This is a genomic window from Mycobacterium toneyamaense (genome assembly GCF_055384815.1).
On sequence record NZ_AP040333.1, the window covers coordinates 735493 to 1185623 of the forward strand.

Here is a 450131-nt window from a genome sequence, read left to right on the forward strand (position 1 = left end):
ACGACGCTGAAGAAGGAGAGCCTGGTCACCGGGGCCGGGGCGATGATCGCGTCGATTCCCTTCTGAGCCGCATCACGCCAGCAGCGGCGCCAACTGGGTCGCGCAGTCCTGCAACGCCGGAACCTGCTTCCGCAGCAGCTGTTCCTGTTCGGCCGGCCCGGACATCGCCACCGCGGCCACCAGGGTCGCGGCGGCGGACCGGACCGGCACCGCGACACACGCCGAATCGGCCCGCAGTTCCCCGGTCTGCGCGGCGTATCCACACTCCCGGATCTCGGCGAGCTGTTCGGCCAGAGCGGATTTCGAGGTGACGGTGCGGTCGGTGAGCGTGGCCGGGGTCAGGGCCAGCAGCGTGTCGGCATCACGCTTCTCGGCGAGGAGCAGCTTGCCGACGGCACTGGCATGCAGGTGGCGGTTGAGCACCGATTCATCGGCGGGCGGCGGGTATTCGCCGTCGGCGTCGGCAAGGCGCACCGAGGTGTTGGTGAAGTAGAACAGGTGCACCCCGAAGCGCACCGACAGCCTCAGTTCGGCCAGTGTCTCGCGAGCCTTGGTGCAGACGGTGGGGGAGACCGCGGCGTCGATCAGCAGGCCCATCCGCGGGCCCAGCGCGAACCCCGACAGGTCCGGCAGTCGCACGATGTAGCCGTCGGCGACAAGGAGATTGAGCAGCCGGTAGGGGGTGGCCGACGGCATGGACAGGTGCTCGGCGATGTCTTTGGCGGTGACGCCCGTGCCGGCCAGCGCCACGGCCTCGAGCACCTGGAGGGCGCTCTGGACGGCTTTGGGCTGGCGGCCGGACAGCGCGCCGTCGGCGGGGCTCACCGGCGCACCTCCCACGGGTTGTAGTCGGCGAAAACGTCACCGGCGACGGTCTCGTCGAACACCCCGACCCGCTCGGCGAGGTCGGGCACCCGGCGGCGGCGCACCAGGAATGCCGTCAACCCCAGTGCCAGCAGCGCGGAGTAGACCGCGGTGGCGATCCATACCGGCGACGCCACCGACAGTGCAGCCCAGATGATGATGGCGATCATGGTGACGGCGGTGGCCAGCCCGACGATCAGCGGCACCGTGGTGAGCTCGCCGATGCGGCGCAGAAATGCCGGAGTGGCCAGGCACACCAGCAGATACGCCACGATGTAGCCGTGGGCCGACACCGCCAGCAGCCCGATGAGGACGTCGCGGCTGGACTCCGCGGCGAACAGGTAGGCGACCGGCACCGCGACGATCACCGGCATCGCGACGCTGAGTGCGACGTGCGGCGTGCGATAGCGGGGGTGGGCGTGACCGAGGGCGTCCGGCAGCAGGCCCTCGCGTCCCATCGCGAACAGCGTCCGGGACAGCGCGGTGGTGGAGCCGATCACGCATGCGATCCACGACGCGGTGATGCCGACTTCCATCGCGACGGACAGCGCGCCGGCCAAGGTGTCGGCCGAGTCGGGGAGGGAGAGCACGATGGGCGTCGACCCGGTGCGGGTCTGGATCGTGCCGGTGGTCTGCAGGACGGCGGCGAACGTGTACAGCGCCCCCAGCGCCAGCGGCGTCCAGCGGATGGCCCGGCTGACGGTGACGAACGGGCGCTGCGCCTCGCGGGCCACTGTGCTGGCGCTCTCGAAGCCCACGTACGAGGTGATCGCGAGCAGCAGCGCGAACCCCAGCGCGGAATGTGGCGCATCCGCAACGGCTTTCGGTGATGCGGCGCTGCCGGTCACGGCCCCGCCGAAGGCGATCATCAACACCACCCCGGCGACCACGATCGCGAACAGCTCGACCGCGAGCGAGATGCGCGCCGACAGCCTGATGCCCCGCACCATGAGGATCAGTGCCGCGGCGCCGACCAGTACGGTCAGGCCGGCGATGACGGGTTTGCCTGCCGGCACCCCGACGCGGCCCAAGAGCGTCGCCAGGTAGCCGGCCGCGCCGAGCGCGCTCGCCATCGCGGCCGCGGCGTAGCCGACGACCAGCGACCAGCCCGCCGCGACACCGGGAACCGGGCCGAGGCCCTTGACGGTGTAGCTGTACAGCCCGCTCACCGCGACCATGCGGGTGGAGAACTGCGTGATGCAGTACCCGACCGCGGTCATCATGAGCGCGGTCAGGATGAACACCGCGATCGTGGTGTGGCCGGCCGCCGGCAGGACCAGCGCGGGCAGCGTGACCATCACGGCCGACGGCGCCACCGCCGACACCGACTGCCCGAGAACCTGGGTGAACGTCAGCTGCGCGCGCTGAAGCCCGGCGACCGGCGAGCGGCTCCGGATGGTTCGGGTGGGGCCCATTTGTCGGAAGGTAGCCGATGGCCGCCGGCCTCGGCAGCGTTGTCGGGTAAACATCGAAAATCTTCAAATGAGAATCGGAGACCCGGCCGGCCTCGGTGCGGCCGACGGCGGGTCCGGAAATCGGGCTCTTCACAGATGAGGGTGTAGAGGTGGTTGGCGCGTCGTTGCCGGGATAGAGGTCGAGGTCTCTCGAAAATGAGGGTTCCTACACTCCTCATCCGAAAGACCTCGACGTGCCTGACGCTACCGGTCGGGCGGGCTTCGCCTGCGCTGACCTGACGACTTTCTGCCGCCTCGACGAACTTGGGCTGCAGGTGACCGGACAACGCCTTGAGCCCGGCCGTGCTGTGCTGGCGTGCCGGGTGACCGACGAGGACCGGTGGTGTCGTCGCTGCGGCGAAGAAGGCATCCCACGCGACAGCCTCACCCGTACTCTGGCCCATGAGCCGTTCGGGTGGCGCCCCACCACACTGCTGGTGACCATCCGTCGCTACCGGTGCGCCGGCTGCGCCCACGTGTGGCGACAAGACACCACCAGGATGGCCGAACCACGTGCCAAGCTGTCGCGGCGTGCTCTGCGGTGGGCGCTGGAAGCCATTGTCTGCCAGCATCTATCCGTGGCTCGCATCGCCGAAGCGCTCGCGGTGTCGTGGAACACCGCCAACAACGCGGTGCTGGCAGAAGGCCGACGGGTGCTGATCGCCGATCCGGCCCGTTTCGACGGCGTGGCGGTGATCGGCGTCGATGAGCACGTCTGGCGGCACACCCGTCGCGGTGACAGGTACGTCACCGTCATCATCGATCTCACCCCTGTGCGTGACGGGACCGGTCCGGCTCGGCTGCTCGACATGGTCGAGGGTCGCTCAAAAAAGGCGTTTCAGGACTGGTTGGCCGAGCGGCCGCAGGACTGGCGTGACGGCGTGGACGTTGTTGCTATGGATGGCTTCTCCGGGTTCAAGACCGCTACCGCCGAGGAACTGCCCGAGGCGGCGACGGTGATGGACCCTTTCCACGTGGTGCGCCTGGCTGGCAACGCCCTCGATGAGTGCCGCCGCCGGGTGCAGCTGGCGACATGTGGGCACCGCGGCCGCAAGTCCGACCCGCTCTACACCTGCCGACGCACCCTGCACACCGGTGCCGATCTGCTCACCGACCGCCAGCGCACCCGGCTGGCCGCCTTGTTCGCCGCCGACGCCCACGCAGAAGTCGAGGCCACCTGGCAGATGTATCAGCGCACCGTGGCCGCGTATCGTGAACCCGACCGCACGAAAGGCCGCACGATGATGGCGGCGCTGATCACCACGCTGAGCACCGGCGTTCCCAAGCCGCTGACCGAACTGATCACCCTGGGACGGACCCTGAAGAAGCGTGCCGCCGACGTGCTGGCCTACTTCGACCGCCCCGGCACCTCCAACGGGCCCACCGAAGCGATCAACGGCCGCCTCGAACACCTGCGCGGATCCGCGCTGGGCTTCCGCAACCTCACCAACTACATCGCCCGGTCACTGCTCGAGACCGGAGGCTTCCGAACTCAGCTCCTTGCACCTCGGCAGTGAAGAGTCCTCAACGCATATTCGACGCGGCCAGAGCGTCATTGGTCTCGGTCACCGAGAAACGATCGGGGTGCCAGCCTCGGGGCAGCCAGTCGCGCATCTCCTGCGCACCCAGCCCCATCGGTGTTGCCCGCGGGTCGTACCCGCCACGAACCCACGCAGCCAATTCCTCATAGCCGCCCAAGCCACCACAATCCTCCGGCGGGCAGGCCATCTTGCCCGCCAGGCACACCGGAGCCGAAGGTGGATCATCGAGAACGTCTTCGACCACCAGCACGTGCTCCCATCCGTCGCCGAAGTCGTAGTCATAGAACAACCGGTCGCCCTTACCGGAGACCACCTGATCCAGGCGCACACCGTCCTCGACGAGACCGTCGTCGCCTTCGCTGAGATCAAATCTGGTGACGAAGTAGACACGGGTACGCCGGTCCGCCCCGACACCGAACTTATGCAGATGACCGTCCTGCCAGCCCATCGCAACCTGCAGCACGTCATGCAGCTCATCGAGCACGAGGTCACCCGGCAGGACCAGACGACGCCAGATCGGCGGCTTGGCGTACATCAGGTCGACCCGCACCCGGAAACCCCGCACACGCTCCGGCACAGCTCCCACCTCGGGTGTCGGTTCATCGAACACTCCCGCGAACAAATCCCGGCCAGCATCGGCCATCAGCTGTTGCAGCATCGACAGGTCCACACCACCCCCGGACACCGCGCTCTTCCTCTTACTCTTCCGCTTCTCCTCCGGCACACACCCAGCCAACCAGACACCCCAATCACAGGCCGACAGCAGCTGACCGTTCTACACCCTCAATCATGAAGAGCCGGAAATCGACACGAACTGCGATTATCGACCGGCCCGAATGAGAATGCCGAAGCCATTTCAAATGAGAATCCGAATTCGTGAAATACCCATTCGGAATTAGTGGTGACGCGCACCACATCGGCGCGTAAACATGATTTCCATGACAGCCACGCTCAGTACCGATCTGGACCCGCGGACCGCCGATTTCATTTCCCGTCCGCAGCAGATGTACGTCGACGGACAGTGGGTCGAATCGGCGTCCGGCCGGCGGTTCGACACCGTCGACCCCGCCACCGAGCAGGTCATCACGACGGTCCCGCACAGCGACGCCGAAGACGTCGAGCGGGCAGTGCGGGCGGCACGCCGGGCTTTCGAGGACGGCCCATGGCCGACCATGACGCCCGCCGAGCGGCAGCGCATGATCTGGCGCATCGCCGAGGGCATCACGGCCCGGGCCGATCAGTTCGCCGAACTCGAGAGCATCGACAACGGCAAGTCCGTCGCCGTCGCCAAGGCCGTCGATGTCACCTGGGCCGCGGAAATCTTCTACTACTACGCCGGCTGGGCCACCAAGATCGAGGGCCGCACCGTCCCGGTGTCGGTGCCGTGGGCGCCGGGCGCCAAGTTCCACGCCTTCACGCTGCGTGAGCCCGTCGGCGTCTGCGCCCAGATCACCCCATGGAACTTCCCGCTGGTCATGGCCGCGTTCAAAGTCGCACCGGCCCTGGCCTGCGGGAACACCGTAATCCTCAAGCCCGCTGAGCAGACGCCGCTGACCGCGGTGCTGCTCGCCGAGGTCATCGCCGAGGCCGGCGTCCCGGCCGGGGTGTTCAACCTGCTGACCGGCTTCGGTGACGTCGGCGCGGCACTCTCGGCACACGACGGCGTCGACAAGGTGGCCTTCACCGGCTCCACCGAGGTGGGCAAGAAGATCGTCAACGCCGCCTCGGGCAACCTCAAGAAGGTCTCGCTGGAACTGGGCGGCAAGAGCCCGCAGGTGGTGTTCGCCGACGCCGATCTCGAGGCCGCGATTCCCGGCGTGGCCGGCGGCTTCCTGTTCAACCACGGCCAGACCTGCACGGCCGGCACCCGGCTGCTGGTCGAGGACGCCATCTTCGACGAGTTCACCCAGGGCGTCGCCGAGCACGCGGCCGGCCTGCGGATCGGGCCCGGGCTGGACCCCACCAACGACATCGGCCCGCTGGTCTCGCGCGAGCAGCTCACCAAGGTCACCGGCTACCTCGACGACGGCATCTCGCAGGGCGCACGGGCCCTGGCCGGCGGCGGCCGGCACGGCGAGAGCGGCTTCTACGTGCAGCCCACGCTGCTGGTCGACGTGCTCCGCGACTTCAACGTCTACCAGGAGGAGATCTTCGGGCCGGTCGCCGTGGCCGTGCCCTTCAACCGCGACCGCGGCGTGCGCGAAGCCGCCAACGACACCCCCTACGGGCTGGCCGCCAGCGTGTGGACGCGCGACGTCTCGACCGCGCACCGGGTGGCGCAGCAGATCAAGGCCGGCACGGTGTGGGTCAACTGCCACAACGCGTTCGATACCGCGCTGCCGTTCGGCGGCTACAAACAATCGGGCTGGGGCCGTGAACTCGGCGAGGGCGCCATTGCCGAATACACCCAGACGAAGGCCATCAACATCGCGCTGTGAATTCGGGCGTCAAATGAGAATTCACCCATTCGGCAATTCTCATTTGAACTCACTCAAGCCTTACCGCACCGCAACCAATTTACATTCAATTCCAGCGAAGGTGCTGTCATGACAACTGACGCAGTTCTCGATGCCGGTCGAAGCACCGGTGCTCAGCCCAATCGATTGACGGGCCGGCTCGGCCCGGTGGCGATCGTGTTCATGGTCGTCGCCGCCGCCGCTCCGCTGACCGTCGTCGCCGGCACCTTCCCGATCGGCATCGCCGCCGGCAACGGGGCGGCCTACCCGGGTTCGTACGTCGTCTGCACCGCGGTGCTGCTGCTGTTCGCGGTCGGTTTCACCGCCATGGCCCGCCACATCACGGGTGCCGGCGCGTTCTACACCTACATCGCGCACGGCTTCGGCCGGCATGCCGGGCTCGGTGCCGCGTTCCTGGCGCTGCTGTCCTACACCGCGGTCCAGGTCGGGGTGTACGGCTACATCGGTGCGTCCATCAACGAGCTCGTCACCGGCCACGGCGGACCCGCCGTGCCGTGGTATCTCTACGCGCTGCTGATGATGGCGGTCACCGGATTCCTGGGCTACCGGCACATCGAGCTGTCGGGCAAGGTGCTCGGTGTCCTGCTGGTCTGCGAGGTCGGCATCGTGCTGGTGATCAACGCTGCGGTCATCGGACATGTTGGCGCGCAAGGGCTTTCGACGGCCGTGCTGCACTCGGGGAACTTCTTCTCCGGGGCGCCGGGCATCGCCCTGATCTTCGCGCTGGCCGGCTACATCGGTTTCGAGGCGACGGCGGTGTTCCGCGACGAGGCCCGTGACCCGGTGCGGACCATCCCGCGGGCGACGTACGGCGCGCTGCTGCTGATCGGTGGCTTCTACGCGCTCAGCAGCTGGGCGCTGGTCAGCGCGTGGGGTGACGCCGGCGCGGTCGACGAGGCGACGAAGAACCCCGCGACCATGCTCACCGAGACCGCGACCCACTACGTCGGTGGGGTGGCCGGCGACCTGGTCCAGATCTTCTTGATCACAAGCCTTTTTGCGGCGCTGCTGTCCTTCCACAACGTGCTGGCCCGCTACATCTTCTCGCTCGGCAACAGTCGGGCACTGCCCGGGCGCTGCGGCCGCTCCCACCCGCGGCACGACTCCCCGCACGTCGCCTCGTTCGCCCAGACCCTCTCGGCGCTGGTGCTGGTCGCGGCCTCGGTCCTGGCCGGCCTGGACCCGGTGACCCAGGTGTTCACGTGGTTCGTCGGCGCCGCGTCGGTGGGGATCGTGGTGCTGATGACGCTGACATCCGCGGCCGTCGTCGTCTACTTCCGCCGCACCCGACTCGATACCCGGCCGTGGCACACCGTGATCGCGCCGAGCCTCGGCTTCGCCGGTCTGGCAGTGCTGTCGGTGATGACCGCCGTCAACCTGCCGCTGCTGGTCGGTGGTTCCGGAACCTTGGCCGCGATCATCGGCGTCCTGCTGGTCGGTGCCTTCGCCGGCGGCATCGCGGTCGCGGTGATGCGACCGCACGCCGGAACTCAACAGAACGAAAACCCTGATATCGCAAAGGAGATCGCACGATGACTGCCACTATTGAACCTCAGGTGACCACAGTTCCCGACCACCCGCTCACCCCGCTGAGCGCCGACGAGATCCGCGCCGCACGCCGCATCGTCGACGCCCACGGCCTGCTCGGCGACAGCGTCCGCTTCGTGTTCGTCGCACTGGAGGAGCCGCACAAGAGCGAGGTGCTGGCCTTCCGCCCCGGTGCCGCCATGGACCGTCGGGCCCGGGTGCTGCTGCTGGACCGCGCCACCGGCCAGGGCTCCGACCTGGTGGTGTCGGTGACCGAGGGCCGCGTCGTCAGCGAGGTGGCGATCGACAGCACCTGCGACGGCCACGTGCCGATCCTGGACCAGGAGTTCGAGGACATCGAGGCGTTCCTGCTCGACTGTCCCGAATGGATCGAGGCCATGACCAAGCGCGAGCTGAATCCGACTGACGTGCGGGCGGTTCCGCTGTCGGCCGGCGTCTTCGGTCACGAGGACGAGGTCGGCCGGCGCATCGTCCGGGTGCTGGCGTTCTACCAGTACGACGCCGCCGACCTGCCGTGGGCGCACCCGATCGACGGCGTCGTCGCCTACGTGGACCTCACGGGCCGCAAGGTCGTCAAGGTGATCGACGAGATCGAGCTGCCGCTGCCCAGCGAACGCGGCGAGTGGGATGCCGCGCCCCATGCCGTCCCGGCCCGCACCGACCTCAAGCCCATCGAGATCACCCAGCCCGAGGGTGCGAGCTTCACCGTCGACGGCAACCAGATCACTTGGGCCGATTGGTCTTTCCGCTTCGGCTTCGACGTCCGTGAGGGCCTGACGCTGCACCAGCTGTCGATCGACGGGCGGCCGGTGGTGTACCGCGCGTCCATCGCGGAGATGGTGGTGCCGTATGCCGACCCGTCACCGGTCCGCTACTGGCAGAACTACTTCGACCAGGGGGAGTACCTGTTCGGCCGCTACACCAATGCCCTCGAACTGGGCTGCGACTGCCTCGGCGAGATCAAGTACTTCGACGTCACCATCGCCGACGAGAACGGCGAGCCCAAGCTGATGAAGAACGCGATCTGCCTGCACGAGGAGGACTACGGCGTGCTGTGGAAGCACACCGACATGTTCAACGGCATGGCCGAGGTCCGGCGGTCGCGGCGTCTGGTGATCTCGTTCTTTCTGACCATCGGCAACTACGACTACGGCTTCTACTGGTACCTCTACCTCGACGGCACCATCGAGCTGGAGGCCAAGGCCACCGGCATCGTGTTCGCATCGGCTTACCGTGGACCGGAGGGCTTTTCCACCGAGATGGCGCCGGGCCTGGGCGCGCCGTTCCACCAGCACATGTTCTCGGCACGGTTGGACATGGCGGTCGACGGACTGACCAACACTGTCGAGGAAGTCGACGCCGTCGGTGTCCCGATGGGACCGGAGAACCCGTGGGGCAACGCCTTCCGCCCGCAGAAGACCAAGCTGACGCACGAGCTCGAAGCCATGCGTACCGCCGACAACCTCAAGGCCCGGGTCTGGCACATCACGAACCCGACCAAGCAGAACCGATTGGGCCAGAACGTCGGCTACGCGCTGCATCCCGAGGGGCAGCCCACCTTGCTGGCCGGTCCATCGAGCTCCATCGCCAAGCGCGCGGCCTTCGCGACCAAGCACCTGTGGGTGACGAAATACGATCCGGCCGAACGGTATCCGGCCGGGCAGTTCGTCAACCAGCACCCGGGTGACGCCGGACTGCCGTCGTACGTCGCGCAGGACCGCAACATCGAGGGCGAGGACATCGTGGTGTGGCACACCTTCGGGCTGACGCACTTCCCGCGGCCCGAGGACTGGCCCGTGATGCCGGTGGACTACGCCGGATTCAAGCTCAAGCCCGTGAGCTTCTTCGATCGCAACCCGGCGCTGAATGTGCCACCGTCGCCGAAGAAGTCGCACTGCTGCAACGGCTGAGCGGAAATTGAGCTGCCGGGCCTGGTCACCCCCGAAGACCGGGCTCGGCTTTTCCGTTGTCCGGACCGCTCAGCGGTTGGACAGCCCGGACAACCGCCACGCGAGCTGGTGCTGCACGGCAGGGAGTCGGCCGGCCAGGCCGATCAACAGGTTCCGGAGCGGGCGGACCGGCGCGGGCAAGGTGGCCAGCCGGGTCAGCCGGTCGGTGAGGGTCACCACCTGCTGGGCCAGCGGACGCCGGGTCGCGCTGTATTCGTCGAGTACCCCGTCGCGCTCCGTCGCCAAAGCGGTTGCGAGAGCAGCACTCAACGCGAGCGCGTCCTGGATCCCCAGGTTCATGCCCTGGCCGCCGGCGGGGCTGTGGACGTGGGCGGCGTCGCCGGCGAGCAGTACCCGGCCGGCGCGGTAACTCTCGGCGACCCGGTGGTGCACCCGGAACCGGGATCCCCACTCGACGCCGGTCACCGTCACCCGGCCCGGCCCGAACGCGCGGGTGTCGAGTAGGTGCTGCACGAAGGCGACGGACGGCTCCTCGGGTGCTTCGTCGACGGGCGCCACGATCCGGTAGGTGCCGCCGGGCAGGGGAGCGACGACCGTCAGCCCGGTGGCCGCCCAGAACAGGATCACCTCGTCGTCGGTGACGTCGCCGGTGAGACGCACATCGGCGAGGGCGAACGACTGCCCGTACTGCCCGCCGCTGAAGCCGATTCCCGCCTGCTCCCGCACGACGCTGTGCATGCCGTCAGCGCCGACGACGTACCGTGCGCGGATCACCTCACCGTCATCGAACCGGGCCGTGACACCGTCGGCATCCTGCGTGACGCCGGTCAGGGTCTTCGGCCGGATGACCTTGCCGCCGAGTTCGCCGAGGCGGTCCAGCAGCACCTGCTCGGTGATGCACTGCGGCACCATCAGGCTGTAGGGGTAGCGGGTCGGCAGCGCGCTGAAGTCGACCGGGATCAGCGTCTTGTGGCCATCGCGGATGGTGAAGCGCGGAGCTGGAATGCCCTGCTCAACAAGGCGTTCGGACACGCCGAGCGCTTCGAGGACCTCCAGCGTGCGGGCATTCACCACCGCAGCGCGTGAGGTGTTGGCGCCGGCGGCCAGGCGGTCGACCACGAGGGCGTCGACACCTCGGGCCTGCAGCGCGGCGGCGAGGGCGAGTCCGGTGGGGCCCGCTCCGACGATCAGCACATCGGTGTCAGTCATCTGCGTCTCCTTCCGCGTATGCCAACAGTTGTTGGCATAACTATGGTTGCGCCTTTCGGCCTCGAAGTCAACAACTGTTGGCATACAATTGTTGGCATGCGCAGATCGTCAGAAGAGACCAAGGCGGTTATCCTCGCCGCCGCCCGGGAACGGTTCGCGACGAGCGGTTACCAGGCCGCGACCATCAGAGCCATCGCCGCCGACGCGCACATCGACCCGTCCATGGTGATGCGCTACTTCGGCAACAAGGACCAATTGTTCGCCGCCGCAGCCGAATTTGACCTGCGCTTCCCTGATCTGTCCGGCGTCCCGAAGGCAGAGGTCGGTGCCACACTGGTCGCACATTTCCTCGACCGCTGGACGCAGGACGACGGACTGATCGTGCTGCTGCGCTCGTCGACCACGAATGCCGACGCCGCGGGGCGTATGCAGAGCATCTTCGCCGAGCAGCTGGGGCCCGCCATCGCCCGGCTCGAGCCCGCCGACCCCGCGCGGTGCGCAGGGCTGATCGCCACGCAGGTGCTCGGCATGGCGATGTGCCGGTTCGTGCTCAAGCTGCCGCCCATCGTCGCGATGAGCGACGACGACCTCGTCCACTGGCTCGCGCCGACGCTGCAGCGCTATCTCGACGAGGCCTGATCAGCTGTCGGGGACGCCGATCCGCCGGTACCGCTGCAGCCGCACCCCGAGCCGCTGTGCCGCGGGCACGGTGTGCAGCGTGTGCAGTTCGGCGGCGATGGCGGCAGACAGCCGCTCGGTGAACCCGGCCGGGTCGTCGGCGGCGTCGACTTCCTCGGGCACGATCACGTCGACGATGCCGGCCTTCAACAAATCCGCGGACCGAACACCTTGGGCGGCAGCAAGTTCCGGGGCATGGTCGACGTCGCGGTAGACGATGGCGCTGGCGCCTTCCGGGGGCAGCGGAGCCAGCCAGCCGTTCTGGGCGGCGAGCACCCGGTCGGCCGGGACCATCGCCAGCGCCGGGCCGCCGCTGCCCTGGCCCAGCAGCACCGACACCGTCGGCGTATCGAGCGTGACGAGTTCGGCGAGGCACAGCGCGATCTCGCCGGCGAGCCCGTCCTCCTCGGCCTGCTGCGACAGCGCGGGCCCGGCGGTGTCGATCACCAGCACCAGCGGCAGCTGCAGACCGGCCGCCAGCGCCATGCCGCGGCGAGCCTCCCGCAGCGCGCGCGGCCCGACCAGGCCGCCGATCACCCGGCGCTGGCCGACCACCACCGCCGGCTGCCCGCCGAACCGGGCCAGCGCCAGCAGCGTCGTCCCCGATTCGCCGCGGCCGGTCCCGGACAGCAACACGCGGTCCGTCGCCCCGTGCGCCAGCAGGTAATCCACGCCCGGCCGATCTGCCCGCCGCGACGCCTCCACCGACTCCCACGCCGGCACCTCAGGGATTTGTGCACGATTTTCCGCGCCCACCGCGGAAAATCGTGCACAAATCCCTGGGGCGGGCGGGTCCGCGACCACCGTCAGCACCCGATCGATGACGCCGCGCAGTTTGTCCAGCGGCACCACGCTGTCGATCACGCCATGGGCGAACAGGTGCTCGGCGGTCTGCACGCCGTCGGGGAACGGCTCGCCGTACAGCTGCTCGTAGACCCGCGGCCCGAGGAACCCGATCAGCGCGCCCGGTTCGGCCGCGGTGAGGTGCCCGAGCGATCCCCAGGAGGCGAACACTCCGCCGGTGGTCGGATGCCGCAGGTACACCAGATACGGCAGGTGCGCCTTTTTGTGCAGCTCGACGGCCGCGGCGATCTTCACCATCTGCAGGAACGCGACGGTGCCCTCTTGCATGCGCGTCCCGCCCGAGGACGGCGAAGCGATCAGCGGCAAGCCGAGCGCCGTCGCGCGCTGCACGGAAGCGGTGATCCGCTCGGCCGCGGCCACCCCGATCGAGCCGGCCAGGAAGTCGAACTCGCAGGCCAACACGGCCACCCGCCGACCGGAGACGGTGCCCTCACCGGTCAGGACGGACTCGTCCAGCCCGGTGCGCAGCGTCGCGTCGGCCAGCTCGGCGCGGTAATCGTCGGTGACGGCCACTTCCAGCGGCGGTCCGTCCCAGCTGCGGAACGATCCGTCGTCGAGGATGGCGTCGAAGAACTGACGGGCTCCGGTCCGACTCACCCGGTCAGGCTAATCGGCTACCGCCCGGCCCCGGTCCACACTTCGTCGTTTCGCGTCCGGCGTCTGACCTCGGCGGCCTGATCCTTCACCCACATGTCTTCGAACCGCTGCCCCTCCGGCTCGCGGCGAATGCGGTTCATCGCCCGGCTCAGCCACTTCGGCGGGGTGGCCGGCTCGTACATCGGCAGCGCCGAGGCGAGGGAGTACAGCGTCTTGAGCACGACGAACACTCCGAACATCCGGGCGGGTGAGTTGGTCACCGCGGCGGCGAAGATGCCGAAGATCAGCGCGAGATGCACCACCCCGACCCGCCCGAAGCTGCGGTTGGCGGTCTGCTCGAGCACGCCGAATGACCAGCGGCGCAGGTACGGCACGTCGACGAGGAAGTCGACGGCGACGATGACGAGCATCTGGAGGCAGCCGATGCCCGCACTGCGCCAGTTGAGACCGACGAGCTCGGCGTTGCCATTGTGCGTCAGGATCAGCAGGATCACCGCGATGAAGACGCCGTGCGCCGCGCAGAACACCGCGTTGATGAAGAAGAACCCTTTGATGAAGGAACCGGGCTTGGCTCGTGACTCGATTGCTCCTCGCGTCCGCACGGGCCCCTTCGACTGCGGCGCTTCGTACCGGAAATGGCCGCGACGCGGGTTCCACCGCTGCTGCAGGACGCCGCGGGCGTAGATGAACAGCAACCCGGCGACGGTCTCGAACCAGTAGACGATCAACGTCGTCGCCGCGGACCACTCCTGCGTGAACCAGCCGACCGCGGGAATCGCGTTGGCCGCGACCAGCGTCAACAGATGGGCGAACTGATTCGCCCGGGGTTGCTCGGGTGGAGTGGGCGGCACGCGCCAATCGTCGCACCTGAACACCGGCGCTACTCCGCAACGCGGCTCGGCGCTCGATCGGCGCACCGCCTAGGCTGGCCCAATGATCGGAGTGACCCGGGACGGCAATGTCCTGACCCTGGAAATGCAGCGCCCCGAGCGGCGCAACGCGCTCAACGCCGCGCTCGTCGACGGCGTACGTGAAGAAATCGAGAAGGCCTCGCCGGCGGACACCCGCGCCATCGTCCTGACCGGGCAGGGCACCGTGTTCAGCGCGGGCGCCGACCTGTCCGACGCCGAGGGGGTGGCCAGGGAACTGCCGGACAAGGCGCTGGCCCTGAACCTGGCCATCGACGCCAGCCCGATCCCGATCATCGCGGCGCTCAACGGTCCCGCGATCGGCGCGGGCGTCATCCTGGCCATGATCTGCGACCTTCGGGTCGCCGCACCGGGCGTGTTCTTCCAGTTCCCCATCGCCAAATACGGTCTGGCGCTGGACAACTGGAGCATCCGCCGGCTGACGTCCCTGGTCGGCCACGGCCGGGCCCGCGCCATGCTGCTCGCCGCCGAGCGTCTCGAATTCGACACCGCTCTGCAGACCGGGATGATCAACCGCACCGGCACGCTGGCCGACGCGCAGGCCTGGGCCGCCGAGATCGCGGGCTACGCGCCGCTGTCGCTGGCGCACTCGAAGCGCGTCCTCAACGACGACGGTGCCTACGACACCGTCCGCGGCGAACACACCCGCATGTTCAACAAGGCCTGGGCCAGCCCCGACGTGATCGAGGCGCAGGTGGCCCGATTCGAGAAGCGGGCGCCGAGGTTCCAGGGCGCCTGATGCTGCGACGGGCACTGCGGCTGATGTGGGGAACGGCGGCGCTGGCAGCCGGCGGCTGGGTGTTGCGGGCGCTCAATGGCGCGCCCGCCGCACTCGGCGCCGGCCCCGTGGACATCAACGCGGTGGCGGCGAACTCGCCCAACTATCACGACGGGGTGTTCGTCAACCTCGAGCCGCCGTCGGGCACCGAGCTGACTCGGGAGCAGCAGGCCGGGCTGGTGCGCGAACTGTTGACCAGCAGCGCGGTACAGCGTCCGCCCATGCCCATCCCGCTGGTGGTACCCGATCCCGGTCTTCCGGCCGGGGATCTCGCGGTCACGTGGTACGGGCATTCCTCGGCGCTGATCGAGATCGACGGCTACCGCGTGCTGGCCGATCCGGTGTGGAGCCGGCGGTGTTCGCCGTCGCGCCGGGTGGGTCCGCAGCGGCTTCATGAGGTGCCCGCGCCGCTTGAGGCGCTGCCGGCCGTCGACGCGGTGATCATCAGCCACGACCACTACGACCACCTCGACATCGACACCGTCACGCAGCTGGCCAGCATGCAGCGGGCCAAGTTCTTCGTCCCGCTCGGCATCGGCGCGCACCTGCGGTGGTGGGGCATCCCGGCCGAGCGCGTCGTCGAACTCGACTGGAACCAGAGCGCCAAGCTCGGCGAGCTGACCCTCGTCTGCACCCCGGCCCGTCACTTCTCGGGACGCTTCCTGACCCGCAACACCACGCTGTGGGCGTCGTGGGCGTTGATCGGCCCGCAGCACCGGGCGTTCTTCGGCGGCGACACCGGCTACACCAAGAGCTTCGGAGACATCGGCGCCGATTACGGGCCGTTCGACCTGACCCTCATGCCCATCGGTGCGTACCACCCGGGCTGGCCGGACATCCACATGAATCCCGAGTTCGCGGTACGGGCGCATCGCGACGTGACCGACAGCGGCCTGCTGGTGCCGATCCACTGGGCGACGTTCCGGCTGGCGCCGCACCCGTGGTCCGAGCCGGTCGAGCGCATGATCATCGCCGCGCGCGACGAATCGGTGGACGTGGCCGTGCCGATGCCGGGCCAACGGGTGGAGCCGGCCCGGCTACCGGGCCTCGATGAGTGGTGGCGGCCGTCTCGATAGCGATTTGTGCACGATTTTCCGCGCCTGCCGCGGATTTTCGTGCACAAATCCCGACTTCGTGGGGGAATGAAGCGTGACTGTCGACGATCCGGAACGCAGCGTGACGACGGATCTCAGCGGTCTGTCGGATGCCGACGTCGCCCAGCGCGTCGCCGCCGGCCAGACCAACGACGTCCCGACGCGGGCGGCCCGCAGCGTCTCGGAGATCATCCGCGCCAACGTCTTCACCCGGATCAACGCGATCCTCGGGACGCTGTTCCTGATCGTGCTGGCGACGGGCTCGGTGATCAACGGGCTGTTCGGGCTGCTGATCGTCGCGAACAGTGCCATCGGCATCATCCAGGAGCTGCGGGCCAAACAGACGCTCGACCGGTTGGCGATCGTCGGGCAGGCAAAACCGTTGGTGCGCAGGCAGTCCGGCACAGCGGAGCGCCCGGCCGGCGAGGTGGTGCTCGACGACGTCATCGAACTCGGTCCCGGTGATCAGATCGTGGTCGACGGAATCGTGCTGGAAGCGGCCAACCTCGAGGTCGACGAGTCGCTGCTCACCGGTGAGGCCGACCCCATCGACAAGGGCACCGGTGACGCCGTCATGTCGGGCAGCTTCGTCGTCGCCGGGAGTGGTTCCTACCGTGCGACCAAAGTCGGCCGCGCGGCATACGCCGCCCAATTGGCCGCCGAGGCAAGCAAATTCACCCTGGTGAAGTCTGAGCTGCGCAGCGGCATCAACACCATCCTGCGGTTCATCACCTACCTGCTGTGGCCGGCCGGTGCGCTGATCATCTACACCCAGCTGTTCACCGTCACGGGCGTGGGCTGGAAGGAGTCGGTACTGCGGACGGTCGGCGCCCTGGTGCCGATGGTGCCCGAAGGCCTGGTGCTGATGACGTCGCTGGCGTTCGCCGTCGGCGTGGTGCGGCTGGGCCGGCGGCAGTGCCTGGTGCAGGAGTTGCCGGCCATCGAAGGCCTGGCCCGTGTCGACGTGGTGTGCGCCGACAAGACCGGAACGCTGACCGAAAACGGTATGCGGGTAAGCGATCTGAGCACCTTCACGGCCGACGACGCGGCGTCGGTGCTGGCGCAGATGGCGGCCGACGACGTCCGGCCCAACGCCAGCATGGCCGCCATCGCCGAGGCGTACAAACTGCCGCCGGGCTGGACCCAGACCGCGAACGCGCCGTTCAAATCGGCGACGAAGTGGAGCGGGGTGTCCTACGGCGAGCACGGCAACTGGGTGCTCGGCGCGCCCGACGTCCTGCTCGCGGCCGGTTCACCCGAAGCCGAGCAGGCCGAACAGATCGGCGCCCAGGGCCTGCGGGTGCTGCTGCTCGGCTCGTCGGACCGCCCCGTCGACGCACCCGACGCGCCCGGTGAGGTGACCCCCGCGGCGCTGGTGACGCTGGAGCAGCGCGTCCGACCCGACGCCGGGGAGACGCTGGAGTACTTTGCGCAGCAACATGTCTCGGTGAAGGTGATCTCCGGTGACAACGCGGTGTCGGTGGGTGCGGTGGCCGGATCACTCGGCCTGCACGGCGAGACGCTGGACGCCCGCCGGCTCCCGGACGATCCCGAGCAGCTGGCCGAAACCGTCAGCGAATACACCACGTTCGGCCGCGTCCGCCCGGACCAGAAGCGCGCCATGGTGCATGCCCTGCAATCCCGCGGCCACACCGTCGCGATGACCGGCGACGGCGTCAACGACGTCCTGGCGCTCAAGGACGCCGACATCGGCGTCGCGATGGGATCGGGCAGCTCGGCGACGCGCGCCGTCGCGCAGATCGTCCTGCTGGACAACAAGTTCGCCACCCTGCCGTACGTGGTGGGGGAGGGCCGCCGGGTCATCGGCAACATCGAGCGCGTCTCGAACCTGTTCCTCACCAAGACGGTCTACTCGGTGCTGTTGGCGGTTCTGGTGGGCCTGGCGGGTCTGTCCGCCAGGTTCTTCGGCACCGAGCCGGTGCTGTATCCGTTCCAGCCCATTCACGTCACCATCGCGGCGTGGTTCACCATCGGCATTCCGGCGTTCATCCTGTCGTTGGCGCCGAACAATGAACGCGCACACCACGGTTTCGTGCGCCGGGTGATGACGGCCGCGCTGCCGTCGGGCCTGGTGGTGGGCGCCGCGACGTTCGCCTCCTACCTGCTGGCGTATCACGGGAAGTACGCGGACGCGGTCGAGCAGAACCAGGCGTCCACCGCGGCGCTGATCACGCTGCTGGTGTCGGCGGTGTGGGTGCTGGCTGTGGTGGCACGGCCGTACCAGTGGTGGCGCGTCGCGCTGGTCGCCGCGTCGGCGTTGGCATATGTGGTGATTTTTTCGATTCCTTGGGCGCAGCAACAGTTCATGCTCGATCCGTCGAACCTGGCGCTGACCTCGGCGGCCGTCGGAATCGGGCTGGTGGGCGCCGGTGTGATCGAGGTGTTGTGGTGGCTGCAGGGCCGCTGGCTGGGCGAGCCGCGACGGTTGTGGCGAACCGAAGAGCAATGAAGAATGAGGACGTTCACCGGACAATCCGGCAATAGATAGGGTGGGAATCATGGGATTTCTGGACAAGGTGAAGGACTTGGCGGCGCAGAACGCCGACAAGGTCGAAGCCGCTATCGAGAAGGTCGGCGACATCGTCGACGAGAAGACCGAAGGCAAGTTCAAGGGCGCTGTCGACAGCGCACAGGAAGCGGCGAAGAAGGCCGTCGCAGGAGACCAGCCTGCTGCTGAGGCTCCTGCCGAGGGGACGCAAGAACAGCAGTAGTCATGGCAAAACTCGCAAGTTCCATCGAAGTACCGCTGTCGCCCGAAAAGGCCTGGGAGGCAGCGTCGGACCTCTCCCGGTATGACGACTGGCTGTCCATCCACCGGATGTGGCGCAGCCCGTTGCCCGAGACCCTGGGGAAGGGCACGCAGATCTCGTCCGTCGTCGAGGTCAAGGGCATGCTGAACCGGGTCGACTGGACCATCGTGCACTACAACCCGCCGGGATCGTTGACCCTCAACGGCGTCGGCAAGGGTGGGGTCCGGGTCAAGTTGATGGCCAAGATCACGCCGGCCGGCGACGGTTCGAACGTGGCGTTCGACATCCACCTCGGTGGCCCGGCCCTGTTCGGCCCCATCGGCATGGTGGTGGCGGCTGCACTGCGGTCCGACATCCACCAGTCACTGGAGAAGTTCAAGGCGCTGTTCGCGTCGGTGTAGGCCCGTCAGAAAAGGTGGCGAGAATTCTCGAATTCTCGCCACCTTTTTCATGTCGGCTTTCTTGTCGACGCCGCCGCGATGAGTTTTCGGCGGGGTGCTTGTCTGTATCGGTGACCACCCAGTCACTCGTCTAGGGAGAACACCATGGCCACTCGTACCGCAACCCCACTGGGCGCGCCCATCTGGATCGACCTCGCCACCTCGGATGTGGCCGGCGCCCAGGGGTTTTACCGCACCGTGCTGGGCTGGGACTACGAAAACCCGGGACCCGACTACGGGGGCTACATCAACGCCCGGCGCGACGGCCGCTACGTCGGCGGCATGATGGCGAGCGACCCCGCGTGGAACGCCCCCGACGCGTGGACCGTGTACCTGCACACCGCTGACATCCAGGCCACCATCGACGCTGCCGTCGCCGCCGGCGCCACCAACTGCATCCCCGCCATGGAGGTGCCCGAGAAGGGCTGGATGGCCATGCTGACCGACCCGACGGGCGCCTTCTTCGGCCTGTGGCAGCCGACCGGGCACCAGGGCTTCGAGGCGTACGAGGAGGCCGGCGCCCCGGTGTGGTTCCAGCTGACCACGACCGACTTCGCCAAGGCCACCGAGTTCTACACGACGGTGTTCGGCTGGGAGCTGCAGGTCGAGGCCGACAGCCCCGAGTTCCGATACAGCAACGCCATCTTCGACGGCGAGCCGCTGATCGGCGTCATGGACGGCTCCGTCATTCCCGGCCTGGACCGTTCCACGTGGAACGTCTTCCTCGGCAGCGACGACGTCGACAAGACCATCGAACTGATCACCGCCAACGGCGGCTCCGTGGTGCGCGCCGCCGAGGACACCCCGTACGGCCGGCTGGCGGCCGTCACCGACCCGACGGGCGCGGCGTTCAACCTGTCGTCGCTGAAGGACTGAGCGGCGAGCCTGAGCTTGTGTCCGAAGATCCCGCGGATTCTCGGACACAAGCTCATTTTCGGCGCAAAAAACTGTCCCGATCCGGCCCGCTCGGTGCTCCTACCGATATGAACATCCACTGGCGGCACCAGCACCCCGCGACTATCACCGATGGGCCGACCTACGAGATCGTCGACCAGCTCCACGATCGTCACGCCGTAGGCGTCACGGCGGACCGCTTGGCGGCGACGGTCGCGGGCTGGCTCGCCGAACTGGATGTGCAGAGCCCATTGACCGAGGAACTGGCCCGCGCGACGCAGCGCGGTGACTGGCCCACCACCCACGCCATCTGCGACCAGCTGTCCATCGACCTGATGATCGCGGCCTGACGTGGCGCTACGGCGTCCGCTGACCGGTCAGCAGCGTCTCGATCAGTTCGCGGTACGGACCGACCAGATACGCGGTGTCGCCGGCGCACAGTTGGGCGTCGCGCCGCGGTCGCGGCAGCGTGGTGCCCGCCCGCGCGATGGCGATGACCCGAATCTGCGTCGGCACCTCCGCCATCCGCATCCCGTCGAGCGCGCTGCCCGCGTCGATGTGGACACCGCCCACCAAGAACGACTGCTGGCCCATCGAGAAGGTGCCCAACACCTGTAGCCCCATCGCCGCGCCGACGAACCACGGGGCCGCCAGCTCGACGGTCGACCGGACGTGCGCGAAGCCGAAGCGCCCCGCCACCGCCGCTCCGAGGGTGCGGTCGTAGATCCGCAGCACCAGTGGGACGTCGGGCCGGTCGATCTCCGGCAGCACCCGGGGACTGAGCATCTCGCGCAGCACGATGCCGGTCTCGATGTTGACCATGTCGTCCTGCGTCAGCACCGCGATGGCGCGCGCCCGGTCCAGGCGGGCGAGCTCGAGGGTCTGGCGCAGGGTCGCGTCGCCGAAGATCACCGGGACATCCAGCTGGGCGGCCTGGGCCAGGAACCGGTTGGTCTCGTCCCGTTCGATGACGGCGACGTCGTAGCCGGCCGCAACCAGGTCGCTGACCACCCGGATACCGAACGAGCCGAGGCCCACCACGACGATGTGGTTGCGCAGGTGCTGCACCCGCCGGCGCCCCGACGAGTTGCCGAGCCGACGGGACAGCAGCGCGTCGGCGACGAACGCGACCAGGATCGCGGTGGTGGTGACGCCGGCGAACATGAGCCCAATGCCCCACAGCCGCAACCAGGTTGGTTGATGCATGAAGCTGAAATCGCCGTAGCCGACCGTCGCGATGGTCTCGGTCGAGAAGTACAGCGCATCGATCCAGCTCATGCCGGCCGGGTTGTGATACGCGAAGCGCAGCAGCACCGTCGACCCGAGCAGCAGCGACATCGACGTGCCCAGGGCCCACCAGAAGATGGGGTTGATGTCGTCGCGCAGGACGCGCAGCGTGTCGATCACGCGCCGCGGCCATGGGCGGTGGGTTCGGTTGCTCAGCGGACGCGGCACCGTGATGCCGGCGTCCGCGAGTTCGTCGGCGGTGCCGATCACGGCGGTCCAGTCGCCGGCGCGCACCTCGAAATCCCTACCGGGGCAAGGCGTCACCTCGCCAGGCGCGTCCGAGTTCTCCCCGCGGACGACGGCGACGGGCGCCAGGTCACCGAACATCTCCCGCAGTGTGGCGTCGCGCGGGGCGTCGGTGCCGGAGATGACGTAGTCCACGCCGGCCACCGAGATGGTGTGGGTGGTGCGGGCCAGGCAGGCCTCGACGACCGACGGCGCGGCCAGGTCGGCGACGTCGAGAACTGCGCCCGGTCCGTTGTCCTGCGCCACCGCGGCGCGCAGCACGCTGTTGGCCAGCCGGGTCACCACCCGGACTGTGGGGTTGAGTTCCCTTGCCAGCAGCGCGATTTCGAGGTTGACGGCGTCGTCGTCGCCGGCGCACACGATGGCGGCGGCGCTGGTGACGATGGCCGCCTTGAGGCCGGCGGGTTCGTGGATCGTCACGACGGTGGCACCCGCCGCCTGCAGACCCTCGGCGATCCGGTTGGCCAGCGCGTCGGTGCCGCAGACGATGACGTGCCCCTGCATGTGCCCTACTGACCAACCAGCGCGAAGTCGGCGAAGTCGAAGCCGGGCACCACGACACAGCTCACCAGGGTGGGCTCGTCGTCACGGGGGCGCGCCCGCTGCCAGTGCCCCGGCGGGACCAGCGCCTGTGGCCGTTCGCCCGCCGCGACGTCCGCCCCGAGCAGCACGGTGTCCGCGGTCGCCTGCTCCGGCCCGACCTCCAGCACCAGCGGACTGCCGCGGTGGAACAGCCACAGCTCGGCGCTGTGCACGGTGTGCCAGGCGGACTGCTGCCCGGGCATCAGCAGGAACAGGATCGCGGTCCCGGCGCTGCGCGGGCCGGAATACTGCGCGGGCAGCGCGGATTGGGGGACGGTCAGGTCGCTGCGCCAGGTCTCGCGGTACCAGCCGCCTTCCGGATGCGGCGACAGGTCGAGCTGCCGCGCCCAATCGGGGAGATCGGTCATGGCACTTGAGGCTACGGCTGATCAGCTGCGTCGGCCTGCCGGACGGTCTATACGCTCTTGTCATGGAACGGTTGCGGCCCGCCTGGATCGTCGCGCTGTGCGCGTTGGTGCTGTTGGTCAGTGCCTGGTTGCCGTGGCTGTCGAGCCCGGCGGGGCACGCGAACGCCATCGGCGGGAAGGTCGGGCACATCACTGTTCCGCCACCGGGTTTCGGTGTCGGGCAGCTGATGGTCCTGTTGTCCTCATGCCTGCTCGTGGCGGCCACGATGGCCGCGCGCCGGCTCTCGTCGCGCGCGGCTTCCGTTGTGGCCCTGGTGCTTTCGGCCGGGCTGGCGGCGCTCGGGGTCTGGTATCACGTGCTGTACGTGCACAGCCCGGTGGTCGCGTCGTACGGGCTGTACATCGGTCTGGTGTCGGCGGTGCTGGCGATCGTGCTGTCGGTGCTGGCCTCCGTCGTCGCCTGGCGGTCGTGATGGGATTCGTCGAGCCCGTCGTGCTGACGGGGCAGCGGTGGGTGACGCTGGAGCCGCTCACCACCGATCACATCCCCGAGATCGCCGCGGCCGCCGCCGATGAAGACCTGGGCCGGTTGTGGTTCACGTCCGCGCCCTCGCCGGCGACGGCAGCGGAATGGGTGCAGGCCCGGTTGGCGGTGCAGCATCCAGATACCGGGCTGACGTTCGTCGTGCGCGCGCTCGACGGCCGGCTCATCGGGTCGTCCAGCTATCTCAATGTGGACGGTCCCAACCGGCGCCTGGAGATCGGCGCCACCTGGTACGTGGAGTCGGTTCGGCGGACCGGCGTGAATACCGAAGCCAAGCTGCTGCTGCTCTGGCACGCTTTTGAAGCGCTCGACTGTATAGCAGTGGAGCTGCGAACCCACTTCTTCAACTCGGCGAGTCGCGCGGCAATTGAGCGGCTCGGAGCCAAGCTCGACGGGGTACTGCGCTCACATCAGTTGCTCAGTGACGGCTCCCGCCGGGACACCGTGGTGTATTCGATCCTCGATGTCGAATGGCCCGCGGTGCGCAACAACCTGCAATTCCGCCTGAACCGGTAACTGACCGCGGCCCTGTGATCAGCATGTCTTGAGCAAAACTTGACAGTTTGCCAAGCTATGTTTTTGAATTCGTGTCTAATCGTGACCGAATTGTGATTTGATCCAAGCATCGGTTCGTTCGCTTGATCGGGGGGACGGATGTACGCAATGAGCTTCAAGTCGTATGCGGGTGTCATGCTCGCGGCCGCTCTGATCGCGGGCGCGGGGGTGGCGGCGGCGCCCCCGAGCAACGCCGACTCGGCGTCGTACGTCGACCCCATGTCCTACGGTCAGCAGACCGGTCAGCCCGCCGGCCAGCAGTACGCCGGCCCCGCCCGGACCATGGGCGCGGTACAGGCCTCGAACTCCGGCTGGCCGGGCCAGTGCACGTGGGGTGCGCTGCAGATGGCCTTCCAGAACGTGGGCTACTACCCGGACATCCACGGCAACGCCAAGGTCTGGGCGGACGCGGCACGGTCCCGCGGCTGGACGGTCGTGGACGAACCGCAGGCCCGGTCCATCGCGGTGTACCCCGCCGAACTGCCCGGGGTGAGCCAGTACGGCCACGTGGCCTGGGTGAATTCGGTGTCCGGCCGCTGGATCAACATCACCGAGATGAACAACGAGTCCCACGGCGGGCCGTTCGCCTGGTGGACCCGCGACACCCAGCACATCCCCGGGATGAGCTACATCCTGATTCCCTGACGCCGTTACGGCCGCGCTTCGAAGACGAGGTTGAACGGCGTCTCGGTGGCACGCCGGAACCGCGTGAAGCCGCTCTTGTCGACGACGACGTCGCGCAGCCTGGCCTCGCCGGCCTGCGCGCCGAGCGCCGGCCCGTTGCGGGCGAGTGACACCGGGACACAGATTTGCGATGACGCGCCGTACATCATGCGGCCGATCGGATTCATGTTGTCCTGCACGTGATCCCCGGCGAACGGCTCGACGATCATCGCGATGCCGTCGTCGTTGAGCGCGGCCCGGGTGTGCCGCATGGCGCCGACCGGATCGCCCATGTCGTGCAGGCAGTCGAAGAACGCGATCAGGTCAAAACCGTTGTCCGCGTAGCTTGTTGCATCGGCGACCTCGAAGCGCGCGTTCGTCACCCCGGCTTCCGCCGCGCGTTCGGTCGCGACGTGTATCGACTCGGGGTGGTAGTCATAACCGATGAACGTCGAGTTCGGATAGGTCTTCGCCATCAGGATCGTGCTGACGCCGTGGCCGCAGCCGACGTCGGCCGCCTTGGCACCGGACTCGAGGCGTTCGATCGCGCCGTCCAGTGCCGGCAGCCAGGAGCCGACGAGTTCGGCGTTGTAGCCGGCGCGGAAGAATCGCTCCGTGCCGGCGAACAGGCACGGATGGTGCTCGCCCCATTCCAGGCCGGCGCCGGTTTTGAAGTTCTCGGTCGTGCGGTCGAGGACGTGGAACACCGCTTCGACGATGTTGTAGGCGCCGGGGATGTCGACGGGACCGTTCGGATCAGCGAGGCAGGCGGCCTGCTCCGGGCTCATCGACCACATGCCGCTGTCCGGATCGAACTGGACGTAGCCGCCGGCGGCCTGGTTGGCCAGCCACTCGCGCACGTACCGCTCCACGGTGCCGGTCTTCTCGGCCAGCTGCGTGGCCGTGAGCGGCCCAGCCGCCAGGGCCTTGTACAGCCCGAGCCGGTCCCCGATCAGGACCAGGCCGGCACTGATCGCGGCACCCATGTCGCCGATCGCCATGCCGAGAAATTGGTTCAGCTTGTCTTCGTCCACAGGCATGTCTGGACCTCCAGAAATGTGGTTGCCAGATTGACTGTACGACTGCGGAAATTCCTGAACAATGCGTAGTTTTTCGACGGTCGAATGCGTGCTGGGGCAATAGCGTGGCGGCGACGTGCGCTCCGGATTCGGGGCATCTCCGACCGATCCGTGGCGGCGAATGTTATTGATCAAGGGTGTTCGTATCGGTCGGCGTCGTTCAGGTTCGCCAGTGACTCATCAGATGTGGATCGTCGTCGGCATCCTGGCCGGCGCCATCGGCCTGTTCGTGTGGGGCCGTCCGCGCGCCGACATCGTCGGGGTACTGGTCGTCGTCGCCTTGATGAGCACCGGCGTGCTGACGCCGACCGAGGCGCTGGCCGGCTTCGGTTCGCCCGTGGTGATTCTATTGGCCGGCATATTCATCGTCAGCGCGGGCTTGGTCAACACCGGGATCACGCAGCGGCTCGGTGAGTTCGTCGTCAAGGTCGGCGGCCGCAGCGAGTCGCGGCTGGTCGCGCTGATCATGGTCCTGTCGGCCGGTATCGGGTCGGTCATGAACTCGTCGGCGATCGTCTCGATGCTGATCCCCGTGGTGCTGACGGTCACGGCCGCAACGGGTTTGAACCGCAAACGCATGCTCATGCCCTTGTGCGTCGCCGTCATGATCAGCGGCATGATGACGTCGATCGCGTCGTCGCCGAACATCATCATCGAGGGCATCCTCAGCCAGCGCGGCATCACGCCGACGCTCGGCTTCTTCGGCTTCACGCCGTTCGGTGTCGTCACGCTCGCGGTCAGTCTTGTTTTCATGCTCCTGGTCGGGCGTAACCTCTTGAGCCGCAACCGGACCGGAGTGGCCGACGCACAGCAACCCTCCACCTTCGACGTCATCGCGTCCTACGGGCTGCGGCCCCGCTGGCACCTGCTGCACGTATCCGCTGACTCACCACTGGTGGGGCAATCGGTTGCGGCGCAACGCCAACCGCTGCGCGAGCGTTACGGCCTCGATCTTCTCGGCTTCGAGAAGCACACCCGCGGCCCGGCGCAATACCTGTCGGCGCGGCCGGAAACCGTCTTCGAGGCAGGCGATCTGGTCTTCACGCTCGTCGATGAACAGCAGACCGCCGCGGTGGCGGCCGACCTGCGCTGTCAGGTCACCGGCCCGCGCGCCGACGACGAGCGCCGCGAAGTGCTGCAGAACGTCGGGGTGGCCGAGGTGATGCTCGCGCCCGAGTCGAAGTCGATCGGTATGACGCTCGGTGACCTCGATCTGGCCGCCGCTCACAACGTGACCGTCCTGGCGGTCCGGCACCGCGGTCAGAACATCACCGAGAACCTTGCGAGCCGCACGCTCGACTTCGGCGACGCGATGCTGGTGGGTGGCAACTGGGACGACATCGAGCGGCTCAGCGATTCGCGCCGGAACTTCATCCTGCTGAACCTGCCCGCCGAATACGAACAGCGGCTGGTGGCGCCGGGCCGGGGCCGTGCCGCGGTGCTCATCCTCATCGCCATGGTCACGTGCATGGCGTTCGGCTGGCTGCCCAGCGCCGACGCGGCGCTGCTCGGTGCGCTCGCCATGGTCGGAGCGGGGTGCGTCCGCGTCGACAGCATCTACCGGCTGATCAGCTGGAGCACCCTGGTCCTGATCGCGGGGATGCTGCCGTTGGCCACGGCGCTGGCCAAGACCGGCACGACGACGCTGATCGCTCATCACCTGGTCGACACTCTGGGCGATCTCGGGCCGACCGGCATGCTCGCGGTGGTGTTCCTGGTGACCGCGGTGGTTGCCCTGTTCATCTCGAACTCGGCGACCGCCGTGCTCATCGCGCCGGTGGCCATCGAAGCGGCCCAGGCATTGCACGTCTCGCCGCAGGGGTTCGCGATGACGGTCGCGATCGCCTGCTCCGCCGCGTTCGTGACGCCCGTGTCGTCGCCGACCAACATGCTCGTGATGGAACCCGGCGGCTACCGGTTCTCGGACTACGCGAAAGTCGGTGTGCCGCTGCTGGCGCTGACCATGGTGATCACGGTGGTCATGGCTCGGCTGATCTACCTGCCGGGCTAGCGTCCTACGCCGAGCGTGGCGGCTGGCGAGGCGACACGCGACGTGGAATCTCGGCAAGCGACACGCTCGACGGGCGAAGAGCGCCTCCTGCAGGACGTGGTTGACAGACCTACTTGGTCTGGCTGAACGAAGCGTCGTGGCCGTTCCAGCGTGGCTACGTGCGTGTGGAATCCGAGTAGCGGACAGCCATTGCTACCCGACTGTGTTCCGGGAGCTTCCTGACGAACTCGGCGATCTGAGGTGCGCTCTGAGATGCGACGGCTCAACGGTGACGACGGTGCGCCGTCAGCGGCAATACGCGCTCCGAAATGGCGCAGCCCTGCGCGGTACATTTGGGCGAAAGCTACAGCTGATCACGTGATATCGATAGAGGTATGTTCACCGCCGCGTTGTTCGACCCCCCCGACGCGTCCAGTCCAATTCGAGAACGCCGGGCGGGAGTGGGGGCCTTCGTATGACAAGCCGTGTCCCTGTGGGTCTGGCGTTCCTGCCGCAGGTTGCCACGCAGCGAGGGCAACTGGACGCTGGTTTCTTCCTCCGTATACGCCGCTGTTAACGGATGCTCCAACTTGCTACAGGCACGACCGTTGCTATGCCGGTTTCACAAGTGATTGCTCCACCCGGATATCCAAAGAACACTGGCTGAGCGCCGGCATCCTGAGACTGTTCGGTGAAGGCAAGACAGTTCGGGTCGGCGGACTTCCGTGGCTGAAAGGGCCGGCACAAGACGTTTCAATCAAAAATCTGTCGTCCAACATCTTGTGCGAACGCCACAACTCGGCATTGGCAAGACTCGATAGAACCGCCACACAGGTTTCGGCCGTGCTGGATCGTTATCGACTGGACCATATGCGGCGCCCTGACATGCGAGAGAGCGAGTTCGACCTCCACAGCGGGGAAGAGCTCGAACGCTGGCTCCTCAAGCTAATCTGGGGTGCCGGTGCAGCCAACTGTCGTCGGTCACGTAATTCCCCAGGGGTTGCTGTCACGTAATTCCCCAGGTGTGGGCCTCGTGTTGGTCTTACCGGTCGGGGCGGGCGTTGTCTAGGTGGTGGTGCGGCCGGGTCGTTTCCGGGGTCGGTAGCTGGGTCCGTCCATGAGGACTTGGTGGCTGGTGTTGATCAGTCGGTCGAGTAGGGATTCGGCCACGACGGGGTTGGGGAACAGCGGGTACCAGTCTTTGGGGGCGCGGTTGCTGGTCAGGATGAGGGGTTTGCCAGCGATGGCCCGGTCGGAGACCAGATCGTAGAGATCGTCGGATTGGGTGGTGGTGTGCTCACGCATCGCGAAGTCATCGACGATCAGTACCAGGGGCCGGGTGTACTCGCGCATGCGCTGGCCGATGGTGCGGTCGGCGTGTCCGCCGGCAAGGTCGGCGAGCATGCGGGCGCATTTGACGAAGCGGATGTCCCCGCCGCGGCGGGCTACGTGATGTCCGAGTGCTTGTGCCACATGGGTTTTGCCGACGCCGACGGGGCCGTAGAGGATGACTGATTCGCCGGCGTCGAGCCAGCGCAGGGCGGCCAGGTCGCGCAGCATCGCGGCGGGCAGTTTCGGGTTGGCGGTGAAGTCGAAGTCTTCGAAGGTGGCCTGTTCTTCGAACTTGGCGCGGCGCAATCGCCGTGTGAGAGCGGCGGATTCGCGGCGGGCGATCTCGTCTTGACAGAGGGCTTGCAGGAATTCGAGGTGGCCGAGGCCGCCGTCGCGGGTTTGGGCGAGCCGGGCATCGAGGGTGTCGAGCATGCCGGACAGTTTCAGGGTGCGCAGCGCGGTGCGTAGCGCCGGATCACAGATAGACATGGTGGGCTTCCTTTGAAGGTTGATTATGTTGCAGCAGTGTGGAATTGGTGACGATCAGGCGATGATGCCGGTATCGGTGCCGAACTGGTCGGGGCCACGCAGAAACGCCCCCGCCGCGCCGGTGCTGGCGGGCGGTTCGTCGCCGGCGTGTTCGGTGCCGGCGGCCAGGATGCCTTTGATGGTGCGGTAGGACGGGTCACCGACGGCGATGGCGCGGGCGCACGCGGCCTCCAACCGGTCGCAGCCGTGTTTGTCGCGCAGCCCGAGCACTCCTTGCGCGGCGCGCAGATGGTGGATGGCGTTGTCGGCCATGAACGCGGCGATCACCGCGACGCAGGCCGGGCCGACCAGTTCGGCGGTGCGCCGGCACCAGGTCGGGGTTTTCATCGCGAACGCGACCTTCTCCGGCGGGTAATGGGCGAAGTCGGTCGAGCGCCCCGATGGGCGGCGCACGTGGATGGCCACCACCGCATCGGCGTGAAAGACCTGTACCACGTCGCCGGCGGTGCGGGCATGCAGGCGTTGCCCGATCAGCCGCCACGGCACCGAGTACAACGCCTTGCCGACCTTGAGGTGCGCGTCGGTGCCGACGGTGCCGATCGACCAGGTGGACAGTTCAAATACTCTGGGCGGCAACCCGATCAACGCGCTGGCTTCGATCGCTTCAAACACCCGCAACGGCGGCGCGCCCTCCAGTGCCCGACACGACCTCGCCCCGGCCACCTCGATGCTCCAGCGCTGGGCGTCGGTTTGCATCGCGGGCAGCCCGTCGAACTGGCGGCCGCGCCAGAACGAATCCCGGATGTATTGCATGGGCCGTTCGACGCGGGGTTTGTCTTTGGGTTTGAACGCCCGCGCCGGGTCGATCAGGGTGCCGTAGTGGGTGGCCAGCTCGGCATAGGCGCGGTTGATCTTCGGGTCATACAGGTCGGGTTTGTCCACCCCGGTCTTGAGGTTGTCACACACCAACCGGGCCGGGACCCCGCCGAAGAACTCGAACGCCGCGACATGGCAAGCGCACCAGGTGGTTTGGTCCATCCGGATCACCGGGCGCACGAACAGGTGCCGCGAACACGCCAACACCATCACGAACGCCCACACCGCCACCCGGCGGCCCACCGCGGGATCGAACCACATGCCCAGGCGACCGTAGTCGATCTGCGCTTCACTGCCCGGCTCGACCGGCCCGCGCGGCACGGTCACCTTCGCTCGTGCCACCTCTTCCGCGAAATGTGTTGCGATCCAACGCCGAACCGAGGACTCCGACACCGCTACCGCATGCTCGTCCCGCAACCGCTGAGCGATCGTGGCGATCGTGACATCGGCATCGAGCCAGGTCTTGATCTGGTCCCGGTGCGGTTCGATCAGCGGCCAGGTCAGCGCCCGCGCCGCAGGATCGGACAGTTCCGGGAACCACCCGCCGATCAGCTCCGACCACTGTGGCGCGGTCAGCGGCTCCGTACCCGGGCCGATACCCGCCGCGACCGCCGGAGCCAAATATTTGCGGACGGTCTTGCGGTCAATGCCCAGCGACTCCGATAACTGGACCTGCGAACGGCCCGCGTGCCAGTGGGTGAACAACTCGACCAAATCGAGCATCACGATACTTCTCCTCGCCATCAGCGCCCTTCCATCCACCATCAGATGGATGCAGAGCGAACCGGTAAACGAGGCCCACACCAGGCAGACACACCGCCCAGGGTGGGGAATTACGTGACAGCCAGGGTGGGGAATTACGTGACGGACAACCCCTCAAACCTGGGGAAATACGTGACCGCTGACAGCCAACAGTCAACTTGCAGGAAATGTTCAGGAGCGTGAACCGCCCCGGGTTTGATGCACACCTTCTTTCGAGGGAAGGTAATTCGCATCATGCCGAAGAAGTACGACGAGGAGTTCAAGGCCCGGGCGGTGCGGTTGGTCGCTGACCATGCCGACGAATACGACACCCGCACGGCCTGCATCACTGCGGTCGCCAAGCGGTTGGGAGTTTCGTACGAATCGCTGCGACGATGGGTCGCCCAGGGCGAGGTCGATGCCGGGGATCGTGCCGGGGTGCCCAGCGATACCGCACGGGAGTTGCGCGAGCTCAAACGCAAGAACAAGGAGCTTGAGGAAACGATCGAAATCCTCAAGGCGGCAACAAGTTTCTTCGCGCGGGAGAGCGACCCGCGACGCCGCTGATCTGTGCGTTCATCGCCGAGCATCGTGCTCGGTTCGGGGTCGCTTCGATCTGCCGCGTGCTGTCCGAGCATGGCTGCCAGATCGCCCCGAGAACCTTCTACGCCTGGCTCACCAGGCCCCCGTCCGCGCGGGCCTTGTGGGACACCGTGATCACGCAGGTGCTGGCCGGCTACTACGAACCTGACCGGGCGGGCCGGCGTAAACCGGAGTCGTTGTACGGCGCGGTCAAGATGTGGGCTCACCTGCAGCGCCAGGGCATCGAAGTGGCCCGTTGCACCGTCGAACGGTTGATGCGGGCCAACGGGTGGCGTGGGGTCACCCGGCGCAAGAGGGTCCGCACCACCATCGCTGACCCGGCGGCCGGGCGGGCACCGGACTTGGTGGACCGCCAGTTCCGCGTACCGGCACCCAACAAACTGCTGGTGGCCGATTTCACCTACGTCCGATTGTCGTCAGGAGTGTTCGTTTACACCGCGTTCGCCATCGACGCGTACGCCGGGCGGATCGTGGGCTGGACCTGCTCGGCCGGCAAGAGCGATGCATTCGTTCGGCGGGCGATCCGCCACGCCGCCGAACTCCGGCGTCGTGAAGGTAATCCGTTGTCCGGCAGAACTATTCACCACTCCGATGCGGGGTCTCAATACACGTCGGTGAAGTTCGGGGAAACCCTCGCACTATCGGGGTTGGTGGCATCGATCGGATCGGTCGGCGACGCCTACGATAACGCTCTGGCCGAAACCACGATCGGGCTCTACAAGCACGAAGCCATCCGCGATGACTCCCCGTTCCGGCATGGCCCGCTGCACCGGCTGACCGACGTGGAACTGCTCACCGCCGACTGGGTGAACTGGTACAACACCGACCGGCTCATGCATCGCCTGGGCCGCATCCCACCCGTCGAGTACGAGGCCGTCTACTACGCTACGAACACAGCCCAATCCGCGGCTGCACACCCATAAACCGGTGTGCATCAAACTCGGGGCGGTTCAGCGCAGACTGCAAAAAATACTGGCCGATTACCTATTTCGGGGCGGGTTGCTTCCTAGTCGCTGGGGTCTTTATATCACGGGGATTCCCGAAGGAATTGCGGTCAATCCTGAGGTCGCTGTGGAAATACGCTCAGATAGGGCTTCGAACGGTGATTTGCTCGCTGTAACAGCAGTTATAGGCGCCGTTGCATTTACGTTCGCCTTTGGCAGGCTGACTACCGACCTTCGGAGCGGCGCTTTTGCGATACATCGCCCGTCTGCAGTTTGTCTTTACTCCACGCTGTCTCCGGCGGTTAAAGTGCTCGCTCTAAGTTGGGATTACGCAAGACTTAAACGAGCTGAAGCTGCAAAATTGAGATTAAAAGGCGCTAGGTACGTGCCGTGAGACCAGCTGCGGACTCGCGCCAGTGAACGCTGGTTGAAACTACGGACCGCGATCACCAAATATAGCTAGAGGCAATGGGATTAAGTCTTCGGTCGGGTTTCGCCAGTGTTGAAGATTCGCTTTCTTGGGCATCGTAAATTCAAGCAGCAATCCAGCTTCGTCGCCGGCCGTCGCACGTGGGACCGATTCGTTATCGAGTTGAATCTCGATAACCCTGCCCCATCGCGCTTTGTTGGAGTATGAGGCCCAAACGATGTCGCCAACCGCGATGTCTTCGCGAAGTTCTAATATTGCAACACGACCACCTTTGTAAAGGTTCGACGGTATGCCCAGTGTGACGCTTTCGCCAGTCTTCATCGTAGTCGAAAGGATACGCGTCGCGAGGCTAGCGACTAATGCCAGGCATATAACGTCGATATAGGCGACCTTCTCCAGCATGCGTTCGGGCGAGAGAATGTCATCGGGAATTCCACGGTGCGCTACTTCATTTCGCCTCTCGACTAATTCTTTGAGTTCTAAGTCGATTATCTCGGCGATTGCTTTCCCGGAGGCACCTGGTGCCGCGAACCATTTTTCGACGGCATCTGAAGCAGCGATACCTCGGAGCAAATCACCGGCAGCCCAATTAAACATCCCGTTCAATGTGTCCCAGCGCAGATTCGAGTTGTGGAGCGATAGCACCTCTAGCCGGAGGTCGTACGCCATTGAATCATCGAGGCAAGACGCTAGACTTTTGGCCACGTCCAATTCGGTGACGTCCTGATACCTGCCGGTTCCTAGGCTTTGGGTTAGCAAGGACGAAGCATTCGATACGTACCGCTTCCGGAGCTTCTCGACTTCGGTCGCGGCTAAGTGAGTCGGGTGGCTCAGAAGAATCTGAGTAAAGCGGAATGCGATACGTTCTGCGAAATGCTCAAATGAGGCGTAAAGGGTTGAGACGCATGCGACATACGCAAACCTACGCTGATCAAGTGTAGGTGTGTCCCCGGCTAGAGCAGTGAGGTAGCGCCTTATGCGCTCAAGATCGGCGGACAGTTCTCGGTAATGCAGCAACATCGATAGCGGGCTTAAATCCGCTTCAGCGCAGTACTCAATGCTGCGAGGGCGTACTCGTTTCGATGGTTCGCGTCGGCTGCGTTTGTCTTCCGTCCGCCGAAAGCGTCTGCGTGTGCAACGTACATCTCCGCAACGGCGGAGTTTACGACATCCGGCGCGGCCAGTAATGCGGCACGCTGCTCATCGCTGAGCGCAGAACTCGCGTACATGAGCGCGTCGAACGATATCTTACTAAAGTGTCGAGTGCTTCCACTTGCCTGAAACGCCTTAGCTCCCGCCATTGTATACCAAAACTTTATGTTGTCTGTGAATAGGCGCTTGTATTTGGCCAAGGTCTCGGCATCGAAATGGTTGCCCTTCATCAGGAAGTCGTCGAGAAACTCGCGAAGCTTGTTGAGTCCTTGAGAGAAGTTCTTAAAATGACGGTAGGCGAAGAAACGTAAGACAATTTCTACATCTTCCATTTCTTTGTACATCTTCTTGCCGAGGTTGGTGACTGTCTTAGAGTCGCTATTCTCGGCTGCGCCTACTGTCGACGGGATGCCGTCATCCTCCGCGCCGTCATCAATGGAGTCGTCACCTTCGCTGAACTCGGGCGGAGTCTCAGCGTCTCCGTCGGGAGTGCCCAGCATCTCCTTAAACTCAGGAATTTGGGATAGCTCCAAGCAAAGAGCGTTGAGCGGACCATTGAGTATAGCGTTGCGAGTTTCCTGTCCGCTGAGTCGTACGCCACCCGAATTTAGGCGCTCGAAAACCAGCTTCTTTAGGAATGCCGCTTGTTCCCCAGATGCGCCCGTCTCATTGAGCAGGATTATCGATGACAGGTATCGCCTGTCGATGCCGTTCCTGATTGACGTCGGCAATCTTTCATAGGTGCGTCCGTTTAGTTCCGGCCAGTATTGAAGGCCGGATAGTTCGAGCGAGTTTGCATAGAACTCAATCAGGGCGCTAAGGCGTTGCCGCCCATCCATAACTTCGTACCGGGCAAGCTCGTTCTCGTAAAGAAAAATCGGAGGTACCGGAACATTCATTAGGAATGACTCGATCAACCGTGACTTCCGTGTGTTGTCCCAACGGTGCCGGCGTTGATATTCCGGGTCGCGGTTGTAGGTGTACTCAGTTGCACCCGACTCTGTTTGAGAGGTGCCCGTGAACATCGAGTAGATCTGGTTAAGCGGATACCTTGCCTGCTCGGTCACGATCCGGACGCCCTCAGTGACATACCTTGCGTTCAGTTCGGCGTCGCTAGGCTCCTTCGCCGGTTTAGGTTCGGGCTGCTCGATTACCTCGCCTGGTAGCAGCTCGACCACCAAGGTCGGCCCACGGTCCTCAGGTTCCACTACGCGTGTCGGCCTCTCTATGCCTTTGCACATTCTGTGGGACGGAGCCTACCTGCGGAGTGGCTCCAGGGGACGACGTCTGGGCGTCTGTGTGCCAATTCCGTCTGGGGCCATCCCGTACAAGGAGTGCCGCGTGCGGCTGTGTCAGTAGGGGGCTTGTCCCCTGGCCCGTATATGCTCCCGACGTGGTACAGAAGGGCTCTCCGTCAGCGTCTGCTTCGACCACGACGGTCCAACAACGACTGAACACGGCGTGCCCGTACTTCACAATGTTCCCTCTGGAGTTCCCTCTCGCGAGGCTGGCGCGCGCGCGGCCGGGAGATTGGGTCTTGGATCCGTTCTGCGGCCGAGGAACCACAATGTTCGCGGCGCGTCTGAAAGGACTCGGCGCCGTGGGGATCGACGCGAGTCCTGTCGCGGCGGCGATCGCATCTGCGAAGGTGGCGCGAGCAGATCCGCGCGCAGTCGACGCCCTTGCCGTCGAGCTGCTGTCTTCGAGCTACGATCCGGTCGACGTACCGCAAGGAGAGTTCTGGGGATGGGCGTTCCACCCAGCGACGTTGGTCGCACTGTGCTCATTGCGTGAACAACTGGCGCACATTGGTCCTGACGATGAACCTGCAATCGTCCTTCGGGCAATTGTGCTGGGTATTCTCCACGGCCCGTTGCGCAAAGGTGTTCCCACGTATCTTTCAAATCAGATGCCACGAACGTATGCCACGAAACCTGATGCGGCCGTGAAGTTTTGGGCCGCACGCAATATGCGCCCGCCCCTTGTCGACGTTAGGGATGCGATATCGCGCAGAGTTGCGTACACGTTGGCTGATGTTCCGCAGGAACGCGGTGGCAAGGTCTACTGCGGTGACTCAACGCAGGTTCTGCCACGCCTTCGGCGACGCTTCGATTGGGTGGTGACTAGCCCCCCCTACTACCGCATGTACACCTACCTTCCTGATCAATGGTTGCGGGCGTGGTTCCTCGGCGGCCTCCCTCATGTCGATTATTCGACGGACGATCAGCTGCGTCATACGAGCGTTGAAGTATTTGTGGACGGCTTGTCTGCGGTCTGGTGTCGTGCGGCTGAGCGATGCAATCCGGGCGCGCACATGGCTGTACGCTTCGGCGCGCTGCCAAGTGCGGAGACCGCCGCTTCGCCAGAGACTCTATTGCGAAGGTCGCTTGAGCGTTCAGGCAGGTGGAAAGTCACCCGTGTCCGTGACTCGGGTGAGCCGCACGCGCAAGCTCGGCAGGCCTCGCAAATGGGCAAGGCTGGCGTTTACGCGAACGAAGTCGACGTGCTAGCTGTTCTTCAGTAGTCGTTCTCGAGATCGCTAAGTCTTCAAGTCGCCTGGCTGGTGGACCGGACACGCGGCGCAGGGGCGTTATCCAGCGAACTTGGTAGTTGGGGTAATCGACGTTGGTCAACCCGGCGATATTTGCAAGGCGGTACCGATTGAGCTATTGGGTAAATATTTCGCGCATCGCAAGCACCTTTGCGTGCCAAGCCGCGCTGCATACTTCGGCTTGCGGTTACCGGAAACCCCAGAACTCGCCAAGGCCGTAGCGCAAAGTTGGGTCTGCTGCACGAATAGGTGACATCTGAGTTGGCTTGCCCAGCATGGGCGGGCTGGAAGGATGTCCCCATGGCAAGGCCCTACCCCCGCGAGTTCCGCGACGACGTCGTCCGGGTCGCTCGCAACCGCGATGACGGTGTAACGATCGAGCAGATCGCCACCGATTTCGGAGTGCACCCGATGACGCTGCAGAAATGGCTCCGTCAGGCCGACATCGACGAAGGCACCAAGCCCGGCAAGAGCGCCAGCGAGTCCGGTGAGCTGCGCGAAGCCCGACGGCGGATCAAACTGCTAGAGCAAGAGAACGAGGTGCTGCGTCGGGCCGCAGCGTATTTATCGCAGGCCAATCTGCCGGGAAAAGGGTCTACCCGCTCGTGAAAGAGCTCGCCGCCGACGGGATCCCCGTCGCGGTGACGTGCCGGGTACTCAAGCTCTCCCGCCAACCGTATTACCGCTGGCTGGCCGACCCCATCACCGAGGCCGAACTCATCGAGGCCTACCGCGCCAATGCGCTGTTCGACGCGCACGCAGACGATCCGGAGTTCGGCTACCGCTACCTCGTGGAGGAGGCGCGCGATGCCGGCGAGCCGATGGCCGAGCGCACCGCATGGCGGATCTGCTCGCAGAATCGACTGTGGAGCGTGTTTGGTAAGAAACGCGGCAAGAACGGCAAAGTCGGGCCGCCGGTGCACGACGATCTTGTCGAGCGTGACTTCACCGCTGAAGGGCCAAATCAGTTGTGGCTCAGTGACATCACTGAGCACCGCACCGGTGAGGGCAAGCTCTACCTCTGTGCGATTAAGGACGTGTTCTCCAACCGGATCGTCGGCTACAGCATCGACTCCCGAATGAAGTCACAACTGGCCATCCGGGCACTACACAGCGCGGTAGCCCGACGCGGAGATGTCGCGGGGTGCATTCTGCACTCGGATCGCGGATCTCAGTTCCGGTCAAGGAAATTCGTACACGCCTTGAATCAACACGAGATGGTCGGCTCTATGGGCCGTGTCGGAGCCGCCGGCGACAACGCCGCCATGGAGAGCTTCTTTAGCCTGCTGCAGAAGAACGTGCTCGACCGCCGCCGCTGGGACACCCGAGAACAACTCCGCATCGCGATCGTCACCTGGATCGAGCGCACCTACCACCGGCGCCGCCGCCAGTCCGGCCTCGGGCGGTTGACCCCGATCGAATTCGAAGCAATCATGACCACACCGGCCAGTCAGGCCGCGTGACCGAAACTGTCACCTGATCGTGCAGCAGACCCCCTCACGCACCCGATACCCGGTGTCTATGCGCTTGACCGAGAACTGTTTCTGTACTTACGGATTCACGCCGGTCATACCGAAACGCAGAAAGCATTCGAAGAGGCCGAGCGCCGCCGTGCGGCTGGACAGCCCTACACGAAAGTCGAATACCTCGCAGAAAACCGACCTCACGACGCGATCTGACATCTGTATGAGGCCCTTTCGCTGGCGGCGTAGGGGTGTCCACGCACTGGGTCCTGGCCGCGGTAGCCCGCGCCGCAGGGATACCTATTCGGTGGCGCCGCTGCGCAGGTCGATGTTGTGCCCGTCAGCGGTGTAGCCCTCCACGGGGCGCAAGACGTAGCTGGGCGGGATGTTGCCGGTGCGGTAGTAGCCGAAGAACACGTCGGCAGCTTCTTCCGCGCCGAACACCTCAGAGCTGCTGACCGTCGCCACACTGCGCGGGAGTGTGATGGGCACCTCGAGCGCTTCCGGCGCGTTGTGCGGGCGGCCGACGACGTACCGAACCGATTCGACGCCCCACTGCTGACCGCCCGGCTGGCGAATCTGCAAGGTCATGGCCTTGGCCGAACCGCCTGCCTGCAAGTAGTTGTCGGCCTCCCGGCCTGCGGCAATCATGGCTCCGTGGTCGAGTCCGTCTGGCAGTGCGAACAAGGTCAGCGCCCATGGCTTGGTTCCATTGAGACGGTTGAGCGGGTCGGCGAACTCGCTGCGGTCAGCGTTGCTGCCAATGGAGATCGCGAACACGCCGCCGTCGTACTTGACGACGTGGGTGTAAGCCGGCGTTCCCATGTTTCTGAGCCTATCTATGAGGAATGACAGCACCGGGGTGGCGCCTCATGCGTGGTTATCTGGATCGTTGGGGTCCCGGCCGAACATGCCCTGATAGAACTTGCCGAGGTTACTCAGCTCCGGATCGCCCGACTTGGCCAGTTCGTCGGGAGAGATGTGCGTGCCCCAGGTTGGGAACGGGTCGTCTCCCGCACGGGGGATCAGCGGCTGGCCGTCGTCTTTCCACATCTTCGGCGGCTCCGGCATTCGCGGATACCCGCGGCTTGCTCCCGGTGCGGGCGCCGGGGCAGGGACATTCGCTTCAGGCGGTGGCCACGGCACACGGACCTCCTGTGCCTGCACCACCTCGATTGGCTGACCGTTGAGCGTGCCGCGAGCCGGGGTGCCCGCATTGACCAGAGCATCGACGGCAGTCTGGTTCTCTGTAAATGGCGAATCGTTGGTCTTGTGCTCGATCCCGATGTACTGGCCGGGCACGCCGGTCGGTCGGAGTGCGTCGTACTTGCGGGTGCGCATTTTGCCGGTCGCTGGATCGAAGACCCGGATCTGCACCTCCTGACGGATCAGCGGAATGCCGAGGGATTCCATCTCGTCGAAGGTGTTTTGTGCCGCGGCATGGCCGTCGACGCCGCTGTTTCCCGGTGCCCACTCGCCATTCGGCTTGTGGTCTGGGAATTTCGGATTGCGTCCATCACCGTTCGGATTGGGTTTCGGTTCATCCTGCTTGAACTGGTAGTCGACGGCCTGCACCGCTGGGCTGGGTTCCTTCGGCGCCGGGGCTTCCTCGAACCGCAGCGCCCGCACGTGGGCCAGCGCTGCGGTGATCTTCCCAGCCACCGCCTTGTCCATGGTCACGAGAGTTTTTGCCCGCGAACCGATTTCGACGGCGAATGCCTGTGCCTGCTGTTGCCGGCCCGCCGGGACCCGCATCAGCGGACTGGTGTTCTTGTCCGTCACCGACAGGTTCTGCTCGACAGTGAAACCGGCCTGCTCCGCCTCCTCGATCGCGGTGAGCACCTGTCTCTTGGCCCAAGCGATGTCCTCCGCACCGTTGCGGGCGAAGCCGCTGGCGCTGTGCAGGCCGTCGGCGGCGCCGCGCACCTTCACCAGGTCGCCCCAGCTGCGTTCGGCTGCCGTGTCTGCGGCGTCGCCTTCCCACACAGTGCCGCCCGGCCGGAGGGTTCCCTGGTGGATCGTGTCGAAGTGGCCTTCCCAGGCCTGCGCGGTTGTGGACCAGTGGACCGCGGCGGTCTCCAGGTGCGTGATGTCCCACGCCTCGATCTGGGCACGGGTCAGCGTGGCGCCCGCAGTTGCGGTTGGAACACCGCCCGCAGCGGAAGTGCCGGCGGCGGGCATCAGACCTGCACGGTTGTGGTGATCGACTGCGCCGAATCGTTGTCGGTCGTGCGGTAGACGCCGTCGGCGGTGCGCAACTTGAACCCAGTCGATGTGGCCCGGGCTGACAACGTCACCGCGGCCTGCTCTACCGCGCTGTGGCCCTCCGCTACTGCCGCGGTTGTGGCCTGGTGGGCCGCACCCCCGCAGGCTGGGGTTTCTGCGGCGGCGATCGAGGCAGACACGAAGTCGCACAGCGCGGCGTGAGCGTGCAGGCCATCGCTGTCGACACGGATGGCGTCAGCCATGCACACCCCACCCCCTCGGGCCAGTCTTCTGTATCCCAGACTAAGGGCACACGGTGGGTGGTTCCGACGCTAGTTTCCTGTGGAATCGTTCGGCCTGGGCGTGCGCCCAGTTCGTGATATCGGAAGTGTCGGTCGTCCTAACCCGCGGTCGAAACTTCCCACCATGTCTCGCAGTGCCTTAGCAACCAGCGACTTGATGCCGTCCAGCTCCAAATGGGTGGGCACCGGGAACGACGGTGATGGGAATGCGGTTGTGACACTGAGGAACTCGCCGTCTGCGTCTGAATATTCGGCCTAGCCATTGCCCCCGCCGGCTGCCACCTAACGGCTCTGCGCGCGGGCAGGCAGTGGGCCATGCACCGGTCGCATCGGCTATATCTGGGTTGATAATTGGGATCCTCGCTGCGTAGGTCGGCTCGATGCACCGGTCGGCAGCGGGGGGACGCTGTTCGGGTCCGGCGCACCGCTCGCGGGCACTGACCTTGGCCATGAATGGGGGATGGCACTGGGCAGCGAACATGTGGCGACTGAGCTTCGTTGCACAATGCGGCACATTATGAGAGGAGCAATGCAAACTTGTCGATGTGGCATGACCACGGTCCACTGCTTGGAGGTTGATAGTGCCGGCTAGCACGATTCGGAGACAACCGACGCCACGGCAATGGCAGTCCGATGCTCTCGAACGCTGGTCGAACGCTGGTCGGCGAGGAATCGCTGAGGTGGTGACGGGCGGTGGCAAGACTACTTTCGCGGGCCTTTGTGCGCGTCGGTTCCTTGACACCTTTCCTGATGGCCGAGTGGTCGTCGTGGTGCCGACGGTCGCCCTGCTCGATCAATGGTTCGTTGCCCTACAAGACGATTTCGGCGTGGTGTCGACGGATATTGCAACGTACTCAGGCGAGGGCAGGCCACTGCGGCCTGCTCGGTTCAACCTAATGGTTCTAAACACAGCCAGAACCGAAGCGCCGGCGCTTGCGGCACTCGGAACGAACTTCCTCGTCGTTGACGAGTGTCACCGCGTGGGTAGTCCGGAGAACTCACGATGCCTCGGTGGGGATCACACAGCAACCCTCGGCCTGTCGGCGACTCCTCGTCGAGAGTACGACGACGCGTTCGAGACCATCGTTGAGCCTGCACTTGGCCCCGTCATCTATCAATACGGTTACGACGAGGCCCGCCAAGACGACGTAATCACGAGCTTTGAACTAGTGAACGTGAAGGTCGATATGTCTTCGGAGGAGCAGGCGCGCTACGAACGGTTCTCACGACAGCTCGCGATTCTTGTTCGTCGCTTCCACAACGGCGAGGACGTCGAGGAGCGAATTAAGAAGGTGCTTCGTGACCGCGCTTCAGTATCGGCGAATGCTGCAGCGCGAATCCCGGTGGCGGTGCGCCTCGCGACGAGGGCTTCGAAGGAGCGAGTGCTTATCTTCCACGAGTCGATCGCTCCGGCGAACCAGATCGTCCGGCTCCTGGGAGAGAAGGGGTTGCGCGCGGCGGCCTATCACAGCAACATTGGCCCTGACGTCCGGCGTGATAATTTGCGGATGTTCCGCCGTGGTCAACTCGACGCGCTGGTCAGCTGCCGGGCGCTCGATGAGGGCGTAAATGTGCCCGAGGCATCCGTCGCCGTCGTTGCGAGCTCAACGACGAGCGGGCGGCAGCGAATTCAAAGACTTGGCCGCGTACTGCGGCCTGCCGTCGGCAAATCGAAGGCGACTATCTATACGCTCTACGCGACCAAGATTGAGGAGGATCGTCTCCTTCGCGAGAGCGAGCGTCTTAACAGCGTGGATCGGGTGACATGGCTGACAGTGCAAGGGGGAAGTGTTGGCACGTTTGCTCCTCCGTGACGAATGGTTTGAGCCCTTATCACTGCACGCGCAGTATGAAACAGAGTTCGAGCGAATCTTGCTTGCGTACGCCGACACCCTGTTCCCCACGTGGTACCTGGTGCCGTTCAAGGTCGATGTTCGCTCCGACGAGGGCGTGAAGCGCCCTGATTTGGCACTCATCGACCGTGACTACCGACGCTGGTGGGTAGTGGAAGCGGAAATGGCACGGCACGACTTCAATAGCCACGTCCTTCCTCAAGCCCGCGTCCTCGCGTATGGGAGGTACAACGAAGTACACGTGTCTGCCCTACTGCGATCTGCAGCGATGCTTGACTCCGAGCGAGTCGCTGCAATGGTTCGTGGAGAACCGCCGCGTGTCTGGGTCATCGTCGACCGGCCCCAACCCGATTGGGAGCGCCCACTCGAAGCTATTGGAGCGGCGCTTGGCGTCGTCGAAATTTTTAGGTCCACCACAAATCAGCACGTTTTTCGTCTGAACGGCCATCAGCCAGAGCCACCAACTACTGACAAGATCGAATGTCGGAGAGACCCGAGCGTATTGCGTCTGTGGGCTGTCGACACGCCGGCGCTCCTCCCAATCGCGAATGGCGAGACGATGGATATCTTCGTTCAGGGGACTGGCCGGTGCTTTTCTTGGATGCGGCGGGATACGGCCGATACGGTGTACCTGAGTTGCACACGGGGGAATCCACTTCAAGCATACAAACGCGCAAGTTTGGCAAAACTTGAAGATGGACGATGGGTTTTTACGGATGGCCGATGAGCTACGGAGGGAATGTCGAGCATGGTGAACCTTGAGCTGGGGTACGAAGCTATACGGTCGTACAAGCGCCTGCCGTATACGCCCTGGCACGCTTTGGCTGAATTCGTGGACAACTCAACCCAGTCGTACTTCAGCAACAGGAAAACGTTGGACGCCGCCTTAGCGGAGGAGGGGCGCCCCTTCGAAGTCTCGATCGCGTACGACCGAGAGAATGACTTGCTGCGGATCACTGACAACGCTATGGGGATGTCACTTGCGGAGATCGAGTATGCCCTCCGCATCGGTCAACCTCCGACTGACACATCCGGCCGGTCAAAGTACGGCCTAGGCATGAAGATGGCCGGCTGCTGGTTCGGCGAACAGTGGACCATCCGCACGAAGCGGCTTGGCGAGACAGTCGAACACGAAGTCGCCGTGAACGTCGAGGCGGTGGCAGATGGCAATAACGAGCTTCCGTACGTCGCCCGCGACGGGCTGCCGAAGTCAGATCACTACACAATCCTGGAGATTCGTCAACTGAATCGGGAGATGAGGGGCAGGACGCTGGGCAAGATCCGGGATTTCCTGTCATCCATGTACCGCGTTGATCTCCGAAACGGCGACTTGCGTCTCGAGTGGAGAGGCGAACCCCTCAAATGGGAGATGGACCAGGAATTCGCTAAAGCTCGAGACGGCACAGTTTTTCGGCGCGACTTTGTTCTCGACGTGGGAGGAAAGTCTGTGACGGGTTGGGTCGGGGTCCTTGAAAGGGGGAGTCGGGCCAAGGCTGGCTTCTCGATTCTCGTCGCGAAGCGAGTGATCAAGGGATGGCCGGAATCGTGGCGGCCGCAAGAGATTTTCGGCCAGGTCGAGGGTTCTAATGACCTAGTAAACCAGCGGCTGACCGGTGAGGTACACCTCGACGCGTTCATCGTGTCCCACACGAAGGACAACATCCAGTGGATGGGCGACGAGGAAGATGTTCTTGAAAGAGCACTTCGTGATGAATGCGCGGAATACCGTGATTTCGCCCGCAATCGGCGAAGGGATCCGCGGCCGATAACCGATATCGAGGTGCAAACGGCGATAGAGGAATTGCAGGCGGAGATCGAATCGGCTGAGCTCATCGACACGATCGAATTTACCGAGGTTCCTTCGCCCGAAGCGTTGGCGGCCGACAACGAAGCGTATGTCGCGACAGTCGACCCGACGCAGCCAACGTTCAGCGCGAAGGTCTCGCTTTCGAACGCCGAGGTGGAGATCCTCGGCTTTCTAGATCATGACAAGTCGCCGAATGACCCTTACGTTGTTAGCGAGTCTACAGATCCCGGCCGGATTTTGATTATTATCAACTTTCAGCACCCGCACCTCGCGCAGATTCACGGTAGTGACAACTTGCTAAATTATTTCCGACACTGCACCTATGATGCAATCGCGGAGTGGCAGGCTAACAGACTGCGATCGTCGCCTGACCCAGCGACTATTCGGGTAATGAAGGACCGCCTACTGCGAGTTCCGTTTGAGATACAGATGCACAATCAGTAAAGCCCGAAGAATATGCGATAGAAGTGTTGCTCGGCGGTACGCCCATTTTTGCGTAGGCGGAGCCGAGTGAAACTGGCGCTAATGATGCTCACCTGAGATCTAGGGTGCGTGCGAGTTATTACGCCGCATTGCTCTCTACGGTTACCACGATCGTGGATTTACGTGCGGAATCTTGCGAAGTCGGTTTGGACGCGGTTGCGCACCCGCTGCTGCTTGTCGGCACCGTGGCGTACGGTGCACCCCATAGATCTCGGGTCAGACAAGCGAGTGGGGGTGTTTGGCACGAAACGCCGGATCTGTAGCACACGTGCTGACAGAATCACAACGATGTAAGTTAACGAGCGGCTTCTGCCGCTGGATGGACCCGGACGAAAGGTACGCTAGTGACTGTCAAAGGGCCGCCTACCGTCGAGATGGTCCCGGTTGAACGCATTCGGCCGGAGGTGGGCCTCGATCGTAAACGCGACCGCGAAACACACCGTGACCTGCAGCGATCTATTCAGCAGTTTGGCGTACTCACGCCGATCACAGTTCGGCCGGCCCCGGACGTCCCTGGCGACTTTCTGCTAATCAAGGGCCAAGGGCGAACACTTGCCTGCCGGTTGCTCGGGTTGTCGCTCATCCCAGCGATCGTCGTAGACGACAGCTACGCGGACAACGAGAAAGTTCAACAGTTCCTGGTCGAGAACGCAGCAAGACTCCGGATGAGAGGCATCGACCGTGCATTGCTCATTGCGCGGGCTAGAGAATCGGGCGAGGAAACGTCGGCGGTTGCGAAGCGGTTCGGTGTGTCTGCAACAACTGTACGTCGGCTTGAGGCGCAATTGGATGGCGCCACGAACAGCGAAGTTGCGGCGCTGCGATCCGGCAAAGTGAACCTAGCTCTCCACGCAGTTATTGCCCGTCACGTCGCTGCTGAAGAACGGTCAGACGTCGTTGCGGCTGTCGCTGACTATAAAGTGGCCACAAAAGAGTTGGAAGGACTGTTTGTAGCGCTCGGCTGGAGGAAATTGACCGACTTGGGCTCAGAACATCGACAACAACGTCTGCTGTTGCTTGCGTGGGCATGCAGCGTTTTAAACGATTTACCGCAGAGTTCCGCGAAGAATCGATTGCGTCAACTAGCGCTTGCACTGCCGGTAAAGTTCGTGGCTGACGGCCAGTCAAGTCTCTCGATGGCGGCTCAATGAAGATCATCGAGCTATCGCCGGCGGATATCGAACTAAGTCCCGATTTAGTGCGTTCGGGAAGCGCTAAGCAGTTTGAAGAGCGATTGAAATCGTCAATTGAAGCCATGGGGCTGGCAGAACCAATTAAGGTTGCTCCTTTGCCGTCTGGTCGCTATTTGGTTATTGATGGCGCTTTGCGACTTAAGGCAATTCGCAGCATTCGCGAAAGCGATCCGAACTTGTTCGAGACGGTGCCTGCGTACGTTTTTGATTACGAGCGGCGCTATGAACTTCGATACCAATCAGATATCTATCAAGATCTACTTCCGAGCCAGCTCGCGGGTCTAGTTGAGCACCTGCATCACACAGAGCATGTACGGAAGATCGATATCGCACGTTTTATCGGCGTGTCGCCAGCGACTCTGCGAAATTACACTGGCCTGTGGCGCCTTATTCAACGTGGTGGACTTTTCGCCCAGATTGTGCATTTGATGGATGTGGAAGTGATTCCGTCTTCAAATCCGTACGCTTGGCTGCGCCTAACTGCGGCCGGGCTGCGAAAAGTACTTGAAGACAACTTTACGGACGGCGAAGCGGCTGAGGCTTGGATAGATCGCGTAATTGCAGCAGTCCGGCAGGGTGAGTATCTCCGATTCCCCATCAAGTTTGTGGAAGCTACTACCGACGCGCTTCCTCCAGAGTTCTACCGCGAAGGGGAGGACGTTCGACTCGCGAAGCGCGACCTCGGGCAGCGGCGTGGAACAAGCACGAAGCCGAAACCAAGCATCGATTACACCGATGCATTCCGCAATCTGACACGCGTTTCGAAACGGTCCCGCGATCCGGTATTGAGGTCGGCGGCCCGTTCACTTCAGGAGTATCTGCAATGACTGAGCCAGATGACTGGTCGAAAGACGCGTTCTTCGAAGTGCCAGCCCGTGATTCGCTCGATGGTGGTACTACTTCGTCGGGTGCACTCTGGCATGCAATAAGTCCGCGCTGGGGTCACTCGATGCATACGATGTGCTCCTATCACGGGATGTTTCCGGCCAAGGTGGCCCACTACTTCATTCAGCGGTTCTCAGACCCTGGAGACCTCGTACTCGACCCCTTTAGCGGCCGCGGGACGGTGCCGCTCCAGGCACGTATGGAAGGCCGTCGCGTAATATCGAACGACTTGAGTCCCCTCGCTGACGTTTTGTCGCGCGCGAAAACGAATCCGCCACAGTGGGATTCGGTGATGTCGTTTGTCGACAAGCTTGAGGTCGACTACCGGCAACATGCAAAAGACGAACCGGATGTGCCATCGGACATCCGAATGCTTTACAGCACAGGTACTTTGCGGCAGATCTGCTCTGTTCGAGGCTATCTCCTTCGGCAGCCGTTCGACAAATGGTCACCCGACGAGCTGATGGTAGCTGGCGCACTTGCTGGGATCATGCACGGTTCATTCCGCCGTGATGGGACTTCCCAGTATCTGAGCATCAGCATGCCGAACACGTTCAGCATGTCGCCTGGTTATGTCGAGAAGTACATCCGTGAGAAGGGATTGGTTGCGCCGGAGCAAGACGTCTTCGAATGTCTTCGCGACAAGATCGCGCGACTCTACTTGGACGACACAACCGGCCCGGCCGGCCGGTCGTATTCAATTGATGCGCCTGCGCTCTTGACGGGACGACACGTTAGACAGAACTCCGTTGACTTGATTGTCACCTCACCGCCTTACCTGAAAGTCGTCAACTACGGCACCTCGAACTGGATTCGGCTCTGGCTTCTCGGGCTCGATGAGGTGGGTCGCGAGAGAGGGGCGGGCCGGCAGTCGCTGAATGCGGCACTAGACCATCGCCACACGTATGATTCGTATCAGTATTTCCTGCAAAGGACTTTGCTAGGCGTCGAGAGGGCGCTTCGCCCAGACGGCGTTGCAGTCTTAGTGATCGGCGATGTCGCAGACCCTGGTAAGGACCCGCTGCCACTAGCAGCGCGAATCTGGGAGGACCTGCGTCAGCAGACCAATCTCCAGCTGCTCGAACTGATTGAAGACGACCTGCCTGCGCAGTCCAAAGTCAGTCGCATCTGGGGCGAAACCAAAGGGCAGGCTACTGACCGTGATTGTGCTCTCGTGCTAGCCCGCGCTGATGGGAGTCCGACGGACAGGGGGCATGCCATTAGTTGGGAAGAGCCGTACAAAGATGGTGGACCCGATGCGGCCCATGCGCGGCTGACAGAAATGCGCTACGCGTCATAGCCGTCCGCGTGCAACATGAATGCGGCGCTGGCGGTGCTCGGCAAGCGCCTGGAGCGACGCGGCAGATGTTGGCTTTGATTGCCGGCAGTTCGAGCGGGGTTTCGATTAGTTCAGCAGCATGTCCCCTCGCAGTAGCACTCCGCAGGTGCCCGACTAGGGCTCGACGAATGGTGATCTAGCTTGGTGCCGTGAGTGCGGGACCGGAGGCGACTCCTACGGCTGAAGTCACGAGGGTCTGCGGCTGGGTTCCCCCGGGAGCACTTAAGCACGTTTGCAGTCGGCCGACCTGATGGCAATCCGCAAATAATGGTCTGATTGCTCATCCAATTCGTGCGATTTGAGCATCGCTCGCCTGTCAACGGCAAATTGTTCACAGAAGTCGTTCCATTCACGCATCAGTCGGAGAGCGGTATCGCGAAAGGTTGCTCCGGCCCCCATTTCATCAAATGGGCACACGTTCATCCTTCGAAGTGTGGACGGGGGGATAAAAACGGCTCTTCGCAGTTGAGGGTGTAGAGGTCATCGGCGCGTCGTTGCCGGGATAGGGGTCGAGGTCTCTCGAAGATGAAGGTTCCTACACTCCTCATCCGAAAGACCTCGACGTGCCTGACGCTACCGGTCGGGCGGGCTTCGCCTGCGCTGACCTGACGACTTTCTGCCGCCTCGACGAACTTGGGCTGCAGGTGACCGGACAACGCCTTGAGCCCGGCCGTGCTGTGCTGGCGTGCCGGGTGACCGACGAGGACCGGTGGTGTCGTCGCTGCGGCGAAGAAGGCATCCCACGCGACAGCCTCACCCGTACTCTGGCCCATGAGCCGTTCGGGTGGCGCCCCACCACACTGCTGGTGACCATCCGTCGCTACCGGTGCGCCGGCTGCGCCCACGTGTGGCGACAAGACACCACCAGGATGGCCGAACCACGTGCCAAGCTGTCGCGGCGTGCTCTGCGGTGGGCGCTGGAAGCCATTGTCTGCCAGCATCTATCCGTGGCTCGCATCGCCGAAGCGCTCGCGGTGTCGTGGAACACCGCCAACAACGCGGTGCTGGCAGAAGGCCGACGGGTGCTGATCGCCGATCCGGCCCGTTTCGACGGCGTGGCGGTGATCGGCGTCGATGAGCACGTCTGGCGGCACACCCGTCGCGGTGACAGGTACGTCACCGTCATCATCGATCTCACCCCTGTGCGTGACGGGACCGGTCCGGCTCGGCTGCTCGACATGGTCGAGGGTCGCTCAAAAAAGGCGTTTCAGGACTGGTTGGCCGAGCGGCCGCAGGACTGGCGTGACGGCGTGGACGTTGTTGCTATGGATGGCTTCTCCGGGTTCAAGACCGCTACCGCCGAGGAACTGCCCGAGGCGGCGACGGTGATGGACCCTTTCCACGTGGTGCGCCTGGCTGGCAACGCCCTCGATGAGTGCCGCCGCCGGGTGCAGCTGGCGACATGTGGGCACCGCGGCCGCAAGTCCGACCCGCTCTACACCTGCCGACGCACCCTGCACACCGGTGCCGATCTGCTCACCGACCGCCAGCGCACCCGGCTGGCCGCCTTGTTCGCCGCCGACGCCCACGCAGAAGTCGAGGCCACCTGGCAGATGTATCAGCGCACCGTGGCCGCGTATCGTGAACCCGACCGCACGAAAGGCCGCACGATGATGGCGGCGCTGATCACCACGCTGAGCACCGGCGTTCCCAAGCCGCTGACCGAACTGATCACCCTGGGACGGACCCTGAAGAAGCGTGCCGCCGACGTGCTGGCCTACTTCGACCGCCCCGGCACCTCCAACGGGCCCACCGAAGCGATCAACGGCCGCCTCGAACACCTGCGCGGATCCGCGCTGGGCTTCCGCAACCTCACCAACTACATCGCCCGGTCACTGCTCGAGACCGGAGGCTTCCGAACTCAGCTCCTTGCACCTCGGCAGTGAAGAGTCCTCAACGCATATTCGACGCGGCCAGAGCGTCATTGGTCTCGGTCACCGAGAAACGATCGGGGTGCCAGCCTCGGGGCAGCCAGTCGCGCATCTCCTGCGCACCCAGCCCCATCGGTGTTGCCCGCGGGTCGTACCCGCCACGAACCCACGCAGCCAATTCCTCATAGCCGCCCAAGCCACCACAATCCTCCGGCGGGCAGGCCATCTTGCCCGCCAGGCACGCCGGAGCCGAAGGTGGATCATCGAGAACGTCTTCGACCACCAGCACGTGCTCCCATCCGTCGCCGAAGTCGTAGTCATAGAACAACCGGTCGCCCTTACCGGAGACCACCTGATCCAGGCGCACACCGTCCTCGACGAGACCGTCGTCGCCTTCGCTGAGATCAAATCTGGTGACGAAGTAGGCACGGGTACGCCGGTCCGCCCCGACACCGAACTTATGCAGATGGCCGTCCTGCCAGCCCATCGCAACCTGCAGCACGTCATGCAGCTCATCGAGCACGAGGTCACCCGGCAGGACCAGACGACGCCAGATCGGCGGCTTGGCGTACATCAGGTCGACCCGCACCCGGAAACCCCGCACACGCTCCGGCACAGCTCCCACCTCGGGTGTCGGTTCATCGAACACTCCCGCGAACAAATCCCGGCCAGCATCGGCCATCAGCTGTTGCAGCATCGACAGGTCCACACCACCCCCGGACACCGCGCTCTTCCTCTTACTCTTCCGCTTCTCCTCCGGCACACACCCAGCCAACCAGACACCCCAATCACAGGCCGACAGCAGCTGACCGTTCTACACCCTCAATCATGAAGAGCCATAAAAACTAACGATGCATCTCGGTATTCGGGCACTCTGTGTGAGTGGTAGTAGACACGTCTCGCTTGATGTCTTCTATATTTATCACTTATGGCGACGATTTGTCTGTAGGTGTTTGATAACAGGGCCCGTAGCTTGTCTCGGCGCCGTACGAGATTATCGAGTTCATCTGCCAACGCTCGCCGAGCTGGCCATGACAGCACGGGCAACTTGTCGGCGATCGCATCAAGGCGATTGCCGACAAGCTCATAATCATTCTCATATTGTTTAAACTTCGCGGTGCATCGAAAGTATTCGTCAGAAATGGTATTGTGCTCGTTCTGGAATTCGGTCGTGTGGTGGTAGTAAATATGTAGACGTTCGTTGCGTACTGCCTGCGCGCAGATTTCAAGGTACCCACGACCCAGATCGTGTTCATCTGCGTGGGATAGAATCCGTGCTGTTGTCGCAGACTGATCGGTCAGTTCGTGAGGGACGTGCTCGCCGGTGAGAACTGCCATTTTTGTTAGCTCGACGACTTGGTGGCGGACTGAGTTGGCGGATCGCTTGATTGTTATTCGCTTGAGACGGCTGATTCGGCGGACCTCGGCCGGCTTAACGCCGGCCGCCAGTGCAAGCTTGGCAGCCGCAATGTTCATGGTGTGGTAGCGCTCGGCGGCGAGGGCGTGATCCGGTAGTTCGGCAATCATGTACTGAGGGTAGTGGTGACTGCCGACAACTAATGTTGATCTCAATTAGCGATCGGTTCTTGCTGCTGTAGTGGCGTGGTGGTAAATGGACGCAGATCTACGCGATTGCCTCCCACTGATGTCGGGCCTGACCTGCGGCTTCTCCGTTTCGGTTACGTGAAGTGCGTAGAGAATCCGCTGTCGGTCAAACTCGGCTTAGTGGACGCGCTAGACGTCTTGAAACCGAAAGGTGTTGGCTCATGGCTGATCTCACTCGATTGGACGATGTTGTCCTCGACCCGACGCAGATTTTGGCATTTGGAACGGGGGGCGCGGGCCGCGCGAGGCGTGTGTACCGTGATGGAGCTGCGACCGATGAGCCGGTGCTCATTGACGGCGCACAACTCCACAGGCTTACAGGCTTGGCGGTGAGCGTTGCAGGCATCGGCCTGGATGGTGCGGAAGTCCAAACGACGACACCGTTGGACACGGTGCCGGCCGGCACATTGTTTCGGGCCGAAGGCCGATGCACGTTGTCGGTCCGTGCAGAGGGCAAGTCTGGCTGGAACGGCGGTGCGCCCAGGGGTGTGCTCGTGGTGACGGTCTATATCCAGACTCTGATAGCTGTTGGTTCCGTCACCGAGCTTGCCAAGGTCGGTAGCTGCGGGCGGCGCGGAGCGAGCGAATGATGTTCAAGAGAAACATGATTCGAGGAAGTGACCCATTCCGGTTGTCCCTAACAGGCCGGTGTTATGCGGTGATTGCGTGGCTTCGAGGACCAGCACTGATGCGTCGATGGTTGTTGCTCGTCCTTGGCGCGGCTTGCGCAGTATCAGTCGGGGGCGTTGTGGCGCTCGCTGCAGTGATGCACGCTGCATCACCGTTGGGCACAACGGCCGCGGTGGGCGGTTCTGAACTGAACAGGGCCAGCCTTCTCAGGGCTGGGCCAGCATCATCGGAGGTCACTGCCCTCCCCGGGTATGACTGCCATCCAATGCCCCCACAGGCGTTCAGATATCTCAACCCCATGAGCACGGGTCCCTCGGTGGTTGCTGTGGGTAAAGACGGAACCGTGTGGGGCCCGTCGTGTGTTGTCACCTATGGGATCGCTGGTTCATGACATGAGCGATGTGCTGGCGGCGTTCCCGCCAAACCGACAGGCGGCCATCATTCGCAAGTTTCTTTGCCGTCAGGGGCCGGTTAACGTCGAGCTCGCTGAACTCGGTCGGTACAGATCCGCGGAGGCCATAAGGGTGATCATCGCGGCCGAGAGTTCGGTGCCGTGCGGTCCCCGCTTCCCATACGACACACGGATACCGCCCGCCCCATTCAAAAACGCTTCCAGACAACGTCTTTATGAGGTCCTCTCCGCGAAGTTCGGCCCTATGTGCATGGCTTGCGGCGAGATATATGGCCGCGTGATCGACCATGACCATATGTCGGGTATGGTGCGCGGCTTGGTATGTCGGGACTGTAACCATGTGCTCGAACACTGCCTGCACGCGAACTCTGCCGCGTGCCGTAGAGCGCGGTACTTGAACGAACCGCCCGCCGGAGAACTTCAATTGCGCTACCCGGCAAGGCATCGCGAGCGAGCGCTGGACGTTGTGCGGGAGGCGATTCTGGGCTTCGACATCTTTAACCGCGACCAATGGCCGTCGCCGATTCCAGCCGATTGGCGGTGGACGATTCCCGACGAGGCGACGCTTCACGCGGTCGAGATCGAATGGTGGAAGCGTCATCCGACTGCGGAGGGATGCCCGCGCGATCTGATTGGAGCCGAACCGTGGTGAGCGCTCGACGGATCATGTTGCTTTGCGGTGCAGCATTTTTCGGATTGTGGTTGGCCGCGCTGAATGGGGTCGGCGACGTCGTGTTGTGGTCTGCGTGCGCTGCGGTTGTGTTGGCAGCGGGAATCTGGATGGTCGTACGTGTGCGGGCTCGTCGACGCTGCTCTGCGTTCGGTCCGGAATTGCGCTACGCATCTTCGATTCTGCTGAGTCGTGACAAGTGGGCGAATCTTGTTGAGATACTTGACCTGTCCGTAGACGCGGACCTACGCCGTTCGCGTGCTGCGCGCGCAAGGGGTGTTGTCGCCGGCATCGCGTGGGATGACCGACGTGCTGTTAGGTATATACCGCCGGTGGTTGGGACAAGTGCAACGCCGTACGGCATGGCAGTGATGGTTGCCGGTGTACCTGGACAGAGTCGGGATAGCTGGGACCGGCATTGCGGACATCTGAGTTCTGCTCTGCGGGTGCGTGAAGTCACCGTGACAGAGCCGCGGCCGGGCACCTTCGAGCTGCAGCTGCGCGTCCGGGACCCCCTTGGCACGCCTACAGTTCTTTCTGTTGTGCCGCCTAGTCGAGGTTGGGAATTGCCGTTAGGCGTCGATGAGCGAGGTGCCTTGATCGGGGCACCTTGCAGTAATCTAAGTGGCGTCGTCCTCGGTGGCGTGCCTGGCAGCGGCAAGACCAGTTGGTTGACATTGATGTTGGCCTCGCTGGCATCGCGAAATGACGTCCAATGGCTCCTGATTGACGGTAAGCAGGGCTACGACTTGGAACCGCTGGCACGTCGTGCGTATCGCTACATCAGCGGTGAGGCAGCAGGGGACCTCGAAATCGTCCGTGCTGCTTTGCAAGACGTGCAGGCGCTGATGCGGGAGCGGCTGAGCATCTCGCGCGACCTCTACAAGCACGCAAACCTGTGGTCTGTCGGCCCCAGTCGACTGCACCCAGCTGTCATTGTTGTAGTCGACGAGTGCCAAGCATATTTGGATGCAAAGTCTTTCACCTCTAAAGAGCTGAAAGCGACTGCTGCGGAGATCGATGCAATCATTCGGGACTTGGTTAAGCGCGGCCGGTCCGCCGGAATCATGGTTATTCTCAGCACACAGCGGCCCACTGCTGACAGCATTCCGACCAGCACGCGTGATAACTGCGCTCTACGCGTGTGCTTCTCCGTTCGCACCCGTGAATCGGCGACGGCGGTTTTGGGGGAGTTCTCGGCGGATTCGACACTGAGCCCGATCGGCGCTCCAACCGGCGTCGGTATAAGTTCTGTGAACGGTCTCGATGTTCGTTTCAGAAGTCCACTTGTTTCGGAAGACGCAGTGCGCGAGCATATTTGTGCCTCATCCCATCTCGTCGCGAATCCGATCGACCTGTTCTGCGATGCGATCAAGCAGCTCATTGACCGAGTCGAGATTGATTTGACGAGTCGTCAAAGAGACCCGGAGAGTTTAGACACAAGCCGGCCGCGGCCGGTGCGTGAGCCATCGGAACGTGAGGAGTAGCGATGGCGAGGACCGGCAACACGAGGGTGCGGGGCGGCGCTCCCAGCGGTGGCGAACTTCTCAAGATTGACCAGGTTGCTAACCGCTTGAGGGTGTCCGTCGGCTGCATTAGGGCCTGGCGCATCAAAGGTGAGGGGCCGCCGGCGATCCGCATCGGAACTGCGCTGCGTTGGGACTCAGCGGAAGTCGACGAGTGGCTGGATTCTCGGCGCGAGTCGCGGATGGAGCTGTAGCGCAGAATGATTGAGCCGAGAACCGGCCCGAATGGAGCAATGATCAGAACCTGTGGATGAGCCTCGGTGTGGGGGCGTGAAAGTGGGCGCACCTTCCCGAGGATGATCTGAATATCCGAAGGTCCGATCATGAGCCGGCGTTGGCGCGCTGGTTCGGGAAGGTACGCCCATGCTCACCGTAGTTCACGATGCCGCCGAGGCCAACGAAAGTGCCGGCGGTGCTGGTCGGTCGTTGTTGGACGAGATCGTTCGTGACGGCGCCCGGCAGATGCTGGCCGCGGCGCTGCAGGCCGAGGTTGCGGCCTACGTAGCGCAGTTCGCCGACCAGCTCGATGAGGACGGCCATCGGTTGGTGGTCCGCAACGGCTACCACCAACCGCGTGAGGTGCTGACCGCAGCCGGCGCGGTCGAGGTGAAGGCACCGCGGGTCAACGACCGCCGGGTTGACCCCGATACCGGTGTCCGGCAGCGGTTCTCCTCGGCGATCCTGCCCGCCTGGGCACGCAAGTCCCCGCAGATCAGCGAGGTGCTGCCGCTGCTGTACCTGCATGGGCTGTCCAGCGGCGACTTCGGGCCGGCACTCGAGCAGTTCCTCGGCTCGGGTGCGGGGTTGTCGGCGTCGACGATCACCCGGCTGACCGCGCAGTGGCAGGACGAAGCCGCCACGTTCGGGCGCCGGGATTCTGTCCGGCACCGACTACGTCTACCTGTGGGTCGACGGCATCCACCTCAAGGTCCGCCTGGAGCAGACCAAGCTGTGCCTGCTGGTGATGATCGGCGTGCGTGCTGATGGTCGCAAGGAGCTGGTCGCGATCACCGATGGGTATCGGGAGTCCACCGAGTCGTGGGCCGACCTGCTGCGTGACTGCAAACGCCGCGGGATGACCGCGCCGGTGCTGGCCGTCGGCGATGGTGCCCTTGGGTTCTGGAGGGCGGTCCGCGAAGTCTTCCCGGCCACCCGTGAGCAGCGCTGCTGGTTCCACAAGCAGGCCAATGTGCTTGCCGCACTGCCGAAGTCGGCACACCCGTCGGCGTTGGCGGCGCTCAAAGACATCTACAACGCCGAGGATATCGACAAGGCTCAGCTGGCGGTCAAGGCCTTCGAGGTCGACTTCGGTGCCAAGTATCCCAAGGCGGTCGCCAAGATCGTCGACGATCTCGATGTCCTGCTGGAGTTCTACAAGTACCCGGCCGAGCATTGGATCCATTTGAGGACGACAAATCCGATCGAAAGCACTTTCGCCACGGTGCGACTTCGAACCAAGGTCACCAAGGGGCCGGGATCACGCACGGCCGGGATTGCCATGGCCTACAAGCTGATCGACGCCGCACAGGCCCGCTGGCGGGCCGTCAACGCCCCGCACCTGGTCGCCCTGGTCCGCGCCGGCGCGGTCTTCCACAAAGGCAAGCTACTCGAACGACCCACCGACATCACCCCACCAACACCGCCTTCAAACGGTGACGAGAGCACCGGAACGGAGGTCGCCTGAAACACCCCGATCCACAGGTATTGACAATTTCTCGCCCGAATGGCACCCGCGTTTACCGGGCTCGTGTCTACTACCGCGGAAGATACGTCGCGTCGCGAACGTTTCCCCGCAAGCGCGACGCCCAAGAATGGGAACGCAAACAGGTCGAGACTCTGAAGACCGGCGCATGGGCCGACCCTAAAGCGGGAGAGCGACCGGTGCGAGAGTGGTGCGAGATTTGGTTGTCGGCTCAACCCGCCAAGGCGCCGGCGACCGAACGGAAGATCCGCGGAACGATCACAAAGCAGATTGCTGGCACGTTCGGCCGTCGGCCGCTGGTATCTGTACGACCTTCTGAGGTCCAATCCTGGGCGGCTGAGCTGTCTCGCAAACAGTCCGCGGCTACGGCACGTCACTCGCTGGGCGTACTGCGCCGAGTCTTCGATCACGCGGTCCGGGACGGTGCGATCCACCGGAACCCAGCGGCTGGCATCCGGTTGCCGAAAGTGCAGGGCAACGATCCGCTACCGCTCACGCACGACCAACTGTGGCGTCTGGCTGACCACATGAGCCAATCGCGCGACCGTCTGCTTGTCCTGGTCGCGGGTTACTGCGGTTTGCGTTGGGGCGAGCTGGCCGCGCTCCGGTGGGCCGATGTCGACATCGAGAGGAAGAGTCTGCGCGTCGCTCGTGCCTACTCCGAGGAAGCCCCACGGGGCGAGATGTCACCGGTGAAAGACCATCAAGCGCGCACGGTGCCAGTTCCGACGATCGTGTCGGACGAACTCGCTACATTCAAAGGCGATCAGAAACCAAATGACCTCGTTTTCCCATCGGCGAACCGTACCGCCCTCCGCAATCGCAACTTCCGCCGTGACGTTTTTGACGACGCTGTCGAAGAACTCGGGCTAGGCATCACGCCACACAATCTTCGGGATACCGCGGCATCTCTGGCCATCCAGGCAGGTGCGTCTGTCGTTGCGGTCGCCCGTCTCCTTGGCCACGAGTCAGCCGCCACCACGTTGAACCACTACGCTGCGTTCTTCCCGACAGACTTAGAAGATGTGGCTGTGCGGCTCGACCTGGCCGCGCGTCAGGCTCTCATAGTGGCAGCCGAAGCGGGCGGAGACGTCGATGGACTTGCGCGATAGAGGCCGCGAGCGGCTCAAGCACGTACTGGCAGACCCGCGCCGGGCTACTGCGGTGGCCGAAATTCGGCGCAAAATGGCGGCGATGGACGCGGAGGCTGACCATCCTGCACCACTCGATACCAACGAAGCACCGACCAAGCACCGACCAGAGAGGAGCGAAGGGGAGTAGGGCAATCGCCCGGAAAGCCTCGCTGACCTGCAAAAACACTGAGTGCCCCCGGCAGGATTCGAACCTGCGACACCGGCTTTAGGAGAGCCGTGCTCTATCCCCTGAGCTACGGGGGCGGCACCTATCGAGATAGGGACCCATAGGGACGACTCATGCTAAACGCCGGGCGCCGCATCGGTGGCATCGGGATTCTGATGTCGCTCACGGTGTCGCGTGGGCTGACGGTGCTGTTTGGCTGTGCGGCGCGGTGTCGGGAGCGCCGAGCCGGTCTGCGACGGCGACCACCAAGCCGCCGAGCATGAAGGCAGTGATCGCTGCGGTCAGCGTCGGAGTGCTCAGCGACGGGATGAATCGTCGAACTCCGGCGACGTCGGGGCTGCCGCCCCCGTGGTACTTGTGCGTCAGTGCGTGGCCTTTGCCTTTTTGCAGCAGGTACCGGTTTACCGGGTAGGCGGCGAAGAAGGCGACAGTCAGCGCGATCATCATCCCGATCCAGAAGATCGGATTGACCAGGCCGGCGTTCATCGCACCCGGGATCACAGCCATGACCAGGTTGTCGACGATCTCCATGGTCGCGATCGAGAGCGTGTCGGCGGCCAGGACCACGCTGAGCGCCGTGCCGATCGCCAGACCGGCTCTCAGCAGCGGCAGCGTCGACAGCGTGTAGCCGAAGACGAATGCCAGCGTGATGGCCAGTCCGATGGTCGCCAGGTTGGTCAGGCCGAGGGCCGTGCCGATGACGAGGCCGACGATCTCGCCGATCGCGCAGCCGGTGAGGCAGTGCAGCGTCGCGCTGACTGCCATCGCGTTGATGTCGCCGCCGTGGTGCGCATGATCCATGTGGGAGGCGTGGTCGTGTCCGCCCTGGTGGTCGCCGTGGTGGTCGTGGGACTCGCTGGCCATGGTGTCGTTCCTCGTCGTCCAAATCGATCGCGTATCGGAGTCGACATCAAACATACCCCCTGGGGGTATCGATGCCAAGGCGTTGGGAACTGACGGCATCACGCCGCATGAGGCGGCACACATATCAACCTAGTTGACATTGGATGGCGTTGCCAGAACGATGAAGGCATGAGCACTTCTGGGGATGAGACGGATTTCCACAACGACGTGATCAGGCAGATTCGCGAAACCGGTGCGGTCGGGGGCTGGTTCGCGCAATTCGACATGCTGATCCTGCACACCGTCGGAGCCAAGTCGGGCCAGCCGAGGCAGAACCCCATGGCCTACCAGAAATCTGACGGCGACGAGATCTACGTGTTCGCGTCCAACAACGGCAACGACACGAGCTCCGCCTGGTACCACAACGCGATGGCCCACCCTGAGCGGGTGGCGGTCGAGATCGGGCGCGACAAGTACCCGGTACGAGTACGTGAGCTTCAGGGCGCCGAACGGGACCGCATCTACGAGACGCAGGCCGGCCGCTTCGAGAACTTCGCCGAGTACCAGAGGAAGACTTACCCGCACCGAGGGATAGCGACTCGGTCGGAATGTCGCGACCGTAATACGCGAAGGGGGTCGATCACTGTGCGTGAAGTGCGGAAATTCCGCCATATTTACGCAATTGCAGAATCATCCCCGCGACCGGCGAATTGCAAGGTCATCACCGGGCAAATGTCAAATCGCAGCAATGCTGGTAACGACGTTCTCTGGTTGTTTACACTGCCGTTCAAATGTGTGAATTTGACATGAACGCGTGCGATCCCGTCGATGTGGCGCACCAGTTGGACGCTGCCGGCGTCGCACGGGTAGCAAACGCCGTGCAATGGGATTGGGTGATTGATTCCCGGGCGGAAATCGATCGCTGGTTGGCCGCGCACGGGGAGAAAGACCATTTCGTCCTGTCTCCGCAGGACGGCCACCTGGAATCGATTCACGCGTTCATGGCCAGTGATTCGGTCCGCACATTTCTCGACAGTGTCGTCCGCCAGCGGTTCCCGGACCGCGCGCATGACATGGCGGGCACGGCGGTGCGCATTGTCGCGGGCCCACACGCCGACGGCGATGCCTGGTGGTTCCACTACGACGCCAGTGTCGTGACGATGGTGGTCCCGCTGTTCATCCCTGATGCGGAACCGGGCCGGTCGGGAGAGTTGGTGGGGTACTTCAACAAGCGGCCGTTCCGCCGCTCGGTGCTGGTCAACATCTTCGACAAGATCGTCCATCAGAGCGCGAGGTTCCGGCAGCGGATCCTGGAGAGCCTGGGCCGCAGCCACGGACCGACCGTCGTCGATATGAATGTCGGTGACGTGTACCTGTTTTGGGGCTATCGGAGCCTGCACGCCAACATGCCGATCGCTTCGGGGCAGCGGCGCGTCACGTTGCTCATCCACTATGGCCAGCCGCACGCGCCCAGCGGTGCGCTGGCTGCGGCCAAACGGCTGCACTGGGCGCTGCGTGGCCGCACCGACGCCACGGACCAGCCGGCTGCCGCTGGGGCGTACTGACCGGCGCGGTCCGGGGCGGGTGCGGGCTCAGCGGCAGGTGTTGGCGCTGACCCAGCGACCGTTCCAGCCGACGCAGCCCTGAACCGGTGGCGGCGGTGGTGGCGGCGGCATGTCCTCGGGCAGCGGTGCGTAGTAGGCCGGCGGCGGCGCGTACGGCGCGACGGCGCCGAAGTCGGTGCACCCACTGACGGTGATGCGTCGCCCGGCACCGAAGCAGACATCGGCGGCGGCGGTGCCCGCGGGGACGACCGCGATCAAACCGGGTACGGCGGCTGCGGCCAGTGCGGCGGCGATCAGCCGGGGGCGTAGCGAGGCGGTACGCATCAGTCGCCCAACAGCGGACGGTCGGGCTGCTCGAGGCCGCAGCGGTCACGGAAATCCGTCATGGGCTGACGGATCGCCTGAAGTTCACTGTGCGCCTGCGGGTTTGCGTTGAAGAACGTGCGGACTTCGTTAGCGACCTCATCGCGCGGCTTGCCCTGCAGGCTGCCGTAGAAATCGTTGACGTCCGGGTGCGTGAACAGGTAGGCGGAGGCGGCAGCGGCGACACCCGAAGCCACCCCGGCCAGATCCGCGGGAGTGCAGTTGGGGGCTGTCGGAGCGGCCAGCGCCTGACCCGACGTCGGCAGGGCGACGGCCATGACGGCCATGGCGGCTCCTGCGGCAGCCACGACCGCCCGCTGGGCGACCGATTTGGTGAAGACCATTGCCGTATTCCTTTCCACAGTGCCAGCTCCGGGTCGATCGACCACCGGACACAGCCGGACTGTAGCAGGCGGATTGACCCCGCCGACATTTTCTGCGCCAGTGCGGTCCAGGGCTTTGCCTGGGGTCGGTCACCGTCGTCGTCGCTGTCTTCTCGAGGTTGCCGGTCGGTGGCGTACTGGGCGGCTCCGACTTCATTCTGGCTAATCAGCCCCTGTGGTGTTTTTCACTATGGGAAACAAGATTCGCCGTGAAATCGATGTACAGGCAAACCGGACGCACGTCCGGTGCCGATACGTCCTGTGGTGCAGCGGGCGTGACGCGCTGGCCGTTTGCCGAAGCATTCGCCAAACGCGGTGAGTTTCGAGGAGTGGCCCATGGACGCTGTGATCGGTATTGCGCTCACCGCAACCACGGCGGGCGTCACGCTCGCTTCCGGCGATGTGGCGCCCCACCTTGCGGTCGACGGCGTGACCGTCTCTCTCGACGAGGGGCGATCGTCCCGTGCCCAACTGGCCGCGGCGGTGCGCCGCATCTACGCACAGGGCGCCAAACGTGGCTGCCGTGCCCGCACGGTCGCCGTCACCTGGACCGCCGACGCCGATGATCACGCCGTCGGATTCAGTGGGCTGCCCGCAGAGTTGGATGTTGATCTGCTGCCGGTTCCGCTGGCGTCGGCCGGCTCGGCGCTGGTGTCCGACACCGGAAGTACCGACACCGTCGTCTGCGTATTGGAGCCCGATGTGGAGCGCGGGCTACGGGGGTGCGCCGTTGTCGCGGGTACCGACGAGCCGCGGGCCGTCGTCGCGTCGGGACTCTATGACGACGACGCGGCCGGCTGGCTGGCCGGCATCCTCGGTGGGCTCGATCGCCAACCTCAACGGCTCGTCCTCGTCGGCGCCGACGAGCACGCGCATCCCATTGCCGCGGAACTGCCGGACCACATTCGAGTGGACTCGGAGGCCGAATCGATCCTGGCACTCGCGCATGGTGCCGCGTTGGCCTCGCCTCGCGACGGCGCTCACGGAACTGCCGACGGGACCGGCCCCAAACGCCTTGCCAGGAAGCCGGCATGGCTGACGCCGGTGGTACTCGCAGTGATGGTGCTGGTTTCGGCTCTGGTTGCGACGATGCCTCTGGGCTCCGCCGGCCCGTCGCCGGCGCCCGCGCCGCCACCGGCTCACGTACCCGCGTCCCCTGTCGTGCAAGCTCCGCCGAGTTCGAGTCCGATTCCGACGCCCCCGGCACCCGTGGTTGTGCCGGCGCCGGCATCGGATGCGCCTCCGGTCAACCAGAAGCAGAACCAGAGCGAGACGTCCGCCGGGTTGCCCGACGTCCGAGCGACGCACGTGCCGCCGATGGGCGTCGAGCCCGCAGATCCGGCACCGCCGCACATTGCCGAGGTGCCGGACAACTGCGTCGTATTGTGCGGTTTCGTGCTCTAGGCGGTTTTGCCGGATTGGCTGACGCCGCCTCGGGGCGATTGGCATGCTTGTTCCACTATGGGTGACCTCGGAGTGTTCGGCGCCTGGCTCCTGCTGGCCATGGTTGTCGGCGGGGCGGTCTGCGTGGCGGTCGGCTGCGTGTTCGTGACGCGACGCATGATCGCCCGCGATGCGCGCCCCGAACAGAACTCGTTCCTGTCGCCGTTCCTGACTGTTGTCGGTCTGGTCTACGGCGCGCTCCTGGGATTCACGGTCGTCGTCGGCTGGCAGCAGTTCCTCAGTGCCGAGACGAACGTCGCCAACGAAGCGTCGACGTTGACGACGCTGTACCGCCAGACCGTCGCGATGCCGCAACCTGAGCAGGCGCAGGTTCGCGAGCAACTGCGTAAGTACGCCGCCGCGGTGCAGGGGCCCGCCTGGGGCATGGACGAGTTCGCCGACATCGGCAACAACGGCCGCGCCGCGCTCAGCGAGATGTATCGCATTGTGGGAACGCATAGTTCGGGACCGACGGCGAGCCCGATCGATTCGCAGTTCCTCAGTGAGCTGACGGTGTTGGCCTCGGACCGCAGCGAGCGCATCCTCAATTCCCATCAGCGCATCCCGGCGCTCCTGTGGAGTGCCCTGATCTTCGGTGGGACGGTTCTGATCCTGTTGACCTGCTTCATGCGGCTGGAGAACGCCCGCGCGCACGCGGTCCTGGTCGGAGCGGTCGCCGTCCTGTTGTCGCTGCTGCTGTACGTCATCTACACCCTCGACCATCCCTTCGGTCCGATAGGTGTTACGCCGCAGCCGTTTTCGCATGCGGTCAAGGTGTTCGACATGGTGGACCGCGGCAGCTGATCGCCGCTCCCGGAATCGATCGGCGGTCGACGGTCTATTATCTGCGTATGAATGCAGATAACCAGGTGCCGGCGCCGCTCGCCGACGACCAGGTGCGTCTGGTGGTGGAAGTGTTCCGGATGCTCGCCGACCCGACGCGGGTCCAGCTGCTGTGGGCGTTGAGTGCGTGCGAGCTGTCGGTCAACGAACTGGCCGAGCGCGTCGGCAAGCCCGCGCCGTCGGTGTCACAGCATCTGGCGAAGTTACGCATGGCGCGGTTGGTCCAGACCCGCCGTGCCGGTACGACGATCTTCTACAGCCTTGAGAACGAGCACGTGCGTCAGCTTGTCGTCGACGCCGTGCACAACGCCGAACACGCGGGTCCCGGGGTGCCGGCCCACCATCGGCAGGACCCGGGCGTGCGGAGTCTCGATGCCGACACCGCCGTGCGCAGGGGCGGCCGGCGATGAGCGGGCACCACCCTCACGGCGACCACGATCATGTGCACGAGCACGGCCACCAGCACGATCACAGCCACTCCCACGGCGGCTGGGGCGCGGTCAGAGGGCTGTTCGCTCCCCATTCCCATGACGCGGCGGACAGCCTGGACAGCGCGCTCGAATCGAGCGCCGCCGGTATCCGGGCAGTGAAGATCAGCCTGCTGGTGCTGGGTCTCACCACGGTGGTGCAGATCGCCATCGTGGTGGTGTCCGGGTCGGTGGCCCTGGCGGCCGACACGATCCACAACTTCTCCGATGCCCTGACCGCGGTGCCACTGTGGATCGCATTTGCGTTGGGCGCCAAGGCCGCAACGCGCCGCTATACGTACGGCTTCGGCCGGGTGGAAGACCTGGCTGGGTTGTTCGTGGTCGGCATGATCACGCTGTCGGCGATCGTCGCCGGCTATGAGGCGGTACAGCGGTTGATCCACCCGCAGATGATCGATCACGTGGGATGGGTGGCGCTGGCCGGACTGGTCGGATTTCTCGGCAACGAAACGGTGGCGGTCTACCGCATCCGGGTGGGGCGGCAGATCGGGTCGGCAGCGCTGGTCGCGGACGGCATTCACGCGCGCACCGACGGGTTCACGTCCCTGGCGGTGTTGCTCGGCGCCGGCGGTGTGGCCCTTGGATACCCGCTCGCCGATCCGATCGTCGGGTTGATCATCACGGTGGCGATCCTGGCGGTGCTGCGCACCGCGGTGCGAGATGTGTTCCGTCGCTTGCTCGATGGCGTCGACCCCGCACTCGTCGACACTGCCGAGCAGTCGCTGGCAGCCGAACCGGGGGTGCGGTCGGTGCACAGCGTGCGCATGCGCTGGATGGGGCACCGCCTGCATGCCGACGTCGAACTCGACCTCGATCCCGAGCTGAGCCTGGCGCAGGCCCATCGGATCGCCCACGACGCCGAGCATCATCTGGTGCACGCGGTGCCCAAGCTCACGACCGCGTTGATCCACGCATATCCCGCGCGCTAGACCCTGCCCACTGCGCCGAGTTGCTGCAGCTGCGACAAGGTGTCGACCACGCCCCAGACTTCGGCGATCAACCCGTCGGAGAATCGGATGATGAACATCTCTTCGTACACAACGGTTTTGCCGGTCGGCGCCAGTCCGCGGTACTCGCCGAGATGTGTCCCGGTCACCGTCTGGCGGGAGGCCAGCTTGTCATGGTCGACGACCATGTCGTCGACCATGACGTGAATGTCGGGGAAGGCACGCAGGAGCAGCGTCCAGATGAGCTTCATGGTGTCCGGCCCGGAACCCGCCGCGAGCGGTGAGTGGACCACGGCGTCGGGGAGGAAGACGTCGTCGATCGTGCTCACGATGTCGTCGATGTCGCCGCTGTTGCAACTGCAGTGGAATCGTTCGAAGGTCGCGACATTGGTGCTTGTGGGTGTGGTGGACATGGACCCTCCTTGCGATGTGGCGCAACGGTTCACGAGACCACCCGGCGCTCAGCTCGCGTCGCCCGTGCGGTCCGCCAGCCCCAGTCTCAGGTGCTCGCTGTGATAGACGGCTTCGTCGAGCAGTTGCGCGACGTGGTTGTCGTACAGGCTGTAGACGATGCTGCGGCCGCTCCGGGTGCCGGTCACCAGCCCGAGATTGCGCAGTAGGCGGAGCTGGTGTGAGACGAGCGACTGCTCGAGTCCGATCGCGTCGGCGAGGTCGGTGACGGAGCGAGCGCCCTGGCGCAGTTCGGTGAGGATCATCAACCGGCTCGGAGTGGCGAGTGCCTGCAGAGTCGTGGCGACCTGAGCCGCGGCGTCAGCGTCGAGCCGCCCGGTGGGGCGGTCACGCCCCTCGACACCATGTCCCACGTTTGTAGTGTACTAGGGCACACACATGAAGACGTATTCATTTGTTCTGATAACGTTGACTGCATGTGTTTGCGAGGTGCGTCATGGCGACGGTGACCCAGACCGCCCGGCCGGCGCTGTCCGGCGCGGCGGTGGCTCCGTCACGCCGCGGGTGGTTCGACCTGTCCGAAATGCGCTGGGCTGCACTGGCTTTGGCATTGTTCCTGGCGGGGTTGGTGCTGCAGCTGGCCGGTGGGCCGACCTGGTCGTGGTGGGCGCTGTACCTGGCCTGCTACGTCACCGGCGGCTGGGAGCCGGCGCTGGCGGGACTGCAGGCGCTGCGCGAGAAGACCCTCGACGTGGACCTGCTGATGGTCGTCGCGGCGATCGGCGCCGCCTCGATCGGCCAGGTCACCGACGGTGCCCTGTTGATCGTCATCTTCGCGACGTCGGGCGCGCTGGAAGCCCTGGCCACGGCGCGGACCGAGGACTCGGTGCGCGGCCTCCTGGACCTGGCGCCCGACACCGCGACCCGGTTGTCCCACGACGGCGAGCACGTCGTGCCGGCCACCGAGCTGGCGGTCGGTGACGTGGTGCTCGTACGGCCGGGGGAGCGCATCTCCGCGGACGCCACGGTGATCGACGGCGCCAGTGAGGTCGATCAGGCGACCATCACCGGCGAACCGCTGCCGGTCGACAAGGCCGTCGGCGACGAGGTCTTCGCGGGCACGCTGAACGGCACCGGGGCACTGCGGATCCGGGTCGACCGGCGGGCCGCCGACTCGGTCGTGGCGCGCATCGCGGCGCTGGTGGAAGAAGCGTCGCAGACCAAGGCCCGCACCCAGCTGTTCATCGAGAAGGTCGAGCAGCGCTACTCGATCGGCATGGTCGCCGTCACCCTCGCGGTGTTCGTGATCCCGCTGCTCGCGGGCGACTCCGTGCGGGAGGCGCTGCTGCGGGCCATGACCTTCATGATCGTCGCATCCCCGTGCGCGGTCGTGCTGGCCACGATGCCGCCGCTGTTGGCGGCGATCGCGAATGCCGGGCGTCACGGCGTGCTCGTCAAGTCTGCGGTGGTCATGGAACAGCTCGGCGCCGCCACCCGCGTGGCGTTCGACAAGACCGGGACGTTGACCCGCGGGACTCCAGAACTTGCGGAGATTCGGCTGCTGACAGGTGATTTCACGCAAGATCAGGTGCTGACACTGGCCGCGGCCGCCGAGCATTCCAGCGAGCACCCGCTGGGTGCGGCCATCGTCCGTGCGGCCAAGGTGCGTCGACTCGTCCTGCCGCGAGCCGCCGATTTCGCCGCCGAACCGGGCCGCGGCGTACGGGCCGTCATCGACGGACACACCATCACCGTGTCCTCGCCGTCGGCGGACAGCGCCGACGCGGCAGCCCAGATGGAGCAGCGGGGTGGTACGGCGGTCGTCGTGGCGGTCGACGGTCGCGCGGTCGCGGTGTTGGGCCTGACCGACGAACTCCGTCCCGATGCCCAGGGTGCCGTCGCCGCCGTCACCGCGTTGACAGGGCTGGCCCCGGTCCTGCTCACCGGTGACAATGCCACGGCGGCAGGACAATTGGCCGACCGGGTGGGTATCGCCGAGGTGCGTGCCGGCCTGCTGCCGCACGACAAGGTGGCTGCCGTCCGGGACTTGCAGGCCGACGGTGGGCGGCTGGTCATGGTCGGTGACGGCATCAACGACGCGCCCGCGCTGGCAGCCGCGCACCTGGGCATCGCGATGGGCGGCGCTGGTTCGGATCTCACCTTGCAGACCGCGGATGCCGTCATCATCGGTGATGACCTGCGCACCGTCCCCGCGGTGATCGCGCTGTCGCGGCGCGCCCGCCGCGTGGTGATGGCCAACCTGGCGATTGCCGCGACTTTCATTGCCGTGCTGGTGGTCTGGGATCTCGTCGGCACTCTGCCCCTGCCGCTGGGCGTGGCCGGCCATGAAGGCTCGACGATCATCGTCGGGCTCAACGGGCTGCGGCTGCTCCGGCGGGGTGCCTGGCGCGCGGCTCAGTCCTCGTAGGGGACGAACTCGTCCTTGCTGACGCCGCAGACGGGGCAGACCCAGTTGTCGGGGAAGTCTTCGAATGCGGTGCCGGGCGCGATCCCGCTGTCGGGGTCGCCGTCGGCGGGGTCGTAGATTATGCCGCAGCGCACGCAGATCCACAGCTGGGCGGTTTGGGTCTCGGTCATGGTGTGTCCGTTCGGAGAAGTGGTGTGGTCAGGGCTCGACGTGCGCCGGGGCGAGGCTGAAGCGGTTGGCCCGCCCGAAGGTGCCGAAGTCGTTGAAGCGGACACCGTTGGCGCGCAGTACTTTCTGGCAATCGTGCTTGATCGCCTCGCGGAGGTAGAACGGGTCGCGCACCAGGAAGTGGTGGATGGCGTGGGTCTCGCCGAAGTTGAAGCACAGGGCGTGGAAGGGCTTGAGCCACTTGGCCGTCCACACCTGGGTCTGCTGCATCACGTTGTGCTTCTCGACGTCGCCGTAGTAGTGCATGTTGGAGCTGACGAAGTGCAGGCAGAACGTGCGCACCGCGTTCGGCGCCAGCAGCGTGACGGCCACGAAGTCAAGCGCCGTCACCCAGCTGCCGGAAATGCTGCTGCCGGTGACGAATTCGTAGACGTGCACGCCGATGAACAGGTGCCACAGCGTGTAGTGGATGGTGCCGAGCGGGAAGTACAGTGCGAGCGTCTTGGCGGCGAGCTGACGCGCTTCTTCGGGGGAGCGGGCCTCGTGCTTGATGTAGGCGGTGACGATGGCGCGCTGTCGGAGTGGCTTGGTGTAGATGCCGAGCATCGAGTCGAGCAGGCTGAGCAGCCGGTGGCTGCCCCAGCGTTCGCCGTTGGTGATGCCGCGCTCCTCGAGGTCGGAATCGGTGCCCGAGACCTCGTGGTGGTGCAGGTGCAGCGTCCGCCGGAGCCAGGGGTTGATGGTGCTGGGCCGGAAGAACCAGACCCCGAACATCATCGCGTTGTGCACCGGGCGGTTCTGCCGGAAGTACATGGAGTGGATGAGGTCGTGTTCCAGTTCGTGCAGCAATGACAGCCAGAACGCGGTGATCAGGATGGTTGCGTACCAGGGCAGGATGCCGGCCGCGTAGAGCGCGGCGTCGACGAGTACGCCGGCGATGGACGCCAGGAAGATCGCCATCCCGACGCCGTCCTGGTGTGCGGCGAGGAACGGATGGCGTTCGCGCCAGCCGTTGCCGATGCGGATGAGCTCGCCCCGGATCGCGGCGATCCGGTCGCGGTCCTCCTCGGCCAGGTTGCGCTCGCCGGGTAGGCGGGTTGCGATACGTGCCATGATTTCTCCATTCAAGTTAGAGAACGAATGTTCCGTAAGGTATGTTTGCCGATATGGCGAGGTCAATAGCTATAGTTGGTTTCGTGACAGGCAACACAGAGAACAAACGCTCTCTATCTGTCGAGGCGGACTCCGGCAACGGGCGGGATCGGCATGGGCGCCGGACGCAGCAGGAGCGCCGCGAGCACACCCGCCGCGCGTTGATGACGGCGGCGCTGGAACTGACCGGCAGCGGATCGAGCTTCGACGCGCTGAGCCTGCGGCAGCTCGCCAGTAAGGCGGGTGTCGCGCCGTCGGCCTTCTACCGCTACTTCCAGTCGCTCGACGACCTCGGTCTCGCCGTGATTCACGAGACCTTTCGCACGCTGCGCGAGATCATGGGCGAGATGGCCACTCTCGACATCGATTCGTCCGGCGGCGCCATCCACGTCGGGGTGCAGGCGCTTCGTGGCGTGGTCTCGCGCGACCATGCACACCTGGCGTTCCTGGCGCGCCAACGTGCGGCCGGTCATTCGGTGCTCCGGCGCGAGATTCGGTCGGAAATCCGTTTGTACGCCAGCCAATTGGCTACCTACATGGCCCGGTTCGAACCCATCCGGTCGTGGAGCGTCGGGGATGTCGAGATGCTGTCGAGCATGTTGATGGCCACCATCCTCGCCGGCATCGATTCGATGCTCGAGGTCATTGCGCGCGGGCTCGACGAAGAGACGACGGCGCGTGATCTGGATGCGGCGGCCACCATGCTCGAGCGCCAGATCCGGTATCTGAACGTCGGTGCCTCCGCGTGGCGGAGCGACTGATCACCCGCGGCCCCGAAACACTTTGACCACCAACAGGAGTGACATGACATTCTCACTACAACTCAGCGATGACGTCATCGAGGTGCGCGACTGGGTGCACCAGTTCGCCGCCGAAGTCGTCCGCCCTGCCGCCGCGGAATGGGATGAGCGGGAGCAGACGCCATGGCCGATCATCCAGGAAGCGGCGAAGATCGGGCTGTACTCGCCCGAACTGTTCGGCACGCAGGCCGCCGAACCGAGCGGGCTCGGCATGCTCACCGTGTTCGAGGAGCTGTTCTGGGGTGACGCCGGCATCGCGCTGTCCATCATGGGTACCGGTCTGGCCGCGGCGGCCTTGGCGGGCAACGGAACTCCCGAACAGATCGGGCAGTGGCTGCCGCAGATGTTCGGCTCGGCCGCGGACCCGAAGGTCGCGGCGTTCTGCTCATCCGAGCCCGACGCGGGCTCCGACGTCGGGTCCATCCGGGCCCGGGCCCGCTACGACGAGGCCACCCGGGAATGGGTGCTCAATGGCACCAAGACGTGGGCCACCAACGGCGGCATCGCCAACGTGCACGTCGTGGTCGCGTCCGTCTACCCGGAACTCGGGTCGCGCGGCCAGGCCAGCTTCGTGATCGGGCCGGACACCAAGGGGCTGTCCCAGGGGCAGAAGTTCAAGAAGCACGGCATCCGGGCGTCGCACACCGCCGAGGTGGTGCTCGACAACGTGCGGCTGCCGGAGGACGCGATCCTCGGCGGCCGGGAGAAGTTCGAGGCCCGGGTGGCGCGGGTGAAGTCGGGTGCGTCCGCGGGTGGCCAGGCCGCGATGAAGACGTTCGAGCGGACCCGCCCGACGGTCGGGGCGATGGCGGTCGGGGTGGCCCGGGCGGCGTACGAGTACGCCCTCGAATATGCCTGCCAGCGTGAGCAATTCGGTAAGAAGATCGGCGAATTCCAGGCCATTGCCTTCAAACTGGCGGACATGAAGGCCCGCATCGACGCCGCCCGGCTGCTGGTGTGGCGGGCCGGCTGGATGGCGCGCAACAATGTGCCGTTCGAGAACGCCGAGGGTTCGATGGCCAAGCTGGTGGCCAGCGAGACCGCCGTGTACGTGACCGACGAGGCGATTCAGATTCTCGGCGGCAACGGGTACACCCGCGACTACCCGGTCGAGCGGATGCACCGAGATGCCAAGATTTTCACCATCTTCGAGGGCACCAGCGAGATTCAGCGGTTGGTGATCTCGCGCGCGGTGACGGGTCTGACGATCCGCTGAGTCACGACTCGTCGACCGGCGACCGGGCGCACGCGAATCCGCAAGTCGCCGCGCTCTGAGCCTGCCGTCAGACGAGTTCCGGCACCCTCAGGTGAGCGATCGCCAGCTCGAACTCGCAGATGTCGACCAGGCTGCCACCCAGCTGAGCGAGCTTCTCGGTGCGCAGCGCACTGGCCTGTTCACGGTTGTTGTCCAGCGCGGCGGCGTTGTCGAACGTCACCGACGACACAGCGCGTCCGGAGGGCTTGTCGAGCAGGAGGCTGGCGCTGCAGAACCCCTCGAGTTTCTCCAACGACGGCAACACCAACGTCCGGTAGAAGTCGGTGAGCAGGTCCGCCTGATGGGGTTCGACCGAGAACCACGCAACCCGAAGGCAGGCGCCCTCCGGCGAACGGTGGTCGCGGTGCAGTGCGGTGACCTCCCACTCGTTGATCTCCTTGCGGGTGCCGTTCAGCAGCTCCGCGGCGCGTGCCCCGAGTGGCCGTGCGGCGTGCGCCGTCAGGTGCATCACCGCTTCGGATTCCCACGCGCTGGTGGCGATGCAGCGTCCCAATCGCCGGTCCACCATCAGCGACATACCGGCGGCGCCCAGCTCTTCGAGAGCGGGCAGCACGGTGTCGCGCATGTACGCAACGCCCGCGTCGATGGACGCCGGCTCGGCCTGAAACGTGGTTGAGCGTGCGTACACCAGGCGCTCCTCAGTTACGGCAGCGCCTGGTGGCGCTGCTGGTTCTTCCAACAGCGTCCCTTGTCGCCCCCGATGGTGCACGGGCTTTGCCGGAATCCACAGACTGCGTTAAGGAGCGAGCACGGCGGCGCGAAACCACTGGCAGAGCCGCAGCGGAACTCAGCAAACGTTTCTACGACAGCGTCCGCAACTCGCCCTCACCGATCCGCGACTGGCTCAGGCGTCAATTGGCTACTGGCCGGTGGCGTAGGCCAGGGTGCGCGCGCGTGCCGGCGCGGCGACGTGCGGCAGCGCGACCGAGTGGACGGCGGCAGCCGCTGCGCTGCGGCGAGCGTTGAACCTGCGGACGCCCGCGGCCGCGACCACCAGCAGCAGCGGCCACAGGCCGATGGCGAAGAGAACGACGGCGTCGATGATGAAGGTGGGTTCGAGCATGGCAGTACTCCCGAGGTTGGTGAAATGTATTTGATCCGTTGGTATTTGGCGGTTCCCAACGGGGAAGCTGATACAAGAACGGTACGGCGCGGGCGCACGGCGACCCAGGTACCGCCGAGACAATCTTTTGGCGATCTCGCCCGAATCGTTGTCCGGAAGGAACAAAGGGACAGCAATTTCCGCGGGTGGCCCCCATTCCGGCCTGCCGCGCCGACAATTGATGGTGACGACAGCAACCGAACCGAAGGCCTCCGACGTGTCAGAACCCGACGAAACGCAACGTGGCGTCGCGACCGGCATCGTCGCGGAGCTCGAAGCCGAGGGCTTCTACGGCGCCGAGCCCGTCGGGCGCGGTGGGTTCGGCGTCGTCTACCGGTGCCGCCAGCCGGCGCTGGACCGGGTCGTCGCGATCAAGGTCCTGGGCGCCGACTCGGACGACGTCGACCTCGAGAATTTCGAACGTGAGCAGCGGGCCATGGGCCGGGTGTCAGGTCACCCGAACATCGTGCCGGTGCTGCACAGCGGGCTGACGTTCACGGGGCGCCCGTTCATCGTCATGCCGTACCTGGGCCGGAACACGCTGTCGGCCTGGATCCGGCGGCACGGCCCGCTGGCCGTCGGGGAGGCGCTGACGGTCGGGGTCCGGCTGGCCGGGGCGCTGGAAACCGCGCATCGCGCCGGCGTGCTGCACCGAGATGTCAAGCCGCCCAACGTACTTCTCTCGGCGTACGGGGAGCCGCAGCTGTGCGACTTCGGCATCGCCCGCATCGCGGGCGGCCGTGAAGCGACCATGAACGTGTTCGTCGGATCGCCGTCGTACACCGCGCCGGAGCTGTTCGAGGGTGCGACGCCGACGGCCGCCGTCGACATCTACGGGCTCGCCGCCACCGTCTTCACCTTGATCAAGGGGGAGCCGCCGTTCCAGTTCCAGAAGGGGGAGAATCCCATCGCGTTCGCCCGGCGCGTTCTCGCCGGGCCGGTGCCCGACCTGCGCGGGAGCGGCGTCGCCGATCCCGTCTGCGCTGCGCTCGAGCAGGGACTGAATGTCGATCCCGCACAGCGCCCCGCAACGGTCGCGGAGTTCGGCGAGTTGTTGCGGGCCGCGGGTGCGCGCGTCGGACTGAGCATCGCTGACGTCCCGCTGGAGCTGCCGGAAGTCGCGTACGACGCGGTGGAATCGTCGCCGGACACCGGCGGGCGCTCCACCGGAGGGATCGGACTACGGACCGACGGTTCCGGCCGGTCGACCTATCCGCCCAGTTCACCGGCCAGGTTCCGGCCGCCGACGTTCAGCCGCCCGCCGGTGCCGCGCCGAAACATCCTGGACCGGCTGGGTGCCGGGCGCAGGCCGAAGCTGGTGCTCATCCACGGACCGGCCGGCTACGGCAAGACCGTGCTGGCGACGCAGTGGGGCGAGGCGCTGGTCCGCGCGGGCCTGCCGACGGCCTGGCTGACGGTCGATGCCGACGACAACAACGCCTTCTGGTTCGTGGCGCACCTGATCGAGGCGGTGCGTGTCGCGCTGCCCGAGCTCGCGGACGCGTTGCAACAGGAATTCGATGAACGGCCGGACTCCGCGCTGCGGCAGGTGCCCAACCTGTTGATCGACTGGCTGCACTCCCGCAAGCAGACGCTGGCTCTGCTGATCGACGAGTGGCATCGCGTCACCAGCGCCGACAGTCTGGACACACTGGCTTACCTGCTCGAGAAGGGCTGCCACCACCTGCACCTGGTCGTGGCCGGCCGAAGCGGCACCGGACTGCCGTTGGGCACCCTGGGTGTGCAGGGTGAACTGGCCGAGATCGACGCGTCGCTGCTCCGGTTCGATGTCGAAGAGGCCCGGGCCCTCCTGGTCGACCGGTGCGGCCTGGATTTGTCGGGGGCCATCGTGGCCGACCTCGAAGAGTCGACCGACGGCTGGCCGGCCGCCCTGCAACTGGCGTCGCTGAGCCTGCGTGACGGCGGTGATGCCGCCGCGCTCGTCGGTCGGCTCTCCGGCTCGGACAAGGTCATCGGCGATTACCTGACGTCCAATGTGCTGGACAGCCTGGAGCCCGAGCTCGTCGAGTTCCTGTCGGCGACGTGCATCACGAAACAGATCTGCAGCGGTTTGGCGACCGCGCTCACGGGCCGTCCACACAGCCGGGAAATACTCGAGGACATCGAGCGGCGGGACCTGTTCCTGCGGCGGACCGACGCGGACGGGACCTGGTTCCGTTACTCCAATCTGTTCGCCGACCACCTCCGGCACCGGTTGAAGCGTGCGGACGAAGACCGCGTCGTGGCGTTGAACCGAACGGCCGCACAGTGGTTCATGAAGCACCGGATGTACAACGACGCCGTCGATCACTGGATGGCGGCGGGCGACGACGACAAGGCGGTCGACGCCGTCGAGCAGGTGTCGCCGGATCTCCTCGAACAATGCGAACTCATGGCACTCATCGGTCTGGCAGCCAAGTTGCCGCCGCACCTGGCCGAGGAGCGGCCAAGGCTGCAGACCAACCTGGCATGGGCCAACGTCATTCTCCGCCGGCCTGCGGCCGTGGCCGACGCGCTGCAATTGGCCGAGGACAACATCGACCTGCTCAGCGACGACGAAAGCGACGACGTCCGTTGCGAATTGGACCTGCTGCGCGTGGTGATGGCCGGCCACGCCGACCACATCGATGCGTTCACCGAAACGGCGGCGCAGGCATGTGTGGCCCGGGCCGACACCCTGGCCCCGTTCGTGCTGTGCCGCGCGGCGTACACCCTCTCCTACGTCGCGCTGCGCAAGTTCGACTTCGACGGGGCGCTGCGCTGGCACCGGTGGGGACACAAATATCGCCGATCCATCGCGGGGCCGATGACCGTCGGCTACGGGTATCTCATCGCCGCCCTGGCCGCGAACGAGCAACTCGATGTCGCCGGTGCCGAGGCACATCTGCGGCATGCGATCAGGATCGCCCTGTCGCCGTCGGGGCGGCCGACCTACATCGCCAAACTCGCCGGGGCGCTGCTGGGTGAATTGCTCTACGAGCGTGGGCAACTCGACGAGGCAGAGGTCCTGCTCGACGAGGCGTACGCCCTCGGGGCGGAGGGCGGCATCGTGGACGTGATGCTCGCCACCTACCGCGCGGGCGCCCACGTGAAGAGTGCCCGCGGTGACACGTCCGGTGCCGAGCGCAGACTGTCGGAAGGGATGGGGCAGGCCCGGGCGCTGGGATTGCCCCGGCTGGAGGCGGGACTGAAGCTGGCCCTGATTCGCGTCGCGACCTTGTCCGGGAACGAGATCGACAAGACGCTGGCGCGGCGCGTCATGGCGCACGGCGTGCAGGACTTCGGTGAAAGCGGCGATCTGACAGCAGAATTCAGAGAGGACGCACAGATCAGACTGCTACTGCTCGACGGGCAGCCGGCGGCATCAACCTCGGCGTGCGAACGGGCTCGGGTCCGGCTCGACCACACCGACAGGCTGCGGCGGCCACGAGCGCATCTGCAGGCCAGGATTCAGTATGCCCGGTGCCTCGCGGTGGCCGGGCTGGACGAAAAAGCTCGATGGGTGCTGGCCCCGGCGCTGAAAACCTGTGCTGCGCTTGGCTTGAGCCGGCTCCTCCTCGACGAGGGCCCGCAGTGCTGCGCGTCGCACACGACGTCGCGGTCGGCTGGGAAACCGTCGACGTCGCCACGGCGGCGGACATCAGCGACTTCGTCCACAAGCTCGAGGAAGCATCGTTGCACCACACGGGTTGATCGACCAGTAGGCCGCCGTCACTGCACACCGGCCGCCGACGTCTGTGCGCCACCTGGTGGGCCGGTGTCGCCGTCGATCCCGAGAACTGTCTGGACGACGGCATCGATGCTGGGGATGTCATCGAACGTGTCAGTCGCGGGAGACGCGTTGTCGCTCAGCGCTGTTGCGATGACGTCCCAGGTATGGCCGGCGGCATGTGCCGCCGCGACAGCCTCACGCAGTTCGGTCTGCGCGGCGCGCAACGCCTGATGCGCAGCGCTGATGCGCTCGATGTACGCGAGGTGCAATTCCTGCTGCTCTGCTGACATCTCCTGTGCTCCAAGCGTTCCCGACGCTGGTGATTGCTCCGGGCCGACTGTGGGCTTGCGTGTCAGATCCGGGCCGGATTTGGTTGGTTCATGTTGGTCAGCTCACCGGGGATGCCTGGCCCCGTGGCGGTCCTCACCACCTTCCGCTACTACCTATACGAATCAGGGCAGTTAATCTATGTTGATTAACATAGATTTCTATATAGCACCGTGCCATGATTCAATGCAAGTAGTGGAACAGGAAATCTCATGAACGATGCAGATCGCCGGCTGATGCCGCCGAACGCAGGACCCGCCGCGGGTCCGGCATCTGATCATGCGGTCTACGGGATCACGGTCGCTGCCGAACTTTCCGGCGCGCCAACACAATCACTGCGGCTGTGGGAACGTCACGGGCTTCTCACGCCGGCGCGCACCGATGGCGGTACCCGCCGCTACAGCGCAGACGACGTGGCCCGGATCGGGCGCATCGTCGCCCTGGTCGCCTCCGGCGTCAACATCGCGGGAATCGGCAGGATCCTCGAATTGGAGGATGACAACAGCGCGCTGCGCAGCGCTGCCGACCGGCGCAACCGGTCGAAGTGACGGCCGGCTGACCAGTTCGCGCGGTTGATGAGGTCAGGTTTTCTCCGCGAGGCCGCGGGTGGCAGGACCCTCCAGGAGTCGCCCGTCAGGCGCGAACCGCGAGCCGTGTAGCGGGCACTCCCAGGCCCGGTCCGCATCGTTCCACCGCACCACGCCGCCCAGGTGCGGGCAGATCGCCGACACGGAGCGTTGTTGTCCGTCGACCAGGCTGTTGGCGCGCAACTGCCACGGGGGACCGCTGACCACTCCGGCACCTTCACCGAGGCCATCCGGCGAGGTGGCGATCGGGGCGATCCAGCCTTTGGCCAGGTTCAGTCCGACCTCGAGATTCGCGCGCAGCGCGGCAGTCACACCGCGCAGTTCGTGCGGACTCCAACTGGCGAACGCGCGCGCCCACTCGATGTGGCCGCCGAGCAGCTGCGCCGACAGGGCCAGCGCCGCCGCAACGCCGTTGGTCAGGCCCCACTTGTCGAAACCTGTTGCCACCCGGATTTTTTCGTAACCCGGAAGCAGTGGACCGACGTACGGCAACTCATCGATGGGCGAATAGTCCTGCGCCGACCAGAAGTGTGTCGGATGGGCGCCCGGATAGTGCAGCTCCGCCCACTTGGCGAGTTCGGCGACGTCATGTGCGGGCGCGTGCCCACGGCCCACGGGATGGCCGGCACCGCCGACGATGAGCTTCTCGCCGCTCGCGGATGGTGCGTAACGCACCGACCGGGTCGGTGAATCGACCGAGATGAACATGCCGCCCGTCGCCTCGCGAGCGACGTCAAATGCCATGCAGTAGGAGCGTTTTGCCGTCAGCCGGGCGAAGAATCCGCCGCGATCCAGGATCGGCGTCCCGGTTGCCAGGATGCACCGGTGCGCGGAGACCGACATCTCGGATCCGGCGGTATCGACCGTGGGGTGTGTCGCCTGCAATGCCACGCGCAACAGTCCGTCGTCGGCCACCGACACTGCGCGCACGCCCTGCAACAGCGTGCCGCCATGGGTTTCGAGTTCGACCGCCAGACTGTTCAGCAGGGGCATCGGATCGAGCTGCGCTTGATCACGCAGCCGTACGCCGCCGTGGAAGGGAAACGGGACATCGGCGGTGTCGATCCACTCGGCTTGCGTCAATCCCGCTTCCTGGCAGGCGCTGAACGTGTCACGCGCGGTCGCGACGCCCGACAACGTCTGGGCGTAGGCGTGATCGGGTTCGGACTGCCATGGGATCGCATGGTTCTCGCAATGCCGGACCAGCCAGTCACGGCCCTCGGCATTGCCACGGACGTAGTCGCGCAAGACATCCGCGTTGTGCTTGGCGGCGATGCGTGCCAGCTTGCTGCCCTGCAAGACGCTCAGTTTGCCGGTGGTGTTGCCGGTCGTGCCCGCACCCACATGCCGCGCTTCGACAACCGTCACGTTCTTCCCCGCCCGGGCCAGGAGCACGGCGGTGGTCAGCCCGGTGATGCCGGCGCCGATCACGACCACGTCGGCCGGCGACGCCCGGTCGGTCGACTCCGGCGCCGGCGGCGATGACGGCGACATCACGCGGTCGGCCAACCACAGCGACGTCAGATGGCAGCTTGCCGGAGGGCCGGTCATCGCCATGCCTAGCCGGCCATGAATTCTGCGTAGGCGCTGGCCATTTCGGGTGACAGCACCGTCACATTGCACCGCTGCTGAGCGTCACCGATCGGCGCCAGAATGCCGCGCAGGTCCTGATACTGCTGGGGGTGTGCGGTGAAGTACGCCCGGAGATTGGCCGATGCGACCGGCCTCGGCTGCGAATAGGACGCCACCACAACCTGATTGGCGTCGGGATGCGCCGTCAGGTAATTGCTGGCCGCACCGGTGGCCGAACTGACGGTATTCGCAACCGAATCCGGGCTGCAGTCGGTTTCTGCGGCGGCGGTTGCGGGCGTGACCAGGCTCAGGCACACCGGTACGGCGGCCAGTGCCGGGATCAGGCCCGTGAGTCGAGTCGAGAGCTTCATTGCATGTCCTCCTCTGTGTTTCGCTGCCGACTGGATGCAGATCAGCCGAGATGGCCGCGCGGCATCCGTCGGGCACCGGTGGTCATATACCCGCGGTCGTGAATCTCAATCCCCGCCTTTGCTGCCTCTTCGTCACAACGCATGTTTGAAAACCGTGGAGCGGGTATTCAGCCACCGTCAGTTGGATCCCGTACTCGACGTCCGCTGGAGTGGCTCCGACATCGCCGTCGCTTCTCTCCGGTTCCACAGATCCGGGCGTCCGGTCGGTCCGCACTGGCACCGCCGGGACGGTCCAGCCGCAAACAGGACCGTCCCGGCCACCATGTCAGCCGCGCGGGAGCGTGGCGTGCGGGCGGAACGGTCGGGTCGGGGGCTCTTCGTGCCGCACCGCGCGCATCCGGGTGGTGGGTTGCTCGGCGACAAACTGATGCGGGGGGCCGAGTTTGGTGGTGCGACTCTCGCGCCGGGCGGACTCCCGCTCGATCAGCAGACCGCTGGCGATGCGGTCGAACGCGCTCTGGACATGAATGCGCTCGGGCGCGCCCTGGAATTCGTCTGACTGTGTGAGGGTTTCGGTGATCCAGCTGGAGATCACATTGCGTGCCCTGCCGACCTCGGCGGAGCCCGCGGCCGTCAGTGCGTATTCGCTTCCGGAGCGCGTCGCGAATCCGGTGGCCACCAAACGATCGAAGGTCGGTTCGAGCACCTGATGTGGCACCCGTCGATCATCCGCAATGTCGAGCAGGTCGGCTGCCCCTGTCACCGCGGCGTACCGGTAGATCAGCATCAGCGCCCACAGTTGCGCGGTCCCCAGGCGGCTGTTCGAGGTGCGCGCCACCGCTTCGAGGTCAATGCCGTTGCTGCGCTGCAACAACCGGCCGACGGCGACTTCGATGAGTTTCTCCGGCGACTCGGTGGTCGGCATGCCGAAGCCCTCGCCCATGTCGGTGCTGCCACTGGCAGCAGCATCACGCAGCGGCACCTGTTTGAGGAACAGGGCCAGCACGAAGCCGACGACCGCGACAGGCGCCGCCAACAGGAACACCTGGCTCAAGGAGTCGGCGTAGGCGTTGATGATCGGGGCGGCGGTGTCGTGCGGAAGGCTGTGCAGCACTTTCGGAGACGTTGCCGCCTCGGGTGGTGCGCCGCCCGACCTCATGGCCGACGGGATGCGGTCGCCCAGGAAGTTCGCGAACATCGAGCCGAAAATCGCGGCACCGAAAGAACTTCCGATGGTGCGGAGGAACGTCACGCCAGACGTGGCGACGCCGAGATCGGCGAAGTCGACGGTGTTCTGCACCACCAGAATCAGCACCTGCATGCTGAGCCCGATCCCGGTACCGAGGATCAGCAGGAACAACGATTGGGTCAGCGTCGAGGTGTCGGCGTCCATCCGGGACAGCAGCACGAACCCCAGCGCCATGATGGCCGTGCCGGCGATCGGGAAAATCCGGTATTTCCCTGTGCGGCCGACGATCGCGCCGCTGCCCAGTGAGGTGACGAGCAGACCGGCGACCATCGGCAAGGTGCGCAGCCCGGACGCGGTTGCCGAGACGCCGTCGACGAACTGCATGTAGGTCGGTAAGAACGTCAGCGCACCCAGCATCGCGAAACCGACGACGAACGACAGCACACAGCACACCGTGAAGACCGGGTTCGCGAACAGGCGGATCGGCAGAATCGGTTCAGGCGCACGACGTTCCACCACGACGAAGCCGACGAGTGCCAGCGCCGACGCGACGAACAACCCGATGATCGTCGCCGAACCCCAGGCATAGGTGGTGCCGCCCCAGCTGGTCGCCAGCGTCAGGCCGGCGGCCCCGAGCCCGACCAGGACGATGCCCGCATAGTCGACGACGGGTCGTCCGGCGCGCGTCAGCTCCGGAATGGCCACTGCCGCGATCCCGATGACCACCACCGCCACCGGCACGTTGACCCAGAACGCCCACCGCCACCCGAGGTGGTCGGTGAACAGCCCGCCGAGCAGCGGCCCGACGACGGTCGTGACGCCGAACACGGCGCCCAAAGCGCCTTGGTACTTGCCTCTTTCGCGCAACGGGATGACCTCGCCGATCACCGCGACGGCCGTCACGGTGATCGCGCCACCACCCAGGCCCTGCAGCGCCCGCGATGCGACGAGCATCCCCATCGATTCCGAGAGTCCACACAGGACCGAGCCGGCCAGGAACAGCAGGATCGCGACCTGAAAGACCTTCTTGCGGCCGAAGATGTCACCGAGCTTGCCGACCACCGCGGTCACGATCGTCGAGGCGAGCAGGTAACTGGTGACGACCCAGGACTGATGGCCGGCGCCACCGAGGTCGGCGACGACGGTCGGCAGGGCCGTCGCCACGATGGTCTGGTCGAGTGCCGCCAGCAGCATCCCGAGGACGACGGCCAGGAAGACGAAGTTGCGCTGCCGGATGCTGGGGGCCGCGTCCGCGACATCAGCAGGCGGATGAGTGGTCATGGTTGCCACGGTCCGGCCGATGTCAGGTCTGGGCCGGACTGCTCGCCAATGCCTCGGTGATGGCCTCGCAGAACGCCGGTAGATCGGAGGGCGAACGGCTGGTGATGAGATTGCCGTCGATACACACTGCTTCATCGACGACGGTCGCCCCGGCGTTACGCAGATCGGTGCGAACACTCGGATAGCTCGTCACCTTGCGGTCGCGCACGACGTCCGCCTCGACGAGGGTCCACGGGCCGTGACAGATGGCGGCGACGGGCTTGCCGGAGCGCACGAAGTCGCCGACGAACGCCACCGCGGTGTCGTCGACCCGCAACTTGTCGGGGTTCACCGTACCGCCCGGCAGGATCAGCGCGTCGAACGCGTCGACGCGCACCTCACCGACGGTGCGGTCCACCGCAATGCTGCCCGCTGGTTCGAGGTCGTGATTGCGGGCCTGGATTTCACCGGCCTTGATCGACAACACCTCGACGGCGCCGCCGGCCTTCTCGACCGCGGCGCGCGGTTCCTCGAGCTCGACTCTCTCGACCCCGTCGGCGGCGAGGATGGCGATCCGGCGGCCTTGCAGTTCCTTGAGCACGTGGGTGGGCTACCCGTGTCCGCTACTCCGGAAACACGCGCGTCGCCGGTGGAGGACTGTCGACAATTGCCGGCAACACGAAGGTCCGGAGGTAGTTCCGCGCCACCGTCGGATCGCTACTGCCGGGCACCACGTCCAGCAGCAGGCTCAGTGCCGTCGAGATGAGGAACTGTGCAAGGTCATGCGGATGCAGGCCGGGCCGGAACTGGCCTGTCGTGCTGTTGGCGAGCATGCCTTCGACCATCGACTGGACCGTCCTGGTCAGCGAGCCGTCGTTGGCGATGAGGGTGGCGACGGCACCGTCGGGCGTCTGGTCGGCGATGGTTTGCAGCAGTGGATCGTGCACCAGCTGCGTCGCGACGATGACGAGGCTGTCGATCAGCAGATCGACCGGGGTGGCGTCGGCGGCCACCTGCTGCAGCATCGTCAGCATGTGCCGTTGGGTGGTGCGTTGCACCAACGCCGCGATCAGCTCTTTCCGGGTGGCGAACTGCCGGTAGATCGCGCTGCGCGAGTAGCCGGCCTCGGCCGCGATGACCTCCATGGTGAAGGTCCCGCTGCCACCGTCGATGAAGAACTGCTCCGCGGCGTCGAGCAGTACCTGCCGGGCCTGCTCGGTGTTGTTGCCGCCACCGACCGGACGCCCGCGGGGCCTGCGCTGCGGTGCTGACACTCGACTGTCCTGTCGGGGATTGAGAGCGATGGGGTCACCAGTATGCCGCAGGCAAGTGGGGCGCCCCGAGCACTAATGGAACATATGAACCAATTTGTTCATTTTCCTCCCGCGCGGTGCGCTGCGGGCTAGCGTGCGGTTGATGGCGGGGTGGTCGAGAGCGGTTTGGGTGATGCTGGCTGCGGGGTGTCTTGCGCTGTGGCTGCCGATGGCGCCGGTGTGGGCCGACGATGCGTCCGGTGCCGCGCACAGTGTGGGGGACGCGTCGCACCCCACCGCTTCGCAGCCGACGACGTCACCGGCAGGGGTGGCGTCACAGGCTGGGGCGGCGCCGGCCGGGAAGTCCAAGCCCGCGGCCGATTCGCATGCGCGCAAGTCCGCCGACCATTCGCCGCGCACCAAGAAGACCAGAGACGCCACCAAGCCCGACAAGGGCGCGCCCGACAAGACCTCGGTGTCGCGATCCACCACGCCGGACAATGCGGTCCGGGCGCAGGCGGCTCGACCCAAGCCGACACTGCCGGCGGTGAAGCTTCCGAACGCGTTGCCGGCCAAGCGGTCTCAGGTTCCGGATACCGCCGTTGCACCACCGGTTTCAGCGACGGCGTCGCAGCCGAGTGCCGTGGTCAAGACGGCAGCCGTCGCGGCCACGACCGCCGGCGCCACGACCACGAGCGCCACGACCACCAGCGCCGTGACCACCGGTGCCACGACCACCGGCACCCCGACCACGGCGGTGAAAACCGCACGGCCCAGCCTGATCAACGTCATCGGGTCGTTCGTGTTCAACGTGATCGGCAGCGCCATGCTCGCGTTCGCCGGCCCGCCGGTGCTGCCGCGGGGCAGCACGGTCACGGTCAAGGTGTCCAGCCTGACCATGCCGGGCACCGGGCAGAAGGTCCAGGCGAACTGGTATTTCCCGGAGCACGCGGATTCGGCGACCCGGGTGATCTATTTCCAGCACGGCTTCATGGCCGTCGCCCCCATGTACAGCTACACGCTGGCCGCGCTGGCGCAGGGCACCAACAGCATCGTGGTGGCTCCGACGTTGTCCTCCAACGCGTTTGATTCCGAGGCGCGGTGGATCGGCGGTTCGGCAGACCAGCAGGCGGTGGCCGACCTGTTCGCCGGTGATCGCGCGGCACTGACCGAAAGTGCCGGCGCCGCAGCCGGACACCAGGTGACGCTGCCCACGAAGTTCGTGCTGGTCGGCCATTCGCTCGGCGGCGCGCTGGTGAGTTCGGCCGCCGGTCGCATGGTGGACAACGGCGCGGTCGCGAATCTGCAGGGCGTGGTGTTGATGGACTCGGTCGACCTGAACAACGTGGTGCCCACCGCGCTGCAGAAGTTGACCGGCGCCGATTACCGCCCGGTCTACGACATTTCATCCGAGCCGTACGTATGGAACCGGGACGGTCTGGTCGGGCGGGAGCTCGAAGCGGCTCGGCCCGGGCAGTTCAACGGGGTCATGCTGGTCGGGGGCCGGCACATCGATGCGCTGCAGGGCGCGAACCCCGTGCTGCAATTCGCCGAGTACGTCGTGGCCGGCTTCTCGCGGTCACCGAACATCGAGGCGGAGAAGACGCTCGCCATCGGCTGGATCAACGACATGTTCGCCGGTACCCAGACCGGAATCTATGGCGCGCCAGGGCAGACCATCACGATCGACACCAAAGCCGGTCCGGCCACCGCGGTGGCGTTGCCGTTCGCGTCCGCTCGGCCCGTGCAGGCCACGCCGTGGGACGGCCTCGCGCAGCTGATCCTGAACACCGTGCTGCAGTTCGCCGTCTACGAGCCCATGGCACAGCCGAGTCCTGCGCGCGCCGTCAGCGCAGTTCTGCGATGACCTTCGCGAAGGCTTCCGAATGCTGTTGCTGGACAATGAAGTAACTCACCCCGTAGCGATCCCGTAGGTCGCGAATCCGGTCGGCCATGTCGGTGGTGCTGCCGCTGAGCACACCAGGGGTCGTCATCAGTTCGGCGTCGCTGAGTTCCGGCTGGAAGTGCCGGGTGATCGACAGGTTCGGAATGCCGGATTCATCGGTCGGCACCGCGGTGATGGCCAGGTTCAGCTCCAGCTCAGCGAAACGGTCGCCAGCGGCGTTGCGCACGAAAGAAATACGCTCGGCGAGGGGATCGTGCGCTTCGGTGCGCGGCCCGCCACCGGTCAGTCCGATGATCTGGGCCTGCTGGGCGGCGACCGTCAGCAGCTTGTCGCCGGCACCGGCGATCATCACCGGCACATCGGGCAGGTGGGTGCGCAGATACGAGGTGACGTGCGCGGTGTACTCGACCCGTTTCCCGGCGCTGGGGAACGGCAGCTCGGCGGCATCGAATTCTTCCTTGACGTACCCGGCGCCGAGGCCCGTCTCGAAGCGTCCCTCGGTCAGGTCGCGCATGGCCGCGATATCGCGGGCCAGCAGCGCGGGCTTGTAGAAGCACGCGTTGAACACGAAGGTGCCCAGGTGCAGCGTGCTGGTCGCGGTCGCGGCCGTCGCCAGCACCGGAAACGGGGCCGGAGCGCCCAGATGGTCGGGCACCAGCAGGACGTCGTAGCCGAGGTCCTCAGCGCGGCGCGCCGCGTCCTGGACCGCTGACCCACTGTCGGTGTGCCGCAGGCCCACGCCGAACCGGAAATCTCTCGTCATGTGTTCGACCTTACGGACGCGCGGGCCGCGCCCGCCGGTGCAAACTTCAGGTGTGAGCGCCAGACTGACCCTGACCGCGGTCTGCGTCGTGGTGTTCATGCTGCTGCTCGACATGACGATCGTCGCCGCGGCACTGGCCGACATCCAGGCGTCATTGCACGCGCCGCTGTCCGGTTTGCAGTGGGTGGTGGACGCCTACGCCCTGCCGATGGCCGGATTGCTACTGACCGCGGCGACGGTGGGGGACCGGTTGGGCCGGCGGCGGTTGTACCTCGGTGGCCTGGTGGTGTTCATGTTCGCGTCGGCCGGGTGCGCGCTGGCTCGCAACATCGATGCGCTCAACGGGCTGCGGGCCGTGCAGGGCTCGGCCGGGGCGGTGCTGCTCGGGGCGTCGCTGCCGATGCTTGCGGCCGCGTTCCCCGATGTGCGGCAGCGGGCGGGCGCCATCGCGGCCTACGGCGCGGCGATGGGCGCGGGCGGTGCCGTCGGGCCGCTGCTGGGCGGTGCGCTGGTCACTGCGTACGGGTGGCCGTCGATCTTTCTGATCAACCTGCCGGTCGGGGTGCTCGCGCTGTACATCGTCATCTTCGCCGTCCCCGAGAGCGTCGTCCCGAGGTCCCGGCCGGTCGACATCTGGGGCACGGTGGTGTTGACGGCGGCGCTGTTCGCGGGCGTGTACGTGCTCATCGAAGGTAACCACTTGGGCTGGGGTAGTCCGATCACGTTGGGGCTGAGCGCTTTCTGTGTGGTTGCTCTGAGCGCCTTCGGGCTCCGCGAGTCCCGGCTGTCCGAGCCCATGCTGGATGTGCGGCTGCTCGCCGGCCCCGGCTTCGCGGGTGTCTCCCTGGCCGCGTTCGCCGCAACCGGGACGTTGATCGCGTCGACGAACTACCTCGCGTTGTATTTCATGAACACGTTGGGATTCAGCCCCTTCGGTGCCGGGCTGCGGTCACTGCCGCTCACGCTGGCGATCGTGCTGGGTGCCCCGGTGGCGATGGTCGCGGCGCGGCGGATACCCGTGGTCGCGACCGTCCCGGCCGGCGTCGCGTTGATTGCCGTGGGGATGTGGATGATGACCGCAGTAAACGCGAACACGACATGGACGCACTTCATCTCGGGCTCGGTCGTCGCCGGACTGGGGCTCGGCGGGCTGTCCGCGCTGACCTCTGACGCGGCGTTGCGCTTCGTGCCTGTCGCCGACGCCGGGATGGCGACGGGAACGGTCAGCACGGCGCGCCAGATCGGCATCCTGGCCGGTGTCGCCGGGCTCGGTGCGTTGTTCAGCCGGCACGCGGGCGACGTTGCCACGTCGCGGCTTTCCGCAGTGCCGGGCCTGGGCGCCGAAGCGGGCTGGCAGCTCAGTGACGGGCTGGCCGCCGGCGCCGGGTTGCGGGCGCTCGAGGTCGTGCCCGAGCGGCTGCGTCCCGCGCTTGCGACGGTCGCGCGGGAAGCGAGTGCGGCCGGCATGCACTCCGCGTTGACCGCGGCCGCGCTCGCGGCCACCACGGCCACGTTGCTCGTGGCGCTGCTCATCCGGACAGGTTCCCGGCAAACAAATCGCACAGAGCCTGTGGATTAGCCGAAGTTGCTACGGCGGCGCCGCGATGCGGATATTTTCAGACCTTATGGTCGGCGCTGCTGTTCTCATCCCAGCGACCGATTCCGGCCGCTACAGCATCCTCATCTCCGACGACCCCGATGAGATCGAAGCAGCGCAGCGCCTGCGGTATCAGACGTTCGCCGAAGAGCTGGGTGCCGCACTCCCACAAGCGATTCGCGGACCACGCACCGGCGAGATGATCGACGTCGACCGCTTCGACGCATTCAGCGATCACCTGTTGGCCCGAGACGAACAGACCGGGGCGATCGTCGGGTGCTACCGGCTGCTGCCGCCGGACGGCGCCCGGGCGGCCGGCGGCATCTTCACCGACACCAACTTCGAGATGAGTGCCGGCATCGATGCGCTGCGGCCGTCGCTGGTCGAATTGGGCCGTGCCAGCGTGCATCCCGACCATCGCAGCGGCGCCGTCATGGCGATGCTGTGGGCCGGCATCCTGCGCTATCAGGAACTGACCGGTTACCGGTGGGCGATCGGCAGTCTCTCGGTGCGCATGGCGGACGGCGGCTCGCGCGGGGCGTTGGTGCGCGGCGTTCTCGACCGGGCCTACCGGCAGCATCCGGCGCCGCCGGAGTTCCGGGTGACACCACGAAACCCGGTGCAGGTCAACGGCATACCGCTCGCTGAGCTGCCCGATCCCGGACGCGTGCGAATACCGCCGATGGTGGCGGGCAGCCTGCGGATCGGCGGCGTCATCTGTGGGGAACCGTCGTACGACCCGGAATTCGACATGGCTGATTTCGTGGTGCTGATCAATCGGGACATGGTGCATCAGCTCTACCTTGCTCGGCTCACCCGCAACCATGTCCAGACCTGAGCCCGCCGACATGCTGGGGGTCGGGTTCGGGCCGTCGAATCTGGCACTGGCGGTGGCCCTGGCCGAGCGCGGCGTGCGCGGCCGCTTCGTCGACGCCCAACCGCGGTTCGGCTGGCACCGCGACATGTTGTTACCCGGCACCCGGATGCAGATCCCCTTTCTCAAAGACCTGGCGACGCTGCGCAATCCGCAGAGCGCGTTCACGTTCGTGAACTACCTGAGTGCGCGGGGCAGGCTCGTCGACTTCATCGGCCGCCATGACGTGTTTCCCAGCCGGCACGAGTTCCATGACTACCTGCAGTGGGCCGCGGACCAGTTCGCCGCCGACGTGCGCTACGGCCACCGCGTGGTCGGGGTGACGGGAAACGAGGACGGTTTCGGGGTGCGGCTGGAACCCGGCGAGACCATCTCGACGCGCGTCCTGGTGCTGGGTACGGGCCTGCATCCGGTGTTGCCGCCGGGCACGCACCCGAGTCTGCGGCAATGGCACAGCCACCAGTTGCTCAGTGCCGTGGCTGCCCTCGGTCCGGTGGAACGCGGCCGGTTCGCCGTGGTGGGCGCGGGGCAGAGTGCAGCCGAGGTGGTTTCCTACCTCCATCGCACCTACCCGCGCGCCGAGGTGCACGCGGTGTTCGGCCGGTACGGGTACAGCCTCGCCGACGACAGCGCCTTCGTGAACCGCATCTTCGATCCCGCCGCGGTCGACGAGTTCTACGGCGCGGACAGCGCGGAGCGTCAGCGGCTGCTCGACTACCACCGGTCGGCCAACTACTCCGCGGTCGACGTCGACCTCATTGCCGACCTGTACGAGCGCGAGTACGACGAACGCGTGAGCGGGGCCCGCCGGCTGTTCCTGCACCGCGCCTGCCGCGTCACCGGTGCCGACGAAGACGACGCGGAGGTCCGGCTCGCCGTGCGCAACCTCATCGACAACACGACCGAGACCGTGCGCTGCGATGCCGTGGTGTACGCGACCGGTTATGCGCCGATGAATGTGCCGGCGTTCCTGGGCGAGCTGGCGTCCTGCTACGAGTTCGATGAGCAGGGCCGCCCACTGGCCACCCGTGACTACAAGTTGGTGGCCCGGCCGGGCGCGCCCGGTGACATCTACCTCAACGGCGCGACCGTCGAACACAGCCACGGGCTCGGTGCGACGCTGCTGTCGAACGTCGCCGTCCGCAGCGGCGAGATCGCGGCGGCGATCAGCCCCTGACGGTCAGGTAGATCAGCACCACGTTCAGCACCGAAATCAGCACGGCCACAGCACATCCCAGTGTCGTGACAATGCGGTGGTTGATGTTCTCGCCCATCACGGCACGGTTGCTGGTGAGGCGGACCAACGGGATGAGCGCGAACGGGATGCCGAACGACAGCACCACCTGGGAGATGACCAGCGCGCGTGTCGGATCGAATCCGATGGCCAACACCACCAACGCCGGAATGACCGTGACGGCGCGCCGCAGCAACAGCGGGTACGACCGGTTCAGCAGGCCCTGCATGATCATCGCGCCGGCGTACGCGCCGACCGACGACGACGCCAGGCCCGAAGCCAGCAGGCCGACCGCGAAGCACAGCGCGACCGCCGGGCCCAGGGCATGGCCGACGGCGGCGTGCGCGCCGGCGATGGTGTCGGTGCCTTCGACGCCTTGCAGGTGCGTTGCCGCGACCAGCAACATCGACAGGTTCACCGCGCCCGCGACCACCATCGCCAGGCCGACGTCGAAGCGCGTGACGCGCAGCATGCGGCGCAGCGGGGCGCCGGACTCGGGCTTCCCGTGCCGGTCACGGGCCAGGCCGGAGTGCAGGTAGACGACGTGCGGCATGACCGTCGCACCCAGGATCGCGGTGGCCAGCAGGAGGCTCTCGGGTCCGGCGAAGTGCGGCACCACGCCGCCGAGCACGGCGCCGGGTGCGGGCGGGTCGACGATCAGGCTGGTGAGGAAGCCGATGGTGATGATCATCAGCAGTCCCGCGATGATGCGTTCGAACGCCCGCTGGCTGCCCCGGTTCTGTACAGACAGCAGGCACATGGAGACCACGCCGGTGATTACGCCGCCCACTAGCATGGGCAGCCCGAACAACAGCTGCAGCGCGATGGCGCCGCCCACCACTTCGGCGAGATCGGTTGCCACGGCCACCATTTCGGCCTGCATCCAGAACGCCAGCCGGGTTGGGGTGCGGCAGTTCTCGGCGACCAGCTCCGGCAGGGAACGGCCGGTCGTCAAGCCGAGCTTGGCCGACAGGTACTGCACCAGGCCGGCCATGACGTTGGCCAGCAGGATCACCCACACCAGCAGGAAGCCGAACTTCGCGCCGGCGCTGATGTTGGCCGCGACGTTGCCCGGATCCACATAGGCGATGGCAGCGACGAACGCCGGGCCCAGCAGGGACCAGGTCGGGCGCGACGAGCGCGACGGTGCGCGGGTGTCGGTCAGCATGCACTCACTCTCTATCCGGGTTTGCGAATAGAAAAGTTAGGTTAGCCGAAATCTGGTGATTGTGGAAACCTGGTCAGCCCGCGCTCGAGTGCCCGTCAGGCGGCGGCGGGATGTCGCGGATCTGATGCCGGCTGGTGACGCCCAGCTTCGGAAATGACCGGTAGAGGTATCCGGAAACCGTGCGCGTCGAGAGTTGGAGTCGCGCCGCGATCTGCGGGTTGGTCAAACCGCGGCCGGCCAGATAGACGACCTGATGCTCCTGGGGACTCAACCGCCCGGTGGCCGGCAGCGCCGGTGTTGTCGTCGGGACGCCGGACGCCCGCAGCTCCCGGGCGCAGATGTCCAGCCACGGTCTGGCACCGAGCGTTTCGAAGGTCGCCAGTGCGGCGGAGATGTGCCGGCGCGCTTCCTTGCGTCGTCGGCTGCGCCGAAGCCACCCCGAGTAGCTGAGCTGCACCCGCGCGCGTTCGAACGGCCACCGTTCACCCGCGGTGTCGGCCAGGGTCCGGGCCAGGATGTCGCCGGGGTTCCCGATGCCGAGCAGGGCCGAGGCATGGTTCACCACCTGGTCGACGCGCGTGGAGTGCGGCTGTGGGAGGTGGTCCAGTGCTGCGGTGAATCGGCGTCGCGCGTCCTCGGCCATGCCCGTCCGCACGGCCGCCTCGGCGTAGTCGACGAGGGCGGGGAAGGAGACGTGCGGGTGCAGCGGTGCACCGGAGTCGGTGAACAGCTCGGCCAGATGGCCGTAGGCCCCGAGATCGTTGCCGTCGACGAGATTGATCAACCCGAGGACGTGGTGTGCCCGCGCCGAGTGCAAGCGGTTGTCGTGGAAATCCAGCACATCGAGCGCCGCGGTCAGGTGTCCACGCGCCGATGTCGTGTCGCCGCGCCGCGCTGCCACCACCGCTCTGATCAGGTCCCCGGTGGCGCCGACCAACGGCTGATCGCTGACGGCCCCGAGTGTGTGCAGCCGGCCGGTGATGCGCAGCGCCTCATCCCAGCGCCCGGTGTCGACGCATGACCACGCCAGCATCGCGGCCGTGAGCGCGTGCCCGTCCGTCGAATCATGTTGCGTCATCAGGGATTGGGCGGCGCGCAGGGTCCGGATGCCGAGTTCTGATTCGTCCGTGACCCCGGCGGCGAGCCCGATCAGGCTCAGGTCCAGCACTCCCAGGCCGCCGATCGGCCGGGTACTGAGTGACGTCAACTCGGCGCGCGCACGCGGGGCGTCGGCCACCGCGCGCACCCACAGCCGCGATGTCGACGCGCTGTCCTGGACTGCCGGCATCGAGTCATCAAGTCGCTGAAGCATTTTCGCCGTGTCCTGATACACGGCCGGATCACCGGACAGGAAGGCCGCGGCGGCCGCCACACGCAGCGGCTCCCAGGTCAGTGCGGGTTCCAGCTGGAGCGCGTCGTCCGCCGCGGCCAGCAGCGACGCGGCCGCGGCCCGCCCGTCGTTCCACATCATCGCCATCCCGTGGGCGGTCAGTGCGCGAATCCGGTCATGCGGACTGCGCGAGGTGGCGGACGCGGCATGGGCCTGGTGCCAAGTCTTGCGCTGCGGCAACGCATTCAGCGCATCGGCCAGGAGTTGGTGTGCGTCCTGCCGGGCGGTCAGCGGCGCGCCGTAGTACGCCGCAGAGCGGATGAGCGGATTGACTGGGTCGATCCGCGCTGACGCGATCCGCACGATGCCCGCGGTTTCCGCCGGTGCCAGGACCGCCGGATCGGTCAGTGCGCCAGGGGGCAGCACGCGCAGATCCGTGGCGGACGCCGCGGCGACGACGACGAGCGCGGCGCGCGTGGCCGCGGGCAGGTGTGCCAGATGCTGCGCGTAGATCGCGTGGACGCTGATCGGCAGGGGCAGCGGGTCCGGCGCGTAGCCCGCCATGGCCGCCGGGCCGGCGGTCGCGCTGGAAAAGTGGATCATCGCCGCGGCGTTACCCGCGGATTGCTTCACGATCTGCTCGCGCAGGACTCCGCTCGGCGGTGTGGGTTGCGCCTCCAGCAGCTCGAGCGATTGATCGATGGTCATTGGCCGGAGCGGGATCTCGACGGCAGACCGGCCCGCCAAACCCGTTGCCGCCACGGTGTCGGGCAGCGTCAGCACCACGGTTATCGGGCGGCCGGCGCTGCGTCGGGCGGCGAACAACAGGACGCTGCGGGATTGGTCATCGAGCCAGTGGGCGTCGTCGACGGTGACCAGGACCGGCTGTCGCCGCGGCACCGCGTCGAGGAGTTCGAGCAGTGCCGTGGCCAGTCGGGCGGTGTGGATCTGGTCGCCGAACAGCGGTGTGCTGAAAAGGGTCTCGATGATGTCGGCGCGGCCGTACGGGTTGGCCTCGGCATCGTTCAGCGCCCGCAGCAGCCGGTGCAGGCCGCCCAGCGGAGTGCCGGTCTCCCCGGGCAGTCCGGCGATCCCGAGGACGCGCTGGCCCAACGCTTCTGCTTGCTGCTGGGCGGTGGTGAGCAGGGACGTCTTTCCCGAGCCCAGGGCGCCGGCGATGACGATCACCTGCCCGTGCGGTGGTGACGCGATGGCGTCTCGTAGGACCGCCAGTTCCGCGTCGCGCCCGATGAGCTGCGTCGACGCGGTGTTCACACGATCCATGAGACATCCGATCGGTCAGCACGTCTAATGACAGATATTGATATGTCCCATCTATGACGTAGATAATCTCGGGCGTGGAGCTACGGCAGGTCGAACACTTCGTGGCGGTCGCCATCGAGCGGAGCTTCACCCGCGCGGCACGCCGCGTCCACGTCGTGCAGTCCGCGGTCTCGACATCGGTCGCGAAGCTGGAGCGTGAGCTCGGTGTGCAGTTGTTCGATCGTTCCCGTCAGCAGATCGAGCTCACCGTCGCCGGCGAACGCTTTCTCGCCCAGGCGCACGAACTGTTGCGCGTCGCGGGTTCGGCCGCGGAATCGGTGGCGTCCAGTCGCGGCCGGCTGATGGGTAGCGTCGAGTTCGGGTCATTGATCTCCTACGGGCCGATGAACGTCGCCCAGGTACTCGGCGAGTTCCACCGCGCGCACCCGCTCGTTCGACTTCGGTTGCAACTCAACCAATCTGGCGCCTCGGCGTACCTTTCGGCGCTCGTCGACGGCGCATTGGATCTGGCGCTCGTCTCGGTACCCAACCGATTGCCGCCGCAGCTCGAGATGCGGCTGATGTTCGAGGAGCCGATGTTGTTCGTGTGCCGCGACGATCACCCCATGGCTGCGGAGAAGGTTGTCGGCCTGCTCGATCTGGCAGCGGAGGACCTGATCGGTTTCCCGCCCGATTGGGGTTTTCGGTCCTTGCTGGACAACGCCTTTCTGTCCGCGGGCGTCCAGTCGCGGCCCGTCCATGTGATCCCTGCCGGCTTCTCGGTTATCGGTGAACTGGTTCGCCAAGGCCTCGGGACCACTTTCATGCCGGCGTCGGAGTGCGCCGAATTCGAGGACCTGCGCGCCATCGAATTGCGGCAGACCGTCACATGGCAGGTCTATCTGGCATCGCAGCCCCGGGATCGCCTGACACCGGCCACGGCGGCCCTGGCGGACATGTTGATCCAGGCGGCGCCGAGCTAGCTCACGATGAGTGTCGGCCTGTGGTCGAGAATCATCGAGATCCTCGACCACAAGCCGACATTCGACTGCTACTTGGCGTGGCTGCTCTTGCCTTCCTTGGTCTGCCCGGCGCCGTGGAGAGCCTTGGCGGGCTTGGTGCCGGTCTTGGCCGGTTTGGTTTCGGTCTTGGTGCCGCCCTTGGTTTCACCGCTGTCGCCGGACTTCGAGTCGCCGCCCGTGGCGTGGTCAGCGCCCTTGCCCTGCCCCTTGGTGGGCGTCTTCCCGGTGCCGGTGGTGCCGGTGTCGGTGCCGGCGGTGTCGGTGCCGGTGCCGGTGCTGCCCGACGTGCTGCCGGTGCTGCCCGACGTGCTGCCGGTGCTGCCCGACGTGCTGCCGGTGTCCGCGGGCTTGGTCGCGCCGCTTGTGTCTGTCGCGGTGTCCGTGCCGGTGCCCGTCGACGAATCCGGTTTGGTCACTGGAGTTTTCGTGGGAGCGTCCGTCGGGCTCGTCGGGTCCGTCTTTGTGGTGTCCGTCTTCGTCGTGGTCTGGTCGACCGGCTTTGTGGTGTCCGTTGCCGTCTTGGCAGGCAGGGCTTTGACGACGGTCGCAGCCGGCAGCGCGACGGTCGTCGCATCGGTGGCGGGCACCGCGTTGGCCGCGACGGGCGCGTTGGTGGCGGCAGCCGCCGTCTTGGCGGTCGTGATCGGCGGCGGCTTGAGCGCGTCGGCGACGAGCTTCTGCAGCAACTGCAGCGCGGCCACCGGACCCGGCAGGTTGACAGTGAAGCCGAGCGGCCCGCCGCCGATGTTGATGCCGAACGAGGTCAGCAGCCCGCCGGCATACAGCGGCACGCCGGGGAGCCCGGTGTCGATCACGGTCGACAGGTCGGGACCGTAGCCACCGTTGAGGACGCCGCCCAGAACCGTCGCCGGAATGGAGACGAGTGCGGTGGCCACCTTGCCGAGATCGCCGGTGCGCGTGGCATCGATGACATCCTGCACAGAGGCGGCGAGCGCCGCGGGTGCCTGGATCAGCGGGCCGAGCAGACCTCCGACGATGACGAGGGCGTTCGACGGTTGCAGCCCACCGAAGCCCTGGTTGAGTGTGTTGAGCACGTTGACGGCGTTCTGCAGCGGGTTGGCTGCGATCACGCCGAGCGGGCCGAGCCTGTCGATCGCGCTGACAAGGCCTTGCAGCGGATAGGCGATGGAGTTGATACCGGGGCCGAGCAGATTGGTCAGCGGGATCAGCGCGTTCAATCCGACCAGCAGCAGCTGGTTGGTCGCGTCTTCGACGTTGCCCTTCGCCAGATCATTGACGGCGGCGGCCAGCAGCGGCGGCACCGCGGTGGTGAGGTTGGTCCCGATCTGGCCGAGCGTGCTGCCCAGCGCGTTCAGCAGCGGCGGGGCGGACGCGAACGGAACAGCGGGTTGCGGGCTGGGATCGACTTTCACCGAACCAGGGGACGTCACCAGCTTCAGCAGGTCCTGCAGCGCGGCGAGTTGATTGTTGAGCGCCGCCGTGAGAATCGGCGTCGGCCCGTTGGTTTGCGCCGTGCTCACGATGGTCTGCAGGCTGGCGACGGTGTTGTTGAACGCCTGGGCGTATGCCTCGAACGGATTGACGGCGGCGGTCAGGTGTACGGCGGCGCGCTCGATCTGCGCTTCCATGTGGTGGATCTGGGTACTGACGGTCGGCGCCATGACCGGGGCGACGGCGATAGCCGCGGCCCCGGCCAGGGACACGCCGACGGAAGCGAACGGTCGAGCGGCGGTGTGCATAGCGGGCCCTTTCAAAAGGCTCAGAATCGGACAATCGGCGAACTGACTTCGGCGTAAGTTCGCCCTGATTCTGGCTTTGACAGGTGGGTCGCCCGCTAGCGACGAATGACTCTATTTTCGACGGCGTCAGACGCCGCGGTACAGGCCTTTCCCGGTGATGAGCGGCAGATCCAGCGTGGTACGGATGCCGGGCTCGGCGGCAACGACCGCCGGGATCGCGTTCACGACACGTGCCGCGGTGGCAACGAGTCCGGCGTGGTTGTGGTCGCCCTTGCGGCTGCTCAGGCACAGGTCCAGGGCGTACGACGGCTCGCCGGTCACCTCGACGCGGTACGAGCCGCCCTCCTGTGCGGGCTGCGGCCAGTCGGGGCACAGATCGTCGCGCAGGCGGGTGATGTGCTCGAGCACGACGGCCGGGTGGCCGTCCTTCATGCCGCGCACCTCGAACCGCATGGCTGCCGTCGTGCCCGCCGGGATGTGGCCCGATGCGATGTCGAAGTCCTCGGGCGCCGGCACCCGGGTGTGCGTCTCGGTCACCTCGTCGAGTTCTATGCCCAGGCCCGCGGCCAGCTGCCGCACGACCGAACCCCAGGCCAGGCTCAGCACACCGGGCTGCAGCAGCATCGGCAACTCGTCGATGGGCTTGCCGAAGCCCATCACATCGAACATCACCGTCGCGCTGTCGTAGGTGGCGTAGTCGACGATCTCCATGCACCGGACCTGCTCGACGCTCTGACAGGTGCCCATGAGGGCAAGGGGCAGAAGGTCATTGGCGAAGCCGGGGTCGATGCCGTTGACGAACAGCGACGAATTGCCCTCTTTGGCGGCATCTTCGAGCGGCGCGATCAGTTCGGCGGGCAGCACCTGCCACGGATACTGCAGGAACACCGCCGCGCTGGCGACCACGTTGACGCCGGCGGCGAGTATCCGCCGGTAGTCCTCCAGCGCCTCGGGCAGCCGGTTGTCGGCCATGGCGGTGTAGACGACACAGTCGGGCTTGGCGGCCAAGATGGTGTCGAGGTCGTCGGTCGCCGTGACGCCCGTCGAAACATCAAGGCCGGCAAGCTCGCCGGCGTCCTTGCCGGCCTTGGCGGCCGAGGAGACCCAGACGCCGGTCAGTTCATAGGCGGGGTCATCGATGAGCTGAGTCAGGGCATGGCGGCCGACGTTTCCGGTGCCTACTGCGGCGACTTTGATGGGCATGTACGCGTTCCTCACAGGTCCGGGATGGGGAGATCGAGATTGGGAAACGTGAGGCCGCCGTCGACCTCCAGCACCTTGCCGGTGACGTAGGCGCCGGCCGGTGAGGCCAGGTACAGCGCGGCGGCGGCGATGTCCTCCGGGTCGCCGAGGCGGCGCATCGGGGTGGCCTTTTCCATGGGGTCGCGCAACGCCTCGTTGGAGGCGACGATGTCCAGGGCCGAGGTCAGGATGGAACCCGGCGCGATGCCGTTGACCCGGATCTTCGGGCACAGGTCCATGGCCGCGAGCTTCGTGTAGTGCGCCAGTGCCGCCTTGGCGGTGCCGTACGCGGCGAAGCCGCGGCCCGCGAGCCGGCCGACGGCCGAGGTGATGTTGATGACGCTGCCGCCGCCGGCGTGCTCGAGCATCAGGGGGACCGCCGCCTGGGTCAGCGCGTGCGCGGTGGCGACGTTGAACGTGAAGGCGTCCTTGAGGTCCTGCGGCGAGGTGTACATCAGCGGGCCGGGCATGGTGCCGCCGACGTTGTTGACGACGACATCTAGTCGGCCGAACGCCTCCACTGCCGCGGCGGCGAGCTTGGCGGTCTCGTCCGGATGCGCGAGGTCGGCGGCGATGACATGAGCCTTGCGGCCGGCGGCCTCGACCTGCGCGGCGACCTCGTGCAGTTGGGACTCGGTGCGCGAGGCAATCACCACGTCAGCACCGGCTTCGGCGAATGCGACGGCGATGGCCGCGCCGAGACCGCGCCCCGCGCCGGTCACCACCGCTACCTGGTCGTCGAGCCGGAATCTGTCCAGAATCACGTGTGCCTCACTCGCGTCGTCGTGGTCGTTGTTAGGCACGCTAGCAAGTTAGAGGCGCTGCGGGAACGAATTTCTAGAACACGTTTCAATCGGCTGCCGACGCGATGGCCGCACCAGCCATCGGGTGCCGCCCACGGTGCTACGGCGAGCGTGCAGGTTTCGGGCGCGGATCCGCCGAGGAGTGCACCAAAGCGACACACTCGTCGCAGGACGCGCGGGCGACTGAGGCGAGAGACCGCCGCCCCTCGGGGCTACCGGGACTTCGCGCTGGACTTCGCACCGGACTTGGCGCTGGACTTCCGCGACTTCACGCTGGCTTCCAGCTTGGCCAGCAGATCGGAGACGTCCTCGGTCGCGTCCAGTTCGGTCGCCGCTTCCTCGGTGGTGAATGCCTCGCCGCCCGCGATCTTGGCTTCGATGAGCTCTTCCATCTGCTCGCGGTAGGTGTCGTGGAACTGTTCGGGCTGGAAGTCCTCGGTCATGGAGTCCACCACCTGGCCGGCCATCGTCAGCTCGGCCTTCTTGATCTCGACTTCCTTGTCCAGCACCGGGAAATCGGGGTCGCGGATTTCGTCGGGCCACAGCAGCGTGTGCACGACCATCACGTTGCGCTTACCGAAATCCTTGACCCGCAACGCCGCAAGCCGCGTCTTGTTGCGCAGCGAGAAGTGCACGATCGCCACGCGGTCGGTCTGCGCCAGCGTCTGGGCCAACAGCACGTACGACTTCGACGACTTCGAGTCGGGCTCCAGGAAATAACTTCGGTCGTACATGAGCGGATCGATCTGCTCGGCCGGGACGAACTCGACGACCTCGATCTCGCGGCTGCGTTCTTCCGGCAGCGTGGCGATGTCCTCGTCGGTGATGATGACGGTCTGGCCGTCCTCCGATTCGAAAGACTTGGCGATATCCCGAAACTCGACGACCTCGCCGCAGACCTCGCACACCCGCTTGTATCGGATGCGGCCATTGTCCTTGGCGTGCACCTGATGAAACTTGATGTCGTGATCCTCAGTGGCGCTGTACACCTTCACTGGCACATTGACCAGTCCGAAGGCGACTGACCCCTTCCAGATGGACCGCATAAATCCAGTATGGCCCATGATCGCGCTGCGGCTTGGATACTTGAGGTGTGGAGCAATTCGGGCGGGTGCGGCTGACCAATCCCGACAAGGTGCTCTATCCGGCGACCGGCACGACCAAGGCCGACGTTTTCGACTATTACCTCGCCGTCGCCGACGCCATGTTGCCGCACATCGCGGGCCGTCCCGTGACCCGCAAACGCTGGCCCAATGGTGTTGCGCAGCAGCCGTTCTTCGAGAAGCAGCTGGCGTCGTCGGCGCCGGAGTGGCTGGCACGCGGCGCCATCACACATCGCAGCGGGACCACCGTCTACCCGATCATCGACACCCCCGAGGGGCTCGCCTGGATCGCCCAGCAGGCGTCGTTGGAAGTGCATGTGCCGCAATGGCGCTTCGTCGGTGCGGGCGGCGGGCCGCGCGATGTCCCCGCTCCGGGACCCGCGACACGCATCGTGTTCGACCTGGATCCCGGTGAGGGCGTCACCATGGCGCAGCTGTGCGAGGTGGCGCGTGCCGTCCGCGAACTCGTCGCCGGCATGGACCTGGAGGCCCATCCGGTGACCAGCGGCAGCAAGGGTTTGCACCTCTATGTGCCGCTGGCCTCGCCCGTCAGCTCCCGGGGCGCGTCGGCCGTCGCCAAACGTGTTGCCCAGCAACTCGAATCATCGATGGGTGGGCTGGTCACCGCGGCCATGACCCGCAGTCTGCGGGCCGGCAAGGTGTTCCTGGACTGGAGCCAGAACTCCGCGGCCAAGACGACCGTGGCGCCGTACTCGTTGCGCGGCCGCGACGAGCCGACCGTCGCCGCACCGCGCACCTGGGAGGAACTCGACGACCCGGAGTTGCACCAGCTGCGGTTCGACGAGGTGCTGGCCCGCCTGGCTCGCGACGGCGATCTGCTCGCGGGAATGGATGGCGACGCGCCGGTGCCCGACCGGCTCACCACCTACCGCAGCATGCGAGACCCGGGCCGGACGCCGGAGCCGGTGCCGGCGGCCCAGCCGACGTCGGGGCAGAACAACCGCTTCGTCATCCAGGAGCATCACGCCCGCCGGCTGCACTACGACTTCCGGCTGGAACGCGACGGTGTGCTGGTCAGTTGGGCTGTGCCGAAAAACCTTCCGGACACCTCGACCGTCAACCACCTGGCGGTGCACACCGAAGACCACCCGCTGGAATACGCCACCTTCGAAGGTGACATCCCGAAGGGGGAATACGGCGGCGGCCACGTCACGATCTGGGACTCGGGCACCTACGACACCGAAAAGTTCCGGGACCCAGGCGAAAACGGCGAGGTGATCGTCAACCTCCACGGCAACCGGGTGTCCGGGCGGTACGTGCTGATCCAGACCGACGGCAAGAACTGGCTGGTGCGCCGGATGAAAGAGCAACGGCTGCAACCCATGCTGGCCACCCACGGATCGGTCGACCGACTCTCTCCGGACCACTGGGCGTTCGAGGGAAAGTGGGACGGCTACCGGCTCCTGGTCGATGCCGACCACGGCCGAATCCGGCTCACCGCACGCAGCGGCCGGGACGTCACGGGCGAGTATCCGCAATTGCAGTCGCTGGCAGCCGATCTCGCCGATCACCACGTGATCCTGGACGGTGAAGTGGTGGCCCTGCAGGACGGCGTGCCGAGTTTTCAGGCCATGCAGAACCGCGGCTCCGGCAGTCACATCGAGTTCTGGTGTTTCGACATCCTGGCCCTCGACGGGCGCGACCTGACACGCGCGAAGTACCGGGATCGGCGAAAACTGTTGGAAACCCTGGCGTCTGACGGTGCGTTGACGGTGCCGCCGCTGTTGCCCGCGGACGACCCGCTGAACTTCGCGGATGAGCGCGGCTTCGAAGGTGTGGTCGCGAAGAAGTGGGACTCCGGATACCGGCCCGGGCGGTCGGAGGCCTGGGTGAAGGACAAGTTCTGGCGCACACAGGAAGTGGTGATCGGCGGCTGGCGTGCCGGGGAGGGCGGCCGCACCAGCGGCATCGGGGCGCTGCTGGTCGGGGTTCCCGAGGGCGACGGCCTACAGTTCGTCGGCCGCGTGGGTACCGGGTTCACCGACAAGATGCTGGCTGATCTGAAGGCGATGCTCAAGCCGCTCGAGACCCGCGAATCGCCTTTTACCGCACCGCTTTCCACGCTCGATGCCAAAGGCGTGACGTACGTGCGGCCCGAGCTCGTGGGTGAGGTGCGCTACAGCGAGCGCACGTCCGACAACCGCCTGCGCCAGCCCAGTTGGCGTGGCCTCCGCCCGGACAAGACGCCGGGGGAGGTCACCTGGGAGTGATTTGTGCACGATTTTCCGCGCCCACCGCGGATTTTCGTGCACAAATCACGGTCGGCAGAGTGCGCCGGCGACAGCCTCTTCGAGGCCGCGCGTCGCCAGCTGGTCGGCCAACTCGTTGTCGGCGACGCCGGCATGCCCCTTCACCCAGAACCACTCGACCTCATGCCGTGCGCAGGCGGCCTGCAGCCGCTTCCACAGATCCACGTTCTTCACCGGCTGCTTCGCCGCCGTCATCCACCCGTTGCGTTCCCAGCCGTGGACCCATTTGGTGATGCCGTTGCGGACGTAGGTGCTGTCGGTGTGCAGGTGCACGACGACGGGCCGCGTCAGTGCTTCGAGCGCCATGATGGGTGCCGTCAGCTCCATGCGATTGTTGCTGGTTTCACCGGCCTCGCCACCGAACATTTCGCGCACGTGATGGCGCATGCGCAGCACGGCGCCCCAGCCGCCGGGGCCGGGGTTGGGACGGCAGCCGCCGTCGGTGTGGATGACCACGACGTCGTCGCTCATGACTGGCGTGCCTCCTGGAGCAGTCGTACAGCCTTCGGTCCGACACCATGCAGGGCGAGAAGCTCGTTGAGATCAGCCGGCAGGTCCGCGACAGAGTGGTAACCGGCGTCGATGAGTGCGCCGGTAGCGGGTCGGCCGATCGAGATGCCGTCGAAGACGGGGCCGCGGTCGGTCATGGAGTGAGGTTAGCGTCCCGGGCCGGCTCGATCACAACGTCAGGCTGAGCGCGTCGCTAACCGCATATACGTTTATCGGCGCGCTCAGAAGGACATTGCGTCGGCGCTCAGTGCCCGGAGATCATCGCCGTGCGGACCGACATCCCGAATTCCTGATGTCGCAGCGTGGTGATCCGGCGTCCGGGTTGCACCGCCGGTTTGACCGGCGCGGTGCGCTCGCCGAAGAACGCGGCGGTCGCGTCGATGTCCTGCACGACGTACGTCAGCCCCCACAACGCGGACGGGCCGTCTCCCGTGGCGTCGGGTGAGCCGACGACTTCGAGGATCACCTCACCTAGCCGGAAGAAGATCTGCCGCATCGGCCGGCCGCCGAGCTGGCCGTCCCGTTCCCGGCGCGGGTGGACGTCGACGGCCGCCAGCGCGGCGACCGTCCTGTTCAGGTCGGGTGACAACAGCACGACGTGGTCCACCGCCACGGCGCCGTTCTTGTGCTCGGCCGGGATCGGGGCCGGCGACTCCGACCGCTTGGTGGGGATGCCGTCGAGCGGCTGATCGGACGGCACGCCGCGCAAGGACCATCCGACGATGCCGGTGCCGCGCTCGTGTCCGGCCAGCCGGATGCGGACGCCGCCGATCCGGCACACGCCATCGGGGTCGACGGTGAAACCGGCGGCGGTCCACGAATCGGCGGTGTCCGCGACCTCGAACTCGTCGACCGTGACCGTCATCGGCCGGCCTCGTCGACTGTCACCCGAAGCCGTGGCGGCTTCGTATCCGGCGCCACCCGTGCCCACACCGCATCGACCATGGGTGCCAACAATAGTTCGCCCATCTGCCGGGCCAGCACCGCGACGACCTGTGTGTTCTCCCGGCGGGTGGTCGAGGCGCGACCGGTCTTGCGGGCCGCACTGACCTCGCGCTGGGTCAGGTCGACGAGCACGTCGACCAGGTGGCTGTCGGCGGCGTTGGGTTGCAACAGGGCCCGCCGCACATAGTCGACGACCGCTGGATTGGCCTGCAGCATGTCGCGGACGGCGTCGTCGCGTACCGCAGTGGAGGCGTCCTCGGGCACCTCGGCCAGGGCGCCCGCGAAGTAGTCGACCACCAGCTGGTCCACCGCGTTCCGCAGGCCGGCCTTGGTCTTGAAGTGGTGCTGCACCAGGCCGACCGCGACGCCGGCTTCGGCGGCAATGGCGCGCAACGAGATTCGGTCTTCGCCGTGTTTGGCGTACAGGTCCAGCGCGGTGTTTCGGATGCGCGCTTTGGCTGTCAGGTCGTCGACAGTTGCCCTCGGATCAACCATCAGACCTCCCATCGGCAACCGGATCAATGTACTGTACACATGAACAGGGGCCTATACAGTTGTATAGCGCGCAGAATTTAGCGAGGTGGACCAATGTCAGAGCTCTTCCCGAAGTACCGGGCCAGCTGGGAGACCGACCAGCACCGCGAGCTGCGTCAGCACGCGGCGGCGTTCCTGGCCAAGGAGGCCACGCCCAACCAGGAGCGGTGGGCCAAGAACCGCCAGGTCGACCGCGAGTTCTGGAACAAGCTCGGCGACGCCGGCCTGCTCGGCCTGGACCTGCCAGAGGAGTACGGCGGCGCGGGCGGTGACTTCGGGTTCTCGGCCGTGGTGGCCGAAGAGTTTGCGCTGGCCCATGATTCGGCCTCCGGCTGGTCGGTGCACTCGCCGATCGTGGCGCACTACATCGACACCTACGGCAACGCGGAGCAGAAGGCCCGCTGGATGCCGAAGATCATCAGTGGCGAGACGGTGCTGGCCATCGCGATGACCGAGCCGGGCACCGGTTCGGACCTGCAGGCCGTCCGCACCACCGCCATCCGCGATGGCGACCACTACGTCATCAACGGCTCAAAGACCTTCATCTCCAACGGATCTCTGTGTGACATGGTGGTGATCGTCGCCAAGACCGATCCCACGCAGGGTGCGGCCGGGGTGTCGCTGATCGTCGCCGAGGTCAACGACCTGCCGGGCTTCGAGCGCGGCCGGGTGCTGGAGAAGGTCGGTCAGCACGGCCAGGACACCCGCGAGCTGTTCTTCACCGACATGCGCGTGCCGGTCACCAACCTGCTCGGTGAGCAGGAAGGCCTGGGCTTCTACCAGCTGATGTCGCAGCTGGCCCGCGAGCGGCTCGTCATCGGATCGATCTGCGCCGGCATGGCCGAGGCCGCGGTGCTGGAGGCCATCAAGTACACCAAGCAGCGCGAGGCCTTCGGCAAACCGCTGATCAACTTCCAGCACAACCGATTCCAGCTCGCCGAGCTCAAGGCCGAGGTGCTGTCGATCAAGACCACGGTGGACTACTGCGTGCAGTCGCTGATCGACGGCGACAACGATCCGGCGATCGCGTCCATGGGCAAGCTGATCGCCGCCGACCGGGCCGTGGCCGTCGTCGACCGCTGTGTGCAGTTCTTCGGCGGGTACGGCTACATGATGGAGTATCCGATCGGCCGGGCGTATGCCGCGGCACGCGTCAACAAGATCTACGGCGGCACAAGCGAAATCATGAAGGAGATCATCAGCCGCACGCTCTAGCGGTTGCGGTGACCGTGTCGAAAACCCCCAGAACCGTCAGGTTTTGGGGGTTTTCAGGCGTACTCGCCAGACTCGGCGATCCGTGGCAAGGTGATTACATGAGTGCCTCGGATGAGTACAGCGTCGACGATGAGGATCAGCTGACCCAGGAGGACATGCTGATCGACCGCGGTGTCGATGACCTGCTGGACGAGGGCTACTCGCCGCCGGACAAGTGGCGCGAGCCCCGGGATGACGAGACCCTCGACGAACTGCTCGCCGAGGAAGAGCCGGACCCGGCGCTGCAACTTGACGAGGGTGACGATCCCGACGAGCAGTGGGGCGAAGACGAGGTCGGTGACCAGCGGTCCGGCCGGCTCGTGGCCGGCGAGCAGGACGGCGAGCTGCTCGCGGGGGACGTCGGCATCGACGGGAGCGCGGCCTCCGCCGAGGAGGCCGCGGTCCACGTCATCGACGAGTAGTCGCGCTCAGACCTTGGCGATGACGTTCTCGGCGAACATCTCCAGGTGCTTGATCTTCTCGTCGAGCGGCTGGGTGTCCTCGCCCATGATGTAGGGCACGCGGAAGCCGACGATGACGTCGGTGACGCCCTTGTCCTCGAGGCGCTTCACGCCGTCGACGGTGAAGCCGTCGATCGAGATGACGTGGATCTGGAACTCGTCGCACAGCCCGATGCGCTCTTCGGATTCGCGGTACTGCGCGAGCTTCTTGAGCAGCGGGTCGAGCTCGGCGGGATCGCCGCCGCCGTGCATCCAGCCGTCGTTGCGGGCGGCGCGCTTGAGTGCGGCGTCGGCGTGGCCACCGACCAGGATCGGCACCGGCTTGGTCGGCGCCGGCGTCATCTTGGTCTTGGGGATGTCGTAGAACTCGCCGTGGTACTCGAAGTAGTCGCCCTGCGTCAGGCCGCGGATGACGTCGATGCACTCGTCCATGCGCTTGCCGCGGCGGGCGAACGGCACACCCATGACCTCGTAGTCCTCCGGCCACGGGCTGGTGCCCACGCCCAGGCCCAGGCGGTTGTCGAACATCGCGGCCAGCGAGCCGGCCTGCTTGGCCACCAGCGCCGGCGGCCGGATGGGCAGCTTCAGCACGAAGATGTTGAAGTGCAGCTTGGTCGTGACCGCGGAGAGGGCGCCGATCAGGGCGAACGACTCGATGAACGACTTGCCGTCGAGGAACTCGCGGCTGCCGTCGGCGGTGTACGGGTAGGTCGAGTCGGACTCGAAGGGGTACGCGATGCTGTCCGGGATGGTCATCGCGTGGTAGCCGGCCTCGTCCGCCGCCTTGGCCAGCGGGATGTAGTAGGACGGGTCGGTCATCGCTTCGGCGTAGGTGAACCTCATGAAGCGATACTAGAACGTGTTCTAGTTTCATGGGCCGGGTACGGCCCATTCAGTGGTCGTCAGTTCAGCGGGAAGGGCGGCAACCCCGTGCCGCTGATGGCGTAGCCGCCCTGCTGGCTGCGCTCGGTGACGCGCGCCGTCGCGGTACGTTCACCCACGGTCACGGTGACGGCAGTGCGCGGCAGCTCGTCGAGCGTCTCGAAAACCGTTCCCCGCCAGTGGTACTGGCCGTCGATCGGATCGAGGTGCCCGGCCAGCCGGACCCGGACGTCGCGGCCGTCGATCGTGGCGGGTCCGTCGTACAGGTCTTCGGCCTCCGCAATTTCCGCCCGCGCGGCAGGCGCCACGGGACCGCCCGGCAGGAATCCGCTCCGCCGCCACAACCGCCGCGCGATGGGGCCGAGGAGTCCAACTTCCTCCAGGAATGACGCGAGCGGCGCGAAGCCGGCGATCTGCGTCTCGATCCGGTGCGGAGAGGTCCGCGCCATGTGGCGAGCGGCCCGCGCGTCCAGTCCCACGCGGCGGTACTGCACCTTGTTGGTGAACAGGAACCGGAAGAACAGGCCGCCCACGCCGTTGAGGTTGCCGATCCAGAAGCGCTTGGCCCACGACATCTCCGGCGCCCGCTTGCGCAGGCCGTCGCGGGCGAACTGGATGTGCCGGGCCTCCTCGGTGACGTGAATTCGCATGAGTCGCTGCACCATCGGCTGCAGCTCGGGGTCGTCCATCATCTGCCGCTGCAGCGAATCGAAAATCTCCTCGCCGATCAGCGCCGCCACCCAGAGCACCGAGCCCTGGAACGCGAAGGGCAGCATGTTGATGATGGTGCGCTGGTACCACTTGGGACGCACCGGGTCGGCGCCCACCTTCTCGATGGCCTTGCCGAACATCACCATGTGGCGGGTCTCGTCGCCGAGTTCGGTCAGCTCGTAGTGGGTGGCACTCGCCGTCGGGTCCTGATGCATCGCCTTGCGCAGCAGGGCCTGGTTGAGGATGTTCTCGAACCAGATGCCCGCCGACAGGGTGTTCACCAGCTCCTGGCGGGACAGCTCGATCTGCTCGGCCCGGCTCATCGACTCCCAGAGCGGGGTGCCGTACAGCGACACCACTTTCGGCGGCAGGAAGTACTTGTCCGGGTCGATCGGCGCGTCCCAGTCGATGTCGACGATCGGCGCGTAAGACTTGCGTACCGAGCCTTTGAGCAGGCGTTCGGCGAATTCCGCGCGCGTCGTCTGGCCTTTGACCGAAGCTGTCATCGTTGACATCCCTTCGAAAGTGTCCGTAATCCGAAGCTACGTCCGATACCAGAGGTAGTCAATACCTGCGGTACTGGATAAAACTGCGGCCGCCGCAGGCCGCTAGCCTTCGCGGATGCGCACAATCCACGTCATCGGTATCGGCGCCGGCGACCCGGACTACGTCACCGCCCAAGCCGTCGCGGCACTCAATGACACGCAGGTGTTCTTCGCGATGGACAAAGGCGACACCAAGGACGATCTCGTCGCGCTGCGCCGGCTGATCTGCGAGCGCTTCATCGAAGACCCCGGCTACCGGTTCGTGGCACTGCCGGATCCCAAGCGAGCCAAAGATCGCGATTACCACGAGGCCGTCGCCGAATGGCACGCCGCACGAGCGCGGCTGTGGGCGGAAGCCATCGAGACCGAACTGGGGCCCGACGGCGTGGGCGCCTTTCTGGCGTGGGGCGACCCGTCGCTCTACGACAGCACGCTGCGCATCCTGGACCGCGTCGCCGAACACGTCGAGTTCGAGTTCGACGTCATCCCCGGCATCACCGCCATCCAGGCGCTCACGGCCCGACATCGCATCCCGCTCAACGACATTGGCGAGCCGGTGCTCATCACGACGGGTCGTCAGCTGCGTGAGCACGGCCTGGCCGGCGCCGCGGTCGTGATGCTCGACGGCGAGTGCTCGTTCCTGGAATGCCCACCGCAGACGCGGATTTGGTGGGGTGCCTACCTCGGGACCCCGGACGAGATGCTGATCGCCGGGACCGTCGGCGAGGTCGGGGAACGTATCGCGCGGGAGCGGGCCGACGCTCGGGCGCGGCACGGCTGGATCATGGACACCTACCTGCTGCGGGCAGAATCGACAGCATGAAATCGCTGCTGGTTCGTGCTGGGTTGACCGGCCTGGCGTTGTGGTTGGTCACGCGCATGGTGTCGGGGATCTACTTCGTCTTCCCCGTGGGCGCCGGCCAACTCGAGCGGGTCGGCATCATCCTGGTGGTGGCGTTCGTGTTCGGGTTGGTCAACGCCATCATCAAGCCGATCGTGCAGCTGTTCGCGATCCCGCTGTACATCCTCACGCTCGGCCTCATCCACATCGTCATCAACGCCTGGATGCTGTGGATCACCTCGTGGATCACCGAGAACACCACCCACTGGGGCTTGGGGATCGACCAGTTCTGGTTCACGGCGATCTGGGCGGCGATCCTGCTGTCGATCGTCGGCTGGGCGCTGGGTCTGGTGCAGCGCGCCATCGAAAAGTAGGGATTTGTGCACGTTTTTCCGCGGTCGGCGCGGAAAAACGTGCACAAATCCCTACGCCAGCGACGCCCGGATCGCGCGTAATTCGTTGGCGCCGAGGGCCGGTGGCTCGGTGATGTCGGCCGCCGGGCGTCCGGTGCGGACGGCGTCGGCCAGGTCGGCGAGCGTCGCGGTCAGCTGTGCGGCGTCGTCAGGGGTGATCGGCGTCTCGGATCGCTCGGTGGCCCAGCCCGCGGCGAGCGTCCGATACGTGAGTTGCTCGGTCGCGACGATGGCAGGCCAAAGCCGTTCTGCCGCAACCCGGCTCCGGGTCGACCCGCCGATGGCGGTGTCGTACACCGGAAGCATGGCCATCGCGCGCAGCTGCAGATCACGACGGTCGCTGCGGGCCTGATCGGTGGTGACCGCGCCGGCGGCAAGATGGCCGACCACGACGGCGACGGCGTCGAGCGTCGCCGCGATCGACTCGGCGGGACGCGCCGCGGGGTGGCCGCGCCGCATCAGCCACAGCACGAGAAGTGCCACCGCACAACCGATCACGGTATCGACGCCCCGGGCGAGCAGCATGGCGGGCACGTCGGCGATGTGGTGTCCGCCCGACGCGATGGTCAATGCCGCAGGCGTGATGAAGATGACCGCGACGGTGTAGTTGCGCACCACGAACATCTCGATGAGGAACTGCAGCGTGCCGACGATGACGGCGAGCCACGGTCCACCCGGTGCGGCGAGCAGGACGCCGCCCGCCAGCAGCAGGCCGAGCCACGTGCCCAAGGTGCGTTCGATGCCGCGTTGTACGGTGCGTCGCCAATCGAAACCCTGATGCAGCATCAGCACCGCCGCCGCCATGGCCCAGTACGCGTGGTCCATGTTCAGGCCGACGGTGACGGTGCCGGCGATCGCGACGGCGACCGCGGTGCGCAGTGCCGCCGTCAGTGGGGGAGACCCCGGCGTCACCGCGCGGCGCAGCAGCGTCCCGACCGAGGGGCGTCCCAGTGGGATCAGGCCCTCGAAACTGCCGCCGATGTCGTCGGGCACCGTACCCAGGTGCCGGGCCAGCGCGGCGCCGTCGACGGACATCGGTTGGCCGCGGTCGGCGGCGGCCATGGCTTCGGCGAAGCAACACGTGCAGCCGGCGGTTCGTCATCCTCAGCCGGTAGAGGGTGTCGTCGGGCTTGGGCCGTACGGGCTGGAACGTGACCAGCGTGATCCAGGCTTCGTGCAGAAGCTGCGCGGCGCGGTGCCGGGCATCGGGTGACGAGGTTTCGATGTAGGTGGCCACCGCTTCGGCGGCGCCGGCGACCGCGGCACGTTCCGGCGCGCGCGGGCGGACCAGTACTCCGGCCATGTGCACCATCCAGGCGAACGCGCCGCCGGCCAGTACGAGCGCACCCAGCCGCCACGGACTCAAGTGCTGGGTGGCAATCCCGACTGCCGCCGCGCACGCCAGCACGGGCATGTAGGCGCCGGGCGGACCGACGGACAGGGCCTGGCAGATCAGGACGGCGACCATCGCGATCACGGTCACCACCAGCACGGCCGACCACGGGGTTGCGGCCGCCCAATCGCCGAGTGCCACGACCACCGCGAACGAGATGGCGATGGCGCCGAGATACATCGCCCGGTTGAGATACGGCCGCCCGCTGCCGTACAGCGAGGTGAAGCCACCGATGGTGGCGACGAGCCCGGCCGATACGTCACCGGCCGCCCACCCCACGAGAATCGGCACCATCATGCAGAACGAGGCCCGTAGCGCGAACGGCCAGCGGCGCGGTACGGCATTCATGACCAGCATGCGTCGCAGCGGATTGGTGGCCGGGGCGGGTGCCGAGCGGTCTGCCATGTGTACAGCATGCGGTACATCCAGTCGCTAGCCTGAACCCATGCCGGAACTTCCCGAGGTCGAGGCGCTCGCCGATCACCTGCGTCGTCATGCGGTCGGACTGCCGGTGGGCCGTGTCGACGTCTCCGCTCTGTCCGTGCTCAAGACCTTCGACCCGCCGCCGACGGCGCTGTACGGCAAGGAAGTGACGGGCGCCAACCGCTGGGGCAAGTACCTCGGGCTGCAGGTCGGCGATCTGCACCTGATCACCCACCTGTCACGCGCCGGTTGGCTGCGCTGGTCGGAGAAGCTGGCGGCCGCACCGCTGAAGCCGGGCAAGGGGCCGATCGCGCTGCGGGTGCACCTCGGAAAGCCCGGTGAGGCACCGGGTTTCGACCTGACCGAGGCGGGAACGCAGAAGCGGCTGGCGGTCTGGCTGGTGAACGATCCGCTGGCCGTGCCGCAGATCGCCACGTTGGGACCGGACGCGTTATCGCTCGGCCCGGCCGAACTGGGCGCGGTGCTGGCCGGGAACACCGGCCGGATCAAGAACGTCATCACCGATCAACGGACCATCGCCGGGATCGGCAACGCCTACAGCGACGAAATCCTGCATGTGGCCAAGCTTTCGCCGTTCGCGACCGCGGGCAAGCTGACCGCGGAGCAGTTGGCGACTCTGCATGACGCGATGATCTCGGTGCTCACCGATGCCGTGACCCGTTCGGTCGGACAAGGAGCGGCAGCCCTCAAGGGGGAGAAGCGCTCCGGGCTTCGGGTCCATGCCCGCACCGGATTGCCGTGCCCGGTCTGCGGCGACACGGTCCGTGAGGTGTCCTTCGCGGACAAGTCTTTTCAGTACTGTGCGACGTGTCAGACCGGTGGCAAGGTGCTGGCCGACCGGCGCATGTCGAAGCTACTCAAGTGATTCAGTTGCAGTAGTTCCTGGTCGCTGCTGTGAGCGCCTGCTGGTAGAGCGGGTCGAGGTGCTGGTTCGTCACCACCTGTGCTCGGGCGGCGTCGAGTGCGGCGGCGCAGCCCGGGCCGTGCAGGACTCCTCGTTGTGCCGCCAGCTCCGCGACCATGGTGCGATTGAAACCGTCTATCGCAGTGCGTGATTCGGACAGATCAGGTGCCGTCGTGGGAGCCGTCGCCGGATCGAACTTCCATTGGCTGAACCGCAGATACTCGATGCCCTCGGTGGCGTGAATCTGGTCGGTGAACACCTGCTGCACGAACACCGGGTCGGCGCCTGACGCGGTGGCCTGCGCGGCGACCGCTTTCAGCACCTGATCGACCCGCGCGGGATCCTCGATCGAGCCGCCCTTGAGCCACTTGACCGCGGCCACCGCGTCGGCGGTCTGCAGCCGCTGGGCGGCGGCGTCGACCAACCGAAACAGCGGATCGTCGTCGGCGTAGGCGAGGGGCGCCGACGTCATGCCCACGACGGCGACCAACAGGGCGGCGAGCTTCATACCTCGATCTTGCACCCGCGGCCTTTCTTGACACGTGTCGAGTTGGTTACGCTGCAGGGCATGACTCGGCAGAAGATTCTCATCACCGGAGCGAGCTCGGGCCTGGGCGCCGGTATGGCCCGGCAGTTCGCCGCCAAGGGCCGCGACCTGGCACTGTGTGCCCGCCGGCTGGACAACCTCGAAGAACTCAAGGCCGAACTGACGGCGCAGTATCCCGGCGTGACCGTCGCCATCGCGGCGCTGGACGTCAACGACCACGATCAGGTGCCCAAGGTTTTCGAGGACCTGTCCGACCAACTCGGCGGCATCGACTGCGTCATCGTCAACGCCGGAATCGGCAAGGGCTACCCGCTCGGTGGCGGCAAGTTGTGGGCCAACAAGGCGACCATCGAGACGAATCTCGTTGCGGCGCTGGTGCAGATCGAGACGGCGCTCGAGATGTTCAAGGCCGCGGGGCGGGGCCACCTGGTGCTGGTGTCGTCGGTGCTCGGCAACGTCGGCGTGCCCGGGCACAAGGCGGCCTACGCCGCGAGCAAGGCCGGCGTCACGTCGCTCGGTGAGTCGCTGCGCGCCGAGTATCCGTCCGGTCCGATCAAGGTCACCGTTCTGGAGCCCGGCTACATCGAGTCCGAGATGACCGCCAAATCCAACTCCACCATGCTCATGGTCGACAACGAGACCGGCGTGAAGGCCATGGTCGAAGCCATCGAGAACGAGAAGGGCCGCGCCGTCGTCCCCGGCTGGCCGTGGTGGCCGCTGGTCGAGGTGATGAAGCTGATGCCGCCGCGCTTCACCAAGTACTTCGCCTGAGCGATTTGTGCACGATTTTCCGCGCCGGCCGCGGAAAATCGTGCACAAATCCCTAGGAAACGCGGCCGCGTTCGGCGCGGTAGCGACGCACCAGGGCATCGGTCGAGCTGTCGGACTGTGGGGCCGGCGCGGCCTCGGACGTGATGACCGGCAGCAGGGCCTTGGCCTGGGTCTTGCCGAGTTCGACGCCCCACTGATCGAACGAGTCGATGCCCCAGATGACGCCTTCGGTGAAGACCTGGTGCTCGTACAGCGCGATCAGCTGACCGACCACCGACGGCGTCAGCTTGGTCGCCAAAATCGAAGTGGTGGGCCGGTTTCCGGGCATCACCTTGTGGGGGACGACGTCGGCCGGCGTACCTTCGGCGGCGATCTCTTCGGCGGTCTTGCCGAAGGCGAGCACCTGAGTCTGGGCGAAGAAGTTGCTCATCAGCAGGTCGTGCATGCTGCCGGTGCCGTCGGCGGTGGGCAGATCGTCGGTCGGCTCGCTGAAGCCGATGAAGTCCGCCGGCACGAGCCGGGTGCCCTGGTGCAGTAGTTGGTAGAAGGCGTGCTGGCCGTTGGTTCCCGGCTCGCCCCAGAAGATTTCGCCGGTGTCGGTGCTCACCGGCGTGCCATCGGCACGGACCGACTTGCCATTGGACTCCATGGTCAGCTGCTGCAGGTAGGCGGCGAACCGGGCCATGTCATTGGAGTAGGGGAGCACCGCACGCGCTTGTGCGCCAAAGAAATCCGAGTACCACAGGCCGATGAGCCCGAGCAGCGCCGGCGCGTTCGCCTCCAGCGGCGCGGTGCGGAAGTGCTCGTCGACCAGATGGAAGCCGGCCAGGAATTCGCCGAACCGTTCCTTCCCGATGACGGCCATCACCGAGAGCCCGATGGCGCTGTCCACCGAGTAGCGGCCGCCGACCCAGTCCCAGAAACCGAACATGTTCGCGGTGTCGATGCCGAACTCGGACACCAGTTTTGCGTTGGTCGACACCGCGACGAAGTGCTTGGCGACAGCGTCATCACCGAGCGCGGCGACGAGCCAGCGCCGGGCGGCAGTGGCGTTCGTCAGCGTCTCCAACGTCGAGAACGTCTTGGAGGCGACGATGAAAAGCGTTGTGGCAGGGTCGAGTCCGTCGAGCTTGGCCACCAGGTCGGCCGGGTCGACGTTCGACACGAACCGCGCCGTGATGCCCGCATCGGCGTAGTGGCGCAGGGCCTGGTCCACCATGACCGGGCCCAGATCGGAGCCACCGATACCGATGTTGACGACGGTCGTGATGCGCTGACCGGTGGCTCCGGTCCACTCACCACTGCGCAGCCGGTCGGTGAAGGTGCCCATCTCATCGAGCACGGAGTGCACGTCGGCGACGACGTCCTGGCCGTCGACCACCAGCGAGGCGCCGCGCGGCAGCCGCAGCGCGGTGTGCAGCACGGCGCGGTCCTCGGAGGTGTTGATGTGCTCACCGGCGAACATGGCGTCGCGCCGCTCCTCCAGGCCGGCCGCGCGGGCCAGATCGAGCAGCAGCGCACGGGTTTCCCTGGTCACGCGGTGCTTACTGTAGTCGATGTACAGGTCGCCGACGGTCAGCGTCAGCTCGCGGCCGCGGTCCGGATCGTCGGCGAACAGCTCGCGCAGCGTGGTCGCCTCGACCGCGGCATGGTGCGCGGTGAGCGCCTCCCAGGCTGAGGTGGTCGTGATGTCGGCAGCGGGAGTCTGATCAGCCATGCCTCAAACCCTAGTGTGACGTAGGAAACGCCGCCGTACATGATGGGTGTATGGACATCGCCGCGCTGTTGTCGTCTGTCCCAACTGGCCTCTGGATCGGCGGTGAGGAGCGCGCCGGTCAATCCACGTTCGAAGTGCTCAACCCCGCTACCGAGGATGTCATCGCCCGCGTCGCCGACGCCGCGCAGCAGGACGGCATCGCCGCACTCGACGCCGCGGCGGCCGTCGAAAAGGAGTGGGCGGCAACCCCGCCCCGTGAGCGCGGCGAAATCCTGCGGTCGGTGTTCGAGACCATCACCGCCCGCGCCGAGGATCTCGCCACGCTGATGACGCTCGAGATGGGCAAGGTGCTCGCCGAGAGCCGCGGCGAGGTCAAGTACGGCGCCGAGTTCTTCCGCTGGTTCGCCGAAGAGGCCGTCCGCATCGGCGGCCGCTACACCCCCAGCCCGGCAGGTACCGGGCGCATCGTCGTCACCAAGTCGCCCGTCGGCCCGTGCTACGCGGTGACACCGTGGAACTTCCCGCTGGCCATGGGCACCCGCAAGATCGGCCCGGCCCTGGCGGCCGGCTGCACCATGGTGGTCAAGCCCGCCGCCGAAACCCCGCTGACCATGTTGCTGATGGCCGACGCCGGGCTGCCCAAGGGCGTGCTGTCCGTGCTGCCGACCACCAGTCCGGGTGAACTGACCGCCGCGCTGATCAACGACGGCCGGCTGCGCAAGCTGACCTTCACCGGGTCGACGGGCGTCGGCCGGGCGCTGGTGCAGCAGGGCGGCGAGAAGCTGCTGCGCATGTCGATGGAACTCGGCGGCAACGCGCCGTTCGTGGTGTTCGACGACGCCGACGTCGATGCCGCCGTCGACGGCGCGATCCTCGCCAAGATGCGCAACGGCGGCGAGGCCTGTACGGCGGCCAACCGCTTCCACGTCGCCAACGCGGTGCGGCAGGAGTTCACCACGAAGCTGGTGCAGCGGATGAGCGAGTTCACGCTCGGCAACGGTCTGGACGAGAACGCGACGCTCGGCCCGCTGATCAACGCCAAGCAGCTCGGCACCGTCACCGACCTGGTGTCCGACGCGGTGTCGCGCGGCGCGACCGTCGCCGTCGGCGGCACGGCCCCGGGCGGTCCGGGCTACTTCTATCCCGCGACGGTCCTGGCGGACGTCCCTGCCGATGCCCGCATCCTGCGGGAGGAGGTGTTCGGGCCCGTCGCTCCCGTGACGGGATTCGACACCGAGGACGAGGCGATCGCCGCGGCCAACGACACCGAGTACGGTCTGGCGGCCTACATCTACACGCAATCGCTCGACCGGGCGCTGCGGGTGTCCGAGGCGCTGGAGTCCGGCATGGTCGGCGTCAACCGGGGTGTCATCTCGGACCCGGCGGCGCCGTTCGGCGGGGTGAAGTCGTCAGGCTTCGGCCGCGAAGGCGGCACCGAAGGTATCGAGGAATACCTCGACACCAAGTACATCGCCCTGACTCCCTGACGCCCCTCACCCTTGGCGCGAGCGGCCGTGTCTGTACGCAACACGCCGTGGTTGCTTGTACAAATGGGGCCGCTCACCGGCCGCGAGGGTGCGCAAAGCACACACCGAAGTCGGTGTGTCGCCGTACAGACACGGCCGCTCACCAGGCGCCAACGTGCGCAAAGCACACACCGAAGTCGGTGTGTCGCCGTACAGACACGGCCGCTCGCGGGAAGTTTGGTGCGGGAAGTTTGGTCAGTGAGCGGAGGTCAGTGGCCGAGGCGGCCGCGGCCGAGACGCAGCAGCAGCATGGCGAGGTCTTTGCCCTCGGGGCCCAGCTCGCTGTAGCGCTCGATGACCTTCATCTCGCGGCTGTGCACCAGCCGGGTGCCGCCGGAGGCCATGCGGGCCTTGCCGATCATCTTGGAGACCTCGGTGCGACGGGCGACGGCCGCCAGGATGGTGGCGTCCAGCTCGTCGATCTCCAGGCGGAGCTCGTCGATGTTGGGGAGTTCAGTTTCGGTCGACATGGTGTCCTCGCTGTTGGTGGATTCTGGTGTCATCCGAATTCAGGCCTCACACAACAAACGAGCCCCGGATCCGGATGCGGACCACGGGGCTGAAGGGAAGCAGCTAAACCCCGGGTACCGGCGTCCGGTACCCGTAGAAAAATCGCTGCTGCGCATTGAGCACGTTCCGAGTGTGCCATCCCGGCCGGTGCCAGCGCAAAGAGGCGACCGAAGCGACCGGGGAAATGCGTGGCTTGTCGCACCCCGGCGGTAAGTTTGAGCTGATATGACGAGCACAGCCCCCGACATCGATCAGCTTCTGGACGGCCTCAACCCGCAGCAGCGTGCAGCGGTTCTGCACGAGGGTTCGCCGCTGCTGATCGTGGCCGGCGCCGGCTCGGGCAAAACCGCGGTGCTGACCCGGCGCATCGCCTACCTGCTGGCCAACCGCGACGTCGGCGTCGGCCAGATCCTGGCCATCACGTTCACCAACAAGGCCGCCGCCGAGATGCGTGAGCGCGTCGTCCAGTTGATCGGCCCCCGCGCCAAGTCCATGTGGGTGTCGACGTTCCACTCCACCTGCGTCCGCATCCTCCGGAACCAGGCCTCGCTGCTCCCGGGGCTCAACTCCAACTTCTCCATCTACGACGCCGACGACTCGCGCCGGTTGTTGATGATGGTGGGCAAGGACCTGGGCCTCGACGTCAAGCGGTACTCGCCGCGCATGCTCGCGACCGCGATCTCGAACCTGAAGAACGAACTGATCGACCCGCTGCAGGCGGCGTCGGAGGCGTCGGAGGCCGACGAGGACCTGCCGAAGATCGTCGCCGAGGTCTACGGCGAATACCAGCGCCGGCTGCGGGCCGCGAACGCCATGGACTTCGACGACCTGATCGGCGAGACGGTCGCTGTGCTGCAGAGCTTTCCGCAGATCGCGCAGTACTACCGGCGGCGCTTCCGGCACATCCTGGTCGACGAGTACCAGGACACCAACCACGCCCAGTACGTGCTGGTGCGCGAGCTCGTCGGGCACCACGCGCCCGAAGGCGCCGATGACGTCCCGCCCGCCGAACTGTGCGTCGTGGGTGACGCCGACCAGTCCATCTACGCGTTCCGCGGCGCGACGATCCGCAACATCGAGGATTTCGAGCGCGACTTCCCGAATGCGAAAACCATTCTGCTGGAACAGAATTACCGTTCCACGCAGAACATCCTGTCGGCCGCCAACGGGGTCATCAGCCGCAACGCCGGACGCCGCGACAAGAAGCTGTGGACCGACGCCGGCGAGGGCGAGCTGATCGTCGGCTACGTTGCCGACAACGAACACGACGAGGCCCGGTTCATCGCCGAGGAGATCGACACGCTGACCACCAAGGGCAGCGGTATCGACACCAAGTACAGCTATGGCGACATCGCGGTGTTCTACCGCACCAACAACTCGTCGCGGTCCGTGGAGGACATCTTCATCCGGGCCGGCATCCCGTACAAAGTCGTCGGGGGCATGCGCTTCTACGAGCGCAAGGAGATTCGCGACATCGTCGCGTACCTGCGGGTGCTGGACAACCCGGGCGACGCGGTGAGCCTGCGGCGCATCCTCAACACCCCCCGCCGCGGCATCGGTGACCGCGCCGAAGCCTGCGTGGCGGTGTACGCGGAGAACACCGGCGCCAGCTTCAGTGACGCGCTGCAGGCAGCCGCCGAGGGCCGGGTGCCGATGCTGAACTCCCGCTCGGAGAAGGCGATCGCCAGTTTCGTCGAGCTCATGGACAGCCTGCGCGGCGGGCTCGACGGCGAGCTGGGTGACCTGGTCGAGACGGTGCTGGACCGCACGGGCTACCGCCGCGAGCTGGAAGCGTCCAGCGACCCGCAGGACCAGGCGCGGCTCGACAACCTGAACGAATTGGTCAGCGTCGCACACGAATTCAGCACCGACCTGGCCAACGCGCAGGCTTTGCAGGAAGAGGAACTGGACGAGGACGTCCCCGACACCGGAGCGCTGGCCGCGTTCCTGGAACGGGTCTCGCTGGTGGCGGACGCCGACGAAATCCCCGAGGACGGCGACGGCGTCGTCACGATGATGACGCTGCACACCGCCAAAGGCCTCGAATTCCCCGTGGTTTTCGTGACCGGCTGGGAAGACGGCATGTTCCCGCACATGCGCGCCCTCGGCGACCCGACCGAACTGTCCGAGGAACGCCGGCTGGCGTACGTCGGCATCACCCGGGCCCGCCAGCGGCTGTACCTCAGCCGCGCCAAGGTGCGCTCGTCGTGGGGGCAGCCCATGCTCAACCCGGAATCGCGCTTTCTGCAGGAGATTCCGCAGGAGCTGATCGACTGGCGTCGCGTCGAGCCGCCACCATCGCTGTCGGCGCCGCGGGGTTACGGGTCCGGGGGATCGGGTGGTGGTCTCGGTGGTGGACGGCCGTCGCCCATGCGGCCGGCGCCGAACCGCAACAAGCCGCTGGTGGTGCTCTCACCGGGTGACCGTGTCACGCACGACAAGTACGGCCTGGGCCGCGTCGAAGAGGTCAGTGGTGTCGGCGAATCGGCCATGTCGCTCATCGACTTCGGCAGCTCCGGCCGGGTCAAACTGATGCACAACCACGCTCCGGTACAGAAGCTTTAGCGTCGGCGCGCGCGAAACTCGGACGGTGCGATCTCGCTGATTTTTAGCCGGATTCGCTTCGGCGCGTCAGGTTTTGGTGCACCAGCGGCCGGTAACGGGCAGCATCGCGAGCACCATGCTGGCGACCGGCAGCACCGGGATGCCGTAGACGATCGGCGGCAGTTTGGCCCCGGCGACGAACAAACTGGCGAAGATCACCAGCGTCACCAAGGCGCCGACCACCACCACGACCCGGCCCGTGCGGCGCCGCAGCAGGACGGCGATCTGCCCGCCGATGGTGGCGCCGCAGCCGACGGCGGCGAGGAAGCCGATGGCGACGCAGAACAGCGGATCGGTGCGCCACCACCCGGCGATCAGTGAAGTGGCGATGACGGCCGTCGCCCAGCCACTCAAGATGCACGCCGTGGCAGTGGCGCAGGCGGCGAACGGCCCGGGCGGCGGCTTCGGTGTCGGCGTCGGAGCCGACTCGGGAGCCGCTGCCGGAGCGGGGCCCGAGGCCGGGATGAACGTGGTCGCGGGGGCATCCTCGGCCCGGATCAGGCCGGTCGCGGGCTCGGCGGAAATGAGACCGGTCGCGGGCTCGATGACACTCGTTTGAGGAGCGTCGACGACGGGTATCGAACCAGTGGGTGTGCGGCGGATGATGCTGGTGGGCGGTGCGTCGGTGACGGGAAAGGCTCCCGTCGGCGCGCGCCGGATCAACCCCGTTCTGGGTTCGTCGTCAGAGTGACGTCCGAAAGATTGGGTGGGGTCGGACGAATGCGTCTGGGCTGGCCCGTCGGCGTTGTTGTCCGTCACGGATCAGCCGACGTAGTTACCCGGGCTCAGGCCACGCTGTGCCAGCCACGGCACGGGGTCGATGCGCTGGCTGCCGCCCATGAGCACCTCGAAGTGGCAGTGCGGGCCGGTCGAGTTGCCGCGGTTGCCGATGGTGGCGATCTGGTCGCCGGCGAAAACCCGCTGGCCGACCGAGACGACCCAGGTGTTGACGTGGCCGTACAGCGTGACGGTCCCGTCCGAGTGACGGACCTTGACCCACGCGCCGTAACCAGCGGTCGGGCCTGCGGCCACGACGACGCCGTCGGAGACGGCGACGATCGGCGTACCGATCGGGCCGGCGATGTCGATACCGCCGTGCAACGCGCCCCAGCGGTAACCGAAGCCGGAGGTGAACACGCCCTTGGTCGGCATCACGAACAGCGGGCGGGCCAGCCGGGCTTCGCGCTCGGCGCGTTCCTGCGCGAACGCCGCGCCGTTGGCGAGTTCCTGGGCGTGCACCGCGCCGGACGCGGCGGCGGGTTCGACGTTGACGATCTGGATGCCGTCCGAGGATCCGGTCGACCCGTCCGCGCGGACGACCTGGTCGGCGGCCAGCTTCGTGCTGGTCGGCTGGTCGGCGCTGGTCATCATCGAGTACCCGGCGGCGGCGGTGGCGCCGACGGCCATGGCGGCGGCGACCAGGCGGCCCTTCACGCCGTTGACGGGCTCAGGCTTGCGGTGGGTGCCACGGCTCGCGCGCAGATCGATGACGTCCGTGTCGTCGAGACCGTTGCTGGTATCGGTGTGGCTGTCGCGGTAGGCGCTCGCGGAGAGGCGCTGCGCGCCCTCGGGCTGCCGGAATTCGGCCGGAACAGTCAGCGTCAGGGGAGTCTCGTCGTCGGTGTCGTTCAGATCGTCGAGCTCGGGGGCGGCGTTGACGCGGGAATCGCGGTCGAACGCGCTCTCGGAGAGGTCCAGATCGTGCAGGTCACCGAACTCGTTGAACGGGATGATGTCGGTCACTTCAGCAGGGCTCACAGCGCGGGATAGCTTGATGGTGGTGCGGGCAGCGTTCTCGGTGTTGCCGGCGTTCGTCGCCTCTCCGAGGGGAGTTACCGACGAATCGTGCTCAGCCAACCGAAAATTCCTTTGCTCCGTGACCGTACCGTTACCGAGACCGCCCATGACGGTACTGAAAATCAGAACCGATTGGCAACCTATAGATGTCATTGGCCGGGAACTGTGATTTGCCTCACTGGTTGCTCTCAGGTGAGATGTACCACATGGGTAGTAGGCGGTGCTGGCTACTCATTAGTACGTGGCTAAAGTGCCGAGCGAGCCAGTGCGGCCCAATGCTGAAGTGAATTCAACCGTCAACGCAGACAGAACGGGATTTCTCAGAGCTCATGGATCTCTTCGAGTACCAGGCGAAAGAGCTGTTCGCCAAGCACAACGTCCCTACTACACCGGGCCGGGTCACCGAGTCCGCCGATGACGCCAAGGCGATCGCCGAAGAGATCGGCAAGCCCGTCATGATCAAGGCGCAGGTCAAGGTCGGTGGCCGTGGCAAGGCCGGTGGCGTGAAGTACGCCGCCACCCCGGAGGACGCCCTCACGCACGCGCAGAACATCCTCGGTCTGGACATCAAGGGCCACATCGTCAAGAAGTTGCTCGTCGCAGAGGCCAGCGACATCGCGGAGGAGTACTACATCTCCTTCCTGCTCGATCGCGCCAACCGCACCTACCTGGCCATGTGCTCTGTCGAGGGCGGCATGGAGATCGAAGAGGTCGCCGCCACCAAGCCGGAGCGTCTCGCCAAGGTTCCCGTCGACGCCGTCAAGGGTGTTGACCTGGCCTTCGCCCGCGAGATCGCCGAGAAGGGCCACCTGCCCGCCGAGGTGCTCGACGCCGCGGCCGTGACCATCCAGAAGCTGTGGGAGGTCTTCGTCGCCGAGGACGCCACCCTGGTCGAGGTCAACCCGCTGGTTCGCACCCCCGACGACCAGATCCTCGCCCTCGACGGCAAGGTCACCCTGGACGCCAACGCCGACTTCCGTCAGCCCGGCCACGCCGAGTTCGAGGACAAGGAAGCCACCGACCCGCTCGAGCTCAAGGCCAAGGAGCACGACCTCAACTACGTCAAGCTCGACGGCGCCGTCGGCATCATCGGTAACGGTGCCGGCCTGGTCATGTCGACTCTGGACGTCGTCGCGTACGCCGGCGAGAACCACGGCGGCGTGAAGCCCGCCAACTTCCTGGACATCGGTGGTGGCGCCTCGGCCGAGGTGATGGCCGCCGGTCTGGACGTCATCCTGGGCGACAGCCAGGTCAAGAGCGTCTTCGTCAACGTCTTCGGTGGCATCACCGCGTGTGACGCCGTCGCCAACGGCATCGTCAAGGCCCTGGAAATGCTGGGCGACGAGGCCAACAAGCCGCTGGTCGTCCGTCTCGACGGCAACAACGTCGAAGAGGGCCGCCGCATCCTGGCCGAGGCCAACCACCCGCTGGTGATCCAGGCCGAGACCATGGACTCCGGTGCCGACAAAGCCGCCGAGCTGGCGAACAAGTAAGGGAGCCAACAACTTATGTCTATCTTCCTGAACAAGGATTCCAAGGTCATCGTCCAGGGCATCACCGGCGGTGAGGGCACCAAGCACACCAAGCTGATGCTGAAGGCCGGCACCCAGGTCGTCGGTGGCGTCAACGCCCGCAAGGCCGGCACCAAGGTCTCGCACGTCGACAAGGACGGCAACGACATCGAGCTGCCCGTGTTCGCCACGGTGGCCGAGGCCATGAAGGAGACCGGCGCCGACGTGTCGATCGCCTTCGTGCCGCCGGCCTTCTCGAAGGACGCCATCATCGAGGCCATCGACGCCGAGATCCCGCTGCTGGTTGTCATCACCGAGGGCATCCCGGTGCAGGACAGCGCCTACGCGTGGGCCTACAACGTCGAGAAGGGTCAGAAGACCCGCATCATCGGCCCCAACTGCCCGGGCATCATCACCCCCGGTGAGGCGCTGGTCGGCATCACGCCGAACAACATCACCGGCAAGGGCCCGATCGGTCTGGTCTCCAAGTCCGGCACCCTGACCTACCAGATGATGTACGAGCTGCGTGACTTCGGCTTCTCGACCGCCATCGGCATCGGCGGCGACCCGGTCATCGGCACCACCCACATCGACGCCATCGAGGCGTTCGAGAAGGACCCCGAGACCAAGGTCATCGTGATGATCGGCGAGATCGGTGGCGACGCCGAAGAGCGTGCCGCCGACTACATCAAGGCCAACGTCACCAAGCCGGTCGTCGGCTACGTCGCGGGCTTCACCGCTCCGGAGGGCAAGACCATGGGCCACGCCGGCGCCATCGTCTCGGGCTCGTCGGGCACCGCCGCCGCCAAGCAGGAAGCCCTCGAGGCTGCCGGCGTGAAGGTCGGCAAGACCCCGTCGGCCACCGCTGCACTGGCTCGCGAGATCCTGCAGTCGCTGTAATTTCTTTCTGCGCAACAGGCCCCCACCTTCTGGTGGGGGCCTGTTGTGTTTCGCGCGAATGCGGCTGACGATGCGAGTGTGCAAACAGATCGCAGATCCCGGCAGTGGGGCGCTCTGGCTGCACATTGGCCGCGTCAGCGCTGGCGGCGCTCGCGGTAGTGCACGTAGTGCCGGAGCAGTGGATCGCAGAGGTCGTACCAGGTGGCGCGACGGTCGCCGGAGTCCGCTTTGGCGGCGCGGACCCAGCCGCCGGCCGTGAGGCGGCCCAGCGCCGCTGACGCCGACTGGTTCGAAATGCCCACGGCGGCAGAGAGATCGGTGACAGTGCGGGCGCCGTCGGCGCGGGCCAGTTCGACGATCAGGCGTTGTTCGCCGGCCGGAAGCTGCCACAGCAACTGCTGATAATGCGGCGTCAGCTGTTCCAATACCGCGTCGGCAGCGGGAGTGACGCTTTCCAGTGCGGCGCGGTCGACGGTCTCGGCGATGATCTGCCAGTTACGCGGTGACCAGCCGATGATCTGGGCGGTCGCGCCGACCTTGGTCCGCCCCTCGGAAGTCTCGACGTACGCGGCCAATCCGCGATCGCGGGCGTGCTGCGTGAGGAACTCGGCGACGTCAGTGTCCGCGAGGTCGGGTAGTTCCTCGATGATGAACGAGCCGTACCACGGGTGGGTGCGGGACGAGACTGCCGGGAACAGCGCCGGAGACGTCGCGAAAACCAAGACGGCGGTGGATGTTTCGACCCAGGCGCGAAAACTGCCCTGGCCCGCCTCGCCGATGGCGTCGAAGATGCGGTCGGCGTTTTCGATCGCGACCAACACCATACGGCCGGCGGCCAGGTCGAGGATTTCCCGTTCCAGCTCCAGTGCGTCGCCGCGAAGCTCCTGGGCTCGTCCGAGTATTTCCGAGCCCTGCGTGCGCAGCAGTTCGACGAGCAGGTCCGGATAGCTGCCGATGGCCAGGGCGTCCTCGGGAAGTGTCAGCAGCAGTGTGGCTTTGGCGGCCTTGCGGTGTTTCAGCGCGCGATGGATCGCGACCCGAAGCGTGTGGGTCTTACCAGCGCCGCGAGGTGCGATGAGCAAGGTGTGCGGCCGGGAGCCGTCCTGCGCGGAGCTGACGATGCGATCCGTCAACCGCTTCAGCAGGGGCCCGCGGCCGACGGTGCGGGCGTCGAGTTCGTCGGGGTCGACGGTGCCAGGTGAGAACGCAGGGTGGGTCATGGCCTACCGCCTCATGGCTCGCCAAGCCGACTGCACCAGGCCGGAGGCGAAGCAGTCGTCGTCGCCGACGCGACGCAGATAGTGGTCCTGCTCGAGGCGCTCGATGAACGAAACCAACTGGTCGCGATCGGTGATGGGTGAGCCCTCGGTCTTCAGGAACTGCAGTGTTGCGTTGACACTCAACGGGGTTGGGGCATGGGCGTAGATGTCGAGCAGTCCGGCGATGGCAGGGGCGTCGTCGCCGTAGTAGTTGCGCAGCCGGTCGCGGTAGTGCCGCAGGTCCCAGGGATCGTGCGGATCGGTGATGGCGGCGGACAGTAGCTCCGCGATGCGGTCCGGTTTGACGGACCCTTCTCGTGCCGCGCCCGCGACCAGGTGCTGGATGTAATACGGCACGTTCTCTGCCGCCGCCGCAATGGATTCCGCGACCAGATGTCGGTCGGTGGTCCGGACGTTCACGCCGAGCAGCAGGCACTCGGCGAGGTAAGTGGCATGGTCGTGGCGGATCGGGCCGACCGTGACCTTGCGGATGTCGTTGACCGAACTGAGCGCGTCTTCCGAGACATGGTGGAAGCCAATGGAACCGGACAGGACGGTGGCCAGGCGGCCGGAGTGTTCCTGGCGGAACCGGCGCAGCAGGTGCAGGAACGCGTCTCCGCCGCCCGGCTTTTCGCGTTCGAGGTTCCGGGCCAGCACGGTGACCTCGTCGATGAACAGCACCAACGGGCCGTCCTTGGTGCGGGCGACGGCGCGCTGCAACAGATCGTCGAGAGCGGCGTCGGCGCGAACCCGCTCGAACTTGAACGGCCCGGTGCCAACCGCGACCTTCCAACGGTCGACCTCCTGGCGCAGGGCGTTGTCGACGCGGCCGAGCTCGGCGGCGAGAGCCGTGACGAACTCGGCATAGGTCTGCCGCTCGGCGCTGACCGAGACGACCGTCAGGCCCTGCAGCCGCGCGGTGTGCGCGACGAGTCGGGCCAGGGACGTCTTGCCGTGCCGACGGTCGCCGACGAGAGCAGCGCCACCGTCGGGCAGGCTGGCCAGGATTTCCTGCTGCTCGCGCACGCGGCCCACCACGTTCTCGGGCGGGACGACGCCGCCGACCACGAGGGACATGGGTCTGATGGGCCAATTCATCTGGCAATTGTACGTCGAATTAGCTGTACGTCTAGATAGTTGTACGTTTGAATTGTTGTACGTGTGCTCTGGCGTAAATGCCCAGCTACCCGTCATGCGCGGTCGCCTCCCAATCGGTTAGCCTGTCGAATTAACAGTTGTCTGGAGGTTTGTAATGGGTGTCGATCCGCGTACGCCGGTGATCGTGGGCGTCGGTCAGTTCACCGAGCGCCTTGAGGACCCCGACTACCGCGGCATGTCCTCGGTCGACCTCGCGGCGGCAGCCGCGCAGGCGGCACTGCAGGACACCGGAGCCGACGTCACCGCAGTTGCCGCGGCTATCGACACAGTCGCGGGCACCCGGCAGTTCGAGATCTCCGGCCACGTTCCGGCGCCGCTCGGCAAATCGAACAACTACCCGCGCTCCGTGGCGCAGCGCATCGGCGCTGATCCCGCCCGCGCCGTGCTCGAAGTCATCGGCGGGCAGAGCCCGCAACACCTGATCACCGAATTCGCCGGCGAGATCGTGGCCGGCCGCGCCGACGTCGTGATGATCATGGGGTCGGAAAACACGTCCAGCATCCGCTACTTCAAGGGTCGGGATGACAAGCCCGATCACTCGGAGACCATCGACGGCCAGCTCGAGGACCGCGGCTACGGGTACGACGGCATCTTCGACGAGTACACCGTCCGGCACGGGCTGATCGGTGCGCCGGTGCAGTATGGCCTCTTGGAGAACGCCCGGCGGGCACGGCTTGGCCTGTCCGTGCAGGACTACCGACAGGCGATGGGGGAGCTGTTCGCCCCGATGTCGAAAGTCGCGGCCAAGAATCCGTATTCGTCGGCGCCGGTGGAGCGCACCGTCGACGAGCTGGTGACCGTCACCGACAAGAACCGGATGATCTGCGACCCCTACCCGCGGCTGATGGTGGCCCGCGACCAAGTGAACATGGGTGCGGCCGCATTGCTGATGTCCGTGGAGTCGGCGCGCAAACTCGGTGTGCCGGAATCCAAGTGGGTTTACTTGCGTGGTCATGCGGACATGAAGGAGCAGAAGCTGCTCGACCGTACCGATGTCGGTGCCAGCCCGGCATCAGTGCTGGCCGTGCAGGAAGCGTTGCGGGTGGCCGGAATTGGAATCGACGACGTCTCGGCATTCGACCTGTACAGCTGCTTCCCGTTCCCGGTGTTCAACATCTGTGACGGCGTCGGCCTGGCGACCGACGATCCGCGGGGTCTGACATTGACCGGCGGCCTGCCGTACTTCGGCGGCCCGGGAAACAACTACTCGCTGCATGGCATCGCTGAAGCGGTCACCCGAATGCGGGAAGCCCCAGGCGAATTCGCATTGGTGGGCGCGAACGGCGGCATCGCCAGCAAGTTCTCGGTCGGCATCTATTCGACCGAACCTGCCGATTGGGTCGCCGACAACAGCGCCGAATTGTGCGCAGAGGTCGCGTCGTGGCCGACGATCGCCGTCACCGAGCATGCGAACGGCCCCGCGACCATCGAGACCTACACCGTCCGATACGACTGGACTCCCAACACGGGCATCATCATCGGGCGCCTTGACGCCGACGGGAGCCGGTTCCTGGCTACCACGACCGATGCCGAACTGATGGCCTTGCTGTGCGACGGCGAGCCGCTGGGCGCAAAGATCGTCGTCACCTCGACCGACGAGGGTAATCGGGCTGTGATGGCCTGATCTTGGTTGCCGAGATCGACGAAATGGTCGTTCTTGCAAGAGATTAGCGACCAATTCGTCAATCTCGGCGCGGCAGAACCTCAGATCCCGAAGTCGCTCAACTTCTTCGCCAGCTTCTCGACGTACGCCGACACGGTGGCCTCGTCACTGTCCGGCAACCCGAACAGCACCTCGGTCACACCGAGCTTCTTCCAGTGCGCCAACTTGTCGGCGTCCGGCTTGAAGTCCAGCGCGACGATGGTCGGCGCACCCGAGCGTCCGGCCGCGGCCCAGGTGTCCTGCAGCAGCTTGACCGGCTCGTCGATGTCGAAGTCGCGCGGTGTCGTGATCCAGCCGTCGGCCGACTTGGCGATCCACTTGAAATTCTTCTCGGTGCCGGCCGCCCCGACCAGGATCGGCACATGCGACTGGACCGGCTTCGGCCAGGCCCACGACGGACCGAACTTCACGAATTCGCCGTCGTACTCGGCTTCTTCCTGGGTCCACAGCGCGCGCATGGCCTCCAGGTACTCGCGCAGCATGGTGCGGCGGCGGGCCGGCGGGACGTTGTGGTCCTGGAGTTCGTCTGTGTTCCAACCGAATCCGACGCCGACCGAGACGCGGCCGCCGGACAGATGATCCAGTGTCGCAATCGATTTCGCGAGAGTGATCGGGTCGTGCTCGACAGGCAGCGCCACCGCGGTCGACAGCCGCACCCGCGACGTCACCGATGCGGCGGAGCCGAGCGCGACCCACGGATCCAGCGTCCGCATGTAGCGGTCGTCTGGCAGCGTCTCGTCACCGGTGGTGGGGTGGGCCGCCTGGCGCTTGATCGGGATGTGCGTGTGTTCGGGCACATAGAAGGTGGTGAAGCCGTGGTCGTCGGCCAGTTTGGCGGCGGCGGCGGGCTTGATGCCGCGGTCGCTGGTGAAAAGTACGAGCCCGTAGTCCATACGGTGAATTAGAACGTGTTTCAGTATGGGGCGCAAGAGTGGGTGCCAAGAATGCCGAAGTGGGCCCATTACCTGGGAATTTCCGACACGGTGCAGCCGCTGGGCGCCGGTGAACCGATCCGGAGATAACTTCATCGCGAACGTTACCCACGACGGTGGCTGGGCTTGCTTGTTCACATGGGCCCATGACGACCGAACGCATCGCCGACCACGTCAAGTTCGCCTACTGGGTGCCCAACGTCAGCGGCGGCCTGGTGACCAGTGACATCGAGCAGCGGACCGACTGGAACTACGAGTACAACAAGAAGCTCGCGCAGACCGCAGAGAACAACGGCTTCGAGTACGCCCTCAGCCAGGTGCGGTACGAGGCCAGCTACGGCGCCGAATATCAGCACGAGTCGACGAGCTTCAGCCTCGCGCTGCTCCTGGCAACGGAACGGCTGAAAGTCATTGCGGCCGTTCACCCCGGCCTCTGGCAGCCGGCGGTGCTCGCGAAACTGGGAGCGACGGCCGACCACCTCTCCAACGGTCGTTTCGCCGTCAACGTCGTCTCCGGTTGGTTCAAGGACGAATTCACGCACCTGGGCGAGCCCTGGCTGGAACACGACGAGCGCTACCGCCGCAGCGCCGAATTCCTCCAGGTGCTGCGCAAGATCTGGACCGAGGACGACGTCGACTTCCGCGGCGACTTCTACCGGATCCACGACTTCACGCTGAAGCCCAAGCCGCTCAACACGGCGGAGCGCCCCAACCCGGAACTGTTCCAGGGCGGCAACTCGAGTGCGGCGCGCCGCAACGGCGGCTACTACGCCGACTGGTACTTCTCCAACGGCAAGGACTTCGACGGCGTGACCGAGCAAGTCGTCGACGTCCGCGACCACGCCCGTCAGGTTGCCCGGGAGGTCCGCTTCGGGCTGAACGGATTCATCATCGCGCGCGACACCGAGAAAGAGGCGAAAGAGGTCCTCAAGGAGATCGTCGCGAAGGCCAACCGGCCCGCCGTCGAGGGATTCCGCCAGGCCGTGCAGCAGGCCGGCAACTCCACCGGTGACAAGAAGGGCATGTGGGCGGATTCGAGCTTCGACGACCTCGTGCAGTACAACGACGGTTTTCGTACCAAGTTGATCGGAACTCCGGAACAGATCGCCGAACGGATTGCTGCCTACCGCAAACGGGGCGTGGACCTGATCCTCGGCGGCTTCCTGCATTTCCAGGAGGAGATCGAGTACTTCGGAGCCAAGGTGCTGCCGTTGGTGCGGGAAATCGAGGAGGCGGAACAGGACGCCGCGGAGGCGCCGATCCGCGTCCCGGCGTGACGGCTCGGCGAGTTTGCTCAGGACCGTCGCGGCCGGTCAGGGCGGTGCACTGCGGGTCGAACTGATGCGGGGCGACCTCAGTGAAGTGCGCTAGCGTGGTTGGTCGAGTCGACAGGTACAGGAGAGGTCATGACGTACCAGCCCGGTAACCCCGGCTACCCGCCCGCCCAGCAGCCCGGCCAGTACGGCAACCAGTACGGCGGGCCGACCCAGCAGTTCAACCGTCTGCCCGAGCAGATCCCGGCTGCGCCTGCGGCGCCGGCCGGCCCGAGCAAACTGCCGGAGTACCTGACCATCGCGGTCGCGGCGCTCGGCCTGCTCATCTTCGGCTTCAACTTCGCGCCCCAGTTGGGTGCGGGAGGCCTGGATGCTGGCACCGGCAGCATCCTGACCCAGGCGCCGATCGTCGTCGCCGTGCTGGCTGCGCTGCTCGCCGGCGTCAGCCTCCTGCCCAAGCAGAAGAGCTTCAAGTCGTGGGTCGCCATCCTCGCGGTGCTGGCCCTGCTGCTGGTGATCAACGAGATCGTGCAGGCGCCCAAGGGCATCGAGGTCGAGTGGGGCCTCTATGTCGTGCTCGCGCTGTCGGTGCTGCAGGCCGGTAGCGCTGTCGGGGCGCTGCTGCTGGACGCCGGCGTCATCCAGCCGCCCGCACCGCGTCCGCAGGCCGATCCGTACAACTACGGCGGACCGGCGCAGGGCTACAACCCGCAGGCTCAGTACTACGGCCAGCAGCCTCAGCAGCAGTACGGCCAGCAGACCGGCCAGCACTTCGGCCAGCAGGGTGGCTACCAGCCGCAGTCCCAGAACGGTCCCATCGGCGGCTACACCGGCGCACAGAGCGCGTCGCAGCACGGCGCCGACTCGGGTCCGCCGACCCCGCCGACCGGGTTCCCGGCCTTCGGTCAGCCGCAGCAGTCGGCCGGCCAGTCGTCGTCCCCGCAGCAGTCGTCGGGCCAGGGTCCGTCGGCGTCCGAGGCCTCGGCCGGATCGTCGTCGTTCACCTCGTCGCCCAGCGTTCCGGGCTCGACGGGATCCGGCTCGGAGCCGACGACGACCTTCCAGCAACCCCCGGCTCCGCAGTAATCGGGTCCGGCTTCGTCATAATCGCTAGGGCGCTCGCGGCACGCGAGTGACGACCTCGCGAGGAGTGACCCAGCTAGTGGATAACCGACCAGTCGGTACGCGTCAGGCGCGTGACCTGCTTCGGGTTGCGTTCGGCCCGTCGGGCATCGCCCTGGCGATCATCGCCGCGCTGGTGCTGATCCAGCTGGTCATCGCCAACAGCGACCTGACCGGCGCGTTCGGCGCGATGGCCAGCATGTGGCTGGGCGTGCACGGCGTCCCGGTGTCGATCGGCGGCGCCGAGCTCGGCGTGATGCCCCTGGCCCCGCTGCTGGCGATGGTCTGGGGCACGGCCCGCACCACGGCCGCGGCGACGCGGCCGGGTGCGTCCTGGTTCGTGGTCCGGTGGATCGTCGCGTCGGCGCTCGGTGGACCACTGCTGATCGCGGCGATCGCGATCGCGGTGATCCACGATGCGTCGTCGGTGCTCACCGAGCTGCAAACCCCGAGTGCCCTCCAGGCATTCGGCTGCGTCCTGGCGGTGCACGCGGTCGGCGCGGCCATCGGTGTCGGCTCGCGCCTGCAGGGACGGCTGCTGACCGATGCGCACCTGCCGGACTGGCTCCCGGAGGCGTTGCGCGGGGCCGTCGCCGGCGTGTTGGCGCTGCTCGGTCTGTCGGGATTGGTCGCGGTCGGCTCGATGGTCGTGCACTGGTCGACCATGCACGACCTCTTCGGCATCACCGATTCGGTGTTCGGCCAGCTCAGCCTGACCGTGCTGTCTGCGCTGTACATCCCGAACGTGATGGTCGGCGCCGCCGCGGTGGCCGTCGGTTCGAGCGTGCACGTGGGGTTGGCCACGTTCAGTTCTTTCACGGTGCTCGGCGGTGATGTGCCCGCCGTGCCGGTACTCGCCGCCGTGCCGTCGCCTCCGCTGGGCCCGGTATGGGTGGCGCTGCTGATCATCGCGGCGGCCTCGGCCGTGGCGGTGGGCCAGCAGTGTTCGCGGCGCCCGGCCCCGTGGCCGATTGCATTCGCCAAGTTGGCGGTGGCGTCGCTCCTGGCTGCGGTGATGATGGTCCTGCTTGCGGTCGCAGGCAGTGGTCGCCTGGGCAACTTCGGTGAGCTCGGCGTCGATCAGACGACGTTCGGGCCTGCGGTTTTCCTGTGGTTCATCTCCATCGGCGGTCTCACGGTGGCCATGGCGGGCGGCCTGACCCGCCGTCCGGCCCGGCCGGCACCCGTCGCGCCGGCCCCGCCGGTTGACGAGGAACCGTACGAAGATGAGGCGGCAGACGTCGTCGACGATGACGAGCCCGTGACCGAGAAGCTGATCGGTGACGTGTCGGCCGCCCCGGCGGACGGGGACGACGACTCGCACTTCGCCGGTGGCCCGGCATTCGAGCCGGCCGCCGAGACTGCGCCGGAGCCGGATGCTGAACCCGCGCCCAAACCCGCCGAACCACGCCGGCCGGCACGTCCGGAACCGGACATGACCCCGGCACCGGCGGAGGCCTATCAATCCGGCACCACCGATCGCATCGGTGAGCACGTCACCTTCGACCCGGACGAGGACCCTGAGGCGCATTTCGTGGTCGACGACGACGGCCACTAGGCTGCTCCCGTGCAGCTACCGGTCCATGTGCCCCCGACTGCGCCGGCGCGGCTCGTCGTCCTGGCGTCCGGGACCGGTTCGCTGCTCGAGTCTGTGCTTGCCGCGGCGGTCGGCGACTACCCGGCGCGCGTCGTGGCCGTCGGCGCGGACCGTGACTGCCCGGCACTGCAGATCGGGGCGGCCGCCGGGGCGGCGACGTTCACCACGCGGCTGCGTGACCACGCTGACCGGGCCGCCTGGGACGCGGCGTTGACTGCCGCCGTCGCGGCCCACGAGCCGGATCTGGTGGTGTCGGCCGGGTTCATGAAGATCCTCGGACCTGCATTTCTTGCGCGCTTCCAGGGACGGGTGCTCAACACCCACCCGGCGCTGCTGCCGTCGTTTCCGGGCGCACACGCGGTGTCCGAGGCCCTCGCCTACGGGGTTCGGGTCACCGGCAGCACGGTGCACCTGGTCGACGACGGCACCGATACCGGCCCGATCCTGGCACAGGAGCCGGTGGCGGTACGCGACGACGATGACGAATCGTCGCTGCATGAGCGGATCAAAGTCGTCGAACGACGACTGTTGGTAGATGTGATCGCCGCGGTGGCCCTCCGCGGTGTGACGTGGAGTGGGCGAAAGGCGGCCATCGGGTGCCGCGGTGAGGAGCAATAGGATGACGCGACGACCGATTCGGCGCGCGCTGATCAGCGTGTACGACAAGACCGGCCTGGCCGAGCTGGCCCGCGGGCTGCACGAGGCCGGGGTGACCCTGGTGTCGACCGGTTCGACAGCGAAAACCATTGCTGCCGAGGGTATCCCGGTGACTCCCGTCGAAGAGGTCACCGGTTTCCCGGAGGTGCTGGACGGCCGGGTCAAGACGCTGCACCCGCGCGTGCACGCCGGCCTGCTGGCCGACACCCGCAAGGCCGAGCACCTCGCCGCGCTCGATGAGCTCGGGGTCGAGGCGTTCGAACTCGTTGTGGTGAACCTGTATCCGTTCACGCAGACCGTGGCGTCGGGCGCCTCCGAGGACGAGTGCGTCGAGCAGATCGACATCGGCGGCCCGTCGATGGTCCGCGCTGCGGCCAAGAACCACCCCAGCGTCGCCGTCGTCGTCGACCCGCTTGGGTACGACGGTGTGCTGGCCGCCGTCCGGGATGGCGGTTTCACGCTCGAAGAGCGGAAGAAGTTGGCGTCGTTGGCTTTCCGTCACACCGCCGAGTACGACGTGGCCGTCGCATCCTGGATGGGGTCGGTGCTGGTGCCCGGCGACGACGAGGCGTCCGCCGCCGGTATGCCCGCGTGGCTCGGTTCGACATGGCGTCGCACTGACGTGCTGCGCTACGGCGAGAACCCGCACCAGAAGGCGGCGCTCTACAGCGACGACGCCGGCTGGCCGGGGCTGGCCCAGGCCGAGCAGCTGCACGGAAAAGAGATGTCCTACAACAACTACACCGACGCCGACGCGGCGTGGCGGGCGGCGTTCGACCACGAGGACATCTGCGTGGCGATCATCAAGCACGCCAACCCGTGTGGCATTGCGGTGTCGTCGATCTCGGTTGCCGATGCGCACCGCAAGGCCCACGAGTGCGACCCGCTGAGCGCGTTCGGTGGTGTCATCGCGGCCAACACGGCCGTGACCGAGGAGATGGCCGAGACCGTCGCGGACATCTTCACCGAGGTGATCGTCGCTCCCGCCTTCGAGCCGGGCGCCGTCGAAATCCTCAGCCGCAAGAAGAACATTCGCATCCTGGTGGCGAGCGAACCGCAGCCCGGCGGCACCGAGTTCCGTCAGGTCAGCGGTGGCCTGCTGGTGCAGCAGCGTGACGCGCTCGATGCCACGGGCGACGACCCGCTGAACTGGACCCTGGCGACCGGCAGCCCGGCGGACCCGGAGACGTTGGCCGACTTGGTGTTTGCCTGGCGCGCGTGCCGCGCGGTGAAGTCGAACGCCATCGTGGTCGCTGCCAACGGGGCCACCGTCGGCGTCGGCATGGGCCAGGTGAACCGCGTCGACGCGGCGCGGCTGGCGGTCGAGCGGGGCGGTGACCGCGTCAAGGGCGCCGTCGCTGCCTCCGACGCGTTCTTCCCGTTCCCGGACGGTCTGCAGACCCTGACCAACGCCGGCGTGAAAGCCATTGTGCACCCGGGTGGTTCGGTCCGTGACGACGAAGTGACCGCGGCCGCCGCGGCTGCGGGCATCACGCTGTACCTGACCGGGGCGCGGCACTTCGCCCACTAGATTCACAGGCTGAATGGCCAGGTTCGCACGGAGATGATCCGGGCAAACCTGGCCATTCGCCGTTCAGAGGCTGAGCAGCGCTGCAGTGTCCCGAGGGGCCACGGCATCGTTCATGCGGGACTGCCAGGAGGCGGCCCAGCGCTCGGGGAAGCACCGCTGCAGGAGGCCGAGCATGATCGGCACGGCGGTCGAGGCTCCCGGAGAGGCGCCCAGCAGTCCTGCGATGGTGCCGTCGGCCGACGTGACGAGCTCGGTTCCCGATTGCAACACGCCGACGCGCTTCGGGTCCGGTGTGACGAGCTGGGCCCGCTGTCCGGCCGGTATCAGCTCCCAGTCGCCGGGGTCGGCCTCCGGGTAGAACCGTTGCAGCTGTTTGATCTTGCCGCCGAGCGGGGTGAGCAGCTCACCGATCAGATAGCGCACCAGGGTCAGGCTCTGCAGGGCCGCGGCGGCCAGCACATGCAGGTTGTGCCACCGCAGTGTGGTGAAGAAGTCGGTGAGCCTGCCGCCTTTGAGTAGCTTGGTGCTGAACGTCGCATACGGGCCGAACATGAGGTAGCCCTTGCCGTCGACGACGCGTTTGTCCAAGTGCGGCACCGACATCGGCGGGGCTCCTATCGCTGCCTGGCCGTACACCTTGGCATCGTGCTGTGCGACGACGTCGGGTTGCGCGCACCGCAGGAACGCTGCGCCGACGGGCAGCACACCGTAGCCGCGGACCTCGGGAACGTGCGCGCGCTGCAGCAGCCGCAGGGCGAACCCACCGGCTCCGACGAACACGTGGCGCGCCCTCAGCTGAAACCTGTTGTGCGACTCCGTACGTCGGCCGCCGACCAACCAGGTGCCGTCCGGGTCCTGGCGTAGCCGGCGCACCTCATGGCCGAGCCGGACCTCACCGCCGTTCGAGGTGATGATGCGGGTCAGTCCGCGGGTGAGCGCTCCGAAGTCGACATCGGTGCCGCCGGGGTGGCGGGTCGCCGCAATCGGTTGCGCCGGATCGCGGCCCGCCATCACCAGCGGGGCCCATTCGGCGATGATCGCGGGGTCGTCGCTGAATTCCAGATCGGCGAAAAGCGGATCGGAGCTGAGGGTTTCGAATCGGCGCCGGAGGTAGGCCACATCGTGGTCGCCGAACACCACGTCCATGTGCGGCGTGCCGTGGACGAAAGTCGCCGGGGCCAGCAGGCCCTGCTCGACCAGATGTGCCCACCAGCGGCGGGACAACTGGAACTGTGCGGCGATCTGCGCGGGCGCGCTGCCGTCTTCGGGATCGGGCATGTAGTTGAGTTCGCAGTAGCCGGAGTGGCCGGTGCCGGCGTTGTTCCACGGCCCGCTGCTCTCCGTGGCGATGTCGGATGCCCGCTCCACCAACACAATGCGCCACTGTGGTTCCAATGTGCTGATCATGGCGCCCAGGGTGGCAGACATGATGCCGCCACCGATGAGGACGACGTCGGCGACTTCCGGTTCAACGGTGTTCATGGTTGCTCCTTGTCTCGTTACTCCAGCATCACCCCCGAGAATTCGATCCGTCCAATGAATGTTCAGGCGATTATCATCCGAATATGGATCAATGGATGAGCCTGCTCGCGCCGCAGCTTCGGGCGCTCGAAGAGCTCGACTCCCAGGGCGGGCACATGACCCGTGCCGCCGACAGCCTGGGTATTCCGCAGTCATCGATGAGTCGGCGCATCCACGCCTTGGAGAAGATGCTCGGTGTCCGGCTGCTCACCCAGGAGGGGCGGACGGTGCGCCTGACACCGGTCGCGGTGCAGCTTGCCGAACAGTCACGGCGCCCATTGCGCGAGCTCGAAGCGACGGTCGAGACGATCGCCGGCGAAGCCGACCCCGAACACGGGACCATCCGGTTCGGCTTCCCCCTGACGATGGGGGCCGGCGTGGTGCCGAACCTGGTCACCGAATTCCACCGGCGCGCACCGGGAATCCGGCTGCAGATGAAGCAGGCGCACGGCAGTGAACTCGCCGCGGATCTGAAGGCCGGAACACTCGACGTCGCCGTGGTGATCCCGCCGCCCGACGGCGTCGAACATGTGGTGATCGGCGGACAACACATCCGGGCCGTGTTACCGGCGGCCCATCCGCTCGCGGCCCGTCGTCGTCTTCGGCTGGACGAACTGCGCGACGAGACCTTCATCGCCAACCAGGCCAGCTATCACCTGCGTCAGGCGACGGAAAGCTGGTGCCGTGACGCGGGTTTCGTTCCGCACGTGCCCGTGGAGATCACCGAATTCTCGACCATCCGCGAGCTGGTCGGCCGGGGGATGGGCATCGCGCTGCTGCCGCACGACGAGCACACCTCACGCAAGGTCCGGGAAATCCCGTTGACGCCCAACAACTATCAGCGACAGATCGCGCTGGCGTGGGCGCCGACCGCCGGCACTCCCGCAGCGCGCAGGCTGCTGGCCTTCCTGCGTACGGAGTGGGCGGCCAAGGCCGCCCACAACCGCTGACGCCGCGTGAATCAGGACGCGACCTCGCCGGACTGCTGCGTGGTCGTGGCGTATTCGAAGAAGTCGACGATCTCGTCGACGGCCTTGCGGGCGTCCGGGTTGACGTCGAAGCTCAGCTGGAACATGTGCATCGCCTTGTCCCACACCTGAACCCACGCCTGCGCTCCTGCCGCCCGCAACGCGTCGGCGAGCGCGAACGAGTCGTTGCGCAGCATCTCGTTGTTGCCGACCTGCAGGAGCGTCGGTCCCAGGCCGTGCAGGTCGGCCTCGGTCGGCATCTCGGGCACCGGGTGCGTGCCGTTCTTGGTCGCGAAGACGTCGTAGAGGTACTTCACCGCCATGAACGGGAACAGCACGTCGCGGTGTTCGAGCATCGCGTTGTACTTCAAGTTCATGTCGGACGACGTCAGCGGCGACAGCAGAATCTGGCCGGCGGGTACCTGCAGGCCCGCGTCCCGCGCCGCGAGCGCCGTGCCGGTCGCGATCAGGCCGCCGGCGGAGTCGCCCGCGAAGACGATCTTCTTCGCGTCGACGCCCGCGCCCAGCACCATGCGGTAGGCGCACACGCCGTCGGCGATGGCGTCCTCGATCAGCGCCTGCGGCGCCAGTCGATAGCCGACGTTCAGGACCCGCGCGCCGGTCGCGGCCGAGAGCTTGCTGGCCCACCGCCGGTGCGAGTTCAGCCCGAGGGTGATCAGCGCCGAACCGTGGAAATAGATGATCACGCGATCGGAACCCTGGGCGCGCGGCGCGACGATCCATTCGGCGTCGCAGTCGTCGAGCTTGATCGGGGTCACCGTGGTGCCGGGCAGGGCGCGGAACGCGCGGAAGGGCCCGTCGATGATGTCGTAGCGGCCGCGCTGGACCAGTTCCGGATGGAACCGGTTGACGACCAGGCCGATGAGCGTGAGCAGGGCGATTACCGGTCGGACGAACACCGCGGTGAGCCCGCCGAGCAGTCGGCTCTGCCACGCGGCGGGGCCGAACTCGAGGTCGGTGGGGCGGTGAGTCCAGTCGAGCGAGTTCACGATACCGAGGGTACTGGGTAAAGCTCCGGAGCCCAAGGGGCTGCCGCTCACCGTGCACCGTCGTAGCGTGGAGGTCGTGACATCACCTAACGACCTTCCAGCCGACCTGCCGCGGACCGTCGGCGAGCTCAAGGCTTCAGGCCACCGTGAGCGGGGCATCAAGACCGAGATTCGCGAGAACCTGCTGGCAGCGCTGGCTGACGGCAAGGACGTCTGGCCCGGCATCTTCGGCTTCGAGGACACCGTCCTGCCGCAACTGGAGCGCGCGCTGATCGCCGGACACGACGTCGTGCTGCTCGGCGAACGCGGCCAGGGCAAGACCCGTCTGCTGCGCGGTCTGGTCGGTCTGCTGGACGAGTGGACGCCCGTCATCGCGGGCTCGGAACTGGGTGAGCACCCGTACTCGCCGATCACGCCCGAGTCGATCCGCCGGGCCGCGGATTCCGGCGACGACCTGCCGGTCACCTGGCAACACCGCAGCGAGCGCTACTTCGAGAAGCTGGCGACGCCCGACACCAGCGTCGCCGACCTCGTGGGCGACATCGACCCCATCAAGGTGGCCGAGGGGCGGAGTCTGGGTGACCCGGAAACCATCGCCTACGGCCTCATCCCGCGGGCGCACCGCGGCATCGTCGCGATCAACGAGCTGCCCGACCTCGCCGAGCGCATCCAGGTCGCCATGCTCAACGTGATGGAGGAGCGCGACATCCAGGTGCGCGGCTACACGCTGCGCCTGCCGCTGGACGTGCTCGTGGTGGCCAGCGCCAACCCCGAGGACTACACCAACCGTGGCCGCATCATCACGCCGCTGAAAGACCGCTTCGGCGCCGAGATCCGCACCCACTACCCGCTCGAGCTCGACGCGGAGGTCGGCGTCATCAGGCAGGAAGCGCACCTGGCTGCCGAGGTCCCGGAGTACCTGCTGCAGATCCTGGCCCGGTTCGCCCGGTACCTGCGCGAGTCGCAGTCGATCGATCAGCGGTCGGGCGTCTCGGCCCGCTTCGCCATCGCGGCGGCCGAGACCGTCGGCGCCGCGGCCCAACACCGCTCCGCGATTCTGGGTGAACAGGATCCGGTCGCTCGCGTGGTCGATCTGCAGACCATCATCGGCGTCCTACGCGGCAAGCTGGAATTCGAATCCGGTGAGGAAGGCCGCGAACAGGCCGTCCTGGAGCACCTGCTGCGGCGCGCGACGGCGGACACCGCGCAGCGGCTGCTCGGCGGCATCGACGTCGGTTCGTTGGTCGCCGCGGTGGAAGGCGATTCACCGGTCACGACGGGCGAGCGGGTGTCGGCCAAGGACGTGTTGGCCGCGCTGCCGGACCTGCCGGTGATCGATGCCATCGCCGACCGGCTGGGCGCGCAGTCCGACGGCGAGCGGGCGGCGGCCGTCGAACTGGCGCTGGAAGCGCTGTATCTGGCCAAGCGCATCGACAAGACCTCCGACGACGGCGAAACGGTATATGGCTAACCACCTCTCGCGGTACTCGCGCTACACCGGCGGGCCCGACCCGCTGGCGCCGCCCGTCGACCTGCGGGAGGCGCTGGAGCAGATCGGGCAGGACGTCATGGAGGGCGCGTCGCCCCGGCGCGCCCTGTCCGAGCTGCTGCGCCGTGGCACCCAGAACATGCGCGGCGCCGACCGACTGGCCGCCGAGGCCAACCGGCGTCGTCGGGAGTTGCTGTCGCGCAACAACCTTGACGGCACCCTGCAGGAGATCAAGAAGCTGCTCGACGAAGCGGTGCTCGCCGAGCGCAAGGAACTGGCCCGCGCGCTCGATGACGACGCACGGTTCGGCGAACTGCAGTTGGAGTCGTTGTCGCCGTCACCGGCCAAAGCAGTGCAGGAGCTGTCCGAATACGACTGGCGATCGGCCGAAGCCCGGCAGAAGTACGAGCAGATCAAGGATCTGCTGGGCCGGGAGATGCTGGACCAGCGATTCGCCGGCATGAAAGATGCGCTGCAGAACGCCACCGATGAGGACCGTCAAGCCGTCAATGACATGCTCGACGACCTGAACAACCTGCTGGAGAAGCACGCCAACGGCGAAGACACCCAACAGGATTTTCAGGATTTCATGGCCAAGCACGGCCAGTTCTTTCCCGAGAATCCACAGAACGTCGACGACCTGCTGGACTCCCTGGCCAAGCGGGCCGCCGCCGCGCAGCGGTTCCGCAACAGCCTCTCACCCGATCAACGCGCCGAGTTGGATGCGTTGGCGCAGCAGGCATTCGGGTCACCGTCGTTGATGAACGCGCTCGACCGGCTCGATGCCAATCTGCAGGCCGCGCGCCCGGGTGAGGACTGGACCGGCGAGCGGAATTTCACCGGAAACAACCCGCTGGGCATGGGGGAGGCCGCACAGGCGATGGAGGACATCGCCGAGCTGGAGCAACTGGCGGAACAACTTTCGCAGAGCTACGCCGGTGCACAGATGGACGATGTCGATCTGGACATGCTCGCCCGGCAATTGGGAGACGAGGCCGCCGTCGACGCCCGCGCCCTCGCGGAACTGGAACGCACCCTGATGAACCAGGGCTTCCTGGACCGTGGTTCCGATGGGCAGTGGCGGTTGTCGCCCAAGGCGATGCGACAGTTGGGTCAGGCAGCGCTCCGCGATGTGGCGCAACAGCTTTCCGGCCGTCACGGCGAGCGGGACACCCGTCGCGCCGGTGCCGCAGGCGAACTGACCGGGGCCACCCGGCCGTGGCAGTTCGGCGATACGGAGCCGTGGAACGTCACCCGCACCTTGACCAATGCGGTACTGCGACAAGCGGGTACGGGTCAGGACGGGCCGTTGCGCATCACCGTCGACGATGTGGAGATCTCGGAGACCGAGACCCGCACCCAGGCTGTGGTGGCGCTGTTGGTGGACACCTCGTTCTCGATGGTCATGGAGAACCGGTGGCTCCCGATGAAGCGCACCGCCCTGGCGCTCAACCACCTGGTCAGCACCCGGTTCCGGTCGGATGCGTTGCAGATCATTGCTTTTGGTCGCCATGCCCGCACTGTCTCGGCGGCCGAACTGACGGGGCTGGAAGGCGTCTACGAACAGGGCACCAACCTGCACCACGCGCTGTTGCTCGCCGGCCGGCATCTGCGGCGTCATCCCAACGCCCAGCCGGTCGTCCTCGTCGTCACCGACGGTGAGCCCACGGCCCACCTCGAGCAGTACCGCAACGGCACCGAGACGTTCTTCGACTACCCGCCGCACCCGCGCACCATCGCCTTCACGGTGCGCAGCTTCGACGAGGTGGCCCGGCTGGGTGCGCAGATCACCATCTTCCGGTTGGGCAGCGATCCCGGCTTGGCGCGGTTCATCGATCAGGTGGCCCGGCGCGTCGAAGGCCGCGTCGTCGTGCCCGAGCTCGACGGGCTTGGGGCTGCGGTGGTCGGCGACTACCTCCGCTCGCGGCGTCGGCGTCGGTAACCACTCCACGGCGAGGGCAACCACTTCACGGCGAGGGTAACCACTTCGCGGCGGGTCAACCACCTCACGCGAGGGTAACCACTTCATCGCGAGCGGCCGTGTTTGTACCGCGACACGCCACCGCACCTGTACCTGAGCGCACGCTCGTCGCCTCCGAGCGGCCCCAAAGTACACGCCAATCGCGGCGTGTTGCGTACAAACACGGCCGCTCGCGGGAATGAGAGCTCGCGGGAATGAGAGCTCGCGGGAATGAGAGCTCGCGGGAAGTGAGCTAAGTGGTCGGCGGCTTGCGCTTCTTGCACTTGATGCCGACGCGGCCCCACAGCGAGAAGCCGCGGATGGTGACGCGCGGGGCGCCGGGGGTGCCCTGCTGACCGAGGTGGTCGAACGCGCCCATGACGCCGACGCCGTGCACGTCGACGTTGACCTCGGGCGGCAGCAGGATGGTCTGCCCGCCGAAGATCGAGTAGGAGTGGATCTCGACGTCCGGCGAGGTGAAATCGGCGTAGCGCAGATCGATGACACCGCCACCGAACAACGAGAACGACGTCAGCCGCTGCGGCACATTCCAGCGGCCCCGGCGCTCGAATCCGCTCATGATCGCCAGCAGCAGCGTCGACGGCGCGGGGTGGCATTCGCCGCCCGCTTCCCACGGTGCAGTGGTGATGTATGGCAGATCGTCGCTCAATTTCGACAGCTCGGCGTACGTCTGCGCCGAGTAGGCGCGGTTGAGCCGGTCCTCGTATTCGGACATGGGCAGGCGTCCCTGCGCGGCCGCGTCGCTGAGGAGGTGAGCGACCTGTATCCGGTCGGTATCGACGACGCGCATCTGTGCGCGCGAACCTGGGGTGCTCATCAACTCGAGCCTACGACGATCACAGCCACTTGCAAGGCTGTTGAGGCAAACTGTGGCCGCATCGATGTCCCATCCGTTACGGGATATGGATCACTTATTCCAGTTCGGCTGCCGCTTCTGGAGGAAGGCCATCATGCCTTCCCGGGCCTCGTCGGAGACGAACAGCTGCGCCGACTGCTTGGCCAGCTTCTCGGCGTCGCGGTCGAAATCGGCCAGGATCGACGCCGTGGTCAGCGCCTTGGATGCGGCCAGACCCTGCGGTGAACCCTTGGTGATCTCGTCCGTCAGCTTTGCCACGGTTGCCGGCACGTCATCGGTCGCGACGGTCACCAGGCCGATGCGCTCGGCTTCCTCGGCGCCGAACTTCTCGCCTGTCACGAAGTAGCGACCGGCCGCGCGGGCCGTCATTTTCGGCAGCAGTGTCAGCGAGATGATCGAGGGCGCCACGCCGATCCTGGCCTCGGTGAGGGCGAAAGTGCTGGCGGTACCCGCGACCACGAGGTCGCAGGCACCGATCAACCCCATGCCGCCGGCGCGGACGTGACCATCGATCGCGGCGATCACGGGAACGGGTAGCTCCAGAATCGACCGCAGCAGCCCGGCCGCCTCCAGCGCACGTGCGGTGGCCAGGTCGCCGGGGTCGCGCCCCGCGGCTTCACTCAGATCGGCCCCGGCGCAGAACGTGCCGCCGGTGTGGCCGAGCACCACGACCCGCACACCCGGATCGTCCGCGGCATCGGTGAGGCCCTGCCGCAACTGGTCCACCAGCGCGGTCGACATCGCATTGCGGTTGTGCGGTGAGTCCAGCGTCAGCCGGGCGACACCGTTTTCGACGGAGTAGTGGACCAGTGCGGTCATGAGACTTTCCTGTCAGTACGAGCGCGGCAGACCCAGCGAGGTCTGCGCCACGAAGTTAAGCACCATCTCACGGCTGACCGGAGCGATGCGCGCCAGCCGCGAGGCCGTGACCGCGGCGGCGATGCCGTACTCCTTCGTCAGGCCGTTGCCGCCGAGCGACTGCACGGCCTGGTCGACCGCGCGGACCGAGGCCTCGCCTGCGGCGTACTTGGCCATGTTGGCGGCTTCGGCGGCACCGAAGTCGTCACCGGCGTCGTACAGCGTGGCGGCCTTCTGCATCATCAGCTTGGCCAGCTCGAGCTCGATGTGGATCTGAGCCAGCGGGTGCGAGATGCCCTGGTGCGAACCGATCGGCACCTTCCAGACCTGACGGGTCTTGACGTACTCGGTCGCGGTGCGGATCGCGAGTCGACCGGTGCCGACGGCCATGGCCGCACCGATGATCCGCTCCGGGTTCAGGCCCGCGAACAGCTGCGCGATCGCGGCGTCCTCGGAGCCGACGAGCGCGTCGGCGGGCAGCCGCACCTCGTCCAGGAACACCTGGAACTGGCTCTCGGGGCTGATGATCTCCATCTCGATCTTGGTCCAGCTCAGGCCCGGTGCATCGGTCGGGACCACGAACAGTGCCGGCTTGAGGTTGCCGGTCTTGTGGTCCTCGGTGCGCCCGACGACCAGCACGGCGTCGGCCTGGTCGATGCCCGAGATGAAGACCTTCTGGCCGGACAGGATCCAGTCGCCGCCGTCGCGGCGCGCCGTCGTGGTGATGCGGTGGCTGTTGGAGCCGGCGTCGGGTTCGGTGATCGCGAAGGCCATGGTGAGCGAGCCGTCCGCGAGACCCGGCACCCAGCGCTTCTTCTGATCTTCGGTGCCGTACTTGGAGATGATGGTGCCGTTGATGGCCGACGAGACCACCATCATCAGCAGCGGACAGCCGTTGGCGGCCATCTCTTCCATGACCAGGCTCAGCTCGTACATGCCGGCACCGCCACCGCCATACTCCTCGGGCATGTTGACGCCCAGGAAGCCGTGTTTGCCTGCCTCGGCCCACAATTCGTCGGTGTGCTGGCCGGCGCGGGCCTTCTCCAGGAAGTAGTCCTGGCCGAACTTCGAGGCCATCGCGACGACGGCCTCGCGGAGCGCCTTGCGCTCGTCGGATTCGATGAAAGACATGGTCATTCTCCTTCTGGGGTTTCGACCCGGGCCAGCACAGCGCCGACATCGACCTGTTGGCCGGGTTGCACGTTGAGTTCGGTGAGCACACCGGAATCCGGTGCGGCGATGGTGTGTTCCATCTTCATGGCTTCCAGCCAGATCAGGGGCTGGCCGGCGGTGACCGAGTCACCGATGGCCGCACCGACCCGGACCACGAGTCCGGGCATCGGCGCCAGCAGCGAGCCCTGCGCGACCGCCGCGTCCGGGTCCGGGAATCGCGGCTGGGCCACGAGGTGGACGGCACCGGCGGGGGAGTCGACGAAAACGTCGGCACCGTATCGGGCGACGTCGAACGAACGTTCAACTCCGTTGACCGACAACACCACTCGAGTGGGATCGGCGGTCACGACGGTGACGTCGTCGCGGTCGGGCAGCTCGACGCCGGCGCGCGCGTATCGGTACCGCACCTGGTGTTCGGCGCCGGCCGCGTCACTGTACGAACGGCTCTGGTAGCCCGACGCGAGGTTCCGCCAGCCACTCGGTGCGGCGGCGAAAACCGTTGCCGTGGCACGGTTGTGCGCGGCGTCGGCCAGGGCCGCGGCGACGGCGGACAGCGTGACGTCGGTGTCCGCCGGTGCCGCCAGGTCGGCCAGACCGTGCGTGTCGAAGAACGCGGTGTCGGTGTCACCGGCCTGGAACGCGGGGTGCCGCAGCACGTTCACCAACAGATCGCGGTTGGTGCGCAGGCCGTGGATGCGCGCGCGGGACAGTGCATCGGCGAGGATCGCCGCGGCGCGGTCGCGGGTCGGCCCGAACGAGATGACCTTGGCCAGCATCGGGTCGTAGAACACCGACACCACCGAGCCGTCGACGATGCCGGAGTCGACGCGCGTTCCGGCCCGACCTAAAAGGCTGAATTCGGTCCGGACACCCGGTACGTCGAATCGGTGCACCGTGCCCGCCTGCGGCTGCCAGTCCTTGGCCGGGTCCTCGGCGTAGAGCCGCGCCTCGATCGAATGTCCGTGCGTCGCGGGCGGTTCCGCCGCGAGCACACCGCCGTCGGCCACATCCAATTGCAGCTCGACCAGGTCCAGCCCGGTGGTCTCCTCGGTGACCGGGTGCTCGACCTGCAGGCGGGTGTTCATCTCCAGGAAGAAGAAGTCGCCACCTCCGTCGGACATGAACTCGACGGTGCCGGCACCGGTGTACCCGATCGCGGTGGCCGCCAGCCGGGCCGCCTCGAACAGCTTGGCGCGCATGCCCGGCGTCCGCTCCACGAGCGGGGACGGCGCTTCCTCGATGACCTTCTGGTGGCGGCGCTGGATGGAACATTCGCGTTCGCCGACGGCCCACACCGTGCCGTGCGCATCGGCCATCACCTGGACCTCGATGTGGTGACCGCTGGCGAGATAGCGCTCGCAGAACACCGTCGGATCACCAAACGCGGACTGGGCCTCGCGCTGCGCCGCCGCGACTTCGGCCGGTAGCGCGGACAATTCGCGCACCACCCGCATGCCGCGACCACCGCCGCCGGCGGACGCCTTGATCAGTACCGGCAGTTGGTCTGCGGTGACGGTGCCGGGGTCCAGCTCGGTCAGCACCGGAACGCCGGCCGCCGACATCAGCTTCTTGGCCTCGATCTTGGAGCCCATGGCCTGCACGGCGGCCACCGGCGGGCCGATCCACGTCAGCCCGGCGTCCTGCACCGCCGCCGCGAAATCCGGGTTCTCCGAGAGGAATCCGTAGCCGGGGTGAATGGCGTCGGCGCCGGACGCCTTGGCCGCGGCGATCAGCTGGGTGGCGTCGAGATAACCGGTGCGACCCTCGAGCCGCACCCGGTCGTCGGCCTCGGCGACGTGCGGGGCGGCGGCGTCGGGGTCGGTGTACACCGCGACGGTGCCGATGCCGAGCCGGCGGCAGGTGGCGAACACCCGGCGGGCGATCTCGCCGCGGTTGGCGACAAGGACTTTTGTGATCATGGAGCTACTCACATCCGGAAGACGCCGAAGTTCGACGTCCCCTCGATCGGCGCATTGGCAATGGCGGACAAGCACATTCCCAGCACGGTGCGGGTGTCGCGGGGGTCGATTATGCCGTCGTCGTAGAGCCGTCCGGACAGGAACGCCGGCAGCGACTCGGCGTCGATCTGCGCTTCGACGGCGGCACGCAGTGCCGCGTCGGCGGCTTCGTCGACCTGGCCGCCGCGGGCTTCGGTGGCCGCGCGGCTGACGATGGAAAGCACGCCGGCCAGCTGCGCGCCGCCCATCACCGCGGATTTCGCGCTGGGCCAGGCGAACAGGAACCGTGGGTCGTAGGCCCGGCCGCACATGCCGTAGTGGCCGGCGCCGTAGGAGGCGCCGATGAGCAGCGAGATGTGTGGCACCTTCGAATTGGAGACGGCGTTGATCATCATCGAGCCGTGCTTGATCATCCCGCCTTCCTCGTACGCCTTGCCGACCATGTAGCCGGTCGTGTTGTGCAGGAACAGCAATGGCGTGTCGGACCGGTTGGCCAGCTGGATGAACTGGGTCGCCTTCTGTGATTCCTCGCTGAACAACACGCCGCGCGCGTTGGCCAGGATGCCGACCGGGTAGCCCCACAGGTTGGCCCAGCCGGTCACCAGCGACGAGCCGTACAGCGGCTTGAACTCGTCGAAGTCCGAGCCGTCGACGATGCGGGCGATGACGTCGCGCGGATCGAACGGGATGCGCAGATCGGCGCCGACGATGCCCAGCAGTTCGTCTTCGGGATACAGCGGCGGCACCACCGGCGCCGGCGTCGGGCCCTGCTTGCGCCAGTTCAGCCGGGCCACGATGCGCCGGCCGATGCGGATGGCGTCGAGCTCGTCCTGCGCGAAGTAGTCGCCGAGACCCGAGGTGCGGGAGTGCATTTCGGCGCCACCGAGGGATTCGTCGTCGGATTCCTCGCCGGTGGCCATCTTGACCAGCGGCGGGCCGGCCAGGAACACCTTGGAGCGTTCCTTGATCATCACCACGTGGTCGGACATGCCGGGGATGTAGGCGCCGCCGGCGGTCGAGTTGCCGAACACCAACGCGATGGTCGGGATGCCCTCCGCCGACAGCCGGGTGAGGTCGCGGAACATCGCGCCGCCGGGAATGAAGATTTCCTTCTGCGTGGGCAGATCCGCGCCGCCCGACTCGACCATCGAGATCACCGGCAGCCGGTTCTCGCGGGCAATCTGGTTGGCGCGCAGGATCTTCTTGAGCGTCCACGGATTGCTCGTGCCGCCCTTGACGGTCGGATCGTTGGCAACGATCAGGCACTCGACGCCCTCGACGACACCGATACCGGTGACGAGGCTGGCACCGACGACGAAGTCGCTGCCCCACGCAGCCAGCGGACTGAGCTCCAGGAACGGCGAGTCCGGATCCACGAGCTGCTCGATGCGCTCGCGCGCGGTCAGCTTGCCGCGGGCATGATGGCGGTCAACGTATTTCGCGCCGCCTCCGGCCAGCGCCTTGGCGTGTTCGGCATCCAGCTCGGTGAGCTTGGCCGTCATCGCCGCGGCTGCTTCGGTGTAGCCCGCCGCCGCGGTGTCGAGCCGAGATTTGAGGGCGGTCATGACTGGAATCCCAACGTCTTGGCAGCCAGCGAGGTGAGAATCTCGGTGGTGCCGCCGCCGATGCCGATGATGCGCATGTCGCGGTACTGCCGTTCGATTTCCGACTCGGCCATGTAGCCCATGCCGCCGAACAACTGGACGCCCGCATTGGCCACCCACTCACCGGCCTCGACGGCCGTGTTCTTCGCGAAACAGACCTCGGCGATCAGGTTCGTCTCACCGGCGAGCTCCCGCTCCACCAGGTGATGCGTGTACACCCGGGCGACGTCGATGCGCCGGGCCATCTCGGCGAGGGTGTTCTGCACCGACTGCCGCGTGATCAGCGGCCGGCCGAACGTCTCCCGGTCCCGGCACCACTGCACGGTCAGGTCCAGGCAGCGCTGCGCGCTCGCATACGCCTGCGCGGCAAGGCCGACCCGCTCGGAGACGAAAGCGCCGGCGATCTGCAGGAAGCCGGATTTCTCGGGCCCCACCAGGTTGGCGGCCGGGACACGGACGTCGACGTAGGACAGCTCGGCGGTGTCCGACGAGCGCCAGCCCATCTTCTCCAGCTTGCGGCTGACGGTGAAGCCCGGCGTGTCCTTGTCCACCACGATCAGCGAAACACCCGCTGCGCCAGGGCCTCCGGTGCGCACCGCTGTCACCACATAGTCGGCACGCACACCCGAGGTGATGTAGGTCTTGGCGCCGTTGATGATGAAGTCGTCACCGTCGCGGTCGGCGCGGGTGGTCAGGTGCCCGACGTCCGAGCCGCCGCCGGGTTCGGTGATGGCCAGGGAGCCGATCATCTCGCCCTGCAACGTCGGTCGCACGTAGGTGTCGATCAGTCGCTGGTCGCCGGAGGCGATCATGTGCGGCGTGGAGATGCCGCACGTGAACAGCGACGCGAAGACGCCGCCGGGCACGCCGGCGTAATGCAGCTCCTCGCAGACGATCACGGCGTCGGCGCCGTCGCCGCCCCCACCGCCAACGGACTCGGGCGCCTGGGCGCCCAACAGGCCGGCGGCACCGGCTGCCTCGTGCAGCGAACGGGGCAGCTCGCCGCTGCGCTCCCATTCGTCGACGTGGGGGAGGATCTCGCGTTCGGCGAACGCGCGCACAGTCTTTCGCAGTGCGTCACGTTCGGGCGTGGTCCAGATGCTCACGAAAACAGTTCCTCCGGGATGTCGAGATGACGGGTTCGTAGCCATTCCCCGAGGCCCTTGGCCTGGGGATCGAATCGGGCCTGGTACGCGACGCCTTCGCCGAGGATGCCCTCGATGACGAAGTTGATGGCGCGCAGGTTGGGCAGCAGGTGTCGGGTCACGGGCAGCTCGGCTGCCTCGGGCAGGAGCTCGCGCAGCTTCTCGACCGTCAATGCGTTTGCCAGCCAACGCCATTGGTCGTCCGCGCGGACCCAGACCCCGACATTGGCAGAGCCACCCTTGTCGCCGCTGCGGGCCCCGGCGATGGTGCCCAGCGGCGCGCGACGGACCGGTCCGGCGGGCAGCGGTTCCGGCAAGGCCGGATCGTCGACCGGTCCCAGCGCCGCCGTCTCGGCCGACGGCGCGATGTCGGTGCGGGTGCCATCGGCCAGTACTGCCACGTGCGGCACCAGGGCCGCGTCGACGTAGCCGGGCTTGAACAGGCCGTACACCTGGCCGTCGCCCGGGGGCGCGGTGGTGGTGAAGCCCGGGTAGCTGGCCAGCGCGAGTTCGACTGCCGCTGCGGAGAATTGGCGGCCGACCTTGGCCGGATCGGGGTCGCGCACCACGCAGTGCAGCAGCGCGCTGGCGCGCTCCTCGGTGTCGGCGTCGGGATGATCGGTCCGCGCCAGCGTCCACTGCAACTCGGCCGGGCGCTGCGTGATGCCGGCCTCCAGCTGGCGCTGCAGCAGATCGGCCTTCGCCTCGATGTCGAGGCCGGTGAGGATGAACGACGCCGCATTGCGGAAGCCGCCGATGCTGTTGAGGGACACCTTCAACGTGGGCGGCGGCGCCTCGCCGCGGACGCCGGAGATGCGGACCCGGTCCGCGCCGTCGGACGTCAGCTCCAGCGAGTCGACCCGCAGGGTCGCGTCGGGGTTGGCGTAACGCGCGCCGGTGATCTCGTACAGCAGCTGCGCGGTGACGGTGTCGACGCTGACGCGTCCGCCGGTGCCGGGGTGCTTGGTGATCACCGACGACCCGTCGGCGGAGATCTCCGCCAGCGGGAAACCGGGGCGGATGAGGTCGGGAATCTCGGTGAAGAAGCTGAAGTTGCCACCGGTGGCCTGCATGCCGCATTCGATGACGTGGCCGGCGGCGATGGCGCCGGCGAGTGCGTCGTAGTCGGTTCGGGCCCAGCCGAAGTGGGCGGCGGCCGGTCCGACGATCACCGAGGCGTCGGTGACCCGGCCGGTGACGACGACGTCGGCGCCGGACTTCAGACAGTCCACGATGCCCCAGGCGCCGAGGTAGGCGTTGGCCGACAGCGGGGTGCCGAAGCCGAGCTCGTCAGCGCGCGCCACGAGATCGTCGCCCTCGACGTGTGCCACGTTGACCGACAGCCCGAGCTTGTCGGCCAGGGCGCGTACCGCCGCTGCCAGGCCCGCCGGATTGAGGCCGCCGGCGTTGGCCACGATCTTCACGCCCTTGTCCAGGGCCAGGCCGAGGGACTGCTCCAGTTGGCGCAGGAAGGTCTTGGCGTACCCGAGGTCGGGGTTCTTGGCCCGGTCCCGCGCGAGGATCAGCATGGTCAGCTCGGCGAGGTAGTCGCCGGTCAGGTAGTCCAGCTCACCCCCGGCGAGCATCTCGTGCATCGCCGCCAGCCGGTCGCCATAGAACCCTGAGCAGTTACCGATCCGGACTGCTGGTGATGTCACACACACTCCCGTCGTTCAACCAACCGGTAGGGAGGTTAGTCGGTACTAGCGGTACCGAGTCAAGGGGGCTGGGGGTTGCGTGTTGCCCGGTTGGGGCGACGTTTTGGAGCCTACGCAGGTCGACGGCTATCCTGAGGTGCAATCGCTGCGCACGCGAGAAGCAATAGAGCGCCCCCAGGCCCTATTTGTTCGCGACGCGGCCGACCGCAAGCAATTCCGTTTAGTCAGAGAGGTGCACATCATGGCTGTGCCCAAGCGCAGGATGTCGCGCTCGAACACCCGTAGCCGTCGCGCGCAGTGGAAGGCCGAGGCCACCGGCCTGGTCAACGTGAACGTCGCAGGTCAGGCACACAAGGTGCCGCGTCGCCTGCTCAAGGCCGCGCGTCTGGGTCTGATCGACCTCGACCGCCGCGCCTGAACCGACTGACGGTTTTTCTCGCGCCCGCGTGGCGCGTCTTCTCAGTCCGCTCTCAGATGGTGGGGTGAGACTGTGCCTGTGCGAATCCTTGTAGTCGACGATGACCGCGCTGTACGCGAATCACTGCGTCGGTCACTGACTTTCAACGGGTACTCGGTCGAACTGGCTCAAGACGGTGTCGAGGCGCTGGAGCGCATCTCCAGCGACCGGCCCGACGCTGTCGTGCTCGACGACATGATGCCCCGGCTGGATGGGCGCGGTGTCTGCCGTCAGCTGCGCAGCAGCGGTGACGACCTTCCGGTGCTGATGCTGACCGCCCGTGACTCGATCGATGAGCGGGTGGCCGGCCTCGACGCCGGTGCCGACGATTACCTGCCGAAGCCTTTCGCGCTCGAGGAGCTCCTGGCCCGGATGCGGGCCCTGCTCCGCCGTACCGGCCCCGCCGACGGCGCCGAGTCGGCGGCGTTGACGTTCTCCGACCTCAGCCTCGATCCGGTGACCCGCGAGGTCACCCGGGGGTCCCGGTCGATCAGCCTGACCCGCACCGAGTTTTCGCTGCTCGAGATGCTCATCCACAACCCGCGCCGGGTACTCAGCCGCAGCCGGATCCTCGAAGAGGTGTGGGGCTTCGATTTTCCGACGTCGGGCAATGCCCTCGAGGTCTACGTCGGGTACCTGCGCCGCAAGACCGAGGCCGAGGGAGAACCACGCCTGATCCATACCGTGCGCGGCGTGGGTTACGTGCTGCGTGAGACGCCGCCCTGATGCTCGACAAGCTTCGCGCAACCGTGGATCGGAAGATGCGGGAAGTGCCGCAGATGCCGGCGACGACGCCGGACGGCACGGTGCAACACGACGCCAGCTCGGTGTCGCTGAAATGGCGCGTCATGCTGCTCGCGATGTCGATGGTGGCGATGGTCGTCGTCCTCATGTCGGTCGCGGTGTACGTGGTGGTGTCCAAGGCGCTGTACGGCGACATCGACAACCAGTTGCACAGCCGCGCGCAACTGCTCATCGAGAGCGGTTCCCTGGCCGTCGACCCCGGCAAGGCCATCGAGGGCACCGCCTACTCGGACGTCAACGCGATGTACGTCATCCCGGGCCAGTCGATCTACACCGCGAATCAGCAGGGGCAGACATTGCCGCTCGGGACGCCGGAGAAGGACGTCATCGCCGGCAAGCTGCTGATGTCGTTGCGCACCACCAACTATCAGCGCGTGCTGGCGGTGCATCTGCAGTCGGGTAACTCGCTGCTGATCTCGAAGAATCTCTGGCCCACCAGCCAGGTGCTCAAACGGCTGGGCACCATTTTGCTCATCGTGGGTGGAATCGGCATGGCCGTCGCCGCGATCGCCGGTGGCACGGTCGCGCGGACCGGGCTGAGACCCGTGGCCCGGTTGACCGAGGCCACCGAACGCGTGGCCCGCACCGATGATCTGCGCCCCATCCCGGTGTACGGCAATGACGAATTGGCCAGGCTGACAGAGGCTTTCAACATGATGTTGCGGGCGCTCGCCGAGTCGAGAGACCGGCAGGCCCGGTTGGTGTCCGACGCCGGTCACGAATTGCGCACACCGCTGACGTCACTGCGGACCAATGTCGAACTGCTGATGGCGGCCATGGCACCCGGTGCGCCGCTGTTCCCCGAGGAGGAGATGGCGGGTCTGCAGTCCGACGTCATCGCCCAGATCGAGGAGCTGTCCACCCTAGTCGGCGACCTGGTCGACCTGACCCGCGACGACGCCGCGGTGACGGTCCACGAGCCCGTCGAGATGGCCGAGGTCGTCGAGCGCAGTCTGGAACGAGTTCGCCGCCGCCGCAATGACATTGACTTCGACGTCGAGATCGCCGGATGGCAGGTGTATGGCGACGGGGCCGGGTTGTCCCGGGCGGTGCTGAACCTGCTCGACAACGCCGCCAAGTGGAGTCCGGCGGGCTCGGTGGTGGTGGTCCGGCTCGGGCGCATCAACCCGACGCACGCCGAGCTGGTGGTGTCCGACTGGGGGCCGGGTATCCCGCCGCAGGAGCGGGCGCTGGTGTTCGAGCGCTTCTACCGGTCGACGACGGCGCGGGCGATGCCGGGTTCGGGTCTGGGACTGGCGATCGTCAAGCAGGTTGTGCTCAAACATGGTGGCGCACTGCGGATTGAGGACACCGTGCCGGGCGGGTCGCCGCCGGGCACGTCGATCCATCTCGTGTTGCCGGGGCGACCCTCCGGCGTGACCGCAACACACCGACCCTCTGGGCTGGACGTAACGGGCGTGACCACGGAAAATGAACCTGCCCGGACGGGGGAGGAAGTCTAGGGTGCGGCCTGTGGTGTCTCAGTGGATTCTCAGCCCGAAAGGGCACCGTCAGGTCATGTCGTTCGTTGTCCCGGCAACGGATCGGAAATACAGGAAGAGTGTCGACCAGTAATGACGAATCACCCGAGGTACTCGCAGCAGCCCGAGTCCGGTCGGCGTCCTGATTCCTATCAGTCCGCGCCCGGCTACGGCGCGTCGCCGCAGCAGGGGTCGTCATACGACTGGCGCTATGCCGGCCAGCAGCAGCACACCGGGCAGTACCCCACGGGCAGTTACTCGACCGGTCAGTACCAGACGGGGCCGCAGCAGACCGGTTCGTACACCACCGGCCAGTACTCGACGGGCCAGTACGGCTCGCAGCCGTACGACCCGTACCGCAACGGGTCGCCGAACGGTCGGCCTTCGATCGCGCCACGGCCGCAAAACCGTTCCCGCACAGGGCCTCTGATCGCCGGAATGGCAGCGGTGGCACTCGTGTCTGCGGGCATCGGCGGCGGCATCGTGATGCTGGCCCAGCCCGACTACTCGAACAGCTCGACCTCCTTGGGCGGTTCGGCGCGCGGCCAGCACGCCGGGAACGCACCGATCGGTTCGGTGGAGCAGGTCGCCGCCAAGGTGGTGCCCAGCGTCGTGAAGCTCGAGACCGACATGGGCCGGGCCTCCGAAGAAGGCTCGGGCATCATCCTGTCCGCGGACGGGCTCATCCTCACCAACAACCACGTGGTGGCCGGCGCCAAAGACGCCCCGCCGCCCGGTGCTCCGCCGGTGCAGACCAAGGTCACCTTCAACACCGGCAGCACCGCGACGTTCCAGATCGTCGGGACGGATCCGAGCAGTGACATCGCGGTCGTGCGAGCCAAGGGCGTCTCTGGCCTGACGCCCATCGCCCTGGGATCGTCGTCCAACCTGGTGGTGGGCCAGCAGGTGGTCGCCGTCGGTTCGCCGCTGGGTCTGCAGGGCACGGTGACCGAGGGCATCATCAGCTCCCTGAATCGCCCCGTCGCCGCCGGCGGCGACGCCAAGAACCAGAACACCGTGCTGGACGCCATCCAGACCGACGCCGCGATCAACCCCGGCAACTCCGGTGGCGCGCTGGTGAACATGAGCGGTGAGCTGGTCGGCATCAACTCGGCGATCGCGACGCTCGGCGGGGATTCCGGCCAGTCGCAGAGCGGCTCGATCGGCCTGGGCTTCGCCATTCCGGTGGACCAGGCCAAGCGCATCGCCGACGAGCTGATCAAGAACGGCATCGCGAGCCATGCGTCGCTCGGCGTGCAGGTTGGCAACGACAAGACCATCGACGGCGCTAAGATCGTCGACGTCACCAACGGCGGCGCGGCCCAGTCGGCCGGCCTGCCCAGCGGTGTGGTGGTGACCAAGGTGGACGACCGGGTGATCAGCAGCGCCGATGCGCTGGTGGCGGCGGTGCGCTCGAAGGCGCCCGGAGACAAGGTCACGTTGACCTACCTGGACACCGCGGGCAAACCGCAGACCGTTCAGGTGACCCTGGGTAAGGCGCAGCAGTGATGGGAACGGGGCGGAGTTCGATGTCAGAGGCGGGATATACGGTGACAGGCATGGAACAGGCAGGGGAATTGGCCGGGCGCGCACTCGTCGTGGTCGTGGATGACCGGACCGCGCACGGCGAAGAGGATCACAGCGGCCCGTTGGTCACCGAACTGCTCGGTGAGGCCGGCTTCCTCGTCGACGGCGTCGTCGTGGTCCCGGCCGATGAGATCGAGATTCGCAATGCCCTGAACACCGCGGTGATCGGTGGTGTCGACCTGGTCATCTCGGTTGGTGGCACCGGCGTCAGCCCGCGCGATGTCACGCCGGAAGCCACCCGCACCATGCTCGATCGGGAGTTGCTGGGTATCGCCGAGGCGCTGCGTTCCTCGGGCCTCGCCGCGGGCATTTCGGACGCTGGGCTCTCACGTGGCCTGGCCGGGGTCTCGGGAAGCACGCTGGTGGTCAACATCGCCGGCTCGCGTGCGTCGGTGCGCGACGGTATGGCGACGCTGGGGCCGTTGGCGGCGTACATCATCGCGCAGCTGTCCAGCCTGGACATCTGATAGCTGAGCTCCCATGGGGCTCGATGGTCGAACGGAGTGGTCATGGGCTCGTCCCACCTGAACCCTTCAATTTGGCAAAGGTGTGATCTTGATCACACTCGTGGTGGCTTGTGATGAGCGATACACAGCCCTCGCGCGACCTAGTTAACAAGGTGTTCGGCGACGTTTTGCCGGACGTTACCCGGGACGAATGTAACGATCAGCCAGATTCGGGGGATGGTGACCGGGATCGCTGGCTACGGGAAAACGTCCCGCCGCACCACAGCTGAACAACATTTCACCTCGCGTCGACGATCGGGACCGAGGTGTCGCATGAGACGATCTCCAAGATCGTCGACGAGAAGATCTCCGATGAGGTGCTGGCCTGGCAGCGCCGGCCGTTGGAGCCGCTGTATCCGGTGATCTACCTCGACGCGATGATCGTGAAGGTCAAAGACGGTGGCCACACCCGCAACAAGGCCGCGCACATCGCGGTGGGCGTGGATATGGCCGGGGTCAAGCACGTTCTGGGGATCTGGGTCCAGCCCAATGAAGGTGCCTCGTTCTGGGCGTCGGTGTGCGCGGACCTGGCCAATCGGGGTGTCAAGGACGTGCTGATCGTGTGCTGCGACGGGCTCACGGGCTTTCCGGAGGCGATCGCCGCGACCTGGTCGCAGGCCGCGGTGCAGACCTGCGTGGTGCACCTGACTCCGCAACGCGCTGCGGTTCGTGTCCTACGGCGACCGCAAGGCCGTGGCCGCGGCGCTCAAGCCGATCTACACCGCAGCCGATGCCGACGCTGCCCGCGTCGAGTTGGACGCGTTCGCCGCCTCGGAGCTGGGGAAGAAGAACCCAACGGTGACAATGGTTTTCGAACGGGCATGGGAGCAGTTCATCCCGTTTTTGGCGTTCCCGCCCGAGCTGCGCCGGGTGATCTACACGACCAACTCAATCGAGTCGTTGAATATCAGTTGCGCAAGATCATCAAGCACCGCGGCCAGTTCCCCAACGACGCCGCAGTGGTCAAATTGCTGTGGCTGGCGATCTGCAACATCGAAGACAAACGCGCCGCCGAGCGGGCCAAGGAACGCGGCCAGAAACAGGGCCGCACAGCCCCTGGACGCCTCGTGGAAGGGCAGGTGGTCACCAACTGGAAGGAAGCACTCGAACAACCCGCAGTGCTGCGGCCTGGGTGATGGTGGTCCGCACCAATATGTCGGTGTTGCCGGTGGCGCATTCTCAGCCCACGATCCGCCCGGCGTAGGCGTCGATGGCGAACGCGGTGTCCACGAACGCCCCGCCGGCCAATCGGACGTAGACATCCCACGCGAGTGAGTTGTCAAGCAGCGGCCGGATTTTCCTGCTCTCGGTGTGGCCAGGCAGCGATGTCGTCCCACATCTGGCCGTTGGCCAAGCACCACCTCGGCCCAGTCGACCCCGCAGGTCAGCGTCATGTAGTTGTCTCCGTTCCAGTTGCCGCGTGTTCTCCTTCGTTGAGCTCGAGGCTGGTGCGGCGACCTAATGGACAGCGCTCGATGGCGCGGCATCTCACTAGCCGATCACGTACCTCGTGGCGGACCGGCAGGGTCACCGTCTACATAAGAGATCTCTGACGCGTCCGTGTCATCACATGCAGTGATCACCTGCCGGCAGCTCACCGGCCAGACTGCGCCCGGATCGGTGAAATCTCAGTGACCCCTGCCGGTTCGCCTCCTGCGTGTCGGAACGAAATCCGACTCTCCCATTAGGTGATGTCGACCACCCGCAGAGCAATTGTCAATACCTGTGGATCGGGGTGTTTCAGGCGACCTCCGTTTCGGTGTGCTGATCGCCGTCTGACGGTGGTGTCGGTGGGGTGATGTCGGTGGGTCGTTCGAGCAGTTTGCCTTTGTGGAAGACCGCTCCGGCGCGGACGAGGGCGACCAGATGTGGGGCGTTGACGGCCCGCCAGCGGGCCTGCGCGGCGTCGATCAGCTTGTAGGCCATGGCCAATCCAGCGGCCCGCGATCCCGGACCCTTGGTGACCTTCGTTCTCAAACGCACTGTGGCGAAGGTACTTTCGATCGGATTCGTGGTACGCAGATGGATCCAGTGCTCGGCGGGGTAGTGGTAGAACTCCAGCAGGACATCGAGGTCGTCGACGATCTTGGCGACCACTTTCGGGTACTTCGCGCCGAAGGCAACCGCGAAGGCCTTGACCGCGACCTGAGCTTTGTCGATGTCTTCGGCGTTGTAGATGTCCTTGATGGCCGCCAGCGCGGCCGGATGCGCTGACTTCGGCAGCCCGGCCAGGACGTTGGCCTGCTTGTGGAACCAGCAGCGCTGCTCCTTGGTCGACGGGAATACCTCCCGCACCGCCTTCCAGAACCCGAGCGCGCCATCGCCGACGGCCAGCACTGGGGCGGTCATGCCGCGGCGTTTGCAGTCGCGCAGCAGATCCGCCCACGACTCGCATGACTCCCGATAGCCGTCGGTGATCGCCACGAGCTCTTTGCGGCCGTCAGCGCGCACGCCGAGCATCACCAGCAGGCACAGCTTCTCCTGGTCCAGGCGGACCTTGAGGTGAATGCCGTCGACCCACAGGTAGACGTAGTCGCTGCCGGACAGGTCCCGGGCAGCGAACGTACGGGCTTCGTCTTGCCACTGCGCGGTCAGACGGGTGATCGTGGTGGCCGACAACCCGGCACCCGAGCCGAGGAACTGCTCGAGTGCGGGCCCGAAGTCGCTGGTCGATAGGCCGTGCAGATACAGCAGCGGCAGCACCTCACTCATCTGCGGAGACTTGCGTGCCCAGGCCGGCAGGATCGCCGAGGAAAACCGCTGCCGCTCACCAGAATCGGGGTCGACACGGCGATCGTTGACCCGCGGCGCCTTCACCTGCACGGCACCGGCCGCGGTCAACACCTCACGCGGCTGGTGATAGCCGTTGCGGACCACCAGTCGGTGACCGTTCTCGTCGAGCTGATCAGCGAATGCGGCGACGTACGCGGCGACCTCGGCCTGCAGTGCAGCGGCCAACATCTGCCGGGCTCCGTCGCGGACGATCTCGTCCAACAACGACCGGCCGGCCTCGCCGCCGTTGGCCTCCTCGGCATCGTGAACTACGGTGAGCATGGGCGTACCTTCCCAACCAGCGCGCCAACGCCGGTCTTGATCGAATACCTGATTCCGTGATGATCATCCTCGGGAAGGTGCGCCCACTTTCAGGCCGCCTCCCCGGGCCTCATCCACAGGTATTGATCATTGCTCACGGCGGTATCCGGAGGAGTTGAAGGCGCGGGCGGTGCAGATGGTGGCCGATCTGCGCAGTGAACCGCCCCGACTTTGTGCGCGCCTTCTTTTGAGGGAAGGTTGTTCGCATTATGGCGAAGAGGTACGACGAGAAGTTCAAGGCCAAGGTGAATCGCCCCGACTTCACCAGGTCGTCGCGGGTGAGCTCGCCGGCGGGCGTGTCAAATGGTCTGTGTAAGTCCTGTTAACGGAAGGATCGCAGGACGTGACAACAGGCAAGAACATGGATGCATCCCTGGTTGAGGCGGCTTCCACGGTGGAGATGGCCGAGGCGCTTCGGGCGTCGGGCGCGGTCGATGATCTGCTGGCGCAGATCGATACCGGCGAGGTCGCGCTGACCGGTGAAGGCGGGCTGCTGCCCGGGCTGATCAAGCTCGCTCTCGAACGCGGGCTGGCCGCCGAGCTGACCGATCATCTGGGATACGACAAAGGTGACCCGGCCGGTCGGGTGCTTCCCAATGCTCGCAACGGCACCTCACCCAAGACCGTGCTCACCGAAGCCGGCCCGGTGCCCCTGGATGTGCCGCGGGATCGCGATGGCTCGTTCACCCCCACACTGGTACCTAAAGGCACCCGTCGTATCGGCGAGCTCGACGACATGATCATTTCGCTATATGCAGGCGGAATGACGTTGCGGGACATCCAATTTCATCTTCAATCGACGATCGGGACCGAGGTGTCGCATGAGACGATCTCCAAGATCGTCGACGAGAAGATCTCCGATGAGGTGCTGGCCTGGCAGCGCCGGCCGTTGGAGCCGCTGTATCCGGTGATCTACCTCGACGCGATGATCGTGAAGGTCAAAGACGGTGGCCACACCCGCAACAAGGCCGCGCACATCGCGGTGGGCGTGGATATGGCCGGGGTCAAGCACGTTCTGGGGATCTGGGTCCAGCCCAATGAAGGTGCCTCGTTCTGGGCGTCGGTGTGCGCGGACCTGGCCAATCGGGGTGTCAAGGACGTGCTGATCGTGTGCTGCGACGGGCTCACGGGCTTTCCGGAGGCGATCGCCGCGACCTGGTCGCAGGCCGCGGTGCAGACCTGCGTGGTGCACCTGACTCCGCAACGCGCTGCGGTTCGTGTCCTACGGCGACCGCAAGGCCGTGGCCGCGGCGCTCAAGCCGATCTACACCGCAGCCGATGCCGACGCTGCCCGCGTCGAGTTGGACGCGTTCGCCGCCTCGGAGCTGGGGAAGAAGAACCCAACGGTGACAATGGTTTTCGAACGGGCATGGGAGCAGTTCATCCCGTTTTTGGCGTTCCCGCCCGAGCTGCGCCGGGTGATCTACACGACCAACTCAATCGAGTCGTTGAATATCAGTTGCGCAAGATCATCAAGCACCGCGGCCAGTTCCCCAACGACGCCGCAGTGGTCAAATTGCTGTGGCTGGCGATCTGCAACATCGAAGACAAACGCGCCGCCGAGCGGGCCAAGGAACGCGGCCAGAAACAGGGCCGCACAGCCCCCGGACGCCTCGTGGAAGGACAGGTGGTCACCAACTGGAAGAAGGCACTCGAGCAACTCGCGCTGGTCTACCCAGTGAACCGCCCCAGGTTTTCCGCCGCTGCTATACGGGTTGACGCTCTCGGTCGAGGGCGCTGTAGTGGGCGTGCTCGTACTCGGTTGGGCTGACCATGCCGAGACTGGAGTGCAGCCTTCGGTTGTTGTACCACTCGACCCAGGCTGCTGTCGCGTACTCGACGTCGGCGATGGTCCTAAACGGCCCCGGGTGGAACACTGTGGTTCGGATGCATTCGGTCTTGTACAAGCCGTTGATCGTTTCCATCAGAGCGTTGTCGTAGGCATCCCCGACGCTGCCAATGGAAGGTGAAATCCCTTCCAGTTCAAGGTGTTCGGTGAAACGGACCGACGTGTATTGGCTTCCGGCGTCGCTGTGGTGGATGAGCTCGCCGGCTGCGGTGGGATGACCTTCGTGACGGCGCTGCCACACGGCCATCCGCAACGGGACCATCACCAGATCGGTGGTCTTGGTGGTGGCCGCGTGCCAGGCCACGATCCGCTGAGCGAACACGTCGACGATGAAGGCCACGTAGACAAAGCCCGCCCAGGACCGCACGTAAGTGAAGTCGGTGACCCATACCCGGTTCGGGACGCTCGCATGGAAGTTGCGGTTGAGCAGATCCGGGGCGCGGCGCCCGTCGGTGTCCGGGATCGTGGTGCGCACCTTCTTTGACCGCCGTATGCCCTGCAGACCCAACGTGCACATCGCCCGGTGCACCGAGCCCGCCGAGGCCTCTGGCAGCGCGGCACGGCGGATCAGGGCCGTCATCTTGCGCCGCCCGTAGAGCCCCTCGGGGGCCAGAACGCGCTTGCCGGCGGCGTTGGTGGTCCACGCCAGGCCACGCACAGCGTCGATGACCTGGGCGTCGGTGATGGTGCGGGCCGCTACCGTCCGGCCTGGTTGTTTCCAGGACCGGTAGGTGCGCGCGGCGATCTGACAGCCCTGCTCACACAAGACTCGGCAGATCGACTCGACCGCGTGCCCAGCGGCGCGTTGATCGTCGATGAACGCGAAGATCACCGGTTGCGGGGGTCGGTGAAAGTCGGCCCGGGACGCGGTGACAACCGTTGGGGCTGTTCCGTTTTCCCGGGCCGCTTCCCGAACCCGGCGTGCACCTTTCAATGCACCGGGCTCTCCACAAGACCCGGTCAGGCTGCTGTGGTGTCCTCCTCGGGGGTCGGCCAGGGCGAGGGGATGACCGCGCCGCGGTAGCGGTAGCGGGTGGTGCCGATCTTCTCCAGATCGATCAGCATCCGGTCCTCGGTGGTTGGCCACCAGCCGCCGCCGCAGTAGCGGCGGCGCAACTGTTTCCAGGTCGATTTGCGGTGTTTTCGGCGCAGCCAACGCCACACCGTCTGCCACGTGTAGTGGCTCAGGTAGGAGAAGGTCGCCGAGGACACCCCGGCCCGGAAATATCCCGCCCAGCCCTGCAGCGTCGAGTTGATCCGGCGCAGCAGGTCATCGAGCGGCTGGCTGGGTTCGACTGTTCGGCGCAGCGTCTTGATCTTCCGTTTGACCGCCAACACGGACTTCGTGGACGGATGAACGTAGACGTAGCTGCAGCTGGTGCCTCGTTTGCGGCGACGCTGGATGTGCCACCCGAGAAAGTCCAGCCCCTCGTCGATGTGGGTGATCAGGGTCTTATCCGGCGACAGACGCAACCCCTGTTGACGACGCCTGAAAACTGACCCCCTGTCGACGGGTGAATTTTGACCCCCGTCATTGATAGGAGGGTGATTTCAGTGGAGCAGTGGGCGGAGATCCGCCGTTTGCATCGCACGGAGCAGGTGCCGATTAAGGAGATCGCGCGTCAGCTCGGTGTGGCCCGTAATACGGTGCGGTCGGCGTTGGCGGCCGATGCGCCGCCGCAGTACTCGCGGGCACCGCGGGGTTCGGCAGTGGATGCGTTCGAACCGCAGATCCGGGCGTTGCTCAAGGACCATCCGCGGATGCCAGCGACGGTGATCGCACAGCGGATCGGGTGGACCAGGTCGATCACGGTGCTCAAAGACCGGGTGCGGGTGATCCGCCCGGAGTACCGCGGCCTCGATCCGGCTGATCGAGTGATCTACGAGCCGGGGGCCTGTTCGCAGTGGGACCTGTGGTTCCCCGACTACCGTATCCCGTTGGGCCACAACCAGTTAGCGATCTTGCCGGTGTTGGTGATGACGTTGGCGTATTCGAGGTTCCGGGCCGGGTTGATGATCCCCTCGCGCCAGGGCGGCGACATTCTGGCCGGGATGTGGCAGCTGCTGAGCCGGATCGGCGCGGTGACCGCCAAACTGGTGTGGGACCGCGAGTCTGCGATCGGCGGCACGGGCCGGCCCACGGTGGTGGCCACGTCGTTTGTTGGGACGTTGGGCACCCGCCTGGAGCTGGCTCCACCGGCGGACCCTGAGTACAAGGGCATGGTTGAACGCAACAACAGGTTCTTTGAGACCTCGTTCCTGCCAGGCAGGGTGTTCGGTTCGCCGGCCGATTTCAACACCCAGTTCGAGGCGTGGCTGACCGAGCACGCCAACACCACTCGGGTGCGTTCGATCCGGGCCCGTCCGATCGATCTGCTGGCCGAGGACCTGGCCGGGATGACACTGCTGCCGCCGGTACCCCCGGCGACCGGCATCTGCCATCGGGTGCGCCTGGCGCGGGACTACTACGTGCGGGTCGCCGGTAACGACTACTCGGTGCATCCGGCGGTCATCGGTCGGCTTGTTGATATCACCGCCACCCTCGATCGCGTGATCGTCACCTGCGAAGGGCAGGTAGTCGCCACCCATCAGCGGTGCTGGGCCCGGCACATGACGCTCACCGACCCGCAGCACGTGGCCGCCGCCGCGCTGCTGCGCCGCCACTACCACCAACAACGCACCACCGGCGATAGCGGTCGGGTGCGCACCCACCGTGACGGGCACCTGGTGCCGATCCGTTCCCTGCCCGATTACGACGACCTGTTCGGCGTTGATTTCACCGTCCTGGGAGAACCATCATGAACGACCCAAACATGCACGGCCACAGCGAGATTGGTAAACAGATCGAGTATCTGGCCCGGGTGTTGAAAACCCCGACGATCCGGCGGATGTGGGCTGAGCTGGCTGAGCGGGCTCGCGCCGAAACGTGGAGCCACGAACAATATTTGGCCGCGGTCCTGGAGCGCCAAGTCAACGAACGCGAAGCCAACGGCACCGCATTACGTATTGCCGGTGCCCGGTTCCCGGCGACAAAAACGTTGGAAGACTTCACCTTTGACCATGTACCGTCATTGCCGCGGGATGTGATCGCACACTTGGCGACAAGCACATGGATCGCCAAGGGCGACAACGTGATTCTGCTCGGACCACCCGGGGTCGGCAAAACTCATCTGGGCATCGCTCTGGGCATCAAGGCCGCCCAGAGCAGCTACCCGGTGCTCTTTGATACCGCGACCGGCTGGGCGGCCCGGCTCACCGACGCCCACAACAGCGGCCGCCTGCCACAAGAGCTCAAACGGCTGCGCCGCTACCGACTGCTGATCATCGACGAGATCGGCTACCTGCCGTTCGATTCGGACACCGCCAACCTGTTCTTCCAACTGATCGCCAGCCGCTACGAACAGGGATCGATCCTGATCACCTCGAACATGCCGTTCGGCCGCTGGGGCGAAGTCTTCGCCGACGAGATCGTCGCCGCCGCCCTGATCGACCGACTGGTCCACCACGCCGAAGTCATCACCATCAACGGCGACTCCTACCGGACCAAAACACGCCGAGAACTGGTCAGAACCAGCAAGTAACCACAACCAAGGGGGTCAAAATTCAACCGACGCTACGGGGTCAATTTTCGACCGTCGTTGACAACCCCATCGTCGCTAACACGGCGGCGATGTCCTCCCGTAGTGCTTCGGCCTGGGCTCTGGTGCCCCGCACCATCAGACACCAGTCGTCGGCGTAGCGGACCAGCCGAAAGTTCGGCTGCCCGTGACGAAGTCGTCGAGCACGCTCCACCGAGCCGGTGGCCGGACCACCCGGCAACCCGGCGATGTGTTCGTCGAGCACCGACAACGCCACATTGGCCAACAACGGCGAAAGAATCCCACCCTGCGGGGTTCCGGCGGTGCTGTCCGCCAGCAGGCCGTCCTCGGTGAAGATGCCCGCCTTGAGGAACGCCTTCACCAATCCCAGGACACGGTTGTCCCCGACGCGTCGACGCACCCGGCCCATCAGGGCCGTGTGGTCGATCTCATCGAAACAGGCCTTGATGTCTCCCTCAACAACCCAGTCGTAACACCGGGGACGTGTTGCGAGGTAACGCACTTCGGCCACCGCATCATGAGCGCGGCGCTTCGGACGGAAACCGTAGGAACACGGCAGGAAATCCGCCTCGAAGATCGGCTCCAACACCAACTTCAACGATGCCTGGACCACCCGATCGGTCACGGTGGGAATCCCCAAGCGGCGCAACGCACCACCGGTTTTGGGGATCATCCGCTCGCGCACCGGCAACGGGCGGAAACTGCGGTCCCTTACCTGCGACCGCAGTTCATCGAGGAACGCCTCGATACCCTGCCCAGCCGTGATGGACGACGCGGTGCGTCGATCGACCCCGGCCGTGGCGGCACCCTTGTTCCCGCTGACCCGATCCCACGCCACCAACATGAACGCGGGATCAGTGACGAGGTTGAACAGATCGTCGAACCGGCGATGAGGATCATCGCGTGCCCAACGGTGCAGCTTGGTCTGGATCTTCAGTACCCGTTGCCGCGCCAGCATCAGCGCCAACTCCAGCTCGTCGGTATTCACCGGCGACATAACGTCATCTCCTGATCTTCCAATTTCCGCACTGCATGTCTTGCTGGCCCCCTTCGCCCTGTGACCGCCTTTCTCGGTCTCCACGGCGGGCACGTCACCGCCCGCGACTACTACGAAGCCTCCGCCCCACCCGAATGCGGTTCCTTGACTCCGAACCCGAGTCGTCACACCCGCCCCGGCTGGCTACCGGAAACGAAATGAACGGTCCCGCAAGGTGGTTCCCACGTTCACCAGGTCATCGATTGGTCAGGGAGGCGCCCAGCTCTACTCCGGCAGCATCGCCATGGTTACGCCGCAGGCCTTCACCGTGGCCTCCCCACCGCTGGAACTAAACGGCTTCGGAGTCAAACCCCACCCGCTCGGGTTCGTGCACTGCATACCGGCCCATATCCACCAGGTTGGAGCCGGCTTCGCGGTTACGGAGCGTCTGACACTGGTTCGCTTGCGCTGCACCTTCTGACCTTGCTCGACAAGCCCGCACCGTCTGGCAGTACCGGCACGGCTCGCCTTCTCGGGGCCGCTTGCCACCGCTCACCGTCGTTCCCGGCGATCGGCTGCCCCGATGCTTCCTCAGGCCGCTGCGACGACCCAAAGGAGACGGTCTCTCACCGCCTCTCGATATACCCAGCGCCTCGTGGCGCACAGCTCCCCCGCGAAGAAAGTTGTCGCCGCTTTCAGAATCGCGACATCCTCACGTAGCCTTCGGTTTTCAGCCCTCAGCCGCTTGATTTCCTCGTTCTCCTCCGTGGTGACACCGGGTCGTTGACCATCATCGATCTGGGCCTGCACCACCCAGCGCCGCACCGATTCCTTACCCACCCCAAGCTGACGGGCCACCGCTTCCGAAGCGGCGGTCAACGACGAGTACTCCTGCTGATGCTCGGTCACCAGCCGCACCGCCCGCTCACGCAAGGCAGGATCGATTTTCTTCGGCATGCTGCTCATCCTTCCGGACTCAAACAGCAGCGGCATCAAACCTGGGGCGGTTCAGTCTTGATTCTTTGGCCATCGACGCCCGCGACCAGTGCGTGGCGTCGGTCGGCGAGCGCTCCAACGTCGACACGAGCCCTGATTCAATCTGGTCGTCAGTGATCGTGCGTGGCCCACACCACGGGCGCGGATCGTCATCGAGACCGTCCAGGCGGGCGTGTCTCCCGAATACGAGGGTGTTCACCGGCGACGATTGACCAGTGACGCGGATGGATGTGATTTCTGACGAGTTCTGGTCGGTCGTTGAACTGGTGATGCCGTCGCATGAAGGCAAGCGGGGTAACAGGTTCGGCGATCATCGGATGATCCTGGAAGCGATCGCGTGGCGGTTCCGCACCGGCAGTCCGTGGCGGGATCTGCCCGCCGAATTCGGGCCGTGGCAGACGGTGTGGAAGCGCCATCACCGCTGGTCGTTGGACGGCACCTACGACGAGATGTTCGCCCGGGTCGCGGTGGCGTTCGGGTTGGATGAGGCGATGGTCACGGACATCGACAAGCTGCTGTCGGTGGATTCGACCAGCGTGCGGGCACATCAGCATGCGGCGGGCGCTCGTTCGGACACGATGGTCACAGGGGGCACTATCGAATTACAACAAATCCGTCGAGGAGCCTGACGACCACGCCATCGGTCGCTCCCGGGGCGGGCTGACCACGAAGATCCATGCCCTGACCGATCAACGCCAGGCCCCGGTGACGGTCCGGTTGACCGCCGGGCAGGCCGGCGACAATCCGCAGTTGATACCGCTGCTCGATGAGCATGTCGCGGCCCGGACGGAGCGTGGCATGTCCGGGCGTAACTTCGGGCTGCTGGCCGACAAGGCGTACTCGCATCCGAGCACGCGGATCGAATTACGTGCCCGCAGAATCAAACACACCATTCCCGAGCGCAGTGACCAGATCGCCCGGCGTAAAGCCAAAGGGCCCGACGGTGGACGCCCGCCCGCATTCGACCCCGCGCGCTACGCGCTGCGCAACGCCGTCGAGCGGGGTTTCAACCGGCTCAAGCAATGGCGCGGTATTGCCACTCGCTACGACAAATACGCCCTGACCTACCTCGGCGGGGTCCTGCTGGCCTGCGCCGTAATCCACACCCGCGTGGGAACTCTCCAATTAGGAGACACGCCCCAGGCGATCGGTCAGGAGCCGTTGGCGCCACTTAACCACGGCCTGTGGCCACACGCCCTCCTCGCCTGCCACCACCTTGTTGGATTTGCCTGCCGCGCAACCCAACACGATCCGCGACCGCCGCGCCCACCGCTGCAGCGTCTCACGCTCGTCGTCGGTCAACGCCATGGGGTTCCCCAGACAGTGCGGTCGAACCGACAGCGCTGGCCACACCGAAGGCCATCCGGTGCGAAAAGATACCGGGCTCAAAGAAGGTTCACACGAACTTCGCTCAACGCGCGGTACTGCAGGCCATGGATGCGGCGTCAGCAGGAATGCATCCGAGGGCATTCGACCGCCGCACACGTCAACTGGTACTAATGTCCGTAGTACCCACGTAGGTTTTGAGGAGAGGTGAATGGCCATGGTGCGTGCGATCCGGCAGCTGATCATGACGGCCGTAGCGCTGATTGCGGTGATGACGATCGGGTCGCCGCTTGCGGCAGCCGCGATGAAATGCCCGCACCAGCTTGGGGCACAGCAACAGCTAACCGACGCGAGCGGCGCAGCGACTGCCGAGTGGACTCTGACCGACCTTCGCCCGAGTACCGACGCTGCTCCGGGATACCCCCTGGCCGGGCGACTGTGGGAAGCGACGGTGACGGTGCGCGCTGCATCCGGCGCGGTGACACCGGTGATCCCCAACTTCAGTGCGATGGGCGCACGGCACACTCAATACCCAGTCCTGTGGCAGCTGGCGACCCCCACCGGTATCTCGCCAGCCACCCTTGCCGAGGGGCAATCGGCCACAGGCAAAATCTATTTCGATGTCACCGGGCCTGACCCGATGGTCGTGGCGTACACCACCGGAGGGTCCAAGCCGGCGATGATGTGGTGCAACATGGCCGCCATGGCGCCGATGATGTCCAAGTCGATGTCGATGCCGATGTCGATGTCGATGGATGACTGCCCGTGCTGCGACGCTGGCTGCCCGTCCTGTCCCGAGCGGCGCTAACCGCCACCGCGAAATCGAAAGGTGCCAGCCGTCCGTGCTGCCGGCGACCGGGCTTGTGGGTGAACGCCAGCGCGGCGCGTTGGGCCACGAGCGGCAACACGCAGCCGGCGACGGCGAGAACCTCGTTGCGTTCACCCACCCCTACCAGCAGGGCGCCCTCCTCCGTCACTCACTGTTGGCCGTCGTTGAAGATGACGATGTCGGCGTCATCGGTGTTGATGACGATGCACTGATGAGAACGCCCCGCTCGACTGTGGCGAGCGGGGCGTTTGTGATCTCGGTGACGGGATCCTCGTCGCGGTGACGTGGTCGTCGCCGTGGTGAAGCGGATCGGGTTCAGTCGGTTGCTGTTTCGCTGATGGCGATGCGGGCGGCTTTCTCCCCGACGATGGAGTGCCCGGCGGCGAACGCGGCCGTGAGCGCGTGCAGGGCGAGATTGTTGACCGCACGCGGATGTCCACGGGAGGCGTTGTGGATCAGGGTCATCGCGTCGTCGGCGAACAGCGCATCGGAGCGGCCGGCGATCTTGGTGTGATGCCCGATGTAGTCGGCGGTGTCGGCCGCTGTCATGCCGGGCAGGGTGTAGCGCACGGCGATGCGCTGATCCAACGCGGCCAGAACACCCAGACGCAGTCGGTGCCGCAGGGTGGGTTGCCCGACCAGGACCACGGCGAACGGTGAACCACTGTCCATGTCGTGGTTGGTCAGCAGCCGGATCGCTTCGAGTTGATGGTTGTCGAGCAGGTGGGCTTCATCGACGACTAACACGGGGTTGCGGCCACGTTCAGCGTGCTCGGCGGCCAAGGCGTCTGCGGCTTGGGGAGCCAGCCGGGCGGTGTGAAACGCCGGGGTGTGCCCGAGGGTGGCCACGATGTGGGTGAGCATGCCGCGCACCCCGATGGTGGGGTTGGCGAGGTAGATGATTACGTGCCGCGCCGGATCCAAGGAGGTGGCTGCCGCGCGGATCGCGACGGTTTTGCCAGCGCCGACTTCGCCGGTGATGACGCCGATGGCGCATTGGTCCACACACCAGCCGATGCGGGCGATCGCTTCGCTGTGGCCGGGGTGGCGGTGCAGCATCGACGGCGCCAGATCCCGCCCGAACGGCATCCGTGTGAAGCCCCAATGTGATTGCAACCGTTGAATACTCACGCCGACACCCCGTCCTCGAACTCGTCCTCGGTGGGAGCGAGGTCGGTGATCGAGAGCTGAGCGGCGACCTGGTCGCCGTCGGAGTCGGTTCCGTAGAGGGCGTGATAGCCGATACGTTCATCCTCACGCAGCTGCTCGTGATGGGCGGCAGCGGTCAACGCCAGGTAATCGATCCCCGTCGTTGCCGGCGGGGTCTCGACGGTCTCGGGTCGGGCTTTCGGGTGGGCATGGCGGCTGATGGTGTGCGGTGTCGCGGCACCGAAACTCTGGTCGCGGTGGCGGACCTCGACGGTCTGCAGGTCGAACGGGGAGAACACCAGCTCCACGCGGCGCCCGGCCAGGGCGGGGTCGACCTGGTAGGTGTTGGAATGCAGGGAGACGGTGGCGGTCTTGGTCACCACCCGAAATTCCGACCACAAGAACGCCTCGGTCAGATCCGCCGCCGTCGGCAACTCCGGAGTGTGACCAAGGCGGTCCCAGCCGGTGTCCCAGCGCTCCAGTGGGGATTGCCCGGTCTCGGTATGGGTGCGGCGGTGGTATTCGGTCTCGACCCAGGCCATGAACAGCCGGTTGAGCTCCAACAGCGCACCGGTGTGGTCGACCCCGGCGGCGGCGAGGTCCTCGGTGGTGGTGTCGGTGACCTCAACGAGGAACTGCCCACGCACGGTGCGGAAGAACCGTTCAATCTTGCCCCGTCCCTGCGGGCGCCCGGGCGCCGAATGTACCAGTCGGATACCGAGTTTCGCGCACGCCCGCAGCAGCCAGGCATCGACGAACGCCGAACCATTGTCGACATAAATCGAGGCTGGCACGCCGCGGGCGGCCAGCGCGGGTTTGAGCGCGGCCGCCAGGCGCACGGTGTCCTCGGCGAACCCGAACCGGTGACCGACCACCAACCGAGAATGGTCGTCGAGGAAGGCGAACAGGTAGGTTTTGCGGTCACCGACCCGCGGACCGTGCAGAGCGTCGCCGACCCACAGTTCGTTGGGGTCGGCGGCTTCGAACCGGCCGAACACCTCCCTGGCGCCACCGGCGGCCGGGCCCATCAGCTCGCAGCGATGGAAATGGCGCAGCAGGGTCGATTCCGAGGGTGCCCATCCGGTCGCGGTGCGCAGGATGCGGGCCACCTGGGCGGTGGTGCGTGACGGATTCTCCCGCTTCAACGAGGCGGCCAGCTCCAGCACCCCGACATCGGTGCGGGTGGCCAGCCGGCGCGGCTCGGGCACCAACGCTTCGAACCCGCCGGCCCGGTAGCGACGGATCCAACGGTCCAGGGTGGCTCGCGCGATCTGGACCTGGGTGCCGAACGGGTCGATATGGCGACGTTCGGCGATCTCGCGGACCAGCCGACCCCGTTGGCGGGTCGATAACCCCTCGTCCAGCGCCGGGCAGATCAGCTGATACCGGAACAGTCCGATCGCTTGGGCCCGCTCCCGACGCTTGTGCTCCTCCAATGACACCGCAGTGCCCTCCTCGCAGTCGAAGGCCCTGCCCGAAACCAATGCCGGGCAGGTGCCTTCGCGAGGATCACCGATCACGCCGCGCCGCGTCAGAGGCAACTGGTGTTGCGTACCGGACCTACCGCATCCAGGACCAGCCCGGTGAGAGCAGCCGGCCGCCGCTGACCGCGACCAGCACCTGTGCCGGCGTCACCGCGCCCACCAATCCGGCCGGTCCGAACCGCTGCCGGATCGCCGCCGCCGCGGCGTTGACCGCCGCCACCACGTCACCCCAGGGACTGCTCCGCTCGTCGGGAATCGTCACATCGATCCCGACTCGAACCGCCACCATGAGGAACCGCGCCCGAACCGCCTCAAGTCGCCCGCCGGCCCGACGTAGCCAGCCGCGGACCGTGGCCGCCGGAACCCGCAACTGCTCAGCGATCTGCCGATACCCCTGCCCGTGGCCGCGCAGCGACAAAGACTCCCAAATCACCTGTGCCGCATAAGCCCTACGCAGCAACACCGTGACCGGCAACAACACATGGGTCACCAGACACGACCGGCACCGCGCCCGCCGCGGCCGAACCGCACCGGCCAGACCGACGACACGGCGAGTGCGGGCGAATCCCCAGCCGCCAAGAACACCCTGCGAGCACGCCGGGCAGCTGATCTGGCCAGCTGCCAACCGGGACTCGACGCAGACCAGATCAGCCTCTACCGTCACCATCAGTGCCTCCGTGCACTACAGCGCGGCACCCTGCGAGCCCGCCAAGACTTCGGCGGGGTGCCGCGCACCCATCAGTTCCTCATCACACTGATGGTGCACACCACCAAGCTCAAGCCGGCGGGCCACGCCACCGATCACATCGGCAAGATCAATGACGAATGGCCACCCCGTGATAGCCATCCAGAGAGACGGTCAACACCAGGCCGGACGGTAGCGGCCCGCACCATCACCGACGCCCAGGTCATCGACGCTGTGCGTGGCCTGGCGTGGACCACCAACGCCGCCGGCAAGCGCGTTCTGGCCCCCGAGGGGCTCTACGGGCGGCGCAAGATGACGGCCCTGATCCGCCGTGCCGCGCTGCCAGAGGCCTCGGCGGGCTCGGTGCACCGGGCGATGTGCACGTTGGGTCTGCAGGGCATACGGCGGTCAAAGAAGGTGCGCACCACGATCCCGGACACCGACGGGCGCCGCGCCCCGGATCTGCTCAACCGCAACTTCCATGCGAGCGTCCCGAACCGGGTATGGGTCACCGACTTCACTTACGTGCGGTCCTGGGCGGGCTTTGTCTACGTGGCCGTCATCGTCGACGTGTTCGCTCAGCGGATCGTGGCCTGGCACGCGGCCACCACCAAGACCACCGATCTGGTGATGGTCCCGTTGCGGATGGCCGTGTGGCAGCGCCGTCACGAAGGTCATCCCACCGCAGCCGGCGAGCTCATCCACCACAGCGACGCCGGAAGCCAATACACGTCGGTCCGTTTCACCGAACACCTTGAACTGGAAGGGATTTCACCTTCCATTGGCAGCGTCGGGGATGCCTACGACAACGCTCTGATGGAAACGATCAACGGCTTGTACAAGACCGAATGCATCCGAACCACAGTGTTCCACCCGGGGCCGTTTAGGACCATCGCCGACGTCGAGTACGCGACAGCAGCCTGGGTCGAGTGGTACAACAACCGAAGGCTGCACTCCAGTCTCGGCATGGTCAGCCCAACCGAGTACGAGCACGCCCACTACAGCGCCCTCGACCGAGAGCGTCAACCCGTATAGCAGCGGCGGAAAACCTGGGGCGGTTCAGTCCCACCCCGTCAGGGGTCAACCCCAGGTGTGCACGAAAGTCGGGGCGATTCAGTTCATGTTCCAGGGTTCGCCGTAGGTGGTGACGCTATCACCGGTCTTGGCGATCAGCCGGGCGAAGGGACGCAGAAGAACACCGCCGGCGGCGCCAGTAACCGTGCCATGGGCATTCGAGACGGCAACAGCACCGGCCGGGCCGGACACGTCCACCGAGAACGTCGCGACTTCCTGGATACCCGGACCATTGCCCAGGTCAGCAGAAATCGACACACCCGGGAATAGGTTCGGCGTGATGATGCCACCGGAACCGCTGCCGATGGTGCCCGGGAAGAACGTCGCCGGCGTCACATCATCGAGCAGGATGTTCGGTGTGGTGTAACTGAAATTGATCCCCACACCCAGCGACCATGGGAAACCAATCTGATAACCCAACTCCAACGTGCCCGCGAACCCGTCACAACCCGTACCAGCGCAGTTGTACTTGGCCCGGCCCGAATGGAACCACTCACGCGTCAACCGGTTGCGATCCAGAGGGAACACCCCGTTGAGGAACGTGTCCCACTGCTGCACCGTCAACGTCCGATCCTGACCATCGACCAGGCTCAGCTCATTGTCCAGACCCGCATGGGACGTCCCTGCCCCCGCGCCCAGGAACGGCGACGACACCGCCGCTGCCATCGCCAACAGCACCCGACCAACCACCCTCATGCTCTCCCCAACCTAGCCGGTGGCGCTAATACGCCATCCGTGCAACGGCCGCAAGATGTCCATATGTGTCCGATGGGCGAATTCGCATGTTGCTCTTGCCAATTCCACATCATTGAACACGAAATTCATGGACGGTTCGCGAGCTGGTGGCGGTGGAGCGGGTCAGGAACGTGCGGCCGGGGGTGGCGTCCCGGAAGGCGACCGGGTGGTGGTGGCCTGGGTGAATGCCAGCTTCCATGGAACCTCCGTCAACTAAGTGAAAATTGTTTTCATTAATGGCTGCCGACGATACCCGACACCCAAGGGCTTGTCGAAAATCGTTTCCAATAGGCGGCGCCTCAATGACCTCACGTGGCATGCCGTCCGCCGGTAACGTTTCCACCGTGCCGGAAGCGGCGACGGATGAACTGGCCTCGCTGGGGTTCTTCTCCAGTTGATCCGCCCCTGAACTACCCCAGGTTTTGTTCCGATCCGTATTGGAGGATTGGAATCATGCCGAAGCAGTATCGGCCGGAGATCCGGCACAAAGCGGTCCGCTTGGTGGCGGCGGTCATGGAGGAAGACTCGGTGCTGACCGAGTACGAGGCGATCCGCCGGGTCGCGGCCAAGATGCATGTGGCCGAGGAAACCGTGCGCCGGTGGTTGCGTAAGGCTCAGGTCGACGCTGGCGAGCGTACGGGCACCACCAGCGCCGAGCATGCGGAGATCCGTCGGCTCAAGCGTGAGCTCGCCGAGGCCTGCCGGGCCAACGAGATCCTCAAAGCCGCGTCGGCGTTTTTTGCCGCAGAGCTCGACCGCCCCACGACGAAATGATCGCGTTCATCGACACCTATCGCGGCCAGTTCGGGGTTGAGCTCATCTGCCGCACCCTGGGTGCCACACTCGTGGGCTGGATCACCTCGCGTGGCTATCGTGCCGCCAAATCCCGTGCAGTATCGGCACGTTCGATCAGCGACGCGCAACTGGTCGACACCATCAGGACCCTACACAAGCAGAATTTCTCGGTGTATGGGGTGAAGAAAATGCATGCTCTGATGCGGCGGGAAGGCTACGCCGTCGGCCGTGAACAGACCCGCCGGCTGATGCGCCTGGCCGGGGTACGCGGAGTGCACCGCGGGCGGCGGGTGTTCACCACCCACGTCGATCCTGATCTGACCAAACCGAAGGACCTGGTGAAGCGCAATTTCTTTGCCACCCAACCGAATCAGCTGCGGGTGGGAGCAATGATCAATACCTGTGGATGAGGCCCGGGGAGGCGGCCTGAAAGTGGGCGCACCTTCCCGAGGATGATCATCACGGAATCAGGTATTCGATCAAGACCGGCGTTGGCGCGCTGGTTGGGAAGGTACGCCCATGCTCACCGTAGTTCACGATGCCGAGGAGGCCAACGGCGGCGAGGCCGGCCGGTCGTTGTTGGACGAGATCGTCCGCGACGGAGCCCGGCAGATGTTGGCCGCTGCACTGCAGGCCGAGGTCGCCGCGTACGTCGCCGCATTCGCTGATCAGCTCGACGAGAACGGTCACCGACTGGTGGTCCGCAACGGCTATCACCAGCCGCGTGAGGTGTTGACCGCGGCCGGTGCCGTGCAGGTGAAGGCGCCGCGGGTCAACGATCGCCGTGTCGACCCCGATTCTGGTGAGCGGCAGCGGTTTTCCTCGGCGATCCTGCCGGCCTGGGCACGCAAGTCTCCGCAGATGAGTGAGGTGCTGCCGCTGCTGTATCTGCACGGCCTATCGACCAGCGACTTCGGGCCCGCACTCGAGCAGTTCCTCGGCTCGGGTGCCGGGTTGTCGGCCACCACGATCACCCGTCTGACCGCGCAGTGGCAAGACGAAGCCCGTACGTTCGCTGCCCGGGACCTGTCCGGCAGCGACTACGTCTACCTGTGGGTCGACGGCATTCACCTCAAGGTCCGCCTGGACCAGGAGAAGCTGTGCCTGCTGGTGATGCTCGGCGTGCGCGCTGACGGCCGCAAAGAGCTCGTGGCGATCACCGACGGCTATCGGGAGTCATGCGAGTCGTGGGCGGATCTGCTGCGCGACTGCAAACGCCGCGGCATGACCGCCCCAGTGCTGGCCGTCGGCGATGGCGCGCTCGGGTTCTGGAAGGCGGTGCGGGAGGTATTCCCGTCGACCAAGGAGCAGCGCTGCTGGTTCCACAAGCAGGCCAACGTCCTGGCCGGGCTGCCGAAGTCAGCGCATCCGGCCGCGCTGGCGGCCATCAAGGACATCTACAACGCCGAAGACATCGACAAAGCTCAGGTCGCGGTCAAGGCCTTCGCGGTTGCCTTCGGCGCGAAGTACCCGAAAGTGGTCGCCAAGATCGTCGACGACCTCGATGTCCTGCTGGAGTTCTACCACTACCCCGCCGAGCACTGGATCCATCTGCGTACCACGAATCCGATCGAAAGTACCTTCGCCACAGTGCGTTTGAGAACGAAGGTCACCAAGGGTCCGGGATCGCGGGCCGCTGGATTGGCCATGGCCTACAAGCTGATCGACGCCGCGCAGGCCCGCTGGCGGGCCGTCAACGCCCCACATCTGGTCGCCCTCGTCCGCGCCGGAGCGGTCTTCCACAAAGGCAAACTGCTCGAACGACCCACCGACATCACCCCACCGACACCACCGTCAGACGGCGATCAGCACACCGAAACGGAGGTCGCCTGAAACACCCCGATCCACAGGTATTGACAATTGCTCTACCGCCGTCTCGACGTCCCTGCAGCCATGGACCCATCCTTCCCAAAAGAAGAACTCTCCAGACACGCCGGGGCGGATCAGACAGGCTCAGTTCATGTTCCAGGGTTCGCCGTAGGTGGTGACGCTATCACCGGTCTTGGCGATCAGCCGGGCGAAGGGACGCAGAAGAACACCGCCGGCGGCGCCAGTGACCGTGCCATGGGCATTCGAGACGGCAACAGCACCGGCCGGGCCGGACACGTCCACCGAGAACGTCGCGACTTCCTGGATACCCGGACCATTGCCCAGGTCAGCAGAAATCGACACACCCGGGAATAGGTTCGGCGTGATGATGCCACCGGAACCGCTGCCGATGGTGCCCGGGAAGAACGTCGCCGGCGTCACATTATCGAGCAGGATGTTCGGTGTGGTGTAACTGAAATTGATCCCCACACCCAGCGACCATGGGAAACCAATCTGATAACCCAACTCCAACGTGCCCGCGAACTCATCACAACCCGTACCAGCGCAGTTGTACTTGGCCCGGCCCGAATGGAACCACTCACGCGTCAACCGGTTGCGATCCAGAGGGAACACCCCGTTGAGGAACGTGTCCCACTGCTGCACCGTCAACGTCCGATCCTGACCATCGACCAGGCTCAGCTCATTGTCCAGACCCGCATGGGACGTCCCCGCCCCCGCGCCCAGGAACGGCGACGACACCGCCGCTGCCATCGCCAACAGCACCCGACCAACCACCCTCATGGTCCCCACCTTTCCGAGTTTGATGTGCCGTATGAAGTTCCTTGCACACGGCGACGGCGCCGACAAGACCAGGAGACCCTGGTCTGCCGCCGCCGCCCCGAATTCGTTGCCGGCGCCAAGCATAAGCCCTAGCTGTACTCGGCCATCAGGTTGGTGAGGAATTGTCAATACCTGTGGATCGGCTTGTTTCAGGCGACCTCCGTTCCAGTTGATTCGGTCGGTGCCGAGTCCGCCGACGGGGTGATGTCGGTGGGTCGCTCGAGCAGTTTGCCTTTGTGGAAGATCGCGCCGGCCCGGACCAGAGCGACCAGGTGCGGTGCGTTGACGGCTCGCCAGCGGGCTTGCGCGGCGTCGATCAGCTTGTAAGCCATGGCCATTCCGGCGACGCGTGAACCCGGCCCCTTGGTCACCTTGGTCCTCAAACGTACCGTGGCAAACGTTGATTCGATCGGGTTGGTAGTGCGCAGATGGACCCAGTGCTCGGCCGGGTACTTATAGAACTCCAGCAGCACATCGGCGTCATCGACGATCTTGGCGACCGCCTTGGGGTACTTGGCGCCGTAGTCCACCTCGAACGCCTTGATCGCCACCTGCGCGTGGTCGATATCCTCGGCGTTGTAGATCTCCCGCATCGCCGCGATCGCCCCCGGATGAGCCGACTTTGGCAGGCAGGCAAGAACATTGGCCTGCTTGTGAAACCAGCACCGCTGCTCGCCGGTGGCCGGGAACACCTCACGCACGGCCTTCCAGAACCCCAGGGCCCCATCGCCGACGGCCAGCACCGGTGCGGTCATCCCGCGACGTCGGCACGACCGCAACAGATCAGCCCACGACTCGGCCGACTCCCGGTACCCGTCGGTGAGCGCGACCAGCTCCTTGCGGCCGTCAGCGCGCACACCGATCATCACCAGCAAACAGAGCTTCTCCTGCTCCAGGCGCACCTTGAGATGGATGCCGTCGACCCACAGGTAGACGTAGTCGGTGCCCGACAGATCACGGGCCTCGAAGGCCTTGGCCTCGTCCTGCCACTGCGTGGTGAGTCGGGTGATCGTCGTGGCCGACAAGCCGGCACCCGAGCCCAGGAACTGCTCCAACGCCGGACCGAAATCACTGGTCGACAAGCCATGCAGATACAGCAACGGCAACACCTCGGTCATCTGCGGCGACTTGCGCACCCACGCCGGCAGGATCGCCGAGGAAAACCGTTGCCGCTCACCAGTGTCCGGGTCAACACGTTTGTCATTGACCCGCGGCGCGGTCACACTCACCGCGCCCGCCGCGGTGAGCACCTCGCGCTCGCGGTGATAGCCATTGCGCACCACCAGCCGGTGCCCGTTCTCATCAAGCTCACCGGCATGAGCCTCGATGTAGGCGGCGACCTCAGCCCGCAACGCTGCGGCCAGCATCTGGCGGGCACCGTCGCGGACAATCTCATCGAGCAACGACCGCGACGAGCCAGCATCCTCGTTGGATGAATCCGCATCGTGAACTACCGTGAGCATGGGCGTACCTTCCCGAACCAGCGCGCCAACGCCGGCTCTTGATCAGACCTTCGACATTCAGATCATCCTCGGGAAGGTGCGCCCTTTCCTACGCCGCCTCGCCGAGGCTCATCCACAGGTTCTGATCATTGCTCCTGATGGGTGGTAGTCCGTCGAGTGCGCTGTGGCGGCGTTGAGTGTTGTAGAACTCGACCCAAGGTGCAAGGGCTCGGGCGCGGTCTGCGTTGGAGACGAAAACCCGGCGATAGGACCATTCGCATTGCAGCGTCCGGTTGTAGCGTTCGCTGCTCCTATGTTTGTCAAGCCGCGGCGGGTTGGCTGTTCGGGTCAGTGAGTTGTCTTGTGGTCGTGGGAGGTTGGCGTAGATCTCCCGGGCGATGTAGCGCTTGAGGCACCGGATGATCTCTCTTTTGCCGAGTCCTTCGTTGGTACGTCGTTCGACGTAAGCGCGGGTCGGCTCGTGATGGCGTAGTCGCACGATAGTGACGATGTAGAGGGCACTGTTGGCTTGGCGGTCGCCGCTGCGGCAGAGGCGATGGCGGCCGGTGGTTCGTCCGCTGCTGGCGGGCTGTGGGGCCACGCCACAGAGTTTTGCGAAGGCTTTCTCGTTGCGGATCCGTTCGGGGTTGTCCCCAGCGATAACGAGGAACTGACCGGCCAGCTCGACCCCGACGCCGAAGTGTGGTTCCCCCGAGATCGTGGAGGAAGAATCGGCTGAGATCGGTCCAGGGCCTGGATCTGGGATTTCTCATCGACGCTGACCACCACCGCTCCTTTGGGCGGGTCCAGATACAGCCCGACCACCTCACGCAACTTGGCCTCCAACTCCGGGTCGGTGGAGAACTTGAAGGTTTCCACCCGGTGCGGCTGGATGTTCCATTTGCGCCAGATGCGAGCCACGGAGGCGAATGAAATTCCCAACCGGGTGGCCATCAACCGTGCAGACCAGTGCGTGACCCCCAGATGGGCCGGCGGTTTGCCCCTGTCCGCCAATGTTTCCGACAACACCGCGATCTCGTCGATCACCGCCGCACGCCCCGGCCGGGGATCGTCATCGAGTCCTTCGATACCGCAATCCTGGTAGCGGCCACGCCATTCGAGCACCGTGCGCCGCGTGGTGCCCGTCCGGTCGGCGATATCGGTATTGGGCATACCGTCGGCGGCCAGCAGCACGATCCGCGCCCGGGTCGCCAGTCCTGCCTTCACCGTCGAAGCCCGTGTCAACGACTCCAGTCGAGCCCGGTCACCATCACGCAACTGCAATGCTGCGGCCGTATACATCCGCTAATTCTTGCGGCCAACCAAACGTAAATGAATTAACGACACGCAACACTAGCGATGGCCTCCCTGGCCGCCCTGGCCGCCCTGGCCGCCGCCCCAGGCTCCGTGCGCGCCGCCCCAACCGCCGTGGCCGCTGTCGCAATTGCCGTGCGGTGGGATTAACCAGCACTTGTCGTGGTGGCCGGGACTGGGTCGCGTTGGAGCACTGAATGTGGCTGGCGGTGCCGCACCATGGCCTGCCGCTTGCGTGGTTGCCGGAGCGGAGAGGGCTAGTGCGGAGGCGGCCGCTGGTGCGGCGATCGCTACCGCGAAACGATGAACAGCCTTGATAGTCATAGGGATTCCTTGCGTGTGGGCCGCCGTTGAGGTGGCCGTGATGGATGATTGCCGGTACCAGCGGCCCCGGGATTGAGGGCCGTGGGTATCGTCAGTCAGTTCCGCATCACGCAGAAATGCCGCAGTCGCTCACGACCGCCATGCAGAAGCCAGATCGCAGTGCGTGACGGCGGGCCGCGGGTGTTCGGCGACCGCACTGCCCGCAATGCCATTGACAGGACGACCGCAAGCGCCGCCGGCACTCCCCATCCGCGCCCAACGCCTGCAGTAGCCATGATTGCTGAGGCGGCCACTGGCAGTTGACATTCCTGGTGAACATCGACGGTGTGGGCGGCGGCAATCTCGGTAGATAGCCCCTGCGCTGCGGGTATCAGCGACGCACGCGGAACATGCTGGCCCTCGAAATCGTGAGTCGGGGGGCATTGGAGCGCTGGGATCAGCGCGACAGCGAGCGCCAGCAGCACCCACACTGCGCCCGCGGCGAGTCTGCCACGGGCGCAGGCACGGTCACCTGTGAGCGCCATCGCCCTACCTTAACACCGCCACGCACACCCGTAGGGGGTATGCATGTCCGGTGTCGCCCGCCGCGACAGCGCCGGCCATGAAGCGCTGTGCTGGAAGGTTTGCGGGGGTGGGCCGAAACGGCTCGGCGCGTCGCGGCATTGCGTGACGATTTGATCACATACCCGCTAGGGGTATTGGGGCCATGGTAGTTTTGTGGCCGTGAGGATCTGGGGCCGCCGATGCTGTCGCAGTCGGGTGCGGCTGTGGTTGGTGGCGCTGCTGGTCGGCATTACTGCCAGTTTGCCGCTGGCGCACTGCATCGGTGACCGTGGACAGCACCTCCGCGCACCTCAGCATCATCAGGCACCGATCACGATCGCTGGAGCGCCGGCAATCAATGTCGCCGCAATGACGGCGCATCCGCATGTAGGCAGTACCTTGCATGCGGCGTGGTGCTCGGTTTTTGACGTACCTGCGTTGAGTGTCCAAACGGATGGTCCGTTGCGGGTGTTGGTCACCGTGGGTGTGATGCTGGGCGCTGGTGCTCTCGGGGCGCTGTGGTCTGGGCGTGAGTGTCGTGGATCGCCTCGGCGACGCCGCTGCCCGGGGATTCCGCGCTTCGGGCGGGTCCTTCTTACTGATTTGTGTGTGATTCGCTGCTGAGGGTCGGGTTCGGCTGCTGGAGCGATCGTGGTATCGCCGGTGCGGCTCAAGCGCCCGTTACTACCTTTCGGCCGTATCGTTGCGGCCCTCACACAGGGAATTTTTCATGAACAACAGTATTGCTCTGTCTTCTCGTCGTAGTTGCACTCACCTGGGACCGAAGTTCCACGACCCCAACACGTTGGTGGGTAACACCCCGGTGTTGTGGGTGTCGGAACCTTTTGCTACATCTGACACCGGATTTTGGGCCAAGCTGGAGGCGCACAACCCCAACGGTATGAAGGACCGGCCCGCTCTATATATGGTGGAGCAGGCCCGGGACCGTGGGGACCTCAAGCCTGGGGCGATGATCGTCGAATCAACCAGTGGAACGCTGGGGCTGGGGTTGGCGCTGGCTGGGATCATCTACCGGCACCCGGTAACCCTGGTCACTGATCCGGGGATGGAGCCGATCATCGTTCAGATGCTGACCGCCTACGGCGCGCAGGTCGACATCGTGACCGAACCGCACCCGATCGGCGGATGGCAACAAGCTCGCAAGGATCGTGTCGCTGAAATCCTTGCCGTTGAACCGGATTCGTGGTGTCCTGATCAGTACCAGAACCCCGATAATGTCGATGCCTACCGCGGCGTCGCCGAAGAGTTGATCGATCAGCTGGGCACCGTTGACACCCTCGTGTGCTCGGTGGGCACCGGTGGGCACTCGGCGGGCGTGGGACGTGTGCTGCGGGAACACAATCCGAATCTGCGGCTGGTGGGGGTCGACACCATCGGTTCTACGATATTCGGGCAGCCCGCCAGCACGCGGCTGATGCGTGGCCTCGGGTCGAGCATCTACCCGGGTAACGTCGATTATCCCGCGTTCGACGAAGCCCATTGGGTCGCGCCGAATGAGGCCGTCTGGGCCGCACGAACCTTGGCCGCTAAATACCATGCCAGCGGTGGATGGAGTGTGGGGGCGGTGGCATTGGTCGCGGGGTGGGTAGCCCGCACATCTGCTCCTGGTACGCGTGTCGCCGCCGTGTTTCCCGACGGTCCGATGCGCTACCACGGCACCATTTACGACGATGACTACTGCCGCAAACATGATTTGCTCGATCGTCCGCCGGCGCAGGAGCCCGATGTGATCGATGATCCGTCCGCGCGAGTGGTGGATCGATGGACCAGACTGACTCGGGTGATCGATCCGATCGGCCGGCAGGCATGATTCGGACTTTCCGTCAGTTCCGTTCTTTCGACCGGGCCAGCCAGATCCTGATGGTGAATCAATTCACCATCAACGTCGGCTTCTACATGCTGATGCCCTACCTCGCTGGATACCTGGCGGGGCCATTGGGTTTGGCGGCGTGGACGGTGGGTCTGGTCCTGGGGGTCCGGAACTTCTCCCAGCAGGGCATGTTCCTGGTGGGTGGCACCCTGGCCGACCGGTTCGGATACAAGCCGCTGATCGTTGCCGGCTGTTTTCTGCGCACAGCCGGATTCCTGATGCTGGCCTTCGTAGACTCGCTACCTGCGGTGTTGATTGCCTCAGCTGCAACAGGTTTCGCGGGTGCCCTGTTCAACCCCGCGGTGCGCGCCTACCTGGCGGCGGATTCGGGGAATCGCAGGGTGGAAGCCTTCGCCGTCTTCAACGTCTTCTACCAGGCAGGTATCCTGTTCGGACCGATCGTGGGTCTGGCATTGACGGCTTGGGACTTCCGGATCACCTGCGCCGTCGCCGCCGCGGTGTTCGCCGTCCTGACAGTGATCCAACTGACGGCGCTGCCGCCGAGCCGAGCCGAACAGAACCCGGACAAGCAGCCAGTGCTGGCCGACTGGCGGTCGGTGATGTCCAACAAGGCCTTCCTGCTGTTTTCGGGCGCAATGATCGGCTCGTACGTGCTGACCTTCCAGGTGTACCTCGCGCTGCCTTTCCAGGCGTCGCTGCTGACCGCCGACAAGAAATCCGAAACTGCGTTGGTGACAGGCATCTTTGTGGTGTCCGGGCTGGTGGCGATCGCCGGACAGGTGCGACTTACCGACTGGCTATCGGCACGGTTCGGACCAAGTCGCAGTTTGGTGATCGGGATGCTGGTTATCGCGGTTGCCTTCGTACCGCTGGCGCTGCTGCCATCGGCCGGCGCGGCCGGATCGATTCCCGCGACCGTTGCCCTGTTGCTGGCTGCGGCTCTGCTGGCTGTCGGCACCATCGCGACCTTCCCGTTTGAGATGGACACAGTGGTCAGGCTGGCGGGTAACCGTTTGGTAGCCACGCACTACGGGTTGTACAACACGATCGTCGGGGTCGGGATCCTCGCCGGAAACCTGTTGACCGGCTCGGTATTTGGTTACACCCGGCAGCACGGCCAACCTTCCCTGCTGTGGATGTCGCTGACCGCGGTAGGGCTCGTATGTACCGCAGCACTCTACGCATTACACCAAACCGGGCTCCTCGGCCAGGACGAACAGGTCGCATCGGCCACAGACAACGAGTCGTCGACTGATCGCCTTCCGTCACGGCGGTGACTGCCACCAATACACACGAACCGACCGAGCAGCCCGCATTAGAACAGGATCACTACTGGCCAGTAGCGCGCTCAAGTCGGCGGTGGCCACTTCGCTGCCGAAGACGATACCGATCGCTGTCGTGCTTGGCGTGCGACCACTTGAGCGGCACCGGGCCACGGTACAAGAGTGTTGTGGTACCCCCAAATCGGCCGACTTCAAGCACGGAGGGCCCGCAACGCAGTTGCGGGCCTCGGGCGGCAGATGCCAACTGGAGGAAAAACGCGCTCGAACAGCTCACCAGCGGGCAGAAGGCCGTATGCTGAGCGTCGGCGGCGCATTCGGGGCGGCGTCGACAGACTACGGTGTTGGTTTGTCGACGCCGCCCGTCGTCTGCGGGAGCTTTTGTGCAGGACATCGAGCCCAGAAAGTGGGGACTATGAAGGCATTCAACCGGGTGCTGTTGGCGGCGGCGGCCGTGTCGTCGTTGTTCCTGGGGGCGGGAACATCTCATGCGGGTCTGGACAATGAGCTGAGCCTGGTCGATGGTCAGGATCGGACGTTGACGGTGCAGCAGTGGGACACGTTCCTCAACGGGGTGTTCCCTCTGGATCGCAACCGGTTGACGCGTGAGTGGTTCCATTCGGGCCGGGCCAAGTACAACTGCGCTGGTACGGGTTGTGATGAGTTCGCGGGCACGTTGGAGTTGGGTTATCAGATTGGTTTCCCATGGTCGCTGGGTGTGGGGATCAATTTCAGTTACACCACACCGAACATCCTGCTCGATGATGTGACGCCGGCGACGTTCTTCCCGGGCACCATCGGCAGCGGTTTCGGTGGCATCATCACGCCGAACCTATTCCCGGGTGTGTCGATTTCTGCTGACCTGGGCAATGGTCCGGGTATCCAGGAAGTCGCGACGTTCTCGGTGGACGTGTCCGGCCCGGCCGGTGCTGTTGCCGTCTCGAATGCCCATGGCACGGTTACTGGCGCCGCCGGCGGTGTTCTTCTGCGTCCCTTCGCCCGGCTGATCGCCAAGACCGGTGATAGCGTCACCACCTACGGCGAACCCTGGAACATGAACTGACCCAAGCGGTTTCGAGCCGACTTACGACAAAGCCCCCGGCCTTGGCCGGGGGCTTTGTCGTATCCGTGTCGTATCCCTACTTCTTGTCCAGCAGGTCGCGGATCTGCTTCAGCAGCTCCACTTCCTCCTTGAGTGCATCCTCCTTGACGGCCCGGAACTTGCTATACGGCAGCACGATCACGAAGTAGATGACGGCCGCGACCAGGACGAAGTTGATGGTCGCGCTCAGGACGGCGTTCAGGTCCATGTAGTTGTCGCCGAGCAGATGGATGCGCAGCACACCGTACGAGTGGTCGCCGCCGGCACCGATGCTGGAGATCAACGGCTGGATCACCTGGTCGGTGAACGCCTTCACCAGCGTGGTGAACGCGGCGCCGATCACGACGGCGACCGCCAGATCGACGATGTTCCCCTGTGCGAGAAACTCTTTGAAGCCCTTAAGCATGACTGCCCTCCCTGTGATACGGCCTGTACCCACGAACGGTAAGACCGACCTGAGCATCGTGCAGGAGTCGGCGGCCGGACGATCGCAACAGATGCGTACTGGTGACGAAATCGAAATCAGCCGTGCGGCAAATTTCGCGGATCAGTGCAGAGTGACGGTGATGGCCCGGTGCAGCGCCGCGCCCGCGACGACATTGGCGCTGTGCCGAGGCAGGGCGACGAGTACGACGCGCTCGTCGTTGCTCGTCGGCGACTTGAGGCGTTCGGACACCAGCACCACGCGGGCGTCGGTGGCGATGACTTCGGCCGGCGTCTGATCGGCGACCGCGCCGGCGTTATCCGGACCGGCAAGGACGTCCACGACGTCTCCGGAGCGCAGCAGATCAGGCAATGCGGCGTCCGCCAGATGCAGCGGGACCATACGGGCATCGGGTCCGGCGGCGGCAGCCGTGAGTCGGGAACCCAGCAGACGCACGTCGGTGATGACCTCACCGCGTCGAGCCGGCGCGGCCAGCGTCGAGCCCACCGCGGCGCTTGATTCGTGCAGCGCGCCGTCGGGAATGCTTGGCGTGGAACGTGATTCGACCACAATGTCGTCAGCGGTCAAGGCCGAGCCGGGGGAGAGATCGTGCGTGGCGACCACCACCGCGACCTGACCCTGCCGGGGGTCCGGGCGAAATTCGATGACGGCGGCCAGGAGCACCAGTAGCCCGGCGGCGACGCGGCGCGCAGCCGTGGTCCTGGCCCAATCGGGCCGTAGTTTCTGTGCCAGCCGGCCGAGCAGTGGTGCGTCGAGCGAATCCCCCATGCCGTAACGGTAGGGATTTCGGTCGGGAAAAACAGGCCGGGATGGTTCCGGCCTGTGGATAACTCAGCTGGACGCGGCAGCGGCCGGTGCGGCCGACTTCGTGCTGCTCGACGAGGAGGAGGACGACGACGAGTCCGACGAGCTGGAGCCCGACTCGCTCTTTGCGGGAGCGGCGGCGGTGCTGGAGCTCTTCGAATCGCGGTTGTCGGTGCGGTAGAAGCCGCTGCCCTTGAAGACCACGCCGACGGAGCCGAACAGCTTGCGCAGCCGGCCGTGGCACTTCGGGCATTCGGTCAGCGCGTCATCGCTGAATGCCTGCACCGCGTCGAACCGGTTGTCGCACTCGGTACACGCGTAGGAATAGGTCGGCACGTAAACCTCCGAGGTCGTCAAACTTGTTAGCACTCTACCGGCTTAAGTGCCAAAACAGCTATTCGGTGCCGGGCATTCCCCGACCGACAGGCCCGGTGGCCTGGTGACGGGGGCAATCACGTCCGGGATGGCGGTGGGACACATAGCATTGTGCGCATGACTCGCATCATGACCAAGGGCGGCTGTGACAACCCGGACTGCACCTGTGAAAACTGCAACTGCGGATCGGGATGTACCTGCGGCAAGGACTGATCGTCTCCCGCAGCTTCAAACTCCCAGCGTGACGAGGCCCGCCCGCGGGGTCAGGGCATGCGTCATCGCGATGTCGTGCGGCTCGGCAGGTAGCGCCGGCAGCAGATCGTCGTCGTACACCACCGCCACGAGCAGCGCGTCCGCCGCGGCCAGCGAGAGCGACCGGTCGTAGAAGCCGGCGCCGCGGCCGAGGCGCACGCCCGCACGGTCGACGGCGAGCGCAGGGACCAGCACCACGCCGGCCTGCCGGATCGCATCGGGCGGCAGATGCGGAACCGCCGGTTCGAGTAGTCCGAAGGACGCCTTCGTGAGATGCCCGGCGCGATACCAGCCCCAGCTCAGCGGGGCGTCGGGGTGCGTCACCGGCAACAACACCCGGGCACCGGCGTCGATCAGGGCGTCCAGCATCGCCGGCGAACCCGGTTCGGTGCCGATCGGGACATACGCGCACACCACGACGCCGGGGCTCACCAATTCGGGCGCCCGTCGCGCCAGCGCTTCGGCGTCCGCCTGCCTCTGCTCCGGCGTCAGGGCCCGCCGTCGATTCAGGATGGCGCTGCGGAGCTCACGCTTTCCCTCAGGGGTCACGGTTACCACCGTGTCATATTTGCTCGCCCGGTGTTGTACACCTGTCCAGGTGACGGCCACTTCGGCGTTGCCGCTGACCCCTGGAAGGTGCACCTTGGTAGGGCAGATCGAGGCATTGCCGTTATCGTGTGAACAATGACGACACAGACTTCAGTGCCGATGCCGCGTACCGCGGTGGTCCCGGCGGCTGGTCTGGGCACGCGTTTCCTGCCTGCCACCAAGACCGTGCCCAAGGAGTTGCTGCCGGTCGTCGACACCCCCGGCATCGAGCTGGTTGCTGCGGAAGCTGCCGACGCCGGCGGCGAGCGACTGGTCATCGTGACCTCGGAGGGCAAGGACGGCGTCGTTGCGCATTTCGTCGAGGACCTCATCCTCGAAGGAACGCTCGAGGCGCGCGGCAAGCACGTGATGCTCGAGAAGGTGCGGCGCGCACCCGCATTGATCAAGGTGGAGTCGGTCGTGCAGGCCGAGCCCCTGGGCCTGGGCCACGCCGTCAGCTGCGTCGAGCCGGTGCTGCTGCCCGACGAGGATGCCATCGCGGTCCTGCTGCCCGACGATCTGGTGCTGCCGACCGGCGTGCTCGAGACCATGGCGAAGGTACGCGCCAAGCGTGGCGGCTCGGTGTTGTGCGCCATCGAGGTGCCCGAGGACGAGATCAGCGCCTACGGCGTGTTCGACGTCGAGACGGTGCCCGACGCGGCCAACCCGAATGTGCTGCGCGTCAAGGGCATGGTGGAGAAGCCGAAAGCCGAGGACGCCCCGTCGCCGTTCGCCGCGGCCGGCCGGTACATCCTGGACCGCGCCATCTTCGACGCGTTGCGGCGCGTGCAGAAGGGTGTCGGCGGCGAGATCCAGTTGACGGACGCCATCGCGCTCCTCATCGAGGACGGCCACCCCGTGCATGTGGTGGTGCACCGCGGGTCCCGACACGACCTGGGAAATCCCGGCGGCTACCTTAAAGCTGCGGTTGACTTTGCGTTGGAACGCGACGACTACGGCCCGGAATTGCGGCGTTGGTTGGTCGAGCGATTGGGTCTTGCCGAGCGCTGAGCGCCTGACACCGGCGGTACGGTTGGCCCGCACGTGCGCGAGCATGTGGTCAGCCACGGTGTGCGAGGTATGCAGAAAGGCGAGCTGTGCGTTCGGTTGAGGACCAGCAGGCCCGGGTTGCGGCTGCGGCGGTGGCACCGCGGCCGGTGCGGGTGGCGATAGCCGAAGCGCAGGGCCTGATGTGCGCCGAAGAGGTGGTCACCGAACGCCCGCTGCCCGGATTCGATCAAGCCGCCATCGACGGCTATGCCGTGCGCAGCGTCGACGTGATGGGCGCGGATTCCGGCGGCGACGCCGACGTCACGCTGCCCGTGGTCTCGACCATCGCCGCGGGCGAACGCACTCCCACCCGCCTGCAGCCGCGGCAGGCCGCGCGGGTGCAGACCGGTGCGCCGATGCCCACGCTCGCCGACGCGGTGCTGCCCCTGCGCTGGACCGACGGCGGCGAATCGCGCGTGCGGGTCCTGCGCGGGGTGCGGTCCGGCGCCTACGTCCGTCGTACCGGGGACGACGTGCAGCCCGGCGACGTCGCGGTGCGTGCCGGCACCATCATCGGGCCGGCCCAGGTCGGACTCCTGGCGGCGGTGGGCCGCGAACGCGTGCTGGTCCACCCGCGGCCGCGGCTGACGGTCATCTCCGTCGGCGGCGAGCTCGTCGACATCGCGCGGACGCCCGGCAATGGCCAGGTCTACGACGTCAACTCCTATGCCCTGGCCGCTGCCGGCCGTGACGCCGGCGCCGAGGTGAACCGGGTCGGCATCGTGGACGCGGACCCCAAGAACCTGCGCGACGTGGTCGAAGGGCAGTTGAGCCGGTCGGAACTCGTGGTGATCGCGGGGGCCGTCGGTGGTGCGGCGGCCGAGGGCGTGCGTGCGGTGCTCGCCGAGCTGGGGGAGATGGAGGTCGCCCGGATCGCGATGCATCCCGGGTCGGTGCAGGGCTTCGGGACGCTCGGGCGCGACGGCGTCCCGGTCTTCCTGCTGCCGGCGAACCCGGTGAGTGCGCTGGTGGTTTTCGAGGTGATGGTCCGTCCACTGATCCGGATGTCGCTGGGCAAGCGGCAGCCGATGCGGCGCGTGGTGCCGGCTCGGACGTTGTCACCCATCTCGTCGGTGGTGGGGCGCAAGGGATTTCTGCGTGGCCAGTTGATGCGCGATCAGGACACCGGCGAGTACCTGGTGCAGGCGCTGGGCGGGGCCCCGGGCGCGTCGCACCTGCTGGCCACCCTCGCGGAGGCCAACTGCCTGGTGATCGTGCCGACCGAGGCCGAGCAGATTCGCACGGGCGAATCGGTCGACGTGGCCTTTCTTGCACAGCGTGGCTGATTCGTGAACCTGTTGCGTTCGAGTGCGATGCATCCGGGCTGGCCGCTGTCGGTCGGCCCGATCCGCGTGCAGGCCGGGGTGGTGCGACTGCGGCCCGTGCGGTTGCGCGACGGTCCGGTGTGGAGCCGGATGCGGCTGACGGACCGCGCTCACCTGGAACCCTGGGAACCCGTCGGTGAGGTGGATTGGACTGCACGCCATGCGGTTTCGTCGTGGCCGGCGCTGTGCTCGGGGTTGCGGGCGGAGGCGCGGCGCGGCCGCATGCTGCCGTACGTCATCGAGCTGGACGGTGAGTTCTGCGGGCAGCTGACCATCGGCAACGTGACACACGGAGCGCTGCGGTCGGCGTGGATCGGCTACTGGGTGGCGCGTCAGTACACCGGCGGCGGGATCGCGACGGCCGCGCTGGCGCTCGGCGTCGACCATGCCTTCGGGCCGGTCGGACTGCACCGGATCGAGGCGACCGTCCGCCCGGAAAACGGTCCGAGCCGGTCGGTGCTGGCACGGGTGGGGTTCCGCGAAGAAGGGCTGCTGCAGCGCTACCTGGAAGTCGACGGGGCCTGGCGGGACCATCTGCTGGTCGCCATGACCGTGGAAGAGATGGCGCAGTCGGCGTCATCGGCGCTGGTCAGGGAGGGCCGAGCCACCTGGGTCTGAGGGATTTGTGCACGGTAGTCCGCGGTGGGCGCGGCAAATCGTGCACAAATCGCAAATAGGACTGTGTTGCAGATGTGACATCTGTGACTGATGTGCTTGTAAGTAGCGAATTACAGGTGTGTAATTGACCTTGGCGCGTCGGCTTCGGATGCGCTGGTCACGGACCTAATCTGATGGGGAAAGGAGCCGGCGACATGCCAAGCATCCCCCAATCCCTACTGTGGATATCCCTCGTCGTGTTGTGGTTGTTCGTGTTGGTGCCGATGTTGATCAGCAAGCGCGAGAACGTCCGCCGGACGAGCGATGTCGCATTGGCGACCCGCGTGCTCAACACGGACGGCAACAGCCGGCTGCGACGCCGCCGCAGTGGGCCCGCCGCAGGGCACTACAGCGACCCGCACTGGAAGCAGGACGACGATCTCAGCGCGTTCGAAGAAGACTTCGCGCGCAGCAATGCGACCACCGATTCGATCCCGGTCGCCGACCCGGAGGCTGATGCGCCGCGTTCGGTGGTGCTCGCCGACCAGGTCGTCGTCGAGGAATCGGAGTACCTCGACGTCGAGGTGGTCGAGATGGACTCCGGTGCGCTGCCGATCGGCGCCTCCGGGCGCATGAAAGCCGTTCCCGAGCCCGAAAGCCAGGAACAGCCAACGCTTTTCGACGACATCGCGACGCCGACCATGGCGATCCGGACCATCTCCGAGGCCGACTTCGACCCCGAGGAAGCGCTCACGGACGAGATGGCGGCGGCGCCCGAGGCTGAAGCCGTCTCGGAGGCCGAGCCGACCACCGACGTGCACGAGGCCATCGTGGCGGACGAGGAACCGGCCGCGGAAGCGCCCGAGCCCGAGCCCGCGCCTGCGGCCGAAGCCGAGGACGGCACCGAACACGACTACGAGTACGTCGACGACACGTCGGGCGTCGAGGCGGCCTCCGAGGCCGAGCCGAAGCTGGCGGATTCGATGTCCAAGGCGCGCCGTGTCCGCTACGAGTCGAAGGCCGCCGTCGCGGCCGCCGAACGCAAGTACCGCTTCCGCAGCCGGATGCTGTCCGTGATGGCGCTGGCGATCCTGTTCACCGGCATCGCCGCCTTCGCGCTGTCACCCGGCATGTGGTGGGTCTGCGGCACGGTCAGCGTCATCTCCGTGCTGTACCTGGCGTACCTGCGCCGCCAGACCCGGATCGAGGAACAGCTGCGGCGCCGTCGCGCCCAGCGGATGATGCGGTCCCGTCATGGCGTGGAGAACACGCAGGACGAGGAGTTCGACGTCGTCCCCTCCCGTTTGCGCCGTCCGGGTGCCGTCGTCCTAGACATCGACGACGAGGATCCGATCTTCGAGCACCTGGAATATGCCCGGATGGCGCGCGACTATGACCTGCCCCGAGCGGCCGGTCAGTAACTCGGTTTTTATGTGGCGGACCGGTACTGGTAGCCTTTGCTTCCGGTACAAGGGGCTATAGCGCAGTTGGTAGCGCGTCTCGTTCGCATCGAGAAGGTCAGGGGTTCGATTCCCCTTAGCTCCACAGAGATTCAGATGGGGTCGGTGTCCACCGGCCCCATTTCTGTTTCCGGACCTGGCGGGAGTTCACTCGCTCAGGCCCAGTGTCACGGACGGCCCGGCGAAGCGCTTCACCAGTTCGTATTCGGCCTGTTTGTCCTTGAGCGGCCAGTACCACAGCGCGAATGTCACGCGGATCAGCCATTGTGCTGCCAGCGGGTCGTGGCGCCCGATCATCTCGTCGGCGAACTTGGCAACCAGAGGTGACGCGGTCACGGCCCCGCTGTCGTGATCGGGCCGGATATCACCCATGATGAGCTTTCCCAGCGGCTCGGCCCGCATGCAGTCCAGCGCGACGACGATGGCAGCCACGACGCGCTCGGTACCGTCCAGGCCGGTGATGGCCTCGCGGATGGAGCCGACGATTCGTTGGGCGAACAGCGATACGAGTCGCTCGAGGATGGCGGCCTTGCCACCGGCGCGGCGGTAGACGGTGGCCGGGGAACAGTGCAGTTCAGCGGCCACCGCTTCGACCGTGAACGCTTCGAAACCCTTGCGGGACACGAGTTCCGACGAGGCCGAGAGAATGCGGGCGAGCGCTTCGGTATTGCGGTCGGTTCCGAGCACCCAGTCATGTTGTGGCATGTGGTGGGGCCTCCTCGCGATAGAAGCAGAATCCGTTCTATCACCTTGAGACGTTCTGCGGATTCTATCTCAGAGGTATGGGCTGGTCGGGAATCCCCGCGCGCTCGACCACCGGCGCCGTGCTGCTGGTGCGTCTTTCAACTTCGACGAGACGCATTGACCACCTGGGTGGCCGGCACGGACGCTGATCAGGTGGCAACCAGGAAGGTCCGCTGACATGACAATCGCACAGGCGGTACGTGGCACCACCTCGGTGCTGTCCCCGCTGCTGGCCGCCGGCCAGCTGAACGTCGCGGCGGCGGTGCGTGCCCGCCGCCTCGGCTACCGCAGCTGGACCGGCGCCATCAACACCGACTATGACCCGCTGGACCCGCAGACCGCCGCCCATCCGCACGAGGCGTACGCGGCCCTGCATCGGGGTGGGCGAGTGCACTACAGCCCGCAGCGGTCGACGTGGATTCTGCACCGGCTCGACGACGTCCGTGCCGCCCTGCGCGACACCGACCAGGTCACCAGCAGCCAAGGGGTGACGCGAATTCGGATGGTCGCCGACCTCGTCGTGGTGACCGACGGCGAGCAGCACAGCCGGCTGCGCAAGCAGGTGCAGCCGGCGTTCACCAAAGGCGCGCTGGACAGTTGGCGCGCCACCATCGATGGGCTCGCCGCGGATCTCGTCGGCGATCTGATCGCCGACCCGGGTGCAGACGCCGTACAGCGATTGACGGTCCCGCTGCCGCTGCGGGTCATCGCCGCGCTGCTCGGCGTCCCCGAGCGTGACATCGCCGAGTTCCGCCGATGGTCCGACGAGAGCACCCGGCTCATCAATTTCACCCCGACCGTCCCCGGTCTCGTCGAAGCCGCGAAGTCGATGCGTGCCGCAATGGCGTTGCGCCGTTACTTCTTACGGCATCTGGCGGCAGGAGAGCTGAAGGGCTCGGACACGGTGCTGGGGCGGCTGCTCGCCCACAGCTCCGACGGCGCGTTGTCGGACGAGGCGCTGTTCCAGATCGCCATCCTGCTGCTGATCGCCGGCAACGAGACGACCACCAATCTGCTGGGCGGGATGCTCCACACCTACGCGCTGTACCCGGACCAGTACGACATGATCCGGGAGAACCCGGACCTGATCCCGCAGGCTGTCGAGGAACACATCCGGTACACCAGTCCCATTCAGAACCTCTACCGCTACACCCGCGCGCCCTACCGGGTCGGCGACGTCACCATTCCGACGGGTTCACGCGTCCTCCTGTCGTTCGGCGCCGCGAACCGCGATCCGCTAGCATTCGATGACCCCGACGTTTTCCGCACGGACCGCAACCCACGGACCCATGTCGGCTTCGGCTTCGGGGCACACCTGTGTCTGGGCGCGCCGCTGGCGCGGATGGAAGCGCATGCCGTCCTGCGTGAGCTCGTCAACCGCGTTTCGAGAGTGGCCATCACCGGACCGCCGACATGGTCCACCAACAGTTCGCTGCGCGGACCCACGCGACTTTCGGTCGTGCTTCACCCCTGACGCACTCCTTCGCCGAGATTTCGACGGTTCCGTGATCGCCGGGAAGTTCGTAGGCTGGCCTTGTCGTCGCAATTCCCGCCAAGGTCAGGACGTCTCGTGAGCGAATCCGAACTGAGCAAGTCCCCGACACCCGATCCGGCCGAGGACAACGCCTTCTTTCCCTCGGCGTACTCGTTGAGCCAATACACCTCGGACAGAACAGATTTCGGCGGCGTCAAACATGCCGGCGCGTATACCGGCGGCCGGTGGAAGATTCTGATGATCGCCACCGACGAGCGCTATCTGCTGATGGACAACGGCACCATGTTCTCCACCGGGAACCACCCCGTGGAGATGCTGCTGCCGCTGCATCACCTGATGGCCGCGGGCTTCGACGTCGACGTCGCCACCATCACCGGAAACCCGGCGAAGCTGGAGCTGTGGGCGATGCCGGGCAAGGACGACGCCGTGCAGCAGACCTACGCCGACCTCAAGCCCAAACTCAAGGAGCCGCTGAATCTTCGTGAGGTGATCGTCGACAGGCTGGGACCCGATTCCGACTATCTGGCGGTATTCATCCCGGGTGGCCACGGCGCCGAGATCGGTATCCCGTTCAGCCCCGAGGTCGGTCAGGTACTCAATTGGGCACTCGAGAACGACAGGTTCGTCATCACGCTGTGTCACGGTCCGGCCTGCCTGCTGGCGGCCGCGATCGGCAAGACGGAGTCACCGTTCAAGGGCTACCGTATCTGCGTTTTTCCCGATGCGCTCGACAAGGGGCCCAACAAGGAGATGGGTTACATACCCGGCGGGCTGCGGCTCTTCATCGGGGAGGCGCTGGAGGATCAGGGTCTCAAGGTCGTCAATGACCAGATGACCGGTCAGGTCCATCAGGACCGGCGGCTGCTCACCGGCGACAGTCCGCTGGCCTCGAACAACCTTGGTCTGCTCGCCGCGGACGCATTGGTCGAGGCGGTGACGGCCGAGGCGTAGCCGCTGGTGACGGGCTACGTCATCGTCACGGCCAGGACAACGCCGAAAACCACCGCGGGCGCGGTCATCCCGGCGAGAAACCGGAGCCCGAACCGGCGACCGCCGGCAGTGAATGCCAGCACGGTCTTCACGATCAGGTTGGAGCCGAGTGCGGCCGCGATCGCGAGCAGCGCGGTGTCGACGGTGATATCGCCCTTGGCGGCCAGGCTGGCGGCGGCGACGGAACCGGCGTGCGCGTCGGCCAGACCCGCGGCGAACGCGGCGAGCACGGTGCCGCCGGCACCGAGCACGTCCGCGCCCCACCGCCCGACAAGCAGGGCGAGGGTGAGTACCGTGGCCAAGATCAAGGCCGGACGCAGGGCGAACGGTCGGCTTGCGGCTTTCGCGCCGGTGTCCTGCTCTGGTGACGGATTGTCCTCGGCGACACCGGCTCCGCGGTAGACGACCCCGGCGATCACCACCAGCACCAACGCGCCGGCGGCCACGGGTGGCCACAGGCGCTGGAGCACGTGGGCGTCGACCACCCCGATCACGATGAGCAGCTGCACGAATGTCGCCAGGCTGGCCAACAGAGCGCTGGCCAGGGGCGCGCGCACGCTCGGTGTCGTGCGGCTGAGCCGGGCCATGGACGCCGTCGTCGCGGTCGCCGAGACGAAGCCGCCGGCGATACCGGTGATCAGCAGGCCGCGTTCCGGGCCGAGCGCTCGAACCCCTATGTAGCCCACCCACCCGATACCGGTGAGCAGCACGACGAGGAGCCAGACCTTCCCCGGATTCAGAATGCCGTACGGTCCCAGTCCGCGGTCCGGCAGCAGCGGCAGGATCACGAACGCGACGACGAGAAACTTGATCGCGTCTTCCAGCTCGACCTCGGTCATGATGTCGCGGGCGAACCGGTGGATGCGATTCTTCGAGACGAGCAGGCCCGCGACGACGACCGCGAGGCCGACCGCGAGTGCCGGACGCGAATAGGCGAGGGCGCCAAGGAGATACGCGACGAGGGCGGCTGTCGCGGTGGTCGTTCCCGGATCTTCCGCACTGGTTCGGAGATAGGCCAGTGCGATGAGCGCGCCGACAGCCAGAAATCCGGCGACGACAGCCCACTGACTGAAACCGGCCGCCACCGCACCGGCCAGTGACAGCAGCGCGAACGAACGCGAGCCGGCTGGCAGCTTGCGGGCATGGCTGCGTTCGCGCTCCAGGCCGAGCAACAGCCCGATGGCGAGTGCGACGAGGAAGGGCTCGATCTGCTGCCAGGTCATTTCGGTTGCCGCGTCTACTGCGCCGACGGAAACCGGGGCGGCCGCTTCTCGCGCAGCGCCGTATATCCCTCGACCACGTCCGGCCCGAGGAACGTCAACATCTCGTAGGCCGCGGACTGGTCGAAGATCGGGCCGGCGTGGCGCAGCCAGTTGTTGAGTGCGCGCTTGGTGAGCCGGATCGCCTGCTGGGCGCCGGTGGCCAGCACGTCGGCCACCCGCAGCGCTTCGTCCAGAACCTGTTCGCGGGGAAGGGCTTTGGCGACCATGCCGATGCGCTCGGCCTCGACGCCGTCGATCATCTCACCCGTCATCAGGTAGTACTTGGCCTTCGCGGTCCCGGCCAGCAACGGCCAGATGATCGCGGCGTGATCGCCCGCGGCCACACCGAGTTTGACGTGGCCATCGCCGATCTTGGCGTCCTCGGCGATGATCGCCACATCGGCCAGCAGCGCGGCGACGGCGCCCGCGCCGACCGCGACGCCGTTGATGGCCGACACGATCGGTTTGTCGCAGTTGATCATGTTGTAGACCAGGTCGCTCATCTCCCCGAGCATGTGCGAGACGCGGTCGTAGTCACCCGCCATGCGTTCGACCATGGCCAGATCCCCGCCGGCGCTGAATGCCTTTCCCGCGCCGGTGATCACGGCCACCCGGGTGTCCGGATCGGCCGCGACGTCCTTCCAGATGTTGGCCAGCTCGGCATGCATGCCCTCGTCGGCGGCGTTGTACTTCTCCGGCCGGTCGAGGGTGATCAGCAGGACGCCGTTGTCGCGGCGCGTCAGGGACAGCTGCTGGTAGTCGGTGAATGCCATCTCGCGAAGCCTTTCTGCCGCATGCGGGTGCATGAAGCGCTGCGCCCGACGGCAACCCACGTTACGGTCTCCCGACCGCCGTCGTGGTCAGCCCACGCGGATGGCGGCCTCGGGTGGCTGAGCGGCCCGGGACCAGGCCAGGGGATTCAGGCTGCGGTACGGATCGCTGGCCCGGACTTCCTGGAGGTCGGACAAGATCTGTTCCAGCGCTTGCTGAGTCGTGGACTTGACCGTCTCGACCCACCGAGCGTGATCGGTCGTACCGGCCGGCGCCGTGGTGCTGATCGGCTCGGCGAACTCCAGGTACATGCGCTGCGGACGGGGGATCAGCGTCGGGCCGATACCGCGCACCAGCGGCATTGCCATGTCGGACCGTCCGCCCAACCGCTCGCCGATGGACTGGCTCAGCCGGCCCAGCGTGCTGTCGCGCTGGAAGAGGGGCGCGTAGACGTCGTCGCTGCCGACCAGTCCGACCGGCACGATCGGGTAGCCGTTCTCGATGGCGACGCGGGCGAAACCGCTTCGCCCGTCCCATTTCAGCTGATACTCCTCGCCCCTGAACTTGGGCATCTCGCGTCCGCCGCCGGGGAAGACCAGAACGGTCTCGTTGTGCCGCATCAGTTCTCGCGCCGTGTCGGGGTGGCCGACCACGCCGCCGTACGCGGCGACCAGGTCACCACCGAAGCCCTTGGCCTGTGCCAGGCCGCGCTCGGCGAGCGGGCGCACCTGCACTCCGAGCGCGCGTCGGGTGTAATACGGCATCAGCAGGATCTCGGCGAAGCCGAACGCGGTGTGGTTGCCGACCAGCAGGAAACGGCCGTCGCGCGGCAGCCGGTCGAGGCCGGCGACGTACGGTCGATACAGGTCGATCAACGGTTCGAGGGCATCGCCGGTGGCGTCCAACACATTTCGCAGGGTTCGGACCCGTTGCGGCGGTTCCATGATGGCAGTGATCTCGTCGTCGGTGACGGTCGGCCGGCCTTGTGGCGGTCCGAATCCCATCGGTGCTCCCGTCGGTGTCGTGGTGTTGACACCAAGGTACCGAGAGTTTTGATAGATCAGCTAATAAAAGGCTGTGAACTTCGTATCGCAGCCCGCTCCTTCGGTGTCGTCGCACCCCAGATGCCGTAGGGCTCATCGGCTTCCAGGGCGTGGCCGAGGCAGGCGCGCAGTACCGGACAGTGCTGACAGATTTGTTTGGCGCGCTCTTCGTGGGCGACCCGCCGGGCGCCACGATCGTCGTCACCGGTGTAGAACACCTCGGCCGGCAGCCCACGGCAACGGGCGTGCAACTGCCAGTCCCAGATTGCGGTGGTGGCCGCACCCCGGGTGTGGGACCCGGGGCGCGGCCGGTGCCGGGTGGTGCGGGACGGGCTCGAGGGGGAAGTGAATGTATCGCCGTGGCAAGGGGATTCCCGCGCCAAGGTCAGCGTCCGTACTTGCGGTTGAACTTCTCGACGCGGCCCGCGGTGTCCAGGATTTGCCGCTTGCCGGTCCACACCGGGTGTGAGTCCGAGGTGACGTCGACCACGATCAGCGGGTAGGTGTGAACCCCGTCGGCGGTCTGCCATTCGATGGTCCGCGAGCTCGTGGCGGTGGAGCGGGTCAGGAACGTGCGCCCCGTGGTGGCGTCCTGGAAGACGACGTGGTGGTAGTCGGGGTGAATGCCGGCCTTCATGGGAACCTCCGTCGACCAAGTGAAAATCGTTTTCATTAAGACCTGGCCGACGATACCCGACGCCCGAGGGCTTGTCGAAAACAGTTTTCAATAGGGTGCGGTCTCAACGGCCCCACGCGGCATGCCGTCCGCCGGTAACGTTTCCTGCGTGCCGGAAGCAACGACGGATGAACTGGCTTCGTTGGGGTTTTTCGCGAGCTGCCGTCGGGAGGACCTCGACCGGCTGGCGCCCCTGCTGCGTCCGCTGACGGCCGAACCGGGCAAGGTTCTGATGACGCAGGGCGAAGTCGCGTCGTCGTTCATCCTGATCAGCGCCGGCAGCGTCCGGGTGACGCACACCGCTCCCGACGGCGAACTGGTCGTCCACAACATCGGCCCGGGCCTGATCGTCGGTGAGATCGCCCTGTTGCGCGGCGGCACGCGCAACGCCACGGTGCTGGTCACCGAGCCACTGGCCGGGTGGATCGGCGGACATGACGCGCTGACCGCCATGCTCGACGTGCCCTGTATGGCCGAGCGGCTGGTGCGCACGGCGCGGCAGCGGCTCGCGGAGTTCATCACGCCGCTTCCGGTGAAGCTGAGCGACGGCAGTCAGATGTACCTGCGGCCCGTGCTGCCGGGCGACAACCCGCGGGTGCGTCAGGGGCCCGTCCATTTTTCGACCGAGACCATCTACCGCCGGTTCCAGACGGCCTACCAGCCCAGTCCGGCGCTGATGGCCTACCTTTTCGAGGTCGACTACGTCGACCACTTCGTCTGGGTGTTGACCGACGGCGTCGACGGGCCGGACGGGCCGATGGTCGCCGACGCGAGATTCGTTCGGCTGCATGAGAATCCGACGGTCGCCGAGGTGGCCTTCATGGTCGGTGATGACTATCAGGGCCGGGGCATCGGCACCTTTCTGATGGACGCGCTGGTACCTGCGGCCCGGGGTTCGGGCATCGAGCGGTTCGCCGCGCGCGTGCTGTCCGACAACTTCCCGATGCGCAAGATCCTCGAGCATTACGGCGCCACCTGGGAGCGCGACGACCGCAACATGATCGTCACCGAATTCGACGTCCCGAAACCGGACCAATTGTCGTTGTCGCACAAGCAGTATCGCGAAATCCACCTGTTGGCGCAGCAAGTGATCAAGGCGGTCGGCTGATGACGGAATCGCTGTACTCGCGGCGCCCGCTGCTGAACAAGGACACCGCGGTGTGCATCTCGCTGGCGGCCCGGCCCAGCAACATCGGTACGCGCTTCCACAACTGCCTCTACGACGAGCTGGGCCTCGACTTCGTCTACAAGGCCTTCACCACGACCGACATCGCCGCGGCGATCGGCGGGGTCCGGGCCCTGGGCATCCGCGGCTGCTCGGTGTCCATGCCGTTCAAAGAAGACGTCATCGCGCTCGTCGACGAGCTGGAAGAGTCGGCGCGCGTGATCAATTCGGTCAACACCATCGTCAACGACGCCGGCCGGCTGACGGCCTGCAACACCGACTACCTGGCCATCGCCCGGCTCATCGACGAGTACCGCCTGGACCCGGCCGCCTCGTTGCTCATCCGCGGTAGCGGCGGCATGGCCAGCGCGGTGGCGGCGGCGTTCCGGGACAAGGGATTCGAGGCGGGCACCATCGTGGCGCGCAACCCGGACACCGGCGGCCGGCTGGCCGACCGGCTCGGGTACCGCTACGCGGCCGACGCGTCAGGCGGCGCGGACATCGTCGTCAACGTCACCCCGATCGGGATGGCCGGTGGCGCCGAAGCCGACGACCTGTCCTTCGATCCGGACGTTATTGCCAAGGCGCGCACCGTGTTCGACGTGGTCGCACTGCCGTCGGAAACCCCGCTGGTCCGCGCGGCGCGCGCGGCCGGGGTGCCGGTGATCACGGGCGCCGAGGTCATCGCCCTGCAGGCCGCCGAACAGTTCGAACGGTATACCGGGGTGCGGCCGACCGCCGAGCAGGTGGCCGCGGCATCGGCGTTCTCCCGCGCCTGAGCTCAGGCACCTCAGGGCACGGTGATCTTCATCGACTTGTCGATCGACGACGTCGCATCCATCAGCGGTGCGATGGTCTCCTTGGTGCCGCTGGCGTTGATCTGCAGCACGATCACGCCGTCCTTGGTCGGGATGGCCGCCGTCTTCTGGGCCATCAGCCGGTCCTTGCCGTCCTGCGTGTACATGCCACCGACCTGACAGGCCTTGAAACCGGCGAGCATGGCCTCGCAGTTGGTGCCGGCGTCCTGCCAGTTGTGCAGGTTCTGCAGCTCGCCGGGCGCGTACTGCAACACCTCGTCGGCATTGGCGCCGGGCAACTTCGAGATCAGCACGATGATGGTCGGCGGGTCGGCCTTCATGGCCGGGTCATCGAATTTGCTTGCGCTCCAGGCCCATTTCGGCGTCAGCGGACCGGCGTCCACCCAGCCCTGGGGGAGCGGCATGGTCAGCATCGGGGCACCGGGATCGCCCGGGTGCAGCTGCTGCTCGGTGATGTTCTTCTCGTGCAGGTAGTCCCGGATGGTCTTCTTCGGAACCGCGGGTGCGCTCGGTGCCGCGGAGGTCGGTGCCGCCGCGGCGCTGGTGCTCGAGGCGCTGCTGGACGTCGACGACGACGCCGGCTTCGAATCCGAGTTGCAGGCACTTGCGCCCAGCGCAGTCACAGTCACGGCCAGCGCAACGCCGGCAACCCTCATCGGCAACATTTCCGTCTCCTGTCGTCGGTTGCAGACTACGGGGCGGACGAAGCCGCTTGGGTCAGCTTCCGGTGCAACGCCGCATCCGCAAAAGTCGTGTCGGCGTGGCGCCGGGCATCGGCAGGGGTCGGCGCGTTCGCCGTGCTATCAACAGCAAATGCGCGCACTCGCGTGGTCGGCAGTGGTTCTGCTGTGCGCCGCGTGCGGGTCGATGACCCCGCCCACGCGGCCCACCACCCCGGCGGCCGCGAAACCGGCCGACGCCGCCGCGATCGGCCAGATGCGTCAGCACCTCCCCAAAGATTTGCAGGGCTACGAGTTCGGGGCGTTGCCCGCGCCCGCCGCCCCGATAACCTTCTGGGGCATGTCCGCGGAGTCGGCCGCCGACCCGCCGGACTGCGCGGCGCTGTTGGCCGCACCGGCTGACGGGGTTCGCGGCTGGTCGGCATCGGGACCCGGTGGCATCGTGTACGCGATCGCGGCGCCGGCCGTCGCCCCGGCGCCCGAGCTCGTCGGCGACTGCCAGAGCTGGACGTTGAGCACCAACCGGGCGCGCGCCGCCGTCGACCTCACCGACGCGCCCCAGGTCGCCGACGCCCGCACGCTGGGCCTGACGGCCCACATCACCACGAGCGTCGAAAACGGCGCGCAAACCCATTCACAGGCAACGACACTGATCGCCTACGTGGACGCACTGGCGGTTTCGATCACCCTGGTGACCGACCCGGGTGCCGTCGCGCCGCCGCTGCCCGCGCAGCTCCCGGCGACATTGTTGGACGCGGCGGTGCGGTCGGTGCGGGGCATCCCGGCCGCCGACGGGATCGCCCGGTAGATTCGCCACAATGCGCAGAACGGTGCTCGCGGTGGCCTCCGCCGGTCTGGTGGCGGCGTGCACGTCCCATTCCCAGGTGGTGGCCGCCGACCCTGACATCACCAAAATCCTTGATCTGAAGGGCACTTTCGGGCCGGACTACCAGGTCAAGACCGTCGCGCCGACGGGCATCGACCCACGCGCGTTCGCGCCGCAGACACTGCCGCCGGGCCTGAAGTTCGAGCCGCCGGACTGCGCGAAGTTCGCCTCCGGCATGGCCGTCTCCCCAGGTGCCAAGGGCAACATGACCGCCGTCACCGCGGAAGGGCAGGGCAACCGGTTCGTCATCCTGGCAGTGGAGACGTCCGAACCGATCGCGCCGGCCGATCCGGGCGACGGCTGCAAGAAGGTCGCCTTCTCCGGCGCCGGGGTGCGGGGCCTCGTCGAAGAGGTGCCCGCCCCGCCCATCGACGGCGTGAAGACGCTGGGCACCCACCGCATTCTCGAGACGGTGGCGGCCGGCAAGCCGGCTGCCGGTCAGCTCTACAACTACGTCGGCGGTTTCGGCAGATTCCTGGTGATCGTCACCGCCAACTCGCTCGTCGAGCCGGACAAGCCCGTCGTCCCGGTGAACACGCAGAAGGCCACGGAGCTGCTGACCAAGTCGGTCACCGCGGTGCGGGGCCAGTAGTCACCGCACGTTGCGCGGCCGGAACTGGATGCTGATCCGCGGCCCCGTGGGACGGGCGGTCTTGGGCACCGCGTGCTCCCAGGTGCGCTGGCACGACCCGCCCATGACGAGCAGGTCGCCGTGCCCCTGCGGCAGCCGGACGCTGGTGCGTCTGCCGTCTGCGCCCGTGGTGCGGGGACGCAGCGCGAAAACCCTTGTCGCGCCGAGGCTCAGCACCGCGACCATGGTGTCCTCGGTGCTGCTGCGCCCGATGGTGTCGCCGTGCCAGGCGACGCTGTCGTTGCCGTCCCGATAGAGGCATAGGCCCACGGTGGTGAACGGCTCGCCGAGCTCGTGGGCGTAGGCGTCGTTGAGCCGCACCCGCAGTCGGGCCAGCCCGGGATGCGGCGCCCGGTCCTGCGCCAGGTCGTGGAAGCTGACGAGCCGCGGCACGTCGAGCACCCTGTCGTACATCTGGCGCTGCTCGGCACGCCAGGGGATGGCGGTCAGCAGCTCGTCGAAAAGCGTGTCGGCGCCCGTCAGCCAGCCGGCGCGGACGTCGACCCAGGCGCCGTCACCGAGCCAGCGCCGTTCGGCATGGTCGAACAGCGAACCCTGAACCGCCAAGGACACCCCGCAATCTTATCGCACAGGCGTTCGATGTGTCGGAACCGTTCCGTTGACTCCGCGGTGGCGGCGTTCGCCACTCGCGCTCTTGCGCCCCAGACGCAGGGTCAACGCCAGGACGGGAGCACGATCTCCAGGTTCCAGGTGGCCGGCGAGATCGGCAGACCGGTCAGGATCGGGTACATCCAGGCGAAGTTGGTGATCACCAGCGCCACGTAGAAGCACACGACCAGCAGCCCGAGTGTTCGTCGTTCCGGTTCCGTCGATCTCGGATACAAGATGTCGCCGAGGATCAGCGTGATCAGGATGATCAGGAACGGCGCCATCGGCGTTGCGTAGAAGAAGTACATCTGCCGGTCGATGTCGGCGAACCACGGCAGGTAACCCGCGGCGTAGCCGGTCAGCGCGGCGGCATACCGCCAGTCGCGTTTGACGAACGTCCGCCACACCGCCCAGGCCAGCACCGGCACCGCGATGAACCACATCGCCGGCGTGCCGGCCAGCATGACGGCCTTGACGCACGACTGTGCGCCGCAGCCCGGCACGTTGTTGTTGTCGATGGCGTAGAGGACCGGCCGCAGCGACATCGGCCACGTCCACGGCTTGGATTCCCAGGGGTGGTGGTTGCCCGCGGCATTGGTCAGCCCGGAATGGAAGCGGTAGACGTCGTGCGTGTAGTACCAGAGCGAGCGCAGCGTCGCGAACGGTCCGTCGCCGATGTTCCGGCCCTCCATGTGCCGGTCGATCGCGGTCTCCGACGCGAACCACGGCGCGTACGACGCCAGGTACACCCCGACTGGGACCAGCGTCAACGCCCACATCCCGGGCGCGACGTCGCGGCGCAGCGTCCCCAGCCAGGGCCGCTGTACGCGGTAGGCGCGCCTGGCCGCGACGTCGAATGCGACGGTCAGCAGGCCGAAGAACACCATGTAGTAGAGGCCCGACCACTTGACCGCCAGCGCGAGCCCCAGCAGCACGCCGGCGCCGAATCGCCACCACCGCACGCCGAGCCGCGGGCCCCACACCGTCTCGTTGATCCGGCCTTCGGTCATCGCGACGTGCATCCGGGCGCGTACCTGGTCGCGGTCCACGATGAGGGCGCCGAACGCCGCCACGATGAACACCGCCTGATAGACGTCGAGCAGCGCGGTGCGGGCCGAGACGAAGCTGACGCCGTCGGCGATGATCAGCAGCCCGGCGATGCCGCCCAGCAGCGTCGAGCGCGTCATGCGCCGCACGATCCGCGCCACCAGCAGCACCAGGATGACGCCGCACACCGCGCCGGAGAACCGCCAGCCGACGCCGTTGTATCCGAAGATCCACTCGCCGATGGCCATCAGCTGTTTGGCGACCGGCGGGTGCACCACCAGGCCGTAGCCGGGGTTGTCCTCGACGCCGTTGTTGTGCAGCACCTGCCAGGCCTGCGGCGCGTAGTGCTTCTCATCGAAGATCGGGGTGCCCGCGTCGGTCGGCGAGCCCAGGTTCAGGAACCGGGTGATGACGGCCAGCGCGGTGATCACCGCGGTCATGGTCCAGCCACGCAGCCGGTCGGTCGGGCCGAAATCGGCGGCAGGCGTCAGTGGCGCCGGACTGATCACGGGGACCTCGCGCTCGGCGTCGGAGGCGTCGAGGGCGGGGGCGGTCACGTCAGCGAGCTTAGGCTGTCCCGTGTGACATCAGCACTTGGTCCGCTCGCTGGCGCTGGTCGGCTGCTGCTCGCGGCGACTCCATTGGGCCAGCCCGGTGACGCCTCGGCCCGCCTCATCGAGGCGCTCGGCACCGCCGATGTGATCGCCGCCGAGGACACCCGGCGGGTGCGCGCGCTGGCCGCGTCGCTGGATGTCCGGCCCGCCGGGCGCGTCGTGAGTTTCTTCGATCAGAACGAGGCATCCCGGGTCGCGGGGCTTGTCGAATCGATTGCCGCCGGGGAGACCGTGCTGGTGGTCAGCGATGCCGGCATGCCGCTGATCAGCGATCCGGGGTACCGGCTGGTGGCGGCGTGCGCCGAGGCCGGGCTGCCGGTGTCGTGTCTGCCGGGCCCGTCGGCGGTGACGACGGCGCTGGCGGTGTCCGGGCTGGCGTCGGACCGGTTCTGCTTCGAGGGTTTCGCGCCGCGCAAGGGCCGGGCGGCGTGGCTGGCCGGCTTCGCGAGCGAGCGCCGGACGTGTGTGTTCTTCGAGTCACCGCGCCGGCTGGCCGAGACCCTGACCGAGGCGGTGACCGTGCTGGGGCCGGACCGGCGCGCAGTGGTGTGCCGTGAGCTGACCAAGACCCACGAGGAAATTCGCCGGGGCAGCCTCGCGGAACTGGCCGAGTGGGCCGCCGACGGCGTGCTCGGCGAGATCACCGTGGTGCTGGCGGGGGCGACGCCGGTGGCGGACATCGACAGCTTGGTCGCGCTGGTTCAGGAACTGGTCGACGACGGCGCGCGCGTCAAAGATGCCTGCGCGCAAGTGATCGCCGAGAACCCCGGTGCGCCGTCCCGGCGCGAGCTCTACGACGCGGTCCTGAAGGCCCGTGAGACATAAAAGTGTTGAAAAAGGCTCTGCTGACGTTTTCTGTGGGTCGACTGTCCGGCCGGTGCGGGCCTGGGATGCGCCACGCGGGCGATCGCCTGCGATGCTTCGCAGGCGATCACGAAATTCGCCGCCAATCTCCGCGTGAACCGACCCGACTCGCTTAGATCGCACTAAAGCCTCGGATCCCAGTCACCAGGTGACTGGGATCCGAGGCCTAAGAGAGTCGGGTAGCTAGATCAGTGTCGATCGACCCAATTTTGCGCAGGGTACCGCCCGCTTGCAGCGGACTGCTCGCGAGACAGGGAGAGGCTGACGGTGGCGGCGGCTTTGTGGAGGCACTCTTCCCACTCGCGGTCCGGGTCGGAGTCGGCGGTGATGCCACCGCCCACCCCCAGGATCGCTCCGCCGTCGGGGTCGAATTCCACGGTGCGGATCGCGACGTTGAGTTCGGTGCCGGCCAGGGGTGACGCCAAACCGACCGCCCCGCAATAGATTCCGCGGTCGTACGGCTCCCAGTCGGCGAGGAGTTCGCGGGCTCGGCATTTCGGGGTGCCGGTCACCGACGCGGGCGGGAACGCGGCATCGAGCACGGCTGCCATCGGGGTGTCGACCGGAACCCGCGCGGCCACCGTCGACACGAGATGCCAGACGCCCGGCGCGGGCTCGACTGCCAGCAGCTGCGGCACCCGGACGGACCCGGTCGTCGCGACGCGGCTCAGATCATTGCGGACGAGGTCGACGATCATGATGTTCTCGGCCACATCTTTGACCGACGACGCCAGCTCCGACGGCGGACGATCAAGGGGGAGAGTGCCTTTGATGGGGCTGGAGGTGACGACCTCGCCGCGGCGGCTCAGGAACAGTTCCGGGGACAGCGACGCGACAGCGCCCCACTCGCCCGCGACGAACGCGGCCCGGGCGGGCGCGGTCCGCGTCACCGCGTCGACGAAGAAGTCGATGGGCGCGCCGGACAGCCGTCCGGTGAAGCGGGTACAGACGCAGGCCTGGTACACCTCGCCCGCGGCGATCGCGTCGAGGCAGGACAGCACGCCGGCGCGGTGGCCGGCGCGGTCCGGCGCCCGCCAGTCGATCGCGTACGGCGCGGGCGCCGCCGGCTCCAGGGCGGCCAGCCAGTCGGGAAGCGCTGCCCCGGAAAGGCTTTCGTACCACCAGTGCCCGGCGGCGTCCTGCCGCAGCACCGAGTCCGACCAGCCGCCGGCAGCCGCCGGGATCCGGTGACCACCGTCCGGGTACGACAGGTAGCCGAACCAGCCGCCACCGATCGCCTCACCGGAACCCGTTGGCGCGTCGAAGACTTCGGTGGCGGCCACCGGCTCGATGGCGACGCTCGGCGCGATGACGGCCGTCGCACCGAACCAGTCACCCAGAAGCGCGGCCGGCGGTGGCAGGCCGCGGCGGGCGGCGGCGTCGGCGACAGCCTTCAACACCCCGGGGGCGTCGCCCAGGTCGGCCAACCGCTCGACTCGCACGCCCCACAGCTTGTCAGACGGTCCGCCGGATCTCCCGCTCGACCAGCACCCCACCGAGCTTGTCGGGGTTGCGCACGGCGTAGAAGTGGCTGATCTTGCCGTCCTCGACCTCGATCAGGATGACGCCCTCGAGCTTCTCGCCGAGGTACAGCACCAGCGCCGGGGCGTTGTTGTACGTCGCCAGGTCGGCGCGCGCCTCGGGGAATTCCGACACACCACGCATGAGCCCCAGCAGCAGTCGCGCGACCTTGTCCGGGCCGAACACCGGCCTGCGGGCGGCGCTGACCTTGCCGTCGCTGTCCGCGGTCCACGTGACGTTCGGAGCCAGGAGCGTCATCAGGCCGTCCAGGTCACCGGTCGCCGCTGCCGTCAGAAACTGGGCTGTCACCTCTGCGGACTTCGCGGTGTCGGGCGTGAACCGCTTGCGCCGGGCCTGCACGTGTTCGCGCGCCCGGTGCGCCACCTGCCGGACCGCGGCGGCGGATTTGCCGACGGCGCCGGCGATTTCGTCGTAGTCGAAGCCGAAGACCTCACGCAGGACGAACACGGCCCGCTCGTCGGGGGTCAGCGTTTCGAGAACCACGAGCATCGCCATCGAAACCGATTCGGCGAGAACCACATCCGATGAGGCGTCGCGCTCGTCCAGCAGCAGCGGCTCGGGCAACCACGGGCCGACGTACTCTTCGCGGCGCCGCGCGCCGGCCCGCAAGGTGTTCAGCGCCTGCCGGGTGACCAACTGCGCCAGGTACGACTTGGTGTCCCGCACCGTGTCGAGGTCGACCTCGGCCCACCGCAGGTAGCTGTCCTGCAGGACGTCGTCGGATTCCGTTGCCGAGCCCAGGATTTCGTAGGCGATGGTGAAGAGGAGGGGCCGCAGGTGGGTGAACCGCTCGGCGTGTTCACCCCCTGCGGCACTGGCTGAGCCGGTCATGCGCTGACGGTCTCCGCCAGCTGTTCGGCGCGCTTGCCGCCCTTCATCACGAACACCGCGCTGGGCTTGCGGGCGGTCCGGCGGATGCCCCACAGCGTGCCCTTGCAGATGGCTTCCTTCAGCTTCGCGCCGACCCGACCACCGATGTAGTAGTTCGTGGCGGAGTCGTCCTTCCGGGCGATCTGGATGGTCGCTGTGTGCCGACCGAGGCTGACGCACGATCCGGCGAACACCGGGTCGAGTGGCTCGGGCTCGGTGCCGGCGATCCGGCTCAGCACGGTCCCCACGGCCGTCACCGTGAGGGGGCTCGACGCCTGGCAGCTCATGCGCAGCGGCTGACCCGACGGCGCGGCGGCGTCACCGGTGGCCACGATGCGCGGATCGTCGATGCTGGTGAGGGTTTCGTCGGTGAGCAGGCGGCCCAGTTCGTCGGTGCGCAGTCCGCTGGCGGCCGCAAGGTCCGGGGTGCCGAAGCCCGCGGTCCACACCGTCACGGCGCTGCTGATGAAGCGCCCGTCGGCGAGGGTCACCCGGTGCGCGCTGACGTCGCTGACGTCGCCCTCGATCACCGTCACGCCCAGCTTGGTGAGGGCCTTGGCCACCGAGCGGCGGGCCGGGGCGCTCATCGCCGGCGCTAGCTTATTGCCGACCAATACGACGTTGCGGCCGGCCTCGGCGAATTCGGAAGCCGCCTCGATGCCCGTCAGACCGGCGCCGATGACCACCACCGGCGCGGACAGCGGCACGTCCTGCAGTCGCGCTGCCAGCCGCTCGGCCTGCTCGAATTCGGCCAGGGGATAGGCGAATTCGGCGGCGCCCGGCACCGACGCCGGTACCGTCCCGGTGCTGCCGACCGCGTAGATCAGGTAGTCGTAGTCGAGCGTGTCGCCAGACGCCAGCTCGACGGTGCGGGCGGCGGCGTCGATGCGGGTCGCGGTGTCGACCACCAGGCGCACGTCGTCAGCGAGCAGCGTGTCGTAGCCGACGGTGGCGTTGTAGTTTCCCGCCGCGTGCTGGTGCAGACGGATGCGCTCGACGAACTTGGGCCGCGGGTTCACCAGGGTGACGGCCACGTCGTCGCGCATGAGGACGTGATTGGCCGCCAGCGCGCCGGCGTATCCGCCACCGATGACGACGACGCGGTTGGGCTTCTGGTTTCCGGTCATCACTGCATCTCCTTCGGGGTTGGTTATGCCCTCAAGACACCGGCGGCGCCGAAAACGTGACACTGTGTGACGCGGCTCACATTAAAGCGTCAGACGACTCCGAGGGCCGACATCGCGTCGGCGACCCGGATGAACCCGGCGATATTGGCGCCGGCCATGTAGTTGCCCGGCTGGCCGTACTCGTCGGCGGTACTCAGGCAGCGGTCGTGGATGCGGCCCATGATCTCGGCCAGCCGCTGCTCGGTCTCCTCGAACGTCCACGAGTCGCGCGACGCGTTCTGCTGCATCTCCAGCGCGCTGGTGGCGACGCCGCCGGCGTTGGCGGCCTTGCCGGGCGCGAACGCGACCTTGGCGTCGGCGAACAGCTTCACCGCCTCCGGCGTGCACGGCATGTTGGCGCCCTCGGCGACGACCTGACAGCCGGACTCGATCAGCGCCTTCGCATCGTCGCCGCCCAGCTCGTTCTGTGTGGCGCAGGGCAGCGCGATGTCGCACGGCAACTGCCAGATCGAGTCGTTCTCGACGAAGCGCGCGCCGCCGCCGCGCATGTCGGCGTACTCGGAGATCCGGCCGCGGCGCACTTCCTTGAGCTCCTTCAGCAGCTCGAGGTCGACGCCCTTCTCGTCCACGATGTAGCCGCTGGAGTCCGAGCAGCCGATGACGGTGCCGCCGAGCGCGTGCACCTTCTCGATGGCGTAGATCGCGACGTTGCCGGACCCGGACACCACGACCTGCTTGCCGTCGAACGATTGTCCTGAGCTGCGCAGGATTTCGTCGACGAAGAACACGGTGCCGTAGCCCGTGGCCTCGGTGCGGACCTGCGAGCCACCCCACGTCAGGCCCTTGCCGGTCAGGACGCCGGACTCGTAGCGGTTGGTGATGCGCTTGTACTGGCCGAACAGGTAGCCGATCTCGCGGCCGCCGACGCCGATGTCGCCGGCGGGGACGTCGGTGTACTCACCGATGTGCCGGTACAGCTCGGTCATGAACGACTGGCAGAACCGCATCACCTCGTTCTTGGAGCGGCCCTTGGGGTCGAAGTCCGACCCGCCCTTGCCGCCGCCGATGGGCAGGCCGGTCAGCGAGTTCTTGAAAATCTGCTCGAAGCCAAGGAATTTCACGATGCCCAGGTACACCGACGGGTGGAACCGCAGACCGCCCTTGAACGGGCCCAGCGCGGAGTTGAACTCGACGCGGAAGCCGCGGTTGATCTGCTCGGCGCCCGCGTCGTCGATCCACGGCACCCGGAAGATGATCTGCCGCTCGGGCTCGAACAGCCGTCGGATGATGGCGGTGTCGGAGTACTCGGGGTGTTTGTCGACGACCGGGCCCAGACTCGTCAGAACCTCGTAGACGGCCTGGTGGAATTCGATCTCGCCGGCGTTGCGGCGGGTGACTTCCTCGTAGACGTCGTGCAGCCGCTCGTGTAAGCCGTCCTGCGCCATATCTTTTCGCTACTCCTTGGTCTCCGCTTGATAGCGGGGAAATACGCCTTCGGGTGTCGGTAGCACCGTGCCCGGTGCCAGCCTGGTCCCCAGGGCACGGAAATCCCGTGCCGAGGCGTCCTGCCCAAGAAGGTCGAGCAGCTTCCCCCCGGACTCCGGCATCACCGGCTGCACCAGTAGCGCGGCGATGCGGACCGCCTCCAGCGTCGTGTATAGCACTGTGCCGAAACGGGTCTGGTCCGACTCAGCGGGAGACTTGCGCAGCACCCACGGTTCTTCGGCCGAGAAATAGCGGTTGGCGGCGCCCAACATCTGCCAGATGGCCTCCAGGGCCAGATGCATCGCCGGCACGTCGTAGTGCGCCCGCACCTGCTCGAGCAGTGCGTCGGCCTGCTTGAGCAATTCGAGGTCGGCGGCGGTGAATTCGCCTGGCTCCGGGACGATTCCGCCGAGGTTCTTGTTCACCATCGACAGCGAGCGCTGTGCCAGGTTGCCCAGTTCGTTGGCCAGGTCGGCGTTGATGCGGCCGATGATGGCTTCCTCGCTGTAGCTGCCGTCCTGACCGAACGACACCTCACGCAGGAAGAAGTAGCGCACCTGGTCCAGGCCGAACGCGTCGATCAGCGCGATGGGGTCCACGACGTTGCCCACCGACTTGCTCATCTTCTCGCCCTTGACGTTGATGAAGCCGTGCGCGAAAACCCGTTCCGGAAGGGCGATTCCGGCCGACATCAGGAACGCCGGCCAGTACACACTGTGGAACCGGATGATGTCTTTGCCGATCATGTGCAGGTTCGCCGGCCAGTACTTCTCGAACGCCTCGGCAGACGTGTCCGGAAAACCCACGCCCGTCAGGTAATTCGTCAACGCGTCCACCCACACGTACATGACGTGCTCGGGGTGGTCGGGCACCGGGACGCCCCAGTCGAACGTGGTGCGCGAGATCGACAGATCCTTCAGCCCGCCCGAGACGAAGCTGACGATCTCGTTGCGCCGCACGTCGGGCCCGATGAACTCGGGGTGCGCTTCGTAGTGCGCCAGCAGCCGGTCGGTGTAGGCCGACAGCTTGAAGAAGTAGGTCTGCTCCTCGGTCCACGTCACGGGCGTGCCGGTCTCGATGGCGAAGCGGCCGCCATCGCGCACCTCGGTCTCGTCCTCGGCGAAGAAGCGTTCGTCGCGGATGGAGTACCAGCCGGCGTACGTGCCGAGGTAGATGTCCCCGGCCTCGTTCATCCGTCGCCAGATTTCCTTGGACGCCTCGTAGTGGTCGGCGTCGGAGGTCCGGATGAACCGGTCGAAGGAGATGTTGAGCTTCTCCTGCAGTGCCTGGAACACGTCGGAGTTGCGCGTGGCCAGCTCCGCAGCCGTGATGCCCTCGGCCGCCGCGGCCTCGGCCATCTTCTGGCCGTGCACGTCGGTGCCGGTCAGGTAGCGGACGTCGAAGCCGTCGAGCCGCTTGAACCGGGCGATCGCGTCGGTGGCGATGTACTCATACGCGTGCCCGATGTGCGGTGCGCCGTTCGGGTAGGCGATGGCGGTGGTGATGTAAAAAGGGTCCCCGGGGGTGCGCGTCCTCGCGCCGGGGGAAGTGTCGGTGCTCATTTGGCTTCAACTCTAAGGTGTCGCTGTGAGCGCCAAACGTGAGAAGCCGCCTGCCCCCGAACCACTGCCCGGCCTGATCGACGCCCACACCCACCTGGATGCGTGTGGCGCGACGGACGCCGAGAGCATCCGCGTGATCCTGGACCGCGCCGAGGCCGTCGGTGTCGAGAAGGTCGTGACCATCGCCGACGACCTCGAGGCCGCCGAATGGGCGGTCGGTGCCGCCCATGCCGATCCGCGCGTCTACGCCGCCGTCGCGCTGCACCCGACGCGCGCCGACGCCCTCGACGACGCGGCCAGACGCACCCTGGAGAGCCTGGCCGCCGACCCGCGCGTGGTCGCGGTGGGGGAGACCGGCATCGACATGTACTGGCCGGGCAAGCTCGACGGCTGCGCCGACGAGGCGACGCAGCGCGAGGCCTTCGCCTGGCACATCGACCTGGCCAAGCGCGTCGGTAAACCGTTGATGATCCACAATCGGGACGGCGACGCCGAGGTCCTCGACGTCCTCAAGGCCGAGGGCGCGCCGGAGACCGTCATCTTCCACTGCTTCTCGTCGGATGCCGCGATGGCGCGCACCTGTGCTGATCACGGCTGGCTCATGAGCCTCTCCGGCACCGTCAGCTTCCGGAATGCGCACGCGCTGCGAGAGGCCGCCGCGCTCATTCCGGCCGAGCTGCTACTGGTCGAAACCGACGCGCCGTTTCTGACGCCGCACCCGTTCCGCGGCGCGCCCAATGAGTCGTATTGCCTGCCGTACACGGTCCGCGCGCTGGCTGAAATCAGAAAATCTTCGGCGGCCGAAATCGCCGCGGTGACCTCGGAAAATGCTTCGAAAAGCTATGGACTGTATCATTAGTCCAAGTTGCCGCCTCCCGGGGCTGTTCGTTACCGTTCTGTGATCAACCCGGTCGAGGTGGCTTTATGCGGTCACCGCGGCCGCTGCTCGGGGCCACCTCGGGCCCGAAAGACACGGGATTGACGCCTTGAACGTTCTGAACAAGTTGCATGATGCGCGCTCGCCGATGCTGCGCGGCGTCACGGGAGCTTTCCTCGCCACGCTGACCGTCGCCGGAGGGTTCGCCGTCGCGAACCACAAGACCGTCACCCTCACCATCGACGGCGCACCGATGACGGTGCAGACCATGAAGACCCACATCGGCGACGTCCTGACGGAGAACGGCTTCTCCGTCGGCGAGCGCGACGACCTCTTCCCCGCGGCCGACCAGGACGTGCACGAGTCCGACAACATCGTGCTGCGCCGCAGCCGCCCGCTCGAGATCTCGCTGGACGGCCAGAACACCCGCCAGGTGTGGACCACCGCCGCCACTGTGCAGGACGCCCTCAAGCAGCTGTCCATGACCGATACCGCGCCCGTCGCCGCCGACCGCGCCACCCGCGTGCCGCTGGGCGGCATGTCGCTGCCCGTGGTCAGCGCCCGCAACGTGACCATCGTCGACGGTGGTGTGCCGCGCCAGGTGCACCTGGCCGCGGCCAATGTGGCGGGACTGCTCGCCACGGCCGGCGTGCCGCTGGAACAGCGCGACACCGTCGTCCCCGCCGCGGCCACCCCGGTGACCGAGGGCATGCAGATCGACGTGACCCGCATCCGGCTGCAGCAGGTCACCACGGAAGCGCCTTTGGCGCCGACGATGAACACCGTGCCGGACCCGGCGCTCAACATGAGCCGCAAGGTCGTCGACGATCCGGGTCAGCCCGGCACCCAGAACGTCACGTTCGCTGTGTCCACGGTCAACGGTGTCGAAACCGGCCGCCTGCCCGTCTCCAACCAGGTGCTGACGCCGGCGCGGGACGGCGTCCTGCGCGTGGGCGCGAAGCCCGGCACCGAGGTGCCGCCGGTGACCCAGGGGGCCGCCTGGGATGCCCTCGCGCGTTGTGAGTCCACCGGGAACTGGGCCATCAATACCGGCAACGGATTTTACGGTGGAGTCCAATTTGACCAGAACACCTGGGAACGACAGGGCGGTCTGCGTTATGCTGCGAGAGCTGATCTTGCGACACGTGAAGAGCAGATCGCGATTGCTGAAGTGACGCGAGCCCGCCAAGGTTGGGGTGCCTGGCCTGTGTGTAGCGGGAGAATTGGGGCACGATGACGATCCGCCTACTCGGTCGAACCGAAATCCGGCATCTGGCGAAAGAGCTTGATTTCCGACCGCGTAAAGCGTTCGGTCAGAACTTCGTGCACGACGCCAACACGGTGCGCCGCATCGTGTCGGCCTCCGGTGTCAACTGGCAGTCCCACGTCCTGGAGGTCGGCCCGGGTCTGGGCTCGCTGACGCTGGCGCTGCTGGACAGGGGCGCGAAGGTCACTGCCGTCGAGATCGACCCGGTGCTGGCCCGCCAGCTGCCGACCACCGTCGCCGAGCACTCTCACAGCGAGATCGGCCGGCTGACCGTGGTGAACCGCGACGTGCTCGACCTGATGCCGTCCGACCTGAACGAGCAGCCGACCGCGCTGGTCGCCAACCTGCCGTACAACGTCGCGGTGCCGGCCATCCTGCACCTGCTCTCGGAATTCCCGACCATCCGCACCGTCATGGTGATGGTCCAGGCCGAGGTCGCCGAGCGGCTCGCCGCCGACCCGGGCACCAAGGACTACGGAGTCCCCAGCGCCAAGGTGCGCTTCTTCGGCAACGTCCGCCGCTACGGCATGGTCTCGCCGACGGTGTTCTGGCCGATCCCGCGGGTCTACTCGGGCCTGGTCCGGATCGACCGGCACGAGACGTCGCCGTGGCCGACCGACGACAGCTTCCGCACGCAGGTGTTCGACCTGATCGACATCGCGTTCGCGCAGCGGCGCAAGACGTCGCGCAACGCATTCGCCGAGTGGGCGGGTTCGGGCAATGCCTCGGCCGAGCGCCTGCTGGCCGCCAGCATCGATCCGGCACGTCGGGGCGAGACCCTGGCGATCGCCGACTTCGTGCGACTGCTGCAGCGTTCGGGTGAGCTGGATCGCGAGCAGCGCGCCGCCACTCCGGAACCTGAGCAGCAGGTCGACGCCACCCACTAGGGCTGGCGGGCGGGCCTTTTCAGCACTTGGTGTTGTGGCCCTCGCCGCGGGCGTTACTGTCGTGGCGTGTCTACGTCGGATGGAAACACTGCTTCTGAGTGGGTGCCCACCGGCTCGGTGACCGTCCGCGTGCCGGGCAAGGTGAATCTGTACCTCGGTGTCGGGGACTGCCGCGATGACGGCTATCACGAGCTCACCACGGTGTTCCACGCCGTCTCGCTGTTCGACGAGGTGACCGTCCGCAACGCCGACCTGCTGTCGGTGGAGATGTTCGGCGCCGGTGCCGAGGGCCTGCCGACCGACCACCGCAACCTCGCCTGGCGGGCCGCGGAACTGATGGCCGAGCACGTCGGCCGCGCGCCCGACGTCGCGATCTCGATCGAGAAATCCATCCCGGTGGCCGGCGGCATGGCCGGCGGTAGTGCCGACGCGGCCGCCGTGCTGGTCGCGATGAACAATCTCTGGGAGCTGGGCGTGCCCCGGCGGGACCTGCATGCGCTGGCCGCGCGGCTCGGCAGCGACGTGCCGTTCGCGCTGCACGGCGGCACCGCGCTGGGCACCGGCCGCGGCGAGCAGCTGGCCACGGTGTTGGCGCGGAGCACCTTCCACTGGGTGCTGGCATTTGCCGAGGGCGGGCTGTCCACGCCGAAGGTTTTCGCCGAGCTGGACAACCTGCGGGAAGACGCCCGCGCGGGCGGCCCGCCGGCGCTGGACGATCCCGAGCCGTTGCTGACCGCGTTGGCCTCCGGTGATCCGCGCGAGCTGGCGCCATTGCTGGGCAATGACCTCCAGGCCGCGGCGGTCAGTCTGGACACCGGTCTGCGCCGCACCCTGCGGGCCGGGGTCGAAGCCGGGGCGCTGGCGGGCATCGTGTCCGGTTCCGGGCCGACGTGCGCGTTCCTGTGTGCTTCCGCCGAGGACGCCGTCGAGGTCGGTACCCAGCTTTCCGGCGCCGGGGTGTGCCGGACGGTACGTGTCGCCAGCGGCCCGGTGCACGGCGCCAGGGTGGTACCGGCGCCCAGCAAGCAGGCCTGATCCGGGTGTGACCCAGCACTCAATTCGGCCAACAGTTTGTTAGCTACTTAAGAGTCTCTTAAGATGATCGATGGTGTATGCCAGCGGCCAGGCGTGGAACGCAATGGTTTCTCTCACCGGCGGTGTCGGTGAGCGGATGCGCAGCGCCGGAGTCATGGCAGTGCAGCCATCGATTCGAGATATAACCGCGGCCGAATTGTGCGTGCGCGCCTCTACATGTGCGCCTGGCACCGGACGGACTATGGAACGACGGGCAGTGGCGCCTGACCTCAGGAGGTTGTCGTGAGCCGATTTACCGACAAGATGTACTACAACGCTCGTACATCGCAGCGGGGCATGGTCACCGGTGAGCCGCACGAGCCAGTGCGCCACACCTGGGGTGAGGTCCACGAGCGGGCGCGCCGCGTCGCCGGCGGCCTGGCCGCCGCGGGCATCGGCCCCGGCGACAAGATCGGTGTGCTGGCCGGTTTCCCGGTCGAGATCGCCCCGACCGTGCAGGGCATCTGGATGCGCGGCGGCAGCCTCACCATGCTGCACCAGCCGACGCCCCGTACCGACCTGGCCGTCTGGGCCGAGGACACCATGAACGTCATCGGCATGATCGAGGCCAAGGCCGTCGTCGTCTCCGAGCCGTTCCTGGTCGCCATCCCCGTGCTGGAGGAGAAGGGCCTGCAGGTCCTCAAGGTCGGCGACCTGCTCGCCGCCGAGCCCATCGACCCCGTCGAGACCGGCGAGGACGACCTCGCGCTGATGCAGCTGACCTCGGGTTCGACCGGATCGCCCAAGGCCGTGCAGATCACGCACCGCAACATCTACTCCAACGCCGAGGCCATGTTCATCGGCGCCGAGTACGACGTCGACAAGGACGTCATGGTCAGTTGGTTGCCGTGCTTCCACGACATGGGCATGGTCGGCTTCCTCACCATCCCGATGTACTTCGGCGCCGAGCTGGTCAAGGTCACGCCGATGGACTTCCTGCGCGACACCCTGCTGTGGGCCAAGCTCATCGACAAGTACAAGGGCACCATGACGGCGGCCCCGAACTTCGCCTACGCGCTGTTCGCCAAGCGGCTGCGCCGCCAGGCCAAGCCGGGCGAATACGACCTCTCCACCCTGCGGTTCGCGCTGTCCGGCGCCGAGCCCGTCGACCCCGCTGACGTCGAGGACCTCATCGACGCCGGTAAGCCGTTCGGGCTGACGGCCTCGGCCATCCTGCCGGCCTACGGCATGGCCGAGACCTGCCTCGCCGTGTCGTTCTCGCCGTGCAACGCCGGCCTCGTCGTCGACGAGGTCGACGCCGACCTGCTGGCCGCGCTGCGTCGCGCCGTGCCCGCCTCGAAGGGCAACACCCGTCGCCTGGCCTCGCTGGGCCCGCTGCTGCGCGACCTCGAGGCCCGCGTCGTCGACGAGGACGGCAACGTCCTGCCCGAGCGCGGTGTCGGCGTCATCCAGCTGCGTGGTGAATCGGTGACCCCTGGCTACATCACGATGGCCGGCTTCCTGCCGACGCAGGACGAGAACGGTTGGTACGACACCGGTGACCTCGGATACATCACCGAGGAGCAGAACGTCGTGGTGTGTGGCCGCGTGAAGGACGTCATCATCATGGCGGGCCGCAACATCTACCCGACCGACATCGAGCGGGCCGCGGGTCGTGTCGAGGGCGTGCGCCCGGGCTGCGCCGTCGCGGTGCGCCTCGACGCCGGCCATTCGCGCGAGACGTTCGCTGTCGCAGTCGAATCCAACGCCTGGCAGGACCCGGTGGAAGTGCGCCGGATCGAGCATCAGGTGGCGCACGAGGTCGTGACCGAGGTCGACGTGCGGCCGCGCAACGTCGTCGTGCTGGGCCCCGGCACCATCCCCAAGACCCCGTCCGGCAAGCTCCGTCGCGCCAACTCGGTGGAACTCGTCACCGGATAACTTTGTGAAGACGTGAGAACCCCTGATTTCCTTGGAAATCAGGGGTTTTTACGCTTTTCGTGCGGTGGTGATCGCTCGCTACGCTGAGCGAAAGCTGTGAACCCCGGGTAATCTCGCCAAGTACGGACGAGAGGACCGGCGGATTCATGAGGCGTGTGGTGGCTGCCCTGGCGGCGGTGCTCGGCGTGAGCGCCATCGCCGCGGTGCCCGCGTGCGCTGACGGTTCAGCGGGCGTGATCGGGAAGCCGAACAACATTGCCGCCGCGGTCGGTTCCGGCGTTCGCGGCGGCACCGTCGTCGGCTTCACCGCGACCGGGCCTGACGTCCACGCGGCCTCTGTGGCGGTGATTGCGGCCTGTAACCGGGCCGGCGCCGACCAGTGCACCAGCGATGAGGTCACCAACGACCGGTTGTGCATCGTCAACGTGCATGCCCCTGCGAGCGGTGTCGTGTCCGGCGGCGCGGGGTCGACGATCGATGACGCCCGCCGCGACGCTTTCAACCGGGCGGAGGCCAACAACACTCCTCTTGCTGCGGACTCACCCACGCTGGCCTCGTCGTGCCCGTGAACTGAGGCACGCGCGCAGCGGTCGTCACGAATTCCGTTGCCTGGGAAAGTTCCTCGGCCATCCGGTGACCTTGCTCACCGTCAATTCTCAGACCGCCAGGTCACCGCATTTCGGCTGCTCGCAGACATGTGAGTTTGCCATGAGTTCATGGCACGGTCACATGGCTGAAACATATAGTCGAACTAACATGCGGGGACAGAAGGCAGGCTGAGGGACAGAAGGCCTTCCCCGGAAATGAGAAGGTGACATGACTCATCAAGGCAAGCGCACGATGGCAGCTCTGCTGGTGGGCCTGGCCTCGGTCAGCGGCATCATGGCGCCCGTCGCAGGTGCCCGCCCGACCTGTCAGGACTCCGGCAGCACGTCGACATGCGAGACGAACGGCAGCGTGGCGATCAAGGCGACCCCGGGCATCCGTACCCAGGACACCACCCAGAGCTCGCGCGTGGGCGCGCAGGGCCGCCGTAACTGCTACACCGATGCCGTTGACCGGCAACACATCTGCGGATAATCTTCCTGCGAGAATCGCGAAAGCCCCCAAATTCGGTGGAATTTGGGGGCTTTCGTGGTTTCACGCCGCGGACGGCTACCAGGCGTGGACGGTGTTCTGTGCCGCCTCGACGCCGTGCTGCAGCAGCAATTCCGTTGCGTCGGCGGCTTGTTCGAGGATGGTGCCCAACTCGGGCCGTTCCCTCGAATTGAAGTTCTCCAGCACGAACGCGGCCGGGTCCTGCCGTCCCGGCGGGCGGCCGACGCCGATGCGGACCCGCTGAAAGTCCTTGGTGCCCAAGGCGGAAGCGATCGAGCGCAGGCCGTTGTGGCCGCCCTCGCCGCCGCCGAACTTGAGCCGGATACGGCCGAAGTCGATGTCCAGCTCGTCGTGGAGCACCACGACGTCAGCCGGTGCGACCGAATAGAACTTCGCCAAAGGCCCCACGTGCCTACCGGATTCGTTCATGTAGGTGCGCGGCTTGGCGAGCACCACGGACCGGCCTCCCAGCCGGCCCGTGGTGACCTCAGCTCCGGATTTCTTGTGCACCTTGAATCCTGAGCCGATGCGCTCGGCCAGGATGTCGGCAACCAGAAATCCAACGTTGTGCCGCGTTGTTTCGTAGCGCGGCCCAGGATTGCCCAGGCCGACCACCAGCAGTGGCTCGGCCAAAGCGGACTACTCCGACTCGGCAGCGGCCTCTTCGGCCGCCTCGCCCTCGGCTGCGGCCTCTTCGCCCGAAGCGGCCTCTTCCTCGCCGGCGCCCTCGGCGTCCAGGTCCTCAGCGGTCGGCGCGGTGACGACGTTGACGACCAGCGTCTCGGCGTCGGTCACCAGGGTGACGCCCTTGGGCAGCTCGACCTGGCCGGCCAGGATCTGGGTGCCGGCCTCGACGCCCTCGACCGAAACGGTCAGCGACTCGGGGATCGACAGCGCCTCGGCCTCGATCTGGATGGTGTTGGCGTCCTGGGTGACCAGGGTGCCGGGGGCGGCGTCGCCCTCGACGAGGACGTTCACATCGACGGTGACCTTCTCGCCACGCTTCACGACGATCAGGTCGGCGTGCTCGATGTTGCGCTTGATCGGGTGGACGACGACCTGCTTGGTCAGCGCGAGCTGCTCCTTGCCGGCGATGTCCAGGGTGAGCACCGCGTTGGTGCCCGAGTTACGCAGGACGGCGGCGAACTCGCGGGCGTTGATCTCGAGGTGCTGGGGGTCGGTGCCGTGGCCGTACAGTACGACGGGCACGCGGCCTTCGCGACGGGCCAGACGCGAGGCGCCCTTGCCGGTCCGGGTGCGGACCGCAGCGGTCAGATTGTTCGAGGTGGGGGCCGCGTTCTTGGCCATGTGAATTGCTCCTGATGCCGTATCTACTGGGTGGCACGGCCAGGGCTGAAGCACGTCAGTGCTGTAGTTCCCGTCGATAACGGTGGCCTGAAAACAGACCGACCCTCGCCGTGATCGTCAGCAAGACTAGCGGAAACGCCCCTTACAGCGGAAATTCAGTGGTAGTGAGCTGGGCAGACAGGTCCCACAGTGCGGTCGCGGTGCGCGCCGAGCGGGCTGCCGGCTTGATCAGCTGGGTGGGGCCGGTCGGCCCGCGGAAGCCGAATTTCGGGCCGACGAACGTGTTGCCCGGCAGGTCCTGCGACGCCGCGAACAGCGTCTGGCGGGCGCCGAAGGCGGCGGGGGTGGCGATCTTGTTGGCGGCGAGCCAGAACTTGTCGCCGAACTCGTTGCCGGTGTGGCCCTGCAGGTTGGTGGCCGAGTAGCCCGGGTGCGCGGTCAGCGCCCGCACGGGAGAGCCGGCCACCGACAGCCGGCGCTGCAGGTCCTTGGTGAACAGCAGGTTCGCCAGCTTCGACTGGCCGTACGCCAGCCAGGCCGAGTACGGCCGCGACTTCCAGTTCAGGTCCTTGAGGCTGATGTAGCCCAGCAGGTGCAGCTCGGACGAGACCGTGACGACGCGGTCGGTGATCTTGGGCAGCAGCAGATTGGTCAGGGCGAAATGGCCGAGGTGGTTGGTGCCGATCTGGCTCTCGAAACCGTCCTCGGTCACCGCGAAGGGCACCGCCATGATGCCTGCGTTGTTGATCAGGACGTCGACCTTGTCGACACCGGCGGCGAACTTCCGCACCGAGGCCAGGCTCTGCAGATCCAGGGGCCGAACCTCGACGTCGCCCGTCATGCCCGCGGCCGCGGCGTCGCCCTTGGCGGTGTTGCGGCAGGCGAGGATGACCTTGGCGCCCACACGGGCCAGTTCACGGGCGGTGATCTCGCCGAGGCCACTGTTGGCGCCGGTGACGATGACGGTGCGGCCGGCGAAGGAAGGAAGGTCGGCGGCGGTCCATTCGCTCATGACGGCGAGCTTAGTGCGGAGCCGCTACTTGGGTCCGACCGAGAAGCCCTTGATGATCGCCTCGATGTCGCCCGCCTGCTCCTTGGCCTGCTCGGCGTACGTCGTGACGGTCAGCTGGATCAGGTAGTGGATCCCCGGTCGCGGCGGCGACGGCTGCGCGATGACGATGCGGTTGTACGACTGCATCCGGCGGTTGTGCAGGTCGTAGCTGCCCTCGATCATCGCCGACGGATAACCCTGGAAGTCCTCGGTCGAGCTGTAGAGCTTCTTGAAGTTCTCGGACAGCAGCGCGTCGGCGTCGGAGTGTTTGAGGGCGTCCTTGACGTCGAAGTCACCGGACAGCTGGAACACCATCAGCATCGCCAGGGGATAGGTGTCGTTCTTGGCGATCGTCACGGTGCCGGGCGAGTAGTTGAGGTTCTTGTAGCCCGTCCAGCCCTGCGGCCGTGGCAGTGTCACCTTGAGATCGGTGAGCTGATCGGGGACGACCTGCTTGCTCTGCACGCCGAGCTTGTTCAGGTAATCGGGGAACGGGATCAGGCTGGCCTTGTCCACCGGCGTCGTGCTGGTGGTCGGCGTCGTCGACCAGATCGACTTGTAGTCAGGCGTTTTCGCGTCGCATGCGGCGAGGGTCAGGGCGGTCGCAACGGACAGCAACGCACCGACGATCCGCTGCGGGATCACAGAATCTCGCGGACCGCGTCGATCGGGCGGGCCAGCCGAGTGCCCTTGTCGGTGACGACGAACGGTCGCTCGATCAGGATCGGGTGTTCGGCCATGGCGTCGAGCAGCTGCTCGTCGGTGGCCTCGGCCAGATTGAGTTCGGTGTAGAGGGCCTCGCGCTTACGCACCGCGGTCCGGACGTCGATACCCGCAGCCTTGATCATCGCCGCGAGCTCGGCCCGGGTCGGCGGCGTCTTCAGGTACTGCACGACCTCGGGCTCGATGCCGTTCTCCCGCAACAGATCCAGCGTCTTGCGGGAGGTCGAGCATTTCGGGTTGTGGTAAATCCGCGACATTACGCAGAACCGTCGAAAAGGCCGGTGACCGAGCCGTTTTCGAACACCGCGCGGATGGTCGCGGCCACCAGCGGCGCGATCGACAGCACGGTCAGTGCCGGGAACTGCTTGTCCGGCGTGATGGGCAGCGTGTTGGTGACGATGACCTCGCGGGCGCCGCAGTCGGCGAGGCGCTGGGCCGCGGGGTCGGACAGCACGCCGTGGGTGGCGGCGATGATGACGTCCTTGGCACCGTCTTCGCGTAGCAGTTTGACGGCGCCGGCGATGGTGCCACCGGTGTCGATCATGTCGTCGGTCAGGATGCAGGTCTTGCCCTTGACCTCACCGACGACGCGGTTGGCCTTGACCTGGTTGGGGACCAGCGGGTCGCGGGTCTTGTGGATGAAGGCCAGCGGCACGCCGCCCAGGGAGTCGGCCCACTTCTCGGCGACGCGCACGCGACCGGAGTCGGGGGAGACGACGACGAGGTCGGAGTCGCCGTACTTGTCACCGATGTAGCCGCAAAGCAGCGACTGCCCGCGCATGTGGTCGACCGGACCGTCGAAGAAGCCCTGAATCTGGTCGGTGTGCAGGTCGACCGAGACGATGCGGTCCGCGCCGGCGGTCTTGAGCAGGTCGGCGACCAGGCGGGCCGAGATGGGCTCGCGGCCGCGGTGCTTCTTGTCCTGGCGCGCGTACGGGTAGAACGGCAGGATCGCGGTGATCCGCTTGGCCGACCCGCGCTTGAGCGCGTCGATCATGATGAGCTGTTCCATCAACCAGTGGTTCAGCGGCGCGGGGTGGCTCTGCAGCACGAAGGCGTCACTGCCGCGCACCGACTCGTCGAAACGGACGAAGATCTCGCCGTTCGCGAAGTCCCGGGATGTCTGCGGGGTGACCTCGACGCCGAGCTCTTTGGCCACCTGTTCGGCCAGTTCGGGGTGCGCGCGCCCCGAGAAGAGCATCAGATTTTTGCGGTTGTCGGTCCAGTCCGTGGCCACTGTGTGCTGCTTTCGCGGTGGGGGCTCGATACGTCGTAATCGTACTTACCGGTAACCCTGTCCCGTTGCCGGGTTACCGGTATACCAACATCAGATGTCGGGATCAGGCCTCGCCGCGTGCTTTCCTCGCGGCTTCGGCGGCCTTCGACTCGGGTCGCTTCCGTTCGACCCAGCCCTCGATATTGCGCTGTTCGCCCTTCGAAACGGCCAGCGCACCAGGGGGTACGTCCTCGCGGACCACGGTGCCGGCGCCGGTGTAGGCGCCGTCGCCGACGGTCACCGGTGCGACGAACATCGTGTCCGAGCCGGTGCGCACGTGGGAACCGATGGTGGTGCGGTTCTTGTTCTCACCGTCGTAGTTGACGAAGACGCTGGACGCGCCGATGTTGCTGTACTCGCCGATGTCGGCATCCCCGACGTAGGTCAGGTGCGGCACCTTGGTGCCGGTGCCGATCTTCGAGTTCTTGACCTCGACGAACGCGCCCAGCTTGCCGTCGGCGCCCAGCTCGGTGCCGGGCCGCAGGTAGGTGAACGGCCCGACGGTGGCGCCGGCGCCGATGACGGCCAGCTGCCCGTGGGTGCGGATCACCTCGGCGCCGTCACCGACCTCCATGTCGGTCAGTGTGGTGTCGGGGCCGATGACGCAGTTCGCGCCGACGTCGGTGGCGCCCAGCAGCTGGGTGCACTGCTTGACGACGGTGTCGCGGCCGATGCTCACGTCGACGTCGATCCAGGTGGTGGCCGGGTCGATGATCGTGACGCCGGCGCGCTGATGCCCGGCGATGATGCGGCGGTTCAGCTCGGCGGCCACCTCGGACAGTTGCACGCGGTCGTTGACACCGGAGACCTGTGCGCTGTCGTCGACGTGGTGGGCCCGGACGATCTGGCCGTCGCCACGCACGATCGCGATGGCGTCGGTGAGGTAGAGCTCCTGCTGGGCGTTGTCCGAGCGCAGCCGGCTCAGCGCCGACCGCAGGGCTGCCGCGTCGAACGCGTACACCCCGGAGTTCACCTCGCGGATGGCGCGCTGGGATTCGGTGGCGTCGGCTTGCTCGACGATGCCGATCACCTCGTGGTCCTGCGTGCGCAGGATGCGGCCGTAGCCCGTCGGGTTGGTGACGGTCGTGGTCAGCACCGTGGCGGCCGCGGTGGCGGCGGCGTGGGTGTCGACGAGGTCGGCAAGGGTGTCGGCGCCGAGCAGCGGCACATCACCCGCGGTGACGACGACGGTGCCGGCGAAGTCGTCGGGCAGTGCGGACAGCCCGCAGCTGACGGCGTGCCCGGTGCCGAGCTGTTGGTCCTGGATGGCGACGGTGACGCTGCGCCCGAGGCCGCCCGCGATCTCGTGCACATGGGCGGTGACGCGCTCGCGCTCCTTACCGACCACCACGACCAGGTGTGCCGGGTTGACCTTGGCCACGGCATGCAGCGCGTGCGCCAGCATGCTGCGGCCGGCCAGCGTATGCAGGACCTTCGGGATGTCGGAGCGCATCCGGGTGCCCGACCCAGCTGCCAGGACGATGACAGCGGCTTCGCCTCGAGTCACGTACGCCTCTCTCTACGCCGCATCGCGCTTTGAACTTGCTCCGTCGCCAGGACTCGAACCTGAACTATCTGAACCAAAATCAGAGGTGCTGCCGATTACACCACGACGGATTACTCGCCAGAGACTCTAATGCAAGCGGATAGGCTGGCGACCATGGCAGCGGCGGAGAACGGAGCGCGCAGCCCTCGTGCGCGCATGACCGGCAGTGAACGCCGTCAGCAGCTCATCGAGATCGCCAAGTCGCTTTTCGCCGAACGCGGCTACGACGGCACGTCCATCGAGGAGATCGCGCAGCGCGCCAACGTCTCCAAGCCTGTCGTCTACGAGCATTTCGGTGGTAAGGAAGGCCTCTACGCCGTCGTCGTCGACCGTGAGATGTCCGCGCTGCTCGACGGCATCACGTCGTCACTGACCAACAACCGGTCGCGGGTGCGCGTCGAGCGGGTGGCGCTGGCGCTGTTGACCTACGTCGAGGAGCACACCGACGGCTTCCGGATCCTGATCCGCGACTCGCCCGCCACCATCACGGCCGGCACCTACGCGACGCTGCTCAATGACGCCGTCAACCAGGTGTCGTCGATCCTGGCCGGTGACTTCTCCCGGCGGGGGCTCGATCCGGAACTGGCGCCGCTGTACGCGCAGGCGCTGGTCGGTTCGGTGTCGATGACGGCCCAGTGGTGGCTGGATGTGCGGCAGCCCAAGAAGGAAGTGGTCGCCGCGCACGTGGTCAACCTGTGCTGGAACGGGCTGACGCACCTCGAGTCCGACCCGGAGCTGCACGAGAACTGACTACTTCGGGGCGGCTTCGCGGGCCTTGCGCTTGTCCTCGGCGGTGAGGTAGCAGCCGGTGCCGACGTACATCGACGAGGCCTTGGCCGACCCGAACGTGAAGCGGCCGCCGTCGGCGTCGGTGATGACCAGTCCTTTGTGCTCGTCGTCCGTGACGTCTCCCGGGCCGCCGGTCACATTGGTGTAGCCGTATCTGGCCGCGATGTCGATGATGGCCTGCGTGGCCCGGTTCCAGAGCGCGGCGGGCACAGGCACTTTCGATGTGTAGTGCGGACTGAAGTAGATGTTGCCCTTGGTCGATCCGAAGTCGCCGCAGCCTGTGGAGCCGGGTTTGTCGTCGGGCAGCCACTGGCCCCCCGGCACGATGGCGGCGAGAGCGTCGGCGATCTCGGTCATCATGCGGTCGCGGTCGGCGATGACGTCTTCCGCGTCGCGGCGGGCCAGTAGCGTGCCGAGCTCCTGAGGAGTGCCGTAGCCGTAATCGCCCTCGACGGGGCCACCCTGATAGCCGGACTCAAACATCGGACCGCACCCACTCAATGCGAACGCCAGCAGCACGGTGATCACCGAACGCCACATCAATCCTCCCGCTTCACGTAGTGGTCATCTTGTCCTAGACCTGCCACCACGACGGCCTGGTTGTAGAGCGCCGTGGTGCCGATGAACGAGTACTTGCTGTGGCCCGTCGATTCGGCGCGTTGCCCCAACGGCGTGGTCTCGGCGTTGGTTGACAGGTCGATGAGGCCGGGCAGGTTCGACGGGATCGTCACGCCGAAGCGGCCGAGGTCGGCCACGACGTCGTTCTTGGCATGTTCGACGAACACGTGGCCCTGCGACAGATGCAGGTCCGACGGGGTGGTGTGGTGCAGGAACTGCAGCGGGTTGGTCTCCAGGCCCGGTGAGCCCATGAACACGGCGTCGTCGGCGGCCGTCCCGCGCTGCAGGGCCTCGCTGGCCAGCGTCGAACCGTACGAATGGCCGAGCACCGTCAGATGCGGGTCGGTGTCGCGCGAGCTGTCCAGGCCGTTGATGAACGACGCCAGCTTCGGCGCGTTGTCGTCGGCGTAGTGCGCGCTGGCAGCCTGCCCGACGTCCTCCGGCGGTTCGTAGCCCAGCCAGGCGACGGTGGCCACGGTCTCGTCGCCCTTGCCGGCATCTCTGAGGACGTTCTCGGTGTCGCGCTTGAGCCACTCGGACTGCTCGATGTAGGTCGGCAGGTCGTTGCCCGCGTTCTTCTTGTCGTACGTCACCGACCCGGTGCCCGGCACGTACACGCTGACGTGCTTGGCGGTATCGACATTGCCCAGCGCGACAGCCACTTTCGGGTGCTCGCCGTCGAAGTCCACCACCAGTAGCTGGCGGTCCGGCTTGGAGAGGGCGTCGTCGATCGCGGCGAGGGTGCCCTTCTCCTCTTCGGTCAGGTTGGGGTCATTGCGCAGTTTCGCCAACCGGTTGCGATTGGCCAGATCCCGCGCAGAGCCGGGCACACCGTCGAGATTGCCGATCCAGTCGGGCCGCTCGGCGATGATGCGGTCCCGCTCTTCCTTGCTCAGCCCGTCCCACCACTGGTTGACCTCGGTGTCTGTGGCGCCGTCGGGCGGTTTGAGACTGTCGAGCTCGCGGTCCAGGGGCGCGGCCGGCGGCTCACCGACGATGTTGTTCCTGCCGGTACCAGCCGAATCGATGGCGGCGGCCGTGGCTTCGTCGACGGCGCTGAACTGCTGCAGCAGGCTCTTGAGAATCGAGGTGTACGCCGCGGCGAGTTCGGGGGTGAACGTCTGGCCCGCGCCGGTCGAGGTGGCGGTGCCGTCGTCGCTGACCGTGCCACCGAGCGCGAAGACCTGCTGCACCATCCCGGTGATCGTGCCGCGCAGTGTAGTCAGGCTGGTGCCGGCCGACTCCAGCGTCGACTGCATGGACGTGAGCCGGGACTTCAGCGCCTCGTGTTGCTGAACCAGGGCGTCGCCCTTGGCCTTCGCGGCGTCGGCGGCGGTACCTTCCCAGGCCTCGCCGAGCTGGTGCAGTGCACGCCGCTCGTCGAATATCAGCTCGTCGAGTTGCTTGACGTCACCGCGCAGTTGCGCGGCACCGTCTGCCAGACGTGCGGGGTCCGAAGCCTGCACCGCGGAAATGGTCACCGACACTCGGCAGTCGCCCCCGACCGTGATGCCATGCCGTCCCCCCGGACTGTGAATTCCCTGTCAACAGGCTAGCGTCTCGCAACCGCTGTCGTAGACGGGAATTCCACCGTCAGCCGCAGTCGCGCAGCAGCAGGTCCGCGGTGGTCTCGCGGCGGATCAGTGCCCGGACCCGGCGGTCGCACACGGCAATGACGGGCGGCCGCGTCGTCATGGTGAAGTTCGACGCCATGCTGTGGTGGTAGGCGCCGGTGCACGCGGTGGCGAGCAGATCGCCGGGGTGGACGTCGTCGGGCAGGTCGAGATCGTCGGCGATGACGGAGCCGTCGCGGCCGACGACGGTGGACGGCCGCGTGGGCCCGAGCGGGTGCCGATTGGCAAGGGCGACAGTGTAATTCGCAACCGGTGCGGAATGTGGGTGGCTGCCGTCGACGGTGACGACGGCGCGGCCGTCGGTGCGGGCCGACACCGATTGCACGCGGTGCAGCGTCACGCCGGCGCGGCCGCTGATCGCCCGGCCGGGTTCGACGACGAGCCGGGGACGGGGGAACCGGTTGGCGGCGCACGCGGCGTCGACGGCGTCTTCCAGGAAATCGGCCAGGGCCGGCACGTCGAGTTCGGGTTCCCCGGTGCGGTAGGCGATGGCGTGGCCGCCGCCGATGTTCAGCTCGGTGAGCACCACGCCGTGGGCGGCGCGCACATCGGTCATGGTGTCGACGAGGCCGCGGACGGCTTCGACGTAGACCTCCGGTTCGGCGATCTGCGTGCCGAGATTGCAGTACAGCCCGGCCAGCGGCAGTTGCGGCGTGGCCAGTGCGCGACGGACGGTCGGCAGCACGTCGATACCGGGCCGGACCTGCAGCAGCACGGCCTGCCGCCGGCGCGCGACGCCGGCCAGGTAGGCCATCTCGATGGGGCAGTCCAGCACGATGCGGCCGACGCCGGCGCCCGCGGCGGTGGCCAGTTCGTCGACCGACTTGCCGCTGCCGTGGACGACGATGCGCGCCGGGTCCATGCCGCCGGCGAGCGCCGTGGCCAGCTCGGCCGTTGAACACACCGCCATGCCGAGGCCGGCTTCGTGCACCCAACCGGCAACGGTCCTGGTCAGCAGGGACTGGGCGGCGTAGACGACCTCGACACCGCGCAACGTGGCACGGTAGTGCTGCGCCCGCTTGCGGAAGTCGGCCTCATCCAGAACGTATGCGGGCGTGCCGAACTCGTCGGCCACGTCGGTGAGCGCGACCGACCCGACGCAGAGTCGGCCCCGGGCGTCGACCTGGGTGGTCAGCGGCCAGATGGCGGTGTCGATGCGCGGACGCATGGCGCCCCGCAGGGACGGCAGGATGTCGAGCAGTGTCATGGATCCACCCTGCGCCCCGAATCGGCCGCTGAGCGCCGCGTTGACGATCCCTTGACGGGACGGTGCCCAATATTGACGAAGTCCTGCGAACTACAATCAGAGGCATCATGACCTCCCCGGGGCAGCAATCGATCCAAACCCCGTTGGCGGGGCTCGTCCAACTCGCACTCACCGATCCTGGCCTGCAGGAATTGACGCGGCAGGCCGCTGAGGGTGTCGCCGAGCAGGCTCTGGTGGGCCCGGTCAGCGCACGGCTCCCGGTCGCGGCCGCGCTGGCCGCCGCGGGCCCGGTGCTGGTCGTCACGGCCACCGGTCGCGAGGCCGACGATCTCACCGCCGAACTGCGGGCTGTCCACGGCGACGCCGTGGCGTTGTTCCCGTCGTGGGAGACGCTGCCGCACGAGCGGCTCTCGCCCGGCGTCGACACCGTGGGTGCCCGGCTGACGGTGCTGCGCCGGTTGGCGCTGCCTGATGACGCCCGCCTCGGTCCGCCGCTGCGCGTGGTGGTCACCACGGCCCGGTCGCTGCTGCAGCCGCTGGCCGGCGGGGTGACCGACGCCGAACCCGTGACGCTGACCGTCGGCGGCGAGGCCGACTTCGACGACACCGTCGCGCGGCTGGTCGAGCTGGCCTACACGCGCGTCGACATGGTGGGCAAGCGCGGCGAATTCGCGGTCCGCGGAGGCATTCTCGACGTTTTCACCCCGACTGCCGAGCACCCCGTGCGCGTCGAGTTCTGGGGCGACGAGGTCACCGAGATGCGGATGTTCTCGGTGGCCGACCAGCGGTCCATCCCCGAGATCGCCGTCGACACCGTGATCGCGATGCCGTGCCGTGAACTGCTGCTGACCGCGGACGTCCGCGAACGCGCCGCCGAGATCGGCGCGGGCCTGCCCAGTAGCGACAACCAGGTGACCGGCAGCGTCGCCGACATGATGGCCAAGCTCGCCGAGGGCATTCCGGTCGACGGCATGGAGGCGCTGCTGCCGGTGTTGCGCCCCGGCGAACTGGCGCTGCTCACCGACCGGCTCCCGGCCGGTGCGCCGCTGCTGATCTGCGATCCGGAGAAGGTGCGGACCCGCGCGGCCGACCTGATCAAGACCGGCCGCGAGTTCCTGGAGGCGTCGTGGTCGGTGGCCGCCGTGGGCGGCGACGCGCCGATCGACATCGAGCAGCTCGGCGGTTCGGGCTTCCGGGACTTCGTTGAGGTCCGTGAATCCGCGGCCGCCGGCGGCCACCCGTGGTGGACGCTGAGCCAGCTGGCCAACGAGTCGGCGCGGGAGCTCGACATCCGGCCGGCGCCGTCGGCGCGCAGCCAGCAGAGCCTCGAAGAGATTTTCGCGATGCTGCGGGCGCACATCGCCACCGGCGGGCTCGCCGCGGTGGTCACACCGGGCACCGGTACCGCACACCGCGTGGTCGAGCAACTCGGCGAATCCGACGTCGCCGCAACGATGTTGGAGCCCGGCGAGGTGCCGAAGCCTGGTGTCGTCGGTGTGCTCAAGGGCCCGCTGCACGACGGTCTGGTGCTGGCCGGCGTCAACCTCGTGATCATCACGGAGACTGACCTGACGGGTAACCGGGCCACGGTCACCGAGGGGAAAAGGCTTGCCGCCAAACGGCGCAACGTCGTCGACCCGCTGGCGTTGACGGCCGGCGACCTGGTGGTGCACGATCAGCACGGCATCGGCAAGTTCGTCGAGATGACCGAGCGTGTGGTCGGGGGCGCCCGGCGTGAGTACCTGGTGCTGGAGTACGCGTCGGCCAAACGCGGTGGCGGTTCCGACCGGTTGTACGTGCCGATGGATTCGCTGGATCAGCTGTCGCGCTATGTCGGCGGCACCGAGCCCACGCTGAGCCGGCTCGGCGGCAGCGACTGGACCAACACGAAGACCAAGGCGCGCAAGGCGGTTCGTGAGATTGCCGGCGAATTGGTGTCGCTGTATGCCAAGCGGCAGTCCGCGCCGGGCCACGCATTTGCGCCGGACACCCCGTGGCAGGCCGAGATGGAGGACGCGTTCGGCTTCACTGAGACCATGGACCAGTTGACCGCGATCACCGAGGTCAAGGCCGACATGGAGAAGCCGGTCCCGATGGACCGGGTCATCTGCGGTGACGTCGGCTACGGCAAGACCGAGATCGCGGTCCGCGCGGCGTTCAAGGCCGTGCAGGACGGCAAGCAGGTCGCGGTGCTGGTGCCGACGACGCTGCTGGCCGACCAGCATCTGCAGACCTTCACCGCGCGCATGGCGGGCTTCCCGGTGACGGTCAAGGGCCTGTCCCGGTTCACCGATCCGGCCGAATCCCGTTTGGTGGTCGAGGGTTTGAAGGACGGCTCGGTCGACGTGGTGATCGGCACGCACCGGCTGCTGGCGACTGGCGTGACGTGGAAAGATCTGGGTCTGGTGATCGTCGACGAGGAACAGCGGTTCGGCGTCGAGCACAAGGAGCACATCAAGTCGATGCGCACGCACGTCGACGTGCTGACGATGAGCGCCACCCCGATCCCGCGCACGCTGGAGATGAGCCTCGCGGGCATCCGGGAGATGTCGACGATTCTGACGCCGCCCGAGGAACGCTTCCCGGTGCTGACTTACGTTGGGCCGCATGACGACAAGCAGGTCGCCGCGGCGCTGCGACGCGAGCTGCTGCGGGACGGGCAGGCGTTCTATATCCACAACCGGGTGAAGTCGATCGACAACGCGGCCGCGCGGGTGCGTCAGCTGGTGCCGGAGGCGCGCGTCGTGGTCGCGCACGGGCAGATGCCCGAGGAGATGCTGGAGAAGACCGTCGAGGGCTTCTGGAACCGCGAATACGACATCCTGGTGTGCACCACGATTGTCGAGACGGGCCTTGACATTTCGAACGCCAACACCCTGATCGTGGAGCGGGCCGACACGTTCGGCCTGTCGCAGCTGCACCAGCTGCGGGGCCGCGTCGGCCGCAGCCGCGAGCGTGGTTACGCATATTTCCTGTACCCGCCCGAGGTGCCGCTCACCGAGACCGCGCACGACCGGCTGGCGACCATCGCCCAGAACAACGATCTGGGCGCCGGTATGGCGGTGGCGATGAAGGACCTCGAGATCCGCGGCGCGGGCAACGTGCTCGGTGTCGAACAGTCCGGGCACGTCGCGGGCGTCGGCTTCGACCTGTACGTCCGGCTGGTCGGTGAGGCCGTCGAGGCCTACCGGGCCGCCGTGGACGGCAAAACCATTGCAGCCGTGGAGGAACCGAAGGAGGTGCGGGTCGACCTGCCGATCGACGCCCACCTGCCGCCGGACTACATCGGCAGCGACCGGCTGCGGCTCGAGGCCTACCGCCGGATGGCTGCGGCGTCCGACCACGCGGCGGTGGCGTCGGTGGTCGAGGAGTTGGTGGACCGCTACGGACCGCTGCCCGAACCCGCGCAGCGCCTCGTCGCGGTGGCGCGCCTGCGGCTGCTGTGCCGCGAGTACGGCGTCACCGAGGTGAGCGCGATCTCGGACTCGACCATCCGGCTGACGCCGCTGACGCTCATGGACTCGGGGCAGCTGCGGCTCAAGCGGATGTATCCCGGCGCGACGTACCGGGCCACCACGTCGACGGTGCAGATCCCGATTCCGCGGGCCGGTGCCGGGGTCGGGGCACCGCGTATCCGGGACCTGGAGCTGGCGCGTGCGGTGGCGGGTTTGCTGCTGGTGCTCGACGGGAAAGCGGCAGGTGAAGTTGATATCACCGACCTGGGAGGTAGCGCGGTGGCAGAGGCGGATCGCACATGACGGTCGTCCTGGTCGATCCGCGCCGCCCCTCGCTGATGCCGATCGACGCGCTCGTGCTGCTCACCGGCGACGTGCAGTACACCGAGGAACTGCCGGTCAAGGTGCCGTGGTCGTTGCCGTCGGGCCGGCCGGCCTACGGCGACGCCGACAATCCGGCACCGGTGCTGTTGTCGTCCGATCCGGAGCATCCGCAGGTGCGGGCGCGGCTCGCGGCCGGTGAGAAGCTGATCGCGGCGGACAGTTCGCAGCCGGGCGAGCGGCTCATCGACGCCGTCACGATGATGGACAAGCTGCGCACCAACGGCCCGTGGGAGAGCGAGCAGACGCACGACTCGCTGCGCCGATATCTGCTGGAGGAGACCTACGAACTGTTCGACGCCGTGCGGGGCGGCAACGCCGACGACGTCCGCGAGGAACTCGGGGATGTGTTGCTGCAGGTGCTGTTTCACGCCCGCATTGCCGAAGACGCGCCCCTGCACCCGTTCGGCATCGACGACGTGGCCGACACCCTGATCCGCAAGCTCGGCAACCGCGTACCGGCAGTGCTTGCCGGACAAGAGATCTCGCTGGAAGACCAGATTGCGCAGTGGGAGGAGCGCAAAGCGCTCGAGAAGGCTGCGCGGACGTCGTGCATGGACGAGGTGCCGACGGCACTGCCGGCGCTGGCCCTGGCGCAGAAGCTGATCGAACGGGCCGGCACGGCCGGTTTGCCGTCCGATCTGCTTCCGGCCGGACTCACCTCGGTGACCCTGGCACCTGACTTCGACGCCGAGAGTGCTTTGCGCACAGTGGCTCTGGAGTTCATCGACACGGTGCGGGAGGCCGAGCGCCGCATCGTCGCCGCCCGCCGCGGCGACGAAGTGGCGGTGGAGTTGGATGCGGCACCGCTGGGTGCAGTGTCAGAGGATGAGTGGCGGGAGCACTGGCCGGTTCAGGCCGACTGAGTCGCGGCCTCGTCGATGAGGTCGGCCACGGCCGCCGCCTGTGAAGCCAGCGACGCGTGGCTGGCGTCCAGTTCGATGATCTTGCGCGGGTTCATGCGCTCCGCCATACGGCGTTCGTTGTCGGGGTGGATCATGCGGTCCTGTGTGGACACCTGGTACCACGACGGCTTGACCCGCCAGGCCGGCGCCGTCACCGTGTCACCGAAAGTCGATGCCAGCGGCGCCTTTTGGGTCACCGCCATCAGCCCGGCGGTTCGGGGCCCCGCCGCTGCGCTGGCGGAACACCTCGGGCCGCGCCGGTTGACTCCGCGCGAGCTCGACCGCGAATGTGCAGCTAGCGCGCCTCAGCCGCCGGATCTGCGATCTGTGCGCACACTCGCGTCGGCGGCGGGCCCGGAACTTGGGATCGGTAGCCGAGCCACCCCGGTGTGATTGCTCCAACGACGCCGACAACGAGCGTCCAACGAAAGGAAACACCGTGAAGCTCCCCGCCGCAATCGAACAGCACGTCAACCGCTTCGACCGCCAGCAGAGCCTGATCATCGCGATCAGCACCGGCCTGCTGGCCTTCTGGTCGGGCTACCGCGTCGCCTGGTCGCTGTACCTGACGCTGGCCTACGACTTCCTGTTCGGATCGCTGGTCTTCCAGATCGCGCTGTGGGGCGTGATCGGTGCTGCGGCCGCGGTCGCGGCGTTCGTGTTCTACAACCGCTACCGCACCGCGGACCAGGCCGACGCTCAGCCGAAGAGCGTCGAACCCCAGTAATCCGACGAACCATCACGCACACCCGGCGGGCAGGCAAAGATGCCGCTGCCGGTGTGCGTGATGTATTCGTTGAGGGCGTCGTTGTCGGACAACGACCGCTGCATCGGGATGAACGATTCGGCCGGGTTGCGGACGAACGCGATGAAGAACAGGCCGGCGTCCAGATGGCCGAAACCGTCTGAGCCGTCGGTGAAGTTGTAGCCGCGGCGCAGAATCTGCGCCCCCTTGTTGGCCTCGGGGGAGGCCAACCGTACGTGTGAGTCGAGGGCGACCATCGGTTCGCCGTCGGCACCCTTGCTGTCGAAGTCCAGTGGGGTGAATTCGTCGGTGTACCCGTTGGGTGCGCCGTTGCCCTTCTGCCGCCCGATGACCCGCTCCTGCTCCGCCAGCACCGTGCGGTCCCAGGATTCGATGAGCATCCGGATGCGTCGGCTGATCAGGTACGACCCGCCCGTCATCCAGGCCGGTCCGTCGCCACCCGCGACCCAGACGTGCTTGTCGATGGCCGACGTGTCCTCGGCCTTGAGGTTGTTGGTTCCGTCCTTGAACCCGAACAGGTTTCGCGGTGTGGACTGGTTCCGCGTGGTCGACGACGTGCGGCCGAACCCCAGCTGCGAGTACCGCACCGCGACCGTGCCGAAGCCGACGCGGGCCAGGTTGCGGATGGCGTGCACGGCGACCTGCGGGTCGTTGGCGCAGGCCTGCACGACGATGTCGCCGCCGCACCGCTTCGGGTCGAGCGTCTCGTTGCGGAACTTGGGCAGGTCGACCAGATGCGCCGGCCGCTGCCCGTCGATGCCGAACCGGTCCTTGCCGTCCTTGCGGAAGAACGTGGGGCCGAAGCCGATGGTGAGGGTCAACGCAGAGGGCGAAAGGCCAAGGGCCTCACCGGTATCCGCCGGCGGGGCGTACGGATTGAGCCCGATGGCCCCGTGGGCGACGGCCTCCTCGCCGAGCGTCATGCGCTCGGCCATCTCGGTCCACTTCTTCAGCATTGCCACGACGTCGGCCTTCTTGTCCGTCGTAACGTCGAAGGTGGCGAAGTGCATGCGGTCCTGCGCCGCGGTGACGATGCCCGCCTGGTGGGTGCCGCGGAACGGCACCGGCCTACCCAGGGTGTCCTCGACGACGGCCGCGGAGGAGCGGCCGGCCAGCGCACCGGTGGCGGCGGCGCCGACGACGGCAGCCGTCACCCCGGCGGCGCCGAAGAGCTTGCGCCGGCTGAGCCCACCGGACTCGGTCACGGCCGGCTCAGTGGGCTTGGGCTCACTGCTTGGCGACGACACCCTGCACCTCGCTGACCTCCTTGCTCAAAGCGTCGACGGCGCGCGAAAGTTCTTGCCGCTCAGGCTCGGTCACCTTGTCGTAGGAGATGAAGCCGTCGCCCTGGCGCCACTTGTCCAGCAGCTTCTGGACGTTGTCGAAGGCCGCCTCGACGTCCTTGCCCAGCTGCGGGTTGCGCTCGTCGAGGATCGGGTCGACCGAGCCGACCGCGGTGCGCGAGCCCTCGATGTTGGCCTGGATGTCCCAGAGGTCGGTGTGGCTGAAAATGTCTTCTTCACCCGTGATCTTGGTCTTGGCGATCTCGTCCAGCAGCTCCTGCGCGCCGCCGGCGATCTTGGTGGAGTCGATGGTCCACTTCGGATCCTTGACGCCCGCGTCGAGCTCCTTGACGTCGGCGACCAGCTGGTCGGCCAGGGCATTGGCGTCGGGCTGCAGTCCGGTGACCCACAGCTGCTTCTCCAGCACGTGGAAGCCGGTCCACTTGTCGCCCGGCTTGACGTCGGCTTCACGCAGGTCGATCCGCGGGTCCAGGTCGTCGGGGAACGACTCGGCGACCGGCTCGATGCGCTCGTAGAAGGTGCGGGCCTTCGGGTACTGCGCCTTGGCGCCGGCGACGTCACCCTTCTTCACGGCGGCGGCGAAGGCCTCGGTCGCGGGCACCAGCGCGGTGGTCTGCTCGACGACGTACTTCTTGTAGAAGTCCGCGGCTTCCTTGAACTTGCCGGTGTCGTCGATCTTGACGGTGTCGCCGGTGACGGTGAAGTCGCCGCGGATGCCGTCGCCGACCATGCCGGGCTTGCACGCGGTCTTGTAGGTGCCGGCTTCGGGCAGCTGCACGATCAGCTTGCGCTGCAGGCCGGGGGAGACGTTCTCGATCTCGCCCATGACCTTGTCGCCGGGGCCGTAGACGTAGAACTCGGTGACCTTGGTGCCGTTGTTGGTGACGACGAAGGTGCTCGGGCCCGTCTTGGCCGACGTTGCCGACAGCTTGCAGGCATCATCGGTCGCGGTCACGGTGATCTCGCCGGAGGCGGACTTGTTCTCGTCCGTCTTGGACGAGCACGCGGAGACCGCGGTCAGGCCGGCGAGCAGGGCTACCGATGCAGCTACGCCGGTCTTGACGTTCAGGGCAGCGAGATTCACTTGGCGGACCTTTCGAGGGTGGCAGCAGGGGCGGGTTTGGCTGCGACGGGTCGCAGGAACAGCGTCAGGACGACCACGAGGTACGCCAGCCAGCAGACGAACTGCAGGATCGAGGGGGCGGGGCTGATGTTGAAGACGCCCTGGATCACCTGGCCGTACCACGACGACCAGTTGAAGGCGCCGGTCATGTCGAAGGCCTTGGCGCCCAGCCCGGGCAGCCAGCCGACGGTCTGCAGCGCGTGGATGGCGTACGACAGGATGCCCGCGGCGACGACGACGAGGAACGCGCCGGTGTACTTGAAGAACTTCGCCAGGTTGATCCGCACCGCGCCGGCGTACATGCCGTAGGCGACGACGACGGCGATGAGCAGGCCGATCACGAGTCCGGCCAACGGCCACGCGGTTGACGCGTTGGCGTAGCCGACCATGAACAGTGCCGTCTCGACGCCCTCGCGGCCGACGGCCAGGAAGGCCAGGGTGGCGACGGCCATCCCGCCGGTCTCCAGGGCGCGCGCCATGTCGCTGCGCAGTTCGCCGGAGATGGTGGCGGCGGCCTTGCGCATCCACAGCACCATGGTCGTGACGATGATCACCGCCACCAGGGAGGCGACGCCGGCGATGGCCTCGGCTGCCAGGCCGGAGATGGTGTTCTCGCTGAGCTGGATGGACAGGAAAACGCCGATGGTCATCGCGATGGCGGCGGCGACCCCGAGCCACACCCACTTGAGGGCGTCGCGGCGGTCGGACTTCACGAGGAAGGCGATGAGGATGGTGACGACGATCGCAGTTTCGAGGCCTTCACGAAGGCCGATCAGCAAGCTGCCAAATAGCTGTGAAGAAATGCCCGGGCCTGCGGCGACCAGCGATGTCGAGACCGCGAAAGTGGTGGTCATCCGCAATCCTTAGATAGACTAAACGGCAACACAGGTTTGCCTTGCCAAAGCAAGGCAAGCCAACCTTATCAGCGGATGGGTGACCGCCGTACCTTCGTGCCGGAAAGCTTGCGCTTCGGGGTGCACTCAGCTCGGCATGCGACGATGACGGGCGACGAATCCGTCGACAATCTCTGGGTATAGGGGAGTACCGGTGTTGCGAGCGCGTTGGCTGCGGGCGAGCGCTGTTGTCCTCGCGACGGCGCTCCTGATGGCCTCGAGCTGCTCATTTCAGCCCGGCTACCTGCGCGGAGTGCCGCCGCCGCCCGGGCCCGCGGTGCCCCCGATCAACACCCATGTGAAGGGTCGGGGCGCGGACCAGCTGCGTGACTGGGCCGAGCATCTGGCACCGCCGCTGGGCATTCCGGTCATGGCACTGGAGGCCTACGGGTACGCCGCGCGCGTGGCCGAGGTCGAGAACCCCAAGTGCCACATCGCGTGGACGACGCTGGCCGGCATCGGGATGGTCGAGAGCCACCACGGCACCTACCGCGGCGCGACCATCGCCCCGAACGGTGACGTCACGCCCCCGATCCGCGGCGTGCCACTCGACGGCACCATGAACAACCTGCGGATTCCGGACTCCGACTCCGGCAGCATGGACAGCGACGACGCCGTCGACCGCGCCATGGGGCCCATGCAGTTCATCCCGGACACGTGGCGGTTGTACGGCGTCGACGCAAACAACACCGGGTTCGCCAGCCCCGACAACATCGACGACGCGGCGCTGTCGGCGGCGGGTTATCTCTGCTACCGCGGCAAGGATCTGTCCAGCCCGCACGGCTGGATGGACGCGCTGCACGCCTACAACCTGTCCGACGACTACGCGCGCGCCGTGCGGGACTGGGCGACGGCGTATGCCAACGGGCACCAGCGATAGGTTGCGATAGGTACCGGTAGCTGCCGCACTTCTACTACGGGCACCGTTTAGGCTGATGGGCGTTCGCACGAGTCCGTGACGCCAGAGGGAGACCCAAGTGCCAATCATCGAACAGGTCGGAGCCCGCGAGATTCTCGACTCTCGGGGAAATCCGACGGTCGAGGTCGAGGTCGCTCTGACCGATGGAACCTTCGCTCGCGCGGCGGTGCCGTCGGGTGCGTCGACCGGTGAGCACGAGGCTGTCGAACTGCGCGACGGCGGCGCGCGTTACCTCGGCAAGGGTGTCGAGAAGGCCGTCGAGGCCGTGCTCGACGAGATCGCTCCCGCCGTCATCGGCCAGGCCGCCGACGACCAGCGCATCATCGACCAGGCGCTGCTGGACCTGGACGGCACGCCGGACAAGTCGCGCCTCGGCGCCAACGCCATCCTCGGCGTCTCGCTGGCCGTGGCCAAGGCCGCTGCCGACTCGGCCGGCCTGCCGCTGTTCCGGTACATCGGCGGCCCGAACGCCCACATCCTGCCGGTGCCGATGATGAACATCCTCAACGGTGGCGCGCACGCCGACACCGGTGTCGACGTCCAGGAGTTCATGGTCGCCCCGATCGGTGCCCCCACCTTCAAGGAATCGCTGCGCTGGGGCGCCGAGGTCTACCACTCGCTCAAGTCGGTGCTCAAGAAGCAGGGTCTGGCGACGGGCCTCGGTGACGAGGGCGGTTTCGCGCCCGACGTTGCCGGCACCCATGCCGCGCTCGAGCTGATCAGCACCGCCATCGACGCCACCGGCCTCAAGCTGGGCAGCGACGTGGCGCTGGCCCTGGACGTCGCGGCCACCGAGTTCTACACCGACGGAACGGGTTACGCCTTCGAGAAGCAGACCCGCACCGCCGAGCAGATGGCCGAGTTCTACGCCTCGCTGCTCGATGCGTTCCCGCTGGTGTCCATCGAGGACCCGCTGTCGGAGGACGACTGGGACGGCTGGGTCGCGCTGACCAACGCCATCGGTGACCGCGTCCAGCTCGTCGGCGACGACCTGTTCGTCACCAACCCGGAGCGGCTGGAGGAGGGCATCGAGAAGGGTGCCGCCAACGCGCTGCTGGTGAAGGTGAACCAGATCGGCACGCTCACCGAGACTTTGGACGCTGTCGCCCTGGCGCACGCCGCCGGCTACAAGTCGATGATGAGCCACCGCAGTGGCGAGACCGAGGACACCACCATCGCCGACCTGGCCGTCGCCTGCAGCTGCGGCCAGATCAAGACCGGTGCCCCGGCCCGCAGCGAGCGCGTCGCCAAGTACAACCAGCTGCTGCGCATCGAGGAGACCCTCGGCGACGCCGCGCGCTACGCGGGCGACCTGGCCTTCCCGCGTTTCGCGGTGGAAGCCAAGTAGTTTCGCGGGTCTGACCTTCCGATATGGCCGATCCCAAACGGCGTTCCCCCGCCTCTCGTCCCGCCAAGCCCGGCGAGGCGAAGCGGGGGCGTGCCGGGGCCGGCACGTCGGCCGCCAAGGCGGGTAACCGGCCCAAGGCCGAGCCGCGGCGGGTCCCGGACAATCTGCCGGTTCCGGTCACCGAGCCCATCCGTCAGGCGTACGCGGAGTCGGTCGAGCACCATGCCGAGCAGCGGCTGGGGTCAGCGGCGCGGCGGGCGGCGATTCTCGCCGTCGTGGTGTGCGTGCTGACCCTGACCATCGCCGGACCGGTGCGCACGTTCTTCGCCCAGCGCACCGAGATGCAGCAGCTGGCCGCTGCTGAATCCCAATTACGTTCGCAGATAGCCAATTTGGAGCAGCAGAAGGTGAAGCTGGCCGACCCGGTGTACATCGCCGCGCAGGCCCGTGAGCGGTTGGGCTTCGTGATGCCGGGGGATATCCCGTATCAGGTGCAACTGCCTCCCGGTGCCGTTACGACCCCCGTCGCGCCGGCGCCGTCGCCCACCGCCAAGAGTAACCAGCCCTGGTACACCGCGCTGTGGCACACCATTGCCGATCAGCCGCACGGACTGACGCCGGCTCCGGCCGTGGTCCCGCCTGGCCCGGACGGGGTCACCCCGGACACTGACGTGCCCCCGACCGATGTGCCCGCACCTCAGGCGCCGCCCGGTGGTTGACGCTGCTGATCTCGAAGCCGTTGCGGCCCAACTGGGGCGGGAGCCGCGCGGTGTCCTGGAGATCGCCTACCGCTGCCCCAACGGCGAGCCCGGTGTGGTCATGACCGCGCCGCGGCTGCCCGACGGGACCCCTTTTCCCACTTTGTATTACCTGACGCATCCGGCGCTGACGGCTGCCGCCAGTCGGCTGGAGTCGTCGGGTCTGATGCGGGAGATGACCGAGCGTCTGCAGGCTTCCGAAGAGTTGCGCGCGGCGTATCTGCGTGCGCACGAATCGTTCCTCGCTGAGCGGGACGCCATCGAGTCGCTGGGGACGACGTTCTCCGGCGGCGGAATGCCGGACCGCGTGAAGTGCCTGCACGTGGTGATGGCGCATTCCTTGGCAAAAGGCCCGGGCCTCAACCCCTTTGGTGACGAGGCGCTGGCATTGTTGGCAGTCGAACCGGCGATGGCCGGCATTCTGGATCCGAAGGTGTGGGTGTGAGTTCGCGCGTTGCGGCGGCCGACGGCGTGCGGCGCGTCGCTGCTGTTGACTGCGGCACCAACTCGATCCGTCTGCTCATCGCGGACGTCGTCGACGGCCGGTTGCAGGACGTGCACCGCGAGATGCGGATCGTCACTCTCGGTGAAGGTGTCGACGCCACAGGCGAATTCGCGCCCGCAGCGCTCGCCCGGACCGAAGCTGCGTTGGCCGACTACGTCGAGGTGATGCTGGCGCACGACGTGTCCAAGGTGCGGATGGTCGCGACCTCCGCGGCGCGCGACGCCGGCAACCGCGACGAGTTCTTCGCCATGACCGCAAGGCAACTGGGCCGCGTGATGCCGGGGGCCGTGGCCGAGGTGATCACCGGGACCGAGGAAGCGGCGCTGTCGTTCCGCGGCGCCGTCGGCGAATTGGACCCGGCCACAGGGCCTTTCGTGGTCGTCGACCTGGGTGGCGGCTCGACCGAAGTGGTGCTCGGCGGGACCGGTGCCGCGGTTGCGGATGTGGTCGCGAGCTTCTCGGCCAACATCGGCTGCGTCCGGCTCACCGAGCGCTGCCTGCAGACCGACCCGCCCACCGCCGACGAGGTCGCGGCCGCACGTGCCGTGGTGCGGGAGAAGCTGGACGAGGCTCTGGGCGTCGTGCCCATCGAAGGTGCCCGGACGTGGGTCGGTGTGGCCGGCACGTTCACCACGGTTGCCGCGCTGGCCCTGGGGCTACCGGAGTACGACTCCGAGGTGATTCACCTGTCCCGCATCGGAATTCCGGATGTCGTCAAGGTGTGCGATGAACTGATCGCGATGCCGCGGGCGCAACGCGCCGAACTCGGCCCCATGCACCCGGGCCGCGTGCCGGTGATCGGCGGCGGCTCCGTCGTCGTCGAGGAATTGGCCCGCGAATTCGGTCAGCGGGCGGGGATCACGGAATTGGTGGTCAGCGAGCACGACATCCTGGACGGCATCGCGCTGTCGGTCTGACGCCGAGCGTGGGGGCCTACGCGGAAAACCGAAGCGAATCCCTCGTCAACCCCCACGGTCGACGGTCGAGAATCCTGACTAGACCTTGCAGTTCGGGCGGTTGTGGCAGTGGTGTCCGTCGCGGCAGGCGTTGCACTGACAGCCACAGGTCGACACGTTCTTGGTGGAAACCTTCATTACTGATCACCCCTGTTTGTCTCGGCTTATCGAGATATGACTACCTCACCATAGTTCGATCGCGGGATGGAGTGAAGGTCACGGGAGCGACCGGCGCGACGGTGTCATGACAGACCGACGGCCGGAACCAGTCCTCGTGAGACTGGCTTCCGGCCGTCGGCAGGGGGTGATTCAGTTGGCTGAGTCGTCCGACGTCTGGACCATCGGGGCGGCGGGAGCGGCAGGCGCGCCCAGCTGGCGGGCGACGAAGTCCGCAGCCTGGTTGGCCATGCCGTTGAACTTGTAGGCGCTGTGAGCGGAACGGTCCATGCCGCCGCCACAGATCGGGTCGCCGGGGGCGCACAGCTGGATGGTCTTGCCGGCGTAGGCGCCGCCGATGTTGATGGCGGGCGCACTGCGGTCGGCGACGCTCAGCACGAACGGGCTCGGGGTGCCGAACAGGACGACAGCGGCGACGTGCGAGGCGACCGACGCGGGCATCGGGCCGGAGATGCCGGCGGGCAACGCGAATCCGGCGGGAACGCTGCTCATGGTGCTGTAGCCGGCGACGGCCGCGCCCTGCGAGTAGCCGCCGATGACGATCTTGGTGGCGGGGCACGAGGCGGCGATGGACTCGATGCGGTTGGTGGCGTCGGCGACGCCGTCAGCGGCGGCACCGAAGTCCAGGGAGGCCGGGTAGTTCACGCCGTAGGCGTCGATGTTGCGACCGGGCATCCGGGCGTTCAGTGCGTCGACGAAGGCTTGGCCGGTGGCTCCGACGCCGGGGGCTTCGAAGGTACCGCGGGCGAAGACGACCTCGACGTTCGCACAGGAGTCGTCAGCGGCGTTGGCGGTCGCGACCGGGCCGGCGATGGCGCCGGCGATGATCGTGAAAGCGGCCACGGCGGTCAATGCCACCTTGCCGGCCGCGTTACGAATGGCGCTCATGTTGTTTTCCCCGTCCTTGAAGTTCCAGTTGCCTGGTATAAGCCGAACGGGGGAGCTGCGATTCCGCGCGGTCGTGTGACGTACCGCATACCTAGGGTGACTAAGCACTGGGGATGACCAGGGGCCTCGAATGCGTTGGATTCGGGCCGCCGGCGCTACTCCTGGAAGCGGTACCCCATCCCGGCCTCGGTCAGCAGGTGTTTGGGGTGTGACGGGTCGACCTCGAGCTTGCGGCGCAGCTGCGCGAGATACACGCGTAGGTAGTGGGTCTCCTTGGCATAGGCCGGCCCCCACACCTCCTTGAGCAGCTCCTCGCGGCCCACTAGCTTCCCGCGGTTGCGCACCAGCATCTCCAACATGCCCCACTCGGTGGGCGTCAGGTGCACCTCGGTGCCGCTGCGCGTGACCCGCTTGGCCGCCAGATCGACCGTGAATGAGGAGGTCTCTACGACGGGTTCATCGGTCTCGGACGCGGCCGCGCCACGGCGTACCGCGGCGCGCAGCCGGGCCAGGAACTCGTCCATGCCGAACGGCTTGGTGACGTAGTCGTCGGCGCCGGCGTCGAGGGCCTCGACCTTGTCCATGGAGTCGGTGCGCGCGGACAACACGATGACGGGCGCGGTGAGCCAGCCGCGCAGCCCGGCCAGCACGTCGATGCCGGACATGTCGGGCAGGCCGAGGTCCAGGATCACCACGTCGGGCTTGTGTTCGGCGGCCGACTTCAGCGCCTCGGCGCCAGTGGCCGCGACAGACACGTCGTAGCCGCGCACCGACAGGTTGATGCGCAGGGCGCGCAGAATCTGCGGTTCGTCGTCGATGACCAGAACCCGTGTCACACCCGATCCTTTCCCGCGGCCGCCAGGTCAACCACGACGGTCAGCCCGCCGCCGGGGGTGTCGGTGGCAGAGATGGTGCCGCCCATTGCTTCGACAAATCCTCGTGCCACCGAAAGGCCAAGTCCCACACCGGTGCTGTTGTCATGGTCACCGAGGCGCTGGAACGGCGCGAACAGTTGCTCTTCGGTGCCGCGGGGGATGCCCGGCCCCTCGTCGACGATGGTGATGAGCACCCGCTCGCCGACCTGCCCGGCATTCACCCGCACCACGCTGCCCGCGGAGTACCGCAGCGCGTTGTCGATGAGGTTGACCAGCACCCGCTCGAGCAGGCCCGCATCGGCGAGCGCGACGGCGTCGCCCACTTCGACCTTGACCCGGTCGAGCCCGCGGTTCGCGTAACCGGTTGCTCCGCGGCTGATTCCGAGCAGCGCCCGCTGCACCACCTCTTCCATGTACACCCGCCGCAGCTCCGGCTTCACCACCCCGGCGGCCAGTCGCGACGAGTCGAGCAGGTTGCCCACCAACGCGGTCAGTTGATCGACCGATTCCTCGATGGTGGCCAACAGTTCGGCGGTGTCCTCGGGCGAGAATCCGACGTCCTCGCTGCGCAGGCTCGACACCGCCGCCTTGGCCGCGGCCAGTGGGGTGCGCAGGTCGTGGCTGACGGCGCTCAGCAGGGAGCGGCGCAGCTCGTCGGCCTTGGCCAGGGCTTCGGCGCGGCCGGCTTCCTCGGCCAGGGCGCGCTGGCGCACCAGCCCCGCCGCCTGCCGCGCGACGGCGCCGAGCACCCGGCGATCGCGGGCCTCGGTCTTGCGGCCGGCCATCAGCAGCCAGTATTGGTCGTCGCTGACCTCGATGGCGGTGTCCGCGGAATCGACTGTCACACAGGGCTCTTTGCCGACGCAGGCGACGATGCCGTCCTCCTCGTGCAACAGGCTGACGGCCCGTTGCGCGTACGTCTCCCGGACGCGCTCGAGCAGTGTGGTCAGGTCGGCGCCGCGCAGCACGCTGCCGGCGAACAGGGCCAGCAGCTCGGCCTCCTGCGACGCATGCCGGGCTTCCCGGGATCGTTTGGCGGCACCGTCGACCAGCGCGGCGACGGCGACCGCGACCGCCAGTAGCACCACGATGGTCAGGGCGCTGTCGGGGTCGGCGATGGTGAAGCTGTACCGCGGGGCGACGAAGAAGTAGTTGAGCAGCAGGCCCGACAGCACTGCCGACAAGGCCGCCGGGGCGACGCCGCCGAGCAGCGCGACGACCAGCACGCCGATGAAGAACACCGCGCTCTCGCCGCCGATGTGCAGGAACGGATCCAGCAGCGCGGTGACGGCGGTGATGACGGCGGGCACGACGATCGCGGCAAGCCACGACGCCAGGTGCCGCTGCCCGCGGGTCGCCGTCGACCACGACCAGCCGGGACGGGACTGCTCATGGGTGACCATGTGCACGTCGATCTTGCCGGACTGCTGAACGGTCTTGGCGCCGATGCCCTCGTCGAAGAGCCGGGCCCACCGCGACCGCCGCGAGGTGCCGAGCACCAGCTGGGTGGCGTTCATCTCGCGCGCGAAATCCAACAGGGCACTGGGGACGTCACCGTCACTGCCGCCGACGACGGTGTGCAGGGTGGCGCCGAGGCTGGCCGTCAGCTCGCGCACCTTGCCCATCTGCGGGGCGGACACGCCCGTCAGGCCGTCGCCGCGGACGACGTGCACCACCATCAGCTCGGCACTGGATTTGGAGGCGATGCGCGACGCGCGCCGCACCAGGGTCTCTGATTCGGGGCCGCCGGTGACCGCCACGACCACGCGTTCGCGGGCCTCCCAGGTGTCCGAAATATTGTGCTCGGCGCGGTATTTCGCGAGCGCGGCGTCGACCTGGTCGGCCAGCCACAGCAATGCCAGCTCGCGCAGGGCGGTCAGGTTGCCCTGCCGGAAGTAGTTGGACAGCGCCGCGTCGACGCGTTCGGGTGCGTACACGTTGCCGTGGGAGAGCCTGCGGCGCAGGGCTTCCGGGGTGATGTCGACCAGTTCGATCTGGGCGGCACTGCGGACCACGGAGTCCGGCACCGTCTCCTGCTGCTCGATGCCGGTGATCTGGGCGACGACGTCGTTGAGGCTTTCCAGGTGCTGGACGTTCACGGTGGAGATGACGGTGATGCCGGCGTCGAGCAGTTCCTCGACGTCCTGCCAGCGTTTGGCGTTCTTGCTGCCGGGCGTATTGCTGTGCGCCAGTTCGTCGACCAGCACCACCTCGGGGTGGCGCGCCAGCACCGCGGGAACGTCCAACTCGGCGAACGTCCCGCCGCGGTAGTCGATGAACCGCGGCGGGATCCGTTCGATGCCTTCCATCGCCTCGGCCGTCTTCTTGCGACCGTGCGTCTCGACCACGGCGGCGACGACGTCGGTGCCGCGTTCGAGACGGCGGTGCGCCTCGCCGAGCATCGAGAAGGTCTTGCCCACGCCGGGGGCCGCACCCAGGTAGATGCGTAGCTCGCCCCGCTTGTCCGGCGTTCCCATGTCTCCCATCATCCAATACGGGCTGGGTACTTCTGGTCCAACGCGACATTCAGCTGCAGGACGTTGACCCGCGGCTCACCCATGAAGCCCAGGGCGCGGCCGGTGGTGTTGTCGCGCACCAGCGCCCGGACCTGGTCGGCGGAAAGGTGTCGCGCCTTCGCGACCCGGTCCACCTGCAGGTCGGCGTAGTCGGTCGAGATGTCGGGGTCCAGGCCACTGCCGCTGGCGGTGACGGCGTCGGCCGGCACCTGCGGATCGGCGGGCGCCGCGCCGCGGATGGCGACGATCTGCCCGGCGGTGTAATCCGCGCCGTCCGTGGCGCATTCGACCCGCACGCCCTCATACGTCGCCAGGAACGGCACCTTGGTGGTGGCGCACGGCTGGTTGACGCTGACCACCTGGGTGGGGTGGCTGACGTTGCCGGTGGCGTCCCGGGGGCCGATCACCGACAGCACCGCACCCACACCGTCGGCGGTGCAGAACGGACGGGCGCCTGCGGCGCGGTCCAGGCCCTCGGCCTCGGCGACGGCGTAGCTGCGGGTGCACACCTGGGTCAGCAGGCTCGGCTTGTTGGCCGCATCGACGATGCTCTCGGGGCCGAGATTGCCCGCGCCGCTGGCCATCGGGTCGTATCCGGTGCCGGCGTTGGAGGGCCGGCTCTGGAAATACTGCGGCAGCGCATTGCCTTTGGCGTCGGTGAAGAGCTGGCCGATCAGGGAGCTGCCGACGACCTTGCCGCCCGCCGTGACGAGCGAGCCGTCGGCCTTGTCCTTGAGCCCGGGCAGCTGGGCGACGGCCCAGACGAGCACCGGGTAGGCCAGACCGGTGATGACGGTCAGGACGAGCAGTGCGCGCAGCGCGGCGCTGTGTACGCGAATCAGGTTGCCGATGTTCATGATTAAGACATCCCCGGGATGAACTGGATGAGCAGGTCGATGAGTTTGATGCCGATGAACGGGGCGATGATGCCGCCCAGGCCATAGACGTACAGGTTGCGGCTCAAGAGCTTTGACGCACTGCTGGGCGTGTACCTCACGCCCCGCAGCGACAGCGGGATCAACGCGATGATGACGAGGGCGTTGAAGATCACCGCCGACAGGATCGCCGACTGGGGGCTGTGCAGCCGCATGATGTTCAGCAGATCCAGGCCGGGGAACAGGGCCACGAACATCGCCGGGATGATCGCGAAGTACTTCGCGATGTCGTTGGCGATGGAGAACGTGGTCAAGGCGCCGCGGGTGATGAGCAGCTGCTTGCCGATCTCGACGATCTCGATGAGCTTGGTCGGGTCCGAGTCGAGGTCGACCATGTTTCCGGCCTCTTTGGCCGCCGAGGTGCCGGTGTTCATCGCGACGCCGACGTCGGCCTGCGCCAGCGCGGGGGCGTCGTTGGTGCCGTCGCCGGTCATCGCGACGAGCTTGCCGCCGGCCTGCTCCTTCTTGATCAGCGCCAGCTTGTCCTCGGGCGTGGCCTCGGCCAGGAAGTCGTCGACCCCGGCCTCGTCGGCAATCGCCTTGGCGGTCAACGGGTTATCGCCGGTGATCATGACGGTGCGGATGCCCATCTTGCGCATCTCGTCGAACCGCTCACGCATGCCCTGCTTGACGACGTCCTTGAGGTGGATGACGCCCAGCACTTCGGCCTTGTCGTCCTGCACGCGACCCACCACCAGCGGGGTACCACCGGCTGCGGAGATGCCGTCGACGATGTCGCCCAATTCGATGGGCACGGTGCCGCCGTTGCCCCGAATCCACTCCGCGACGGAATTGGCCGCACCCTTGCGCAGCTTCTGGCCGTCGTGCAGATCGACACCGGACATCCGGGTCAGTGCGGTGAACTCGACCCACGTGGCGTCGGTCAGCTCGCCCGGGGTACGTGCCCGCAAGCCGTGGGCTTCCTTGGCATACACCACGATTGACCGGCCCTCGGGCGTCTCGTCGGCGAGGCTCGACAGCTGCGCCGCGTCGGCCAGCTGCTCGTCGGTGACGCCGGGCACCGGGATGAAACCCGCGGCCTGCCGGTTGCCGAGCGTGATGGTGCCGGTCTTGTCGAGCAGCAGGGTGTTGACGTCACCGGCGGCTTCCACGGCACGGCCCGACATGGCGAGCACGTTGCGCTGCACCAGCCGGTCCATGCCGGCGATGCCGATGGCCGACAGCAGTGCGCCGATCGTGGTGGGAATCAAACAGACCAGTAGTGAGACCATCACGATGCCGGTGACGCCGAAGCCGTCGAGCGCCTCGGTGTCGGGTACGCCCGGGTTGTTGGCCTTCGAGTAGATGGCCAGCGGCTGCAGCGTCGCGACGGCGAACACGAAGATGATCGTCAGCGCGGCCAGCAGGATGTTGAGTGCGGTCTCGTTGGGGGTCTTCTGCCGGTTGGCGCCCTCGACCAGAGCGATCATCCGGTCGACGAAGCTCTCGCCCGGCTTCTGGGTGATCTGTACGACGATGCGGTCGGACAGCACCGAGGTGCCGCCGGTGACAGCGGACCGATCGCCGCCGGACTCCCGGATGACCGGCGCGGATTCGCCGGTGATCGCCGATTCATCCACGGAGGCAATGCCTTCCACGACGTCACCGTCACCGGGGATGACCTGCCCGGCCTCGACGACGACGATGTCGCCCTGCTGCAGCAGGGGAGCGGCGATCTCATCCTCGGTGCCGGCACTGCCCGGCGCCCACCCGACCAGCTTGCGGGCCATGGTGTCGGACTTGGTCTTTCGGAGGCTGGCGGCCTGGGCCTTGCCGCGTCCCTCGGCGACTGCTTCGGCGAGGTTGGCGAAAACGACTGTCAGCCAGAGCCAGAACACGATCAGCCAGGCGAACCAGCTGGAGTTCAGCACGGCCAGGACCGTCGACCAGACGGCGCCGACCTCGACGATGAACATCACCGGGTTGCGCCACAGGGTGCGGGGGTCCAGCTTGCGCAGGGCGTCCGGCATGGACTTCCACAGCATCTTCGGGTCGAGCAGGCCGCCCTTTACAGCGGTATCGGACATCAGTGGATTCCTTCAGCAAGGGGGCCGAGCGCCAGCGCCGGCAGGAAGGTCAGGGCGACGAGGATCAGCGTCACGCCGGCAACCATGCCGACGAACTGCGGACGGTGCGTCGGCAGCGTGCCGATCGACGGCGGAGTGCTGCCCTGTTTGGCCAGCGAGCCCGCCAGAGCGAGAACCAGGATCATCGGCAGGAAACGTCCGATCAGCATCGCCAGGCCCAAAGCCGTGTTGTACCAAACGGTATTGACCGACAGGCCGGCGAACGCCGAGCCGTTGTTGTTGGCGGCCGACGTGAAGGCGTACAGCACTTCGGACAGGCCGTGAGGGCCCGAGTTCAGCATCGCCGCGCGCTCACCCGGCAGCGCCATGGCAAAAGCGGTGCCGGTCAACACGATCAGCGGCGTGACAAGGAAATAGCTTGCGGCCAGCTTGATCTCCCGCGGCGTGATCTTCTTGCCCAGGTATTCCGGCGTGCGCCCGACCATCAGGCCGGCCACGAACACCGTGATCACCGCGAGGGCCAGCATGCCGTACAGGCCCGACCCGGTACCGCCCGGCGCGACCTCACCCAGTTGCATGTTGAACATCGTCATCAGGCCGCCGAGGGACGTATAGGAGTCGTGGAACGAGTTCACCGCACCGGTGGAGGTCAAGGTGGTGGCGGTGGCGAACACCGCCGAATTGGCCACGCCGAAGCGCTGTTCCACGCCCTCCATCGACGCTCCGATGGCGGTGGGCACGGTGCCGTGGTGCTGGCTCTGGAACAGCAGCATGAGGCTGGCGCTGATGATGGCCAGGACCGCCATGACGGCGACGATCGCGTAGCCCTGCTTGCGGCTGTCCACCATCCGGCCGAACGTGCGCGGTAGCGAGAACGAGATCACCAGCAACAGAAAGATCTCCACCCAGTCGGTCCAGGCCGTCGGATTCTCGAACGGGTGGGCCGAGTTGGCGTTGAAGAAACCGCCACCGTTGGTGCCCAGCTCCTTGATCACTTCCTGGCTGGCCACGGGACCGCCGGTGAGGGTCTGCTGCGCGCCGGCCAGGGTGTCGGCGATCTGGTCGTGCAGGTGGAAGTTCTGGATGGCGCCGCCGGCGATGAGGATCAGCGCGGCAATGACGGCCAGCGGCAACAGGATTCGAATGGTGCCGCGTACCAGGTCGACCCAGAAGTTGCCCAGTTCGGTGGCGTGCCGGCGGGCGAACCCGCGCACGAGTGCGACCGCGACGGCCATGCCGACGGCTGCCGACACGAAGTTCTGCACCGACAGACCGGCCATCTGCACCAGGTGGCCCTGCGTCGTCTCACCCGAGTAGGCTTGCCAGTTGGTGTTGGTGACGAAGCTGACGGCGGTGTTCCACGCCAGGTCGGCTGTCATCGGGGTGGCCGGATCGTTCAGGTGCAGCGGCAGGACGCCCTGCACCAGCTGGAAGAAGAAGAGGAACAGCAGCGAGACGGCCGAGAAGGCGAGCGCGCTGCGGGCGTAGGCGCCCCAGTTCTGCTCGGCCTCCGGGTCGGCGCCGATCACTTTGTAGATGAGACGTTCAGCGCGCGAGTGCTTTTCGGACGCATATACGCGGAATATGTAGTCGCCCAACGGCACATGCACCGCGGCGAGCGCGACGATCAGGGAGAGCAGGAACGCGATTCCCGCGGCGGTGGGGCTCACTAGAACCGCTCCGGAAACAGCAGTGCGGCGACCAGGAACAGTGCGATCACCAGACACAGCACCAGGCCGATGGTGTTGGCGTAGTTCATGAGCGCCCTACACCCTTCTCGACGCTCTTCTGGATCACGCCGAGCAGGGCGAAGATCGCCACCGTCAGCACCACGAACACCACTACAGACATGGGTTCTCCCACACGTAAACGGGTCGCCGGCCCTCGGCGACCTCGTCAGCATCGACCCGTGGGAGAGGGCTTCCGGCGATCTTGACGCCTTCTTTACGGCCTGCCCGGCTTCCTTTACGGAATTCTGCGTCGAGCGCCGGACCCAGGGTGCGCGCGGTGAGACAAATGCCTGGTCATGTGATGTTTTGCACCGTATCGGCGGCCGGTGCCGGGGCATTTACGGGAGGCCCGGCCGGTCGGACTCGTAAGCAGTTGATGTCGCGTGGGCGCGCAACCGGCTAACGTGCCATGCAGTGTGGGGCCGATCACCCCTCAAACCTCGGGAGGCATGTGGTGTTGGACGTCGTCGGTGGAGTGCAGCAGAAGCTGGGCCGTATAGCGGAATCGGCAACCGCGCTACGCAGGCTGTTCGAGACCGGCTTCCTGGACCTCGCCAACCCCGGGGTCATGGTCGAGACCGCGAAGAACGCTCCGATTTTCGGCCCGCAGGCGACCATGGCCATCCAGGGTGCACGCAAGTATGCGGGCCTGCCGGCGCTGGTGGATGAACGCGGCACGTTGACCTACCGGCAGGTGAACGACCAGTCGTGGGCGCTGGCCCGCGGCCTGCAGGGCCTGGGCGTGACCGAAGGCTCCGTGGTGGGGCTGCTGTGTCGCGACCATCGTGGCCTGATCCTGGCCATGGTGGCGTGCGGAAAGCTCGGGGCCCGGCTGGTGCTGATGAACACCGGTTTCGCCAAACCGCAGTTCGCTCAGGTCTGTGAGCGCGAAGGCGTCAAGGTGGTGCTGCACGACAGCGAGTTCCTCGGTCTGCTCGACGCCCTGCCCGCGGACATGCCGCGTGTGCTGACCTGGGTGGACGAGGGCCATGAGGTGCCCGAGTCGGCACAGACCCTCGACGCGATCGTCGCGGCCAACTCCACCGAGCCGCTGCCCCCGCCGAGCAAGGCGGGTGGCTCGGTGATCCTCACCAGCGGCACGACGGGCCTGCCGAAGGGTGCGCCCCGAAGCTCGGTGTCGCCACTGGCCTCGGCGCAGATCATCGACCGAATTCCGTTCCCCCGCAAGGGAACCATGGTGATCGTCTCGCCGATCTTCCACAGCACCGGGTGGGCCACCTACACCGTCGGCGCCGCGCTGGGAAACAAGGTGGTGACTGCCCGGCGGTTCAACGCCGAGCGGACCCTGCAGCTCATCGCCGAGCACAAGGCCGACATGCTCGTCGCGGTACCGACGATGCTGCACCGGATCGTCGAACTGGGGCCCGAGGTCATCGGCAAGTACGACACGTCGTCGCTGAAGACCATCCTGATCGCGGGGTCGGCGTTGAGTCCGGAACTGTCCAACCGGGTCCAGGACACCTTCGGCGATGTGCTCCACAACCTGTACGGCTCAACCGAATGCGCCATCGCCAGCGTCGCCACTCCCGCCGAACTGCGTCTCGCTCCGGGCACGGCCGGGCGGGCGCCGGTGACGTGCGAGGTGGTGCTGTACGACGAGAACGACCGGCGCATCACCGGGAAGAACAAGCGCGGCCGCATCTTCGTCCGTAATGGCGCGCCGTTCAGCGGTTACACCGACGGCCGGACCAAGCAGATCATCGACGGCTACATGTCCAGCGGCGACATGGGGCACTTCGACGAGAACGGGCTGTTGTTCGTCGACGGCCGTGATGACGACATGATCGTCTCCGGTGGCGAGAACGTGTTCCCGCAGGAGATCGAAGAACTGCTGGCCGAGCGGGACGACATCTATGACGCGGCGGTGGTCGGCGTCGATGATGTCGAATGGGGAAAGCGGTTGCGCGCCTTCATCGTTCCGAAGCCGGGCGCGGCGCAGGACGCCGATGAGATCAAGGCGTTCGTCAAGAACAATCTGGCCCGGCACAAGGTGCCGCGCGACGTGGTGTTCGTCGACGAGCTGCCGCGCAACACCACCGGCAAGCTGCTGCGCCGGGTGCTGATCGAGATGGACGTCTAGGGCGACCACTCGCCGAACGTGAACCTGATGGTCACGATCCGGCGATTTTTGACGATCTTCTTCAGGCTCGGCGGCGAAGCGACCCTTGACAATCATGTGGGACCGGGGGTCCCATATAACTGGGCGGGCAACGGTGCGCGCGTGGGAGGTTGACGTCATGGCAGCTACGAAGATGATCCGCCGGTGGCGTGCCGGCATGGACGTGCGCGACGACGTCGACTACTGCGCGAATCTGGAGACGCTTTCCGCGGGTTCGGTGCGCCGAAACTTCAACCCCTACCTGGACGTTTCGTGGGATTCGCCGGAGTTCCGGGTGACCGAGAACGATCCGCGCTGGGTGCTTGCCAAGAGCGACCCCATCGGTATGAGCGCCTGGTATCAGGCGCAACCGCTGGACAAGCAGATCGCGATCGGCATGTGGCGCCAGGCCAACGTCGCCAAAGCGGGCCAGCAGTTCGAGAGCATGCTGATCCGCGGGTTGCTCGCTTACACCTTCTGGGTGCCCAACGGCAGCCCCGAATACCGGTATTGCCTGCACGAAGCGAACGAAGAGGGCAACCACACCCTGATGTTCCAGGAGATGGTCAACCACGTCGGCGTGGACGTCCCGGGCCTGCCGCGCTGGGTCAAATGGATCAACTGGCTCTTCCCGCTGTTCGCGAGCCCGATGCCGGCGTTCTTCTTCATGATGGTGCTCTGCGGCGAGGAGCCCATCGACCACATGCAGAAATCCATTCTGCGCGAAGGCAGTTCGATACACCCGATCATGGAGCGCGTCATGGCGATCCACGTCGCCGAGGAAGCGCGGCACATCTCGTTCGCCCACGAGTTCCTGCGCCGGCGGATCCCGGAGATGCGGCCGTTCAACCGCTTTGTGCTGTCGCTGTTCTATCCGCTGGGCTTCCGGGTCGCGGCCTCGCTCATCGCCAAGCCGCCCCGCGTCTTCTGGCGTGAATTCGACATTCCCAAGTCGGTGAAGAAAGAGATCTTCTGGCGGGCGCCGGAATCCAGGACGATGCTGCGCGAGTTCTACGGTGATGTCCGCATGCTCGCCGAAGACACCGGCCTGATGAACCCGGTTGCCAAGGTGCTGTGGCGGCTGTTCCGGATCGACGGTCCGGCCTCGCGCTACCGCAGCGAGCCGGTGCGCCAGGCCGTCGTCCCCGTGGCCTGACCGAGGCCGTCACCTGCTCGGCGCTGACCCAACGTGCCGCTGACAGCGTCGCTGCGCCTATATATCCTCGGCGACGCTCTCAGGGGCACATTGTGTCGCCAAAATCTTTTTCGTGCGCCGTGTCGAAATCTGCCCCCGCCGTTCGACGTGTGTGTGAAGGATTGACACAACGACGAAAGGTCAGGCAATGCGCTACATGGGTTTGGTCATCATGGATCCCAACCAGGGACCGCCACCGCAGGCTCTGATGGACGCGATGGAGGTCTACGTCGGCAAGAACGCCGCGGACGGCATCTACCTCGACGGCGGCGGTCTGGGGCAGGGCGAGAACCGCATCGGTTACCAGGTCCGTTCCGGCCAGATGAGCACGACCGATGGGCCTTTCACCGAGGGCAAGGAGATCATCGGTGGGTTCGCCATGCTGGAGTACCGCAACCACGCCGAGGCCGTCGAGGGGGCCCGTTCCTTCACTGAACTGCACCGGGAGCACTGGCCCGAGTGGGAAGGCCGCGTTGAGCTGCATCTGATCGAAGGCCCCGAGGCCACCGGGTGTCCCGTGGGTGAGCAGGAACCGGGCGCCTGATTGGCGGCGACCGATATCGGGGGTGCCGGTTCGGCCGGCGCCGAGGCAGTGACCGCCGCCTGGCGCGCCGAATCGGCGCGCCTCGTGGCGGCGCTGACCCGCATGACCCGCGACATCGAACTCGCGGAGGACGTCGCGCAGGACGCGCTGGTCGCGGCGCTGGAGGAATGGCCCGCGAGTGGAATTCCCGCCAACCCCGCCGCATGGCTGATGACAGCGGCGAAGCGCCGCGCGATCGACCACATCCGTCGCGCCGAGACGCTGCGCCGCAAGACCGAGGAGATCGGACACCGCCTGGAGGAGGTCGACATGCCCGATTTCGCAGGGCAGGTCGACTTCATCGAAGACGACGTGCTCCGGCTGATGTTCCTGACGTGTCACCCGGGCCTGGCCCCGGCGTCGCGTGCGGCGCTGACGCTGCGGCTGGTGTCGGGGCTGAGCACCGCTGAGATCGCCCGTGCCTTCCTGGTGCCCGAACCGACCATGGCACAACGGATCAGCCGCGCGAAGAAGGCCCTCGTCGGTGCGGACATGGAGCTGCCGGTGGGGGCCGAGCGCGTCGCCCGCCTTGATGACGTGCTGGCCGCCATCTACCTCACCTTCAACGAAGGGTACGTGGCGACGACCGGCGCTGATTGGACGCGCCCGGACCTCTGTTTCGAAGCGATCCGGCTGGCGCGCATGGTGGCTGCCATGGTGCCGGACATCCCGGATTCGCTTGGGCTGCAAGCACTTCTCGAACTTCAGGCGTCGCGGATTCCCGCTCGCGTGGACCGCGACGGTGCGCCGGTGCTGCTGGACGATCAGGACCGGGCCCGGTGGGATCACCTGCTGCGGCGCCGTGGTCTCCAGGTACTGGCCCGGGCCGAGCAGCTCGCCGAGACGGGTGCGCCCGTCGGGACTTACTTCTTGCAGGCGGCCATCGCCGCGTGTCATGCGCGGGCGATGCGGGCCGAGGACACCGATTGGCAGCGGATCGCGGACCTGTACGACGTGCTGGCGCTCGCCGCGCCGGGTCCCGTCGTCGAGGTGAACCGCGCGGTGGCGCACGGACGTGCGTATGGGGCCGAAGCGGGACTGGCGGTGCTCGACGCGCTCGGGCCGGATCCGCTGCCACGATCGCCGCTGCCGCACGCGGTGCGCGGAGATCTGTTGGAGCGCTTGGGTCGAACCGCCGAGGCGTCGGCGGCATTCACGCGTGCTGCCGAACTCAGCACCAACGAGGCGGAACGGTCGCTGCTGCTCCGTCGGGCCGAATGACGCGGACGTGCACGACAATCAGACGGAACAACTACACGTCAGGGCCGGTGGCGCGAGGCGGCGCGGTCCGCTTTACCCAGAGCGCAATGATTGACCCGCGCGAGACATTGGGTCAGGATTGCCTCAAGCGACACTGCTTGATGCGGTCGCGTGCTTCGATGCGGGGCGGGGGTGAGCGAGCCATCTCTGAACTCCTCATGGACCTTCGTCAGGCGATCGAGCGAGACGAACTCTCTCTGGTTTATCAACCCAAATTCGATGCGCACACGGCCGCTGTCGTTGGGGTCGAGGCGTTGCTGCGGTGGCGTCATCTGGACCGCGGCTTATTGCGGCCCGCGGATTTCCTGCCGTTGGTGCGTGAGCACGGTCTGATGGAACAGGCCACGGGTCTGGTCGTCAACATGGCACTCGATGACGCGCTGCGGTGGTACGCCGCCGGGGCGGAAGTGCCTGTGGCCGTTAACCTTTTCGCGCCGTTTCTCAGCGATTTGAACCTGCCGGACCACCTGTGTCAGGCGGTGGACGACCGTGGGCTGCCGTCGTCGGCCCTTGCGGTCGAGATCACCGAAGACCTGTTCGTCGACAACATGGAAGACACCCGGACGGTGCTGACAGGCCTGCTCGATCGCGGCATCAGGATCGCCCTCGACGATTTCGGCACCGGTTACTCCGCCCTGACGTACCTGTCCGATCTGCCGGTCGACGAGATCAAGCTGGACCACGACTTCATCGCCCGGGTCACGGTCGACGATCGTGCCGCGCTGGTGGTGCGCACCATCATCGACCTTGCGCACAAGCTCGGTTTCGGGATCGTCGCCGAGGGCATCGAGAGCGCCGAATCTGCGGCTCAGTTGCGGGATTTCGGATGCGATGTGTTGCAGGGGTTCTACCTCAGTCCTCCCCTTCAGGCGTCCGAAGTGCTCGGTGTGGTCAGTGCCGGCGCCCGGGCCACGTTCTGAAACGGCATTTTTGCGGCTCTCGACTTGACGTAGGAGCGAATTCAACGGACAGTTGATTTATTACTCAATCTGGTAACGGTCAGTTGAGTGATGCGCAGCGTCGCGCGCGGTTACGTCCGGCAGTGCTCACTGTGTTGGGAAGGCGCCCTCACTCATGTCCACGCTCACATCCACAGCCGTTCCCGTCGAAATGACGGCCACCGAAACAGGTTTCCTGCGGCGCAACGGTCCCGAGCAATTGTCAATACCTGTGGATCGGGGTGTTTCAGGCGACCTCCGTTTCGGTGTGTTGATCGCCGTCTGACGGTGGTGTCGGTGGGGTGATGTCGGTGGGCCGTTCGAGCAGTTTGCCTTTGTGGAAGACCGCTCCGGCGCGGACGAGGGCGACCAGATGTGGGGCGTTGACGGCCCGCCAACGGGCTTGGGCTGCGTCGATCAGCTTGTAGGCCATGGCCAATCCAGCGGCCCGCGATCCCGGACCCTTGGTGACCTTCGTTCTCAAACGCACTGTGGCGAAGGTGGATTCGATCGGATTCGTGGTACGCAGATGGATCCAGTGCTCGGCGGGGTAGTGGTAGAACTCCAGCAGGACATCGAGGTCGTCGACGATCTTGGCGACCACTTTCGGGTACTTCGCGCCGAAGGCAACCGCGAAGGCCTTGACCGCGACCTGAGCTTTGTCGATGTCTTCGGCGTTGTAGATGTCCTTGATGGCCGCCAGCGCGGCCGGATGCGCTGACTTCGGCAGTGCGGAAAGGACGTTGGCCTGCTTGTGGAACCAGCAGCGCTGCTCTCGGGTCTTCGGGAATACCTCCCGCACCGCCTTCCAGAACCCGAGCGCGCCATCGCCGACGGCCAGCACTGGGGCGGTCATGCCGCGTCGTTTGCAGTCGCGCAGCAGATCCGCCCACGACTCGCATGACTCCCGATAGCCGTCGGTGATCGCCACGAGCTCTTTGCGGCCGTCAGCGCGCACGCCGAGCATCACCAGCAGGCACAGCTTCTCCTGGTCCAGGCGGACCTTGAGGTGAATGCCGTCGACCCACAGGTAGACGTAGTCGCTGCCGGACAGGTCCCGGGCAGCGAACGTACGGGCTTCGTCTTGCCACTGCGCGGTCAGACGGGTGATCGTGGTGGCCGACAACCCGGCACCCGAGCCGAGGAACTGCTCGAGTGCGGGCCCGAAGTCGCTGGTCGATAGGCCGTGCAGATACAGCAGCGGCAGCACCTCACTCATCTGCGGGGACTTGCGTGCCCAGGCCGGCAGGATCGCCGAGGAAAACCGCTGCCGCTCACCAGAATCGGGGTCGACACGGCGATCGTTGACCCGCGGCGCCTTCACCTGCACGGCACCGGCCGCGGTCAGCACCTCACGCGGCTGGTGATAGCCGTTGCGGACCACCAGTCGGTGACCGTTCTCGTCGAGCTGATCAGCGAATGCGGCCACGTACGCGGCGACCTCGGCCTGCAGGGCAGCGGCCAACATCTGCCGGGCTCCGTCGCGGACGATCTCGTCCAACAACGACCGGCCGGCCTCGCCGCCGTTGGCCTCCTCGGCATCGTGAACTACGGTGAGCATGGGCGTACCTTCCCAACCAGCGCGCCAACGCCGGTCTTGATCGAATACCTGATTCCGTGATGATCATCCTCGGGAAGGTGCGCCCACTTTCAGGCCGCCTCCTCGGGCCTCATCCACAGGTATTGATCATTGCTCACGGTCCCGATGGCGCCCGAGTTGCGTATCAGACCTGGGGCCGGCGACGTCCCGGTGCGGCATGCGGCGACGTGCTGCTCGTGCACGGATCGTTGCAGTCCTCGAAAGTGTGGTCCAAGCATGGCTACGTGGCGCAGTTGGCGCAGCGCTACCGGGTCATCACCATCGACGTGCGCGGCCACGGGCGCAGCGACAAGCCCGAACACCCCGCCGGGTACGACATTCAGGCGTCGGTGCGCGACGTGTGCGCACTGCTCGACCACCTCTCGATCACTCAGACGCATTACCTGGGGTACTCGCTGGGAGGTCGCATCGGTTTGACCCTGGCGGCGGTCGCGCCGGAACGGCTCGCGTCTCTGGTGGTCGCCGGCTCGTCGTCCCGGCCGCAACGCGGTGCGGTCAACGTGGTGATGTTCCCCGATGCCATTGCGGTGACGGAGAAGTGGGGCGTCGAGGGATTCGTGCAGGGCTGGCAGGAGCATCGCGGTACGACGATGGGCTCGGGATTTCGCGCCACGGTCGATGCCCTCGGCGCGCGGGGACTCGTCGCCTTGATGCGGCAGTGGGATGCCGAACCCGGGGTTGCCGAGGACGTGCTGGCACAGGTCCAGACGCCGTCGCTGTTCTTCGCTGGTTCCCGAGACATGTTGCGATTGGCTGATTCCCGCCATGCCGCGGCACTGATGCCGCGCGCCTATTTCACGCTGCTCGAGGGTGCCGACCACGGGCAGACCATCGCGATGCGTGACCGCATTCTGGACCGGGCCGAGGCATTCTTCCGCTTGGCAGAGTTCCCGGATATCGAGAAACTCAGCGCTGTGGGTTGATTCACCGCCGCGAGATCGCCGGTGCCCGCAGCTCGCGCGAGACCTCGAGGAGCCAGCTGAGTTCGTTGGTCGGCTCGGTTCCCCACGGCTCGCCGGCGATCTGGCCATGCGAATCGCCGACCGGAATCTGCCTGGTGCGTTGATGTTCAATCGCGCTGCGGATTTGTTGCGCCGCTGAGGTTTTTGCGGGGTCATCGCAGACATAAGGACGGATGGCGCTGAGTCCGTCGCGGATTTCGACGATGCGGCGGTACAGCCGATAGTCGTGATCGCCGATCGGGGCCCGAGGCGGCGCGAGAGCGATGTGTGAATTGCCTTCGTAGAGCGCGGTCCACAGCGGCTCCAGTTGCCGGTGCCACCGGTAGGTCTGTACGCGACGGACTGCTGCGCGGGCCAGTTGGGAAAAGGACGGTCCCGCAAGACCTATGGCGATCAGCACCTGCCCTACGGCGGCGACGAATGGTGCCAGGTGCTGCCAGGACATACTGCGGTTGGTGAGCAGTCCGTAGATGGCCGAGTCCGCACGCAGCAGGCAGAAGACCAGGCACAGCGCGGCTCCGGCGGCGGTGAGCAGCAGACTGCGCCGCAGCCAGGCCACCTCGTGGTAGCGGGCGTACTGCAGGCACCGCACGATAATGATCACTGCGCCAAGGGCATACGTGCCCAGGTACAGCAGCATGTAGGTGACCCAGACTGGTTCGCCCCCGTGCGCGGCGTAGAAATCCACGGGGAGTTCGGCCTCCGGTGCGGCGATCCAGCAGATGATCAACGCGACCGCCGCCAGGCAGGCCAGAACGATCCACAGGCGCAATCGGCGATAGGCGCGTCGGCCGGACTCGCCCCAGAACGTGATGACCGCGAGGACACACGCAGTCCACGCCATACCCCCGGTCAGGCTCAGGATGAGTCGGCAGATGTTGTGCACCCCGATCGCCCGGTCCAGCCATACCGACACGCTCGGAATGGAAAGTGTGACCGCAATTCCCTTGAACACGAACGACATCAGCAGCGCAATGGACGCAGGCGGCCGCACGGGGGACCGGCTGATGGCCAGGGCCACCACGACGACGGCACCCCACATGAACGCCGCGGAGACCGCATAACTGAAAGCCGTGTTCTCGAGCATCTGGGCCACCGAAGACATCACGGGGTCGCCGAATTGCCCTCGAGTCTCAGCGACGCGAGAACGCGACCCAAGTTGGCGTTCGATAGCGAGACGGTTTGCGGCGCACCGCGTCTGACCCGTTGTCCCATGATGGAGGCGAGTGTCTCGGCCTCGATCTCCTGGCGGTCCAGGTAGTTCTCGCGGCGCAGTACTTCGGCCGGGCCGGTTTGGCCGGCGGCGGAGTGGCCGCACAGCACGTGGCTGAGTTCGTGCAGGATGATGTGCTCGCGGTGCATCGTGGTGGTCTCGCTGTCGAAGACCACGTAGTCGGTCGGGCCGGTGCGCACCAACATGCCGTGGACACCGCTGCCCGATAACCGATACGGCAGCAGCTGGATGTCACGTCCGCTGATCGTGCTGGCGATCGCGCGGATGTCGTCGACCGTGGTGAGCTTGTCCAGCCCCAAATCCACCAGCTTGCGTGTGCAGTCGCGGTGAATCGCCTTGAGCTCGCGCGTCGATCGCAGAACTGTTGCTGCGCCGCACGACGCGTCCATGACTACCGTTCGGCTTTCGTGGGGGCTATGGTCGGCAGGCCTTGCAGCGCGCGCACGTGATCCAGCACGGCGGCGACGGTTTCCAGGCTCTCTTTGTTGAGGCCGATGGCACGCAACGCAATCAGCTCGACGTCGTCGCGGACGGATTCATCGAGTGCGCCGAGCCGCTCGTCGAGTGAATGCGACCGCCCTGGATCGGTGATGGTCGACAACGGCACCTGAAAGAAGTCGGCCAACGCACCGAGCAGGTCGATGCCCGGGCGCGCCCGCTTGCCGGTCCGCAGCGCGGAGAGATAAGCCCCGCCGACCTTGATATCGGGATGGGCCTTCTTGAGGGCGGTCGCGACTTCCTCGTTGGTCCACATCCGGCCGTCGGGACGCCGATGGGCGTCGAAGAGCGCGTTGATGCGCTCAGCGAGGCTGCCGCCCGCGTCGTGTGCATCGGGCTGCCGGTTCGGTGTGGTCGGCGAAGTCGCCATCTCCCCAGTGAAGCATCGATGTATGCAGGCCTCAACTCGTAGACGAGTGTTCTCGTGCAATTCAACTTCTGGTTGATCTCGCGATCTCGGCCGGACCGCTGCGTACGGTCGGACTGGCGGGCGCTACCGTCATGGCGGCGCCGATTGACTCGGTGCCCGCCCCCATAGCCCAATTGGCAGAGGCAGCGGACTTAAAATCCGCCAAGTGTCGGTTCGAGTCCGACTGGGGGCACCCACACATTGCCTGCCCTGGTTGCATCACTCCACCTCCCTGAGCGACCTACCTCAGAAACGAGTAGCGCGGTACTCGTGATGGCCGTGCGCTGTCGCGTGATGCTTCCTCGTGAGAGGAGGTGAGCCGCCATGGGTGCGCTACTTCCGCGCCGCCACGCGAGTGTGCCGGCCCTTGGCTGCGCGATCGCGTTGACGATCCTGTTCGGGGGCGTCGGCGTGGTGTTCGCCGACACGGGGTCGACACCGACACCGGCCGCGCCCACGACGACCGCTTCGCCCGCGCTGAAGGCGTTACCTCCGGTGATCGCGGCACCCGCACCGGCCGCCGACTCAGCCACCCTCACGCTTGCGCCATCGCACGGCGGCTCGGGAACTCAGGTCACGGCCACCATCACAGGCTTCGATTACTGCCTGGACTCCCCACACCTGCTCTGGGATGGCGGGCCACTGTCCGCCGGTAGCGATCTGACGTTCACGGTGCCGGACAGTCCGGCCGGTGCACACCGGGTGACCGCAGTGTGCAGACTCCTGGATGGGGCCCGCACGGTCGCCCCGGCGTCGTTCACGATCGATGTGACCGAGAAGCCCAGCCTCACAGTGGAACCCGGCAAAGGGCCCGCCGGCTCGCAGGTGACCGTTACTCCCAAAGGCTTCGGGATGTGTGTCGACGCTCCGCGTCTTCAGTGGGACGGCCAGCCTTTGACTGCCAAGGCCGTAGACCCCGCCGTCGGCAGTCTGGCGTTCACGGTTCCGGATGGCCCGGCAACCGGACATACCGTCACCGCGGTATGCGGGTCCCTGCGCAAATTGCCAGTGTCGGCATCTGCGCCCTTCACCGTGGTCGAAACCCCGAAGCCCACTTTGACTTTGAGCACCCCGAAGGGAACGGCAGGATCACAAGTGACGGCGACGGGTACGGGTTTCGCCTGCCCGGACAGCGGCGACGTGCAGTTGTTCTGGGACGGGGACACGTCTCCGTCGACCAAGGCCTCGCCTTTCACTTTCCGTGTCCCGTTCACCGTTCCCGCGTCAGCGTCCGTTGGCGAGTACACGGTGCTGGCCGCCTGCGCCGACGATCCCGACGTCGCGGCCAGTCAGCAGTTCACTGTCGTCAGCCCGGTGACGAACCAGGGAGCCGCGGCGGCGTCGATCTCGCTCGACCCCACGCAAGGGCATGGGGGAGATGCGGTGCGCATCGTCGGCTCGCAGTTCCTCTGTGCCGACCACGAGCGGACGGTGAAGCTGTCGTGGGATGGTGCCCCGCCCCGATTTGAGGTGGCTCTCGACGGGAACGGCCACTTCGCGACATGGTTTGCCGTCCCATCCGATGCCGCAGTGGGTAGTCACACAGTGCGTGCCTCGTGCGCGGATGGATCAGCTTGGGACACTGGGGATTTCGCCATTGTGGCCGTAGGACTTCCGGTGCCACCGCCAGCCACGCCCCCGACGGTGCCACCGCCTCCCATTATCCCGTCGCAGACGCATGAGTGGTGGCCGCTCGTCCTGGTCGCCGCGGTCCTTGCGGTGTTGCTGCTGGCCGCGGCCGTCCACTTCGGCCGGCGCGCACTTCGGCCCCCGTGGGTCCAGGTGGTCACGCGACCCGGTGGTCCTGCCACTGTCACATTGCGTGCGACGCCGGCGGCCGGTGAGGCGACGCTCGCCATCCGCGTGGCGGTGCATTCCAAGCCTGATGTCGTGACCTTGAGAGGGGTGGATGATGATCGCATCCGCGTTGACTGAGACGGTGACCGTTCGCGACCTCCTGTACTGCGATGCGGTGGTCGAACCGACTCGGGCGCTGACCGAATCGCTGCACCAGAGCGGCACGATCAACAACCTCGTTGCGCGGTTCCCCGGGGTGACGCCGCTCGTCGAGGGCGAGGTGGCCAGACAGACTGATGAACAACTCTCGCTGAGCCTGCTCGCTCTGGCCGTCGACGGATGGAAGAAGTTCGATGAGCTCGTGGCGGCTGCCCGCCGGACGCACGACAATGCAGCGGCCCGGGAGACCGTGAAGTTGGTGACGCACAAGATCGAATTCAGCCACCCGTGGACCGTCCAGGTTTTCGTCAATGGCAAGCCGGCCGGCACCGTCGAGGTGGAGTTGACCGTCTGCTTCGACATGGACCTGGTAGTTTTGGTCGTTCAGCAAGGTCGGATCGCGGCTGTCGAATCCGGGCGTTGCACCATCACCGCGGCGTTGGAGATCGCACGGACCGAAGTCATCAAACGCCAGGCCCGGTTCGACTTGCGCCTGCGAATCTCGTTCGGCCACGGCCTGATTCTGGCTGGACCCGGCGCACACGGCGTGCCGGCTCAGCCCGTTGGCCTCGTCAATGCGCAACCACCGACGGCGAACGGGTACCGCTATCCCGTACACCGCTAGCTTTTCGCCCTGGAGTCGGTCGATTGGATGCACCAACCCTTGGCCACGGTTCGATGTGCTGCAGGTAGATGTTGTGCTTGGGCGGTCGAGAGTATTGGCAGTAGCGGATATGAGGTGGACTTCGATAGGCCGGCAACTCTCGGCACAAAGTTGTCGCGAATCGGTATTCGGCTCAGCCTTGCTGAGTCTTGTGAGTAGCGTGATCGCGTAAACGGCCCGCGCAGCCCTCGGTGTCTCGACCAGGCGGGCCGCGCCAGGTTTTGATGCCGGAACGCGATCTGAACGCCAGGTAGCATTTCTTCAGCCGGTGATTCAGCGTCGGCACAACTTGTCCGGGGGGACTGTGTCTGATTTGCGTGTGGACCCTGTTGATTTGGCGTTGTCCGCGGATCATATGGATATGCACGGCCGTGATCTGCAGGTAGCGCACGCCGCTGCGAACGCCGCGATCGACAGCGCCGGGGCCGGATGGGTCGGAACATCGGCCTTGGTGCTGCAAGCCCGGCTCGCCGAAATGCAGGCCGTCACCGACGATCTATGCCGTCACATTGAGACGATGGGCGAGCACTTCCGCATCGCCTCGCAGCGTTACAGTCAATCGGACGCGAGCTCCGCCGATGCTCTGGCCCGTGAGATGGGACCGGCGGTTCGACCGGCGCCCCGCTGACATCACGAGTCGAGCATGACTGTCTCCCTCTCCGACGTCGACAAGTGGAGCCCGTGGGCGATCCACGAGGTCGCCGACGCCATGGCTGGCCGCGGATCGTCGGCCGAGCAGGTCATGGCTGGATTGGCGATCCTGCCGATCGTCGCCAGTTGGACCGGGCAGGCCAGCGATTCTGCACGTGTATCGCTCGACCGCTTGAGTTCGCAGCTGGGCAGCCATTCCGAGCTGATGCAGGCGGCCGCTGCAGCGTGCGGGAAGCTCGCCGACGATGTGGAGGGCCTCAAAGCCACAGTTGCGGCGATCGACCGCGACGCGCGCGCCGAGGGATTCACCATCAATCGCGCCACAGGAGAAGTTGCCCCCACCGACCCTGATCGGCTGGCATCTTCGATGGCCTACCAGCAGCAGATGGCCGACCTACAGCGACGCGTCGCCGGAGCGCTCGCAGAGGCGAATACAATCGACGACGACCTTACTCGGGCACTCAGTCTCGAACTGCCCCAAGGCACTCCAAGTCCTGCTGCACCCGGTCCCGATCCCGCGTTGCCTCCGCCACGAACCCCGGTCGCCAATGATGACCCCTGGCAGCATGGAGGGGATCGCCGGTGGACATCGGTGGCAACCGAAGGCCTCAAACAAAAAGCAGTCGCCGCAGCCGAACTGGAGATGCTCCGCAACAACCAGACCAATGCTGCCGCATTTCTGGACCACTACCTGGACAACACCGGGACGCCGAAGGCGCTACCTGCGGATGTCGTCGACCGGTGGCTCAGCGACAGCGCCAACGGCTACAACGACCTCGCGGCGACGCCTGCAGCGCAGGTCAACACGAATCTGCAGTCGATCACCCGCGACGCACTTGCTCAAGCACGAAGCACAGGAAAGCCGGTCACCTTGTCCGGAACTACTCCCTGGGCCGTAGTGGCCGGCAGCGACGGCGACGAGGTTCGTACGCTTGGTCACTACTCGGTCTCCACCGCGTACACGATCACGATGAACCCCGACGGCACCTACACCGCCAACTACCGCAACGACGTCATGGACTGGTACAACTTCGCGACAACATCCCCGATGCCGTCGGACCTCAGCCACAACATCTCCAACATGGCGCACGACTTGCAAGCTGTCGGGATCGCCCAAGATTTCCTCGTCACCGGATCCGGCAGTGTGCAGCGCGTCCAGGGAAGGATGCCATGACATGAGCACCACCACCGATATCACCCACCGGATCGCAGCCACAGCCATGACCGCTTTCGTGGTGCTGGCAACCGCCGCATGCGCAACCGATCAACTCGATAAAACCAAGGACATCCCGAAAGACCAGGCTGCTCAACAGCTCAACGCCACTTTCGTCCACGCTCGCGTCCCGGCGAGTTTCGCGCCGCTGGCCGCTACCGTCAGCACGACCACGTGGGGCTCGGAGGCCCGAACCGTCAAAGCCGCTTTCATGGCGCCGCGACCCGACTTTGATCAGTTCATGAAAACCATCAGAATCCAGGGCGATCCGACGTGGATGAAGGACAGCTCGGGTACCTGCCCACCTGACAGCAGCCCACATCCGGCGCAGGTCGCATACGCCCCACCCGCCCCGGTGCTGAAGGATTGGTATGACCGCGGAATCTTCCAGCGCTGCACGCCGATTGAATCTTGGACTATCTCGTCGACTGAATTCAGTGACACCGCTCGATCCGCGGGACACATCTTCGCGCAGCCGGCCGGCAACGCCGCCGACTCCGGCGAATTGACTGTCCTCATCGGCACCACGATTGCCTAGGCTGGCTGCAGCCGTTTCTGAGCGGCCGCGAGCGTCGACGACATCTCCGATGCAGTCATCTACCTGGCGTCAGATTTGTCACGAGCGGTCACGGCAACGCAGTTGACCTTCGATATGGGCGCCACGAAGGTCTGATCACCCCGCATCGCTGGGGCGCGCTGGTACTCGATCCATCTCGCACTAAAGATCGCTCTTCGGGCTATATCGCGGTGCGGTTTGACGGACAATCGTAGAGAGCGTCAACAGTTCGAATTCTCAGCCGACGAAGGCCCAGGCCGTGCGCCGGTGCGGTGAGCACGGGAGAGAAGGCGCCATCATGATGTACGCGGACTACGAAGTGGCGGCAGTGTTGGTGCTACTCGTTGGCGCCGCGTGCGAGGTGACGGCGACCCACCTGCGCCGCGCCCACCCCGCTCGGTTGCCGGATCGAAAAGAGGCGCCGCCGTTATCGAAAGCTCATGGAACCCGTTCGGCACCAACGGTTTACCGGACCGGCACTTCGGCCCCGCCGAAGGGACTGCGACTGGCCATGGAACGCTCGCATGCCCGGCGGCTGGAACGGCGCCGCGTAAAGATGGAATTCCAAGCCTGGCTGGAGATCACCTCGCGGCCGCTCTGATGACGGACCAAACCCATTGCGAAGCTGCGCCACCGTCCTACGATCGGTCGGTATGACCCGCAAGCTCGCGTTGCTCTCCGCCGTCGCCGCCTTCGCCCCCGTCATCCCGACCTACGCACCAGCCGCAATCGCCGCACCGTGCCCCGACGTTCAGGTCGTGTTCGCCCGCGGCACCACCGAGCCGCCGGGCCTGGGCAGTGTCGGTCGTCCCTTCGTCGAGGACCTGCGGGCCCGGGTGGCGCCGCGCACCGTTGAAGCGACGCCGGTCGACTACCCGGCGAGCAACGACTTCGCCGTCAGCACCCCCGCCGGCATCGACGCCGCGCGGTCGGTCATCGAGTCCACCGCCGCCAACTGCCCGAAGACCAAGATGGTGCTCGGCGGCTACTCGCAAGGGGCGGCGGTCATCGAAGGGGCCACCAACTCGACGTCGCCGCAGACTGCCAGTCGGGTGGCCGCCACCGCGCTGTTCGGTGCGCCGCGGACCGGTTTCGCGGGCATGCTCGCCGGCGGACCGCTGCCCGAGTTGGCGCCGCAGTACGTCGCCAATGCCATCGATCAGTGCGCCGAGGGGGACCCGATCTGCTGGGTGGGCGGCGGCTTCGACGTCGGTGCCCACGGTTCTTATGTACAGTCCGGAAAGGTCACGCAGGCAGCCGATTTCGCGGCCGGCCGACTCTAGATCGGCGACATCCAAGCGCCACCCGCGGCTGGTGGGTTTGCTTTCGAGGCCTCGGCATGCCCGCATCCGATGTCTGGCGTCCCGCGGATGTTCAGGGCGATTGATACTCGTTGCTACGATATCTTTGCGGCAATAGTTTTATGCAGTTGATTACTTTCGGCGATTAACTTTCTGTCGATAAATTTCAATATGAAATAACGAATATTTCCGGCGTAATTCGCCCCACGCGGTGATCAGTGTGAAGTAATTTGCGGGTGCAGGTTACCGATTACTGAGGGGGAGTTATGCAAACGTGTGTCCGGGCCGGTATGACCAGCGGTGTGGCGCTGATCGGAGCGAGTGCCATTGCGCTGTCACCGATAGTGGTGGCACCGCAGCAGGTGCACCTGCCGGAGGTCCCGGTGTCGAGCCTCGCGACGACATTGACCGCGTCGGTCAATCCCATTAGCGAATGGGCGAAGGTCCTCACGACATCGTTCAACAACATTTCGGCCCTCGGTCAGCAGGTGTGGGCCGACCCCGCTCCCATCCTGAAGCAGATCGTCATCAATCAGATCGGCTACGCGAACACCATCGCCACGGGGCTGGGCGCCGCCGGCAACAGCTTCGTCACGGCTGTGAAGGCACTTCCACCGGCTTTCCAGCAGGCAGCTCAGCAAATGGCCGCCGGCCAGATCGGCGGAGGCTTGGACCTGGCATTCACCGCCATGCTCGCGCTGGTGATACAACCCGGCTTTGCGCTGATAGGAAGTGGGGTACTGGATATCCCCGGCAAGGTTATGCAGAACATCACCAACGTCGTCAAACTAGCCCCCACTCTTCTTGTCAGCGTGGGTTTGTCTCTGCTTGGCACGGTTAGCGGCGTCGAGAAGGCGTTTGGGGATACCGCGCAAGCGGTGTACGACGGGGTGCGCTCCGGCAACTTGGGGGCGGCTGTGAACGCGATCATCAACGCCCCCGCCGTGCTCACCAACACCTTCCTCAACGGGTACGCGCCGATGTTACTCCCGGGGATTCTGACTCCGACCGGCATCGGAATCCCGGGTCTTGTCGCTACGGTCATCGGCCTTCGCGACGTCATCGCGCAAGCGCTGGGCGCACCGGTGCCCGTCGCGGCGAAGGTGGCCGATGCTGGACCGGCCGCCCTTCCGTCGGCCGTCGTGTCGGCCGCGACGGTCACGTTGGGTGCCGAGAAGGTGACGACGCCTGATACCGCGAAGGTTACGGCGACGGAGACCACGCCGACGAAGGCCACGCCGGCAGAACCCGCCGCGACCGCGCCAGCCGCCACGAAACCAGACGCAGGGGAACCCGCCTCAACTTCGTCCGAAACACCCTCCACTGCAACCGAAACGAAGCCCGATTCGGGTACGACCGCGGGCAGTACCACACCGAGCGGTGGCACCGATACGACCAGCGGCACCAAGACCGGTACACCTGGCACGGCCGGCGAGCCAACGAAGCCCACTGGGTCGACCGGGAGCGAGACTGGCTCGGGCGGCGCCACCACTCCAAAAGGTGGTGCCACCGGTGGCACCAAGACCGGTACACCTGGCAAGGCCGGGGACGGTCTGACGAAGGCGATCAACTCCGCAGGGGAAAACCTGAAGTCCTCGTTGAATAAATTCGGCGCCGGACTCAAGAACGGTTTCGGCAAGCCAGCCAAGCCCAGCAAGAGCGGCAGTGGCAGCGTAGGCGCAAGCAGTGCAGGCGCAAGCAACGCAGGCGGCGGCAGCAGCAAGTAACCGCATCAATCCACCAATCGGCCCCTCCCTCAACGACCAGGGAGGGGCCGATTGCTGCCTTTAGGCAGGGCCACTGTGTCAGGGCAAGGTGCGCCCTTCGACTGTCGCATCGCCGTTGGCCGTTGCATGCATGCGCCATTTCTGTATGCAACATCTTTGTGGCAATAGCTTTCTGCTATTCAATTCTCAATACCGAAAAACTAATAACGAATAATGAATGCGACACGGCATTCGAAACGTATTCAATATGTGCACGGAAATTGACTAGATGCGAGTTATGTTTTTTTCGCTCTAAAGCGGCGCGGCATTCTCGCCACGTCGTTACCTTCACCTCTTGGAGATGACAATGCGATCGAATACGTCCATGTTGCGTCGTGCCGGCGCCATTACTCCGATGGCGCTTGCTGCCGCACTTTGTTTCGCCGGGACGGCACATGCAGCCGTCCCGGTGAATTGGACTTGTCAGGCCGCGGGCTCAACGTCGAGCATGACAACCTCGGTTACCACCACCGCGCCGGCTTCGGTGACCGCGGGTTCTCCCGTAGCCATTACCATTGCACCGGGCTCATCGACGGTTCCGACGACGGCGGCTATTTTTACGATCAAGAGTATTAGCAATTTGAAGATGCTCATCCCGGTCCCGGCCAACTCGACCTATGTCTCCTCCAGTGCATCCGGTGGATCCGTCCCGGGCTCGACCGCCCTCGTAGGCAGTAATGTCGTGCTTACCGTTCCCGGTCCAATTCTTGCCGGCGCGACGTACACACCGCCCCAAGTCACCATCAACGTGACGGCCAACGCTCCCGGCTCAATTACCAGCAAGTACGCCGGTACCAGTTATTCAAACCCCGGTATGACCATGACCACTACGGTTACATCGATTGGCGACATCCCAACCGCGTGCTACCCGAGTCCGTCTCCGACGCTCACCACCACGACCGTCACGTAACCCTGACGGCGCGCAAGAAGTAGCCGGCTGTACATGGGGCGGCGCTGATGGGATCAGGGACAGATTCAGCGCAAGGCCTGGGGAAGTGCAGCGGTGAATGGCCCTCGACTGGGCTGAATGAACAGCCCAGTCGAGGGTCATTGCGATTCTCCAGTCGAGCCACGCTGAGAAGTTGAGTTCCACGACCGGCAGGTATCGCCGGCCAGGGCGGTGACAAAATAGGCCATCGACAGATCTAGCCAAAGCGTCAATAATTCCATCCGGAACCACTCGGCCGTCGCTATGATCAGGCCCAGTCAAAGGAAAACCTTGGGGGAGGTCTTCGTCCGATGGCATCTGAACTGGCACGGATCGCAGCAGTCCTGAAGAGAACGATGGATTCTCTGCACGGATCGGTCGATGACTTGGCGCGTGAGTTGGTGCGGGTGCTCGGCGTCAATCACACAGATCGACGTGCCTTGGAGCTCATTCTCTTTGCGGGCGAGACCGTCACGACGCCGGGGCTGCTGGCCGAGCGGCTCGGTCTCACTGCCGCTGGAACCACGATCGTCCTCAACCGCCTGGAGAAGCTGGGCTACGTCACTCGATCGCTACATCCCATCGATCATCGCCGAGTAACCGTAGTGGCCACGGATCTCGCTGCCAGCCGTCTCTCGGAACTCGTCTCCCCGCTGCTGGACCAGGGCGGCAAGATGTTGTCGCGTCATTACAGCGCTGCGGAGATTGATCTGATTGTCGGGTTCCTCGCTCGCACGGACGAAATACAGCAAGCCCATCTCAAACGGATGCGTGAATTGGAACCGTACCCACACTAGAAGTCGTCGTCGATCGACAGAACCGCAGTTGGTGCGGGCCGGAAAAGGCACGCAGGCAGCCGATTTCGCGGCCGCCAATTGCCCGGGCGTACTCTTCAGGCGACGGTTCGACGAGCGGAGGCACACCGATGAGCGAAGTACCCGAAACCGCGTTGGAATTGCGGTCCCTGGTAACTCCGGACGGCACGCTCGAACTCTCGCTGCAGGACGTCGACATCCCCGCCCCGGCCGCGGACGAAGTCGTCGTCCGCGTCGAGGCGTCGCCGGTGAACCCGTCGGACCTGGGCCTGCTGATTCCCGGCGCCGACATGTCCGCCGCGACAATCACGGGCACCCCGGAGCGTCCCGTCGTCACCGCGCCCTTGCCGGACGGAGCGCTGGCGCATCTGGCCGTCCGCGTCGGACAATCGCTTCCCGTCGGCAACGAAGGTGCAGGCACCGTGGTGGCGGCGGGGGAGTCGGCCGCGGCGCAGGCGCTTTTGGGCAAGGTGGTGGGTATCGCCGGCGGCGCCATGTATTCGCAGTACCGCGTCGTGAAAGCCGCGGCCTGCCTGGTGCTTCCCGACGGCGCGACGGCGAAGGAAGGGGCGTCGTCGTTCGTCAACCCGCTGACGGCGCTGGGCATGGTGGAAACCATGCGCGGCGAAGGACATTCGGCTTTGGTGCACACGGCGGCGGCGTCGAACCTGGGTCAGATGCTGGTCAAGATCTGCCTTGCCGACGGGGTGCCGCTGGTCAACATCGTGCGCAAGGCGGAGCAGGAACAGATCCTGCGGGACCTGGGCGCCGAATACGTATGTAACTCGGCCGCACCGACATTCGAGCACGATCTGCTCGAGGCGCTCAAGGCCACATCCGCGACGCTCGCCTTTGACGCCACCGGCGGCGGCACGCTCGCCAGCCTGATTCTCAATGGCATGGAGCAGGCGGCCAATGCGACCGCGACGCAGTACTCGCGCTACGGCTCGTCGGTTCACAAGCAGGTGTACATCTACGGCAGCCTCGACACCGGCCCGACGATCCTCAACCGAAGCTTCGGTATGTCGTGGGGCATCGGCGGTTGGCTGCTCACGCCGTTCCTCGCCAGTGCGGGGGCCGAGGTCATCGGTAGGCTCCGGGCGCGCGTGGCGGCAGAGCTCACCACCACCTTCGCGAGCAACTACACGCAGGAAGTCTCACTTGCCGGTCTGCTCAAACCCGAGGCGTTCAACAGCTATCTCAAGAAGGCAACGGGCGAGAAGTTTCTCGTGACGCCGCAATCGGTCTCATAGCTGGCAAATCCCTGTCAGGCGCGCAGCAAGACGCGCGTACCAAATGAATCTCAGCTACGTTTCGGCGCATGATCTCCGTCGTCATCCCGTGCCGGGACGGTGCCGGCGTGCTCGCCAAACAACTGGATGCGCTACTGGCGCAGGAGACCAGTACCGAGTTTGAGATCGTCGTCGCCGACAACGGGTCAACGGACGGCACCGCTGACCTGGTGCGGTCCTACGCGGATCCGCGCGTGCGCGTCGTGGATGCCGGTCGGGCACCTGGCGCCAATGTCGCTCGCAACATTGGGATCACGGCGTCCAAGGGTGAGTACATTCTGCTCACCGATGCCGACGATGTCGTCCACGCGGGATGGATCGAGGCGTATCACCGGGCGTTCATGGGAGGAGCGCAGGCGGTCGGCGGTGGACTCGATCGAATCCTCGCAGACGGCACCGTGCTGGCTCGGGAACGTCGGCTGTATCCGGCGCTGGGCCGCAAAGATGTGTTCGCGAACGGCACGAACTGCGGGTTCACGCGCGAGCTGTTCTACCGGGTGCACGGCTTCGACGAATGGTTCAAAGGCGGCGCTGACGAAGTCGACTTCTTCTGGCGGGCAGCCGAAGCCGGGTTCATGTTGGAGTTGGTGCCGGACGCTGTGGTGAGCAAGGTGCAGCGCACCGATCTGAAGGCGGCCTTCGTTCAGTATCGGAATTTCGGCCGCGGTGAAGCACGCGTCCTCGACAAGTTCCGTCCGTGGTGGCTGGGGCCCGCCGTAGTGGGGGCTGCGTTTCAGTCGCTCGTATGGGGTGCGGCGTGGTTGTCCGGTGTCGGCCGCCGAAAGACGACGTGCGCGCTGGCGTGGAACGTCGGCGCGCTGCAGGAAGCAGTACAGCTGCTGCGCGTACGCGCTACCGGCCGAGCGTAGGTCAGGGCCGGCTCCACGCGCAGCCCATTTGCTGACGGCCGTCATCACATCGGCAACAGTCGCCTTGTGATGGCAAGAAGGTGGTCCCCGAGTGGCCGTCGCGTCAATTTACGCTTTGCTAGAGGTTTGTCATTTGCGTGCCGCCAGGGTGGTGGCAGTCGTACCCTGCATTTCAGTCTCGATCAAGGCCGGACAACGGCGCCCGGCCACACCTCGATCTGACGCTGGAGTGCCATGACGAAACCACGGCCGCCACTGCAGCCGTTGCCGCCCGTCCTGCGGGCCAGGTCCATGCTCCGCTCAACCGAGATCGCACGCCGCCCTACAAGATCGTCGGCCTGATCGCGGCACTGGTCGTCGCCGCCGGGATGACGCTCACCTGGCTCCAGTTCCGCGGCGCCTTCGACACCAAGGCTCAGCTGTACGTGCTGGCCAGCCGGGCCGGGCTGTCGATGGACAACGGCTCGAAGGTCACCTACAACGGCGTACCGATCGGGCGGCTCACGGGTAGCGAAGTGGTGGCCGCGCCCGGTGAGAAGGCGCAAGCCAAGCTGATCCTCAACGTCGATCCGCGCTACCTCAGTGTGCTGCCGCGCAATGTGGACGTGAAGCTGCTTGCCACAACGGTATTCGGCAACAAGTACATCTCCATGACGTCGCCGCCGGACCCGACGCCGCAGCGGCTCAAGGCCGGCGACACCGTGAACGCTGTCAGTGTCACCACGGAATTCAACACGCTGTTCGAAACGATCACCGCGATTTCCGAGCAGGTCGATCCGATAAAGCTGAACGCGACGCTGTCCGCTGCGGCCCAGGCCCTCGACGGCTTGGGCGACAAGTTTGGTCGGTCGCTGGTCGACGGCAACGTCATCCTGGCCGATCTCAACCAGCGGATGCCGTCCATCCGGCATGACAACCGCGCGCTGGCCGATCTGGCCGAGGTCTACGCGAACGCGTCTCCGGATCTGTGGGACGGCCTCAAGAACGCGGTGACCACCGAGCGCGCACTGAATGATCAGCGCGGCGACATCGACCAGGCGTTGATGGCATCGGTCGGGTTCGGCAATACCGGCGGTGACATCTTCGAGCGCGGCGGGCCGTACCTGGTGCGGGGCGCACAAGATCTGCTCCCGACGTCCCAGGTGCTCGACCGGTACAGCCCCGAGATCGATTGCGGGATAAGGGCTCTCCCGCGCGCGGTAGAGGCCACCTCCTTCGCTGTCGGTGGCAATGGATATTCGCTGATATCGCACACCGCGCTCGTCGGCTCGGCGAACCAGTACGTCTACCCGGACAATCTGCCCCGGATCAACGCCCGCGGCGGGCCCATGGGCCGGCCCGGTTGCTGGACCGTCACCCGGGACATCTGGCCCATGCCGTACATGGTGATGGACACCGGCGCGTCGATCGCGCCGTACAACCATTTCGGGCTCGGATCGCCGTTCGCATCCGAGTACGTCTGGGGCCGTCAGGACGGCGAGAACACCATCAATCCGTGACCGCCGATGGGTACCGCTGCGGCGTACTCTTGTTCCAAGAGGTGTGCGGCGTGACAGGAACGACATCCGGTTCCAGCAGTGGGCGCGGCCAGCGGCTCGTTGATGCCGCCGGTGGTTCAGGCATATGTGCCGGCACCCACGCGGCGATATTGCAGCGGATGGTGGACCATGCCGTCCGCGAGATACCCGGCGCGAAGTACGCGGGTGTGACGACCGCGGGCTTTCCCGCCCAGTTGGATACGGTCGTGATGACGCATCCGTACGCCGCATTGGTGGATGCCATCCAGCAGTTCCAGCGTCAAGGCCCATTCCTGAGCGCGGCGTGGAAGCGCGATGTCCTACGGGTGAACGATCTCGAGTCCGATGACCGCTGGCCGGCCTATCGACGGGATGTGCTCAGGTCGACGCCCATTCGTGCGGTGCTGTCGTTCCGCTTGTTCACCACGGCCCGCTCGGTCGGCGCTCTGATGATCTACGCGAACGAACCCCACGCGTTCGACCGGCACGCCGAGGAGATCGGCTACGTGGTGGCGACTCATACCGCGCTGGCGGTCGGCGGCGCACAACCGCGCGATCTGGTTCGACACGTGCGGGACAACTGGGATGTGGTCAGCGAGGCGAAATCGATTCTGATGGAACGGTTTCAGGTTGGCGCTTCCGAAGCCTTCCAAATGCTGAAACGCCTGTCGCTGAGTAGTAGCACCGACCTGCTCGGACTCTCGCAACGGGTGATCGACAAGGCCAAGCAGCTCTAGTCGACCACTTCCATCAGCAGCAGCGCGCCCCGAAGACTGTCGTCCGGTGAGGTGAACGACGAACATGCGACCCGCACCCGCGCCGTCCGGCCCCGACGGTTCACCGCGTTGACGATCACTTGCCCAGAACTCTGGGGATCGACGAATGCGTGACCGATCAACGGACGGACGTCATCGAGTGGCAGCCCGATGTCGAGCGACGTGATGGCCACACCCTGCGTCTCGTCGGCGCGCAGGCCCCATAGTTCCTCCGAACCGCGGTTCCACATGACGACCCGCATCTCCCGGTCCACCACCACGACGCCCAGACGGATCGAGTTGACCAGGGCGCTGATGAAGGTGCGGGAATCGTCGAGTTCGGCGCTGCGCTCCCGCAGTGCGTCGTTGATGGTGTGCAGTTCGTCGTTGGTGGACTGCAGCTCCTCGTTCATGGTCTCGAGCTCTTCGTTGGTGGACTGGAGCTCTTCGTTGGTGGTCTCGAGCTCCTCCACCGTCGACTGCAGTTCCTCGTTGGTGGTTTCGAGTTCCTCGTTGGTTGACTGCAGTTCCTCGTATGCCGTCTCCAGCTGCCGGTTGGTCTGCACGACCTTGTCCAGCAGTGCCCGCATCGCGGTGACATCGAAGAAGACGATCGAGACGCCGAGCAACCCGTTGTCGGCATCGACGAGGGGATTGATGTGAATCTCGAACCACACGGCCTCGGCGCCGGCGCGCTGCCACTGCACGTCCTGAATCCGCGCCGAGCGGCGTTCGACCTTTGCTTGCTCGATGTAGGATCGCAATTCGACTGGGCGATAAGAGATTTCGAGGTCTCGCAAGAGGCGGCCGATGTCGCGCGCCGACAACCCGAAGCTGGTCTCGGCCTGCTGGTTGATCATCGCGACGGTGTCATCGCCGGTGACGACGATCTGGGCCACGGGGCTGGCCCGGAAAGCCAGGTCGCGGACCGTCGTCAACCCGTTGAGTTCGCCGTGCCTTTCATACAGTGCTGCCGCCGGGTCATACCGATCGAGTGAGGTGTGAGTGCCGATGGCTTTCCGGAAGATGCGGTTCTTGAGGTCCAACGGCGTGAAGCGGTCGCCGTGGCTCAGCAACATCTCGGCGTGGCCGAGGAACAGCGCGCCCTTCGGGGCGAGGGCGAAATGCAACCGATTCAAGACACCGCGCTGGGTCTCGGCGTTGAGGTACATCAACGTGTTGCGGGCACACCAGCAGGTCGACCCGCGAAATCGGCGCGTCACGCACCAGGTCGTTGCGCCCGAAGATCACCCCGCGGCGCAGTTCCTTGTTGAAGACGTAGCGTCCGTTGATCTGCTCGAAGTAGATCGGCAGCAGTTCGGCCGGAACCGATTCGACGGCCCGCGCGTCGTACGATGCGGCGCGCGCCTCGTTCAGTGCAAGGTCGTCGACGTCGGTGGCGTAGATCTTCACCCGTTGCCGGAACGCCTCGAAGCCGAGCGCTTCGGCCAGCAGAATGGCGAGCGTGTACGCCTCCTGCCCGGAGGCGCAGCCTGCGCTCCACACCCGGATCGGGTCCTCGGGCCCGCGCTCGGCGAGGATCGTCGGGATCACCTCGTTCTGGATCGACTCCCAGGCTTCGGGGTCACGGAAGAATGCCGTCACATTGATCAGGATCGTGTTGAAGAGCGCCGCGAATTCGTCGGAACTCGCTTGCAGCACATCGAGATACTCATCGAATGTCGTGTAGCCGGCGTGATCCATGCGGTGCTTGACCCGCCGCATCAGCGACGTGCGCTTGTAGCCGGTGAAGTCGAATCCGCGAGAGTCCCGCAGATAGCGCAGCAAAGCCTCAAAGGAGTCGTCGGTACCGGCGTCCATGGTGTCCTGTCCGTAGGTCATGCGATGCCCGGAACATTACTCGTGGCTACAGCACGTTCTCCGGGCCCACGACCGCCCACACGGTCTTGCCCGCGGGGTTGGGCAGGTTGCCCCACACGCGGGTCAACGCGGTCACCACCGCCAGGCCGGACACCCGACTGGTGCCGTGCATGGCGTCCTCTTTGCGCTGTGCCGGCGCCGAACTGCTGTCCTCGACGGCGACGGTGACCAATTCGCCGTCGTACTCCAACCGCAATGTGGGCGAAGAATCGGTGTGCCGCAGGACGTTTTCGACCAACGCTGTGGCGATCACCGCCGTGACCGGGATCATGGCCGGACACGACCAACCGGACAACCAGCCGCCGACCAACCGCTGGGCATCGACGATGCTGCTGACGTGGGACGGCAGCTCCGCGCGCGCCCGGTGACGTCGCTGGCGGCGTGCGCTGCTCTCTGATTGCAATGCGTCCTGCAAGGTGGGGAAGACCGGTACGTAACGCGTGATGCCGCGGCTGCGGATGACAGCGCGGGTGTCGGCGTCGGCCCTGACGAGCATGATCGGCACATCAGGCCAGGTGCTGACATGCCAACGGGCACTGGTGAAGACCGACCACGCAGAGGCATCCGGTACCCGGAGCTCGTTGACATCGACGATCACCATCCGGGGTTCGTCGAGCGCCGCCTTGACCACGCTGTCACGCACCGTGCGATAGGACAGGCCGTCGAGCACCCCCGTGCAGCGCAAGGTGTATTCACCGCCCCCGCCGTAGACGGGTGCGCTGATGTGCACCGGGTCAGTCATTCAGTTCCCGCGGCCGTCAGTCGTTCGGTCAGTATCCGCAGCGCATGTTCGGCTTCGTCGGCTTGGCTGCTGAAACGTTGCTGAAGCATGCCGGAGCTGACGTTACTCGCCATCCGCCGGGCAAGTTGGGCCTTCTCCTGCAGGCTGCGAACCGCGACCCACAGCGCGCCATTCACCTCGTCATCGCGAGCGCGTAGTAGAGATTCCGCCGACCAGGCGTGGCCCACATGGCACCGGTAGTTGCCCTCGCCGATCGTTTGTAGCGAACCGTTGCAGTCCGGACACGTGTATCCCGACGGTGGTCCAAGGGATTCGATGTCGAAGTCTGTCGCGAAGGGTTCGGCCATGGCGATGCGATTTTCAAGCAGAAGGCCGGGGTCGGGTTCCATGATGGGTTCCTCGCTGAGGTGCTCGGATAACTGTTTGAGCAGTACACCGACATCCGTCGCTCGCACTTCGTAATCGGCTACTCCGGATTCGAGCGCGGCCGATGGCATGCCCGGGAACAGGGCATCGTCGGGTGTTTGGGCGATCGTGGCGCCGCCGCGCGATTGAATCGCCTTCAAACCCGAGACTCCGTCGTCGAGTACCCCGGACAGCAGCACGCCAATGGCTCGGGGTCCGAACGTGATGGCGGCAGAGCGGAATAGCGCGTTGATGGCGGGACGGTGTCCGTTCTCGGTGGGCCCGCGGGTCACCAGCGTGCGATGGTCGTCGATCATGAGATGACGGTTCGGGACGCAGACGTGCAGCCTCCCGGACTCGAGCTCCTCGCCATTCGTGGCGGCGGCGGCAGGGAGAGGTCCTGCGCGATCCAGGATGCGGGCCAGGACACTGGGTGCGTCGATGGGCATGTGCAGGACGACCAGAACCGCCATCGGAAGATCCGCAGGCAGTTCAGCAGCCATCTGGGTGAGAGCCTCGACGCCTCCGGCGGAAGCGCCAACGGCGACGACGCCGCGCAATCCGTTCCGGTCGGCCATCACGCCCACCCACTTCCAGCATCGGTGCGTTCAGTCTAGTTCTTTCAGGGGATTTCGATGAGAACCAGCCACGGACATCTCGACCCCGGGTAGTGGGCTACCCGATGGTGGGGGAGTGAAACCGTCGTTGACGGCGCGTGTTCAGCGCGGTCAGCGCTTGCGGCTGCAGTTCGGCTGGGCCGGCTTCGCCGGCCAGGCGCACACGTTGAGGTATGTCTCGGTGCCCATCCCGCCGCCGTCGAACACACCGTAGCTGTCGCCGTGCGTGCCGGTGTAGGTGGCGCCGCCGCCACCCCCCGGTCCGCCGTCGGACGACACGATGGTGGTGACGGCCCAGCCCTTGCCCTCAAGTGCGGCCTTGTACGCCGTGACGACCTCGGTGGGGGCGCCCGTCACCTTGAAGCTGAGGTGAATCCCATTGTCCCCGATCGGGTCTGGGCCCCAGGTCTGGGCGGTGCCACCGGGTGTGGGGACCAGCGCCTGCAGTTGAGCGGGACTGGCCGGCGCCGCGGCCGAGGTGCCGGTCGGTGCGGAGCTCGACGATCCTTTGGCGCCGGAATCGGCCTTGCCCCCGCAGCCCGCCACGAGGCCGATCACTGCCGCCGTGGCCGCCACGGCGCGGATTGCGTTGCCCATGGTCGCTCCCATCCTCGAGCGCACCGTATCAACGTATTCGACGCTGTGGTCAAAAATGGCGTGGTTGGGTGGACGCGGGCGACGCACCTACGATGCCAGGGTGGCAGGGGACGGCTGGGTAGCGCAGATCCCGACGGCCACCTACGGCCCGCCCCGGCTGGGTGGTGCGGTCATCGCGCGGCCGGCGATCACCGGATTGCTGTCCGGTTCGGATGCCGAACTGGTGGTGGTCACCGCGCCCGCCGGATACGGCAAGACCACGGCGGTGGCGCTCTGGGACGACGCCGATACCCGGCGGTTCGCCTGGGTGCGGCTGGACCATCTCGACAACGACCCTGCCCACCTGCTGCTGCACCTGGTGACGGCGGTGGACCAGGTCGCCTCGGTCGATGCCGCGACGTTTCAGTACCTGCGTGGCGCCGGCCGCGCTGTCGATACCCAACTGGTTCCCGCCGCGATCGCGGCGCTGGAGTCCGCCGGTCCGATCGTGTTGGTGCTGGACGATGTTCACGAGCTGACGCACGAGGCGGCGGTGTCGGCCCTGCGTGCCCTGGTCCAGCTCGCCCCGGAGTCGACGACGCTGACGTTGATCGGCCGCACCGCTCCGCCGCTCGATCTGGCGCGGCGCCGGCTGCAGGGCGGCGTGCTCGAGGTCAGTACCGAGCAGCTGAAACTCTCGGTGGCAGAGGCAGAATCGGCTCTCGGCTCGGTCGGCGGTCCGGCCGGCCCGACGGCCGCCCTGGTGGTCGACCGCTGCGAGGGTTGGGCAGCAGGCGTGGTGATGGCGGCCATGGCCTTGCGTGACGGTTCGTCTGCCGAGGCGATCACCGGACGGCACCGCCTGGTCGCGGACTATCTGGTCGAAGAAGTACTGGGCCGGCTGGACCCGGCCGTCGAGGTGTTCCTCGTGGAATCCGCGGTGCTCGACCACTTCACCGCCGACGACCTGAACAGCGTTCTCCAGCGCGAAGATTCAGCTGACATGCTGAGTGCGATCCATGCCTCCGGCAACCTGTTCCTGGTCTCACTCGATGAGCAGGGCATCGAGTACCGGTACCACCGACTGTTCGCCGACCTGCTCCGTGCGCGGCTGCGCAATCGCGATCCGGAGCGGTTCCGCGCCCTGGCGTCCCGCGCGGCGGCGCATCTCGAGCGGTCCGGCGATATCGACGGCGCCCTCTTGCAGGCGCTGGCGGCCGATGACCCGGCACACGCCGCGGCGCTGGTGGAACGCGATGCGGTGCGTCTCGGATTCGATGGCCGCGCAGGCATCTTGGAGCGCCGGCTGAGCCTGCTCGACGAGCACGTCTTCGCCGACCATCCTGATGCCGCGATCGCCCGGGCCTGGTTCGGGCTGACGCTGGGGGACGCCGACCTGATCCAGCGGTCCCTGCTGCTGGCCGCTGCCGCGGACGGTGGTGCGGCCTTGGCGGATGGTGCCCCGTCAGTGAAAGTTGCTGCCGCCCTGGTCGGTTCACTCGTCGGCATCGGCGGGGTGCTCGAGGTGGTCCGGCATGCCGACACGGTCTGCGCCGCGGGCAACCACCTCGTGAACCCGTGGTGGGGTGCGGCCGCCTCCGTCAAAGGCGGTGCACTGTCGATGGCCGGGGACGCCGAAAGTGCCAGGACGACACTGGAATCGTCGCTCCCGGTGCTCGACGACCTTCCCGGCTTCCGGGCCGTGGCGCTGGCACATCTGGCTCTGCTGGACCTCGACGACGGGGCCCTGCAGTCCGCGGCGCGGCGCAGCGCCCAGGCCCGCAGCATCGTCGACTCCCGCGACCTGTGCGACCTGGTGCCCATCATCTTGGTGTACGCCGTGGACGGGTTGGTGCGCAGCCACCGCGGCGACGTCGCCGGGGCGCGAGATGCGGTGCGGGGCACCGAACGGCTGCTGGACCGGCTGGGCGACCTGGCGGCGCGCACGGCGGCACTGGGACATGCGCTGACGGCGGCCACCGCCCTCGAGATCGACGACCCGGAACTCTGCCGGCGGCATCTCGACGCAGGGCTGTTGGCCGCCCGGCGGGAGCCCGATGCGGCGTCGGTGCACCTACGGTTGGCGCGCGTTCGGGAATTGCTCGCCGCACACGCGCAGCACGGGCCGCGGCCATCGCTGACCGCGGCCGAGCTGCGTCTGCTCCCGCACCTGGCGACCCACCTGTCGCTGCAGAAGATCGCCGGCGAACTGCACCTGGGGCGGGAGACCGTGAAGAGTCAGGCCAAGGCGATCTACCGCAAGCTGTCGGTGTCGTCGCGCGCCGAGGCCGTCGCCGAGGCGGCGCGCCTCGGTCTGCTCGACCAGCCCTGACCCGTCAGGCCTTCCGGGCCAGGAAGCGGGCGAACGGGATCAGCATCGTGAACTCGGCGATCAGCACCACCGTGATCATCACCGTGACGCGCGGATCGCCGAAGTTCTGGCCGGCCACCACGAAGGCGGCCGCCGCATTGCGTTGCGCGGTACCCAACGCGAGTACGGGCCGCGCGGCCGAGCTGAAAAACACCAGGGCCCAGCCGATTCCGGCGCAGATTGCGGTGTAGACGATGGCCGCCAGGATGCCCCGCGTGCCGTACACCGACAGCACCTCCCGGAAATTGGCGACGATGGTCAGGACGACCACCAGCACCATGCTGACGGTGCTCAGCAGCCCGATGGCCGGCCTGACGCGCGCTGCCGACGCCTCAGCCTGCTTGCGCCAGAACAGCCCGATCGCCAAGGGGATCAGCATGAGAATCACCAGCGAGGACGCGATCGCGAGCGGATCGACCGCCGACCCCTTGAGGAAGATCGGCAGCACGATCGGCACATAGACCACTGTCGTGATCATCAGCAGCACCATCAGGCCGACACTCAACCCGGTGTCGGCCTTGGCGAACTCGGCGAGCTTGATCAGGAACGGTGCGCCCGCGGCCAGGCCGCACAGCAGCAGGCCCACGCCCAGCGGCTCGTCGAGGTCGAGCAGCCGCCACAGCGCGAGCGCAACCAATGGCGCCGCAACGAAATTGGCGACCAGGGTCAGGCTCACCACCCGAATGTCCTTGAGTGGCGCCAGAATCTGGGCCGGGGTCAGGCTCAGCCCCACACCCAGGGTGCTGGACACCACGAACAGGACGACGGCGATGTTGGAACCGCGCGCCGCCAGATCGGTCAGCGTCACATCGTCACCAGGTTGCGCCAGAACGACTTCAGGCTGTCGCTGGCACCGAACAGGGTGGTGAAGTGCGTCGAGTCGACCAGCACGATGTCGCCGGCGCGCTCACCGGTCGGCGGCATGTGGATCAGCGCGTTGAACTCGGTGTTGCCCGCCAGGGTGAACGGGTGCGGCCGGGTCTGGTCGATCAACTGGCGGCCCAGCACCCGAAGATCGGCACTCTCCGGGGCGGTGAGCTGGTAGTGCGGCAGGTGCGGGTGCAGCGCCAGGGTGGTCACGTCGCGCAGCAGGCCTGCCGAATCCAGATCGCGGAAAGCGGTGAGCGGCACAATCTGTTTGGTGCCCTCGACCGTCGCCGGGCGCAGACCCCACGTGTTGTGCACCGGGATGTTCAGCCCCTTCAGCAACGACCGCGCGAATCCGCTGAAATTCTGGACGCGCGGCGTCAGCGGGTCACCGTGATGCAGGTACTCCATCTGCTGCTGCTCTTTGTCGTCGGTGAAGCCGACGTCGTGGTGCGGGGCCAGCATCAGGCACGTGCCTTCGCGCTTCAGCCACTGCTGGATCGCGGCCACCTCTTCCGGGGTGGCTTCCTCGTCGCCGAGCAGGTGGTCCAGTCCGAAGATCATCAGGGTGTCGGTGTCGTTCAGGATGCGTTCGTCGATCGGCAGCCGGTAGCCGGCCTGATCGACACGCTGGAACACCGCCACGGGATGGCCGGTCGCCGCACCGGCCACATCCTGAAAGGACAGGGAGGAGCGGTGGAACAACTCCAGCGTGCCGTCGACGCCCTGCAGGAATTCCCGTGCGCTGTATTCGGCGCCTTCGTAGGCCGGCCATGTCGCCGCGCGCACCTCGGTCATGGTGGAGAACCGGTTGTACAGCAGGGCCGGGTCCCGTTGGGCCTCCCACGGGTAGCTCCACGACCAGTAGATGCTGACGCGGCGGTCGCCGTTGTGCGGGCGGGTGATGTGGGCCTGGTTGTAGGTGCGGGCGTAGGTACTCATGATGCTCCTTGCTGTCCGAGTGTCGAGAGGTAACGCAGTGCGGTCAGGCCGGGTAGGAAGAAGTATGCCCCGCCGCGCAGCGTGGTGAATGCCGGTAAACCTTTGTGTACCTTGCGGATCGGTCGCTTCGGGATCGTGAAGTCGAGCGTGCCGTCCTGGGTTCCGCAGATGGGGTCGTGTTCGTTGCCGAGCTCCTGGAACGCGGTGTCGTTGATCCACACGTTCTGGGCGAACTCGAACTGCCGCACCAGGCTGGCGCAGATCAGGAACATCCCCACACCGCGCTCGACACCGTCGTCGGCGGCGCCTTCAGGGAGTGCCGGGCCGTAGGTGCCGCTGCGCCGGATCATCCTGCGTCGATTGGGATTCGGTTCGGTGTCGCGCGGGTTGAGCCGACGGGCGTGCGAGCCGACCGGGCACTTGTAGCCGTGCGGATCCATCGTCGCGTAGTCGAAATCGTTGTTGCGCATCGGGTCTGCGCCGAGTTCCGGATCGTCGTGCTCGGGCGCCAGGACCAGCGGTGCGCCGCTGCGCCACCTGCCCATGAACTTGGCGGCCAGCAGCTCCTGGCCCTCATCGTCCTCGGCATGCTGCTTCAGATAGTCGCGGAAGGTTCCGACATGCTCCTCCAGCCGGCGGTACGCCATGTAGCTGCCATTGCGTGAAAGCACTTCGAGGGCAGGCTGATTCGCCACCAGTCCCTCCTCGTCCGGATAGCCGAGGAGAAACTCGCCCGCGGCCAGCGCTCCACCGGCGCCGGGGATCAGCGTCTCGCCGGAACCGGCCATCTGCGGCTGCGACACCGGGTCGCGGTAGCCGAAGTGATCGTGGTCGTACTCGAACGGCGCCGTGGCCGCCAGATCGAGATGCGACAGCGACCGCACGCCGGGGCACCGGGCCAACAGCGCGTCGTGCTCGCCGACGCACCGCACCCGCTCCTCCTCGTCCCGCGCGAACAGGATGACGATGGCGTGCAGGTCGTCACCCGCGAGCCCGCCCACCCAGTGCTCCGGCGCGGCCGCGCCGGTATCACCCAGGATGTCGGCGCGGGCGGCCATGCCTTCGCGGAACTCGGCCGGGAAAGTGGCAAGCGTCTGCTCGTCAAGTCCCAACGCACGCAAGCCGTTCCAGGTGAACGCCAGGTTCACCCACCGCTTGAAGATGTTGACGGTCTCGCGGACATCGGTGGCCGATTGCACGAGCGGAACCATCTCGGCGAGCCAGGCCTGCCCGGCCTCGGGGGTGTCGAACGACAGGAACTCGTACCGACCGGTGAGGTGCGGTGTCCCGGTCAGCATGATGTGCTGAATATCGTCGAACTCGAGTGCTGTCACTGCATCTGGTCCAACATGTCGGAGAACGCGGCCTTGAGCCGCAGGGCCTTTTTGATCTCGACGGCCGTCACGTAGGGGTACTCGCCGTACTCCAGGAAGCTCGGCACCTGGTGCTCGCGGACGAACATGATGAACGCCTCGGGGTTGGTCTTCCAGTCCGCCGGGAAGCCCTCCAGATGGGTGAACGCCGTGGTGATGCCCGTCGAGCTGAACAGCTTGACGGCGTCCTCGGTGTACTTGTCGAAGTCGGTGTCGAAGATGCCCTGGTACTGGAAGCGCAGGCCCGAACCGACGTCGAACAGGTTCCACCGCAGGTAGTGCAGCTTCAGCGGGGCCAGCACGTCGGGCTGTGCCGCGACCGCGGCCTCGAGCTGCTTGCCGTAGTCGCGGATCGCCTGCTCATGGCCGTCGAGCACCTTGGCGATGATGTTGAAGCCGTAGCACGCCGGGGTACGTGGGAAGACCGGCCCGTAGCGACCGCGAGTGAGCTCGAAGTAGCCCTCCTTCGGGATGGCCAGAGCTGCGGGTTGGGTCCAATCGTCATTTCCGTTGTGCGCCATGGCAACGAGATTATGGACGCGGCGGGCACCCGTCGTCCCCCGATTCGGGGGAAATTGACGCAGCGGTTCAGCCCCGGCTGACGGTGTTGGACCGACCCGGATCAGGAACTTCCGGATTTCCCGAGTGGTACGTCACGTGGTTGTCCATGCCAGACGTGACGATCTTGTCGGCGGAGTCGACGGTCACGGTGTTCTCGATGCCGGAGACCTCGACGGCCGAGCAGTGCCCGGTGACGGTGACGCTGTTGGACACCCCACTGATGGTGATCTTGCGGTCGTTGCACGCCACGGTGCGGTGGCCGCGCACCCCCGCGACCTGAATGGGCCGGTTGGGATCGTCGGACTGCGGCGGCAATTCGACGAGACCGGGGCCCGACATCACCGTGGTGCCGTTGACGACCACCGACGATTCGTCGCCCGGTTGCGGCGGGGTCGGGACGGCGACCGAGATGCTGGGCTGGCGGCCAGGGGAAGGTGGGAGAAACGTCGTGTGTTTCTTGCCGGTCAAGTTGGTGACGAAGATGATCGCGGCCACCACTGGGCCGACGATGACGGCGAGGACGACGACGCCCAGGATCATGCGGCGTGCCGCGGTGCTCGGCACGCCCGGCGGCAACGGTTGCGGCGGCCAGGTCGTTTGGGGCTGGCGGTACTGGGCGGGGTACGAACTGCTTGCCACCGGTGTGGGCGGGTGCCACTGCTGGCCGGGCTCGGTCAACTCCGACGCCCGGGGCCGGTCGTTCATCGCGCGCTCGAGCTCGCGGATGCGGGCTTCTGGATCGTCGTCGCGACTCATGATCCGATGCTGTCACACCCGGCGAAGTCAACGCCACAGGTAGCGGGTCTTGGGCCGGCCTGTGCCGCCGTATTCGCTTCGGCGCGTGACGGTTCCGTCGTCGGCCAGGCGCTCCAGATAGCGCCACGCGGTCACCCTGGCCACCCCGACCGCCTTGGCGGCCTCGTCGGCCGTCAGGCCGTCGGGACTGTCCCGAACGGCGCGGGCGATGTCGTCGTTGGTCAGTGTCGCCGCACCTTTCGGGGCCGCGGATTTGTCTGCGCCGGTGCGTAATTCGGCGAGGGCGCGGTCCACCTCGGCCTGACTGGCCGCGTCGACTCCGGCCGGGAGCGCTGTCCGGTACCGTGCGTAGCGCTCCAGCCGATCACGGAACGCCGCGAAGGTGAACGGCTTCAACAGATACGCCAACGCCCCGTGCGCGACGGCCGCGCGCACCATCTCCAGATCGCGCTCGGAGGTGATGGCGATGATGTCCGGAGCGGGCCGCAGCCCGGACAGCGCCGACGCCAGGCTGATGCCGCTGGCATCGGGCAGTCCGAGGTCCAGCAGGACCAGGTCGATGGGCGCGTCGGTCGTGGTCGCCCGCGTCGCGGCCTGGATGGCCTCGCGCGCGGTGTGGGCCACCGCCGCGACGGAAAAACCTTCCAGCCGTTCGACATACGTGCGGTGGGCTTCGGCGATCAGGGGATCGTCGTCGACGATCAGTACGGTGGTCACGCGACTGCCGCCGGGATCGTCACCGACACCACCGAACCGTAGCTGACATCGGACGACAGCGTGCCCCCGTGCCGCTTGACCACCTGCGCCACCAAGGCGAGCCCGAGTCCGTGCCCGGGCGCCGATTTCGTCGAATAGCCACGGCGCATGGCGTTTTCGAATGTCGCCGGGTCCATGCCGGTGCCGCTGTCGGCCACGCGCATCAGTAGGTCGGCGCCCGGCTCGCACCGCACCGTCACCTCGACCCACGGCTCGTCACGATCGCACGCGTCCATCGCGTTGTCGATCAGGTTGCCCAGCACCGTCACCATTTCCGGACCACTCAACGGTAGTTGTGAAGTGTCGGAAGGTAATTGCGAGTCCGCGGTGACGGTGAACTCGATACCGCGTTCGTGGGCCTGCGCGTTCTTGCCCAGCAGCAGTGCCACGAGGGCGGGTTCGCGGACCTCGCTCGACAGCCGGTCGACGAGTCGCTGGGACAGCTCCAGTTCGTCGGTGGCGAAGGTCACGGCGTCGGACGGGCGGCCCATCTCGACCATGGTGATCACCGTGTGCAGCTTGTTCGCCGCTTCGTGCGCCTGTGCCCGCAGCGAGTCGGTGAGGACCTTCAACGAGCTGAGTTCGCCCAGGGTGCTTTGCAATTCGGTGCGGTCCCGGATCGTCACGACTTCCGAACCCGAGGCGCCGGACACCGGTGACCGGCTGACCACCAGCACTCGGTCGTCGGTTACGTGGACCTCGTCGCGCACCCCGGGATCGGCCGCGCGCAGGAAGTCCGGCAGATCGGACCTCGACACCGCGCCCGGCGGCAGGGCGAGCAGCCGGCGCGCCTCGTCGTTGGCCAGCGCCACGCGCCCGTTCTCCAACACCAGCAGGCCTTCGGACACCGAATGCAGGACGGCGTCGTGGTGTTCGTACATCACCCGCAACTGGTCCGGCCGCAGCCCGTGGGTCTGACGGAGCAGCCGGCGCCGGATGAGCCACGCGCCGAGTAGCGAAAGGGCAAGGGCGGCAAGGCCGATCGCCACGATCATCGGGATCTGATGGCGCCACTGCGCGGTCAGCGTGGTCTCGGTGATGCCGGCGGCGACCAGACCGAGCACCTGCCCGGAGCTGTCCCGCACCGGGGTGATGGTGCGCACCGACCGGCCCAGGGTCCCGGTGTAGAACTCGGTGTGCGTCCGGCCTTTCAGGGCCTGCTCCATGGTGCCCAGGTAGTGGCCGCCGATCTGACGCGGGTCGGTGTGGGTGAACCGGGTCCCGTCGGGCGCCATGACGGTGATGAAGGCGATGCCGGTCTGGGCCCGAACGGTTTCGGTGACCGGCTGCAGGACTTCCGTGGCGTTGCCCGCCCGGATGGCGGCAGCCGTCGACGGCGCGTCGGCCAGTGCCGTGACGATGCCGGTGAGCAGCTGTTTGGCCGCGGCATCGTTGGTGCGGCGGGACTGCACCACGGCCAGGGCGCTACCGGCCGCCACCACCACGATGATGATCGCGATCTGCAGCGCGACGATCTGGCCGGCCAGGGACCAGCGCGGCGCGGCCGGCCAACTGCGCATCACTGCGTCCTTCTGTAATCCGCCTGCTCCCGCGTCCCCGCGTGAACTTCCGTGAACGAAATGAACATTTTAGTTAAGTAGCCGCCATCATGCTTCATGGCCTACTACCTGCGGCTTCACCGTACCGCAGCCTGGTAAAAACGGGGTACGCCGCTGCGGGTTTAACATAACTGGCATGGCCACCGCAGCAACCCACCACCGCACCGCTACCGTCCCTGACCTGCACGAACTGCAATCGTCTTGGATTCTCTCGATGCGCGCTCAGCGCAAATCTCCCGCGACCATTGAGCAGTACGAGATCGGCCTCCGGCTGTTCCTGCGCTGGTGCGACGAGCACGGTCACCAGGCTGTCATCGACCGCCAGCTCACGCAGCTGTTTATCGCAGATCTGCTGGAGACCGTGCAGCCCGCGACGGCAGCTCTCCGACTTCAAGCGATGAAGCAGTTCGGCCACTGGCTTGTCGAGGAAGGCGAGATCGAGGAGAACCCCCTCATCGGTGTGAAGGCCCCGAAGCTCGACACCAAGATCGTCGAGTGCCTCACCGAGGACGAGCTGCGGGACCTCTTCGCCGCCTGCAAGGGCAAGGAATTCCGCGACCGCCGGGACGAGGCCATCGTCCGGCTGCTGGCGGAGACGGGGATGCGGGCTGGCGAGATTCTGCGGCTGACGGTGGACGACGTGGACCTGACGCGGGGCATCTTGGCCATCAGGAAGGCGAAGACTGGCCAGGGCCGTCTGGTGCCATTTGGTCCGCAGACGGGCCAAGCGGTGGACCGCTACATCAGGGCACGGCGTACGCATCGGCTAGCGGCCACCCCGGCGCTTCTGCTCGGTGACAACACCCGAGGCACGATCGCCTACCACGGGATGAGAAACGCGATCATGATGCGGGCAGAGCAGGCCGGTATCAAGAACTTTCACCTTCACAAGTTGCGGCATACGGCGGCCTCGCGGTGGCTCGCCGCAGGAGGTTCGGAGGGCGGCCTCATGGCAGTCGCAGGTTGGTCGAACCGCAACATGATCGACCGGTACACGCGCGCGACCGCAGGTGAAAGAGCCGCAGCGGAGGCGCGCAAGCTCAACTTGGGGGACCTCTAAACATCAAGCGCCGCAACACTCTACGTTTGGCGATGGCGGTTGGGGCGCCGGAAGCGGCGTACACTTGTAAGCCGTAGTCGAGAACTCGCGCCTATAGACCAGGTTTTGGTCGGCGGCGAAGACAGACCCGGCCCAGTAGTGGGGAAGTTCCGGGAAGGTGCCGTACAGGAAGACGCGGTCCATATGACCGTGCCTTTCAAACGGTTCTCACCTTCCTGTGAGAGGACCACGAAGTGCCGTACCCAAGTGCGGAAGAACGCCGCCTAGTCGCGCAAATCGCCAGTTTGACCGGTTGGGCCAACACCGAGGATCGCACTGCTCGGATGGCCAAACCGAAGGCCAAGTCGCCAGCCGACATAAGTTGGCACGCAAGAAGGTTGGGCTTCGATCCAGAGAGCCTGACCGACGAGCAGTGGAAGCGGGCGAACTCTGCCCGACGCGCCTACTTCGCAAAGCTGGCGCATAAGAGCGCGAAAGCGCGTCGGCTGCGGCGGCAGGCCCGGAACGGCGGCAGTGCCGGTGACATCTGATGGCACGAGGCAGCTCCATGTTCCCGGCCGAGCTGTTCAACGACGAGCGATTCCGGCGACTCGACGACGGCCCACAACGGCTTTTGATGTGGTTGTGGGTTCACCCCGATCTCAACGGGGCTGGTGTCATCGCCATCCAACCGCGCGAATGGGCCTCCGCGGCGGCCAATCTCACGGCCGACCTCATCGAGGACTACGCAAAGCAACTGCGCGTCGAAGGTTGGGTCGACTACGACGACGGCCAGCTGTGGATCAAGCCCTTCATGCTTCTCGATGGCGTGCTGAAAAGTCCGAGCGGCTATATCAGTGCGGCGCGCGCTGTGAAGACCATTAGATCCCGCAGGCTACGCAACGCGGTCTGGCAGCTGTTCGAAGCGTTCGGGAAGCCCACGGCGCCGATGCCTGAACAGAAGAAGGACGAAAGCGAAGGGGACTACGCCAAGAGGGTTAAACGGGCGGCTGGTCTCAACGCTTCTGTAGAGACCGCGTGGGCCGAGACCCAGCGCAGCATCTCGAATCCCGGCGTGCTTGAGTCGCTTTCGGGCGCGGTGGGGATGCACCTACCGATGGGGCATCGGATGGAGCTACAGATGCGTCCACCGATGGGGCGCGTTGATGTTGAAGCTGATGATGACGTTGGTGTCGATCAACAGGAACCACGGCAAAACGGTGAATCCAAGGCCGATGTAGCCGCTAACGGCTTCGGCTTGTGTTCGCAGGGTTGCGACAGTCCGGCTGGGCACGGCTCGCGCAATCACCTGTGCGAGGAATGCGCTCGGACGGTGACGTGGTGACCGCACGGTGCGCCGACTGTGGCAAGAGGCCATCGCAGGGTGGCCTAGTCGCCTGGCGACCCGACCTATGCCGTCCGTGCAGTGAGGCGCTGAAGCATCCGAGTCAGCGCGGCACTACTTGGAAGCGCTCGTGAGCCGCATCGACAAGCAGTGTCCGATCTGCGGCGATCCTTGCCAGGCCGGTCAAGAGCGCTACGGCGGCCATTTGAGCTGTCTTGGCCCTTGCCGGAAGTGCCATCGCTATCCGGCGATCAGGCCGGGTGGTCCGTGTCGAGATTGTGTTCGGAAGTACGGCGACAGCGTGGCGGCCGATGAAGTCTGATCGCGACCGTGCCGCCGAATCGTGGTTGGACGGCTACCTCAGACAGCATCACGGGTGGGTCCTGGAGAACCGAGCTTTGCTCGCTCGGGCAGAGGCGGGGATCGGGGACCTGGCGTTCGATCGCGCCGTTCGGGCAATCGCGGTGAGGACCGCTGCTCCCGGCCTGGAGAAGTATTGGGCTCTGTCGTTGCCGGGTGTTCTCCCAGAACGCGAGCCGGAACCTGAACCCGAACCCGAGCCGGAGCCCCCGCCCGATCCTGAACCCGAGCCCGAAGACCAGGGCAGCATCGAGGTACCTGCGGACACCTGGAGCGGTGCGATTCTCATCTGCCATCGAGTGGGACCGCCAAATCGGTGGTTCGTCTGGGCGAGCATGGCGGAGGCCGTTGAGGCGTCGGAAGAACTATCGCCGTGCGACGGCCGCTGCGAGGGCGAGCACACCGTCATCTGGGTCAGTTACGGCAACTTCCGGTGCCGTCGCGTGAAGGCCACGGCGGCACCGCCCCGGCCAAACCCGCCGCCCCCGTCCCACAAAAGTCCGGCTGTGCGGGTCGCTGGGGCTCGTTCTGCGGTGGCCGGGGGTAAGCGCACCGGCCAGCCCAAAGTGTCCCGGCAGCGTTGCGCTGGTGGGGATTTGAGTTGACACCAGATTGGTGTCGCTTTGAGAAGGAGAGAGATAGAGATGAAGAAGGACGCAAGCCCGAGCGATCGTTACCGACCTCAGCAGGTCCGAATCCTCAGGCAAATTCGTGGCGCGGGGACGTTGGTCGACTCCCTGGTGAGCTCGGTGCAGGAGCTCCTCCGGGCGGCGGAGGGTATGGAATGTGGTCGTGTCTTGCTCCACCCAAACGGCGAGCCGTTCACCGCGCAGGAGTGCCTGAACCTGCTGTTGGAGGGCAACGGTTTTTGTCGGCCGGGTGTGCAGGAGGCACTGATTCGCGAGCTGGATACGAGCGCCGTGTTGAGACGCCACCGGCAAGAAGGGAATTCGGGTTCCAGCCGAGTGGTGTCACGATGAGGGAGGGTGGAGCGACGGGCGACTACGTCCGCGTAGAGAAAGATCATGTCCATATCAGCGGCATGGACGCGCGTGCGAGAGCTGCGCGCTTGGTGACCGCCGTGGCCCAACAGTCCGGCCAGGGGTTAGACCTGGAAGCGGTGTTCGGGGAGGACGAGCTGACCAGTGGCATTGACTGCCTTCGGTGCTGGACGGTCCTGGCCATGACGCTGGCGAGGGAGTGCCGGTACTGGATGGATGCCGCGAAAGTGACGCCAGGAGGGGCGAACTGATGTTCTTCGACAACGAGCCCCCCGGCCTGAGTGACGCCGACCGCGAGGCGGTCGCCAGTCCGTTGGCCGACTACGAGTTGCGCACCGTCGCCCGCTGGCAGGCCGAGGCGCTGCGGTCACGGGTGCCCAGCTTCACACTGGCCCGCCGTCTGGTCGCCGCCCTCATCAGCGGCGGCTGGCCGACCGCGCAAGCGGTGCTCGACGAAGCCGAGGCGCGGGGCCTGACCAAGGAGGTTCTGGAAGCCTGCGCGGCTGATGCGGCGGTGCTCACGCTCAGGTCGTCGGGTGGTGATGTGGACACTGCGTCGAACTACTTCGAGCAAATGTTGCGACACCAGCAATTGCTGGACGAGGGCGTCGAATAACGACCGTCGATCGCTGGACCTGCGGTTTCAGGAAAAGACCGTTATTGGAATTCGAGAGGGCACTTTTGCTCGAAATATGATGCTAGACAACGGATCTCAAGCGTCCTACGCTTGACCCTGCACGCTCGGCGTACGGGGCGACGAATCGTCGTCAAACGAAACTGCCGGTTTGGGTCCTGGGTTTGCGCAAACCCAACTAGAAGGACGACCCATGCAGACCATGGCGGACTTGCGCGCCGTTGTCGCGAGCGAATTGCAGAGCAGGCTAGAGGATTTCGCCACGCGGCGGGCTGACACCATGCCGTCGCAAGAAGAGTGGCGGCGAGTTCTTGAGCTCCGCAAGGAGCTGCGCGCGATCGACAAGTCGGCAGGCGTGGGGTCTCGAGCCCAGGAGTCTCCGATGACGATTGATGAACAGCGCCAATGGATTGCGCGCCTCGTAGCGCAGCGCGACCAGGCTACCGCCGAGGCCCGGCGGTTCTTGCAAGACGTGCAAGAGGATGGTCGCGACCACCTCAACGAGCGTGAGGCCGCACGGTTCGCCGTGATGCGCCGGAACATCTCCAAGCTCGATAAGCGCATCGAGGAAGGCCGCGCGACGTTGGGCCGACTGGGTGCGCGCAATGAAGGCCTCCAGGTGCTGCGCGAGCGCCAGGGGCTCGCGTGTGCTCAGCGCAAGCGCGGTGTTCCGGCCAGCACGTTCTCGCCGCTGAACTTCGACTTAGAGGAGCTGCGCGCCGTCCATGAGCGGGTAAAGCGTGGCGAGGCAGCGGGTTTCAAGACCAAGCGGGACTTTAACTCTGCTGAGGGCTTCCTGCCCGCAGAGCTGTACAACATCCCAACCTTTCCCCGGCACGAAAGACGGCTGCTGGAATTTTTGCCGGGGTTCGCGCTGGACGCTCCCTCGCTTGAGTACATCCAGGTCAACAGCGTGACCGGTGCTGCCGCTCCGGTGGATGAGGGTGCGCTCAAGCCCGAGCTCATCATGAACACCTCGCACGTCATCGTGACCGCGCAGAAGCTCGCGGCGCACACCGGCATCTCGTACGAGTCGGCGCAGGACTGGACCGCCTTCACCACGGCGGTAACGGTCGAACTGACCAAGCAAGTCGTGGATGCCGAGAACGAATTCCTGCTGTCGGGCATCGTTTCGGGTGGCACCACCCCGGTCGTTGAGACGCCGGGTCTGCTCAACACCACGGGCATCCTGACCCACCACATCACCAGCGAGACCGCACTGGACGCGGTGGAGATGAGCGTGGCTCAGCTGCGCACCGGCCCGTCGTTGTGTGAGCCGGACTTGCTGGTGCTGCATCCGACCACCTGGTCGGCCATTCGTCGGCAGAAGGATGGCTATCAGAGGTACATGGTCGCGCCCGACCCGACTCAGGACGAAGCACAGTCGCTCTGGGGAATTCGGGTGCTGCCCACCACGTCGATCGCGGCGGGCGTGGGCTGCCTCCTGGACACCCGGACCTTTGGCCGGGTGGCGGTGCGCGAGCCCATCGGTGTGCGGATCGGTTGGACCGGCACCGACTTCACCCAGAACATCTGGCGATACGTGGCAGAGGAGCGGCTGTGCTTGGCCGTGGAGCGGCCTAGGAGCTTGGGTCGGTAAGCCGTTGGTGGGGTGAGGTCGTCGAAGGTGCGTACAGATCGCAGTCCGTGGCTCTGAGGTGATCTGGTTGCACGTTCGATGCGCGATCGCGTGTGGTGAGCGCCCAGTGCGCCCGGTGCCCTGCCGACGGGGCCTCAATAGGCGGGTAGGGCCGAGAGGCCGGTAAGTCCGATGTGGCCGTGCAGTTTTCGTATGTTGTGGCACGCCGCGAGCAATAGCCATTCGCCGCGGGCCTGCTCAAGGCCGCGCAGCAGAAGATGTTTGGCGTTCTGCAGCGTCGACATCTGACCGAACACCGGTTCCACGATGGCTTTACGGCGGGCATAAACCTGCTGGCCACGTTTGGTGGTGAGCTTGCGGGCCATCCGTTGCTTGGTGGTGGCATCGGCCGGGATGCGTCCGCGTGGGGCCACCGGGGCCGGGTCATCACGGCGCCGGCGGCCGGGGGCAATGAAGAACTCGGTCCCATACGTAGCGGTGTATGCGGCGGCGGCCTCACAGTTGGCGGCGCTGCTGTAGCCGGCATCAGCGAGCACCTGGGCGGGAACCCGGCCGGTGTTGGCCGCCGCTTGCCGGGTCATCGGCAACAGGGTGCCCACATCGGCGGCGTTGGTGCCCACTGCGGTGGCCACGATCACCTGATGATCGGCATCGACCACAGCCGCGGCGTTGTAGCACTGGTGAAACGCCCCATCGGCGGTGAGCATGATCTTGGAATCCGGATCGGTGAAGTTGCGCTGCGCCTTGGGTTTCGGTGTGGCTGCTGCGGCGGCGGCCGCTCCCGCACTGGTGGTGGTGTCGTCATCATCGTCGCGTTCACGGGCTTTGCGTTCAGCGTCGGCGCGGGCCGCCTCGGCGGCTTCGTGCTCCAGGGCGGCTTTGGCCTGGCGAATCTTCACCAGCCGGGTCTCGCGGCGGGCCAACTCGGCCGGGAGCTCATCACCACGGCGGTCCTTACCGAACTGCTGGTCTTCGGCCTTGTCGATCCGTTCAGCTTCCAATAGCAGCGCTGACACCTCGGCGGCCAGGACTTTCTCTTTCTCGGTCATCCGGGCATAACTCATCGCTTTGCGTTTGGAGGCGTTGGCCCGCACCTTCGTGCCATCAAGGGCGACCCGGCCCAGGGACACCATGCCCGCGGCCTGACACAACGCCAACGCCTGCACGAACACATGTCCCAGGGCGGACAGGTGGCGTTTACGGAACCGGGCGATCGCCCGGTAATCGGGGGCGCTACCAGAGGCCAGCCACCGAAACGCGACCACGTCAACACAGGCGGCTTCCAGCTTGCGCGAGGAACGCACCCCGGTCGTGTACCCGTACAGCAGAATCCGCACCAGCAGCCGCGGATCGTACGGTGGCCCACCCCGGACCTCGGTATAGGCGGCATGGATCCGGGACAAGTCCAGATGCTCATCGACCAACTCGGCGATGAACCGGGCCAGATGCTCAGCGGGCAGCCAGTCATCGAGCGACGGCGGCAACAACAGGCCCTGCTCCGGCGCGAACGGGCGAAACGTCTTGTCCACCGGCGCCTTCGGCGCCACAGAATGTGAATCCACCCGCTGCCCGGGGTCTACCTCGAACAACCCGCCATCACCGAGATCATCACGCACACCTAAGGATCCCGTATACCGGCAGCTCGCACCAACACCCCGCCCGGCGTGTTACTGACCCACGCTCCTAGCTGTGATGTCCGGGGACGTTGTCCCGTTATGTATCGGTGAGCCTGTGTGACAGGGAAGGCCTCCGGTTGTGAAGTGGAGCTGTCTAGGAACCGCTTCACCAACCAGGAGGCCTTCGTGTCCCACGCTAACGCTGCATTAACCCCGCGCGCACGATTGAAGCTCGCCGAGCTCATCATCGAGAAGGGCTGGACCTATACCGCTGCGGCCAAGATGTTCATGGTCGCGCCTCGAACCGCCAAGAAATGGGCCGATCGCTTTCGTACCGAAGGCTCTGCCGGCATGGTCGACCGTAGCTCGCGACCGCACCGGAGCCCCACCAAGACCAGCGACCAGGTCATGCGTCGGATCGTGGACCTGCGGTGGCGCAAGCGGCTCGGGCCCGTGCAGATCGCCGGACGACTGGGCATGCCGGCGTCCACGGTGCACGCTGTGCTGACCCGGTGCCGGATCAATCGGTTGTCCTACATCGACCGCGTAACTGGCGAACCGCTGCGCCGCTATGAGCACGATCATCCCGGTTCGCTGATCCACGTCGACGTCACCAAATTCGGCAACATCCCCGACGGCGGTGGGCACAAGTTCCTTAGCCGACAACAAGGCAAGCGCAACCGGCAGCTGACCGCGCATCGCACCGGTGAACGTGCCGACGATTATCGACCGCGAATTGGAATTGCGTTCCTGCACACAGTTATTGATGATCACTCTCGGGTTGCGTACGTCGAGATCCAGTCCGACGAGAAAGCGGCCACCGCGATCGGTGTGTTGCAGCGCGCGGTGGCCTGGTTCGCCGAACGCGGCGTCACGGTGGAACGAGTCCTCTCAGACAACGGGTCGGCTTACAAATCCTTGGCCTGGCGCGGTGCCTGCGCCGAACTGAACATCAGCCACAAGCGAACCCGGCCATACCGGCCCCAGACCAACGGCAAGATCGAGCGATTCCATCGCACGCTCGGGGACGGCTGGGCCTACGCCCGGTTCTACGAATCCACCGAACAACGCAACACAGCCCTACCGAGCTGGCTGCATTTCTACAATCACCACCGAGCCCACTCCGCCATCGGAGGCCGCCCACCGGTCACTCGGCTGACCAACGTCCCTGGACATCACACCTAGCTCCATCCTCGGGCTGACGGGCCTGCCGACCAGCTGATGACTTCCGCCGGGAACCCTTTACCCCGGCGGGATGGGTGACGCGGCCAGTGGTTAAACGGGGCTCTACTGGCCGCGTCTCACCCCATAGACGACGGCGGGCGCACCGCAGGTCGACCAATCAACTCACGACGCGGCTGAGCCGTAGGAAGAACACGAGGAGCTTGGCTGACCTTTATTGGACTGGTCAACGCGCCCGCCGTCTCACTCGTGGCGGCAGACGATCAGCCGCACATCGGTCTCGGCAGGGGGCGTCCCCGTTGGGCTGATCGTCCACACCTGGGATAGCTCGGTATCCAGATCGACGCGGCGGGTCAGGTCGGCCTTGATGCTCTTGGCCACGAACTCCACGGTGGCTAGCGCCTCGGCCTGGTCGGGGGTGTCGTGGACGGCGTAGCGCGCGAACATGCAGGGCACGAGGTGTTCGTACGACAGGACGACCCACCAATGGTCGCGCATGGCGAGTCGCCACCGGTCTACCGCGCCAAGGCGCGGGGTCTTGTTCTCCTGCTGCTCCACGCGGTCCCACAACCAGCGCCAGCGCTCGGCGTTGCTCCAGCGCAGCCACACCTCCGGGTCGCAGCTCAGCGGCGCGGTGATTGCTTCGGCCACTATCGACTCCTTTTGTGTCGGGGTAGCCGGGACGCTCGCTGCGTCCCGGCGTCACCACGGTTGGCTTACTCGGACGGCGTGGCCTTGACGACCACGGCCTGGAGCCCGGACTTGGCGTTGTACTTCTCAGCGGCCTTCAGCGCTGCGGCCTCGGTGGAGTGGAAGCTCCAGATCGCGCCCGTCTTCAGGTGCTGTGCCTTGCCATCGGCGTCGGCCACGTCCACGGCCCAGGAGCACGCGACCGTGCCCGTCTGACGGACGCACGTCCGACCGCCCCTGCCTGTCGCCGTGCTCTTGTATGTCTTCTTGGGCTCGGTGGCCTTCGGTGCCTCGGCCTTCGGTGCGGCCTTCGCCGGTGTCTTCCGAGCGGTGCTCTTAGCCGGTGCCTTCGCGGTGTCCAGCAAAGCGGTCGCGGACGTCGCAGCGGTGCTCTTGGTGGCGGTCATTTTGTACTCCTTGGGTCGGGAGCTGGCCCAATACCTGCTCTCAACTGCTAGTTTACCGTCGCGATGCGAACAGGTGTTCGAATGTGTTCCATCTGACACTGGAGCCATGAGCCAGCTGGGAGCGACCTTGGAGCAAACATGCTTGCGCGGCTCACAGGTTACTCACCGGTAAGACTGGGGAAGGAGGGACAAGCTCACAGGATCAAGTTAGGGGGCCTAACTACCTTCAAACACTGGCCCGGCCGCCTGCATTGCAGGATGTCCAGGCCGCTATACCCCCCCGGCGCTTCTGAAAAAACGAGCAGAAAACCCGAAAAAGTAGGTATCCCCCCGAAAATCCAATAATCACTGTTTTTGACATCGCCGCAGTTCAGAAGGTCATCGGCGTGCCAAAACCGTTATTCGCCGTTATTGGATCGGTGCTCGGGAGAATTTACGGATGGATGACGAGTTCTTCTACGACGACCGGCCTGAGATGGACACCCACATCCGTCGCACCGGCATCGACACCGAGGCCATCCGCAACAGCCGCGCCTACCGGACGGCCCGTGCCGAGTTCCGGCGTGAGGAGAAGGTGCGTCAGGCCCCGTGCATCATCTGTGGTGGGTTCATCGACTTCAGGCTGAGGTGGCCGCACGCCGACAGTTGGACGCTCGAACACCTCAAGCCCGTAGCGACCCACCCCGAGCTGATGCTGGACCGGCGCAACTGGGCCAGTGGTCATGCTGGATGCAACCGGCTCAAGGGCGGCGGCCTCAACCCGATCCTGCCGGGGGAGATGGGCGAGCCGAGCGAGGCCTGGTAGGGGCTCAGTCCCTCCCAGCACCGGCCTTAGTCCGGCCGCTGCCCTTGCATCGCCCAACCTCGTTTTTGTAGGCGCGGGTGTGCTCCTCGAAGCGCCACGCGCCGTGCTCGTCCTGGTACATGCGCCACTCGCACAGGCAGGCGGCGCAGTAGTCAGACGGCTCACCACCTAGCTCGCGGTTCGGCTTGAAGGGGTCGAGTGCCATAGCTCTTCACGGTAGGAAGCGTTTCGAAAACGCGAAGCAGATTGGGGCGGCCCGTTTGGGACTAGCTGGCCCTGCTGTGCACTCCCCGCTTCTGTCGCCAAGCGGTCCTCGGCGCGCTTGATGATGTCGTCAAGTAGCTTCTGGCACTTCTTAAGTCGTGCCAGTGCATTGGGGGTCAGGTTGGTGTTGGCCACTCGCCCGCTAAGGCTCGTCAGGTAAGCCTCTACGGAGCCCACATGCTTACCGAATGTGCGCTGGCCATGGTTAGCCCCGAAGGATGACTGCCACTTGCTGCCGTCGTTCCCGCCGTTGGTGTCATCCTCGGCTTTGGTGCGCTCTGCTTCGTTCAGACGCCGAGCCTCGCCCAATTGCTTCTGGGCCGAACTGAGGTCGGTTGTGCTCGACTCTCCGACCCGGGTGACGACCTTCTCGGTACCGGAGGGCGGCTGAACATCAAGGTTCACCGGCACGTACGAGGGATGCTGCGGGTACTGCTTCCCGTCGCGGCCGGTCACCCGGGTGGGTCCAGGTGTCTCATTTGAGACAGCTGCCAGAGCTCGGCTCGCGGTGTCCTTGCTGAGGCCGGTTGCGGCCGCGATCGCACGCAGGGACATTCCGGCTGCCGCCATCGACTTCACCTGCTCGGCACGTTCCTCGCGGGGCAACTTCAAGTGGCACGAGCCGAATTCCTTGATGCAGTAGACATCCCAGCTCTCGTAACCAAGTGCCTTGTAGGCACGACCATTCCAAGCCTGCACAACGAGTTCCCAGGTCTGGTTGAGGCTTGTTCTGATACTGGCGGTTAGTGCTTGGGCATCGGCCCGGCTTAGTGAGGCCTCGCCGCTGGCCGTCTCTGGTTGTTGTTCTGTACTCATCGACTTTCCTTTCATGGCGCATCACAAAGCAACGCGAAAGCACTCGCCTTCGCGCACCACGCCATGAACCGGAACCGCAGCCGAAATGACTGCTCCGTGAGAAGGACCCGATTGGCCCGCCATGTACATCGCCCTCGGTACTGCAGGGACGCCTGCCGCAAGTGTAGGCCGGTGCCGTCGGCGCGGCTAGGCAGTGCGCGAGATGCACCAGGAGGCAAGGCGATCCATCTGGCTCTGGGTAAGCACCAAACCGGCGCGCTAGGCCATCCACAAACTGTCCCCAGGGCTGGGGACTGCTTGCGCACAACGCCGATGGCGTCGGGCCGAACACCTCAGATTTGGCAGGGCCGCCGATTACCCTCGGCGCGTGCGCAACTTCCTGGAGAGCATGGCAACCGACCTTCGTCATCGCTGGCCGCTCGTCGCCGTTCTTGCGGTCGGTGTCTTCATGATTTTCTGGGCTGGCTACGGCGTAGGAGCAGAATGGGGTGCGTCCCAATGGGGTCCGCTCTCCGGATGGTTCGCCGGGACGGCAACGGTGGGCGCTATCTCGGTCGCATTGCGCGAGTCTGCGCGCAGTCAGCGCGCCCGCGAGGTGGATTACGAATTGGGTCGCCGTCGTGAATGCCTGAAAGCGCTGGGCGAAGTCTGGGCAGCCCTGATGCAGGTGTCCATGGACTTTGTGGTGTTCCGTGAATATCTGGATGAGCTCCCGGCGTTTTTCAATGCGGAGATGCCACGCTCCGGACGAAGCCCTGCGGCTCCGCCCGGCGAGTCGCTTGGCGACGAAATCTATGGCCGTCTCCAGGCTTTCCTTACCCGGTGGACTCAGGTGGTCGAGCCGCCGCTCTTCACCGCGCGAACCCTGCTTGAGGGAACGCCGATGCAAAAAGACATGGAAGCCATCAGCATCGACATGGCCCGAATCAACAACGAAGTCTTGCCCGAGATCAGAGATGTGGCCATCTCCAACACTGGTCGGCGCCCAGATACAACGGTGTTGTCGGAAACGTGGAAGACCATGTACGGGCGGAGAAGGGCGCAACTCGAACTAGCGACCGAGCATTTCAAGTTGGACCGCAGTGCCATCGAGTTGGCCGTTCGGGAGAAGCGCCGAGCCGAGTAGGCCCACCCGCTCCGCTGTTCCACCTCTGCGCGCCAGTTACACATATTGGCGCGGTTGCGGTGTTGGCCCACTTGGGATTTCACGGCTTTAGTACGCCGCATATGCGAACAAAATGAACATATGCGTGACGTGCCTCACGTTCTGGACAAACATCCTTGCAGAAGTTTTCGACAACGAGGCCGGAGGACTGCCCGACATGACTGATCAAGCGCCCCGTCGCGACCGCACCCATTGGCTGTACATCGCCGTGCTCGTCGCCGTCGTCGGCGGTGTGGCCGTCGGCCTGATCGCACCCGGGGTGGGCAAGGACATCGCGGTCCTCGGCACCCTGTTCGTCAACCTGATCAAGATGATGATCACCCCGGTCATCTTCTGCACGATCGTGCTGGGCATCGGGTCGGTGCGCAAAGCCGCGACGGTCGGCAAGATCGGCGGCCTCTCGCTCGGCTACTTCCTCGCCATGTCGACGGTGGCGCTGGCGATCGGCCTGGTCGTCGGCAACCTGCTGAGCCCGGGATCGGGCCTGCACCTGTCGGCACAGGCGACCGGTCAGGGCGCGAAACTGGCCCAGAAGGCGCACGAGGCCGGCGGTCTCATGGACTTCGTCTCGCACATCATCCCGGAGACCCTGCTGTCGGCACTGACCAGCGGAAACGTGTTGCAGGCCCTGTTCATCGCCCTGCTCGTCGGCTTCGCGGTCCAGGCCATGGGTACGGCCGGCGAACCCATCCTGCGGGGCGTCCAGCACCTGCAGAAGCTGGTGTTCCGCGTGCTGATCATGATCCTGTGGCTGGCGCCGATCGGCGCGTTCGGTGCCATGGCCGGCGTCGTGGGCCAGACCGGGTGGCGCGCCGTCACCCAGCTGCTGACCCTGATGCTCGGGTTCTACGTGACCTGCGTCGTCTTCGTCTTCGGTGTGCTCGGGGTGCTGCTGTGGTCGGTGACCCGGATGTCGATCTTCCGGCTGGTCCGCTACCTGGCCCGCGAGTACCTGCTGATCTTCTCGACCTCGTCGTCGGAGTCGGCGCTGCCTCGGCTGATCGCCAAGATGGAGCACCTGGGCGTGGATCGCAGCACCGTCGGCGTCGTGGTGCCGACCGGCTACTCGTTCAATCTCGACGGGACCGCGATCTACCTGACCATGGCGGCGCTGTTCATCGCCGACGCCATGGGGCGGCCGATGGCGATCGGGGAGCAGTTGGCGCTGCTGGCCTTCATGATCGTCGCCTCCAAGGGTGCTGCCGGCGTCACGGGCGCGGGTCTGGCGACGCTGGCGGGCGGCCTGCAGAGCCACCGGCCGGACCTGCTGGACGGTGTCGGGCTGATCGTCGGCATCGACCGGTTCATGTCGGAGGCGCGGGCCGTCACCAACTTCTCGGGTAACGCCGTCGCCACGGTGCTGATCGGATCGTGGACCGGGACACTCGACCGGGCAAAGGCCGCGGCCGTGTTGCACGGCGCCGATCCGTTCGACGAACTGACGATGCTCGACTCGAGTGTCGAGCACCCGTCCGGCAACGCGGGTGTGACCGCCCTCACATCATGAACAAAATGTGAATTCGTCGATAACAGCGAATCTCGAGGCCCGCTCAGGCGGGCCTCGACGCTGTTGCGATCTCGATGAACAGAAGTGGAACCTGGGTTCTATCGTGCGGGTGAGGCGGATGAGATTCTATGCGTTCGTGTCGCGGTGTGATGTTTCGCTCACTTTGCCAGGGAATGCCGGGAAACCCTGCTTGGAAACCCTCAGGAATGAGGCGGACCTATGTTTGCTCAATTTGAATTCAGGCGTTGTTTACGCAGGTCGGAGCATCGATCGCCATTGGTAACAAGTGCATAACAATTCACAACATAAGTAACTCCTAAGAGCTTCTGATCAATTCGTGACGAGGCGTCGCTGAAGCCGTCCGGAATGTCGGTGGGGATCACTACACTTCTTGAAAGCAGCGCTCATCCGGGCGCACCCGGACGGGCAATCGACTACCGGCGCGTTGCCGCGCTGGCGGAGGTACCGAAGATCGTGGCAAATAATAACGCTCGTGCAAAAGCGAAGCGGGCAGGCGCCCAGGCGCTGCGCGGAACCATGGACATCGCGCAGGTTGGCCGCGGCACCATCGCCGACATCGCCGAGAGCGCGGGGCAGTTGGTCGCTACCAGCTACGCCGACAACATGGTGTCGCTGATCGAGCCGCGCACCCGCAGCATCCGCGACATCGCCGTCGACGGTGAGCCGTTCGCGGTCGTCGCCACCGCTGACCGGGCGTACGTCGCCGTGTCCGGTGCCGAGTTCGACGGCGTCGCCGTCATCGACGTCGCCACCGGCGCCGAGCTGGCCGCCTACCCGCTGGCCTCGGGCGTGAGCGCCCTCGCCGTCAGCCCCGACGGCAAGCGCGTGTTCGCGGGCCGCGCCGGCGACACCTACATCGACGTCGCCGTCATCGACATCACCGCCGACCGCGTCGGCACCATCGAGATCGCCACCGGCGCCGCCATCAGCATCGACGCCCTCGCGGTCGACCACACCGGTCGCCGGCTGTACGTCGCCACCACCGACGAGATGGGCAGCCAGCTGGTCGTCGTCGACACCGAGACCGCGCGCATCCGGAACACCATCGTCATCGGTGCCCCGATCCGCAGCCTGGCGCTGGGCCCCGACAACACCGCCTACGTGCTGACCTCGGACCTGACCGCGCGCGGTGAGGTGCACGTAGTCGACCTGGCCGCCGGCCGCGTGACCGGTCGCTTCCCCGTCGGCGACGCCCCGACCCAGCTGGTGCTCGGCGCCGACGGCACCCGCGCTTACGTCGTCGACTACGATCGCGTCTCGGTGTTCTGCACCCAGACCAACGCGGTGGTCGACACCATCGCGGCCGATGTCCAGCCGTCCTGCGTCACCGTCAGCCGTGACGGCTCGCGCCTGTACGTGGCGGATGTCGTCGGTGACGTCACCGCGGTCGCCGTCGAGGCCCCCAAGCCGCTGCTCTACTCGCAGTTCATGGCGACCAAGTCCGTCACGATGAACGAGGTGCGCGCGCTGGAGCCCGCGACCGTCTAGTCAGTCCAAAGAAAACGCCCCCGCCGGCCGGCGGGGGCGTTTTGGCATCCGGGGACCTAGTGCGTACCCGTGCAGTCGAGCGACACCGAAATGGTCCGGCTGGTTTGTGGCAGCAGGATGGAATTGCTGTTGCGGCCCAGGCCGGGGCCGACCCACGGCACCAACTGCGTCGTCTGCTGCGGGTTGCGCACACTGGTCACCGTGCACTCGGACACCGGCGCCGTCCCGAGCTTGTCGATCGTCACCACATAGCCCTCGGATTGCAGCCGGTTGATCGTGTCTTGCGCCGATTCGGCCGCGGCCAATCCGGCCGGCGCCAGCATCGTGGCCACCCCGCCGACTGTCGCCGCGGCGAGCGTCCAATTCCTGCGCATGATTTTCTCCTGTCGTACCAACGCTAATCATCCTCCTACCTCGCAGGGTCGGCTAGCATCTCGACATCCCAGCGGCAGCAACCCAGAGGCGAAATTCACGATGCTCAGTACGATGCAGGACGCCCCGCTCACCATCGCCACGATCATGCGGCACGCGACTGGCCAGAATTATCGCCGAACCGTCACCACGGCGCTCGGCGGCGGCCAGTACCGCACCATGACCTATGGCGAAGTCGGCCGGCAATCCGCGCAGCTGGCCAATGCGCTGCGCGGGCTCGGCATCACCGGAGACCAGCGGGTGGCCACGTTCATGTGGAACAACGCCGAACACACGGTGGCCTACCTGGCCATTCCGTCCATGGGCGCGGTGCTGCACACCCTCAACATCCGGTTGTCCCCGGAGCAGATCGCCTACATCGCCAATGAGGCCGAGGACTCCGTCGTCATCGCGGATCTCTCGTTGACCGCACAATTGGCACCGGTGCTGCCGCAGATGAAGACGGTGCACACGGTGATCGCCATCGGCGCAGGAGATTTGGCGCCGCTGGAGGGCGCCGGCAAGACCGTGCTGCGGTACGACGAACTGCTGGCCGCCCAGCCCGACAACTTCGACTGGCCGGAGATCGATGAGCGGTCCGCGGCCGCGATGTGTTACACGAGCGGCACCACCGGAAATCCGAAAGGTGTTGTCTACAGCCACCGTTCGAGCTTCCTGCACGCCATGGCGACGTGCACCAGCAATGCGCTGGACGTCGGCAGCGAGGACGTGACGCTGCCTATCGTGCCGATGTTCCACGCCAACGCCTGGGGGCTGCCGTACGCCGCGCTGATGGCCGGTGCCGACCTGGTGATGCCGGACCGGTTCCTCGATGGCGCATCGCTGATCGACCTCATCGAGACGCATCGCCCGACCATCGCCGGCGCGGTTCCGACCATCTGGAACGACGTGATGAACTGCCTGGAAAAGAATCCGGGACACGACATTTCGTCGTTGCGGATCGTGGGCTGCGGCGGCTCGGCCGTGCCGTTGTCGATGATGCGCATCTTCCAGGAGCGGTACGGCGTCCACATCCGCCAGGCCTGGGGGATGACCGAAACCTCGCCGCTGGCCACGACCGCCAAGCCATTCCCGGGCGCGTCCGAGGATGAGTACTGGAAGAGTCGGGCGACCGCCGGGCGGGCGTTGTGCGGTGTCGAGATCCGGATCGTCGACGACGCCGGCGCCCCGCTGCCTCACGACGGGGAAGCGGTGGGGGAGATCGAGATTCGCGGACCGTGGATCACCGGCAGCTACTACCTGGGCTATGACTCGAGCAAGTTCGACAGCGGCTGGCTGCGCACGGGCGACGTCGGGCGCATCGACGACTGCGGGTTCGTCACCCTCACCGACCGGGCCAAGGACGTCATCAAGTCCGGTGGTGAATGGATTTCGTCGGTCGAGTTGGAGAACCACCTGATCGCGCACCCCGCGGTGCTGGAAGCCGCCGTCGTCGCGGTGCCCGACGAGCGCTGGCAGGAACGCCCGCTGGTCGCCGTCGTGCTGCACGAGGGCGCTTCGGCGACACCTGATGAACTTCGAGAGTTCCTGTCGGACAAGGTGGTTCGCTGGTGGCTGCCGGAGCGGTGGACGTTCGTCGACCAGGTGCCCCGCACCAGCGTCGGCAAGTACGACAAGAAGACCATCCGCGCCCGGTACGCCGACGGCGCCTACGACGTCGTCACCATCTAGTTCTCGCGAGCTAGGCGCGCACCGCGACGGTCGACATCAGGTCGGCGAGGCGGTCCGGGCGGTCGAGCATCGAGAATGTCTTTGCGCCGTCGATGATTTCGAGGCGGGCGTTCGGGATGATCTGCGCCAGCTTCTCGCCGTCGCCGATCTCGAACAACTCGTCGTCAGCCGACCAGGCGATGAGCGCCGGCTTGTCGAATTCGTGCAGCCGCGCTGCGACTCCGGTGGTGACCTCGGTGCGCAGGGAGCTGGTGAACACGCGGAGATCCTCGGCGACAGCCGGTTTGGACTGCGTGTTGTGTACCCACTCCCGGGTCAGGGCGTCGAAGTCCGCGTATGCCAGCCCGGCGTACGCGCGCCTGCGGACCAACGGGACCCGGAACACCTGCGAGCCCGCCCGGAACAGCGCCTTGGAACGCGACGCCAGGATCAGCGGCTCGAGGATCGGTGGCGGGAAGTGTTCGAACGCATCGCAACTCGTCAGCACCATGGCGCCGATGCGTTCCGGGTGGTGGACGGCGACCAGCTGCGTGACCACACCGCCGGTGTCGTTGCCGACGATGACGACGTCGTCGAGGTCCAATGCGGCCAGGGTGTCGGCGACGATGCGCGCGACGCCGTGGATGCTCCGGTCGGCGCCTGGGCGCAGCGCTTCGGGATGCGCGCCGAGCGGCCAGGTGGGGGCTATGCACCGCAGGCCGCGTTCGGCCAGGCGCGCGGCGACCCCGCGCCACAATTGGCCACCCATCATGTATCCGTGCACGAAGACGACGGGCCTGCCGTCCTTTGGCCCGAATTCCTCGAAATGGATGGTTCCGGCGTTAATCTCGATGATCGACATGGATGACTCCTAGCTCGATACTCATTTACAAACAGGCTGTCCGCAACTTACCAACAGGGTGTATGGAAAACAAGAGGCGTACTCAGGAGGAGCGCTCCGCGGCTACCCGCGAAGCGTTGATCGTTGCCGCGCGGCGACTGTGGGGCGAGCGTGGTTATGCCGAGGTGGGCACGCCGGAGATCGCGACGACCGCGGGCGTGACCCGGGGCGCGATGTATCACCAATTCGCCGACAAGGCAGCGCTTTTCCTCGCTGTGGTGGAGGTGGTGGAACAGGACGTGATGGCCCGGATGGGGGCGATGGTGGCGGCATCGGGGGCGACGTCACCGGCCGATGCCGTTCGCGCCGCGGTCGATGCCTGGCTGGAAGTCTCCGGCGACCCGGAGGTGCGCCAGCTGGTGTTGCTCGACGCCCCGAGTGTCCTGGGTTGGGCGGGCTTCCGGGACGTCGCCCAGCGCTACAGCCTGGGCATGACGGAGCAGCTGCTCAGCGAGGCCATGAAGGCCGGCCAGCTGGCCCGTCAGCCGGTGCGGGCGTTGGCGCATGTGCTGATCGGTGCCCTCGACGAGGCGGCCATGCTCATCGCCACCGCGGACGACCCGAAGAAGGCGCGCCGCGAGACCCGTCAGGTACTGCGCCGCCTCGTCGATGCCATGTTCGACGGCTAGCTGGCTCGGCGAGCAGACGTAAAACTGTCGTTTTCGAAGCGAAAACGACAGTTTTACGTCTGCTCGCAAGTTGGAGGTACCCCCGGCTCGGCAGAAGGGGTACCCCCAGCTCGCGGGGGAGGTGACTAGCGCTCGGCGCGCTGGTAGGCCGTCACGACGGCGGCGCCGCCGAGGCCGATGTTGTGCTGCAAGGCCGCGGTGACACCGTCGACCTGACGCTTGTCGGCGGTGCCGCGCAGCTGCCACGTCAGCTCGGAGCACTGGGCCAGGCCCGTCGCACCCAGCGGGTGACCCTTGGAGATCAGGCCGCCCGACGGGTTGACCACCCAGCGGCCGCCGTACGTGGTGTCGTTGTTGTCGATCAGGCGCGGCGCCTCACCCTCGCCGCAGAGGCCCAGGGCTTCGTACAACAGCAGCTCGTTGGCGGAGAAGCAGTCGTGCAGCTCGATGACCTGGAAGTCCTCGGGGCCCAGGCCCGCCTGGTCGTAAACCTTCTGGGCGGCTTGGACATTCATGTCGTAGCCGATGATGTTGGCGGCGCTGCCGTCGAACGTCGAGGCGAAGTCGGTGGTCATGGCCTGGCCGACGATCTCGACGGCCTGCGACGCCAGCCCGTGCTTGTCGACGAACGCCTCGCTGGCGAGAATCGCCGCGCCCGACCCGTCGGAGGTGGGCGAGCACTGCAGCTTGGTCAGCGGGTCGGAGATCATCTTGGCGGCCAGGATGTCGTCGAGCGTGTACTCGTCCTGGAACTGCGCATACGGGTTGTTGACCGAATGCTTGTGGTTCTTGTAGCCGATTTTTGCAAAATGTTCTGCAGTGCTTCCATATTTCTTCATGTGCTCACGGCCGGCCGCGCCGAACATCCACGGCGCCACGGGGAAGGCGAACTCGTCGATCTCGGCCAGGGCCTTGACGTGCCGCCCCAGCGGCGATTCGCGGTCCTGCGCACCTGCCTGAAGCGAACCCGGCTGCATCTTCTCGAAGCCCAGCGCGATGGTGCAGTCGGCGAGGCCGCCGCGGATCGCCTGTGCGGCAAGGTAAAGCGCCGTCGAACCCGTCGAACAGTTGTTGTTGACGTTGACGATCGGGATGCCTGTCATGCCCAGCTCGTACAGGGCGCGCTGGCCCGAGGTCGAGTCGCCGGAGCAGTAGCCGACGTAACCCTGCTCCACCTGGTCATACGAGATGCCGGCGTCGGCCAGGGCCTTGTTGCCGGACTCGTTGGCCATCTGCGGGTAGTCCCAGCCCTCGCGGCTGCCGGGCTTCTCGAATTTGGTCATGCCGACACCGACGACGAACACGCGATTCTTGGCCATGGGTTTCCTTTCGTTACTACCTGTAGTTCAGTCACGCCCGGCGGTTTTAGTCAAGACCCCAAAGGTCTGGTCTCCGGCGCCGGGCCGGTGGTATACAACCTAGAACGTGTTCTAGTTCGGGCGGTGCTCGGGAGGTTTCATGGCGTTGCGGGTCGTGCAGTGGGCAACCGGCGGAGTCGGCGTCGCCGCGATCAAGGGCGTGCTGGAACACCCGGACCTGGAACTGGTCGGTTGTTGGGTGCATTCGGAAGCCAAGAACGGCAAGGATGTTGGCGAGATCATCGGCGCCGAGCCGCTGGGTGTCACTGCGACCAACAACATCGACGACATCCTGGCGCTCGAGGCCGACGCCGTCATCTACGCCCCGCTGATGGCCAACCCCGACGAGGTGGCGGCCCTGCTGCGGTCCGGCAAGAACGTGGTGACGCCCGTCGGGTGGGTGTATCCGAGCGAGAAGCAGGGCGCGCCGATGCGGGAAGCCGCGCTGGCAGGTGGGGCCACGCTGCACGGCACCGGCATCGCACCCGGCGGCATCAGTGAGAAGTTCCCGCTGCTGTTCTCGGTGATGTCCACTGGCGTGACTTTCGTTCGGGCCGAGGAATTTTCGGATCTGCGCACCTATGAGGCGCCCGACGTGCTGCGGCACGTCATGGGGTTCGGTGAGACCCCGGACAAGGCGCTGACCGGTCCGATGCAGAAGCTGCTCGACAGTGGCTTCATCCAGGCCGTGCGGATGTGCGTCGACGAGTTCGGCTTCAATGCCGATCCGAAGATCGTTGCGCGCCAAGAGGTTGCGGTGGCGACCGCGCCGATCGACTCACCGCTGGGGCCCATCCAGCCCGGCCAGGTGGCCGCCCGCAAGTTCCACTGGGAGGCGGTCGTCGGCGACGAGGTTGTCGTGCGCGTCACCGTCAACTGGTTCATGGGTGAGGAAAACCTCGACCCGGCATGGGATTTCGGCCCCGAAGGTCAACGCTATGAGATGGAGGTCAAGGGAAATCCGGACTTCACCGTGTCGATCAAGGGCTTTCAGGGACTGGTCGGAGAGGACGGCCCCGAACCCGGCGTCGTCGGCACCGCCGCCCACTGCGTCAACTCCGTGCCGGCGGTGTGTGCCGCGGAACCGGGCATCGCCACCTATCTGGACCTGCCGCTCTTCAGTGCGAAAGCGGCACCTCGGCTGAGGTGAGCGCGACGTTTTTGCACGCCTGCGGCAGCGTGTCGGCGTACAAACACGGCCGCTCGCGGTAATTAGGGCTGCACGAGTATCCGGATCGGATTGCCTTCGGCCCGATCGAGTTTCGCGATGCCTTCGGCGACGTCCTCGAGCGGGACGATCTCGCTGATCGAACGGGTGAGGTCCAGACGGCCGCGGGACACCAGCGTGGCCAGCGTGCCGATGTCGGCGTTCTGGTAGCCCAGGTGCCCGCGCACCTGCTTCTTGGTCAGGTTGAAGAACGACGTCGGGCCGATCGACGGGGCATCGGCGCTCATCCCGACGCCGACGAACCGTCCGCCCACGGTCAGCGCCGCCAGCGCCTGATCGAACGTCGACCCCTTGCCGACCGCGTCGAACGCGACGTCGAGCATCCGGCCGCCGGTGGCTGCACCGATCTGGGCCAACAACTCCGGGTCGCGGGCGTCGAAGGCGTAGTCCGCGCCGACCTCCAGCGCGCGCTCCAGCACTGCCGGGTTGACGTCGACCGCGACGATCGGCGCCGCCCCGACCAATCGGGCCAACTGCACGATGTGCGTGCCGAGCCCACCCATGCCCCATACGCCGACGGACTCGCCGATACCCACCTGGCCGGTCCGCACGACGGCGCCGAACGGCGTCGACACCGCGTCGGCGAGGATCGCGGCCTGCTCCAGCGGCACGTTGTCGGGGACGCGCGTCAGCCCGAACGCCTGCGCGACGGTGTATTCGGCCCAGCCCCCGTCGTACGCGAACGCCATGAGCCGGATCCGCAGACAGTTGGACATGTCGCCGCGGAGACAGTTCACGCAGTCCATGCACGGCTTGCCGGCCGCGACGACGACGCGGTCGCCCTCGGCCCAGCCGGTGACGCCCGGTCCGAGCTTGGCGATGGTGCCCGACGTTTCGTGGCCCTGCGTCACCACCGGGAGCTGCGACGGGAACGTGCCGTTGATCAGGCTCAGGTCGGAGTGGCAGATGCCGCAGTAGGCGACCTTGACCAGCACCTCGCCGGGGCCCGGTTCCGGAATCGGAACATCTTCCACCACAACCTTTTTGGTGTCGGCGTAGAACCGTTGGGCCCGCATCGTTGAGGTCATGACACTCCAGTGGTCAGCATCGATGGTTACGATCGCCATCATGGCGCAGGCATTGGTGGTCGAGCAATCACGAATAGTCCCCGTCGCGGTGGCCGACGCGTTCAGCGGCACCGCACCGATCCCGCTCAATGAGCTGTTCTGTCGCTGGTACGGACCGATCCCGCCGATCAAGGCCGTGCGCAACCAGACCGGTATCTGGGACGCGGTGGGGCAGACCCGGACCATCCTGCTGACCGGTGGCGGCAGCATGGCCGAGACCCTGACCTCATACGACGAGCCGCACTCGTTCGGCTACACGCTGTCCGACATCAACGGACCGCTGGCGCCGCTGGTGGGCGGCGTGCAAGGGATGTGGCTGTTCCAGGACGTCTCCGGTGGGCAGAATCCCCGCACCAAGATCACCTGGCGATGGACCCTGCACCCGCGCAGCTCGCTGACCGCTCCGCTGCTGCCGGTTTTCGGCAAGCTGTGGAAGGGCTACGCCGGCCGATCGTTGGAGCATCTTTCTGACCTCCTGGTGGGATGACGGTCCCACGGCGCACGCCGAATCCTGTTAGATGAACTAATGGCTAAGCGTGCGCTCGTTCTGGCTGGTGGCGGCATCGCCGGCATCGCATGGGAGACCGGCATCCTGCAGGGAATCGCCGACGAGGCCCCCGAGATCGCCGCGGCGATCCGGAATTCGGATGTGGTGCTGGGCACATCGGCGGGCTCGGCGGTCGGTGCTCAGCTGGGCAGCGCGCTGAGCATTGCTGAGCTGTTCGAGCGCCAGGTCGCCGCCGAATCGGCGGAGATCAGCCCGGGCATCAACATCGAGGCCGTCCTGACCACGTTCATCGACGCGATGTCGTCGACCAACGGCGGCCGGGCCGAACAGTTGCAGCGCCTCGGGGCGGCAGCGGCTGCCGCCGAGACCGTCAGCCCGGCAGTCCGTCGCAACGTCATCGAACGCCGGTTGCCGTCGCACGAGTGGCCCGACCATGACCTGCGCATCACTGGCGTCGACATCGACACCGGCGAGCTGGTGGTGTTCACGCGGGAATCGGGGGTGTCCGTCGTCGACGCCGTCGAGGCCAGCTGCGCGGTACCGGCCGCCTGGCCGGTGGTGACCATCGGCGGCCGCCGGTACATGGACGGCGGCATGGGTAGCAGCGTCAACATGATTGCGGTCAAGGACTGTGACACCGCCGTCGTGCTGGTGCCGGCGCCATCGGACTCGCCGTCGCCGTTCGGGGCGGGCCCCGGCGCGGACGTCAGGAGCTTTCCCGGCAGTGCCTTCGGCATCTACGCCGACGACCAGTCCCTCGCCGCCTTCGGCGTCGACCCGCTGGATCCGGCCTGTCGAATCCCGTCGGCGCAGGCCGGCCGGGCGCAGGGCCGAAAGGTTGCGGCGGAGGTCGCCGCGTTCCTGGCCTAGTCGGCGAGGTCGAGGGAATCGAGTGCGGCACAAGCCAATTCGTGTCCGATCTCGATGACCTCGGAGGCCCGGTAGAACTCCAGGCTGCGGCACACCGTGCGTGGCACCTCGATCAACAGATCGGGTGGATAGGCCGCCAGGGTGTGTCGCATCAGCGCCGCCTGCGAGATTTCGATGGTGCGGTTCATGACCTCGAATCCACCGAGCCGCGGCACGTGCGTGTCTTCTTCGGTCTCGACCTCGGACTCGGTGGCGGCGTCGATGCCGTCGACCGCGTTGCTGAAGCGGCTCAGCACCGATCGCGCGGTGGGGCCGTCGAGCAGGGTGCTCGCCGCGGCCCGGTCGATCAGTGACGTCGTGCTGCGTCGCATGCGGTTCAACAACTCCGCGGTGGGACGCGGGGAGTCCGGAGTGGGATTCGGGTCGCTGGCGTTGAGGCTGACCGCGATGGTCAGGTCGGCGTTGACGGCCGCGAGCGGTGCCATGGGCAGGGGGTCCAGGATGCCGCCGTCGGCCAGTAGCCGGCCGTCGAGCAGATAGGGCGCGATGACGCCGGGGATGGCGATGGAGGCGCGGATGGCCGCGTCGATCGGGCCGCGCTGCAGCCAGACTGATTTGCCGGCGATCAGGTCGGTCGAGACGGCGGTGTAGGGGATCGGCAGGCTCTCGATGGTCCGCGGGCCGATGATCTCGCGGACGTCCGCCAGGATCTTCTCGGCGCGGAGCACGCCGGCGGCGGTCAGGGATGGATCGAGTAGACGGAGGACCGCGCTCTGCGTGAGAGCGCTGGCCCAGGAGGTGAATTCGTCGAGTTTGTCGGCGGCCTGCAGTGCGCCGACGAGTGCGCCCATGGAGGAACCGGAGATGCCGACGACGTCGAATCCGCGCTCGCGGAGCGCGTCGAGGACGCCGATGTGTGCGTAACCCCGGGCGCCACCGCTGCCAAGGACCAGTGCGACCCGCATGGCCCTATTTTGGCGTGCGGATCAGACGGCGGCGAGACGAGGCCGCGTCAGCAGCGGATGCGCGAGAAGAACGCCGCCGAGATGAGCCCGATGATCAGAGCCACCTGCGGCTGTCCGCTGCTCATGGCGAAGAGGATGCCGCTGACGGCCGCTACTGCGATGAGCAGCAGGAGGATGCCCATGAAGAGCACTCGGCGCCCGTTGACCGCGCCACTGTGGACCCGGGCGACCGGTACGTGCTGAGGAGCAACCATTGAGCTCATCCCTTCGACAATGAGTGAGACACCCCATAGTGTGCACCATTGTGTGAGTCAAAGCACAATTACTGACCAGTAGTTGGGAAATACGTCGCATTCGTTAGCTGATCGCATTGCTTCTGCGACGTTTTGCCTGGTCGGCGGGCAAATTTGTTAGATGTGCTTTGTGTTCTGAGAATGGTGTTGCTGCTCATTTTTCGCGCTTCGATGGGCGGCGAATTTAATTCGTTGAACTAATCTAATTAATTTGCGCCGGCAGCTGGTGGCGTCTGCATCGCGAGTGTGCGTGCAGATCGCGGAACCGGCCGGATCGACGGTCTGTGCGCACACTGGCGGCACGGAAAAGCGGGCGCGCGTCAGTTGACGCAGGGGAGCCCGTCGTTGGCACGCACCGGCGGCCCGGCTTCCGGGGTCGGCAACGTGGTGTCGTAATTGGACGACTTGGCCGCAGCCAGGGAGACGCTGTCGAGGGTGTCTGGCACCTGATAGCCCGGCCCCAGCGTCACGTGGATGCGGCCGGCGGGCACCGACGGGTCGGCGCGGACCGCGTCGATGCCCAACAGTTCTGCCAGGTGCTTGGCTTCGGCGTCGGTACCGGCGCCGAAGTCGACGGCCGTCGAACTGAGCTCGCCGTCCTGCGAGCTCCGGGTCTGGCCCATGGAGTATTCGAGATCGCCCAGGATCTCGGACATCTGCCGGCCCAGGCCCATCACGTCGGAACCGTTGATGACGTCGATGACGGCGGTCTTGGCGTTCTTCGACGTCGTACCGGTGCTGTCGGCGGCCTTGTCCAGCGTCGACGGCTCGGTCGACGTGCTGGGCGTGGTCGTCGGTGCGCCGGCCGGTGGCTTGAGGCCGAAGGCCTTGGCGACCTCGACCTTGATGGCCATGGGGTCGACGATGTTGACGTCCTGGCCGTCGATGTTGTCGTAGCGCACGACGGGCAATGTCCGGTACTGGACGTTTGCGCCGCCGGCGATCTCGCCCATGCGCTTGAACTGCTCCTGGCCCCAGCCCGCCGACAGCACGACGTCCTTCTGTGCGACGCCGATCAGCTGATTGAGCTTGCCGAGGTCGCTGAACGAGCCGTCCTTCTGCAGCTGGTGCATCACCGAGATCAGGAACGCCTGCTGGCGGTGGGTCCGGTCCAGGTCGCCGTTGTCCAGGCCGTGCCGTTGCCGGACGAAGGCGACGACCTGCGAGGCGTCGAGCATCTGGCGGCCGGCCGGGAAATCGGCGCCCGAGTAGTCGTCGTACACGGGGTGGTTCAGGCAGATTTCGACGCCACCGAGGCTCTCGGCGATGTCGTAGAAACCGGCGAGGTTGACCTCGGCGAAGTAGTCGATGGGCGCACCGGTCAGATTGCGGACCGCGGCCAGGGTGGCGGCGCGGCCGGCCTCGCGGCTCTTGCGTTCCAGCTCGGCCTGGTCGGTGACGCCCTTGTCCATGAGGTGCTGCATGGCGTTGGCCTTGGTCAGGCCGTACGCCTCTTTGATCTTGATGTGGTCGTATCCGGGGATGCCGGTGACCCGCACATAGTCGTCGCGCGGGATCGAGAACGCGACCACATGGTTGTCGGCGGAGATGTGCGCCAGGATCAGCGTGTTGGTGTTGTAGCCGCCGTTGTCCGAATCCCCGGCGTGCAGCTTGTCGAGCAGCGCCTGCGGCAGGTCATTGCCCTGCTGGTCTTTCCGCGAGTCCAGGCCGATCAGCAGGATGTTCATCGCCCCGCCGGTGGACTTGGGCGCGTCGGCCCCGAGCGCATCGCTGACCGTGATGCCGTGCAGCGCGCCGCGCACCGTCCACCAGCCCAGGCCGGTCGTCGCCACCGCCACCGTGGTGACCAGGGCGAGCGCCACCCGCCCGACGGTGTCCCAGCCCACCCGGGCGCTGAGCAGGCTTTGCAGCCGGCTCCGGCGGTGCCGGGCTGGAAGACGGTGGCGGGCGGTATCGCTGCGCTGGAGATCGGAGGTGCTCAGCTGCGACCTCGAGGGGATGCGGTCATGGCGGTCATCTCGGCGGGCCTCGCGGGTACGTGAGGACCGCCGGTCGGATCCGGCGGTCGGAAAGTTCGCTGTCACCGCGGCCCGCGTGTATGCGTCAGAGCGATCGGACGGCAGTGCGACCGATTTTAGGGCAACGCCGCAGACTCAGCGAATCCTCAGTGAACGGCGGGTATCAGCCGCATTCACCTTTGGAGGCGCTGGTCGCGGCCATGATCACGCCGGCCTGCTGGCCTGCGGTGAGCTCGGTCCACGGGGTGTTGAAGTTACCGGGATCACGTGTTTCCGCCCGCTGCATGAGGCTCAGGTACGGCTCGACGAGCGTCGCCGGGTCGGCATGCTGAGCGTCCATCCACACCTTCGCGGCGTGGCACGCCTGGCCGAACTCGGACTCGGTCGCCGCCGGCGGGGCGTCGACGGCAGTTGTCACGCCGCCCGGGGAGACGGCGCCGCCGGCGGGTGCGGGGTGTTCGTGCGACTGCGTGGGCAGCTCGGCGGGAGTGTGGGCGGGAGCGGCTTGCTTGTCCGGCCCGCAGGCTGTCAGGAACGTCAGTGCGGTGGTCGTGAGCAGCGCTGCCCGGATGACGTTGATCTGCATGCTTGCCAATCTAGAGGTGTAGGCATTCAGGATCACCCTGACGCTAACCCTTTCCCGGCGGCCGCGGCGCCGACACCATGGGGAACATGGCAGTGCAGAACGTGCAGAACGCGACATGTTGTCGGGCTTGAGCCCGGCCTTGTGAGGGCGCCAAGCCCACCCGTTCGTTTCTGCATTGGAGTTCCGTCATGTCCGTCCTGACAGAGTTTTCTGTTTCTGGCCCCACTTCCCTGGCCCCGACCCGATTGCGGCTGCCCGACCTGCTGCACGCCACTGATCGGTGCGCCGACGACGTCCTGAGCGGCCGTTACGACCGGCTGCTGCCGGCCGACGGCCTGCCCCTTCACGAACGCTGGTTCCGCCGGTTGTACGGCGACGACGAACTCGATCTCTGGCTGATCAGCTGGGTCCCCGAGCGCAGCACCGAGCTGCACGACCATGGCGGATCGCTCGGTGCGTTGACCGTGGTGTCCGGGGCGCTCGAGGAAACCCGCTGGGACGGCCGCGGGCTGCGGCAGCGCACTCTGGAGGCCGGTGACCAGGCCGCGTTCCCGTTGGGCTGGGTCCACGACGTGGTGCGGGCGGGCAGCAACGATGCCGCAGGAGTATCGCCCGCTCCGCCCACTCTGAGTGTGCACGCCTACTCGCCGCCGCTGACCGCCATGTCGTACTACGACGTGACCGAAAGCCAGAAGCTGCGGCGCGTCTACACCGAACTCACTGACAAGCCCGAGGGGGACTGATGACCACGGCGAGTGAAGCGACGGGGAACGCGGTCAGCCGAGTCGACGCCATGCTGAACGCGGCGCGCGAGCGGCTGGTCCGGCTGTCCGCCGCCGAAATCCCCGCCGCGCTGGCCCGGGGCGCCGTGCTGGTGGACATCAGGCCGGCCGCGCAGCGCGCCATCGAGGGCGAGTTTCCCGGCGCGCTCGTCGTGGAACGCAACGTCCTGGAATGGCGCTGCGACCCGACCAGTGACGCCCGTCTGCCGCAGGCCACCGGAGTCGACGTCGAGTGGGTGGTGCTGTGCTCGCAGGGCTACACCTCGAGCCTGGCCGCCGCCGCGCTGCAGGACCTGGGGCTGTACCGCGCCACCGACGTCATCGGCGGATACCGGGCGCTGGTCGATGAAGGACTGCTGGGCGGGACGGCCGCGTCGGTGCTGCTACGTGCCGGCGCTTGGGTGTAGCAGCGGGCGCAACCGCTCCGTCTTCTCCTTGGTCCACTCCGGCGGCTGCAGCACGTCGGCCCACGCATCGGCGACGTCCCTGACGTAGACGTGTCCGTGCCCGTCCGGGACGTCGACCGCGACGGCCATGTCGGCCGACACCTGCAGGAACGTCACGACGGGAATCCACTCCATCCGCGGCGAGACGTCACGGCCGCGCGGTTCTTCCAGCCAGTCGGGCCGGGCGAACAGCAGGTCGGGATTCCACCAGGCGATCGGGTCGGACGCGTGCTGCAGATACACCACCCGCGGGTGGCCCCAGGTGGCGTCGGCAGGGCGGTCCAAATCCTCAGGGCGAGAAGCGAACCGGGCGTTGAGGCCGTGGTCGTAGATCGGCAGTTTCTCCAGTGACCCGGCGTCGCGGTAGCGGGTCAGCTCGGTCCAGATGACGTTGTTGAACGTCGGTCCGGAGAACAGCGCGCCGTCGGTGCGGGCCACCAGGTTGTTCAGCGACTGGAACGGAGCCTCGCCGCCGAACGAGCCGAGGCTCTCCCCGAACACCACGAGCTTGGGGCGCTTGCCCTCGGGCATCTGCCGCACGAGGGCGTCGACCTCTTCGAACAGTTCCTGGCCGGCTTCCTGCGCGTTGTCCTTGTCCACCAGGAACGAGATCCAGCTGGGCAGGAACGAATACTGCATCGACACGATCGCGGTGTTGCCGTTGTACATGTACTCCAGCGACGCGGCTTCGGCCTCGTTGATCCAGCCGGTGCCCGTCGTGGTGGCGACGGCGACGACCGCGCGCTCGAGTCCGCCGGTGCGCTTGAGTTCCTGCGCGGCGAGCCTGGCCGTTGCCCGGATGCCGTCCGCGGAGTGCAGACCGGCGTAGGCGCGAATCGGTTCGATTGCCTTGCGGCCGTTGAATTTCTCGAGCTCTTCGACGCTCGGTCCGTTGCCGACGAAGATGCGGCCCTGCCGGCCCAGCGACGACCAGCTGGCAAGTGAGCCGGGCCCGCCCGACCGCAATGGCGATGTGGGAGGCGGGTTGTCGGGATCATCCTCGTCATTGGCCGAGGCGAAGGTGTTGTTGATCCACGACATCGCATAGTTGCCGACCACACCGTTGAACACCTCGACGAACACGGCGATGACCAGGAGCACTGCCACCACGCCGGACACCCGAGGGGGAGCCACCCGCTCCAGCTGACGCATCAGGAAACGCACCAATTTGCGGATCAGCTGGCCGATTTCGACGAAGCCGAACAGGAAGACGATCGAGTACACCGCCGTCAGCGGGTGGTCCCAGAACTTCATCCGGGGCACGCCCATCATGTCGCGGACCTCGTCCTGCCAGACGTGGAACCAGATGACCGCGAGCACCTGGCCGATGACGCCGACCCCGATCAGGACGAGCCACGCCCAGCGGGGCGCCTTGGGACTGCTGTCCTTTGAGCGCATGTAGCGCACCAGAAAGACACTGAGCACCCCGAGGCCGTAGCCGCACGCGCCGGCAGCCCCGCTGACGATGCCCTGGAAGAGCGGTCCGCGCGGCAACAGCGACGGCGTCATCGAGAGCCAGATGAAGGTCAGGCCGACCGCGGTGCCGAAAAACGTGTAGCGGCGAACCCACCAATCCGAGGGTGGCTCTTCCAGTTTCGCGACGAATGACTCCTCGTCCGACGGCTCGGCCACCGTGACAGCGGCGCCGTCGTCGGCAGGATCAGGCAGTTGCGCGGTGTCGGCCACCGATCGACTTTACCGATGCGTGAAGTTCGGCGCGCGCTTCTCGGTGAACGCCGCCATGCCCTCGGTCTGGTCGTCGGTGGCGAAGGCCGAGTGGAACAGCCGGCGCTCGTACAACAGGCCCTCGGCGAGGGTGCTCTCGAAGGCGCGGTTGACCGCTTCCTTCGCCATCCGCGACGCCGAAAGCGACATGCCGGCAATGGTTTTGGCGACGGCGTTGGCCTCTTCGAGCAGCTTGTCGGCCGGGACCACACGCGACACCAGACCGCAGCGTTCGGCTTCCTCGGCGTCCATGTTGCGGCCGGTGAGGATCAGATCCATGGCCTTGGCCTTGCCCACGGCACGCGTCAGACGCTGGCTGCCACCCATGCCAGGGAGCACGCCCAGCTTGATCTCGGGCTGGCCGAATTTCGCGGTGTCGGCGGCGATCAGCAGGTCGCACATCATGGCGAGCTCACAACCGCCACCGAGCGCGTAGCCGGCGACGGCGGCGATGGTGGGGGTGCGGGTCGCGGCGAACTTGTTCCACAGCGCGAAGAAGTCCTGCGAGAACACGTCGGCGAACGTCAGGCTCGCCATCTCCTTGATGTCGGCGCCCGCGGCGAAGGCCTTCTCGCTACCGGTGATGATGATGGCGCCGATGCCCGGGTCCGCGTCGAGTTCGGCTGCGGCCGTGGTGACTTCGGTCATCACCTGGCTGTTGAGGGCGTTGAGGGCCTTCGGCCGGTTCAGGGTGATGGTGGCGACGCGGTCGTCGCGGGTGACCAGGATGGTTTCGAAAGTCATCGGTTCTCCTAGAAGGTGAGATCAGGGTCGGCGGAGACGAAGTAGGCGTCGACGTCGGCGGCGGTGCAGTCCGAAAGACTAGCCGGGGACCACTGCGGGTTGCGGTCCTTGTCGACGAGCTGGGCGCGGATGCCCTCCACGAAATCGTGAGACTTGTGCGATGCCATCGAGACTCGGAATTCCTGCACGAGGGTGTCCTCGAGGGTGGGCAGCTTCGCGGCGCGGCGCACGGCCTCCAGGGTGACTGTCAGCGCGATGGGCGACCGGGTGGCGATCAGGTCGGCTGCCGCGTTGGCGGGCGCGGCGTCGCTGTTCCGCAGGTTCTCCAGGATCTCGGCGACCGTGTCGGCCGCGTAGCACTCGTCGATCCAATGCTGTTGTGCCAGAAGCTCGCTGGCGGGCGGCTCGACGGCGTACTTCTTGAGCGCGGCGTCGGGGCCGTCGCTGATCACCAGGTCGCGGAAGGCTGGGAGGTCGGCCTGTGGGACGAAATGGTCGGCGAAGCCCAGAGCGATGGCATCCGCGCCGGAGAACGGGGCACCGGTGAGCGCGGCATGGAGGCCGATCAGGCCCGGCGCGCGGGACAGCAGGTAGGTACCGCCGACGTCGGGGATGAAGCCGATGCCGACCTCGGGCATGCCGAGCTTGGTCTTCTCGGTGACGACGCGGGTGTTGCCGTGCGCGCCGACCCCGACGCCGCCGCCCATCACGATGCCGTCCATCAGCGAGACGTACGGCTTGGGGTAGCGGCCGATGTGCGCGTTGAGCAGATATTCGTCGTGCCAGAACGTCCTGGCCTTGTCGTCCTGCGCCTTGGCGGAGTGATACAGCGCGACGACGTCGCCGCCTGCGCACAGGCCGCGCTCGCCGGCGCCGGTCAGCAGGACCGCGCGCACGCTGTCGTCGTGCTCCCACGCCCTGAGCGCCTCGGCCAGGCCCGTGACCATGACTTGATTGAGCGAATTGATGGCCTTCGGACGGTTCAGCGTGACGACGCCGACGCCGTTCTCGACATTTACTAGGATATCCTCGTTTTCCGCCACGGTAAGCAATCTAGATCGTCGCGCAACCGCTGCGCCGACCAGGTACCGTTTCACAGTAAGTTCCCAGTTTCTCCGTCTCGCCGGGAACCAACACCCGAAGCCGTACGTTGAGTGGGTGTTCGTCAGCAGACGGACCACAGCTTCACGAGAGGAACCCAGACGGTGCGCGAGAGCAGCAACCCGATATTTCGTTCCCTGCCCAAATCGCAGGGCGGATACGCGCAATTCGGTAGTGGCGCCGCCGCATATGGTGCCCAGCAGACCATGGCCCAGCCATACACCCAGTACCCGCAGCAGCAGGCCGGTTTCTCGCGCCCGCTGACCATCGACGACGTCGTCACCAAGACCGGCATCACGCTGGCGGTGCTGACGGTCAGTGCGGTCGTTTCGTACTTCGTGATCATGTCGAACCTGGCGCTGGCCGGGCCCATCGCCATGATCGGTGCCCTCGGCGGCCTGGTGATGGTCCTCATCGCCACGTTCGGCCGTAAGCAGGACAACCCGGGCATCGTCCTCACCTACGCGGTGCTCGAGGGCATGTTCCTCGGTGCCTTCTCGTTCGTGATGGCCAACTTCGCGGTCTCCGGCGCCAATGCCGGTGCCCTGATCGGCCAGGCCATTCTCGGCACCTTCGGTGTGTTCTTCGGCATGCTCGTCGTCTACAAGACCGGCGCCATCCGCGTCACCCCGAAGTTCACCCGCATGATCGTCGCCGGCATGTTCGGTGTTCTGGCGCTCATGCTCGGCAACTTCATCATCGGCCTGTTCAACGGCGGCGCGGGCATGGGCCTGCGCAGCGGCGGCACCATCGCGATCATCTTCTCGCTGGTCTGCATCGCGCTGGCGGCGTTCAGCTTCCTGCTCGACTTCGACGCTGCCGACCAGATGATCCGCGCCGGCGCGCCGGAGAAGGCGGCATGGGGCGTCGCGCTCGGCCTGACCGTCACCCTGGTCTGGCTGTACGTGGAAATCCTGCGACTGCTGAGTTACTTCAACAACGACTAGCTCCGTTGACAGAGAAGGGGCGTCCGCTTCGGCGGGCGCCCCTTCTTCGTGTCGTGCAGTGTCCGGCTCAGACCGCGCGCGGCTTGACGCGGCCGGCCGCTTCGGCGGCGTTGCGGCGTGCGGTGTCGATGTCCGCGGCCCGCGCCAGGGCCACACCCATCCGGCGGGTGCGGAAGCTCTCGGGCTTGCCGAACAGGCGAATGTCGGTGCCCGGCACCTGCAGGGCCTCATCGATGCCGTCGAAGACGATGCCCTCGGCCTCCACGCCGCCGTAGATCACCGCGCTGGCGCCCGGGCTCTTGAGAGACGTGTCCACCGGCAGCCCGAGGATCGCACGGGCATGCAGCTCGAACTCGTTCTGCCACTGCGTGATCATCGTCGTCATGCCGGTGTCGTGTGGGCGCGGGCTCACTTCGCTGAACCACACCTGGTCGCCCTTGACGAACAACTCGACGCCGAAAACGCCCTGCCCGCCGAGGTTTTCGGTGACCTTGTGCGCGATGTCCTGGGCGTTGGCCAGAGCCGCGGCCGACATCGGGTGCGGCTGCCAGCTCTCCACGTAATCGCCGGAGACCTGACGGTGCCCGATCGGTTCGCAGAACTGGGTCTCGACCTCGCCGTCGGCGCCTCGTGCCCGGACCGTCAACAGCGTGATCTCGTAGTCGAAGTCGACGAAGCCCTCGACGATGATGCGGGTGTTGGTCACGCGCGCCCCGCCCATGGCGTACTCCCAGGCCTTCGCGACGTCGTCCGGGCCGTCGAGCTTGCTCTGGCCCTTGCCCGAACTGCTCATCACGGGCTTCACGACGCACGGGTACCCGATGCCGCCATCGATGGCGGCTTGGAGTTCCTCGAGCGAATCGCAGAACTTGTAGGGGCTCGTCGGCACGCCGAGTTCTTCGGCGGCCAGGCGCCGGATGCCCTCGCGGTCCATGGTGAGGCGGGCGGCCCGCGCGGTCGGGATCACCCGCACCACACCGGCCTCCTCGAGTTCCTGCAGCGCCGGCGTGGCGATGGCCTCGATCTCCGGCACCACGAGGTCCGGCTTCTCCGCCGCGATCAGCGCCTTGAGCTGGTCGGGGTCGGTCATCGAGATGGTCCGCGCGTGGTGGGCCACCTGCTGGCCCGGCGCGTTCTCGTAGCGGTCGACGGCAATGGTCTCGACGCCCAGGCGCTGCAACGCGATCAGCACTTCGCGACCGAGTTCGCCGGAGCCGAGCAGCATGACCTTGGTCGCGTTCGGCGACAGTGGGGTTCCGATGGTGATCATTGGGCGGAAAGTCTATGGGGTGGGGTTCTATGTGGGTTGATCCTGTACTGAGGGCGTGGGTTTCTCGCACTCTTGCGCCATGGATTCAGGCTCAGAGTCCTGATCGCCCATCGGCGCATTGGCCCTGTACTAGTGGCGCGGGCTACTCGTACGAATGCGCCGCGGATACAGGCTCAACGTGAGTTATCCACACTTCGCAGTTGATCCACACTCCACGGCTGTGTCGGCGCGATCGAGACCTTTCTGTCAGCGGGGCGGCAGACGGTTGCGTCATGATCACCGAATCGGACCCGTTCATCGGCAGCGAGGCTGTCGCAAGTCGATCGCTCACCCGCTACGAGCTGCGCCGCCACTACCGGGCGATGCTGCCGAACATCTACGTGGACAAGCGAATTGACCCATCGCTCTACCAGCGGACGCAGGCCGCGTGGCTGTGGTCTGGACGCGAGGCCACCATTGCCGGGCATGCCGCGGCAGCCCTTCACAGGGCGAAGTGGGTGCCTGATGACGCGCCGATTGAACTCATCTACGCCAATACCAGGCCGCCCAGGAACGTCATCGCCCGTGATGACCTGCTCTTCGACGACGAGAGCCAGTTGCTCGGCGGATTGCCTGTGACGACGTCGCACCGTACGGCGTTCGACCTCGGACGACGCGGGTCGCTCGTCGACGCGGTTGCCCGACTCGACGCTCTCGGTGCCGCCACCGGATTCAACGTCGACGCAGTGCGTGAGGTGGCAGGCCGCCACCGGCACGCGCGAGGGTTGCGCCAATTGGAGCAGGCTCTGGCTCTCTACGACCCGGGCGCCCAATCCCCGCAAGAATCCTGGCTTCGACAATTGCTGATCGCCGAAGGCTTTCCACGACCGAAGACTCAGAATCCCGGTGACTGGCCCCGATGGCCGCGCCAAGTACTTCCTCGACATGGGATGGGAAGACATGCGGCTCGCTGTCGAGTACGACGGCGAGCAACATGCGGGCCAGATCGGCTACGACATCGTGCGCAGCGAGTACATCGCCGGCGTCGGGTGGACGGTGGTCAGAGTGGCCGCCGGACATCGCCGGGCGGAGATCATCGCGTGGGTGAATCGGGCCTGGGCGCGGGCACTCTATCGACGAAATCCTGCAGTGTTTCTGCCCTCGCGCGACGCCGGACGCGCGAGTTAGGCCAAGGGTTCAGGGTCAACGCCAGATGCCCCCAGAAACACGTTGACCCTGTACCTGGGGCGCATGTCACTCGAACAAATGCGCCCTGAGTACAGGGTCAACGCTGAGGCGGCGGGACGCCGCTTCAGAGACTGCTTAAGGGACTTACGAAAGCCGCTCGATGATCATGGCCATACCCTGGCCACCACCGACACACATGGTCTCGATGCCGAACTGCTTGTCGTGGGTCTGCAGGTTGTTGATCAGCGTCGCGGTGATGCGGGCGCCGGTCATACCGAACGGGTGGCCGAGGGCGATGGCGCCACCGGACACGTTCAGGCGGTCCTCGTCCATGCCCAGGGCGCGGGCCGAGCCCAGCACCTGCACGGCGAAGGCCTCGTTGATCTCGTAGAGGTCGACGTCACCGATGGCCATGTTGGCGCGGCCGAGGGCCTGCTTGACGGCCTCGATCGGGCCCAGGCCCATGATCTCCGGCGACAGACCCGAGACACCGGTCGAGACGATGCGCGCCAGCGGGGTCAGGCCGAGGGCCTTGGCCTTCTCGTCGCTCATGATCACGAGGGCGGCGGCGCCGTCGTTCAGCGGGCAGGCGTTACCGGCGGTGATGGTGCCGTTCGGGCGGAACACCGGCTGCAGCTGGCTGATCTTCTCGTAGGTGGTGCCGGCGCGCGGGCCGTCGTCCTTGGAGACGATGGTGCCGTCGGGCAGCGTGACCGGGACGATCTCGCGCTCGAAGAAGCCGGCGTTGATGGCTTCCTCGGCCTTGTTCTGCGAGCGGACGCCCCAGTGGTCCTGGTCCTCACGGCTGATGCCGGTGTGCAGGACGACGTTCTCGGCGGTCTGGCCCATGGCGATGTAGACGTCGGGCAGGACGCCGTCTTCGCGCGGGTCGTGCCACTCGGTGGCGCCTTCGGCCTGCTTGGCGGTGCGGGCCTGAGCCTCGTCGAACAGCGAGTTCTTGCTGTTCGGGGCGCCGTCGGCAGCGCCGATGCCGAAGCGGGACACGGTCTCGACACCGGCCGAGATGAACACGTCGCCCTCGCCGGCCTTGATGGCGTGGAACGCCATGCGGGTGGTCTGCAGCGACGACGAGCAGTAGCGGTTGACGGTGGTGCCCGGCATGAAGTCGTAGCCGAGCTCGACGGCCACGGCGCGACCGATGTTGTAGGCGGCCTCACCACCGGGCTGTCCGCAGCCGATCATCAGGTCGGCGACATCGCGCGGGTCGAGCGCGGGCACCTTGTCCAGCGCGGCGCGCACCATCTGGGCGGCGAGGTCGTCGGGCCGCATGGTGGCCAGCGAGCCCTTGACGGCACGGCCGATGGGGGAGCGGGCGGTGGAGACGATGACGGCTTCGGGCATGACGGGCTCCTAAGGATCCAAAAATTGCTTCCCGGCGAATTTATCCCGTGACAGGAGCGACGATCGGCGCGGGTACGCCTGTCGTGCGCCGCCACAGGCGCGCGATGCCGGCCAGGCGGGCCAGCAGGCTCGTCACGTCCGCGGTCCGGGAGACCAGCGCGGATGCCGGCGGCGACTCAGTTGTCCACTCGCCCAACGCTTCACACAGGGCCGGCAGCAACTGCTGGGCCGCCAGCGAGTAACCGGCGGCCGACGGGTGGAACATGTCCGGGGAGAACAGCACCTCGGGCGCCTTGAGGAAATCGGGCGCCAGCAGGTCCGAGAACGGCACCGGCACGCCGCCGTTCGACCGCACCTGCCCGGCCTGGGCCCGGGCCAGCCGCAGGCCCCGATTGCGGGCCACCCAGCGCAGCGGCTGCGGGATGGCGGCGATGGCGCCGAAGTCGGGACACGTGCCGACGATGACGACTGCGCCGCTGGCGCACAGGCGCTGCACCGCGTTGCCCAGCCGGCGCGCCGACTGCCAGATGCCGTTGACGGCGGTGATGTCGTTGGCGCCGATCATGATGACCGCCGCGTCCGGTGGCGGGCCGGCCACGAACATGGCGTCGATCTGGCCGGACAGGCCTTTCGAGGTCGCGCCCACGATGGCCTTGGTGGACAACCGGATTCGCTTACCGGATTGCTGCGCCAGCCCACGGGCGAGCAGGACGCCGGGCACTTCGTCGGCGCTGCGGCAGCCGTATCCCGTGGCGGTGGAGTCGCCGAAGATCATCAGGTGCAGGTCGAACGGCACGCCACGCTGCCACTTTTCGACGGGTCCGCCCCCGGGGCTGTAGACGCCGTCGGCCCGTGGCGGGACTTCCCATGACTTGGGGATGACCCGGCGCGCAGTGGCTGCCTGGCCGCTCAGGAGGTTGCGGACCCCGACGTAGAACGACCCCGTCGAGGCGATGGTGGCTGCGGTCGCCAGAGCGATGGTCGTCCGGCGCGGTGCACGTATGCCCACGGCGTTCAGTCTAGGTCGGTTGCCCAGATTCGCAGGTCGATGAACCGCGGGCGACCCGGTCACGTAGTCATATCGACTGGGGCATCAATTCGGCGACTTTGATTGTTGATCTATGTAGCAGTGGCAAGCTAAGTTACGCGGGTTGTCTATTAAGTGACGTAAATAACGAAGTGCACCGGAACTACAAAGGCGTAGGAGTGGTGGCGATGACCGCACCGAGCAGGGTTGTCAGAACCCATAGTGTTGCTATAAGTCCTGTTAAGGGGCGGAAACCACGCCGCTATCCGGTCAGTGACGGCGCACCGGTAGAGATCGTCGAGGACGGTCCCAGCCTCGCCGGTCGCTTGATGTCGGTAGCCGCGACACTCGCCATCAAGTCAACTCTGACCATCGGCAGCTACGCCCCGAAGGCCCCCTGGCCGTGGGGAATGGTGGACTTCGTCGCCCGGATCATGAGGCCCGAGCCGGGCACCGTCCGCGCCACGATCGGTTTGCCGAACTGTACGGCGCACCTGGTCCGCGCCAAGGGCGTGCTGCCGGCCGACGGCCGTCGCAGCGTCATCCTCTACATGCACGGCGGGGCATTCCTGACCTGTGGCGTGCACACCCACGGCCGCGTGGTCGGCGCGTTGTCCAAGTACGCCGACGCGCCCGTCCTGGTCGTCGACTACCGGATGATTCCGAAGCACTCGATCGGCGAGGCCCTCGAGGACTGCCACGACGCCTACCGGTGGCTGCGCCTGAAGGGCTACGAGCCGGACCAGATCGTGCTCGCCGGCGACTCCGCGGGCGGCTACCTGTCGCTGGCACTGGCCGAGAAGCTCCAGGAGGAGGGTGAGCTGCCGGCCGCGGTGACGACGATGTCGCCGTTGTTCGAGATCGACAACGAGAGCCGGGCCCAGCACCCGAACATGAAGTCCGACGCGATGTTCCCGGCACACGCCTTCGACGCGCTGATCGAACTCATCGAGCACGCCGCCTCGCGCCACCTCGTCGACGGAAAGCCCGAAGAGATCTACGAGCCGCTCGACCACATCGAGCCCGGCCTGCCGCGCACCCTGATCCACGTGTCCGGCTCCGAGGTGCTCCTCAACGACGCCCGCAAGGCCGCGCACATGCTGGCCGCCAGCGGCGTGCCGGTCGAGGTGCACGTCTGGCCCGGCCAGATGCACGTGTTCCAACTCGCTGCCCCGCTGGTCAAGGAGGCCGACCGCTCGCTGAAGCAGATCGGCGAGTACATCCGCGAGGCAACCTGGTAATCCGGTATGCGCAACCCGGGGGCGGCCTGACAACATGTACCCATGCGCATCGCCCGGCACATCAGTGAGCTCATCGGCAATACGCCTCTGGTCCAACTGAACTCGGTTGTTCCAGCGGGTTCGGGGGTGGTGGCCGCCAAGATCGAGTACCTCAACCCCGGCGGCAGCGCCAAGGACCGCATCGCGGTCAAGATGATCGACGCCGCCGAAGAGGCCGGTCTGCTCAAGCCGGGCGGGACCATCGTCGAACCCACGTCCGGTAACACCGGCGTCGGGCTCGCCATCGTCGCGCAGCAGCGCGGCTACAAGTGCATCTTCGTCTGCCCCGACAAGGTCAGCGAGGACAAGCAGAACGTGTTGCGCGCGTATGGCGCCGACGTCGTCGTCTGCCCGACGGCCGTGGCCCCCGACCATCCGGACAGCTACTACAGCGTTTCCAACCGACTGGTCACCGAGATCGACGGCGCCTGGAAGCCGGACCAGTACTCCAACCCGAACGGCCCGGCCAGCCACTACGAGACCACCGGCCCGGAGATCTGGGCCGACACCGACGGCAAGATCACGCATTTCGTGGCGGGCGTCGGCACCGGCGGCACGATCACCGGCACCGGCCGCTACCTCAAGGAGGTCTCGGGCGGCCGGGTCAAGGTCGTCGGCGTCGACCCGGAGGGCTCGGTGTACTCCGGCGGCACCGGCCGGCCGTACCTGGTCGAAGGCGTCGGTGAGGACTTCTGGCCGTCGGCCTACGACCCCAGCGTCCCCGACGAGATCATCGCCGTGTCCGACGCCGATTCGTTCGAGATGACCCGGCGCCTGGCGCGCGAAGAAGCCCTGCTGGTCGGCGGCTCGTGCGGCATGGCCGCGGTCGCGGCGATCAAGGTCGCCGAGCGCGAAGGGCCCGACGCCGTCGTCGTCGTGCTGCTGCCCGACGGCGGAAGAGGTTATCTGTCAAAGGTTTTCAACGACGAGTGGATGTCGTCGTACGGCTTCCTGCGCACCCGCCTGGACGGCACGCCGGAGGAACACACCGTCGGCGACGTACTGCGCGGCAAGTCCGGCGCGCTGCCGGACCTGGTGCACACGCACCCGTCGGAGACGGTGCGCGACGCCATCAACATCCTGCGCGAGTACGGCGTCTCGCAGATGCCGGTCGTCGGGGCCGAGCCGCCGGTGATGGCCGGCGAGGTCGCGGGCAGCGTGTCCGAACGTGAGCTGCTCTCAGCGGTTTTCGAGGGCCGGGCGAAACTGGCCGACGCGGTGGCGCAGCACATGAGCCCGCCGCTGCCGCTCATCGGTGCCGGCGAGCTGGCCTCCGCGGCGGCCAAGGAACTGCGCGAGGTCGACGCCGTGATGGTCGTCGACGACGGCAAGCCCGTCGGCGTACTGACGCGGCACGATCTGCTGGGATTCCTGTCACAGGGCGGCTCGCGCAAATAGCCGATTGCACCTAAGTGCCGTCCGTTGCCGGATCGGCCTACTCGAGATTCATTTGTGCTGCCAGGTTTGCCGCTCCGGTCGCGTCTGTGCGGTCGTACCAATCCGCCGCTGCACTGAGACCGGCGGCCAACCCATCGGCTCGCATGGTGATTGCTTGCGCTGAGTTCGCGCGGTCGATGCAGGCTTGCATGACTGCTTCACTTGTCGGCGCGCAAGCAGACCCGTGCGTGGTGAATACGTTGCGGCCTGTGTCAGCTGTGAGGGCGCCAGCTTGCTTCGACATGACGGCGACAACGTGCTGACTGTCTGAAAGCCGCCGCAGGGCATTCGGCTCGACAGTGAGTCGCTGAGCTGGATCGAGCGACGGTGTACCAGTTGTTGCATCAGCTTGGGCGTACGAAGTCGCGGCGGCCTTTACGGACGCGGCGTAGCGGGTCACTGCGGTGGTGAGGCGATGAAAGTCCGCGATGGGCAAGGGCATCGTGTACATCACGGTCTGAACTTGAAAGCCGTACGAGATGACGTCTCCGTGCGGCAGGGCGCCGAGAAGGATTGCGACTGGCACCGCGCCGTTCAGTGTGTGCGAAGCGCTCTCGATGCTCTTCCGCGTGGCGGCTACATGCAGCGCTTCGGCACCGAGCGCGGCAGCTACTGTGTCGTCCGCCTTCGCTAGTGCTTCGGCTTTATGTTTCTGGACTTCATTGGCATCTGAATAGGCGGTCGATGCGGATCCGGTCCAACTATCCGGCGGTGATGCGGCGCCCATTTGCTCAGCTGTGGCTGCGAAGGCTTGTGCGCCGGACTTGAAATCAGCACCTGAATCCGGAACTCCGGCGCCGCATTGCTGGAGCATGTCTTTCAGTACAGCGAGCGCGGCCGCAAGGATGGGTGTGTTTCCGGAACCCGACGCGTTGGGCTTGTCGCCGAGTGCAGCAACTGCTGAAGATGCCACATTGAGTGACGGCGCGAGTATGCCTGCGAGATTGGTGGCTGATCCAAACGGGTCTTTCTTGAAGTTGCGTATGTTGTCGTAGATCCCAATGGGAATTACGTTCGCGGAGCCGACACTGCGCACGATGTCGGCGACGATCTGTTCATAATCCACCATTGGTCCCCAATTCCGCGTCCCCGTTTACCGGCGCTCGACTCCATTATCTGACAGATAAATCGAGTGCTCGACGGAAACTGCACGCTTGCGCTACTACGAAGAAGCGTCAGCTGGGCGCGAGCGAGGGTTGGCCTCGCGGCACCCTCGGTTCGAACCTCGCGAGAAGCCCCGGCCGTGACGTGCGGTGTCTCGTGTTCCGCCTCGTTCAGGGCGACGCTCGTGGAACTACCGCGAAACGCCTGGCAGTTGTGCAGTCCGCGTGTTTTTCGTCTACAGCGTGTCGTTCGTGCCGCGGTATTCGTATATTCGTGTAGTTCGATGTTGATCTCGTGCCGTGGCGACCGAAGTCACGCCAAATCCTCTCGGAGAGGGACTGAACTATGACGGACCAACCGACGGACGGCACTCCGCCGGACGCCAATAAGCCGACGGAGTACATTCCGCAGCCACCGCCGGGTGGGTTCCCGCCGCCGCCACCTCCGGGAGGCGCTCCGACGGAATACATTCCGCAGGCACCGCAGGGTGGCTACCCGCCCCCGCCGCAGGGCGGCTACCCGCCGCCTCCGGGCGGAGGATTCCCGCCCCCGCCGCAGGGCGGCTACCCGCCTCCTCCGGGGCAAGGTGGATACGCCCCGCCGCCCCCGCCGCCGGGTGGTGCCTACCCGCCGCCCCCGCCGCCGCAGGGTGGCTTCGCGCCGCCGCCGCCAGGGGCGTACCCGCCGGCCGGCTACCAGTACGGTGCGCCGGGCGGTGCCGCCCCGTTCAGCGTCGGCGACGCGCTGTCGTGGGCGTGGAACAAGTTCACCAAGAACCCGGCGCCGCTGATCGTGTCGGTGTTGGTCTACGGCCTCATCGTCGGTGTCATCGCCAGCATCGTGCAGTTCAGTGCACTGGGATTGGCTGACACGTCCGTTTCGAGCTACTCGGCGGACGACGCCGGCTTCAGCTACTCGTACAACGTCACCTCACTGGGACCGGCCAGCATCGCCATCCTGGTGCTCGGTTACCTCGTGTTGCTGGTGGTCGCGGCGGCCATCTCGTCGGCCCAGTACGTCGGCCTGCTCGGCATCGCCGACGGGCAGCCGACCACCATCGGGTCGTTCTTCAAGCCGCGCTACATCGGGCCGATGATCGTCCTGACGCTCATCGTCGGTGTGCTCGTCGGTATCGGGTACGTGTTGTGCGTTATCCCCGGTCTGATCGTCGCGCTGTTCGCGATATTCGCGCACCCGATCCTGGTTGATCGCAACCTGTCGCCGATCGATTCGCTGAAGGCCAGCATCGAGATCGTGAAAGCCAATGTCGGACAGGTGATCCTGGTCTGGCTGGTGGCCGGCTTGATCGCCGCGGCCGGCATCCTCGCCTGCGGCGTCGGTGTCCTGGTCTCCGGTCCGGTCGCCTCGCTGATGCTGGTGTACACCTACCGTCGCCTCAGCGGTGGTCAGGTCGCCCCGCTGACGCCGTAACGCCGTGGCCTGTTCGGGGGACGCCGGTCGCGGCCCCCGAACAGGCATGACGGCAGCACCCCATGAGACAGGACGACTTGAACTACACACCCTGGTGGGCCCGCGTGGTGGCCAGCCTGATCGACCGGGTCCCGCCGCTGTTCGTCATCATCGTCGGCGGCCTGGTCGAGCGCTCCCAGCGCGTGACGAAATGCCTTGCCGACCAAGCGGACTACAGCATCGGCCCGTACTGCGCCACCGGGAACTCTGTCGCCGGTGTGCTGATCTGGCTGGCCGGACTCGTCGTCGCCGTGTTGTTCATGGTGTGGAATCACGGGTATCTGCAGGGCACCACGGGCGCCAGCCTGGGTAAGCGGGTGTTGCATTTCCAGGTGATCGACGAAAAGACGGGGGAGCCCGTCGGTTTCGGTCGCTCGGTGGTGCGGCAGCTGGCGCACGTCGTCGACGCCGTCCCGGTGTTCGCCGGTTACCTGTTCCCGCTGTGGGACGCCAAGCGGCAGACCCTGGCCGACAAGATCATGTCGACCGTCTGCGTGTCGACGCGATGATGGCGTACGCCCCGTGGTGGCGGCGGGCCGCTGCCGCGGTCATCGACCTGCTGCCTCTGCTGGTACTCACCGCGGCCGGTGCGGCACTGGTGTGGTTCACGCGAGACCGGCTGTGCGACACCGATACTTCCGCGTTCGACGGCGGCGCCCAATGCGGTGACGGCTACTCGACGCTGGGCTACGTCAGCCTGGTTGTCACCTGGGCGCTCATGGTCGGTTATCTGGTCTGGAACTTCGGCTACCGCCAGGGACGCACCGGCGCCAGCCTCGGCAAGACGGCCCTGCGCGTCCGGGTCGTCGGTCAAACCTCGGGCACGCCAATAGGTTTCGGGCGTTCACTGCTCCGGCAGGCGGTACACCTGGCCGACCTGTCGATCGTCGGCTATCTGTGGCCGCTGTGGGACGCCAAGCGACAGACGTTCGCCGACATGGTGATGGAGACCGTCTGCGTGACGCCGCCGCGCACGCGCACCCCCGTCAGCGGAACGCACTGACCCCGGTCAGCGCCTGCCCGATCACCAGCTGGTGTACCTCGGACGTGCCCTCGTAGGTCAGCACCGACTCCAGGTTGTTGGCGTGCCGGATCACCGGGTACTCCAGGGTGATGCCGTTGGCGCCCAACAGGGTTCGGCACTGCCGGGCGATCTTGATGGCCTCGCGGACGTTGTTCAGCTTGCCGACGCTGACCTGCTCGGGCTGGATCTTCCCGGCGTCCTTGAGCCGGCCGAGCTGCAGGGCGAGCAGCTGCGCCTTGCCGAGTTCGACGGCCATGTCGGCGATCTTGGCCTGCGTCAGTTGGTATTCCGCGAGCGTCTTGTCGAAAACCGTGCGCGTGCCGACGTAGTCCAGCGTCGCCTGCAGACAGTCGCGCGCCGCGCCCACCGCGCCGAACACGATGCCGAACCGCGCCTCCGACAAACAGCTCAGCGGGCCGGACAGGCCGCGCGCGCCGGGCAGCCGCGCGGACTCGGGGAGCCGGACGTCGTCGAGGCTGAATTCGGAGGTGACCGAGGCCCGCAGCGACATCTTGCGCGTCATCTCCCGGGCGCTGAAACCCGGTGTGTCCGTGGGCACCGCGAATCCCAGCACACCTTCCTCGGCGCGCGCCCACACCACCGCGACATCGGCGACCGAGGCGTTGGTGATCCACATCTTCGAGCCGTTGAGGACCCAGTCGTCGCCGTCCCGTCGGGCGGTGGTGCGCATGCCGCCGGGGTTGGAGCCGAAGTCCGGTTCGGTGAGACCGAAGCAGCCGATCAGATCGCCCGCGGCCATGCCCGGCAGCCACTGCTCGCGCTGTTCCTCGCTGCCCCAGTGATGGATCGCGAACATCGCCAGCGAGCCCTGCACCGACACCAGTGACCGGATGCCGCTGTCCACGGCCTCCAGCTCCTGGCACACCAGCCCGTAGGCCGTCGCCGTCGACCCGCTGCAGCCGTACCCGGTGAGGTGCATGCCGAGCAGGCCAAGCTTGCCCACCTCGGTGGCGATCTCGCGTACCGGAACCGAACCGTTCTCGAACCACTCGGCGATGTAGGGACGCAGCCGTTGCTCGCCGAACTGGCGCACCATGGTGCGCAATTCGATGTCCTCGGCGCTCAACAGGTCGTCAGTGCCGAGCAGATTGTCGATCGAGGCTGTCATGGTGCAGTTCTACACCGGGAGTTCGGCGTAAAGCGAGAGCAGACCCCGGCTACGCTGGACGCTCAGGGACAGACGGGGTGGACGATGACTGAGCAGGAACAGAACCAGGGTGCGGGCGAGCCGGAGGCTTCGACCCCGGCCTACGGTATGCCGCCGCTCCCGGCCTACGGCACGGAGCCGTACCCGTCGATGCCGGCGCCCGAGCCGTTTCCGCCGCCGGTCACCGGTTTCCCGGGTCCGGGCTACCCGCCGCCGGTCGCGCCGTATCCGCCTGTGGCCCAGGGATATCCGGGTATGCCGCCGATGCCCGGCATGATGCCGATGGGTTATGCGCCGGTGCCGAAGACGAACGGCCTGGCCATCGCGTCGTTGGTCTGTTCACTGCTGGGCTTGGCGACGTGTGCGGCCACCTCGATCCTCGGGGTGATCTTCGGGCACCTCGCCAAGTCGCAGATCAAGCAGAGCGGCGAGGAGGGCGAGGGCATGGCTCTCGCGGGTTTGATCGTCGGCTACATCGGGCTGGCGCTCTTCGCGCTGATCGCAATCTTCTATTTCGGCCTGATCGCGCTCATCGTGGGCAGCAGCGGCACCACCACCTACTAGACGGGACCTGACCAATGACGAATCCATACCAGCCCGCAGACGGGTCCGGTCCGCAACAGCCGGGCGAGCCGCCGTTCAGCGGCCACGAATACCCGGGGTACCCACAGCAGCCCGGTTTCCAACAGCCTGGTTACCCGCCGCCCGGGTACCCGCAGCAGCCGGGTTACCCGCCGCCGCCGGGCTACGGCTACGCGCCGCAGTTCGCGGCCGACCCGTCCGCGCCCTGGGGCCGTGATCCCCTGACGGGGCTGCCGTTGTCGGACAAGTCCAAGGTGACGGCCGGCCTGCTGCAGATCCTGTTGGGCACCTTCGGCGTCGGGCGATTTTATCTGGGCTACACGACCATCGGCGTGCTCCAGCTCGTCGTCTCGCTGGTGACCTGCGGCATCGGCGCCATCTGGCCGCTGATCGACGGCATCATGATTCTGATGGGGAACGTTCCCGACCCCCAAGGGCGCAAGCTCCGCGACTAGGCTGGCGCCTGTGAGTGAGCAGCGCAGCCAGGCAGACCACTACCGCGCCTACGGACCGTCGACCCGGGCCATTCATGCCGGGTTCCGGCCGGACCCGCAGACCGGTGCCGTCAACACCCCCATCTACGCCAGCTCGACGTTCGCGCAGGACGGCGTGGGCGGGCTGCGCGGCGGATTCGAGTACGCCCGCACGGGCAACCCGACCCGGGCGGCGCTGGAGACACTGCTGGCCGCGGTCGAGGGCGGGCACTACGGCCGGGCGTTCAGCTCCGGCATGGCGGCCACCGACTGCGCGCTGCGCGCCGTGCTGCGTCCGGGCGACCACATCGTCATCCCCGACGACGCCTACGGCGGCACCTTCCGGCTGATCGACAAGGTCTTCACGCAGTGGGGCATCACGCACACGCCGGCGCAGCTGTCGAACCTCGACGAGGTGCGCGCGGCGATCACCGCCAAGACCCGGCTGATCTGGGTGGAGACCCCGACCAACCCGCTGTTGTCCATCGCCGACATCGCGGCCATCGTGCAGATCGGCGCCACATCGGGCGTGAAGGTGTTGGTGGACAACACCTTTGCCTCGCCGGCGCTGCAGCAGCCGCTGGCCCTCGGGGCGGACGTCGTGTTGCACTCGACCACCAAGTACATCGGCGGGCACTCGGACGTCGTCGGCGGCGCGCTGGTGACCAACGACGAAGAGCTCGACGCGAAATTCGCGTTCCTGCAGAACGGCGCCGGTGCGGTGCCGGGTCCTTTCGATGCCTATCTGACCTACCGCGGCCTCAAGACGCTGCCGCTGCGCATGCAGCGGCACTGCGAAAACGCCTTGCGGGTGGCCGAATTCCTCAACGACCACAAGGCTGTCGCGACGGTGCTGTACCCGGGTCTGTCGAGTCATCCGGGCTACGAGGTGGCGGCCAAGCAGATGAGCGGCTTCGGCGGCATGGTGTCGGTGCGGCTGCGCGGCGGCGAGCAGGCCGCACGCGAATTGTGCTCGCGCACAGAGATTTTCATTCTCGCCGAGTCGCTCGGTGGCGTGGAGTCGCTGATCGAGCATCCCGGCGCCATGACGCACGCGTCGACCGCCGGCTCGCAGCTGGAGGTGCCGAACGACCTGGTCCGGCTGTCGGTCGGCATCGAGGATGTGGCCGACCTGATCGGGGACCTGGAGCAGGCGCTGGGTTAAACCAGCGCGCCCCGCACCGCGGCGGCCGTGACGGCGAGGTTCACCTCGGCGACGCCGGTCTCGTATTCGTTGACCCAGTGGCCGCTGGCGATGTCGCCGGCGCGGGCATGCACCCACCGCCAACCGCGGTCGTTGAGGCTCATCAGGGAGCCCAGGCCGTCGACGGTGTGCAGCAGCGTCACGATGGCTGCCGTCGCCGGTGCCGGCGGTCTGCGGTCGAACAATGCCGACAGAATCTCCGCGCGCGCCTGTCCGACGCGCCCCCGGTCCGTCAACGGCAAGGCGTAGTGCGGCCGGAACCTGTTGCCGCCCAACGGCTGCCGACGCAGCTGCCCGGCACGCTCCAGCTGGTCGATGAGACGGTCCTCGGTGCCTTTGCGCAGTTTGGACAACACGGCGGCAGGCCGCCGCGGTCGCTGCCGCAGCAGGTCCAGTGCCGGCGCGGACACCGGGTCGACGGTCTCGTCGCCGGAGAGGGCGACCAGGTGACCGTCGGGTGCGCTGTCACCTGGCGCGGCGGGCCGAATGCGGCACGCCAGCGCCAGGTCCAGCAGAACGGCACCGGACAACACCCGGTGCCGACGTGGTTGATCCAGACCCGGCTGTGCGGACGAATTGTCCAGGAGCAGCAGATACAGGTCTTCGGCGATCTGAGCCATGAATGTCAGCTGGTGGCCGGCGCGGTCGCGCCGGCCGTCGCAGGGCTAGGCGTGATAGGGCTCGGCCTTGACCAGCGTGACCTTGACGGTGGCGCCGCTGGGCACCGTGTAGCTGCGGTCCTCGCCGACCTTGGCGTCGATCAGCGCGTGGCCGAGCGGCGAGTTGGGGGAGTACACCTCGAGCTTGCCGTCGGTGACGCCTTCCTGGCGGGTGGCGATGAGGAACGTCTCGGTGTCGTTCTGGTCGCCGTCGTAGTAGACGGTCACGACCGAGCCGGGCAGCGCCACACCGGACTTCTTCGGTGCCTCGCCGACCTTGGCGTTGTTGAGCAGTTCCTGCAGCTGACGGATGCGGGCTTCCTGCTGGCCCTGCTCTTCGCGGGCCGCGTGGTAGCCGCCGTTCTCGCGGAGGTCGCCCTCTTCGCGGCGGTCGTTGATCTCGGCAGCGATGACCGGGCGGTTGGCGATCAGCTGATCGAGCTCAGCCTTCAGGCGCTCGAATGCTTCTTCGGTGAGCCAGGTGACCTGGGTATCGGTCATGTCTGCTGCTCTCCTGTCGTTGTAAGCGTGCGTGTATGCCCGGGCGGGTGTGTCCGGGGTTGCCCCGTTGCTTGGGGCCGGCGGTGCTGCGATCGCGACGGCAGGTCCAGGTCCCCCCAGAAGGTGCCAGCAGGTGCCCGCTAATGCAGCAATACACGGCCCCAGTCGGAACCGTGTACTGAGCAAGCGTACCACTTGGGCGTCTCCAAACGGTCATGATTTCGCAGTTCGGAGTTCGCCGGACGGTTGGTCACCCGGCTGGTGTTCAGGGCGCGACGAGGTACGACGGCACGTCGGTGCCACAGCCGTAGACGTCGCCGACGACCGGCGGTTTTGTGGACTTCACGACGGCCGTCACCTGGACCGTCTTGGCCTCTGCCGGCGCGACGAGAATCTCGCGCCGCCCGGTTTCGCTGCCGTCGAGCGCCCTCGCCCGCACGATGCACACCGCCGGTTGGGCCGGGTCCTCGCGCGTGACCGAGATGGTCACCGCCACCGTCTCGTTGTCGACCAGTTTGTACGTGCTCAACTCACCTTTGACGGGGGACGTCCCCAGGCGCTGGAAACCGACGAACGCGAGCGCCACACCAGCGACAACGATGACGAGCGTGAGGCCGATCGCGATGCGCCGACGGGTCAGCCGGGACATGCGTTGCTGCCCGTAGCGGGCCGTCGGACGCTCGATCATGGCTACTTTGGGTGCCCCATCGGTCGGTTCGGATTGCTTGGACTGGAACTATAGGACCCAGCGACATGGTTGGACTGCAGCGAGTTGTCCCACCGAGTAGAGACAGTAGGTAAGGCACACGTGAGCGAACTGCGGTTGATGGCGGTGCACGCGCACCCCGACGACGAGTCGAGCAAGGGTGCGGCCACCATGGCCAAGTACGCGGCCAACGGCGCCCGGGTCATGGTCGTGACCCTGACCGGCGGCGAGCGCGGCGACATCCTCAATCCGGCGATGGACCTGCCCGAGGTGCACGGCCGCATCCATGAGGTCCGCCGTGACGAGATGGCCAGGGCCGCCGAGATCCTCGGCGTCGAGCATCACTGGCTGGGGTTCGTCGACTCCGGGCTGCCCGAGGGTGACCCGCTGCCGCCGCTGCCCGACGGCTGCTTCGCGGTGGTGCCGATCGAAGAGCCCGTCCGCCGGCTGGTGCGGGTGATCCGCGAGTTCCGGCCGCACGTGATCACCACGTACGACGAGAACGGCGGCTACCCGCACCCCGACCACATCCGCACTCACCAGGTGTCGATGGCGGCCTACGAAGCGGCCGCCGACCATGTGCAGTTCCCCGAAGAGGGCGAGCCGTGGAGCATCTCGAAGCTGTATTACGGCCACGGTTTCCTGCGCCGGCGCATGCAGCTGCTGCAGGACGAGTTCGCCAAGAACGGCGAGGTCGGGCCGTTCGAGAAGTGGCTGCAGCACTGGGACCCCGAGCACGATCCGTTCGCCAACCGGGTGACGACCCGCATCGAGTGCGCTGAATTCTTCGAGCAACGGGACCGCGCGCTGCTGGCCCATGCCACGCAGATCGACCCGAACGGCGACTTCTTCCGCGCGCCCATCGAATGGCAGCAGCGGCTGTGGCCGACCGAGGAGTACGAATTGGCCCGATCCAGGGTTCCGGTGACGTTGCCCGAGACCGATCTGTTCACGGGAGTATCGCTGTGATTTCTGTTCCGCTCACCATCCTGCTGGCCGAAGGTCCGCGCCAGACGGGGCCCGACTTCGGCAAGGCCAGCCCGGCCGGGCTGGTGATCACGCTGATCCTGTTGATCGCGGTGGTGGCCCTGGTCTGGTCGATGAACCGGCACCTGCGCAAGCTGCCCGAATCCTTCGACCCCGCGCATCCCGAACCGGATCAGGCGGTCGACGACGGCACCGTCGGCGGCGTGCCGCACGAGGCGCCGACGGGCGACGCCGGCCCCGACGGCACTACAAAACCAGAAGCTGGGTAACACTCCAGGCATGGCTAACAAACTCGGCTCCGCCACCAGCCCCTACCTCCGCCAGCACGCCGACAACCCGGTGCACTGGCAGCAGTGGACGCCGGAGGCGCTGGCCGAGGCCGCGGCCCGCGACGTGCCGATCCTGCTGTCGATCGGCTACGCCGCCTGCCACTGGTGTCATGTGTTGGCGCACGAGTCGTTCGAGGACCACGACGTGGCTGCGGTGACGAACGAGAACTTCGTGTGCATCAAGGTCGACCGGGAGGAACGTCCCGACCTCGACGCCATCTACATGAACGCCACGGTCGCGATGACGGGCCAGGGCGGCTGGCCCATGACGTGCTTCCTGACGCCCGACGGCCGGCCCTTCTTCTGCGGCACGTACTACCCGAAAGACAGCTTCCTGCAGCTGCTTTCGGCGGTGACCGACACCTGGCAGAACCGGCGGGACGAGGTCGAGCAGGTGTCCGACCAGATCGCCACCGAGTTGCGCAAGATGTCGTCGGGGCTGCCCTCGGGCGGCCCGGCGCCGTCACCCGAGCTGTGTGACCACGCCGTCGCCGCGGTGCTGCGCGACGAGGACCATGCCCGCGGTGGCTTCGGCCGGGCGCCGAAGTTCCCGCCGTCGGCATTGCTGGAAGCCCTGCTGCGACACCATGAACGCACCGGCTCTGCTCTCGACGCGGTGGAACGCACCGGTGGTGCGATGGCGCGCGGCGGCATCTACGACCAACTGGCGGGCGGCTTCGCCCGGTACAGCGTCGACGCCTCGTGGGTGGTGCCGCACTTCGAAAAGATGTTGTACGACAACGCCTTGCTGCTGCGGGTGTACGCCCACTGGGCACGGCTGACCGGAAACCCGTTGGCGCGCAAGGTGGCCGACGAGACGGCGCGGTTCATCATCGACGACCTCGGGGACGGCGGCATGTTCGTCTCGTCGCTGGACGCAGATACCGCCGGGCACGAGGGCCTGACGTACGTATGGACGCCGGCGGAGCTGGTATCGGTGCTGGGCGACGACGACGGTCGTTGGGCCGCTGCGCTTTTCGAAGTCACCGAGGCCGGCACGTTCGAGCGCGGCAGCTCGGTGCTGCAGCTGCTGACCGACCCCGACGACGCCGCACGCTTCGAGCAGGTCCGCGCGAAGTTGATGGCCGCCAGGGCGCGGCGGCCGCAGCCGGGACGCGACGACAAGATCGTCACCGCCTGGAACGGCTTCGCCATCACCGCTCTCGCGGAGGCGTCCGTCGCACTCGGCAAGCCCGAATATCTCGCTGCCGCAACGGGTTGCGCCCGCCGGCTGCTGGATCTGCATCTGGTCGACGGCCGGCTGCGCCGGGCCAGCCTCGGCGGCGCCGTCGGTGACAGCGTCGGGATTCTGGAGGACTACGCGGCGCTGGCGACGGGCCTGCTGACGCTGCATCAGGTGACCGGCGATGACAGCTGGCTGACGGCCGCGCACGGTCTGCTCGACACCGCGCTGACGCACTTCGCCGACCCGGACCGCGGTGGCCGCTGGTTCGACACGGCGGATGACGCCGAGGCCCTGCTGGTGCGCCCCGCGGACCCGGTCGACGGGGCGACGCCGTCGGGTGCGTCGTTGGTCGCCGAGGCGCTGCTGACGTTCGCGCACCTGGCCGCCGAACCCGAGCGGTACCTCGATGCGGCCGCCGCCACACCGGCGTCGGCAACCCCCATCCTGGCCCGCTCGCCACGCGGCGGTGGCCACTGGCTGGCGGTCACGGAAGCGGCCGTCCGCGGCCCTATTCAGATCGCGGTGGCCTGCACCGGTCCGGACTCGGAATTGCTCGGTGCGGCACGCAGATTCGCGCCCGGTGGCGCCATCGTCGTCGGTGGTGCCGAGGGGTCGTCGACGCTGCTCGATGGACGTGGCCGCGTGCACGGCCAGGACGCCGCGTACGTCTGCCGTGGCCAGGCGTGTGACCTTCCGGTGACGACGGCGGGGGATCTCGGCGCTGCCCTCGGCGCGGCCGTGTAGCGTGCGGCGCATGCCCAGCGCTGAGCAGATCACCGAAAACGTCAACCGCTATCTGGACCTCGTCGACGTCGCCGACGCCGACGGGATCGCGGAGCTGTACGCCGTCGATGCCGCCATCGAGGACCCGGTCGGCGGTGAGGTGCACGTCGGCCGCCAGACGATCCACGGCTTCTACTCGAACATCGCGGGCACCAAGAACTCCCACGAACTGCACACGCTGCGGGTCTGCGGCCACGAGGCCGCGTTCTACTGGACCCTGACCGTCAACAGCGCCATGCGCATCGACATCATCAGCACCATGAACTTCGACGCCGATGCCAAGATCACCTCGATGAAGGCGTACTGGGGCCCGGCGAACGTCACCCAGCTCTGAGCGATTTGTGCACGATTTTCCGCGGTGAGCGCGGAAAATCGTGCACAAATCACCCGGAAAAGACGGCGAACCACATCGCGATGTAGTGGCAGATGGCCGCCACCGCGGTGCAGGCGTGGAAGAACTCGTGGTGCCCGAACGTCCGCGGCCACGGGTTGGGCCACTTGAGCGCGTAGAGCACGCCGCCGATCGAGTACAGCGCGCCGCCGACGATCAACAGCACGACCGCCGTGACGCCCGCGCCCTCCAGGATGGGCCCGATGAACCAGGCCGCGACCCAGCCCAACAGGATGTACAGCGGCACGCCGAGCCAGCGCGGCGCCGTCGGCCACAGCATCTTGAGGGCCACGCCGGCCAGCGCCCCGCTCCAGACGATCCAGAACAACAGCCAGCCGTCGGTGCGCACCGCGAGCAGCGCGAACGGCGTATAACTGCCGGCGATGAAGATGAAGATCATCGAGTGATCCATGCGCTTCATCCAGGTGCGCGATTTCTCCGACTTCCAGTTCACCCGGTGATAGGTGCCACTGACGGTGAACATCGCGACGATGGTGAAGGTGTAGAGCAACGTCGCCAAACCGGCGCGCGTGCCCTGCATGGCCCACGACACCGAAACCAGTGCGGCACCGGCAAAGAACGCGACCACCGCCGAATAGACGTGAATCCAGCCGCGGGCGCGCGGCTTGCCGAGGAATTCGACGACGCTTTCCACCACCACGTCGGGAAGCGTTTCCGAATGGCGGAGCACCGCGGCGGCGCGGTACGGCTTGGTCATGTTCGACGGTGCCTCAGCCCGTTCGGAGGCAGCCGGATCTGTATTGCTCGGAGCGGTCAACGTTCCTCCACTAACAGCCATGGGATACCCAGAAGTCCACAGTAGTCTGGTTTCTCGTGGACATCATTCCCCCGCGTCTCAAGGAACCGGCGTACCGGCTCTATGAGCTGCGGCTGCGTCAGGAGCTTGCGCACTCGAAAGCGCAACTGCCACGCCATATTGCGGTGCTGTGCGACGGGAACCGCCGTTGGGCGCGTGAGGCAGGTCACGACGACGTCAGCTACGGCTACCGCATGGGGGCCGCCAAGATCGCCGAGGTGCTGCGCTGGTGCCAGCAGGCCGGTATCGAGATGGCGACGATCTACCTGCTCTCCACCGAGAACCTGCAGCGCGACCCGCAGGAGCTGGCGCCGCTGATCGAGATCATCACCGATGTCGTCGAAGAGATCTGCGCGCCCGACAAGCACTGGACCGTGCGGACCGTCGGTGACCTGGAACTGCTCGGTGAGGAACCGGCCAAGCGGCTGCGCGACGCCGTCGAGTCGACGGCCGCACGCACCGATGCCGGGTCGTTCCACGTCAACGTCGCCGTCGGCTACGGCGGTCGGCAGGAGATCGCCGACGCCGTGCGCACCCTGCTGAGCAAGGAGCTCGCCAACGGTGCGACGGCCGAGGAACTCATCGAGGCCGTGACCGTCGACGGCATTTCCGAGAACCTCTACACCTCGGGCCAGCCCGACCCCGACCTCGTCATCCGCACGTCGGGGGAGCAGCGGCTCAGCGGATTCCTGTTGTGGCAGAGCGCCTATTCGGAGATGTGGTTCACCGACGCGCACTGGCCCGCCTTCCGGCGGGTGGACTTCCTGCGCGCGCTGCGTGACTACACGCTGCGCAACCGCCGCTACGGCAAATAGCGTTCGTGCCAAACTGAAGACATGGCTGCGCTGTCGGCAGTGGTCTTCGCCCTGAGCTGGTGGCTGGGGCTCTACCTGCTCGCGCGCGATCCCCGCAAGCCCATGCTGGCGTGGTCGGCGTTCGGGTTGTGCAGCTTCGCCGTGGTGGTCGCCGTGGACGCGATCCGGCTGGCCGGCGATGCACCGACCGGCCCGCTCAGCCACATCGAGGCGTACCTGGCGGTGCTGCCCGGCATCGCCTGGCTCACGGTGCTGCTCGAGCTGTCCCGGCCCGTCGACTCGGCACGGAGTCGGTGGGGTTTCGTGGCGGTGGCGACGGTGGCGGCCGTCGCGCTGGTCGGAGCCGGGATCTCCGGGGGCGTGCACCCGCCGCTGCGGCCCGGGCACTGGGTCATGGTCGGGGCCATCGCGCTGTCGGCGTTCGGCGCGCTCGTGGTGGCGGTACGACGGCTGCGCCGCGGCGCCTCGTCGCGCAAGATCGTCCCGCCGGTGGTGGCGGCGACATTGTTCTTCGGCCTCGGCAACGCAATTCTCCTCATCCCGCTGGGCTTGTTGCCCAGCTGGCTGGTACTGGCGTCCGCGGCCTTCGACGTGCTGCTGCTGGGCATCGCGGTGGCGTGGTGGGACGCCTTCGACGAAGGGCAGGCCCTGCGCGCGGGGATGCGCCGCTCGCTGGTCGGCAGCATGGCGGTGTCGGTGCTGTTCGGTGGCCAGGTGCTGATCGGCCTGGCGGTCACGGGCGAGCATCTGGCCCTGATGGTGTTGTTGTTCACCAGCCTCGCGGTGGCCATCGCCATCAACGTGCTGGCCGACGCGCTGTCCGGGCTGCTGGACCGGCTGGCTTTCGCGCGCGAACCGGACCTGCGGGCCGACCGCGCCGCACTGCGCCGCACCGAGGCGGCACTGCCGCTGCGCGCCACCAATCCGCTGGACCACATCGATGACGAGACGTTCGTCCGCCTGACCCGGCGCGCACTCGGCCACTACGCCGACCTCTCCAAGCTCGTCGCCTCGCCGTTGACGACGCTGCCCGTCATCGACGACAGACTCGCCCGCCGCGGCGCGCCCGACCAGCCGCTGGAGCGCGCCAACGAACTCAAGGATTTGCTGGCCGACCGCATCGCGGCGCTCAAGCCGCGGGATGGCGGCGACTTCGGCACCACCGAGCAGTGGCGGCACTACAACTCGCTGTACTTCCCGTACGTCGTCGGGGTGCGCGCCTACGCGCAGAACGCCACCGCGGCGGGGTTGGACCCGGTGGCCCGGCAGGCGTGGCAGTGGTTCGTCACCGAGGTGCCGCAGCGGTCGCTGCACAACTGGCAGAACGCGGCGGCCCGGGTGATCGCTGCCGACCTGCGCGGTACCCCGGTGTCAACGCTGACCTAGTCAGCTCACGTCGCTGACCTGCGGTTGGCAGTGCCTGGCAGTAATCGGCAGCGTTTGGTGCAGACCCGGCAGCACGCTCCCGGCAGTGTCATGGGTGTCCCCACACCGGCACCGCAAGGAGCGACCGCCATGACCGCAATCAACCCCGGGCTCCACACGCGACCACTGTCCGACAGTTCCGATTCCCTGCTCCGTTTCGGCCTCCGGGTCGACGGCACACTGTGCTCGCTGACCGGCCTACTGATGGCCCTGACCGCTGATCCGCTGTCCCGGCTGTCGGGGCTGTCGGCGACGTCCGAATGGGTCATCGGCGCGGTGCTGGTCGTTTGGGGATTTGCTCTGTACGTCCTGGCCGCCGTGCCCAGGATTCGGCGCGTCGGGACCGGCGTGCTGATCGGCAATCTGATCGGCACCGTCGCGGTGCTGGGTGTACTGGCCTCCGGAGTGCTGCCGCTGACCGCGGCAGGCAACGTCCTGGTGCTCGCAGTCATGGCCGTGGGCCTGGGCTGCGCGTGGCTGCAGTACCTCGGAGTGCGCCGCCTGGCGTGACTCCCTCCCCGCCGGGCGGGGGCGTCGCTGAAAGAGGTTGCAGTAGACGTCCCCGCGCCGGCCTTCCACCCCCTCCATCGAAAGGAAACCCATGACCACCATCACCGCACCCGCCCGCGTCCGCTCCGACCGTCTGCTGCGTCTGGCCCTGCGCGCCGACGCGCTCATCACCGGCACCGGCGGCGTCATCCTGGCTGCCGCGGCCGGCGCCATCGCATCGGAGTCCGGCATCCCGCGTCCGGCCGTGTACGTCCTTGCCACGGTGCTCGTCGGCTACGGCGTCGGCGTCTACGGGCTCTCGACTCTGGCGGCGGTGCGTCGGCCCGGTATCGCGGTGGCGATCGCCAACGTGGTCTTCACCATCGCCGCGGTGCTGGCTGTGGTCGACGATGTCTGGCCGCTGACGACGACGGGCGTGGCCATGATGATCGTCAGCGCCGTCTACACGCTCGCGATGGCGGAGTTGCAGTACCAGGGCGTCCGCCGCGCCTGATCACCCGGGGATTTGTGCACGATTTTCCGCGCCGACCGCGGAAAATCGTGCACAAATCCCTGTCTAGAGCTTGCGGAGGCGCAGCCGGTTGATCGAGTGGTCGGCATCTTTGCGCAGCACCAGCGTGGCGCGGGGCCGGGTCGGCAGGATGTTGTGGATCAGGTTGGGCAGGTTGATGGACTGCCAGATGTCGCGGGCGGCGAAGATGGCCTGCTCGTCGGTCAGCGTCGAGTAGTGGTGGAAGTGCGACTGCGGGTTGGCGAAGGCGCCCGCGCGCATCGCGAGGAACCGCGACACGTACCACTGCTCGATGTCCTCGATGCGGGCGTCGACGTACACCGAGAAGTCGAACAGGTCCGAGATCATCAGGGCCGGTCCGGTCTGCAGGACGTTGAGGCCCTCGATGATCAGGATGTCGGGGTGCCGGACGACGACCTTCTCGCCGGGCACGATGTCGTAGATCAGGTGCGAGTACACCGGGGCCGACGCCTGGTCGGCGCCCGACTTGACCGCGGTGACGAACCGCATCAGCGCGCGGCGGTCGTAGCTCTCGGGAAAGCCCTTGCGGTGCATGATCTTTCGCCGCATCAGCTCGGCGTTCGGGTACAGGAAGCCGTCGGTGGTGACGAGGTCGACGCGCGGGTGGTGGCCGAACCGGGCGAGCAGCGCCTGCAGCACGCGCGCGGTGGTCGACTTGCCGACGGCGACGCTGCCGGCCACGCCGATGATGAACGGCACCGGACGGTCGGGGTTCTGCTGCGGTTCGCCGAGGAACTCGGCGGTCGCGGCGAAGAGGCGCTGCCGGGCGGCGACCTGCAGGTGGATCAGACGGGCCAGGGGCAGGTAGACCTCTTCGACTTCAAGCAGGTCGAGTTGCTCGCCCATACCGCGCAGGCCCAGCAGCTCATGAGCTGTGAGTTTGAGGGGAGTCGCCATACGCAGCGCGCGCCATTGGCGCCTGTCGAACTCGACGTAGGGACTCGGCTCGCTCGGCCGCGGCATGTGCCCAGTCTTGCAGTCATTGCCGGGCGATGAACGCGGGGGTACCGGCTAACGTGGGCGGGTATGAGCACTGGGCATACCTCGATGCCGGTTCCCGACACCGCCGCCGATGCCTTGATCCGTGAATACCTGCTGCTGGGTCTGCGGTTCGACCGCATCGAGGAGGGCTACGTCGACTCGTTCACGGGCGAGCCGGCACTGCGCAAGCAGGTCGCCGACGAACCCGCGCCGGACCCCGCGACGCTGGCCCGGCAGGCCCGCCGGTTGCACGGCGAGGTCGACGGCTCCGGGTTGGACGCGCAGCGTGCGGATTACCTGAAGGCACATCTGCGGGCCCTGGACTGCGCGGGGCGCAAGTTCGCGGGGGAGGACGTCGGCTTCGTCGACGAGGTCCGCGACTACTTCGATGTCGACATCACCAAGGGTGACGAGGACAAGTACCGCGAGGCGCATCGCCTGCTCGACGAGGCGCTCGGCGGCAGCGGCCCGCTGGTCGAGCGCATGCAGGCCCACCGCTCCGGTGAGGAGATTCCGCCCGAGCGCCTCGAGGAGTGCATCCACGCGTTCTCGTCCGCGCTGCGCGACCGGGTCCGCGCCGACTTCCCGCTGCCGGACGCCGAGACCATCAACTACGAGATCGTCACCGACAAGCCGTGGTCGGGCTTCAACTACTACGAGGGCAACTACCGGTCCACGGTCGCGGTCAACGCCGACCTCAAGCAGCAGATGTCGAACCTGCCGCGGCTGGTGGCGCACGAGTCGTACCCGGGCCACCACACCGAGCACTGCCGCAAAGAAGCCGGCCTCGTCGAGTTGGGCGGCCAGGCCGAGCAGACGATCTTCCTGGTCAACACGCCGCAGTGCCTGATGGCCGAGGGGCTGGCGGACCTGGCGCTGTACGCCGCCATCGGTCCGGATTGGGGGGCGTGGGCCTCGGAAATTTACGCCGACTTGGGCCTGCGCTTCGACGGCGAACGCGCCGAAGCGATCTCGACGGCGAGCGCCGCGCTGGCCGACGTCCGCCAGGACGCCGCACTGATGCTGCACGACGAACACCGCGACACCGACGACGTCGTCGCCTTCCTGCAGCGCTGGCTGCTGACCAGCCCGGAGCGGGCCCGGCAGTCCATGCGGTTCCTGTCGTCGCCGCTGTGGCGCGCGTACACGTCGACCTACGTCGAGGGGTACCGGTTGCTGCGGGGCTGGCTCGACGCCCGGCCCGCCGACGTCAGCCTCACCACGCGGTTCGGCCGCCTGCTCGACGAGCCGCTGATCCCGTCGTCACTGCGGAGTTAGCCGCCGGTGGCGACCCTGCGGCGCGACAGCGCCGGAAAGGCCATGCCGCTCAACGTCTTGTTGGTGGTGTGGATGGCGATCGGGCGGGGCGTGTTGGCGCCGCTGGGCTGGATGACGGTGTTCGTCGTCCTCGTCTCGCCGGCGCTGCTGATCTGTCTGACGATGACGACCAGGATGATCCGGCAGCTGCCCGGGCGGGAGCTGACCCCTGCCCAGACCCGCGCGCAGGTGACCGTGTGGTCGGCGATGTTCGGCTTCGGCGTGTTCTGCGCCGACGGCGGCGACAGCGGCACCACGTCGTCGATCCTGATGAAACTGCTCGGCGAGCCGTCTTGGTCGGAAACCGTGAGCCTGGCGCTGTGGTCGGCCTGCGTCATCGCCGGGCCCGTCGCATGGTGTGTGCTGTTCTCCAAGCTCAGCCGTGGCCTCGCGCCCGCCCAGCCGCCGTTTCCGCACCCCGGCTAGGCATCACCCTGGGGCGGGAGCGATGCGACCAGCGGATTAGTCTGGGGGCATGACCTCTGACGCTTCCGTGTCCAACGCCGGCCTGGGTGCCGAGTACGCCGCCACCGCCAGCGAGGCCTACCAGGCGGCGCTGCGGGTCATCGAGCAGGTCGAGCCCCGGGTCGCCGCGGCCACCCGGAAAGAGCTTGAGGATCAACGCAGTTCGCTGAAGCTGATCGCCAGCGAGAACTACGCGTCGCCGGCCGTGCTGCTGACCATGGGCACCTGGTTCTCCGACAAGTACGCCGAGGGCACCCTCGGGCACCGGTTCTACGCCGCCTGCCAGAACGTGGACACCGTCGAGGCCCTGGCCGCCGAGCACGCCCGCGAGCTGTTCGGCGCCCCGTACGCCTACGCGCAGCCGCACTCGGGCATCGACGCCAACCTGGTCGCCTTCTGGGCCATCCTGGCCACCCGCATCGAGGCTCCCGGCCTGGCCGAGCTCGGCGCCAAGCACGTCAACGACCTGTCCGAGGCGGACTGGGAGAAGCTGCGCAACAAGCTGGGCAACCAGCGCCTGCTGGGTATGTCGCTGGACACCGGCGGCCACCTGACCCACGGCTTCCGCCCCAACATCTCGGGCAAGATGTTCCACCAGCGCAGCTATGGCACCGACGCGCAGACGGGGCTCATCGACTACGACGCCGTCGCCGCCGCGGCCCGCGAGTTCAAGCCACTGGTGCTGGTCGCCGGCTACTCGGCGTACCCGCGCCGCGTGAACTTCGCCAAGATGCGCGAGATCGCCGACGAGGTCGGCGCCACCCTGATGGTCGACATGGCGCACTTCGCGGGCCTGGTGGCCGGCAAGGTGTTCACCGGCGACGAGGACCCGGTGCCGCACGCCCACGTCACCACCACCACGACCCACAAGTCGCTGCGCGGCCCGCGCGGTGGCCTGGTCCTGGCGACCGAGGAATACGCCCCGGCCGTCGACAAGGGTTGTCCGATGGTGCTCGGCGGCCCGCTGTCGCACGTGATGGCCGCCAAGGCCGTCGCGCTCGCCGAGGCGCGGCAGCCCGAGTTCCGGACCTACGCGCAGAACGTCGCCGACAACGCCAAGGCCCTGGCCGAGGGCTTCCTCAAGCGCGGCGCGACGCTGGTCACCGGCGGCACCGACAACCACCTGGTGCTGCTGGACGTGCAGTCGTTCGGTCTGACCGGCCGCCAGGCCGAGTCGGCGCTGCTGGACGCCGGCGTCGTCACCAACCGCAACGCCATCCCGAACGACCCGAACGGTGCCTGGTACACCAGCGGCATCCGCTTCGGCACCCCGGCGCTCACCACGCGCGGCTTCGGCGCCGACGAGTTCGACAAGGTCGCCGAGCTGGTGGTCGACGTGCTCAAGAACGCTTCCGCCGACGCCGGCCCGAACGGCCCGTCGAAGGCGAAGTACACGCTGGCCGACGGCACCGCCGACCGCGTCCGCGCGGCTTCGGCCGAGATGCTGGACGCCAACCCGCTGTACCCGGGCCTGACGCTCTGATTCTGGCGCGCTGAAACCGAGGTGTGCGCGGTGCACACCTCGGTAGCGTGAGCTGCGGCCGAGGAGGTGGCAGATGGGCAGTGAGGCGCTGGCCGCGATCATCGAGTACTTCGCCCGGGACAAGGACGCCTTCATCGCCGGTGTGATCGCCGAGATCCTGGCCGCCGTACCCGAGCTCAGTGACCCGTCTTTCCACGAGATCGTCGCCGTCAACGCCACCGAGAGCCTGGATCTCTTCCTGGACGTTCTGGCGAACGGGATTGACCCGCAGAGCATTTCGCCGTCGAGCCGCGCCATCGCCAACGTCGAGCGGGCGGTGACCGACGGTGTTCCGCTGTCCGCGGTCCTGAAGGCCTACCGCATCGGGCACGGATTGATGCTGAGCGCATGTCTGGCGGAGATGCCGGCCACGGCGCCCGGGGTGGCCGCGGCGATGATCGAGGTGGTGAATCTCAGCGGATCCCACAACGGTCGGGTCGCCGAGCAGATCACCGCACTGTACGAGGACCGGCTGACGCAGCGCGTCCGCACCGACGAGGCGATCCGGCGGCAGTGGATCGCCCGCTTGCTCAACGATCCCGAACCTGATGTGGCACAAGCGGAATCGGCGCTCGGCTACCGGCTGTCGGGCAGTCATCTCGCGGTCGAGGCATGGGCGGACGACACAACCGCGGCAGACGCGTTGCCCAAAGTGGTGACGGTCCTGCGCCAGGTACTGCCTGGCGTCGACGACGTCCTCGTCGCCGGCGGGGAGTCGCAACAGCGCATCTGGTTGCGCCTGCCCATCGCCGCCCGCGTGGACCACGAAGAGCTTGCAAAGCGATTGTGCATCAATGGATTACGTGCCGCGGTCGGTCGCCGAGGCAATGGGCTGGAGGGTTTCCGCTCAGCAGCGCGCACGGCCGCGCGGGTCAAGGAACTCGCCCGGTCCGCACCGCACGCCCCGCAGGTCGTGCTCTTCGACGACGTCGCGTCGGTCGCATTGCTGGCAGACGAGCCGGCCGACCTCGCGGCGTTCGTCGCCGCCGTCCTCGGCTCGCTGGCGGACGACGACGCGCGATGCGAGCAGCTACGCGAGACCATCCGGGCCTTCCTGGCCGCCAACTGCAGCTACACCGAGACCGCGAAGCGCACGATGTTCCACCGCAACACCGTCTACCTCAGGGTCCAGCAGGCCGTCGACCACTACGGCCTGCGTCTGGACGCCGACACCCTGACGGTCGCGTTGGCCCTGGAGATTTGCCGCTGGTACGGCGGGCGGGTGCTTGCGCCGGTTTCCTGAGCTCAGGAAGGGGTGATGTGCATTTTGCACATGCCGGCCCGAAAACGCTGGTCTGAGCACCCATTGGTCAGCACAGCGATCGCTCATATTGTGACGGGGACGACAATTTCGTCGAGCTGTTCACCACATCACACCCCGGGCGTTCACGCTGAGTCAGCCACCCGGGCAGACCCATCACGAAGGGGCGAAGAATGTCTGAGTTGGGCCATACCTGGCGGTCGAATACGGCAGGGGACGATCAGCCGGTAGCGGCCGCCAACCGGGCGGCACGGCGCCGGTCCCGGGCCAGGCGGCGGGGCATCGCCACGACCGCTGTCGCCGGCGCCATGGTCGCAGCGCTCACCGCCCCGCAGGCGTTCGCCGCGGACAGCTACCAGGCCGTGACAGATCAGATCCTCGCCCAACAGCAGCAGATCATCGCCACCAACAGCAACTATCCGTTCATCAAACCGTCCGACGTGAGTTCGTTGCCGCAATACAGCCAGGCCCTGGCGATGGGCGTGCTCTTCGGTGCGCTCAATGAACAGAACCGGATCAACGGCTACGACCGCAACGGTGAATTTCTCACCGCCCCTGGAACGCGCCGTCTGCCGAGCCTCTGCCGTTCTCGAACGACCTGACGGCGGACAACAAGTACACGCTGCTGGCTGTGCGGGGCGAGTCGTACACGGTGACCATCACCCCTCGCCCTGGCACCAAGGTGGTGACCTTCGTTCCGATGTCGGGGAACATCATGGACGGGAAGTTCATCTCGACCGGTGTCAGCTATGACCTGACGCAATTCACACCGAATGCGGACGGCACGTACACCGTGGTGATCAGTCCGGACCAGCAACCGGGCAACTGGGTGAACAGCACCGGCGCTCAGACGATCCTCATGCGCGATACCACCACCGACTGGGGCATTCCGCACGACACGATCCTCATCAAACAGCAGAGTTCATCGTCGCAGTTCAAGCTGCCGGTGCTGTCAGAAACCCAGGTGGCGGCTGTGTTGGCCGGCGTCGCGAACAATGTCTCCGGGTTCAACTCCAGCGTCACGAATCAGGGAATCCAGGCGGTTTGGGCCGCAGTGCCGGAAAACACCTTCACCGTGATCAAGCCGACCACTTCGGCGGTCGGTGGACCGATTCTGCCGGGGCAGCTGACCAGCATCGGACACTTCAACCTTCAGTCGGATGAGGCGCTGGTGGTCAAGGTGCCCACCGTTTCGGCCGGCTACGTGGCTGCTCAGCTGACCAATATCTGGCAGCTGGATCTACCGTATGTGACCGCACAGAGCAGCCTCAACGGCAGCAATATTTTTCAGTCCGACGACGGCTACACCTATTACGTCGTCAGTGCCACCAACCCCGGCGTCGCGAACTGGCTGGACAACGGCGGCGTCGTGAATGGCTCCGTCACGCTCCGGTTCCAGGACGTCAACGGCACACTCGACAACAATGCGGTGACGGCCGAAGTCGTTCCGATCTCCGACATCCGCCAGCACCTGCCGGCCGACACCCCGACGGTCACGCCGCAGCAGTACGCAGCCAGCCTCAAGCAGCGCATGTTCGAGTTCAATTACGTGCACAACCAGAACAACGTGCCCACCGGCTGGGCGACGGCCAATCTGGAGCTCGATCAGATCAAGGCCGCGGTCGGCACCGGCAAGTTCAACGAGATATTCGGCAGCCAGAACAACGTCCCGTCGGTCTTGGACCGCATCACGCAATCTGCCCTCAACCCGGACTACGTCGACCTCGCCCGCGGCATCTTCGTCAACCCTGCCGGCAGCTTTTCCGCCTTCGTGCAGAACATTCCCTTGGCGGCCCAGGACATTGTGAACCCCATGGTCCTGTCGGCTCTCCGGTGCGATCTGCTCATCAACCAGACTCTCACCCAAATCCGAGCCGGTCTGGCTTCCGGGAACATCACCGCGGTGGTCGCGGCGCTGGGTAATGGCATCCGAGGTCTGGGCACGATCATCAACCAGACCTTGACCGACCCGGGCACCAGCGTCACCGCAGGCTTCCTGAATGCGCGGGACGACCTGTCGGTCGCGCTGAACCGCGCCGACAGCTACTCGCCGTTGACGATGGGCAACGTCAAGACGGTCGTCAATGAACTCGGGGACCTCGGCCGCACTGCAGGGCACATGCTGGTTGGTGGACTGCGCGGCGCGATCCCCGCGGCCAACTCCACGGCAGCACAAGCACCCGCCGGGGCGCAGGCGCCGACCGGGACGCCGGCGCCGACGGCTGCCAAACTCGCCGCGGACGTGACTCCGGTGAAGGCCACACCTGAGGTCGAAAAAGCACGGTCGGCACAGCCCGCGAGCCCGGCAGCACCGACTGCTGCAGACCCGGCGGGCACTCCGGCGAGCAGGCCTGCGAAACCGTCTGACACCCCGGCAGCCGAGGGGTCGGCCAAGCCGGCGGCGGCTGATGGTAAGAACCAGCAGACCGACGGCACGCCGCACGTCAAGCAGCCCAAGGACGGGAAGCAATCGAAACCTGCCAATGGAAAGCCGTCCAAGGTTGCCAAGGGTTCCAGCACTTCTGGCGCCACGCAGACGAGTGGCCCGGAGGACTCCAAACACACACGAGGCAAGCAGCGCACTGAAAGAAAGAATTCAGCTTCCGCTGGTGGCAGCGAGAAGACCGCAGGCGCAGGTTCGGGCACAACGAAGTAACCGTCTGCGGGCGAACGGGGACCGGGTGACGCCGGTCCCCGTTTGTGCGTGGTTGATTTCAAAAACATGTGAATTCGGGTTACAGTTACTTTCATGGCTGAGAAACCGGTTGCCAACGCACTGACCCTCGAGCTCGAGCCCGTGGTGGACACCGAGCTGTCCCGGCACCTCGCGACTGAGGAAGCCTGGTACGCCCACGACTACGTGCCGTTCGAGCAGGGCGAGAACTTCGCCTTCCTCGGCGGCACCGACTGGGATGCCTCCAGTGTCACCCTGCCCAAGCCGGTCACCGATGCGCTGGAAATCCTGCTCATCACCAAGGACAACCTCGCGGGCTACCACCGCGAGCTGGTCGAGCACTTCATCCTCGAGGATAAGTGGGGCCGCTGGCTGGGCCGCTGGACCGCCGAGGAGCACCTGCACGCCATCGCGCTGCGCAACTACCTGGTGGTCACCCGCCAGATCGACCCGACCGCCAACGAGGACGTGCGCGTCGAGCACGTCATGAAGGGCTACCGGGCCGACAAGTACAGCCAGATCGAGACGCTGGTCTTCATGGCGTTCTTCGAGCGCGCGCACGCCGTCTTCACCCGCAACCTGCAGGCCCAGATCGAGGAGCCCGTGCTCGCCGCCATGGCCGGCCGCATCGCCCGCGACGAAGAACGCCACGAGGAGTTCTTTGCCAACCTCGTCACGCACCTGCTGGAGACGCACCGCGACGAGACCATCGCCGCCATCGCGGCCCGGGCCGCCGGCCTCGAGGTCATCGGTGCGGATATCGACGCCTACCAGGACAAGGTCCAGGTTGTTGCCGATGCCGGCATCTTCGATGCCGCCGCGCTGCGCACCGTCATCTCCGACCGCATCAAGGCGTGGGACCTGAGCGACGAACCGTCGCTCGCCCAGTTCATCTAGACGTCACAAAACAGTCACGGCGCGCCGTCAGCGTGGGGCGGCCGCCGGGAGTAGCGTCGCCGGTGATGGCTAGCGAATTGCTCTGCTATCCGGGCGGTACCCGATTAGAGATTGGGACCGGCCCCGGTCCAGGTACCGCTGCGTCCACCGAAGTACTCGTGTGGGGCCGCACGGGCCGAGGAGCGCCACGTGTCTGATTCGCAGGTCCGTACCTACGTGCTCGATACCTCCGTGTTGCTGTCCGATCCCTGGGCATGCACGCGCTTCGCTGAGCACGAAGTGGTTGTCCCCCTGGTGGTCATCAGCGAGCTGGAGGGTAAACGCCACCATCACGAACTGGGCTGGTTCGCCCGGCAGGCCCTGCGCATGTTCGATGACTTGCGATTGGAACACGGTCGACTGGATCAGCCGATTCCTGTTGGGACGCAAGGTGGTTCGCTGCAGGTTGAGCTGAACCACGTCGACCAGTCGGTGCTGCCCTCGGGCTTCCGCACCGACACCAACGACCACCGGATCCTCGCGTGCGCCGCCAACCTCGCCGCCGAGGGCAAGCGAGTCACCTTGGTCAGCAAGGACATTCCGCTGCGTGTCAAGGCCGGCGCGGTGGGCCTGACTGCCGACGAGTACCACGCGCAGGACGTCATCACGTCGGGCTGGACCGGCATGACCGAGATGGACGCCGCCCCGGAAGACATCGACACACTGTTCGCCGACGGCGAGGTCGACCTGCTGGAAGCGCGGGATCTGCCGTGCCACACCGGCATCCGGCTGCTCGGTGGCACATCGCACGCGCTCGGGCGGGTCAACGCCGAGAAGCGCGTGCAGGTAGTTCGTGGTGATCGCGAAGTGTTCGGCCTCCGGGGAAGGTCAGCCGAACAACGCGTCGCCCTCGATCTGCTGCTCGACGAGTCCGTCGGCATCGTCTCTCTCGGTGGCAAAGCCGGTACCGGCAAGTCGGCGCTGGCGCTGTGCGCCGGCCTGGAAGCGGTGCTCGAGCGCCGCACCCAGCGCAAGGTCGTCGTGTTCCGGCCGCTGTATGCCGTTGGCGGACAAGACCTCGGCTACCTGCCGGGCAGCGAGAGCGAGAAGATGGGCCCGTGGGCGCAGGCCGTCTTCGACACCCTCGAAGGCCTGGCCAGCCCGGCCGTGCTGGAAGAGGTGCTGTCCCGCGGAATGCTGGAAGTGTTGCCGCTCACGCATATTCGCGGCCGCTCGCTGCACGACTCGTTCGTCATCGTCGACGAGGCCCAGTCGCTGGAACGCAACGTGCTGCTGACGGTGCTCTCGCGCCTCGGCTCCGGTTCCCGCGTGGTGCTCACGCACGATGTCGCCCAGCGCGACAACCTGCGTGTCGGCCGGCACGACGGTGTCGCGGCGGTGATCGAGAAGCTCAAGGGCCACCCGCTGTTCGCGCACATCACCCTGATGCGCAGCGAACGCTCGCCGATTGCCGCGCTGGTCACCGAGATGCTCGAGGAGATCAGCCCCGGCACCCTGCCGTGACCTGAGCCGGACCGCGATTTGTGCACGATTTTCCGCGCTGAACACGGGTTTTCGTGCACAAATCGCGGCGTCGGTAAGGTGATTGGGTGCGACGCGAGAGCAAGGCCTGGCCCTACTGGCGAACCGTCCTCGGCGTGTGTGCCGGTGTGACGATCGTCGTGGTCGGGTGTCAGACCGGCAATGTCGCCAAGGCCGACGAAGTCGACTGCAGCAAGTACAAGTGCGTCGCGCTCACGTTCGACGACGGTCCCAGCCCGTACACCGACCGGCTGCTGAAAATCCTGCAGGACAACGACGCCAAGGCGACGTTCTTCGAGATCGGCAACAAGGTCGCCGCCAACCCCGACGGCGCCAAGCGCGTCGTCGAGGCCGGCATGGAGCTCGGTCAGCACACCTGGGAACACCCCAACATGACGACCATCCCGCCGGAGTTCATCGCGGGCCAGTTCAGCAAGGCCGGCGACGCCATCGAGAAGGCCACCGGGCAGCGGCCGAAGCTGGTGCGCACCGCCGGCGGCCTGATCAATGACCAGGTGCTCGCCGAGGCCAAGAAGCAGGGCCTGGCCGACATCAACTGGGACGTCATCCCGTTCGACTGGGCCAACGACTCCAACACCGCGGCCACCCGCTACATGCTGATGACGCAGATCAAGCCGAATTCGGTGGTCCTGTTCCACGACACCTACTCGTCGACGGTCGACCTGGTGCAGCAGTTCATCCCGGTGCTCAAGGCCAACGGCTATCACCTGGTGACGGTCAGCCACATGATCGGCCATCGCGAGCCGGGCACCAGCTACGGCAGCCGGGAGAACGGCCCGCCGGTCAACGATCTGACCGACATCCCGCCGGCCGAGATTCCGACGCTGCCCAACACCCCGTCGCCGCCGCCGATGCCGAACATCCCGATCACCGACATCCCGGGTGCCAATTCCGGCGGCTCGAACAACGGTCAGTAGTCACGCCGGGGCGGTTTCAGGTACGCGCTCGCATCGACAACCCGAAACGTTTTGAGTGGCCGCGACATATTCGTGGGTGCCTCGAGCATCAGATGTACGTGGCTTCAATCGTGGTGGGGCGTGGCTGCCCTGACTGAAGTCAGGTACCTTTTCCGGCCGCTGGACGTCCCTGGGTTCAATCACCACCGGTGGTTGGTCATCGCGATTGAACTCACGGACTTTTTCCGCCCGACTCGGGCGCCAACGCATCTGCTGAGCCACGATCTGACGAGCTGACTCGCGGCGGAGCTACGCGGTGGGGAAGCGGTCGACGATCGCGTCGACCATCGCCAGGAGATCGGCGATGCGCCCGCGTAGTACCTCGAGATGCTTGTCGGCGCCCTGCTTGGCCGCCCGGCGCTCCGTCACCGCCAGTTGCAGGTGCAACTCGGCCAGTTCGTCCTCGAGCAGTTCGATGAACAACTTGGCCTGCAGGACATCGGCATTCCGTTGACCCGGTGCTGTCGTCACGAGTTTGAGGACCTCGGCCTGGGGTTTGGGCAGCCGCTCGCCGGTGTGCGTGTGCGGCATGTGGAAGCGGCCGTGCGTCATGCACGGGACGGCATCCAGCCGGGCACCTCGGTGCGAATCGGTGAGCTCGGCCGTCATTGCAACACAATTGCAAACGCACGGGTCGAATCCCGTTTCCCGGCAGTATCTGTCCAGTAAGGAGCTGTTCACATTCGCTTCACCTGCGATGTGAGCTGGCGGCTGCCGAGCGGGCTGTTCTGTCCCATTGATCCTGCGCTCACGGTCATGTCCACTCGGGATTTTGCGCCGTAGCCGCGGAATCAATGTCGGCCTCGCGTTGATCGTGCGCTCAGGATCCGCGCTACTCGAACTTTGTCTGCATAACCGCAAAGTCAACGGGCACAGGGCATTTGCTTGTCGAGTGCCCAGCGGGCGGAGCCTCGCGACTGTGCCGCCAGCGCCTCCCGCCCGCGGATCTGACGATCTGTACGCACCCTGGACGTGAATTCCGGCGAAACACGAAGCCCCCAGAATCCAGGGATTCTGGGGGCTTCGCGGCTCAGCGCAGAAAACTACTCGCCGTCCTTGACCTTCGCCATGGCCAGCACGTCGAGACGCTTGTCCAGCTCGGCCAGGGAGAGGTTCTCGCCGATCAGGCCGCGGTCGATGACCGTCTGCCGGATGGTCTTCTTCTCCTTGAGGGCTTCCTTGGCGACCTTGGCGGCCTCCTCGTAGCCGATGGCCGAGTTCAGCGGCGTCACGATCGACGGCGACGACTCCGCCAGCGTGCGCAGGTGATCCTCGTTGGCGACGAGGCCGTCGATGCACTTGGACGCGAACAGTCGCGAGACGTTGGACAGCAGCGTGAAGGACTCCAGCACGTTGCGGGCCATCATCGGGATGTAGACGTTCAGCTCGAAGGCGCCCGACAGACCGCCGACGGTGACGGCCGCGTCGTTGCCGATGACCTGCGCGGCCACCTGGGTAACCGCTTCGGGCAGAACAGGATTCACCTTGCCCGGCATGATCGAGCTACCCGGCTGCAGGTCCGGCAGCTGGATTTCGCCGAGGCCGGTCAGCGGGCCCGAGCCCATCCAGCGCACGTCGTTGGCGATCTTGGTCAGCGACACGGCGATGGTCTTGAGCGCGCCGGACGCCTCGACGAGTCCGTCGCGGGCGGCCTGGGCTTCGAAAGAGTCTGCGGCGGTACGCAGTTCGGCGATGCCGGTCTGGTTCACCAGCACGTCGACGACCTTGGAGCCGAAGCCGTCAGGGGCGTTCAGGCCGGTGCCGACGGCGGTGCCGCCGATGGCCAGCTCACCCAGGCGGGGCAATGTCGCCTTGACGCGTTCGATGCCGGCCTCGATCTGGCGGGCGTAGCCGCCGAACTCCTGGCCCAGGGTGACGGGCACCGCGTCCATGAGGTGAGTACGGCCGGACTTGACGACGGTGCGCCACGCGCGGGCCTTGTTGGCCAGCGACTCGTGCAGCACCTCGAGGGCCGGAATCAGGTGGCGCACAGCGGCTTCCGTTGCCGCGATGTGTGTGGCGGTGGGGAAGGTGTCGTTGGAGCTCTGCGACATGTTGACGTGGTCGTTGGGGTGGACCTCGACGCCGTTGCGCGCCGCGATGGAGGCGATGACCTCGTTGGCGTTCATGTTCGAGCTGGTGCCCGAGCCGGTCTGGAACACGTCGATGGGGAACTGGTCATCGTGCAGACCGTCGGCGATCTCACCGGCGGCGGCGATTATGGCGTCGGCCTTGTCGGGGTCCAGCAGGCCCAGGTCCTTGTTGACCTGTGCGCAGGCGCCCTTCAGCAGACCCAGCGCGCGGATCTGGGTGCGCTCCAGGCCGCGGAACGAGATGGGGAAGTTCTCCACGGCGCGTTGTGTCTGCGCGCGCCACAGGGCGTTGACCGGAACCCGGACCTCGCCCATGGTGTCGTGCTCGATCCGGTACTCGACATCGTTGTCGGACATGTGCTCCCTTTGGTTGAGGTGAAACGAATTACGGCAGGGGGTGTGCGGCGGAAATATCCCCGGTGAAGTCCACCGCGGAGTATTCGTTGAGCTTGGACAGCCGGTGGTAGGCCTCGATCATCCGGACGGTGCCGGACTTCGAGCGCATCACGATCGACTGCGTGGTGCAACCGCCGGCGAAGTACCGCACACCGTTGAGCAGGTCACCATCGGTGACGCCCGTGGCGCAGAAGAAGACGTTGTCGCCGGCGACCAGGTCTTCGGTGGTCAGCACGCGCTCCAGGTCGTAGCCACGGTCCAGGGCCCGCTGCCGCTCGGCGTCGTCGGTCGGCGCGAGGACGGCCTGGATGGCGCCGCCCATGCAGCGGATGGCGGCCGCGGCGATGATGCCTTCGGGCGTGCCACCGATACCGGCCAGGATGTCGGTGCCGGACTCGGGGCGGCAGGCCGAGATGGCGCCGGCGACGTCGCCGTCGGAGATCAGGCGGATGCGGGCACCGGCCTCGCGAACCTCGCTGATCAGCTGGGCGTGCCGGGGCCGGTCCAGGATGCACACCGTGACATCGGCCACCGACTCGTTGAGGCGCTTGGCGACGCGGCGGATGTTCTCGCCGATGGGTGCGGTGATGTCGATGACGTCGGCGGCGTCCGGTCCGACGGCGATCTTGTTCATGTAGAACACGGCCGACGGGTCGAACATGGTGCCGCGCTCGGAGACCGCGAGCACCGAGATGGCGTTGGGCATGCCCTTGCTCATCAGGGTGGTGCCGTCGACCGGGTCGACGGCGAAGTCGCAGTCCGGACCGTCGCCGTTGCCGACCTCTTCGCCGTTGTAGAGCATCGGGGCGTGGTCCTTCTCGCCCTCGCCGATGACCACTACGCCGCGCATCGAGACCGAATTGACCAGCTCACGCATGGCATCGACGGCCGCACCGTCGCCGCCTTCCTTGTCACCGCGGCCGACCCAGCGGCCGGCGGCCATGGCCCCGGCTTCGGTCACGCGGACCAGTTCGAGGGCGAGGTTGCGGTCTGGGGCTTCTCGGCGCGAAGGCGTCATGCGCCGATTGTCCCATTAGCCATTTGTTGGTGTGCGGTCGGGAGTTGGGATACTGAGCCCTGTGACGTCTCAATCGCCGGAACCCGACGACCAGTCTGTCGCCGCATCTGATGGGCGGCCCGCCGCCGTGCCCAACGCGGTCGCCGAGGGGCAGTCGGTGCCGGTGCCGCGCCCGGCGAAGGACCGGCTGCTGCAGGACGGCCGCGACATGTTCTGGTCCATCGCCCCGCTGGTGGTGGCCTGTGTTGCGCTGGCCGGAATGCTCGGCATGTGTTCGTTCGCGCCGCAGGGGCCGGGTAAGGGCCCGGCGCCGCAGTACGACGCCCCGGCCGCGCTCAAGGCCGACGCCGCCGCGCTGCACATCCCGATCCGGATCCCGCAACTGCCGTCCGGCTGGCACGCCAATTCGGGGTCGCGCGGCGCCATCGAGGCGGGCCGCACCGATCCCGTCACCAAGCAACCCACGCGGGCGCTGATGTCCAGGGTCGGCTATCTGACCGCCTCCGGCATGTTCGTCGCGCTGACTCAGAGCAACGCTGACGAGGAGAAGCTGGTGTCCTCGATCCACAGCGGCATGTATCCGACGGGGGCGCAGGACCTGGGTGGCGTGCACTGGGTGGTGTACGAGGGGGCCGGCGAGGACCAGCAAGGTACCGAGCCGATCTGGACCGCCAAGCTCGACGGGCCGACGGGGCCGGCGCAGGTCGCGGTCAGCGGGTCGGCGAGTCCGGGGGACTATCGGACTCTGGCAGAGGCGACGCAGAAGGCGCAGCCACTGCCGTAGCGGGCTGCTTCCTGCGCATCACGGCGATCAGGCGGGCGAGGCGCCCCGGTGCGTGGGGTTCATCGGGCTCGGGTTCGCTCAACGGAACGCCTTTGTACACAGCGAGGTACACGCTGATGGTGGTGACGACGACGATCATCAGCACCGGGCCGATCACCAGGCCCAGGAAACCGAACATCGCGATGCCGGAGAACACCGACAGCAGCATCAGCGCGGAGTCCAACCGCGCCGCCTTGGGGACCAGGATCGGCCGGAGCACGTTGTCGATGTTGGTGACCACCAGGATGTGGAACAGGATCACGAACAGGCCGCCGCCGATGTTGCCGAACAGTGCCATGCCGATGCCGAACGGGATGCTGACGATGCCTCCACCGAGCGGAATCACCGACAGGGCGCTCAGCAGGATCGCAAAGATGAAGAAGCCGTCGTGGAAGCCGGCGATGTAGATCGAGATCGCGCCGGACACACCCTGCGCCAGTGCGATGACGAACTGGCCGAGTACCGTGCCGCGCACCATGGCGCCCATCTTGGCCAGGTACAGGTCGGTGACGTCCTCGCCGAGTGGGTTGAGCCGCCGGATCAGTAGGACCACGTCATCGCCGTTGACCAGCAGCGAGATGAACACATAGATGAAGATGACGGCACCGGCGAGCGCGCCGAAAAGTCCGCCCGCGGCGGTCTGCAGCACGTTCAGGCCCCACTCGCCCGCGCGCTGCGCAAACGTGATGATCCACTTCTGGACCGACTCGGGCGTCAGGGTCACGTGGTGCAGGTAGGGGATTTGTGCCAGCAGGTCGTTGGCGGCTTGCAGCGCCCGGGTGCCCAGCGCGCCCATGTCGTTACGACTCACCCACTGCGACACGTTGCGGATCATGGCGGTGATCTGGACGACGCCGATGGCGACGGCCCCGCTGATCGGCACAACCACGACCAGCAGCGCGGCCAGCAGGGTCAGGGTGGCCGACAGGCCGGTGCTCAGCCGCTTCGACAGCCGACGGAACAACGGGGTGAAAAGGTAGGCCACCACCCCGGCAACGACGACCAGCATGAACTGCCCGCGCAGGAAGTACGCGCCGAATCCGACCGCCAGGACCGTCGCGACGGCGAGGGCCCGTTTCTGGGTGACCGTGAATTCGGTGTCCATGACGGTGATTCTGACGGATTTGCCGCCGGTTGCTACCCCGACGCGAGCTTGAGGAGGTGGCTCATGATGTCGGGGTAGCGTTTGAGATGCGCGCCGCCGTTGAGGTCGAGAACCTCGCCCGTCATCCATGACGACTGCTCCGAGCACAGGAACAGCACGGCGTTCGCGATGTCCTCGGGGGTGCCGGCGCGGCCCAGCGCGGTGTTCTCGACGTACTCGTCGACGACGCCGGGGATCATCGCGGCGCCTTCGGTCAGAGGAGTGGTCACGAAACCGGGGGCGACGGCGTTGACGCGAATGCCCTTGGGGCCCAACTCCAATGCGGCCACCTCGGTCAGCATCGACAGGCCGGCCTTGGCGGCGCTGTAGGCGCTCATGCCGATGGCGGGCTGGCGGCCGTTGAGCGACGAGATGCACACCAGCGACCCACCCTCACGCAACTTCTGGCCGGCGTATTTGGTGACGATGAACGACCCCGTCAGGCAGCAGTCGACGACGGCGCGGAAGTCCTCGACCGGCATGTCGACGATGAGCCCGAAGGTCGAGAACCCGGCGCAGCTGACGACGGCGTCCAACTCCCCGGTCTGCTCGAAGACGGCAGCGACGGACGCTTCGTCGGTGACCTCGACGGCGACGGCGGTGTGCGGTGCGCCGAGTTCGGCGGCGCGGGCCTCGGCCAGCTCGGCGTTCCGGTCGGCGATGGTGACGCGGTAGCCCTGCGCGGCCAGGCCCTGAGCGGTGGCCCAGCCGATACCGGATGCCCCACCGACGATGACGGCGTTGCGCTGTGTGCTCACTGGTTTCTCCTGGCGTGATCGAAACCTGTCCCCGGGCCCGGACCACAGGTGTGAACAGATTACACAATCTGTTCACACCTGTGGGTGAAGTGTCTATGTGCTGTCGGCGAGCGGAAGCCGAACCTCGAAGCGTGCGCCCGTTTCGAGGTTGTGAGCCGACAACGTGCCGCGGTGGGCCTGCACCAGACCCGCTGCGATCGCCAGTCCCAAACCGGACCCACTCGGCAGCGACGAATCGGCGCGCGGCACGCGGCCGTTGGGCCCCCGGTAGGCGACGTCGAACACCCTGGCCAGATCAGCCTCGTCGATGCCTACTCCCGTGTCGTCGACGCGGGCCCAGGCGCCGTCGGCATCGCGGCCCAGCGTCAGCTCGACGCGGCCCCCTTCCGGGGTATGGGCGATGGCGTTGGCGACCAAATTGGACAGCACCCGTACGAGGGCTCGGTCACTCCCCGTCACGCGGACGGGATATTCCGGCAGCTGAGCGGCCAGCTGCACTCCGGCTCGCTCTGCGGCGATTCGGTGCGCAGCCAGCACGTCATCGACCACCTCATCGAGCGCGACGGTATCGTGGGCCGGCTGCACTGCACCGGCATTGATCTTCGACATCTCGAACAGGTCGTCGACCATCTCGGACAATCGAATCGATTCCTGCTCAATGTGTTTGGCGTGGGCGCGTACCTCGGCACTGTCCACGAGGCCGTCGGAGATCGCTTCCGACACCGCGCGAATGCCGGCCAGCGGGGTGCGCAAGTCGTGGCTGACAAACGCAACCAGCCGACGCCGGGATTGCTCGGTAGCGCGTTCGGACGCCCGAATCTCCTGTTCCCACACCGTCCTTCGCGCTTGGTAGCGGGCCAGCATCACTGCCGCGGGAATGGTCACCACGGCGACGATCACCAGCACCACTGCGATCCGCTCGAAAGTCTCGGTGATCATGAAGCCACTGGCGCCGAGCACGCCGGTGAAGGTCGCAAGGGTCGGAATCAGTACCAGGGCAACCATGCTGACCGCCAGCGACCAGGAGCGAGCCAGGTGGATCAACACGCCGCCGGCTACCACGACGGGAACCGAACAGGCCAGTGCCCAACCGATGATCTCCCACAGGTCAGTTGCCGGCATGGTCGTCGTCTCCCCACAGATAGCCGCGCCCCCATACCGTCTGAATCCGGTGGGCATCACCAAGTTTCGCGCGCAGCCGCTTGATATGCACCGTCACCGTCGACTGATCGCCAAAATCCCACTGCCACACCAGTTTCAAAAGCTGGTCGCGGGAGTACACAGTGCCGGGATGGGTGAGTAGGAACACCAACAGGTCAAATTCACGGTTGGTCAGGCTCACCGCGACGCCGTCGATGGTCACCGAATGCGCGGAAGTCGACACCTGCAGCGCACCGTTCGTGATCTCCAAGGGCCCAGCCAGATCTCGAGCGGGCACCCGCCGTAGCACCGAACGCACACGCAAGGCGAGCTCGCGGGGACTGAATGGTTTGGTGAGGTAGTCGTCGGCGCCGGCCTCCAAGCCGGCGATCCGGTCGTCCTCCTCGCCGAGCGCGGTCAACAGCATCACCGGCAGTCCGTAGCCGTCGCCGCGGCGCATGCTGCGGCACAACGTCAGCCCGTCGGGTCCGGGCATCATGACGTCCAGCACCGCCATGTCGATGCGCTCGGTCTTCAACAGCGCCAGCGCTTCATTGCCGTCACGCGCGATCGACACATCGTGTCCATCGCGCTCCAGATACCGGCGCACCACGTCACGCACGACGGGGTCGTCATCTGCGATCAGTACCGTCGTCACACCCGACAGCCTAGCCCGCCGACAGCTCCGGTCATGGTCTCTACCAGCACCTATGTCACAGTTTCGTCATCATTTGGCACTTGGCGACGGCGCACCGCCGCCTTACGGTCGGGTCATGTCCAGCAGTGCGATCACGGTGATCCTGCCGTGTCTGAACGAGGCCGAGTCGCTGCCCGCGATTCTGGCCGTCCTCCCAGACGGATACCGGGCTCTGGTGGTCGACAACAACAGCACCGACGGGACGGCGACCGTGGCGCGGGCCCACGGCGCCGACGTGATCACCGAACTGGAGCCCGGATACGGTGCGGCGGTTCATGCCGGCGTGCTGGCGGCGCAGACGTCGACGGTTGCGGTGCTCGACGCCGACGGGTCGCTGGACCCGCGGGCGTTGCCGTATCTGGTTGCGATGCTCGACCGTGGAGCCGACCTGGCCATCGGGCGGCGCCGCGCGGTTCCCGGGCTGCGTTGGCACTGGCATGCCCGCCTGGGCACCGCCGTGGTGTGTTGGCGGTTACGGACCCGATACGGACTGCCGGTGCACGACATCGCGCCCATACGGGTGGCCCGGCGCGAGGCGCTGCTGGGTCTCGGTATCGCGGATCGTCGATTCGGCTATCCGCTGGAACTGTTGGTGCGCGCGGGGCAGGCGGGCTGGCGGGTGGTGGAAACCGATGTCAGCTACGGTCCGCGCACGGGCGGCGAATCGAAGGTGAGCGGTTCGCTGCGGGGCAGTTTCTTTGCCGCACTCGACTTCTGGCGGGTGATTTCATGACTGTTCCCGTGACTGTGCTGGTGGTGGCCAAGGCTCCGGTACCCGGTCTGGCCAAGACCCGGTTGGCCCGCACGTTGGGTGCGGAGGCAGCCGCTGATCTCGCTGCTGCCGCGCTGCTGGACACCCTGGACGCGGTGGCCGAGGCGCCGGTCGCCGCGCGCGTGGTGGCGTTGACCGGAGATCTTGCCGCGGCGCGATGCGCCGCCGTGATCCGGGACCGGCTGGCAGATTTCACCGTTGTTCCGCAGCGTGGCAACGATTTTGGCGAGCGCCTGGCCAACGCGCACCACGATGCGGCGTGTCTCGGATACCCGGTGCTTCAGATCGGCATGGACACTCCGCAGGTTACTGCTGCGCTGCTGACGGCGTGCGCACTTCGATTGCTTCGCGCCGATTCGGTGCTGGGGCCGGCCAGCGACGGTGGCTGGTGGCTGCTGGGCCTGCACAACGGAGTAGGTGCCGACAGTCTGCGTACGGTTCCGATGTCGCAATCCGATACCGCGGCCCGGACACAGCACGCTTTGGCGAACGCCGGCCTGGCCGTGGATTTCGTGGCCGAACTGCGCGATGTCGACGTCATGGGCGACATCGCCGCCGTGCGCGCGTGCTGTCCACAGGGCAGTCGGTTCCGCAACCTGGCTGCTGCGATCGGGGTGTGACGTGTTCGGAAACCTGTATGAGCGCGCTCTGGCAGGGGAGCGGTGCTGGGTCCGCCAGGACGACGGCAGTCGGCAACGTCTGCCCGTGCACAACTGGCTGGGTGGTCGGCGGGCGGATCGGAGGTTCGATCGGGCAGTTCTGGCATTGTGCGACGGGCCGACCATCGACCTCGGGTGCGGACCAGGTCGGCTGGTGGCCGATCTGATCCGGCGCGGCGTGCCGGCGCTGGGCGTCGACCAGTCCGCGACCGCCGTCGAACTTGCCCGGCGCAGCGGCGCTCCGGCGTTGCGCCGCGATGTCTTCGATCCGCTCCCCGGCATGGGCCGCTGGCAGACCGTGCTGCTGGCGGACGGAAACGTCGGGCTGGGCGGTGACCCGACGCGCGTGCTGCGCCGAGCTGCTGATCTGCTGCGGCGCGGAGGCCTGTGCATCGCCGAATTCGACTCGGCCCCAACTGGAGTGATCACTCGATGGGTGCGACTGGAATCGGCGCGGACGGTTGGGCCGTGGTTTCGGTGGGCGACGGTCGGGGTCGACAGTGCGCCCAGGATCGCCGGCGACGCCGGCCTGAAGGTCGTCGATATGCATCCGGTCGGAAACCGGATGCTCGCGAGTCTGGCGTTGCAATGAGCGGCACGACATTGCGCAGCACCGCCGTCACCGCGCGGGTCGGGATGATGCTCGGCATCGCGGTCACGCTGTGTTTCGTCACCGGGTTGATCAGCCACCTCATTCAGCATCCGCAACCGTGGTTCTACTGGCCCGCGCATCCGGTCTGGCTGTACCGGCTGACGCAGGGCACGCACGTCGCCTCCGGTATCGCGGCGATACCGCTGACCGTGGTCAAGCTGTGGTCGGTGTGGCCCAAACTGTTTGAACGTCCCATCATTGGCGGTGTTGCCAAACAACTCGAGCGCGCCTCCATCCTGGTGCTGGTCGGGGCGATGTTGTTCGAGCTGTCCACCGGGCTGCTGAACATCGCGCAGTGGTACGTGTTCCGATTCTTTTTCACCACGTCGCATTACGCGGTGGCCTACCTCGCGGCGGGCGCGGTCCTGGTACACATCGCGGTGAAGCTGCCGGTCATCCGGCGGGTTCTTGGCGAACCGCTCGGCGATGTCGCGACCGGCGGTGCGGTTGGGCCGACGCGGCGCAGCGTGTTGTGGGGTACCGGGGTGGCCGTCGCAGTCGCGACATTGGCCACTGCCGGGCAGAGTGTCGGATGGTTGCGCGAGCTGTCGTTGCTGTCGCCACGCTCCGGTAAAGGGCCGCAAGGTATTCCGGTGAACCGCACCGCGATCGCGGCCGGCGTGCTGCAGGCTGCGGCGTCGCCGGCCTATCGGCTCACCATCGTCAACGGCGCCCGCAGTCGAGCGTTCTCGGTGGCGGAATTGAATGCCATGCCGCAGCGGACATTCCACCTGCCGATCGCCTGCGTCGAAGGCTGGAGCGCCGACGCCGAGTGGACCGGCGTCGTGCTCGCGGATCTGATCGCCATGGTGGGTGGGTCGCCGCAGGCCGACGTGCGGATGGTTTCGCTGGAGCCCCCCGGCCCCTATTCGCGCACCGTGCTGCCTGCGCGGCATGCCCGGGATGGTCAGACGTTGGTGGCGCTCAAGCTCAATGGGGAAACGCTGCATCCGGACCACGGATACCCATGCCGACTCATCGCGCCGTCGAGACCCGGTGTGTTGCAAACGAAATGGCTGTCCCGAATCGAGGTGATGCAATGAGGGCCACTCGGGTGCTGCTGATGCTCTCAGGGCTGGCGCTGGCCGGGTACGGCGCGACCCTGGTGTTCGAGAATCCGCCGGTGATCATGATGCGCATGGCGGTGTGGGCGTTGGTCGCGGTCGCCGTGCACGACGTGGTGTTCGCCCCGCTGTGTGTGGCACTGGGCTTCGCGGCAAGCCGGATACTTCCGGTGAGTTGGCAGGCGCCGGTCGCGGTGGCCGCTTTGTGTTCCGTGGTGCTTGGCCTGCTTGCGATCCCGGTCTTCGACAAGCCGGGCATGCATCTGGACAACATGACCGCACTGGATCGTGATTACCATGCCGGACTGTGGATTTCGCTGGCCGTGGTGTGGGTGTGTGTGCCCGGCTATCTGGTGGCCAGACGGCTGTTACCAGTTCGTCAGAATCAGGTGGTTGAGGGCCAGCGCGCCGATGACGTTGGCGGCCAGCCACCAGCGCCGTGACGGCGCCGGCAGTAGCGCGCCGGCGGCGGTCAGCCAGACCGTGAACGGCAGCCAGATCCGTTCGGTCTCAGCCTTGCTCAGCATGCTCAGGTCGGCACATATGATCGCCAACAGCGCGGCGAGCGTCAGTAGGTGGATGCCGCTTCGGCGGCGGAGCGCGGCGCGGTCGAATGCCAGGCTCAATCCGGCGACGCTGCCCAGGCCGATCGCGCATACCGCAGAAGCCAGGTTCCCCCACGACCAGTACTGGAATGGGCGGTTCATGGCGATGCCCTGCCAATACCGTTGCTGTACCAAGGTATAACCGTCGAACCACCAGAAACCCGTCGCGGCGAAGGCGCCGACCACGGCCAGCGCCGCCACCACCGCAGGCGCGAGTACCCGGACCGCTGTGCGGAGGTCCGGCGCCGTGATCAGCACCGCGACGGCCGGTATCGCCATGAGGCCGAGGCCGTAGTTTAGGAAGATGCCCCAGCCCAGCAGCAGGCCCGCGCCGGCGCCGGTGAGGGTCGGGTGTCGGTTACGCGTCGCGAGCCCCAGTAGAGCGATTCCCCAGGCGGCGACACCGGCGTAGTAACCGTCGGCGGACACGGCAATCCAGATGGCGGTCGGGGCGACTGCAACGAAGGGTGCGGCGGCTCGGGCCGTCGCCTCGCCGGACAGGACGCGCAGCGTCACGACGATGGCTGCCGCGGCACTGGACCCGATCAGCAGGCACCAGAGGCCGGCCCAGGCGCCGCCGCCCAGTCCGATGCGATCCAGCCACACAAAGGTCAGCAATGCACCGGGTGGGTGGCCCGAGATGTGGGTGATCCACGAATGTGGTTGGTAATCGAGAATTCTGGACGAGAAGGAGCGCAATGCTTCAGGGATGTCGGTGATGCTCGGCACCTGCCGGAGATATTCGTGCTGCGCCGTCAGGCGCCCTGCGAAACCCCGCTGCCAGCCGTCGACCATGGCCAACGAGAAGGCCCAGCCACACGACACCGCCCATGCGGTCAGTGGTACTGCGCGCCACGGTAATCGCGCGGCGACGGTCTGTCCCCACAGCACCGCGGCTGTTGCGATCAGCACTGCCGGTGCCGTACCCCAGCCGATGTGCGCGTGCCACCAGCCGAAGATGGGTGCAGTCTGTGCGAAACTGCGGATCTGGGCCGGGGTGCTGTTGATCAGTGGGGTGACGATCCCCAGGTGCAGTTGCGGTACCGCGAACGCGACGACCACGAGCGTCAGCCCCACGACGGCGGCCGTTGCTGTCCTTCGGCGAATGTTCACGGCTGCCAGCCTAAGAGTGGGCTGTCGGTGAAACGGTGACGATTCGATGACCCTTGAGGGGCGTAGCGCGGGTGATCTGCTTCTGCGCGGTGGCATGTTGTGGTCGTGGCTTCGATCAATGTCACGGTTGCCGATCAGTACTGTACTGTACGGTACGGTAAATGTACTAGAAAGTACAGTACTGGTTTGTCGCCTGAACTGGGCCTTCATCAGATCGTGAGAGGACGAGCCGTTGTCTGTTCAACCCGCGAGGAATTGTCAATACCTGTGGATCGGCTTGTTTCAGGCGACCTCCGTTCCAGTTGATTCGGTCGGTGCCGAGTCCGCCGACGGGGTGATGTCGGTGGGTCGCTCGAGCAGTTTGCCTTTGTGGAAGATCGCGCCGGCCCGGACCAGAGCGACCAGGTGCGGTGCGTTGACGGCTCGCCAGCGGGCTTGCGCGGCGTCGATCAGCTTGTAAGCCATGGCCATTCCGGCGACGCGTGAACCCGGCCCCTTGGTCACCTTGGTCCTCAAACGTACCGTGGCAAACGTTGATTCGATCGGGTTGGTAGTGCGCAGATGGACCCAGTGCTCGGCCGGGTACTTATAGAACTCCAGCAGCACATCGGCGTCATCGACGATCTTGGCGACCGCCTTGGGGTACTTGGCGCCGTAGTCCACCTCGAACGCCTTGATCGCCACCTGCGCGTGGTCGATATCCTCGGCGTTGTAGATCTCCCGCATCGCCGCGATCGCCCCCGGATGAGCCGACTTTGGCAGGCAGGCAAGAACATTGGCCTGCTTGTGAAACCAGCACCGCTGCTCGCCGGTGGCCGGGAACACCTCACGCACGGCCTTCCAGAACCCCAGGGCCCCATCGCCGACGGCCAGCACCGGTGCGGTCATCCCGCGACGTCGGCACGACCGCAACAGATCAGCCCACGACTCGGCCGACTCCCGGTACCCGTCGGTGAGCGCGACCAGCTCCTTGCGGCCGTCAGCGCGCACACCGATCATCACCAGCAAACAGAGCTTCTCCTGCTCCAGGCGCACCTTGAGATGGATGCCGTCGACCCACAGGTAGACGTAGTCGGTGCCCGACAGATCACGGGCCTCGAAGGCCTTGGCCTCGTCCTGCCACTGCGTGGTGAGTCGGGTGATCGTCGTGGCCGACAAGCCGGCACCCGAGCCCAGGAACTGCTCCAACGCCGGACCGAAATCACTGGTCGACAAGCCATGCAGATACAGCAACGGCAACACCTCGGTCATCTGCGGCGACTTGCGCACCCACGCCGGCAGGATCGCCGAGGAAAACCGTTGCCGCTCACCAGTGTCCGGGTCAACACGTTTGTCATTGACCCGCGGCGCGGTCACACTCACCGCGCCCGCCGCGGTGAGCACCTCGCGCTCGCGGTGATAGCCATTGCGCACCACCAGCCGGTGCCCGTTCTCATCAAGCTCACCGGCATGAGCCTCGATGTAGGCGGCGACCTCAGCCCGCAACGCTGCGGCCAGCATCTGGCGGGCACCGTCGCGGACAATCTCATCGAGCAACGACCGCGACGAGCCAGCATCCTCGTTGGATGAATCCGCATCGTGAACTACCGTGAGCATGGGCGTACCTTCCCGAACCAGCGCGCCAACGCCGGCTCTTGATCAGACCTTCGACATTCAGATCATCCTCGGGAAGGTGCGCCCTTTCCTACGCCGCCTCGCCGAGGCTCATCCACAGGTTCTGATCATTGCTCCAACCCGCGGCCATATCGAGCCGTGTCAGCAGGTTGGGTCAGGCGGTGGCCCGGTACGGATTGGTCCTCGTCCTGGCGTGGATCGGTGTGGGCAAGTTCGTCAAGATGGAAGCCCACGTACTGATTGAGCACAACCCGCTGATGTCCTGGATCTACCTGGTGCTCAGTCACAGTGCGGTGGCGATGGCGCTAGGTACTGCCGAGATCCTCGCCGCGGTGCTGATCGCACTGCATCGGGTGTGGCCACTGCTGTCCGCCGTCGGCAGCGCGATGGCGGTGGTGCTGTTCGTCGGAACGCTGAGCTTCCTGTTCACCACGCCGGGTCTGGTGGTTGGGCATGCGGGCCCGATCCCGATTTTGGGCGCTCTACCAGGCCAGTTTCTGCTGAAGGATCTGGTGCTCATCGGAGTGGCCATCTGGACCTTGGGTGATGCGCTCGACGGTCGTCGGGTGCCACCCGCCGCGAAGCAGAGCTCGGGTGGCTGACCATGGACGGCAACACATCATTGTTCTGCAGTACGTCTCTGGCCGGCCGAATCGAACACGCTGAGGCGCAGCTCATTGCACTCGCGAGTGCACCCGCCCGGCAGCGCGACAGATCGGGATTCGCCACTCCGCTGGGTGGCGGAATGGCATGTTTCGCTGAACCTGGCTCACCGATGAACAAAGTGGTCGGACTGGGTTTCGATGGTGCACTGGACCCGGCAGCTCTCGCCGCTATCGAGCTGGAATATGCGATACGCGAAACGCCCACGCAGATAGAACTTTCCAGTCTCGCCGACCGCGAGGTCGCGTTACTGCTGTCGCGCCGCGGTTATCAGCTCGTCGCAAACGAGTGCGTCCTCGGTCGGCGCCTTGACCGTGTGCCACCGGTGGCGACCTCACCGGGGATCGACGTACGGGTATGCAGCCCAGAAGAATTCGATGCCTGGGTAGATGTCGTGGTAGCTGGCACGGCTCATCCTGACGACGAGGGTGTGGGTTTCCATGAGCAATTCTCCGACGATGTCATCGAGCGGGACGAACGCGACTTCTACGATGCCGGCGCCACGATGTACATCGGTTTGTGTGACGGCGTGATTGCCGGTGGCGCGAGCATGATGGTGACCGACGGCATTGCTCAATTCACCGGTGCAGCAACCGCTCCCGCGTATCGTCGCCGCGGAATACAGAACGCCCTATTGGCACGACGCCTGGCCGATGCCGCGGAAGCCGGTTGCGATATCGCTGTGATCACCACGGCGCCCGGCTCCAAATCGCAAGAGAACGCACAACGTCGCGGCTTCCAACTGTTGTACACCCGCGCCATGTTGATAAAGCCGGTTGACGGCTCGATCCAGGCGTCAGGCTGCGGTGAAAATGGGAGCGGTACTTGGCAGCAGTGAAACCGCAGGCACGGATTTTGCAGAGCCGGTGAGGATCGTGCCGTTCGGCGGAGAGCAATGATCAGAACCTGTGGATGAGCCTCGGCGAGGCGGCGTAGGAAAGGGCGCACCTTCCCGAGGATGATCTGAAGGTCCAAGTGGTTCTGATCAAGGGCCGGCGTTGGAGCGCTGGTTCGGGAAGGTACGCCCATGCTCAAGGTAGTTCACGACGTCGATGAGTCCAACGACAACGCCGATTCGGGCCGGTCGTTGATCGATGAGATCGTTCGTGACGGTGCCCGCCAGATGCTCGCCGCGGCGCTGGAGGCCGAAGTAGCCGCCTATATTGCGCAGTTCACCGATCAGGTCGACGAGTACGGGCGCCGCCTGGTGGTGCGCAACGGCCACCACGACGAGCGGACCGTGCTCACCGCAGCCGGCGCGGTGCCGGTCAAAGCCCCGCGCGTCAACGACAAGCGGATCGACGCCGACACCGGTGAGCGGTGCCGGTTCTCCTCGGCGATCCTGCCGGCCTGGGTGCGCAAATCGCCGCAGATGACCGAGGTGTTGCCGCTGCTGTACCTGCATGGGCTGTCCAGCGGTGATTTCGGCCCCGCCCTGGAGCAGTTCGTGGGCAGCGGTGCGGGACTGTCGGCGTCAGCGATCACCCGGCTGACCGCGCAGTGGCAGGACGAGGCCAAAGCCTTCGGGGCGCGTGACCTATCCGACACCGATTACGTCTACCTGTGGGTAGACGGAATCCACCTCAAAGTCCGCCTTGAACAGGAGAAACTCTGTTTGCTGGTGATGATCGGGGTCCGCACCGACGGTCGTAAGGAGCTCGTCGCCCTGACCGACGGCTTCCGAGAATCGGCCGAATGCTGGGCCGATCTGCTGCGTGATTGCCGCCGCCGCGGCATGACCGCACCGGTGCTCGCGGTCGGCGACGGCGCGCTGGGATTCTGGAAGGCGATACGCGAGGTATTCCCCGACACCCGAGAACAACGCTGCTGGTGGCACAAACAGGCGAACGTTCTTGCCGCGCTGCCGAAGTCGGTGCATCCGGGAGCGCTGGCAGCACTCAAGGAGATCTACAACGCCGAGGATATCGACAAAGCCCAACTGGCGATCAAGGCGTTCGAGGTCGACTACGGCGCCAAGTACCCCAAAGCGGTCGCCAAGATCGTCGACGACGCCGATGTCCTCCTTGAGTTCTACAAGTACCCGGCCGAGCATTGGGTTCATCTTCGCACTACGAATCCGATCGAAAGTACCTTTGCCACAGTGCGTTTGAGGACCAAAGTCACCAAAGGGCCGGGCTCGCGTGCGGCCGGGCTGGCGATGGCCTACAAGCTCATCGAGGCCGCCCAGAACCGCTGGCGCAAGGTCAACGCCCCCGAGCTAGTTGCCCTCGTCCGTGCCGGCGTTGTCTTCCACAAGGGCAAACTGCTCGAACGGCCCATCGACATCACCCCCGAAGTATCGACGGCGGAACCTCAAACCGTCGGATCGGAGGTCGCCTGAAACTCACCGATCCACAGGTCTTGACAATATCTCCCCGGAACCACCCCGGCGCTCATGACCATGACAACCGTCACGAGCCATGCGTGACTAGGTGGGTCCACCTCAGCAAGACCCGGGTCCCTGAGGCGGAGGTGTCGATCTGTGTGTCATCGGCCAGCGCCCGCATGAGGATGAGTCCACGGCCGCGGTGACCTGGCCTCGGCGTCGCGGATTTGGCCGCCCAGCGGCCGCCGTCAGTGATGGTGACGGCGAGGGTGTCGGTGTCGTCGGTGTAGGTGGCGGCCAGCGCAACGGTGCCGGCCCCTGCAGTATCGAGGTAGGCGAATTCGACGGCGTTGGCCAGCGCTTCGTTGACGGCCAGCACCATGTCGCTGAGTTGTTGCTCACGAAGCCAGAAATGTCGTTGTAGCCAGGCAGCAAAGTCAATCCGGGTGTGGGTGGCACTGGCTGCGTCCGCGGTCAGGGTGCGGTCGTAGCGGGATCGGCGGCCGAAGGCCGTCAGCGGTTCACCTGACCATTGACCGTGCACACAGCCTGTGCACCCGCTCCAAAACCACAACCTACATCGGTGACACATCGTCCCTGCCGGCCTTCAGCGCATCGTCGAGGGACCGGTACAGGCCGAGCTCCCGGTCCACACCCAGCAACGTGAGCGGGCGGCTGGTGGCGGGGCCATCAGCAACGACCCCGAATCGTGTATCCGGCGTGACGTCGGCGTGCGCAGCGAGGAGGGTGTTTATCCCGGCGCAGGCCAAAAAGTCCACCTTGGACAAATCGATGATGATCCCGGCTGGGGAGCTTCCGAGGGCTGCACTGATGGCCACCGCGAGCTGGGGGGCGGTCAGCGCATCCACTGAGCCCGAGACGGCCAACACCACCACCTGATCGAACCACTGGTCGTCGACGCCGAGCCCATCTCGACCCGAGACGGCATCTGTATTGCTTGCTGGCAGGTCCTCAGTCAATATCTGACCTTCGTGTCGGTCGGCTCGTCGCGCCATGGCGCCAACCCGGGACGGGTGATGCGTTCACACGACACCACCGACGATGGCGGCGGCTGGGGACTCAGCTTGTTCAAACGGCGCGGCACTAGGATGCGTCATCGCCCTTGGCGTGGCACGGCGTGAAGCCATAATGCCCTACAGACGAGGCAGCGCGCCACCTAGCAGTGCCGCGTTCAAAAACAGGGGTGGGGCAAAGAGTCCAACGATCCCTAATGGCCACTACGACCTTGTAACGACGACCGGCGCTCCGATCAGCCCTCGGCGGGTCCGAGCATCTGCCCTGTTCGGCCGCGCGGCCCGTGGCCAAATCACAGGGCGGATTCAACGTTCGTTATACGGTCTCACCGCGGGGGGGGGGGGGGGGGGGGGCTCTCACCGTGCTCGACCTATGCAAGGCGTTTCACACCGACGAGTTTTGCGAACTCGGTAAACCGGGAACACCGCGCCTGAGCGGCGTGCATGCCGTCCCAGTAGATGATTGGAAGAACACGCAGTGGCTGATCAGAACAGTGGCCCCACCGAAGCCATCAAGGGTGCCGTCGAGGACGTCAAGGGCAAGGCCAAAGAGGTCACTGGCACCGTCACTGGGCGCGACGTCTGACCGAAGAGGGCAAGGCCCAGCAGGACAAGGCCGAGGTCCAACGCGAGGCGGCCGAAAAAGAGGCCGAAGCCGAAAAGGCCCGCGGCGAAGCGAAAGTCGAAGAAGCACGCCAACAGTCCCACCAGTAGAGCATGACCCGCGACGACAGCCCGGTCCGCCACGACGCAGATCGGGCTGTCGCCGTCTGGGCCACGCGAGCTGGGCAGTTGAAGCTAATGCGAGAAAGACCCGACACATTGCACCCGAACCGATTTACAAACCACCGCAATGGATTTCACGACTGGTTCGGTACCGCGGCCGTGCAAGTGGATATCTCACGTGGGCAATGCCTTGAGGGTTTAGCAGGGTTGAACCCTCAAGATTGGATCGCAGTAGGCCTCGTTGTGGTACCAGCCTGCCGGAACCGCACCCAGGACGAAATATATCTCGATGTCGTCGACCTCCGCTCGATCGACATCAGCCCGACCGGGGACGTGGTCCGCGAACTCATGAGCTCCGCCGACACCCGCCGCGCTCTGCCGGTGACCCGCATTCAGCTAACCGGCATGGATTTACAAGAACTTCTGTCCTACATGACCGGTGGCATACTTCACCTGCGCGCCGCAGGTATCGACCACGCCGAACTTGTCATCACAAAACACGACAGGCGAGCGGTCATTATCGAGTAGAGCTACCAGCACAGCGACAACATCGCAGGTTGCGGTCTCACAATTCGACTTCGCCAAGCGCTTGCGTGACCGGTTTGCCCATTTCGCGTCCGATGATGTCGGCCAACTGCCGACTTCGGGCGGCATGCAACTCGCTGACTTCGCCGATGATGCGAATCCGATCGTCGATGCTGGTGGCCGACCACCGCTCGTACGCGTCGGCCGACTTGGCGACGGCTGCCTGCAACTCGTCGTCGCTGAGTGTGGGGTACGTCGCCAGCGTGTCGCCGGAGGTGGGATCGATGACGGCGAACTCGGTCATGGCGTTCCTTCGTTTCCGTGCCTAGTGGGACGTACCTGGCCGTGCCGGCGGGGCTGACCAACCGACGAGTGTCGGGTCCTCTGTACCGCACAGTACACAAGTAACGCTGCCACGGTGGTCGCTTCGACCTGATCGAACCCAATGTGCAACCCGGTCGTATGTCCGGGATCGCGGCGACCGTTGCCGCGCAATGACATTCGTGGAAGCGGGGCGTCCAAAGCACGTGAACTCGTCGTCAACGCCTGGCTTGCATGCCACGTCGAGCCGCCACCGGTGTCGTTCTCGAGCCTTATTGACCGGTGTGGCCAAGGCATCGAAGGAGGGGCAGTCCAATCGCGGCGAAGTCCCAACTCTGGTTGCATCAGCGCTTGGTCGAGCGGCAAATCCCCGGATCGATCAAATAGTTTGGCGCAAATAGAGCTTGCGATTCTCAGTCAAAAACGCCGCGACCGAGTCTGCCGCCTGTACCGGCGATCTTCTGTCCGTGGTCACGTCAAACCATGGAAGCGTGGTCACCGAAGCGGAGGCGGAGAGTCGACGAAGTTGGACGCTTTTCCGTGAATTGAGCGGACCCAGTGCAGGAAAGGGTAGTGTACCTCTGAGTACAGTGACAGCCTCCCTCGGAGCATTAATCGTGGCACTAATCGTGCATCGAGCCGACCAGTGCCACCCGGGTTACGCTGGTGCCAAACAATCCGCTGTGGAGGAACGACCCATACGATGACGCCACCCCACACCGAACCCGGCGATTCACCCGCTACACCGTCGGTTGACGGCGCCAGTCTTGAACACGCCGATGGACCTCCGCCCACGGACACACAGCCACGGGTGGGCTTTCCGGGGGGCCTCTGGAGGACGTTGGAGAGTCACCCGCCTCCGGGACTGGCCCGTATTCGGTGGCGCAGTCCGCTGCGGGGACCATGGTTGACGTCGGTGTTCGGGCTGGTGTTGTTGATAGGGCTGCCGATCGTGACGATCACCGGCCTGCTGTCCTACATTGCCTACGGTCCGGGTTTCGGGCAGGCGATCCCGCGTGACGTGGGTTGGCTGAAGCTTCCGACCTTTGATTGGCCGACGCAGCCGTCGTGGCTCTACCGGCTGACCCAGGGGCTTCACGTCGGAGTCGGGCTGATCCTCATACCGGTGGTCCTGGCCAAGCTGTGGTCGGTGATTCCGAAGCTCTTCGTCTGGCCTCCCGCACGCTCGGTATCCCAAGTGCTGGAACGGATCACGCTGCTGATGCTGGTGGGCGGCATTCTGTTCGAGATCGTGACCGGCGTTCTAAACATCCAGTACGACTACATCTTTGGGTTCAGCTTTTACACCGCTCACTATTTTGGAGCCTGGGTGTTCATCGCCGGGTTTGTTGCCCACGTCTGCCTCAAGCTGCCGACGATGATCCGTAGTCTGCGCTCACGGAGCATGCGCAGCGTGTTGACGACCAATCGGGCCGATACCGTTCCGGAACCACCCGACGCAGACGGCTTAGTACCTGCCGATCCCGACCCGCCGACGTTGAGTCGGCGTGGCGTTCTCGCTGTGGTGGGAGGTGGATCGCTGCTGGTTGCCATCCTCACTGCGGGGCAGACCCTGGGTGGCTTCGCGCGCGACGCGGCTGTGCTGCTTCCGCGTGGCCGAAGTTATGGCAACGGCCCCAATGACTTCCAAGTGAACCGAACCGCTAGGTCAGCACGCATCACACCCGAACTCACCGGGGAAAAATGGCGGCTCACGCTGACAGGCGCAGGTCAACCGATCGTGTTGGACCGCGCGGCGTTGGAGGCGATGCCCCAGCACACTGCCGTTCTTCCTATCGCCTGTGTCGAGGGGTGGTCGACGACAGAGACGTGGACGGGTGTCAGGCTTGCTGATCTGGCCGCTGCGGCCGGTCGCCCGGCACCAAGCTCAGCCTTCGTGTCGTCGGTCGAACGCTACGGTGCATTCAACCGGGCGACTCTGCAGGCCAACCAGGTTCTCGACCCGGATTCGTTGCTGGCCCTGAAAGTCAACGGTGCCGACCTGTCCCCGGATCACGGGTATCCGGCAAGAATCATCGTTCCGGCGTTGCCTGGCGTGCATTGCACCAAGTGGGTGTCCGGCATCGAATTCCGGGCGACGTGATGCGCGCACTGGTCGATCGGGCCGGGCAACTCTACGGCGACCGCCTGTTCCACCTGTTCGTCGTGTTGGTGGCATTGGCTTTCGGCGTCTACGCTGTGGCTACGCTCGGCATCGACAATTTGTTCAATCCGTCGACGTGGTGGCAATCCATAGCGGTCTGGTTCGCGGTGGCTGTCATCGCCCATGATCTGGTCTTGTTCCCCCTGTACTCGTTGCTTGACCGGCTCATTCCCCGCGCCGCGAAGCGGGGCATGGGTGAAGCGCCCGCAGCCAGTTTCCTTCGTGTTCCCGTCGTGAACTACGTGCGCGTTCCGACTATGGCCTCGGGCCTGCTGTTGCTGATGTTTCTGCCGGGGATCATCCGACAAGGCGCGTTCACCTACGAGGCCGCGACAGGTTTGACACAGGAGCCTTACCGGGGTCGGTGGCTGATGCTTGTCGCGGCTTTCTACCTGATCAGTGTGGTGTGCTACGTCGCGGCAACTGCCGTACGGCGCGCACGGTGGTCTCGCTCAATGGGTTTCCGCGGGTCTGAAAGCGCTGAAGCTGACTCTCGCTGAAGGGCCTCAGCCCGTAACGACAAGCTCTCGACGCGACACGTCCTTGAGTAGCCGTTAGACACAACGGTTTAACCCGTCACATGGTGCTGAACGCGCCCCGGGTTTCTGACGAGAGGATGACCATGATGCCGAGCAAGTCGATGAGGACGGACGGGGCCAGTCGAGTCGCCGCAACGGGGGGGACGCCGACCCCGGGCTGGAAATTGAACTTCGCAGCAGGTTTCGTTCCGCTGATCGCGGGTGTCATGACGTTGGTGACCAGCTGGCTCGCGGTCGCGCGCCCCGATACTTTCTGGTGGACCGGCGCGGGGAGCCTGGATTTCTCGTACACGTCGCTGAGGCAGGCGGGGACCCAGACGCAACCTTTTGTCGAGCTGACGGGCTCTGTCGGCGGCGTGAACGTCGTCGCCGCTGCCGTGGCGGTGAGCGTGGTGGCGTGGTTTGGCCTTCGCGCCGGGCATCGGTGGGCGTGGTGGTTTTTGGCGTTTTGTCTTGTGTGGGTGGGCATTCACGACGCGGCGATGGCGACCCGATTCTTCGAGGCCACCGGCCAGCCGGTCATGCTGCTTCCGTATACCTACTGTGCGCTGATGCTGGCGGGGCTGCTCCGCTCGCGCAAGGCCATCTTCGTGCCGCCGCCCCTGCAGCAGTGAAGCGGCGGGCCTCCCGCCGACCGCCGACCGGGTTGCGACTGACCCGGTCGGCGGCAAACTGTTACAAGCCGTAGGCTTCTAAAAGCTTGAGCCAGATCTCGCTGCGGGTAGGGAAACTCGGCACCGCGTGCCAGAGACGGTCGATGGCGACGTCGGCCACAATGGCGATGGTCGCAGCGTGGATCTGTTCCGCCACTTCGGCTCCGGTAAAGGTCGCTCCGACCAGAACCCGGCGATTCTCGTCAACCACGATCCGGGCTGTACCGGGTTCACCGCGGCCGACGAATGCAGATCCCGCAGTGGAATTCATGTCCGCATCCGCTGCGCGTGCGTCAATACCCGCGGCATGTGCGGAAGCCAACGTGTGTCCGACCGCCGCGACCTGAGGTTCGGTAAACACGACGCGAGGTGATAGCGCGCCGCCGTAGACGATAGACGGGTTGAAGCGGCCCAGAATGTGGTCGGCGGCGATGCGGCCTTGATACTTGCCCTGGTGGGTGAGCAGCGCCCGTCCGTTTGCGTCACCGACGGCGTAGAGCCAATCTTCGGCGCCGATCGCGCGCAGGTGCACATCGGTGGCGATCGGTCCGTCGGGGTTCAGACCGACTGATTCGAGCCCCAACCCGACGGTGTTCGCTCGGCGGCCGGCCGCGACAAGAACTTTCTCGGCGGTGACGGTGCTGTCATCGGAGAGTTCTACGGTGACGCCGGCTTCGGTGCGGTGCACGCTGGTGGCGGTCGTCTGAACTCGGACGTCGACACCGTCGCGGGCGAGGGCCGCTTCGACCTGCTCGGCGGCGAAGGGTTCCTCGCGGCCCAGCAATCGTGGGCCAGGTTCAACCAAAGTCACTGCGGAGCCCAAAGATTGGAAGGCCTGAGAAAGCTCACTGCCGACGACTCCACCGCCCAAGACGACGAGGCTGTCCGGAATCGTCGCTGTGGTGGTGGCTTCCCTGTTCGTCCAGGGCTGGCTGTCCGCCAGACCTGGGATGGGCAGTAGCGCAGCCGAGCTGCCGGTGGCCACGATTACCGCGCGCCTGGCGCTCAGCAGGGCATCACCGACGCGGACCTGCTTCTTCCCGACGATCACACCTCGTCCGCGCCACAACTTGACTTGACGCGCCTCCAGCCAGGGCACCTGGCCCGCATCGTCGAGATGGCCAACCAGCTCGTCGCGGCGGCGCAGTACCCCGGCGACGGCGACCGAGCCGCTCACCGCTTCGCGCGCCCCGGCAGTCCGCATGCTCTCATGCAGCGCTTGGGCAGGCCGCAGCAATGCCTTGGAGGGCATACATCCCCAGAAGGAGCACTCGCCACCGACGAGATCAGCTTCGATGATCGCCACGGTGAGACCGGATTCGGCGAGGCGCCCGGCCGCGACTTCGCCGCCAGGGCCGGCACCGATTACGACGATGTCGAAATGCTCCTCGATCAACGACGACTCACTCTCCTCTAGTCATGGATACGCGGAGCCAGCAGCGCCGCCTGCAAGACGATCGCCTCCGGAACGGGAAGCACTACAATCGGTTTAGACACAACGGCCTAACTCAGAGGGCCCAACGCCGTTGTCGATCTCTGTGCTCGGCCGCTGCCGCACCGTCACTGTACTCCATAGTCCACTCAGGATGTAGAGGCTGCAATGCACTCGCTGTGAAAGAGAAGCGCGATGAGCCACCTGTCACGATATCCACACCGTGGTCCGTTCGCGAAGACGCGCCGGTACTGGTCAGATCCGGTCATTCACGACGGAGAACGCGGCCAGGAGGCGACTTCTCAACGCATCAACCGGTGGGTTCTCGACACGGGCGATAGCGGCGATGGTGAAACGAAACTGCTCAAGATAGGCGCTACAGGGCGCGCAATCGTCGAGATGGCCGTCAAGGCGCTGTCGCGCGGGCGCATCGAGGGAGTCGTCGAGGTAGTCCGTGACGAGTTCGACGAACTCCTGACAGCGAACGACGCCGTTGTCTTGTGCCGATCCTTGCCCGACCTCCGCGTGCTCAATGTGACGACATGCAAACAAGCCAGCTCTGACTAGGCGGTGTGGACGTGACATCGGCTTTCCCTCTCTGGATGTGCGACGAAGGCTTCGGGAGACAGCGGCATCGTCGTCGGTTTTTCTTGCTCTCCTGAGGTCGTGGTTGCGCGACCGCCGACCGTTACAACCACACGGACAGAGATCGGACTTTGCCTGGTCAAGAGCGGGTCATCGGTTGGCCACTGATGGCCTCGGTAGCCGAGTCTCGGCTCAACGAGCCCGACTGCGGCGTCCACCAGGTAGAAACGGGGCCGAGGCACAAGCAACCGTGCACGGCCAAGAAGCCGTCTCCCAGCCAACTACCTTCCAACCACGGTGCTTGACGTTCGTTGCCCAGTGACCCAGGGCAGTCAATAGGTCATCGGTCATCGGTGACTCGTGGCGACCTGCAACCCAAGGCCGATGAGGAGAGCGTCCTGAACGGCGAGGTCGGTCATGTGTGTAAGCGGTTAGGTCCTTGCGGAACAGGATCATATCGTCGCCGGAGGTTCGTAGTAGTCGCGGATCCGCGCTTCTTCGGCGCAGCCGCACTTAGCGAAAAAGACTCGGGTGCGGGCGAAGCCGGAAGGTGGAGTGCTCATGTCCGCAGTGCATGACGATACAAAGTCGCTCGAGATATCACTCAACCATGCACTCGAAGTAGTCCTTTGTAAACCTTCAGCGAACTCCTGACATCCAATCGCCGCAGCGGCGGTCAGTCCGTTGATAATCGCGGTGGTGACTGTGATGACGATGCTGACGGTGGGTTACGTCATGCTGTGCCTGCACTTGCTGGGTTCGGATGCCTTTATTGGGCGGTTACGCGGCGGCACCTCAAGACTGGATCGGTCACAAGAACGGACGAGCTAAAAACCTACCAGCGTCTGGCTTCACGTTAGAATTGTGATCGATGAGTAAGACAGTGGATGAAGCGGCGTTGATCTCGTCGTTGCGCAACGGCGACCAACGTGTCTTCGCCGATCTCGTCGACGCTTATGCCCCGTCGATGTTGCGTGTGGCGCGCGGCTATGTCCCAAGTGTCGAGATCGCGGAGGAGGTCGTCCAGGACACCTGGATCGCGCTCATCAAGGGGCTCGCCGGTTTCGAGGGCCGGTCCTCTTTGAAGAGTTGGCTTTTCACCGTGATGATCAACATCGCGAAGAAGCGCGGAGTCCGCGAACGCCGCGATCGCGATACCGCGATCGCGGCATACACCGGCGGCACAGTTGATCCCGCACGGTTCCGCGCCGAGGGTGAGCAGTGGTCCGGCCACTGGAAGGACACCGAGACACCTTCGCCTTTCCCGGAATCACCGGAAGGGTCTCTTCTCAGTGGTGAACTCATGGCCGTGGCGCGTGCCGAACTCGATCTTCTCCCCGAAGCGCAGCGCATGGTGGTCACGTTGCGCGACATGCTCGGATTTGATTCGGCAGAAGTTTTGGAGATGCTGGACATCACCGCCGGTAATCAGCGCGTGCTACTACACCGTGGCCGCGCGGCGGTGCGCCAAGCCCTGGAAAGCTACCTCAAAGGAGGGGATGAATGAGCCGGGAAGCGTTGGATTGCAACGAATTCGTAGAGTTGGTCACCGATTACCTCGACGGGGCAATGGACCGGGAAACGCAAGCCCGCTTCGACAGCCACATGGTCGACTGACGAGCAATGATCAGAACCTGTGGATGAGCCTCGGCGAGGCGGCGTAGGAAAGGGCGCACCTTCCCGAGGATGATCTGAAGGTCCAAGTGGTTCTGATCAAGGGCCGGCGTTGGAGCGCTGGTTCGGGAAGGTACGCCCATGCTCAAGGTAGTTCACGACGTCGATGAGTCCAACGACAACGCCGATTCGGGCCGGTCGTTGATCGATGAGATCGTTCGTGACGGTGCCCGCCAGATGCTCGCCGCGGCGCTGGAGGCCGAAGTAGCCGCCTATATTGCGCAGTTCACCGATCAGGTCGACGAGTACGGGCGCCGCCTGGTGGTGCGCAACGGCCACCACGACGAGCGGACCGTGCTCACCGCAGCCGGCGCGGTGCCGGTCAAAGCCCCGCGCGTCAACGACAAGCGGATCGACGCCGACACCGGTGAGCGGTGCCGGTTCTCCTCGGCGATCCTGCCGGCCTGGGTGCGCAAATCGCCGCAGATGACCGAGGTGTTGCCGCTGCTGTACCTGCATGGGCTGTCCAGCGGTGATTTCGGCCCCGCCCTGGAGCAGTTCGTGGGCAGCGGTGCGGGACTGTCGGCGTCAGCGATCACCCGGCTGACCGCGCAGTGGCAGGACGAGGCCAAAGCCTTCGGGGCGCGTGACCTATCCGACACCGATTACGTCTACCTGTGGGTAGACGGAATCCACCTCAAAGTCCGCCTTGAACAGGAGAAACTCTGTTTGCTGGTGATGATCGGGGTCCGCACCGACGGTCGTAAGGAGCTCGTCGCCCTGACCGACGGCTTCCGAGAATCGGCCGAATGCTGGGCCGATCTGCTGCGTGATTGCCGCCGCCGCGGCATGACCGCACCGGTGCTCGCGGTCGGCGACGGCGCGCTGGGATTCTGGAAGGCGATACGCGAGGTATTCCCCGACACCCGAGAACAACGCTGCTGGTGGCACAAACAGGCGAACGTTCTTGCCGCGCTGCCGAAGTCGGTGCATCCGGGAGCGCTGGCAGCACTCAAGGAGATCTACAACGCCGAGGATATCGACAAAGCCCAACTGGCGATCAAGGCGTTCGAGGTCGACTACGGCGCCAAGTACCCCAAAGCGGTCGCCAAGATCGTCGACGACGCCGATGTCCTCCTTGAGTTCTACAAGTACCCGGCCGAGCATTGGGTTCATCTTCGCACTACGAATCCGATCGAAAGTACCTTTGCCACAGTGCGTTTGAGGACCAAAGTCACCAAAGGGCCGGGCTCGCGTGCGGCCGGGCTGGCGATGGCCTACAAGCTCATCGAGGCCGCCCAGAACCGCTGGCGCAAGGTCAACGCCCCCGAGCTAGTTGCCCTCGTCCGTGCCGGCGTTGTCTTCCACAAGGGCAAACTGCTCGAACGGCCCATCGACATCACCCCCGAAGTATCGACGGCGGAACCTCAAACCGTCGGATCGGAGGTCGCCTGAAACTCACCGATCCACAGGTCTTGACAATATCTCTTCGGCGGAGACCGGCGGGCTCTCATCGATCTGTTCCGGCTGGCCGAAGATTCCGAGCGCAAACTTGACGGCTACGTCGGTGCAGGGCGCGTATGGGTCGCCATGCGCGGATCGGTCGAAGTCGTCGGACACATCCAAGTCATCGTGAGTGATCACGGCGAAACATGGGAGGTGGCCAACATGGCCGTCGCTGTGCCGCACCGCGGTGCCGGCGTCGGGCGCCGCCTGCTCGAGCAGGTGATCGATGACGCCCGCGCCGGCGGTGCCCGACGAGTCCAATTGGCCACTGCGACAGCAGATATTGGCAATCTACGTTTCTACCAGCGCTGCGGATTCCGGCTCGGTCGCGTAGTGTATGACGCCTTCGGCCCGCACTCGGGCTACCCGGCCGGCACGGCATCACACGGGATTGCCGTGCGCGACCAGGTGTGGTTCGAGCGCGTGTTGTAGCGGCGCAGCATGCCGGCCGGCATGCTGCGCCGCGTGAGACCTATTTTGCGTTCGGGCAGGTGATATCGACGTAGGCGGTGTCGAACCGCGCGGGTTCCATGAGTGTCATGCCGTCTGCCTGCATCGTTACGCGCAGGCCGGAGATGCTGGTGACCTTGCATTCGGACAACGGGACGTTGGGGTGCCCTTCGAGCCAGTTGAACGAGACGTTGTAGCCCGCGGATTGCAACTCCTGGACAGCGGTGCTGGCAGGTCCGTCGCCGGGTGTGGGCAGGATCGGTGGGTTGGCCGAGGCGTTCGGCACGCCCGCGAAGGCTACGGCGGCGCCGGCGATGACGGTCCAGCGGGCGGCTTTGCCCAAGCTCGCTGTGACGGTGTTGCTCATGATGTGCGCTCCTCGTTTGGTCGTTGGGGCCGTGGCCCATTCGCCGATTGAGTGTTGGCGAAGGCCCACTCCGTTACGGATCGCCGCGCGACGGGACTATCTGACGATTCTGTGACGCGCGGTCGCCGGCGGACTTTCCCCGTAACGACCGGGCCGTCGGCCCACACGTCCGTGGTGCGCGCGGCCAGAGGCCGGGGGCCGTAACGTTCGGGCGCCGGCGACCCACTCAGTTCTGTGATCGTCGGCGGGCAGGCCGCCGCGAGACAGCCGAAAGAGGTAAACCAATGACCGCGACGAACATTCGGGCCCGAGTCGAATCATTGACAACAGAGGCCATAGTGAGTCGAATCGCCGGCCATCTCGCTCGCTACGGGCTTGTCATCGTGATCGGGTGGATCGGCTTACTGAAATTCACTTCGTATGAGGCGCAAGGTATTCAGCCGCTCGTCGCGCACAGCCCGTTCATGAGCTGGCTGTACGACATCTTCTCCGTGACGACGTTCTCGTCGCTGCTCGGCGTGCTCGAGGTCGGCACTGCGGTGTTGCTTGCCGTCAAGCCGTGGTGGCCGAAAGTGTCGGCTGTCGGCAGCGTGATCGCGGTCGGGCTGTTCGTTGCGACCATCAGTTTCCTGTTCACCACGCCCGGGATCGGCGAGTCGGCCGCCGGCGGCTTCCCGGCGCTGTCGATGACGGGCCAGTTCCTGATCAAAGACGTTGCGCTGCTTGGCCTTGCGGCCTGGACATTGGCTGATGCGCTGGGTGCCGGGCGGGAGGGCGATCGTGTCTGATCGGCCTGCTGACTTCGACAACCTGCGTGCGCTGTTCATCAACTGCACGCTCAAGAGATCGCCCGAGGTGAGCAATACCGAAGGTCTGATCGACATCAGCAGTCGCATCATGGCCGCCAATGGTGTTGCCGTCGAGGTGGTGCGCGCCGTCGACCACGACATCGCCACCGGCGTGTGGCCCGACATGCGCGAGCACGGGTGGGCGACCGACGACTGGCCGGCGATCTTCGACAAGGTGCTGGCCGCTGACATTCTGGTGCTCGCCGGCCCGATCTGGTTGGGCGACAACAGTTCTGTGATGAAGCAAGTACACGAACGGCTCTATGGCGGCTCGCATCTGCTCAACGACGCCGGGCAGTACCTCTACTACGGGCGGGTCGGCGGTTGCCTGATCACCGGCAACGAGGACGGTGTCAAGCATTGCGCGCAGAACGTGCTCTACACCTTGCAACACATCGGGTACACCATTCCGCCGCAGGCCGACGCCGGCTGGATCGGTGAAGCAGGTCCGGGCCCGTCCTATCTGGACCCCGGCTCGGGCGGGCCGGAGAACGACTTCACCAACCGCAACACCACGTTCATGACGTGGAACCTGATGCACCTGGCACGGATGCTGCGCGCCGGCGGCGGCATCCCCGCCTACGGCAATGTGCGATCAGGATGGGACGCCGGTTGCCGGTACGACTTCACCAATCCGGAGTACCGCTGAGCGACTATGCTCCCGGTCATCATGACCAGGATCGCAGGTGACGAAGGTGCGCTCGTCGCCGCGTTGCAACGCGGCGACGAGTCGGCTTTCGCCGAACTGGTGGACCGGCATACGCCGGCGCTGCTACGGGTCGCACAGGGTTACGTACCGACCCGTGAGATCGCCGAAGACGTCGTGCAGGACACCTGGATCGCGTTGCTCAAGGGGATCGGTTCGTTCGAGGGCAGGTCGTCGTTGCGTACTTGGCTTTTCGCGATTCTGATCAATATCGCCAAGAACCGGGGTATCCGTGAGCGGCGGGATGCCGATCTTGCGGTGGCGGCGTTCACTGGTGGCACCGTCGACCCGGCGCGCTTTCGCGGCACCGACGACCCGCATCCCGGCCATTGGCTGCCGACCGCAGTGCCGGCGCCGTTTCCGGACACCCCTGAGAGTTCGGTCCTCGGCAAGGAATTGATCATGGTGGCGCGACGGGGACTCGACAATCTTCCCGAACGCCAGCGCGTCGTGGTGACGATGCGTGACATGCTGGGATTGGACTCCGACGAAGTCTGCGAACTGCTCGAGATCAGCGCTGCCAATCAGCGCGTCTTGCTCCACCGAGGCCGAGCCGCCGTCCGGCAGGTGCTCGAGGACTATCTGAGGGATACCGCATGACCACCAACCCGATGGACTGCAACGAACTCGTCGAGTTGGTGACGGCCTACCTCGACGGCAGCCTCGACCTGGAGGACCGGGCGCGCTTCGACATGCATCTGCTCGAATGCGACGGCTGCGAAAACTACCTCCAACAGTTCCGCAGCACCGTCGCCACCGTCGGCAAGATCGGCACCGACGAACTCGACCCGGAGTTCCGGCATCGGCTCATCAACGCATTTCGCAACTGGCGCTGAAGTGGCAGGCGCGCGGCTACCGGGATCGCTTGCGTTTGGGGGGTGGCCCCAGAGCGGCTGCCAATGCCGTATCCAGCGCGTGTTGCAGCGGTGCGACATCGCCACTGACGTCCGCGAGCAACATGCCGCCCTGGTAGGCGGCGAGTAGACCGGCAGCCAGGACAGCGGGATCGGTGCCGGGCAGCAACCCGCCGTCGGCGGCCACCCGCTGGAAGGCGTCGCCGATCACCTGTTCCCAGCGGCCGAACCCGGCCCTGAGCGCTGCACGGGCCGGGCCATCGGCGGAGCGGTCGAGTTCGTAGACCAGCGATCCGATGGGGCAGCGGATGGGATCGTCAGAAGATGCGTGCGCGCGGAGTGCGTCGGCGCACCAGGCGCGGAGATCGGCGGCCGTGTTGACGTTGTCGAATGACGGCTCGACCGCCGACAGCACCCGGTCGACCTGGAACCGGACCACGTCGGAAACCAAGTCCGCCTTGTCGGCGAAAAAGTGGTACAGCTGGCTGCGCCCCGCACCGGCGGCGCCGCCGATCTCATCGAGAGTCGTCGCCCGCACTCCCTGACGGGCGAACAAGACACATGCCGCCTCCAAGATTCGGGCCACCGTCGCGCGGCCACGGTCGGTCGTCGGCTCGGTGATCACTCGATGACGCTATCAAGCGATCAACTTTGTACTGTAGAGTACAGAAATCTTGAGTGTGGCTGTCGCCGGTCATTCACTTGACATTCGTTTGGAGGGCGCGGTGAGTCTTTTTGTTGGAGAACGCTTTCCGGTCGATGTCGCCGTGACATCGGCGGACGGGGACGTCACGGTCGCGCAGTTGATTGCGACAGGACCTGCTGTGGTGGCGTTTCACCGGTTGTGGTGCCCGTTCTGTCAGCAGGCTGCCCGCGACCTCGAGCAGGCCGGCGATCAACTCGCGGCGGCAGGCGCCCGCGTGGCCATCGTCTATCGCGATGACATCGACACGGTATGTGCGTCCTGTGCGCAGCGCGGCATCACCGCCGACTGCCTCAGTGACCCGCAACAGGAGCTTGAGCGTGCCACGGAAGTCGAGCGCTTTTCGCTCGGGCGGTATGCCATGTTCTCTCCGATGCGCCTGATCCGCGTGCTGCGCTCGGGTAGCCGCGCAGGCAAGGTGACGTCGGATGTCCTGCAGGGCCGCGGCACCTTCGTCGTGGACCGTGACGGACGCATTGTTTACGCCCATCACGCCGTCACTGCGGCCGACATCCCGCTGATCGATGACATTGTCGCTGCGGTGAGGGCGGTTGCCGGCGGCGCGGGCGCTTGATCGACAGAGTGATCGCAGCCAGGCCGGGAACTCGTCGGGATGGTCACCAATCGGTAAGAATCTCACGAAAGTTACTGCATTACAGTGGTATTGCCGCCTTCGGCGGGTGGTTCTCGCCGGTGAGAACCGCGTTGATGCACACGAATTCTATTGGAAGACAACGAAAGAGTGCTGTGATGAAGTCAGTGATCATGGGCATGGGTGCAGCCGCTCTTGCGATGGTGGCGTTCGCTCCGGTCGCGTCGGCGGCGCCGGCGGATGCGGTGATCAACGATCTGCGAGCGGAAGGCTATCTCGTGCAGATCAACCAGACGCCGACGGCTCCGCTCACCGCGTGCTCGGTGAGCAATGTTCGAAAGCTGGACGGCGGAGCCGCGTCTGCCCTCGTTGATGTCGTCTGCCCGGACGGCTGCTGACAGCACCGTGCGGGTACTCCTGACCGGCGCCGCCGGATTCATCGGTTCGCGCATCTGGGCGGTGTTGACCGCCGCAGGGCACGAGGTTGTCGCCATTGACGCCATGCTCAGCGCTGCGCATGGCGACGGTGCCCTGCCGCCCGATGGCTGCCGGATACAGGACGTACGTGATGCCGAGGCATTGGCCGGGCTGCTCAAGGGCATCGACATGGTCTGCCACCAGGCTGCCGTTGTCGGCGCGGGCGTCAATGCCGCCGACGCACCGTCCTACGGCAGTCACAACGACTTCGGCACGACGGTGCTCCTGGCCCAGATGTACGCCGCGGGGTGCCGGCGTCTGGTGCTGGCGTCGTCGATGGTGGTCTACGGCCAGGGGAGCTACGAATGTGCGCGACACGGGCTGGTTGAGCCGTTGCCGCGCCGCCAGTCGGACCTGGACGCGGGCGTATTCGAGCACCGCTGTCCGTTAGGTGGCGAAGAGTTGCATTGGCGCACGGTGGGGGAGGATGCCCCGCTGCGGCCGCGCAGCCTCTACGCGGCAAGTAAGGCGGCGCAGGAGCACTACGCGCTGGCCTGGGCCGACGCGGTGGGTGGGTCGGTCGTCGCACTGCGCTACCACAATGTTTACGGCCCGGGTATGCCCCGGGATACGCCGTACTCCGGGGTGGCGGCCATCTTCCGCTCAGCCTTGGAAAATGGTTCCGTCCCAGACGTTTACGAAGACGGCGGGCAGATGCGCGACTTCGTCCATGTTGACGACGTGGCCGCGGCCAACGTCGCCGCGACGACATACGATCACGGCGGCTTCACGGCCTTCAACGTGTGTTCCGGACACCCGATCACGATTCGTGAAGTGGCTGAGCAGTTATGCGCTGCCCGCAATGCCCCGCAGCCCAAGGTCACTGGTCAGTACCGCAGCGGCGACGTCCGCCATATCGTTGCCGATCCCGTATGCGCCACCCAGGAACTCGGTTTCACCGCCGCGATTCACCCACGAGACGGGCTGCGCGACTTCGCCTTTGCGCCACTGCGGGACTGACCTTCTCTCTCGCGGTCGGCATCGTCGTGCAACATCAGCAGCCGAAAACCCTTGGTGCTTGCAGCATTCAAATGTGGCCGCAGTCTCCGCAGGGTGGCATGGTAGCCGTCAGTGGTGGCGCTGGTAGTGCCGCGCCGCACGCATCCGATTGGCGCAGATGTTTTGCGTGCAGAATTTTCGGCGCGCGTCCTGCGCCACGAAAAGCATACTGCAAGCAGGGTTTTGGCAACGGCGAAGTCGCTGTGACGTCGGTCCGACCAGAAAGTCGATGAGGCTGTCTGCTACGAGCGCCACAGCAAGCTGGTGCGACTGGTCGGTGGTCGGGTGGTATTCGGTTTCCGATGCCCATCCAGCGGGGACGCGCACCAGCCTCCTCGTGCGGAGGACGCCGGCGGCGGATTGGTTCACGTGACTTACTGCGGCACGGCTCGGCGGTGTGCCGGCAATCTGGGCGTCGAGGATCTCGCGAATGGCCTCGCGTAGCTCGATGGTCTGTCGCAGCGGCGGAGCCGACGCGGTGTCTGGCAGGCGGTCGCGCTGGAGGTCCCACCAGAGTCGGCAGGCCGCTTCGTCGGCGAGCAGGTCGGTGGCCGGAGTGGTCACCGTGATGATCGTGTCGGCCAAATCCACGGCCAATGGCTCTCCTGCCACGGGAAAACCGGCGCGCTGCGCGCGCTCCAGTCTCGATGTGGCTGCCACCGAATTAACGGTAGCACTCCGTTGACAACGTTAGCCGCTGTCGCGTAGAACCATAACGGTAAATAGCAACTACTAACGTTAGGCGGCGTTGTGATGGGACCTGTTGAATTGCTCTCGGGGGCCGATGCCCGACTGGTCGGTCTCGTGTCGACGTTGACGGCGTCGGACCTCGACCTGTCGAGTCCGTGCGCGGGATGGGCGGTGCGGTCGCTGCTGAGCCACACCATCTCCTCGATCGATGCTTTTGCGGCCGCCGTCGATGGCGGCAGCGGGCCGACGGAAGCGGAATTGTTCAGTGGCGCTGATATTTTGGGGTCGGACCCGTTGGCGGTTGCTGAGCAGTCGATCGGCCGTTCCCAACGTGCGTGGGCCACCATCGGTGACTGGCAGCATCCGGTCACCACGGTGCTCGGATCGATGCCGGCGGCCGAGGCGATCAGCATCATCACCTACTCGACGCTCATCCACAGCTGGGATCTTGCGGTCGCCGTGGGACGAACGGTCGAATTCGATGACGCTGAGGCTGCGCTGGCAGAGGGCGTAGGTGCAGCACTTGTGCCCGCTCTACAACCCCAGGGCTTGTTCGGTCCGGGGGTTGAATTGGGTGGCGACGCCAGTCCGACGCAGCGGGTCATCGCCTTCGCCGGCCGCAATCCACTTTGATTCGGCTACCTCACCCGTTCCGCACGCACCGGAAGCCGACATGACTCATCCCCGTATCGACGGCTTGTGGACGACGGGCTGCCGGCCGGTAGCGCAGGCAGTAACTGTCGGCGCACAGGAATGAGCCGCCCTTGATCACCCGGCGGGCTACCGGCGTCCCCGGTTGGTCAGGGTCGTAACTGTCTGCGGCGCAACAGGGCCGGGTGTCTCGGGTGTCCCCGTAGAAGTCGGTGGTCCATTCCCAGACGTTGCCGGCCATGTCGAACAGGCCGTAGGCGTTCGGCGGGAAGCTGCCCACCGGTGTGGTCTGGCCGTAGCCGGTGTCGGGCAGATACGGGAATTCGCCGTGCCAGAAGTTGGCCAGCTGTTGCCCGGGCTGCTCGGGTTCGTCGCCCCACGTGTAGGTGGCGCGGTCCAGGCCTCCGCGGGCCGCGACCTCCCACTGCGCCTCGGTGGGCAGGGCCAGCCCGGCCCAGTCGGTGTACGCGGCGGCGTCCTCGAATGCCACGTGCACGACGGGGTGCTGCTCGCGGTTCCGCAGTGACGACTTCGGGCCGCGCGGATGGTTCCAGCAGGCGCCCGGCGTCCACGTCCACCACTGGCTGAGGTGACGCAGGTCGACGGGGCCGGGGGTGCGGCGGAAGACCATGGAGCCCGGTTGCAGGTTCTCCACTGGGGCGCCCGGATAGTCGGCGGGGTTCAGCGGCCGTTCGGCGACGGTGACGTAGCCCGTCGCCTCCACGAATTGCGCGAAGTCCGCGTTGGTCACCTGGTGCGGCTGCATCCAGAAGCCGTCGACGGTGACCTCGCGGGCCGGGGCCTCCTCGGGGTAGTGCGCGTCGGAACCGAGCGCCGTCGTCTGCGCCGGAATCCAGACCAGGGTCACGGGTTGATCCTGCGTTGTGGGCGTGGGTTACTCGCACTTTTGTGCCCTGGCCGCAGGGTCAACGGACGCAGCCGCAGGGTCAACGGGGGAACACCTCGGCCCACTCGGACTGCATGCTCGCGACAGTCCAGCCTTCGGTCTCTGCCAGAGTCAGTGCCTTCTCGGCGCCGGCTTCATAGGCGAACTCGCGGTCGGCATCGTCATGCAACACCACTAGCTGAAAACCCTTGGTGTACTGCAGCATTTCGATGTCACCGTTGGAGTTGCCCGCCGCGAAGATCGGCCGCCGCCCAGTCCGTCCCCAGATCCGCACGGGCTTGACCGGCCCGTCGTTGAGGAACTCCGGCTGCGCCGTCGTCACCAGATCGCCATCGGCGAACGTGACACCCACCGAGCTGCCCACCACGCGTTCGGGCGGGATGCCGTACATCGCGTCGGTGACGGGTCGCATGAAATCGCGTCCGCCGCCGGAGACGATGTAGCAGGTGAAGGCGTTCGACTCCAGGTACCGCAGCAACTCGACCATCGGCACATACCCGCACGCGGTGTACGGACGGTCCAGCGTGGGGTGCCGGGCCGCGGCGAAGAATGCCGCCACCCGCGCGGCATGTTCCTCGACGGTGATCCCGGAGTGCGCCGAAAGAACGCCCCCGGCAAGCACTTTCAGATCGTTGTCATCGCCCTGATAGTGCTTGGTGACGGCGTCGCCGAACCAGGTGAGGTCACCGGCGGCGGCCGCCGCATACGGCTGCCGGTCCGCCAGCGCCGGGTCGGCGGCAGCCTGCTCGGCCAGTCGACGCACCAGGAAATCCAGCTGGATATAGGCCGGCTTTTCGCACCACAGCGTGCCGTCATTGTCGAAGACCGCGATCCGGTCTTGCGGCGCAACGAAATCCGGCCCGTCGGTGGTGACCCGCCCGACGAAGTCGACGATCGCCGACTTCGTCGGGCCGTTGTTCCAGGACTCCAACACCTAATCCGCCGCCAGGAACTCGTGGAGCTTCTCGACGATCTGATCGATGCTGAAGCTGGCCGGTGGGTGCCGGGGCGGGAAGTCCTTGAAGGTGTCGAGGAACGCCGCGGCCATCGCCGTCGCATAGAACGCGAAGAAGTCGCGCCGCAGGAACCACTCGTAGTACGTGTTCGACGTGATGTCGGCGTACTCGAACGGATCGGTGCGCAGATTGAACAGCTTGGGGACGCGCAGTGGCGTGAACGGCTCGGCCCAAATCCGCAGGGTGCCCTGGCAGCGCTGTTCGGCGAAGACGATCTTCCAGTTCTCGAAACGCATCGCGACCAGTTCGGCGTCGTCGTTGAAGTAGAAGAAGCCGCGCCGCGGGCTGTGCTCGACCTCGCCCGTCAGATACGGCAGGAGGTTGAACCCGTCGATGTGGACCTTGTATTCGGTCTCGCCGTCGGCCCCGGCCTTGTGGCCCTTCTTGAGCTTCTCGGCGATATCGGGGTCGCCGGCGGCGGCCAGCAGCGTCGGCAGCCAGTCGTGGTGCTGGATGATGTCGTTGGAGACGCTGCCCGCCTTGATCTTCCCGGGCCAGCGGATCATCTCCGGCACCCGGAAGGCGCCCTCCCAGTTGGTGTTCTTCTCGCTGCGGAACGGGGTGGTGCCGCCGTCGGGCCAGGTGTTGCGGTGCGGGCCGTTGTCGGTGGAGTAGATGACGATGGTGTCGTCGGCGATGCCCAATTCGTCCAGGACGTCCAGCACCGTGCCGACGTTCTTGTCGTGGTCGATCATCACGTCGTGGTACTCGGACTGCCACAACCCGGCTTGTCCGCGGCTCTCCGGCTTCACGTGCGTGTACAGGTGCATGTGGGTGAAGTTGCACCACACGAAGAACGGGTTGCCCGCCTCGTGCTGACGCTTGATGTAGTCGACGGTGCGGTCGGCGATGTCGTCGTCGATGGTCTCCATCCGCTTGGCGGTCAGCGGGCCGGTGTCCTCGATGGTCTGCTTGCCGACCGGACCGAACTTCGGGTCGTCGGGTTCGGTCGAGACCTCGGTGGTGGCTTTGCAGTTCATCACCCCACGCGGCAATGCCTTCTCGTACAGCAGCGGGAACTGGTCCTTGTGCGGGTAGTCGAAGTTCTCGGGCTCTTCTTCGGCGTTCAGGTGGTAGAGGTTGCCGTAGAACTCGTCGAACCCGTGCACGGTCGGCAGGTACTTGTTCAAATCGCCGAAGTGGTTTTTGCCGAACTGGCCGGTGGCGTAGCCCATGGGCTTGAGCATTTCGGCAATGGTCGGATCCTCTGCCGCCCAACCGATGTCGACGCCCGGCACGCCGACTTTGCTCATGCCGGTGCGGTACACGCTCTGACCGCTGATGAAGGCCGCCCGTCCCGCGGTGCAGCTTTGCTCGCCGTAGGAGTCGGTGAAGCGCATGCCTTCGGCGGCGATGCGGTCGATGTTCGGCGTGCGGTAGCCCATCAGCCCGTCGCTGTAACAACTCAGGTTGCTGATGCCGATGTCGTCGCCCCAGATCACCAGGATGTTGGGTTTGCCGTCGGGCATGACAGAGCTCCTCGATCGAAACGGAAATTGCTGTGCCCGTTCGACTTTACGGGTGCGTCACCGATTCCGGCGGGGCTTCGGCAGGTGCGTGAAATCGGTACTGGTCAACGGGCGGCGGGAGGCGCACGCTTACTTAGGGAAGGTGATCGACATGTACGACAAGGATCTGACCAACAAGTGGCACGTCGAGATCGAGTTCTTCGAGGACGATGTCCACACCCACGCCAGCGCGCACGCCCGGCTCCGTGACGACACGCTCACCACGACAGGGGATGCCTACCGCAATCCCAAAGACCCGAGTGCGCCGTTGGTCGGTGAGGAGATCGCGGCGGCCCGTGCACTCATCGCGCTCGGCACCGATCTGCTCCTGGCGGCCTCGGCGAACATCGAGCAGTCAACCAAACGGCCCGTGCATCTCTACCGCTGAGTAGAGGCACACGGGCCGTTGGGTTTTGAGTTCGGCTGCTACTACTTGGCTTCGGCCGCTTCCAGCTGACGGAAGAGGTCGACGTAGTACGGCATGCATTCCTTCATGGCCTGTTCGGTGTTGAACAGCGGCTCGTAGCCGAGGTCGCGCTTGGCCTTGGCAATCGAGAAGTAGTTGTTCAGGTAGAGCCGTTCCACGGACAGTGGCTCGATCAGCGGCTCGGGCAGGGCGAACTTGAAGTGCAGCCACTGCCACGCCATCATCACGCGGTGCACGAGCTTGCCGGAGACGTAGAAGGTGGGCAGCTTGCGGCCGCACGCTGTGATGACCGGACGGGCGAACTCGAACATGTTGAGCGGCTCGCCGTCGTTGATGAAGTACGCCTGCCCGGGTGCGGTACCGCCGGGCACCAGGTGCTCGCCCGCCAGGATGAAACCGTGGATCAGGTTGTGCACGTAGGAGTTGTCCAGCTTGATGTTCTTGTTGCCCACCAGCACCTTGACGTGGCCGGCGAGGATGTTCTCGAACACCTTGCGGAACATGGTCTGGTCGCCGCGGCCCCAGATGCCGCTGGGCCGGATGGAACAGGTGAGCATGCCGTCGACGCCGTTCTGCGACAGCACGAACTTCTCGGCGGCGACCTTGGTCTCGGTGTACAGGTCGTTGAAGCGGGCGGTGTACGGCATGGTCTCGTCGCCGTTCTGGATGTCCTGCCCACCCATGACGACGCTGTTCGACGCGGTGTAGACGAAGCGCTTGACGCCCGCGGCCCGGCCCAGCTTCACCAGGTTCTCGGTGCCGCCGACGTTCACGCCGAAGCTGCGGTTGCGGTACTCGTCGGTGACCGATGCGCCGCCCATCAGGTCGATGATCGCCGCGGTGTGGATGATCGTGTCGATGCCCTGGACTGCGGCGTCGACGTCGTCAACGTTCGTGATGTCGCCGACCAGCGTCTCCAGGTTCGGGTTGGCCGGCAGCGGCGACGGCGCCCGGTCGAACGACCGGACGTGGTGGCCACGGCCGAGCAGTTCGGTCACCAGGTTGGCGCCGACGAAGCCAGACCCGCCGGTTACCAACACGCGGCCGAGGTCTGTGGTCAGGGAAGCATCACGCATGGTGCAGGAGCATAACTGAAACGTGTTCCAGTTAACAGGGCGCGCGAGAAATTACCGCACTGATCAATTTTCGTCGTCGGCGCCCGAGGCGAGTGCGTCTTCGACTTTCTTGCGGGCGCCGGCCAGGTGCTCTTCGCACCGTTTTGCCAGTTGTTCGCCCCTTTCCCAGAGCTGGAGCGAGGCGTCGAGGTCGAGTCCGCCCGCTTCCAGTTTGCGGACGACCTCGATCAGTTCGTCGCGGGCAGCTTCGTAGCCGAGCTGACTAATGTTCGTCATATATTCCTTCGCTCACGGTCGTGACGGCGCCATCGGCCACCCGGATTCGGAGTCTGGTTCCCGCCGGGGCATCCTGCGTCGACCGCAGGACCGCACCGCCGGATGACAGGTTCTGCACCACGGCGTACCCACGGGCCAGTGTCGCGGCCGGCCCGAGCGTGGCCAGCCGGGCCGACAGATGCCCGACATGGTCGGTTTCGGTGGCGATGAGCCGCCGGATGTCGCGGCGCGCGGCCGCCACCGCCCGGGTGATCTCCGCGGCGTGGGCGTCCAGCGCCTGCAGCGGCTGCGCCAGCACCGGGCGGCCGCGCAGCTGACCGATGAAGCGTTCCTCGCGGTGCACCCAGTTGCGCAGGGCCTGCGCGCTGCGCCGCCGCAGGTCGGTCACCAGCGCCTGCTCGGCGGCGGCATCGGGGACGACGCGTTTGGCCGCATCGGTCGGCGTGGCCGCCCGCAGGTCGGCGACCAGGTCGCACAGCGGGTTGTCCGGTTCGTGCCCGACGGCGCTCACCACCGGCGTGGTGCACGCCGCGATCTCGCGGCACAGCGTCTCGTCGGAGAACGGCAGCAGATCCTCGACGCTGCCGCCGCCGCGCGCGATCACGATGACGTCGACGTGCGGCGCGGCGTCCAGGGCACGCAGGGCCTCGACGATCTGCGGCACCGCGTTGGCGCCCTGCACCGCCGTGTTGCGGATGTCGAAGTGGACTGCGGGCCAACGGCTTTGGGCGACGGTGACGACGTCGTGCTCGGCCGCCGAGGCGCGCCCGGTGATCAGGCCAATGGTGTTGGGCAGGAACGGAATCGGGCGCTTGAGTCGCGGGTCGAACAGGCCCTCGGCATCCAGCAGGCGGCGCAGCCGATCGATGCGGGCCAGCAGCTCACCGATGCCGACGGCGCGAATCTGGCTGATGCGCAACGAGAATGAGCCGTTGCGGGTGTAGAACTGCGGCTTGCCCAGCATGATCACCTGGGTGCCCTCCGACAGGGCGACCGGGGCGTCATCGACGAGGGCGCGCGGGCAACTGACTGACAGCGACATGTCCGCGGCCGGGTCGCGCAGCACCATCCACGCCGTCGACTGACGCAGCTTCAGCTCGGTGAGCTGGCCCTCGATCCATATGGTGCCGAGCCGGTCGATGTACTTGGCCACCCGGGTGGACACTGCCCGGACCGGCCAGGGATTTTCGGCCGAGTTCGGGATCTCGGCAGACGTCACCGCATCACTTCGCGGTCGCGCGGGTGATCCTGTTGGCCAGCAGCGTCTGGAACGGCGCGCGGGACTTCGTGTTGTTCTCGTAGGTCAGCAGCGCCTCGAGGTCGTCCACCTTGAGCTGGGGGAGCCGGGCGCGCAGCTGGGCCAGAGTCAGCTCTGCATAGTCCAGCTCTTCGACGATCGCCGGGGTCGCGACACTCGCGCCATTGGCGGCCGCACCGTTCGTCGCCGGCTTCGGAGCCTCGGCGGCGCCCGTGCTGTACAGCGCGAACCGGCCTTCCGTCAGTCGGGCGCCGTCGGGCTGCTCGGAGGCGGGGCCGGCGGGATCGTCAGCACCCGGCTCGAGCAGATCTTCGTCGAATGTGGCCCATTCCGGCTGCTCGTCCTTGGGCGGGAACCACTGCTCCAGGGTCTCGTCGCCCTTGTTGACCAGTTCGGCCAGGTCCTGCTGCATTTTCATGACCAGCTGGGCGAGCTGACTGGCCAGCGTCATCGGGTAGGTCAGGATGGTGTGGGGGAGCCGAATGGTCTCCTCGAGCGCGGTCGCCGCCGCGCCGACCAGCAGCCGGACTCCGTAGGGCGCAGTAGACATGCCTGCCAGAGTACGGCTGGCTGTGGCCCTGCGGTGATCAGTACCCTTGTGCTATGCCACCGACCATCAATATGGGCATTCCCGGCGCCACCGTTTCGGTCGCCGGAGAAGCTATGAGCAAAACCGGCAAGCGCGTGCTGCTCGCCGAGCCGCGTGGCTACTGCGCCGGCGTGGACCGCGCCGTCGAGACCGTGGAGCGCGCGCTGGAGAAGCACGGCGCTCCCGTATACGTGCGCCACGAGATCGTGCACAACCGGTACGTGGTGGACACGCTGGCCAAGGCCGGTGCGGTGTTCGTCGAACAGACCGAAGAGGTGCCCGAGGGCGCCATCGTGGTGTTCTCCGCCCACGGCGTCGCGCCGACGGTGCACGAGGAGGCCGCGGCCCGCAATCTGCGGACCATCGACGCCACCTGCCCGCTGGTCACCAAGGTGCACAACGAGGCCAAGCGCTTCGCCCGCGACGACTACGACATCCTGCTGGTCGGCCACGAGGGCCACGAAGAAGTCGTCGGCACCGCCGGTGAGGCCCCGGACCACGTGCAGGTCGTCGACAACCCGGACGCCGTCGACAAGGTGACCGTCCGCGACCCGAACAAGGTCATCTGGCTGTCCCAGACCACGCTGAGCGTCGACGAGACCATGGAGACCGTCCGACGCCTGCGGGAGAAGTTCCCGACGCTGCAGGACCCGCCCAGCGACGACATCTGCTACGCCACCCAGAACCGCCAGGTAGCGGTCAAGGCGATGGCTCCCGAGTGCGAACTCGTGATCGTCGTCGGCTCACGGAACTCGTCCAACTCGGTTCGTCTGGTCGAGGTGGCCCTGAACGCCGGTTCCAACGCCGCCAAGCTGGTCGACTACGCCGAGGACATCGACCCGGGCTGGCTCGAGGGTGTCACGACCGTCGGCGTCACCTCAGGCGCGTCGGTACCGGAAATCCTGGTGCGCGGCGTGCTCGAGCGCCTTGCGGAGTTCGGCTACGACACCGTCCAGCCGGTCACCACTGCCAACGAGACGCTGGTGTTCGCGCTGCCGCGCGAGATTCGTCCCGCCCGGCACTAGGTTCTTCGAACGCAGACGCGGTCGGTCAGTCCCAGTTGTGGGGCTGACGCGGCCGGCGCTCTGCGCGCTGTTCTGCTGCGTCGTCATCCGCACCGCGGTACCGCACCCGGGAGACGGGGTGGTGGGCGCCGCTGGGCGGTGCGTTGCGCGACGGGCGGGCCGGGGACTGGTAGCGGTCGCCGGGCTCGTACGGATCGTCGGCGTAGCGACGCCGCCGCGGCTCGGCTGCGGACGGACGCTGCGGTCGCTCGTAGCGGTCCCGCTCGCGCGGCTCCCGGTAGTCGTAGCGCTCCTGCGGGGCGCGGCGCGGCTCGCCGGCCGGACGGGGACGGCGCCGCGGCTCGTCGGGCACCGCGTACGAGTCGGTGGCGGCCGGGCGGGGACGTGCGGGCCGCGGCCGGCGCATCTGGCCGGGCACCGGTTCGATCAGCTCGGTGTCGCCGGCCTGTGCCCGGGCGCGGGACGGACGCGGTGCGCGCTCCGGGTCGGCAGCGCTGCGGCGCGGCGACTCCGCCGCCGAACGACGCGACGAGGTGGCACGGGTACGGGAGCTGCGGGGCGTCTGGCCTGTCGTCAGCTTGGTGAGCTTGGCCGACAGCGTCGCGGCGAGACCGGCGGGCGCGACGTCTTCGTCGTCGGCCTGACGGCGGCTGCGGCGCGGCTTGGGCTCGGCGACGGCCTCTTCCGTGTCGTCTTCCTCGTAGGTCAGGAACTGCGGCAGGACGAACCAGCGGATCAAACCGAGGATCAGAACCGTCGCCGCGGTGAAGAACATCGTCGGGAAACGCTCGATCAGCGGATAACCGCAATTGATCAACAGGTCCTTGATGCCGGCGATCTTGTCGCTGTGGAACATGAAATACGCGCCCGGCACGGCGACGAAAAGGATCAGCGGGGGCTGGATGACCGCGGTGAAAATCCCGGACCGCCGCACGCCGAGCACAGCGAGTACACAGCCGGCCACGTAGCAGAAAGTGAAGAAAGCGCTGAGTTCTTTGTCACCGGTGCCGGCGTCGTAGGCGAAGCCGATCGCGGTGGCTGTGACGGCCAGCACAATGGCTCCCCACCAGGGGATTCCCGGGATGCTGGGCAGCGCCGAGCGGCGATCGAGGGCGGCTTCGGGCCCATGATGCTCTGCTGACACTCCTAGACCGTACCGGCAATCTGGGCCACTGTGCCTGCAGGTGGGCGTTGGGACGGTGTGGCGTCTCCTAAACTAACGAACTCGTGGGTCTGAACCTGGGAATCGTCGGTCTGCCGAACGTCGGGAAGTCGACGTTGTTCAACGCGTTGACACGTAATGACGTGCTCGCGGCTAATTATCCGTTCGCAACGATCGAACCCAACGAGGGTGTCGTCCCGCTGCCCGACCCGCGGCTCGACAAGCTCGCCGAGATCTTCGGTTCCGAGAAGACCGTCCCGGCGCCCGTGACGTTCGTGGACATCGCCGGCATCGTCAAGGGCGCGTCCGAGGGCGCGGGCCTGGGCAACAAGTTCCTGGCCAACATCCGCGAGGCCGACGCCATCTGTCAGGTGGTGCGCGCCTTCGCCGACGACGACGTCGTCCACGTCGACGGCCGCGTCGACCCCAAGTCCGACATCGAGGTCATCGAGACCGAGCTGATCCTCGCCGACATGCAGACGCTCGAGAAGGCGCTGCCGCGGCTCGAGAAGGAAGCCCGGACCAACAAGGACCGCAAGCCGATCGTCGAGGCCGTGGCGGCGGCCCAGGCGGTGTTCGACGAGGGCAAGACCCTGTTCTCCACCGGCAAGGACTGGTCTGCCCTGCGTGAGCTCAACCTGATGACCGTCAAGCCGTTCCTGTACGTCTTCAACGCCGACGAGTCGGTGCTGACCGACGAGGCCCGCAAGGCCGAGCTGACTGCGATGGTCGCCCCGGCCGAGGCCGTGTTCCTGGACGCCAAGATCGAGGCCGAGCTGCTGGAGCTCGACGACGAGTCCGCCGCCGAGCTGCTGGAGTCCATCGGCCAGACCGAGCGCGGCCTGGATGCGTTGGCGCGCGCCGGTTTCCGGACGCTGAAGCTGCAGACCTACCTGACCGCGGGACCCAAGGAATCGCGGGCGTGGACCATCCACCAGGGCGACACCGCACCCAAGGCGGCGGGCGTCATCCACACCGACTTCGAGAAGGGCTTCATCAAGGCCGAGATCGTGGCCTTCGACGACCTGGTCGAAGCCGGCTCCATGGCTGCCGCCAAAGCCGCCGGCAAGGTCCGGATGGAAGGCAAGGACTACGTCATGGTCGACGGGGATGTGGTGGAGTTCCGCTTCAACGTGTAGGCGGGAAAGCCGCGCCAAGTAGCAGGACCCAACAATTGGAGAATCGCCCATGCCTCTCCCCGAAGCCATCCGTTCAGAAATTGTGAGGTACGCAGTCGCCGACTTGCCGGGCGACCTTGACTGGCACGTCAGCTACTTCGATTTCATTGGCGATACCGATCTTCGCGGACGACTTGGACAAGAGTTTTACGCGGCCAGATGCCTATACAAGCTGTGGGAAGGGCTGCGTATTGACGAGCCGTGGGCAAAGCAGGCACAGGTGCAGTTGCAGGTTCAGCAGTACGCCTCGATCTACGAGGCGTCCATCCATCACCTTTTATTCTCTGTAGCGGCCGACGAACCCGTAGTTCAGCGCCTCGGCGAGTACCGTGCGCTGATAAAACGTGCATTACCGGGCCACATTATGGACCGCATTCGTATCCTCCAGGACAGCGACGCCAACGACATAGTCGGGGCAGTACTGGCGACGCGCCAGGCGCAAGAGTCCAAAATTCGGTTCGACAGCAAGGTTGCGGCGGCCGTGGAGCTCGGAATGCTGGACGAGGCGCTTGGGCGGGAGATCAAAGGCTTTTACACCGCTCGGAACTACATCCACATCCACGCAGAGCTCCGCCAGACCGACTTCGCTTGGCAGGTCTCGTTCGCGCGCGATGCGTATCAACGCATGGAGCCATTCAAAACCCAGGTCTCGTCCTGGCTCGCGAAGCGGGCATGATCAAAGTCAACCGCCGCGTTCCGTAGGGAGCGAGACGTGGTCGAGTTCCTTTTCGGATCAACGTCTACAAGCAAGGGGTAGGGCGCGGTGATCGAGCATGAGCGGTGACCAAGAGGGCGCGAAGCCCAGCACCGGCGCACCCCAGGGGATGGACGAAGAATGGGCCATTGAGCAGTGCAACGAGTGGCTTCGACTGCATGAGCGGGTTCCGATTCCCGAAGCCGAGCGCGAGCATGACGGGCCAAAAGGGCGGATTAGGGGCTCCCTGGCGGAGCGAGAAAGGATTTCCCATCGCGTCCACCGGGTAGCTGAGGCCGTCTGGGCGAAGTGGGACGACCGCTGGCGCTTGGATGGTTCGCGGGTGCGGAAGTTGATTTTCGAATTGGAAGAGGGGATTGAGGTCCGTGAGCGTCTGGGGCTGTCGCCGTCCGGGCCAGCTTTAGTAGCCGACGCTCTTCATCCTTGGGTTTGGCAAGCGGCCCGACCGCACTGGGAGGGCGGCAACTACGACGCTGCCGTCTGGGCTGCAGCGATCAATGTCAACAATCAACTCAAGGCGAAGGCTCAACGTCCCGACCTAGGTGAGACGAACTTGGTGGAGGTCGCGTTTGGTATCAATCCGCCCGAGGCGGGAAAAGTACGTCTACGTCTGTGTGACGAGACGAATCCAGCCCTGTTCAAGGATCGACACGTAGGTGCCATATCGCTAGGGAAAGGGCTGTTCTCTGGTGTCCGAAACCCACTCAATCATGTTGGAGCCGGGGACCTGGGCGAACAAGAGGCACTGGAGACTCTGGCCGCGTGGAGCCTTTTCGCGCGATGGGTCGCGCGGGCAGACGTTGTGAGTGTCGAAGTGAAAAGTTGATGCGCAAAGCCGTGGAATTTAGGTTCCAAACAACTTCAGGGGGCAAGGCGGCCGCCAAGTAATCGGCCATACCTGATTGGGGCGGGTCTTCCATCTCACCCTGATATATGTCACCCTGATATGTGTGAACACTCTTAATGATGCGCAGGCCCGTCAGCAGGCAGTTCGCACTGCCCTGACGGAAGCTGAACGCGAGTACAAGAACGCCAGGACGCACGACTACGTAGCTCGGGTCATTCGGGATGGTCTGATCGTCAACGCCGTCCGTGCCGGTATCTCCCAGAAGGAGATCAGCGGCTTGGTTGGCGACATGAGTCAGCCGAACGTGGCCAGGGCGCACAAACGTGCGTTCACCCGTCGGGACGTTGTGCCGGATGGCATGCTCGCCGCCGACGACGCCCTGGAACAGTCAGGTCTCGGTCCGGCGGCGTTCATGGACGCCGTGCGGACGGGCCGCATCGCAGCGAAGCCGATTGGCACGTCCGGCGCGTGGGCGTTCCTGCCGGAGGACATCAGGGCTCTCGCCGCTCGGTGAGGTGACGCGCCTCGTTCTGAATGCGGCCGTGCTCTGCGTCAGCCTGCGACTCGGCGTGCGTCAGCGGTTGGGTTTCGGAGCACGGCGAAGCCGTCGTCGCCGGGCAGGCCCGTCTCGAAGTACTCGGCGATAGACGGCAACAGCTTGCGCACCGCTGTATCTATATCCACGCCGAATCGGTCGGCGATGGCCCCGGCGGTAACCGCGCCGTCGTTCTTGCCGCAGATTTCCAGGGCCGCTTCAAGGGTGGCCAGATAGTCAGGCGTTGTCATGCTTGCCAGTATGCGATGACCCTCCGACGGATCGGCGGTTCAGCCCGTCACAAGGTTGCCGCCAGCCCCACCGAGTGCCCCGATCGCGACCTGATACGCCGCGCCCTTCAGCGTCAGCATGGTCTGCCGGAATCGGCTGCGCTCCTCCTCGTCGCGGCCTTGATCGTTTGCGGCGGCTTCCAGGGCAGCGACCATGTGTTCGAGCTGTGCCTCGGGAGTCGGCCACTGTCCGGCAATCCGTAGGGCGGCGCTGGTCGGCTTGCCGACCATGATGTATCCGGCCCCCGACGCCATCCGGACCTCTTCGAAATAGGGCTCGGAGTACAGGGCACGCAGTGCGCGCTGAACCGTGTCATGGTCGAACCCGGTGCGCTCCTCAACGGCAGTCACCCGTGGACCCCGACCCTTCTCCTCGTACAGCTCCACAACTGCCTTCAGAACGGGCAGGTCTCGGTTGTGCCATGTGTCGTCGGTCATGGCGGGAAGTATGCCGCTGGCCCCCGACAACTTTGGTCACTCGTCCGCGACACCGTCTTTGGTGGCCTTACTGAGGTACGCGACAAGCTCGGGATCCTCATGGGGAGATATCCACTCAGTCCCCTCTAACGCAGCGGGACCCTGGGTAATGATGCCTTCGGGTATCGGCACCCCTAGCGGCGCGCAAAACGCGTGCACCGGTAAATCCTTGGCATTGCTGGTAACGACCACATCATCGGTCAGCACCTCGGGGGCCACGGTCAGAACGCCCTTGCCGATCAGCTCGCCCAGCATCATGCTCGTGTAAATCACGCGCTCGCAGATGCGTGCGATACCCGGAGCTGCCGCGTGGTACCGATCGTTGATGTCGAGTTTCTGAATCGCGGGCGACTTTTTTGCATTCGCATGGACGACATCGCCATATAGCCAGGCGTACATCAGCTTCCGATCGGTAATCGTCCCGCTGACTGTCGAGACCCAGTACGCCTGGGCCTCCAGGTTGCCATCAACCGCGTGGTCCCAGTATCCGTGCCACCACGGTAGGTCGATGTGCTCATTCAGTTGGTCGGTGCCCACGAGTTCTTCAAGGGCATTGAGCACACGCCGGTAGTAGATCGGTTCTGAACCCAGGATGATCGGCCGCACCCGGCTCGCCAGCGACTCCATTGCCTCTTCGGATGGATACTCGATTTTCAGGTGGTGCGTCGGCCCGCCGGGTTCGCCGTCGGTCACCTTCTTCAGAGTGAAGCCGCCAGTCTGGAGCTTCTCCATCAGCTCGGCCTGTTCGTGGAGCAGAGAGTGCGCCATCACACGGCGGGCGCGCAGGATGAACCCCTCGATAATGGATTGCGGAGGGGCGGGTTTCTGCGCCATGGCCGAACTGTACGACTGACCCGCGACATTCCCCGGCCCTTACGCCTCGGTGGTCTCCATCAGCGTCGGCTCCAGTGACCTGCTAGCCCCGGATGTCGGCGCGCATCGTCCCGGGCGATTCACACGCCTGTGGGGTGCACTCCGCGGTGCTTGGAACCCGAAATCTAATCTCGGGGCGAGGCACAACAATCAGCGGCTAGCGGTTCGCCTGGTCGGGAAGTGCAGCCGGTCGTCGGAACCCTTTTGCTACAGTCCGGTCTCTCAAGGGGAGAACCGACGGAGGGTACTAATTCGATATGGAAGCATTACTAGCGATCGCCTTTGTTGCGCTGGCGGGTTGGGGCCTGTATCGAGTCACTCTCTACATCCTCAAAGAACGGTACTTCTCCAGTGAGGTGTTTTTAGCTCACCAGAAGGAAATCGCATCATTCGTCGCCGAGCACAACGAACTCGCCGACTACATCTCGGAAATCCGCAGCCGTGGTTCATTCAGCCTTGGTGCGTCGTCGGCCGGTTCACATGCGCATCTCTCGTCGTTTCAGAACACGAGCCAATGGAACTACCGACGCGATCGCAATGTTGCGAATTACCAAGCACTGAACATACATAATTGCTCGCTGCAGGTTGTCCGCAATGCAAGCGCCGATCCCATTAAGTACCTAATGAAGTACTTCAACATCAAGCCGGACGAGGCCCATCTTGCCGAGGTTGAGAGCCTGGCTGAAGGCATCGTCAGACTCGAAGATGCCATCACCAACCTGAACCAGCGTGAAGTGAGCATCACTGCATCGGTCGATCCACCTCCATTTGTCCTGAAGCACTACCGGGATGAGTTCATGTGGCGAGTTGGGGTGGAGTTATCGCCCATCCGCGTGCCGTATCCCGAGTACGTCTTTGAATACGTCAGCGCTGGCGGCAATAGCTCGCAACGAGCACCTATCACGTTAAATACCCCGACGATCGACGCTCTCATCGAGACTCTTTCCCAGAAGATTCGTTGGAGGAGAGCGCGGCTGGCCAGCGCGCGTTAATGACCTCTAGGTTGCGAAACTCCATCAAGGCGCGCGACAACCACACTTGCCGGTACTGCTCGGTATCGCTAGCGGATGAACCGCATCTTCTTCTGGAAGTGGATCACGTCATTCCGGTCTCGAGAGGTGGCATGTCGACGCCCGACAACCTGCAGACTCTGTGCTGGCGATGCAATCGGACCAAATCGAACAAGGTCGCGTCCGCCTAACAAGCGAACATGCATACACGGCGAAGGGTACTAGACGGTCCGAAGTGCTGAAGTTCCGCTTCTGCACATGCGATGGCAGTCGGATTCGCCTAGTACATTGACGGCTGTGAGTGGCGATTGGCGCAGCGATCGAGTCGACGAGCTTCGGTCATTGATCAAACAAGCCGAACCGGATGTCGTCGAAGAGTCCAAGTGGCGCAAGCCGTCCAATCCTGATGGCGTGCCGACGTTTTCACTGGACGGACTGATCTGCACTGTGGAGACGTACAAGGACAAGGTCAAGGCGACGTTCGCCAAAGGCGCGTCCTTGAAGGACCCGGAGAAGTTGTTCAACGCCAGTCTCGACGCGGGTGTCCGACGCGCCATCGATCTGCACGAAGGCGACGAACTGGACGCCGACGCGTTCAAAGCACTGATTCACGAGGCAGTGCGCGCCAACCGCGGTTAGCGAGCGTCGGCTAGGCGCTGGCTCAGTTGATGATCTCGCCGCGGCTGTCGGTATGAACCGCGGCCAACCGGTCGCGCCACATCTGGAGCGCCTCGGGCGTCAGGCGCGTCCAGTCCGTCACCTCGGCGACGATCCGGAGCGGGGCCGTGCTGCGGTATGACCGGGTGGGGTTGCCCGGGAACTTCTTGTCGGTGACGTTGGGATCGTTCTCGAATTCGCCGGTCGGTTCCACCTCATAGACCCGCGGCTCGCCATCGCCGGCGGCGAGTTCAGCGGCGAGGCCCGCACCGTCGCGCAACACGGTGAAGTAGATGTGGTTCATCACGATCTCGGGCCGGTAGTTGGAGCGGAAACCCGCCGTAAGAAGTTCTCCCACTTGCAGATCGGCCTTCGTGCCGTGAAAGAACGGCCCGTCATCCAGAGGCTCTGCCATGTCGACAGGTTACAAACTCGATTGCCGTTGCGCTTGTGCGTGCCGGGGCGCGGGGGCCGGCTACCCTGTGTAGCCGGCGCCTGACCGCAACAGCTGCGTCGCTTCATCGACCATTCGCTCGATGATCGCGCCGGCGGGCTCGATCGAGTGGATGAGCCCGGCGGCCTCGCCGAACACGACCCCGGCGTTGTCGGGATCGCCGTCGGAGAAGGCGGCGCGGTAGCGCGGACCCTCGACGTCGACGCTGGCCGCCAATGTTGTCTCGTCGCCGTGCCATCGGTCGGTAAATGCGTTGCGCCGCATGCGCATTGTGAACTCCGGCGGCCAGTCGATTCCGCGGACGACGTCGCCCACCGTCGATCGAATTGTGCTGTCGCCGTTGGATTCGACGATCGCTTGATGGTGACGCGGATGCACCAACGCTTCGTCGGCAGCCCACAGTCGGGTGCCGATCAACACGCCGTCGGCGCCCAGCATGAGCGAGGCGGCCAGCGCCCGGCCGTCGGCGATGCCCCCGGCCGCCACTAGCAGGGTGTCGGGGGAGCGGGCCGCGAGGACGTCGGCGACCTCCGGGACAAGGCTCAGCGTCCCGCGCGAGGAACCGTGGCCACCCGCCTCGGCGCCCTGCGCGACGACGACGTCCGCCCCGACGCTGATGGCACGGTTAACGTGATCAAGGTTCTGGCATTGGCAAATGAGCAGGGCGCCAGCGTCTTTGGCTTGCTCGGCGAATACCCCGGGATCGCCGAACGACAACATCACCGCAGCGGGGCGGAATTTGAGGGCTTCGGCCACCATGGCGGGTGAGCGCTGTGCCGACCACGTGATGAAGCCGACGCCGACTCGCTCGTCACCGGCGGCTGCGAATTGCGCACGGACCCAATCGGAGTCGCCGTAGCCCCCGCCGATGAGCCCGAGGCCGCCGGCCCGGCTGACCGCCGCAGCCAATGCGCCGCCTCCGGCCAAAGCCATGGGTGCCGAAACGATCGGATGCTGAATGCCGAGGCGATCGGTCAGGCGAGTGGTGATCATCTACCGATTATCGGCGTCAGGGGTGCCATCGAGCGTGGGGCTTTACGCGGAAAAGCCGGGAGCCCCTCGTCAACCCCCACGTTCGACGTAGTGGTGACCGACCTGACATTGCCACCCGCCCGCACCTGTGAGAACTTGGTAACAGAGCCTTAACGCAGGCTTCCGGACGATGGGTGCCGTACCCGGTGTGCGACAAGACGGCCCGGGAGAAGCATCATGTCGTGGCTCGTTCTGGTCCTATCCGGTGTCCTCGAAGCGGTATGGGCAACCGCGATGGGCAAGTCGGAGGGAATCAGCAAGCTCTCGCCCAGCATCGTGTTCGCGGTCGCTCTCATCGCCAGCATGGCCGGCTTGGCCTACGCCATGCGTGACCTGCCGGTCGGCACCGCGTACGCCGTCTGGGTCGGCATCGGCGCAGTCCTCACCGTGGTCTATGCGATGGCCACCGGGGATGAGCCGACGTCGGTCCTCAAGGTCGTGTTCTTGACGCTGATCATCGGCGGCGTCGTCGGGCTCAAGCTCGTGCACTGAGAACGCCGTTGGAGTCTCCACGACTTCGTCGATCTGAAGCTGTCGCACATGGCGACATTGTCAAAAAACCGGACATTGTCAGCCGATGCTGACAGCTTCAGATCGCAAGTGCCGCAGGGAGAGCCGACACGCCGACCGGGCCGCTCGACGGTTCACAGCGGCCGCAGCGACTTGATCGTCTTCATCGGGAATCGCGACGAGACCCGGTGGATGCCCGGGATGGCCAGCACCTTGCTCGTCAGGAACTGCTCGTACGCGGGCAGGTCCGCAACGGCGACGCGGACGAGATAGTCCGGCGAACCGAACAGCCGGTGGAGTTCAAGCACCTGCGGGTACCCGGCCATCTTGGCCTCGAACGTCTCGATGCTCTTCATGTCGAAGTCGGTGATCTCGACGTCGAGCAGCACCTCGAAGCTCTGGTTCGCGGCCGCGGGCGAGATCAGGGCCTGGTAGCCGACGATGACGCCGTCGGCCTCCAGGCGCTGCACCCGCCGCAGGCACGGCCCCGGCGTGAGGCCCACCCGCTCGGCGAGGGCGACGTTCGCGATGCGGCCGTCCTCGCGCAGGACGTCGATTATTGCTGTGTCGAGGCTATCCATGACCAATTATTGCGCGCTGCGGCTCAGAAGTGCAGTAAGTGGCAACCATATGCTGCACCGATCCTGGGATCATTGTTGTCATGAGCACTCTGGTGGTGACGTCTCGGAAAACAGAGATCGCCGCGGGTGTGCGGGCGTCGCTGGCGGCCGGGCTCGGCATGTATCCGATCGGCGTCGCGTTCGGCTTGCTCGTCATCCAGGCCGGCTTGCCGTGGTGGGTGGCGCCCGCGCTGTCCATCGCGTGTTTCGCCGGGTCGTTGGAGCTGCTGCTGATCGGCATGATCGTCGCGGTCACCCCGGCCCCGTGCCCCGTTGGGCGCGGCGACCATCTGGGCCATCGACGATTTCACCGCCGACAACGGTGCCACCGACGTCGTGCCCGGCAGCCAGCTCTGGGGCGACCGGCTGCCCGGCGACGACGTCGAGCGCCGGCCCGTGGTGATGAAAGCCGGGTCCTGCGTGTTCTTTCCGGGCACGCTGTGGCACGGCGGCGGCGCCAACCGCACTGACCGTCCGCGGTTGGCGGTCACCGCCCAATACTGCGAGCCGTGGCTGCGGCCGCAGGAGGCCTTCACGCTGTCGATGACACGCGATACCGTCCGCCGGGTGTCAGAAGACATTCGCCGCATGCTCGGCTACAGCATCCACCCGCCCTTCATCGGGCAGGTGGACGGCATGCACCCGAAGCGGCTGCTGGAGATCGCCGGCGATCAGTACGGCACGTCGGTGGCGCCGGCGGAGGTGTCCTTCTCGTCGTGATTCGACTCGTGGAACCCGAAGTCGTACGGGTTCGGGCCCTGCTGCGGCAGGTCGAATTCGTCACCGCCGTAGGGGACGTCGGGGTCCGGGTCGGCTCCCGCCATCGGAGCGAGACTTACGGCGCCGCCGATCGCGGCCGCTGCAATCCATGGTGCAACCAGCGCGATTTTCTTTCGCATGCCGCCTCCTGTGAGCTGCCCGTTTGCTGGGAGTTTGCGCACAAATGCTAGTCGCCTATTGACTTCATTGACGGCGATTGAGTTTATTGGCCGGCTTTCCGGGCGGACATGTCAGGCCAGGATTTCGATCTCGTCGCCCAAGTGGTAGCCCGGCGTCAACGACAGCGAATCACCACTCCAGAACGACCCCGGATCGAAATAGTTCTCGCGTTTCTCGGTGACCAGCAGTCCCATTTCCTCGTAGGTGATGGCCACTGTCTCGGCGCAATACGCGGTCTCGAGCCCGGCTGCCCGCCGGCGGTTCTTGTCCTTCTCGGCGGATTCGCGAACCTTACGATGTACCAACGGAATTCCGCGTGTGTAGTCGCTGACCACCGGCGCCCGGCCACGGAACCACCGGCCCGTCAACCGCGCGGTGGTGGGGAACGCGGTGCCGTCCATGCGGGCCACCACTTTCAATGCCAGGTCTTCCTGCTCGCGGGTGGCGTACGGCGTCAGCTGTCGCAGCCAGCACCGCTGCCCGTACACGTACACCCACCGTTCGACAGCGGCCCGCAGATCGTTGAGTTGCACGCCGCGGTGGTGGCTGCCGCTCCACAGGCATTCGAGTTTGTCGCCGAGTTCGGCGTGCCAGATCAGCGGCGGCAGGTCGTCGATGGCGACCGTCATGCCGACATGGTTCACGGGCGCGTTGGTGAGCGTCTGGATGGCGCGGTCGGGCTTGGAAGCCCCACGGAACAACCAGATGTCGCCGGTCCGGGTTTCGGCCAGCGCTCGCTCCAATGTCACCGCGTTACCAGTCATCTGGGCAGCTTAGACATTCCCCGGCGCTTCGCTCGGCCATAATCACTGCATGCGTGGCGTGTGGAAGTGGGTTGGCCTGGCCGGTGTCGCGGGCGTGGTCGCCGGTGGCGTGTTGGTCGCGCGCGATCAGCGCAACCGCGAGTCATATACGGCCGACGATATTCGCGCCCGGCTGCATCAGCGGCTGGCCGAATCCGGTGGGAGCCAGCCCACGGCATAGAGCCGGTGGTCCCCGGCGAAGCCCTTCAGCTCCGCCACCCGGCCGCCGTCGAAGGTGATGTCCGCGCAGGAAGCCGAGGCGGACAAGGCATCTCGCACGGCCTTGCTCACGAGCACCTCGCCGCCGTCGGCCTGACTCGCCACCCGCGCGGCCATGGCGACGTTGCGCCCGAACAGGTCATCGCCGCGGCGCACCGACTTGCCGGTGTGAATCCCGATGCGGACCCGGACGCCGCCGGGCGCCTTCGCCAATTGCTGCTGCATGTCGATGCTGCAGCGCACGGCCTGCTCGGGCTCGGCGAAGGCGATCATGAAACCGTCGCCCTGACTCTTGACGACCAACCCCGACTGCTTCTTGACACACCGGCCGACCAGCTTGTCGTGATGATCGATCAGCCGCACCCAGGCCCGGTCGCCCATGCGCTCGTTGAGCGCCGTGGACCCTTCGATGTCGGAGAACATGATCGCCACGCGGCCGGTCGGTGCCAGCTTGGCCAGGTCCGGCCGCTCCACCTCGGCCCAGCCGGCGAGCTCCTCGATCGATGACCACATCGCACCGCCGAAGCCCTCTTTGTTGATGAGGTTGGCGGTCTGCCACATCGTCTTCACCGCCGCGCGGCCGCCGGCCAGCAGCAGGTTCGTGCGGGGCTCGGACGGCGCGCGCAACTCCGCGATCTCCTGCCGTGCGGCACGCAGCCGGCCTCGCGTCACGCGCAACGCGATGGTCTCGACGACGACCACCGCGGCGAGGACACAGATGGCGATCAGCGAGATCGTCGATACCGTCACCGCTCAAGTATCGAGGCGACGGGCCGCGATCGGGTCATTGACGGACGAACTGCACCACCGCGTCGGTGAACGCGTCGTTGTCGTCGCCGGCGGCGGTGTGCCCGGCGTCGGACAGTTCGACGAACTGCGCGCCCGGCACCTTCTGCAGGAAGTCCTGCACGCCTTCGGTGCTCACCACGTCGGAGAGCTTGCCGCGGATCAGCAGGATCGGGATTTCGAGGCTGATCGCCGCGTGTTCGAGCATGTCGGCGCGCTCGAACGGGTCGTCGCCGGGCGCGGTGAGGAATGCCGGGTCCCAGTGCCAGAACCACTTGCCGTCGCGCAGCCGCAGGTTCTTCTTGAGTCCTTCGACGCTGCGCGGCCGGGTGCGGTGCGGCAGGTACGCCGCGACGGCGTCGGCGGCCTCTTCCAGCGAGGCGAAGCCGTCGATGCCGCTGAACATGAAGTCGCGGATGCGTGCGCTGCCGCTCTTCTCGAACCGCGGCACGACGTCGACCAGGACCAGTTTGGTCACCAGTTCGGGACCGGCTTCGTGCGCGACGGGGAGGCTGGTCAGGCCGCCCATGCTGGCGCCGATCAGGGCCACCGGCCGGCCGATCTGATAGATCACCTGCAGCGTGTCGCCGGTCAGTGTCTCGAGTGAGTAGTTCGCCGTGGGGGAACGGTCGCTGTCACCGTGCCCGCGGCTGTCCAGTGCGACGACGTGGAAGCCGGCGTTCGCGAGAATCTGGCCGGTGTTCTTCCAGGAATGCCGGTTCTGGCCGCCGCCGTGCAACATCAGGATCGTCGGCTTGTCCGCTGCGGTGTCCGCGTCGCGGTTCCACTCGTCGGCGACGAGGGTCAGTTCGTCGATACCGCGGAATCGCACCGTCTGTACATTGCTGCCGCCCTCGGCCGGGGAAGTGCGTTCGTCGGTGCTCACTGGGAATCCTCTCGTCACTTCTCCTGCACGTTACCGAGCTGTGCTAACTGAACCGAACATGACCCTGGTCACCCCGTGGTCTCTAGACTCGGCCGAGGTGTCGCGCGCCCGGCCGGGCGCGCGGCGAGAGGAAGGCATATGGCGGACGAGCACGGGCGGCACAGGAATCCCGACGAGGTGGACGACGACGACGCGGCCGACCCGGACGTGACCCCGGATGCCGACGACGACGCACCGGCCATCTCCGACGAGGACGCCCTCGCCTTCCTGAAACCGACTGCACCCCAACGGGATAAGCGGGTGATCGTGGCACTGGTCGTGGGAGTGCTGGTGGTCGGCGCGCTGGGTGCGCTGGTGGCCTGGCTCGGTCAGCGTGAGCTGCAGCTGCGTCGCGACGACGCCCTGCACGACATGTACCTGACGGCCGGGAAGCAGGTCGCGGTCAATCTCACGACCATCGACTACCGGCACGTCGACGACGACATCAAGCGGGCGCTGGACACCTCGACCGGCGCCTATTTCGACGACTTCAAACAGCGTTCGGTGGCTGTGGTGGACTCGGTGAAACAGCAGCAGTCGGCGTCGGTCGGCACGGTCACCGAGGCCGGCGTGGAGTCGGCGAACGAGACCACGGGCGTGGTCCTGGTCGCGGTCAAGGTGCACACCGAGGTCGGCAGCGGGCCGCCGCAACGCGACCGCTACTGGCGCGTGCGGCTGACGATGCAGAAGGTGGGCGACAGCGCCAAGGCATCGAAGGTGGAGCCGATCCAATGAGCAAGCACGAAATGGACGAACCTGACGAGCCGGCCGACGCGGAGGCCGAGTCGACGGAGGCGGAACCGGATGCGGCCGAGGCTGTCGAGACAGAGTCGGCGGCGCCCAATGCCGCTGTGCCGCAGGTGAACCCGCTGCAGCCCGGCGGTATCGAGTGGGCGCGGGTGACGGCGTACCGGGTCCTGCCGGTGCTGGCGCTGGTACTCGCGGCCGCGGCCGGCGGACTGTGGTACCTGACCACGAAGCACAGCAATGACGCTCAGCGGGCCGCGGTGATCAAGCTGGCCAGCGACGGCACGGTCACTCTGCTGTCGTACCAGCCGGACACGGTCCGTCAACAACTGACCGATGCGCGCAAGCTGCTCACCACACCGTTCCTGGACGAGTACACGACACTGACCAAGTCGGTGATCCCCGGCGCCGAACAGCGGCGCATCGCGGCGGCGACGTCGGTGCCCGCCGCCGCGGCGGTCTCGGTCGAGGAGAACCATGCCGTGGTGCTGGTGTTCGTCAACCAGATAGTCCGTGTCGGTGACCAACCACCGACCAGCACGCCCACCAGTGCGCGCGTAACCCTGGAACGACTGGGGGGCCAGTGGCTGATCGCCAAGTTCGAGCCGGTGTGATGGTCGTGATTTGTGCACGATTTTCCGCGGTGGGCGCGGATTTTCGTGCACAAATCCCGGGGCGGTGGACGTGAACCGGATGGCGGCCGCCGACGCCCAGAGTTTCTGGATGTCGGCGAAAATCCCCAACGACATGTTTCTGGTGTGCGGGTTCGACGGTGTGCCCGCTGACCTGGACGCCGCGCTGGCAGCGGTCCGCCGCAACGTGGCGGCGTGCCCAGAGTTGTTGGTACGCATCGACGATTCGCGTCCCTGGCGCTATCCGTCCTGGGTGCGATGCGATGCCCCGGAGATCGTCGTGCACGAACCCGGGGACCCCACCTGGTCCGGCTGCCTGAACGCCGTGTGTGCCCTGGCCGCGAGTGACCAGCTCGACGCGACCGTGCAGGCGTGGCGACTGCACGTCTTCGCCGACGTTACCGGGATACCGACGACGACGGGCCCCGGCACCGTCGTCGTTGTGCAGATGTCGCACGCCCTCGCCGACGGGCAGCGCGCGACGGCTCTCATGAGGCGGATCTTCGGCCGGGACCAGCCGGTGCCGGCGGTGGTCGAGTCGCGGCTGGGGACGTGGGCGCTGCCGTACCTGGCGTGGCGCGCCAGTGCCGCCCACCGGCAACTCGTGCGGGACACCGAGTCGGGTGCTGTTGCCCCACCGGCGGATTCGTGGCCGGTGCAGCCGACCAACAACGCGCCGGCGGGCCCCGACACCATGCGGACGGTGGTGCGTCACCGTGCGGACCTGCCCGGGCCGACGGTGACGGTCGGCGTGCTGGCGGCCATCTCCGAGGCACTGGCGGCCGAGCTGGGCGGGGTGACCGCGCTCGGGGCCGAGGTGCCGATGGCCAAGACCGGGGTCCGCCGGGCGTACAACCACTACGGCAACGTCGGCGTGGCCCTGCACCCGGAGTTGCCTTTCCACGAGCGGGCGGCCCGGATCGAGTCGGAACTCGCCATGCGGCGAAAGCGGTTCGAGCATCCTGCGGCCGCGGCGAGCGGTGCCGCCACCGCGGCGGTGCCGGCCCGGCTGCTGCGTTGGGGCACTGAGCAATTCGATCCGCACGTGCGGTCGACGACGGCCACCGGCAACACCGTGGTCTCGAGCGTCAACCGCGGCGCGGCCGATCTGACGTTCGGGGAGTGCCCGGTGGTGTTGACCACCGCGTGCCCGGCGTTGTCGCCGATGATGGGCTTGACGCACGGCGTGCACGGCATCGGGGACACCGTCACGATCAGCGTGCACGCGTCCCCGTCGGCCTTACCGGATGTCGATTCGTATGTGGAACGGTTGTCTGCGGTGCTGGACGCCGGGGGCTAAATTCATCGCGTGACTGCTTACGCGTTCTCGATCCTGCTGCTGCGGGTGGTGCTCGGTCTGACGATGGCTGCGCACGGGTACAACAAGTTCTTCGGTGGCGGCCGCATCCCCGGTACCGCCGCCTGGTTCGACAGCATCGGCATGAAGCCCGGCATGCTGCACGCCCGGCTGGCTGCCGGCACCGAAATCCTGGCCGGCCTGGGCCTGGCTGCCGGCTTCCTGACGCCGATCCCCGCCGCGGGGTTCGTGGCGCTGATGGTGGTGGCCGCATGGACCGTGCACCGCGAAAACGGCTTCTTCATCGTGAAATCCGGCTGGGAGTACAACCTGGTGCTGGGCGTCGCGGCCGTGGCGATCGCGGGCACGGGTGCGGGCCGCTACAGCCTGGACTGCCTGCTGTTCCACAACAGCGGCTTCTACCACCTGCTGCACGGCTGGTGTGGCTTGTTGATCGCCGTCGGGCTCGGCCTCGCCGGTGGCATCGGGCAGCTGCTGATCTTCTTCCGGCCGCCCGCGAAGGCCTGAACCCGTCGGTGTCCGGGGCGTTGGTTCTGGAACGTCTGCGCCCTGGCCACGGAATCAACTATGGGGATCTGATTCCGTCAGACTAGAACACGTTCTAGTCTGACGGGTATGGGCTTTCTCACGCAGGACACTCCTGTCATCGACTTCGAGGAGTGGAACAAGGGCACCCGCGCGCAGAAGATCGTCCCCATGGCCCGGCACTGGGCCGAGACGGGCTTCGGCACCCCGGTGGCACTGCACCTGTTCTACGTCGTCAAGATCTGCCTGTACATCCTGGGTGGCTGGCTGATCGCGTTGTCCACCAAGGGGATCGACGGATTCACGAACGTCGCGGCGTGGTGGACCGAGCCGATCGTGTTCGAGAAGGTCGTGCTCTACACGATGCTGTTCGAGGTGATCGGCCTCGGCTGCGGGTTCGGCCCACTGAACAACCGCTTCTTCCCGCCCATGGGCTCGATCCTGTACTGGCTGCGGCCGAAGACCATTCGTCTGCCACCGTGGCCCGGCCGCATCCCGCTGACCAAGGGCGACGCCCGCGGACCGGTCGATGTGCTGCTCTACGGCGCGCTGCTGGCCCTGCTCGTCGTCGCGCTGTGCTCCGACGGCACCGGCCCGGTCTTGCCCGGCGCGACCGTCGGCGTGCTCCCGATGTGGCCGATCTGGGCCATTCTGGTCGTGCTCGCCCTGGCCGGTCTGCGCGACAAGGTGATCTTCCTGGCCGCCCGCGGCGAGGTCTACGGCTCGTTCACCGTCGCCTTCCTGTTCGCCGGCTACGGCGTCGACCTGATCATCGCCGCCAAGCTCGTGTGCATGGTGATCTGGTTGGGCGCCGCGACGTCGAAGCTCAACCACCACTTCCCGTTCGTCATCTCCACGATGATGAGCAACAATCCCGTGCTGCGGCCGAAGTTCATCAAGCGCGCGTTCTTCGAACACTTCCCGGACGACCTGCGCCCCGGCCGCCCATCGCGCTTCATGGCGCACTTCAGCACCTTCATCGAGGGCGCGGTGCCGCTCGTGCTCTTCTTCAGTCACGGCGGTTGGCCGACGTACATCGCCGCGTTCGTCATGCTGTGCTTCCACTTCGGGATCCTGTCGGCGATCCCGATGGGCGTGCCGCTGGAGTGGAACGTCTTCATGATGTTCTGTGTCGTGACGCTTTTCGTCGGGCACGCGGACATCGGCATCACCGACCTGACGTCGCCGTGGCCGGTGGTGCTGTTCGCGGTCGTCGCGGGCACCGTCGTCATCGGAAACCTGTTCCCGCGCAAGGTGTCTTTCCTGCCCGGCATGCGGTACTACGCCGGCAACTGGGACACGTCGCTGTGGTGCATCAAGCCGTCGGCTTCGGAGAAGATCGAGAAGAACATCGTCGCGATCGCCAGCATGCCCGCGACCCAGATGGAGCGGTACTACGGCAGCCCGGAGAACGCGCAGATGTACCTGTACATGGGCTACGCGTTCCGCGCCTTCAACACGCACGGCCGCGCGCTGTTCACGCTCGCGCACCGCGCGATGGCCGGGCAGAACGAGGACGACTACGCCCTGACCGATGGTGAGCGCATCGTCTCGACCGCCATCGGCTGGAACTTCGGCGACGGCCACATGTCGAACGAACAGCTCGTCGCGGCGCTGCAGGAGCGGTGCCACTTCGAGCCGGGCGAGGTGCGGATCGTCATGCTCGACGCGCAGCCCATCCATCAACAGACGCAGCAGTACCGCCTGGTCGACGCCGCCACCGGTGAATTCGAGCGCGGCTACGTGAAGGTGCGCGACATGGTGACCCGCCAGCCGTGGGCCGACGATGTCCCCGTGTACGGCGTGACTAGCGCATGACGTCGCGGACCTTGAGGTCCTCCATGCCGGCGAACAGCAGGCTGTTGGCGACGTCGAGGTGCTTGCGCCAGTGCGCTTCGGCGGCCGCGGCGTTGCCCGAGCGCATGAGCGTCATGAGCCGGCGGTAGGACTTCATCAGAATGTCGTAGTCGGACTTGGACATCGGGCGGTTCTCGCGCATCGCGAACGCGATGTGGCGGACGGTGATCTCGTGCAGCATGCCGGCGACGATGGCCAGCGTCGCGTTGCCCGACAGCTCGACCATGCGCTGGTGAAAGTCGCCGGTGGTCTCGGCCATACGGCCCGTCTCGAGTCCGGACGGCACGTACTCGGCCAGCATGGTGTCGAGCTCGTCGAACGCGGCGGTGTTGCCCTGCTCGGTCAACAGCCGCACGACGGTCGGTTCGATCCCGGCGCGCGCGGTGGTCACGTCGGCGATCGTCGCGCCGGACAGCTCCAGCAGCAGACCCGCTGGGCGCGCGACGATCTCGGGTCCGGGCACGCGGACACGGGCACCGGTGCGCGACCCGCGGCGTACCTCCACGAGGCGCTCGGACTCCAGGACGCGGACGGCCTCGCGCAGGGTGGGACGGCTGACCCCGAAATGCGCCATCAGCTCGGCCTCGTTGGGCAGGAAGTCGCCTTCCTTGAGCTGGCCGTCGACGACCATGCGGCGCAAGGTGCCGGCCACCAGTTCCGCGGTTTTGGGGGAGCGGATGGGGCCGCTGGCCGAGGATGGCACAGTACGTGGGTCGATCATCGGCGACAACGGCGGAGTCTGCGCCATCTGGGCCCTCCTTGAACCGTTTGTGCTGGCCTCGTCTTAGGAAACTCAGTAAACCATGTGAGGCGGCATGACCCCGTCATTCGCGGAAATGGCGCCGATCTACCAACTAGTAGGTTGACCTAGTAAACCTTCTGTTCTATGTTCGCATATGACCAGGTCTTTACGGGTGTCAATTCATGTTGAAGGAGAAGTCCGTGGCTGAAGCAGTCATCGTCGAGGCGGTCCGCTCGCCCATCGGGAAGCGCAACGGCGCCCTGTCGGGTGTGCACCCGGCAGAGCTCTCGGCTCAGGTGCTGGGCGCCCTGGTGCAGCGCGCAGGCGTCGACCCGGCGCTCGTCGACGACGTGATCTGGGGCTGCGTCATGCAGGCCGGCGAGCAGGCGCTCGACATCGCCCGCACCGCGGTCCTGACCGCAGGCTGGCCCGAGACGGTCCCCGGCGTGACCGTCGACCGCCAGTGTGGCTCCAGCCAGCAGTCGGTGCACTTCGCCGCCGCCGGCGTGGTCGCCGGCCACTACGACGTCGTCGTCGCCGGTGGTGTCGAATCGATGTCGCGCACCCCGATGGGTTCGTCGCTCGCCAACGGTGGACACCCCTACCCGGAGGCGTTCCGCGCCCGTTACGACCAGACCCCGAACCAGGGCACCGGTGCCGAGATGATGGCCGAGAAGTGGGGCCTGTCCCGCACCCAGCTCGACGAGTTCTCGCTGCGCTCGCACGAAAAGGCCGCTGCCGCACAGGATGCCGGGGCCTTCAAGGACCAGATCGTCGCCATCAAGGACCAGGACGGCAATATCGTCACCGAAGACGGCGGCATCCGTCGCGGCGGCACCGTCGAATCCATGGCGGCCATCAAGCCGGCGTTCAAGGAAGACGGCGTCATCCACGCCGGCAACTCCTCGCAGATTTCCGACGGCTCGGCCGCGCTGCTGATCATGTCCGCCGAGAAGGCAAAAGAGTTGGGGCTCAAGCCTCTTGCTCGGCTGCACACCGGCGTGCTGGCCGGCGCCGACCCCGTGATGATGCTGAGCGCGCCCATTCCCGCGACCCAGAAGGCCCTGGCCAAGTCCGGTCTGAGCGTCAACGACATCGGCGTGTTCGAGGTCAACGAGGCCTTCGCGCCCGTTCCGATGGCGTGGCTCAAGGACATCGGCGCCGACGAGAACCGGCTGAACCCGAACGGCGGCGCCATCGCCCTCGGCCACCCGCTCGGCGGTTCCGGTGCCCGCATCATGACCACCCTGCTGCACCACATGCGGGACAACAACATTCAGTACGGCTTCCAGACCATGTGTGAGGGTGGCGGCCAGGCCAACGCGACCATCCTGGAGCTGTTGTGACCTCGGTGTCCGCCGAACCGGGCGCCCTCTCCGAGCGGCGCGGCAACGTCCTGCTGATCACGATCAACCGGCCCGATGCCCGCAACGCCGTGAACCAGGCCGTCAGCATCGGTGTCGGCGACGCACTGCAGGCCGCGCAGGACGACCCGGAGATCCGGGCCGTCGTGATCACCGGCTCCGGCGACAAATCGTTCTGTGCCGGTGCGGATCTCAAGGCGCTCTCGCGCGGCGAGAACCTCTTCCACCCCGATCACACCGACTGGGGCTTCGCCGGCTACGTCAGCCACTTCATCGACAAGCCCACCATCGCGGCCGTCAACGGCACCGCCCTGGGCGGCGGCTCGGAACTGGCGTTGGCGAGTGACCTGGTGGTGGCCGAGGAAAGCGCGAAATTCGGTCTCCCGGAAGTGAAACGGGGCCTGATCGCCGGTGCCGGCGGCGTGTTCCGGATCGTCGAGCAGCTGCCGCGCAAGGTCGCGCTGGAACTGCTGTTCACCGGTGAGCCCATGACATCCGCGGATGCGCTGCGCTGGGGCCTGATCAATCAGGTGGTCCCCGACGGCACCGTCGTCGACGCGGCACTGGCTCTGGCGGAACGGATCACGTCCAACGCGCCGCTGGCCGTGCAGGCCAGCAAGCGGGTGGCGTACGGCGCCGACGACGGCGTGGTGACCGACGAGAAGGACGGCTGGAAGCGCACCAACCGCGAGTTCGTCACCCTGCTGCAGTCCGAGGACGCGAAAGAAGGCCCGCTGGCGTTCGCGCAGAAACGTCAGCCTGTATGGAAAGCCAAGTGACGGAGAAGAAATCGTGAAGCGGACAGTATTCGAAGCGGAGCATGAGGCGCTCCGGGAATCCACCCGGCAGTACATCGAGCGTGAGCTCGTCCCCAACGCCGAGAAGTGGGAAGAGCAGCGCATGGTCGACCGGTCGGCGTTCGTCGCCGCCGGCAAGTACGGCCTGATCGGGTTCAACATGCCCGAGGAGTTCGGCGGTGGCGGGTCCGACGACTTCCGCTTCAATGCCGTCATCGACGAGGAACTGGCCCGCTACGGCGGCCCGGCACCGTCGCTGAGTCTCCAGAACGACGTCGTCGCACCGTATTTCAAGCACCTTGCGAACGACGAGCAGAAGGCACGGTGGATGCCGGGCATCGCCAGCGGCGAGCTGATCCTCGCCGTCGCGATGACCGAGCCCGGCGCCGGCAGTGACCTGGCGGGCATCCGTACCTCGGCGGTGCGCGACGGCGACGACTGGATCATCAACGGCTCCAAGACCTTCATCTCGTCGGGCATCAACTGCGACCTCGTCGTGGTGGTGTGTCGCACCAATCCCGAAGCCGGGCACAAGGGCTTCACGCTGCTGGTCGTCGAGCGCGGGATGGAAGGCTTCGAGCGGGGCCGCAAGCTCGACAAGATGGGTCTGCATGCGCAGGACACCTCGGAGCTGCACTTCGAGAACGTGCGGGTGCCGCAGGCGAACTTGCTCGGCCAGGAAGGCCGCGGCTTCTACCACCTGATGCAGAACCTGCCGTCCGAGCGGCTCGGCATCGCGATCTCGGCGATCGCGGGCGCGCGCGAATCCTGGCGCCAGACACTGCAATACGCCAAGGACCGCAAGGCGTTCGGGCAGCCGATCGGCAGCTTCCAGCACAACCGGTTCCTGCTGGCCGAGATGGACACCGAGCTCGACGTGTGTGAGCGGTACATCGACCGGTGCCTGGAGGGCGTGCTCGACGGCGACCTGTCGGCCGTCGAGGCGGCCAAGGCCAAGTGGTTCTGTACCGAGACCGCCAAGAAGGTCATCGACGGCTGCGTGCAGTTGCACGGCGGCTACGGCTACATGATGGAGTACCGCGTGGCCCGCGATTACTGCGACGCCCGCATCCAGACGATCTTCGGTGGCACCACCGAGATCATGAAGGACATCATCGGCCGCGACCTCGGGCTGTAAACAGCCCACAAAGCCAATCGGCGCCCCTGCACAACGTGGTGCAGGGGCGCCGATTTCGTTTGAATCTGTTGGTTACCGCGCGGCCGACGTGGTCGTGGTCGGGGTCGCCGAGGTCGACTCAGCGGCGCTCGGCGCTGCCGAGGTCGACGTCGCCGTGGTGGCCGAGGTCGAGGTGGAGGTCTCGCTACCCGCCGCGGTGACCGGGGCCGGGGCATCCGCCAGGTCCAGCACGGTGTCGATCACGTAGATGCGGGCATTGCTCGCCTCGATGGCGCCACACACCAGCTTGGCGGTGTCGTTGACCTTGATGTCGCCACCGTCGCCGGTCACCTTGATCTGGGTGCCCTGCTGCGTCGGACGCTGGCCCTTGACGGTGTCATTGCCCAGCACGCCCAGGAAGACGTGGTAGTAGTCCAGGCTGGTCAGCGCGGCCGGGTCGGCCTTCAGGGCCTCGAGCTTGGCCGGGTCCAGCGCCGCGAAGGCCTCGTTGGTGGGCGCGAAGACCACGTACGGGCCGTTGTCCAGCACGCTGGTGATGTTCACGGCGGGGTTCAGGCCACCGGACACCGCCGAGTTGAAGGTGCTGATCGCCGGAATCGCGGCCAGCACCTGGCTCACCGGCTTGTTGACCAACGTCTTCAGGTCGGGCATGCCTGCCTTGACCTTGTCGCAGCCCGGGCCCTGGGGGTCGACCGTCTTGTTGGTCGGCGGCGGCAGCGGCGGCGGGTCCGCGTAAGCGGACACTGCCAGCGGCAGCGATGCGGTCAGGGCGGCGACGGCCGCGGTTACGCCCAGAAATCTGCTGGTGCGAGTCTTCATGGTTCGGCTCCTCAGCTGTTCATGACGCGCACCCCGCCCGACCGGGGAGACCCCATCCGGGGCGTGGCGCCCGTCGAATGGTAATGGCTGGCGCTGCGAAACAGCAAAATCAGCTACCGGCGGTCCGTTTTGGTCAAGTGGTTCTGACCTGCACTTTTCGCACGCTGAAGCACAGCGCCGCGGCGACCGCGCACAAGCCGGCCGCCAGTTGAAAGGCCAGGTCATAGTTACCTTGTAAGTCCCGAAGCCAGCCGGCTGCCGCCGCTGCGACCGCGGCGCCGACCTGATGTGCGGCAAACACCCAGCCGAACACCACGGGGGACCGATCACCGAAGTAGTCGCGGCACAGCGCGATCGTGGGCGGCACCGTGGCAACCCAGTCCAGGCCGTAGAAGACGATGAACACCCAGGTGCCCGGATCGGCGTGCGGAGAAAGCAGCGAAGGCAACAGCATCAGCGAAATGCCGCGTCCGACGTAGTAGACGGTCAGCAGCAGCCGCGGATCAACCCGGTCGGTGAGCCAGCCCGAACAGACCGTGCCGGCCACGTCGAGGACGCCGATGGTGGCCAGCAGGCTCGCAGCGACCGTCGTCGGCATGCCATGGTCGCCCGCGGCAGGGATGAAGTGGGTGCCGATCAGCCCGTTGGTGGTCATGCCACAGATCGCGAAGCTGCCGGCCAGGAGCCAGAACACCGGCACCCGCGCACCGATGACGAGCCCGTCCAGCGCGGCCCGGAAGCCGTTCGCGGGTGCCGCGGTGGGTGCGGGCGGGTGGTGGCGCATGACGATGAGGGCGGGTGCGATGACCGCGAACGCGGCCGCGGCGACGATGAGGCAGGCCCAGCGCCAGCCGTGACGGGTCGCGACCTCGGCGACGAGCGGCAGGAAGATCAGCTGCCCGGTGGCGCTGGCCGCCGTCAGCACGCCGGTCACCAGGCCGCGCCGTTCGTCGAACCAGCGGGTGGCGACGGTCGCGACGAAGCCCATCGAGATGCATCCGGTGCCGATGCCGACCAATACGCCCCAGCACGCCACCAGTTGCCAGCCGGTCGTCATCCGGACCGACAGCGCCGAACCGGCCGTGATCAACCCCAGCGCCACGGTCAGCACCGGCCGGACCCCGAACCGGTCCATCAGGGCTGCCGCGAACGGCGCGGTGACTCCGAACAGCGTCATGTTGACCGACATCGCCAGGCCCACCGTGGCGTGCGACCAGCCGAACTCGTGGTGCAGCGGCGTCATCAGCACGCCGGGTACGGCGCGGAAACCGGCGGCGGCCAGGATGGCGAGGAAACTGACGGCGGCCACCGTCCATGCGGCGCGAGTCGGCGCGGTCGTCGAGGTGAGCGTCACCGCACCACTCTGGCCGGTAGGTCGGGACCGGGCCAGTGGCAGAACCGACACGAACCGCACAGATTGCGCCACGCTCCCGGCCGGAGCGGCGTGCGACCTAAACTCTGCCGCATGTCAGGACCGTTGATTCTTCCCATCCAGGGCCATGCGCCGCAGCTGCACGACGAGGCGTGGGTCGCGCCGACCGCATCGGTGCTCGGCCAGGTGACGCTCGCCGCGCGGGCCAGCATCTGGTACGGCACCACGCTGCGTGCCGAGTTCGAGCCCATCGAGATCGGCGAAGGGTCCAACATCCAGGACGGCTGCACCGTGCACGTCGACCCGGGCTTCCCGGTCAAGGTGGGCGCCGGCGTCAGCGTCGGGCACAACGCGGTCCTGCATGGCTGCACGGTGGAGGACGGCGCCCTGGTGGGCATGGGGGCCATCGTGCTCAACGGCGCCGTGATCGGCGCCGGCTCGCTGGTCGCGGCCGGAACCGTTGTGCCGCAAGGGTTCGTCGTGCCGCCGGGCACCATGATTGCCGGAGTGCCCGGCAAGATCCGGCGCGAGCTGACCGAAGACGAGATCAACCACAACCGCATCAACGGCCAGGTGTACGAGCACCTGCTCACCCTCCACCGCGGCTAGGAACTCGGGGATTTGTGCACGATTTTCCGCGGGTGCCGCGGAAAATCGTGCACAAACCAGGGATGAGGATCAGCGCTACGACAGTTGATCCCAGTCGACGGCGTCGTTGATCGGCCGGGAGTTGTTGCGCTTGGCCGGCTGGCCACCCTTCGGGCTCGGTTTCCCGCAGAATTTCTCGACCGCCGACTTGACCTTGCTATTGAGCTTGAGATCAAACTGGGGCAGCTTGTGCGAGTCAAGAAGCTCTGAGATGTCGGTAGATTGCGATTCCCCGCCGATCCTTGCGGGTGCATATTCCTTCTGCGCGTACTCATCACAGGTGACCGAGCGGGCCGCGCTCGCACCACCTGAGTGCTTCGCGCCCGAATCATTTGAGCAGGCTGCGCTAACGACCGCCAGGGCGACGGCCGTCAACACGGTGCCTACGATTTTGACTGGCAATGAGAGCATGGCCGGCGTTCCTCTTCTACCTGAATTTTTCCGTGAATAGTGGCGTGCACCTAGGTCCCGTGTCATCGAACGATCACTTAGAACCGTTCCAGTCCATAGAGTTTCGTTCCGCTTTTCGTATAGACGGTGGCGTGATCGGCGGTGTCGAATCGTACGAGATAGGTCGCCGAGTTGGGTCCTTGTGTGACGGCGAGACGGTAGCGGCCATCTGAATCCATTTTCGACGACAATGAGCACGACATCGGTCCGCCGATATCGAGCGGCTTGCCGGTACTGCTGTCGTAGAAGAAGCCCTTGCAGACACCGGTATCACCGACGACCTTCAAGTTGGTGCCATCGGACGGTGTCCACTGACCCACCAGTGACGGCGGCGTGGGCTCGGCACCCGCGGCACAGGCGCCCAAAACGCTTGTCGCGCTGGACGCCGCGAGCAGGATGAATCCCGCGCCCAACATTCTGCTCCGGTGTGCAGCGACTTTCATCAGTTCGAACTCCTCGGCAGGTCGGCGTTGCGGATGATGCGTCATCACAGCCTGCCAACGAATGCCGGGAAGCGCAGTCCGCCGAACGGTGGACAGCGCCTGGCGAATTCGGCGTGATCTGTGACGCCGACAGTCACAGATCACGCCGAAATCTAAAGCGGGTGGGCCAGTTCGTCGGCCCGCATCCGCGCCACGGCCCACGCGATGGCCGTCAGGATGGCCGGGAGGACCCCGGACACCACGAAAATCCACTGCATCGGAACGATTTTCGACAGCGGTCCGGCGATGGCGAATGACACCGGCATGAACACCAGCGAGACGAAGAAGTCGAGGCTCGAGACCCGGCCCAGCATCTCGGTGGGGACCCGCAGTTGCAGCAGCGTCCCCCAGATCACCATGCTGGCGCCCTCGCCGATTCCGACGAGGATTGTTGCGGCCAGCATGACGGGGAATGACCAGGTGCTGCCGACCACGACCAAGGGTAGTGCACCCAGGCCCCAGATCGCCATCATCGCGGTCAGATAGCGCCGCGGCATGCGGGCCGACGAAACTGCCAGCGCGCCAACGGCGCTGCCGATTCCGAAGCCGGCAATGATGAATCCGTATGCGCGGGGACCGTCTTCGAAGCGTTGTTGGGCGATGAACGGCATCAGCACCTCGATGGGTCCCAGCACCACCAGCACGTAGACACTCGCGACCAGGAGCGTCCACAACAGCCACGGCGTGCGTGTCATGAACGTGAAACCCTCACGCAGATCATGCAGTACGTGCTTGTGCTCGGCCGGTTTCTCATCCGCCGGGACCGCAGTGGGCCGGGTCGCCACCAGCAGCACCAGTCCCACACCGAACAGCACCGCGACGGTGGTCGCACCGACACTCGGGAACGTCAGCCCGACGAGGACACCGGCCGCGGCCGGGCCGATGGCCTGCTGCAGCACGGGACGCACGACGCCCTCGATGCCGTTGGCTGCCAACAGTTGTTCGGCCGGCAGGATACGGGGGAGCAGTGCACTGTAGGCCGGGAAGAAGAAGGCCACGGCGATGCCGAGGCACGTCGCCGCGACCGCCATGTGCCAAAGGCGCAGTGTCCCAGTCGAACTGAGGGCAGCAATGGTCGACACCGCGACCAGGTTGATGACCTCGACGGTGATGATGATGTTGCGCCGGTTGAGCCTGTCGGCCGCGATACCACCGACGAGGACGAAAGCCACCAGGCCGACGCCTGCGCACGTCGCGACGAGGGACAGCGCAGCCGGATCATTGTCCAGCGCGATGACCTGCAGCGCGGCCACGACCGTCCACATGCCCTCGGCGAAGATGGACAGTGAGACGGCCGCGATGAGCAGCCGGTATTCGCGGAAACGTAAGGGCGCGAACACCCGCCAGCGGTCAGTGGTCCGCGGTTCGGGCGTCTCGACGTCGAACTGGGAACTCACCAGTCCATGGTCCCGCGCCCGTCAAGCGATTTCCGGGCGTACGTCGGTATGAGTCACTGCCACGAATGTGCAACCAGATCACCGGATCCGCGAAATCGAGGCCCTGGTTGCACACTCGCGAACCCGTCGAAACGCATGATCCCGCGACTGTGCAATCAGAGCGCGTCAACCGCGGATCTGGTGATCTGTTTGCACGCTCGTGGTGTGGACCCGTTCGCTACACGTCCGAGTAGACGGGAGTCCGCCGCTGCTGGAAGGACGCCACGCCCTCGCGGAAGTCGGCGGCGTGCAAAAGCTGGATCTGCCCGGCGGTTTCACGGGCGAACGTGTTGTTCAGCTCGGTCAGGGTGGCGTCGTTGATGGCCTGCTTGGTCTTGCGCAGGGCCACGGCCGGGCCGGACTTGAGCGTCGCCAGCACGCGGTCGACCTCGGCGTCGAGTTCATCGGCGGCGTGGACGGAACTCACCAGGCCGGCGGCGAGAGCCTCGGACGCCGGCAGCTTCTCGGCCAACAGGGCCATCCGCATCGCCCGGGCCCGGCCGATCGAGGCGGCGACCAGAGCCGAGGCGCCGCCGTCGGGCATCAGACCGATCTTGGTGAACGCCAACAGGAACGACGACTTCTCCGACGCCAGGACGATGTCGCACCCGAGGGCCAGCGACACCCCGACGCCGGCGGCGACGCCGTGCACCACTGCGACCGCGGGCTTGGGCAGGCTCACCAGCGCCGCGACGGCGCGGTTGGCGGCGTTCAAGACGGCGGCGGCATCAAATTTCTTGGCGTCCTGGTCTTCGGCACTCAGGCCCGCGCCGGAGCAGAAGCCCCGGCCCGCGCCGCCCAGCCGGACCACCTTGACCTCGGGATCGGTCGCGGCCTGGAGCACCGCGTCGCCGAGGAGTTCGAGCATTCCCAGCGACAGCGAGTTCAGCGTGTCCGGCCGGTTGAGCGTCACGGACAACACGCCGTCATCCAGTGACACGGTCAGATCGTCGGATCCGGTGTAAGTCATTCAGTACCCCAGTTTCATGGGCGGGCCAGATGCCCGCACTAGACAGACTTCGTTATACAAGTAAGCTATGTTGCGGTCAATAGAACTGGGCTCAAACCGATCGACCAAGAGGTGCATTTAGATGGCTGGACCACTGCAGGGACTGCGCGTTGTCGAGTTGGCCGGCATCGGCCCCGGGCCGCACGCGGCGATGATCCTGGGTGACCTGGGCGCCGACGTGGTGCGCGTGGAGCGCCCGAGCAAGTCCGGCAAGCCCAGCGGCGACTCGATGCTGCGCAACCGCCGGTCCGTCACCGCCGACCTGAAGAGCGACGAAGGCCGCGAGCTGGTCCTGAACCTGATCAAGAAGGCCGACGTTCTCATCGAAGGTTTCCGCCCGGGCGTCACCGAGCGGCTGGGCCTTGGCCCGGAGGATTGTGCCGCGGTCAACGAGCGCCTGATCTACGGCCGCATGACGGGCTGGGGCCAGACGGGCCCGCGCGCCCTGCAGGCCGGCCACGACATCAACTACATCTCGCTCAACGGCCTGCTGCACGCCGTCGGCCGCAAGGGCGAGCGCCCGGTGCCGCCGCTGAACCTGGCCGGCGACTTCGGTGGCGGGTCGATGTTCCTGCTGGTCGGCATCCTGTCCGCGCTGTTCGAGCGGCAGACCTCCGGCAAGGGCCAGGTGATCGACGCCGCGATGGTCGACGGCTCCAGCGTGCTCATGCAGATGATGTGGGGCTTCCGCCGGCAGGGCATGTGGAGCGACGAGCGCGGCACCAACATGCTCGACACCGGCGCGCCGTACTACGACACCTACGAGACCGCCGACGGCAAGTACATGGCCGTCGGCTCCATCGAGCCGCAGTTCTACGCCGAGCTGCTGGCCAAGCTGGAACTCGACCCGGCGGCCCTGCCCGGCCAGAACGACGTCGCCCGCTGGCCCGAGCTGCGCGAGATCTTCACCGCTGCCTTCAAGGCGCAGACCCGGGACCACTGGGCCAAGGTGTTCACCGGCTCGGACGCGTGCGTCAGCCCCGTCCTGAGCTTCGCCGAGGTCGAGACCGAGCCGCACATCGCCGAGCGCGACACCTTCTTCCGGTTCTCGCCCGACGACGGCGACAACCTCGAGCCGATGCCCGCGCCGCGGTTCTCCCGCAGCGTGCCGAGCGTGCCGACGCCGCCTCGCGTGCCCGGTTCCGACACCGAGTCGGTCCTGCGCGACTGGGCCTGAGGCGCCCCACAGATTTCCGTAACAAGAAGGGAATTGCATCAATGCAGATCAAAGATTCCGTGGCCGTCGTGACGGGCGGCGCGTCAGGCCTCGGCCTGGCGACCACCAAGCGCCTGCTCGACGCCGGCGGCAGCGTCGTCGTCATCGACCTCAAGGGTGAGGACGTCGTCGCCGAGCTGGGCCCGCGCGCCAAGTTCGTCGCCACCGACGTCACCGACGAGGCCGGCGTGAGCGCGGCGCTCGACGCAGCCGAGGAGATGGGCCCGGTCCGGATCAACGTGAACTGTGCGGGCATCGGCAACGCCATCAAGACCCTGAGCAAGGACGGCGCCTTCCCGCTGGCCGGCTTCCGCAAGGTCGTCGAGGTCAACCTGATCGGCACGTTCAACGTCATCCGCCTGTCGGCCGAGCGCATCGCCAAGACCGAGGCGGTCGACGGCGAGAAGGGCGTCATCATCAACACCGCGTCGGTGGCGGCGTTCGACGGCCAGATCGGTCAGGCCGCGTACTCGGCGTCCAAGGGTGGCGTCGTCGGCATGACGCTGCCGATCGCCCGCGACCTCTCGCGTGAGCTGATCCGCGTCTGCACCATCGCCCCCGGCCTGTTCAAGACCCCGCTGCTGGGCTCGCTGCCGGAAGAGGCGCAGAAGTCCCTCGGCCAGCAGGTGCCGCACCCGGCTCGCCTGGGTGACCCGGACGAGTACGGGTTCCTGGCGCAGCACATCATCGAGAACCCGATGCTCAACGGCGAAGTGATCCGCCTCGACGGCGCGATCCGGATGGCGCCGCGCTGATGGGAATCCGGACGAAGTTCACCGAGGCCTTCGGTGTCGAGCACCCGATCGCCCAGGGCGGCATGCAGTGGGTCGGTCGCGCGGAACTGGTTGCCGCCGTTGCCAATGCGGGCGGCCTGGGTTTCATCACCGCGCTGACACAGCCGACGCCGGCGGATCTGGCCAACGAGATCGCCAAGACCCGCGACCTGACGGACAAGCCGTTCGGCGTGAACCTGACGATCCTGCCGTCGATCAACCCGCCGCCGTACGACGAGTACCGCAAGGTGATCGTCGACGCCGGCATCAAGATCGTGGAGACGGCCGGTTCCAACCCGGGACCGCACCTGCCGATGTTCCATGACGCCGGCATCAAGGTGCTGCACAAGTGCACCTCGGTGCGCCACGCCGTCAAGGCCCAGAGCCTCGGCGTCGACGGCATCAGCATCGACGGTTTCGAGTGCGCCGGTCACCCCGGTGAGGACGACGTGCCAGGCCTGGTGCTCATCCCGGCCGCGGCCAAGGAGATCGAGATCCCGATGATCGCCTCGGGCGGCTTCGGTGACGCCCGCGGCCTGGTGGCCGCACTGGCGCTCGGCGCGGACGGCATCAACATGGGCACGCGCTTCATGTGCACCGTCGAGTCGTGCATCCACCAGAACGTCAAGGAAGCCATCGTGGCGACCGACGAGCGCGGCACCGAGCTGATCTTCCGCAGCCTGCGCAACACCGCGCGCGTGGCGTCCAACGCCGTCTCGCGTGAGGTGGTGGAAATCCTCAAGGGCGGCGGCCAGTTCGAGGACGTCAAGGATCTGGTGGCCGGTGTGCGGGGCCGCAAGGTGTTCGAGAACGGCGACCTCGACGCCGGCATCTGGACCGCGGGCACCGTCATGGGCCTGATCCACGACATCCCGACGTGCGACGAGCTGATTCACCGCATCGTCGGGGAAGCCGAGGAGATCATCACCGGCCGGCTGGCCCGGATGGTCGGCGCGGGCGAAGCCGAACTCGCCGGCGTCTAGCCGCAATTCATGCGCCGAGGGCCGTGACTCCCACCGGGTCACGGCCCTCACTGCGTTCGGTGGCGGCCGGCGGGGTAGCTTTTGGCCAAAGGCGACCCGCGTTAAGGACTTTGATATGCAGCGCAGCTTGTTCGAGGTAGATCACGACGACTTCCGTGCCTCGGTGCGCGAATTCGTCTCTCGACACATCGAGCCAAATGAAGACAAGTTCATCGAGCAGCGCTACATCGACCGTGAGGTGTGGCTGGAGGCCGGCCGCAACGGGTATCTGGGGCTGGAGGTGCCCGAAGAGTACGGCGGTAGCGCCGCGGGCGATTACCGCTTCAACACCGTTCTGTGCGAAGAGCTTTCGCGGTCCAGTGCCGCCGCGGCGTCGGCGTTCACCATCCATTACGACTGCGCCGCACCATATCTGGTCACGCTGACCACCGAGGAACAGAAGCGGCGGTGGCTGCCGAAGTTCTGCACCGGCGAGATGATCACCGCTATCGGGATGACCGAGCCCTCCGGTGGATCGGACCTGGCCGCGTTGAAGACCACCGCGGTCAAGGACGGGTCCAGTTACATCATCAACGGCTCGAAGACGTTCATCACCAACGGGACCCAGGCCGACATGGTGATCGTCGCCTCGAGAACCGCACCCGAAAAGGGCTCCAAGGGCATCACGCTGTTCGCCGTCGAAACGGGCATGCCGGGGTTCACGCGCGGGCGCAAGCTGGACAAGGTGGGCCAGCCCGAAGCGGACACCGCGGAGCTGTTCTTCGAAGACGTCCGGGTCGACGAGTCGGCGATCATCGGTGAGGTCGACCGGGGCTTCATCCACATGATGACGTTGCTGCCCCAGGAGCGGATCAGCGTCGCGGTGGCCAACCTCGCCCACGCCCGGCGGATTCTGGAAGACACCGTCGAGTACGCCAAGGAGCGCAAGGCGTTCGGTCAAGCCATCGGCTCGCTGCAATGGAACAAGTTCCTGCTCGCCGAGATGGTCACCAAACTCGATGTGACGCAGGCCTATGTCGACAACTGCGTGGTGGCGCACCTGAGTGGTGAGCTGACTGCCATCGATGCGGCGAAAGCCAAGTACTGGAGTTCGGTGGTGCAGAACGAAATTCTGGACAACTGCGTCCAGATCCACGGCGGCTACGGCTTCATGAACGAGTACCGGGTCGCGCGGGCTTGGAAGGACGCCCGCGTCACCAAGATTTGGGCGGGCTCCAACGAGATCATGCGTGAGGTCATCGGTCGCGACCTGGGGCTGTAGCCGTCGGCGGGCCCCGGCCCCGGACACAACAAAAGCCGCCGACCGTATCGGTCGGCGGCTTTGACGCTGGAAATCACTCCGACGAGTCCCTGCGTGCGCACGCGGTTTGTGCGCAGCGGCGTCGCGCTTCGGCGCGGCGTCAGACTCGCGGGTGAACCCGCGGAATCAGACAGCCTCGGCGAGGTCGGGGAACTGCTCGGACGTGTCACCCTCGATCAGGACGTCCCCGTGGTACAGGGCATCGAAATCTACTTTGATGACATCTGCGTTGGTGTCGTCGATCCACATGTCTATGAGGCTATGGGTCGCTATTAAGAAATCATTGAGTCACGATTCGGAAAACGTTGGCAATTCTTACCGCTGGGTAGGTTGGCCTACTCCGACCCCCAAGTGACCCGTGGGTAGCTCACATTCCGCAAGGTCGCAGGTGATCTTGATGTGCGGACAGCGGTCCTGGTCGCGGCTTAGTTCACTGGCCAGTAGCAAACATGATGACGGTCACCGCGGTAACGCCTGGTGGGCGGTGTGAACCAGACGTCAATAAATCTCGTGACCAGGGGTGAGTGAGCATTGACAGGTCTGAGTTATCGACGATAACTTAGCGGTGTTAGCAGAAGGGGACTGCATGCTGAACCGCATCGCGCTGCTGGCCATCGCCGCGCCGAAGAGAATTCTGGCGGTGGCGGGGCTGGTCCTGATCGCCGCGGCGATCTTCGGTGTCCCGGTCGTCAAGACCCTGCCCGCGGGCGGCTTCCAAGATCCGAAGTCCGAGTCGGCACAAGCCAGCCGGCTGCTGGCCACCAAGTTCCACCAGGGCGACATGCCGATGCTGGTTACCGTCACGGCGCCTGACGGGGTCCACGGCCCGGCGGCTTCCGCGGCCGCCCGCGAGATCGTCGACCATCTGAAGGCTTCGCCGCACGTCGCCTACGTGTCTTCGGCCTGGACGGTGCCGCCGGCCGCGGCCGGGGAATTGATCAGCAAGGACGGCAAGTCCGGGCTGATCGTGGCCGGCATGAACGGCGGCGAGAACAACGCGCAGAAGTACGCCCAGGAACTCGCCGACCAGGTCGTCCACGACCGGCCCGGCGTCACCGTCAAGGCCGGTGGCGGGGCGATCATCTACTCCCAGATCAACACCCAGACAGAACATGATCTGCTGCTGATGGAGTCCATCGCGATACCGCTCAGCTTCCTGGTGCTGGTGTGGGTGTTCGGGGGACTGGTCGCCGCGGCGTTGCCGATCCTGGTGGGCGGATTGGCGATGACCGGCACCCTGGCGGTGCTGCGGACCATCACGTTCTTCACCGACGTGTCCGTCTTCGCGCTGAACGTCGCCACCGCGCTCGGGCTCGCCCTCGCCATCGACTACACATTGCTGATCATCAGTCGCTACCGCGACGAGGTGGCCGAGGGCCAGCCGCGGGACCAGGCGCTGATCCGCACCATGGTCACCGCGGGCCGCACCGTGTTGTTCTCGGCGACGACGGTCGGCCTGTCGATGGCCGCGATGCTGATGTTCCCGATGTACTTCCTCACCTCCATCGCGTACGCCGGCATCGCGACGGTCGCATTCGCCGCCGCGGCCGCGGTGATCGTCACGCCGGCCGCCATCTGGCTCCTCGGCGACCGGCTCGATTCCCTCAGCCTGCCGCACCTGTTCCGGCGCGACACCACGCCCAAACCCGTGCAGGAATTGTTCTGGTACCGCGCCGCCAAAGCCGTGATGCGCCGCTCGGTCTCGGCGAGCCTCGCCGTCGTCGCACTGCTGTTGGTCCTGGGCGCGCCCTTCCTCGGCGCGAAGTGGGGATTCCCCGACGAGCGGGTACTACCGACCACGGCGTCGGCACACCAGTTGGGGGACCAGCTGCGCAACGACTTCGCCAACAACTCCGCCACCGACATCACCGCCGTCATTCCCGACGCCGCCGGGCTGAGCCCGGCCGCTTTCGATACGTACGCCGCCGATGTCTCGCGCGTCGCCGCGGTCACCGAAGTCTCCTCGCCCACTGGCACTTTCGTCGGCGGCCGGAAAGTGGGCCCGGCCGGTCCCGGCGCGGCGATCGTCGACGGCAGCGCCTTCCTGACGATCGGCAGCAGCGCGCCGCTGTTCTCGGACGCGTCTCAGGCGCAGCTCGATGCGGTGCACGCCGTTCGCGGACCGGACGGGCGGCTGGTGCAGTTGGCGGGCGTCGCCCAGATCAGTCACGACAGCGTGCAGGCCGTCACCGACCGGCTGCCGTGGGTGCTGGCCGTCATCGCTGTCATCACACTCGGGCTGCTTTTCCTGCTCACCGGCAGCGTGGTCCTTCCGGTGAAAGCCGTTGTCCTCAATGTCCTTTCACTCACCGCGGCATTCGGTGCGCTGGTCTGGATCTTCCAGGACGGTCACCTCGGCGCGCTCGGTACCACGGCGACGGGGACGCTGGCATCCAACATGCCGGTGCTGCTGTTCTGCATCGCGTTCGGGCTGTCGATGGACTACGAGGTGTTCCTGGTCGCCCGCATCCGGGAGTTCTGGCTCGTCGAACAGGACAACGACGAGAGCGTCGCGCTCGGCCTGGCCCACACCGGACGGGTCATCACCGCGGCGGCGCTCGTGATGTCGATTTCGTTCGGCGCGCTGATCGCCGCGGAAGTGTCGTTCATGCGGATGTTCGGGCTCGGCCTGACCATCGCCGTCCTCGTGGATGCCACCCTGGTACGGACGGTGCTGGTGCCGGCGTTCATGCACCTGATGGGGCGGTGGAACTGGTGGGCGCCGGCGCCGCTGGCCCGGCTGCACAAACGCATCGGCATCAGTGAAACGGCGCCCGAGCCGTCGGCATGCGGCGCGCGATGACGGCGGCCAAACGGCGTCGTGCGCCGCGCGGGTCCGGCGACCAGCTGCGCGACGAAATCCTGGACGCGGCAACCGAAATTCTCCTGGAATCGAACCAGGAGAAGGCGGTGTCCATCCGGTCCGTCGCGCAGCGGGTGGGCGTCACCCCGCCATCGATCTACCTGCATTTCGCTGACAAGGACACCTTGTTGGACGCGGTGTGCGGCCGGTACTTCGAGCAACTGGACGACGTGATGCAGCACGTGGCCGCCGAACAGCCGACGACGATCGACCGGTTGCGGGCACAAGGGCTGGCATACGTCCGCTTCGCCCGCCAGAACCCCGAGCTCTACCGGATCGCCATGATGTCCGAGGGACATCCCGGCAGCGACGTGGACCAGGCCCTGAACACCGCGGCATTCATGCATATGCGGGATTCGGTGCAGGCCCTGATGGACGAGGGCGGCTATCCCGTCGGCGACGTGACGGTGGCGGCGCTCGGGTTGTGGACGGTGGCGCACGGTCTTGCGGCGTTGTTCATCTCGCGGCCGTATCTGCCGTTCGGCGATCCCGAGGAGTTCGCCGACCGGGTGCTCAGCGCCGCGTGCCTCGGTGGCATGGTGAGAGGACTGGGCGGACCGGATACGACGCCGCAACAGCTGGTCGAGCGACTGAAAGGTTCCTGACGATGACCGATACCTCGGTGGACAATCCGTTCTTCGCCCGCATGTGGATCGCGATGTCGTCACGCGAGCGCAAGTTCATGACCAGGCTGCGGCAGGAGAATCTGGCGGGGCTCCGCGGCCGGGTACTGGAAATCGGCGCCGGAACCGGAACCAACTTCGCGTTCTACCCGGACACCGTGACCGAGGTGGTGGCCGTCGAGCCGGAGGTCCGGCTGGCGCCGCTGGCCCGGAAGGCGGCGCTGACCGCGCCGGTGCCGGTGACGGTCCGCACCGAGACCGTCGAGAACTTCGACGGTGACGACCTTTTCGACGCCGTGGTGTGCTCGCTGGTGCTGTGTTCGGTCGACGAACCGGAAAGTGTGCTGCGGCAGATGTATTCACGGCTCAAGCCGGGTGGCGAGCTGCGCTACTTCGAGCACGTCGCCAGCGGCGGGGTGCGTGGCCGGGTGCAGCGATTCCTGGATTCGACGTTCTGGCCGAAGATTTCGGGCAACTGTCACGCGCATCGGGAGACCGAGCGGAGCATCGTCGGCGCAGGTTTCGAGGTTTCGGATGCCCGTCGTGTGCTGATGCTGCCGGGCTGGGTGCCGCTGGCGGAAGTGGCGTTGGGTCGGGCCGTCAGGCCTGCTTGATCGTCGACAGCAGTTCCGGCAGGCGCTGTAACAGGGTCGGCAGCGCGTTGGCCGCCGTCTCGCGCAGGGACACTGTGGCCAGATCGGAGAACGGTGTCGGCTTCGGATTCACCTCGATCACCGGGATGCCCTGCTGCACAGCGGCTTCCGGTAGGGACGCCGCCGGGTATACCACCGACGACGTGCCGACGGTGATCACCAGGTCGGCCCCGCTGACCGCTGCGACCGAGTTGTTCCAGGCGTCGGAGGGCAGGTTCTCGCCGAACCACACGACATTGGGCCGCACGAGGCCGCCGCAGTAGCACTCCGGCGGTTCTATGGCGATTTCGGGCTCAGGCATCGGCGGCAGCGTGCCTTCGAAGTTGGCTTTGCAACTGTCGCAATGGAACTGGAACAGGCTGCCGTGCAGGTGGTGCACCCGAGTGCTGCCGGCGCGCTCATGCAGGTTGTCGATGTTCTGGGTGACGATGTCGACCTCGGTGTAGTCCTGCCACGCGGCCACGGCCCGGTGCCCGTCGTTCGGGGCCACGTTGCCCATCATGTGGTGGCGCCACAGATACCAGGCGAACACCCGCTCGGGGTGGCGGCGCCAGGCGTCCGAACTCGAGATCTCGTAGGGGTCGGTGTTGGCCCACAGTCCGGTCTCGGCGTCCCGGAAGGTCGGCACGCCACTGTCGGCGGACATCCCCGCACCGCTGAACACCGTCACCCGCATTGGACCACGTTATCGGGTCTTGGGTGATCTGGGCCACCTCGTCATCGGTCATACTCGGCTGGTGACCGATTTCGGTGAGTGGGTCCGCCTCGACCCGCACGCGGGGCCGTTGTTCGACCAGCTGCGGCTGCAGATCATCGACGCCATTCGCGATGGCCGGCTGCCTGCCGGGACCCGGCTGCCCACCGTCCGCGACCTCGCCGGCACGCTGGGAATGGCCGCCAATACCGTCGCCCGGGCCTACCGTGAGCTCGAGACCGCCGGGGTCCTCGAAACCCGGGGGAGGTCAGGTACTTTCGTGGCGGCTGCCGACCCGGCTGCCGCGGCGATGGTGGACGCGGCCAATGCCTTCGCCGACACCGCCCGGGCATTGGGCGTGCTGAAAGCCGACGCGCTGCGGTACCTGGACGCGGCGTTCGAGTAGGGCGGGGTGCTTCGCGAGTGTGCGAGCAGAGCGCCCGTTTCGCGGATCCGGCGAGCTGTGTGCACATTCGCGCGCCAGTTCCTGGCCGCTGCCAGGCTTCGCATGAGTGCGCGCTGGGAGCTGTCGCAAAACGTGACATTGTCAGCCCTTGGTGACGGCTTTGACCTGGCACTGCCGCCGGAGGGTGGTGCGCAGGACGGGGATTGAACCCGCGGCATCCGTCTTATAAGGACGGCGCTCTGACCAACTGAGCTACCTGCGCATGCGCGCCCCTGGAGAGATTCGAACTCCCAGCCATCTGCGTCGAAAGCAGGTGCTCTTCCGTTGAGCTACAGGGGCATTTGGCGGAGGCGGCGGGAGTCGAACCCACAACCGCTGGACAGCGGCCACGGCTCAGCAAGCCGCTGCATTACCGTTCTGCCACGCCTCCGTGGTTGTCCGGGATGGGCTTGAACCACCTGCCTCCGCCGTATCAGGGCGACGCTCTAACCAGATGAGCTACCGGACATTGGGTTAGTGCCTCGGATTGCAGTCAGTGGGTGACTGCAATCCGAGGCGTTGTCGAAGTTGGGGTGTGCGACGGGACTCGAACCCGCTTCGCCCAAGCTCACAACCTGGGGCCTCGACCGCTTCGGCATCGCACACAGCGGAAGACAGAGGAGTCGAACCCCAGGGCTTTCACCCCGCGCCCGTTTTCGAAACGGGATGCGCCACCACGGCGCGCTGTCTTCCTGAAGCTGACCCGCCAGGATTCGAACCTGAACCGGCTGAACCAAAATCAGCAGTGCTACCGGTTACACCACGGGTCATCGGTGCGTGCGGAGGGATTCGAACCCCCTGTGCCTGAAGGCCTCTGGTTTACAGCCAGGTGCGACACTCCCGCGTCGCCGCGCACGCTTGGCTACCCCGGCAGGAGTCGGACCTGCAACCTACTCCGTAACAGGGAGCTGCTCTGCCAGTTGAGCTACGGGGCAACGTGTTTCGTCGTGGCGGGGCGAGAGGTGACGGACCTCCCGCCCCGCCCGACGGGTTTCAAACCAATTCGGGGACCCGGTAGCGATCCCGATCGCGGGGTTCATAGGGCTCCCAGAGCAGCCGCATACCGGCTTCCTCCGGTGTGCGGTCACTCTTGCGGCCGTTGCACGGCGCGCACGCCGTAATGAGGTTCAGCCAGGTGTCTTGCCCGCCTCGCGACACCGGCTCGATGTGATCCACCGTGTCGCCATGGCCACCGCAATAGCCGCAGGTGTAGCCGTCGCGAGCCAGGACCCCGTCACGGGTGACCCGGTTGTGCGGCCGGTACGGCACGTGGACGTACTGATGCAGCGCGACGGATGCGGGCAGCTCGATGACAGTCGACGGGCTGTGTATGTGCACGGCCGGACTGTGGCGTTCGATCACGTAGACCGAACCCCGCAGCAGCAGCCGGACCGCCTCCTGCCAGCTCACGTGGGTCAGCACGCGGTAGTCGGCGTTGTACACCGCCACGGCCCGGTGACTGGCCTTGCGTTGTCGGAAATGCCTCATGCCGCGTGCCTCCTTTCTGATTGATCTTGCGGGCAAGTGGTTGGCGCGGATGGCAGGACTCGAACCTGCAACCTGCGGCTTTGGAGACCGATGCCCTACCGATTGAGCCACATCCGCATCGAACCGGTGACGAGACTCGAACTCGCCCTTTCAGTTTGGAAGACTGACGTGCAAACCAGTTACACCGCACCGGCGGGAAAAGCAACGTACGCCGTGAGGGTTTCGATCCCCCGTCTCCAGATTAAGAGTCTGGTGCTATCCCAACTCAGCTAACGGCGCATGTGGGTCGCCCGGGGCTCGAACCCGGAATTCATGGGTAAAAGCCAAGAGTGATAGGCGATTTCACCAGCGGCCCGTTGTGCCCCGCGAGGGAGTCGAACCCCCAACACCTGGAACCTAAATCCAGTGCCTCTTCCAGTTGGGCCAGCGGGGCATGCGTGCGCTCGGCAGGACTTGAACCTGCACGCCGGGGCTACCGGCACCCGGGTTTGAGCCGGGCGCGTCTACCGAGATTTCGCCACGAGCGCGAATGCCAACACTATTGAGTTCTCAAAGTTCTTGCAGAGCAAGCTGATTCGGCCTGCGCTGGCTGTCCGGATCGATCCGGGTAGCTCAATGATGCGCACCGAAGGCCGGTGCTGTCCAGTGGGTATTTTCCTGTATTCAATTCCCGTGCAACGCAATTGGGCACACAGAACTACGGGGACGTCAGGCGACGTTCCTGCCAGGGAAAACTGCGAGATTGTGGAATTTGTGAGAGTTGTCTTCTGGCCCGAGCTTGCGGCCGCCGCGCACGCCGGCATGCGCGGCGGAAGTACGGCGGTACGACGCGAAGCGCATGGGCTGCCAGAAAACGCTGCTCTGCTCACTCGATTCGTGCCGGGCTATGGAGCCGGCGGTGTCTGCGTACGACAAAGCCGCCGTCGGTGTCGAAGACACCTCGGCGAGCTGGTCGTCGTACCGGAAAGTCACGAATCAACGGTAGCAGCGTCGCGTGGCATTGCCGAGTGGATATTTCCGGCGCTGAAACCTCAACCGCGCCAGTGCAACACGTCGAGTGCGACGCCGACTTCGATGCTGTTGTCGGCCAACGGGCGGGGCAGCAGTTCGTCGGCCCGGGCCAGTCTGCGCAACAAGGTGTTGCGGTGGGTGAACAATTTGCCGGCGGCGCGGGACACGTTGCATTGCTCGCGGACGAACATTCGCACTGCTGAATGCAATTCGGGGCTCGCGGATTCGAAGTCACCCAGCACTCGCTTGACGAATACCGCGGCGCGATCGGCGTTGGTGGTCAGTAGCGACACCATCTCGATGTCGGTGAATTCGGCGACCTGCTGCGGCGAGTGCAAGCGCGCCATCATGTGTTGCGTGGTGAGGGCATCGAAGTGGCTGCGCCGGAACCCGTCGACCCCGGTGCCCGTCGACCCGATTGCGATCCGCACTTCGCGTCCGGCGGCATGCGTCAGCGAGTCGACATCGACAGGGCCGGGCGCCCATACCCACCGCGTGGCGGTACTGGCCAGGACGCTGAGCGGTCGGCCACCCGCGGCTTGCCCGAAAGCCTCGGCGGCGCTTTCTAATTGAGACAGATCGCTATCCGGATCGTCGGTCCAGATGACGGCGGCGGTGTGGCTGCCACCGAGTCCGTAAGCCAGACGGCTCTCCGCGCGCTGACGGGGGATGGGAGCGCCCTCCAGGAGCAGTGTCACTGTCGCACGCCGCTCGGCGTGGCTGCCGCGGGTGAGTTCGTCGCGCTCGAGCTCCATCTGGGCGGCGATGGCCGCCAGGGTGGCCTCGATGAAGTCGCTGATCGACTGTGAGCAGACGTCGAGCATCGCGTGCAGGTCGCCGGCGTCGGAGGTCAGTTCGAAGGCGATATCCATCAGGCGTCGCCATGCCACGCCCTCGCCGACTCGGTACGCGTCAAGGGTGTACGAGTCGACGCCGCGCCGGACCATTTCCCGGGCGACGCTCATTGGTTCGGCGCCCGCGTTGGGTGGCACCGGGGCACCGGGCTCGCGCACGTTGGCCGCACCCCAGAACAGCAGATTCGAGCGATTGCTGCGGCTGACGGCCGCCGCCAGCTCGGGATCGGAGGCGATGGCAGGGTTGGCGCCCAGCACGGCGCGGTCGAGTTCCTCGAGCCATTCCGCGGGGGCATTGACGACCACCTGCGCGCACTGCCGGATCAGTTCGCGTACCTGCGGCGACGGCTGTGTTGCCTCCATGGCGTCAGCCTACTGCGAGTGGTGCAAAATGCACCGCCAGCAGTAAAATCTGAGATGTTTTGACCTTCAGCTGGCGGCCGGCAGCCGCCAACATTGTTGCCACGCCCACCACCGCCAAGCAGGGAGTCTGCAATGGAGCACACCGCCAACACCACCCAGGTCGACGTCCTCATCGTCGGCGCCGGAATCTCCGGCATCGGTGCCGCCTACTACCTGCAGCAGGAACATCCCGGGCGGTCGTACGCCATCCTGGAATCCCGTGGCGCGACCGGCGGAACCTGGGACCTGTTCCGGTACCCCGGCATTCGCTCTGACTCCGACCTGCACACCTTCGGCTACGAGTTCAAGCCGTGGCGCGACGAGGATGCCATCGCCTCCGCAGACAAGATCCTCGCCTATCTGCGAGAGACGGTCCGCGAGAACAACATCGACCGCAACATCCGGTTCCACCACAAAGTGCTGGGTGCCGCGTGGGACAGCGGCACCGCGCGGTGGCTCGTCGACGTCGAGCGCACCGACACCGACGAACTGGTGCAAATCTCCGCCAACTGGCTCTTCTGTGCCGGCGGCTACTACCGCTACGACCAGGGCTTCACCCCGCAGTTCCCGGGCCGCGACCGCTTCGCCGGCCAGGTCGTGCACCCGCAGCACTGGCCCGAGGACCTCGACTACACGGGCAAGAAGGTCGTCATCATCGGCAGCGGGGCGACCGCGGTGACGCTGGTGCCGTCGATGGCGGCCAAGGCCGCGCACGTCACCATGCTGCAGCGGTCGCCGACGTACATCCTGCCGGTGCCGTCGAAAGACGCGTTCGCCAACGTGGCCGGTCGCGTACTCGGCGCCGACCGCGGCTACGCGCTGGCCCGGCGCAAGAACGTCATCCGGCAGCGCGCCGTCTACACCTTCTGCCAGAAGTATCCGGCCGCCGCCCGGCGGTTGATCCGCTGGACCAACGCCCGCGAGCTGCCCGCGGGCTATCCCGTCGACACCCATTTCAGCCCCGACTACAAGCCGTGGGACCAGCGCCTGTGCACGGTGCCCGACGCCGACCTGTTCAAGGCGATCGGCAGCGGCAAGGCCGCGGTGGTCACCGACCGGATCGCGACCTTCACCGAGACCGGCATCGAACTGGAATCCGGGCAGCACCTGGATGCCGACATCATCGTCACCGCAACCGGTTTGAACGTCCAGCTGTTCGGCGGGATGACGCTGACCGTCGACGGTCAGGCGGTGGACCTCTCGGAAACCGTCGCCTACAAGGGCATCATGCTGTCGGGTGTGCCGAACTTCGCCTTCGCTTTCGGCTACACCAACTCGTCGTGGACGCTCAAGGTCGGCTTGCTGTGCGAGCACTTCTGCCGACTGCTGAGCCACATGGACGAACGCGGATTCGACAGCGTCCGGCCGGAGTTCGACGATCCGGGCATGGAAACCAAGCCGCTGCTGGACTTCGCGGCGGGATACGTGCAGCGGGTCGCGGACACGCTGCCGCGGCAGGGCGCCGCTGGCCCCTGGGTGATGTCGATGAACTACAACTTCGACCGCGAGGTGCTGCGGCACGGCGCGGTCACGGATCCGAACCTGCGGTTCGCCGCCGCCCGTCGCGCAGAAGTTCAAGCGTTCGCGCCGGTTTCCTGATCTGCTCTCAGGGCGGCCGTGTACGCTGGCGTGAATGGAGAGCTTCTCGCCAGCGGTGCCGCCCGAGATTCCCGATGTCCCTTCAGCTGTCGGTGTCGAGTTGCCGTCCGGGCCAGTGCCCGGGCGGCCTTATTCGTTGCCGCTGGACTTGCTCTCCGAGCAGTACGGCCCACTGTTCTACGCCGACCTCGGGCCCGGCCGCCGCCTCTATGCCTGCTCGCTGGCACTGGTCGACGAACTCTGCGATGAGAGCCGGTTCAGCAAAGCACTCACGGGCCGGTTGGCGAGGTTCCGCCCGGTGGTCGGCAACGGGCTGTTCACCGCGTACCCCGGCGAGGAGGGCTGGCAGGAAGCTCACGACGTCTTGATCCCCGGCTTCAGCTTCAGCGGGCTGCGCAGCTATCACCCCGCCATGCTCGACATCAACCGGCAACTGATCGCACAGTGGGACGCGGCGGTCGGCACGCGGACGGTGGACGTGGCCGGTGATCTGGCGAAGCTGGCCATGGACACCGTCGGTCTGGCTGGTTTCGGGGCCCGGTTCGACTCCTATCAGCACGACGGACTCGCCGACATCCCAGCGAGTTTCGCAGCCACCCTGAACCAGATACTGCTCGGACCGGGCGCCGACCAGGCGGTGTTCGAGACCGAGCGCGGGAAGCTGTTCAGCTTCATCGCGGACCTGATCGCGCAGCACCGCGCGGGCGAAGTGGATCTCGACGATCTCTTGGCCCTGATGCTGCAGCCCGGTCCCGACGGGACACCGATCCTCGACGACGACAGCATTCGCAACCAGATCGCCACGTTCCTGGTCGCCGGGCAGGACACGACATCGATACTGATGCCGACGGCGCTGTACAGCATCGTCAAGAACCCGGCGGTGCTGCACCGGGCACAGACCGAGGCCGACGCGGTGTTCGGCCCCGACGATGACCACGTGCCGGCGTTCGACGAGATCGGCAAGCTCACCTACATCCGCCAGATCATCGACGAGGCGTTGCGGCTGTCCCCGCCGGTGCGGGAATTCGACCGAATGGCCTTGGCGGACACCGTCATCGGTGGCCGGTATCCGGTGCGGCAGGGCGAAGCGGTGACGGTGTTGACGTCGTCGCTGCACCGGCAACCGGAGTGGGGCGACAACGTCGAGATCTTCGATCCGGACCGGTTCGGCGCCGACCGGGCCGGGCAGCGGCCGGTCAACCTGTTCAAGCCGTTCGGCACCGGTGCGCGCTCCTGCATCGGACGCCAGTTCGCGCTGCACGAGGCGACGATGGCGCTCGCGACCCTGGTGCACCGCTACCGGTTCGTCGACGTCGAGCACTACACGTTGCGCACGCACAGCGACCTGCTGCGCAAACCGGAGGGCTTCCACGTGCAGCTCATCCGCCGTACCCCGGAGGAGCGTACGCAGGCCCCCGCAGCCGTCGCGGCCGCGCCGGTGACGCAGTCCCGGGCGGCGGTGCCGCCGGGCACGAAACTACTTGTGCTGCATGGGTCGAACCTCGGCAACTGCCGCTCGCTGGCACAGCAACTGGGGGACGAAGCCGTCGACCTCGGCTACGAAACGACCGTCGCCGCACTGGATTCCGCGACCGCGGCACTGCCGGAGCAAGGGGCAGTGGTGATCGTCGCCGCGTCGTACAACGGGATGCCGACCGACGACGCCCGCGCCTTTGTGGAATGGCTGGACGGACCGGACGCCACGGCTCCGGCCGTGCCGTATGCGGTTCTGGGTGTCGGCGACCGCAACTGGGCCGAGACCTACATGGCGATACCCCGGCGCATCGACGCGCGGCTCGCGGAACTCAGTGCCACGCAACTGCTTCCGATGGCCGAGGCCGACACCTCGGGTGACTTCGCCGGTGTGGTGGAGGATTTCTCGGTGGCGCTGTGGAACGCGCTCGGCGGTGTGTTCGGCACCATCGTCGCCGATGAACCCGTGGTCGACGAGTCGCTCTACGATCTCCGTGCCATCGACGGTCCGGTCACCGCCGCGATCGACGCGCGCCATCAGGTGCAGCCGGCGACGGTGCTGGACAACATTCCGTTGGTGGACACCGGATCCGAGTTCGGACAGGACAAGCGGTTGATCCGCATCGCGCTGCCCGACGGCGTCGACTATCAGACCGGTGATCACCTCACCGTGTTGCCGGACAACAGCCCCGTTCTGGTGGACGAGGTCGGTGAGCTGCTGGATTTGCGGCTCGATCGGCGCATCTCGATCAATCCGCGGCGCAGTACGCGGCGGGCCATCCCGATCGACCGGGAAGTCACTGTG

425 protein-coding genes, 19 tRNA genes, 21 pseudogenes and 1 riboswitch (2 of these 466 only partly in view) are annotated in these 450131 nt (G+C 66.3%); of the genes and pseudogenes, 243 read left to right on the forward strand and 222 right to left on the reverse strand.

The genetic code is table 11. The features are described 5' to 3' along the window. On the forward strand, positions 1-66 hold the 3' end of the coding sequence (locus ACZ5IQ_RS03515) for an SDR family oxidoreductase (RefSeq protein WP_464480816.1). 681 nt of this gene lie to the left of the window's left edge; 66 of the gene's 747 nt are visible here — the last part of the coding sequence; its start codon lies beyond the left edge, outside the window; it ends in the stop codon at positions 64-66. Positions 67-72: 6 nt separating this feature from the next. Here the strand turns inward: ACZ5IQ_RS03515 and ACZ5IQ_RS03520 are convergent, their stop codons facing one another. Together ACZ5IQ_RS03520 and ACZ5IQ_RS03525 are read right to left on the reverse strand one after the other, a co-directional pair. Further along, positions 73-825, reverse strand: a complete 753-nt coding sequence (locus tag ACZ5IQ_RS03520; protein WP_464480817.1) for an IclR family transcriptional regulator — start codon at positions 823-825, stop codon at positions 73-75. Continuing rightward, positions 822-2279, reverse strand: a complete 1458-nt coding sequence (locus tag ACZ5IQ_RS03525) for an APC family permease (RefSeq protein WP_464480818.1) — start codon at positions 2277-2279, stop codon at positions 822-824. Before ACZ5IQ_RS03525 ends, ACZ5IQ_RS03520 begins: the two co-directional genes overlap by 4 nt. Before the next feature lie 233 nt (positions 2280-2512). Between ACZ5IQ_RS03525 and ACZ5IQ_RS03530 the strand changes: the two genes are divergently transcribed. Then, entirely contained in the window at positions 2513-3835 is a 1323-nt protein-coding gene (locus ACZ5IQ_RS03530; RefSeq protein ID WP_052545499.1) for an ISL3 family transposase, read from the forward strand. Between the two features lie 7 nt (positions 3836-3842). On the opposite strand, the gene ACZ5IQ_RS03535 is transcribed toward ACZ5IQ_RS03530, so the two are convergent. After that, positions 3843-4544: a plasmid pRiA4b ORF-3 family protein gene (locus tag ACZ5IQ_RS03535; RefSeq protein WP_052583420.1), complete on the reverse strand. Its 702-nt coding sequence runs from the start codon at positions 4542-4544 to the stop codon at positions 3843-3845. Between the two features lie 253 nt (positions 4545-4797). Here ACZ5IQ_RS03535 and ACZ5IQ_RS03540 point away from each other — a divergent pair, with 253 nt between their 5' ends. The 3 genes from ACZ5IQ_RS03540 (at position 4798) to ACZ5IQ_RS03550 (ending at position 9794) form a co-directional block, all read left to right on the forward strand. Then, the gene (locus ACZ5IQ_RS03540; RefSeq protein WP_464480819.1) at positions 4798-6297 is read left to right on the forward strand and encodes an aldehyde dehydrogenase family protein; all 1500 of its coding nucleotides are present in this window, start codon (positions 4798-4800) and stop codon (positions 6295-6297) included. Positions 6298-6405: 108 nt separating this feature from the next. Continuing rightward, complete coding sequence (locus tag ACZ5IQ_RS03545) at positions 6406-7872, forward strand: APC family permease (protein ID WP_464480820.1); 1467 nt, start codon at positions 6406-6408, stop codon at positions 7870-7872. Next, positions 7869-9794, forward strand: a complete 1926-nt coding sequence (locus tag ACZ5IQ_RS03550) for a primary-amine oxidase (RefSeq protein WP_464480821.1) — start codon at positions 7869-7871, stop codon at positions 9792-9794. The genes ACZ5IQ_RS03545 and ACZ5IQ_RS03550 overlap by 4 nt, the downstream gene beginning before the upstream one ends. A 69-nt stretch (positions 9795-9863) precedes the next feature. On the opposite strand, the gene ACZ5IQ_RS03555 is transcribed toward ACZ5IQ_RS03550, so the two are convergent. Continuing rightward, complete coding sequence (locus ACZ5IQ_RS03555) at positions 9864-11003, reverse strand: FAD-dependent monooxygenase (RefSeq protein ID WP_464480822.1); 1140 nt, start codon at positions 11001-11003, stop codon at positions 9864-9866. Between the two features lie 96 nt (positions 11004-11099). Between ACZ5IQ_RS03555 and ACZ5IQ_RS03560 the strand changes: the two genes are divergently transcribed. Further along, a complete protein-coding gene (locus tag ACZ5IQ_RS03560) occupies positions 11100-11642 on the forward strand; it encodes a TetR/AcrR family transcriptional regulator (RefSeq protein WP_464480823.1) in 543 nt (180 codons plus the stop codon). Here the strand turns inward: ACZ5IQ_RS03560 and ACZ5IQ_RS03565 are convergent, their stop codons facing one another. Then, on the reverse strand, positions 11643-13142 hold the full coding sequence (locus ACZ5IQ_RS03565; protein WP_464480824.1) for a carboxyl transferase domain-containing protein: 1500 nt from the start codon (positions 13140-13142) through the stop codon (positions 11643-11645). A gap of 17 nt (positions 13143-13159) precedes the next feature. Next, entirely contained in the window at positions 13160-13993 is an 834-nt protein-coding gene (locus tag ACZ5IQ_RS03570) for a DUF6498-containing protein (RefSeq protein WP_464480825.1), read from the reverse strand. A gap of 82 nt (positions 13994-14075) precedes the next feature. Here ACZ5IQ_RS03570 and ACZ5IQ_RS03575 point away from each other — a divergent pair, with 82 nt between their 5' ends. From ACZ5IQ_RS03575 to ACZ5IQ_RS03605, 7 genes are all read left to right on the forward strand, one after another. Next, a complete protein-coding gene (locus tag ACZ5IQ_RS03575) occupies positions 14076-14810 on the forward strand; it encodes an enoyl-CoA hydratase (RefSeq protein ID WP_464480826.1) in 735 nt (244 codons plus the stop codon). Continuing rightward, positions 14810-15925, forward strand: coding sequence for an MBL fold metallo-hydrolase (locus tag ACZ5IQ_RS03580; RefSeq protein WP_464480827.1), 1116 nt, complete (start codon positions 14810-14812; stop codon positions 15923-15925). The genes ACZ5IQ_RS03575 and ACZ5IQ_RS03580 overlap by 1 nt, the downstream gene beginning before the upstream one ends. Positions 15926-16025: 100 nt before the next feature. Beyond that, positions 16026-18413, forward strand: coding sequence for an HAD-IC family P-type ATPase (locus ACZ5IQ_RS03585; protein WP_464481413.1), 2388 nt, complete (start codon positions 16026-16028; stop codon positions 18411-18413). Between the two features lie 49 nt (positions 18414-18462). Beyond that, on the forward strand, positions 18463-18675 hold the full coding sequence (locus ACZ5IQ_RS03590) for an antitoxin (protein ID WP_212813150.1): 213 nt from the start codon (positions 18463-18465) through the stop codon (positions 18673-18675). Positions 18676-18677: 2 nt separating this feature from the next. After that, the gene (locus ACZ5IQ_RS03595; protein WP_212813148.1) at positions 18678-19115 is read left to right on the forward strand and encodes a type II toxin-antitoxin system Rv0910 family toxin; all 438 of its coding nucleotides are present in this window, start codon (positions 18678-18680) and stop codon (positions 19113-19115) included. Between the two features lie 144 nt (positions 19116-19259). Further along, a complete protein-coding gene (locus ACZ5IQ_RS03600; protein WP_406802172.1) occupies positions 19260-20030 on the forward strand; it encodes a VOC family protein in 771 nt (256 codons plus the stop codon). A 107-nt stretch (positions 20031-20137) separates the two neighbouring features. Beyond that, complete coding sequence (locus ACZ5IQ_RS03605; RefSeq protein ID WP_212813138.1) at positions 20138-20398, forward strand: hypothetical protein; 261 nt, start codon at positions 20138-20140, stop codon at positions 20396-20398. Between the two features lie 7 nt (positions 20399-20405). Here ACZ5IQ_RS03605 and ACZ5IQ_RS03610 read toward each other — a convergent pair whose 3' ends face one another. Both ACZ5IQ_RS03610 and ACZ5IQ_RS03615 read right to left on the reverse strand, forming a co-directional pair. Beyond that, a complete protein-coding gene (locus ACZ5IQ_RS03610; protein WP_406775874.1) occupies positions 20406-22085 on the reverse strand; it encodes an NAD-binding protein in 1680 nt (559 codons plus the stop codon). A gap of 5 nt (positions 22086-22090) precedes the next feature. After that, positions 22091-22531, reverse strand: coding sequence for a cupin domain-containing protein (locus ACZ5IQ_RS03615; RefSeq protein WP_406775875.1), 441 nt, complete (start codon positions 22529-22531; stop codon positions 22091-22093). A gap of 62 nt (positions 22532-22593) precedes the next feature. On the opposite strand from ACZ5IQ_RS03615, the gene ACZ5IQ_RS03620 reads away from it, so the two are divergent. The 3 genes from ACZ5IQ_RS03620 to ACZ5IQ_RS03630 all read left to right on the forward strand — a co-directional run bounded on the left by ACZ5IQ_RS03620 (position 22594) and on the right by ACZ5IQ_RS03630 (position 24275). Beyond that, a complete protein-coding gene (locus ACZ5IQ_RS03620) occupies positions 22594-23004 on the forward strand; it encodes a hypothetical protein (protein WP_226520670.1) in 411 nt (136 codons plus the stop codon). After that, a complete protein-coding gene (locus ACZ5IQ_RS03625) occupies positions 23001-23591 on the forward strand; it encodes a GNAT family N-acetyltransferase (RefSeq protein ID WP_318986755.1) in 591 nt (196 codons plus the stop codon). Before ACZ5IQ_RS03620 ends, ACZ5IQ_RS03625 begins: the two co-directional genes overlap by 4 nt. A 147-nt stretch (positions 23592-23738) precedes the next feature. After that, positions 23739-24275 (forward strand): CHAP domain-containing protein, encoded by a 537-nt coding sequence (locus ACZ5IQ_RS03630; protein WP_406775876.1) that lies wholly within the window; start codon positions 23739-23741, stop codon positions 24273-24275. A 5-nt stretch (positions 24276-24280) separates the two neighbouring features. On the opposite strand, the gene ACZ5IQ_RS03635 is transcribed toward ACZ5IQ_RS03630, so the two are convergent. Then, positions 24281-25333: a class I SAM-dependent methyltransferase gene (locus ACZ5IQ_RS03635; RefSeq protein WP_406775877.1), complete on the reverse strand. Its 1053-nt coding sequence runs from the start codon at positions 25331-25333 to the stop codon at positions 24281-24283. A gap of 211 nt (positions 25334-25544) precedes the next feature. Here ACZ5IQ_RS03635 and ACZ5IQ_RS03640 point away from each other — a divergent pair, with 211 nt between their 5' ends. Then, positions 25545-27383: an SLC13 family permease gene (locus ACZ5IQ_RS03640; protein ID WP_464480828.1), complete on the forward strand. Its 1839-nt coding sequence runs from the start codon at positions 25545-25547 to the stop codon at positions 27381-27383. Between the two features lie 1044 nt (positions 27384-28427). Here the strand turns inward: ACZ5IQ_RS03640 and istB (ACZ5IQ_RS03645) are convergent. Next, positions 28428-29183, reverse strand: coding sequence for an IS21-like element helper ATPase IstB (gene istB, locus ACZ5IQ_RS03645; RefSeq protein ID WP_074360265.1), 756 nt, complete (start codon positions 29181-29183; stop codon positions 28428-28430). A gap of 54 nt (positions 29184-29237) precedes the next feature. Then, complete coding sequence (gene istA, locus ACZ5IQ_RS03650) at positions 29238-30782, reverse strand: IS21 family transposase (protein ID WP_109558051.1); 1545 nt, start codon at positions 30780-30782, stop codon at positions 29238-29240. A gap of 273 nt (positions 30783-31055) precedes the next feature. Here istA (ACZ5IQ_RS03650) and ACZ5IQ_RS03655 point away from each other — a divergent pair. Beyond that, positions 31056-32326, forward strand: a protein-coding gene (locus ACZ5IQ_RS03655; RefSeq protein WP_135356434.1) for an IS3 family transposase whose coding sequence is annotated in 2 segments (ribosomal slippage) — positions 31056-31329 and positions 31329-32326 — 1272 coding nt in all. Because the reading frame shifts where the segments join, the coding sequence is not laid out codon by codon here. Between the two features lie 454 nt (positions 32327-32780). On the opposite strand, the gene ACZ5IQ_RS03660 is transcribed toward ACZ5IQ_RS03655, so the two are convergent. After that, entirely contained in the window at positions 32781-33797 is a 1017-nt protein-coding gene (locus ACZ5IQ_RS03660; protein WP_464480829.1) for a HEPN domain-containing protein, read from the reverse strand. Positions 33798-33808: 11 nt separating this feature from the next. Then, positions 33809-35107 (reverse strand): DUF262 domain-containing protein, encoded by a 1299-nt coding sequence (locus ACZ5IQ_RS03665; RefSeq protein ID WP_464481414.1) that lies wholly within the window; start codon positions 35105-35107, stop codon positions 33809-33811. Positions 35108-35406: 299 nt separating this feature from the next. Here ACZ5IQ_RS03665 and ACZ5IQ_RS03670 point away from each other — a divergent pair, with 299 nt between their 5' ends. Further along, entirely contained in the window at positions 35407-36453 is a 1047-nt protein-coding gene (locus tag ACZ5IQ_RS03670; protein WP_464480830.1) for a DNA methyltransferase, read from the forward strand. Positions 36454-36780: 327 nt separating this feature from the next. Further along, positions 36781-37943 (forward strand): IS3 family transposase gene (locus tag ACZ5IQ_RS03675; RefSeq protein ID WP_099156389.1). Its coding sequence is split into 2 segments (ribosomal slippage): positions 36781-37065 and positions 37068-37943, totalling 1161 coding nucleotides; the frame shifts between segments, so codons are not numbered across the junction. A 300-nt stretch (positions 37944-38243) separates the two neighbouring features. Here the strand turns inward: ACZ5IQ_RS03675 and ACZ5IQ_RS03680 are convergent. Genes ACZ5IQ_RS03680 through ACZ5IQ_RS03690 form a run of 3 tightly spaced genes read right to left on the reverse strand, consistent with a single transcriptional unit; the run spans position 38244 to position 40411 of the window. Continuing rightward, a complete protein-coding gene (locus tag ACZ5IQ_RS03680) occupies positions 38244-38768 on the reverse strand; it encodes a hypothetical protein (protein ID WP_464480831.1) in 525 nt (174 codons plus the stop codon). A gap of 45 nt (positions 38769-38813) precedes the next feature. Further along, complete coding sequence (locus ACZ5IQ_RS03685; protein WP_464480832.1) at positions 38814-40124, reverse strand: hypothetical protein; 1311 nt, start codon at positions 40122-40124, stop codon at positions 38814-38816. Next, entirely contained in the window at positions 40124-40411 is a 288-nt protein-coding gene (locus tag ACZ5IQ_RS03690; protein ID WP_464480833.1) for a hypothetical protein, read from the reverse strand. The genes ACZ5IQ_RS03685 and ACZ5IQ_RS03690 overlap by 1 nt, the downstream gene beginning before the upstream one ends. Before the next feature lie 620 nt (positions 40412-41031). On the opposite strand from ACZ5IQ_RS03690, the gene ACZ5IQ_RS03695 reads away from it, so the two are divergent. The 7 genes from ACZ5IQ_RS03695 (at position 41032) to ACZ5IQ_RS03725 (ending at position 49896) form a co-directional block, all read left to right on the forward strand. After that, positions 41032-42264: a DEAD/DEAH box helicase gene (locus ACZ5IQ_RS03695; RefSeq protein WP_464480834.1), complete on the forward strand. Its 1233-nt coding sequence runs from the start codon at positions 41032-41034 to the stop codon at positions 42262-42264. Further along, positions 42242-43030 (forward strand): hypothetical protein, encoded by a 789-nt coding sequence (locus tag ACZ5IQ_RS03700; protein WP_464480835.1) that lies wholly within the window; start codon positions 42242-42244, stop codon positions 43028-43030. Before ACZ5IQ_RS03695 ends, ACZ5IQ_RS03700 begins: the two co-directional genes overlap by 23 nt. A 21-nt stretch (positions 43031-43051) precedes the next feature. After that, positions 43052-44554, forward strand: coding sequence for an ATP-binding protein (locus ACZ5IQ_RS03705; protein WP_464480836.1), 1503 nt, complete (start codon positions 43052-43054; stop codon positions 44552-44554). Positions 44555-44937: 383 nt separating this feature from the next. After that, positions 44938-45744 (forward strand): ParB/RepB/Spo0J family partition protein, encoded by an 807-nt coding sequence (locus ACZ5IQ_RS03710; RefSeq protein ID WP_464480837.1) that lies wholly within the window; start codon positions 44938-44940, stop codon positions 45742-45744. Next, positions 45741-46613, forward strand: coding sequence for a ParB/RepB/Spo0J family partition protein (locus tag ACZ5IQ_RS03715; protein ID WP_464480838.1), 873 nt, complete (start codon positions 45741-45743; stop codon positions 46611-46613). Before ACZ5IQ_RS03710 ends, ACZ5IQ_RS03715 begins: the two co-directional genes overlap by 4 nt. Next, positions 46610-47971: a DNA methyltransferase gene (locus ACZ5IQ_RS03720; RefSeq protein WP_464480839.1), complete on the forward strand. Its 1362-nt coding sequence runs from the start codon at positions 46610-46612 to the stop codon at positions 47969-47971. The genes ACZ5IQ_RS03715 and ACZ5IQ_RS03720 overlap by 4 nt, the downstream gene beginning before the upstream one ends. A gap of 602 nt (positions 47972-48573) precedes the next feature. Beyond that, positions 48574-49896, forward strand: a complete 1323-nt coding sequence (locus ACZ5IQ_RS03725; protein ID WP_052545499.1) for an ISL3 family transposase — start codon at positions 48574-48576, stop codon at positions 49894-49896. Positions 49897-49903: 7 nt separating this feature from the next. On the opposite strand, the gene ACZ5IQ_RS03730 is transcribed toward ACZ5IQ_RS03725, so the two are convergent. Beyond that, a complete protein-coding gene (locus ACZ5IQ_RS03730; RefSeq protein ID WP_464480512.1) occupies positions 49904-50605 on the reverse strand; it encodes a plasmid pRiA4b ORF-3 family protein in 702 nt (233 codons plus the stop codon). A 98-nt stretch (positions 50606-50703) separates the two neighbouring features. Continuing rightward, positions 50704-51408: a hypothetical protein gene (locus tag ACZ5IQ_RS03735; protein WP_464480840.1), complete on the reverse strand. Its 705-nt coding sequence runs from the start codon at positions 51406-51408 to the stop codon at positions 50704-50706. 239 nt (positions 51409-51647) lie between these two features. Here ACZ5IQ_RS03735 and ACZ5IQ_RS03740 point away from each other — a divergent pair, with 239 nt between their 5' ends. The 7 genes and pseudogenes from ACZ5IQ_RS03740 to ACZ5IQ_RS03770 all read left to right on the forward strand — a co-directional run bounded on the left by ACZ5IQ_RS03740 (position 51648) and on the right by ACZ5IQ_RS03770 (position 57538). Then, the gene (locus ACZ5IQ_RS03740; RefSeq protein WP_464480841.1) at positions 51648-52076 is read left to right on the forward strand and encodes a hypothetical protein; all 429 of its coding nucleotides are present in this window, start codon (positions 51648-51650) and stop codon (positions 52074-52076) included. A 432-nt stretch (positions 52077-52508) separates the two neighbouring features. After that, on the forward strand, positions 52509-53180 hold the full coding sequence (locus ACZ5IQ_RS03745; RefSeq protein WP_464480842.1) for an endonuclease domain-containing protein: 672 nt from the start codon (positions 52509-52511) through the stop codon (positions 53178-53180). Between the two features lie 464 nt (positions 53181-53644). Further along, positions 53645-54685 carry an FtsK/SpoIIIE domain-containing protein gene (locus tag ACZ5IQ_RS03750; RefSeq protein WP_165640040.1) on the forward strand — a complete coding sequence of 347 codons (1041 nt, stop codon included), beginning with the start codon at positions 53645-53647 and terminating at the stop codon, positions 54683-54685. A 2-nt stretch (positions 54686-54687) separates the two neighbouring features. Then, on the forward strand, positions 54688-54918 hold the full coding sequence (locus tag ACZ5IQ_RS03755; protein ID WP_074297552.1) for a helix-turn-helix transcriptional regulator: 231 nt from the start codon (positions 54688-54690) through the stop codon (positions 54916-54918). Positions 54919-55087: 169 nt separating this feature from the next. Beyond that, positions 55088-56408, forward strand: a pseudogene (locus ACZ5IQ_RS03760) (IS256 family transposase). A 197-nt stretch (positions 56409-56605) separates the two neighbouring features. Next, positions 56606-56824: pseudogene (locus ACZ5IQ_RS03765) on the forward strand (tyrosine-type recombinase/integrase); the annotation flags it as partial. A 69-nt stretch (positions 56825-56893) separates the two neighbouring features. Continuing rightward, positions 56894-57538: a tyrosine-type recombinase/integrase gene (locus ACZ5IQ_RS03770; RefSeq protein WP_267324725.1), complete on the forward strand. Its 645-nt coding sequence runs from the start codon at positions 56894-56896 to the stop codon at positions 57536-57538. Positions 57539-57750: 212 nt separating this feature from the next. Here ACZ5IQ_RS03770 and ACZ5IQ_RS03775 read toward each other — a convergent pair. Both ACZ5IQ_RS03775 and ACZ5IQ_RS03780 read right to left on the reverse strand, forming a co-directional pair. Continuing rightward, a tRNA-Arg gene (locus ACZ5IQ_RS03775) sits at positions 57751-57823 on the reverse strand. 85 nt (positions 57824-57908) lie between these two features. Next, on the reverse strand, positions 57909-58610 hold the full coding sequence (locus ACZ5IQ_RS03780) for a DUF4396 domain-containing protein (RefSeq protein ID WP_234785503.1): 702 nt from the start codon (positions 58608-58610) through the stop codon (positions 57909-57911). A gap of 168 nt (positions 58611-58778) precedes the next feature. On the opposite strand from ACZ5IQ_RS03780, the pseudogene ACZ5IQ_RS03785 reads away from it, so the two are divergent. Both ACZ5IQ_RS03785 and ACZ5IQ_RS03790 read left to right on the forward strand, forming a co-directional pair. After that, a pseudogene (locus ACZ5IQ_RS03785) lies at positions 58779-59165 on the forward strand (nitroreductase/quinone reductase family protein); the annotation flags it as partial. A gap of 215 nt (positions 59166-59380) precedes the next feature. Beyond that, complete coding sequence (locus tag ACZ5IQ_RS03790) at positions 59381-60154, forward strand: hypothetical protein (RefSeq protein WP_131808703.1); 774 nt, start codon at positions 59381-59383, stop codon at positions 60152-60154. Between the two features lie 27 nt (positions 60155-60181). Here the strand turns inward: ACZ5IQ_RS03790 and ACZ5IQ_RS03795 are convergent, their stop codons facing one another. Then, positions 60182-60478, reverse strand: coding sequence for a hypothetical protein (locus tag ACZ5IQ_RS03795; protein WP_110917531.1), 297 nt, complete (start codon positions 60476-60478; stop codon positions 60182-60184). Next, entirely contained in the window at positions 60478-60861 is a 384-nt protein-coding gene (locus ACZ5IQ_RS03800) for a heme-binding protein (RefSeq protein ID WP_060999942.1), read from the reverse strand. Before ACZ5IQ_RS03800 ends, ACZ5IQ_RS03795 begins: the two co-directional genes overlap by 1 nt. A 375-nt stretch (positions 60862-61236) precedes the next feature. Between ACZ5IQ_RS03800 and ACZ5IQ_RS03805 the strand changes: the two genes are divergently transcribed. The 4 genes from ACZ5IQ_RS03805 to ACZ5IQ_RS03820 are packed head-to-tail and all read left to right on the forward strand — an operon-like array spanning position 61237 to position 64603. Then, positions 61237-62304, forward strand: a complete 1068-nt coding sequence (locus tag ACZ5IQ_RS03805) for a DUF7159 family protein (protein ID WP_464480843.1) — start codon at positions 61237-61239, stop codon at positions 62302-62304. 57 nt (positions 62305-62361) lie between these two features. Next, positions 62362-63147 carry a bestrophin-like domain gene (locus tag ACZ5IQ_RS03810; RefSeq protein WP_060999945.1) on the forward strand — a complete coding sequence of 262 codons (786 nt, stop codon included), beginning with the start codon at positions 62362-62364 and terminating at the stop codon, positions 63145-63147. 47 nt (positions 63148-63194) lie between these two features. Beyond that, positions 63195-63596: an ArsR/SmtB family transcription factor gene (locus ACZ5IQ_RS03815; RefSeq protein ID WP_061010375.1), complete on the forward strand. Its 402-nt coding sequence runs from the start codon at positions 63195-63197 to the stop codon at positions 63594-63596. Further along, positions 63593-64603, forward strand: coding sequence for a cation diffusion facilitator family transporter (locus ACZ5IQ_RS03820; RefSeq protein WP_061006794.1), 1011 nt, complete (start codon positions 63593-63595; stop codon positions 64601-64603). Before ACZ5IQ_RS03815 ends, ACZ5IQ_RS03820 begins: the two co-directional genes overlap by 4 nt. On the opposite strand, the gene ACZ5IQ_RS03825 is transcribed toward ACZ5IQ_RS03820, so the two are convergent. Both ACZ5IQ_RS03825 and ACZ5IQ_RS03830 read right to left on the reverse strand, forming a co-directional pair. After that, the gene (locus ACZ5IQ_RS03825; protein WP_064858306.1) at positions 64600-65034 is read right to left on the reverse strand and encodes an ester cyclase; all 435 of its coding nucleotides are present in this window, start codon (positions 65032-65034) and stop codon (positions 64600-64602) included. The genes ACZ5IQ_RS03820 and ACZ5IQ_RS03825 overlap by 4 nt on opposite strands. Before the next feature lie 48 nt (positions 65035-65082). Next, on the reverse strand, positions 65083-65445 hold the full coding sequence (locus ACZ5IQ_RS03830) for an ArsR/SmtB family transcription factor (RefSeq protein WP_061006796.1): 363 nt from the start codon (positions 65443-65445) through the stop codon (positions 65083-65085). Positions 65446-65528: 83 nt separating this feature from the next. Between ACZ5IQ_RS03830 and ACZ5IQ_RS03835 the strand changes: the two genes are divergently transcribed. After that, the gene (locus ACZ5IQ_RS03835) at positions 65529-67460 is read left to right on the forward strand and encodes a heavy metal translocating P-type ATPase (protein ID WP_318987143.1); all 1932 of its coding nucleotides are present in this window, start codon (positions 65529-65531) and stop codon (positions 67458-67460) included. Here the strand turns inward: ACZ5IQ_RS03835 and rd are convergent. Next, positions 67448-67630, reverse strand: a complete 183-nt coding sequence (gene rd / locus ACZ5IQ_RS03840) for a rubredoxin (protein WP_464480844.1) — start codon at positions 67628-67630, stop codon at positions 67448-67450. The two genes, ACZ5IQ_RS03835 and rd, sit on opposite strands and share 13 nt — an antisense overlap. Positions 67631-67658: 28 nt before the next feature. After that, positions 67659-68741, reverse strand: a complete 1083-nt coding sequence (locus ACZ5IQ_RS03845) for a fatty acid desaturase (protein ID WP_318987145.1) — start codon at positions 68739-68741, stop codon at positions 67659-67661. A gap of 83 nt (positions 68742-68824) precedes the next feature. On the opposite strand from ACZ5IQ_RS03845, the gene ACZ5IQ_RS03850 reads away from it, so the two are divergent. Both ACZ5IQ_RS03850 and ACZ5IQ_RS03855 read left to right on the forward strand, forming a co-directional pair. Beyond that, positions 68825-69541, forward strand: a complete 717-nt coding sequence (locus ACZ5IQ_RS03850) for a TetR family transcriptional regulator (protein WP_318987146.1) — start codon at positions 68825-68827, stop codon at positions 69539-69541. Between the two features lie 43 nt (positions 69542-69584). Further along, positions 69585-70796: an acyl-CoA dehydrogenase family protein gene (locus tag ACZ5IQ_RS03855; protein WP_318987147.1), complete on the forward strand. Its 1212-nt coding sequence runs from the start codon at positions 69585-69587 to the stop codon at positions 70794-70796. A 67-nt stretch (positions 70797-70863) separates the two neighbouring features. Here ACZ5IQ_RS03855 and ACZ5IQ_RS03860 read toward each other — a convergent pair whose 3' ends face one another. Continuing rightward, entirely contained in the window at positions 70864-71484 is a 621-nt protein-coding gene (locus ACZ5IQ_RS03860) for a hypothetical protein (RefSeq protein ID WP_464480845.1), read from the reverse strand. Between the two features lie 231 nt (positions 71485-71715). Continuing rightward, positions 71716-71919, reverse strand: a complete 204-nt coding sequence (locus tag ACZ5IQ_RS03865; protein ID WP_464480846.1) for a hypothetical protein — start codon at positions 71917-71919, stop codon at positions 71716-71718. Between the two features lie 220 nt (positions 71920-72139). Between ACZ5IQ_RS03865 and ACZ5IQ_RS03870 the strand changes: the two genes are divergently transcribed. Together ACZ5IQ_RS03870 and ACZ5IQ_RS03875 are read left to right on the forward strand one after the other, a co-directional pair. Then, positions 72140-75901 carry a protein kinase domain-containing protein gene (locus ACZ5IQ_RS03870; protein ID WP_464480847.1) on the forward strand — a complete coding sequence of 1254 codons (3762 nt, stop codon included), beginning with the start codon at positions 72140-72142 and terminating at the stop codon, positions 75899-75901. Positions 75902-76209: 308 nt separating this feature from the next. After that, positions 76210-76545, forward strand: a complete 336-nt coding sequence (locus tag ACZ5IQ_RS03875; RefSeq protein WP_464480848.1) for a MerR family transcriptional regulator — start codon at positions 76210-76212, stop codon at positions 76543-76545. Positions 76546-76578: 33 nt separating this feature from the next. Here ACZ5IQ_RS03875 and ACZ5IQ_RS03880 read toward each other — a convergent pair whose 3' ends face one another. The 5 genes from ACZ5IQ_RS03880 to ACZ5IQ_RS03900 form a co-directional block, all read right to left on the reverse strand. Continuing rightward, complete coding sequence (locus ACZ5IQ_RS03880; RefSeq protein WP_464480849.1) at positions 76579-78141, reverse strand: FAD-dependent oxidoreductase; 1563 nt, start codon at positions 78139-78141, stop codon at positions 76579-76581. A 2-nt stretch (positions 78142-78143) separates the two neighbouring features. Then, positions 78144-78527 (reverse strand): heme-binding protein, encoded by a 384-nt coding sequence (locus ACZ5IQ_RS03885; RefSeq protein WP_464480850.1) that lies wholly within the window; start codon positions 78525-78527, stop codon positions 78144-78146. Between the two features lie 325 nt (positions 78528-78852). Further along, entirely contained in the window at positions 78853-80997 is a 2145-nt protein-coding gene (locus ACZ5IQ_RS03890; protein ID WP_464480851.1) for an MDR family MFS transporter, read from the reverse strand. Between the two features lie 22 nt (positions 80998-81019). Beyond that, complete coding sequence (locus tag ACZ5IQ_RS03895) at positions 81020-81577, reverse strand: type 1 glutamine amidotransferase domain-containing protein (RefSeq protein ID WP_073697890.1); 558 nt, start codon at positions 81575-81577, stop codon at positions 81020-81022. A 22-nt stretch (positions 81578-81599) separates the two neighbouring features. Continuing rightward, positions 81600-82250, reverse strand: coding sequence for a TetR/AcrR family transcriptional regulator (locus tag ACZ5IQ_RS03900; RefSeq protein WP_267324732.1), 651 nt, complete (start codon positions 82248-82250; stop codon positions 81600-81602). A gap of 142 nt (positions 82251-82392) precedes the next feature. Here ACZ5IQ_RS03900 and ACZ5IQ_RS03905 point away from each other — a divergent pair, with 142 nt between their 5' ends. Continuing rightward, on the forward strand, positions 82393-84096 hold the full coding sequence (locus ACZ5IQ_RS03905) for an alpha/beta hydrolase family protein (RefSeq protein ID WP_464480852.1): 1704 nt from the start codon (positions 82393-82395) through the stop codon (positions 84094-84096). Here ACZ5IQ_RS03905 and ACZ5IQ_RS03910 read toward each other — a convergent pair. After that, positions 84077-84898 carry a TIGR03621 family F420-dependent LLM class oxidoreductase gene (locus tag ACZ5IQ_RS03910; RefSeq protein WP_060999400.1) on the reverse strand — a complete coding sequence of 274 codons (822 nt, stop codon included), beginning with the start codon at positions 84896-84898 and terminating at the stop codon, positions 84077-84079. The genes ACZ5IQ_RS03905 and ACZ5IQ_RS03910 overlap by 20 nt on opposite strands. Before the next feature lie 64 nt (positions 84899-84962). Between ACZ5IQ_RS03910 and ACZ5IQ_RS03915 the strand changes: the two genes are divergently transcribed. Genes ACZ5IQ_RS03915 through ACZ5IQ_RS03925 form a run of 3 tightly spaced genes read left to right on the forward strand, consistent with a single transcriptional unit; the run spans position 84963 to position 88546 of the window. Beyond that, positions 84963-86477, forward strand: coding sequence for an MFS transporter (locus ACZ5IQ_RS03915; protein WP_464481415.1), 1515 nt, complete (start codon positions 84963-84965; stop codon positions 86475-86477). Positions 86478-86523: 46 nt separating this feature from the next. Continuing rightward, positions 86524-87333, forward strand: a complete 810-nt coding sequence (locus tag ACZ5IQ_RS03920) for a GNAT family N-acetyltransferase (RefSeq protein ID WP_464480853.1) — start codon at positions 86524-86526, stop codon at positions 87331-87333. Then, complete coding sequence (locus ACZ5IQ_RS03925; RefSeq protein ID WP_464480854.1) at positions 87320-88546, forward strand: lysine N(6)-hydroxylase/L-ornithine N(5)-oxygenase family protein; 1227 nt, start codon at positions 87320-87322, stop codon at positions 88544-88546. The genes ACZ5IQ_RS03920 and ACZ5IQ_RS03925 overlap by 14 nt, the downstream gene beginning before the upstream one ends. On the opposite strand, the gene ACZ5IQ_RS03930 is transcribed toward ACZ5IQ_RS03925, so the two are convergent. Further along, positions 88536-89771: an Nramp family divalent metal transporter gene (locus tag ACZ5IQ_RS03930; protein WP_464480855.1), complete on the reverse strand. Its 1236-nt coding sequence runs from the start codon at positions 89769-89771 to the stop codon at positions 88536-88538. The two genes, ACZ5IQ_RS03925 and ACZ5IQ_RS03930, sit on opposite strands and share 11 nt — an antisense overlap. Before the next feature lie 73 nt (positions 89772-89844). Beyond that, complete coding sequence (locus ACZ5IQ_RS03935) at positions 89845-92385, reverse strand: AAA family ATPase (RefSeq protein ID WP_464480856.1); 2541 nt, start codon at positions 92383-92385, stop codon at positions 89845-89847. A 74-nt stretch (positions 92386-92459) separates the two neighbouring features. Between ACZ5IQ_RS03935 and ACZ5IQ_RS03940 the strand changes: the two genes are divergently transcribed. After that, positions 92460-93347, forward strand: coding sequence for a LysR family transcriptional regulator (locus ACZ5IQ_RS03940; protein ID WP_133426587.1), 888 nt, complete (start codon positions 92460-92462; stop codon positions 93345-93347). 68 nt (positions 93348-93415) lie between these two features. On the opposite strand, the gene ACZ5IQ_RS03945 is transcribed toward ACZ5IQ_RS03940, so the two are convergent. The 4 genes from ACZ5IQ_RS03945 to ku all read right to left on the reverse strand — a co-directional run bounded on the left by ACZ5IQ_RS03945 (position 93416) and on the right by ku (position 98198). Then, positions 93416-95107 (reverse strand): hypothetical protein, encoded by a 1692-nt coding sequence (locus ACZ5IQ_RS03945; RefSeq protein WP_464480857.1) that lies wholly within the window; start codon positions 95105-95107, stop codon positions 93416-93418. A 126-nt stretch (positions 95108-95233) separates the two neighbouring features. Then, the gene (locus ACZ5IQ_RS03950) at positions 95234-96310 is read right to left on the reverse strand and encodes an NAD(P)H-dependent amine dehydrogenase family protein (protein WP_133426589.1); all 1077 of its coding nucleotides are present in this window, start codon (positions 96308-96310) and stop codon (positions 95234-95236) included. Between the two features lie 11 nt (positions 96311-96321). Continuing rightward, positions 96322-97113: an SDR family oxidoreductase gene (locus ACZ5IQ_RS03955; RefSeq protein WP_464481416.1), complete on the reverse strand. Its 792-nt coding sequence runs from the start codon at positions 97111-97113 to the stop codon at positions 96322-96324. Positions 97114-97364: 251 nt separating this feature from the next. Further along, positions 97365-98198: a non-homologous end joining protein Ku gene (ku, locus tag ACZ5IQ_RS03960; protein ID WP_464480858.1), complete on the reverse strand. Its 834-nt coding sequence runs from the start codon at positions 98196-98198 to the stop codon at positions 97365-97367. 47 nt (positions 98199-98245) lie between these two features. Here ku and ACZ5IQ_RS03965 point away from each other — a divergent pair, with 47 nt between their 5' ends. After that, positions 98246-100486, forward strand: coding sequence for an ATP-dependent DNA ligase (locus tag ACZ5IQ_RS03965; RefSeq protein WP_464480859.1), 2241 nt, complete (start codon positions 98246-98248; stop codon positions 100484-100486). 45 nt (positions 100487-100531) lie between these two features. Here ACZ5IQ_RS03965 and rnhA read toward each other — a convergent pair whose 3' ends face one another. The 4 genes from rnhA to ACZ5IQ_RS03985 all read right to left on the reverse strand — a co-directional run bounded on the left by rnhA (position 100532) and on the right by ACZ5IQ_RS03985 (position 102475). Continuing rightward, a complete protein-coding gene (rnhA, locus tag ACZ5IQ_RS03970; protein ID WP_020099000.1) occupies positions 100532-100996 on the reverse strand; it encodes a ribonuclease HI in 465 nt (154 codons plus the stop codon). After that, positions 100993-101172: a helix-hairpin-helix domain-containing protein gene (locus ACZ5IQ_RS03975; RefSeq protein ID WP_020099001.1), complete on the reverse strand. Its 180-nt coding sequence runs from the start codon at positions 101170-101172 to the stop codon at positions 100993-100995. Before ACZ5IQ_RS03975 ends, rnhA begins: the two co-directional genes overlap by 4 nt. 107 nt (positions 101173-101279) lie before the next feature. Further along, positions 101280-101900, reverse strand: coding sequence for a glyoxalase (locus ACZ5IQ_RS03980; protein ID WP_464480860.1), 621 nt, complete (start codon positions 101898-101900; stop codon positions 101280-101282). After that, complete coding sequence (locus ACZ5IQ_RS03985) at positions 101897-102475, reverse strand: TetR/AcrR family transcriptional regulator (RefSeq protein ID WP_464480861.1); 579 nt, start codon at positions 102473-102475, stop codon at positions 101897-101899. The genes ACZ5IQ_RS03980 and ACZ5IQ_RS03985 overlap by 4 nt, the downstream gene beginning before the upstream one ends. 93 nt (positions 102476-102568) lie before the next feature. On the opposite strand from ACZ5IQ_RS03985, the gene ACZ5IQ_RS03990 reads away from it, so the two are divergent. Beyond that, positions 102569-103729 (forward strand): acyl-CoA dehydrogenase family protein, encoded by a 1161-nt coding sequence (locus ACZ5IQ_RS03990; RefSeq protein WP_212813013.1) that lies wholly within the window; start codon positions 102569-102571, stop codon positions 103727-103729. A gap of 98 nt (positions 103730-103827) precedes the next feature. Further along, positions 103828-104190 (forward strand): DUF5709 domain-containing protein, encoded by a 363-nt coding sequence (locus tag ACZ5IQ_RS03995; protein ID WP_212813011.1) that lies wholly within the window; start codon positions 103828-103830, stop codon positions 104188-104190. A gap of 6 nt (positions 104191-104196) precedes the next feature. On the opposite strand, the gene ACZ5IQ_RS04000 is transcribed toward ACZ5IQ_RS03995, so the two are convergent. Beyond that, complete coding sequence (locus tag ACZ5IQ_RS04000; RefSeq protein ID WP_318987168.1) at positions 104197-105072, reverse strand: LLM class flavin-dependent oxidoreductase; 876 nt, start codon at positions 105070-105072, stop codon at positions 104197-104199. Between the two features lie 59 nt (positions 105073-105131). Beyond that, positions 105132-106328, reverse strand: a complete 1197-nt coding sequence (locus tag ACZ5IQ_RS04005) for a diiron oxygenase (RefSeq protein ID WP_464480862.1) — start codon at positions 106326-106328, stop codon at positions 105132-105134. Positions 106329-106443: 115 nt separating this feature from the next. Here ACZ5IQ_RS04005 and cobF point away from each other — a divergent pair, with 115 nt between their 5' ends. Both cobF and ACZ5IQ_RS04015 read left to right on the forward strand, forming a co-directional pair. Beyond that, positions 106444-107190, forward strand: a complete 747-nt coding sequence (cobF, locus tag ACZ5IQ_RS04010; RefSeq protein ID WP_464480863.1) for a precorrin-6A synthase (deacetylating) — start codon at positions 106444-106446, stop codon at positions 107188-107190. Next, positions 107187-107582, forward strand: a complete 396-nt coding sequence (locus tag ACZ5IQ_RS04015; protein ID WP_464480864.1) for a phage holin family protein — start codon at positions 107187-107189, stop codon at positions 107580-107582. The genes cobF and ACZ5IQ_RS04015 overlap by 4 nt, the downstream gene beginning before the upstream one ends. 51 nt (positions 107583-107633) lie before the next feature. Here the strand turns inward: ACZ5IQ_RS04015 and ACZ5IQ_RS04020 are convergent, their stop codons facing one another. Continuing rightward, complete coding sequence (locus ACZ5IQ_RS04020) at positions 107634-108683, reverse strand: FUSC family protein (RefSeq protein ID WP_064860744.1); 1050 nt, start codon at positions 108681-108683, stop codon at positions 107634-107636. Between the two features lie 776 nt (positions 108684-109459). On the opposite strand from ACZ5IQ_RS04020, the pseudogene ACZ5IQ_RS04025 reads away from it, so the two are divergent. Together ACZ5IQ_RS04025 and ACZ5IQ_RS04030 are read left to right on the forward strand one after the other, a co-directional pair. Continuing rightward, a pseudogene (locus tag ACZ5IQ_RS04025) lies at positions 109460-109702 on the forward strand (DNA-formamidopyrimidine glycosylase family protein); the annotation flags it as partial. Positions 109703-109849: 147 nt separating this feature from the next. Next, entirely contained in the window at positions 109850-110323 is a 474-nt protein-coding gene (locus ACZ5IQ_RS04030; protein ID WP_464481417.1) for a zinc finger domain-containing protein, read from the forward strand. Position 110324: 1 nt separating this feature from the next. On the opposite strand, the gene ACZ5IQ_RS04035 is transcribed toward ACZ5IQ_RS04030, so the two are convergent. After that, complete coding sequence (locus ACZ5IQ_RS04035) at positions 110325-110870, reverse strand: chorismate mutase (protein WP_212813001.1); 546 nt, start codon at positions 110868-110870, stop codon at positions 110325-110327. A 60-nt stretch (positions 110871-110930) separates the two neighbouring features. On the opposite strand from ACZ5IQ_RS04035, the gene ACZ5IQ_RS04040 reads away from it, so the two are divergent. Further along, on the forward strand, positions 110931-111680 hold the full coding sequence (locus ACZ5IQ_RS04040; protein ID WP_212812999.1) for an SDR family oxidoreductase: 750 nt from the start codon (positions 110931-110933) through the stop codon (positions 111678-111680). A 52-nt stretch (positions 111681-111732) separates the two neighbouring features. Here ACZ5IQ_RS04040 and pgi read toward each other — a convergent pair whose 3' ends face one another. Next, positions 111733-113397 (reverse strand): glucose-6-phosphate isomerase, encoded by a 1665-nt coding sequence (pgi, locus tag ACZ5IQ_RS04045; protein WP_212812997.1) that lies wholly within the window; start codon positions 113395-113397, stop codon positions 111733-111735. Between the two features lie 50 nt (positions 113398-113447). On the opposite strand from pgi, the gene ACZ5IQ_RS04050 reads away from it, so the two are divergent. Further along, a complete protein-coding gene (locus ACZ5IQ_RS04050) occupies positions 113448-114884 on the forward strand; it encodes an NAD-dependent succinate-semialdehyde dehydrogenase (protein ID WP_212812995.1) in 1437 nt (478 codons plus the stop codon). A 248-nt stretch (positions 114885-115132) separates the two neighbouring features. On the opposite strand, the gene ACZ5IQ_RS04055 is transcribed toward ACZ5IQ_RS04050, so the two are convergent. After that, on the reverse strand, positions 115133-115426 hold the full coding sequence (locus tag ACZ5IQ_RS04055; protein ID WP_212812993.1) for a chorismate mutase: 294 nt from the start codon (positions 115424-115426) through the stop codon (positions 115133-115135). Between the two features lie 232 nt (positions 115427-115658). Between ACZ5IQ_RS04055 and pcrA the strand changes: the two genes are divergently transcribed. Beyond that, positions 115659-117998, forward strand: a complete 2340-nt coding sequence (pcrA, locus tag ACZ5IQ_RS04060) for a DNA helicase PcrA (protein ID WP_073694320.1) — start codon at positions 115659-115661, stop codon at positions 117996-117998. Between the two features lie 66 nt (positions 117999-118064). Here the strand turns inward: pcrA and ACZ5IQ_RS04065 are convergent, their stop codons facing one another. Beyond that, complete coding sequence (locus tag ACZ5IQ_RS04065; RefSeq protein ID WP_371824515.1) at positions 118065-118796, reverse strand: hypothetical protein; 732 nt, start codon at positions 118794-118796, stop codon at positions 118065-118067. 3 nt (positions 118797-118799) lie between these two features. Next, positions 118800-119894 carry a M23 family metallopeptidase gene (locus tag ACZ5IQ_RS04070; RefSeq protein WP_133426604.1) on the reverse strand — a complete coding sequence of 365 codons (1095 nt, stop codon included), beginning with the start codon at positions 119892-119894 and terminating at the stop codon, positions 118800-118802. Between the two features lie 269 nt (positions 119895-120163). On the opposite strand from ACZ5IQ_RS04070, the gene sucC reads away from it, so the two are divergent. Next, the gene (sucC, locus tag ACZ5IQ_RS04075) at positions 120164-121327 is read left to right on the forward strand and encodes an ADP-forming succinate--CoA ligase subunit beta (RefSeq protein ID WP_060999384.1); all 1164 of its coding nucleotides are present in this window, start codon (positions 120164-120166) and stop codon (positions 121325-121327) included. A 15-nt stretch (positions 121328-121342) separates the two neighbouring features. After that, positions 121343-122245, forward strand: coding sequence for a succinate--CoA ligase subunit alpha (gene sucD, locus ACZ5IQ_RS04080; RefSeq protein ID WP_020099021.1), 903 nt, complete (start codon positions 121343-121345; stop codon positions 122243-122245). 134 nt (positions 122246-122379) lie between these two features. Here sucD and ACZ5IQ_RS04085 read toward each other — a convergent pair whose 3' ends face one another. Together ACZ5IQ_RS04085 and ACZ5IQ_RS04090 are read right to left on the reverse strand one after the other, a co-directional pair. Then, on the reverse strand, positions 122380-123465 hold the full coding sequence (locus ACZ5IQ_RS04085) for a MarR family transcriptional regulator (protein ID WP_346416131.1): 1086 nt from the start codon (positions 123463-123465) through the stop codon (positions 122380-122382). 3 nt (positions 123466-123468) lie between these two features. Then, entirely contained in the window at positions 123469-124581 is a 1113-nt protein-coding gene (locus ACZ5IQ_RS04090) for an ATP-binding protein (protein ID WP_346416180.1), read from the reverse strand. Between the two features lie 175 nt (positions 124582-124756). On the opposite strand from ACZ5IQ_RS04090, the gene ACZ5IQ_RS04095 reads away from it, so the two are divergent. Then, positions 124757-126286, forward strand: a complete 1530-nt coding sequence (locus ACZ5IQ_RS04095; RefSeq protein ID WP_212812986.1) for an acetyl-CoA acetyltransferase — start codon at positions 124757-124759, stop codon at positions 126284-126286. A gap of 80 nt (positions 126287-126366) precedes the next feature. Here the strand turns inward: ACZ5IQ_RS04095 and ACZ5IQ_RS04100 are convergent, their stop codons facing one another. Next, positions 126367-127218: an LLM class F420-dependent oxidoreductase gene (locus ACZ5IQ_RS04100; protein ID WP_212812984.1), complete on the reverse strand. Its 852-nt coding sequence runs from the start codon at positions 127216-127218 to the stop codon at positions 126367-126369. 185 nt (positions 127219-127403) lie between these two features. Between ACZ5IQ_RS04100 and sfnG the strand changes: the two genes are divergently transcribed. The 5 genes from sfnG to purH all read left to right on the forward strand — a co-directional run bounded on the left by sfnG (position 127404) and on the right by purH (position 133438). Then, a complete protein-coding gene (sfnG, locus tag ACZ5IQ_RS04105; RefSeq protein WP_212812982.1) occupies positions 127404-128534 on the forward strand; it encodes a dimethylsulfone monooxygenase SfnG in 1131 nt (376 codons plus the stop codon). Positions 128535-128663: 129 nt separating this feature from the next. Continuing rightward, positions 128664-129617, forward strand: a complete 954-nt coding sequence (locus ACZ5IQ_RS04110; protein WP_073694328.1) for a DUF5336 domain-containing protein — start codon at positions 128664-128666, stop codon at positions 129615-129617. Positions 129618-129693: 76 nt separating this feature from the next. Further along, the gene (locus tag ACZ5IQ_RS04115; protein ID WP_073694329.1) at positions 129694-131211 is read left to right on the forward strand and encodes a cell division protein PerM; all 1518 of its coding nucleotides are present in this window, start codon (positions 129694-129696) and stop codon (positions 131209-131211) included. A gap of 9 nt (positions 131212-131220) precedes the next feature. Continuing rightward, the gene (purN, locus tag ACZ5IQ_RS04120; RefSeq protein ID WP_318987233.1) at positions 131221-131868 is read left to right on the forward strand and encodes a phosphoribosylglycinamide formyltransferase; all 648 of its coding nucleotides are present in this window, start codon (positions 131221-131223) and stop codon (positions 131866-131868) included. 1 nt (position 131869) lies between these two features. Further along, entirely contained in the window at positions 131870-133438 is a 1569-nt protein-coding gene (gene purH / locus ACZ5IQ_RS04125; RefSeq protein ID WP_406802345.1) for a bifunctional phosphoribosylaminoimidazolecarboxamide formyltransferase/IMP cyclohydrolase, read from the forward strand. Between the two features lie 63 nt (positions 133439-133501). Here purH and ACZ5IQ_RS04130 read toward each other — a convergent pair whose 3' ends face one another. Next, complete coding sequence (locus ACZ5IQ_RS04130; RefSeq protein ID WP_406802344.1) at positions 133502-134920, reverse strand: malate:quinone oxidoreductase; 1419 nt, start codon at positions 134918-134920, stop codon at positions 133502-133504. Positions 134921-135003: 83 nt separating this feature from the next. Here ACZ5IQ_RS04130 and ACZ5IQ_RS04135 point away from each other — a divergent pair, with 83 nt between their 5' ends. Then, positions 135004-135909: a LysR family transcriptional regulator gene (locus ACZ5IQ_RS04135; protein WP_406802343.1), complete on the forward strand. Its 906-nt coding sequence runs from the start codon at positions 135004-135006 to the stop codon at positions 135907-135909. Between the two features lie 11 nt (positions 135910-135920). On the opposite strand, the gene ACZ5IQ_RS04140 is transcribed toward ACZ5IQ_RS04135, so the two are convergent. Further along, positions 135921-136937, reverse strand: coding sequence for an alpha/beta hydrolase (locus ACZ5IQ_RS04140; RefSeq protein WP_406802342.1), 1017 nt, complete (start codon positions 136935-136937; stop codon positions 135921-135923). A 76-nt stretch (positions 136938-137013) separates the two neighbouring features. Between ACZ5IQ_RS04140 and ACZ5IQ_RS04145 the strand changes: the two genes are divergently transcribed. Together ACZ5IQ_RS04145 and ACZ5IQ_RS04150 are read left to right on the forward strand one after the other, a co-directional pair. Beyond that, positions 137014-138408, forward strand: coding sequence for a sigma 54-interacting transcriptional regulator (locus ACZ5IQ_RS04145; protein ID WP_133426621.1), 1395 nt, complete (start codon positions 137014-137016; stop codon positions 138406-138408). Further along, positions 138401-140368, forward strand: a complete 1968-nt coding sequence (locus ACZ5IQ_RS04150; protein WP_406802341.1) for a vWA domain-containing protein — start codon at positions 138401-138403, stop codon at positions 140366-140368. Before ACZ5IQ_RS04145 ends, ACZ5IQ_RS04150 begins: the two co-directional genes overlap by 8 nt. Positions 140369-140639: 271 nt before the next feature. Here ACZ5IQ_RS04150 and ACZ5IQ_RS04155 read toward each other — a convergent pair whose 3' ends face one another. The 7 genes from ACZ5IQ_RS04155 to ACZ5IQ_RS04185 form a co-directional block, all read right to left on the reverse strand. Continuing rightward, the gene (locus ACZ5IQ_RS04155; RefSeq protein ID WP_133426623.1) at positions 140640-141224 is read right to left on the reverse strand and encodes a DUF1707 SHOCT-like domain-containing protein; all 585 of its coding nucleotides are present in this window, start codon (positions 141222-141224) and stop codon (positions 140640-140642) included. 90 nt (positions 141225-141314) lie between these two features. Then, on the reverse strand, positions 141315-142082 hold the full coding sequence (locus ACZ5IQ_RS04160; RefSeq protein WP_061005715.1) for an enoyl-CoA hydratase family protein: 768 nt from the start codon (positions 142080-142082) through the stop codon (positions 141315-141317). Positions 142083-142094: 12 nt separating this feature from the next. Next, the gene (locus ACZ5IQ_RS04165; RefSeq protein WP_061005746.1) at positions 142095-143252 is read right to left on the reverse strand and encodes an acyl-CoA dehydrogenase family protein; all 1158 of its coding nucleotides are present in this window, start codon (positions 143250-143252) and stop codon (positions 142095-142097) included. A 2-nt stretch (positions 143253-143254) separates the two neighbouring features. Next, positions 143255-145213 (reverse strand): acetyl/propionyl/methylcrotonyl-CoA carboxylase subunit alpha, encoded by a 1959-nt coding sequence (locus ACZ5IQ_RS04170; RefSeq protein ID WP_464480865.1) that lies wholly within the window; start codon positions 145211-145213, stop codon positions 143255-143257. 8 nt (positions 145214-145221) lie between these two features. Beyond that, positions 145222-146817 (reverse strand): acyl-CoA carboxylase subunit beta, encoded by a 1596-nt coding sequence (locus ACZ5IQ_RS04175; RefSeq protein WP_061005711.1) that lies wholly within the window; start codon positions 146815-146817, stop codon positions 145222-145224. Then, positions 146814-147962, reverse strand: a complete 1149-nt coding sequence (locus tag ACZ5IQ_RS04180; RefSeq protein ID WP_267324761.1) for an acyl-CoA dehydrogenase family protein — start codon at positions 147960-147962, stop codon at positions 146814-146816. The genes ACZ5IQ_RS04175 and ACZ5IQ_RS04180 overlap by 4 nt, the downstream gene beginning before the upstream one ends. Beyond that, positions 147959-149659, reverse strand: coding sequence for an acyclic terpene utilization AtuA family protein (locus ACZ5IQ_RS04185; protein ID WP_464480866.1), 1701 nt, complete (start codon positions 149657-149659; stop codon positions 147959-147961). Before ACZ5IQ_RS04185 ends, ACZ5IQ_RS04180 begins: the two co-directional genes overlap by 4 nt. Before the next feature lie 241 nt (positions 149660-149900). Here ACZ5IQ_RS04185 and rpmF point away from each other — a divergent pair, with 241 nt between their 5' ends. The 6 genes and pseudogenes from rpmF to ACZ5IQ_RS04215 all read left to right on the forward strand — a co-directional run. Then, positions 149901-150077 carry a 50S ribosomal protein L32 gene (rpmF, locus tag ACZ5IQ_RS04190; RefSeq protein ID WP_061005745.1) on the forward strand — a complete coding sequence of 59 codons (177 nt, stop codon included), beginning with the start codon at positions 149901-149903 and terminating at the stop codon, positions 150075-150077. A gap of 78 nt (positions 150078-150155) precedes the next feature. Further along, a complete protein-coding gene (locus ACZ5IQ_RS04195; protein WP_020099048.1) occupies positions 150156-150842 on the forward strand; it encodes a response regulator transcription factor in 687 nt (228 codons plus the stop codon). Between the two features lie 53 nt (positions 150843-150895). After that, positions 150896-152383: a HAMP domain-containing sensor histidine kinase gene (locus tag ACZ5IQ_RS04200; RefSeq protein WP_464481418.1), complete on the forward strand. Its 1488-nt coding sequence runs from the start codon at positions 150896-150898 to the stop codon at positions 152381-152383. A 111-nt stretch (positions 152384-152494) separates the two neighbouring features. Continuing rightward, complete coding sequence (locus ACZ5IQ_RS04205) at positions 152495-153910, forward strand: S1C family serine protease (RefSeq protein WP_464480867.1); 1416 nt, start codon at positions 152495-152497, stop codon at positions 153908-153910. Positions 153911-153930: 20 nt separating this feature from the next. Then, positions 153931-154455, forward strand: a complete 525-nt coding sequence (locus tag ACZ5IQ_RS04210; protein ID WP_133763292.1) for a MogA/MoaB family molybdenum cofactor biosynthesis protein — start codon at positions 153931-153933, stop codon at positions 154453-154455. Positions 154456-154730: 275 nt separating this feature from the next. Next, positions 154731-155630, forward strand: a pseudogene (locus ACZ5IQ_RS04215) (IS256 family transposase); the annotation flags it as partial. Between the two features lie 604 nt (positions 155631-156234). On the opposite strand, the gene ACZ5IQ_RS04220 reads toward ACZ5IQ_RS04215, so the two are convergent. Further along, positions 156235-157548, reverse strand: a complete 1314-nt coding sequence (locus tag ACZ5IQ_RS04220; protein WP_024455803.1) for an IS256 family transposase — start codon at positions 157546-157548, stop codon at positions 156235-156237. 382 nt (positions 157549-157930) lie between these two features. On the opposite strand from ACZ5IQ_RS04220, the pseudogene ACZ5IQ_RS04225 reads away from it, so the two are divergent. Beyond that, positions 157931-159265: pseudogene (locus tag ACZ5IQ_RS04225) on the forward strand (IS256 family transposase); the annotation flags it as partial. Between the two features lie 28 nt (positions 159266-159293). On the opposite strand, the pseudogene ACZ5IQ_RS04230 reads toward ACZ5IQ_RS04225, so the two are convergent. Further along, positions 159294-160430 (reverse strand): annotated as a pseudogene (locus tag ACZ5IQ_RS04230) (IS3 family transposase); the annotation flags it as partial. Then, positions 160397-160774, reverse strand: a complete 378-nt coding sequence (locus tag ACZ5IQ_RS04235; RefSeq protein ID WP_420846239.1) for a group II intron maturase-specific domain-containing protein — start codon at positions 160772-160774, stop codon at positions 160397-160399. The gene ACZ5IQ_RS04235 and the pseudogene ACZ5IQ_RS04230, both read right to left, overlap by 34 nt. Positions 160775-160981: 207 nt before the next feature. Here ACZ5IQ_RS04235 and istA (ACZ5IQ_RS04240) point away from each other — a divergent pair, with 207 nt between their 5' ends. Both istA (ACZ5IQ_RS04240) and istB (ACZ5IQ_RS04245) read left to right on the forward strand, forming a co-directional pair. Then, complete coding sequence (istA, locus tag ACZ5IQ_RS04240; RefSeq protein ID WP_165605542.1) at positions 160982-162238, forward strand: IS21 family transposase; 1257 nt, start codon at positions 160982-160984, stop codon at positions 162236-162238. Further along, entirely contained in the window at positions 162235-163017 is a 783-nt protein-coding gene (istB, locus tag ACZ5IQ_RS04245) for an IS21-like element helper ATPase IstB (protein WP_212812412.1), read from the forward strand. The genes istA (ACZ5IQ_RS04240) and istB (ACZ5IQ_RS04245) overlap by 4 nt, the downstream gene beginning before the upstream one ends. A gap of 40 nt (positions 163018-163057) precedes the next feature. Here the strand turns inward: istB (ACZ5IQ_RS04245) and ACZ5IQ_RS04250 are convergent, their stop codons facing one another. Both ACZ5IQ_RS04250 and ACZ5IQ_RS04255 read right to left on the reverse strand, forming a co-directional pair. Then, positions 163058-164116, reverse strand: coding sequence for a reverse transcriptase domain-containing protein (locus tag ACZ5IQ_RS04250; protein WP_464480868.1), 1059 nt, complete (start codon positions 164114-164116; stop codon positions 163058-163060). A gap of 564 nt (positions 164117-164680) precedes the next feature. Then, positions 164681-164968, reverse strand: a pseudogene (locus ACZ5IQ_RS04255) (transposase); the annotation flags it as partial. 254 nt (positions 164969-165222) lie between these two features. On the opposite strand from ACZ5IQ_RS04255, the pseudogene ACZ5IQ_RS04260 reads away from it, so the two are divergent. From ACZ5IQ_RS04260 to ACZ5IQ_RS04270, 3 genes and pseudogenes are all read left to right on the forward strand, one after another. Continuing rightward, positions 165223-166144: pseudogene (locus tag ACZ5IQ_RS04260) on the forward strand (IS5 family transposase); the annotation flags it as partial. A gap of 400 nt (positions 166145-166544) precedes the next feature. Further along, positions 166545-167141 (forward strand): DUF1942 domain-containing protein, encoded by a 597-nt coding sequence (locus ACZ5IQ_RS04265; protein ID WP_464480869.1) that lies wholly within the window; start codon positions 166545-166547, stop codon positions 167139-167141. Positions 167142-167175: 34 nt separating this feature from the next. After that, positions 167176-167445 carry a hypothetical protein gene (locus tag ACZ5IQ_RS04270; RefSeq protein ID WP_464480870.1) on the forward strand — a complete coding sequence of 90 codons (270 nt, stop codon included), beginning with the start codon at positions 167176-167178 and terminating at the stop codon, positions 167443-167445. Positions 167446-167477: 32 nt separating this feature from the next. On the opposite strand, the gene ACZ5IQ_RS04275 is transcribed toward ACZ5IQ_RS04270, so the two are convergent. The 3 genes from ACZ5IQ_RS04275 to ACZ5IQ_RS04285 form a co-directional block, all read right to left on the reverse strand. Next, positions 167478-168251, reverse strand: a complete 774-nt coding sequence (locus ACZ5IQ_RS04275; protein ID WP_226522213.1) for an ExeA family protein — start codon at positions 168249-168251, stop codon at positions 167478-167480. Positions 168252-168289: 38 nt separating this feature from the next. Next, on the reverse strand, positions 168290-169753 hold the full coding sequence (locus ACZ5IQ_RS04280) for a DDE-type integrase/transposase/recombinase (RefSeq protein WP_071289796.1): 1464 nt from the start codon (positions 169751-169753) through the stop codon (positions 168290-168292). Between the two features lie 118 nt (positions 169754-169871). Beyond that, entirely contained in the window at positions 169872-170462 is a 591-nt protein-coding gene (locus ACZ5IQ_RS04285; protein ID WP_061000565.1) for a hypothetical protein, read from the reverse strand. 87 nt (positions 170463-170549) lie between these two features. On the opposite strand from ACZ5IQ_RS04285, the pseudogene ACZ5IQ_RS04290 reads away from it, so the two are divergent. Then, positions 170550-171515: pseudogene (locus ACZ5IQ_RS04290) on the forward strand (IS3 family transposase); the annotation flags it as partial. Positions 171516-171593: 78 nt separating this feature from the next. Here ACZ5IQ_RS04290 and ACZ5IQ_RS04295 read toward each other — a convergent pair. Further along, on the reverse strand, positions 171594-172250 hold the full coding sequence (locus ACZ5IQ_RS04295; RefSeq protein ID WP_406802336.1) for an MspA family porin: 657 nt from the start codon (positions 172248-172250) through the stop codon (positions 171594-171596). A 492-nt stretch (positions 172251-172742) separates the two neighbouring features. On the opposite strand from ACZ5IQ_RS04295, the gene ACZ5IQ_RS04300 reads away from it, so the two are divergent. The 3 genes from ACZ5IQ_RS04300 (at position 172743) to ACZ5IQ_RS04310 (ending at position 174917) form a co-directional block, all read left to right on the forward strand. Then, positions 172743-173063, forward strand: a complete 321-nt coding sequence (locus ACZ5IQ_RS04300) for a hypothetical protein (RefSeq protein WP_061006805.1) — start codon at positions 172743-172745, stop codon at positions 173061-173063. Then, on the forward strand, positions 173060-173494 hold the full coding sequence (locus ACZ5IQ_RS04305) for an IS3 family transposase (RefSeq protein WP_464480871.1): 435 nt from the start codon (positions 173060-173062) through the stop codon (positions 173492-173494). The genes ACZ5IQ_RS04300 and ACZ5IQ_RS04305 overlap by 4 nt, the downstream gene beginning before the upstream one ends. Positions 173495-173603: 109 nt before the next feature. Next, positions 173604-174917 (forward strand): IS256 family transposase, encoded by a 1314-nt coding sequence (locus tag ACZ5IQ_RS04310; protein ID WP_024455803.1) that lies wholly within the window; start codon positions 173604-173606, stop codon positions 174915-174917. A gap of 120 nt (positions 174918-175037) precedes the next feature. Here the strand turns inward: ACZ5IQ_RS04310 and ACZ5IQ_RS04315 are convergent, their stop codons facing one another. The 5 genes and pseudogenes from ACZ5IQ_RS04315 to ACZ5IQ_RS04335 all read right to left on the reverse strand — a co-directional run. Continuing rightward, complete coding sequence (locus tag ACZ5IQ_RS04315) at positions 175038-175694, reverse strand: MspA family porin (RefSeq protein WP_464481419.1); 657 nt, start codon at positions 175692-175694, stop codon at positions 175038-175040. A 188-nt stretch (positions 175695-175882) separates the two neighbouring features. Next, positions 175883-177196 (reverse strand): IS256 family transposase, encoded by a 1314-nt coding sequence (locus ACZ5IQ_RS04320; protein WP_052536990.1) that lies wholly within the window; start codon positions 177194-177196, stop codon positions 175883-175885. Between the two features lie 88 nt (positions 177197-177284). Further along, a pseudogene (locus ACZ5IQ_RS04325) lies at positions 177285-177479 on the reverse strand (integrase core domain-containing protein); the annotation flags it as partial. A 78-nt stretch (positions 177480-177557) separates the two neighbouring features. After that, positions 177558-177872: pseudogene (locus ACZ5IQ_RS04330) on the reverse strand (transposase); the annotation flags it as partial. 29 nt (positions 177873-177901) lie between these two features. Continuing rightward, positions 177902-178477: pseudogene (locus tag ACZ5IQ_RS04335) on the reverse strand (IS630 family transposase); the annotation flags it as partial. Positions 178478-179587: 1110 nt separating this feature from the next. Between ACZ5IQ_RS04335 and ACZ5IQ_RS04340 the strand changes: the two are divergent. The 4 genes from ACZ5IQ_RS04340 (at position 179588) to ACZ5IQ_RS04355 (ending at position 183551) form a co-directional block, all read left to right on the forward strand. Then, entirely contained in the window at positions 179588-179980 is a 393-nt protein-coding gene (locus ACZ5IQ_RS04340) for a hypothetical protein (protein ID WP_083420722.1), read from the forward strand. Between the two features lie 181 nt (positions 179981-180161). Beyond that, positions 180162-181187 (forward strand): PLP-dependent cysteine synthase family protein, encoded by a 1026-nt coding sequence (locus ACZ5IQ_RS04345; protein WP_061010369.1) that lies wholly within the window; start codon positions 180162-180164, stop codon positions 181185-181187. After that, a complete protein-coding gene (locus ACZ5IQ_RS04350) occupies positions 181184-182485 on the forward strand; it encodes an MFS transporter (RefSeq protein ID WP_061001302.1) in 1302 nt (433 codons plus the stop codon). Before ACZ5IQ_RS04345 ends, ACZ5IQ_RS04350 begins: the two co-directional genes overlap by 4 nt. A 418-nt stretch (positions 182486-182903) precedes the next feature. Continuing rightward, positions 182904-183551 carry an MspA family porin gene (locus tag ACZ5IQ_RS04355; protein ID WP_464481420.1) on the forward strand — a complete coding sequence of 216 codons (648 nt, stop codon included), beginning with the start codon at positions 182904-182906 and terminating at the stop codon, positions 183549-183551. Between the two features lie 76 nt (positions 183552-183627). Here the strand turns inward: ACZ5IQ_RS04355 and mscL are convergent, their stop codons facing one another. The 4 genes from mscL to ACZ5IQ_RS04375 form a co-directional block, all read right to left on the reverse strand. Further along, positions 183628-183996: a large-conductance mechanosensitive channel protein MscL gene (mscL, locus tag ACZ5IQ_RS04360; RefSeq protein ID WP_464480872.1), complete on the reverse strand. Its 369-nt coding sequence runs from the start codon at positions 183994-183996 to the stop codon at positions 183628-183630. Positions 183997-184137: 141 nt separating this feature from the next. Further along, on the reverse strand, positions 184138-184803 hold the full coding sequence (locus ACZ5IQ_RS04365; protein ID WP_064859515.1) for an SAF domain-containing protein: 666 nt from the start codon (positions 184801-184803) through the stop codon (positions 184138-184140). Between the two features lie 63 nt (positions 184804-184866). Continuing rightward, complete coding sequence (locus tag ACZ5IQ_RS04370) at positions 184867-185175, reverse strand: FmdB family zinc ribbon protein (protein WP_464480873.1); 309 nt, start codon at positions 185173-185175, stop codon at positions 184867-184869. Between the two features lie 267 nt (positions 185176-185442). After that, a complete protein-coding gene (locus tag ACZ5IQ_RS04375; protein WP_135355208.1) occupies positions 185443-186015 on the reverse strand; it encodes a 5-formyltetrahydrofolate cyclo-ligase in 573 nt (190 codons plus the stop codon). Between the two features lie 159 nt (positions 186016-186174). On the opposite strand from ACZ5IQ_RS04375, the gene ACZ5IQ_RS04380 reads away from it, so the two are divergent. The 5 genes from ACZ5IQ_RS04380 to ACZ5IQ_RS04400 all read left to right on the forward strand — a co-directional run bounded on the left by ACZ5IQ_RS04380 (position 186175) and on the right by ACZ5IQ_RS04400 (position 190571). Beyond that, the gene (locus ACZ5IQ_RS04380) at positions 186175-187065 is read left to right on the forward strand and encodes a UTP--glucose-1-phosphate uridylyltransferase (RefSeq protein ID WP_020099058.1); all 891 of its coding nucleotides are present in this window, start codon (positions 186175-186177) and stop codon (positions 187063-187065) included. 86 nt (positions 187066-187151) lie between these two features. Next, positions 187152-188390 (forward strand): molybdotransferase-like divisome protein Glp, encoded by a 1239-nt coding sequence (gene glp, locus ACZ5IQ_RS04385; RefSeq protein ID WP_464480874.1) that lies wholly within the window; start codon positions 187152-187154, stop codon positions 188388-188390. Between the two features lie 3 nt (positions 188391-188393). Beyond that, a complete protein-coding gene (locus ACZ5IQ_RS04390) occupies positions 188394-189047 on the forward strand; it encodes a GNAT family N-acetyltransferase (protein ID WP_135355206.1) in 654 nt (217 codons plus the stop codon). A 194-nt stretch (positions 189048-189241) separates the two neighbouring features. Continuing rightward, on the forward strand, positions 189242-190447 hold the full coding sequence (sepX, locus tag ACZ5IQ_RS04395; protein ID WP_464480875.1) for a divisome protein SepX/GlpR: 1206 nt from the start codon (positions 189242-189244) through the stop codon (positions 190445-190447). Between the two features lie 51 nt (positions 190448-190498). Next, positions 190499-190571 (forward strand) — tRNA-Ala (locus tag ACZ5IQ_RS04400). Between the two features lie 62 nt (positions 190572-190633). Here the strand turns inward: ACZ5IQ_RS04400 and ACZ5IQ_RS04405 are convergent. Continuing rightward, complete coding sequence (locus ACZ5IQ_RS04405; protein WP_464480876.1) at positions 190634-191191, reverse strand: TetR/AcrR family transcriptional regulator; 558 nt, start codon at positions 191189-191191, stop codon at positions 190634-190636. Positions 191192-191408: 217 nt separating this feature from the next. Between ACZ5IQ_RS04405 and ACZ5IQ_RS04410 the strand changes: the two genes are divergently transcribed. Together ACZ5IQ_RS04410 and hchA are read left to right on the forward strand one after the other, a co-directional pair. After that, complete coding sequence (locus ACZ5IQ_RS04410) at positions 191409-192704, forward strand: cytochrome P450 (RefSeq protein ID WP_464480877.1); 1296 nt, start codon at positions 191409-191411, stop codon at positions 192702-192704. Between the two features lie 96 nt (positions 192705-192800). Beyond that, positions 192801-193676, forward strand: coding sequence for a glyoxalase III HchA (gene hchA, locus ACZ5IQ_RS04415; RefSeq protein WP_464480878.1), 876 nt, complete (start codon positions 192801-192803; stop codon positions 193674-193676). 14 nt (positions 193677-193690) lie between these two features. Here the strand turns inward: hchA and ACZ5IQ_RS04420 are convergent, their stop codons facing one another. The 5 genes from ACZ5IQ_RS04420 to ACZ5IQ_RS04440 form a co-directional block, all read right to left on the reverse strand. Continuing rightward, positions 193691-194938, reverse strand: a complete 1248-nt coding sequence (locus ACZ5IQ_RS04420) for an MgtC/SapB family protein (protein ID WP_464480879.1) — start codon at positions 194936-194938, stop codon at positions 193691-193693. Positions 194939-194952: 14 nt separating this feature from the next. Then, entirely contained in the window at positions 194953-195750 is a 798-nt protein-coding gene (locus ACZ5IQ_RS04425) for an enoyl-CoA hydratase/isomerase family protein (protein ID WP_464480880.1), read from the reverse strand. Positions 195751-195837: 87 nt separating this feature from the next. Further along, entirely contained in the window at positions 195838-196752 is a 915-nt protein-coding gene (locus tag ACZ5IQ_RS04430; protein WP_464480881.1) for a lysophospholipid acyltransferase family protein, read from the reverse strand. Positions 196753-196808: 56 nt separating this feature from the next. Beyond that, complete coding sequence (locus ACZ5IQ_RS04435; RefSeq protein ID WP_464480882.1) at positions 196809-197249, reverse strand: WhiB family transcriptional regulator; 441 nt, start codon at positions 197247-197249, stop codon at positions 196809-196811. Then, positions 197177-197428, reverse strand: coding sequence for a type B 50S ribosomal protein L31 (locus ACZ5IQ_RS04440; protein ID WP_293014887.1), 252 nt, complete (start codon positions 197426-197428; stop codon positions 197177-197179). The genes ACZ5IQ_RS04435 and ACZ5IQ_RS04440 overlap by 73 nt, the downstream gene beginning before the upstream one ends. Positions 197429-197549: 121 nt before the next feature. Between ACZ5IQ_RS04440 and ACZ5IQ_RS04445 the strand changes: the two genes are divergently transcribed. Both ACZ5IQ_RS04445 and ACZ5IQ_RS04450 read left to right on the forward strand, forming a co-directional pair. Next, positions 197550-198575 carry a GNAT family N-acetyltransferase gene (locus ACZ5IQ_RS04445; protein WP_061007398.1) on the forward strand — a complete coding sequence of 342 codons (1026 nt, stop codon included), beginning with the start codon at positions 197550-197552 and terminating at the stop codon, positions 198573-198575. After that, positions 198575-199411: a shikimate 5-dehydrogenase gene (locus ACZ5IQ_RS04450; protein WP_464480883.1), complete on the forward strand. Its 837-nt coding sequence runs from the start codon at positions 198575-198577 to the stop codon at positions 199409-199411. Before ACZ5IQ_RS04445 ends, ACZ5IQ_RS04450 begins: the two co-directional genes overlap by 1 nt. An 11-nt stretch (positions 199412-199422) precedes the next feature. Here ACZ5IQ_RS04450 and ACZ5IQ_RS04455 read toward each other — a convergent pair whose 3' ends face one another. Continuing rightward, on the reverse strand, positions 199423-200115 hold the full coding sequence (locus ACZ5IQ_RS04455; RefSeq protein WP_464480884.1) for an LpqN/LpqT family lipoprotein: 693 nt from the start codon (positions 200113-200115) through the stop codon (positions 199423-199425). Positions 200116-200263: 148 nt separating this feature from the next. Between ACZ5IQ_RS04455 and ACZ5IQ_RS04460 the strand changes: the two genes are divergently transcribed. Next, positions 200264-200938, forward strand: coding sequence for a DUF5642 family protein (locus tag ACZ5IQ_RS04460; RefSeq protein ID WP_464480885.1), 675 nt, complete (start codon positions 200264-200266; stop codon positions 200936-200938). Positions 200939-200948: 10 nt separating this feature from the next. Then, positions 200949-201608: a DUF5642 family protein gene (locus tag ACZ5IQ_RS04465; protein ID WP_464480886.1), complete on the forward strand. Its 660-nt coding sequence runs from the start codon at positions 200949-200951 to the stop codon at positions 201606-201608. Here ACZ5IQ_RS04465 and ACZ5IQ_RS04470 read toward each other — a convergent pair whose 3' ends face one another. Both ACZ5IQ_RS04470 and ACZ5IQ_RS04475 read right to left on the reverse strand, forming a co-directional pair. Then, positions 201609-202220, reverse strand: coding sequence for an alpha-ketoglutarate-dependent dioxygenase AlkB (locus ACZ5IQ_RS04470; RefSeq protein WP_464480887.1), 612 nt, complete (start codon positions 202218-202220; stop codon positions 201609-201611). A 101-nt stretch (positions 202221-202321) separates the two neighbouring features. Then, a complete protein-coding gene (locus tag ACZ5IQ_RS04475; RefSeq protein ID WP_464480888.1) occupies positions 202322-203860 on the reverse strand; it encodes a dolichyl-phosphate-mannose--protein mannosyltransferase in 1539 nt (512 codons plus the stop codon). Positions 203861-203884: 24 nt separating this feature from the next. On the opposite strand from ACZ5IQ_RS04475, the gene rsmI reads away from it, so the two are divergent. Continuing rightward, a complete protein-coding gene (gene rsmI, locus ACZ5IQ_RS04480; RefSeq protein WP_212812889.1) occupies positions 203885-204742 on the forward strand; it encodes a 16S rRNA (cytidine(1402)-2'-O)-methyltransferase in 858 nt (285 codons plus the stop codon). Positions 204743-204969: 227 nt separating this feature from the next. On the opposite strand, the gene ACZ5IQ_RS04485 is transcribed toward rsmI, so the two are convergent. The 5 genes from ACZ5IQ_RS04485 to metG all read right to left on the reverse strand — a co-directional run bounded on the left by ACZ5IQ_RS04485 (position 204970) and on the right by metG (position 211367). After that, positions 204970-206223 (reverse strand): aminodeoxychorismate synthase component I, encoded by a 1254-nt coding sequence (locus ACZ5IQ_RS04485; RefSeq protein ID WP_318986736.1) that lies wholly within the window; start codon positions 206221-206223, stop codon positions 204970-204972. Positions 206224-206236: 13 nt separating this feature from the next. Beyond that, positions 206237-207154, reverse strand: a complete 918-nt coding sequence (locus ACZ5IQ_RS04490) for an RNA polymerase sigma-70 factor (protein ID WP_464480889.1) — start codon at positions 207152-207154, stop codon at positions 206237-206239. After that, positions 207151-208320, reverse strand: coding sequence for an NAD(P)/FAD-dependent oxidoreductase (locus ACZ5IQ_RS04495; protein WP_064859495.1), 1170 nt, complete (start codon positions 208318-208320; stop codon positions 207151-207153). The genes ACZ5IQ_RS04490 and ACZ5IQ_RS04495 overlap by 4 nt, the downstream gene beginning before the upstream one ends. 89 nt (positions 208321-208409) lie before the next feature. Beyond that, positions 208410-209765, reverse strand: coding sequence for an NADP-specific glutamate dehydrogenase (gene gdhA, locus ACZ5IQ_RS04500; protein WP_064859494.1), 1356 nt, complete (start codon positions 209763-209765; stop codon positions 208410-208412). A gap of 9 nt (positions 209766-209774) precedes the next feature. Continuing rightward, positions 209775-211367, reverse strand: a complete 1593-nt coding sequence (metG, locus tag ACZ5IQ_RS04505) for a methionine--tRNA ligase (RefSeq protein ID WP_073694373.1) — start codon at positions 211365-211367, stop codon at positions 209775-209777. A 25-nt stretch (positions 211368-211392) separates the two neighbouring features. On the opposite strand from metG, the gene ACZ5IQ_RS04510 reads away from it, so the two are divergent. From ACZ5IQ_RS04510 to ACZ5IQ_RS04540, 7 genes are all read left to right on the forward strand, one after another. Then, a complete protein-coding gene (locus ACZ5IQ_RS04510) occupies positions 211393-212226 on the forward strand; it encodes a TatD family hydrolase (RefSeq protein ID WP_464480890.1) in 834 nt (277 codons plus the stop codon). Positions 212227-212353: 127 nt separating this feature from the next. After that, a complete protein-coding gene (locus tag ACZ5IQ_RS04515; protein WP_464480891.1) occupies positions 212354-213481 on the forward strand; it encodes a transglycosylase family protein in 1128 nt (375 codons plus the stop codon). Next, positions 213478-214398 carry a 16S rRNA (adenine(1518)-N(6)/adenine(1519)-N(6))-dimethyltransferase RsmA gene (gene rsmA / locus ACZ5IQ_RS04520; RefSeq protein WP_464480892.1) on the forward strand — a complete coding sequence of 307 codons (921 nt, stop codon included), beginning with the start codon at positions 213478-213480 and terminating at the stop codon, positions 214396-214398. Before ACZ5IQ_RS04515 ends, rsmA begins: the two co-directional genes overlap by 4 nt. A gap of 66 nt (positions 214399-214464) precedes the next feature. Then, positions 214465-215433 (forward strand): 4-(cytidine 5'-diphospho)-2-C-methyl-D-erythritol kinase, encoded by a 969-nt coding sequence (locus ACZ5IQ_RS04525; protein ID WP_226520758.1) that lies wholly within the window; start codon positions 214465-214467, stop codon positions 215431-215433. A 282-nt stretch (positions 215434-215715) separates the two neighbouring features. Next, entirely contained in the window at positions 215716-217353 is a 1638-nt protein-coding gene (locus tag ACZ5IQ_RS04530; RefSeq protein ID WP_464480893.1) for a fatty acyl-AMP ligase, read from the forward strand. 146 nt (positions 217354-217499) lie between these two features. Next, complete coding sequence (locus ACZ5IQ_RS04535; RefSeq protein WP_064859489.1) at positions 217500-217922, forward strand: hypothetical protein; 423 nt, start codon at positions 217500-217502, stop codon at positions 217920-217922. A gap of 247 nt (positions 217923-218169) precedes the next feature. After that, positions 218170-218433 (forward strand): hypothetical protein, encoded by a 264-nt coding sequence (locus tag ACZ5IQ_RS04540; RefSeq protein WP_110767396.1) that lies wholly within the window; start codon positions 218170-218172, stop codon positions 218431-218433. 75 nt (positions 218434-218508) lie between these two features. On the opposite strand, the gene pth is transcribed toward ACZ5IQ_RS04540, so the two are convergent. The 8 genes from pth to ACZ5IQ_RS04580 form a co-directional block, all read right to left on the reverse strand. Continuing rightward, positions 218509-219084, reverse strand: a complete 576-nt coding sequence (pth, locus tag ACZ5IQ_RS04545) for an aminoacyl-tRNA hydrolase (protein WP_064859487.1) — start codon at positions 219082-219084, stop codon at positions 218509-218511. Between the two features lie 6 nt (positions 219085-219090). Continuing rightward, positions 219091-219759 carry a 50S ribosomal protein L25/general stress protein Ctc gene (locus tag ACZ5IQ_RS04550; protein WP_064859486.1) on the reverse strand — a complete coding sequence of 223 codons (669 nt, stop codon included), beginning with the start codon at positions 219757-219759 and terminating at the stop codon, positions 219091-219093. A gap of 142 nt (positions 219760-219901) precedes the next feature. Next, on the reverse strand, positions 219902-220771 hold the full coding sequence (locus tag ACZ5IQ_RS04555) for an oxidoreductase (RefSeq protein ID WP_135355193.1): 870 nt from the start codon (positions 220769-220771) through the stop codon (positions 219902-219904). A gap of 24 nt (positions 220772-220795) precedes the next feature. Further along, entirely contained in the window at positions 220796-221452 is a 657-nt protein-coding gene (locus ACZ5IQ_RS04560) for an LpqN/LpqT family lipoprotein (protein ID WP_166428160.1), read from the reverse strand. Continuing rightward, on the reverse strand, positions 221452-221790 hold the full coding sequence (arsC, locus tag ACZ5IQ_RS04565) for an arsenate reductase (glutaredoxin) (RefSeq protein ID WP_064859483.1): 339 nt from the start codon (positions 221788-221790) through the stop codon (positions 221452-221454). The genes ACZ5IQ_RS04560 and arsC overlap by 1 nt, the downstream gene beginning before the upstream one ends. Beyond that, entirely contained in the window at positions 221790-222770 is a 981-nt protein-coding gene (locus tag ACZ5IQ_RS04570; RefSeq protein WP_064859482.1) for a ribose-phosphate diphosphokinase, read from the reverse strand. Before ACZ5IQ_RS04570 ends, arsC begins: the two co-directional genes overlap by 1 nt. Positions 222771-222873: 103 nt before the next feature. After that, positions 222874-224316, reverse strand: a complete 1443-nt coding sequence (gene glmU / locus ACZ5IQ_RS04575; RefSeq protein ID WP_464480894.1) for a bifunctional UDP-N-acetylglucosamine diphosphorylase/glucosamine-1-phosphate N-acetyltransferase GlmU — start codon at positions 224314-224316, stop codon at positions 222874-222876. Between the two features lie 38 nt (positions 224317-224354). Further along, positions 224355-224426: transfer RNA gene (locus tag ACZ5IQ_RS04580), tRNA-Gln, on the reverse strand. 85 nt (positions 224427-224511) lie between these two features. On the opposite strand from ACZ5IQ_RS04580, the gene ACZ5IQ_RS04585 reads away from it, so the two are divergent. Further along, positions 224512-225105 carry a TetR/AcrR family transcriptional regulator gene (locus ACZ5IQ_RS04585; protein WP_064983424.1) on the forward strand — a complete coding sequence of 198 codons (594 nt, stop codon included), beginning with the start codon at positions 224512-224514 and terminating at the stop codon, positions 225103-225105. Here ACZ5IQ_RS04585 and ACZ5IQ_RS04590 read toward each other — a convergent pair whose 3' ends face one another. From ACZ5IQ_RS04590 to ACZ5IQ_RS04600, 3 genes are all read right to left on the reverse strand, one after another. Continuing rightward, positions 225106-225684 carry an LppA family lipoprotein gene (locus ACZ5IQ_RS04590; protein WP_406802049.1) on the reverse strand — a complete coding sequence of 193 codons (579 nt, stop codon included), beginning with the start codon at positions 225682-225684 and terminating at the stop codon, positions 225106-225108. Next, positions 225684-227243 carry an alpha/beta hydrolase gene (locus tag ACZ5IQ_RS04595; protein WP_406802048.1) on the reverse strand — a complete coding sequence of 520 codons (1560 nt, stop codon included), beginning with the start codon at positions 227241-227243 and terminating at the stop codon, positions 225684-225686. Before ACZ5IQ_RS04595 ends, ACZ5IQ_RS04590 begins: the two co-directional genes overlap by 1 nt. A 112-nt stretch (positions 227244-227355) precedes the next feature. After that, on the reverse strand, positions 227356-228603 hold the full coding sequence (locus tag ACZ5IQ_RS04600; RefSeq protein WP_406802047.1) for a diaminopimelate decarboxylase family protein: 1248 nt from the start codon (positions 228601-228603) through the stop codon (positions 227356-227358). A 107-nt stretch (positions 228604-228710) separates the two neighbouring features. On the opposite strand from ACZ5IQ_RS04600, the gene mfd reads away from it, so the two are divergent. Beyond that, entirely contained in the window at positions 228711-232361 is a 3651-nt protein-coding gene (gene mfd, locus ACZ5IQ_RS04605) for a transcription-repair coupling factor (protein WP_464480895.1), read from the forward strand. Next, positions 232358-233305 (forward strand): nucleoside triphosphate pyrophosphohydrolase, encoded by a 948-nt coding sequence (locus tag ACZ5IQ_RS04610; RefSeq protein ID WP_464480896.1) that lies wholly within the window; start codon positions 232358-232360, stop codon positions 233303-233305. Before mfd ends, ACZ5IQ_RS04610 begins: the two co-directional genes overlap by 4 nt. Here ACZ5IQ_RS04610 and ACZ5IQ_RS04615 read toward each other — a convergent pair. Further along, a pseudogene (locus ACZ5IQ_RS04615) lies at positions 233293-233565 on the reverse strand (alpha/beta hydrolase); the annotation flags it as partial. The gene ACZ5IQ_RS04610 and the pseudogene ACZ5IQ_RS04615 overlap by 13 nt on opposite strands. Positions 233566-233783: 218 nt before the next feature. Between ACZ5IQ_RS04615 and ACZ5IQ_RS04620 the strand changes: the two are divergent. Next, positions 233784-234071 carry a hypothetical protein gene (locus tag ACZ5IQ_RS04620; protein ID WP_073694396.1) on the forward strand — a complete coding sequence of 96 codons (288 nt, stop codon included), beginning with the start codon at positions 233784-233786 and terminating at the stop codon, positions 234069-234071. Here ACZ5IQ_RS04620 and efeB read toward each other — a convergent pair. The 3 genes from efeB to efeU are packed head-to-tail and all read right to left on the reverse strand — an operon-like array spanning position 234044 to position 237391. Continuing rightward, complete coding sequence (gene efeB / locus ACZ5IQ_RS04625; RefSeq protein ID WP_464480897.1) at positions 234044-235357, reverse strand: iron uptake transporter deferrochelatase/peroxidase subunit; 1314 nt, start codon at positions 235355-235357, stop codon at positions 234044-234046. The two genes, ACZ5IQ_RS04620 and efeB, sit on opposite strands and share 28 nt — an antisense overlap. Further along, entirely contained in the window at positions 235338-236498 is a 1161-nt protein-coding gene (efeO, locus tag ACZ5IQ_RS04630; protein ID WP_318986713.1) for an iron uptake system protein EfeO, read from the reverse strand. Before efeO ends, efeB begins: the two co-directional genes overlap by 20 nt. Next, positions 236495-237391 (reverse strand): iron uptake transporter permease EfeU, encoded by an 897-nt coding sequence (gene efeU, locus ACZ5IQ_RS04635; RefSeq protein WP_318986712.1) that lies wholly within the window; start codon positions 237389-237391, stop codon positions 236495-236497. The genes efeO and efeU overlap by 4 nt, the downstream gene beginning before the upstream one ends. A 193-nt stretch (positions 237392-237584) precedes the next feature. On the opposite strand from efeU, the gene ACZ5IQ_RS04640 reads away from it, so the two are divergent. The 5 genes from ACZ5IQ_RS04640 (at position 237585) to ACZ5IQ_RS04660 (ending at position 241877) form a co-directional block, all read left to right on the forward strand. Further along, positions 237585-238310 carry a lytic transglycosylase domain-containing protein gene (locus ACZ5IQ_RS04640; protein WP_318986711.1) on the forward strand — a complete coding sequence of 242 codons (726 nt, stop codon included), beginning with the start codon at positions 237585-237587 and terminating at the stop codon, positions 238308-238310. 97 nt (positions 238311-238407) lie between these two features. Then, complete coding sequence (eno, locus tag ACZ5IQ_RS04645) at positions 238408-239697, forward strand: phosphopyruvate hydratase (protein WP_020099115.1); 1290 nt, start codon at positions 238408-238410, stop codon at positions 239695-239697. A 23-nt stretch (positions 239698-239720) separates the two neighbouring features. Beyond that, positions 239721-240416 carry an FtsB family cell division protein gene (locus ACZ5IQ_RS04650; protein WP_073694401.1) on the forward strand — a complete coding sequence of 232 codons (696 nt, stop codon included), beginning with the start codon at positions 239721-239723 and terminating at the stop codon, positions 240414-240416. Beyond that, positions 240409-240900 (forward strand): DUF501 domain-containing protein, encoded by a 492-nt coding sequence (locus ACZ5IQ_RS04655; RefSeq protein WP_073694402.1) that lies wholly within the window; start codon positions 240409-240411, stop codon positions 240898-240900. The genes ACZ5IQ_RS04650 and ACZ5IQ_RS04655 overlap by 8 nt, the downstream gene beginning before the upstream one ends. Next, the gene (locus ACZ5IQ_RS04660; RefSeq protein ID WP_464480898.1) at positions 240897-241877 is read left to right on the forward strand and encodes a Ppx/GppA phosphatase family protein; all 981 of its coding nucleotides are present in this window, start codon (positions 240897-240899) and stop codon (positions 241875-241877) included. Before ACZ5IQ_RS04655 ends, ACZ5IQ_RS04660 begins: the two co-directional genes overlap by 4 nt. Positions 241878-242225: 348 nt before the next feature. Here ACZ5IQ_RS04660 and ACZ5IQ_RS04665 read toward each other — a convergent pair whose 3' ends face one another. From ACZ5IQ_RS04665 to ACZ5IQ_RS04700, 8 genes are all read right to left on the reverse strand, one after another. Beyond that, entirely contained in the window at positions 242226-242981 is a 756-nt protein-coding gene (locus ACZ5IQ_RS04665) for a cutinase family protein (RefSeq protein ID WP_133427960.1), read from the reverse strand. Positions 242982-243136: 155 nt separating this feature from the next. Continuing rightward, positions 243137-243817: a response regulator gene (locus tag ACZ5IQ_RS04670; protein ID WP_212812864.1), complete on the reverse strand. Its 681-nt coding sequence runs from the start codon at positions 243815-243817 to the stop codon at positions 243137-243139. Then, the gene (locus tag ACZ5IQ_RS04675; protein ID WP_464480899.1) at positions 243814-246342 is read right to left on the reverse strand and encodes a DUF4118 domain-containing protein; all 2529 of its coding nucleotides are present in this window, start codon (positions 246340-246342) and stop codon (positions 243814-243816) included. Before ACZ5IQ_RS04675 ends, ACZ5IQ_RS04670 begins: the two co-directional genes overlap by 4 nt. Further along, positions 246342-247229, reverse strand: coding sequence for a potassium-transporting ATPase subunit C (locus ACZ5IQ_RS04680; RefSeq protein WP_464480900.1), 888 nt, complete (start codon positions 247227-247229; stop codon positions 246342-246344). The genes ACZ5IQ_RS04675 and ACZ5IQ_RS04680 overlap by 1 nt, the downstream gene beginning before the upstream one ends. 2 nt (positions 247230-247231) lie before the next feature. Continuing rightward, positions 247232-249334, reverse strand: coding sequence for a potassium-transporting ATPase subunit KdpB (gene kdpB / locus ACZ5IQ_RS04685; protein ID WP_464480901.1), 2103 nt, complete (start codon positions 249332-249334; stop codon positions 247232-247234). Next, positions 249334-251004 carry a potassium-transporting ATPase subunit KdpA gene (gene kdpA / locus ACZ5IQ_RS04690; RefSeq protein ID WP_464480902.1) on the reverse strand — a complete coding sequence of 557 codons (1671 nt, stop codon included), beginning with the start codon at positions 251002-251004 and terminating at the stop codon, positions 249334-249336. The genes kdpB and kdpA overlap by 1 nt, the downstream gene beginning before the upstream one ends. Beyond that, positions 251004-251093: a potassium-transporting ATPase subunit F gene (locus ACZ5IQ_RS04695; protein ID WP_406802038.1), complete on the reverse strand. Its 90-nt coding sequence runs from the start codon at positions 251091-251093 to the stop codon at positions 251004-251006. Before ACZ5IQ_RS04695 ends, kdpA begins: the two co-directional genes overlap by 1 nt. After that, positions 251090-251185: a potassium-transporting ATPase gene (locus tag ACZ5IQ_RS04700; RefSeq protein WP_318986701.1), complete on the reverse strand. Its 96-nt coding sequence runs from the start codon at positions 251183-251185 to the stop codon at positions 251090-251092. Before ACZ5IQ_RS04700 ends, ACZ5IQ_RS04695 begins: the two co-directional genes overlap by 4 nt. A 333-nt stretch (positions 251186-251518) precedes the next feature. Between ACZ5IQ_RS04700 and ACZ5IQ_RS04705 the strand changes: the two genes are divergently transcribed. The 5 genes from ACZ5IQ_RS04705 (at position 251519) to ACZ5IQ_RS04725 (ending at position 257141) form a co-directional block, all read left to right on the forward strand. Beyond that, positions 251519-253165, forward strand: coding sequence for an acyl-CoA synthetase (locus ACZ5IQ_RS04705; RefSeq protein ID WP_464480903.1), 1647 nt, complete (start codon positions 251519-251521; stop codon positions 253163-253165). A 157-nt stretch (positions 253166-253322) separates the two neighbouring features. Beyond that, on the forward strand, positions 253323-254339 hold the full coding sequence (locus ACZ5IQ_RS04710) for an AurF N-oxygenase family protein (RefSeq protein WP_406802036.1): 1017 nt from the start codon (positions 253323-253325) through the stop codon (positions 254337-254339). Between the two features lie 187 nt (positions 254340-254526). Then, a complete protein-coding gene (locus tag ACZ5IQ_RS04715) occupies positions 254527-254922 on the forward strand; it encodes a YciI family protein (protein WP_464480904.1) in 396 nt (131 codons plus the stop codon). Continuing rightward, entirely contained in the window at positions 254923-256182 is a 1260-nt protein-coding gene (locus ACZ5IQ_RS04720) for an RNA polymerase sigma factor (protein ID WP_464480905.1), read from the forward strand. Positions 256183-256379: 197 nt separating this feature from the next. After that, complete coding sequence (locus ACZ5IQ_RS04725; RefSeq protein WP_464480906.1) at positions 256380-257141, forward strand: EAL domain-containing protein; 762 nt, start codon at positions 256380-256382, stop codon at positions 257139-257141. A 265-nt stretch (positions 257142-257406) separates the two neighbouring features. On the opposite strand, the gene ACZ5IQ_RS04730 is transcribed toward ACZ5IQ_RS04725, so the two are convergent. Further along, complete coding sequence (locus tag ACZ5IQ_RS04730) at positions 257407-258720, reverse strand: IS256 family transposase (protein WP_067990476.1); 1314 nt, start codon at positions 258718-258720, stop codon at positions 257407-257409. Positions 258721-258860: 140 nt separating this feature from the next. Here ACZ5IQ_RS04730 and ACZ5IQ_RS04735 point away from each other — a divergent pair. Then, positions 258861-259682, forward strand: a pseudogene (locus ACZ5IQ_RS04735) (alpha/beta fold hydrolase); the annotation flags it as partial. Position 259683: 1 nt separating this feature from the next. Here ACZ5IQ_RS04735 and ACZ5IQ_RS04740 read toward each other — a convergent pair. Genes ACZ5IQ_RS04740 through ACZ5IQ_RS04750 form a run of 3 tightly spaced genes read right to left on the reverse strand, consistent with a single transcriptional unit; the run spans position 259684 to position 261823 of the window. Further along, on the reverse strand, positions 259684-260817 hold the full coding sequence (locus ACZ5IQ_RS04740; protein ID WP_464481421.1) for an MAB_1171c family putative transporter: 1134 nt from the start codon (positions 260815-260817) through the stop codon (positions 259684-259686). A gap of 8 nt (positions 260818-260825) precedes the next feature. Beyond that, positions 260826-261344 (reverse strand): hypothetical protein, encoded by a 519-nt coding sequence (locus ACZ5IQ_RS04745; protein ID WP_464480907.1) that lies wholly within the window; start codon positions 261342-261344, stop codon positions 260826-260828. 2 nt (positions 261345-261346) lie between these two features. Next, positions 261347-261823 carry an XRE family transcriptional regulator gene (locus ACZ5IQ_RS04750; RefSeq protein ID WP_464480908.1) on the reverse strand — a complete coding sequence of 159 codons (477 nt, stop codon included), beginning with the start codon at positions 261821-261823 and terminating at the stop codon, positions 261347-261349. A 158-nt stretch (positions 261824-261981) separates the two neighbouring features. Here ACZ5IQ_RS04750 and ACZ5IQ_RS04755 point away from each other — a divergent pair. The 10 genes and pseudogenes from ACZ5IQ_RS04755 to ACZ5IQ_RS04800 all read left to right on the forward strand — a co-directional run bounded on the left by ACZ5IQ_RS04755 (position 261982) and on the right by ACZ5IQ_RS04800 (position 269930). Further along, a tRNA-Leu gene (locus ACZ5IQ_RS04755) sits at positions 261982-262055 on the forward strand. A gap of 131 nt (positions 262056-262186) precedes the next feature. Continuing rightward, a complete protein-coding gene (locus ACZ5IQ_RS04760) occupies positions 262187-263797 on the forward strand; it encodes a hypothetical protein (protein ID WP_464480909.1) in 1611 nt (536 codons plus the stop codon). Between the two features lie 4 nt (positions 263798-263801). Beyond that, the gene (locus ACZ5IQ_RS04765) at positions 263802-264443 is read left to right on the forward strand and encodes a hypothetical protein (RefSeq protein WP_406802030.1); all 642 of its coding nucleotides are present in this window, start codon (positions 263802-263804) and stop codon (positions 264441-264443) included. 358 nt (positions 264444-264801) lie between these two features. Beyond that, entirely contained in the window at positions 264802-265110 is a 309-nt protein-coding gene (locus ACZ5IQ_RS04770; RefSeq protein WP_406802029.1) for a WXG100 family type VII secretion target, read from the forward strand. A 114-nt stretch (positions 265111-265224) separates the two neighbouring features. Continuing rightward, positions 265225-266307, forward strand: coding sequence for a hypothetical protein (locus ACZ5IQ_RS04775; RefSeq protein WP_464480910.1), 1083 nt, complete (start codon positions 265225-265227; stop codon positions 266305-266307). 1 nt (position 266308) lies between these two features. Further along, the gene (locus tag ACZ5IQ_RS04780; protein ID WP_406802027.1) at positions 266309-266884 is read left to right on the forward strand and encodes a hypothetical protein; all 576 of its coding nucleotides are present in this window, start codon (positions 266309-266311) and stop codon (positions 266882-266884) included. A 27-nt stretch (positions 266885-266911) separates the two neighbouring features. Then, positions 266912-267019: pseudogene (locus ACZ5IQ_RS04785) on the forward strand (SDR family mycofactocin-dependent oxidoreductase); the annotation flags it as partial. Positions 267020-267200: 181 nt separating this feature from the next. Beyond that, the gene (locus ACZ5IQ_RS04790) at positions 267201-267503 is read left to right on the forward strand and encodes a hypothetical protein (protein WP_406802026.1); all 303 of its coding nucleotides are present in this window, start codon (positions 267201-267203) and stop codon (positions 267501-267503) included. A gap of 52 nt (positions 267504-267555) precedes the next feature. Then, positions 267556-268185 carry a cutinase family protein gene (locus ACZ5IQ_RS04795; protein ID WP_406802025.1) on the forward strand — a complete coding sequence of 210 codons (630 nt, stop codon included), beginning with the start codon at positions 267556-267558 and terminating at the stop codon, positions 268183-268185. Positions 268186-268493: 308 nt separating this feature from the next. Continuing rightward, positions 268494-269930: a hypothetical protein gene (locus ACZ5IQ_RS04800; RefSeq protein ID WP_212812829.1), complete on the forward strand. Its 1437-nt coding sequence runs from the start codon at positions 268494-268496 to the stop codon at positions 269928-269930. A gap of 462 nt (positions 269931-270392) precedes the next feature. Here ACZ5IQ_RS04800 and ACZ5IQ_RS04805 read toward each other — a convergent pair whose 3' ends face one another. Continuing rightward, on the reverse strand, positions 270393-270563 hold the full coding sequence (locus ACZ5IQ_RS04805) for a hypothetical protein (RefSeq protein ID WP_212812826.1): 171 nt from the start codon (positions 270561-270563) through the stop codon (positions 270393-270395). Positions 270564-271208: 645 nt separating this feature from the next. On the opposite strand from ACZ5IQ_RS04805, the gene ACZ5IQ_RS04810 reads away from it, so the two are divergent. The 5 genes from ACZ5IQ_RS04810 to ACZ5IQ_RS04830 all read left to right on the forward strand — a co-directional run bounded on the left by ACZ5IQ_RS04810 (position 271209) and on the right by ACZ5IQ_RS04830 (position 276127). Then, complete coding sequence (locus ACZ5IQ_RS04810; RefSeq protein WP_244872654.1) at positions 271209-271694, forward strand: MarR family winged helix-turn-helix transcriptional regulator; 486 nt, start codon at positions 271209-271211, stop codon at positions 271692-271694. A 128-nt stretch (positions 271695-271822) separates the two neighbouring features. Then, positions 271823-272965: a zinc-binding dehydrogenase gene (locus tag ACZ5IQ_RS04815; protein WP_212812824.1), complete on the forward strand. Its 1143-nt coding sequence runs from the start codon at positions 271823-271825 to the stop codon at positions 272963-272965. A gap of 68 nt (positions 272966-273033) precedes the next feature. Next, entirely contained in the window at positions 273034-273873 is an 840-nt protein-coding gene (locus ACZ5IQ_RS04820; protein ID WP_212812822.1) for a glycosyltransferase family 2 protein, read from the forward strand. Between the two features lie 329 nt (positions 273874-274202). Continuing rightward, positions 274203-275372: an MCE family protein gene (locus ACZ5IQ_RS04825; RefSeq protein ID WP_212814956.1), complete on the forward strand. Its 1170-nt coding sequence runs from the start codon at positions 274203-274205 to the stop codon at positions 275370-275372. Continuing rightward, positions 275369-276127, forward strand: coding sequence for a GAF and ANTAR domain-containing protein (locus ACZ5IQ_RS04830; RefSeq protein WP_212812820.1), 759 nt, complete (start codon positions 275369-275371; stop codon positions 276125-276127). The genes ACZ5IQ_RS04825 and ACZ5IQ_RS04830 overlap by 4 nt, the downstream gene beginning before the upstream one ends. Here the strand turns inward: ACZ5IQ_RS04830 and ACZ5IQ_RS04835 are convergent. From ACZ5IQ_RS04835 to ACZ5IQ_RS04850, 4 genes and pseudogenes are all read right to left on the reverse strand, one after another. Next, a pseudogene (locus ACZ5IQ_RS04835) lies at positions 276124-277966 on the reverse strand (CheR family methyltransferase). The gene ACZ5IQ_RS04830 and the pseudogene ACZ5IQ_RS04835 sit on opposite strands and share 4 nt — an antisense overlap. A gap of 46 nt (positions 277967-278012) precedes the next feature. After that, positions 278013-278768: an STAS domain-containing protein gene (locus tag ACZ5IQ_RS04840; RefSeq protein WP_464480911.1), complete on the reverse strand. Its 756-nt coding sequence runs from the start codon at positions 278766-278768 to the stop codon at positions 278013-278015. After that, entirely contained in the window at positions 278765-279751 is a 987-nt protein-coding gene (locus tag ACZ5IQ_RS04845) for a chemotaxis protein CheB (protein ID WP_464480912.1), read from the reverse strand. The genes ACZ5IQ_RS04840 and ACZ5IQ_RS04845 overlap by 4 nt, the downstream gene beginning before the upstream one ends. A gap of 150 nt (positions 279752-279901) precedes the next feature. Then, complete coding sequence (locus ACZ5IQ_RS04850) at positions 279902-280387, reverse strand: hypothetical protein (protein WP_212812816.1); 486 nt, start codon at positions 280385-280387, stop codon at positions 279902-279904. 100 nt (positions 280388-280487) lie between these two features. Between ACZ5IQ_RS04850 and ACZ5IQ_RS04855 the strand changes: the two genes are divergently transcribed. Continuing rightward, on the forward strand, positions 280488-282698 hold the full coding sequence (locus ACZ5IQ_RS04855; protein ID WP_244872652.1) for a winged helix-turn-helix domain-containing protein: 2211 nt from the start codon (positions 280488-280490) through the stop codon (positions 282696-282698). A 4-nt stretch (positions 282699-282702) separates the two neighbouring features. Here the strand turns inward: ACZ5IQ_RS04855 and ACZ5IQ_RS04860 are convergent, their stop codons facing one another. From ACZ5IQ_RS04860 to ACZ5IQ_RS04890, 7 genes are all read right to left on the reverse strand, one after another. Next, the gene (locus ACZ5IQ_RS04860) at positions 282703-283545 is read right to left on the reverse strand and encodes a bile acid:sodium symporter family protein (protein ID WP_212812814.1); all 843 of its coding nucleotides are present in this window, start codon (positions 283543-283545) and stop codon (positions 282703-282705) included. After that, a complete protein-coding gene (locus ACZ5IQ_RS04865) occupies positions 283542-284546 on the reverse strand; it encodes a hypothetical protein (protein WP_464480913.1) in 1005 nt (334 codons plus the stop codon). The genes ACZ5IQ_RS04860 and ACZ5IQ_RS04865 overlap by 4 nt, the downstream gene beginning before the upstream one ends. Next, positions 284543-285880, reverse strand: a complete 1338-nt coding sequence (locus ACZ5IQ_RS04870; protein ID WP_464480914.1) for a Dyp-type peroxidase — start codon at positions 285878-285880, stop codon at positions 284543-284545. Before ACZ5IQ_RS04870 ends, ACZ5IQ_RS04865 begins: the two co-directional genes overlap by 4 nt. Further along, entirely contained in the window at positions 285877-286440 is a 564-nt protein-coding gene (locus ACZ5IQ_RS04875; RefSeq protein ID WP_406802018.1) for a hypothetical protein, read from the reverse strand. Before ACZ5IQ_RS04875 ends, ACZ5IQ_RS04870 begins: the two co-directional genes overlap by 4 nt. Before the next feature lie 67 nt (positions 286441-286507). After that, a complete protein-coding gene (locus ACZ5IQ_RS04880; protein ID WP_464480915.1) occupies positions 286508-287236 on the reverse strand; it encodes a DUF3060 domain-containing protein in 729 nt (242 codons plus the stop codon). Between the two features lie 27 nt (positions 287237-287263). Then, positions 287264-287953 carry a response regulator gene (locus ACZ5IQ_RS04885; protein WP_406776261.1) on the reverse strand — a complete coding sequence of 230 codons (690 nt, stop codon included), beginning with the start codon at positions 287951-287953 and terminating at the stop codon, positions 287264-287266. Continuing rightward, entirely contained in the window at positions 287950-289512 is a 1563-nt protein-coding gene (locus tag ACZ5IQ_RS04890; RefSeq protein WP_212812806.1) for a sensor histidine kinase, read from the reverse strand. The genes ACZ5IQ_RS04885 and ACZ5IQ_RS04890 overlap by 4 nt, the downstream gene beginning before the upstream one ends. A gap of 175 nt (positions 289513-289687) precedes the next feature. On the opposite strand from ACZ5IQ_RS04890, the gene ACZ5IQ_RS04895 reads away from it, so the two are divergent. The 5 genes from ACZ5IQ_RS04895 to ACZ5IQ_RS04915 all read left to right on the forward strand — a co-directional run bounded on the left by ACZ5IQ_RS04895 (position 289688) and on the right by ACZ5IQ_RS04915 (position 295530). Then, entirely contained in the window at positions 289688-290611 is a 924-nt protein-coding gene (locus ACZ5IQ_RS04895) for a tyrosine-type recombinase/integrase (RefSeq protein ID WP_244872651.1), read from the forward strand. A gap of 547 nt (positions 290612-291158) precedes the next feature. Next, entirely contained in the window at positions 291159-291935 is a 777-nt protein-coding gene (locus tag ACZ5IQ_RS04900; RefSeq protein ID WP_212812804.1) for a hypothetical protein, read from the forward strand. Positions 291936-292939: 1004 nt separating this feature from the next. Continuing rightward, the gene (locus ACZ5IQ_RS04905) at positions 292940-293275 is read left to right on the forward strand and encodes a hypothetical protein (RefSeq protein ID WP_212812802.1); all 336 of its coding nucleotides are present in this window, start codon (positions 292940-292942) and stop codon (positions 293273-293275) included. Positions 293276-293546: 271 nt separating this feature from the next. Beyond that, positions 293547-293912, forward strand: a complete 366-nt coding sequence (locus ACZ5IQ_RS04910; protein ID WP_212812800.1) for a hypothetical protein — start codon at positions 293547-293549, stop codon at positions 293910-293912. A 211-nt stretch (positions 293913-294123) separates the two neighbouring features. Then, a complete protein-coding gene (locus ACZ5IQ_RS04915; RefSeq protein WP_464480916.1) occupies positions 294124-295530 on the forward strand; it encodes a phage major capsid protein in 1407 nt (468 codons plus the stop codon). A 134-nt stretch (positions 295531-295664) separates the two neighbouring features. Here ACZ5IQ_RS04915 and ACZ5IQ_RS04920 read toward each other — a convergent pair whose 3' ends face one another. Next, positions 295665-297059 carry an IS1182 family transposase gene (locus ACZ5IQ_RS04920; RefSeq protein WP_464481422.1) on the reverse strand — a complete coding sequence of 465 codons (1395 nt, stop codon included), beginning with the start codon at positions 297057-297059 and terminating at the stop codon, positions 295665-295667. A 273-nt stretch (positions 297060-297332) separates the two neighbouring features. Between ACZ5IQ_RS04920 and ACZ5IQ_RS04925 the strand changes: the two genes are divergently transcribed. Then, positions 297333-298331 (forward strand): IS481 family transposase, encoded by a 999-nt coding sequence (locus ACZ5IQ_RS04925; RefSeq protein WP_212814951.1) that lies wholly within the window; start codon positions 297333-297335, stop codon positions 298329-298331. Positions 298332-298571: 240 nt separating this feature from the next. Here ACZ5IQ_RS04925 and ACZ5IQ_RS04930 read toward each other — a convergent pair whose 3' ends face one another. Beyond that, positions 298572-298979 carry a hypothetical protein gene (locus ACZ5IQ_RS04930; protein WP_212812796.1) on the reverse strand — a complete coding sequence of 136 codons (408 nt, stop codon included), beginning with the start codon at positions 298977-298979 and terminating at the stop codon, positions 298572-298574. A gap of 65 nt (positions 298980-299044) precedes the next feature. Beyond that, a complete protein-coding gene (locus ACZ5IQ_RS04935) occupies positions 299045-299425 on the reverse strand; it encodes a hypothetical protein (RefSeq protein WP_212812794.1) in 381 nt (126 codons plus the stop codon). 439 nt (positions 299426-299864) lie between these two features. Between ACZ5IQ_RS04935 and ACZ5IQ_RS04940 the strand changes: the two genes are divergently transcribed. Further along, on the forward strand, positions 299865-300230 hold the full coding sequence (locus ACZ5IQ_RS04940) for an META domain-containing protein (protein ID WP_212812792.1): 366 nt from the start codon (positions 299865-299867) through the stop codon (positions 300228-300230). A 168-nt stretch (positions 300231-300398) separates the two neighbouring features. Here the strand turns inward: ACZ5IQ_RS04940 and ACZ5IQ_RS04945 are convergent, their stop codons facing one another. Then, positions 300399-301310: a hypothetical protein gene (locus ACZ5IQ_RS04945; RefSeq protein WP_464480917.1), complete on the reverse strand. Its 912-nt coding sequence runs from the start codon at positions 301308-301310 to the stop codon at positions 300399-300401. Positions 301311-301677: 367 nt separating this feature from the next. On the opposite strand from ACZ5IQ_RS04945, the gene ACZ5IQ_RS04950 reads away from it, so the two are divergent. The 3 genes from ACZ5IQ_RS04950 to ACZ5IQ_RS04960 all read left to right on the forward strand — a co-directional run bounded on the left by ACZ5IQ_RS04950 (position 301678) and on the right by ACZ5IQ_RS04960 (position 305491). Then, positions 301678-302436, forward strand: coding sequence for a hypothetical protein (locus ACZ5IQ_RS04950; RefSeq protein ID WP_406804714.1), 759 nt, complete (start codon positions 301678-301680; stop codon positions 302434-302436). 196 nt (positions 302437-302632) lie between these two features. Next, positions 302633-303982 carry a cation:dicarboxylate symporter family transporter gene (locus ACZ5IQ_RS04955; RefSeq protein WP_212812784.1) on the forward strand — a complete coding sequence of 450 codons (1350 nt, stop codon included), beginning with the start codon at positions 302633-302635 and terminating at the stop codon, positions 303980-303982. A 537-nt stretch (positions 303983-304519) separates the two neighbouring features. Then, the gene (locus ACZ5IQ_RS04960; RefSeq protein WP_205848780.1) at positions 304520-305491 is read left to right on the forward strand and encodes a YncE family protein; all 972 of its coding nucleotides are present in this window, start codon (positions 304520-304522) and stop codon (positions 305489-305491) included. Between the two features lie 56 nt (positions 305492-305547). Here the strand turns inward: ACZ5IQ_RS04960 and ACZ5IQ_RS04965 are convergent, their stop codons facing one another. Beyond that, a complete protein-coding gene (locus ACZ5IQ_RS04965; protein WP_166427956.1) occupies positions 305548-305865 on the reverse strand; it encodes a hypothetical protein in 318 nt (105 codons plus the stop codon). Between the two features lie 100 nt (positions 305866-305965). On the opposite strand from ACZ5IQ_RS04965, the gene ACZ5IQ_RS04970 reads away from it, so the two are divergent. Next, positions 305966-307594, forward strand: coding sequence for a fatty acid--CoA ligase (locus tag ACZ5IQ_RS04970; protein ID WP_212812783.1), 1629 nt, complete (start codon positions 305966-305968; stop codon positions 307592-307594). Between the two features lie 10 nt (positions 307595-307604). Here the strand turns inward: ACZ5IQ_RS04970 and ACZ5IQ_RS04975 are convergent, their stop codons facing one another. Further along, the gene (locus tag ACZ5IQ_RS04975; protein ID WP_133425492.1) at positions 307605-308435 is read right to left on the reverse strand and encodes an alpha/beta fold hydrolase; all 831 of its coding nucleotides are present in this window, start codon (positions 308433-308435) and stop codon (positions 307605-307607) included. 62 nt (positions 308436-308497) lie between these two features. Here ACZ5IQ_RS04975 and ACZ5IQ_RS04980 point away from each other — a divergent pair, with 62 nt between their 5' ends. Further along, on the forward strand, positions 308498-309103 hold the full coding sequence (locus ACZ5IQ_RS04980; protein WP_212812781.1) for a TetR/AcrR family transcriptional regulator: 606 nt from the start codon (positions 308498-308500) through the stop codon (positions 309101-309103). A gap of 125 nt (positions 309104-309228) precedes the next feature. Here the strand turns inward: ACZ5IQ_RS04980 and ACZ5IQ_RS04985 are convergent, their stop codons facing one another. Continuing rightward, positions 309229-310422, reverse strand: a complete 1194-nt coding sequence (locus ACZ5IQ_RS04985; RefSeq protein WP_212812779.1) for a lipid-transfer protein — start codon at positions 310420-310422, stop codon at positions 309229-309231. Positions 310423-310561: 139 nt separating this feature from the next. Here ACZ5IQ_RS04985 and ACZ5IQ_RS04990 point away from each other — a divergent pair, with 139 nt between their 5' ends. Beyond that, complete coding sequence (locus ACZ5IQ_RS04990; protein WP_133425496.1) at positions 310562-311611, forward strand: NAD(P)H-dependent amine dehydrogenase family protein; 1050 nt, start codon at positions 310562-310564, stop codon at positions 311609-311611. A gap of 62 nt (positions 311612-311673) precedes the next feature. Here ACZ5IQ_RS04990 and ACZ5IQ_RS04995 read toward each other — a convergent pair whose 3' ends face one another. Continuing rightward, positions 311674-312717 (reverse strand): zinc-binding dehydrogenase, encoded by a 1044-nt coding sequence (locus ACZ5IQ_RS04995; protein WP_406776225.1) that lies wholly within the window; start codon positions 312715-312717, stop codon positions 311674-311676. A gap of 40 nt (positions 312718-312757) precedes the next feature. Between ACZ5IQ_RS04995 and ACZ5IQ_RS05000 the strand changes: the two genes are divergently transcribed. Both ACZ5IQ_RS05000 and ACZ5IQ_RS05005 read left to right on the forward strand, forming a co-directional pair. Continuing rightward, positions 312758-313243, forward strand: a complete 486-nt coding sequence (locus ACZ5IQ_RS05000) for an SRPBCC family protein (protein WP_029121540.1) — start codon at positions 312758-312760, stop codon at positions 313241-313243. A 39-nt stretch (positions 313244-313282) separates the two neighbouring features. Then, positions 313283-314134: a patatin-like phospholipase family protein gene (locus ACZ5IQ_RS05005; RefSeq protein ID WP_464480918.1), complete on the forward strand. Its 852-nt coding sequence runs from the start codon at positions 313283-313285 to the stop codon at positions 314132-314134. Here the strand turns inward: ACZ5IQ_RS05005 and ACZ5IQ_RS05010 are convergent. The 4 genes from ACZ5IQ_RS05010 to lpqV form a co-directional block, all read right to left on the reverse strand. After that, positions 314131-315099 carry a patatin-like phospholipase family protein gene (locus tag ACZ5IQ_RS05010; RefSeq protein ID WP_464480919.1) on the reverse strand — a complete coding sequence of 323 codons (969 nt, stop codon included), beginning with the start codon at positions 315097-315099 and terminating at the stop codon, positions 314131-314133. The two genes, ACZ5IQ_RS05005 and ACZ5IQ_RS05010, sit on opposite strands and share 4 nt — an antisense overlap. 47 nt (positions 315100-315146) lie before the next feature. Continuing rightward, positions 315147-315362 carry a hypothetical protein gene (locus ACZ5IQ_RS05015; RefSeq protein WP_020099173.1) on the reverse strand — a complete coding sequence of 72 codons (216 nt, stop codon included), beginning with the start codon at positions 315360-315362 and terminating at the stop codon, positions 315147-315149. Between the two features lie 350 nt (positions 315363-315712). Next, positions 315713-317335 (reverse strand): LCP family protein, encoded by a 1623-nt coding sequence (locus ACZ5IQ_RS05020; protein ID WP_371824595.1) that lies wholly within the window; start codon positions 317333-317335, stop codon positions 315713-315715. A 199-nt stretch (positions 317336-317534) separates the two neighbouring features. After that, positions 317535-317957: a lipoprotein LpqV gene (lpqV, locus tag ACZ5IQ_RS05025; RefSeq protein WP_133425501.1), complete on the reverse strand. Its 423-nt coding sequence runs from the start codon at positions 317955-317957 to the stop codon at positions 317535-317537. A gap of 188 nt (positions 317958-318145) precedes the next feature. On the opposite strand from lpqV, the gene ACZ5IQ_RS05030 reads away from it, so the two are divergent. Beyond that, the gene (locus tag ACZ5IQ_RS05030; RefSeq protein WP_133425502.1) at positions 318146-318700 is read left to right on the forward strand and encodes a cysteine dioxygenase; all 555 of its coding nucleotides are present in this window, start codon (positions 318146-318148) and stop codon (positions 318698-318700) included. Then, the gene (locus ACZ5IQ_RS05035) at positions 318700-319146 is read left to right on the forward strand and encodes a rhodanese-like domain-containing protein (RefSeq protein ID WP_133425503.1); all 447 of its coding nucleotides are present in this window, start codon (positions 318700-318702) and stop codon (positions 319144-319146) included. Before ACZ5IQ_RS05030 ends, ACZ5IQ_RS05035 begins: the two co-directional genes overlap by 1 nt. On the opposite strand, the gene ACZ5IQ_RS05040 is transcribed toward ACZ5IQ_RS05035, so the two are convergent. The 3 genes from ACZ5IQ_RS05040 to ACZ5IQ_RS05050 form a co-directional block, all read right to left on the reverse strand. Continuing rightward, the gene (locus ACZ5IQ_RS05040) at positions 319123-320817 is read right to left on the reverse strand and encodes an alpha/beta hydrolase (protein ID WP_237162756.1); all 1695 of its coding nucleotides are present in this window, start codon (positions 320815-320817) and stop codon (positions 319123-319125) included. The two genes, ACZ5IQ_RS05035 and ACZ5IQ_RS05040, sit on opposite strands and share 24 nt — an antisense overlap. 63 nt (positions 320818-320880) lie before the next feature. Beyond that, positions 320881-321654, reverse strand: a complete 774-nt coding sequence (locus ACZ5IQ_RS05045) for an enoyl-CoA hydratase (protein WP_135355226.1) — start codon at positions 321652-321654, stop codon at positions 320881-320883. A gap of 8 nt (positions 321655-321662) precedes the next feature. After that, positions 321663-322697 carry an enoyl-CoA hydratase/isomerase family protein gene (locus ACZ5IQ_RS05050; RefSeq protein WP_135355225.1) on the reverse strand — a complete coding sequence of 345 codons (1035 nt, stop codon included), beginning with the start codon at positions 322695-322697 and terminating at the stop codon, positions 321663-321665. 162 nt (positions 322698-322859) lie between these two features. On the opposite strand from ACZ5IQ_RS05050, the gene ACZ5IQ_RS05055 reads away from it, so the two are divergent. Further along, complete coding sequence (locus ACZ5IQ_RS05055) at positions 322860-323702, forward strand: Bax inhibitor-1/YccA family protein (protein WP_135355224.1); 843 nt, start codon at positions 322860-322862, stop codon at positions 323700-323702. Between the two features lie 67 nt (positions 323703-323769). Here ACZ5IQ_RS05055 and purT read toward each other — a convergent pair whose 3' ends face one another. Further along, positions 323770-324972: a formate-dependent phosphoribosylglycinamide formyltransferase gene (purT, locus tag ACZ5IQ_RS05060; protein ID WP_135355223.1), complete on the reverse strand. Its 1203-nt coding sequence runs from the start codon at positions 324970-324972 to the stop codon at positions 323770-323772. Positions 324973-325244: 272 nt separating this feature from the next. Between purT and ACZ5IQ_RS05065 the strand changes: the two are divergent. Continuing rightward, a pseudogene (locus ACZ5IQ_RS05065) lies at positions 325245-326139 on the forward strand (endonuclease domain-containing protein). A gap of 144 nt (positions 326140-326283) precedes the next feature. On the opposite strand, the gene ACZ5IQ_RS05070 reads toward ACZ5IQ_RS05065, so the two are convergent. Continuing rightward, the gene (locus ACZ5IQ_RS05070) at positions 326284-327501 is read right to left on the reverse strand and encodes an acetyl-CoA C-acetyltransferase (protein ID WP_135355221.1); all 1218 of its coding nucleotides are present in this window, start codon (positions 327499-327501) and stop codon (positions 326284-326286) included. A 40-nt stretch (positions 327502-327541) separates the two neighbouring features. Then, entirely contained in the window at positions 327542-328510 is a 969-nt protein-coding gene (locus tag ACZ5IQ_RS05075) for an SGNH/GDSL hydrolase family protein (RefSeq protein WP_135355220.1), read from the reverse strand. Positions 328511-328716: 206 nt separating this feature from the next. On the opposite strand from ACZ5IQ_RS05075, the gene ACZ5IQ_RS05080 reads away from it, so the two are divergent. Then, positions 328717-329769: an alpha/beta hydrolase gene (locus ACZ5IQ_RS05080; protein WP_135355219.1), complete on the forward strand. Its 1053-nt coding sequence runs from the start codon at positions 328717-328719 to the stop codon at positions 329767-329769. A gap of 42 nt (positions 329770-329811) precedes the next feature. Continuing rightward, positions 329812-331206: a cystathionine beta-synthase gene (locus tag ACZ5IQ_RS05085; RefSeq protein ID WP_135355218.1), complete on the forward strand. Its 1395-nt coding sequence runs from the start codon at positions 329812-329814 to the stop codon at positions 331204-331206. Between the two features lie 37 nt (positions 331207-331243). Here ACZ5IQ_RS05085 and ACZ5IQ_RS05090 read toward each other — a convergent pair whose 3' ends face one another. Next, the gene (locus ACZ5IQ_RS05090; RefSeq protein ID WP_167837875.1) at positions 331244-332311 is read right to left on the reverse strand and encodes an EspA/EspE family type VII secretion system effector; all 1068 of its coding nucleotides are present in this window, start codon (positions 332309-332311) and stop codon (positions 331244-331246) included. A gap of 383 nt (positions 332312-332694) precedes the next feature. On the opposite strand from ACZ5IQ_RS05090, the gene ACZ5IQ_RS05095 reads away from it, so the two are divergent. The 3 genes from ACZ5IQ_RS05095 to ACZ5IQ_RS05105 all read left to right on the forward strand — a co-directional run bounded on the left by ACZ5IQ_RS05095 (position 332695) and on the right by ACZ5IQ_RS05105 (position 334822). Continuing rightward, positions 332695-333780: a DUF2189 domain-containing protein gene (locus tag ACZ5IQ_RS05095; RefSeq protein ID WP_212812771.1), complete on the forward strand. Its 1086-nt coding sequence runs from the start codon at positions 332695-332697 to the stop codon at positions 333778-333780. Between the two features lie 62 nt (positions 333781-333842). Then, positions 333843-334328 carry an RDD family protein gene (locus tag ACZ5IQ_RS05100; protein ID WP_064860354.1) on the forward strand — a complete coding sequence of 162 codons (486 nt, stop codon included), beginning with the start codon at positions 333843-333845 and terminating at the stop codon, positions 334326-334328. Further along, positions 334325-334822 carry an RDD family protein gene (locus tag ACZ5IQ_RS05105; RefSeq protein ID WP_234789747.1) on the forward strand — a complete coding sequence of 166 codons (498 nt, stop codon included), beginning with the start codon at positions 334325-334327 and terminating at the stop codon, positions 334820-334822. Before ACZ5IQ_RS05100 ends, ACZ5IQ_RS05105 begins: the two co-directional genes overlap by 4 nt. Here ACZ5IQ_RS05105 and ACZ5IQ_RS05110 read toward each other — a convergent pair. Beyond that, positions 334806-335972, reverse strand: coding sequence for an acyl-CoA dehydrogenase family protein (locus ACZ5IQ_RS05110; RefSeq protein ID WP_110767579.1), 1167 nt, complete (start codon positions 335970-335972; stop codon positions 334806-334808). The two genes, ACZ5IQ_RS05105 and ACZ5IQ_RS05110, sit on opposite strands and share 17 nt — an antisense overlap. An 84-nt stretch (positions 335973-336056) precedes the next feature. On the opposite strand from ACZ5IQ_RS05110, the gene ACZ5IQ_RS05115 reads away from it, so the two are divergent. Genes ACZ5IQ_RS05115 through ACZ5IQ_RS05125 form a run of 3 tightly spaced genes read left to right on the forward strand, consistent with a single transcriptional unit; the run spans position 336057 to position 338231 of the window. Next, complete coding sequence (locus ACZ5IQ_RS05115; protein WP_064860356.1) at positions 336057-336575, forward strand: DUF4190 domain-containing protein; 519 nt, start codon at positions 336057-336059, stop codon at positions 336573-336575. A 14-nt stretch (positions 336576-336589) separates the two neighbouring features. Then, a complete protein-coding gene (locus ACZ5IQ_RS05120) occupies positions 336590-337048 on the forward strand; it encodes a TM2 domain-containing protein (protein WP_064860357.1) in 459 nt (152 codons plus the stop codon). 10 nt (positions 337049-337058) lie between these two features. After that, a complete protein-coding gene (locus ACZ5IQ_RS05125) occupies positions 337059-338231 on the forward strand; it encodes a cystathionine gamma-synthase (RefSeq protein ID WP_464480920.1) in 1173 nt (390 codons plus the stop codon). On the opposite strand, the gene ACZ5IQ_RS05130 is transcribed toward ACZ5IQ_RS05125, so the two are convergent. The 3 genes from ACZ5IQ_RS05130 to ACZ5IQ_RS05140 form a co-directional block, all read right to left on the reverse strand. Continuing rightward, complete coding sequence (locus ACZ5IQ_RS05130; protein ID WP_464480921.1) at positions 338228-338890, reverse strand: GOLPH3/VPS74 family protein; 663 nt, start codon at positions 338888-338890, stop codon at positions 338228-338230. The genes ACZ5IQ_RS05125 and ACZ5IQ_RS05130 overlap by 4 nt on opposite strands. A 45-nt stretch (positions 338891-338935) precedes the next feature. Beyond that, positions 338936-339430 (reverse strand): transcription elongation factor GreA, encoded by a 495-nt coding sequence (gene greA / locus ACZ5IQ_RS05135; protein WP_138228844.1) that lies wholly within the window; start codon positions 339428-339430, stop codon positions 338936-338938. 265 nt (positions 339431-339695) lie between these two features. Next, complete coding sequence (locus tag ACZ5IQ_RS05140; protein WP_464480922.1) at positions 339696-340118, reverse strand: DUF4307 domain-containing protein; 423 nt, start codon at positions 340116-340118, stop codon at positions 339696-339698. A gap of 120 nt (positions 340119-340238) precedes the next feature. Between ACZ5IQ_RS05140 and mca the strand changes: the two genes are divergently transcribed. The 4 genes from mca to ACZ5IQ_RS05160 are packed head-to-tail and all read left to right on the forward strand — an operon-like array spanning position 340239 to position 343755. Next, complete coding sequence (gene mca / locus ACZ5IQ_RS05145; RefSeq protein WP_464480923.1) at positions 340239-341105, forward strand: mycothiol conjugate amidase Mca; 867 nt, start codon at positions 340239-340241, stop codon at positions 341103-341105. After that, positions 341102-341392: a hypothetical protein gene (locus tag ACZ5IQ_RS05150; RefSeq protein ID WP_464480924.1), complete on the forward strand. Its 291-nt coding sequence runs from the start codon at positions 341102-341104 to the stop codon at positions 341390-341392. The genes mca and ACZ5IQ_RS05150 overlap by 4 nt, the downstream gene beginning before the upstream one ends. Before the next feature lie 10 nt (positions 341393-341402). Then, on the forward strand, positions 341403-343382 hold the full coding sequence (locus ACZ5IQ_RS05155; RefSeq protein ID WP_464480925.1) for a thioredoxin domain-containing protein: 1980 nt from the start codon (positions 341403-341405) through the stop codon (positions 343380-343382). A 10-nt stretch (positions 343383-343392) separates the two neighbouring features. Beyond that, the gene (locus ACZ5IQ_RS05160) at positions 343393-343755 is read left to right on the forward strand and encodes a nuclear transport factor 2 family protein (RefSeq protein WP_061001775.1); all 363 of its coding nucleotides are present in this window, start codon (positions 343393-343395) and stop codon (positions 343753-343755) included. 49 nt (positions 343756-343804) lie between these two features. Here ACZ5IQ_RS05160 and trhA read toward each other — a convergent pair whose 3' ends face one another. Next, complete coding sequence (trhA, locus tag ACZ5IQ_RS05165) at positions 343805-344530, reverse strand: PAQR family membrane homeostasis protein TrhA (protein ID WP_464480926.1); 726 nt, start codon at positions 344528-344530, stop codon at positions 343805-343807. 116 nt (positions 344531-344646) lie between these two features. On the opposite strand from trhA, the gene ACZ5IQ_RS05170 reads away from it, so the two are divergent. From ACZ5IQ_RS05170 to ACZ5IQ_RS05185, 4 genes are all read left to right on the forward strand, one after another. Then, positions 344647-345444, forward strand: a complete 798-nt coding sequence (locus ACZ5IQ_RS05170) for a (2Z,6E)-farnesyl diphosphate synthase (protein WP_464480927.1) — start codon at positions 344647-344649, stop codon at positions 345442-345444. Positions 345445-345465: 21 nt separating this feature from the next. Beyond that, a complete protein-coding gene (locus tag ACZ5IQ_RS05175) occupies positions 345466-346830 on the forward strand; it encodes a hypothetical protein (protein WP_464480928.1) in 1365 nt (454 codons plus the stop codon). Between the two features lie 129 nt (positions 346831-346959). Continuing rightward, positions 346960-347379: a hypothetical protein gene (locus ACZ5IQ_RS05180; RefSeq protein WP_267324800.1), complete on the forward strand. Its 420-nt coding sequence runs from the start codon at positions 346960-346962 to the stop codon at positions 347377-347379. Between the two features lie 91 nt (positions 347380-347470). Continuing rightward, positions 347471-347872, forward strand: coding sequence for a hypothetical protein (locus ACZ5IQ_RS05185; RefSeq protein WP_464480929.1), 402 nt, complete (start codon positions 347471-347473; stop codon positions 347870-347872). A gap of 63 nt (positions 347873-347935) precedes the next feature. Here ACZ5IQ_RS05185 and coaA read toward each other — a convergent pair whose 3' ends face one another. Beyond that, a complete protein-coding gene (coaA, locus tag ACZ5IQ_RS05190; protein ID WP_029104715.1) occupies positions 347936-348874 on the reverse strand; it encodes a type I pantothenate kinase in 939 nt (312 codons plus the stop codon). A gap of 63 nt (positions 348875-348937) precedes the next feature. On the opposite strand from coaA, the gene ACZ5IQ_RS05195 reads away from it, so the two are divergent. From ACZ5IQ_RS05195 to ACZ5IQ_RS05235, 9 genes are all read left to right on the forward strand, one after another. After that, entirely contained in the window at positions 348938-350170 is a 1233-nt protein-coding gene (locus ACZ5IQ_RS05195) for a DUF885 domain-containing protein (RefSeq protein WP_110783765.1), read from the forward strand. A 6-nt stretch (positions 350171-350176) separates the two neighbouring features. After that, complete coding sequence (locus ACZ5IQ_RS05200) at positions 350177-350635, forward strand: hypothetical protein (protein ID WP_061001755.1); 459 nt, start codon at positions 350177-350179, stop codon at positions 350633-350635. 49 nt (positions 350636-350684) lie between these two features. Beyond that, positions 350685-352157: a glycine hydroxymethyltransferase gene (locus ACZ5IQ_RS05205; RefSeq protein ID WP_464480930.1), complete on the forward strand. Its 1473-nt coding sequence runs from the start codon at positions 350685-350687 to the stop codon at positions 352155-352157. A 73-nt stretch (positions 352158-352230) separates the two neighbouring features. After that, positions 352231-353439 (forward strand): PucR family transcriptional regulator, encoded by a 1209-nt coding sequence (locus ACZ5IQ_RS05210; RefSeq protein ID WP_064860362.1) that lies wholly within the window; start codon positions 352231-352233, stop codon positions 353437-353439. 326 nt (positions 353440-353765) lie between these two features. Beyond that, the gene (locus tag ACZ5IQ_RS05215; protein WP_138248179.1) at positions 353766-354059 is read left to right on the forward strand and encodes a hypothetical protein; all 294 of its coding nucleotides are present in this window, start codon (positions 353766-353768) and stop codon (positions 354057-354059) included. A 29-nt stretch (positions 354060-354088) separates the two neighbouring features. Then, complete coding sequence (locus ACZ5IQ_RS05220; protein ID WP_464480931.1) at positions 354089-356113, forward strand: hypothetical protein; 2025 nt, start codon at positions 354089-354091, stop codon at positions 356111-356113. A gap of 93 nt (positions 356114-356206) precedes the next feature. After that, entirely contained in the window at positions 356207-357028 is an 822-nt protein-coding gene (locus tag ACZ5IQ_RS05225) for an acyl-ACP desaturase (protein ID WP_346415196.1), read from the forward strand. Positions 357029-357217: 189 nt separating this feature from the next. After that, entirely contained in the window at positions 357218-358531 is a 1314-nt protein-coding gene (locus ACZ5IQ_RS05230) for a PhoH family protein (protein WP_464480932.1), read from the forward strand. A gap of 86 nt (positions 358532-358617) precedes the next feature. Then, positions 358618-359487, forward strand: coding sequence for a polysaccharide deacetylase family protein (locus ACZ5IQ_RS05235; RefSeq protein ID WP_061001750.1), 870 nt, complete (start codon positions 358618-358620; stop codon positions 359485-359487). Positions 359488-359775: 288 nt separating this feature from the next. On the opposite strand, the gene ACZ5IQ_RS05240 is transcribed toward ACZ5IQ_RS05235, so the two are convergent. The 3 genes from ACZ5IQ_RS05240 to glpX form a co-directional block, all read right to left on the reverse strand. Further along, on the reverse strand, positions 359776-360135 hold the full coding sequence (locus tag ACZ5IQ_RS05240) for a hypothetical protein (RefSeq protein WP_064860364.1): 360 nt from the start codon (positions 360133-360135) through the stop codon (positions 359776-359778). A 434-nt stretch (positions 360136-360569) separates the two neighbouring features. Continuing rightward, positions 360570-361976 carry a class II fumarate hydratase gene (locus tag ACZ5IQ_RS05245; RefSeq protein WP_061001747.1) on the reverse strand — a complete coding sequence of 469 codons (1407 nt, stop codon included), beginning with the start codon at positions 361974-361976 and terminating at the stop codon, positions 360570-360572. 28 nt (positions 361977-362004) lie between these two features. Further along, positions 362005-363033, reverse strand: coding sequence for a class II fructose-bisphosphatase (gene glpX / locus ACZ5IQ_RS05250; protein ID WP_061001746.1), 1029 nt, complete (start codon positions 363031-363033; stop codon positions 362005-362007). Positions 363034-363160: 127 nt separating this feature from the next. On the opposite strand from glpX, the gene ACZ5IQ_RS05255 reads away from it, so the two are divergent. Then, the gene (locus ACZ5IQ_RS05255) at positions 363161-363817 is read left to right on the forward strand and encodes a DUF4245 domain-containing protein (protein WP_061001745.1); all 657 of its coding nucleotides are present in this window, start codon (positions 363161-363163) and stop codon (positions 363815-363817) included. Here ACZ5IQ_RS05255 and ACZ5IQ_RS05260 read toward each other — a convergent pair. From ACZ5IQ_RS05260 to ACZ5IQ_RS05275, 4 genes are all read right to left on the reverse strand, one after another. Beyond that, positions 363744-364961 (reverse strand): AI-2E family transporter, encoded by a 1218-nt coding sequence (locus tag ACZ5IQ_RS05260; RefSeq protein WP_061001744.1) that lies wholly within the window; start codon positions 364959-364961, stop codon positions 363744-363746. The genes ACZ5IQ_RS05255 and ACZ5IQ_RS05260 overlap by 74 nt on opposite strands. 32 nt (positions 364962-364993) lie before the next feature. Beyond that, a complete protein-coding gene (locus ACZ5IQ_RS05265) occupies positions 364994-365758 on the reverse strand; it encodes an SDR family NAD(P)-dependent oxidoreductase (protein WP_133425522.1) in 765 nt (254 codons plus the stop codon). A 93-nt stretch (positions 365759-365851) separates the two neighbouring features. Then, on the reverse strand, positions 365852-366880 hold the full coding sequence (locus ACZ5IQ_RS05270) for a sensor histidine kinase (protein WP_464480933.1): 1029 nt from the start codon (positions 366878-366880) through the stop codon (positions 365852-365854). Continuing rightward, on the reverse strand, positions 366867-367556 hold the full coding sequence (locus tag ACZ5IQ_RS05275; RefSeq protein WP_061001741.1) for a response regulator transcription factor: 690 nt from the start codon (positions 367554-367556) through the stop codon (positions 366867-366869). Before ACZ5IQ_RS05275 ends, ACZ5IQ_RS05270 begins: the two co-directional genes overlap by 14 nt. Before the next feature lie 115 nt (positions 367557-367671). Here ACZ5IQ_RS05275 and ACZ5IQ_RS05280 point away from each other — a divergent pair, with 115 nt between their 5' ends. Genes ACZ5IQ_RS05280 through ACZ5IQ_RS05300 form a run of 5 tightly spaced genes read left to right on the forward strand, consistent with a single transcriptional unit; the run spans position 367672 to position 371185 of the window. Next, complete coding sequence (locus tag ACZ5IQ_RS05280; RefSeq protein WP_061001740.1) at positions 367672-368328, forward strand: glycosyltransferase family 2 protein; 657 nt, start codon at positions 367672-367674, stop codon at positions 368326-368328. After that, positions 368325-368987 carry a TIGR04282 family arsenosugar biosynthesis glycosyltransferase gene (locus ACZ5IQ_RS05285; RefSeq protein ID WP_061001739.1) on the forward strand — a complete coding sequence of 221 codons (663 nt, stop codon included), beginning with the start codon at positions 368325-368327 and terminating at the stop codon, positions 368985-368987. Before ACZ5IQ_RS05280 ends, ACZ5IQ_RS05285 begins: the two co-directional genes overlap by 4 nt. 1 nt (position 368988) lies before the next feature. After that, positions 368989-369618: a methyltransferase domain-containing protein gene (locus ACZ5IQ_RS05290; RefSeq protein WP_061001738.1), complete on the forward strand. Its 630-nt coding sequence runs from the start codon at positions 368989-368991 to the stop codon at positions 369616-369618. Further along, positions 369615-370721 carry a molybdopterin-dependent oxidoreductase gene (locus ACZ5IQ_RS05295; RefSeq protein ID WP_061001737.1) on the forward strand — a complete coding sequence of 369 codons (1107 nt, stop codon included), beginning with the start codon at positions 369615-369617 and terminating at the stop codon, positions 370719-370721. The genes ACZ5IQ_RS05290 and ACZ5IQ_RS05295 overlap by 4 nt, the downstream gene beginning before the upstream one ends. Before the next feature lie 20 nt (positions 370722-370741). Next, entirely contained in the window at positions 370742-371185 is a 444-nt protein-coding gene (locus ACZ5IQ_RS05300; protein WP_464481423.1) for a hypothetical protein, read from the forward strand. On the opposite strand, the gene ACZ5IQ_RS05305 is transcribed toward ACZ5IQ_RS05300, so the two are convergent. Both ACZ5IQ_RS05305 and ACZ5IQ_RS05310 read right to left on the reverse strand, forming a co-directional pair. After that, positions 371111-372460: a hypothetical protein gene (locus ACZ5IQ_RS05305; RefSeq protein WP_061001735.1), complete on the reverse strand. Its 1350-nt coding sequence runs from the start codon at positions 372458-372460 to the stop codon at positions 371111-371113. The two genes, ACZ5IQ_RS05300 and ACZ5IQ_RS05305, sit on opposite strands and share 75 nt — an antisense overlap. A gap of 282 nt (positions 372461-372742) precedes the next feature. Next, on the reverse strand, positions 372743-374056 hold the full coding sequence (locus ACZ5IQ_RS05310; RefSeq protein ID WP_052536990.1) for an IS256 family transposase: 1314 nt from the start codon (positions 374054-374056) through the stop codon (positions 372743-372745). Between the two features lie 146 nt (positions 374057-374202). On the opposite strand from ACZ5IQ_RS05310, the gene ACZ5IQ_RS05315 reads away from it, so the two are divergent. From ACZ5IQ_RS05315 to ACZ5IQ_RS05325, 3 genes are all read left to right on the forward strand, one after another. Continuing rightward, positions 374203-374676 (forward strand): DUF417 family protein, encoded by a 474-nt coding sequence (locus ACZ5IQ_RS05315; RefSeq protein ID WP_409431649.1) that lies wholly within the window; start codon positions 374203-374205, stop codon positions 374674-374676. Positions 374677-374678: 2 nt separating this feature from the next. Then, positions 374679-375575, forward strand: coding sequence for a GNAT family N-acetyltransferase (locus ACZ5IQ_RS05320; RefSeq protein ID WP_464480934.1), 897 nt, complete (start codon positions 374679-374681; stop codon positions 375573-375575). 189 nt (positions 375576-375764) lie between these two features. Beyond that, on the forward strand, positions 375765-377078 hold the full coding sequence (locus ACZ5IQ_RS05325; protein WP_463820627.1) for an IS256 family transposase: 1314 nt from the start codon (positions 375765-375767) through the stop codon (positions 377076-377078). A gap of 70 nt (positions 377079-377148) precedes the next feature. On the opposite strand, the gene ACZ5IQ_RS05330 is transcribed toward ACZ5IQ_RS05325, so the two are convergent. Next, entirely contained in the window at positions 377149-377607 is a 459-nt protein-coding gene (locus ACZ5IQ_RS05330) for an ATP-binding protein (RefSeq protein WP_464480935.1), read from the reverse strand. Between the two features lie 31 nt (positions 377608-377638). Beyond that, positions 377639-378043: an STAS domain-containing protein gene (locus ACZ5IQ_RS05335; RefSeq protein WP_225526710.1), complete on the reverse strand. Its 405-nt coding sequence runs from the start codon at positions 378041-378043 to the stop codon at positions 377639-377641. 532 nt (positions 378044-378575) lie between these two features. On the opposite strand from ACZ5IQ_RS05335, the pseudogene mbp1 reads away from it, so the two are divergent. After that, positions 378576-378811: pseudogene (gene mbp1, locus ACZ5IQ_RS05340) on the forward strand (microaggregate-binding protein 1). Positions 378812-378814: 3 nt separating this feature from the next. Further along, positions 378815-379351: a hypothetical protein gene (locus ACZ5IQ_RS05345; protein ID WP_129560166.1), complete on the forward strand. Its 537-nt coding sequence runs from the start codon at positions 378815-378817 to the stop codon at positions 379349-379351. 37 nt (positions 379352-379388) lie between these two features. Here ACZ5IQ_RS05345 and ACZ5IQ_RS05350 read toward each other — a convergent pair whose 3' ends face one another. Beyond that, positions 379389-379652, reverse strand: coding sequence for an aldehyde dehydrogenase family protein (locus tag ACZ5IQ_RS05350; protein WP_033718746.1), 264 nt, complete (start codon positions 379650-379652; stop codon positions 379389-379391). An 858-nt stretch (positions 379653-380510) separates the two neighbouring features. On the opposite strand from ACZ5IQ_RS05350, the gene ACZ5IQ_RS05355 reads away from it, so the two are divergent. The 3 genes from ACZ5IQ_RS05355 (at position 380511) to ACZ5IQ_RS05365 (ending at position 382986) form a co-directional block, all read left to right on the forward strand. Beyond that, complete coding sequence (locus ACZ5IQ_RS05355) at positions 380511-381773, forward strand: molybdopterin-dependent oxidoreductase (RefSeq protein WP_225585581.1); 1263 nt, start codon at positions 380511-380513, stop codon at positions 381771-381773. Next, positions 381773-382333, forward strand: coding sequence for a hypothetical protein (locus ACZ5IQ_RS05360; RefSeq protein ID WP_033718764.1), 561 nt, complete (start codon positions 381773-381775; stop codon positions 382331-382333). Before ACZ5IQ_RS05355 ends, ACZ5IQ_RS05360 begins: the two co-directional genes overlap by 1 nt. An 80-nt stretch (positions 382334-382413) precedes the next feature. Further along, a complete protein-coding gene (locus ACZ5IQ_RS05365; protein WP_033718748.1) occupies positions 382414-382986 on the forward strand; it encodes a hypothetical protein in 573 nt (190 codons plus the stop codon). Positions 382987-383047: 61 nt separating this feature from the next. Here the strand turns inward: ACZ5IQ_RS05365 and ACZ5IQ_RS05370 are convergent, their stop codons facing one another. Together ACZ5IQ_RS05370 and ACZ5IQ_RS05375 are read right to left on the reverse strand one after the other, a co-directional pair. After that, positions 383048-384421, reverse strand: a complete 1374-nt coding sequence (locus ACZ5IQ_RS05370) for a dihydrolipoyl dehydrogenase family protein (RefSeq protein ID WP_225585580.1) — start codon at positions 384419-384421, stop codon at positions 383048-383050. Between the two features lie 291 nt (positions 384422-384712). Continuing rightward, positions 384713-385042, reverse strand: a complete 330-nt coding sequence (locus tag ACZ5IQ_RS05375; RefSeq protein ID WP_080691771.1) for an anti-sigma factor family protein — start codon at positions 385040-385042, stop codon at positions 384713-384715. An 883-nt stretch (positions 385043-385925) separates the two neighbouring features. Here ACZ5IQ_RS05375 and ACZ5IQ_RS05380 point away from each other — a divergent pair. The 4 genes from ACZ5IQ_RS05380 (at position 385926) to ACZ5IQ_RS05395 (ending at position 388594) form a co-directional block, all read left to right on the forward strand. After that, on the forward strand, positions 385926-386549 hold the full coding sequence (locus ACZ5IQ_RS05380) for an RNA polymerase sigma factor (RefSeq protein ID WP_349319134.1): 624 nt from the start codon (positions 385926-385928) through the stop codon (positions 386547-386549). After that, a complete protein-coding gene (locus ACZ5IQ_RS05385) occupies positions 386546-386659 on the forward strand; it encodes a zf-HC2 domain-containing protein (RefSeq protein ID WP_464480936.1) in 114 nt (37 codons plus the stop codon). Before ACZ5IQ_RS05380 ends, ACZ5IQ_RS05385 begins: the two co-directional genes overlap by 4 nt. 138 nt (positions 386660-386797) lie before the next feature. After that, positions 386798-388111 carry an IS256 family transposase gene (locus ACZ5IQ_RS05390; RefSeq protein WP_463820627.1) on the forward strand — a complete coding sequence of 438 codons (1314 nt, stop codon included), beginning with the start codon at positions 386798-386800 and terminating at the stop codon, positions 388109-388111. A 72-nt stretch (positions 388112-388183) separates the two neighbouring features. Then, complete coding sequence (locus ACZ5IQ_RS05395; RefSeq protein ID WP_464481424.1) at positions 388184-388594, forward strand: GNAT family N-acetyltransferase; 411 nt, start codon at positions 388184-388186, stop codon at positions 388592-388594. A 40-nt stretch (positions 388595-388634) separates the two neighbouring features. On the opposite strand, the gene ACZ5IQ_RS05400 is transcribed toward ACZ5IQ_RS05395, so the two are convergent. Continuing rightward, positions 388635-388979, reverse strand: a complete 345-nt coding sequence (locus ACZ5IQ_RS05400; protein WP_073696230.1) for a hypothetical protein — start codon at positions 388977-388979, stop codon at positions 388635-388637. 284 nt (positions 388980-389263) lie between these two features. Here ACZ5IQ_RS05400 and ACZ5IQ_RS05405 point away from each other — a divergent pair, with 284 nt between their 5' ends. From ACZ5IQ_RS05405 to ACZ5IQ_RS05420, 4 genes are read left to right on the forward strand one after another with little or no spacing between them, the layout of a single operon-like run. Next, positions 389264-389767, forward strand: a complete 504-nt coding sequence (locus tag ACZ5IQ_RS05405; protein ID WP_073696229.1) for a YkgB family protein — start codon at positions 389264-389266, stop codon at positions 389765-389767. Next, positions 389730-390476, forward strand: coding sequence for a flavodoxin family protein (locus ACZ5IQ_RS05410; RefSeq protein WP_135355671.1), 747 nt, complete (start codon positions 389730-389732; stop codon positions 390474-390476). Before ACZ5IQ_RS05405 ends, ACZ5IQ_RS05410 begins: the two co-directional genes overlap by 38 nt. A gap of 21 nt (positions 390477-390497) precedes the next feature. Beyond that, positions 390498-391133 (forward strand): RNA polymerase sigma factor, encoded by a 636-nt coding sequence (locus ACZ5IQ_RS05415; RefSeq protein ID WP_237162749.1) that lies wholly within the window; start codon positions 390498-390500, stop codon positions 391131-391133. After that, the gene (locus ACZ5IQ_RS05420; protein WP_082762315.1) at positions 391130-391369 is read left to right on the forward strand and encodes an anti-sigma factor family protein; all 240 of its coding nucleotides are present in this window, start codon (positions 391130-391132) and stop codon (positions 391367-391369) included. Before ACZ5IQ_RS05415 ends, ACZ5IQ_RS05420 begins: the two co-directional genes overlap by 4 nt. Positions 391370-391385: 16 nt before the next feature. Here the strand turns inward: ACZ5IQ_RS05420 and ACZ5IQ_RS05425 are convergent, their stop codons facing one another. Further along, entirely contained in the window at positions 391386-392012 is a 627-nt protein-coding gene (locus ACZ5IQ_RS05425; RefSeq protein ID WP_061001728.1) for a TetR/AcrR family transcriptional regulator, read from the reverse strand. A 55-nt stretch (positions 392013-392067) separates the two neighbouring features. On the opposite strand from ACZ5IQ_RS05425, the gene ACZ5IQ_RS05430 reads away from it, so the two are divergent. The 3 genes from ACZ5IQ_RS05430 to ACZ5IQ_RS05440 all read left to right on the forward strand — a co-directional run bounded on the left by ACZ5IQ_RS05430 (position 392068) and on the right by ACZ5IQ_RS05440 (position 394119). Continuing rightward, a complete protein-coding gene (locus tag ACZ5IQ_RS05430) occupies positions 392068-392664 on the forward strand; it encodes a redoxin domain-containing protein (protein ID WP_234785598.1) in 597 nt (198 codons plus the stop codon). Positions 392665-392840: 176 nt separating this feature from the next. Continuing rightward, entirely contained in the window at positions 392841-393080 is a 240-nt protein-coding gene (locus ACZ5IQ_RS05435; protein ID WP_061001726.1) for a hypothetical protein, read from the forward strand. Positions 393081-393087: 7 nt separating this feature from the next. Next, positions 393088-394119, forward strand: coding sequence for an NAD-dependent epimerase/dehydratase family protein (locus tag ACZ5IQ_RS05440; RefSeq protein WP_135355670.1), 1032 nt, complete (start codon positions 393088-393090; stop codon positions 394117-394119). Positions 394120-394227: 108 nt separating this feature from the next. Here the strand turns inward: ACZ5IQ_RS05440 and ACZ5IQ_RS05445 are convergent, their stop codons facing one another. Beyond that, entirely contained in the window at positions 394228-394818 is a 591-nt protein-coding gene (locus ACZ5IQ_RS05445; RefSeq protein WP_082762317.1) for a CGNR zinc finger domain-containing protein, read from the reverse strand. A 93-nt stretch (positions 394819-394911) separates the two neighbouring features. On the opposite strand from ACZ5IQ_RS05445, the gene ACZ5IQ_RS05450 reads away from it, so the two are divergent. Further along, complete coding sequence (locus tag ACZ5IQ_RS05450; RefSeq protein WP_061003291.1) at positions 394912-395481, forward strand: TIGR03086 family metal-binding protein; 570 nt, start codon at positions 394912-394914, stop codon at positions 395479-395481. A 10-nt stretch (positions 395482-395491) separates the two neighbouring features. On the opposite strand, the gene ACZ5IQ_RS05455 is transcribed toward ACZ5IQ_RS05450, so the two are convergent. From ACZ5IQ_RS05455 to ACZ5IQ_RS05465, 3 genes are all read right to left on the reverse strand, one after another. After that, positions 395492-396367 carry a formylglycine-generating enzyme family protein gene (locus tag ACZ5IQ_RS05455; protein WP_464480937.1) on the reverse strand — a complete coding sequence of 292 codons (876 nt, stop codon included), beginning with the start codon at positions 396365-396367 and terminating at the stop codon, positions 395492-395494. Positions 396368-396446: 79 nt separating this feature from the next. Then, positions 396447-397340, reverse strand: a complete 894-nt coding sequence (locus ACZ5IQ_RS05460) for an HAD family hydrolase (RefSeq protein WP_464480938.1) — start codon at positions 397338-397340, stop codon at positions 396447-396449. Next, entirely contained in the window at positions 397341-398891 is a 1551-nt protein-coding gene (locus ACZ5IQ_RS05465; protein ID WP_464480939.1) for an arylsulfatase, read from the reverse strand. It lies immediately after the preceding gene. A gap of 151 nt (positions 398892-399042) precedes the next feature. Between ACZ5IQ_RS05465 and ACZ5IQ_RS05470 the strand changes: the two genes are divergently transcribed. After that, complete coding sequence (locus tag ACZ5IQ_RS05470) at positions 399043-399318, forward strand: dsRBD fold-containing protein (RefSeq protein WP_406802806.1); 276 nt, start codon at positions 399043-399045, stop codon at positions 399316-399318. Positions 399319-399359: 41 nt separating this feature from the next. Here ACZ5IQ_RS05470 and ACZ5IQ_RS05475 read toward each other — a convergent pair whose 3' ends face one another. The 4 genes from ACZ5IQ_RS05475 to ACZ5IQ_RS05490 form a co-directional block, all read right to left on the reverse strand. Next, on the reverse strand, positions 399360-400433 hold the full coding sequence (locus ACZ5IQ_RS05475) for a 3-beta-hydroxysteroid dehydrogenase (RefSeq protein WP_464480940.1): 1074 nt from the start codon (positions 400431-400433) through the stop codon (positions 399360-399362). Between the two features lie 63 nt (positions 400434-400496). Then, positions 400497-400709 (reverse strand): exodeoxyribonuclease VII small subunit, encoded by a 213-nt coding sequence (locus ACZ5IQ_RS05480; RefSeq protein ID WP_464480941.1) that lies wholly within the window; start codon positions 400707-400709, stop codon positions 400497-400499. Beyond that, positions 400696-401928: an exodeoxyribonuclease VII large subunit gene (gene xseA, locus ACZ5IQ_RS05485; protein ID WP_464480942.1), complete on the reverse strand. Its 1233-nt coding sequence runs from the start codon at positions 401926-401928 to the stop codon at positions 400696-400698. The genes ACZ5IQ_RS05480 and xseA overlap by 14 nt, the downstream gene beginning before the upstream one ends. Before the next feature lie 4 nt (positions 401929-401932). Beyond that, positions 401933-402517 carry a lipid droplet-associated protein gene (locus tag ACZ5IQ_RS05490; RefSeq protein WP_406784782.1) on the reverse strand — a complete coding sequence of 195 codons (585 nt, stop codon included), beginning with the start codon at positions 402515-402517 and terminating at the stop codon, positions 401933-401935. Positions 402518-402570: 53 nt separating this feature from the next. Between ACZ5IQ_RS05490 and ACZ5IQ_RS05495 the strand changes: the two genes are divergently transcribed. Then, positions 402571-403581 carry a 4-hydroxy-3-methylbut-2-enyl diphosphate reductase gene (locus tag ACZ5IQ_RS05495; protein ID WP_135355663.1) on the forward strand — a complete coding sequence of 337 codons (1011 nt, stop codon included), beginning with the start codon at positions 402571-402573 and terminating at the stop codon, positions 403579-403581. A 25-nt stretch (positions 403582-403606) separates the two neighbouring features. Here ACZ5IQ_RS05495 and ACZ5IQ_RS05500 read toward each other — a convergent pair whose 3' ends face one another. After that, a complete protein-coding gene (locus ACZ5IQ_RS05500) occupies positions 403607-404725 on the reverse strand; it encodes a DUF6542 domain-containing protein (RefSeq protein WP_464480943.1) in 1119 nt (372 codons plus the stop codon). Between the two features lie 83 nt (positions 404726-404808). Here ACZ5IQ_RS05500 and ychF point away from each other — a divergent pair, with 83 nt between their 5' ends. The 4 genes from ychF to ACZ5IQ_RS05520 all read left to right on the forward strand — a co-directional run bounded on the left by ychF (position 404809) and on the right by ACZ5IQ_RS05520 (position 407997). After that, entirely contained in the window at positions 404809-405882 is a 1074-nt protein-coding gene (gene ychF / locus ACZ5IQ_RS05505; protein WP_061003272.1) for a redox-regulated ATPase YchF, read from the forward strand. A gap of 49 nt (positions 405883-405931) precedes the next feature. Continuing rightward, the gene (locus ACZ5IQ_RS05510; RefSeq protein ID WP_464480944.1) at positions 405932-406597 is read left to right on the forward strand and encodes a hypothetical protein; all 666 of its coding nucleotides are present in this window, start codon (positions 405932-405934) and stop codon (positions 406595-406597) included. A gap of 97 nt (positions 406598-406694) precedes the next feature. Then, positions 406695-407462, forward strand: coding sequence for a TIGR02391 family protein (locus ACZ5IQ_RS05515; protein WP_464480945.1), 768 nt, complete (start codon positions 406695-406697; stop codon positions 407460-407462). 124 nt (positions 407463-407586) lie between these two features. Further along, positions 407587-407997 carry a hypothetical protein gene (locus tag ACZ5IQ_RS05520; RefSeq protein WP_464480946.1) on the forward strand — a complete coding sequence of 137 codons (411 nt, stop codon included), beginning with the start codon at positions 407587-407589 and terminating at the stop codon, positions 407995-407997. 38 nt (positions 407998-408035) lie between these two features. Here the strand turns inward: ACZ5IQ_RS05520 and ACZ5IQ_RS05525 are convergent, their stop codons facing one another. Genes ACZ5IQ_RS05525 through ACZ5IQ_RS05535 form a run of 3 tightly spaced genes read right to left on the reverse strand, consistent with a single transcriptional unit; the run spans position 408036 to position 409619 of the window. Next, the gene (locus ACZ5IQ_RS05525; protein ID WP_464480947.1) at positions 408036-408269 is read right to left on the reverse strand and encodes a hypothetical protein; all 234 of its coding nucleotides are present in this window, start codon (positions 408267-408269) and stop codon (positions 408036-408038) included. A 39-nt stretch (positions 408270-408308) separates the two neighbouring features. Beyond that, positions 408309-408746 (reverse strand): LexA family transcriptional regulator, encoded by a 438-nt coding sequence (locus ACZ5IQ_RS05530; RefSeq protein WP_464480948.1) that lies wholly within the window; start codon positions 408744-408746, stop codon positions 408309-408311. Between the two features lie 36 nt (positions 408747-408782). Further along, on the reverse strand, positions 408783-409619 hold the full coding sequence (locus ACZ5IQ_RS05535; RefSeq protein WP_464480949.1) for a hypothetical protein: 837 nt from the start codon (positions 409617-409619) through the stop codon (positions 408783-408785). A 296-nt stretch (positions 409620-409915) separates the two neighbouring features. Here ACZ5IQ_RS05535 and ACZ5IQ_RS05540 point away from each other — a divergent pair, with 296 nt between their 5' ends. The 3 genes from ACZ5IQ_RS05540 to ACZ5IQ_RS05550 all read left to right on the forward strand — a co-directional run bounded on the left by ACZ5IQ_RS05540 (position 409916) and on the right by ACZ5IQ_RS05550 (position 411307). Then, a complete protein-coding gene (locus tag ACZ5IQ_RS05540; RefSeq protein WP_464480950.1) occupies positions 409916-410650 on the forward strand; it encodes an HNH endonuclease in 735 nt (244 codons plus the stop codon). Continuing rightward, complete coding sequence (locus tag ACZ5IQ_RS05545) at positions 410650-410859, forward strand: HNH endonuclease (RefSeq protein WP_464481425.1); 210 nt, start codon at positions 410650-410652, stop codon at positions 410857-410859. The genes ACZ5IQ_RS05540 and ACZ5IQ_RS05545 overlap by 1 nt, the downstream gene beginning before the upstream one ends. Before the next feature lie 106 nt (positions 410860-410965). Further along, the gene (locus ACZ5IQ_RS05550; RefSeq protein WP_464480951.1) at positions 410966-411307 is read left to right on the forward strand and encodes a DUF1801 domain-containing protein; all 342 of its coding nucleotides are present in this window, start codon (positions 410966-410968) and stop codon (positions 411305-411307) included. Between the two features lie 22 nt (positions 411308-411329). Here ACZ5IQ_RS05550 and arr read toward each other — a convergent pair whose 3' ends face one another. Both arr and ACZ5IQ_RS05560 read right to left on the reverse strand, forming a co-directional pair. Then, a complete protein-coding gene (gene arr, locus ACZ5IQ_RS05555) occupies positions 411330-411740 on the reverse strand; it encodes an NAD(+)--rifampin ADP-ribosyltransferase (protein WP_464480952.1) in 411 nt (136 codons plus the stop codon). 60 nt (positions 411741-411800) lie between these two features. Further along, positions 411801-412772: an NAD(P)H-dependent flavin oxidoreductase gene (locus ACZ5IQ_RS05560; protein ID WP_464480953.1), complete on the reverse strand. Its 972-nt coding sequence runs from the start codon at positions 412770-412772 to the stop codon at positions 411801-411803. Between the two features lie 141 nt (positions 412773-412913). Continuing rightward, positions 412914-412979: riboswitch (guanidine-III (ykkC-III) riboswitch) on the forward strand. A 9-nt stretch (positions 412980-412988) separates the two neighbouring features. Between ACZ5IQ_RS05560 and ACZ5IQ_RS05565 the strand changes: the two genes are divergently transcribed. Beyond that, a complete protein-coding gene (locus ACZ5IQ_RS05565) occupies positions 412989-413303 on the forward strand; it encodes a DMT family transporter (RefSeq protein WP_464480954.1) in 315 nt (104 codons plus the stop codon). Positions 413304-413455: 152 nt separating this feature from the next. Here ACZ5IQ_RS05565 and ACZ5IQ_RS05570 read toward each other — a convergent pair whose 3' ends face one another. Beyond that, positions 413456-413902, reverse strand: coding sequence for an Lrp/AsnC family transcriptional regulator (locus ACZ5IQ_RS05570; protein WP_082761909.1), 447 nt, complete (start codon positions 413900-413902; stop codon positions 413456-413458). A 158-nt stretch (positions 413903-414060) separates the two neighbouring features. Here ACZ5IQ_RS05570 and ACZ5IQ_RS05575 point away from each other — a divergent pair. Then, positions 414061-414138: pseudogene (locus ACZ5IQ_RS05575) on the forward strand (branched-chain amino acid ABC transporter permease); the annotation flags it as partial. Between the two features lie 58 nt (positions 414139-414196). Continuing rightward, positions 414197-414661 (forward strand): annotated as a pseudogene (locus tag ACZ5IQ_RS05580) (phytanoyl-CoA dioxygenase family protein); the annotation flags it as partial. On the opposite strand, the gene ACZ5IQ_RS05585 reads toward ACZ5IQ_RS05580, so the two are convergent. Beyond that, on the reverse strand, positions 414613-414840 hold the full coding sequence (locus ACZ5IQ_RS05585; protein WP_135356691.1) for a hypothetical protein: 228 nt from the start codon (positions 414838-414840) through the stop codon (positions 414613-414615). The pseudogene ACZ5IQ_RS05580 and the gene ACZ5IQ_RS05585 overlap by 49 nt on opposite strands. Before the next feature lie 111 nt (positions 414841-414951). Beyond that, positions 414952-415644 carry a guanylate cyclase gene (locus ACZ5IQ_RS05590; protein ID WP_167838047.1) on the reverse strand — a complete coding sequence of 231 codons (693 nt, stop codon included), beginning with the start codon at positions 415642-415644 and terminating at the stop codon, positions 414952-414954. Positions 415645-415693: 49 nt separating this feature from the next. On the opposite strand from ACZ5IQ_RS05590, the gene ACZ5IQ_RS05595 reads away from it, so the two are divergent. After that, entirely contained in the window at positions 415694-415864 is a 171-nt protein-coding gene (locus ACZ5IQ_RS05595; RefSeq protein ID WP_135357087.1) for a hypothetical protein, read from the forward strand. On the opposite strand, the gene ACZ5IQ_RS05600 is transcribed toward ACZ5IQ_RS05595, so the two are convergent. Both ACZ5IQ_RS05600 and ACZ5IQ_RS05605 read right to left on the reverse strand, forming a co-directional pair. Continuing rightward, positions 415822-416652: an adenylate/guanylate cyclase domain-containing protein gene (locus ACZ5IQ_RS05600; protein WP_464480955.1), complete on the reverse strand. Its 831-nt coding sequence runs from the start codon at positions 416650-416652 to the stop codon at positions 415822-415824. The two genes, ACZ5IQ_RS05595 and ACZ5IQ_RS05600, sit on opposite strands and share 43 nt — an antisense overlap. A 34-nt stretch (positions 416653-416686) precedes the next feature. Beyond that, complete coding sequence (locus ACZ5IQ_RS05605; protein ID WP_073698293.1) at positions 416687-417574, reverse strand: alpha/beta fold hydrolase; 888 nt, start codon at positions 417572-417574, stop codon at positions 416687-416689. Positions 417575-417712: 138 nt separating this feature from the next. On the opposite strand from ACZ5IQ_RS05605, the gene ACZ5IQ_RS05610 reads away from it, so the two are divergent. The 5 genes from ACZ5IQ_RS05610 to ACZ5IQ_RS05630 all read left to right on the forward strand — a co-directional run bounded on the left by ACZ5IQ_RS05610 (position 417713) and on the right by ACZ5IQ_RS05630 (position 422653). Continuing rightward, positions 417713-418348, forward strand: a complete 636-nt coding sequence (locus ACZ5IQ_RS05610) for a hypothetical protein (protein ID WP_064858219.1) — start codon at positions 417713-417715, stop codon at positions 418346-418348. After that, positions 418345-418974 (forward strand): hypothetical protein, encoded by a 630-nt coding sequence (locus ACZ5IQ_RS05615; RefSeq protein ID WP_064858218.1) that lies wholly within the window; start codon positions 418345-418347, stop codon positions 418972-418974. The genes ACZ5IQ_RS05610 and ACZ5IQ_RS05615 overlap by 4 nt, the downstream gene beginning before the upstream one ends. Before the next feature lie 64 nt (positions 418975-419038). Further along, the gene (locus ACZ5IQ_RS05620; RefSeq protein WP_464480956.1) at positions 419039-420292 is read left to right on the forward strand and encodes a WS/DGAT domain-containing protein; all 1254 of its coding nucleotides are present in this window, start codon (positions 419039-419041) and stop codon (positions 420290-420292) included. Between the two features lie 9 nt (positions 420293-420301). After that, positions 420302-420817 carry a DoxX family protein gene (locus tag ACZ5IQ_RS05625; protein WP_346415177.1) on the forward strand — a complete coding sequence of 172 codons (516 nt, stop codon included), beginning with the start codon at positions 420302-420304 and terminating at the stop codon, positions 420815-420817. 108 nt (positions 420818-420925) lie between these two features. Next, the gene (locus tag ACZ5IQ_RS05630; protein ID WP_464480957.1) at positions 420926-422653 is read left to right on the forward strand and encodes a DUF3556 domain-containing protein; all 1728 of its coding nucleotides are present in this window, start codon (positions 420926-420928) and stop codon (positions 422651-422653) included. Here ACZ5IQ_RS05630 and ACZ5IQ_RS05635 read toward each other — a convergent pair. Further along, positions 422643-423440: a FadR/GntR family transcriptional regulator gene (locus ACZ5IQ_RS05635; RefSeq protein ID WP_064858215.1), complete on the reverse strand. Its 798-nt coding sequence runs from the start codon at positions 423438-423440 to the stop codon at positions 422643-422645. The two genes, ACZ5IQ_RS05630 and ACZ5IQ_RS05635, sit on opposite strands and share 11 nt — an antisense overlap. 194 nt (positions 423441-423634) lie before the next feature. Between ACZ5IQ_RS05635 and ACZ5IQ_RS05640 the strand changes: the two genes are divergently transcribed. The 3 genes from ACZ5IQ_RS05640 to ACZ5IQ_RS05650 are packed head-to-tail and all read left to right on the forward strand — an operon-like array spanning position 423635 to position 426733. Continuing rightward, positions 423635-424780, forward strand: coding sequence for a thiolase family protein (locus ACZ5IQ_RS05640; RefSeq protein WP_464480958.1), 1146 nt, complete (start codon positions 423635-423637; stop codon positions 424778-424780). Beyond that, positions 424777-425577, forward strand: coding sequence for a crotonase/enoyl-CoA hydratase family protein (locus ACZ5IQ_RS05645; protein ID WP_064858214.1), 801 nt, complete (start codon positions 424777-424779; stop codon positions 425575-425577). Before ACZ5IQ_RS05640 ends, ACZ5IQ_RS05645 begins: the two co-directional genes overlap by 4 nt. 13 nt (positions 425578-425590) lie before the next feature. Further along, positions 425591-426733: an acyl-CoA dehydrogenase family protein gene (locus ACZ5IQ_RS05650; protein WP_020099264.1), complete on the forward strand. Its 1143-nt coding sequence runs from the start codon at positions 425591-425593 to the stop codon at positions 426731-426733. A gap of 72 nt (positions 426734-426805) precedes the next feature. Here ACZ5IQ_RS05650 and ACZ5IQ_RS05655 read toward each other — a convergent pair whose 3' ends face one another. Further along, on the reverse strand, positions 426806-427552 hold the full coding sequence (locus tag ACZ5IQ_RS05655) for a fasciclin domain-containing protein (protein ID WP_135357092.1): 747 nt from the start codon (positions 427550-427552) through the stop codon (positions 426806-426808). A 133-nt stretch (positions 427553-427685) separates the two neighbouring features. Next, positions 427686-428906 (reverse strand): MFS transporter, encoded by a 1221-nt coding sequence (locus ACZ5IQ_RS05660; protein ID WP_138248197.1) that lies wholly within the window; start codon positions 428904-428906, stop codon positions 427686-427688. Positions 428907-429017: 111 nt separating this feature from the next. Here ACZ5IQ_RS05660 and ACZ5IQ_RS05665 point away from each other — a divergent pair, with 111 nt between their 5' ends. Beyond that, the gene (locus tag ACZ5IQ_RS05665; RefSeq protein WP_138248198.1) at positions 429018-429533 is read left to right on the forward strand and encodes a gamma carbonic anhydrase family protein; all 516 of its coding nucleotides are present in this window, start codon (positions 429018-429020) and stop codon (positions 429531-429533) included. 75 nt (positions 429534-429608) lie between these two features. Here ACZ5IQ_RS05665 and ACZ5IQ_RS05670 read toward each other — a convergent pair whose 3' ends face one another. From ACZ5IQ_RS05670 to ACZ5IQ_RS05685, 4 genes are all read right to left on the reverse strand, one after another. After that, positions 429609-429983, reverse strand: coding sequence for a hypothetical protein (locus ACZ5IQ_RS05670; protein WP_212812678.1), 375 nt, complete (start codon positions 429981-429983; stop codon positions 429609-429611). Positions 429984-430060: 77 nt separating this feature from the next. Continuing rightward, the gene (locus ACZ5IQ_RS05675; RefSeq protein ID WP_064858209.1) at positions 430061-430510 is read right to left on the reverse strand and encodes a hypothetical protein; all 450 of its coding nucleotides are present in this window, start codon (positions 430508-430510) and stop codon (positions 430061-430063) included. Positions 430511-430617: 107 nt separating this feature from the next. Next, on the reverse strand, positions 430618-431901 hold the full coding sequence (gene tet(V) / locus ACZ5IQ_RS05680; protein ID WP_064858208.1) for a tetracycline efflux MFS transporter Tet(V): 1284 nt from the start codon (positions 431899-431901) through the stop codon (positions 430618-430620). Positions 431902-432118: 217 nt separating this feature from the next. Then, positions 432119-432910 carry an enoyl-CoA hydratase gene (locus ACZ5IQ_RS05685; protein ID WP_212812676.1) on the reverse strand — a complete coding sequence of 264 codons (792 nt, stop codon included), beginning with the start codon at positions 432908-432910 and terminating at the stop codon, positions 432119-432121. Between the two features lie 121 nt (positions 432911-433031). On the opposite strand from ACZ5IQ_RS05685, the gene ACZ5IQ_RS05690 reads away from it, so the two are divergent. From ACZ5IQ_RS05690 to ACZ5IQ_RS05705, 4 genes are all read left to right on the forward strand, one after another. Further along, positions 433032-434126 carry a CaiB/BaiF CoA transferase family protein gene (locus ACZ5IQ_RS05690; protein WP_464480959.1) on the forward strand — a complete coding sequence of 365 codons (1095 nt, stop codon included), beginning with the start codon at positions 433032-433034 and terminating at the stop codon, positions 434124-434126. 41 nt (positions 434127-434167) lie between these two features. Beyond that, the gene (locus tag ACZ5IQ_RS05695) at positions 434168-434920 is read left to right on the forward strand and encodes a 3-hydroxyacyl-CoA dehydrogenase (protein ID WP_061003937.1); all 753 of its coding nucleotides are present in this window, start codon (positions 434168-434170) and stop codon (positions 434918-434920) included. Further along, positions 434920-435921 (forward strand): NAD(P)H-dependent flavin oxidoreductase, encoded by a 1002-nt coding sequence (locus ACZ5IQ_RS05700; RefSeq protein WP_406776026.1) that lies wholly within the window; start codon positions 434920-434922, stop codon positions 435919-435921. The genes ACZ5IQ_RS05695 and ACZ5IQ_RS05700 overlap by 1 nt, the downstream gene beginning before the upstream one ends. 115 nt (positions 435922-436036) lie before the next feature. Next, complete coding sequence (locus ACZ5IQ_RS05705) at positions 436037-437182, forward strand: acyl-CoA dehydrogenase family protein (protein WP_464480960.1); 1146 nt, start codon at positions 436037-436039, stop codon at positions 437180-437182. 165 nt (positions 437183-437347) lie between these two features. Here ACZ5IQ_RS05705 and ACZ5IQ_RS05710 read toward each other — a convergent pair whose 3' ends face one another. Next, positions 437348-437470: a hypothetical protein gene (locus ACZ5IQ_RS05710; RefSeq protein ID WP_020099274.1), complete on the reverse strand. Its 123-nt coding sequence runs from the start codon at positions 437468-437470 to the stop codon at positions 437348-437350. A 337-nt stretch (positions 437471-437807) separates the two neighbouring features. Here ACZ5IQ_RS05710 and ACZ5IQ_RS05715 point away from each other — a divergent pair, with 337 nt between their 5' ends. Genes ACZ5IQ_RS05715 through ACZ5IQ_RS05725 form a run of 3 tightly spaced genes read left to right on the forward strand, consistent with a single transcriptional unit; the run spans position 437808 to position 441321 of the window. Beyond that, a complete protein-coding gene (locus ACZ5IQ_RS05715; RefSeq protein ID WP_406784210.1) occupies positions 437808-440024 on the forward strand; it encodes an MMPL family transporter in 2217 nt (738 codons plus the stop codon). Further along, a complete protein-coding gene (locus tag ACZ5IQ_RS05720; protein WP_464480961.1) occupies positions 440009-440689 on the forward strand; it encodes a TetR/AcrR family transcriptional regulator in 681 nt (226 codons plus the stop codon). The genes ACZ5IQ_RS05715 and ACZ5IQ_RS05720 overlap by 16 nt, the downstream gene beginning before the upstream one ends. Positions 440690-440691: 2 nt before the next feature. Next, a complete protein-coding gene (locus ACZ5IQ_RS05725) occupies positions 440692-441321 on the forward strand; it encodes a class I SAM-dependent methyltransferase (RefSeq protein ID WP_464480962.1) in 630 nt (209 codons plus the stop codon). Here ACZ5IQ_RS05725 and ACZ5IQ_RS05730 read toward each other — a convergent pair. Beyond that, complete coding sequence (locus tag ACZ5IQ_RS05730) at positions 441308-442036, reverse strand: NAD-dependent deacylase (RefSeq protein ID WP_346415161.1); 729 nt, start codon at positions 442034-442036, stop codon at positions 441308-441310. The two genes, ACZ5IQ_RS05725 and ACZ5IQ_RS05730, sit on opposite strands and share 14 nt — an antisense overlap. 61 nt (positions 442037-442097) lie before the next feature. On the opposite strand from ACZ5IQ_RS05730, the gene ACZ5IQ_RS05735 reads away from it, so the two are divergent. Next, entirely contained in the window at positions 442098-442460 is a 363-nt protein-coding gene (locus tag ACZ5IQ_RS05735) for a GntR family transcriptional regulator (RefSeq protein WP_029104729.1), read from the forward strand. 185 nt (positions 442461-442645) lie between these two features. Here the strand turns inward: ACZ5IQ_RS05735 and ACZ5IQ_RS05740 are convergent. The 18 genes from ACZ5IQ_RS05740 to ACZ5IQ_RS05825 form a co-directional block, all read right to left on the reverse strand. Then, a tRNA-Ile gene (locus tag ACZ5IQ_RS05740) sits at positions 442646-442722 on the reverse strand. Positions 442723-442727: 5 nt separating this feature from the next. Then, a tRNA-Arg gene (locus ACZ5IQ_RS05745) sits at positions 442728-442799 on the reverse strand. A 3-nt stretch (positions 442800-442802) separates the two neighbouring features. Next, positions 442803-442890 (reverse strand) — tRNA-Ser (locus ACZ5IQ_RS05750). A 1-nt stretch (position 442891) separates the two neighbouring features. Beyond that, positions 442892-442968 (reverse strand) — tRNA-Ile (locus tag ACZ5IQ_RS05755). Between the two features lie 60 nt (positions 442969-443028). Continuing rightward, a tRNA-His gene (locus tag ACZ5IQ_RS05760) sits at positions 443029-443105 on the reverse strand. Between the two features lie 2 nt (positions 443106-443107). Next, positions 443108-443192: transfer RNA gene (locus ACZ5IQ_RS05765), tRNA-Ser, on the reverse strand. 5 nt (positions 443193-443197) lie between these two features. Further along, positions 443198-443269: transfer RNA gene (locus ACZ5IQ_RS05770), tRNA-Gln, on the reverse strand. 4 nt (positions 443270-443273) lie between these two features. Beyond that, positions 443274-443357: transfer RNA gene (locus ACZ5IQ_RS05775), tRNA-Tyr, on the reverse strand. Between the two features lies 1 nt (position 443358). Then, a tRNA-Asn gene (locus tag ACZ5IQ_RS05780) sits at positions 443359-443434 on the reverse strand. 58 nt (positions 443435-443492) lie between these two features. Further along, positions 443493-443987 carry an HNH endonuclease gene (locus ACZ5IQ_RS05785; RefSeq protein ID WP_464480963.1) on the reverse strand — a complete coding sequence of 165 codons (495 nt, stop codon included), beginning with the start codon at positions 443985-443987 and terminating at the stop codon, positions 443493-443495. A gap of 41 nt (positions 443988-444028) precedes the next feature. Continuing rightward, a tRNA-Trp gene (locus ACZ5IQ_RS05790) sits at positions 444029-444104 on the reverse strand. 4 nt (positions 444105-444108) lie between these two features. After that, a tRNA-Gly gene (locus ACZ5IQ_RS05795) sits at positions 444109-444181 on the reverse strand. Between the two features lie 13 nt (positions 444182-444194). Continuing rightward, positions 444195-444266, reverse strand: a tRNA-Lys gene (locus ACZ5IQ_RS05800). Between the two features lie 3 nt (positions 444267-444269). Then, a tRNA-Lys gene (locus ACZ5IQ_RS05805) sits at positions 444270-444342 on the reverse strand. A gap of 4 nt (positions 444343-444346) precedes the next feature. Further along, positions 444347-444420, reverse strand: a tRNA-Leu gene (locus ACZ5IQ_RS05810). Between the two features lie 5 nt (positions 444421-444425). Then, positions 444426-444514: transfer RNA gene (locus tag ACZ5IQ_RS05815), tRNA-Leu, on the reverse strand. Between the two features lie 181 nt (positions 444515-444695). Further along, positions 444696-444959, reverse strand: a complete 264-nt coding sequence (locus tag ACZ5IQ_RS05820; RefSeq protein ID WP_138248208.1) for a hypothetical protein — start codon at positions 444957-444959, stop codon at positions 444696-444698. A gap of 59 nt (positions 444960-445018) precedes the next feature. Then, positions 445019-446215 carry a PucR family transcriptional regulator gene (locus ACZ5IQ_RS05825; RefSeq protein ID WP_212812668.1) on the reverse strand — a complete coding sequence of 399 codons (1197 nt, stop codon included), beginning with the start codon at positions 446213-446215 and terminating at the stop codon, positions 445019-445021. Positions 446216-446347: 132 nt separating this feature from the next. Between ACZ5IQ_RS05825 and ACZ5IQ_RS05830 the strand changes: the two genes are divergently transcribed. Both ACZ5IQ_RS05830 and ACZ5IQ_RS05835 read left to right on the forward strand, forming a co-directional pair. Beyond that, positions 446348-447853 (forward strand): flavin-containing monooxygenase, encoded by a 1506-nt coding sequence (locus tag ACZ5IQ_RS05830; protein ID WP_135357098.1) that lies wholly within the window; start codon positions 446348-446350, stop codon positions 447851-447853. 34 nt (positions 447854-447887) lie between these two features. Next, positions 447888-450131: the 5' portion of a bifunctional cytochrome P450/NADPH--P450 reductase gene (locus ACZ5IQ_RS05835; RefSeq protein WP_064859952.1), read on the forward strand. Its footprint extends 900 nt past the window's final position; the window shows 2244 of its 3144 coding nt (coding positions 1-2244); the start codon lies at positions 447888-447890; the stop codon falls past the right edge of the window.

Excerpts from the sequence above, each read along its gene's own strand:
- ACZ5IQ_RS04350 (WP_061001302.1), top strand. The coding sequence starts at position 181,184 with ATGATTCGGACTTTCCGTCAGTTCCGTTCTTTCGACCGGGCCAGCCAG.
- ACZ5IQ_RS04865 (WP_464480913.1), bottom strand. The coding sequence starts at position 284,546 with ATGAGTACCTACGCCCGCACCTACAACCAGGCCCACATCACCCGCCCG.
- ACZ5IQ_RS03870 (WP_464480847.1), top strand. The coding sequence starts at position 72,140 with ATGGTGACGACAGCAACCGAACCGAAGGCCTCCGACGTGTCAGAACCC.
- ACZ5IQ_RS04355 (WP_464481420.1), top strand. The coding sequence starts at position 182,904 with ATGAAGGCATTCAACCGGGTGCTGTTGGCGGCGGCGGCCGTGTCGTCG.
- ACZ5IQ_RS04760 (WP_464480909.1), top strand. The coding sequence starts at position 262,187 with ATGGGTGCGCTACTTCCGCGCCGCCACGCGAGTGTGCCGGCCCTTGGC.
- ACZ5IQ_RS03805 (WP_464480843.1), top strand. The coding sequence starts at position 61,237 with ATGGACGCTGTGATCGGTATTGCGCTCACCGCAACCACGGCGGGCGTC.
- ACZ5IQ_RS05725 (WP_464480962.1), top strand. The coding sequence starts at position 440,692 with ATGACCGATACCTCGGTGGACAATCCGTTCTTCGCCCGCATGTGGATC.
- ACZ5IQ_RS04750 (WP_464480908.1), bottom strand. The coding sequence starts at position 261,823 with ATGGCGACTTCGCCGACCACACCGAACCGGCAGCCCGATGCACACGAC.
- ACZ5IQ_RS05095 (WP_212812771.1), top strand. The coding sequence starts at position 332,695 with ATGACGGACCAACCGACGGACGGCACTCCGCCGGACGCCAATAAGCCG.
- ACZ5IQ_RS05490 (WP_406784782.1), bottom strand. The coding sequence starts at position 402,517 with ATGTCTACTGCGCCCTACGGAGTCCGGCTGCTGGTCGGCGCGGCGGCG.
- ACZ5IQ_RS04100 (WP_212812984.1), bottom strand. The coding sequence starts at position 127,218 with ATGGACTACGGGCTCGTACTTTTCACCAGCGACCGCGGCATCAAGCCC.
- ACZ5IQ_RS05635 (WP_064858215.1), bottom strand. The coding sequence starts at position 423,440 with ATGGCGCAGACTCCGCCGTTGTCGCCGATGATCGACCCACGTACTGTG.
- ACZ5IQ_RS04945 (WP_464480917.1), bottom strand. The coding sequence starts at position 301,310 with ATGAGTACAGAACAACAACCAGAGACGGCCAGCGGCGAGGCCTCACTA.
- ACZ5IQ_RS03605 (WP_212813138.1), top strand. The coding sequence starts at position 20,138 with ATGAACATCCACTGGCGGCACCAGCACCCCGCGACTATCACCGATGGG.
- istA (WP_109558051.1), bottom strand. The coding sequence starts at position 30,782 with ATGCTCGATTTGGTCGAGTTGTTCACCCACTGGCACGCGGGCCGTTCG.
- ACZ5IQ_RS05010 (WP_464480919.1), bottom strand. The coding sequence starts at position 315,099 with ATGCGGGTCGCACTGGTCCTTGGCAGCGGTGGCGCCCGGGGTTACGCA.
- ACZ5IQ_RS03555 (WP_464480822.1), bottom strand. The coding sequence starts at position 11,003 with ATGACTGACACCGATGTGCTGATCGTCGGAGCGGGCCCCACCGGACTC.
- ACZ5IQ_RS05435 (WP_061001726.1), top strand. The coding sequence starts at position 392,841 with ATGAAGTCAGTGATCATGGGCATGGGTGCAGCCGCTCTTGCGATGGTG.
- ACZ5IQ_RS03910 (WP_060999400.1), bottom strand. The coding sequence starts at position 84,898 with ATGACGAGAGATTTCCGGTTCGGCGTGGGCCTGCGGCACACCGACAGT.
- ACZ5IQ_RS03595 (WP_212813148.1), top strand. The coding sequence starts at position 18,678 with ATGGCAAAACTCGCAAGTTCCATCGAAGTACCGCTGTCGCCCGAAAAG.
- ACZ5IQ_RS05495 (WP_135355663.1), top strand. The coding sequence starts at position 402,571 with ATGCCACCGACCATCAATATGGGCATTCCCGGCGCCACCGTTTCGGTC.
- ACZ5IQ_RS04310 (WP_024455803.1), top strand. The coding sequence starts at position 173,604 with ATGCTCACCGTAGTTCACGATGCCGAGGAGGCCAACGGCGGCGAGGCC.
- glpX (WP_061001746.1), bottom strand. The coding sequence starts at position 363,033 with ATGACGCCTTCGCGCCGAGAAGCCCCAGACCGCAACCTCGCCCTCGAA.
- ACZ5IQ_RS03630 (WP_406775876.1), top strand. The coding sequence starts at position 23,739 with ATGAGCTTCAAGTCGTATGCGGGTGTCATGCTCGCGGCCGCTCTGATC.
- ACZ5IQ_RS05080 (WP_135355219.1), top strand. The coding sequence starts at position 328,717 with ATGACCGCACCGAGCAGGGTTGTCAGAACCCATAGTGTTGCTATAAGT.
- ACZ5IQ_RS03745 (WP_464480842.1), top strand. The coding sequence starts at position 52,509 with ATGAGCGATGTGCTGGCGGCGTTCCCGCCAAACCGACAGGCGGCCATC.
- ACZ5IQ_RS04420 (WP_464480879.1), bottom strand. The coding sequence starts at position 194,938 with ATGACCTGGCAGCAGATCGAGCCCTTCCTCGTCGCACTCGCCATCGGG.
- ACZ5IQ_RS05615 (WP_064858218.1), top strand. The coding sequence starts at position 418,345 with ATGAGCAAGCACGAAATGGACGAACCTGACGAGCCGGCCGACGCGGAG.
- ACZ5IQ_RS04055 (WP_212812993.1), bottom strand. The coding sequence starts at position 115,426 with ATGACACCAGAATCCACCAACAGCGAGGACACCATGTCGACCGAAACT.
- ACZ5IQ_RS05345 (WP_129560166.1), top strand. The coding sequence starts at position 378,815 with ATGACCCGCGACGACAGCCCGGTCCGCCACGACGCAGATCGGGCTGTC.
- ACZ5IQ_RS03735 (WP_464480840.1), bottom strand. The coding sequence starts at position 51,408 with ATGATTGCCGAACTACCGGATCACGCCCTCGCCGCCGAGCGCTACCAC.
- ACZ5IQ_RS05245 (WP_061001747.1), bottom strand. The coding sequence starts at position 361,976 with ATGTCCGACAACGATGTCGAGTACCGGATCGAGCACGACACCATGGGC.
- trhA (WP_464480926.1), bottom strand. The coding sequence starts at position 344,530 with ATGACCAAGCCGTACCGCGCCGCCGCGGTGCTCCGCCATTCGGAAACG.
- ACZ5IQ_RS03835 (WP_318987143.1), top strand. The coding sequence starts at position 65,529 with ATGGCGACGGTGACCCAGACCGCCCGGCCGGCGCTGTCCGGCGCGGCG.
- ACZ5IQ_RS04895 (WP_244872651.1), top strand. The coding sequence starts at position 289,688 with ATGGCCACCGCAGCAACCCACCACCGCACCGCTACCGTCCCTGACCTG.
- greA (WP_138228844.1), bottom strand. The coding sequence starts at position 339,430 with ATGACCGATACCCAGGTCACCTGGCTCACCGAAGAAGCATTCGAGCGC.
- ACZ5IQ_RS05450 (WP_061003291.1), top strand. The coding sequence starts at position 394,912 with ATGGGACCTGTTGAATTGCTCTCGGGGGCCGATGCCCGACTGGTCGGT.
- ACZ5IQ_RS04845 (WP_464480912.1), bottom strand. The coding sequence starts at position 279,751 with ATGGCCGACCGGAACGGATTGCGCGGCGTCGTCGCCGTTGGCGCTTCC.
- ACZ5IQ_RS04535 (WP_064859489.1), top strand. The coding sequence starts at position 217,500 with ATGAGGCGTGTGGTGGCTGCCCTGGCGGCGGTGCTCGGCGTGAGCGCC.
- ACZ5IQ_RS04155 (WP_133426623.1), bottom strand. The coding sequence starts at position 141,224 with ATGAGCACCCCAGGTTCGCGCGCACAGATGCGCGTCGTCGATACCGAC.
- sfnG (WP_212812982.1), top strand. The coding sequence starts at position 127,404 with ATGACGACCGAACGCATCGCCGACCACGTCAAGTTCGCCTACTGGGTG.
- ACZ5IQ_RS04710 (WP_406802036.1), top strand. The coding sequence starts at position 253,323 with ATGGCAGCTACGAAGATGATCCGCCGGTGGCGTGCCGGCATGGACGTG.
- ACZ5IQ_RS04780 (WP_406802027.1), top strand. The coding sequence starts at position 266,309 with ATGAGCACCACCACCGATATCACCCACCGGATCGCAGCCACAGCCATG.
- ACZ5IQ_RS04555 (WP_135355193.1), bottom strand. The coding sequence starts at position 220,771 with ATGAGCGAATGGACCGCCGCCGACCTTCCTTCCTTCGCCGGCCGCACC.
- ACZ5IQ_RS05690 (WP_464480959.1), top strand. The coding sequence starts at position 433,032 with ATGGCTGGACCACTGCAGGGACTGCGCGTTGTCGAGTTGGCCGGCATC.
- ACZ5IQ_RS05700 (WP_406776026.1), top strand. The coding sequence starts at position 434,920 with ATGGGAATCCGGACGAAGTTCACCGAGGCCTTCGGTGTCGAGCACCCG.
- ACZ5IQ_RS05525 (WP_464480947.1), bottom strand. The coding sequence starts at position 408,269 with ATGACAACGCCTGACTATCTGGCCACCCTTGAAGCGGCCCTGGAAATC.
- ACZ5IQ_RS04135 (WP_406802343.1), top strand. The coding sequence starts at position 135,004 with ATGGATCAATGGATGAGCCTGCTCGCGCCGCAGCTTCGGGCGCTCGAA.
- ACZ5IQ_RS05110 (WP_110767579.1), bottom strand. The coding sequence starts at position 335,972 with ATGACAGCCTCGATCGACAATCTGCTCGGCACTGACGACCTGTTGAGC.
- ACZ5IQ_RS03990 (WP_212813013.1), top strand. The coding sequence starts at position 102,569 with ATGTCAGAGCTCTTCCCGAAGTACCGGGCCAGCTGGGAGACCGACCAG.
- ACZ5IQ_RS05685 (WP_212812676.1), bottom strand. The coding sequence starts at position 432,910 with ATGACTTACACCGGATCCGACGATCTGACCGTGTCACTGGATGACGGC.
- ACZ5IQ_RS05035 (WP_133425503.1), top strand. The coding sequence starts at position 318,700 with ATGACCACGGCGAGTGAAGCGACGGGGAACGCGGTCAGCCGAGTCGAC.
- ACZ5IQ_RS03720 (WP_464480839.1), top strand. The coding sequence starts at position 46,610 with ATGACTGAGCCAGATGACTGGTCGAAAGACGCGTTCTTCGAAGTGCCA.
- ACZ5IQ_RS05015 (WP_020099173.1), bottom strand. The coding sequence starts at position 315,362 with ATGAGCTCAATGGTTGCTCCTCAGCACGTACCGGTCGCCCGGGTCCAC.
- ACZ5IQ_RS05175 (WP_464480928.1), top strand. The coding sequence starts at position 345,466 with ATGGCTGCGCTGTCGGCAGTGGTCTTCGCCCTGAGCTGGTGGCTGGGG.
- ACZ5IQ_RS04550 (WP_064859486.1), bottom strand. The coding sequence starts at position 219,759 with ATGGCCAAGAACGCGGCCCCCACCTCGAACAATCTGACCGCTGCGGTC.
- ACZ5IQ_RS04300 (WP_061006805.1), top strand. The coding sequence starts at position 172,743 with ATGCCGAAGCAGTATCGGCCGGAGATCCGGCACAAAGCGGTCCGCTTG.
- ACZ5IQ_RS04805 (WP_212812826.1), bottom strand. The coding sequence starts at position 270,563 with ATGAGCATCTTCAAATTGCTAATACTCTTGATCGTAAAAATAGCCGCC.
- rpmF (WP_061005745.1), top strand. The coding sequence starts at position 149,901 with ATGGCTGTGCCCAAGCGCAGGATGTCGCGCTCGAACACCCGTAGCCGT.
- ACZ5IQ_RS03680 (WP_464480831.1), bottom strand. The coding sequence starts at position 38,768 with ATGGGAACGCCGGCTTACACCCACGTCGTCAAGTACGACGGCGGCGTG.
- ACZ5IQ_RS05205 (WP_464480930.1), top strand. The coding sequence starts at position 350,685 with ATGACCTCTGACGCTTCCGTGTCCAACGCCGGCCTGGGTGCCGAGTAC.
- ACZ5IQ_RS04665 (WP_133427960.1), bottom strand. The coding sequence starts at position 242,981 with ATGAGCGCCATTCGTAACGCGGCCGGCAAGGTGGCATTGACCGCCGTG.
- ACZ5IQ_RS04000 (WP_318987168.1), bottom strand. The coding sequence starts at position 105,072 with ATGAGGTTCACCTACGCCGAAGCGATGACCGACCCGTCCTACTACATC.
- ACZ5IQ_RS04745 (WP_464480907.1), bottom strand. The coding sequence starts at position 261,344 with ATGGACGCGTCGTGCGGCGCAGCAACAGTTCTGCGATCGACGCGCGAG.
- ACZ5IQ_RS03715 (WP_464480838.1), top strand. The coding sequence starts at position 45,741 with ATGAAGATCATCGAGCTATCGCCGGCGGATATCGAACTAAGTCCCGAT.
- ACZ5IQ_RS05410 (WP_135355671.1), top strand. The coding sequence starts at position 389,730 with ATGCGCTGGGTGCCGGGCGGGAGGGCGATCGTGTCTGATCGGCCTGCT.
- arsC (WP_064859483.1), bottom strand. The coding sequence starts at position 221,790 with ATGTCGCGGATTTACCACAACCCGAAATGCTCGACCTCCCGCAAGACG.
- ACZ5IQ_RS05665 (WP_138248198.1), top strand. The coding sequence starts at position 429,018 with ATGTCAGGACCGTTGATTCTTCCCATCCAGGGCCATGCGCCGCAGCTG.
- ACZ5IQ_RS03580 (WP_464480827.1), top strand. The coding sequence starts at position 14,810 with ATGCTGCGACGGGCACTGCGGCTGATGTGGGGAACGGCGGCGCTGGCA.
- ACZ5IQ_RS03670 (WP_464480830.1), top strand. The coding sequence starts at position 35,407 with ATGTTCCCTCTGGAGTTCCCTCTCGCGAGGCTGGCGCGCGCGCGGCCG.
- ACZ5IQ_RS05475 (WP_464480940.1), bottom strand. The coding sequence starts at position 400,433 with ATGCGTGATGCTTCCCTGACCACAGACCTCGGCCGCGTGTTGGTAACC.
- ACZ5IQ_RS03685 (WP_464480832.1), bottom strand. The coding sequence starts at position 40,124 with ATGCCCGCCGCCGGCACTTCCGCTGCGGGCGGTGTTCCAACCGCAACT.
- ACZ5IQ_RS04410 (WP_464480877.1), top strand. The coding sequence starts at position 191,409 with ATGACAATCGCACAGGCGGTACGTGGCACCACCTCGGTGCTGTCCCCG.
- ACZ5IQ_RS03920 (WP_464480853.1), top strand. The coding sequence starts at position 86,524 with ATGGTCGGCGCTGCTGTTCTCATCCCAGCGACCGATTCCGGCCGCTAC.
- ACZ5IQ_RS05160 (WP_061001775.1), top strand. The coding sequence starts at position 343,393 with ATGCCCAGCGCTGAGCAGATCACCGAAAACGTCAACCGCTATCTGGAC.
- ACZ5IQ_RS03930 (WP_464480855.1), bottom strand. The coding sequence starts at position 89,771 with ATGCTGACCGACACCCGCGCACCGTCGCGCTCGTCGCGCCCGACCTGG.
- ACZ5IQ_RS05115 (WP_064860356.1), top strand. The coding sequence starts at position 336,057 with ATGACTGAGCAGGAACAGAACCAGGGTGCGGGCGAGCCGGAGGCTTCG.
- ACZ5IQ_RS04425 (WP_464480880.1), bottom strand. The coding sequence starts at position 195,750 with ATGGCATTCACCGACTACCAGCAGCTGTCCCTGACGCGCCGCGACAAC.
- ACZ5IQ_RS04220 (WP_024455803.1), bottom strand. The coding sequence starts at position 157,548 with ATGCTCACCGTAGTTCACGATGCCGAGGAGGCCAACGGCGGCGAGGCC.
- ACZ5IQ_RS04975 (WP_133425492.1), bottom strand. The coding sequence starts at position 308,435 with ATGTCGATCATCGAGATTAACGCCGGAACCATCCATTTCGAGGAATTC.
- ACZ5IQ_RS04940 (WP_212812792.1), top strand. The coding sequence starts at position 299,865 with ATGGATGACGAGTTCTTCTACGACGACCGGCCTGAGATGGACACCCAC.
- ACZ5IQ_RS05325 (WP_463820627.1), top strand. The coding sequence starts at position 375,765 with ATGCTCAAGGTAGTTCACGACGTCGATGAGTCCAACGACAACGCCGAT.
- ACZ5IQ_RS05390 (WP_463820627.1), top strand. The coding sequence starts at position 386,798 with ATGCTCAAGGTAGTTCACGACGTCGATGAGTCCAACGACAACGCCGAT.
- ACZ5IQ_RS05540 (WP_464480950.1), top strand. The coding sequence starts at position 409,916 with ATGGAAGCATTACTAGCGATCGCCTTTGTTGCGCTGGCGGGTTGGGGC.
- ACZ5IQ_RS04445 (WP_061007398.1), top strand. The coding sequence starts at position 197,550 with ATGCCGTCCGCCGGTAACGTTTCCTGCGTGCCGGAAGCAACGACGGAT.
- ACZ5IQ_RS05825 (WP_212812668.1), bottom strand. The coding sequence starts at position 446,215 with ATGGAGGCAACACAGCCGTCGCCGCAGGTACGCGAACTGATCCGGCAG.
- ACZ5IQ_RS05695 (WP_061003937.1), top strand. The coding sequence starts at position 434,168 with ATGCAGATCAAAGATTCCGTGGCCGTCGTGACGGGCGGCGCGTCAGGC.
- sucC (WP_060999384.1), top strand. The coding sequence starts at position 120,164 with ATGGATCTCTTCGAGTACCAGGCGAAAGAGCTGTTCGCCAAGCACAAC.
- ACZ5IQ_RS03875 (WP_464480848.1), top strand. The coding sequence starts at position 76,210 with ATGAACGATGCAGATCGCCGGCTGATGCCGCCGAACGCAGGACCCGCC.
- ACZ5IQ_RS03610 (WP_406775874.1), bottom strand. The coding sequence starts at position 22,085 with ATGCAGGGGCACGTCATCGTCTGCGGCACCGACGCGCTGGCCAACCGG.
- ACZ5IQ_RS05000 (WP_029121540.1), top strand. The coding sequence starts at position 312,758 with ATGGCGCAGGCATTGGTGGTCGAGCAATCACGAATAGTCCCCGTCGCG.
- ACZ5IQ_RS05655 (WP_135357092.1), bottom strand. The coding sequence starts at position 427,552 with ATGAAGACTCGCACCAGCAGATTTCTGGGCGTAACCGCGGCCGTCGCC.
- metG (WP_073694373.1), bottom strand. The coding sequence starts at position 211,367 with ATGAGCACCGACACTTCCCCCGGCGCGAGGACGCGCACCCCCGGGGAC.
- ACZ5IQ_RS04725 (WP_464480906.1), top strand. The coding sequence starts at position 256,380 with ATGGACCTTCGTCAGGCGATCGAGCGAGACGAACTCTCTCTGGTTTAT.
- ACZ5IQ_RS05225 (WP_346415196.1), top strand. The coding sequence starts at position 356,207 with ATGGCTGAGAAACCGGTTGCCAACGCACTGACCCTCGAGCTCGAGCCC.
- ACZ5IQ_RS04915 (WP_464480916.1), top strand. The coding sequence starts at position 294,124 with ATGCAGACCATGGCGGACTTGCGCGCCGTTGTCGCGAGCGAATTGCAG.
- ACZ5IQ_RS04495 (WP_064859495.1), bottom strand. The coding sequence starts at position 208,320 with ATGACCGGAAACCAGAAGCCCAACCGCGTCGTCGTCATCGGTGGCGGA.
- ACZ5IQ_RS05585 (WP_135356691.1), bottom strand. The coding sequence starts at position 414,840 with ATGCGAAAGAAAATCGCGCTGGTTGCACCATGGATTGCAGCGGCCGCG.
- ACZ5IQ_RS03525 (WP_464480818.1), bottom strand. The coding sequence starts at position 2,279 with ATGGGCCCCACCCGAACCATCCGGAGCCGCTCGCCGGTCGCCGGGCTT.
- ACZ5IQ_RS04695 (WP_406802038.1), bottom strand. The coding sequence starts at position 251,093 with ATGAACTACGCCAACACCATCGGCCTGGTGCTGTGTCTGGTGATCGCA.
- ACZ5IQ_RS05185 (WP_464480929.1), top strand. The coding sequence starts at position 347,471 with ATGACCACCATCACCGCACCCGCCCGCGTCCGCTCCGACCGTCTGCTG.
- purH (WP_406802345.1), top strand. The coding sequence starts at position 131,870 with ATGACGCGACGACCGATTCGGCGCGCGCTGATCAGCGTGTACGACAAG.
- ACZ5IQ_RS03660 (WP_464480829.1), bottom strand. The coding sequence starts at position 33,797 with ATGTTGCTGCATTACCGAGAACTGTCCGCCGATCTTGAGCGCATAAGG.
- gdhA (WP_064859494.1), bottom strand. The coding sequence starts at position 209,765 with ATGGCGCAGGACGGCTTACACGAGCGGCTGCACGACGTCTACGAGGAA.
- ACZ5IQ_RS04955 (WP_212812784.1), top strand. The coding sequence starts at position 302,633 with ATGACTGATCAAGCGCCCCGTCGCGACCGCACCCATTGGCTGTACATC.
- ACZ5IQ_RS04800 (WP_212812829.1), top strand. The coding sequence starts at position 268,494 with ATGACCAGCGGTGTGGCGCTGATCGGAGCGAGTGCCATTGCGCTGTCA.
- ACZ5IQ_RS04965 (WP_166427956.1), bottom strand. The coding sequence starts at position 305,865 with ATGCGCAGGAATTGGACGCTCGCCGCGGCGACAGTCGGCGGGGTGGCC.
- ACZ5IQ_RS05180 (WP_267324800.1), top strand. The coding sequence starts at position 346,960 with ATGACCGCAATCAACCCCGGGCTCCACACGCGACCACTGTCCGACAGT.
- ACZ5IQ_RS04775 (WP_464480910.1), top strand. The coding sequence starts at position 265,225 with ATGGCTGGATTGGCGATCCTGCCGATCGTCGCCAGTTGGACCGGGCAG.
- ACZ5IQ_RS05590 (WP_167838047.1), bottom strand. The coding sequence starts at position 415,644 with ATGACTGGTAACGCGGTGACATTGGAGCGAGCGCTGGCCGAAACCCGG.
- ACZ5IQ_RS03810 (WP_060999945.1), top strand. The coding sequence starts at position 62,362 with ATGGGTGACCTCGGAGTGTTCGGCGCCTGGCTCCTGCTGGCCATGGTT.
- ACZ5IQ_RS05280 (WP_061001740.1), top strand. The coding sequence starts at position 367,672 with ATGTCCAGCAGTGCGATCACGGTGATCCTGCCGTGTCTGAACGAGGCC.
- ACZ5IQ_RS03635 (WP_406775877.1), bottom strand. The coding sequence starts at position 25,333 with ATGCCTGTGGACGAAGACAAGCTGAACCAATTTCTCGGCATGGCGATC.
- ACZ5IQ_RS03945 (WP_464480857.1), bottom strand. The coding sequence starts at position 95,107 with ATGCACACCGCCGCTCGACCGTTCGCTTCCGTCGGCGTGTCCCTGGCC.
- ACZ5IQ_RS05785 (WP_464480963.1), bottom strand. The coding sequence starts at position 443,987 with ATGAGGCATTTCCGACAACGCAAGGCCAGTCACCGGGCCGTGGCGGTG.
- ACZ5IQ_RS04200 (WP_464481418.1), top strand. The coding sequence starts at position 150,896 with ATGCCGGCGACGACGCCGGACGGCACGGTGCAACACGACGCCAGCTCG.
- rd (WP_464480844.1), bottom strand. The coding sequence starts at position 67,630 with ATGACCGAGACCCAAACCGCCCAGCTGTGGATCTGCGTGCGCTGCGGC.
- ACZ5IQ_RS04365 (WP_064859515.1), bottom strand. The coding sequence starts at position 184,803 with ATGGGGGATTCGCTCGACGCACCACTGCTCGGCCGGCTGGCACAGAAA.
- ACZ5IQ_RS05535 (WP_464480949.1), bottom strand. The coding sequence starts at position 409,619 with ATGGCGCAGAAACCCGCCCCTCCGCAATCCATTATCGAGGGGTTCATC.
- ACZ5IQ_RS05295 (WP_061001737.1), top strand. The coding sequence starts at position 369,615 with ATGAGCGGCACGACATTGCGCAGCACCGCCGTCACCGCGCGGGTCGGG.
- ACZ5IQ_RS04460 (WP_464480885.1), top strand. The coding sequence starts at position 200,264 with ATGCGCGCACTCGCGTGGTCGGCAGTGGTTCTGCTGTGCGCCGCGTGC.
- ACZ5IQ_RS03780 (WP_234785503.1), bottom strand. The coding sequence starts at position 58,610 with ATGGCCAGCGAGTCCCACGACCACCACGGCGACCACCAGGGCGGACAC.
- mfd (WP_464480895.1), top strand. The coding sequence starts at position 228,711 with ATGACCTCCCCGGGGCAGCAATCGATCCAAACCCCGTTGGCGGGGCTC.
- ACZ5IQ_RS05730 (WP_346415161.1), bottom strand. The coding sequence starts at position 442,036 with ATGCGGGTGACGGTGTTCAGCGGTGCGGGGATGTCCGCCGACAGTGGC.
- ACZ5IQ_RS05470 (WP_406802806.1), top strand. The coding sequence starts at position 399,043 with ATGTACGACAAGGATCTGACCAACAAGTGGCACGTCGAGATCGAGTTC.
- ACZ5IQ_RS04905 (WP_212812802.1), top strand. The coding sequence starts at position 292,940 with ATGAAGAAGGACGCAAGCCCGAGCGATCGTTACCGACCTCAGCAGGTC.
- ACZ5IQ_RS04320 (WP_052536990.1), bottom strand. The coding sequence starts at position 177,196 with ATGCTCACGGTAGTTCACGATGCGGATTCATCCAACGAGGATGCTGGC.
- ACZ5IQ_RS03975 (WP_020099001.1), bottom strand. The coding sequence starts at position 101,172 with ATGACCGACCGCGGCCCCGTCTTCGACGGCATCTCGATCGGCCGACCC.
- ACZ5IQ_RS05630 (WP_464480957.1), top strand. The coding sequence starts at position 420,926 with ATGGGCTTTCTCACGCAGGACACTCCTGTCATCGACTTCGAGGAGTGG.
- ACZ5IQ_RS04440 (WP_293014887.1), bottom strand. The coding sequence starts at position 197,428 with ATGAAGGCCGGCATTCACCCCGACTACCACCACGTCGTCTTCCAGGAC.
- cobF (WP_464480863.1), top strand. The coding sequence starts at position 106,444 with ATGCGCACAATCCACGTCATCGGTATCGGCGCCGGCGACCCGGACTAC.
- ACZ5IQ_RS05155 (WP_464480925.1), top strand. The coding sequence starts at position 341,403 with ATGGCTAACAAACTCGGCTCCGCCACCAGCCCCTACCTCCGCCAGCAC.
- ACZ5IQ_RS04850 (WP_212812816.1), bottom strand. The coding sequence starts at position 280,387 with ATGGGCAACGCAATCCGCGCCGTGGCGGCCACGGCGGCAGTGATCGGC.
- ACZ5IQ_RS03935 (WP_464480856.1), bottom strand. The coding sequence starts at position 92,385 with ATGGATCGTGTGAACACCGCGTCGACGCAGCTCATCGGGCGCGACGCG.
- ACZ5IQ_RS04990 (WP_133425496.1), top strand. The coding sequence starts at position 310,562 with ATGGCGTTGCGGGTCGTGCAGTGGGCAACCGGCGGAGTCGGCGTCGCC.
- kdpB (WP_464480901.1), bottom strand. The coding sequence starts at position 249,334 with ATGTCCGATACCGCTGTAAAGGGCGGCCTGCTCGACCCGAAGATGCTG.
- ACZ5IQ_RS05545 (WP_464481425.1), top strand. The coding sequence starts at position 410,650 with ATGACCTCTAGGTTGCGAAACTCCATCAAGGCGCGCGACAACCACACT.
- ACZ5IQ_RS05070 (WP_135355221.1), bottom strand. The coding sequence starts at position 327,501 with ATGCCCGAAGCCGTCATCGTCTCCACCGCCCGCTCCCCCATCGGCCGT.
- ACZ5IQ_RS04380 (WP_020099058.1), top strand. The coding sequence starts at position 186,175 with ATGCCGCGTACCGCGGTGGTCCCGGCGGCTGGTCTGGGCACGCGTTTC.
- ACZ5IQ_RS03740 (WP_464480841.1), top strand. The coding sequence starts at position 51,648 with ATGGCTGATCTCACTCGATTGGACGATGTTGTCCTCGACCCGACGCAG.
- ACZ5IQ_RS04050 (WP_212812995.1), top strand. The coding sequence starts at position 113,448 with ATGGACATCGCCGCGCTGTTGTCGTCTGTCCCAACTGGCCTCTGGATC.
- ACZ5IQ_RS04095 (WP_212812986.1), top strand. The coding sequence starts at position 124,757 with ATGGGTGTCGATCCGCGTACGCCGGTGATCGTGGGCGTCGGTCAGTTC.
- ACZ5IQ_RS03620 (WP_226520670.1), top strand. The coding sequence starts at position 22,594 with ATGGAACGGTTGCGGCCCGCCTGGATCGTCGCGCTGTGCGCGTTGGTG.
- ACZ5IQ_RS05195 (WP_110783765.1), top strand. The coding sequence starts at position 348,938 with ATGAGCACTGGGCATACCTCGATGCCGGTTCCCGACACCGCCGCCGAT.
- purT (WP_135355223.1), bottom strand. The coding sequence starts at position 324,972 with ATGATCACCATCGGAACCCCACTGTCGCCGAACGCGACCAAGGTCATG.
- ACZ5IQ_RS05120 (WP_064860357.1), top strand. The coding sequence starts at position 336,590 with ATGACGAATCCATACCAGCCCGCAGACGGGTCCGGTCCGCAACAGCCG.
- ACZ5IQ_RS04585 (WP_064983424.1), top strand. The coding sequence starts at position 224,512 with ATGACCGGCAGTGAACGCCGTCAGCAGCTCATCGAGATCGCCAAGTCG.
- ACZ5IQ_RS05260 (WP_061001744.1), bottom strand. The coding sequence starts at position 364,961 with ATGGACACCGAATTCACGGTCACCCAGAAACGGGCCCTCGCCGTCGCG.
- ACZ5IQ_RS05720 (WP_464480961.1), top strand. The coding sequence starts at position 440,009 with ATGCGGCGCGCGATGACGGCGGCCAAACGGCGTCGTGCGCCGCGCGGG.
- ACZ5IQ_RS05420 (WP_082762315.1), top strand. The coding sequence starts at position 391,130 with ATGACCACCAACCCGATGGACTGCAACGAACTCGTCGAGTTGGTGACG.
- ACZ5IQ_RS03705 (WP_464480836.1), top strand. The coding sequence starts at position 43,052 with ATGGTGAACCTTGAGCTGGGGTACGAAGCTATACGGTCGTACAAGCGC.
- ACZ5IQ_RS04675 (WP_464480899.1), bottom strand. The coding sequence starts at position 246,342 with ATGGGAGACATGGGAACGCCGGACAAGCGGGGCGAGCTACGCATCTAC.
- sepX (WP_464480875.1), top strand. The coding sequence starts at position 189,242 with ATGCCAAGCATCCCCCAATCCCTACTGTGGATATCCCTCGTCGTGTTG.
- ACZ5IQ_RS05530 (WP_464480948.1), bottom strand. The coding sequence starts at position 408,746 with ATGACCGACGACACATGGCACAACCGAGACCTGCCCGTTCTGAAGGCA.
- ACZ5IQ_RS03615 (WP_406775875.1), bottom strand. The coding sequence starts at position 22,531 with ATGACCGATCTCCCCGATTGGGCGCGGCAGCTCGACCTGTCGCCGCAT.
- ACZ5IQ_RS04730 (WP_067990476.1), bottom strand. The coding sequence starts at position 258,720 with ATGCTCACCGTAGTTCACGATGCCGAGGAGGCCAACGGCGGCGAGGCC.
- ACZ5IQ_RS04820 (WP_212812822.1), top strand. The coding sequence starts at position 273,034 with ATGATCTCCGTCGTCATCCCGTGCCGGGACGGTGCCGGCGTGCTCGCC.
- ACZ5IQ_RS04265 (WP_464480869.1), top strand. The coding sequence starts at position 166,545 with ATGGCCATGGTGCGTGCGATCCGGCAGCTGATCATGACGGCCGTAGCG.
- ACZ5IQ_RS05570 (WP_082761909.1), bottom strand. The coding sequence starts at position 413,902 with ATGGATAGCCTCGACACAGCAATAATCGACGTCCTGCGCGAGGACGGC.
- ACZ5IQ_RS05515 (WP_464480945.1), top strand. The coding sequence starts at position 406,695 with ATGAGCGGTGACCAAGAGGGCGCGAAGCCCAGCACCGGCGCACCCCAG.
- ACZ5IQ_RS05595 (WP_135357087.1), top strand. The coding sequence starts at position 415,694 with ATGCGTGGCGTGTGGAAGTGGGTTGGCCTGGCCGGTGTCGCGGGCGTG.
- ACZ5IQ_RS05105 (WP_234789747.1), top strand. The coding sequence starts at position 334,325 with ATGATGGCGTACGCCCCGTGGTGGCGGCGGGCCGCTGCCGCGGTCATC.
- ACZ5IQ_RS05310 (WP_052536990.1), bottom strand. The coding sequence starts at position 374,056 with ATGCTCACGGTAGTTCACGATGCGGATTCATCCAACGAGGATGCTGGC.
- ACZ5IQ_RS04540 (WP_110767396.1), top strand. The coding sequence starts at position 218,170 with ATGACTCATCAAGGCAAGCGCACGATGGCAGCTCTGCTGGTGGGCCTG.
- ACZ5IQ_RS05240 (WP_064860364.1), bottom strand. The coding sequence starts at position 360,135 with ATGACGGCCGAGCTCACCGATTCGCACCGAGGTGCCCGGCTGGATGCC.
- ACZ5IQ_RS04600 (WP_406802047.1), bottom strand. The coding sequence starts at position 228,603 with ATGACACTGCTCGACATCCTGCCGTCCCTGCGGGGCGCCATGCGTCCG.
- ACZ5IQ_RS03690 (WP_464480833.1), bottom strand. The coding sequence starts at position 40,411 with ATGGCTGACGCCATCCGTGTCGACAGCGATGGCCTGCACGCTCACGCC.
- ACZ5IQ_RS05285 (WP_061001739.1), top strand. The coding sequence starts at position 368,325 with ATGACTGTTCCCGTGACTGTGCTGGTGGTGGCCAAGGCTCCGGTACCC.
- ACZ5IQ_RS05300 (WP_464481423.1), top strand. The coding sequence starts at position 370,742 with ATGCTCTCAGGGCTGGCGCTGGCCGGGTACGGCGCGACCCTGGTGTTC.
- ACZ5IQ_RS05565 (WP_464480954.1), top strand. The coding sequence starts at position 412,989 with ATGTCGTGGCTCGTTCTGGTCCTATCCGGTGTCCTCGAAGCGGTATGG.
- ACZ5IQ_RS04880 (WP_464480915.1), bottom strand. The coding sequence starts at position 287,236 with ATGAGTCGCGACGACGATCCAGAAGCCCGCATCCGCGAGCTCGAGCGC.
- ACZ5IQ_RS03925 (WP_464480854.1), top strand. The coding sequence starts at position 87,320 with ATGTCCAGACCTGAGCCCGCCGACATGCTGGGGGTCGGGTTCGGGCCG.
- ACZ5IQ_RS03550 (WP_464480821.1), top strand. The coding sequence starts at position 7,869 with ATGACTGCCACTATTGAACCTCAGGTGACCACAGTTCCCGACCACCCG.
- pgi (WP_212812997.1), bottom strand. The coding sequence starts at position 113,397 with ATGGCTGATCAGACTCCCGCTGCCGACATCACGACCACCTCAGCCTGG.
- ACZ5IQ_RS04455 (WP_464480884.1), bottom strand. The coding sequence starts at position 200,115 with ATGTTGCCGATGAGGGTTGCCGGCGTTGCGCTGGCCGTGACTGTGACT.
- ACZ5IQ_RS04405 (WP_464480876.1), bottom strand. The coding sequence starts at position 191,191 with ATGCCACAACATGACTGGGTGCTCGGAACCGACCGCAATACCGAAGCG.
- ACZ5IQ_RS04205 (WP_464480867.1), top strand. The coding sequence starts at position 152,495 with ATGACGAATCACCCGAGGTACTCGCAGCAGCCCGAGTCCGGTCGGCGT.
- ACZ5IQ_RS05130 (WP_464480921.1), bottom strand. The coding sequence starts at position 338,890 with ATGGCTCAGATCGCCGAAGACCTGTATCTGCTGCTCCTGGACAATTCG.
- ACZ5IQ_RS04130 (WP_406802344.1), bottom strand. The coding sequence starts at position 134,920 with ATGAACACCGTTGAACCGGAAGTCGCCGACGTCGTCCTCATCGGTGGC.
- ACZ5IQ_RS05480 (WP_464480941.1), bottom strand. The coding sequence starts at position 400,709 with ATGACGAACATTAGTCAGCTCGGCTACGAAGCTGCCCGCGACGAACTG.
- ACZ5IQ_RS04275 (WP_226522213.1), bottom strand. The coding sequence starts at position 168,251 with ATGCCGTTCGGGCGGGATCTGGCGCCGTCGATGCTGCACCGCCACCCC.
- ACZ5IQ_RS04900 (WP_212812804.1), top strand. The coding sequence starts at position 291,159 with ATGTTCCCGGCCGAGCTGTTCAACGACGAGCGATTCCGGCGACTCGAC.
- ACZ5IQ_RS05670 (WP_212812678.1), bottom strand. The coding sequence starts at position 429,983 with ATGCTCTCATTGCCAGTCAAAATCGTAGGCACCGTGTTGACGGCCGTC.
- coaA (WP_029104715.1), bottom strand. The coding sequence starts at position 348,874 with ATGCCGCGGCCGAGCGAGCCGAGTCCCTACGTCGAGTTCGACAGGCGC.
- ACZ5IQ_RS03890 (WP_464480851.1), bottom strand. The coding sequence starts at position 80,997 with ATGACCACTCATCCGCCTGCTGATGTCGCGGACGCGGCCCCCAGCATC.
- ACZ5IQ_RS04040 (WP_212812999.1), top strand. The coding sequence starts at position 110,931 with ATGACTCGGCAGAAGATTCTCATCACCGGAGCGAGCTCGGGCCTGGGC.
- ACZ5IQ_RS04795 (WP_406802025.1), top strand. The coding sequence starts at position 267,556 with ATGACCCGCAAGCTCGCGTTGCTCTCCGCCGTCGCCGCCTTCGCCCCC.
- ACZ5IQ_RS04285 (WP_061000565.1), bottom strand. The coding sequence starts at position 170,462 with ATGGTGACGGTAGAGGCTGATCTGGTCTGCGTCGAGTCCCGGTTGGCA.
- arr (WP_464480952.1), bottom strand. The coding sequence starts at position 411,740 with ATGGCAGAGCCTCTGGATGACGGGCCGTTCTTTCACGGCACGAAGGCC.
- ACZ5IQ_RS03560 (WP_464480823.1), top strand. The coding sequence starts at position 11,100 with ATGCGCAGATCGTCAGAAGAGACCAAGGCGGTTATCCTCGCCGCCGCC.
- ACZ5IQ_RS04810 (WP_244872654.1), top strand. The coding sequence starts at position 271,209 with ATGGCATCTGAACTGGCACGGATCGCAGCAGTCCTGAAGAGAACGATG.
- ACZ5IQ_RS04960 (WP_205848780.1), top strand. The coding sequence starts at position 304,520 with ATGGACATCGCGCAGGTTGGCCGCGGCACCATCGCCGACATCGCCGAG.
- ACZ5IQ_RS05350 (WP_033718746.1), bottom strand. The coding sequence starts at position 379,652 with ATGACCGAGTTCGCCGTCATCGATCCCACCTCCGGCGACACGCTGGCG.
- ACZ5IQ_RS04985 (WP_212812779.1), bottom strand. The coding sequence starts at position 310,422 with ATGGCCAAGAATCGCGTGTTCGTCGTCGGTGTCGGCATGACCAAATTC.
- ACZ5IQ_RS04170 (WP_464480865.1), bottom strand. The coding sequence starts at position 145,213 with ATGATCACAAAAGTCCTTGTCGCCAACCGCGGCGAGATCGCCCGCCGG.
- ACZ5IQ_RS05415 (WP_237162749.1), top strand. The coding sequence starts at position 390,498 with ATGACCAGGATCGCAGGTGACGAAGGTGCGCTCGTCGCCGCGTTGCAA.
- ACZ5IQ_RS05360 (WP_033718764.1), top strand. The coding sequence starts at position 381,773 with ATGCGCGCACTGGTCGATCGGGCCGGGCAACTCTACGGCGACCGCCTG.
- ACZ5IQ_RS04015 (WP_464480864.1), top strand. The coding sequence starts at position 107,187 with ATGAAATCGCTGCTGGTTCGTGCTGGGTTGACCGGCCTGGCGTTGTGG.
- lpqV (WP_133425501.1), bottom strand. The coding sequence starts at position 317,957 with ATGCAGATCAACGTCATCCGGGCAGCGCTGCTCACGACCACCGCACTG.
- ACZ5IQ_RS04715 (WP_464480904.1), top strand. The coding sequence starts at position 254,527 with ATGCGCTACATGGGTTTGGTCATCATGGATCCCAACCAGGGACCGCCA.
- rsmA (WP_464480892.1), top strand. The coding sequence starts at position 213,478 with ATGACGATCCGCCTACTCGGTCGAACCGAAATCCGGCATCTGGCGAAA.
- ACZ5IQ_RS04035 (WP_212813001.1), bottom strand. The coding sequence starts at position 110,870 with ATGAAGCTCGCCGCCCTGTTGGTCGCCGTCGTGGGCATGACGTCGGCG.
- rnhA (WP_020099000.1), bottom strand. The coding sequence starts at position 100,996 with ATGAGCGACGACGTCGTGGTCATCCACACCGACGGCGGCTGCCGTCCC.
- ACZ5IQ_RS04430 (WP_464480881.1), bottom strand. The coding sequence starts at position 196,752 with ATGGGATTCGGACCGCCACAAGGCCGGCCGACCGTCACCGACGACGAG.
- ACZ5IQ_RS03600 (WP_406802172.1), top strand. The coding sequence starts at position 19,260 with ATGGCCACTCGTACCGCAACCCCACTGGGCGCGCCCATCTGGATCGAC.
- ACZ5IQ_RS03790 (WP_131808703.1), top strand. The coding sequence starts at position 59,381 with ATGTGTGAATTTGACATGAACGCGTGCGATCCCGTCGATGTGGCGCAC.
- ACZ5IQ_RS05005 (WP_464480918.1), top strand. The coding sequence starts at position 313,283 with ATGGCTAAGCGTGCGCTCGTTCTGGCTGGTGGCGGCATCGCCGGCATC.
- ACZ5IQ_RS03540 (WP_464480819.1), top strand. The coding sequence starts at position 4,798 with ATGACAGCCACGCTCAGTACCGATCTGGACCCGCGGACCGCCGATTTC.
- sucD (WP_020099021.1), top strand. The coding sequence starts at position 121,343 with ATGTCTATCTTCCTGAACAAGGATTCCAAGGTCATCGTCCAGGGCATC.
- ACZ5IQ_RS05560 (WP_464480953.1), bottom strand. The coding sequence starts at position 412,772 with ATGATCACCACTCGCCTGACCGATCGCCTCGGCATTCAGCATCCGATC.
- ACZ5IQ_RS04590 (WP_406802049.1), bottom strand. The coding sequence starts at position 225,684 with ATGTGGCGTTCGGTGATCACCGTGCTGCTGGCGTTCGCATTGAGTGGG.
- ACZ5IQ_RS03825 (WP_064858306.1), bottom strand. The coding sequence starts at position 65,034 with ATGTCCACCACACCCACAAGCACCAATGTCGCGACCTTCGAACGATTC.
- ACZ5IQ_RS04790 (WP_406802026.1), top strand. The coding sequence starts at position 267,201 with ATGATGTACGCGGACTACGAAGTGGCGGCAGTGTTGGTGCTACTCGTT.
- ACZ5IQ_RS05830 (WP_135357098.1), top strand. The coding sequence starts at position 446,348 with ATGGAGCACACCGCCAACACCACCCAGGTCGACGTCCTCATCGTCGGC.
- ACZ5IQ_RS05375 (WP_080691771.1), bottom strand. The coding sequence starts at position 385,042 with ATGTCACGTCCACACCGCCTAGTCAGAGCTGGCTTGTTTGCATGTCGT.
- ACZ5IQ_RS03995 (WP_212813011.1), top strand. The coding sequence starts at position 103,828 with ATGAGTGCCTCGGATGAGTACAGCGTCGACGATGAGGATCAGCTGACC.
- ACZ5IQ_RS03885 (WP_464480850.1), bottom strand. The coding sequence starts at position 78,527 with ATGAAGCTCTCGACTCGACTCACGGGCCTGATCCCGGCACTGGCCGCC.
- ACZ5IQ_RS03590 (WP_212813150.1), top strand. The coding sequence starts at position 18,463 with ATGGGATTTCTGGACAAGGTGAAGGACTTGGCGGCGCAGAACGCCGAC.
- ACZ5IQ_RS05715 (WP_406784210.1), top strand. The coding sequence starts at position 437,808 with ATGCTGAACCGCATCGCGCTGCTGGCCATCGCCGCGCCGAAGAGAATT.
- ACZ5IQ_RS04465 (WP_464480886.1), top strand. The coding sequence starts at position 200,949 with ATGCGCAGAACGGTGCTCGCGGTGGCCTCCGCCGGTCTGGTGGCGGCG.
- ACZ5IQ_RS05510 (WP_464480944.1), top strand. The coding sequence starts at position 405,932 with ATGCCTCTCCCCGAAGCCATCCGTTCAGAAATTGTGAGGTACGCAGTC.
- ACZ5IQ_RS04110 (WP_073694328.1), top strand. The coding sequence starts at position 128,664 with ATGACGTACCAGCCCGGTAACCCCGGCTACCCGCCCGCCCAGCAGCCC.
- ACZ5IQ_RS03795 (WP_110917531.1), bottom strand. The coding sequence starts at position 60,478 with ATGCGTACCGCCTCGCTACGCCCCCGGCTGATCGCCGCCGCACTGGCC.
- ACZ5IQ_RS05705 (WP_464480960.1), top strand. The coding sequence starts at position 436,037 with ATGCAGCGCAGCTTGTTCGAGGTAGATCACGACGACTTCCGTGCCTCG.
- ACZ5IQ_RS04210 (WP_133763292.1), top strand. The coding sequence starts at position 153,931 with ATGTCAGAGGCGGGATATACGGTGACAGGCATGGAACAGGCAGGGGAA.
- ACZ5IQ_RS05400 (WP_073696230.1), bottom strand. The coding sequence starts at position 388,979 with ATGAGCAACACCGTCACAGCGAGCTTGGGCAAAGCCGCCCGCTGGACC.
- ACZ5IQ_RS04610 (WP_464480896.1), top strand. The coding sequence starts at position 232,358 with ATGACGGTCGTCCTGGTCGATCCGCGCCGCCCCTCGCTGATGCCGATC.
- ACZ5IQ_RS05270 (WP_464480933.1), bottom strand. The coding sequence starts at position 366,880 with ATGCCGGCAACTGACCTGTGGGAGATCATCGGTTGGGCACTGGCCTGT.
- ACZ5IQ_RS04970 (WP_212812783.1), top strand. The coding sequence starts at position 305,966 with ATGCTCAGTACGATGCAGGACGCCCCGCTCACCATCGCCACGATCATG.
- ACZ5IQ_RS04680 (WP_464480900.1), bottom strand. The coding sequence starts at position 247,229 with ATGAACATCGGCAACCTGATTCGCGTACACAGCGCCGCGCTGCGCGCA.
- ACZ5IQ_RS04840 (WP_464480911.1), bottom strand. The coding sequence starts at position 278,768 with ATGACTGACCCGGTGCACATCAGCGCACCCGTCTACGGCGGGGGCGGT.
- ACZ5IQ_RS05320 (WP_464480934.1), top strand. The coding sequence starts at position 374,679 with ATGGACGGCAACACATCATTGTTCTGCAGTACGTCTCTGGCCGGCCGA.
- ACZ5IQ_RS03845 (WP_318987145.1), bottom strand. The coding sequence starts at position 68,741 with ATGGCACGTATCGCAACCCGCCTACCCGGCGAGCGCAACCTGGCCGAG.
- ACZ5IQ_RS04085 (WP_346416131.1), bottom strand. The coding sequence starts at position 123,465 with ATGACCCACCCTGCGTTCTCACCTGGCACCGTCGACCCCGACGAACTC.
- ACZ5IQ_RS04295 (WP_406802336.1), bottom strand. The coding sequence starts at position 172,250 with ATGAGGGTGGTTGGTCGGGTGCTGTTGGCGATGGCAGCGGCGGTGTCG.
- ACZ5IQ_RS04020 (WP_064860744.1), bottom strand. The coding sequence starts at position 108,683 with ATGGCCGCCGCCGACCGCGGCCAACCGATGTCCGTCGACGGCGCCGCG.
- efeU (WP_318986712.1), bottom strand. The coding sequence starts at position 237,391 with ATGACCACCACTTTCGCGGTCTCGACATCGCTGGTCGCCGCAGGCCCG.
- ACZ5IQ_RS04450 (WP_464480883.1), top strand. The coding sequence starts at position 198,575 with ATGACGGAATCGCTGTACTCGCGGCGCCCGCTGCTGAACAAGGACACC.
- ACZ5IQ_RS04175 (WP_061005711.1), bottom strand. The coding sequence starts at position 146,817 with ATGACCGCCCTCAAATCTCGGCTCGACACCGCGGCGGCGGGCTACACC.
- ACZ5IQ_RS04150 (WP_406802341.1), top strand. The coding sequence starts at position 138,401 with ATGGCTAACCACCTCTCGCGGTACTCGCGCTACACCGGCGGGCCCGAC.
- ACZ5IQ_RS04890 (WP_212812806.1), bottom strand. The coding sequence starts at position 289,512 with ATGCGCAGTTGGCCGGCCGCGCCGCGCTGGTCCCTGGCCGGCCAGATC.
- ACZ5IQ_RS04305 (WP_464480871.1), top strand. The coding sequence starts at position 173,060 with ATGATCGCGTTCATCGACACCTATCGCGGCCAGTTCGGGGTTGAGCTC.
- ACZ5IQ_RS04165 (WP_061005746.1), bottom strand. The coding sequence starts at position 143,252 with ATGTCTTTCATCGAATCCGACGAGCGCAAGGCGCTCCGCGAGGCCGTC.
- ACZ5IQ_RS03800 (WP_060999942.1), bottom strand. The coding sequence starts at position 60,861 with ATGGTCTTCACCAAATCGGTCGCCCAGCGGGCGGTCGTGGCTGCCGCA.
- ACZ5IQ_RS03815 (WP_061010375.1), top strand. The coding sequence starts at position 63,195 with ATGAATGCAGATAACCAGGTGCCGGCGCCGCTCGCCGACGACCAGGTG.
- ACZ5IQ_RS05140 (WP_464480922.1), bottom strand. The coding sequence starts at position 340,118 with ATGATCGAGCGTCCGACGGCCCGCTACGGGCAGCAACGCATGTCCCGG.
- ACZ5IQ_RS04875 (WP_406802018.1), bottom strand. The coding sequence starts at position 286,440 with ATGGCGCACAACGGAAATGACGATTGGACCCAACCCGCAGCTCTGGCC.
- ACZ5IQ_RS04935 (WP_212812794.1), bottom strand. The coding sequence starts at position 299,425 with ATGACCGCCACCAAGAGCACCGCTGCGACGTCCGCGACCGCTTTGCTG.
- mscL (WP_464480872.1), bottom strand. The coding sequence starts at position 183,996 with ATGCTTAAGGGCTTCAAAGAGTTTCTCGCACAGGGGAACATCGTCGAT.
- ACZ5IQ_RS03575 (WP_464480826.1), top strand. The coding sequence starts at position 14,076 with ATGATCGGAGTGACCCGGGACGGCAATGTCCTGACCCTGGAAATGCAG.
- ACZ5IQ_RS03980 (WP_464480860.1), bottom strand. The coding sequence starts at position 101,900 with ATGACGGTCACGGTCGACGAGTTCGAGGTCGCGGACACCGCCGATTCG.
- ACZ5IQ_RS03820 (WP_061006794.1), top strand. The coding sequence starts at position 63,593 with ATGAGCGGGCACCACCCTCACGGCGACCACGATCATGTGCACGAGCAC.
- ACZ5IQ_RS04995 (WP_406776225.1), bottom strand. The coding sequence starts at position 312,717 with ATGACCTCAACGATGCGGGCCCAACGGTTCTACGCCGACACCAAAAAG.
- ACZ5IQ_RS05085 (WP_135355218.1), top strand. The coding sequence starts at position 329,812 with ATGCGCATCGCCCGGCACATCAGTGAGCTCATCGGCAATACGCCTCTG.
- ACZ5IQ_RS04490 (WP_464480889.1), bottom strand. The coding sequence starts at position 207,154 with ATGACCGGCTCAGCCAGTGCCGCAGGGGGTGAACACGCCGAGCGGTTC.
- ACZ5IQ_RS05465 (WP_464480939.1), bottom strand. The coding sequence starts at position 398,891 with ATGCCCGACGGCAAACCCAACATCCTGGTGATCTGGGGCGACGACATC.
- ACZ5IQ_RS05365 (WP_033718748.1), top strand. The coding sequence starts at position 382,414 with ATGGTGCTGAACGCGCCCCGGGTTTCTGACGAGAGGATGACCATGATG.
- ACZ5IQ_RS05610 (WP_064858219.1), top strand. The coding sequence starts at position 417,713 with ATGGCGGACGAGCACGGGCGGCACAGGAATCCCGACGAGGTGGACGAC.
- ACZ5IQ_RS03985 (WP_464480861.1), bottom strand. The coding sequence starts at position 102,475 with ATGGTTGATCCGAGGGCAACTGTCGACGACCTGACAGCCAAAGCGCGC.
- ACZ5IQ_RS04650 (WP_073694401.1), top strand. The coding sequence starts at position 239,721 with ATGGCCGATCCCAAACGGCGTTCCCCCGCCTCTCGTCCCGCCAAGCCC.
- ACZ5IQ_RS04980 (WP_212812781.1), top strand. The coding sequence starts at position 308,498 with ATGGAAAACAAGAGGCGTACTCAGGAGGAGCGCTCCGCGGCTACCCGC.
- ACZ5IQ_RS05215 (WP_138248179.1), top strand. The coding sequence starts at position 353,766 with ATGGTCGCAGCGCTCACCGCCCCGCAGGCGTTCGCCGCGGACAGCTAC.
- ACZ5IQ_RS04700 (WP_318986701.1), bottom strand. The coding sequence starts at position 251,185 with ATGTCTGTAGTGGTGTTCGTGGTGCTGACGGTGGCGATCTTCGCCCTG.
- ACZ5IQ_RS05030 (WP_133425502.1), top strand. The coding sequence starts at position 318,146 with ATGTCCGTCCTGACAGAGTTTTCTGTTTCTGGCCCCACTTCCCTGGCC.
- ACZ5IQ_RS05045 (WP_135355226.1), bottom strand. The coding sequence starts at position 321,654 with ATGACTTTCGAAACCATCCTGGTCACCCGCGACGACCGCGTCGCCACC.
- ACZ5IQ_RS04315 (WP_464481419.1), bottom strand. The coding sequence starts at position 175,694 with ATGAGGGTGGTTGGTCGGGTGCTGTTGGCGATGGCAGCGGCGGTGTCG.
- pcrA (WP_073694320.1), top strand. The coding sequence starts at position 115,659 with ATGACGAGCACAGCCCCCGACATCGATCAGCTTCTGGACGGCCTCAAC.
- ACZ5IQ_RS03755 (WP_074297552.1), top strand. The coding sequence starts at position 54,688 with ATGGCGAGGACCGGCAACACGAGGGTGCGGGGCGGCGCTCCCAGCGGT.
- ACZ5IQ_RS04815 (WP_212812824.1), top strand. The coding sequence starts at position 271,823 with ATGAGCGAAGTACCCGAAACCGCGTTGGAATTGCGGTCCCTGGTAACT.
- ACZ5IQ_RS03855 (WP_318987147.1), top strand. The coding sequence starts at position 69,585 with ATGACATTCTCACTACAACTCAGCGATGACGTCATCGAGGTGCGCGAC.
- ACZ5IQ_RS04910 (WP_212812800.1), top strand. The coding sequence starts at position 293,547 with ATGTTCTTCGACAACGAGCCCCCCGGCCTGAGTGACGCCGACCGCGAG.
- ACZ5IQ_RS05100 (WP_064860354.1), top strand. The coding sequence starts at position 333,843 with ATGAGACAGGACGACTTGAACTACACACCCTGGTGGGCCCGCGTGGTG.
- ACZ5IQ_RS05405 (WP_073696229.1), top strand. The coding sequence starts at position 389,264 with ATGACCGCGACGAACATTCGGGCCCGAGTCGAATCATTGACAACAGAG.
- ACZ5IQ_RS05675 (WP_064858209.1), bottom strand. The coding sequence starts at position 430,510 with ATGACGCATCATCCGCAACGCCGACCTGCCGAGGAGTTCGAACTGATG.
- ACZ5IQ_RS04090 (WP_346416180.1), bottom strand. The coding sequence starts at position 124,581 with ATGTCCCTCGTGGTCGGCGGCGTCGTCCCGCCCGAGAACGTGGTGGGC.
- ACZ5IQ_RS05385 (WP_464480936.1), top strand. The coding sequence starts at position 386,546 with ATGAGCCGGGAAGCGTTGGATTGCAACGAATTCGTAGAGTTGGTCACC.
- ACZ5IQ_RS05710 (WP_020099274.1), bottom strand. The coding sequence starts at position 437,470 with ATGTGGATCGACGACACCAACGCAGATGTCATCAAAGTAGATTTCGAT.
- ACZ5IQ_RS03950 (WP_133426589.1), bottom strand. The coding sequence starts at position 96,310 with ATGCCCATCAAAGTCGCCGCAGTAGGCACCGGAAACGTCGGCCGCCAT.
- ACZ5IQ_RS03865 (WP_464480846.1), bottom strand. The coding sequence starts at position 71,919 with ATGCTCGAACCCACCTTCATCATCGACGCCGTCGTTCTCTTCGCCATC.
- ACZ5IQ_RS03880 (WP_464480849.1), bottom strand. The coding sequence starts at position 78,141 with ATGGCGATGACCGGCCCTCCGGCAAGCTGCCATCTGACGTCGCTGTGG.
- ku (WP_464480858.1), bottom strand. The coding sequence starts at position 98,198 with ATGCGGTCCATCTGGAAGGGGTCAGTCGCCTTCGGACTGGTCAATGTG.
- istB (WP_074360265.1), bottom strand. The coding sequence starts at position 29,183 with ATGTCTATCTGTGATCCGGCGCTACGCACCGCGCTGCGCACCCTGAAA.
- ACZ5IQ_RS03545 (WP_464480820.1), top strand. The coding sequence starts at position 6,406 with ATGACAACTGACGCAGTTCTCGATGCCGGTCGAAGCACCGGTGCTCAG.
- ACZ5IQ_RS04005 (WP_464480862.1), bottom strand. The coding sequence starts at position 106,328 with ATGACAGCTTCGGTCAAAGGCCAGACGACGCGCGCGGAATTCGCCGAA.
- istB (WP_212812412.1), top strand. The coding sequence starts at position 162,235 with ATGAACGACCCAAACATGCACGGCCACAGCGAGATTGGTAAACAGATC.
- ACZ5IQ_RS03905 (WP_464480852.1), top strand. The coding sequence starts at position 82,393 with ATGGCGGGGTGGTCGAGAGCGGTTTGGGTGATGCTGGCTGCGGGGTGT.
- ACZ5IQ_RS04160 (WP_061005715.1), bottom strand. The coding sequence starts at position 142,082 with ATGACCGCACTGGTCCACTACTCCGTCGAAAACGGTGTCGCCCGGCTG.
- ACZ5IQ_RS05210 (WP_064860362.1), top strand. The coding sequence starts at position 352,231 with ATGGGCAGTGAGGCGCTGGCCGCGATCATCGAGTACTTCGCCCGGGAC.